Annotated in this window: 368 protein-coding genes, 4 tRNA genes and 5 pseudogenes (2 of these 377 running past the window's edge); 203 read left to right on the top strand and 174 right to left on the bottom strand. The window is 54.0% G+C overall.

Going from position 1 to position 461,373, the window contains the following annotated elements; translation table 11 throughout:
• From WJU16_RS05280 to WJU16_RS05260, 5 genes are all read right to left on the bottom strand, one after another.
• Positions 1-298, bottom strand: partial view of a hypothetical protein gene (locus WJU16_RS05280; protein WP_341837278.1) — the 5' portion only. It extends 62 nt beyond the left edge of the window; only the first 298 of its 360 coding nucleotides appear in the window; its start codon is at positions 296-298; its stop codon lies off the left edge, out of view.
• Positions 299-301: 3 nt separating this feature from the next.
• Complete coding sequence (locus tag WJU16_RS05275) at positions 302-1,123, bottom strand: universal stress protein (protein ID WP_341837277.1); 822 nt, start codon at positions 1,121-1,123, stop codon at positions 302-304.
• 153 nt (positions 1,124-1,276) lie between these two features.
• Positions 1,277-2,278: a glycoside hydrolase family 43 protein gene (locus WJU16_RS05270; RefSeq protein ID WP_341837276.1), complete on the bottom strand. Its 1,002-nt coding sequence runs from the start codon at positions 2,276-2,278 to the stop codon at positions 1,277-1,279.
• Between the two features lie 69 nt (positions 2,279-2,347).
• Complete coding sequence (locus WJU16_RS05265) at positions 2,348-2,782, bottom strand: hypothetical protein (RefSeq protein WP_341837275.1); 435 nt, start codon at positions 2,780-2,782, stop codon at positions 2,348-2,350.
• A 63-nt stretch (positions 2,783-2,845) separates the two neighbouring features.
• Positions 2,846-4,153, bottom strand: coding sequence for a HAMP domain-containing sensor histidine kinase (locus WJU16_RS05260; RefSeq protein WP_341837274.1), 1,308 nt, complete (start codon positions 4,151-4,153; stop codon positions 2,846-2,848).
• A gap of 96 nt (positions 4,154-4,249) precedes the next feature.
• On the opposite strand from WJU16_RS05260, the gene WJU16_RS05255 reads away from it, so the two are divergent.
• Complete coding sequence (locus tag WJU16_RS05255; protein WP_341837273.1) at positions 4,250-5,104, top strand: tetratricopeptide repeat protein; 855 nt, start codon at positions 4,250-4,252, stop codon at positions 5,102-5,104.
• Positions 5,105-5,321: 217 nt separating this feature from the next.
• Here WJU16_RS05255 and WJU16_RS05250 read toward each other — a convergent pair whose 3' ends face one another.
• Complete coding sequence (locus WJU16_RS05250; protein WP_341837272.1) at positions 5,322-6,047, bottom strand: LytTR family DNA-binding domain-containing protein; 726 nt, start codon at positions 6,045-6,047, stop codon at positions 5,322-5,324.
• Positions 6,044-7,135, bottom strand: a complete 1,092-nt coding sequence (locus WJU16_RS05245; protein ID WP_341837271.1) for a histidine kinase — start codon at positions 7,133-7,135, stop codon at positions 6,044-6,046. The genes WJU16_RS05250 and WJU16_RS05245 overlap by 4 nt, the downstream gene beginning before the upstream one ends.
• Before the next feature lie 217 nt (positions 7,136-7,352).
• Here WJU16_RS05245 and WJU16_RS05240 point away from each other — a divergent pair, with 217 nt between their 5' ends.
• Genes WJU16_RS05240 through WJU16_RS05230 form a run of 3 tightly spaced genes read left to right on the top strand, consistent with a single transcriptional unit; the run spans position 7,353 to position 9,364 of the window.
• Positions 7,353-7,712 carry a nuclear transport factor 2 family protein gene (locus WJU16_RS05240; RefSeq protein ID WP_341837270.1) on the top strand — a complete coding sequence of 120 codons (360 nt, stop codon included), beginning with the start codon at positions 7,353-7,355 and terminating at the stop codon, positions 7,710-7,712.
• A gap of 50 nt (positions 7,713-7,762) precedes the next feature.
• Positions 7,763-8,434: a ribose-5-phosphate isomerase RpiA gene (rpiA, locus tag WJU16_RS05235; protein WP_341837269.1), complete on the top strand. Its 672-nt coding sequence runs from the start codon at positions 7,763-7,765 to the stop codon at positions 8,432-8,434.
• Between the two features lie 27 nt (positions 8,435-8,461).
• On the top strand, positions 8,462-9,364 hold the full coding sequence (locus tag WJU16_RS05230) for a hypothetical protein (RefSeq protein WP_341837268.1): 903 nt from the start codon (positions 8,462-8,464) through the stop codon (positions 9,362-9,364).
• A gap of 2 nt (positions 9,365-9,366) precedes the next feature.
• Here WJU16_RS05230 and WJU16_RS05225 read toward each other — a convergent pair whose 3' ends face one another.
• From WJU16_RS05225 to WJU16_RS05205, 5 genes are all read right to left on the bottom strand, one after another.
• Positions 9,367-10,080 (bottom strand): 2OG-Fe(II) oxygenase, encoded by a 714-nt coding sequence (locus tag WJU16_RS05225; protein WP_341837267.1) that lies wholly within the window; start codon positions 10,078-10,080, stop codon positions 9,367-9,369.
• Between the two features lie 27 nt (positions 10,081-10,107).
• Positions 10,108-10,947 carry a methylated-DNA--[protein]-cysteine S-methyltransferase gene (locus WJU16_RS05220; RefSeq protein WP_341837266.1) on the bottom strand — a complete coding sequence of 280 codons (840 nt, stop codon included), beginning with the start codon at positions 10,945-10,947 and terminating at the stop codon, positions 10,108-10,110.
• Between the two features lie 69 nt (positions 10,948-11,016).
• Positions 11,017-11,613: an alpha-ketoglutarate-dependent dioxygenase AlkB gene (locus WJU16_RS05215; RefSeq protein ID WP_341837265.1), complete on the bottom strand. Its 597-nt coding sequence runs from the start codon at positions 11,611-11,613 to the stop codon at positions 11,017-11,019.
• Positions 11,592-11,855, bottom strand: a complete 264-nt coding sequence (locus tag WJU16_RS05210) for an Ada metal-binding domain-containing protein (protein ID WP_341837264.1) — start codon at positions 11,853-11,855, stop codon at positions 11,592-11,594. Before WJU16_RS05210 ends, WJU16_RS05215 begins: the two co-directional genes overlap by 22 nt.
• Before the next feature lie 115 nt (positions 11,856-11,970).
• Positions 11,971-15,132 carry a carboxypeptidase regulatory-like domain-containing protein gene (locus WJU16_RS05205; protein WP_341837263.1) on the bottom strand — a complete coding sequence of 1,054 codons (3,162 nt, stop codon included), beginning with the start codon at positions 15,130-15,132 and terminating at the stop codon, positions 11,971-11,973.
• A 127-nt stretch (positions 15,133-15,259) separates the two neighbouring features.
• Here WJU16_RS05205 and WJU16_RS05200 point away from each other — a divergent pair, with 127 nt between their 5' ends.
• The 4 genes and pseudogenes from WJU16_RS05200 to WJU16_RS05185 all read left to right on the top strand — a co-directional run bounded on the left by WJU16_RS05200 (position 15,260) and on the right by WJU16_RS05185 (position 17,076).
• Positions 15,260-15,484 carry a DUF2905 domain-containing protein gene (locus WJU16_RS05200; protein ID WP_341837262.1) on the top strand — a complete coding sequence of 75 codons (225 nt, stop codon included), beginning with the start codon at positions 15,260-15,262 and terminating at the stop codon, positions 15,482-15,484.
• A 292-nt stretch (positions 15,485-15,776) separates the two neighbouring features.
• Positions 15,777-16,274: a serine hydrolase domain-containing protein gene (locus WJU16_RS05195; RefSeq protein ID WP_341837261.1), complete on the top strand. Its 498-nt coding sequence runs from the start codon at positions 15,777-15,779 to the stop codon at positions 16,272-16,274.
• Positions 16,275-16,367: 93 nt separating this feature from the next.
• Positions 16,368-16,478, top strand: a pseudogene (locus WJU16_RS05190) (SDR family oxidoreductase); the annotation flags it as partial.
• Between the two features lie 127 nt (positions 16,479-16,605).
• The gene (locus tag WJU16_RS05185; protein ID WP_341837260.1) at positions 16,606-17,076 is read left to right on the top strand and encodes a DinB family protein; all 471 of its coding nucleotides are present in this window, start codon (positions 16,606-16,608) and stop codon (positions 17,074-17,076) included.
• A 69-nt stretch (positions 17,077-17,145) separates the two neighbouring features.
• Here WJU16_RS05185 and WJU16_RS05180 read toward each other — a convergent pair whose 3' ends face one another.
• The 10 genes from WJU16_RS05180 to WJU16_RS05135 all read right to left on the bottom strand — a co-directional run bounded on the left by WJU16_RS05180 (position 17,146) and on the right by WJU16_RS05135 (position 33,379).
• Positions 17,146-18,420: a TCR/Tet family MFS transporter gene (locus WJU16_RS05180; RefSeq protein WP_341837259.1), complete on the bottom strand. Its 1,275-nt coding sequence runs from the start codon at positions 18,418-18,420 to the stop codon at positions 17,146-17,148.
• A 173-nt stretch (positions 18,421-18,593) separates the two neighbouring features.
• On the bottom strand, positions 18,594-20,498 hold the full coding sequence (locus WJU16_RS05175; RefSeq protein WP_341837258.1) for a sodium:solute symporter family protein: 1,905 nt from the start codon (positions 20,496-20,498) through the stop codon (positions 18,594-18,596).
• Positions 20,499-20,541: 43 nt separating this feature from the next.
• Positions 20,542-21,753 (bottom strand): glycosidase, encoded by a 1,212-nt coding sequence (locus tag WJU16_RS05170; protein WP_341837257.1) that lies wholly within the window; start codon positions 21,751-21,753, stop codon positions 20,542-20,544.
• Positions 21,754-21,798: 45 nt separating this feature from the next.
• Positions 21,799-23,613 (bottom strand): aryl-sulfate sulfotransferase, encoded by a 1,815-nt coding sequence (locus WJU16_RS05165; protein WP_341837256.1) that lies wholly within the window; start codon positions 23,611-23,613, stop codon positions 21,799-21,801.
• A gap of 68 nt (positions 23,614-23,681) precedes the next feature.
• Positions 23,682-25,307: a RagB/SusD family nutrient uptake outer membrane protein gene (locus WJU16_RS05160; RefSeq protein ID WP_341837255.1), complete on the bottom strand. Its 1,626-nt coding sequence runs from the start codon at positions 25,305-25,307 to the stop codon at positions 23,682-23,684.
• A 37-nt stretch (positions 25,308-25,344) separates the two neighbouring features.
• The gene (locus WJU16_RS05155) at positions 25,345-28,365 is read right to left on the bottom strand and encodes a TonB-dependent receptor (protein ID WP_341837254.1); all 3,021 of its coding nucleotides are present in this window, start codon (positions 28,363-28,365) and stop codon (positions 25,345-25,347) included.
• A 389-nt stretch (positions 28,366-28,754) separates the two neighbouring features.
• A complete protein-coding gene (locus WJU16_RS05150) occupies positions 28,755-29,627 on the bottom strand; it encodes an AraC family transcriptional regulator (protein ID WP_341837253.1) in 873 nt (290 codons plus the stop codon).
• A gap of 650 nt (positions 29,628-30,277) precedes the next feature.
• On the bottom strand, positions 30,278-31,543 hold the full coding sequence (locus tag WJU16_RS05145) for a PQQ-binding-like beta-propeller repeat protein (RefSeq protein ID WP_341837252.1): 1,266 nt from the start codon (positions 31,541-31,543) through the stop codon (positions 30,278-30,280).
• Between the two features lie 44 nt (positions 31,544-31,587).
• Positions 31,588-32,331: a LytTR family DNA-binding domain-containing protein gene (locus WJU16_RS05140; protein WP_341837251.1), complete on the bottom strand. Its 744-nt coding sequence runs from the start codon at positions 32,329-32,331 to the stop codon at positions 31,588-31,590.
• A complete protein-coding gene (locus WJU16_RS05135; RefSeq protein WP_341837250.1) occupies positions 32,315-33,379 on the bottom strand; it encodes a histidine kinase in 1,065 nt (354 codons plus the stop codon). The genes WJU16_RS05140 and WJU16_RS05135 overlap by 17 nt, the downstream gene beginning before the upstream one ends.
• A 206-nt stretch (positions 33,380-33,585) precedes the next feature.
• On the opposite strand from WJU16_RS05135, the gene WJU16_RS05130 reads away from it, so the two are divergent.
• The 4 genes from WJU16_RS05130 to WJU16_RS05115 all read left to right on the top strand — a co-directional run bounded on the left by WJU16_RS05130 (position 33,586) and on the right by WJU16_RS05115 (position 41,123).
• Entirely contained in the window at positions 33,586-35,436 is a 1,851-nt protein-coding gene (locus tag WJU16_RS05130; RefSeq protein WP_341837249.1) for an alpha-amylase family glycosyl hydrolase, read from the top strand.
• 62 nt (positions 35,437-35,498) lie between these two features.
• Positions 35,499-38,465, top strand: coding sequence for a TonB-dependent receptor (locus tag WJU16_RS05125; protein WP_341837248.1), 2,967 nt, complete (start codon positions 35,499-35,501; stop codon positions 38,463-38,465).
• A gap of 18 nt (positions 38,466-38,483) precedes the next feature.
• Positions 38,484-40,064 carry a RagB/SusD family nutrient uptake outer membrane protein gene (locus WJU16_RS05120; protein ID WP_341837247.1) on the top strand — a complete coding sequence of 527 codons (1,581 nt, stop codon included), beginning with the start codon at positions 38,484-38,486 and terminating at the stop codon, positions 40,062-40,064.
• 18 nt (positions 40,065-40,082) lie between these two features.
• Complete coding sequence (locus WJU16_RS05115) at positions 40,083-41,123, top strand: SusE domain-containing protein (RefSeq protein WP_341837246.1); 1,041 nt, start codon at positions 40,083-40,085, stop codon at positions 41,121-41,123.
• An 80-nt stretch (positions 41,124-41,203) separates the two neighbouring features.
• On the opposite strand, the gene WJU16_RS05110 is transcribed toward WJU16_RS05115, so the two are convergent.
• Entirely contained in the window at positions 41,204-41,848 is a 645-nt protein-coding gene (locus tag WJU16_RS05110) for a response regulator transcription factor (protein ID WP_341837245.1), read from the bottom strand.
• A gap of 425 nt (positions 41,849-42,273) precedes the next feature.
• Between WJU16_RS05110 and WJU16_RS05105 the strand changes: the two genes are divergently transcribed.
• Positions 42,274-43,041 (top strand): two-component regulator propeller domain-containing protein, encoded by a 768-nt coding sequence (locus WJU16_RS05105; protein ID WP_341837244.1) that lies wholly within the window; start codon positions 42,274-42,276, stop codon positions 43,039-43,041.
• Positions 42,972-45,326, top strand: a complete 2,355-nt coding sequence (locus WJU16_RS05100) for a HAMP domain-containing sensor histidine kinase (RefSeq protein ID WP_341837243.1) — start codon at positions 42,972-42,974, stop codon at positions 45,324-45,326. Before WJU16_RS05105 ends, WJU16_RS05100 begins: the two co-directional genes overlap by 70 nt.
• Here WJU16_RS05100 and WJU16_RS05095 read toward each other — a convergent pair.
• Positions 45,289-45,930, bottom strand: coding sequence for a response regulator transcription factor (locus tag WJU16_RS05095; RefSeq protein WP_341837242.1), 642 nt, complete (start codon positions 45,928-45,930; stop codon positions 45,289-45,291). The genes WJU16_RS05100 and WJU16_RS05095 overlap by 38 nt on opposite strands.
• A gap of 272 nt (positions 45,931-46,202) precedes the next feature.
• On the opposite strand from WJU16_RS05095, the gene WJU16_RS05090 reads away from it, so the two are divergent.
• From WJU16_RS05090 to WJU16_RS05080, 3 genes are read left to right on the top strand one after another with little or no spacing between them, the layout of a single operon-like run.
• Positions 46,203-59,435, top strand: a complete 13,233-nt coding sequence (locus WJU16_RS05090; protein WP_341837241.1) for an Ig-like domain-containing protein — start codon at positions 46,203-46,205, stop codon at positions 59,433-59,435.
• Between the two features lie 30 nt (positions 59,436-59,465).
• Positions 59,466-60,476, top strand: coding sequence for a type IX secretion system membrane protein PorP/SprF (locus WJU16_RS05085; protein ID WP_341837240.1), 1,011 nt, complete (start codon positions 59,466-59,468; stop codon positions 60,474-60,476).
• A gap of 18 nt (positions 60,477-60,494) precedes the next feature.
• A complete protein-coding gene (locus WJU16_RS05080; RefSeq protein ID WP_341837239.1) occupies positions 60,495-62,483 on the top strand; it encodes an OmpA family protein in 1,989 nt (662 codons plus the stop codon).
• A 104-nt stretch (positions 62,484-62,587) separates the two neighbouring features.
• On the opposite strand, the gene WJU16_RS05075 is transcribed toward WJU16_RS05080, so the two are convergent.
• The gene (locus tag WJU16_RS05075; protein WP_341837238.1) at positions 62,588-63,112 is read right to left on the bottom strand and encodes a hypothetical protein; all 525 of its coding nucleotides are present in this window, start codon (positions 63,110-63,112) and stop codon (positions 62,588-62,590) included.
• 76 nt (positions 63,113-63,188) lie between these two features.
• Between WJU16_RS05075 and WJU16_RS05070 the strand changes: the two genes are divergently transcribed.
• Positions 63,189-63,788, top strand: coding sequence for a YdeI/OmpD-associated family protein (locus tag WJU16_RS05070; RefSeq protein WP_341837237.1), 600 nt, complete (start codon positions 63,189-63,191; stop codon positions 63,786-63,788).
• Between the two features lie 17 nt (positions 63,789-63,805).
• On the opposite strand, the gene WJU16_RS05065 is transcribed toward WJU16_RS05070, so the two are convergent.
• The gene (locus tag WJU16_RS05065; RefSeq protein ID WP_341837236.1) at positions 63,806-64,690 is read right to left on the bottom strand and encodes a LysR substrate-binding domain-containing protein; all 885 of its coding nucleotides are present in this window, start codon (positions 64,688-64,690) and stop codon (positions 63,806-63,808) included.
• 95 nt (positions 64,691-64,785) lie between these two features.
• On the opposite strand from WJU16_RS05065, the gene WJU16_RS05060 reads away from it, so the two are divergent.
• Positions 64,786-66,009, top strand: a complete 1,224-nt coding sequence (locus WJU16_RS05060; protein ID WP_341837235.1) for an MFS transporter — start codon at positions 64,786-64,788, stop codon at positions 66,007-66,009.
• 85 nt (positions 66,010-66,094) lie between these two features.
• The gene (locus WJU16_RS05055; RefSeq protein WP_341837234.1) at positions 66,095-66,439 is read left to right on the top strand and encodes a hypothetical protein; all 345 of its coding nucleotides are present in this window, start codon (positions 66,095-66,097) and stop codon (positions 66,437-66,439) included.
• Positions 66,440-66,548: 109 nt separating this feature from the next.
• On the opposite strand, the gene WJU16_RS05050 is transcribed toward WJU16_RS05055, so the two are convergent.
• The 8 genes from WJU16_RS05050 to WJU16_RS05015 form a co-directional block, all read right to left on the bottom strand.
• Positions 66,549-67,793, bottom strand: coding sequence for a transglutaminase domain-containing protein (locus tag WJU16_RS05050; protein ID WP_341837233.1), 1,245 nt, complete (start codon positions 67,791-67,793; stop codon positions 66,549-66,551).
• 34 nt (positions 67,794-67,827) lie between these two features.
• Entirely contained in the window at positions 67,828-69,000 is a 1,173-nt protein-coding gene (locus WJU16_RS05045) for a metallophosphoesterase family protein (RefSeq protein ID WP_341837232.1), read from the bottom strand.
• Positions 69,001-69,278: 278 nt separating this feature from the next.
• Entirely contained in the window at positions 69,279-71,522 is a 2,244-nt protein-coding gene (locus WJU16_RS05040) for a DUF4838 domain-containing protein (RefSeq protein ID WP_341837231.1), read from the bottom strand.
• Positions 71,523-71,530: 8 nt separating this feature from the next.
• Positions 71,531-74,401, bottom strand: coding sequence for a tetratricopeptide repeat protein (locus tag WJU16_RS05035; protein ID WP_341837230.1), 2,871 nt, complete (start codon positions 74,399-74,401; stop codon positions 71,531-71,533).
• 28 nt (positions 74,402-74,429) lie between these two features.
• Entirely contained in the window at positions 74,430-75,929 is a 1,500-nt protein-coding gene (locus tag WJU16_RS05030) for a glycosyltransferase (protein ID WP_341837229.1), read from the bottom strand.
• A gap of 28 nt (positions 75,930-75,957) precedes the next feature.
• Entirely contained in the window at positions 75,958-77,394 is a 1,437-nt protein-coding gene (locus WJU16_RS05025) for a glycosyltransferase (protein WP_341837228.1), read from the bottom strand.
• Complete coding sequence (locus WJU16_RS05020) at positions 77,394-78,452, bottom strand: HEAT repeat domain-containing protein (RefSeq protein ID WP_341837227.1); 1,059 nt, start codon at positions 78,450-78,452, stop codon at positions 77,394-77,396. Before WJU16_RS05020 ends, WJU16_RS05025 begins: the two co-directional genes overlap by 1 nt.
• 149 nt (positions 78,453-78,601) lie before the next feature.
• The gene (locus tag WJU16_RS05015) at positions 78,602-78,985 is read right to left on the bottom strand and encodes a response regulator transcription factor (RefSeq protein ID WP_341837226.1); all 384 of its coding nucleotides are present in this window, start codon (positions 78,983-78,985) and stop codon (positions 78,602-78,604) included.
• Between the two features lie 559 nt (positions 78,986-79,544).
• Here WJU16_RS05015 and WJU16_RS05010 point away from each other — a divergent pair.
• From WJU16_RS05010 to WJU16_RS04970, 9 genes are all read left to right on the top strand, one after another.
• Positions 79,545-82,157 carry a hypothetical protein gene (locus WJU16_RS05010; protein ID WP_341837225.1) on the top strand — a complete coding sequence of 871 codons (2,613 nt, stop codon included), beginning with the start codon at positions 79,545-79,547 and terminating at the stop codon, positions 82,155-82,157.
• 694 nt (positions 82,158-82,851) lie between these two features.
• Positions 82,852-83,865, top strand: coding sequence for a zinc-binding alcohol dehydrogenase family protein (locus tag WJU16_RS05005; RefSeq protein ID WP_341837224.1), 1,014 nt, complete (start codon positions 82,852-82,854; stop codon positions 83,863-83,865).
• 78 nt (positions 83,866-83,943) lie between these two features.
• Positions 83,944-84,528, top strand: coding sequence for an RNA polymerase sigma-70 factor (locus WJU16_RS05000; protein WP_341837223.1), 585 nt, complete (start codon positions 83,944-83,946; stop codon positions 84,526-84,528).
• A 90-nt stretch (positions 84,529-84,618) separates the two neighbouring features.
• Positions 84,619-85,776 (top strand): FecR domain-containing protein, encoded by a 1,158-nt coding sequence (locus tag WJU16_RS04995; protein WP_341837222.1) that lies wholly within the window; start codon positions 84,619-84,621, stop codon positions 85,774-85,776.
• 165 nt (positions 85,777-85,941) lie between these two features.
• Entirely contained in the window at positions 85,942-89,451 is a 3,510-nt protein-coding gene (locus WJU16_RS04990) for a SusC/RagA family TonB-linked outer membrane protein (RefSeq protein WP_341837221.1), read from the top strand.
• Positions 89,452-89,469: 18 nt separating this feature from the next.
• Positions 89,470-90,936, top strand: a complete 1,467-nt coding sequence (locus WJU16_RS04985; RefSeq protein WP_341837220.1) for a RagB/SusD family nutrient uptake outer membrane protein — start codon at positions 89,470-89,472, stop codon at positions 90,934-90,936.
• 10 nt (positions 90,937-90,946) lie between these two features.
• Positions 90,947-92,104, top strand: coding sequence for a TlpA disulfide reductase family protein (locus tag WJU16_RS04980; protein WP_341837219.1), 1,158 nt, complete (start codon positions 90,947-90,949; stop codon positions 92,102-92,104).
• Positions 92,105-92,128: 24 nt separating this feature from the next.
• Positions 92,129-93,235: a redoxin domain-containing protein gene (locus tag WJU16_RS04975; RefSeq protein ID WP_341837218.1), complete on the top strand. Its 1,107-nt coding sequence runs from the start codon at positions 92,129-92,131 to the stop codon at positions 93,233-93,235.
• A gap of 67 nt (positions 93,236-93,302) precedes the next feature.
• Entirely contained in the window at positions 93,303-94,301 is a 999-nt protein-coding gene (locus tag WJU16_RS04970; protein WP_341837217.1) for a 2-hydroxyacid dehydrogenase, read from the top strand.
• A 119-nt stretch (positions 94,302-94,420) separates the two neighbouring features.
• Here WJU16_RS04970 and WJU16_RS04965 read toward each other — a convergent pair whose 3' ends face one another.
• The 9 genes from WJU16_RS04965 to WJU16_RS04925 all read right to left on the bottom strand — a co-directional run bounded on the left by WJU16_RS04965 (position 94,421) and on the right by WJU16_RS04925 (position 106,785).
• On the bottom strand, positions 94,421-96,475 hold the full coding sequence (locus WJU16_RS04965; protein ID WP_341837216.1) for a BACON domain-containing protein: 2,055 nt from the start codon (positions 96,473-96,475) through the stop codon (positions 94,421-94,423).
• Positions 96,476-96,480: 5 nt separating this feature from the next.
• Positions 96,481-97,332: an endonuclease/exonuclease/phosphatase family protein gene (locus WJU16_RS04960; RefSeq protein ID WP_341837215.1), complete on the bottom strand. Its 852-nt coding sequence runs from the start codon at positions 97,330-97,332 to the stop codon at positions 96,481-96,483.
• A 4-nt stretch (positions 97,333-97,336) separates the two neighbouring features.
• The gene (locus tag WJU16_RS04955) at positions 97,337-98,848 is read right to left on the bottom strand and encodes a RagB/SusD family nutrient uptake outer membrane protein (RefSeq protein WP_341837214.1); all 1,512 of its coding nucleotides are present in this window, start codon (positions 98,846-98,848) and stop codon (positions 97,337-97,339) included.
• Between the two features lie 11 nt (positions 98,849-98,859).
• Positions 98,860-102,222, bottom strand: a complete 3,363-nt coding sequence (locus WJU16_RS04950; RefSeq protein WP_341837213.1) for a TonB-dependent receptor — start codon at positions 102,220-102,222, stop codon at positions 98,860-98,862.
• Between the two features lie 141 nt (positions 102,223-102,363).
• The gene (locus WJU16_RS04945; protein ID WP_341837212.1) at positions 102,364-103,503 is read right to left on the bottom strand and encodes a FecR domain-containing protein; all 1,140 of its coding nucleotides are present in this window, start codon (positions 103,501-103,503) and stop codon (positions 102,364-102,366) included.
• Between the two features lie 80 nt (positions 103,504-103,583).
• Positions 103,584-104,183: an RNA polymerase sigma-70 factor gene (locus tag WJU16_RS04940; protein WP_341837211.1), complete on the bottom strand. Its 600-nt coding sequence runs from the start codon at positions 104,181-104,183 to the stop codon at positions 103,584-103,586.
• 286 nt (positions 104,184-104,469) lie between these two features.
• Positions 104,470-104,712 carry a hypothetical protein gene (locus tag WJU16_RS04935; RefSeq protein WP_341837210.1) on the bottom strand — a complete coding sequence of 81 codons (243 nt, stop codon included), beginning with the start codon at positions 104,710-104,712 and terminating at the stop codon, positions 104,470-104,472.
• A 73-nt stretch (positions 104,713-104,785) separates the two neighbouring features.
• Positions 104,786-105,643, bottom strand: a complete 858-nt coding sequence (locus WJU16_RS04930; protein WP_341837209.1) for a glycerophosphodiester phosphodiesterase family protein — start codon at positions 105,641-105,643, stop codon at positions 104,786-104,788.
• Positions 105,644-105,771: 128 nt separating this feature from the next.
• Entirely contained in the window at positions 105,772-106,785 is a 1,014-nt protein-coding gene (locus WJU16_RS04925; protein WP_341837208.1) for a LacI family DNA-binding transcriptional regulator, read from the bottom strand.
• A 252-nt stretch (positions 106,786-107,037) separates the two neighbouring features.
• Between WJU16_RS04925 and WJU16_RS04920 the strand changes: the two genes are divergently transcribed.
• The 9 genes and pseudogenes from WJU16_RS04920 to WJU16_RS04875 all read left to right on the top strand — a co-directional run bounded on the left by WJU16_RS04920 (position 107,038) and on the right by WJU16_RS04875 (position 126,953).
• On the top strand, positions 107,038-110,199 hold the full coding sequence (locus tag WJU16_RS04920; protein WP_341837207.1) for a TonB-dependent receptor: 3,162 nt from the start codon (positions 107,038-107,040) through the stop codon (positions 110,197-110,199).
• 20 nt (positions 110,200-110,219) lie between these two features.
• A complete protein-coding gene (locus WJU16_RS04915) occupies positions 110,220-111,791 on the top strand; it encodes a RagB/SusD family nutrient uptake outer membrane protein (protein WP_341837206.1) in 1,572 nt (523 codons plus the stop codon).
• Positions 111,792-111,794: 3 nt separating this feature from the next.
• Positions 111,795-112,685 carry a DUF5017 domain-containing protein gene (locus tag WJU16_RS04910; RefSeq protein WP_341837205.1) on the top strand — a complete coding sequence of 297 codons (891 nt, stop codon included), beginning with the start codon at positions 111,795-111,797 and terminating at the stop codon, positions 112,683-112,685.
• A gap of 8 nt (positions 112,686-112,693) precedes the next feature.
• Positions 112,694-114,379, top strand: a complete 1,686-nt coding sequence (locus tag WJU16_RS04905) for a sodium:solute symporter family protein (protein WP_341837204.1) — start codon at positions 112,694-112,696, stop codon at positions 114,377-114,379.
• Positions 114,376-116,922, top strand: coding sequence for a glycerophosphoryl diester phosphodiesterase (locus WJU16_RS04900; RefSeq protein WP_341837203.1), 2,547 nt, complete (start codon positions 114,376-114,378; stop codon positions 116,920-116,922). Before WJU16_RS04905 ends, WJU16_RS04900 begins: the two co-directional genes overlap by 4 nt.
• A gap of 112 nt (positions 116,923-117,034) precedes the next feature.
• On the top strand, positions 117,035-120,346 hold the full coding sequence (locus tag WJU16_RS04895; RefSeq protein ID WP_341837202.1) for a hypothetical protein: 3,312 nt from the start codon (positions 117,035-117,037) through the stop codon (positions 120,344-120,346).
• Positions 120,343-121,731: an SGNH/GDSL hydrolase family protein gene (locus WJU16_RS04890; protein WP_341837201.1), complete on the top strand. Its 1,389-nt coding sequence runs from the start codon at positions 120,343-120,345 to the stop codon at positions 121,729-121,731. Before WJU16_RS04895 ends, WJU16_RS04890 begins: the two co-directional genes overlap by 4 nt.
• 117 nt (positions 121,732-121,848) lie before the next feature.
• On the top strand, positions 121,849-124,668 hold the full coding sequence (locus WJU16_RS04885) for a hypothetical protein (protein WP_341837200.1): 2,820 nt from the start codon (positions 121,849-121,851) through the stop codon (positions 124,666-124,668).
• Positions 124,669-124,677: 9 nt separating this feature from the next.
• A pseudogene (locus WJU16_RS04875) lies at positions 124,678-126,953 on the top strand (FAD-dependent oxidoreductase).
• Between the two features lie 30 nt (positions 126,954-126,983).
• On the opposite strand, the gene WJU16_RS04870 reads toward WJU16_RS04875, so the two are convergent.
• Complete coding sequence (locus WJU16_RS04870) at positions 126,984-128,237, bottom strand: cystathionine gamma-synthase family protein (protein ID WP_341837198.1); 1,254 nt, start codon at positions 128,235-128,237, stop codon at positions 126,984-126,986.
• A 148-nt stretch (positions 128,238-128,385) separates the two neighbouring features.
• On the opposite strand from WJU16_RS04870, the gene WJU16_RS04865 reads away from it, so the two are divergent.
• A complete protein-coding gene (locus tag WJU16_RS04865; RefSeq protein ID WP_341837197.1) occupies positions 128,386-128,844 on the top strand; it encodes an Lrp/AsnC family transcriptional regulator in 459 nt (152 codons plus the stop codon).
• Positions 128,845-129,348: 504 nt separating this feature from the next.
• On the opposite strand, the gene WJU16_RS04860 is transcribed toward WJU16_RS04865, so the two are convergent.
• Positions 129,349-130,521 (bottom strand): cysteine desulfurase family protein, encoded by a 1,173-nt coding sequence (locus WJU16_RS04860; RefSeq protein ID WP_341837196.1) that lies wholly within the window; start codon positions 130,519-130,521, stop codon positions 129,349-129,351.
• A 323-nt stretch (positions 130,522-130,844) separates the two neighbouring features.
• On the opposite strand from WJU16_RS04860, the gene WJU16_RS04855 reads away from it, so the two are divergent.
• The 18 genes from WJU16_RS04855 to WJU16_RS04770 all read left to right on the top strand — a co-directional run bounded on the left by WJU16_RS04855 (position 130,845) and on the right by WJU16_RS04770 (position 159,442).
• Positions 130,845-131,303 carry an Lrp/AsnC family transcriptional regulator gene (locus WJU16_RS04855; RefSeq protein ID WP_341837195.1) on the top strand — a complete coding sequence of 153 codons (459 nt, stop codon included), beginning with the start codon at positions 130,845-130,847 and terminating at the stop codon, positions 131,301-131,303.
• A gap of 510 nt (positions 131,304-131,813) precedes the next feature.
• Positions 131,814-132,410, top strand: a complete 597-nt coding sequence (locus WJU16_RS04850) for a sigma-70 family RNA polymerase sigma factor (protein ID WP_341837194.1) — start codon at positions 131,814-131,816, stop codon at positions 132,408-132,410.
• A gap of 109 nt (positions 132,411-132,519) precedes the next feature.
• Positions 132,520-133,716, top strand: coding sequence for a FecR domain-containing protein (locus tag WJU16_RS04845; protein ID WP_341837193.1), 1,197 nt, complete (start codon positions 132,520-132,522; stop codon positions 133,714-133,716).
• Positions 133,717-133,974: 258 nt separating this feature from the next.
• A complete protein-coding gene (locus WJU16_RS04840) occupies positions 133,975-137,460 on the top strand; it encodes a SusC/RagA family TonB-linked outer membrane protein (protein WP_341837192.1) in 3,486 nt (1,161 codons plus the stop codon).
• 11 nt (positions 137,461-137,471) lie between these two features.
• Positions 137,472-138,902 carry a RagB/SusD family nutrient uptake outer membrane protein gene (locus tag WJU16_RS04835; protein ID WP_341837191.1) on the top strand — a complete coding sequence of 477 codons (1,431 nt, stop codon included), beginning with the start codon at positions 137,472-137,474 and terminating at the stop codon, positions 138,900-138,902.
• An 84-nt stretch (positions 138,903-138,986) separates the two neighbouring features.
• Positions 138,987-139,931 (top strand): ABC transporter ATP-binding protein, encoded by a 945-nt coding sequence (locus WJU16_RS04830; protein ID WP_341837190.1) that lies wholly within the window; start codon positions 138,987-138,989, stop codon positions 139,929-139,931.
• A complete protein-coding gene (locus tag WJU16_RS04825) occupies positions 139,928-142,138 on the top strand; it encodes a Gldg family protein (protein ID WP_341837189.1) in 2,211 nt (736 codons plus the stop codon). The genes WJU16_RS04830 and WJU16_RS04825 overlap by 4 nt, the downstream gene beginning before the upstream one ends.
• A gap of 162 nt (positions 142,139-142,300) precedes the next feature.
• Positions 142,301-143,887 carry a hypothetical protein gene (locus WJU16_RS04820; RefSeq protein ID WP_341837188.1) on the top strand — a complete coding sequence of 529 codons (1,587 nt, stop codon included), beginning with the start codon at positions 142,301-142,303 and terminating at the stop codon, positions 143,885-143,887.
• Positions 143,888-143,941: 54 nt separating this feature from the next.
• Positions 143,942-144,673: a GntR family transcriptional regulator gene (locus WJU16_RS04815; RefSeq protein WP_341837187.1), complete on the top strand. Its 732-nt coding sequence runs from the start codon at positions 143,942-143,944 to the stop codon at positions 144,671-144,673.
• A gap of 76 nt (positions 144,674-144,749) precedes the next feature.
• Positions 144,750-145,664, top strand: coding sequence for an ROK family protein (locus WJU16_RS04810; RefSeq protein ID WP_341837186.1), 915 nt, complete (start codon positions 144,750-144,752; stop codon positions 145,662-145,664).
• Between the two features lie 15 nt (positions 145,665-145,679).
• Positions 145,680-147,446 (top strand): class I mannose-6-phosphate isomerase, encoded by a 1,767-nt coding sequence (locus tag WJU16_RS04805; RefSeq protein WP_341837185.1) that lies wholly within the window; start codon positions 145,680-145,682, stop codon positions 147,444-147,446.
• A 61-nt stretch (positions 147,447-147,507) separates the two neighbouring features.
• Positions 147,508-149,835 (top strand): GH92 family glycosyl hydrolase, encoded by a 2,328-nt coding sequence (locus WJU16_RS04800; RefSeq protein WP_341837184.1) that lies wholly within the window; start codon positions 147,508-147,510, stop codon positions 149,833-149,835.
• Positions 149,836-149,882: 47 nt separating this feature from the next.
• Positions 149,883-152,981: a TonB-dependent receptor gene (locus tag WJU16_RS04795; protein ID WP_341837183.1), complete on the top strand. Its 3,099-nt coding sequence runs from the start codon at positions 149,883-149,885 to the stop codon at positions 152,979-152,981.
• A gap of 21 nt (positions 152,982-153,002) precedes the next feature.
• A complete protein-coding gene (locus WJU16_RS04790; RefSeq protein WP_341837182.1) occupies positions 153,003-154,607 on the top strand; it encodes a RagB/SusD family nutrient uptake outer membrane protein in 1,605 nt (534 codons plus the stop codon).
• Between the two features lie 46 nt (positions 154,608-154,653).
• Positions 154,654-155,799: a SusE domain-containing protein gene (locus tag WJU16_RS04785; RefSeq protein WP_341837181.1), complete on the top strand. Its 1,146-nt coding sequence runs from the start codon at positions 154,654-154,656 to the stop codon at positions 155,797-155,799.
• A gap of 25 nt (positions 155,800-155,824) precedes the next feature.
• Positions 155,825-157,024: a glycoside hydrolase family 76 protein gene (locus tag WJU16_RS04780; protein ID WP_341837180.1), complete on the top strand. Its 1,200-nt coding sequence runs from the start codon at positions 155,825-155,827 to the stop codon at positions 157,022-157,024.
• A 51-nt stretch (positions 157,025-157,075) separates the two neighbouring features.
• On the top strand, positions 157,076-158,245 hold the full coding sequence (locus WJU16_RS04775; RefSeq protein ID WP_341837179.1) for a glycoside hydrolase family 76 protein: 1,170 nt from the start codon (positions 157,076-157,078) through the stop codon (positions 158,243-158,245).
• An 18-nt stretch (positions 158,246-158,263) separates the two neighbouring features.
• Positions 158,264-159,442, top strand: coding sequence for an MFS transporter (locus WJU16_RS04770; RefSeq protein ID WP_341837178.1), 1,179 nt, complete (start codon positions 158,264-158,266; stop codon positions 159,440-159,442).
• A 145-nt stretch (positions 159,443-159,587) separates the two neighbouring features.
• Here WJU16_RS04770 and WJU16_RS04765 read toward each other — a convergent pair whose 3' ends face one another.
• The 7 genes from WJU16_RS04765 to WJU16_RS04735 all read right to left on the bottom strand — a co-directional run bounded on the left by WJU16_RS04765 (position 159,588) and on the right by WJU16_RS04735 (position 170,853).
• Positions 159,588-160,787 (bottom strand): TlpA disulfide reductase family protein, encoded by a 1,200-nt coding sequence (locus WJU16_RS04765; RefSeq protein ID WP_341837177.1) that lies wholly within the window; start codon positions 160,785-160,787, stop codon positions 159,588-159,590.
• A 26-nt stretch (positions 160,788-160,813) separates the two neighbouring features.
• Positions 160,814-161,896, bottom strand: a complete 1,083-nt coding sequence (locus WJU16_RS04760) for a TlpA disulfide reductase family protein (protein ID WP_341837176.1) — start codon at positions 161,894-161,896, stop codon at positions 160,814-160,816.
• Positions 161,897-161,919: 23 nt separating this feature from the next.
• On the bottom strand, positions 161,920-163,383 hold the full coding sequence (locus tag WJU16_RS04755) for a RagB/SusD family nutrient uptake outer membrane protein (RefSeq protein ID WP_341837175.1): 1,464 nt from the start codon (positions 163,381-163,383) through the stop codon (positions 161,920-161,922).
• A gap of 26 nt (positions 163,384-163,409) precedes the next feature.
• The gene (locus WJU16_RS04750; RefSeq protein ID WP_341837174.1) at positions 163,410-166,832 is read right to left on the bottom strand and encodes a SusC/RagA family TonB-linked outer membrane protein; all 3,423 of its coding nucleotides are present in this window, start codon (positions 166,830-166,832) and stop codon (positions 163,410-163,412) included.
• 269 nt (positions 166,833-167,101) lie between these two features.
• Positions 167,102-168,250: a FecR domain-containing protein gene (locus WJU16_RS04745; RefSeq protein WP_341837173.1), complete on the bottom strand. Its 1,149-nt coding sequence runs from the start codon at positions 168,248-168,250 to the stop codon at positions 167,102-167,104.
• Between the two features lie 96 nt (positions 168,251-168,346).
• Entirely contained in the window at positions 168,347-168,910 is a 564-nt protein-coding gene (locus tag WJU16_RS04740) for a sigma-70 family RNA polymerase sigma factor (protein ID WP_341837172.1), read from the bottom strand.
• Between the two features lie 158 nt (positions 168,911-169,068).
• A complete protein-coding gene (locus tag WJU16_RS04735) occupies positions 169,069-170,853 on the bottom strand; it encodes a glycoside hydrolase domain-containing protein (RefSeq protein ID WP_341837171.1) in 1,785 nt (594 codons plus the stop codon).
• Positions 170,854-171,078: 225 nt separating this feature from the next.
• On the opposite strand from WJU16_RS04735, the gene WJU16_RS04730 reads away from it, so the two are divergent.
• The 20 genes from WJU16_RS04730 to WJU16_RS04635 all read left to right on the top strand — a co-directional run bounded on the left by WJU16_RS04730 (position 171,079) and on the right by WJU16_RS04635 (position 197,664).
• Complete coding sequence (locus tag WJU16_RS04730; RefSeq protein ID WP_341837170.1) at positions 171,079-171,528, top strand: protein-disulfide reductase DsbD domain-containing protein; 450 nt, start codon at positions 171,079-171,081, stop codon at positions 171,526-171,528.
• 166 nt (positions 171,529-171,694) lie between these two features.
• A complete protein-coding gene (locus tag WJU16_RS04725) occupies positions 171,695-172,270 on the top strand; it encodes a sigma-70 family RNA polymerase sigma factor (RefSeq protein WP_341837169.1) in 576 nt (191 codons plus the stop codon).
• Positions 172,271-172,397: 127 nt separating this feature from the next.
• Positions 172,398-173,486 (top strand): FecR domain-containing protein, encoded by a 1,089-nt coding sequence (locus WJU16_RS04720; protein WP_341837168.1) that lies wholly within the window; start codon positions 172,398-172,400, stop codon positions 173,484-173,486.
• A 196-nt stretch (positions 173,487-173,682) separates the two neighbouring features.
• Complete coding sequence (locus WJU16_RS04715; RefSeq protein ID WP_341837167.1) at positions 173,683-177,072, top strand: SusC/RagA family TonB-linked outer membrane protein; 3,390 nt, start codon at positions 173,683-173,685, stop codon at positions 177,070-177,072.
• A gap of 11 nt (positions 177,073-177,083) precedes the next feature.
• Complete coding sequence (locus WJU16_RS04710) at positions 177,084-179,012, top strand: RagB/SusD family nutrient uptake outer membrane protein (protein ID WP_341837166.1); 1,929 nt, start codon at positions 177,084-177,086, stop codon at positions 179,010-179,012.
• A gap of 17 nt (positions 179,013-179,029) precedes the next feature.
• Entirely contained in the window at positions 179,030-180,202 is a 1,173-nt protein-coding gene (locus WJU16_RS04705; protein ID WP_341837165.1) for a DUF5000 domain-containing lipoprotein, read from the top strand.
• Between the two features lie 24 nt (positions 180,203-180,226).
• Complete coding sequence (locus tag WJU16_RS04700) at positions 180,227-181,342, top strand: DUF4998 domain-containing protein (RefSeq protein ID WP_341837164.1); 1,116 nt, start codon at positions 180,227-180,229, stop codon at positions 181,340-181,342.
• 263 nt (positions 181,343-181,605) lie between these two features.
• Complete coding sequence (locus tag WJU16_RS04695; RefSeq protein ID WP_341837163.1) at positions 181,606-182,379, top strand: SDR family oxidoreductase; 774 nt, start codon at positions 181,606-181,608, stop codon at positions 182,377-182,379.
• 15 nt (positions 182,380-182,394) lie between these two features.
• On the top strand, positions 182,395-183,615 hold the full coding sequence (locus WJU16_RS04690) for an enolase C-terminal domain-like protein (RefSeq protein WP_341837162.1): 1,221 nt from the start codon (positions 182,395-182,397) through the stop codon (positions 183,613-183,615).
• Positions 183,616-183,623: 8 nt separating this feature from the next.
• Positions 183,624-185,273: a sodium:solute symporter gene (locus WJU16_RS04685; protein ID WP_341837161.1), complete on the top strand. Its 1,650-nt coding sequence runs from the start codon at positions 183,624-183,626 to the stop codon at positions 185,271-185,273.
• A 40-nt stretch (positions 185,274-185,313) separates the two neighbouring features.
• Complete coding sequence (locus WJU16_RS04680; RefSeq protein ID WP_341837160.1) at positions 185,314-186,615, top strand: alpha-L-fucosidase; 1,302 nt, start codon at positions 185,314-185,316, stop codon at positions 186,613-186,615.
• 18 nt (positions 186,616-186,633) lie between these two features.
• Positions 186,634-187,032 (top strand): L-rhamnose mutarotase, encoded by a 399-nt coding sequence (locus WJU16_RS04675; protein WP_341837159.1) that lies wholly within the window; start codon positions 186,634-186,636, stop codon positions 187,030-187,032.
• 111 nt (positions 187,033-187,143) lie between these two features.
• Entirely contained in the window at positions 187,144-187,755 is a 612-nt protein-coding gene (locus tag WJU16_RS04670; protein WP_341837158.1) for a sigma-70 family RNA polymerase sigma factor, read from the top strand.
• The gene (locus tag WJU16_RS04665) at positions 187,752-188,777 is read left to right on the top strand and encodes a FecR family protein (protein WP_341837157.1); all 1,026 of its coding nucleotides are present in this window, start codon (positions 187,752-187,754) and stop codon (positions 188,775-188,777) included. Before WJU16_RS04670 ends, WJU16_RS04665 begins: the two co-directional genes overlap by 4 nt.
• Positions 188,778-188,882: 105 nt before the next feature.
• Positions 188,883-191,948: a TonB-dependent receptor gene (locus WJU16_RS04660; RefSeq protein ID WP_341837156.1), complete on the top strand. Its 3,066-nt coding sequence runs from the start codon at positions 188,883-188,885 to the stop codon at positions 191,946-191,948.
• A gap of 25 nt (positions 191,949-191,973) precedes the next feature.
• A complete protein-coding gene (locus tag WJU16_RS04655; protein ID WP_341837155.1) occupies positions 191,974-193,428 on the top strand; it encodes a RagB/SusD family nutrient uptake outer membrane protein in 1,455 nt (484 codons plus the stop codon).
• Positions 193,409-194,812 (top strand): alpha-L-fucosidase, encoded by a 1,404-nt coding sequence (locus WJU16_RS04650; RefSeq protein WP_341837154.1) that lies wholly within the window; start codon positions 193,409-193,411, stop codon positions 194,810-194,812. Before WJU16_RS04655 ends, WJU16_RS04650 begins: the two co-directional genes overlap by 20 nt.
• Positions 194,809-195,081 (top strand): hypothetical protein, encoded by a 273-nt coding sequence (locus tag WJU16_RS04645; protein ID WP_341837153.1) that lies wholly within the window; start codon positions 194,809-194,811, stop codon positions 195,079-195,081. The genes WJU16_RS04650 and WJU16_RS04645 overlap by 4 nt, the downstream gene beginning before the upstream one ends.
• Entirely contained in the window at positions 195,078-196,346 is a 1,269-nt protein-coding gene (locus WJU16_RS04640; RefSeq protein WP_341837152.1) for a sulfatase-like hydrolase/transferase, read from the top strand. Before WJU16_RS04645 ends, WJU16_RS04640 begins: the two co-directional genes overlap by 4 nt.
• Before the next feature lie 655 nt (positions 196,347-197,001).
• Entirely contained in the window at positions 197,002-197,664 is a 663-nt protein-coding gene (locus tag WJU16_RS04635; RefSeq protein ID WP_341837151.1) for a Crp/Fnr family transcriptional regulator, read from the top strand.
• A 28-nt stretch (positions 197,665-197,692) separates the two neighbouring features.
• Here the strand turns inward: WJU16_RS04635 and WJU16_RS04630 are convergent, their stop codons facing one another.
• From WJU16_RS04630 to WJU16_RS04620, 3 genes are all read right to left on the bottom strand, one after another.
• On the bottom strand, positions 197,693-198,109 hold the full coding sequence (locus tag WJU16_RS04630) for an OsmC family protein (protein WP_341837150.1): 417 nt from the start codon (positions 198,107-198,109) through the stop codon (positions 197,693-197,695).
• Positions 198,110-198,245: 136 nt separating this feature from the next.
• Entirely contained in the window at positions 198,246-198,593 is a 348-nt protein-coding gene (locus tag WJU16_RS04625) for a protein-disulfide reductase DsbD domain-containing protein (RefSeq protein WP_341838649.1), read from the bottom strand.
• Between the two features lie 139 nt (positions 198,594-198,732).
• Positions 198,733-200,232, bottom strand: a complete 1,500-nt coding sequence (locus WJU16_RS04620; RefSeq protein WP_341837149.1) for a hypothetical protein — start codon at positions 200,230-200,232, stop codon at positions 198,733-198,735.
• Between the two features lie 138 nt (positions 200,233-200,370).
• Here WJU16_RS04620 and WJU16_RS04615 point away from each other — a divergent pair, with 138 nt between their 5' ends.
• The 3 genes from WJU16_RS04615 (at position 200,371) to WJU16_RS04605 (ending at position 202,968) form a co-directional block, all read left to right on the top strand.
• Positions 200,371-201,147: a hypothetical protein gene (locus WJU16_RS04615; protein WP_341837148.1), complete on the top strand. Its 777-nt coding sequence runs from the start codon at positions 200,371-200,373 to the stop codon at positions 201,145-201,147.
• An 81-nt stretch (positions 201,148-201,228) separates the two neighbouring features.
• Positions 201,229-201,429, top strand: coding sequence for a YqaE/Pmp3 family membrane protein (locus WJU16_RS04610; RefSeq protein WP_341837147.1), 201 nt, complete (start codon positions 201,229-201,231; stop codon positions 201,427-201,429).
• 288 nt (positions 201,430-201,717) lie between these two features.
• The gene (locus WJU16_RS04605) at positions 201,718-202,968 is read left to right on the top strand and encodes a PepSY-associated TM helix domain-containing protein (protein ID WP_341837146.1); all 1,251 of its coding nucleotides are present in this window, start codon (positions 201,718-201,720) and stop codon (positions 202,966-202,968) included.
• Between the two features lie 95 nt (positions 202,969-203,063).
• On the opposite strand, the gene WJU16_RS04600 is transcribed toward WJU16_RS04605, so the two are convergent.
• Positions 203,064-203,777, bottom strand: a complete 714-nt coding sequence (locus WJU16_RS04600; RefSeq protein ID WP_341837145.1) for a 3-ketoacyl-ACP reductase — start codon at positions 203,775-203,777, stop codon at positions 203,064-203,066.
• A 176-nt stretch (positions 203,778-203,953) separates the two neighbouring features.
• Here WJU16_RS04600 and WJU16_RS04595 point away from each other — a divergent pair, with 176 nt between their 5' ends.
• From WJU16_RS04595 to WJU16_RS04570, 6 genes are all read left to right on the top strand, one after another.
• Complete coding sequence (locus WJU16_RS04595) at positions 203,954-204,502, top strand: RNA polymerase sigma-70 factor (protein ID WP_341837144.1); 549 nt, start codon at positions 203,954-203,956, stop codon at positions 204,500-204,502.
• A 107-nt stretch (positions 204,503-204,609) separates the two neighbouring features.
• The gene (locus WJU16_RS04590; RefSeq protein ID WP_341837143.1) at positions 204,610-204,948 is read left to right on the top strand and encodes a hypothetical protein; all 339 of its coding nucleotides are present in this window, start codon (positions 204,610-204,612) and stop codon (positions 204,946-204,948) included.
• Positions 204,932-205,747 carry a FecR domain-containing protein gene (locus WJU16_RS04585; protein ID WP_341838648.1) on the top strand — a complete coding sequence of 272 codons (816 nt, stop codon included), beginning with the start codon at positions 204,932-204,934 and terminating at the stop codon, positions 205,745-205,747. Before WJU16_RS04590 ends, WJU16_RS04585 begins: the two co-directional genes overlap by 17 nt.
• 156 nt (positions 205,748-205,903) lie before the next feature.
• Positions 205,904-207,886 (top strand): carboxypeptidase regulatory-like domain-containing protein, encoded by a 1,983-nt coding sequence (locus tag WJU16_RS04580; RefSeq protein ID WP_341837142.1) that lies wholly within the window; start codon positions 205,904-205,906, stop codon positions 207,884-207,886.
• Complete coding sequence (locus WJU16_RS04575) at positions 207,837-209,243, top strand: TonB-dependent receptor domain-containing protein (protein WP_341837141.1); 1,407 nt, start codon at positions 207,837-207,839, stop codon at positions 209,241-209,243. Before WJU16_RS04580 ends, WJU16_RS04575 begins: the two co-directional genes overlap by 50 nt.
• Positions 209,244-209,269: 26 nt before the next feature.
• On the top strand, positions 209,270-210,115 hold the full coding sequence (locus tag WJU16_RS04570; protein WP_341837140.1) for a hypothetical protein: 846 nt from the start codon (positions 209,270-209,272) through the stop codon (positions 210,113-210,115).
• Positions 210,116-210,160: 45 nt separating this feature from the next.
• Here the strand turns inward: WJU16_RS04570 and WJU16_RS04565 are convergent, their stop codons facing one another.
• The gene (locus tag WJU16_RS04565) at positions 210,161-210,736 is read right to left on the bottom strand and encodes a hypothetical protein (RefSeq protein WP_341837139.1); all 576 of its coding nucleotides are present in this window, start codon (positions 210,734-210,736) and stop codon (positions 210,161-210,163) included.
• A gap of 117 nt (positions 210,737-210,853) precedes the next feature.
• Here WJU16_RS04565 and WJU16_RS04560 point away from each other — a divergent pair, with 117 nt between their 5' ends.
• The gene (locus WJU16_RS04560; protein WP_341837138.1) at positions 210,854-212,221 is read left to right on the top strand and encodes a DUF4038 domain-containing protein; all 1,368 of its coding nucleotides are present in this window, start codon (positions 210,854-210,856) and stop codon (positions 212,219-212,221) included.
• 257 nt (positions 212,222-212,478) lie between these two features.
• On the opposite strand, the gene WJU16_RS04555 is transcribed toward WJU16_RS04560, so the two are convergent.
• Positions 212,479-213,243, bottom strand: coding sequence for a hypothetical protein (locus WJU16_RS04555; RefSeq protein WP_341837137.1), 765 nt, complete (start codon positions 213,241-213,243; stop codon positions 212,479-212,481).
• A 606-nt stretch (positions 213,244-213,849) separates the two neighbouring features.
• Here WJU16_RS04555 and WJU16_RS04550 point away from each other — a divergent pair.
• From WJU16_RS04550 to WJU16_RS04490, 13 genes and pseudogenes are all read left to right on the top strand, one after another.
• Positions 213,850-214,275: pseudogene (locus WJU16_RS04550) on the top strand (sigma-70 family RNA polymerase sigma factor); the annotation flags it as partial.
• Positions 214,276-214,398: 123 nt separating this feature from the next.
• Positions 214,399-215,610: a FecR domain-containing protein gene (locus WJU16_RS04545; RefSeq protein ID WP_341837136.1), complete on the top strand. Its 1,212-nt coding sequence runs from the start codon at positions 214,399-214,401 to the stop codon at positions 215,608-215,610.
• 227 nt (positions 215,611-215,837) lie between these two features.
• Positions 215,838-219,353 carry a SusC/RagA family TonB-linked outer membrane protein gene (locus tag WJU16_RS04540; RefSeq protein ID WP_341837135.1) on the top strand — a complete coding sequence of 1,172 codons (3,516 nt, stop codon included), beginning with the start codon at positions 215,838-215,840 and terminating at the stop codon, positions 219,351-219,353.
• A 12-nt stretch (positions 219,354-219,365) separates the two neighbouring features.
• Positions 219,366-220,733 carry a RagB/SusD family nutrient uptake outer membrane protein gene (locus WJU16_RS04535; RefSeq protein ID WP_341837134.1) on the top strand — a complete coding sequence of 456 codons (1,368 nt, stop codon included), beginning with the start codon at positions 219,366-219,368 and terminating at the stop codon, positions 220,731-220,733.
• Between the two features lie 146 nt (positions 220,734-220,879).
• On the top strand, positions 220,880-221,818 hold the full coding sequence (locus WJU16_RS04530; RefSeq protein WP_341837133.1) for an ABC transporter ATP-binding protein: 939 nt from the start codon (positions 220,880-220,882) through the stop codon (positions 221,816-221,818).
• Positions 221,819-221,844: 26 nt separating this feature from the next.
• Complete coding sequence (locus WJU16_RS04525; RefSeq protein ID WP_341837132.1) at positions 221,845-224,154, top strand: Gldg family protein; 2,310 nt, start codon at positions 221,845-221,847, stop codon at positions 224,152-224,154.
• A gap of 18 nt (positions 224,155-224,172) precedes the next feature.
• Positions 224,173-224,634 (top strand): hypothetical protein, encoded by a 462-nt coding sequence (locus WJU16_RS04520; RefSeq protein WP_341837131.1) that lies wholly within the window; start codon positions 224,173-224,175, stop codon positions 224,632-224,634.
• A gap of 106 nt (positions 224,635-224,740) precedes the next feature.
• Positions 224,741-225,202 (top strand): TlpA disulfide reductase family protein, encoded by a 462-nt coding sequence (locus WJU16_RS04515; RefSeq protein WP_341837130.1) that lies wholly within the window; start codon positions 224,741-224,743, stop codon positions 225,200-225,202.
• Position 225,203: 1 nt separating this feature from the next.
• Entirely contained in the window at positions 225,204-226,544 is a 1,341-nt protein-coding gene (locus tag WJU16_RS04510) for a MutS-related protein (protein WP_341837129.1), read from the top strand.
• Complete coding sequence (locus WJU16_RS04505) at positions 226,541-227,839, top strand: MutS-related protein (RefSeq protein WP_341837128.1); 1,299 nt, start codon at positions 226,541-226,543, stop codon at positions 227,837-227,839. Before WJU16_RS04510 ends, WJU16_RS04505 begins: the two co-directional genes overlap by 4 nt.
• Positions 227,840-228,133: 294 nt before the next feature.
• Positions 228,134-228,466, top strand: coding sequence for a sulfatase-like hydrolase/transferase (locus WJU16_RS04500; RefSeq protein WP_341837127.1), 333 nt, complete (start codon positions 228,134-228,136; stop codon positions 228,464-228,466).
• Positions 228,436-229,626 carry a sulfatase-like hydrolase/transferase gene (locus WJU16_RS04495; protein ID WP_341838647.1) on the top strand — a complete coding sequence of 397 codons (1,191 nt, stop codon included), beginning with the start codon at positions 228,436-228,438 and terminating at the stop codon, positions 229,624-229,626. The genes WJU16_RS04500 and WJU16_RS04495 overlap by 31 nt, the downstream gene beginning before the upstream one ends.
• A gap of 29 nt (positions 229,627-229,655) precedes the next feature.
• Positions 229,656-231,032, top strand: a complete 1,377-nt coding sequence (locus WJU16_RS04490) for a sulfatase-like hydrolase/transferase (RefSeq protein WP_341837126.1) — start codon at positions 229,656-229,658, stop codon at positions 231,030-231,032.
• Positions 231,033-231,160: 128 nt separating this feature from the next.
• Here WJU16_RS04490 and WJU16_RS04485 read toward each other — a convergent pair whose 3' ends face one another.
• The 6 genes from WJU16_RS04485 to WJU16_RS04460 all read right to left on the bottom strand — a co-directional run bounded on the left by WJU16_RS04485 (position 231,161) and on the right by WJU16_RS04460 (position 239,058).
• On the bottom strand, positions 231,161-232,042 hold the full coding sequence (locus WJU16_RS04485; RefSeq protein WP_341837125.1) for a metallophosphoesterase: 882 nt from the start codon (positions 232,040-232,042) through the stop codon (positions 231,161-231,163).
• A 22-nt stretch (positions 232,043-232,064) separates the two neighbouring features.
• Positions 232,065-233,828, bottom strand: a complete 1,764-nt coding sequence (locus WJU16_RS04480; RefSeq protein ID WP_341837124.1) for a RagB/SusD family nutrient uptake outer membrane protein — start codon at positions 233,826-233,828, stop codon at positions 232,065-232,067.
• Positions 233,829-233,877: 49 nt separating this feature from the next.
• Positions 233,878-237,087, bottom strand: coding sequence for a SusC/RagA family TonB-linked outer membrane protein (locus WJU16_RS04475; RefSeq protein WP_341837123.1), 3,210 nt, complete (start codon positions 237,085-237,087; stop codon positions 233,878-233,880).
• Between the two features lie 19 nt (positions 237,088-237,106).
• Positions 237,107-238,300 (bottom strand): FecR domain-containing protein, encoded by a 1,194-nt coding sequence (locus WJU16_RS04470; RefSeq protein WP_341837122.1) that lies wholly within the window; start codon positions 238,298-238,300, stop codon positions 237,107-237,109.
• Positions 238,255-238,425 (bottom strand): hypothetical protein, encoded by a 171-nt coding sequence (locus WJU16_RS04465; protein WP_341837121.1) that lies wholly within the window; start codon positions 238,423-238,425, stop codon positions 238,255-238,257. Before WJU16_RS04465 ends, WJU16_RS04470 begins: the two co-directional genes overlap by 46 nt.
• 66 nt (positions 238,426-238,491) lie before the next feature.
• Positions 238,492-239,058 (bottom strand): sigma-70 family RNA polymerase sigma factor, encoded by a 567-nt coding sequence (locus tag WJU16_RS04460; protein WP_341837120.1) that lies wholly within the window; start codon positions 239,056-239,058, stop codon positions 238,492-238,494.
• A gap of 539 nt (positions 239,059-239,597) precedes the next feature.
• Here WJU16_RS04460 and WJU16_RS04455 point away from each other — a divergent pair.
• The 8 genes from WJU16_RS04455 to WJU16_RS04420 all read left to right on the top strand — a co-directional run bounded on the left by WJU16_RS04455 (position 239,598) and on the right by WJU16_RS04420 (position 251,548).
• Complete coding sequence (locus WJU16_RS04455) at positions 239,598-240,188, top strand: RNA polymerase sigma-70 factor (RefSeq protein ID WP_341837119.1); 591 nt, start codon at positions 239,598-239,600, stop codon at positions 240,186-240,188.
• Positions 240,189-240,393: 205 nt separating this feature from the next.
• The gene (locus WJU16_RS04450; RefSeq protein WP_341837118.1) at positions 240,394-241,509 is read left to right on the top strand and encodes a FecR domain-containing protein; all 1,116 of its coding nucleotides are present in this window, start codon (positions 240,394-240,396) and stop codon (positions 241,507-241,509) included.
• Between the two features lie 128 nt (positions 241,510-241,637).
• Positions 241,638-242,504 (top strand): TlpA disulfide reductase family protein, encoded by an 867-nt coding sequence (locus WJU16_RS04445; RefSeq protein ID WP_341837117.1) that lies wholly within the window; start codon positions 241,638-241,640, stop codon positions 242,502-242,504.
• Between the two features lie 181 nt (positions 242,505-242,685).
• Positions 242,686-246,135 carry a SusC/RagA family TonB-linked outer membrane protein gene (locus WJU16_RS04440; protein WP_341837116.1) on the top strand — a complete coding sequence of 1,150 codons (3,450 nt, stop codon included), beginning with the start codon at positions 242,686-242,688 and terminating at the stop codon, positions 246,133-246,135.
• Between the two features lie 12 nt (positions 246,136-246,147).
• Positions 246,148-247,632: a RagB/SusD family nutrient uptake outer membrane protein gene (locus WJU16_RS04435; protein ID WP_341837115.1), complete on the top strand. Its 1,485-nt coding sequence runs from the start codon at positions 246,148-246,150 to the stop codon at positions 247,630-247,632.
• A gap of 180 nt (positions 247,633-247,812) precedes the next feature.
• The gene (locus WJU16_RS04430; protein ID WP_341837114.1) at positions 247,813-248,781 is read left to right on the top strand and encodes a TlpA disulfide reductase family protein; all 969 of its coding nucleotides are present in this window, start codon (positions 247,813-247,815) and stop codon (positions 248,779-248,781) included.
• A 20-nt stretch (positions 248,782-248,801) separates the two neighbouring features.
• A complete protein-coding gene (locus tag WJU16_RS04425; RefSeq protein ID WP_341837113.1) occupies positions 248,802-250,097 on the top strand; it encodes a TlpA disulfide reductase family protein in 1,296 nt (431 codons plus the stop codon).
• A gap of 92 nt (positions 250,098-250,189) precedes the next feature.
• Positions 250,190-251,548 (top strand): TlpA disulfide reductase family protein, encoded by a 1,359-nt coding sequence (locus WJU16_RS04420; protein ID WP_341837112.1) that lies wholly within the window; start codon positions 250,190-250,192, stop codon positions 251,546-251,548.
• A 140-nt stretch (positions 251,549-251,688) separates the two neighbouring features.
• On the opposite strand, the gene WJU16_RS04415 is transcribed toward WJU16_RS04420, so the two are convergent.
• Positions 251,689-251,772, bottom strand: a tRNA-Leu gene (locus WJU16_RS04415).
• Between the two features lie 129 nt (positions 251,773-251,901).
• Positions 251,902-252,714: a 2,3,4,5-tetrahydropyridine-2,6-dicarboxylate N-succinyltransferase gene (locus WJU16_RS04410; RefSeq protein WP_341837111.1), complete on the bottom strand. Its 813-nt coding sequence runs from the start codon at positions 252,712-252,714 to the stop codon at positions 251,902-251,904.
• A gap of 87 nt (positions 252,715-252,801) precedes the next feature.
• On the opposite strand from WJU16_RS04410, the gene WJU16_RS04405 reads away from it, so the two are divergent.
• The 4 genes from WJU16_RS04405 to WJU16_RS04390 all read left to right on the top strand — a co-directional run bounded on the left by WJU16_RS04405 (position 252,802) and on the right by WJU16_RS04390 (position 259,405).
• The gene (locus WJU16_RS04405) at positions 252,802-253,374 is read left to right on the top strand and encodes a sigma-70 family RNA polymerase sigma factor (protein ID WP_341837110.1); all 573 of its coding nucleotides are present in this window, start codon (positions 252,802-252,804) and stop codon (positions 253,372-253,374) included.
• A 51-nt stretch (positions 253,375-253,425) separates the two neighbouring features.
• Positions 253,426-254,391, top strand: coding sequence for a FecR domain-containing protein (locus tag WJU16_RS04400; protein ID WP_341837109.1), 966 nt, complete (start codon positions 253,426-253,428; stop codon positions 254,389-254,391).
• A gap of 171 nt (positions 254,392-254,562) precedes the next feature.
• The gene (locus WJU16_RS04395) at positions 254,563-258,003 is read left to right on the top strand and encodes a SusC/RagA family TonB-linked outer membrane protein (protein ID WP_341837108.1); all 3,441 of its coding nucleotides are present in this window, start codon (positions 254,563-254,565) and stop codon (positions 258,001-258,003) included.
• A gap of 19 nt (positions 258,004-258,022) precedes the next feature.
• The gene (locus WJU16_RS04390; RefSeq protein WP_341837107.1) at positions 258,023-259,405 is read left to right on the top strand and encodes a RagB/SusD family nutrient uptake outer membrane protein; all 1,383 of its coding nucleotides are present in this window, start codon (positions 258,023-258,025) and stop codon (positions 259,403-259,405) included.
• A gap of 55 nt (positions 259,406-259,460) precedes the next feature.
• Here the strand turns inward: WJU16_RS04390 and WJU16_RS04385 are convergent, their stop codons facing one another.
• The 4 genes from WJU16_RS04385 to WJU16_RS04370 all read right to left on the bottom strand — a co-directional run bounded on the left by WJU16_RS04385 (position 259,461) and on the right by WJU16_RS04370 (position 261,677).
• Entirely contained in the window at positions 259,461-259,652 is a 192-nt protein-coding gene (locus WJU16_RS04385; RefSeq protein WP_341837106.1) for a hypothetical protein, read from the bottom strand.
• Positions 259,652-260,461, bottom strand: a complete 810-nt coding sequence (locus WJU16_RS04380) for an MvdC/MvdD family ATP grasp protein (RefSeq protein WP_341837105.1) — start codon at positions 260,459-260,461, stop codon at positions 259,652-259,654. The genes WJU16_RS04385 and WJU16_RS04380 overlap by 1 nt, the downstream gene beginning before the upstream one ends.
• Positions 260,454-261,419: an MvdC/MvdD family ATP grasp protein gene (locus WJU16_RS04375; protein ID WP_341837104.1), complete on the bottom strand. Its 966-nt coding sequence runs from the start codon at positions 261,417-261,419 to the stop codon at positions 260,454-260,456. The genes WJU16_RS04380 and WJU16_RS04375 overlap by 8 nt, the downstream gene beginning before the upstream one ends.
• 75 nt (positions 261,420-261,494) lie before the next feature.
• Positions 261,495-261,677 (bottom strand): microviridin/marinostatin family tricyclic proteinase inhibitor, encoded by a 183-nt coding sequence (locus tag WJU16_RS04370; protein ID WP_341837103.1) that lies wholly within the window; start codon positions 261,675-261,677, stop codon positions 261,495-261,497.
• 169 nt (positions 261,678-261,846) lie between these two features.
• Here WJU16_RS04370 and WJU16_RS04365 point away from each other — a divergent pair, with 169 nt between their 5' ends.
• The 7 genes from WJU16_RS04365 to miaA are packed head-to-tail and all read left to right on the top strand — an operon-like array spanning position 261,847 to position 266,558.
• Positions 261,847-262,977 (top strand): glycosyltransferase family 1 protein, encoded by a 1,131-nt coding sequence (locus tag WJU16_RS04365; RefSeq protein WP_341837102.1) that lies wholly within the window; start codon positions 261,847-261,849, stop codon positions 262,975-262,977.
• A complete protein-coding gene (locus WJU16_RS04360) occupies positions 262,974-263,342 on the top strand; it encodes a Sua5/YciO/YrdC/YwlC family protein (protein ID WP_341837101.1) in 369 nt (122 codons plus the stop codon). Before WJU16_RS04365 ends, WJU16_RS04360 begins: the two co-directional genes overlap by 4 nt.
• Positions 263,243-263,545 carry a Sua5/YciO/YrdC/YwlC family protein gene (locus tag WJU16_RS04355; RefSeq protein ID WP_341838646.1) on the top strand — a complete coding sequence of 101 codons (303 nt, stop codon included), beginning with the start codon at positions 263,243-263,245 and terminating at the stop codon, positions 263,543-263,545. Before WJU16_RS04360 ends, WJU16_RS04355 begins: the two co-directional genes overlap by 100 nt.
• A gap of 31 nt (positions 263,546-263,576) precedes the next feature.
• A complete protein-coding gene (locus tag WJU16_RS04350) occupies positions 263,577-264,542 on the top strand; it encodes an HD domain-containing protein (protein WP_341837100.1) in 966 nt (321 codons plus the stop codon).
• Between the two features lie 20 nt (positions 264,543-264,562).
• Positions 264,563-264,997 (top strand): hypothetical protein, encoded by a 435-nt coding sequence (locus WJU16_RS04345; RefSeq protein ID WP_341837099.1) that lies wholly within the window; start codon positions 264,563-264,565, stop codon positions 264,995-264,997.
• 35 nt (positions 264,998-265,032) lie between these two features.
• Positions 265,033-265,608 (top strand): IS1096 element passenger TnpR family protein, encoded by a 576-nt coding sequence (locus tag WJU16_RS04340; protein WP_341837098.1) that lies wholly within the window; start codon positions 265,033-265,035, stop codon positions 265,606-265,608.
• 41 nt (positions 265,609-265,649) lie between these two features.
• Positions 265,650-266,558: a tRNA (adenosine(37)-N6)-dimethylallyltransferase MiaA gene (gene miaA, locus WJU16_RS04335; protein WP_341837097.1), complete on the top strand. Its 909-nt coding sequence runs from the start codon at positions 265,650-265,652 to the stop codon at positions 266,556-266,558.
• A 210-nt stretch (positions 266,559-266,768) separates the two neighbouring features.
• On the opposite strand, the gene WJU16_RS04330 is transcribed toward miaA, so the two are convergent.
• Together WJU16_RS04330 and WJU16_RS04325 are read right to left on the bottom strand one after the other, a co-directional pair.
• The gene (locus WJU16_RS04330; RefSeq protein WP_341837096.1) at positions 266,769-268,328 is read right to left on the bottom strand and encodes a hypothetical protein; all 1,560 of its coding nucleotides are present in this window, start codon (positions 268,326-268,328) and stop codon (positions 266,769-266,771) included.
• A 102-nt stretch (positions 268,329-268,430) separates the two neighbouring features.
• On the bottom strand, positions 268,431-269,447 hold the full coding sequence (locus WJU16_RS04325) for a hypothetical protein (RefSeq protein WP_341837095.1): 1,017 nt from the start codon (positions 269,445-269,447) through the stop codon (positions 268,431-268,433).
• Positions 269,448-269,768: 321 nt separating this feature from the next.
• Here WJU16_RS04325 and proS point away from each other — a divergent pair, with 321 nt between their 5' ends.
• From proS to WJU16_RS04305, 4 genes and pseudogenes are all read left to right on the top strand, one after another.
• Positions 269,769-271,244, top strand: a complete 1,476-nt coding sequence (gene proS, locus WJU16_RS04320; protein WP_341837094.1) for a proline--tRNA ligase — start codon at positions 269,769-269,771, stop codon at positions 271,242-271,244.
• A 762-nt stretch (positions 271,245-272,006) separates the two neighbouring features.
• Positions 272,007-272,168, top strand: a pseudogene (locus WJU16_RS26010) (hypothetical protein); the annotation flags it as partial.
• A gap of 36 nt (positions 272,169-272,204) precedes the next feature.
• Entirely contained in the window at positions 272,205-274,214 is a 2,010-nt protein-coding gene (locus WJU16_RS04310; RefSeq protein WP_404980283.1) for a histidine kinase, read from the top strand.
• Positions 274,211-274,972 carry a LytTR family DNA-binding domain-containing protein gene (locus WJU16_RS04305; protein WP_074237512.1) on the top strand — a complete coding sequence of 254 codons (762 nt, stop codon included), beginning with the start codon at positions 274,211-274,213 and terminating at the stop codon, positions 274,970-274,972. The genes WJU16_RS04310 and WJU16_RS04305 overlap by 4 nt, the downstream gene beginning before the upstream one ends.
• 387 nt (positions 274,973-275,359) lie before the next feature.
• Here the strand turns inward: WJU16_RS04305 and WJU16_RS04300 are convergent, their stop codons facing one another.
• Both WJU16_RS04300 and WJU16_RS04295 read right to left on the bottom strand, forming a co-directional pair.
• Positions 275,360-276,889, bottom strand: a complete 1,530-nt coding sequence (locus tag WJU16_RS04300; RefSeq protein WP_341837092.1) for a trypsin-like peptidase domain-containing protein — start codon at positions 276,887-276,889, stop codon at positions 275,360-275,362.
• A 260-nt stretch (positions 276,890-277,149) separates the two neighbouring features.
• Positions 277,150-278,163 (bottom strand): acyl-CoA reductase, encoded by a 1,014-nt coding sequence (locus WJU16_RS04295; RefSeq protein WP_341837091.1) that lies wholly within the window; start codon positions 278,161-278,163, stop codon positions 277,150-277,152.
• 91 nt (positions 278,164-278,254) lie between these two features.
• Here WJU16_RS04295 and WJU16_RS04290 point away from each other — a divergent pair, with 91 nt between their 5' ends.
• The 4 genes from WJU16_RS04290 (at position 278,255) to WJU16_RS04275 (ending at position 280,875) form a co-directional block, all read left to right on the top strand.
• On the top strand, positions 278,255-278,602 hold the full coding sequence (locus WJU16_RS04290; RefSeq protein WP_341837090.1) for a 4Fe-4S dicluster domain-containing protein: 348 nt from the start codon (positions 278,255-278,257) through the stop codon (positions 278,600-278,602).
• A 94-nt stretch (positions 278,603-278,696) separates the two neighbouring features.
• Positions 278,697-279,695, top strand: a complete 999-nt coding sequence (locus tag WJU16_RS04285) for a D-alanine--D-alanine ligase (RefSeq protein WP_341837089.1) — start codon at positions 278,697-278,699, stop codon at positions 279,693-279,695.
• A 15-nt stretch (positions 279,696-279,710) separates the two neighbouring features.
• Positions 279,711-280,541 carry a PASTA domain-containing protein gene (locus WJU16_RS04280; protein WP_341837088.1) on the top strand — a complete coding sequence of 277 codons (831 nt, stop codon included), beginning with the start codon at positions 279,711-279,713 and terminating at the stop codon, positions 280,539-280,541.
• A gap of 25 nt (positions 280,542-280,566) precedes the next feature.
• The gene (locus WJU16_RS04275; protein ID WP_341837087.1) at positions 280,567-280,875 is read left to right on the top strand and encodes a rhodanese-like domain-containing protein; all 309 of its coding nucleotides are present in this window, start codon (positions 280,567-280,569) and stop codon (positions 280,873-280,875) included.
• Positions 280,876-280,939: 64 nt separating this feature from the next.
• On the opposite strand, the gene WJU16_RS04270 is transcribed toward WJU16_RS04275, so the two are convergent.
• From WJU16_RS04270 to WJU16_RS04240, 7 genes are all read right to left on the bottom strand, one after another.
• Positions 280,940-281,332, bottom strand: coding sequence for a RidA family protein (locus WJU16_RS04270; RefSeq protein ID WP_341837086.1), 393 nt, complete (start codon positions 281,330-281,332; stop codon positions 280,940-280,942).
• Between the two features lie 10 nt (positions 281,333-281,342).
• The gene (locus WJU16_RS04265; protein ID WP_341837085.1) at positions 281,343-282,536 is read right to left on the bottom strand and encodes a hypothetical protein; all 1,194 of its coding nucleotides are present in this window, start codon (positions 282,534-282,536) and stop codon (positions 281,343-281,345) included.
• Between the two features lie 10 nt (positions 282,537-282,546).
• Positions 282,547-283,356: a glutamine amidotransferase-related protein gene (locus WJU16_RS04260; protein WP_341837084.1), complete on the bottom strand. Its 810-nt coding sequence runs from the start codon at positions 283,354-283,356 to the stop codon at positions 282,547-282,549.
• 10 nt (positions 283,357-283,366) lie between these two features.
• Positions 283,367-284,470 (bottom strand): carboxylate-amine ligase, encoded by a 1,104-nt coding sequence (locus WJU16_RS04255; protein WP_341837083.1) that lies wholly within the window; start codon positions 284,468-284,470, stop codon positions 283,367-283,369.
• Between the two features lie 37 nt (positions 284,471-284,507).
• Positions 284,508-285,455: a hypothetical protein gene (locus WJU16_RS04250; protein WP_341837082.1), complete on the bottom strand. Its 948-nt coding sequence runs from the start codon at positions 285,453-285,455 to the stop codon at positions 284,508-284,510.
• An 82-nt stretch (positions 285,456-285,537) separates the two neighbouring features.
• A complete protein-coding gene (locus WJU16_RS04245) occupies positions 285,538-286,167 on the bottom strand; it encodes an alpha/beta fold hydrolase (protein ID WP_341837081.1) in 630 nt (209 codons plus the stop codon).
• A gap of 98 nt (positions 286,168-286,265) precedes the next feature.
• Positions 286,266-286,721 carry a DUF695 domain-containing protein gene (locus WJU16_RS04240; RefSeq protein WP_341837080.1) on the bottom strand — a complete coding sequence of 152 codons (456 nt, stop codon included), beginning with the start codon at positions 286,719-286,721 and terminating at the stop codon, positions 286,266-286,268.
• Positions 286,722-287,096: 375 nt separating this feature from the next.
• Here WJU16_RS04240 and WJU16_RS04235 point away from each other — a divergent pair, with 375 nt between their 5' ends.
• A complete protein-coding gene (locus tag WJU16_RS04235) occupies positions 287,097-287,576 on the top strand; it encodes an alpha/beta hydrolase (protein ID WP_404980280.1) in 480 nt (159 codons plus the stop codon).
• Between the two features lie 302 nt (positions 287,577-287,878).
• Here the strand turns inward: WJU16_RS04235 and WJU16_RS04230 are convergent, their stop codons facing one another.
• Positions 287,879-291,097, bottom strand: a complete 3,219-nt coding sequence (locus WJU16_RS04230; RefSeq protein ID WP_341837078.1) for a carboxypeptidase regulatory-like domain-containing protein — start codon at positions 291,095-291,097, stop codon at positions 287,879-287,881.
• Between the two features lie 343 nt (positions 291,098-291,440).
• Between WJU16_RS04230 and WJU16_RS04225 the strand changes: the two genes are divergently transcribed.
• On the top strand, positions 291,441-292,643 hold the full coding sequence (locus WJU16_RS04225; protein ID WP_341837077.1) for a bifunctional 3,4-dihydroxy-2-butanone-4-phosphate synthase/GTP cyclohydrolase II: 1,203 nt from the start codon (positions 291,441-291,443) through the stop codon (positions 292,641-292,643).
• A gap of 372 nt (positions 292,644-293,015) precedes the next feature.
• Here the strand turns inward: WJU16_RS04225 and WJU16_RS04220 are convergent, their stop codons facing one another.
• Positions 293,016-297,824, bottom strand: a complete 4,809-nt coding sequence (locus WJU16_RS04220) for a translocation/assembly module TamB domain-containing protein (RefSeq protein WP_341837076.1) — start codon at positions 297,822-297,824, stop codon at positions 293,016-293,018.
• A gap of 110 nt (positions 297,825-297,934) precedes the next feature.
• On the opposite strand from WJU16_RS04220, the gene WJU16_RS04215 reads away from it, so the two are divergent.
• The 6 genes from WJU16_RS04215 to WJU16_RS04190 all read left to right on the top strand — a co-directional run bounded on the left by WJU16_RS04215 (position 297,935) and on the right by WJU16_RS04190 (position 306,445).
• Positions 297,935-298,954 carry an isoaspartyl peptidase/L-asparaginase gene (locus tag WJU16_RS04215; RefSeq protein ID WP_341837075.1) on the top strand — a complete coding sequence of 340 codons (1,020 nt, stop codon included), beginning with the start codon at positions 297,935-297,937 and terminating at the stop codon, positions 298,952-298,954.
• A gap of 332 nt (positions 298,955-299,286) precedes the next feature.
• Positions 299,287-302,439 (top strand): SusC/RagA family TonB-linked outer membrane protein, encoded by a 3,153-nt coding sequence (locus WJU16_RS04210; protein WP_341837074.1) that lies wholly within the window; start codon positions 299,287-299,289, stop codon positions 302,437-302,439.
• A 24-nt stretch (positions 302,440-302,463) separates the two neighbouring features.
• Complete coding sequence (locus WJU16_RS04205) at positions 302,464-303,993, top strand: RagB/SusD family nutrient uptake outer membrane protein (RefSeq protein WP_341837073.1); 1,530 nt, start codon at positions 302,464-302,466, stop codon at positions 303,991-303,993.
• Between the two features lie 10 nt (positions 303,994-304,003).
• Positions 304,004-304,654 carry a hypothetical protein gene (locus WJU16_RS04200; protein WP_341837072.1) on the top strand — a complete coding sequence of 217 codons (651 nt, stop codon included), beginning with the start codon at positions 304,004-304,006 and terminating at the stop codon, positions 304,652-304,654.
• Between the two features lie 12 nt (positions 304,655-304,666).
• On the top strand, positions 304,667-305,662 hold the full coding sequence (locus tag WJU16_RS04195) for a hypothetical protein (protein ID WP_341837071.1): 996 nt from the start codon (positions 304,667-304,669) through the stop codon (positions 305,660-305,662).
• 81 nt (positions 305,663-305,743) lie between these two features.
• Positions 305,744-306,445 (top strand): DUF92 domain-containing protein, encoded by a 702-nt coding sequence (locus WJU16_RS04190; protein WP_341837070.1) that lies wholly within the window; start codon positions 305,744-305,746, stop codon positions 306,443-306,445.
• Here WJU16_RS04190 and WJU16_RS04185 read toward each other — a convergent pair.
• The 9 genes from WJU16_RS04185 to ggt form a co-directional block, all read right to left on the bottom strand.
• Positions 306,442-307,671: a hypothetical protein gene (locus tag WJU16_RS04185; protein WP_341837069.1), complete on the bottom strand. Its 1,230-nt coding sequence runs from the start codon at positions 307,669-307,671 to the stop codon at positions 306,442-306,444. The genes WJU16_RS04190 and WJU16_RS04185 overlap by 4 nt on opposite strands.
• A gap of 21 nt (positions 307,672-307,692) precedes the next feature.
• A complete protein-coding gene (locus WJU16_RS04180; RefSeq protein ID WP_341837068.1) occupies positions 307,693-308,418 on the bottom strand; it encodes a LytTR family DNA-binding domain-containing protein in 726 nt (241 codons plus the stop codon).
• A complete protein-coding gene (locus WJU16_RS04175; RefSeq protein WP_341837067.1) occupies positions 308,411-309,511 on the bottom strand; it encodes a histidine kinase in 1,101 nt (366 codons plus the stop codon). The genes WJU16_RS04180 and WJU16_RS04175 overlap by 8 nt, the downstream gene beginning before the upstream one ends.
• A 78-nt stretch (positions 309,512-309,589) precedes the next feature.
• A complete protein-coding gene (locus tag WJU16_RS04170; protein ID WP_341837066.1) occupies positions 309,590-311,761 on the bottom strand; it encodes an outer membrane beta-barrel family protein in 2,172 nt (723 codons plus the stop codon).
• 176 nt (positions 311,762-311,937) lie between these two features.
• Positions 311,938-312,795: a TraB/GumN family protein gene (locus WJU16_RS04165; RefSeq protein WP_341837065.1), complete on the bottom strand. Its 858-nt coding sequence runs from the start codon at positions 312,793-312,795 to the stop codon at positions 311,938-311,940.
• Between the two features lie 13 nt (positions 312,796-312,808).
• Positions 312,809-313,867: a hypothetical protein gene (locus WJU16_RS04160; protein WP_341837064.1), complete on the bottom strand. Its 1,059-nt coding sequence runs from the start codon at positions 313,865-313,867 to the stop codon at positions 312,809-312,811.
• Positions 313,868-313,869: 2 nt separating this feature from the next.
• Entirely contained in the window at positions 313,870-314,286 is a 417-nt protein-coding gene (locus tag WJU16_RS04155; protein ID WP_341837063.1) for a hypothetical protein, read from the bottom strand.
• A complete protein-coding gene (locus tag WJU16_RS04150; protein ID WP_341837062.1) occupies positions 314,283-314,810 on the bottom strand; it encodes a DUF1572 family protein in 528 nt (175 codons plus the stop codon). The genes WJU16_RS04155 and WJU16_RS04150 overlap by 4 nt, the downstream gene beginning before the upstream one ends.
• A 40-nt stretch (positions 314,811-314,850) precedes the next feature.
• A complete protein-coding gene (ggt, locus tag WJU16_RS04145; protein WP_341837061.1) occupies positions 314,851-316,536 on the bottom strand; it encodes a gamma-glutamyltransferase in 1,686 nt (561 codons plus the stop codon).
• A gap of 99 nt (positions 316,537-316,635) precedes the next feature.
• On the opposite strand from ggt, the gene WJU16_RS04140 reads away from it, so the two are divergent.
• Positions 316,636-319,128 (top strand): M14 family metallopeptidase, encoded by a 2,493-nt coding sequence (locus WJU16_RS04140; RefSeq protein ID WP_341837060.1) that lies wholly within the window; start codon positions 316,636-316,638, stop codon positions 319,126-319,128.
• Positions 319,129-319,243: 115 nt separating this feature from the next.
• Here WJU16_RS04140 and WJU16_RS04135 read toward each other — a convergent pair whose 3' ends face one another.
• The 8 genes from WJU16_RS04135 to miaB all read right to left on the bottom strand — a co-directional run bounded on the left by WJU16_RS04135 (position 319,244) and on the right by miaB (position 327,401).
• Positions 319,244-319,846, bottom strand: a complete 603-nt coding sequence (locus WJU16_RS04135) for a thioredoxin family protein (protein ID WP_341837059.1) — start codon at positions 319,844-319,846, stop codon at positions 319,244-319,246.
• Positions 319,847-319,927: 81 nt separating this feature from the next.
• A complete protein-coding gene (locus WJU16_RS04130) occupies positions 319,928-320,896 on the bottom strand; it encodes a YihY/virulence factor BrkB family protein (RefSeq protein ID WP_341837058.1) in 969 nt (322 codons plus the stop codon).
• A 33-nt stretch (positions 320,897-320,929) separates the two neighbouring features.
• Entirely contained in the window at positions 320,930-321,979 is a 1,050-nt protein-coding gene (gene mltG, locus WJU16_RS04125) for an endolytic transglycosylase MltG (protein WP_341837057.1), read from the bottom strand.
• 92 nt (positions 321,980-322,071) lie between these two features.
• Positions 322,072-322,440, bottom strand: coding sequence for a preprotein translocase subunit SecG (gene secG / locus WJU16_RS04120; RefSeq protein WP_341837056.1), 369 nt, complete (start codon positions 322,438-322,440; stop codon positions 322,072-322,074).
• A gap of 22 nt (positions 322,441-322,462) precedes the next feature.
• Positions 322,463-324,268, bottom strand: a complete 1,806-nt coding sequence (locus tag WJU16_RS04115) for a hypothetical protein (RefSeq protein WP_341837055.1) — start codon at positions 324,266-324,268, stop codon at positions 322,463-322,465.
• Positions 324,269-324,309: 41 nt separating this feature from the next.
• The gene (locus tag WJU16_RS04110) at positions 324,310-324,825 is read right to left on the bottom strand and encodes an LptE family protein (RefSeq protein WP_298712936.1); all 516 of its coding nucleotides are present in this window, start codon (positions 324,823-324,825) and stop codon (positions 324,310-324,312) included.
• Between the two features lie 7 nt (positions 324,826-324,832).
• Positions 324,833-326,086 (bottom strand): sigma-54 dependent transcriptional regulator, encoded by a 1,254-nt coding sequence (locus WJU16_RS04105; protein ID WP_341837054.1) that lies wholly within the window; start codon positions 326,084-326,086, stop codon positions 324,833-324,835.
• 16 nt (positions 326,087-326,102) lie between these two features.
• Complete coding sequence (gene miaB / locus WJU16_RS04100) at positions 326,103-327,401, bottom strand: tRNA (N6-isopentenyl adenosine(37)-C2)-methylthiotransferase MiaB (RefSeq protein ID WP_341837053.1); 1,299 nt, start codon at positions 327,399-327,401, stop codon at positions 326,103-326,105.
• Positions 327,402-327,688: 287 nt separating this feature from the next.
• On the opposite strand from miaB, the gene WJU16_RS04095 reads away from it, so the two are divergent.
• The 3 genes from WJU16_RS04095 (at position 327,689) to WJU16_RS04085 (ending at position 328,766) form a co-directional block, all read left to right on the top strand.
• A tRNA-Gly gene (locus tag WJU16_RS04095) sits at positions 327,689-327,761 on the top strand.
• Between the two features lie 100 nt (positions 327,762-327,861).
• Positions 327,862-328,050 carry a hypothetical protein gene (locus tag WJU16_RS04090; protein ID WP_341837052.1) on the top strand — a complete coding sequence of 63 codons (189 nt, stop codon included), beginning with the start codon at positions 327,862-327,864 and terminating at the stop codon, positions 328,048-328,050.
• A gap of 104 nt (positions 328,051-328,154) precedes the next feature.
• Positions 328,155-328,766, top strand: coding sequence for a hypothetical protein (locus tag WJU16_RS04085; protein WP_341837051.1), 612 nt, complete (start codon positions 328,155-328,157; stop codon positions 328,764-328,766).
• 336 nt (positions 328,767-329,102) lie between these two features.
• On the opposite strand, the gene WJU16_RS04080 is transcribed toward WJU16_RS04085, so the two are convergent.
• The 4 genes from WJU16_RS04080 to WJU16_RS04065 form a co-directional block, all read right to left on the bottom strand.
• A complete protein-coding gene (locus tag WJU16_RS04080) occupies positions 329,103-329,933 on the bottom strand; it encodes a hypothetical protein (RefSeq protein ID WP_341837050.1) in 831 nt (276 codons plus the stop codon).
• 273 nt (positions 329,934-330,206) lie between these two features.
• A complete protein-coding gene (locus tag WJU16_RS04075) occupies positions 330,207-330,719 on the bottom strand; it encodes a hypothetical protein (RefSeq protein WP_341837049.1) in 513 nt (170 codons plus the stop codon).
• A 32-nt stretch (positions 330,720-330,751) separates the two neighbouring features.
• Entirely contained in the window at positions 330,752-331,534 is a 783-nt protein-coding gene (locus WJU16_RS04070) for a (Fe-S)-binding protein (protein WP_341837048.1), read from the bottom strand.
• A gap of 10 nt (positions 331,535-331,544) precedes the next feature.
• A complete protein-coding gene (locus WJU16_RS04065; RefSeq protein WP_341837047.1) occupies positions 331,545-332,831 on the bottom strand; it encodes a (Fe-S)-binding protein in 1,287 nt (428 codons plus the stop codon).
• A gap of 63 nt (positions 332,832-332,894) precedes the next feature.
• On the opposite strand from WJU16_RS04065, the gene WJU16_RS04060 reads away from it, so the two are divergent.
• A complete protein-coding gene (locus WJU16_RS04060; protein WP_341837046.1) occupies positions 332,895-333,392 on the top strand; it encodes a phosphoribosyltransferase family protein in 498 nt (165 codons plus the stop codon).
• 7 nt (positions 333,393-333,399) lie between these two features.
• Here WJU16_RS04060 and WJU16_RS04055 read toward each other — a convergent pair whose 3' ends face one another.
• Positions 333,400-334,350 (bottom strand): DUF2279 domain-containing protein, encoded by a 951-nt coding sequence (locus WJU16_RS04055; protein ID WP_341837045.1) that lies wholly within the window; start codon positions 334,348-334,350, stop codon positions 333,400-333,402.
• Positions 334,350-336,071, bottom strand: coding sequence for a phospho-sugar mutase (locus WJU16_RS04050; protein WP_341837044.1), 1,722 nt, complete (start codon positions 336,069-336,071; stop codon positions 334,350-334,352). Before WJU16_RS04050 ends, WJU16_RS04055 begins: the two co-directional genes overlap by 1 nt.
• A gap of 95 nt (positions 336,072-336,166) precedes the next feature.
• On the opposite strand from WJU16_RS04050, the gene WJU16_RS04045 reads away from it, so the two are divergent.
• Positions 336,167-336,823 carry a protein-L-isoaspartate(D-aspartate) O-methyltransferase gene (locus WJU16_RS04045; protein WP_341837043.1) on the top strand — a complete coding sequence of 219 codons (657 nt, stop codon included), beginning with the start codon at positions 336,167-336,169 and terminating at the stop codon, positions 336,821-336,823.
• 74 nt (positions 336,824-336,897) lie between these two features.
• Here the strand turns inward: WJU16_RS04045 and WJU16_RS04040 are convergent, their stop codons facing one another.
• The 3 genes from WJU16_RS04040 to WJU16_RS04030 form a co-directional block, all read right to left on the bottom strand.
• Positions 336,898-339,477 (bottom strand): TonB-dependent receptor domain-containing protein, encoded by a 2,580-nt coding sequence (locus tag WJU16_RS04040; RefSeq protein ID WP_341837042.1) that lies wholly within the window; start codon positions 339,475-339,477, stop codon positions 336,898-336,900.
• A 479-nt stretch (positions 339,478-339,956) separates the two neighbouring features.
• Complete coding sequence (locus WJU16_RS04035) at positions 339,957-340,550, bottom strand: hypothetical protein (protein WP_341837041.1); 594 nt, start codon at positions 340,548-340,550, stop codon at positions 339,957-339,959.
• Between the two features lie 72 nt (positions 340,551-340,622).
• Positions 340,623-340,696: transfer RNA gene (locus tag WJU16_RS04030), tRNA-His, on the bottom strand.
• A gap of 318 nt (positions 340,697-341,014) precedes the next feature.
• On the opposite strand from WJU16_RS04030, the gene WJU16_RS04025 reads away from it, so the two are divergent.
• Positions 341,015-342,223 (top strand): hypothetical protein, encoded by a 1,209-nt coding sequence (locus WJU16_RS04025; RefSeq protein ID WP_341837040.1) that lies wholly within the window; start codon positions 341,015-341,017, stop codon positions 342,221-342,223.
• A 201-nt stretch (positions 342,224-342,424) separates the two neighbouring features.
• Here the strand turns inward: WJU16_RS04025 and WJU16_RS04020 are convergent, their stop codons facing one another.
• Positions 342,425-344,857 (bottom strand): MG2 domain-containing protein, encoded by a 2,433-nt coding sequence (locus tag WJU16_RS04020; RefSeq protein ID WP_341837039.1) that lies wholly within the window; start codon positions 344,855-344,857, stop codon positions 342,425-342,427.
• Positions 344,858-344,991: 134 nt separating this feature from the next.
• Here WJU16_RS04020 and WJU16_RS04015 point away from each other — a divergent pair, with 134 nt between their 5' ends.
• Entirely contained in the window at positions 344,992-346,236 is a 1,245-nt protein-coding gene (locus WJU16_RS04015; protein ID WP_341837038.1) for an NAD(P)/FAD-dependent oxidoreductase, read from the top strand.
• Here the strand turns inward: WJU16_RS04015 and WJU16_RS04010 are convergent.
• Complete coding sequence (locus WJU16_RS04010) at positions 346,233-348,203, bottom strand: STN and carboxypeptidase regulatory-like domain-containing protein (protein WP_341837037.1); 1,971 nt, start codon at positions 348,201-348,203, stop codon at positions 346,233-346,235. The two genes, WJU16_RS04015 and WJU16_RS04010, sit on opposite strands and share 4 nt — an antisense overlap.
• 105 nt (positions 348,204-348,308) lie before the next feature.
• Positions 348,309-348,902 (bottom strand): hypothetical protein, encoded by a 594-nt coding sequence (locus tag WJU16_RS04005; protein WP_341837036.1) that lies wholly within the window; start codon positions 348,900-348,902, stop codon positions 348,309-348,311.
• 172 nt (positions 348,903-349,074) lie between these two features.
• On the opposite strand from WJU16_RS04005, the gene WJU16_RS04000 reads away from it, so the two are divergent.
• Entirely contained in the window at positions 349,075-349,281 is a 207-nt protein-coding gene (locus tag WJU16_RS04000) for a hypothetical protein (RefSeq protein ID WP_341837035.1), read from the top strand.
• A gap of 148 nt (positions 349,282-349,429) precedes the next feature.
• Here the strand turns inward: WJU16_RS04000 and WJU16_RS03995 are convergent, their stop codons facing one another.
• A complete protein-coding gene (locus WJU16_RS03995) occupies positions 349,430-350,053 on the bottom strand; it encodes a deoxynucleoside kinase (protein ID WP_341837034.1) in 624 nt (207 codons plus the stop codon).
• 4 nt (positions 350,054-350,057) lie between these two features.
• Positions 350,058-350,552, bottom strand: a complete 495-nt coding sequence (gene folK, locus WJU16_RS03990) for a 2-amino-4-hydroxy-6-hydroxymethyldihydropteridine diphosphokinase (RefSeq protein ID WP_341837033.1) — start codon at positions 350,550-350,552, stop codon at positions 350,058-350,060.
• A gap of 80 nt (positions 350,553-350,632) precedes the next feature.
• Between folK and sppA the strand changes: the two genes are divergently transcribed.
• From sppA to WJU16_RS03975, 3 genes are all read left to right on the top strand, one after another.
• Positions 350,633-352,384, top strand: coding sequence for a signal peptide peptidase SppA (gene sppA, locus WJU16_RS03985; RefSeq protein ID WP_341837032.1), 1,752 nt, complete (start codon positions 350,633-350,635; stop codon positions 352,382-352,384).
• Between the two features lie 75 nt (positions 352,385-352,459).
• Positions 352,460-353,017 (top strand): hypothetical protein, encoded by a 558-nt coding sequence (locus WJU16_RS03980; protein ID WP_341837031.1) that lies wholly within the window; start codon positions 352,460-352,462, stop codon positions 353,015-353,017.
• On the top strand, positions 353,014-353,241 hold the full coding sequence (locus WJU16_RS03975) for a hypothetical protein (protein ID WP_341837030.1): 228 nt from the start codon (positions 353,014-353,016) through the stop codon (positions 353,239-353,241). Before WJU16_RS03980 ends, WJU16_RS03975 begins: the two co-directional genes overlap by 4 nt.
• A gap of 176 nt (positions 353,242-353,417) precedes the next feature.
• Here the strand turns inward: WJU16_RS03975 and WJU16_RS03970 are convergent, their stop codons facing one another.
• Positions 353,418-353,759 (bottom strand): hypothetical protein, encoded by a 342-nt coding sequence (locus tag WJU16_RS03970; protein ID WP_341837029.1) that lies wholly within the window; start codon positions 353,757-353,759, stop codon positions 353,418-353,420.
• 255 nt (positions 353,760-354,014) lie between these two features.
• Between WJU16_RS03970 and WJU16_RS03965 the strand changes: the two genes are divergently transcribed.
• The 3 genes from WJU16_RS03965 to WJU16_RS03955 all read left to right on the top strand — a co-directional run bounded on the left by WJU16_RS03965 (position 354,015) and on the right by WJU16_RS03955 (position 356,240).
• Complete coding sequence (locus WJU16_RS03965) at positions 354,015-355,091, top strand: ABC transporter permease (protein WP_341837028.1); 1,077 nt, start codon at positions 354,015-354,017, stop codon at positions 355,089-355,091.
• 29 nt (positions 355,092-355,120) lie between these two features.
• Entirely contained in the window at positions 355,121-355,666 is a 546-nt protein-coding gene (locus tag WJU16_RS03960) for an SRPBCC family protein (RefSeq protein ID WP_341837027.1), read from the top strand.
• 79 nt (positions 355,667-355,745) lie between these two features.
• Positions 355,746-356,240, top strand: coding sequence for a DUF2911 domain-containing protein (locus tag WJU16_RS03955; protein WP_341837026.1), 495 nt, complete (start codon positions 355,746-355,748; stop codon positions 356,238-356,240).
• Positions 356,241-356,296: 56 nt separating this feature from the next.
• On the opposite strand, the gene WJU16_RS03950 is transcribed toward WJU16_RS03955, so the two are convergent.
• The gene (locus WJU16_RS03950; RefSeq protein WP_341837025.1) at positions 356,297-357,130 is read right to left on the bottom strand and encodes an aminotransferase class III-fold pyridoxal phosphate-dependent enzyme; all 834 of its coding nucleotides are present in this window, start codon (positions 357,128-357,130) and stop codon (positions 356,297-356,299) included.
• The gene (locus tag WJU16_RS03945; RefSeq protein WP_341837024.1) at positions 357,127-357,582 is read right to left on the bottom strand and encodes an aminotransferase class III-fold pyridoxal phosphate-dependent enzyme; all 456 of its coding nucleotides are present in this window, start codon (positions 357,580-357,582) and stop codon (positions 357,127-357,129) included. The genes WJU16_RS03950 and WJU16_RS03945 overlap by 4 nt, the downstream gene beginning before the upstream one ends.
• Positions 357,583-357,773: 191 nt before the next feature.
• Here WJU16_RS03945 and WJU16_RS03940 point away from each other — a divergent pair, with 191 nt between their 5' ends.
• Genes WJU16_RS03940 through WJU16_RS03920 form a run of 5 tightly spaced genes read left to right on the top strand, consistent with a single transcriptional unit; the run spans position 357,774 to position 360,313 of the window.
• Entirely contained in the window at positions 357,774-358,073 is a 300-nt protein-coding gene (locus WJU16_RS03940) for a GNAT family N-acetyltransferase (protein WP_341837023.1), read from the top strand.
• Between the two features lie 22 nt (positions 358,074-358,095).
• A complete protein-coding gene (locus WJU16_RS03935) occupies positions 358,096-358,467 on the top strand; it encodes a hypothetical protein (RefSeq protein ID WP_341837022.1) in 372 nt (123 codons plus the stop codon).
• An 11-nt stretch (positions 358,468-358,478) separates the two neighbouring features.
• Positions 358,479-358,709 (top strand): (4Fe-4S)-binding protein, encoded by a 231-nt coding sequence (locus WJU16_RS03930; protein ID WP_341837021.1) that lies wholly within the window; start codon positions 358,479-358,481, stop codon positions 358,707-358,709.
• Between the two features lie 12 nt (positions 358,710-358,721).
• Positions 358,722-359,594, top strand: a complete 873-nt coding sequence (locus WJU16_RS03925) for a pirin family protein (RefSeq protein ID WP_341837020.1) — start codon at positions 358,722-358,724, stop codon at positions 359,592-359,594.
• An 11-nt stretch (positions 359,595-359,605) separates the two neighbouring features.
• The gene (locus WJU16_RS03920) at positions 359,606-360,313 is read left to right on the top strand and encodes a DNA alkylation repair protein (RefSeq protein ID WP_341837019.1); all 708 of its coding nucleotides are present in this window, start codon (positions 359,606-359,608) and stop codon (positions 360,311-360,313) included.
• Positions 360,314-360,430: 117 nt separating this feature from the next.
• Here WJU16_RS03920 and WJU16_RS03915 read toward each other — a convergent pair whose 3' ends face one another.
• The 7 genes from WJU16_RS03915 to map form a co-directional block, all read right to left on the bottom strand.
• Positions 360,431-361,750: a hypothetical protein gene (locus tag WJU16_RS03915; protein ID WP_341837018.1), complete on the bottom strand. Its 1,320-nt coding sequence runs from the start codon at positions 361,748-361,750 to the stop codon at positions 360,431-360,433.
• Positions 361,751-361,761: 11 nt separating this feature from the next.
• On the bottom strand, positions 361,762-363,828 hold the full coding sequence (locus WJU16_RS03910) for a hypothetical protein (protein ID WP_341837017.1): 2,067 nt from the start codon (positions 363,826-363,828) through the stop codon (positions 361,762-361,764).
• Positions 363,829-364,009: 181 nt separating this feature from the next.
• Positions 364,010-364,879, bottom strand: a complete 870-nt coding sequence (locus tag WJU16_RS03905) for an aldose 1-epimerase family protein (RefSeq protein WP_341837016.1) — start codon at positions 364,877-364,879, stop codon at positions 364,010-364,012.
• A gap of 9 nt (positions 364,880-364,888) precedes the next feature.
• On the bottom strand, positions 364,889-366,067 hold the full coding sequence (locus WJU16_RS03900) for a heparan-alpha-glucosaminide N-acetyltransferase domain-containing protein (RefSeq protein ID WP_341837015.1): 1,179 nt from the start codon (positions 366,065-366,067) through the stop codon (positions 364,889-364,891).
• Between the two features lie 81 nt (positions 366,068-366,148).
• Positions 366,149-366,904 (bottom strand): discoidin domain-containing protein, encoded by a 756-nt coding sequence (locus WJU16_RS03895; protein ID WP_404980336.1) that lies wholly within the window; start codon positions 366,902-366,904, stop codon positions 366,149-366,151.
• Positions 366,835-368,322 (bottom strand): polysaccharide lyase 6 family protein, encoded by a 1,488-nt coding sequence (locus WJU16_RS03890; RefSeq protein WP_341837013.1) that lies wholly within the window; start codon positions 368,320-368,322, stop codon positions 366,835-366,837. Before WJU16_RS03890 ends, WJU16_RS03895 begins: the two co-directional genes overlap by 70 nt.
• A 332-nt stretch (positions 368,323-368,654) precedes the next feature.
• Positions 368,655-369,419 (bottom strand): type I methionyl aminopeptidase, encoded by a 765-nt coding sequence (gene map / locus WJU16_RS03885; RefSeq protein ID WP_341837012.1) that lies wholly within the window; start codon positions 369,417-369,419, stop codon positions 368,655-368,657.
• A 111-nt stretch (positions 369,420-369,530) separates the two neighbouring features.
• Between map and pepE the strand changes: the two genes are divergently transcribed.
• From pepE to WJU16_RS03870, 3 genes are all read left to right on the top strand, one after another.
• Positions 369,531-370,235, top strand: a complete 705-nt coding sequence (pepE, locus tag WJU16_RS03880; RefSeq protein WP_341837011.1) for a dipeptidase PepE — start codon at positions 369,531-369,533, stop codon at positions 370,233-370,235.
• A gap of 155 nt (positions 370,236-370,390) precedes the next feature.
• A complete protein-coding gene (locus tag WJU16_RS03875; RefSeq protein WP_341837010.1) occupies positions 370,391-371,854 on the top strand; it encodes a Gfo/Idh/MocA family oxidoreductase in 1,464 nt (487 codons plus the stop codon).
• Between the two features lie 76 nt (positions 371,855-371,930).
• Positions 371,931-373,646: a DUF885 family protein gene (locus tag WJU16_RS03870; RefSeq protein WP_341837009.1), complete on the top strand. Its 1,716-nt coding sequence runs from the start codon at positions 371,931-371,933 to the stop codon at positions 373,644-373,646.
• Here the strand turns inward: WJU16_RS03870 and WJU16_RS03865 are convergent.
• Positions 373,643-374,353 (bottom strand): NrtR DNA-binding winged helix domain-containing protein, encoded by a 711-nt coding sequence (locus WJU16_RS03865; protein ID WP_341837008.1) that lies wholly within the window; start codon positions 374,351-374,353, stop codon positions 373,643-373,645. The genes WJU16_RS03870 and WJU16_RS03865 overlap by 4 nt on opposite strands.
• Positions 374,354-374,503: 150 nt before the next feature.
• On the opposite strand from WJU16_RS03865, the gene WJU16_RS03860 reads away from it, so the two are divergent.
• A complete protein-coding gene (locus tag WJU16_RS03860; RefSeq protein WP_341837007.1) occupies positions 374,504-375,631 on the top strand; it encodes an aldose epimerase family protein in 1,128 nt (375 codons plus the stop codon).
• A gap of 68 nt (positions 375,632-375,699) precedes the next feature.
• Here the strand turns inward: WJU16_RS03860 and WJU16_RS03855 are convergent, their stop codons facing one another.
• Positions 375,700-376,491, bottom strand: a complete 792-nt coding sequence (locus tag WJU16_RS03855) for a glucose 1-dehydrogenase (RefSeq protein ID WP_341837006.1) — start codon at positions 376,489-376,491, stop codon at positions 375,700-375,702.
• Between the two features lie 29 nt (positions 376,492-376,520).
• Positions 376,521-377,522, bottom strand: coding sequence for an NADP-dependent oxidoreductase (locus WJU16_RS03850; protein ID WP_341837005.1), 1,002 nt, complete (start codon positions 377,520-377,522; stop codon positions 376,521-376,523).
• Positions 377,523-377,620: 98 nt separating this feature from the next.
• Here WJU16_RS03850 and WJU16_RS03845 point away from each other — a divergent pair, with 98 nt between their 5' ends.
• From WJU16_RS03845 to WJU16_RS03815, 7 genes are all read left to right on the top strand, one after another.
• Positions 377,621-378,208, top strand: a complete 588-nt coding sequence (locus WJU16_RS03845) for a sigma-70 family RNA polymerase sigma factor (protein ID WP_341837004.1) — start codon at positions 377,621-377,623, stop codon at positions 378,206-378,208.
• Positions 378,209-378,552: 344 nt separating this feature from the next.
• A complete protein-coding gene (locus tag WJU16_RS03840) occupies positions 378,553-378,993 on the top strand; it encodes a hypothetical protein (protein ID WP_341837003.1) in 441 nt (146 codons plus the stop codon).
• Positions 378,987-379,592 carry a FecR domain-containing protein gene (locus WJU16_RS03835; protein ID WP_341837002.1) on the top strand — a complete coding sequence of 202 codons (606 nt, stop codon included), beginning with the start codon at positions 378,987-378,989 and terminating at the stop codon, positions 379,590-379,592. Before WJU16_RS03840 ends, WJU16_RS03835 begins: the two co-directional genes overlap by 7 nt.
• Positions 379,593-379,655: 63 nt before the next feature.
• Entirely contained in the window at positions 379,656-381,614 is a 1,959-nt protein-coding gene (locus WJU16_RS03830) for a TonB-dependent receptor plug domain-containing protein (protein WP_341837001.1), read from the top strand.
• Positions 381,611-383,368, top strand: coding sequence for a hypothetical protein (locus WJU16_RS03825; protein ID WP_341837000.1), 1,758 nt, complete (start codon positions 381,611-381,613; stop codon positions 383,366-383,368). The genes WJU16_RS03830 and WJU16_RS03825 overlap by 4 nt, the downstream gene beginning before the upstream one ends.
• 25 nt (positions 383,369-383,393) lie before the next feature.
• A complete protein-coding gene (locus tag WJU16_RS03820) occupies positions 383,394-385,073 on the top strand; it encodes a SusD/RagB family nutrient-binding outer membrane lipoprotein (RefSeq protein WP_341836999.1) in 1,680 nt (559 codons plus the stop codon).
• Positions 385,074-385,178: 105 nt separating this feature from the next.
• Positions 385,179-386,141 carry a YihY/virulence factor BrkB family protein gene (locus WJU16_RS03815; protein ID WP_341836998.1) on the top strand — a complete coding sequence of 321 codons (963 nt, stop codon included), beginning with the start codon at positions 385,179-385,181 and terminating at the stop codon, positions 386,139-386,141.
• Here WJU16_RS03815 and WJU16_RS03810 read toward each other — a convergent pair.
• Positions 386,128-386,874 (bottom strand): DeoR/GlpR family DNA-binding transcription regulator, encoded by a 747-nt coding sequence (locus WJU16_RS03810; RefSeq protein ID WP_341836997.1) that lies wholly within the window; start codon positions 386,872-386,874, stop codon positions 386,128-386,130. The genes WJU16_RS03815 and WJU16_RS03810 overlap by 14 nt on opposite strands.
• A 94-nt stretch (positions 386,875-386,968) precedes the next feature.
• On the opposite strand from WJU16_RS03810, the gene WJU16_RS03805 reads away from it, so the two are divergent.
• The 5 genes from WJU16_RS03805 to WJU16_RS03785 all read left to right on the top strand — a co-directional run bounded on the left by WJU16_RS03805 (position 386,969) and on the right by WJU16_RS03785 (position 390,838).
• The gene (locus tag WJU16_RS03805; RefSeq protein WP_341836996.1) at positions 386,969-387,526 is read left to right on the top strand and encodes a 5' nucleotidase, NT5C type; all 558 of its coding nucleotides are present in this window, start codon (positions 386,969-386,971) and stop codon (positions 387,524-387,526) included.
• Positions 387,527-387,727: 201 nt separating this feature from the next.
• Positions 387,728-387,934 carry a hypothetical protein gene (locus WJU16_RS03800; RefSeq protein ID WP_341836995.1) on the top strand — a complete coding sequence of 69 codons (207 nt, stop codon included), beginning with the start codon at positions 387,728-387,730 and terminating at the stop codon, positions 387,932-387,934.
• 101 nt (positions 387,935-388,035) lie between these two features.
• Entirely contained in the window at positions 388,036-388,866 is an 831-nt protein-coding gene (locus WJU16_RS03795) for an NEW3 domain-containing protein (RefSeq protein ID WP_341836994.1), read from the top strand.
• Positions 388,867-388,872: 6 nt separating this feature from the next.
• A complete protein-coding gene (locus WJU16_RS03790; RefSeq protein ID WP_341836993.1) occupies positions 388,873-389,862 on the top strand; it encodes an ABC transporter ATP-binding protein in 990 nt (329 codons plus the stop codon).
• On the top strand, positions 389,834-390,838 hold the full coding sequence (locus tag WJU16_RS03785) for an ABC transporter permease subunit (protein WP_341836992.1): 1,005 nt from the start codon (positions 389,834-389,836) through the stop codon (positions 390,836-390,838). Before WJU16_RS03790 ends, WJU16_RS03785 begins: the two co-directional genes overlap by 29 nt.
• 61 nt (positions 390,839-390,899) lie before the next feature.
• Here the strand turns inward: WJU16_RS03785 and WJU16_RS03780 are convergent, their stop codons facing one another.
• From WJU16_RS03780 to WJU16_RS03765, 4 genes are all read right to left on the bottom strand, one after another.
• A complete protein-coding gene (locus WJU16_RS03780; protein ID WP_341836991.1) occupies positions 390,900-391,685 on the bottom strand; it encodes a DUF1080 domain-containing protein in 786 nt (261 codons plus the stop codon).
• Positions 391,686-391,722: 37 nt separating this feature from the next.
• Positions 391,723-392,967 carry a DEAD/DEAH box helicase gene (locus WJU16_RS03775; protein WP_341836990.1) on the bottom strand — a complete coding sequence of 415 codons (1,245 nt, stop codon included), beginning with the start codon at positions 392,965-392,967 and terminating at the stop codon, positions 391,723-391,725.
• 26 nt (positions 392,968-392,993) lie between these two features.
• On the bottom strand, positions 392,994-393,512 hold the full coding sequence (locus tag WJU16_RS03770; protein WP_341836989.1) for a class I SAM-dependent methyltransferase: 519 nt from the start codon (positions 393,510-393,512) through the stop codon (positions 392,994-392,996).
• Positions 393,513-393,715: 203 nt separating this feature from the next.
• Positions 393,716-395,302, bottom strand: a complete 1,587-nt coding sequence (locus WJU16_RS03765; RefSeq protein WP_341836988.1) for an FMN-binding glutamate synthase family protein — start codon at positions 395,300-395,302, stop codon at positions 393,716-393,718.
• A gap of 344 nt (positions 395,303-395,646) precedes the next feature.
• Between WJU16_RS03765 and WJU16_RS03760 the strand changes: the two genes are divergently transcribed.
• Both WJU16_RS03760 and WJU16_RS03755 read left to right on the top strand, forming a co-directional pair.
• Positions 395,647-396,180: a hypothetical protein gene (locus WJU16_RS03760; protein WP_341836987.1), complete on the top strand. Its 534-nt coding sequence runs from the start codon at positions 395,647-395,649 to the stop codon at positions 396,178-396,180.
• Positions 396,181-396,196: 16 nt separating this feature from the next.
• A complete protein-coding gene (locus WJU16_RS03755) occupies positions 396,197-397,348 on the top strand; it encodes an AGE family epimerase/isomerase (RefSeq protein WP_341836986.1) in 1,152 nt (383 codons plus the stop codon).
• Here the strand turns inward: WJU16_RS03755 and WJU16_RS03750 are convergent.
• Genes WJU16_RS03750 through WJU16_RS03740 form a run of 3 tightly spaced genes read right to left on the bottom strand, consistent with a single transcriptional unit; the run spans position 397,340 to position 400,483 of the window.
• Entirely contained in the window at positions 397,340-397,975 is a 636-nt protein-coding gene (locus WJU16_RS03750) for a response regulator transcription factor (RefSeq protein ID WP_341836985.1), read from the bottom strand. The two genes, WJU16_RS03755 and WJU16_RS03750, sit on opposite strands and share 9 nt — an antisense overlap.
• Positions 397,968-399,806, bottom strand: coding sequence for a 7TM diverse intracellular signaling domain-containing protein (locus WJU16_RS03745; protein WP_341836984.1), 1,839 nt, complete (start codon positions 399,804-399,806; stop codon positions 397,968-397,970). Before WJU16_RS03745 ends, WJU16_RS03750 begins: the two co-directional genes overlap by 8 nt.
• Positions 399,807-399,850: 44 nt before the next feature.
• Complete coding sequence (locus WJU16_RS03740; RefSeq protein ID WP_341836983.1) at positions 399,851-400,483, bottom strand: MarR family winged helix-turn-helix transcriptional regulator; 633 nt, start codon at positions 400,481-400,483, stop codon at positions 399,851-399,853.
• A gap of 380 nt (positions 400,484-400,863) precedes the next feature.
• Here WJU16_RS03740 and WJU16_RS03735 point away from each other — a divergent pair, with 380 nt between their 5' ends.
• A complete protein-coding gene (locus tag WJU16_RS03735; protein WP_341836982.1) occupies positions 400,864-403,215 on the top strand; it encodes an ABC transporter permease in 2,352 nt (783 codons plus the stop codon).
• A gap of 77 nt (positions 403,216-403,292) precedes the next feature.
• Here WJU16_RS03735 and WJU16_RS03730 read toward each other — a convergent pair whose 3' ends face one another.
• Entirely contained in the window at positions 403,293-404,108 is an 816-nt protein-coding gene (locus WJU16_RS03730) for a universal stress protein (RefSeq protein WP_341836981.1), read from the bottom strand.
• 152 nt (positions 404,109-404,260) lie between these two features.
• On the opposite strand from WJU16_RS03730, the gene WJU16_RS03725 reads away from it, so the two are divergent.
• Both WJU16_RS03725 and WJU16_RS03720 read left to right on the top strand, forming a co-directional pair.
• Positions 404,261-404,824: a glycosyltransferase family A protein gene (locus WJU16_RS03725; RefSeq protein WP_341836980.1), complete on the top strand. Its 564-nt coding sequence runs from the start codon at positions 404,261-404,263 to the stop codon at positions 404,822-404,824.
• Positions 404,809-405,381, top strand: a complete 573-nt coding sequence (locus WJU16_RS03720) for a hypothetical protein (RefSeq protein ID WP_341836979.1) — start codon at positions 404,809-404,811, stop codon at positions 405,379-405,381. The genes WJU16_RS03725 and WJU16_RS03720 overlap by 16 nt, the downstream gene beginning before the upstream one ends.
• On the opposite strand, the gene WJU16_RS03715 is transcribed toward WJU16_RS03720, so the two are convergent.
• From WJU16_RS03715 to WJU16_RS03695, 5 genes are all read right to left on the bottom strand, one after another.
• Positions 405,366-406,166, bottom strand: a complete 801-nt coding sequence (locus WJU16_RS03715; RefSeq protein WP_341836978.1) for a glycosyltransferase family 2 protein — start codon at positions 406,164-406,166, stop codon at positions 405,366-405,368. The genes WJU16_RS03720 and WJU16_RS03715 overlap by 16 nt on opposite strands.
• A 182-nt stretch (positions 406,167-406,348) precedes the next feature.
• Entirely contained in the window at positions 406,349-408,193 is a 1,845-nt protein-coding gene (locus WJU16_RS03710) for an ABC transporter ATP-binding protein (RefSeq protein ID WP_341836977.1), read from the bottom strand.
• Positions 408,194-408,260: 67 nt separating this feature from the next.
• Complete coding sequence (locus tag WJU16_RS03705; RefSeq protein WP_341836976.1) at positions 408,261-408,635, bottom strand: DUF3037 domain-containing protein; 375 nt, start codon at positions 408,633-408,635, stop codon at positions 408,261-408,263.
• Entirely contained in the window at positions 408,613-409,407 is a 795-nt protein-coding gene (locus tag WJU16_RS03700; RefSeq protein ID WP_341836975.1) for a HipA family kinase, read from the bottom strand. The genes WJU16_RS03705 and WJU16_RS03700 overlap by 23 nt, the downstream gene beginning before the upstream one ends.
• Positions 409,408-409,477: 70 nt before the next feature.
• Positions 409,478-410,116 carry a Type 1 glutamine amidotransferase-like domain-containing protein gene (locus tag WJU16_RS03695; RefSeq protein WP_341836974.1) on the bottom strand — a complete coding sequence of 213 codons (639 nt, stop codon included), beginning with the start codon at positions 410,114-410,116 and terminating at the stop codon, positions 409,478-409,480.
• Between the two features lie 97 nt (positions 410,117-410,213).
• On the opposite strand from WJU16_RS03695, the gene WJU16_RS03690 reads away from it, so the two are divergent.
• The 5 genes from WJU16_RS03690 (at position 410,214) to WJU16_RS03670 (ending at position 414,042) form a co-directional block, all read left to right on the top strand.
• Positions 410,214-411,026 carry a helix-turn-helix transcriptional regulator gene (locus WJU16_RS03690; RefSeq protein WP_341836973.1) on the top strand — a complete coding sequence of 271 codons (813 nt, stop codon included), beginning with the start codon at positions 410,214-410,216 and terminating at the stop codon, positions 411,024-411,026.
• 79 nt (positions 411,027-411,105) lie between these two features.
• Complete coding sequence (locus tag WJU16_RS03685; protein ID WP_341836972.1) at positions 411,106-411,744, top strand: SDR family oxidoreductase; 639 nt, start codon at positions 411,106-411,108, stop codon at positions 411,742-411,744.
• Complete coding sequence (locus WJU16_RS03680) at positions 411,707-412,234, top strand: DUF1772 domain-containing protein (protein WP_341836971.1); 528 nt, start codon at positions 411,707-411,709, stop codon at positions 412,232-412,234. Before WJU16_RS03685 ends, WJU16_RS03680 begins: the two co-directional genes overlap by 38 nt.
• A gap of 65 nt (positions 412,235-412,299) precedes the next feature.
• A complete protein-coding gene (locus tag WJU16_RS03675; RefSeq protein WP_341836970.1) occupies positions 412,300-413,628 on the top strand; it encodes an amidohydrolase family protein in 1,329 nt (442 codons plus the stop codon).
• A 156-nt stretch (positions 413,629-413,784) separates the two neighbouring features.
• Positions 413,785-414,042 (top strand): hypothetical protein, encoded by a 258-nt coding sequence (locus WJU16_RS03670; protein WP_341836969.1) that lies wholly within the window; start codon positions 413,785-413,787, stop codon positions 414,040-414,042.
• Positions 414,043-414,097: 55 nt separating this feature from the next.
• Here WJU16_RS03670 and WJU16_RS03665 read toward each other — a convergent pair whose 3' ends face one another.
• Together WJU16_RS03665 and WJU16_RS03660 are read right to left on the bottom strand one after the other, a co-directional pair.
• Entirely contained in the window at positions 414,098-414,838 is a 741-nt protein-coding gene (locus WJU16_RS03665; protein ID WP_341836968.1) for an SDR family oxidoreductase, read from the bottom strand.
• A gap of 131 nt (positions 414,839-414,969) precedes the next feature.
• Entirely contained in the window at positions 414,970-415,950 is a 981-nt protein-coding gene (locus WJU16_RS03660) for a DUF1080 domain-containing protein (protein ID WP_341836967.1), read from the bottom strand.
• Between the two features lie 257 nt (positions 415,951-416,207).
• Between WJU16_RS03660 and WJU16_RS03655 the strand changes: the two genes are divergently transcribed.
• Together WJU16_RS03655 and WJU16_RS03650 are read left to right on the top strand one after the other, a co-directional pair.
• A complete protein-coding gene (locus WJU16_RS03655; protein ID WP_341836966.1) occupies positions 416,208-417,185 on the top strand; it encodes a phosphatidylinositol-specific phospholipase C in 978 nt (325 codons plus the stop codon).
• A 566-nt stretch (positions 417,186-417,751) separates the two neighbouring features.
• Positions 417,752-419,338, top strand: a complete 1,587-nt coding sequence (locus WJU16_RS03650; protein WP_341836965.1) for an ABC-F family ATP-binding cassette domain-containing protein — start codon at positions 417,752-417,754, stop codon at positions 419,336-419,338.
• Between the two features lie 5 nt (positions 419,339-419,343).
• Here WJU16_RS03650 and WJU16_RS03645 read toward each other — a convergent pair whose 3' ends face one another.
• Positions 419,344-419,973 (bottom strand): LA_2272 family surface repeat-containing protein, encoded by a 630-nt coding sequence (locus WJU16_RS03645; protein WP_341836964.1) that lies wholly within the window; start codon positions 419,971-419,973, stop codon positions 419,344-419,346.
• A 72-nt stretch (positions 419,974-420,045) separates the two neighbouring features.
• Between WJU16_RS03645 and WJU16_RS03640 the strand changes: the two genes are divergently transcribed.
• Together WJU16_RS03640 and WJU16_RS03635 are read left to right on the top strand one after the other, a co-directional pair.
• On the top strand, positions 420,046-420,927 hold the full coding sequence (locus WJU16_RS03640) for a DMT family transporter (RefSeq protein WP_341836963.1): 882 nt from the start codon (positions 420,046-420,048) through the stop codon (positions 420,925-420,927).
• 93 nt (positions 420,928-421,020) lie between these two features.
• A tRNA-Pro gene (locus WJU16_RS03635) sits at positions 421,021-421,094 on the top strand.
• 730 nt (positions 421,095-421,824) lie between these two features.
• Here WJU16_RS03635 and WJU16_RS26005 read toward each other — a convergent pair.
• The 3 genes and pseudogenes from WJU16_RS26005 to WJU16_RS03625 all read right to left on the bottom strand — a co-directional run.
• Positions 421,825-422,610, bottom strand: a pseudogene (locus WJU16_RS26005) (recombinase family protein); the annotation flags it as partial.
• Between the two features lie 10 nt (positions 422,611-422,620).
• A complete protein-coding gene (locus WJU16_RS03630; protein WP_341836962.1) occupies positions 422,621-423,037 on the bottom strand; it encodes a recombinase family protein in 417 nt (138 codons plus the stop codon).
• Between the two features lie 228 nt (positions 423,038-423,265).
• Complete coding sequence (locus tag WJU16_RS03625) at positions 423,266-424,735, bottom strand: recombinase family protein (protein WP_341836961.1); 1,470 nt, start codon at positions 424,733-424,735, stop codon at positions 423,266-423,268.
• Between the two features lie 1,042 nt (positions 424,736-425,777).
• Here WJU16_RS03625 and WJU16_RS03620 point away from each other — a divergent pair.
• The 11 genes from WJU16_RS03620 to WJU16_RS03570 are packed head-to-tail and all read left to right on the top strand — an operon-like array spanning position 425,778 to position 432,026.
• Positions 425,778-426,158, top strand: coding sequence for a single-stranded DNA-binding protein (locus tag WJU16_RS03620; protein ID WP_341836960.1), 381 nt, complete (start codon positions 425,778-425,780; stop codon positions 426,156-426,158).
• A 44-nt stretch (positions 426,159-426,202) separates the two neighbouring features.
• Positions 426,203-427,276: a DUF932 domain-containing protein gene (locus WJU16_RS03615; RefSeq protein ID WP_341836959.1), complete on the top strand. Its 1,074-nt coding sequence runs from the start codon at positions 426,203-426,205 to the stop codon at positions 427,274-427,276.
• A gap of 53 nt (positions 427,277-427,329) precedes the next feature.
• Complete coding sequence (locus WJU16_RS03610) at positions 427,330-427,503, top strand: hypothetical protein (protein WP_341836958.1); 174 nt, start codon at positions 427,330-427,332, stop codon at positions 427,501-427,503.
• A 3-nt stretch (positions 427,504-427,506) separates the two neighbouring features.
• On the top strand, positions 427,507-427,704 hold the full coding sequence (locus tag WJU16_RS03605) for a hypothetical protein (protein WP_341836957.1): 198 nt from the start codon (positions 427,507-427,509) through the stop codon (positions 427,702-427,704).
• A gap of 42 nt (positions 427,705-427,746) precedes the next feature.
• Positions 427,747-428,130, top strand: a complete 384-nt coding sequence (locus WJU16_RS03600) for a hypothetical protein (protein ID WP_341836956.1) — start codon at positions 427,747-427,749, stop codon at positions 428,128-428,130.
• A gap of 43 nt (positions 428,131-428,173) precedes the next feature.
• Positions 428,174-428,512 carry a penicillin-binding protein gene (locus WJU16_RS03595; RefSeq protein ID WP_341836955.1) on the top strand — a complete coding sequence of 113 codons (339 nt, stop codon included), beginning with the start codon at positions 428,174-428,176 and terminating at the stop codon, positions 428,510-428,512.
• A gap of 33 nt (positions 428,513-428,545) precedes the next feature.
• A complete protein-coding gene (locus WJU16_RS03590; RefSeq protein ID WP_341836954.1) occupies positions 428,546-429,073 on the top strand; it encodes a PRTRC system protein E in 528 nt (175 codons plus the stop codon).
• Positions 429,074-429,105: 32 nt separating this feature from the next.
• Entirely contained in the window at positions 429,106-429,324 is a 219-nt protein-coding gene (locus WJU16_RS03585) for a PRTRC system protein C (protein WP_326991489.1), read from the top strand.
• A gap of 19 nt (positions 429,325-429,343) precedes the next feature.
• Positions 429,344-430,498 (top strand): hypothetical protein, encoded by a 1,155-nt coding sequence (locus WJU16_RS03580; RefSeq protein ID WP_341836953.1) that lies wholly within the window; start codon positions 429,344-429,346, stop codon positions 430,496-430,498.
• 11 nt (positions 430,499-430,509) lie between these two features.
• Positions 430,510-431,223, top strand: coding sequence for a PRTRC system protein B (locus tag WJU16_RS03575; RefSeq protein ID WP_341836952.1), 714 nt, complete (start codon positions 430,510-430,512; stop codon positions 431,221-431,223).
• Positions 431,220-432,026, top strand: coding sequence for a PRTRC system ThiF family protein (locus tag WJU16_RS03570; RefSeq protein WP_341836951.1), 807 nt, complete (start codon positions 431,220-431,222; stop codon positions 432,024-432,026). Before WJU16_RS03575 ends, WJU16_RS03570 begins: the two co-directional genes overlap by 4 nt.
• Positions 432,027-432,336: 310 nt before the next feature.
• On the opposite strand, the gene WJU16_RS03565 is transcribed toward WJU16_RS03570, so the two are convergent.
• The 21 genes from WJU16_RS03565 to WJU16_RS03465 form a co-directional block, all read right to left on the bottom strand.
• A complete protein-coding gene (locus WJU16_RS03565; RefSeq protein ID WP_341836950.1) occupies positions 432,337-432,786 on the bottom strand; it encodes a response regulator transcription factor in 450 nt (149 codons plus the stop codon).
• Between the two features lie 21 nt (positions 432,787-432,807).
• Positions 432,808-433,038 carry a hypothetical protein gene (locus WJU16_RS03560; RefSeq protein ID WP_341836949.1) on the bottom strand — a complete coding sequence of 77 codons (231 nt, stop codon included), beginning with the start codon at positions 433,036-433,038 and terminating at the stop codon, positions 432,808-432,810.
• A 400-nt stretch (positions 433,039-433,438) separates the two neighbouring features.
• Entirely contained in the window at positions 433,439-433,717 is a 279-nt protein-coding gene (locus tag WJU16_RS03555; RefSeq protein ID WP_298938992.1) for a molybdenum ABC transporter permease, read from the bottom strand.
• A gap of 198 nt (positions 433,718-433,915) precedes the next feature.
• Positions 433,916-434,350 carry a DUF3872 domain-containing protein gene (locus WJU16_RS03550; protein WP_341836948.1) on the bottom strand — a complete coding sequence of 145 codons (435 nt, stop codon included), beginning with the start codon at positions 434,348-434,350 and terminating at the stop codon, positions 433,916-433,918.
• A gap of 12 nt (positions 434,351-434,362) precedes the next feature.
• On the bottom strand, positions 434,363-434,833 hold the full coding sequence (locus WJU16_RS03545; protein WP_341836947.1) for a conjugal transfer protein TraO: 471 nt from the start codon (positions 434,831-434,833) through the stop codon (positions 434,363-434,365).
• Positions 434,834-434,936: 103 nt separating this feature from the next.
• Positions 434,937-435,839, bottom strand: coding sequence for a conjugative transposon protein TraN (gene traN / locus WJU16_RS03540; protein WP_341836946.1), 903 nt, complete (start codon positions 435,837-435,839; stop codon positions 434,937-434,939).
• Between the two features lie 29 nt (positions 435,840-435,868).
• Positions 435,869-437,206 carry a conjugative transposon protein TraM gene (gene traM / locus WJU16_RS03535; RefSeq protein WP_341836945.1) on the bottom strand — a complete coding sequence of 446 codons (1,338 nt, stop codon included), beginning with the start codon at positions 437,204-437,206 and terminating at the stop codon, positions 435,869-435,871.
• Positions 437,196-437,480, bottom strand: coding sequence for a nitrogen regulatory IIA protein (locus tag WJU16_RS03530; RefSeq protein WP_341836944.1), 285 nt, complete (start codon positions 437,478-437,480; stop codon positions 437,196-437,198). The genes traM and WJU16_RS03530 overlap by 11 nt, the downstream gene beginning before the upstream one ends.
• A gap of 23 nt (positions 437,481-437,503) precedes the next feature.
• Positions 437,504-437,929 carry a hypothetical protein gene (locus WJU16_RS03525; protein WP_341836943.1) on the bottom strand — a complete coding sequence of 142 codons (426 nt, stop codon included), beginning with the start codon at positions 437,927-437,929 and terminating at the stop codon, positions 437,504-437,506.
• 10 nt (positions 437,930-437,939) lie between these two features.
• Complete coding sequence (gene traK, locus WJU16_RS03520; RefSeq protein ID WP_341836942.1) at positions 437,940-438,563, bottom strand: conjugative transposon protein TraK; 624 nt, start codon at positions 438,561-438,563, stop codon at positions 437,940-437,942.
• A 15-nt stretch (positions 438,564-438,578) separates the two neighbouring features.
• The gene (traJ, locus tag WJU16_RS03515) at positions 438,579-439,574 is read right to left on the bottom strand and encodes a conjugative transposon protein TraJ (protein ID WP_298939000.1); all 996 of its coding nucleotides are present in this window, start codon (positions 439,572-439,574) and stop codon (positions 438,579-438,581) included.
• A 3-nt stretch (positions 439,575-439,577) separates the two neighbouring features.
• On the bottom strand, positions 439,578-440,210 hold the full coding sequence (locus WJU16_RS03510; RefSeq protein WP_341836941.1) for a DUF4141 domain-containing protein: 633 nt from the start codon (positions 440,208-440,210) through the stop codon (positions 439,578-439,580).
• 61 nt (positions 440,211-440,271) lie between these two features.
• Positions 440,272-440,487, bottom strand: coding sequence for a hypothetical protein (locus WJU16_RS03505; protein ID WP_341836940.1), 216 nt, complete (start codon positions 440,485-440,487; stop codon positions 440,272-440,274).
• 22 nt (positions 440,488-440,509) lie between these two features.
• Positions 440,510-443,017 carry a TraG family conjugative transposon ATPase gene (locus WJU16_RS03500; RefSeq protein ID WP_341836939.1) on the bottom strand — a complete coding sequence of 836 codons (2,508 nt, stop codon included), beginning with the start codon at positions 443,015-443,017 and terminating at the stop codon, positions 440,510-440,512.
• The gene (locus tag WJU16_RS03495) at positions 443,014-443,346 is read right to left on the bottom strand and encodes a DUF4133 domain-containing protein (protein WP_341836938.1); all 333 of its coding nucleotides are present in this window, start codon (positions 443,344-443,346) and stop codon (positions 443,014-443,016) included. The genes WJU16_RS03500 and WJU16_RS03495 overlap by 4 nt, the downstream gene beginning before the upstream one ends.
• Positions 443,347-443,357: 11 nt before the next feature.
• Complete coding sequence (locus tag WJU16_RS03490; protein WP_341836937.1) at positions 443,358-443,702, bottom strand: DUF4134 domain-containing protein; 345 nt, start codon at positions 443,700-443,702, stop codon at positions 443,358-443,360.
• Positions 443,703-443,881: 179 nt separating this feature from the next.
• Positions 443,882-444,268, bottom strand: a complete 387-nt coding sequence (locus WJU16_RS03485) for a hypothetical protein (RefSeq protein WP_341836936.1) — start codon at positions 444,266-444,268, stop codon at positions 443,882-443,884.
• Between the two features lie 131 nt (positions 444,269-444,399).
• Entirely contained in the window at positions 444,400-445,107 is a 708-nt protein-coding gene (locus WJU16_RS03480) for an IS4 family transposase (protein WP_341836935.1), read from the bottom strand.
• Positions 445,086-445,604, bottom strand: coding sequence for a DUF4372 domain-containing protein (locus WJU16_RS03475; RefSeq protein WP_341836934.1), 519 nt, complete (start codon positions 445,602-445,604; stop codon positions 445,086-445,088). The genes WJU16_RS03480 and WJU16_RS03475 overlap by 22 nt, the downstream gene beginning before the upstream one ends.
• Positions 445,605-445,691: 87 nt before the next feature.
• The gene (locus tag WJU16_RS03470; RefSeq protein ID WP_341836933.1) at positions 445,692-446,948 is read right to left on the bottom strand and encodes a hypothetical protein; all 1,257 of its coding nucleotides are present in this window, start codon (positions 446,946-446,948) and stop codon (positions 445,692-445,694) included.
• Positions 446,949-446,974: 26 nt separating this feature from the next.
• Positions 446,975-448,093, bottom strand: a complete 1,119-nt coding sequence (locus WJU16_RS03465) for a hypothetical protein (protein ID WP_341836932.1) — start codon at positions 448,091-448,093, stop codon at positions 446,975-446,977.
• A 238-nt stretch (positions 448,094-448,331) separates the two neighbouring features.
• Between WJU16_RS03465 and WJU16_RS03460 the strand changes: the two genes are divergently transcribed.
• A complete protein-coding gene (locus tag WJU16_RS03460; RefSeq protein ID WP_341836931.1) occupies positions 448,332-450,953 on the top strand; it encodes an AAA family ATPase in 2,622 nt (873 codons plus the stop codon).
• An 18-nt stretch (positions 450,954-450,971) separates the two neighbouring features.
• Here WJU16_RS03460 and WJU16_RS03455 read toward each other — a convergent pair whose 3' ends face one another.
• Genes WJU16_RS03455 through WJU16_RS03435 form a run of 5 tightly spaced genes read right to left on the bottom strand, consistent with a single transcriptional unit; the run spans position 450,972 to position 453,448 of the window.
• The gene (locus WJU16_RS03455) at positions 450,972-451,604 is read right to left on the bottom strand and encodes a conjugal transfer protein TraD (protein ID WP_341836930.1); all 633 of its coding nucleotides are present in this window, start codon (positions 451,602-451,604) and stop codon (positions 450,972-450,974) included.
• Between the two features lie 2 nt (positions 451,605-451,606).
• Positions 451,607-451,879, bottom strand: a complete 273-nt coding sequence (locus WJU16_RS03450; protein ID WP_341836929.1) for a DUF3408 domain-containing protein — start codon at positions 451,877-451,879, stop codon at positions 451,607-451,609.
• Between the two features lie 11 nt (positions 451,880-451,890).
• Positions 451,891-452,181 carry a DUF3408 domain-containing protein gene (locus WJU16_RS03445; protein ID WP_341836928.1) on the bottom strand — a complete coding sequence of 97 codons (291 nt, stop codon included), beginning with the start codon at positions 452,179-452,181 and terminating at the stop codon, positions 451,891-451,893.
• 13 nt (positions 452,182-452,194) lie between these two features.
• Positions 452,195-452,599 carry a DUF3408 domain-containing protein gene (locus tag WJU16_RS03440; protein ID WP_341836927.1) on the bottom strand — a complete coding sequence of 135 codons (405 nt, stop codon included), beginning with the start codon at positions 452,597-452,599 and terminating at the stop codon, positions 452,195-452,197.
• Between the two features lie 12 nt (positions 452,600-452,611).
• Entirely contained in the window at positions 452,612-453,448 is an 837-nt protein-coding gene (locus tag WJU16_RS03435; RefSeq protein ID WP_341836926.1) for a ParA family protein, read from the bottom strand.
• A 663-nt stretch (positions 453,449-454,111) separates the two neighbouring features.
• Here WJU16_RS03435 and mobA point away from each other — a divergent pair.
• From mobA to mobC, 3 genes are all read left to right on the top strand, one after another.
• Positions 454,112-454,555, top strand: coding sequence for a conjugal transfer protein MobA (gene mobA, locus WJU16_RS03430; protein WP_341836925.1), 444 nt, complete (start codon positions 454,112-454,114; stop codon positions 454,553-454,555).
• Positions 454,552-455,865, top strand: a complete 1,314-nt coding sequence (gene mobB, locus WJU16_RS03425) for a conjugal transfer protein MobB (protein WP_341836924.1) — start codon at positions 454,552-454,554, stop codon at positions 455,863-455,865. Before mobA ends, mobB begins: the two co-directional genes overlap by 4 nt.
• A gap of 138 nt (positions 455,866-456,003) precedes the next feature.
• Positions 456,004-458,004, top strand: a complete 2,001-nt coding sequence (gene mobC, locus WJU16_RS03420; RefSeq protein ID WP_341838644.1) for a conjugal transfer protein MobC — start codon at positions 456,004-456,006, stop codon at positions 458,002-458,004.
• A 27-nt stretch (positions 458,005-458,031) separates the two neighbouring features.
• Here the strand turns inward: mobC and WJU16_RS03415 are convergent, their stop codons facing one another.
• Positions 458,032-458,892, bottom strand: a complete 861-nt coding sequence (locus WJU16_RS03415) for an AraC family transcriptional regulator (protein WP_341836923.1) — start codon at positions 458,890-458,892, stop codon at positions 458,032-458,034.
• A gap of 141 nt (positions 458,893-459,033) precedes the next feature.
• On the opposite strand from WJU16_RS03415, the gene WJU16_RS03410 reads away from it, so the two are divergent.
• The 3 genes in view from WJU16_RS03410 to WJU16_RS03400 are tightly spaced (each overlapping or abutting the next) and all read left to right on the top strand, a layout consistent with a single transcriptional unit that may run on beyond the window.
• The gene (locus WJU16_RS03410; RefSeq protein ID WP_341836922.1) at positions 459,034-459,882 is read left to right on the top strand and encodes an HAD-IC family P-type ATPase; all 849 of its coding nucleotides are present in this window, start codon (positions 459,034-459,036) and stop codon (positions 459,880-459,882) included.
• Positions 459,879-460,946 carry a heavy metal translocating P-type ATPase gene (locus tag WJU16_RS03405; RefSeq protein ID WP_341836921.1) on the top strand — a complete coding sequence of 356 codons (1,068 nt, stop codon included), beginning with the start codon at positions 459,879-459,881 and terminating at the stop codon, positions 460,944-460,946. The genes WJU16_RS03410 and WJU16_RS03405 overlap by 4 nt, the downstream gene beginning before the upstream one ends.
• A protein-coding gene (locus tag WJU16_RS03400; RefSeq protein ID WP_341836920.1) for a nitroreductase crosses the window boundary here: on the top strand, positions 460,946-461,373 show its 5' portion. 229 nt of this gene lie beyond the right edge of the window; only the first 428 of its 657 coding nucleotides appear in the window; it begins with the start codon at positions 460,946-460,948; its stop codon lies off the right edge, out of view. The genes WJU16_RS03405 and WJU16_RS03400 overlap by 1 nt, the downstream gene beginning before the upstream one ends.

Genomic DNA, 461,373 nt, shown 5'->3' with positions numbered 1-461,373 from the left:
GGCGCAGGTGTTCAAACTCTTCTTTCATCCGGCCCAGGTCGGATTCCAATCCTTCCCGCTGCAGGAGGTACGATTTGCAATCGCTATGTTTCTGGTACAACATTACCAGGTCGTGGTGCATGAGCGCGAGGGCCTGGTCGTTTTGGAGGAACTGTTGCTGGAGGGCTTCCGCCCGCTCCAGGAACTGCCTCGAAGAATCGATCCGTAAAGCCTCCATCAGCCGCTGCTTCAACAGGATGTTCTCCTGCTTCAGATACTCCAGCAGCCGCAGTAATTCAAATTTCTTCTCCCGGCTCATTTTTTACTTGTTATGTGCGATGAAAAGGGCGCAGGGTACGGATTTCATGAGCAGATCCGCCATGCTGGCCCTGAACCAGCGGCTCACTGTGCCGCGTTGGTAAGCGCCCAGTACCACCAGCGTACGGCTGTCGTTTTTGATAAGCTCGTCGAGAATGGCGTTTTCCGCGTCGCCCTGCAATACGGCGTACTCCGCGCCGGGGTTATGCCTTTTCATGAATTCCTTCATCAGCTGGTTCTCCGGAACGTGATGGTTCTCATCTCCGCGAACGGTGATCACCGTGGCGGGGAGCTTGTTCGTTTCGGGCAGGATGGATGTGAACATTTTGATGGCATACACGGACGAAGGCGCCCCGTCGTACAGCATCACCGTTTTTTCCAGCGGCTGCCATTTCAGCGGCGCGATCAGCACGGGGCATTGTACTTCCGACAGCAGATCACGGATGAAACGGGTGGGCGCGGGCTCGGGGAAACGCGTGAACGACTCGTCGGCGCTGATGATCAGCAGGTCGGCATAAATGCTTTCCCGTAACAGGTCGGGCAGCGCGAACGATTTGTCGCGGCGAACGGTGAAGTTGATTCCACCCGACTGGCAGGCGTTCTCGAATTCCTTCACGGCGCTGTCGCGGATCTGCTTGTCTTTCTGCATCCGGGCGTCGAGGTCATTGGTTTCCATGGCGGTGGCGATGGAAAAACTGTTATGGGTGAAGTCGTCCAGGAAGATGCCTACCAAATGGGCTTTTTCGCGGGCGGTGAGGGCCACAGCCGTTTGAACGCTGGATTCGGAAAGTTTCAGGCCGTCGAGGGCAACAATGATCTTTTTCATGGTATAAAATTCCGTTAATGAGGGTGAAGAAGCGATGATGACGGTCAACGGGGCCGTTGATCGTGGTCGGGGAAATGTCGGCGGGTATGAAAAAGCCGCGCCCCCGCTTTTCTTACAACAAAAAGCGGGGGCGCGGGTTCGGGAGGGTATGAATTACTTATCGTATTGAACGGGAGGCACTTTCGTTGCCGGAACGCCTTCCCGGGTGATGATCACGGGTTTGATCAGGCCGTTTTCTTCGAATTCCAGTTTTTCGATGCAGGTTTCGCGCGAATTGGCGTCCGTTTCTCCAATGGGGCGGCGGTGGTAAACGATGAAATATTTATCGGTGCCGGGCGGGTGGACGATGGAATGATGCCCCGCGCCCCGGGCGATGGCCATGTCCTGGTCGAGGATCTTGCCGATGCGTTTGAATGGCCCGGTGGGGGAATCGGCGATGGCGTAAGCCACGCTGTAATCGGGACCGGTCCAGCCGCCTTCCGACCACATGAAATAATACTTCCCGTCTTTGCGGAACATGAACGGCCCTTCCACATACTTTTCCGGAGTTACCTCACGGAAGGTGGTTCCGTCTTCAAACGGCACGAACCCCGTGAAATCGTTGTTCAGCTTCGCGATGTTGCAATGCCGCCAGCCGCCGTAGAAGAGGTAATGCTGGCCGTCGTGGTCGCGGAAAACGAACTGGTCGATGGGCTGGGCGCCGTTGTGGAAGCGGTCGATGAGAGGCTTGCCGAGATGGTCGCGGTAGGGACCTTCGGGTTTGTCGGCCACGGCCACGCCGATGCCGCCGTATTCTTTATCGTTCTGGATATCGTTTGCTCCGAAAAAGAGCCAGTATTTCCCGTTGTGCCGTATCACGGAAGGCGCCCACATGGCGCGTTTGGCCCATTTGATGGCCGATGTGTCGAGTATGCGGGCGTGTTTTTTCCATTTAACGAGGTCGGGGGAGGAGAAGGCGTCGAAGAACACCTGTTTGCCGTACGGTGCGGAAAAAGTGGGGAATACCCAATAGTTCCGGCCGTAGATGATGGCTTCGGGATCGGCGTACCATCCCGGGAAGATCGGGTTGCCGGAGGTCTTACGTTTTTTCTTTTGCTGTGCGGAGGCGGGCAGGAAGGCCGCGGCGGCGCAGCAGAGGAGTATCAGGCGCTTCATGCCCGAAATATAGAAAAAACAATCGGTTTCCAACTCCCCGGCATCAATGGCGGCGTGCTGGCGGGATGATTATTTTTCCGCGAAATAGTTATGGATAAAAGAGAACCCGGAGATTTCGAATTCCCCTTCGCCCTTGGCAACGAGGAATAGGTCGTGTATGCCGAAAGCGTGGCGCAACTGCCCGGTGAGCTTGATGTTAAAAGTCGTGTCCGCCGTATCGGGGATCTTGATGGAACCCAGCTTTTTGCTCCTTTTGCCCCTTGGCTGGTCGATCCGGAACTCCAGCCGGGGGGCTGACTTCCCCTTGAAATTACTGCTGATCACCACCTCAAACCCAATCTCACCCATACTGAGGTTCACCTGCCTGAAACCAAGGTACGCCCCCTGCTTCATCTGGTACTTCATCGTATCCGACGCCGGCGTGCGCAACACCCCCTGGCCGCTTGCCTGCATCGACAAGCAGCACAGCATGGCCGCCGTTACGAGGATCGCAAGTGGTTTCATAGGTATGGTTCGATCTCGGGTTTTTTCTTCCCGGCAAATTACATAAAATATTAGAATAAAATATTATGAATCAATTTTTACCAGCGCCGGTTTACCTGCCGGAAGGGTGAGGGTAAACTGGGTTCCCTTGCCCGGAATACTGCTGGCCGTGAGCTGGCCTTTGTTCTGAACCGTGAATTCCTGGCAGAGGAGCAGGCCGAGCCCGCTGCCGCGCTCGCCTTTGGTGCCGTAACCCGGCGCCGATTTGAAAGAGAAGAGTTGCGGGAGCTTTTCCGGAGGGATGCCCATGCCGTTGTCCTGCACGCGAAATGTAACCTGCCCCTCCACGGTAATGGCCGACATGCGGACTTCCCCGCCCGGGTAACTGAATTTAACGGCGTTGCTGAGCAGGTTCCGGAGGATGACCGACACCTGGTCGCGGTCGGCATACACCCAGCAATCGGCCGGGATTTCGACTTTGAGATGGATTTCCTTTTCCCGGATGGTGTTTTCGAACAGATTGACGATCTCGTCGGTCAGGTTGGCGAGGGAGGCATGAACGGGTTTCACGCGGATGCCTTTCATCTGGCCCATGCTCCAGCGAAGCATGTTGTCCATGGTCCCGGCGAGGCTGGCGACTTTCTTGTACAGTTCATCGGCCGCGTCTTTCATATCTTCCTCCGGGTATTCCCCTTTCCGGAACATGTCCAGCAGCATTTCGAGGGTGGAAAGCGGGCCGCGGATGTCGTGGGCGATGATGCTGAAGAGTTTTTCCTTGTCGCGGTTCAGGGCCACCAGCGCCTGGCGCTGCACTTCTTTTTCGTTTTCATAATCATCGTGTACCCGTTTAAAGTAGGATAGGGCCATCACGATGAACGACAGGCCCCATACCACGTTGAACACGATCCGGTCGTGCGGTACGGGCAGCTCCGGTGACAGGTTGATCCAGGAAAAACGGACCGCCAGGAAGCAGGAGAGCATAACGGCCGACAGCGAAAGGATCAGCCATTTGTTATCATATACCAAAACCGTGACGATCAGGATGTTGAGCAGGAAGAATTCGACGCCGTTCCGGTAGATCAGCGCGGTAACGGTATAGATGATAATGCTGGAAATGATGATGAAAAGCCGCGCGCTCAGGTACCGTTGTTTCCAGGTGAAGATTACGGTGCCTACGCTGCAGGCGACGTTGAGGCAATTCAGGAACGACAGCAGGTATCTTTCCTGGAAAAAATTGGTCACGGCGAAGAATACCAGTCCCGGGATCCAGGGTACAGTCAGCAGGTTGAGGAGCCGCGTTCTGCGGGCCTCAATGAATGGCATATCCGGTGTGATACCGATATTCAGCAGGCGGAAGAAAAAGGTTTTGACCGAAAAATCGGATGCTGGCATGGTGCAAAGATAAAAAACCTTCGGCATCGTGGTAAGGTCTGAACACCATCGGTTTACAGCTGAATTGCGTATTTTTGCCCCTCTAAACGAAAAAGTATGGCTGCCAGGTTCTATTCCCGTGATCAGTTTTTTCAGCGGATGCCCCAGGAAATCGTGCTGGCGGCGGATGTTTACCGCCGTATGACCGACAGCGGCTGGAAGGAAAACGCCCTGGCGGCGTTTGAAGTTTATTTTGTTTCCGACGACCGGGCCAGGCTGGAAAAGCTGGGCTACCTCCTGCAGGACGCCTACCGCATGAAAGTAGCGGGCACCCGGCAGTCGGGCGGCGGCATCATCGAGCTGGGCGCCGTCACCGCCCCGATCCCGGTGAGCGAGGAAAACCTCTTGTATTGGGTGATGGACATGGGCATCAAAGGTTTTGAACACGATTGCCGGATGGACGGCTACTCTACCGGTACCCCGCCGGAAACGCAGGAATTCCCCGACGAATCTCCCGAAAAACTGGCGGAATATTTTGAGACAGGGCTGGCGGCATACGATAACCGTAATTACAGCGACTGCGCCATCCGTTTTACTTCCGCCATCCGCATCTTCCCCGAAAACGCCAACGCCTGGTACTCCCGCGCCATCGCGAAAGACGCACTGCTGCTCAACGCCAAAGCCCGCGCCGATTATGATGAAGCGATCCGGCTTTCGCCGGAATTTAAAGAAGCGTATATCAACCGGGCGGTTAATAAAGACGAAGCGGGCGACTATGCCGGCGCCCTGGCCGATTACGACCAGGCCATCCTCCTCGACGCTCTCAATCCCGCCGTATATTTTAACCGCGGCAACACCCGGCAACGGCTGGGCGACCAGGCAGGCGCGTGCGCCGACTGGACGAAAGCCCGCAACCTGGGTGCGGAATACGCGGAAGAAAGCCTCAAAACCTTCTGCAGGCAGGCGGGTTAAATTTCCTTTATATTTTGATACGGTTCCTCCCGGCGTCAACACGGCCGCGGGGCTCCCTCCCGAAAAACGCTTTCAGCCGCCGGAGCCAGTAGCGTAAAATGCGCATGGTTTTCGTTTTGCCGAAAAGTAATGCCTATCCGCTTGCCGTTTCGGGCGGATCGATGAACAGCGGAAAGGGGCGGCGAAATGCTGCCATAGTCGACGAACGTGACCGGGATCAGTAAATCAGTTTTTTCAGGTTGTCCGTGTAATTGCGGCCGATGCTCAGTTCCGTACCGTTTTCCATGACGAGGAACATTTTGCTGATATCGCGGTACACTTCGCGGATATGCAGGATGTTGACGATGTGGGAGCGGTGGATACGGATGAATTTCTCCGGATCGAGGCGTTTTTCGATGATGCCGATGCCCTGCGAGCTGAGGAATTGCTGGTCGTGGGTATGAATTTGCGTGTAATCTTTTTCGGCTTTGAGATAGATGATTTCGTCGACGGCGATGCTTTTGAGGCGGTTACCTTTTTCGACGAGGATGCGTTTGGGGAAATTGACGGTTTGCGCGTCGGCCAGGAAGTGGAGGTTCTGGGCGTGGCCGCTGCGGTCGATGCGGTCCATCGCTTTGCTGAAGCGCTCGCGGGTGTAGGGTTTCAGCAGGTAATCGAGGGCATTCATCTCGAAAGCCTGCAGGGCAAACTGATCGTAGGCAGTGGTGAAGATGATGAGGGGGATATGGGTGATTTCTTCCAGCACCCTGAAGCCGTTCATGGCGGGCATCTGGATGTCGAGGAAAACAAGGTCGGGCTGCATGGCATTGATATCGCGCACGGCTTCCAGGCCATTGCGGCATTCGCCGGCGATGGTAATTTCGGGGTAGTCGGCCAGGTATTGGCGGATCAGGAAACGGGAGGCTTCTTCGTCGTCGATGATCAGGGCAGTCTTACGGCTCATGGCAGTTGGCGATTGGTATGTGTATAAAATTTGAAACGAAGTCCCGATGGCTGGTTGCGGCTCACAAGCAGGTGCTCCGAAAACAGCAGTTCCAGCCGCTGGCGGATGTTGCGCAATCCCACGCCCGCGCTTTGTTCGATCTCTTTCAGTTCACCGCTGTACCCGACGCCGGTATCGCTGATCTCGATGCGCAACTTATCCGATTCCTGTGCGATTTCTATATTGATTTTCCCGCCGTTGATGCTGGGCGCGATCCCGTGGCGGATGGCGTTTTCCACCACCGGTTGCAGCAACATCGAGGGGATCATGACGTTTTCGGAACCATTCAGCGGGCTGATGCTGAATTCCAGTCGTTCCCGGAAGCGGCTGTGCTCCAGTTCCAGCATGGTACGGATATACCGTATTTCTTCCTTCAGCGGCACCCATTCGTGTTCGGTACAATACAACGAGTACCGGAAAGTATCGGCCAGGCGGGCGATCAGCTCGCGCGTGGGCTCTTGCTCGATGGGCACGCTGGCGCTGATGGAATTGAGGGTGTTGAAAAGGAAGTGCGGCTGGATCTGCGCTTTGAGCGCGTTGATCTCACTGCGGAAGGCCGCGTCCGCCAGTTCCTTTTCTTTCTTCAACTGCACTTCGCGTTCCAGGAAGAAATGATACACATGCAGCAGGCTGAAGCACTGCAGGTAATACACAATCACCGGGAAAACGGAGCGGAGCAAGCCGATACCCGCCATGGGCGGACGGCCATCCAGCCAATTGAAAATCTGCGTCCCCGCCACCCAGGCGCCCCAAAACAAGGGAATGAGCAACAAGTGCAGCCGGAAGCGAAACCGCAACGGCCGGTCTTTATATTTCCGGAACACCAAATACCAGCACGGCACACTCACGATCAGAAGAATCACTGCATCCCACCATATCATCGTGAGGTAACGGGCGTCTACACGCCCCGCCACCACTTCGGGCATGTAAAGGATGAAATCCTGCAACAGGAACAGCAGGCAATAGCCTGCCACTTCGGCCCGGGAAACATCGCTGAAGGCCTTCCGCTGTAGTGCTGCTGCTATTTTTCCCATAAAAGACTTGCTCATAATCCGTACAGATTGGGCGGAAGTTACGCCAATTTCAGCACAGATTCCCGCATGGCAATACTTGCCCCAGGGTAGCTGTAATTCGCTGTGGTACAGGTTGTTAGGTCTTATCGGGCGCCGAAGTGCAGGATGTTGCGCTTGAAATGACATTCGGCGCCGCCGAAAAACAGCCTTACCGGGGCATGCGGTTTGCGGTCAACAGGTTAAACTTATCCATATGACAACTGCCGAAATCGCCTCCCGGCTCGAAGCGTTCTGCCGGGTGGGCAAATTCCATGAAGCCGTGGAAACCCTCTTCGCCGACGATGCCGTGAGTATCGAACCCTACGAAACACCAGCTTTCGAAAAAGAAACAAAAGGCAAGGAGAACATTCTTCAAAAAGGGAAGAAATTCGACGAAATGGTGGAAACAATGCATGCCATCACGATCCGCGATACCGTGGTAACCGGCAACATCATCGCGATGGTCTGCGGGATGGATGTGACGATGAAAGACAAGCCCCGCGCTGAATGGGAGGAACTTTGCGTTTACCAGGTGAAAGACGGCAAGATCATCTCGGAGCAATTCTTTATGTAGGCGGCTGGATGGCACGCATGGATTACCCGGCAAATGCCGTAAATTCCGGAATGGCTTCGCAACAGGAAAACGACAAACAACTGGCCGCACAGGCGGCTGTAGCATTGCTGGCCGACGGCATGACGGTTGGCCTTGGCACTGGCTCTACCGCCACCGCGGCCCTCCACGCTATCGCCGCTCGCAAGCTCAGCATAACCGGCGTCCCCACCTCCCGGCAAACGGCGGAACTGGCTATGGCGCTTGGTATTCCGTTGGCGGACATCAACGAGGTGCCGCATATCGATATTACGCTCGACGGCGCGGATGAATTCACCGTGTCGCTGGATCTCATCAAGGGCGGCGGCGGGGCTTTGCTGCATGAGAAAATCGTGGCGGTAAGGTCGCGGCAGCTCGTGATCATGACAGACGCGTCCAAGCTGGTAGAGCGCCTGGGTAAGTTCCGTGTGCCAGTGGAAGTAATCCCGTTCGCGGTGCGTTATGTGCAGGAACAGATCGCGGGGATGGGCGCGGCGTGCACGGTGCGCCCGGACGTGGTGACCGACGAAGGCAATTTGATCGTGGATGCGGATTTCGGGTTGGTTGAAAGCCCTTCCGCATTGGGCGCCCGGTTGAAATCCATTACGGGCGTGGTGGAACACGGTATTTTCGCGGGAATAGCAACGCTGGTGTTTATGGGCGACAACGGTACCGTCCGCCGTTTTCCGCAAGTTTCGGGTAGCTGATCGGTTTGCCTGCGTTAACTTTGCGGCATGCCATCCCGCTCATTCATCATACCCGCTTCCGATCCTTTTAGTTTCGACGAATGCCGCTGGTTCCTGGACCGGGGCTTCGACGAATGTATGCATACCATCCTGCCCGGCCGCGTCCGCAAACTGATCCCATTACCAGGCAACCCCGTGCTGGCGGACCTCCGGGAGCACCCTGACGGAATTGAAGCCACATTGCTTGAAGGAAAAGATGCAACCGGAACGGAAGCCGCGCTGCGGGCGTACGTGCAGGATTGGCTGGCGCCGCAGGAAGATATCCTGCCGTTTTATGCCAGGCTTTCCAAAGTGCCTGCGCTGGCTTATATGCCTGCGGCTTTCGGCGGACTTCGCCTCATCGGCATTCCTGATTTGTTTGAAGCGCTGGCCTGGAGCATCATCGGCCAGCAGATCAACCTGCGCTTTGCTTACCGGCTGAAACGCAGGATGGTGGAGCGCTGGGGCGAAAGCTATGAAACCGGCGGCGAAGTATACCATCTCTTCCCGCAACCCGCCGTTATGGCAAATGCAGACCCCGCGGAACTGCGCGCCATGCAATTCACCGGGCGCAAAGCGGAATATCTCATTGGCGTGGCGCAACAGTTCGCCAGCGGCAACATCAGCAAATCTTCACTGCTCGCGCTTCCCGGGCTCGAAGCGCGCCGCCGCGCGTTAACGGACCTGCGCGGCATCGGCATCTGGTCTGCCAACTACGCCCTCATGAAAAGCATCCGCGACGCCACCTGCATTCCGCATGGCGACGCCGGGCTGCTGAACGCCCTGCTTTCCCATCAACTCATTGCCGACAAATCCGATCATCCTTCCATGGAAAAACTCTACCGCCGGTTCAAAGGCTGGGAAAGTTACCTGGTGGCGTACCTGTGGCGGAGCCTCGCCGTCAAAAGCTGATTTCAGGTGGATGCATCATGGAAAATGATCCCCAGCGTATGCCGCTGGCCGGTATGCAGCGCGCTCACGCCGTGTTTCATATGCGCGCGGTAAAACCCGCGACTGCCCTTAGCCGGGCGGAATTGCGTGGTGAACAGGAGGATGTCGCCCTTCGCGGGTTGCAGAACAATGGCCTTCGATTGCGCGCGCGGCACCTGTTCCGTAAGCACGAATTCGCCGCCGGTGTAATCCGTTCCGGCTTCGTCGAGGAACAGCACGGCTTGTATCGGGAAATACACATCGCCGTAGAGGTCCTGGTGCAGGGTGTTGAACCCGCCCGGGCCGTATTGCAATATCAACACCGCGGGCAGCTCCTGACCGTTAGCTTTGCATCGTTCCAGAAAATCCGCGTGGCTACCCGGATATCGCGTGCCGATTTCCAACTGTTCCATCCAGGTATTCGCCACGGGCGCGATCTGCGCATAGAGCGTTTCGCGCAAGTCCTGCAACAGTGGGGGCAGGGGATAGCGATAGTATTTGTATTCGCCCAGGCCGAAGCGGTAACGGGCCATCACGATGGTTTTGCGGAAATGTTCCGGCTGGCCGTAAGCCCCCGCCAGCGCACCGCAATCGGCTGCCGGAAGGGCTTTGGGGAGGATGACGTAGCCATTGTCGCGGAGCTGCCTGGCAATAAGGGGCCAGTCGCGCTGCAGGAGCGCATTTGCGGTTGGGTGCATGTTCGTAAGGTTGAAGTGAAGAAGGAATCAGGAAGTTTTGGCTGCTTCCCAGCCGATGATGGCGGTTTTGCGCTCGGGGCCCCAGTGATATTGCCCCGTTTCGCCGCTGGCGCGGATCACGCGGTGGCAGGGGATGAGGAATGCGACGGGATTGGATGCCACTGCGGTGCCCACGGCCCTGGAGGCGCCGGCATGACCGGCTTTTTCCGCCAATCCGGAATAGGTGACAAGCCCGCCCATCGGCACGTTCAGCAGGGTTTCCCACACGCGAATCTGGAACGGCGAGCCTTTCAGGTGCAGCTTGATCTCGGGCAGTTTCTTCCAGTCTTCCCCGAAAATAAACAACGCGTGTTGCTGGTTGCTGTCTACAAACTGGCGGTATTTCGCGTTGGGGAATTTCTCTTGCAGATCACGCAGGGCTTCTGCTTCGCCGGTGTCCGCAAACGCCATGTGGCACACGCCTTTCGGCGTGGATGCCACGATCAGCGGGCCGAACGGACTTTCCGCGAAACTGTAGTTGATATCCAGTCCCGCGCCGCCGTTTTTGAATTCACCCGGTGTCATCCCTTCGATTTTGATGAACAGATCGTGCAGGCGGCTGGTGCCCGACAGGCCCGTTTCGAACGCGGCGCCGGAGAGCGTATCGCCTTTCAGCAACCGGTCCTTCGCGTGGTCGAGGCTTAGGTATTGCAGGAACTGCTTCGGGCTCACGCCCGCCCATTCCTGGAACATCCGCTGGAAATGAAAGGGCGAAAGGTGTACATGCCCGGCGGCTGCCTCCAGGTCGGGCTGATCCTTGAAATGCTGCCGGAGGAACGCGATGGCTGAGGCAATTCTGTTGAAATCTATGTGTTGTTGCGTATCCATGTTTTTCCAATTTATATAGCAAAGATACCGGCACCCGTTCTCGTCCGGAACCCGCTTCTTGCGCAATCGCTACACGATGATGCGGAAGGTGATGTTGATGCGTGGTTCCGCCACCCGTGCGGTTTTTGGTACGCTGTGGTACCAGTTTTCCTGGGTTTGGCCGCGCATGAGCAGGAAGCTGCCGTGCGTGAGAACGGTTTTGATGCGCAGGTCTTTGTCTTTTGCGTGTTTGAAATGAAAATACCTTGCCGCGCCGAAGCTCACCGAACCGATGACGGGCTGCGGGCCCAGGGATTTTTCGTTGTCGCGGTGCCAGCCCATGCTGTCGTTGCCGTCGCGGTAAAAATTGAGCAACGCGCTGGTGAAAGCCACGCCCGCTACGGCTTCGATGCGCGCGCGGATGTTTAGCAATGCGTCGTTCCAGGGTAATGGCCGCATGGTAACGCCGGAGTAGGTGTACGATTTGTGAACATCGCCATACCAGGCGGTGAGGCGCGGCTGCATCACCTGGCGGCCCATAATGGTAATGGGTTCCTGCTTCCATTGGATGTCCCGGGTCAGGGTGTCGAGGAACCGGTCGCTTTCCGCTGGGGTGAAGAAGCCGGGGAACAGGCGGGCGTCGCCGTCTTTGGGCAGAAGATTCGTTATGTACGGGAATGTTTCCATTGTTTGTATTTGTGGGGGAGGCAATGGCCGCAAGGGCGGTACCCCAGCGCCAGGGCTTCCGCCTCACTGGCGAAGAACACCCTGTTGCCGGGCAGCATCCGCTTCCCGCTGGCGCAACGGAGCGTTCCGTATATGCGGCCTTTACGGTAACCGCCCCACGCAATTTCCCCTTTCCGGAATAATTCCCGGAAGCGGGCGCTGCGTTCTGCGGCGGTGCTTCCCATTTGCAGGTGATCAATCATGCCGGCAATTTACACCATCCGCGCCAGCCGGCCCGCCCGTTTCTTGCGGTCATAAAAATAGGGAAGGACCGCCGGTGCAGCGGTCCTTCCCGGATATTCCATCTTTCCAAAAAAATCAGAAACTATACCGCGCGCCGAACTGCACCTGCCAGGGCGTACCCCCGGGGTTTACGACGCCGGTGTTGGCTCCCACACGGTACACCAGTTCATTGGTAACATTGTTGAAACCGGTGGTAGTATAGATGTTTTGCTTGCCGAGGTTTTGGGAAGTACCCCAATCCTTGTTCAGCATATTGGCGATATTGAATCCGTCCAGCGACAATTCGATGCCATGCCGTTTGGCGAAATTGAACTTCTTGGCGATACGGAGATCCCACACGCCGAAGAACCCGTTTTCACCGCCATTGCGCTCCGCTACCTTGCCCATGCTTTCGCGGATGTAGCTTTTCAGGCTGTTGCTGGCGTTCGGGTTGTTGAGGATGCCGTTGATGCCGTCGCGGTACACCTGCGGCACCTTGGTATCGTTCACGTCGAAAATATAGGCGAGGTCGTTGGAGGTAACAAAGTCGCCGTTCACGTTGCCGTTCACCGCGAGGGAATAACGCGTGCCGCCCAGCCCGGAATAACGAATGCCTACGCTGAAGCCTTTCCAGGAAGGAAGCGTTCCGTAGAACACCACCTTGTGGCGGAACTGGTTGTCGGAATACGTCATTTTGCTGAGATCGCGCGGGTCCTGGCGTGTCATGAGGTTGAGCGTGGCGGTATTGGCCACGTCGCCGTTGAAGGAGGTGTTGTCGCGGGAATCGTTCCAGGTGTAGCTGGCGGTTATCTCGCCGTCTTTCCAGTAACGCCAGGTTGCGTCCAGCACCACGGCGTACTGGTTTACCTTACCGCCGCTGTTCAGTTCCAGCACACGGCCCACATTGGTGCTTTTGCGGCCCTGCTGCCAGTCCATGATGCCTTTGTCGGTAATGGTGGATGCGGGAACATACACGCCGCGGCCGCCTTCGTTTGCCAGGGTAAAGTAAGGGTTGTCCACCATGTTGCGGTCCACGTACATGTAGTTGTGGCGGGCGATGGTGGTGAATACGGTAATGCCGGCTTTCAGGCGGTCGGTGAAGAAGTGGTTATAGGAAATGTTGGCCTTGTAGATCACGGGGATCCGGGCGTCCTTTCCGTTCATGTTGATCGTACTGGTTTTAGGCAGGTTTTTTTCCGCGATATATGCTTCTCCCGGCGCGGTAGACGGGTTCTGGCGATACCCGAGGAAATCGGGAATGGGCAGCAGCGCGGGATCGTTCACATCAATGGATATCACTTTCGTACCGTCGAATAACTGGTTGTTGATCATCGCGTAGTTGTTGATGTCCGAACCGAAGATACCGGCGCCGAAGCGGAGGTAATCGGTGTGCTTGTCGCCAATGTCCCAGTTGAACTGGACGCGGGGCTGGAGGATGAAGGAATTCAGCCCGTTCGCCGTATTCAGACCCAGTTCGTTCAGCACGATCTGGTTCTGGTTGGGCTTGTTCATGTAAGTTGTATAATCCGCGCGTAAACCGGCGATCATTTCCAGGCCCTTGCCCAGTTTGGTCTGCATTTGCGCGTACAGACCGGCGTTCAGCACGTTCTGGTTCAGCGCGGGATTGCCGCCGATGGCCACTTCGCGGGCATAACGATAGGGCGTGTTGTTATCGAACGCATCCATACCGCGATAGTAAAAACGGCCGTTCATTTCACTGCCGTACAGGGAGTTGAGGTGACTGTACATGATGTCGGTCCCGAAAGTGAAATTCGCCTTCTCGGTGCTGTAATACACGTTGTCGACCAGCTGCACGATGTTGTTGTAGAAATGCTCCGGCGAATACCGCTGGCCGCCCAGCTGGATGTTGGTGTTCACCGTTTTGCCATTAATAGTGGAGGTGATGTTTTCCACGATGGCGCGGGGGATGTTTTCGCGGGGCAACTGTTTATTGGGAACGCTTTCCTCAAAAGTATACAGGTGCTGGACCTTCAGTTCATTAGTCACCTTCGGGCTGATCACGGTACGCAATGTGGCGAGTAGACTGTTATTGTACACGTTCGCATCGCCATACACTTCATACATGTTGATGGTGGTGTTGTCGTTGCGGCCCTGGAAGTTGCGGTCGTTGATGTAGTTGTTGCGGATGGTCAGCAGGTTTTTTTCATTCAGCTGCCAGTCTACGCGTGCGAAGATCGCGTCCGTTCCGCGTTTCTTATCAAAGCTGCCGAACTGCGGGCTGTTGGCTACGCCGTATTTGGTCCGGGCGATGCCCAGGAATTCGTCGAGGGTGGATTGGGTGATGTTCTGGCGGACTTCATCTGCCGGGCTTTTGATCTCGGCGATGAGGAGCGGGCGGGCATCGGCCTGGTGGTCCCAGGTTACGAAGAAGTGCGCTTTGTCTTTGATAATCGGGCCGCCGAAGGCAACGCCGTATTGATACGTGGAGAATTCGCTGTTCCGTTTGGCGCCGCGGATATCGTAGCGGCTGGAAGCCCAGTCGGTACGCCCGAACATGAACGCGCTCCCGGTGAATTCGTTGGTTCCGGATTTGGTTACGGTGCTGATGGTACCGCCGCCGCTTCTGCCATAGGTGACGTCGTATTGGTTGGTCACCACTTTAAATTCACGGATCGCTTCCATGGAAATGATGTACGGAGCGCCGGTGCGGCTGTTCGACCCGCCGCCGGAGGTGGGGTTGCGGGCGGAAGTACCGTCGATGGTGAAGTTGGTGGAAGATGCCAGCTGCCCCGACAGGTTGCTGCCGCTGCTGAGCGGGGAGAGGTCTACCAGCGAGGTGAAATTCCTGCCGTTTACGGGGAGTTTCTGGATGTCGCGGGCGGTAACGGTGGTAGCGGCGCCGAAATTCTCGCGCTTGTTGCGCAAGGCGTTGCCGACCACTTTCACTTCGCCGATGGTAACGGTGGAGGATTTGAGGACGATGTTCTGCCGGAGCACGTCGCCCTGGTTGAGGGAGTGCCCGCCCTGTTCATAGTTGGCGTAGCCGACGTAACTCACCGTGATGGTGTACGGCCCGCCGAGCGGGAGCTCCCGGAAGTTGTATTCCCCTTTGGTGTTGGTGACGGTGCGGGTGGTGAAGCCGGTGGAGTTGTTGCGGACCATCACCGATGCGCCGGGAATAAGCTGTTTGTTTTCGTCTGACACGACCCCGAAAATCGAGGCCTGCGTGGTTTGGGCGCGTAGCCCGGAGGTTGCCCAACAGCTCAGGCAAAGCAAAATAGAGAGGATGTGTTTCATGCAGCAAGCATTTTTAGTCGAGGTGTGTGATAAATATGAGGTACATAGTAATCCGATACGTTTATACATCAGCAAGGGATAGTTCATTTTCAACCGATAAGCGGCTAGGCTTGCTTATCTTTGGATCATGAACCCGCAACTCGGTAAACAACTCATCATCTTCGGTGGGATGGTCGTCGCCATCGGAATCGTCCTGTATTTCTTCTCCGACAAACTGCGATGGTTCGGCAGGTTGCCCGGCGATATCCGGGTGGAGAAGGAGAATGTGCGGTTTTTCTTTCCTGTGACCACCATGCTGATCGTTAGCCTGGTGATTTCATTGCTGCTGTATGTTTTTCGAAAACTGTTTTAGACGGAAGGTGTTTGTGCTCATGCCCTTCTTTACATGACAATTTGGTTTCGTTTACGTGGTCAAATGTTTTTTCAAAACTGGAATATCAATTGTAAAGATAGCAGAATTCCCCATCCGTCAAAATGTAAATTTCCCCCGTTGATGTGAGTTGTAACATGAGTTAAACCTGGAATAACTGTTACTATTTCGATGTCCGGGCGGCAACGCGATGCGAACGGCTTATAAGGACACTAACATCCAGCGCTGACCATTCTTCCCGGAAATTCCCGATATCGGGGTAATACCCTTCCCCATGATCCGCTACCTGTCAACCCTCTGCTGCCTCTTCGCCGCCCTTGCCGCCGGCGCGCAATCTCCCGTTCCCGCGAAATTATCTGCCCGCATCCCGGCACTCATGCAGCGCGACCGCATCCCGGGGCTCACCGTGGCGTATATCGAACCTGGCAAACCGGTTTGGGTACGACACTTTGGCGTGGCCGCGAAGGGGACCGGCGCGCCCATTACCGACAGCACCCGCTTCGAAGCCGCGTCGCTCACCAAAGTGGTGACGGCCTACGTGGCGCTCCTGCTGGCCGGGAGCCGCGAGCTTGACCTTGATAAACCCCTGCGCGATTACCTCGGGAACAACTACGAAACAGGCGACGATCCCCGGTTCGCCGGCGTTACCGGGCGGCGCGTGCTGTCGCATTCAGCGGGTTTCCCGAACTGGCGCAGTGATTCCCTGCTGCCCATCCTGTTCACGCCCGGCGAAAAAGGTCCGTGTGAACTCTATTCATCCGTCGCCCGTTAACAACCGCTTGATGCGCTCGATCGAGGAAAGCTATGCGCCGGGCAAAGCCGAAGGGATGCAGAGAGGCTTCGCTTCCGGGATACCCCGGGCCGTTACGCCGAACCCCTGGAAATCGCCAGACTTGTGCTGTTCCTGGGTTCCGACGACAGCCAGTTCATCACCGGCGTGCAGTATGTGATCGACGGTGGTTCCAACGCCAAATAACAGCACTCACATTTAAATATGAGGTGGCCTCCGCACAGGGGGCTGCCTTTTTTTATCCTGATGGCGGTATAGATAAATTCAATTTGAACGGGTGGTTTATACCTTTACTTTTGATGAAAATTGTACGATGATGCATGCTTCCCCCGAGAAAGAAATATGGCAGGTGTATGCGCAGCTGCTCGGCCGCGACCTGGAAAAACTCCACGAAGAGATCGCTGCATTCCATAGCGAAGAAAATGTCTGGAAAACGACCGGCGCCATTACGAATTCCGCCGGTACCTTGTGCCTCCATCTCACCGGTTCGCTGAACCATTTCGTGGGCGCCACGATGGGGAACACCGGTTTCGTGCGCGACCGCGAAGGCGAGTTCGCGAAGCGGAACGTTCCCCGGGAAGATATGCTCCGCGACCTCGCGCAAACCCGGGAAATGGTGGTGAATGTGATGGCTTCCCAGCCGGAGGGCACCCTGGTTTCCATCTTTCCCCGCAAGTTTATGGAGCAGGACGTAACGCATGCGTGGTTCCTGTCGCACATCATTACGCATGTGAACTACCATCTCGGGCAGGTGAATTACCTGCGCAGGGCGCTGGAAGGGTGATGGGATTACCGCATTGCACGACGAAGCCCGCCGGTTCCGGCGGGCTTCGTCGATTATTATGGGTTGCCGTTAATGCAAAGGCATTTCCGCGGCTTTTGTGTCGTCCAGCACATGCGCGGCAGCAGGATCTTTCTTTTCCCGCATAAAGATCCGTTTGATCAGCACAATGCTTAATCCCATGCAGATGGCGCCGAGGATGAAGTGCATGCCCGGAAACAGGAAGGGTGCTTTCGGAGAAGTGAAGTAAGTGAAGGAACCATTCATGATGAGCGGCCCGAAGATGGTGGTAAGGCTCATGAGGCTGGTGAGCGCTCCCTGCAATTCGCCCTGCTGGTTGGCGGGTACATGCCCTGCGATGACCGATTGCAGGGAAGGGCCGCATATCCCGCCAAGGCAATAAGGAACGAGGAAAGCGAACATCATCCAGCTTTGCGTAGCGAAGGCGAACAGTACCATCCCCAGCGTATACAATCCCAATCCTGCGTAGATGCTCTTTTCGTTCCCGATTTTCGGCACCACCACCCGCGTAAGCCCGCCTTGTACAGCGCCTACCAGCACACCCACGAGGGCGAGGGAATAACCCACCATCTCAGAGCTCCAGCCGAAGCGGTATTGGGTAAAGAAGTTCCAGTTGCCTTGCACTGCCTGGCTGCCCAGGTAGATGAGAAAGAAAGCGACGCTGAGACCTGCGATTTCCGGGTGGCGGGTCAGGAATTTCAGGGATCCGAGCGGATTGGCGCGCTTCCAGCTGAATGGCCGCCTGTTTTCCTTCGATAACGATTCCGGCAACAGGAAGTAACCGTAGATGCAATTGATGAGGCAAAGTGCGGCGGCTGCGTAGAAAGGCGCGCGGAGCCCGAATTTGGCCAGTAAACCGCCGAGGGCCGGCCCCAGTACGAAGCCCAGGCCAAATGCCGCGCCGATCAACCCGAAGTTCTTGGCGCGGGCGGTTTCATCCGTACTGATATCGGCAATATAAGCGGAAGCCGTCGTGAAGCTCGCCCCGGTGACGCCCGCGATAATCCGGCCCGCAAACAGCCATCCGTAAGTAGGCGCCATGGCCAGGATGACGTAATCAATGCCGAAACCCAGCAAAGAAATCAGCAGTACCGGCCGGCGACCGAACCGGTCGCTCAGATTGCCCACCAGCGGTGCGCAAACGAATTGCATGATGGCGAAAACGGAAAGCAGAAATCCACCGTAAGTACTGGCTTCATTCAGCGGAATACCTTTCAGCTCCGCGATCAGATCTGCCATTACGGGAATAATCAGCCCAAAACCCATCACGTCGATCAGTAGTGTTACGAAAATAAAGGCCAGCGCCCCTTTCTTGTTGGAATGCATATAGTGGTTTTACAGTTGCCAAATTACAACGGGTTTCGGGTAAGAAGGGGGCGCAAACGCGACAATTTTAGGGTGTTTCAAAACTTCCCTGAAAAGTACAACCGCGGCTCCCCTCCGTTACAATAACAAAGGTAAACCGCGGTTATGACAGCCTTATGTCAGCAGTGAAAAGTCTATGCGACGGATTTTTCCAACTCCGGCTGCGGAGTGTTTTTACCGATCGATGCCATGAAGTTGTCGTACTCGATAACTTCCCGGTTCATTTTGTCGTACCAGTTCTTTTTCAGGATGAGCGTGGTGATCCCCAGCACCAGGATGGTACTGAGCAGCGGGAGGTGATATTGCAGCACGATGTACATAGGCAGGAGCGTCAGCGAGCACTGCCATACGATCCCTACGGCGATGTTCGCCATATCCCGCTTAAAATGCTTATTGGGCATCAGGCCAGGGTACCGTTTCATGGCCTTCTCCGCCACGGGGCCCCAGCAGCCCCAGGGCCGCACGCGCACATAGAATTCGATCAGCGTTTCCTCATCCACCGGCGGCGTGCTGTACGTGCCAACGATGCATCCGGTCAGCGATATCACCAGCATCACCGGGAAATAATATAACGGCAGCGTATCCGGGAATAACAAGGGCGTTACCATGGCCGCCAGGATGCCCGACACCATGCCCCAGAAGAACCCATGCCCGTTGAACCGCCACCAATGCCATTTCAGTACGTTCGCCGCGATATACCCGCCATACAGGGCCGACACGATCCATTGCAGGATGGAATTGATATCCTGCAGAAAGAATCCGATAACAGTGCTGAGCACCACCACCGCCAGGGATATCAGGTAAGTTGCCCGGATCTGGGTTTTGCCGGAGGCGGTGGGGTTGATGTACCGGAGGTACACGTCGTTGATCAGGTAGGCCGGTGCAGCATTGACGGTAGAGGCGAACGTGGAGATGAATGCCGCCAGCAGGCTCGCCAGCAGCAATCCCGTTAACCCGGCGTAAGAGAACTGGTTGATGGCGCGGGGAAGGATGGTTTCGAAATCGATGGCGCTGCCCATCTGCCCGAAATCGTCACTGAAAAATACGACCGCCAGCACGGTGAAGCCCATGATCATCAGGTACCGGGGGAACAAGAGGAATACGGACACCGAGGCGCTCATCAGCGAAGCCTCGCGCGGGTTGCGGCAGGCCAGGATCTTCTGCATGTCGTAACTGGGCGCCGGCCCGGCCATGCTGAAGAAAATTCCCTTGAAAAGCATCATCATCACGAATATTGCAAACAACCCGTATTGGTCGCCGCTGATCTTATCCATGAGCGCGGGGAGGTGATGGCTCCAGTCGAGCCCCAGCTCCCAACCGAAAAACGGTGTATCCCAACCGGCAGGCACCCGGGCCGCCAGCATTTCGGGGCTCACGCTGTTGATGGCGGTGACGGCGATAGTAATACCGGAAATGGTCATGATGGTGAATTGCAGGGCATCCGCCCAAACAATCCCTTCCATCCCGCCCATGATCACATAAAAAGTGGCGATACTGGTAAAGAAGATGCCGTAAATGTGCGGTACGTAAGCCGGATCTACCTGGAAAGGAACGAAGTTGGACACAACATCCCAGGGCAGAAATACCGCGATGAACTTCCCCACGCCGATAAATCCGTAACAGAGAAAACCTACCACGCCGATCACCGCGTAACATATCACCACCCCGTGCGAAAGCCCGGCCCCGTTGCCGAACCCGAAGCGCGTCCGGATCCATTCCGCGCCCGTTCGCGCATTGCTGCGCCGCAGCCACATGGAAAGGTACACCATCATGAATATCTGGTTGAAGACGGGCCACAGCCACGGCACCCATAAACTCTTCAACCCGTAAACGAAAGCGAGGTAAACCATCCACATCGTCCCCGAAATGTCGAACATCCCCGAAGCGTCGGAAAGGCCCAGCATGTACCAGGGCAGTTTTTTGCCGCCCAGAAAATATCCGTCGAGATTGCGGGCGGCCCGTTTTTTCACGATGAGGCCGATCACCACCATGGCGGTGAGATACAAAGCAATAATGAGTAGATCGATATGTGCAATCATGGTTTTGGTGTGTCCCTGTTAACGGGATAAAAGGGGAGTAAAGTTAATTGAATTTGGGAGCTGCGGAAGCTTTACGCGACAAGCCCTCATACGCGAGGTTCCTGTCGATCAGTTCGTTGATCCGCTGCACGGAGACCGCCGACCGCAGCCCGTCTTCCGGGGTGTGCAGGCAGTAATCGAGCAGCTTGCCGACCGAAGACACCGCCACATGCATCCGCGTGTCGCTGGAGGCGTAATAGATGAATATGGTACCATCTTCATCGCATATCCATCCGTTGGAGAAGAGCACATTCGACACGTCGCCGGTGCGCTCCATGTCTTCCGGCGCCATCAGGTAGCCCGCGGGCTCCGCGATCAGGCGTTCGGGAGCGTGGAGATCCGTGAGGTAGAGGTACAGCACGTAACGCAGTCCTGCCGCGCAGTTGCGGACCCCGTGCGCCAGGTGCAGCCATCCCTTTTCCGTTTTGATGGGATGGGGGCCTTCCCCGTTTTTCAGCTCCTTGATCGTATGGTAATACCGTTTGTTGATGATCGTTTCGTTTTCCACCACGGGATGCTGGATGTCTTTCACCAACGCCCATCCGATGCCGCCGCCGCGCCCGGCCATAATGAAATCGTCTTGCGGGCGCGTGTAAAACGCGTAGTGCCCGTTCACAAACTCGGGATGCAATACCACATTGCGCTGCTGACTGGCGGATTGAAGGTTGGGCAGGCGCTCCCAGGCGAGGAAGTCTTTCGTGCGCACAATGCCCGCGCTGGCCATGGCGGTGGATAAATCGCCCGGAGCGGCGTCAGGGTGATGGCGCTCGCTGCAGAACACGCCGTAAATCCAGCCGTCTTCATGCGCGGTGAGCCGGATGTCATACACATTCGTTTCATGGGGATCGGTGTCCGGCAGCTCCACGGGCCTGGGCCAGAAGCGGAACTGGTCGATGCCGTTGGGGCTTTCGGCGATGGCGAAAAACGATTTGCGGTCGGCCCCTTCTACCCGCACCATCATGAGATATTTCCCGTTCCATTTAATGGCGCCGGCGTTCATGGTGGTGTTGACGCCGATGCGCTCGAGGCACCAGGGATTGGATTGCGGATCCTGGTCGTACCGCCAGTTGAGCGGGATATGTTCCCGGGTGATCACCGGATGGCGGTAGCGCTGCACGATCCCGTTGTGATGCGCGTTGGGTGTATTGGGTTGGGCCAGCAGGGCCTCCTGGCGCTGGACGAGTGCTTCCCAGCGTTGCTGAAACTGGTCTTTCATGTGTTTTCCTTTCTTCTGCAATTGATGTATTCCTAAAATCTGTTGTCAATAATTCCCGGGATATAGGGATAAACGGGTAACCCTGTGAAATGCGGTGTTGCTGGGTGATGTGATCTCCATCTCAAAAACCACTTCTTTCGTTTGCGGATCCACTTCCACCACGCGCCCGCCGAACCCTTTGGCCGTAGGCACGCCCATACCCGGACAAAACAGCACATGCCCGGTGGTTTTCAGGTACTGCACCCCCGAAAGCGCCTGCGAAAAACCCGCCGCGCCCCGTTCTTTCCCATAAGACCATACCTGTTGCACGGTGCCTTTCGCTTCATCGATCTTATATTCCGCGGCGCGGCTGTAATGCTGCGCCTGCCCATTGGGGATAAACTGCCGGTTGTACCCGTTGTCAAACACCAGGATGTTGCCACCCGGCAGGCTCACCGGCGTATGCGGCCCCCAGGCCCAGTCGAATCCCGGCGCGGAGGCTTCTCCGTTCACCACGGCTGCATCCGTTACCGCGTTCCCGTTTTCATCCACGGGCCGCAGCAGGTAGCGCTGGTATTTAGCGCCCCAGTTTTTATGCGGTGAAATGATCCACTTCAGGGCGCCCGCCGCCGTATACGAAGCGATGCCCTGGTACCGCATGGTGACGAGCAGGTTGCCGGCGTGCTCTGCTATGGAGTTATTATGCGCCCAGTTGCCGGGCGATTGGGCGAAAGGCCCGGGCGTGGAGCCGTCGGTGAGTTTCGGATACCGAGCGGAATCGAGCATGGTGGTAAGGTCCCATTCATGCACCACGGCATTGTTGACAGGGTCCAGCTCGATGATGAAATCGTTGACGCGCGGTTTGCCGTTGGCCAGCCGGGCGGAAGTTTTGCTTACCGTGGCGAGGAAATTCCCGTTGGCGGCCTCGGCCACTTCATGATGGAAAGTATACCCGAGTTTGGCGAGATCCCACTGGCGGAGGAGCTTCCCGAACATATCCATTTCCACGATCCGTTGCTGCTGGCCGTCGCCGGAGATGAACGTCCCTTTACTGGTGCGCTTCAGCCCGATGGAGGCGCTGAAGCGCTGGAAGTCCGGCGCGTTTTTCAGCAGCAGTATCCAACGGATCTCGCCATCGGTGTCTACCATGTAGGGAACCGATACGTCGATCTCGCTTTCGCCGGGATAGCTCACGAGGTTGACGCCGGGCTCCATTTTAGCCGTTTTCGCCGCAACGATGGCGGGCGTGGGGAAGTTTTGCACGGGCAGGGGCGTGGTTTGTATGCGAACCACGGTGGAGCCGCGCTCCCTGCCGTCTTTATCAGTGTAGGTGAGGGTGACGGTGTTATTGTAATTGGCGTAGAGGCCGAGGATGGGAACGTCTTGCCGGATGAGGGTGGAGTGGCAGAGATGAGTGATGGCGCCTGAAGATCCTTCCTTCCCGGCAACGGTAACCCTGATCCGCCCAGCCGCGGGTAGCCGTAGCTCCGCCACGGCTGCCAGGGGATTGTAGCCCGAGGGGTTCAGTGTCACCGCTTCCACTATGAAATCGAGGTTGCCACCCTTCGTGGGTACGCTCACCACGGTGCCGCCGCGCAGCGTTACCAGTGTTTTCCATTTGTCCGGCTGGTCCTGTACCTGGCTGATCGCATCCGCAGGTATGCGGATTTCTTCCGTTTCGAAACGGAAAGTATACACGCCGCCGGCGAGGGAGTAACCGTTGAGCAGGCTGCCGAGGTCGGAAAGTCTTTCGAATGTCTTTGTCAGGTCGGCGTCTGGTGTTTCGGTGCCGCGTTCTTTACGGCAGGATAGCAGCGACACGGTCAGGAGGAAGGGTAGCAGCGTCCGGGATAGCCGGTGCATCAGTTTGTTCACGTTCATATGCCTGGGAGATAAGTGCAGGGAACGGAGAGCCGTTCCCTGCTGAAAATTCACGTTGCTTTACATTATTACCAAAGAGGGTGTTGCCGGATGGCGGTATTGGTGTTCAATTCATTCTGCGGAATAGGCAGATAGTAGTGTTTCGCCTGGAAGTTTTCGGCGCCCTGTTTCTTGTTGGCCACCAGGATCTGCTTCATGTCGGCGTAACTGTACCAGCGTTTCAGGTCGAAAAATCGGTGCCCTTCGAAGAAGAACTCCAGTTCGTGCTGGTGAACGATTTCCTGCATAAGCGCATCGGCGGAGCCCCAGGTTTTGGGGGCAAGCCCCGCGCGGTTGCGGATACGCGTAAGGTCGGCGGCGGCCTCTCCCAATTTGTTGGTTTTGGCGCAGGCTTCGGCATGCAGCAGCAGCACTTCCGCGAACCGCATCACGCGCAGGTTGTTGTTCTGGTTGGCCTGGTTGTAATGGCTGTTGGCGTCTTTTACGTTCTTGTAGAAGTTGGTGAACTTCTTGATGAGGAAGCGCCCTTTCTTACCGTCGATGGTCGGGTAATCGGGTGCGCCGCGGAGGCGCTTCGAAGCGGAGGCTTCCCAGATTTCATCGAACGACATATTCCCAAACCACGCGCCGTCCGCCACATTATCGGTAAAGTCGGAATGCTTCCAGAACAAACTGGTGTACATGCGCTTGTCGAAACGGGTATCCGATCCCGCGGGCCTTTCTTCCCTGATGAAACTGGAAACGATGGAGGCGGTGGGCATCCATTTGAACCAGCCCCCCGTGCCCTGGGGCCCCGCGAAGTTGGCGATCACGAAGCCCTGGGTGTCGTTGGGGCCTTCCGATCCCCAGGAACCCTGCCCAAAACCACCGTCGTATTGTATCTCGAAAACGGATTCGACGTTGTTCTCCGTGTACTCGGTGAAGTTGTCGTCGTAGTTGGCCACCAGGTCGTATGTGTAAGGTGCGGCCAGCAGGAGCTTCAGCTCCGCTTCCGCTTCGGGGTACTGTTTGGTGAAGCAGAGCGCTTTGCCAAGATGCGCGATAGCGGCGCCTTTGGTAACGCGGCCGAGTTCTTTGGCCGGGCGCGTAACCGGGAGGAATTCTTTCGCCGTTTTGAAATCCGCGATCACCTGTTTCCAGATATCCGCTTCGGGCGAGGAGGCTTTCATCACTTCGGCCTGGTCGTCGAGCGCGGGAACGAGGCGGAGGGGCACATCCCCGAAATTGGTCACGAGCAAAAAGTAAGTGTATCCGCGGAGGAAGGCGGCTTCCCCGTATAGTTCATTCCGCTTGTTTTCGTCCATCGGCACGTTGCGCACGTTTTTCATCACCACGTTGGCGCGGTTGATGGCCATGTACAGCCGCGCAAAATCGCTTTCGGCGGTATTCGGCGTATTGGTGTAGGTAGCTGGCTCCCAGTTGTGCATCTCTTCATTGAGGATGAACCACACGTCGTCTGCGCGGTTCATGGTATGCCAGCCGGTATACCCGCCGAAGTAACCGTACATCTGCCCGCGGATGGGGGAGTAAACGGTGGCCATGGCAGACTGCGCATTGGCTTCCGAAGTCCAGAAAGTCTTGTCTACGGCCTGGTTCGGATTCGTCAGGTTGAGGAATTCCGATTCATTGCAGGCTGCGAGCGCGCACGCCAGGAGGGCGGCGAAGGAAGTTTTCTTTATTGTGGAGAAGTTCATTGTTATCATTTTTCGGTCGATGTTGCGGATGACGGTCTTAGAAATTCACCTGGAGGCCTACCATGATCGTTCTGGCGAGCGGGAAGCGCCCGTGGTCGGTGCCTCTTGTCATGGTGCCGCCGCCACCGCCGTTCTGTTCGTTGTTCTGGCCCATGTCGGGGGAATAGCCCTTGTATTTGGTGATGGTGAAGGCGTTGTCCATCGCTGCGTACACGCGGGCGTCGCGGAAGCGCACTTTCTGCACCAGGCTGCCGGGCAGGGTGTAGCCCAGTTCGAGCGTCTTGAGGCGGAAGAAGGAGCCGTTTTCCAGCCAGCGGTCGCTCACGCGGCGGGCGTTCTTGTTTTTGTCTTCCTGCGTGAAGCGGGGCAAGTCGGTATTGCGGTTTTGCTCCGTCCAGGCATCGAGGGCGCGGATGCCGAAGTTGGTGTATTCGTTCATCGATTCCATGCGGGCGCGGGTGTAGTTGTAGATCTTGCTGCCGGTCATCCCGTCGAAAAAGAATCCGAAATCGATCCCTTTATATTCCAGCGATCCGCGGATGCCGTACATGAAGCTGGGGAAGGGGCTGCCAGCGAACTGACGATCATCGTCGCCGATCTTGCCGTCGCCGTTGAAGTCGATGAAGCGGATATCACCGGGCTTCGCATCGGGCTGGATCAGCTGGCCGTTTTTATCTTTATGCGCGTTCACTTCTTCCTCGCTCTGGAACAGTCCGTCGGTCCTGGTCACGAAGAATGAACCGATGGGATATCCCACTTTCGCCCAGGTTACCGTACCCTCGCCCTGCGGGTTGTAACCGCCGAATTCCTGCACGGTGCTGCTTACGGTGATGGCTTTCACTTTGTTTTTGGCGGTGGAGCCGTTTACGCCGATGCTGTATTTCACCTGGCCGAAGTTGCTGCGGTAGTTCACCAGCGCTTCATAACCGGTGTTGCGGATCACGCCGGCGTTCATCGGGGGACTGCCCTTGATGCCGGTGGAACCGGGCTGGCCGATGCTCAGCAATACGCCGTCGGTTTCTTTGATGAAGTAGTCGGCGCTGATGGTCAGCTTTCCTTTGAAAAGGCTCGCGTCCATACCGATGTTGCTGGTTTTGGTTTCTTCCCAGGTCAGCTGTGGAAGCGCTACCCATTCCACACCGGTGTTGGCGCCCATCCACCAGGTGCCGCCCTGGATGTAGTTGATGCCGCTGCTGCTGATGCTTTGCGTGGTGTAGTTGGCGATTTCCTGGTTGCCGAGCACGCCGTAGCTGGCGCGTAACTTCAGTTCGTCCACTTTATTTTTCAGCCCGCCGAAGAATTTCTCGTTCATGACGTTCCAGCCTACGGACACCGAGGGGAACGTGCCGTACTGGTGGCCCGGCGCGAAGCGCGAGGAGCCGTCGCGGCGTACCGATGCGGAGAACAGGTAGCGGGAATCGTAGCTGTAGATCAACCGGCCGAACATCGATACCAGGGCGTTTTCCTGCAGCGAACCGTTGGTGGATTGCTGCGTGGTGGGGCCTGCGTTGATGGCGTCGGTGCCGAAGGGGATGTCCAGCCTGCTGGCGCCGAACCCGCGGTTGGCATTCTTCTGCGCCGCATAACCCAATACGGAAGAAACGTTGTGCTTACCGAACTCATTGTCGTAATGCAGCGTGTTCTCCGCCAGCCACTGGTTGTTGAAGAAGGCGTTCTCCGCCAGGCGCGACTGGTAAGCGCCGGAGCCGAAGTCGTACGGTACGTTGGCGTTGTAGTTACGGCCATTGGCGCGGTTAACGCCGACGTTGAATTTGTATTTCAGTCCTTTCACGAAAAGATCCACTTCCGCGTAACCGTTGATGAGCAATTCGTTGGTGTGTTGCTGCTCGTTGAACAGCATCGAACGGCCTACGGGGTTATCCATGTTTTTCATCCAGGGCGAGATGCCGGTGTAACCGCCGGGCTGGTCGGGATCGGTTACTGTCATCAGCGGATTCTGGCGAAGCGCGTCGGTGATGGTCATGGAGTTGATCTGTTTGTTGGAATTGCGCAGCAAAATGGTGTTTCCCAGCCGTACATGGTCGTTCAGGAAGTTGAAAGTATTTTTCGCGCGGATGTTGTAGGATTTAAAACCGGAGTTGAGCAAAATGCCTTTCTGGTTGATGTAACCGGCGGAAAGGTTGTAGGTCGAACGGGCGGTACCGCCTGCCACACTCAAATTGATCTTGGAAATGGGGGCGGAGCGGTATACTTCGTCCTGCCAGTTGGTGCCAACACCGGTGAAGTCGATGGCTTCCTGGGGCAGGTAACCGGATTGGCGCATAACGTTTTTCCATTGCTGGGCGTCGAGCACGCCGAGTTTGCGGGTGACGTTCTGCACGCCGGTGAGGGCGTTGATATTGACAACGGGCGCCATGTCTTTCCGGCCGCTTTTGGTGGTAACGAGCACTACGCCGTTGGCGGCGCGGGCGCCGTAGATGGCGGCGGCGGAGGCGTCTTTGAGCACTTCGATGCTGGCGATGTCTGCCGGGTCAACCATGTTCATATCGCCATACACGCCGTCGATCACATAGAGGGGGGCGTTGGAACCGAGGGAGCTGAGGCCGCGGATATTGATGCTCATGCCGGCGCCGGGCTGGCCGCCGCTGTTGGAAACGGTTACGCCTGCGATGCGCCCCTGCAGGGCGGATGCGGCGCTCCTTGCGATATCGGCCTGGAGGTCTTTACCGGTCACGGAAGCCACCGCGCCCGTGAGGTCTCTTCTCTTCACACGGCCGTAACCTACCACGATCACTTCATCGAGACGGCTGTCTGATTCGAGTGTAATGGCGATGCTGTTGGCCGCGCCGATCTTGAATTCGATTTTCTGCATGCCTACAGAGGAGAATTCCAACACCTGGCCCTGCGCCGCCTCCAGGGAAAAATTCCCGTTGGCGTCTGTAGTGGTGCCTTTGTTGGTGCCCTTGATGCGGACGGTAGCGCCAGGGATGCGGTTGTTCTCCCGGTCGGTTACCGTGCCCTTCAGCGGACGGGCCTGCTGCGCCGAAGCGCTGAGGCTGAATACTCCAAATAGCAGTATGAATGCGATTTTTTTCATACGTAGAAGCGGATTTTTAATTGTATTGAAGAAAGATGTCTATGTGTAACGTGCCCCTGCAGGGATAGCTTTTGCTTATCATTTTTGGTTGACTGTCCCATTTTAACCGGTGGTAAAGCTAGAGGAATGGAAGAACGGAGGATTGTCCGCATTGCTCAATTTCATTGAACTATCCATCCAATTTTTTGCAGGGAAGAAAAGGTGGGAAAAATGTAGACACGACGACTCATGACGAAGGAGGACGATCAGCATCCGGTAGCCGCTTCGAAAGGATTAATTGTAGAAATGACGCTGGATAATAACCCGATTCGCAAGGGCATGTACTTACCTTGAAACGGTTGTTTCTTGTACGATTTGTTCAATACGCTTGAACTCCTGGGTCAGGGGGTTTAGATGATGGTTTGATGTTTCCGGGAGATCTCGCGGTATTCCACCGGCGTAATGCCTTTCGCTTTCTTGAAGACGCGGTAGAAGTAGGAAACGCTGTTGAACCCGCACCGCGCCACCACATCCGGAACGGGCGCGCCCGCCTTCAGCTCCTGCACGGCCATGTTGATCCGCACATCCAGCAGGTAATCCGTGAAATTCATTCCGGTATGCTGCTTGAGGAACCGCGCGAAGGTGGACCGGCTCATGTTGAGGATAGCCGCCGCTTCGTCGAGCCGGAGGTCGCCGGATACATGCCGGTTTACGTGCATCCGCAATTGCTGGAGCTGCCTTTCTGCGCTGTTGATCTCCGGCGTGGCGGTGCTCGACAGTTCCCGGTAATCATCTCCCTTTGACAATTCATGCAGCAAAATGAAAAACCGCATCACGGAATAAAAACCATCGTTTTCCATGGTGAGGATCCGCAGCAAAGGCTGCACCCGGTCGATGGTCGCCGGCCCGAAGCAAACGCCCCTCGCCGCCCGGGCAAACAGCTGGCGCACGCTGCGGAACTGGTTCTTATCCAGGTACTGCTCGATAAGCGAAGCGTGGAACTGCACGGTAATCTCGTGGATGTTGCTGGAAGTGCAGGCGCCGTCTTTCCAGGCGTGCTTGAGCTCCGGGTTGGCGATCAGCACCAGGTCGCGGTCGGCAATGGTTTCCACCGAATCGCCGATGATGCGCTCCGCACCCGGCGCGCCTTCCACGAAATTCAATTCATATTCGGGATGTACGTGAACGGGAAACGTGAACGACGATTTGCGGCGGTCGAATACAACAAAACAATCTTTTTCCGAAAGCGGTGATTGCTCGCGGTAAATCTCAGGAGTAGTCATCTTTGGACGTATAAAACGTGTTATGCGCCGCTAATGTACTGATTTAGCGCTAATCCCGGGAATAAAGCAGGCCCGCCGTTTCCGGCTGGCCTGCTGCATGGCGGCGCAGATCAGGGGTTTTCTACATCGCCAGCCTCGTTTGGGCCAGGCAGCGTTTCAGCGAAATGGATGCCGCAGAAAAGGGGATGCCCTGTTCCCCCTCTTCCTGGCGCTGTTCAGGCGGTGGAGCCGGGGCGTGGCGAAATATTTCGCGGACGTATGTAACAACGCGGAGCCCCGGTGTGGGGGCTTCGCCTTTGTTTTTGCAGGGAAATCGGCCAGTTCATCCCCCGTTACGCCGTACTAACTGAGGGGTAAAGTAAGGGTTAAAGAGGGGTAACAGTATATAAAAGGCATATCCGCCTATATGGAGGTATATGGTATCCTTATAGAAATCAATCAGTTAGTATACAGTAACTACCCTTTTACCCCCTTTTACCTATGTTTCATATACATTCCCCTCGTCTTTACCACCCCGGATTTGTCGCTTTCCTTGTCCAAAGGGTATTTTATGCCAATTACCGGCGCCTGCCGCCGTATTGCCGCAGTACCCGCTCAGTAGGGACTTAGTAGGGATACCGTACTGTAACCGTACTAAGACCGTTGCCGGGTTACTCCAGGGCGATCCCGTACACTAACCCGTTTGTGGAGGTAGCAATTACCATATTGTCATGGAAAAGCGGGGTGGAAGTGAAGGGGCCGAGCTTGTATAGTTTGTCCATCACGGTAATGGTGGTGCTGTATTGCTCGAAAGGCGCTCCCGCGGCGAGGTGCCCGAAATTGATCGACTGGGCGCTGTCCAGCAGTTCGGCGGCGTGGGATTGTCTTTGAGGCGTGTCGAAAATGCCGGTGGAGCGGAACGTATTGCGGTCGAGGAGTTGCAGCCGGCCGGTGAAGTCTCCGTAGCAAAGCGTTCCGCCGCTGAGGGCCGGGCCTCCGAAAATGTACCCGCCGCCCTTCGCCTGGTGCAGCTCCCGGCCCGTGCGGGCGTCGAGGCAGAGCATGAGGTAAGAATCCGACGTGCCGATGAAAACATGATCCGCCGTGGCCACTGCGTCGCCGGGGATCCAGGCCACGCCACCGTTGTACACCCAGGCCGTGTCGCCCGACTGCAAATCCAGTGCGTGGACGCGCGCGTCGCGGGCGCCGATGTACACCTTTCCGTTGGCTATGGCCGGACGGGATTGTATGCCTTCGAGTACGCCGTGGTACAGGGTGTCCGTCCCGGTTTTGTATTTCCATTTGAGTTGCCCGGTGTGCGCGTCGAGGGCATAGAGATAAGTGTCCCAACTTCCGGCTACCACTGTATTGGCGCTATAAGCCACGCTGCCATGGACCGGCCCGCCGGTCCGGAACTTCCAGGCCTGCCTGCCGGTGGCGATATCCACCGCGTAAATGCAGCTGTCGCTGCTCCCGAAATATACATATTTGCCGTCGGCGGCTGGGGAAGACAGGAAGAAGTCGTAAGGGTCTACCATGTATTGCGTGAGCGGTTGCATGGTCCAGAGCCCTTTGCCGCCGAGCTTCTTTTCACCACCGGTCCTGAACCGCCAGCGCTCTTTCCCGTTACGGACGTCTACCGCGTAGTAATGTCCGTCGTAGCTGCCGATTATGGCCACATTACCCGCAACGCAGGGTTCCGTGGCGATGCCGCCTTTCGTTTTGAACGCCCAGCGCAATTGCCCGGTATTGGCGTTCAGCGCGTACAGCTTGTGGTCGGAATTGCCTGCCAGGAGTGTGGAGTCAATAAGCGCAGGGGTGTTGAAAAAACGCCCTTCGGTGGCGAAAGTCCAGCGGATGGCGCCGAAAGTTTTGTCTTGTGCCGCGGAATAAAGCCCCAGGGCAACGAGCCCCGTTGTCAGGATAAAGGATTTCATAATGTCGTGGAAAATATTTGAAGGTTAAATGATCGGGAACGGGATCAGGGGAGATCGCCCAGCGTTACCTGGTACTGCTTCAGCGCCTGCAACGTGGCGGTGCCGTAATGCCGGCCGATGGGAATGCTCGAACGGGCGATCTCTATCATATGATGACTGAATTTTTCAATTTTAGGAATGGAAACGATGTAGCTCCGGTGTATCCGGATAAACTTGGTTTCCGGCAGTTTCTCTTCCAGTTCCGAAATGGAGTGATAGGCGCGGAACACGTCTTTCCCCGTATTGATGAGGATGTAATTTTTCTGCGCTTCCACAAAATGAATGTCATCCAGCAGGATCTTCACCATTTTCTTTTCGCAACGGATAAAAATAAACGGCGGTTCGCTGATGACGGCGGACTTGCTGGTGTTGGATTCCAGCAAATGCTTGTCGAGCTTGATGAACCGGTTCACCGCCTTGAGGAAGCGCTCGAAGGGAATGGGCTTCAGAAGAAAATCCACCGCATCGAGGTCAAACCCTTCCACCGCGTATTGCGCGTGTGCCGTGGTGAAAATCACGTTGGGCGCGGGCGATAGGGAGCGGATGAAATCCAGCCCGTTGATACCGGGGAGATTGATGTCGGCGAAGATCAGGTCGACCTTCTCGCTGTTCAGGCACCGCATGGCCTGCGTGCCGCTGGTGAACACGCCTGCGATATGCAGCAGTTCCACCCGCCCGATGTAGATCTGCAACAGATCCGCCGCGGGCTTTTCGTCTTCAATGATAATGCAGTTAATATGCTCCGTCATGCGATGCGAGTTTCAGTTTCAGGTACACGAAATAGCTGTCTTCGCTCTGGTTGATCTTCAACGTATGGTCGTCTCCGTAAATGAGCTGCAACCGGCGTTTCACATTCTCCAAACCTACGCCGCCGCCGGAAGCGAGCGGGTGGCCGGCGTACCCGCTCACGGCGCTGTTCTCGAACCGCGCGGTAAGGGTTTGTTGCTGTATGGAAACGGACAGCGTGATCCAGGTGTCGCCGTGCTCGGTAGGCATGCAGTGTTTGAAACTGTTTTCCACGAACACCATGAGCAGAAAGGGTTCGATATATTTTCCCCCCGCCTGCCCGTCGATATGAAAACTGATCTGGACGTGCTCGTTGAAGCGCGCTTGCTGCAAAGAGATATAATCTTCCAGGTAGCGGATTTCTTTTTCCAGCGGGATAAGCTTGGTGTTGATCTCGTTGATGGAATACCGCAGCAGCGACGACATGCGCGACGTGATCTCCGCCGATTCCGGCGACGTGAGCAGCGTTTTGGCGTAAAGGGTATTGAGTACGTTGAAGATAAAATGCGGGTGGAATTGGTTGCGGAGGATCACCAGCTCGGCCTGTGCTTTCTCTTCCGCGATCACCGTGGACCGGTGTTGTTCCTGCATCCAGTTATAGAACAGTTTGATGGACAAGGGGATGGTGAGCACGAACTGCAGCTTGATGACGCTGTAGATGAAAGGGGAAATGCTGAATAGGGGCTCTTTGCGCCAGTGGGTGAGGAAATATTCGAGGATGAAGGTATTGTCGAGCCAGCGCTGGATGGTGGCGAAAAGAAATACCAGCGGGATGTAGCAAAGGAGGAAGAGGCGCACCTTTTTACGGAAGAGGAACCGGTCGGCCAGCACTTCCAGCACGATGGCCACGAACAGCGCGCGCATGGGGAGGCTGATGAGCTCGGAAGCGAATGCATTGCGGTAGTCGTGGTAAGGCCCGGCCTGGACGAACCCGAAGACCAGTACATATGCCGACCAGTATATCGCATAGAAACTCTTTTTGCCCAGTTTGGAACGTGGTATATCTATCATGGAAAGGGCGCTTACTGACCGGAAACTAATTAAAAAATGCCAATCCGGGTACAATTTATACAAACGACGGATTGGCCGGGATGAATGACAAAAATCGGTTGCAATTGTTCGTCTGTCATCGTCGGCTGGTTGTCGGTATAAGCCGCTTTTCGGGCGGAAAGGGAATACATACCTTGGTTGCATCACTGATACCCAGATTCTACGCTATGACACGAAAAACGATACTGGCGCTGCTTTTGGCGGCTATTCCCCTGGTTGCTTCCGCGCAAAACATCCGGGTGTTCCCGGAACACTGGTGGGCGGGGATGCAAACGAATCAATTGCAGCTGATCCTTCGCGGCAGCGATTCCCTCTTCGGTAAAGGCACGGTTTCCACGGCGTATCCCGGGGTGGAGATCCGTAAAGTAACGGCGTTTTCGAACGGGCGCTACCTGGCGGTGGATATCACGCTGGATAAAGGCGTACAGCCGGGCGCCGTGCCGCTGATGCATGTGCGCAACGGGCGGAAGACGACAGTTTACTGGCCGGTGAAAGCCCGGAAAGGTATGCCGGGGAAGGATTTCGCCAGGGGTATCTCCGGGGCGGATCTTATTTACCTGTTGATGCCTGACCGCTTCGCCAACGGCGACCCTTCCAATGACCGCGTGCCAGGCATGCGCGACCAGTCGCTCGACCGCAGCGACTATTACGCCCGGCACGGCGGGGACTTTGCCGGGGTGATCCGCCACCTGGATTATTTGCGGGAGCTGGGCGTTACGGCGCTGTGGATGACACCCGTCATGGAAAACGATATGCCCAACCGCACCGAGCATGGCTATGCCATCACGGACCATTACCGGATCGATGCGCGCTACGGCGGCAACGAAGGGTACAAACGGCTGCGCGACTCACTGCAGGCGCGGGGCATGAAGCTGGTGCAGGATGCGGTGTACAATCATACCGGGACTTACCATGTGATCGTGAGCGACCTCCCGGAACAAGATTGGCTGAACCAATGGCCGTCGTTCACCGGCACCAGCGCGCGGGAGCAGGCGCTCTTCGATCCGTATGCTTCCGCCAACGATAAAAAACGCATGACCGACGGATGGTTCGTAAAGGAGATGCCCGACTGGAACCAGCGCAACCCTTACGTGGCGAACTTTATCACGCAAAATGCCATCTGGTACGTGGAGGAATTCGGTGTGGACGCCATCCGGCTCGATACTTACATGTATAACGACCTGGCTTTCGCCAATGCCTGCAACGTCGCCCTGCTGCGGGAATATCCTTCCATCAGCCTCTTCGGGGAAGTGATGGTGCAGCATAGTCCCAACCAGGCGTTCTTCGCGGAGAACCATATCGCTACGGCGTTTAAAAGCAACCTGCCCGCCGTGCTGGATTTCACGGCGCTTTTCAACGGGATATTCCCGGCGCTGGCGCAGGAGCCGGGATGGTATACCGGCATCGTGCATCTCTACAACGCGATGGCGCACGACTTCCTGTACCGCCAGCCGGAAAAGAACGTCATCCTGCTCGATAACCACGACCTGCCGAGGTTCTTCACCCGGATGGAAGGAAACGTGGCGCGGCAGAAAATGGCGTATACCTGGCTGCTTACAGCCCGCGGCATCCCGCAAATGTATTACGGTTCGGAAGTGCTCATGGCGGGCGATACGAAGCCCGACGGGCTGGTGCGCCTCGATTTCCCCGGCGGCTGGCCAGGCGATGCCAAAAATGCATTTTCAGGCGAAGGGTTGACGGCAGCCGAGAAATCCATGCAGGACCTCGTCAAAAAGCTCGGCACCTACCGCAAAACTTCCCCCGCGCTGCAAAGCGGCAAATTCATGCAGTACACCCCGCAGGACGGATTATATATCTACTTCCGGTATACAGACGGCCAAACAGTCATGTGCGCGATGAACACCACGAAAGCGCCCCGCCGCGTCGATATCCCTTACCTCTCCGAACGCACCGGTGGCTTTACGAAAGCCAGGAACGTCATCGATGGCGTGGAGCATTCGTTGCAGGACGCCATCGTGATCCCCGCGCAGGAAATGTGGGTACTGGAATTGAAGTGATCGTCTCAACAGCTTATTCCCTCACAGCATACAAGTTTTATCACCAAAATCCACTTCTCGTTATGAAAAAGTTCTACAACCGGCTTTGGCAATGCCTACTGCCGGCGCTGCTGGCGCTCCCGGTCCTGGCCCAGGTACAGGTGGGCGGGCGGGTCACCGATGCATTGAGCGGCGAGCCCCTCCCCGGTGTGAGCATCCAGATCAAAGGATCGGCACGCGGCACGCAAACAGATGCACGCGGTCAGTTCACGATCTCCGGCGTTACACCGGCATCGGTCCTTGTCTTTACCTTCCTGGGCAAACAACCCCTCGAAGTGGCCGTAGGCACGCAAACCGATATCCGCGTAGCCCTGGCCGACGATAACCGCGAACTGCAGGAAGCCGTCGTGATCGGGTACGGTACCCAAAAGAAGAAGGAGCTTACGGGCAGCATCACGACCGTTACCGCGAAAGATTTCAATAAAGGCAGCATACAAACGCCTGAACAGCTTATCGCGGGCAAGGTGGCCGGTGTTTCGATCGTGTCGAACAGCGGGCAGCCCGGCGTGGGCAGCACCATTCGCATCCGGGGCGGCTCCTCGCTGAACGCCAGCAACGATCCGCTCATCGTGATAGACGGCGTGCCTTTCAGCGGGCAGGGCATCAACGGCGCGCCCAATCCCCTGTCGCTCGTGAACCCCGGCGATATCGAAAGCATCACCGTGCTGAAGGATGCTTCGGCCACCGCCATTTACGGTTCCCGCGCTTCGAACGGGGTGTTGCTCATCACCACGAAGAAAGGCGTGGCCGGTAAACCGAAATTCAATTTCAATACCAGTCTGGGCGTGGCGCAGCGCGCGAAGGAAGTGGAAGTATTATCGGCGGCCCAATTCCGGCAATACGTGGATTCTTTCGGTACGGCGGCGCAGCGCGGGCTGATGGGGGACGCGGCTACAGACTGGCAGGAGGAGATTTACCAGACCGGGCTTACGTCGGACAATAACCTGAGCGTGAGCGGCAGCCTGGGGAATATGCCTTACCGCGTATCCGCCAACCTGCTGCATCAGAACGGCATGCTGATCACCGATAGGTTGCAGCGTTCCCATCTTTCCGTCAACCTTTCCCCGCATTTGTTCGACCGGCACCTGAAGATCAACGTGAGCGTGAAAGGCGCCATCACCAAGGCGCACTACGCCAATCAACAGGCTATTATCAACGCCGTGCAGTTCGATCCCTCGCAGCCGGTACGCGATACGGCCAGTCCGTTTGCCGGCTATTACGAATGGTACACGACGGACAATACCGGTGAAATCACCCTCAACCCCAACGCGCCCCGCAATCCCGTGTCGCTCATCCGGATGCAGGATAATAATGCTACGGTCAGGCGCAGCTATGGCAACCTGGAACTGGATTACAAGTTCCACTTCCTTCCTGAACTGCGCGCTAACCTGAACCTCGGCTACGATATCTCCCGCGGAAACGGCACTACCTTCGTGCCGGCGGACGCAGGGCAGCAATTTGCGGCGGGCGGGCAGAACAACCGCTTCCTGCAGGAAATCAGCAACAAGGTCGGCGAGTTCTATCTGAGCTACCTCAAGGAAATTCCCGGGATCAAGTCCACCGTCAATGCCATGGCGGGTTACGGGTATTACGATAACGCCACCACCAATTACAATTACGCCAACTTCAATGCGAAAGGGGATACGATTTCGGGGAGCGTGCCGCTTTTCCCGTTCGATAAGCCGCAACATACGCTGATTTCGTATTACGGCAGGCTGATCTATACGTTCGACGACCGCGTGGTGTTTGCGGGCTCGCTCCGGACCGACGGCTCTTCCCGCTTCGCGCCGGAAAACCGTTGGGGAGTATTTCCTTCCGCGGCCATCACCTGGCGCCTCAACCGCGAAGCCTTCCTCCGCAACAGTGAAACCCTCAGCGACCTGAAGCTCCGCCTCAGCTACGGCGTCACCGGCAACCAGGACGGCATCGCCAATTACTCCTGGATGTCGATCTACGGTACCAGCACCAACGCGAGCATGTACCAGCTGGGGGATAAATACTATTACCTGCAATCGCCCGCGGCATACGACAAGGATATCAAATGGGAGCAAACCGCGACGTTGAATGGCGGGGTGGATTTCGGGTGGTTCAACGGCCGGTTGTCCGGCAGCCTGGACGTATACTTCAAAAAAACGAAGAACCTGCTCAACACCGTGCCCATTCCCATCGGGTCGAACTTCAGCAACCAGTTGCTCACCAATGTGGGGAACATCGAGAATAAAGGTGTGGAACTGAGCCTGTCGGCCATTCCGGTGCAAAACGACCGGCTGACCTGGGACGTGAATTTCAATATCACTTATAACAAGAACAAGATCACCAACCTCACGGCCATCAACAATCCCAGCTTCCTGGGGAACCTCACGGGCGGGATTACCGGCGGCACCGGGCAAACGATCCAGATCCATTCGGTGGGATATAACACGTTTTCGTATTTCGTGTACAAGCAGGTATATGATAAGAGCGGGCGGCCGCTGGAAGGGGTGTATGAAGACCTGGACAAAAACGGCGTCATCAACCAGCGCGACATGTACCGGTACAAATCCCCCGCGCCGGTGGTATTCCTGGGATTCAGCACGCGCGTGGCATTCGGGAGATGGGATGCGGCAACGGCGCTGCGCGCCAACCTGGGGAATTACATGTATAATAATGTCGCATCCAATTTTGGCGTGCGGCGAAGCATCATCAATCCGCTCGGCTTGCTGAATAACAGTACCACCGACATCTATAAGACGGGTTTTTACAACAACCAGTACCAATCTGATTATTACGTGCAGAACGCTTCTTTCCTGCGGATGGACAATCTCACGCTGGGGTACAATGCGGGCGCTTTGTTCGGCAGCCAGGTAAAGCTGCGCATCAACGCGGCTTGTCAGAATGTATTCGTGCTCACGAAATACAAGGGGCTGGACTCGGAGGTGAACGGCGGGATCGATTACAACCTGTATCCCCGGGCGCGCACGTTTGTGCTGGGCGTAAACCTGGACTTCTGATCTCAAAATTGCATCAACATGAAATCGAAAATATTGCAGACGATAGCGCTGATCGGCGCCATGGGTGTAACGGCCTGTCATAAGGACCTGGACCGGGCGCCTACCAATTCGAACACGGCCGCGGTAACGTACAGTACCATTGAAGGTTACCGGCAGGTGGTGGCGAAAGTATATGCCAGCATGGCATTGGCGGGGAATAACGGCATCAACGTGTCGGACCTGGCGGGCATTGACCCCGGGCAGGCGGACTTCCTGCGGCTGTACTGGAACGCGCAGGAATTGCCGACGGAAGAGGCGATGTGCGTGTGGAACGACCCCGGCATCCCGGATTTTCATAATCTGAACTGGACGAGCGCCAACTCCTTGCTCACGGCATTGTATAACCGTTGCATGTTCCATGTATCGATCGTGAACGAGTTCCTGCGGGAGTCGACGGATGCGAAGTTGTCGGAGCGCGGGTTTTCTGGGAAAGATGTGGAGGAGATACAGCTTTTCCGGGCGGAGGCGCGCTTCCTGCGGGCTTTCCAGTATTGGGTACTCATGGACCTGTTCGCCAATCCGCCTTTTGTAACGGAGGAGGATCCCGTGGGCAAGTTTGTGCCGAAGCAGACGAACCGGGCCGCGCTGTTCGCTTTCGTGGAATCGGAGCTGCTGGCGGTGGAGCCGCTGGTGAAAGCGGCGCGGACGAACGAATATGCCCGGGTGGACCGGGGCGCGGTGCAGGCCCTCCTGGCCAGGCTGTACCTGAATGCGGCGGTGTACCTCGGGGAGGGGAATGCGAAGTATGGCAAGGCGGTGGAATATGCCGGGAAAGTAATCGCGGGCGGATATGCATTGAAGCCGGTTTATCGGGAACTGTTTATGGCAGACAACCATATCGGGAATACGGAAGTTATTTTGCCGATTGCGTATGATGGCGTGAATACACAGAACAACGGCGGCACCACGTTCATCATCAACGCGGCCATCAACGGGGATATGCGGCCGGCCGATTTTGGCGTGCCTGGCGGCGGATGGGGTGGCAACCGGGCTACCCGCGCGCTGCCGGAGTTGTTTGAAGACGCCAGCGGCGCAACAGACAAGCGGGCCATGTTCTTCGGCGACAAGCCCGAGATCGATGATGTGGCGGAGTTTTCGGAAGGGTTGCGGGTGGTGAAGTTCCGGAACAGGACCACCACGGGCGAAACGCCTGAAGCGCCAGGAGGGGCTTTCTGTTCAGTAGATTTCCCGCTCTTCCGGCTGGCCGAGCAATACCTTATTTACGCCGAAGCGGTGAAGCGCGGCGGGGGCGGGAGCGAGGCCACGGCGCTGGGGTACCTCAACCTGCTCCGGGCGCGCGCCTATGGCGATGCTTCGGGGAATATCGCGTCCTACAACCTGGATTATATTTTGTCGGAAAGGGGCCGGGAATTGTATTGGGAAGCCTTCCGCAGGACGGACCTCATCCGCTTCGGCCGGTTTACCTCGGGGGAGTACCTCTGGCCCTGGAAAGGTGGTGTGAAAGACGGCAAAGGCGCGGAAGCCTTCCGCAACATCTATCCCATCCCCGACACCGATCTTACCGCTAACCCTTCACTGGTACAGAACAATGGTTACTGACCGCAAAACATTACTGCCATGATCAAAAGATATTGCACATACCTGTTCCTCTGTGCCCTGGGGCTTTTCGCCGCGTCGTGCGAAAAGGATGAGGTAAGAACGGTAGCGGGCGACGGCACCGCCACTACCATGCAGGCCAGCGCCACCACGCTGGTACTGGAAAAGCCGAATGCAGGCGCGCCTGCCGTCACATTCAAATGGAACGCCAGCACCTTCGGGTTTAGCGGCGTGGTAAAATACAGCATCGAATTCGCGAAGAAAGGAACGGATTTCGCCGTGGTGAAAGCCGTGGCGGCAGACACGCTTCTGAAAACGCTGACCGTGGGCGAGCTTAATACCATCGCCAACGCGCTGGAACTGGATAACGGCATCCCGCAGGAAATGGAAGTGCGCATCAACGCTTACATCAGCCGCGATTACCCGGCGGCCTATTCCAACGTCACCGGCCTGGTAGTCACCTCCTACATGGACCTCATCGATTACCCCTCGCTCTGGGTGCCCGGCGATTACCAGGGCTGGAGCCCGGCTTCCGCGGCCAAGCTCGCCTCCCTGAAGTCGGACGAGCAATATGAAGGGTTCGTACATTTCCCCGGCGCCAATACGACTTTCAAACTAACCACACAGGCCAACTGGGATGGGAAAAATTACGGCGGCACAAGTGCGGGCAACGGCGGTGCGCTTTCCACCTCCGGTGATAACCTGGCCGTTTCCGGGGCGGGGTATTACTTCCTGCAGGTGAACCTGGGCGGCAGCGCCTGGACCGCCACCAAAACACAGTGGTCGCTGATCGGGAACGCGGCCAGCGGCTGGGATACGGATGTGGACATGACTTTCGATCCGGAGAAAAATGTTTGGACGGCTACGTTGAACCTCACGGCCGGCGCCCTCAAATTCAGGGCCAACCACGCCTATGACATCAACTTCGGCGACAACAAGCTTTCCGATCCCTTCCTGAACCGTGGCGGGAAAGATATTCCCGTGGCGGAGGCGGGCAGTTACGAAGTAACGCTCGACCTGAGCCGCGCAGGCAATTACATGTATTCGATCGTCAAGAAATAGGGAAAGATTTAGCGTAGTGTTTACAGACAGTGAAGATCCGTTGAACGGGGGCTCCTGCATCGGCAGGGGCCTTTTTTGTCTTAATTGGAATAGAGGCGGATCATTTCCGCTAGGCCGATCACGCTGTTGACGTTCAGTTTTTCGAATATCCGGCTTTTGTAGGTGCTGACGGTGGTGACCTGGATATTGAGGGTTTTGGCGATGTTCATGACGCTCATGCCCTTTCCCAGCAGGAGCATCACTTCCTTTTCGCGGCCGGAAAGCGCCAGCAGCGGATTGGCGGCTTCGGGGGAGGAGGGGTGGCCGTGATGGCCGTGATGGTCCAGCAGCCGCGTGCGGATCCCGGGCGTGAGATATTTGCCGTCTTCGGCCATGGTAAGGATCGCACGGCGGATTTCTTCTTCTGGCGCATGTTTCTCCAGGTAGCCGTCAGCCCCCGCCTGGATGTAGTTAATGCCGAACATCTGCTCATCGTACCCCGAGAATATCAGGATGCGGATGCCGGGCTGCCGGAGGCGGACGGCGCTGATCATTTGCAGGTTGTTGCCGCCCGGGATATTGATGTCGAGAATGAGCAGGTCGAAGGTTTGTTCCGAAAGTTGACGGATGGTTTCATCGAAATCGGCGGCTTCCACCACCTTCACGGGATCGAGGATGTCCCTGATGATGGCGGTGATGCCGAAACGCACGATGGCGTGGTCTTCCGAAACGAGGACTGATTTCATAGTAAGGTTATATGCCGGCAAATCTAGCGAATTTGAAAGGGACCTGCTGTGCGTTCAGTCTCTTTCGGGAAAAATAGAAGTATTACTACATGCCGTGCCCCGGTTCTCTGGTATCTTCGTGCCCGTTTAGAAAACGACCGGTTTTCCACCCGATTTGCGCGGAAATCTACCCGTCCGCCAGGGCTTTCTGCTGCTATCCACCCGCAATTTGAACTACCCGCTACTTGCCCGTATGAACAGGCTGGGAGGTTGTATATTAAGTTTTTTGGTTTTTCAAAGGATATGGTTTGAGAAAAAGGTTGTCATTCCTGGCGACCTTTTTTCATACCCTGCATTCCCGGAACGGCTACACGAAGATGTCGCAAACTTGTCTTCATACACCATATTTGCCGGAAGTTAGGATTTCGGAAAACGGTGCACTACATTTGCCCTGCAAAAAACGGAAACCACCCAAAGACCTGAGAACACAGATCACCATATTGGTACTGCTATTCCATTGCCTGACCCTGGCTGCCCAGACCGGTCAGGATACCTCACCATATCTGTTACAGCATTTCGACAACAGCAGCGGCCTGCCCCAAAACAGCGTGAACGCCATTGCCGCGGACCCGGAAGGGTATATCTGGCTGGCGACGGAAGGCGGGCTGGTGCGGTACGACGGGCTGCACTTCAAGCTGCGCAACGCTGAGCACCCCGCGCTCAGGAACAACCGTTTCTACTATATTTTCCATAACCGGGAGGACCGCTTCTCCGCCATGAACTACGACAACGAGGTGGTGCTGATCGAAAACGGTGAAGTCCGACGCGATACCACAGCCCGCCTCGCCGGGATGGACTACGTGCGCTGGCGGCAACCCCTGTATCAGCGCGACAGCGGCACGGCTTACCATATCCGCATTCCGAACCGCCCGCAAAGCTGGGGCGCAGATCTCACCGCCTTCCGTTGGCATCTCAGCGGCAACCGTACGATCCGATACGAAAACGGGGTCATGACTTCCATCCGCAACAACAATACCGAATACCGCCATGCCTTCCGCAGCAACGGCAGCTGGCATTTTTTCCTGCTGGGCGATATCCTTTTTTTCTCGGGAAAGACGGGCGTACCATCCGCTTCGGCGCCGATATGCATACCGCGCCGCTGGAAGGCGATATCCGCCGTGCGCCCGCTTACCGTGGCAATCCCGGTGCGATAGTTGTGTATTGGAACCGGCTCACCCCGGGGCATGTGATCCTCTATCTCGATAAAACTTTTTACCTCGCACAGCGCCAGGGCGATGTTATTACCACCCGCAGGCTGTTCTCCGGGTTCGACGGCGCGGCGCGGAATATCACCAGCACTTACTACGACAAAGTTTCGGGAAGGCTTTACCTGGGCAGCAGCACACTGGGGCTGTACATCCTTTCGCCGCAGCTTTTCGCCAGCAAACACGCGCCGGAAGCGGTGAACAGTCATTACAGCATGATCCCGCTGGAGAATGATGCGCTGCTGTCTTCCGGATACATCCTGCGCGTACCGGGGCAACCCGGCGAAGCCGCGCGCCTTTGGCAGGAAACGAGCATGGACCGCTACAGCCTCGCGCCCGACGGAGCAGGAGGGGTATGGCAGAAAGGGCATGCGCTGTTGCGCCATACGCGGCTGTTTCCTTACAAAGTGCTCGGAGAATGGGATTTGCCGGGAAAGATTACCATGCTGTACCGCGACAGCCGCCAGCGGTTGTGGATCGGTACCCATAAAACAGGAATCTGGACCATCCATAGCCGCCATCCGCAAAGCGCGCCTGAAGCGTTCATCAACATCCGGGAGGACGCCACCTGTTTCGCGGAAGACGGCAACACCATGTTCATCGGCACCGACGGCGCTTTTTACGCATATAACGAGTCTTCGCGCAGGATCGATACCGTGAAGGGGCTTACAGATAAATATGTGCGGAGCGCCAAAGTTGTGGCGCCCGGTGAAGTCTGGATCACGACGTACGACCATGGCTTCTTTCTGTATAAAAACGGGCGGCTGACGGCTTTCCCTTACGATAACGACCGGCATATTGTAAACGCTCATTGTATGTATTACGACCGGAACGGCTATTTCTGGATTCCTACCAACAAAGGGCTTTTCCAGGTACGACGGGCGGATCTGCTGGCGTATGCGGGGGATACCAGCATGTTGCCTTATTATTATTACTACGACCGGAACGACGGGTTTGCCAGCAACGAGTTCAACGGCGGCTGCCAGCCCTGTGCGGCGGAACTGGGGAACGGGTACGTGGCGCTGCCATCCATGAACGGCGTAGTGTATTTTCATCCCGATTCAGTGCACCCCGTGCTGCCGGCGCAGCCCGTTTCGCTTGACCGGGTGATGCTGGATAAGAAATCCCTGGCGCCCCAGGGCCTGGCGGACCTTCCGGAGGCATTCAATTCCCTCCAGCTGGAGTTCAGCGCCCCTTACATGGGCAACCGCAAGAACCTGCAACTGAATTACGCCCTCATCCGCGAAAATGTCCCCGATACGATCTGGAACCCGCTGCCGGTGGATGGCCGCGTGATGATTTCCGCCCTGCCGCCGGGGGATTATTCGCTGCTGGTGCGCAAGCCGGACGGATTTGGTTTCGGGAATTATTCCGACAAGATCGTGGCGCTGCACGTGAAAAAGCCCTGGTACGAATCGCGTGTTTTTTATGGGATATTGCTGGTGCTGGGGATCGGCATTACGGTGCTCGTTTCCCGGTTGCGGACCTTGTACGTGAAACGGAAGAACGACATGCTGGAAGAGCTGGTGGCCTCCAAAACCCGCGAGCTGCAGGTGAAGTCGGCGCTGCAGGACAAGATCATCCAGTCGGTGAGCCACAACATCCTTACCCCATTGAAATACCAGCAGCTGCTGTCGCGGAAGATATTTGAATCGAAGGAAAAGGATACGGTGTCGTTTACGGAGATGGCGCGGATCATGAACGATCACACCCATTACCTGTACCACATGGTGGCCAACCTGTTGAAATACCTGAAGAGCCAGATCGGCGACCGGGAAGTGCTGGAAACGGTGTTTGCACCGGCGAATACGGCGGATGCGGTGATGCAGATCTTCGCGGAAATCGCGCGGGAGAAAGGGACGGCGTTGGTGAACGATATCCCGGACACGCTGATGCTATACGGCGATGCGCTGCTGGTGTCGGTGATGCTGTACAACCTGACCGACAATGCCGTGAAAGTGACGCGGAAAGGGCGCATCGTACTGGAAGCGCGGAGAGAGGGCGGTGGCACGGTGCTGGTGATATCGGATTCCGGGCCGGGGATGCGCGCCGACCTGATGCAATGGTTTAATAACGGCGAATTGCTGGATGCTCCTATTGCGGGTGGTGGCATCGGGTTGATGATCGTGAAGGAGCTGGCGCATAATATGGGCCTGCATGTGGCGGTGACCGCAGAAATGGGGCTTGGGAGCCGGTTTACAATCTGGTTTCCGGGCGAACGGGGTATGCATTGACCTTTCCCGCCAGTTCTATAATATTGTTAACTCCCATCTTCCCGAAAATTTTTGCTTTAAACGTACTGAGAGTAGACGACTGGATATTGAGGGCCGCCTTGATCTCCGGGTTCGAGGCGCCGCGGATCATCATTTGCATCACTTCGAATTCGCGGGGGGATAGGGTGGAGAATTCCGTTGATTTGCTTTTCGGGAAATGGCCGAGCAGGCGCGATTGCATGGGCGTGCTGATCCAGGGGGCGCCGCCGAGGACGGTCCGGATAGCATCCTGCACCGTTTCGGGAGGGGCTGTTTTCTGAAGATAACCGCAGGCGCCGGCTTTGAGATAACTCATGGCATGCGTTTCTTCATCAAAATTCGAAAATACCAGGATAGGCGTAGCCGGCCGGATTTCCCTGACTTCGGCGATCATCCGCGGGTGGCCGCCGCCGGGCAACTGGATATCCAGTAAAAGCAGGTCGCAGGCTTCTTCCCGCAACAATTCCAATACCTGGTAGAAGGAATCCGCTTCGCGGATATAGGCTTCAGGATAGATGGCGCCGATAATGATTTTAACTCCCATTCTCAGGACGCTATGGTCTTCCGCAATAATAATTGAAGGCATAAGGTTTTCGGATTCGTAGAAATATTTCTATGGTTAGAATTACTGACAATATAAAAATAGAAAACGATTGACACACAGACAAATTTGTGGCCGGTATTTTTGCCTGTCGTCGTTAGAAAAATAGAAGAGTATCCGCTTTAACCGTTCCTAAAACCACAAAGTTCATATTCCTATGCATTGATCTTTACTTTCCCCTTGCCATATATATACCTCATAACCGTCGTGTCCGGGCTCCCGGAGGCGCCGCTAACTTTTTGTCTTAACCGAACCTCATGAGAAAGCTATTATCCGTTTTCGTCTTATTGTTGCTATCCTTATCCGGCATGGCCGCCGATTACTATTGGGTGGCGGGCACTGGAACCTGGAGTAACCTGAACAACTGGCGTTTGGGCAGTCCTACGGGTGCTATCCCGAGCATCGTGCCGTCCAGTGCGGACAACGTAATTTTTGGTCCTCCGGCCGGGCAGGCTGGCAACTGGGTGGTGACGGTGGATGCGAACGTGTTTTGTAACAATTTTACCTGGCTGCCGGGATTGACCGGAAACCCGAGGATCAACAGGTCCAATAATTCGTTTGTCATCTCCGTTTCCGGAAATGTATCGCTTCAGCCGGTCGTGTCTTACGATGCAATCGGGCTCGACCTGGTGGGTAGCACGAATACGACGGTAATGGCCAATGGCCCGTTGAATGTTAACATGTCGTATAATATCCGGAAAACAGGCGGGGCAGTGGTGACTTTCGCGGACGATTACATCCCGAACTTGGTGTACAACCGGAATACAATTACACTAAATACGGGGGGATTGAATGTGGCAAACCGGAAGATCACCATGTATTCTTTCGGTACCGATCAAGCGGGGCCGCGGACGATGGATATCACCAATGCTACCCTTGAACTCAATTTTAACTATAGTGCCGTAGGTGCCGGGTTGGTACTTTCCGCCGCCGGCAGTACGATCAACACCAACCGCTTCTGGTCTGACGGTGGAACATATCATCATGTGATGATCCGGAATACGAACAGCGGGGAACATGCCGTGGTGGGGAGTACTTTTAAACGGCTGGAATTTACGACGGCTTTGTTAAGCTCGCAGGCCCGCATTGCCAATAACAATACCATCGATACGCTGATTTTTAATGGATGGGGATCGATCCGTACTTCTTCCAACGTTGTGAAATATGCCTTGTTCAAGTTAGGCGGGTTTATGGGAGGCGTAAACAACCAGGTGCAGTATGCCGAGATGAACGGCGCATTCAGTACGGTTGACAACGCTACAGCCACTTTCGATACGCTGATTACCATGCCCAATAAAAATATTGCCATTTCAGGAACGGTGACCGTCAATAAACTCTTCAGGGCGGGCGGTGCGCCCTGCAATGGATTTACGGAGATTTCAGGCAATGGCGGCGTAGGCACGTTGCAATTTACGGCAGGAGCTACCCTGGATATAGACAACGTGCTGTTGACGAACATGACCGCACAGGGGCCGATGACACCTGTTACCGTGAATGGTATTGATAACGAAGGGAATACCGGTTGGAACATCATAGAACCCACCACTCCCGGCACTACACTGTATTGGGTGGGCGGTGCAGGCGACTGGAATGATAACGCACATTGGAGCACCACAAGTGGCGGAATCGGCGGCGCGTGTATTCCATTTATCAATGACAATGTGGTATTCAATGCCGGCAGCGGATTTTCTGCAGGCAACAATATCATAACCACCTCGGCCAATGCGTATTGTAAAGACATGACCTGGTCAGGCGTGGCTGCAAATCCGATCTTTAATGAGAGCGGATCTTTTGTATTGAAGGTATACGGATCCGTGAGCCTCGATCCCACGGTAACCATGAATAGCGGGCTGGATTTAGCTGGCGACAAGGACGTAACCTTCACGACAAATGGGGCTACCCTCGGAACGCTGGGGCTGAATGTACGAAAATTCAGGACTGGTGAAATCGCCAAAGTTACTTTCACAGATAACTGGACCAATGCCACCGGCGCAATTGCGATTCCCAGGGGCGGTATTGATTGGACTGGCCGGACGATGAATATCAACTGGCTTTCTTCCGGCGGTTCGCTCGGGCGTTATCTTTATCTGGAAAATGCAGTGATAACGGTGAATGACTGGACAGTCATCGGTTTGTACCACGTTGTTAACGCGAACAACTCCTATATCAAGACGGGTACCATCACTACCCGTACTGCGACTTACCACGACGTGGAAGTGACCGGCACGGCGGAAGTGCCGATGGATGTGGCCCATACCAGTTTTGGTTGGCTGACTTTCAGCAACCCTTCGTTAACGAGCGGGGCGCGCATTTTAAACAACAACACGATCCGGCGACTTGAATTTAAGGGGAAGGGACAAGTCCGTGCCAACAGTAATAACATCGACTCACTGATATTGGCGCCGAACAGGAACTTTTCGTTCTACCTGGCTTCCAATACTACCATCAATAAATATTTCAGGGCGGTACACCCTTCGTGCAGCGGTTTAGGTGAGATCAGGAGCGGTTCTGCGGCAGTCAGCACGTTGAACTTCGGGCCCGACGCCACCGTGGAGATCGATAACGTGTATATGGAGAATATGGCCGCGGCAGGCGGCGGAGGTACGCTGACACTGCCGATTTCTTTCAGCGGTGCGGATGCCGGCGGCAACAGCGGATGGACCATCAATTCCGCCGCTGGCGGCGCTCGGTATTGGGTGGGCGGTTCCGGCGACTGGAACGATGCCAGCCATTGGAGCAACACCAGTGGCGGCCCTGGCGGGGCTTGTATCCCGACGGTGAGCAATGATGTTTTCTTCGATGCCAATTCCGGGTTTACTGCAGCCTCTAAAACGGTCACCATTGCTACGGGGAACGCTTACTTCCATAATATGGACTGGACCGGTGTTGCCAATGAACCGATCCTCGATAAAAGCGCGTCCTGGGTGGCGGAGTGCTGGGGCAGCATGGTTTTGAACCCGACGGGTTACATCAATGGACAGATCCGTATGATAGGAAATGAGCAAGTGACGATCGCTGGCAGTGTACGGGGCAACTTTGACCTGGATATTATCAAAACTGCCGGTGGTAGCGTGACGATGGTGAATGACTACGCGAACCTGAATACGGATGTCCGGCTTACCACAGGAGGATTCAGCATTGCGGATAGGACGATTTCCTTTGGAAATTTGAGCAATATCGGCATAGATAATAACATCCAGCTCAATATTTCCAATGCCAATCTTACCAGCTTCTTCCAGTATAGCGGCCCGATGATAAACAGAACGCTGAATGCCGCAAACTCCCGGATTACGGGAGCAGTTGCAATTCATTACGGCGCTTATAACGTAATCACTGTACCCGGGACACAGAATAATCACGCCGTACTAGCGAACGTAACGATTGATTCTTTGGTATTCAGCAACCCGCACCCGGCATCGGTGGCAGGTATCAATGGAAATAGCAACACGGTTAACTACGTGGAGTATAAAGGTAGCGGCGGTATTTACGGAACGGGCAATATCATGGGCACGCTCGTGTTCTTCCCCGGTAACGTATACCGTTTGAATGGCGGTTCTACCAATACCATCACCGGAGAATGGTTCGGCAGCGGTACGCCCTGCCGACTGACGGAGATCCGCAGCACGACCACCGCACAAGCCAGTATCGTAAAAACCAGCGGCGACGTGCTCTTCGACTACGTCCGCCTGGAACGATCGAATGCAACAGGCGGTGCTACCTTCCGTGTGAAGGAGCACAGCGACGACCTCGGAGGAAACACCGGCTGGACGATCGAACCGAGGAACGACGCCGCTCCGATTCTCGGTCTCGGCGCCGACCAGGAGCTTTGCGCCAGTGCGTTCCCCACCACGTTGAATACGGATGGATTCTTCGGCGCGCCCGGGTCCGTGTACACCTGGAGCGACGGCAGCACCGGCGAAACGCTTACGGTCACCACGCCCGGTACCTACCGCGTCAGCGTAACCTTCCCCGACGGATGTAACGTAAAAGATACGATCAAGATCACCCAGGCCGTGGTGCCCGTGGATCCTATCGCGGGAGACGCGGAAATCTGCGCGGGTGAAACCAAGACATTAACCAATGCCACCGCCGGCGGCGTGTGGACTACCAGCGATGCCGCTGTAGCTACCGTAGACGTTGCCGGTGTGGTGACGGGCGTTGCCGCCGGTAATGTTACCATTACTTATACGGTGACTTCCGGCGCGGGCTGCGTGAATGCAGTAACGCATGCCATGACGGTGAACGCCCTTCCCGTGATTCCCGCCATCACCGGTACGCCGGACGTATGCGTGGGTGCAACTACACCTTTGGCGAACACCCTGGCGGGTGGCACCTGGTCTACCAGCGACGCGGCTGTTGCGATGGTAAATACTGCCGGCGTTGTGACGGGCGTTTCAGCTGGTACGGCTATTATTACTTATGAAGTAACGAATGCGGCCGGATGCACATCCAGCCAAACGATCAATATAACCGTAAACGCCCTCCCGGTAATGACGCCTATAACCGGTACCACTACGGTATGTGAAGGAGCGACTACAACGCTGTCGCATGCGATTGCAGGCGGTGTGTGGACTTCCACCAACATCGGCATTGCAGCCGTGGACATGGCGGGGATTGTGACGGGCATGTCGGCGGGTACGGCCGATATCACTTATACGGTGATGAATCCGGAAGGATGTACCGCCAGCGAAACGGTGACCATCACGGTGAATGCGCCGCCGGCAAGCACACCGGTTACCGGTACGATGGCAGTATGCATCGGCGGGAATACTACTTTGGCGAACGCCACGCCCGGAGGTACCTGGTCTTCTTCCAACACCACCGTAGCGACAATAGACGCATCTGGTGTAGTGACGGGGCTTACGGCCGGTACTACCATCATTTCATATGCCGTGAACCATGCAGGAGGATGCGTAACAACGGAGACCGCTACGGTTACGGTCAGCGCACCGCCGACGGTGAGTGGCATCAATGGCACCACAAGCCTTTGCATGGGTGGAAATACGACACTGACAAATGCTACGCCGGGTGGCGTGTGGGCTTCCGGCAATGACGCCGTAGCCACGATTGACGCTGCCGGCAATGTGACGGGCATTGCAGCAGGCACAGCCACCATTTCTTATACCGTGACCAACGCTACGGGTTGCGCGACATCGCAGTCTACGACCGTAACCGTATACATGACGCCGGTTGTGGCCGCCATCACCGGTGTCAATACCATTTGCGATGGCGACTTTACCCAATTGCAAAACATTACACCTGGTGGCGTTTGGTCGTCTGCCGATATGAGTATCGCACTGGTCGATCCCTTTGGGGCGGTCTTGGGCAACTCGCCAGGCGTAACGACCATTTCATATACAGTGACCGACGCGAATGGTTGCGCGACAGTGCGCACCACGCCGTTTACCGTGAATACGCCGCTCATCGTAGCGCCGATCACGGGCAGCAATGCCGTTTGTACGGGTGGCACAATCACCTTGTCGAGCCTGACGACCGGAGGCACCTGGGCTTCCAGCAACCCGGCAGTGGCTTCGATTAATTCGCAGGGTGAAGTGACGGGCCTGACTATCGGTACTACAACTATTTCTTACCAGGTGACCAACAGCGCCAGCTGTAACGCGATGGTAACATTCAGCCTGACAGTACAATCGCCGACGACCGTAGCGCCTATCACCGGGACCACCGATATCTGTATCGGCGGTTCCTCCACATTGGCAAATGCTACCGCAGGCGGTGCCTGGTCTTCCAGTGACCCCACCGTGGCGACAATCAATGCATCAGGGGAAGTAACGACGGTTTCCGCGGGTACGACAACGATCTCATATACACTCACCGAAGCATCGGGTTGTACGTCTACCCAGACGGCTACGATAACGGTGCATGCATTGCCGACGGTAGTTCCGATCACCGGTACTATGGACGTGTGCGTAGGCGCCACCACTGCTTTGGCAAGCGCCACAGCAGGCGGATCCTGGACATCTTCCGACATTTCCATCGCAACAGTAGATGCTGCCGGCGTTGTGACAGGTGTATCCGCCGGTACGGTTAATATTACGTATACATTTACGAATGCAGCGGGTTGCACCGCTGACCAGGTTACTGCTGTAACAGTTGATGCCCTGCCCGTTGTAGCCGCGATCACCGGTACTACCGACGTATGCGCAGGTGCTTCCACTATTTTGGTAAGCGCTACTGCAGGCGGTACCTGGACATCTTCCGATATTTCCATTGCGACAGTTGACGCGGCCGGCGTGGTGACTGGCGTATCCCTGGGCGCGGCCACCATTACTTATACAGTAACCAACGCAGCAGGTTGCACCGCCATCCAGACTGCTGAGGTGAATGTTGATCCGGTGCCTGTAATAGATCCAATCGCAGGCGCAGCGGCTATCTGCTTGGGAACCAATACTACATTTACGAATCTTACTGCAGGAGGCACCTGGTCGTCTTCCAACACTGGCGTGGCGACGATTGACGCGGCGGGGGAAGTGACGGCTGTGGCTCCAGGTACAACGAATATTATTTATACCGTGACCAGCGCGATGGGTTGCGTATCGGCCCGGTCGGTGTCGCTGACGGTGAATGCACTTCCGGTTGTAAACCCGATCCTGGGTGTGATGAGCGTTTGCGTGGGAGGAACTACTTCATTGTCGAGTGCTACTACCGGCGGCGTGTGGGCTTCTGCCGACCCTGCGGTGGCAACGATTGATGTGAACGGGGAAGTGACCGGTGTATCCGCCGGTACAGCCACCATTTCTTATACCGTGACCAATGCTGCGGGATGTGTGACTGAGCGGACGGCTACCGTAACGGTGAATGCGCTGCCTGCGGTAGCTGCGATTACCGGGACTACGGATCTGTGTGAAGGGGCAACTGTCCAATTGGCGAGTGTTACTCCGGGAGGCGTTTGGTCGACTTCCAGTACGTTGGTGGCTTCCATCAATACGGCTGGAGAGGTGCAGGGGATTGCCGCCGGAACGGCTGTGATCACTTACACGGTCACCAACGCATCCGGTTGCGAGCAGTCGGTGACGACGACCGTTACGGTGAACGCGCTTCCCGTTGTTAGCGCAATTACAGGGACGATGGATGTGTGCGTGGGTTCCACCACGGCTTTGGCGAGCGCTACGGCAGGAGGGACCTGGACTTCATCTGATATCTCCGTTGCAACGGTGGATGCGGCAGGTGTGGTGACGGGCGTGTCCGCAGGAACGGCTGATATTACTTATATGGTTGTCAATGCATCCGGATGTGAGCTGGCGGTGACGGCGACGGTTACGGTGAATGATGTGCCGGTTGTTGATCCGATTACGGGAACAATGAATGTGTGTGTGGATGCGATGACCACTTTGGAGAGCACGACTGCGGGAGGCGTTTGGTCTTCTTCCAATACCGGTGTTGCGACGATTGACGCTGCTGGTGTGGTGACGGGCATATCCGCGGGGACGGCAACCATTTCTTACACGGTAACGAACGCTTCGGGTTGCGTAATTGAGCAAACGGCTGCGGTTACGGTTGATGCATTACCCGTGGTGGATCCGATAGCCGGAACGACCGACGTTTGCGTAGGTGCTACCACTACTTTAACCAATACGACGGCTGGTGGAACCTGGTCATCTTTCAACACGGGCATCGCGACAGTAGATGCCGGAGGGATGGTGATGGGTGTATCCGCCGGAACAACAACTATTACTTATTCGGTAACCAGCGCCGCGGGTTGCATGACGGAACAGGCGATTACCATTTCCGTGAATGCCCTCCCGACCGCGGGAACCATCACCGGCACGACGGACGTCTGCGTAGCAGGCACTACAACGCTTGCCAATGCCACCACCGGCGGTGTTTGGTCCTCCAGCGACCTGGCGGTAGCAACGATAGCTGCAAACGGTGAAGTAACTGCGATTGCCGCGGGTACGACGACCATCACTTATACAGTGACCAACGCATCTGGTTGTGTAGCCACTACTACCACGACAGTTACTGTGAATGCCCTCCCGACCGCGGGCACCATCACCGGCACGACGGACGTCTGCGTAGCAGGCACTACAACGCTTGCCAATGCCACCATCGGCGGTGTTTGGTCCTCCAGCGACCTGGCAGTAGCAACGATAGCCGCAAATGGTGAGGTAACTGCGATTGCCGCAGGTACGACCACCATCACTTATACCGTAACCAACGCATCCGGTTGCGTAGCTACGACTACCACGACAGTGACGGTGAATGCCCTCCCGACCGCGGGCACCATCACCGGCACGACGGACGTATGCATAGCAGGCACTACCACTTTGGCTAATACTACCACCGGCGGCACCTGGTCCTCCAGCGACCCCGCTATAGCAGCGATTGCTGCAAATGGTGAGGTAACTGCGATTGCCGCCGGAACGACCACCATCACTTATACGGTAACCAACGCATCCGGTTGCGTAGCCGCGACTACCGCGACAGTAACCGTGAATGCCCTCCCGACCGCGGGAACCATCACCGGCACGACGGACGTCTGCGTAGCAGGCACTACAACGCTTGCTAATGCCACCACCGGCGGCACCTGGTCCTCCAGCGACCTGGCGGTAGCAACGATAGCCGCAAATGGTGAGGTAACTGCGATTGCCGCGGGTACAACGACCATCACTTATACCGTAACCAACGCATCCGGTTGCGTAGCGACTACTACCGCAACAGTGACCGTGAATGCGCTCCCGACCGTGGGAGCCATCACCGGCACAACGGACGTCTGCGTAGCAGGCACTACAACGCTTGCCAATGCCACCATCGGCGGTGTTTGGTCCTCCAGCGACCTGGCGGTAGCAACGATAGCCGCAAATGGTGAGGTAACTGCGATTGCCGCAGGAACGACCACCATCACTTATACCGTAACCAACGCATCCGGTTGCGTAGCTACGACTACCACGACAGTGACGGTGAATGCCCTCCCGACCGCGGGCACCATCACTGGTACCACGGACGTCTGCGTAGCAGGTACTACCACACTCGCGAACGCAACCACCGGCGGTACCTGGTCCTCCAGCGACCTGGCGGTAGCAACGATAGCTGCAAACGGTGAAGTAACTGCAATTGCCGCAGGTACAACGACCATCACTTATACCGTAACCAACGCATCGGGTTGCGTAGCTACGACTACCGCGAATGTGACGGTGAATGCGCTCCCGACCGTGGGAGCCATCACCGGCATGACGGACGTATGTGTAGCAGGCACTACCACTTTGGCTAATACTACCACCGGCGGCACCTGGTCCTCTAGCGACCTGGCGGTAGCAACGATTGCTGCAAACGGAGAAGTAACTGCAATCGCCGCGGGTACAACGACCATCACTTATACAGTGACCAACGCATCCGGTTGCGTAGCGACTACTACCGCAACAGTAACCGTGAATGCCCTCCCGACCGCAGGAACCATCACCGGCACGACGGACGTCTGCGTGGCAGGCACTACAACCCTTGCGAACGCCACCACCGGCGGTGTTTGGTCCTCCAGCGACCTGGCGGTAGCAACGATTGCTGCCAATGGTGAAGTAACTGCGATTGCCGCAGGTACAACGACCATCACTTATACGGTAACCAACGCATCCGGTTGCGTAGCTACGACTACCACGATCGTAACTGTGAATGCCCTCCCGACCGCGGGAACCATCACTGGCACGACGGACGTATGCGTGGCAGGCACTACAACCCTTGCGAACGCCACCACCGGCGGTACCTGGTCCTCCAGCGACCTGGCGGTAGCAACGATAGCCGCAAATGGTGAGGTAACTGCGATTGCCGCAGGTACAACGACCATCACTTATACAGTGACCAACGCATCCGGTTGCGTAGCGACTACTACCGCAACAGTAACCGTGAATGCCCTCCCGACCGTGGGAATCATCACCGGCACGACGGACGTCTGCGTAGCAGGCACTACAACGCTTGCCAATGCCACCACCGGCGGTGTTTGGTCCTCCAGCGACCTGGCGGTAGCAACGATAGCCGCAAATGGTGAGGTAACTGCGATTGCCGCAGGTACAACGACCATCACTTATACAGTGACCAACGCATCCGGTTGCGTAGCGACTACTACCGCAACAGTAACCGTGAATGCCCTCCCGACCGTGGGAACCATCACCGGCACGACGGACGTCTGCGTAGCAGGCACTACAACGCTTGCCAATGCCACCACCGGCGGTGTTTGGTCCTCCAGCGACCTGGCGGTAGCAACGATAGCTGCAAACGGTGAGGTAACTGCGATTGCCGCGGGTACAACGACCATCACTTATACAGTAACCAACGCATCCGGTTGCGTAGCTACGACTACCGCGACCGTAACTGTGAATGCCCTCCCGACCGCGGGCACCATCACTGGTACCACGGACGTCTGCGTAGCAGGTACTACCACACTCGCGAACGCAACCACCGGCGGTACCTGGTCCTCCAGCGACCTGGCGGTAGCAACGATTGCTGCAAATGGCGAAGTAACTGCGATTGCCGCAGGTACGACCACCATCACTTATACCGTAACCAGCGCATCCGGTTGCTTAGCTACGACTACCACGATCGTAACCGTGAATGCCCTCCCGACCGTGGGAACCATCACCGGCACGACGGACGTCTGCGTAGCAGGCACTACAACGCTTGCCAATGCCACCATCGGCGGTGTTTGGTCCTCCAGCGACCTGGCAGTAGCAACGATAGCCGCAAATGGTGAGGTAACTGCGATTGCCGCAGGTACGACCACCATCACTTATACCGTAACCAACGCATCCGGTTGCGTAGCTACGACTACCACGACAGTGACGGTGAATGCCCTCCCGACCGCGGGCACCATCACCGGCACGACGGACGTATGCATAGCAGGCACTACCACTTTGGCTAATACTACCACCGGCGGCACCTGGTCCTCCAGCGACCCCGCTATAGCAGCGATTGCTGCAAATGGTGAGGTAACTGCGATTGCCGCCGGAACGACCACCATCACTTATACGGTAACCAACGCATCCGGTTGCGTAGCCGCGACTACCGCGACAGTAACCGTGAATGCCCTCCCGACCGCGGGAACCATCACCGGCACGACGGACGTCTGCGTAGCAGGCACTACAACGCTTGCCAATGCCACCATCGGCGGTGTTTGGTCCTCCAGCGACCTGGCAGTAGCAACGATAGCCGCAAATGGTGAGGTAACTGCGATTGCCGCAGGTACGACCACCATCACTTATACGGTAACCAACGCATCCGGTTGCGTAGCTACGACTACCACGACAGTGACGGTGAATGCCCTCCCGACCGCGGGCACCATCACCGGCACGACGGACGTATGCATAGCAGGCACTACCACTTTGGCTAATACTACCACCGGCGGCACCTGGTCCTCCAGCGACCCCGCTATAGCAGCGATTGCTGCAAATGGTGAGGTAACTGCGATTGCCGCCGGAACGACCACCATCACTTATACGGTAACCAACGCATCCGGTTGCGTAGCCGCGACTACCGCGACAGTAACCGTGAATGCCCTCCCGACCGCGGGAACCATCACCGGCACGACGGACGTCTGCGTAGCAGGCACTACAACGCTTGCTAATGCCACCACCGGCGGCACCTGGTCCTCCAGCGACCTGGCGGTAGCAACGATAGCCGCAAATGGTGAGGTAACTGCGATTGCCGCGGGTACAACGACCATCACTTATACCGTAACCAACGCATCCGGTTGCGTAGCGACTACTACCGCAACAGTAACCGTGAATGCCCTCCCGACCGTGGGAATCATCACCGGTACGACAGATGTATGTGTAGCAGGTAGTACAACCCTTGCGAACGCAACTACCGGCGGTGTTTGGTCCTCCAGCGACCTGGCGGTAGCAACGATTGCTGCAAATGGCGAAGTAACTGCGATTGCCGCAGGTACGACCACCATCACTTATACCGTGACCAATGCTTCCGGTTGCGTAGCCACAACTACCGCAACAGTAACCGTGAATGCCCTCCCGACCGCCGGCACCATCACTGGTACCACGGAAGTCTGCGTAGCAGGTACTACCACACTCGCGAACGCAACCACCGGCGGTACCTGGTCCTCCAGCGACCTGGCGGTAGCAACGATTGCTGCAAATGGCGAAGTAACTGCGATTGCCGCAGGTACGACCACCATCACTTATACCGTGACCAATGCTTCCGGTTGCGTAGCGACTACTACCGCAACGGTAACCGTGAATGCCCTCCCGACCGCCGGCACCATCACTGGTACCACGGACGTCTGCGTAGCAGGTACTACCATGCTTGCAAACGCAACCACCGGCGGTGTTTGGTCCTCCAGCGACCTGGCGGTAGCAACGATTAATGCTGCAGGTATGGTAACCGGCGTATCAGCAGGTACGGTAACGATCACCTACACTGTAGGCACTGGCTGCATCGCCACCGCAACCACCACCGTAACCGTGAGCGCACTGCCTGCCGCAGGCACTATCACCGGCGCCACCACGCTCTGCGATAACGCCACCACCACGCTGACGAGCTCCGTCACCGGCGGCGCCTGGTCTTCCAGCAACCCCGCCGTGGCAACGATCGACGCAGCAGGACAGGTAACCGGCATCACCGCAGGCACCACCACCATCACCTACACCGTAACCAACAGCACTGGTTGCACCGCCAGCCAGACCGCCATCGTTACCGTCAATAACTGCACACCGCAGGTACCGCCCGTTGCGGAGAACGACGCCGCATCCACTTACCAGGATCGCGCCGTAACCGTAAACGTAGCCGGTAACGACCGCCAGGACAATGGCGCCATCGACTTGTCGTCCGTGCAAATCGTAACAATACCCGCCAACGGAACCATCACCGTGTTGCCTGGTGGAAATGTGAGATACACCCCGGCCGCAGGTTTCACCGGAACGGATCAATTCACCTACACCATCCGCAACACCGCCAACCTCACATCTAATACCGCCACTGTCACCATCACGGTAGACGTAATGCCGGTAGCCGTGAGCGATACCGCCAACATGCGGCCCGACCAACGGACGGTGATCCCGGTGCTGGTGAACGATAGAGGATCCCTCGATCCCACGACCATCATTATTTCCCGTCAGCCCGCAAGAGGAACGCTCAGTGTTAATGCCGACGGTACCATCACCTTCACCCCGCTGCCCGGATTCAAGGGCGCGGAAGCATTCCGGTACCGCGTCCGCGACGCAAACGGCACCCTGTCGAACGAAGCCGAGGTGATCATTTACGTGGGCGAAGAAGACTTCTTCATCCCCAATGCCATCACGCCGAATGGCGACGGCATCAATGATCGCTTCGTGATTCCCGACTTGCACAAGTTCCGGAGCACGATGCTGACCATCTTCAACCGTTGGGGCAACGAAGTGTACCACAATCCGCGGTACGACAACCGTTGGGATGGCAACGGCCTCTCCGGCGGCACCTATTATTACATCCTGAAAGTTGATACCCCGCAGGGTCATAAAGTGATCAAGGGCTGGATTCAATTGCTTAAATAACCGATTCCTGAACGACCAAAAAACATGCTCATGCGCAATAAAATATATCTGCTGATGCTCCTGGCCGCAAGCGCCGTACTCCCGGCGCGGGCCCAACAGGAAGTGCAATTCAGTCAGTATGTGTTCAACGGGCTCACCGTAAACCCGGCATACGCCGGCTACCGCGGCGATGGTTACCTGAACGCCACCTTCCGCAAGCAATGGGTGGATTTCCCAGGCGCCCCCACAACGGGAGTCATCTCTTTCGACGGGCTGCCCGGTTGGGCCGAAAACGAGAAAGTAGGCCTCGGTATCCAGGCGCTGTGGGATAAATCCGGACCGCAGGAATACATGTCCGTCGCCGGATCCTATGCCTACCGCATCCCCCTGAACGAATCCGGTTCGCGCAGACTGAACCTGGGCTTCAATGTGAGTGTGGCGCAGTACAGTGTTACAGGCAACTCCCTGCAGCTTACGGACCCCAACGATCCTTATGCCCCCACTGGAAAGATCAGCACCTTCAAACCGGACGCGAGCTTCGGCGTGTACTATTATACGCCGTCGTTCTATGCGGGCGCTTCCGTGCTCCAGCTGTTTTCGCAAACACTCGACAATACCGTTTATGTAGCCGGCCACGCCCGCGATTACATGGTCATCAAAAGAACCCGCCACGTTTATTTTACAACGGGCGGGATGATCAATATTGATGAACACCTGCGCCTGAAACCTTCCATCATGATCAAGGAAGATTTCAATGGCCCCACCAACGTCGACCTCAACCTGTTTGCGCTTATCTCCGACCAGATCTGGATCGGGGGATCGTACCGGTCGTCTGTTCCACTGCTGAATAAAGAGAAGCTGCAGGACGGTCTCCGGCGCGCCAATGCGGCAAGCGCCATGGTGGAATATTTTGCGTCAGACAGGATCCGGATCGGTTATTCCTACGACTTTGCGATCAGCGGAATCGCCAATTACCAGTCGGGATCGCACGAGATTTCCATCGGGCTTCTTTTCCCCAGAAAGCAAAACGGCGATCGGATCATCAGTCCGAGGTATTTCTAATCAATTAGCATCAAACCCATGAACATACGCGTGATCCGGCAGTTATCGGGCATTATTTGCTTCGGCGCAGGGCTTTTGGCAAGTCCCGCTTTCGCACAGGAGCAGCGCCCGGCGCAAGACAAGGCGACGGCGCATTACCTCCGCCTAGAATACAGCAAAGCCGCCGTTTATTTCGAGGAAGCGGCGAAAAGAAAATATTTCAAAACAGCGCATCTGCGCATGCTGGCCGATTGTTACCGTCAGTTGAACCAATACCAAAAGGCAGTGGACAGCTACCGGAAAATCACCGAAAGCCAGGACGCTGTTCCCGCGGATTTTCTCCACTACGGAGATGCCGTGAAAAGCACCGGCGATTATATCGCTGCCAAAGCCATTTATGTGCAATACCAGGAGAAGGGCGGCGCCGAAGCTGCCAGCCGCATGGCGGGATGCGATTCCGCCTTGGTGTGGATGGCCGCCGTACCGCCGCCGGTAAATAACCTCCGCGAACTCAATACCCCGGCATCCGACTGGGGCGCCACCTGGGATAGGGAAGGCCGTTTTGTGTTCGTTTCCGACAGCCTCCGCGCAACGATGCTGGATCCCCGGCAGAAAGCCTCGCTGAAAGAGTATCGCCGTACCGGCAACGCTTTCCAGAAAATATACTTCGTCGACACGGTGCACTGCGCACCCGATGCCACGGTAATCCGCGGGTTCGACAACATATTGAATGATTTCAGGTACCACGTAGGCCCCGTTGCTTTTGCTCCGGGTGGCGACACAGCTTACATCACGGTGACCAGCCCCGGCAAACCCGCCGTGCAGCGTGACGGTCCTGATGCGGGATATCGCACCCGCAGACTTGATTTGTTCGTGAGCGTGAGGGGGCAAGCAGGCTGGCAAGCGCCCGTTCCCTTCGCTTACAACAATCCGCAGTATTCCATCGGCCACGCGGCAGTAGCAGCAGACGGGCAAACCCTCTATTTCACCGGCGACCTCCCCGGCGGCCAGGGCAAAACCGATATCTGGTACTGCGAACGGCAACCCGATGGCAGCTGGAGCGCTCCCAAAAACTGCGGCGCCGCCGTCAACACCCCCGACGAAGAAGCCTTCCCCACGATCAACGAGGCAGGGAAGCTCTGCTTCTCCAGCAAGGGGCATCCCGGCATGGGCGGGTTCGACCTGTTTGTTGTTTCGGGCGGGAAAGATGGATGGGGTACGCCTGTCAACCTCAAAAACGGGTATAATTCCCCCGGCGATGATTTTTATCTGCGCAACAACGGGGCCGGCAGCGAAGTGTTTGCTTCCAACAGGGCCGGCGGCGCGGGCAGCGACGATCTGTATGGCATTTCGGCGGCGCCCAGGATCACGCAGCTGATGGAACCGGGTAAAAAGATTGTCATACTTGAAACGACTGTGTTACAACAGGGATCAACAACACCAGCCACCGGAGCCACGGTGCTACTGTCGGACGAGAACCGCCAGGAATACTGGACGCTGCTTACAACGGATGATGGAAAAGCATACATGGTGATCATGGACGGACACCGGTATGCCGTATCAGCGTCAGGCTCCGGGAATGGCTGGTCGGCCCCGCAGCAGTTCACAGCGGCAGGGGAAGACACGGTGAAGATCAGCCTGCAGCTGACGATGGCGGTGCCACGCCCCGGCAGCGTGCACGAACTGCCCGATATCCTCTACGACCGCGACGACTTCCGCCTCCGGCCGGAAAGCCTCCCGGTTTTGGATTCGCTGGCGGCGCTCATGGAAAGCTTTCCTGGGCTGGTAGTGGAATTAGGCGCGCATACCGACAGCCGGCATACCGATGACTACAATATCGTACTGTCGGAACGAAGGGCCGCTTCCGCAGCGGAATACCTGGTGCAGCAGGGCATCGACCGTGCACGCATCAGAACCGTAGGGTACGGGGAATCGCGCCTGGTGAACAAATGCTCCGACGGGGTGGAGTGCACCGAAGCAGAACATCAAAAGAACCGCAGAACCGAACTGCGCGTCCTCCAAAGATAGCATAGCGGTTATTTTCAATCAGAACGTAACGAATACACCACAGACTAGCAACGCGCCGGAATTACTTCCGGCGCTTTTTTATTGGCGAGAAAGGGAGGCAATGGTTATAGCGAATCAGCGTGCTCTTCCAGCCATTTTTGTGCTGCCTGGACGACGAGCGATTCAATATTGTCTGCGTTAGCATTCTCGAAATAGTATGTTTCATATCCGGATTCGATATCCTGCCACGCCCATTCCAATAAGCTAAAATCCAACAGGAAATCAGGCTGGTCCAATCTGTAATAGTTTTGTTTTAACTCCTGTAGATGCAACCTGATTTGATCCCTTTTTACAATTCTCTTTGCACTAAAAATGCAATAGCTGATGATGGCGGAATCACCGTTTTTTTCAGGTAAATGTAACTCCCGTAATGCGGGAAGCAGGTAAGGCGCCACCTCGTAATAGCTCGTAGGTTGATGGATACCCGCCAGTATAAGGATGTTTGGCGTTTCGATGCCTAGTTCCAGCATGGCGATGGCCCAGTCTACGGCAATATTCGCATCAAATGTGGGATGGCCTTGCATGGCGATGGCCTTATATGTCAGGTCGGAGCGAAATGGCATGATGGAAAAATAAAGGTTAAAATGCATATCCTGATGAAGATGGCAAAATATTCCCGAAGCCTGCTGACATAGGGCTGTCAATCCACCCCGGTATTTTTACCCTATGAATATCTTACTTTCGGTTATGCCCAAAAAAGACGTCCCCACTTTTACCCCTGATAGCCGTCAGGCCTGGAGGCAATGGTTAAAAAAACATCACCGCAGCGAGCAGTCGGTGTGGCTGACGATGTACAAGAAAGAAACCGGAAAACCCTCCATGGAGTGGAGCGACGCGGTGGACGAAGCGCTTTGCTTCGGATGGATCGACAGCACGCGGAAGACTGTCGGCGAAGGGGCCTTCATCCAGTATTTCACCCGCCGCAAGCCTTCCAGCAACTGGTCCAAAATCAATAAGGAGAAAGTAAAAAGATTGATTGCGGAAGGAAAGATGACGGATGCCGGGATGGCGTGTATTGAAATGGCAAAACAGAACGGCTCCTGGTCGCGGCTCGACCAGGTGGAGGAAGGCGTGCTCCCTAAAGATCTCGAAAAAGCGTTTAAAGCGCACCGCGGTTCAAAGCCGTATTTCATGGGCTTGAGCAAATCGGTGCGGAAGATGATGCTGGGATGGATCGCTATGGCCAAACGCCCGGAAACACGGGAGAAGCGGATACAGGAAATAGCCGTGGCAGCGGGTGAGGGGAGAAGGCTGAAACAGTTCTGAGGCCCTGGGGCGTTTTTTTATCCCATGCTTTTCGACATTTCTTTCAGCAGTTTATGGAATGCCGTAACGGATTTTTTCTCGTAGGATTCGTTCAGGGAGATGATCATCGCTTTACGTTGCATGCCTTTGCCCGTGATGGGAACAGCTACTACACCGTCTTCCTGCTTTACGGAGGTGCGCACGAGGATGGAGTACCACGATCCGGATCGGATCACTTCCAGCAGCATATTGATGTCGTTGATCTCCAGTGTGATATTGGGGGAGAGGTTTTTCTGGGAGAGGACGTGGGAGATGAACGCCCGGGTGCTGTAACCTTGCGAAGGCAGGGCAAGCGGCAGGCGGGCGGCGTCTTCCAGGCTCACGCTTTTCTTTTTCGCCAGGGGCATATCCGGCGCCATGACGATCGTCATCGGTGATTCGAAGAGCATCTGGTAGCGGAATTGCTTTTCTTTTTCGGCTTCGTGGAAAGTAAGGATGAAGTCGAGATCGAGGTGCGAGAGTTTTTCCAGCAGTTCGGCAGAGGTGCCGAGCACTACCTGTATTTTGATGCCGGGCCAGGTTTGCATGAAACGGATGAGGGCGGGGGCAAGGATGGGGCGGAGGCCATAGGTGAGGCCGATGCGGATTTCGCCGGTGTGCATGTTGTTGAGGTCGCGCAATACCTGGAGGCCGCTTTCTGCTTTATGGATGCTCTGCAGCGCATATCCCGCGAAAAGCTGCCCGGCTTCGGTGAGCGCGATCCGTTTGCCGATGCGGTCGAACAGGAGCGCGCCCAGCTCGTCTTCCAGCTGCGCGATCTGCTGGGATAGCGTGCTCTGGCTGATATGCAGCTGCCGCGCGGCCTCTGTGAAGTTGAGCAGCTCTTTCGCTTTGATGAAGTACCGTAACTGGCGCAGTTCCATATTGATCGGTTTTATCGATGGATGTAATAGAAAAATACCGTTTTCCAAATTTAGTGAATGTGGGGAACTTTGCATCGTATCAAACCGGCAGCCGCATGCTTCCCGCTACACATACATCACCTTCCCGCTTACTGAGCGTGGTGCTGGGCTTTTCCCAGATCCTGTTATGGGGTGGTTCCTTCTTTCTCATGGCCATCATTGGCGAGCCGATCGTCAGGGATACGGGTTGGCCGCACGAATGGGTATACGGCGCTTTATCGCTGGCGCTGCTCGTTTCCGGCCTGATGGCCCCGGCCATCGGGCGGCGCGTGGGAAAAGCGGAAGGGGAGCAGATCATGCGGTACAGCGGGATCGTGATCGCGGCGGGACTGGCCATTGCCGCCCTGGCGCCGCATATTCTCGTGTTCTTCCTCGGCTGGATCATAATCGGCGCGGGGATGGCCATGGGATTGTACGATGCGCTCTTCGCCGCGCTGGGTAAGCGTTACGGAGCTTCGGCAGGGAAGGCGTTCACGTATATCACCCTCATTTCCGGTTTTTGTACCACCATCATCTGGCCGGTGCTGACGCTGCTGCTGGGGCAATTCGGCTGGCGGGGCACGCTGCTCATCTACGCCGCGGCTTTGCTGGTGATCATTTTGCCCGTTTACAGATGGGCGTTTCCGCGGGGCGCGTCGCAGCCATCCGCGGTTGCCGGCGGGCGGCTGAAATCAACGCCGCCGGCTCCTGCGAAAGCATCGAAAGTATATTACCTCGTTATGGTCAACTTCACCATCGGGGCCGTGATGATGACAGCGGTGTCCGTGCACCTGATCGATATCCTGCTGGACAATAACATCACCCTCGCCGCGGCCGTGGGCCTGGGTGCATTGCTGGGCCCCAGCCAGGTGGGTGTCCGCCTCCTGGATCTCGTGTTTCCGAAGAAGTCGCCGGTGATCGGTATCGCTATTTCCTGCGCAGGCGTGCTGGCAGGGGTGGCCCTGTTGCTGGGGAGCCCTGTTATTGCGGCGGCGGGCATTATCCTTTACGGTTTGGGCAACGGGATGCGGACCATTCTCCGGGGCACGCTGCCGTTGCATTTGTTTGGCCCCGAAGGATACGCGGGTACGATGGGTAAACTGGCGCGCCCGCAGCTTATCGCCCAGGCGGCTACACCGTTTGCGGGCGGACTGATGATCCAGGGCCTGGGCGTTCCTGCCTTCCTGTGGGTGTTGGTAACCCTGGCCACAGCGAACATTTTCATCTCCCTGATGATCCGCAAAGCCACCGTGGTCCGCGCTCTTGCCACCGAACCGGCCGCTATCCGGCATGCATCCTGACAAACGCAGGGCAGGAAAAATCAGGCTTCCCGCAACCAAATCCAATTTCTTGTTGTTAAAATTGGACATTAACCGGGAAGGAACTATGAGAAAACCGATTTTGCTCCTGCTGGCCATCTGCTTCTTCGCTGCCGGCAGCGCCTCTGCCCGCCATTTCGATCAATCCGTAACCGAAACCGCCACGGGTGTAGTTAACGTTGCCACTACTTCCGCGAAAATCATGAAAGTACTGACGCCTTCGCTCGGCCTGACCAAAATGCAGCAGCCCACGGTATTGAAACTGGTATCCACCTACCTGCTGGCCCGGAACAATCTCAATCCCCTGAAAAGCTCCAACTCCAGTGGGTATTCCTCCAAATTCGGGATCCTGAGCAATGGCAAACCTTCCGCCACCAACACGGCCGCCGTGCAGTGGATCTTGTTTTCCTAAAGACTGTGTTTCATTTTAGGTTGATAAATGTTCGAAAAAAAGAAGCCCGCTCACCGAGCGGGCTTTCTGATATTTTAAGGGAAGCAAGCTAAATGCCCGCCGCTGTTGGTTAGTTCAGCGGGATGCCAAACCAGGTATATTTGGTGAACATCGATTTGCGCCCGGCTTTTCCCTTCGAGAAATACTTCCGCAGCCATTCCTGCTGCTCGTTAATGCGCTTGCCGATATCGGGCGTTTTCTGTTGCAGGTCCTGCACCATGGTGGCAAGACTCGCTTCGGGCTGGTTGATCGACGCCAGGAGTGAATCCGTTTCCTTTATTTTATTGGCGGCCGCATCCAGCATCGCCTGGATATCGGCATCCGGTTTCTCCGGTTTGAATTGTTTGTTCCGGTAATCGATGAATTCATTAAAGTAGTAGATGGCCCGGTTGAATTTGCTGGCCGCATTGTTAAAGATCTCCGATTTGCGGTTCTGCGCTTCCACGTGCTTGTTCTGCCGGTCTGTTTCCAAAGCCATTTTCAGCTGCTGCAACCGGTCGAATTGCATGGAATTGCGCAGTCCGTTCTGCTCGATCCTTTTCACCGCCGCCGCATAATATTCCATTTCCTGCTGTGTTTCAAAAACCGCGATGGAATCCTTGTAGGCAAAAGGCTGTTTGCCATTGCGCGCGGGCATTTTGCCTTCGATGAATTCGCTGCTGGTAACCGGGTATTCCAGGCATTGCCACAGGTAGTCGAACGGCATGTGGGTTTTGACGATTTTTTCCGGCGCCACTTTGAAGTAATTGTTGCTGATCTTCTTCACAAACTTGCCATTGGCCACATAACCGGAACCCCAGGTGGGGTCATACAGGTGCCATTCCCCGTCTGTCCGGACGGCACACCAGGCGTGCGGGATGTAATCCACGAAGCCGTTCTGTTTCGTGAACCCTTCCACCACAAATGCCTTCAGCCCTGCTTTGGTGCATATTTCAGCAAATAACGCCGCATAATGTTCGCAAACGCCCTTGCGGGTAGCCAAAGCCTTCACGACTTTGTCGGCCCGCCTTTCATGGAAGTTCAGCGCAAACATATTAGCGATATCGTATTTGAGGTTGGAGGCCACCCAGAAATACGCTGCCCGTGCTTTATCGATGTCGCGGGTGAAATTACCCGAAATCCATCCTGCGATCCCGTCGGTAGTCGAGGCGGCTTCAGCGGGCAGTTCCCCTGTTTTCTTATCCGTTGCGGCGAACTCACCGGCCTGTGCGCTAACGGCGGTACGTTGGCCGGTTTTTGATTGTGCGTTTACAGCGGAGGGGATTAACACATTCATTAGAGTAGCCATCACAATTCCGTGGTATAGCGGTCGCATGTATGATTTTTTTGCGCAAAGATAGGGATAACCCTTATTTCGCGGGTTTCAATTTCACTTCATCGATTTTCTTGCCGGTCAAATCAAATACTTCGATCTGCAACTGACTGGCGTCCGCTTTCGCCTTTACGATGCTGGTATTCGAATTCACAAGGATAGGGAATTGCCAGGCGCCGGCTTGCGGCAGTCTTTTAACGTTGCGGTGCAGGTGGCCCGACAGCATCACCTGCGCGCCGGCCTGGTTCAGCAACGGCACAAACTTTTCGAGGACTTCCTGCTCGCCGTGCCATCCGCCGAATGGCGGGATATGTGCGATTACGACTTTGTAAGGCGCTTCCGTGTATTCGGGGCGTTGCAGCGCTTCCTTCAGCCAGGCGGCCTGCCGGGTGCGGTAGGCGTCGTAGTCGGCGATGCCGGTATATTCGATATCTGAATCGGGTTTGTCTTCGCCCGTATCGAGCACCACGAAGCAAACGGGCCCCGTGCGGAAAATGTAGTACAACTGGCCGGTGGCGGAAGGGAAGTAGCGGGGGAACTGACTGGCGAACTCTCCCCGCGTTTCATGGTTGCCGCGGGCGTAATACATGGGAATGCGATCGGCAAAAACGCTGATGGCCGTATCCATAAATGAACTGAAGATCTGCGCTTCGTTGCGGGAGTTGTTTTGCATATCGCCATTAAAGAATACCAACTGGTTGTTGTTCCAGTCTACCTGTCCCAGCAATTTCTTCATCACGTCGTTTTGCTGATGGATGTCGTTCACCATCGCAAAGCTGATCTGCGTGGCTTTGGGATCGTGGGTGGTGAATGTGGGGAGAACGGCCCGGTACGCCGCGCTCGCCGCGATGCTGCCGTATTTTACGACATAGCTTTCATGGCTGGTCACTTCCTGCGCGTAAACCCGGTAACGGTATTTGGTGGCGGGCTGGAGGCCTTCGATCCGTACGTTGTGCACGGTGCCTTCCGTTTTCTGCCCGTGGGCCGCCGCGAAATATTTCGGGCGCTCCTGTGCGTAGAAGTGGGAGCTGTCGGCCGGCGCCAGTTCTACCCAGGCGATGCCGCTCTTGTTGGTGGTCCACACGATGTTCACGCCGGTTTCGCCGAGCTGCTGGAGGTAAGGGCCATGTGTGATTTTAAAGGTTTCCTGGGAAAAGGTGAACTGTGGCGCCAGTAGCATCGCCACAAAAAGAAGTAAGCAATTTTTCATCCGTAGCATTTAAGATCGCCGGAATCCGGCAAAGCAACAAGATAATGCGAATTACGGAGGAATCCCAGCGCGCCGGAACCCCATTGAAAAGTGTGGAAACATACTTGTCAGGAGGCTGCCGGAGGAGGAATTTTAAGCTGGAACGTATATCCGGCAAGGATTTCGCGCGTCCGGGGCATGCGCGCAGTAATGGCCACGTACCCGCTCAGTAGGGATACCGTACTGTAACCGTACTAACCGCTTGGGAGGAAATAGGGGGAAAGCATGCTAAAACCGGGTTATTGCACCACGATCTCATCGCAGCAGATCGCCGGTTTTTTATCATTTCCTCTCCATGCCGGCATCTGCGGGAGGTGCTTCGCCGTAACACGGAGGAACCTGGCCGTGGAGGGTTTCAACGTCAGTTTGAAGTTTTCGACATGGGCGGTGAAATCTTCTTCCGCAACGGCCGCTACGGGCTGAACGGCTACGGGCTGGAACGATTGACCGTCTGTCGACGTTTCCACAACGATATTAGTAGGCAGGAAGATATTATGCCGCGCATCCTGCAGGAAATTGACATTCACTTTGGACAATGGTTTCGCTTCGCCCAGGTCGATGGTGGCCACAAGATCGTTGCCATATACAAATAGCCAGTTCAGCGCGAAGTCGGTATTGCCGGTGAGTCCGTCTGTGAGCGTGGCTTCCTTTTTAGCCGTGTACTCAGGTGTGAAGGGATGCAGCAGCGTCACCTTTTTGCCGAAAGCAAGACTGGGCTGCCAGGGTTTTGCGAGGATGCTTTGCCATTCTTTCGCATACGCTTCCGGACCGATACCTGCTTCCGCCAGTTCCTTCACACCCGCCTTTTGCGCCTGTTGCGCGAAGCGCTGCACCCTGGCGGCGAACTGCCGCGCCGGTGCGAAGCCGTTGCCGGAGGGTACGAGGTAACCGTGCTTGTCTGTTCCATACAGCCGCGCTTGTTGCAGCACGGTGTATTCCAGCGGCAGGCGGGCGTTGTAGATCCTCCCGGCCAGTAGCGTATCGCTGCCGGCAGCTTTCTCCGCCTGGTCGAGGAAGGTGGAATAATGTTCGATAGCGATGGGGGATAAGTAATCGTTGCGGTGGTTGACGGGGCTGCCGTAAATATCCAGCGCCACGCCGGCGGCGTGCAGGTTGGCGGCCAGGGCCTTTACGTATTGCGCCATTGGCTTTGCGGCCTTGCCGTAATACGCGGTCATAAACCGGTCGAACGCGGTGTCGGAAGGTTGATGCGGTTGCCAGAGGGCTTCGGCCTGTAGGTACGCGTTCATCTCGGCCATATCGGCATACGTTTCACCGCTCCCTTGCGAGAAAACACCCTTCACCCCGTTATCCGCGAAATACTGCAGGTTTTGCTGCAACAGGAAATAATCCGGGAAAGGAGCGAGGTAGTTCGTAAACTGGGTGGTGTAGTCCCATATGAAAATATTGCGGGTCACTTTCTTCCAGTCCTGCAGTGCTTTGCGGAACCCCGCGGCGGAAGTTTCTTCCGCCAGCGGCCGGTGCCGGTATGCATCGATGCTGCTGAGCATAATGATGACGTTCTCCGCGGGTTTTGTAACCGCCGGCGGCTGGATGGTATACGTATAGGCGAGGGTGGTGAACTGTTTGTCGGGGAACTGCGCGGCGATGCGGTTCACGAAACGGATGAGCGACCCCGCGTGTGTGCCTTCTTCCTTATCCGTTAGGGCGCACTGGTCGCAGGTGCAGTAACCGGTCCCGTCTTCCGGGGAGATGCTCCAGTACAGCGCATCCGGGTTATCGGCCATGGCTTTTTTTAAATAGCCGGCAGCGAGGTGGAATACTTGTTCGTTGCTGAGACAAAGCTGCGTGGCGCGGCGCTTGCCGTTCACGAAGGCATAATACTCCGGGTGCGCGGCGAAGTGTTCCTTCGGCGGCACCAGTTTGAAGTAGGAATGTCCCCAAAGCCCCCACAGATCCCCGAAACTGTGCAGCTTATGCCATTCCTGGTATTCCGGGTCGAGTGGCGCCGGGTAGTAGGTTTCGCGGTAAACGAATTGCGGTATCTGCCGGTCGAGGAGGTTCCGGTTGATGGTGAGCGTTTGTTTTTTGGGCACCACCGCCGGGCCCTGGGCTGGCTTCCGGCAGCCGAAGTAATCATCCAGCAAGGTATACACGCCGTAGATAATTCCCTTGCCGCTGCCGCCACGGATGTAGACGTGCTGATCGTCGGTGGCGATAGCGAATCCTTCCCCTGCGATCTGCTCTTCCCCGATGGCGCCGGAATGCCCCGTGTTACCGATGAAGATGGCGGGTTCGCCGTCTTTCCAGTTGTTTTCATTCACCAGCGCCAGCTGCGCACCGCTGATCTGTTGTACATATTTGCGCAGGATATCCGCAGCGCGGACCTCTGCCTTCGTGGGTTCCGCGGGTAATACGATTTTGTGCCGCGCCTTGCCTTTGTCCGTCAGCACGATTTCTCCGGCAGCATGGCAGCCGGGTTGTATCCACATCATCAGCGAAAGGAAAAGTGCGTTCATCATATGCCCCATCAGAATTTACGTTGTACGGTGATATAGATGTCGTATTGGTTTTGGTACCGGTTGTCTTCGATTTTCTGGTTGATCCAGGTGCCGAAGAGGCCCAGCGTGGTACGGTATTTAATGGTTTTCTGGTAACCGGCGGCGATGCTGCGGGTGAGCAGCCCGCTCAGCTGCGGGAACTGGATCAGCCGGCTGCGGTCGTCGGGGGAAGTACCCAGTCCCGCGATCACCGATAAGTAATCCTGGCGGCGGTTCATGTAGTACCGGGTGGTGAGGTTGAAGGAGGTATTGAAGTCGCCGTCGTCGCTGATGAAATACCCGCGCAGGTTCACCCAGAAATCCCCGAAAGGCTTCGCCACCGACAATACCCCCGTGATGGCGTTGGCGCTGTCGGTTTTCAGGTACCGCGCACCCAGTTCTCCTTCAATTTCCTTGCCGAATGTCTTGAAAATACTATACCCCAGGCGCAATTGCGGGAACACGATCTCGTTGCCATAGGAGGCGAGGGCGTAAGAGTACAGCGATTTGTTGTGCGTGTAATACAGTTCCGCCTCACCCATCAGCCCCGTTCCCTGCTCGCGGCCGGCGTAGTTGGCGCGCACGGCCCAGGAACCTTTCTTAAAGAAACGGCGGTACTCCACCGTGGCGATATTGTAATTGGTGCTGGCATAGTCGTAATTCGAGTTGAGGTAATACAGGCCGAACTGGTTCCGCAGTCCCTTCGATGCCATCAGGTCGGCATAGTCTTTATTGTCGGCCGTCGGGTACCGCCGGGCCAGCGAGTCCGCCGCCCGCGCCGCGCCCGCGTAATCCTTCATCCCTTCCAGGTTGAGCGCGCGCCGCTGCAGGAAATTCTCGCTGTCGGGATAATACCGCAGCGCCTCGTTGGCGAAGTACAGCGCGCTGTCGTACGACTGGCGGGCGTAAAGGATGTTCATGCTGTTCAGCAATGCCAGCGAATCTTTCCTGTCGATCGCCAGCGCCTCCTGGAAGATGGGATAAGCGCTGTCGGGCCGGTTGTTCCGCCATTTGGCGAGCCCTTCCGCCACTAGCCCATCCACATATGCCGTTCTGTATTTTGTGGTGTAAGGATAGCGCTCCATGAGTTGCCGGTTGATGGCGTTCGCCGCTGCGTATTGCTGGCTGTCGGTGTATACGGATGCCTTTTTGAGCAGCATTTCCTTGTTGTCCGGGTGGGCCTGCAGGGCGATGTCCGCGTAATACACGGCGCTGTCGTATTGCTTGCGCGCGGATTCGAGGTTCACGAGGTAATTCAGCGCTTCGAGGTTGCCGGGGTCGTTTTCGAGTACGAGCACCAGCTGGCCTTTGGCGAGGGTGAACTCTTCGGCCTGCATGAAGAGCCGCCCGGCGGTGAGGTGCATATCGGAAACGAAAGTACTATAGCGTTGATTGTTGGGGAACCGCGCCTGCAGCTCTTTTGCTACGGCGGCGGCTTCGTCGTACCGCCCGGTTTCCGCCAGCACGGAGGATTTCTTCATCATGAAACGCGGGTTGCCGGGATGTGCGGAGAGGGCGTTATTGAGCACGTCGAGCGCGCGGGTATAATCTTTCTGGGTGATGTAGGTGTTGGCTGCCATGTCGAGCGCGGCGGTATCGGATGGGTTTTCGCGCAGGGCGGTTTCGAATTCCGCCAGTGCGAGGTCGTATTGCTGCTGGGCGAGGTACTCCCGCCCGGAAGCTACGCGCAGGCCGATGTACCGTTGCCGCTTCTCGGCAGTAGGGGCGGCGCGCAGAAGCCTTTCGGCCAGCAGGGCGGCTTCCCCGAACTTGCGGTCGCTTTCCAGTACGTCGAGTTTGAGGCCGAGGAGGCGCTGGTCGTTGGGGCTCGATTTCAGCCCGCTGTTGATCCAGGCCAGCGCTTCGCGGTATGCGCCGCGTGAAAAGCTCATACCGATGACTTTATCGAGTGCTTCGCGGTTCCCCGGGTTTTTCTCCAGGATGCCGCTGTACAGCATGTAAGGGTCGGTATTGGCGTACCAGGCGGCAGCTTCCATGCGCAGGGAAAGGTCCAGGCTGCGGGCTTTGGCGTCGCCGGGGTGGAGCTTAAGGATTTGTTGCAGCAGGTTCAGCGCTTCCGGGTAATCGTGCATATCCTGGTAGAGGCCGAGTTTGCGCATGAGGAGGTCGTAGGAGTTGGGATTGTTGGCCAGTTCGGCGTTGAGTTGTTCCATGGCGCGTTGGTAGTTGCCGCTGCGCAGGTACATGTTGGTGATGGCGCTGTTGGCCTCTGTGTTGCCGGGTTGCATGGCGAGCGCCCGGGCATAATGCTGCTCCGCCAATGCCGTGATGCCCCGCTGCCGGTAGAAATTGCCCGCCGTGAGGTAGTGGCCGATATACGCCTTGTGCATGGAAGTGTCGCCCGGGAACTTCTCCAATAGCTCCTCCGCATACACGTTGCCGCCCTGGAAGCGTTGCGTGGCGTCGAGGATCGACATCTTGCGGAGCATGAATTCCTTATCGTCCTTAAACTGCGCCAGCGCCGCATTGGCCTGCTTTTCGGCCTCTATATAGTTCCGCGTCAGCATTTCGATGTTGATGGCGTAAAGATAGGCGTCGCGGTAATTAGGACTTTTCTGTATCACCTTATGAACGAACTGCCGCGCGGCAGGGTAATTGCCGGTGAGCATGTAGAGGCGCCCGAGGAGCAGCTCCTGGTCCACGAAGTCGGGCCGCACCTTGAGGGCCTGCTGGCTCAGGGTGATGGCTTTCTGGTATTGCCCGGCGCGGGTGGCCTGTACGGCTTCGTTGTACAGCTCGTCCGCATCTTTGTTCTTTTTGGTATTGAAAATCTGCCCCTGTGCCGTTGCGGCGCAGAGCAGAAAGATTCCCATCAATAAGTAACAGACCGTTCTTTTCATATTTGCTTGTTGGATGAGTATGGATGATTTAAGCCGTAGGCACCGCTTTCCGTTGCCCGAAGCCCTGGCGTTGCATGTTCCCCCAGTTGGACTTCTTCCCGGTAAGGAAGAACCAATATCCCCGTAGCGCGAAAAACACGATGAGGGGGTGGTAAATGATCGGCTCAAGGAAGGCCATGAGCGCCAGGCCCACCACTTCGCGCCAGGAATTGTAATAGCGGAAGGTGAGCTGGTCCCAGCAGATGGCCAGCGTTGTGATCATCACCGAATACAAGTACACGAATGCCAGCAGGATCAATGCATAATCCCAGTTGATGGCGTTGGTGGCGATGAGGTAGATATAATACAGTACGCCCGTAAACTCGATGATGGGCGCCAGGAACTCGAACAGCAGGCTGCAGGGCAGCACCACCATGCCCATCAGCTTGTAGCGGGGATTGAAGATCATTTTCCGGTGGATGGTGACGATCTCCGCCATGCCGCGGCCCCAGCGGGTACGCTGCCGGCTGAAGACTTTCATATTGGGAGGCCCTTCGGTCCAGCATTGGGTGGTAGGGATGTAGCGCACGGCGTATCGCATCTTGTTGTCGATCATGTACTGGCACATCCGGGTCACGATGTCCATGTCTTCCGCGAAGGATTTATGGTCGTACCCGCCCGCCTTGATGGCGATTTCCTTGTCGAACAGCCCGAGGCCGCCGGATACGTTGGGTACGCAGTTGATCATGCTCCATCCCATCTTCCCCAACACATATGCGCGGATATATTCCATCTCCTGGAAGCGGGGCAGCAGCTTGCGCGGCGGCCGCACCCTCACCAGCACGCCCTGGTCGATCTCGCAATCATTGGCCAGCCGCAGGGTGGCGCCCGAAGCGATCACTCTTACGCCTTCCTCTACGATATGCACGAACCCGCACTCGGGGCAGGGCTCGCCGATCTGCTGCACTTTCTTGTATTCCTCTTCCATAAATGGTTTGATGAGGCGCAGCAGCGTATCTTTTTCAATAATGCAATCCACGTCCGTACACAGGAAGTAATCATACGCGGCGGCGTTGATCCCGGCATTGGAAGCGTCCGCCTTGCTCTTTCCGTTCACTTTATCGATCACCACCAGCTTGTCGTACGCCACGTCGGTGGATTTGAAAAGTCGCCTTACCGGCTGTGTCTTGATCCTTTCGTTATACGCGAAATCCACCTCCCGCAGCTCGAATTCATCGATGAGTTTCTGCAAAGTATCGTCGGTGGAGCCATCGTTTACAATGATCACCTCAAAGCGGGAATAATTCAATGTGAGCAGCGACCGCACGTTCTGTATGATGGTTACGCCTTCGTTGAAAGCCGGCGCGATCACCGAAATGCCGGGCGCCAGCTCCGAATTGAGCATGCAGGTGTAATCGGTATTGCGGTCTTTCCGCTTGAAGCGCATGACGCCCCTGAAAGAAAGGATCGCCAGGATGGCATACATGGTCAGCATGGCCAGGCCATAAAAAAAGATCGAACCTTCGTAAAAATTCCTGATCAGTTCCATGCAGTGTGGTTATGGTTAAAAAGGGCGGCTATATTTTGCTGGCCGTCTGGAATCCGCGCCGCTGCATAACGCCCCAGCCGGATTTCTTCCCTGTCAAAAAGAAATAATACCCGCGGAGCGAGAAGAACACGATCAGCGGATGGTATATGAAAAACTCGAAGAACGGCATCATGCAAAGCAGCAGGATGTCTTTCCAGGAATTGTAATAACGGAACGTGATCTGGTCATACAGGATGGCCAGCGTGGTGATCATGATGGCGTAGGTGTATACGAACACCAGCAGGACGATCGCCGTGGGCCAGTTGATGAACCCGAGAATGCCCATCACCACGAAGAAGAGGATGCCGCCGCCTTCGATAATGGGCGCCAGCAGCTCGAAGAAAAAGTTATACGGAAACACGACCAGCCCGAAGCGCCCGTAGCGTGGCCGCATGAACATGCCGATGTGGGCGTACATGAGCTGCGCCAGCCCCCGCGCCCAGCGTGTCCGCTGCCGCCCGAAGATCCGCAGGGTGGAAGGTACTTCCGTCCAGCAGAGGGTTTTGGGAATGTAGCGGATGGCGTAGTCGATCTTGTTATCGATGGCGTACCGGCACATGCGGGTCATCAGTTCCATGTCTTCTCCGAAAGAGCTATGGTCGTACCCGCCGCAGCGGATGGCGATTTCTTTGTCGAAAAGCCCGAGCCCGCCGGAAACGTTGGGTACGCAGTTGAGGAGCGTCCATCCCATCTTCCCCAACACAAACGCGCGGATATATTCCACTTCCTGGAAACGGGGGAGCACCTGCCGGGGGGCTTTTACATTCACCATCACGCCCTGGTCGAAAGTATTGGAGTTGGCGGCGCGCAAAGTGGCGCCGGTGGCGATCACGCGTTTGTTTTTCTCCTTCATCACCGGCTTCACCAGTTCGATAATGGTGTTTTCATGCAGGATGCAATCCACGTCGGTACACACGAAATAGTCGTACGCCGCGGCATTGATGCCGGCGTTCACGGCGTCGGCCTTGCTTTTCCCGTTCACTTTATCGATAATCATCAGCTTGGCGTAAGCCGGGTCGGTGGATTTGTAGATCTTTTTCACCGGCCGCGTCTGGATCTTGGCGTTGTACGCGAAATCCACCGCCACGAGGCTGAATTCTTTGATCAGTTGCTCCATGCTGTCGTCGGTACTGCCGTCGTTCACCACGATGATCTCGTACCGGGCGTATTTCAGCGTGAGCAGGGAGCGGATGTTATAAATAATGGTAAGCCCTTCGTTATACGCCGGCGCGATCACGGAGATACCCGGCGCGAGCGGGGAGGTGAGGAGCACTTCGCCGTTCTGGTACTTGTCGGTCATCACCCACCGGCGGACCGCTACCAGGGAGCATATGGCGAGCAGGGCATAAGATACGAGCAGCACCATCCCGTAGGTGAACACCGTTGTTTCGAATACGTTGCCTGCTATTTCCCAGATCTGCTGCATCAGAATTTGATTAACGGGTTCATGCAATGTTTGAGAATCAGTTGGTTTTCCGGGCTGGCTTCGGCCATCAGTTCATTGATGAGGTTGCTGCCGGGGACCTGGTTGTTGATGAGCGATTTGGCGGCGTTTTTCCGTAGCTCGAAGTCGGTGGAAAGCATGAACTCCTGTTTGAGGAATTCGGTATGGCGCCCGCTGCCGATCCGCCCCAGGGCTTTGAGGATCTCGATCTGGCAGTCCAGCGGCTGGTTGTTATAAATGTATACGAGTTTGTCTTCCGCGTCGGCGATCCGCATTTTGCCCAGGCAGTTGATTGCTTCCGCGCGGAGGAGGTGGTCCTTGGAATCGAGGAGCTTCATCACGGCGGGGATGGCTTTGAGCTGGTGGTAATGGATGACCAGTTTGAGACAGAAGGAGATCACGCTTTTGTTGGTGGAGTAGGTGATCCACTGCGCGAAGTTGGGAATGGCGATGTTGGACGTGGTGGTGATGATGCGGAAGAGTTCCACCTGGTCCCATTGCAGGAGAGGCTCGGTGGCCAGGTCGAAGAATTTGAAAGGCTCGTTTTTCGACAGCTTGATGTAAGCCTGCCTTGCCGCCGCCCGCAGCTCACGGTTACGGCTGTTGGTGAGCGGGAGGATGATCACATCCGCCACGCCGATTTCCATGCTGCTGAGCTCGTTGAGCGCGCGTACTTTATGGTTCCATTTGCGGGACTTCAGCTTCTTGAAACTGTCTTTATCCAGTTCCAGCAACAGGTAGAGGGTGCGGATTTCATCTCCCATGGCGCCCCGCACGTTATTGCGGTAATTGATGAGCCGGTCGATGAGCACCTGCCGCCCCCAGCGCTTGCCAAATGGCGCGAGCTGGAAAGCGTTGGCCGCAGCTTCGGCGGTTTCGCCGGGCGTTTGCACCTGTTCCGGGTCCTGCGACAATACATTTTCGATCAGCAAATCGTCGATCAGTTCGTTGAGTCGCGCCACTTTCTTATCCCTGCGAAAGCCCCTGAAGCGGCGGCGGAGGATGGAGAAATAGGCAACCAGCGTCATCCCGATAGCCACAAACACGAATATGATGGCAATCTGGATGATCAGTGGCGCGTATCGGAATTCAAAAAAATACTCTCCAGGAAATCTAACGGGGAGAAATTCATATGCGCGTTTTTCAGTAGGATGAAGGTGTGGGGCTACAGTAGGGCGGTAGCTGGCCCTTACTTAGCTGGGTTCCCGGTAAGTACCCGCCGGATCCGCGAGAGCAGCTCGGCCGGCAGCACCGGTTTCTTGAGGAAGTCGTTGGCGCCTAGCTCAAGGCCTTCCTTTACCATTTCTTCATTGCCGGCGTTAGACAGCAATATAACGGGAATCTGCCTGCCATCGGGCAAGTTGCGTACACGGCTCAGGATTTCGAAGCCATTCGCATAAGGCATCATGATGTCGGTAATAATCAGGTCGAACCCATAGCCGGAGGTCTCCAGTATCTCGAATGCTTCCTTACCGTTCCTGACGTGGTCTACCTGGTATTCCGCCTTTAGCAGAATTCTTTTAACGATGGTCGACATTACCTCATCGTCCTCGATCAGGAGAATTTTACTCATATATCATTGTTCTTTTAAGTCCGCCCTGCCCCGTATTGGTACACGGTCGCAGGACTAGCTCCCTTTCGGCCAGGTTTCTCTTAGGTTTGCTTTGAAACAGGCATCCGGTCGGCTAATGCTATAATCTGAATCAAACGGTTACAATAGGATCAACTCAAAAATACGGCCTTCTTATATGTAAAACAATAATTACGGGAATTATATCTGAAAATCAGACAGTTGATTAGCGGTTATTTATATGAACATAAATATTGCGGCGGCCTGTAAATAGCCATAGCACTATCACTCACGAATATGCGTGGAAAAAATTCAACACCGGAATCGAAATACGGACTCCCAACCCAATAACCTGTTTTTATACCGAAGGCGCCCCGGCTGTCTTTACCGCCGTTTTCCCGGCGGCAAAATTCCCCCGGAAAACAACCGTTCCACCAAAATTCCTGCTATGCCCGGAAATAGTTCATGTAAAAAATACGCATACTGTTAATTAATTTTTTATTTTGGACGGCTCTTTTGACGATTGTATTGATAAGCAAAGTAAAATAACCGTAATTAAAAGATGATTAAACTGCCACTGGCCCTGATCTGTTCCGCATCTGTCATGATCGGCGCCAAACATTACATGGGCGAAGAACCCTTTCTGCTCCCCGATCCCCCGGGTTTGACAATCTCCCGCTTCGCCGGCCCTGACGTAACGCCCAGCCCCGCCTGCCTCGCGGTAGCGCCCAACGGCGACGTGTACGTAGGGGTGGATATGATCGGCTCCCTCGGGAAAGACCCCGGCAAAGGGCGCATCCTCCGTCTTACAGACGCCGATAATGACGGCAAAATGGACGCCCATACCGATTTCGCAACGGTCGACAACCCCCGCGGCATCATGGTCCTCGGCACCAAAGTGTACGTCCTCCACACCACCTTCTCCGACGAAACGAAGAAAGCCACCGGCATGTCGCTCGTCGTATTCGAAGATAAAGACGCGGATGGAAAGGCCGATGGCCCCGCCCTGCCGCTCGTCACCGACCTCAGCAACACCAAATATATCCAGGAACGCGGTACCGACCACGCCACCAACGGCATCCGGATGGGTATCGACGGATGGATCTACATTTCCGTGGGCGACTTCGGGTTCCATAACGCCACCGACCGCTCCGGCAAAAAACTCACCATGCTCGGCGGCGGAATCGTGCGCGTGCGGCCCGACGGTACCGAAATGGAGGTGTTCACGCACGGCACCCGTAACGTGTACGACGTCGCCATCGACCCCTTCATGAACGTTTACACCCGCGAAAATACCAACGACGGCGGCGGCTGGAACGTGCGCTTCTCGCACCATATCCAGTCCGGTGAATACGGATACCCCGTGCTGTTCCAAAACTTCACCGACGAAATCCTGCCCGCGCTGGTCGACGTTGGCGGCGGTTCGGGAACGGGCGCGCTCTACCTGTCTGAACCCAAATGGCCCGCACAGTATACCAATGTGCCCATGATGGCCGACTGGGGTAGAAGCATGCTCTATATCCACCGGGTAACCCCCGACGGCGCTTCGTTCACGCAGAAGGAAGAGGAATTCCTCGGCCTCCCGCAGATTACGGACCTCGATGTGGACGGTTCCGGCAGGGTATACCTCTCCGCCTGGGATGGCGCCGGCTATTCCGGCAGCCCCAACAAAGGATATATCATCCGCGCGGTGCCCAACGACTGGACCTACACCGCATTCCCCGACCTGTCCAAAGCCCCGGTGGCGGAACTGGCGGAATTGCTGAAATCCCCCAGCGCCGTGGCGCGCCTGAACGCTTCCCAGGAGCTTACCGGCCGCAGCGACAAGCAGGCGGCAGCCGCAGCGGCCCTGGCGATAGCGAATGATGCGCAGTTGTCGCCCGAAAGCCGGGTGGCGGGTGTTTATACCTATGCACAGGTAGCAGGCCGCGATGGTATCGCCGCGCTGACGGAGCTGACGAAAGACGCGCTCCTGCGCGAGCATGCCCTGCGCGCGCTGGCCGATCGCAAAGCCAACCTGCAGGATGTGTCCATCGAGCCTTTCCTGGCCGGTCTGAAAGACGCGAACCCGCGCGTAGCGGCCGCTGCGATCATCGGCCTGGGCCGCCTCGGCCGGGTGGAAGCCGCGCAAGCCCTCCTGCAAACGAAACTGCCGGCCAACTTCAGCGCACCCGCAAAGGGGACGGAAGGCCCGCACGCCACGCCGAATGCCGCTATCATCCTGCCGCACCTCGCCGTGCAGGCATTGGTGCAGCTGCATGCCGTGGATTCCTGCGTAGCCGCCGTTACAAGCGAAAACTCTTCACTGGCCTTGTGGGCATTGCGATATATGCATGATATGAAAGCGGTAAACGGACTGATAGCGGTATACCCGAAGTTGAAGACAACACGGACGAAAGACAAGGTGATCACCACCCTGGCCCGTTTGTATAAGCAGGAAGCGGATTATGATGCTTCCTGGTGGTGGGGTACCCGCCCGGATTCCCACGGGCCGTATTACAAGGCCGTGTCCTGGGAAGGATCGCCGGCCATCGAGAAATTCCTGAAAAGGGAAGCGCTGAAATTCCCCGCGCGCAAGCAGTATTTCACCGACCTGAACGAACGCCACCGGATGGAAATCGCGGCGTTCGCGGCACCGAAGAAGGAAGCGGCGGTTGCGAAAAACGAACCGAAAGTAGACCTGGAGAAAATCAAGAATAAGAAGGGCCAGGTGGGCAAGTCGTCTATCGAAGACGTGCTGATCGCCGTTAACAGTATCAAAGGCGACCCCGCGAAAGGTAAAGTGCTGTTCACGACCCAGGGTTGCATCGCCTGCCACAGTATTTCGAAAGGCGAGAAGATGAAAGGCCCGTACATGGGCCAGGTAGGCTCGATCATGAACCGCGAACAGATCGCGGAATCCATCCTGAAGCCGAACGCTTCGATCTCCCAGGGCTTTGCCACCGTGATGATCACCGTCAAAGGCGGGAAGTCTTATACCGGCTTCGTGACGGAAGAAACCGCCCAGAAAGTGGTGCTTCGCGATATCGGCGGCAACGTAACCACGCTGAAAACCTCCGACATCGCATCCCGCAAGGAAATGAAGAATTCCATGATGCCGGCAGGACTGGCCAACGCCTTGTCTTACGAAGAACTGGCTTCGCTGGTGACGTTCCTGGCACAACAGAAAAAATAGCCTCACGCAGGTATATATGATGAAGCGCCGCAGCCTCTGGGTTGCGGCGCTTCTTTTATACGCCCTCATCTGCCCGGCAACAGCAGGCATGCTTTTAAGCTGCCGGATGCCTGTACCTGCATGCATCCGGGTATTAATAACCTGTGAGCCACCTTTATATAGAGAGGCTCATAGGTGGCTTACAGGAGGCTTATAGGTAGCTTATAGGTGGCTCAGTTGACAATCATATGACCGTTATGCGGGTGTTTGGATGAGTGAGGAGGTATAGGAATTTCCAAAAGGTAACTGAAAATATCCCCCTACGCTGCTGAGCGGCTGAGCAACGGATGGATAGAAAACGTCTGGAATGTAACAGGAAATGACGCTTGCTCTGCTGAATGGCCGGGAAACGGATGGATAGGAAACGTCTGGAATGTAACAGGAAATGACGCTTGCTCTGCTGAATGGCCGGGAAACGGAAGGATAGAAAACGTCTGGAATGTAACAGGAAATGACGCTTGCTCTGCTGAATGGCCGGGCAACGGATGGATAGAAAATGTCTGGAATGTAACAGGAAATTTCGCTTGCTCAGCTGAATGGCCGGGCAATGGATGGATAGAAATCGTCCGAAACGTAACAGAAAATGTCGGATCGGGACAAGAAATAGTGGGTGGTTTTGTCGTAGGTTTGACGATGGCAAAAAGCCAGCACGCACATGAAGATACTTACTTGCACAACACCCGGAACACTGGCTTACGGAGAAGCATCGCAGCCTGAGCTGACCGAAGGACATGCGATTATCCGCATCCGCCGGATCGGCATTTGCGGGACGGACCTGCACGCCTTCGAAGGCACACAGCCTTTTTTCAGTTACCCCCGGGTGCTGGGGCATGAGCTGTCGGGGGAACTGGTGGAGGCTGACGGCGCGCCGGGGTTTGCGGCAGGGGAAGCGGTGACCTTCATTCCTTATTACCATTGCGGGCATTGCATCGCCTGCCGTTCGGGGAAGCCCAACTGCTGCGTAAGCATGGCGGTATGCGGTGTGCATGTCGACGGTGGCATGGCGGAATACCTCCGCGTGCCTTCGGGGGCGTTGCTGCACGGGCAGGGTTTGTCGTTCGATGCGCTGGCGCTCGTGGAGCCCCTGGCCATCGGCGCGCACGGTGTTCGCCGGGCGGATGTCCGGCCGGGGGAATTTGTTGCGGTGATCGGCGCGGGGCCCATCGGCCTGGGTGTGATGGAATTCGCCAGGATCGCGGGGGCGGAAGTGATCGCGGTAGACATCAACCGGCAGCGGCTGGACTTCTGCCGCGAAAAGCTCGGTGTGCAGCATATCGTGGACGCCTCCGGAGGCGATGTGGAAGCCGCATTGCAGGCCATCACCCACGGTGATTATCCTACCGTGGCGATCGATGCTACGGGCAGCCAGCGTGCCATTCTTGATGGTTTCAAATACCTCGCGCATGGCGGGCGATATGTGCTGGTTGGGCTCCAGCGCGGGGAGATCGCATTCAGTCATCCTGAATTCCATAAACGTGAAGCTACGCTCATGAGCAGCCGCAATGCCACCCGTGAAGATTTCGCGCACGTGGTGGACGCCATGCAATCCGGGCAGGTGGATCCCACAAATTATATTACCCACCGCGTGCATTTCGACGCGGTGCAATCCGAATTCCCGCGTTGGCTGGACCCGAAGAACGGGGTGGTCAAGGTGATGATATCCCTCTGATCGGCGTTTTTAGTTCGCTCACCTTCCGGCATCTTTATCACATTTTTACTATTTTTATCCCAAATCAACCAACACCGCATGCCAAGGGAGGGGGATGGAATGAGCGAGCATATATTACAGGAGCAAACATTACTGGCCGGGATCGGCGCTTCCGACGAAAGGGCTTTCGGGGAGATCGTCCGCCACTATTTCCCGCGCCTGCTGCCATTCGCCATCAAGATCACCAAAAACAGGGCCGTTGCCGAAGACATCGTGCAGGAAGCATTTTTGCGCCTGTGGCAACATCGTGCGGAATATGAAAAGATCCAATTTCTCCGCGCCTGGTTATTTACGGTTGTTTCCAATCTTTCCCTCACTTATATCAAACGCCTCGCGCGGGAAGGCAAATTCCTCCAGCATTTACGGGACTTCGGCGAAACGGCGCGGTCAGACGTGGCCGAGCAGGTGCAGTACCGCGAAAGCGGAACGGTGATCGCGCGGGCGGTGCTGCAATTGCCGCCCCAACAGCAACAGGTCTACAGGCTGAGCCGGTACGAAGGGCTTTCCATCCCGGAGATCGCGGCACACATGGGATTGTCGGCCAATACAGTGAAAAACCACCTGGTAAGGGCGCTGCAATCGGTCCGGGATCATGTGCGGAAGGCTGGCCTGTTCTGGCTTTGAGAAAAAATAAAAAAAGTTTCCGGGGCACTGGTCCTAAACCTTTCCCCGGTAGTTATAGCTTATATCGTTGTTGCAAATTTCTATTCCACCATGTTAGATGATCAAAGGGACAAGGTTCGTCTCCTCTTGCAGCGTTATTACGCCGGCAATATAGGAGAAAACGAGGCGGCAGAGCTGGACCTTCTGTTGCAGGACGGGCGTTACGACGCCCTCATGCAGGAAGTACTGTCTGATCTGGCCGCCGCTGTGCAACCGATGGACCTGGCGGCGGAAGACATGGACCGGATGGTAACGCGCATCAACGAACTGAAAGCGCCCGCCAAAGTGCGGATCCTGCCCTGGCGGCGGATCGCGGCGGCCGCGATATTTGTACTGGCCATCGGCACAGCGGGATATTGGGCCATTACGTCTCAGGGGAAAGCGGAGCAGGAAGTGCGGAACTTCGGCGGCGATGCTTTGCCGGGATCCGATAAAGCGATTCTCACCCTGGGCGACGGCAGCCGGATCGACCTGACCGACGCGGCCAACGGTGCGCTGGCTGCACATGGCGGCGGCAACGCCGTAAAAACGGGGCAGGGGCTGTTGGCCTACAACGCATCCGGCGACCCGGTGCAGTTCCACACGCTCGCTACGCCGCGCGGCGGGCAATACCGCCTCACCCTTCCGGATGGCTCCACCGTTTGGCTCAACGCGGGCAGCGCGCTGCGCTATCCCACAGCCTTCGGCAAAAAGGAAAGAAAAGTGGAATTGACGGGAGAAGCGTTCTTTGATATCAAACCCGATGCGCAAGCGCCTTTCATCGTCCAGATCCGTAACGGCGGAGATGTGATGGTGCTGGGAACAGCATTTAACATACAGGCATATGCCGACGAACCAGGTAGCCGCACCACGCTGCTGCAAGGCGCCGTGATGATGCGCAACGGGCAGGAACAACACCTGCTGCGCCCCGGGCAGGCCATGCGGCTGGAAGGAACGGACATGATCCTGAACGACCAGGCCGATGTTGAAGCCGCCACCGCCTGGAAGAACGGATTGTTCCTCTTCCGCGACGCGCCGGTAGAAACGGTGATGAAGCAGATATCGCGGTGGTACGACGTAGAAATAGTTTATGAAAAAGGCATAGTGAAAGAGTACTTCAATGGCACGATCCCGCGGAATGTTCCGCTGTCGAAAGTGCTGGAATTGCTGGAACTGACAGGACTTGTACACTTTACAATCAATGGAAATAAGGTAACTGTCTCGCCCTGATGAACAGCTGCATCGGGCAGCAGACAGGAGATCTGGATCGCAGCAACCCCACGGCGCCAACGGCGGCCGGAGAGGGTAAGGACCGGTTTGTCTGAAAGGGCCGGTCCGGGGAAAAGACACATACATTTCAGACAGGAGATTTTTTTATCACCCAAAATCGAATTTATGTATTCATGCGCCTGGCGCCAGGCGGATCGGGGCATTGCATGCCACCCGGCCATCCGCAGGGCTTACCGTATGCTGACGTTGTGCTTGTTCCTCCTCGCCGCGGGCTTTACCGCCCACGCACAGGAGATATCCCTGCAATTGCGCAACGAGCCATTCGTCAAAGCTTTGAAATCGATCGAGAAACAAAGCGGCTATACCTTTATCTATGGCAAAAACCAACTCGACAACGCGAAACCGGTGACCGTCACCCTGCGCAACGTTTCGTTGAACGATGCGCTGGCGGCTTGTTTCAAAAACCAACCATTAACGTATTCTTTGCGGGATAACCGGTTCATCGTTATCCAGGCAAAATCCAGCACGGTCACGATGTACAGTGATCCGGGCGAGGAGCCCAAAGCCACCGTGCCCCTGGACGGCCGCGTGACGGACGAAGACGGGACGCTCCTGCCGGGTGTGACCGTTCGCGCCGTTACCAACAACCCCATGGGCGTCAACCGCATCACCACCACGGATAACGACGGGCGCTTCACCATCCCCATGGCGCACAACCCGCAGCTGATCTTCTCGTATGTGGGTTTCGAGCCGTATGCCATCACACCGAAGTCGTTCGCCGCGCTGGACATCCGGATGAAACGCGCTTCCTCGAAGCTCGATGAGCTGATCATCACCGGCTATTCCGCCAAATCCGCCAAGGAACTGACCGGCGCCGTGCAAAAGGTAACCGGGGAGCAGCTCCGCAACAGCGTGACCACACCCAATGCGTTGTCGATGCTCAAAGGCAAGACAACCGGGCTTTACATCACCGAAACTTCCGGAGAATCCGGTGCGAAAGGGCAGGTGATCGAAAGGGGGCAGTCGTCCATGGCCACGCCCACCAACAGCTACTTCGGGCCGTTGTTCGTCGTGGATGGGGTGATCACCAACTACACCAGTTTGCAGGACGCCGTGAACCCGGCGGATGTGGAAGATATTACGATTTTGAAAGATGCCTCTTCGACGGCCATCTACGGTTCGCGCGCGGCACAGGGTGTGATCGTGATCACGACACGCAGGGGCAAAACGGGCCGCACGGGGGTAAACCTCAACATGCAATACGGCGCCATTCAGCCGGTGCGCGCCATCCGTTTCATGAATACCACCGAGCTGATCGGGTTCATGGATAAACAGATGCAGCGGTATTGGGAGCAGACGCCTTCCATCCAGGCGCAGTTCCCCGACGTCAACACGTTCATCCGCGAGCGGCGGACGTATTCCGACGCGGACAGGAACAATAACTTCAACTGGGAAGATGCGATCTATAGTAACGGGAATTTCCGGAATACGGAGCTGAACATCCAGAGCGGCAACGACAAAACGAAGTTCTATGGCGGCGTGGCCTGGTATAAGGAGAACGGTGCGCTGTATGATAACGCCTTCGACCGGAAGAGCCTCCGCATCAACATCGACCAGAAGGTAAGCGACAAATTCTCCGTAGCCGTAAACCTCAGTTCCATCATCGATAAAACCACCCGGCGCAACGGCGTTCCGGAGCTGTACATGATCCAGCCGTTCCAAAATCCGTACAACGCAGACGGGTCGATGCCGTATAGTTTGCCGGTGAAGCAATCCAACAACTACGGCCCCATGTTCCAGACCTGGACGCAGAACTTCCTCGCCGAAGCGGAATACGACAATACCGCCGTAACGGATGTGCACAACCACCTGGGCGCCATCAAGCTGCGGTACGATATCAAACCCTGGCTCTTTGTACAGAGCGCCAATTCGATCAATTACATGGGCACGCGCTTCAATTCCTACCTCGATCCGCGTTCCTATTCCGGCAAATTCGGTGGATACCCCTACCTGTTCAACGCCGCCAGCCCTGTACTGCCCAACGGTACGCTAACGATCCGGGATACCCGTTATACCGATTACCTGACTTCGAATACACTAAATTTCCGCAAGTCTTTCGGGCTGCATTCCATATCGGCCCTGGTGGGCCAGGAATGGGGGAAGAGAACGACGGAAGTAACCAGCGCGGACATGTACAACGTATTGCCCGGCGAACGTAATGCCGGTGCGGCGCGCGGATACGGCAGCGCGGTGTATCTCGCGTACCTGTTGCCTTCTTCGCCGCCGGCGGCGCCTATCGGCAGCTACCAGGAGCGCGCCACGTTCTCCGTGTTCGGTCAGGCGGATTACAACTACGACCAGAAGTATTTCGCGGCGGCGTCCGTCCGTTCCGATGCCACCACCAACTTCGGGCGCGACAAGCGTTACGGTACTTTCTACTCCATCAGCGGCGGCTGGCTGCTTTCGAACGAAGCGTTTCTGAGAGACAATAAAACCATCAACAACCTGAAGCTCCGCGCGGTGTACGGCACCTCGGGCCGCGACCTGGGCGACGGTTACCTGAATACGACATTTTACAGCGACGGGCGCCGTTACGGTTCCACCACCAATATCGGTTCAACAATCTCCCAACTGGCCAACCCGGTTATTTCCTGGGAAACGATGTACAGCACGAACGTTGGGCTGGACCTGGGATTGTGGAACCGCATCGACCTGACAGCTGATATTTACCGCAAGCGCAGCGCCGGCCTGTTGCAGAACGTGAGCCTCACGTCCGCTCAGGGTTCGCTGAGCCAATACCAGAATATCGGGGAGATCATCAACCGCGGCGTGGAGATCATGCTGAATGCGCATGTGGTGAAAACGAAAGACTTCAACTGGTATGCGAATTTCAATATCAGCTTCAACAAAAACCACATCTCCGCCCTTTACCAGGATTCCCTGCGCGACAGCTATTCCAATGCCTATTACCGCAAGATCGGGGAGGATATCAACGTGATCAAGGCGATCACATACATCGGCATCAATCCTGAAAACGGCAATATGATCCACCGCAACTACGATGCTTCGGGCAAGCCGGTGGAAGTGGAAGGCATTGGCAGCACCACTAACCTGGCGAACTGGGAAACGGTGGGCTCGGCTACGCCGAAATTCTTCGGCGGTTTTACCAATACGTTTAAATACAAGCGGTTTACGTTGAGTGCGGAGTGGTGGTTCCAGTATGGAAACTACGTGATGATGTCGCTGGTGAATAATTTCCAGTCGCCGACCGCGCCGCGCCTGGGCCGCAACAACGTGGTGTTCGGCAGCAACCAGCGGTTGTGGCAGGGGAAAGGAGACACGGATGCGAACTATCCGGATGTGTTCAGTACCAACCCGAATGCCTGGAGCGCCTTGACGTACCGTTCTTCCCGCCTGTGGGGCGACGCGAGCCATCTGCGCCTGCGAAACGTGCGGTTGTCGTACGACGTGCCCGATGCAATGTTGCGCAAGCTGAAGATCCGGCAGCTGTCGGCCTACCTGAGCGGCGACAACCTGGCGGTGATCAAGCACAAGGATTTCGTGGGCGCGGATCCTGAAGGCGCGTCCCTGGGATCCAGCACGGCGTACAGCGGTGTGGGCACATCGTTCGCGAATCCCCGCAGGTTCCTGGCAGGTATCAACGTAAGTTTTTAATCCATCAAAATGCGACATATGAAATCCATCTTCCATTATATCGCGGCGGCGGGGCTTTTGTTAACAGGCAGCGCCTGCAACAAGGAGCTCGACAAGCTCCGGCCACACAACGTAACGTATGAAGAGCAGCAGTTTGCAACGCCTGAAGGTTTCCGCAAAGCGGTATTCGGCGCCTATGCGGCGATTGCCGGTGCGGCGGTAACCAACAGCGGTTTCAGCTTTAATGACATGCAGGTGTTTTTCGGCGAAGCGCATGGCAACAATATCAAGGCGCTCGATGCGGGTGTGAACCGGTATACAAATGCTTTTAACTACCTGAATTCAGGGGAGAAAGACCTTTCGTATACCTACGAATACTGGCGCGGAGCTTACAACGCTTCGTTGCTCATCAACAAGATACTCGCCAATGTGAAAGCCGGGGAATCGAACGCGGTGATCCTGCAGGCGAAGGGCGAGGCGCTGTTCCTCCGGGCGTACGTGTATTTCAATCTCATCCGCCTGTACGGCAAACCGTATTACCAGAACAGTGGCAATAATCCCGGTGTGATGCTGATCACGACGGATAACAACGGCGCTGCGTTCGCACCGCCGCGCGCAACGGTGAAAGCGGTGTACGACCAGGTGGTGGCGGACCTCAACGAAGCGGTTCCCCTGCTGAAAGCCAATGCCGGCAACGCTTATGCGTCGCGGTACGCGGCTTTCGGGCTGCTGTCGCGGGTGTACCTGTATATGGGCGGCACTTTTGCATCCCCCGAAGCCAATGCCAACAAAAAGGCGCGGGAGTATGCGGATTCGGTGATCCTCCACGGCGGTTACACACTGTTGCAGGATGCGGCGTATACCAGTTACTACAGCACCGACGCGCCGGGGAACCGGGAAGACATCTTCGCGGTCAATACCCAGCAACACCAGGGCCTCATCGCCAATCTGTTCGCCATGCCTTCGCAGATTAATTATACGGGCGGGCTGTACCGTCCTTCCCCGAACCTGCTTGCCCTCATCCAGCCGCAGGATTTGCGCCGCCAGTTTTACAAGCGCAATGTTACGCCGGGATGGCCGGATGATTCGCTGGCCACGGTGAAATACCTGATCAATTACGTATCGCTGTACAGCGTTTCGCCATACCGCTACCTCCGCCTGGCGGAAATGTACCTGAACCGTGCGGAAGCCGCCGTGAAAGCGGGCGACAATGCCGCCGCGCTCAGTGACCTGAATGTGATCCGGCGTCGCGCCGGCATCGGGGATACCTCCAATATCACCGGGCAGCCTTTGTTCAACGAAATATTGAAACAACGGCGGATAGAATTTGCGTTCGAAGGGCACGTGAGCTACGATTATTTCCGGAACGGGCTGCCAATGGTGCGCGATTACGCTTCAGGGAATTCCGGGGCGATGACTGTTCAGGCAACGGACCCGAAAATCCTCATGCGTATCCCTTCAGATGAAATCACCGGTAACCCGAACCTTACCCAAAACGAACAATAAAATCAAAACCATGAAGAAAATCCTTTTCCTTTCCCTGGCGGCCATGGGGAGTTGCCTGGGAGCCTCAGCCCAGGGAGCGTTTACCCTGGAAGGGCATTACTCCGGCGGTGAGCTGCCCTGGATTTACCTCCGGTACCCCGGGGCCGACGGCAAATATGTTAACGACAGCACGCCGGTGAAAAACGGGCGGTTTGCCTTCAGGGGAGCGGTGAGCGGACCGGCATACGCCAGCCTGAACGGGCGCCTGCAGTCCCGCAATATGGATGATCCGAATATCGAGTGGTTCTTCCTGGAGCCAGGTAAAACCACCATCACCGTTTCGGAAAATGCATTTAAAAAGATGAAAGTCGACGGTGGCGCGGTGCAGTCGGATTATAACAAGGTGCAGGCGCAGAAAGCGCCCATAAGAAAAGAATGGGAGCCATTTTTCAAATCGCTGGATTCCATCAATAAGATCGACAACTTCAAGGCGCAGGAGTTCAAATCCGGCCTGAAGCCGTATTACGCCGCGATGGAAAAGATCGATATGGCTTACATCGACCAGCACCCCGGCGCTTACCTGAGTGCGTTTCTGCTGCGTGGATATTCCATGTCTATGCCCACAGACAAGCTGGAGGCGTATTACGCGCAGTTTCCCGAATCCATCCGCAATAAGGACGCGAAGATGATCGGAGACGAACTGGCCCGCAGGAAGATTGGCGTGCCAGGTACGGAGGCCTTCGTTTTCGCGACGACCGATATCAACGGCCAGCCCTTCAACCTCGCCGATTACAAAGGCAAATACGTGCTGCTCGATTTCTGGGCCAGCTGGTGCCTGCCCTGCCGCAAAGGCAATCCGCACCTGCTGAAGCTGTACGCGGCGTATAAAGACAAAGGCCTGGAGATCGTGGGCGTGTCTGACGACGATTCCAAACCGGACGCCTGGCGCAAGGCGGTAAATGATGACAAGATCGGCGTGTGGAAACATGTGCTCCGCGGGCTGGACCGGGAGAAGCTCATGGCGGGCGTCTTCAACCCGAAAGACATCAGCAAACGGTACGGCATCGCCACGCTGCCCACTAAAGTGCTCATTGATCCGCAAGGCAAGGTCATCGGCCGCTTCGAAGGCGGCGACCGCGACGATGCGAAGATGGACGCGCAACTGGCGGAAGTGTTCGGTGGCAAATAATTTCAACACAGCAAAATCATCGATATGAAAAGAATCAGTCAGATAGTAGCCTGTTGCCTGCTGGCATTGCCAGTACTGGCGCAGGAAGCGGTTGTGGAAGGAAAAATCAAAGGGCTGCCCGACGACACGAAAATCTATCTCCGTTCGTTTAGCAGCAGCGGCGGCACCGATTCCGCCGTAGCCAGGAGCGGCGCATTCCGCATTCAGGCGAAAGTCGCGGAAGGCGATATGTACATATTGAGCGCCGGCAATGACCGGATGGCGCAGTATGGCACTACGTTCTTTTACCTGGAACCGGGAACGCTGAAGGTGTCGGGGAAGGGGCCTTTGCTGAAGGATCTGGCATTTGCCGGACCCGCCTACGCGAAAGATCTCAACACGCTGCAGGCGCTGAATTCATTGCCCCTGTTCCGTAAAAGGGCGGAAGTTTCTGCGAAGATGAACGAAGCGTACAGGGTAAAAGACACGGTGAGCCTGAAATCCCTGCAAGGTGAATATAACAGGCTGGATTCCGCTGCCCGCCTGGTGTATGAGAAATGGGTAGATGACCATACTGCGTCGCCGGTGAGTGCCATGGTGTTGTCGTTCTACCTGCGGAATAAAGACATGGACCAGCTGGAAAAGCGCCTCAAATCCCTGTCGCCCGCCGCGAAAGACAATGCAATGGCCCGGAAGATGCAGCATAGCATAGAAGCCGCCAAGGCAACGGCCATCGGGAAAGTCGCGCCTGAATTCACGCAGAACGATACACTGGACAAACCCGTATCCCTGAGGGATTTCCGCGGCAAATACGTGCTGATCGATTTCTGGGCCAGCTGGTGCGTGCCTTGCCGCCACGAGAACCCGGCGGTGGTAAAGGCTTTCCAGCAATTCAAGGATAAAAACTTCACCGTACTGGGCGTGTCGCTCGACCGCCAGGGGCAAAAGGATAAATGGCTCAAAGCTATCCACGACGACAACCTCACCTGGACGCATGTTTCCGACCTGAACTGGTGGGACAACGCCGTGTCCCGCCAATACGACATCCGTTCCATCCCCGCCAACTTCCTCCTCGATCCGCAGGGCCGGATCATCGGGAAGAACCTGAGAGGGGAGGAGTTGGAAAAGAAACTGGCGGAAGTACTGAACTGATGCGCGTTTCACTGACGTTCAAAAAGGCGGCCTTGCAATAGGGCCGCCTTTTTGTATTTTAGGGGATATGAAAATACTTTTCTTCTCCGCCATGCCATATGACAAATATTTTTTCATCCGGGAAAACGAGCAGTACGGTTTCGAGCTGGAATTCCTGGAAACCCACCTGGGGCCGCATATCGTGAACGCCGTGGAGGAGGGGACACCGGTAGTATGTACGTTCGTGAACGACAAGCTGACAGAAGAGGTGATCGGCATCCTGGCGGCGAAAGGCGTGAAAGTACTGGCGCTGCGCTGCGCCGGATTCAATAACGTGAACCTGGAAGCGGCCCGGAAACATGGCATTCGCGTTTGCCGCGTGCCGGCGTATTCGCCGGAAGCCGTGGCGGAACATGCCGTGGCTATGCTGCTGACGCTCAACCGGAAAACCCATAAAGCGTACAACCGTGTGCGGGAGCAGAACTTTTCGCTCAACGGCCTACTGGGCTTCAATCTCCATGGCAAAACCGTAGGCGTGGTTGGCACCGGTAAGATCGGGAAGGCCTTTTGCCGCATCATGGCGGGCTTCGGCTGCCGGGTAATCGCCGCAGACCCCTTCCCGGACGCGGATTTGACCGCCGCGGGCGTAGAATACCTGCCGCTGACGGAAGTTTTCGCCATGTCGGATATCATTTCGCTGCACTGTCCACTCGCGCCCGAAAGCCAATATCTCATCAACCGCGACTCCCTGGCGCTCATGAAAAAGGGCGTCACCATCATCAATACCAGCCGCGGCGGGCTGCTCCATACCGCCGATGTGATCGAGAGCCTCAAATCCGGGCAGATCGCTTACCTGGGGATCGATGTGTACGAGCAGGAAGAAAAGCTGTTTTTCAAGGATCTGTCGGGCAGCATCATTGCAGACGACACGATTCAAAGGCTCATGAGCTTCCCGAATGTGCTCGTCACCGGCCACCAGGCTTTCTTCACCGAAGAAGCCCTGCAACAGATCGCGCAGGTCACGCTGCGGAGCGTTGACCAGCTTTGCAATGGGAAGCCGCTGGACGAAGCGGTAATCCTGGTTTAGTTGCAAAATTTGACGGATGCGTGGGTCAACGGTATGTTGGCTGCCTGCGAGGAATATATAAAATAGAAAACCCCGCTCAACTGAGCGGGGTTTCTTTTTGTATGTGCTGTCGACGATGATTATTTGTTGTACTTCACCGAAACGTGCGCCAGCCTGCTAAGGACGTTCGCGCCGATGGAGGCTCCACTGGGGTTGGTGGTGTTGCCTGCCGTCTTGTTGGCCACACGCACCCGGATGTACAGTTGCTGCAGTCCGCTGGCCGCCTGCGGGAACTGGAAGTTCACCACTTTGAAACCAGGGACCTGCGTCAGCAAAGTGTTCGACCAGTTGGTGACGTCCTGGAGTGTGAAGGTGCCCACGCTGTTCCAATCCGTATCGGCATCGTTGGACGAAGCCCATTCCACGATGAAGTTGCGCGGCCCTCCGATGTCGGAGTTGCCTTCCAGCTGGAGGGAAACAGGTTGGCTGATACCTGCGGTCGATACTTCGATCATCCACGATTCGCCACGGTTGGCAGTAGCGTTCCACCAGTTTTTGGTAGACCATCCGCCGTTGCTTATCGCGCCTTTCACGGTGGAGGGTTCCTGTAGCAGGCCGTTATAATCCGTTGCGGCGCCAATGCCGGTTCCGCCGGTGAAATCGAGGCCGGTTTTGGTGGTCTGCCAGATCCGTCCAGCGCCGGTTTCGGGGGTGAGCGGGTTGAGGCTGGCGGTGGGAGTGGCGGCGTATTCGTTCCGGAAACGGCTCCATTCTACCAGCACGTTCGAGAATCCGTTTTCGCGCGCGTCCTGCAGGGCGATGTTTTCGCGGCTGAGGTGACGGATAGCGTATTTGCCGATGTTGCCGCCATACCTGTCGTGTTTTTCATGCACGAGGATGCCGGTGATGGTTCCCGAGCCCTGGGGCACACGCTCCCCGTTGCGGCGGTAAGGCACATCGAGGTTGGTGAGCATGTACAGGCCGTCGCCATGAATGTCGCGGATATGGGTGGGATAACAATCCGTCCGCGCCACATATCCTTCGTTGATATTGGTGAAGGCGCCGAAAGGCACGGAAATCTCCACTTCCCGGAGTTTCAGGTAAGTATAGAGGTCCGCGTCGGTGAGGTCGCCGATGTATTTTTCACGGGGCAGGAGCGGGGTGGTGCGACTGTCCTTTTGCATCACCTGCTGGGCTACGATTCCGGAAACGATGGCGTGGTCGGGGTTGCTGATGCGGGAAAGCGTGGCGCCTTTCAGCCAGATCTTTACATGATCGTTGAAGCTGAAGATATTGTCGCCGGCGGTTTTCGCTTTCAGGTAGAGGCCCGAAGTACCGTCGAGGCTTTGCACGTAAATGGCCACGGCGTTTTCCGTTTTGTCGATCACATGCTTGTTGCTGGCGGAGTTGGCGTTGCGCGCGATGTTAGGGTGCCCTTTGTCGCTGATCACGATGCCTTCGATGTAGATGTTCTCATCGATGGTGCCGGCGGCCAGGAGCTGTTTGATGTACGCAAAATCCTTTTGAATGGCGCCTTCGAAGCTGATGCCGGGGTGCTGGCGGATGCGGACGGAATCGCGGGTGGTGGTGCCGAGGGCGTCGAGGTAGCTGAGGGTTACGACCCCCGAGCGCGCGTCCGCTGAACGATTGGTATCCGCTTTTACGAGGAGGTAACCATTGCTGATGGTGAGGTTGCTCAGCCAGTTTTCGGTTGCGGGAGCATCGTAGCGGTAGCTGATGCTCATTTGCTCCAGGGGCACGTTGGTGGCGATCACGGTTTTGAGCATGCCGCCATTGGAGATGCTTTGCACGGTGGTGTCTGCGATGGCCACCTGCGGCACAAGGCCGCGCTGTTGCAGGGAAATGGTGTCGGTGAGACTGCCTGCTTTCACGAGGAGCTTCACGGCGCGGGGGAGGTTGCCCTCGTTGCTGGTCACTTCCGCGCGGATGCTGCCCTTCCCGTCTCCGGAGGAGGATTGCAGTTTTACCCATTCCGCGTTGTCGATGGGTGCGATGGTCCAGGGGCCTTCGGCGTAAACGATGAGCTGCGTGGTGTCGGCGGCGGCGTTCAGGCGCACGATGCGCTGGTCGATCGCCAGTTCGGTGGTGAATTTATAATCTTCCGTCTTGCGGCAGGCGGCAAACAGCGATGCCATTGCGCCCGCGGCCAGGATGTATCTCAGGTATTGCTTCATGCCGGTTATTGTTTGAGTTCGAGAAGAATGGGCTTGTGGTCGGAATGCACGGCCGTAAACGGATCATACAGGAACGCGCAGCGGATGATCTTCTTTTTGAGATCGCCGCTCAGGTAGATGTAGTCGATCCGGGAATCGGATGCGATCACGGTTTTGCCGGTGCTTTCCTTTTGCTTGTCGTCGTACGCTTTTCCGGCGTCGGTGAATCCTGCCGTGAGCATGCTTTGCTGCACCTGGTAATCGATCGCGGCGCCGTTGTCTGCCAGGTTGTCCAGCACGGGCCTTTTGGCGGCGGCGGCTTGCTGCCGGGCGAGGTACCCGGATTTTTCCAGGCGGTCTTTATCCAGCGGCGACACGGAATTGAAGTCGCCCATGATCAGCCAGTTCTTTTTATCGGCCTGCAATTCGATGTTGGCGATCACCTGCGCGATCTCTGCCCTTCTTTTCTTATGCTTATGCGGGTTGAGGTGCAGCACTACGAAATTGTACTTGCCGATCCTGCCCATGATAAAGCCATGGGTCATGTTCTCGTTGATCTTTTTGATGTCGGCGATGGGGTAGCGGGAAGTGAGACCGGTCGGATACCCGTTTTCTTTTACGATCACCGCGTATGGGTGGCCGTAACTAAGCGCGAGCTCTTCAAGGGATTTCTGGGTGAAGGCGTTGCATTCCTGCAGCGCCACTACGTCGGGATGGTGGTTTTTCACCCATTCCACGAACACCTGTTTTCCTTTGGTGGTGTCTTTCACCATTCCTTCGAGGATGTTGTAACTGAGGACCCTGAGCGTGTCCTGCGCACCGGCGGAAAGCGCGGCGAGCAGAAGCAGGCAAACGGTAACGGAGATATTTCTTTTCATGATATTATTGGTTGTAGGCAGGATTGGTGAGGATGCCGTTGGAGCGCATCACTTCTTTGTCAGGAATCGGGTAAAATTCGTGGTAGGGCATGGCGTTTTCCTTGATCACGGGATATTCTTCCGCAATGGTTTCGCTGATCCTGCTGAACCATTCGCCCCAGCGCACCAGGTCCCATTTCCGGCCGTATTCACCCATCAGCTCGCGGGCGCGTTCTTTCTTCACTTCTTCCAGGAATTCGGCTTTGCCGGGATAGCTGGTCAAAACAAAATCAGCGCTGGCGCGGGATTTTACGTCGTTGATGCATTGCATGGCCAGATCGGTGTTCCCCGTTTCGTTGGCGGCTTCCGCCAGCATCAGCAAGGCATCTGCATAGCGGAAAACTTTCTGGTTGTTGCCGTCCGCGATGTTGGTCATGCCCGGGTACCAGAATTTGGGCCCCATCCAGGGTTTGCCGGTGCCATTGTTGGCCATCGGCCGTTTGAACCAGGTGCCATTGTAGGAATAGGCGAGAATGATTTCCTTGCGCGGATCCTCCAGTTCGTAGAGCGACATCATATATTCCGACGGCGTAACCGAGTTGAAGGGGTTGGCCGCGCTGCCCAGTTCCGGGATGTTCACCCCATCGTAAGTACTGGTGCCGGAGGCTTTGGTAGGGGTGAAGAAGGCCGCCACCTGGGAGGTTTTCTTCAACCCGGCCGCCGACCACGTATACTGCACCTCGAAAATGGACTCCGGGGTGTTCTTATTCCGGAAGTAGGTATCCGTGAGCGGATATTGCACCAGCTGACCGTAAATCTTGCGGATTTCTTCCACGGCGTCCACGCAGGTGGGGTAATCCTTGTTCCACAACGCCAGTTTGCCGATCAGCATATACGCCATGGGCGCGGAAATGCGGTTGTCTTTTACCTCGGAGGTCCGCATCATCGGGAGGTGCGGCGCATATTCCTTCAGTTCGTTGATCAGTTTGGTGCGCGTTTCGGTGGCGCTCATCCGGCCCAGCTTCGCGATGGATTTCAGGGCGCTCAGGCTGTTGACGTCGTCGGTATAAAAAGGCACGTCGCCGAAGGAACTGGTGAGAATGTAATAATACAAGGCGCGCAGTGCTACGGCTTCGCCTTTCAGCGCGGGTTTGCGGTCGTCGGGTATCGCGGAGTTGTCGATACCGGCGATGGCGGCGTTGCAGTACATCACGCCGCGGTAACAGGCGGTCCAGATATTATCGCCCATGCCGGGATTGGCAGGGGAAATTTCCAGCTTGGCGTCGAGGTTGGAGGAATTGAGGAACGCCAGGTCGGAAACGCCTTCGATGGCGATCATGAGATCCTGCGCGAAAATATTGGTCAAATCCATGTAACAGCCGTTCAGCGCGGCGATGGCCTGGTTCTCGTTTTTAAAGAACCCGCTGCCGTCCACGAAACTGTGCGGTTTTTCTTCCAGCAGTTTGCTGCAGCCGCCCAGCGCGAGCGTGCCGCCGATGAGCAACATGGGAAGTATGCGGAGTCTGTTCGTTTTCATGTCTGTTGTTTTTAGAATTTCAGTTCTGCGCTAAAAGTGATCGTTCTGCTGGTGGGATAAGCACCGTTGTCCATCCTGCGGATCGTGGAACCACCGCTCTGGGTCGATACTTCCGGGTCGTAACCGTTGTAATGCTTCCAGAGGTAGAGGTTGTTGCCCGTGAGCGCCAGGTACAGCGATTGCAGCCTTTTGCCGGTAATGTTGCTCAGGTTGACGGGGTACCCGATCGATACGTTCTTCAACCGCAGGAACGTAGCGTCGTGCAGGAAGCGGTCGTTCGGGATATCGTCTTTCGAATCCGCCCGCGGGAAATCGGACGTAGGATTGCGAACCGGGTGCCACGCGTTCACCATATACCGGTACTGGTTGCTGAGGTAAGTGCCGGTCCCCATGAACAATTCGGTGGGATTGTAAATCTTGCCGCCGAGGGAATAGTTGAAGTAGAACGAGAAGCTGATCTTCTTATACCGGAAACTGTTCTGGATACCGCCGTACACATAAGGGTCGGCGTTGCCGAGATAAACGAGGTCGTTGTTGTCGAGCACGCCGTCTTTATTCTGGTCGATATAGCGCTGGCGGCCCGGCTGGTAGAAATTTACAGCGGAAGAAGCGTATTCCTTCGTTTCCTTGTTCTTTTCTATTTCAGAAGTATTCTTCCACACGCCGGCGTATTGCATGCCCCAAAGCGCGTTGAGCGGACGGCCCTTCACATAACCATACATCATATATTGCGCGCCATACGGGTTGTCGTAAACCGACACCCTTTCCAGCCCCCCGATATCTTCGACGCGCTGGGAGTTGTGCGCCGCGGTTACGGAAGTAGACCAGGAGAAGTTTTTCCGGCGGATGTTTTCGTGGTTCACGGTAAGTTCGATCCCGCGGTTGGAGGTTTTGCCGATGTTGGCCAGGCGGGAGCCAAAGCCCACGTGCGTTGGCAATTGTACCGTCAGCAGCAGGTCTGACGTGGAGCTTTGGTAAGCTTCCAGCACGATGTCGAGCCGCTTGTTGAAGAACGAGAGGTCGAGGCCGGCGTTGTAGGTGGTGGTCTTTTCCCAGGTCAGCCCTTCGTTGGCGATGCGTGAGGGATAATAGGCCACGGGTTGCGCGCCGTTGAAAAGGTATCCGCCGGTGGTCGACGAAAGCCTGGACAGCGCCTGGTAGCGGCTGATGGCGTCGTTGCCGGAGGTGCCGGCGCTGAGGCGGAATGAAAGCGTGCTGAGTTTGGAGAAGCGCTCCATGAAAGGTTCGCTGCTGATGTTCCATTTAAAGGCGGCGGAGGGGAAGAAAGCCCATTTGTTGTCGGCCGAGAAGTTGGAAGCCCCGTCGCGGCGCATGGTGGCGGTGAGGTAATACCGTCCGCGGTAGTTGTAGTTGGCGCGGGCGAGGTGGCTCATCCGGCCGAGGGTTTCCAGCGAGGAACTGAGGTTGATCGTTTCCTTGGAAGGCAGCGCCCCAAGGTCGTTGTTCTCAATGTCGTCGATGAAATACCCCTGTCCATTGGCCGTCATGTTGTTGTATTGGCGCTTCTGCACGGTGAAGCCGTACATCGCGTCGAAGTTATGGTGACGGTTGAAGGTGCTTTTATACGTGATGGTATTTTCGTTCAGCAGGTTGTTTTCCGCGTAGCTGCTTTTGTATGCATAGCCGCCGGAATTGGCGTTCATGCGGGAGGGCATGGTGGAAGGCGTGTACTGGTCGTTGGTCCGCGAAAGATCGGAATACGAAATCGTGGAACGGATCAGCAGGTTTTTGATCGGCGTCACTTCCAGGTAGGCCATGGAACTGAGGCTTTTTTCCAGGCGGTCGTTGGTGCGGAGGATGACGTTGGCCAGCGGGGAATCGAACAGGGTGCCGCTGTACCATTGGGAGTTCCAGTCGTTAAAGCTCCCATCCGGTTTGTAGGCGGCGATGGTGGGAGCGAGGAAGATGGTGGATCGGTACCACAACGTCTGCGTGCCCACATCGGCATTGTTAAGCGCCCGGTCTACGTTCGAATAGTTGAAACGAACGCCGGCTTTCACATGCTGGCTGATGGTGCGGTCGAGGTTGAGGCGAACCTGGTAGCGCTTCATGCCGCTGTTTTTAATAATGCCCTGGTTATTGTTATAGTTGACGGAGAAGTAGTACTGCGTGGCCTTGTCGCCGCCGGTGGCCGACAGCGTGAGGTTGTGGTAGGGCGCCCTGCGGGTGATCTCCTGGGTCCAGTTGGTGCCGGTGCCGAGGGAAAGCGGATCGGGATAGGGGTAGTCTTCCAGCGGTTTGGTCTGGTTGGCCGTGCTGGCGAAGTAATACCGGTCGTTCTGCAGCTGCGCGAATTCGGTGGCATTCATCAGGTCGAGGTAGCGCGGAAGCTCGGAGAAGCCGAGGTCATTGCGGAGCGTGAAGTTGGTTTTCCCTTTTTTATCGCCGCCGGATTTGGTGGTGATGATGATGACGCCGTTGCTGCCGCGGGATCCATAAATCGCGGTGGAGGATGCGTCTTTGAGTACGCTGATGGATTCGATGTCGGAGGGGTTCAGTTCATTGAGCGAGGTGATGGCGTCCATCAATCCGTCCACGATATACAGCGGTTCGTTGCTGGCCGTGATGGAGCGGGTGCCGCGGATGCGGACGGTGGTGCCCGATCCGGGTTCCCCGTCTGCCGACACGAATTCCGCGCCGGCGATGCGCCCTTGCAGCATCTGGTCCACCCTGCCAACCGGCACGTCCGCGAGGTCTGACATTTTCACCGAGGAAACGGCGCCCGTGAGGTCTTTCTTCGCCACGGACCCGTAACCGATTACCACGACTTCGTTGACGCTTTTGTTGGATGCGGCGAGTTTCACGACCAGGGGGGCTTTAATATCCTTCACCGCGATCGCTTTCCTTTCAAAACCGAGATAGGAGATGAACAGGATGTCTTTGCTTTCGGCTTCAATGGTGAATTCGCCTTTGTCGTTGGTTTGCACACCGCGGCTGGTCCCCGCAACGGCCACGGTGGCCCCGGGCAGCGGGTTTCCTTCTTCGTCCGTTACGCGGCCCTTCACCGGCGGCGCTTTGGACTGGCTGCCGGAGGTCTCCGGGGAGGGAGTGGCGGCGCGCGGCCGTTCCTTGATCGTGATGGTTTTGTTGTTGATTTCGTAATCGATCGGCTGGCCGCTCATGATGGTGGTCAGGAAAGTTTCCACCGGCATGTTGCGCGCGTCTACATTCACCGGCCTGGTTTTATCCAGCAGCGAAAGGTTGTAGAACACGACGTAGCCAGTCTGTTTTTCGAGCCGGGCGAAGATTTCCTTGAAGGAGAGCTGCCGGCCCGTCATGGAAATGGTCTGGGCGGTAACCCTGGCCTGCACCTGCAGGCTGAGGACGGTCGCCAGCATAAACATCAGCTTCATGACTGTCAGTTTAGGTTTCATTCGAAGTTTTCGCAAGTTAAAGTAAGACATGATCCGTTGTCAGGATTTAAGAGGCATGGGATGCCCGGCCTCAACCAATGGTTTCGGCGAACGGGCGTGGAATTGCCGGTTTGGAAATTTTTATGGTGTGATGATCAGTTTTCTGCCTTCGAGCCTGCAATGCACGTCGGATATGGCCAGTATCCGGGTGATCTGCTGGAGGGTGAGGCCGCGTTCCATTTTGCCGCCAAATCGCAGCGGCGGTACGCCGTTTTCAAATACTACATCTATATCGTACCAACGTTCGAGCTGGTTCATGACTTCGCGGATGTCGGCATTTTCAAAGTTGAACATCCCGTTCCGCCAGGCTGTAACCTGCAGTGTATCCGCTTTCAGGACCCGGAGCGCCGTTCCTTCGATCCTCGCCTGTTCGCCGGGTTGCAGTACCCGCTGGTTCACTGACACCTTGCCCTGGAGCAGCGTGGCGGCGATCTGCGCGTCGTTGCCGTAAGCGGAAACATTGAAGCGCGTGCCCAGCACCAGCACTTCCGTTTTCCCGCCGGCCTTCACGCGGAAAGGCTTGTTGGCCATGGGCGTGATCTCGAAATAGGCTTCCCCGTCCAGCTCCACCGTTCTGTCGGATTTGTCGAAACGCGTCGGGTACCGCAGTCGGCTGGCCGCATTCAGCCACACGCCCGATCCGTCCGGAAGCGTTACGCGGAACACGCGGCCGCGGGGCGTGGTGAGGGTATTGAAAGTGGCCTCGCCGGTTTGCACATTGTCGTATGCCAGCGCGCCGCCGGAAAGTTTAACAGTAGCGCCGCCCTGCCGGGCGATCACGCCCTGCGACTGGCTGTCGAGCGATATGGAATGGCCGTCGCCCAAAGTGAGGATGGCGCCTTCCGCGGCAGGGAGGATTTCCTGTTCGGCCGTTTTCGCTGCCGCAAGGGTGTCGACGGCCGACGGCTGCCGCAGCTCCCTGATGCCGAAGTAGGCAAGCGCCAGCACTGCCGCTGCCGCCGCGGGAATGCGGAGGGTGCGGTACAGTGATCTGCGCCGGGCTGGCCGCGCCTGTGCCTGCAGGATGATGGACAGGATCTCTTGGGCCCGCCCGTCTTCAACTGCTTTGCCACTGGTGTCCGAAACCATGGCTTCGTCCAGCAGTCGTTGCAGGTCGGCGTCGTGGTCCGGTGTGGCCAGGAGGGCGTACAGCTCCTGTTTTTCCTGTTGCGTGCAGGAGCCCGACAGCAGCTTATGGAACAACTCGTCTAGTCTGGACATTCGGTGCTTGATTGTGCGTTCTAATAAAGGAGACAGTATAAAATCGGGAGCGGGTCAGCCGGCGGGAAAATATTTTTCATTCATAATATTCCCTTAACAATCGTCAGGGCCGCCCAGGCGCCGAGGTGCGAAACGCAGTACACGCGGATAAACTGCATGGCGTCCGACAAATGGCGTTTTACGGTTTCGGGGGAGAGGTTCAGTTCCATGGCGGCTTCTTCGCGCTTGAGGCCATGTTCTTTGATGAGCCGGTAAACTTTCTTCTGTTGAGGTGGAAGCCGGTCCACGGCTTGCCGGAGTACTTTACGGTATTCTTTTTCCTGCAGGATGGCGGCGGGATTGTCGGAACAGGGGAAGGAATAGTCTTCCTGGCCGGTCAACGGCGCGGCCTGCATCCGCATGGCGGTTTGTTTGAGAAGATTAAAGAGATGGTTGCGGGTGATGGTGAAGAGCCAGGCCGTGAAATGCTCGATTTGCGGCAACTGCTCGCGCTTCAGCCAGACTTTCAGAAATACGTCCAGCAGCACTTCTTCGGCGAGCGCTTCCGAATCGGTCACCTTGTAGGCGATCGCGTACACTTTATTCCGGAAATGGTGAAACACTTCGCTGAAAGCCCTTTCATCGCCTTCCGCAACTGCTTGCAACAAGCCCCGCCCGATATCTTCTTTCCGCTCAGACATCCAATGAATTTAGTTTGCAAATATAATTTCGCCGGCTGGAAACTGACAGCCGTCCATTACGCGGTCTCATGTCGCGCCCCCGGTCCGGAAACCGCTCAAAACGGCCGGTGGCTTGCAATTAACGTGGAAAAACCCCCGGACTGATAGTGCCGGAATTAACGATAAGTTAATCCTTTTTGATTTTGGTCTGACCTGTTTCCGGGCAAAATTTACGAAAATTAATGACAAGGGGAAATTTATAGGCGTTTGCCGTTGGCTGGGTTGATCCGTCGATCACCAGGTTGCCCTAAACCGCCGGAAGCTCGGATTGCAGGATGATGGTCCTGTCGGCCCAGGTGGCGCCGGGAATATTGAAATAGATGTAGTCTTTTATGGCGATACCGTTGGCCGCAGTTTGCGTGAGGCACGCGCGCAGGGAACCCGGGCGGCTCTCGGCATTTGAGGTAACGGTAAAAGTATCCGCGCGGGCGGATAAAAAACAGAGGATGAACCCGATGGAAGCGAGAATCAGTTTGTTAACGTAAGTCATGGTATGTCAGGGACAGGGGGCTGCCTATATCATGACCAAATTAACTAATTTTTACCGCAATTCCCGGGACCGGTCAGCGGTGTTTGCCTTTCTTCCGCAGATAAACGACCAGCTCGCCCGGGAGGTCCGTTTGCACGATGCCGGTAAGCGGGAAGCTGCTGAAGAAGCGGTCGAACCCTGCGCCGGGCTTCACTTTCTCTTCTTTGTCGAATGATCCGAGCGCATTCATCCACACGCGCGCGCCCTGAGCGCGTACATCCTCCGCAATTGCTTTGCTGTAAAAGGTTTCATCGAGATGCAACGCGGGGAATTTGCCGAAACCCAGCGTTTCCCTGGTGGCCGCGGCATCGCGCACGCGGGGCAGGATGGGAATGCGCGCGTCGTGAGCAAGGAGCACCTTTGCATCCGGGTGGTCGTAGAGGAAAAACAGCACGTATGGGGCCATGCCGGCCTGATGGATGACAGGATATGCTTCTTTGGCCGCGTCGAGACCGTCTACCTTGAAATCCACATCCACGAGTATTTCCCCTTTCGCTGCGAGCAGCGCGTCCCTGAACGTGGGGATGCGGTGCTGAGTGGGCTGGCCGTTATGAAGGAGCGGAAATTGCTGCAGTTGTTCGAGCGTATAATCCGCCACGGAGCCCGGCTGGCCGGTGGTGCGGGTGATGGTACGGTCGTGCATCAGCACGAAAACGCCGTCTTTCGTGCGTTGCACATCCAGCTCCGCGATATCGGCCCCGAGGCGGATGGCTTCCCGGATGGCGGCCACCGAGTTTTCCGGGTAATCGGCGTGCGCGGCGCGGTGGGCGGCCACGAGCACGTATTCGGGATGGTGGCGGAGATCGTTCAGGAGACTGTCGGCCCGGGAGCTTTGTGCGTTGGCGGCCGGGATGGAAAAGACGAGGAATAAGGCGGCGAGCATGCGTTTCATGGTATTGCGCGGATAGTTTAGTGCCGGCAAGATGCGGCGATTTTCCGGGAATATCCCCCGGAGGGATGTTTCTTTCGTGTTAAATGTATTGGTTTTGTCTTTCCCATGCAAGCGGTTTGCCGCGCCGGTCAGGACGATTTACGGATCACCAGCTCCGTTTTCAGCACTTTAATGATCGTTTTCCAGTCGGCCACTTCGCGGTTGATCTGGTCGATCAGCAGCTGGGCGGCGGTTCTGCCGATTTCGCGGACAGGTTGGGAAACCGTGGTGAGCGGCGGATCGATGAGGCCCGAGACGAAATCGTTGCTGAACCCGACAACGGCAATGTCTTCCGGCACGCGCAGCCCGCGTTTGCGGATAACCTGGATGGCTTCGATGGCCGTGGGGTCGTTGACGGCGAAGATGGCGTCGGGAGGATTATCGAGGTTGAGCAGGTGGGTGACGTAGATCTTTACCTTTTCGATGTTGAGGTCGTAGGAGATGAGCAGCTCTTCGTCGTAGGGCACGTTATGCTTGCGCAACGCGGCTTTGTAGCCGTTGATGCGTTTTTCGCTGATCTTGAGGGAAAACGGTCCGGCCAGGTGGGCGATGCGCTTTCGGCCCGATTCAATCAGGTAATTAACGGCCCGGTAGGCGCCGTCGTAATCGTCCACGATCACTTTGGGCACTTCCATTTCGTCGCACACGCGGTTGAAGAAGACGATGGGGATCCCCTTGCGCTGGAAGATCTTCAGATGATCGTAGTTCAGCGTTTCTTTGGTGATAGACACCAGCACGCCGTCGACCTGGTTGGCCAGCATTACGCGCGTGTTGGCGACTTCGGTTTCGTAGCGCTCGTCGGACTGGCAGATGACCGTTGTGTAACCGGCTTTGCTGGCCACTTCCTGCGCGCCGATGATCGCCGTGGGAAAGTAGGAGCTTTTGAACTCGGGGACGATAATCCCGATCGTATTTGTTTTTTTGGTAATAAGGCTGATGGCGAGCATATTCCGCTGGTAGTCGAGTTTTTCGGCCAGTTCCAGCACGGCCTGCCGTGTTTCCGGTTTCACGCTCTTATGGCCCGTCAATGCCCTGGAAACAGTGGATTTGGACAGGTTGAGCTCCTTCGCGATGTCGATAATGGTTACCTGGTGCCTTTTCATGCTGCTAAGAAACAAATTATTTCCATTCGTGGGAACATTCCCGCAAATTGGGAATGTTCCCAATTTGGAAAAGTCATTTTTTTGTTCGCGGAATAGTTGTTAGTTGTAATCTTTGGTGTTCAACTAAATTCACACGTATGAAAAAGGGGTTGCTTACCGTCGGCTTTCCGGCGCCGGCTTATGCCACGTTTACTGAATGTTCCGTTTTTACCGCACAGTACGCATAGTTCACACTAAAACACGTTGGTTTTTATGAATGCAAAGATCTTTTTAATGCTGTTGATGTGTATGGTGCTTATCCGGACTACCTATGCACAAACGCAGCCTTCCCAGGGCCAAACGCGCACCATCACCGGGAAGATCACAGACATGGAAGGGGAGCCGCTCCCCGGGGTGACGATTGTCCTCAAAGGCGGCACAACAAATGCCATGACGAACGACGAAGGCGTGTATTCCATCCGCATCGCATCATCTGCCGAAGCGGTGCTGGTGTTTTCCTTCATCGGTTACCACACTAAAGAAGCGCGGCTCGCGCCCACGGCCACGGTTTACAACACCAAACTCGAACCATCCGTAAAAGGATTGAACGATGTGGTGGTGATCGGCTACGGCACGGTGAAACGTAAAGACCTTACGGGATCCGTGGGCGAAGTGAAAATAGAGGACCTGCAAAAAGCACCGGTCGCCAGCTTCGAGCAGGCGCTGGCCGGCAGGGTAGCGGGGGTACAGGTTTCCGCGGCCGACGGGCAGCCCGGCCAGGGCATGCAGATCGTTATCCGCGGCAACAACTCCGTGACGCAGGATAACTCGCCGCTCTACGTGATCGATGGTTTCCCCATTGAAAGCCCCGATAACAACGTTATCAACCCCGCCGAAATCGAATCGATCGAAGTGTTGAAAGATGCATCAGCCACGGCGATCTACGGCGCCAGGGGCGCCAATGGCGTGATCATGATCACCACCAAAAAGGGGAAGATCGGCGCGCCTGTCGTGAATTACCAAACCTGGGTGGGCATGATGCAAAATATCCGCCAGCAGAAAATGATGGACCCCTACGAGTTCGTCAAATATCAGCTGGAAATGAACCCCACGCTCTACACCCCCATCTACCTGAAAGATGGCAAAACACTGGAAGATTACCGCAACGTAAAAGGCATCAACTGGCAAGACCAGGTGTTCCGCGACGCGTTGGGGCAGAATCATAACATCTCCCTGCGCGGCGGAACCGACAAAACGAGGTATTCCATATCCGGAAATGTTTTCTCGCAGGACGGGATCATCATTAACAGCGGTTTCCGCCGCTACCAGGGCCGCGCTGTCATCGACCAGACCATCTCCGATAAAGTGAAAGCCGGCATCAACCTGAACTATACCGGCACCAAAACTTTCGGCGTTTTCGCCAACAGCACGGTGAGCGGCCCGGCTTCCGGTCCTACGGCGAGCCTGATGTACAGCGTGTGGGGCTTCCGGCCGGTGACCGGCGACTCCGAAAGCGACGGCTCACTGCTCGAAGAACCCTTCGATCCCGATGTGGACCCGCTAAGTGAATGGCGCATCAATCCTATCATCTCCACCCGCAACGAATACAATCCCGCTTTCAACAATACGTTTATTTCGAACGCCTATGTGGAAATCAAGCCACTGAAGTATTTCACGCTGCGGCTCACCGGCGGTATGACCAAAATCAATATCCGCCGCGAGATCTTCAACAATTCGCAAACCCGCCTCGGCAATCCCAAAAGCAGCGCCCAGGGCGTCAACGGTTCTCTCGACAATACCGAGATCACCAACCTGCTCAACGAAAACACCCTCAGCTATGTGCGCACCTTCAACAAGAAGCACAGCCTGAACGTGGTGGTTGGCGCCACCGTGCAGAAGATCCGCTCTTACCGCCACGGTTTCGTTTCCACCCAGGTGCCCAACGAAGCGCTGGGCATGAGCGGGCTCGACGAAGGCATCGTGTCCACCGCCCCCAACGAGAAGACCAGCAGCGCGCTGGCTTCCTTCCTCGGGCGTGTGAACTATACCTACAACTCGCGGTACCTGTTTACCGTTTCGTTCAGGGAGGATGGATCTTCTAAATTCGCGGTGGGCAACAAATGGGCGAGCTTCCCCTCCGGCGCCTTCGCCTGGAGGATCAGCGACGAGCCTTTCATGAAAGACATCAACTGGATTTCCGACGCCAAGGTGCGGCTGGGCTATGGTATGACGGGGAACAACCGCGTCGGGGATTTCGCGTCCTACCAACAAATGCAGATGTTCATCTACTCCGGTTACTCCTACGGCAATAACATGGAAGCGGGGATCATTCCCAACGGTATCGGCAATAAAACCCTGAAATGGGAAACCACCGGGCAAACGGACGTCGGTGTGGATCTGGGTTTCTTCAATAACCGCATCGCGCTGACAGCGGATTATTACAAGAAAAACACCCGCGACCTGCTGCTGCAGGCTACGCTTCCCGGTTCCACCGGGTTCCTCAGCGGGATACGGAACGTAGGGGAAGTGTCGAACCAGGGCTTCGAATTCACCCTCAATACCACCAACATCCAAAGCAAAAAATTCAGCTGGACGTCCAACTTCAACATCTCCTTCAACCGCAATAAAGTGATACAGCTCAACGAAGGCGAACCCAGTTACCAGTCGCGCATCACCTGGGGGAATTTCAATAACGCATTCCCCTACATCGCCATTCCCGGCAAGCCGATCGCGCTGTTTTACGGGTTCCTGTTTGATGGCGTGTACCAGTACAGCGATTTCAACAAGCTGCCGAATGGTTCCTACGTGCTGAGAGACGACGTGCCGAACAATACCATGCCGCGCGCCAATATCACGCCGGGCCATATCAAGTACAAGGATATCAACGGTGACGGACAGGTGGACAACAGCGATCTCACGATCATCGGCAATCCCAACCCGAAACACATCGGCGGTTTCTCCAACAACTTCACCTATGGCGGTTTCGACCTGAACGTATTTTTCCAGTGGAGCTACGGGAACGACATCCTCAACGCCAACCGCATCGAGTTCGAGGGTGGAGACGTGGTGAGGAATTACCTGAACATGTTCAAGTCGTTCGAAAACCGCTGGACGCCCGAGAACCAGACCAACGAGCTGTACCGCGTGGGCGGACAGGGCCCGCAGGTGTATTCGTCGCGCACGATCGAAGATGGTTCGTACCTGCGGTTGAAGACCGTGGCGCTGGGGTATACCATTCCGCCGGCCGTGTTGCGCAGGGCGCATATCAAGGCCTTACGGTTGTATGCGGCAGCGCAGAACCTCTATACCTGGACGAATTACACGGGGCTGGATCCCGAGGTGTCTGTCCGCCATTCGGCGCTGACGCCGGGCTTCGACTGGTCGGCTTACCCCAAGGCGCGCACGCTTACATTGGGTCTGGATCTTACTTTTTAATGACTGAAAAATTTATGCAGATGAAGCATCGCATCCTCATATGTTTACTGATCGCGGCCGGTTTGCTGGGCGGCTGCAAGAAGTTCCTGGAAACGGAACCGGAAGATTTCGTGACGCCGGATAATTATTACAACACGGAAGCTGATCTGCGCCGGGCGCTGAACGGGGTGTACAACCGGCTGATCGACAATTTCGGGCGGATGTATTCCCGGGGGCTGTTCAGCTATTTGTCTATCAGCGATGAATCTTTTTACAAGAATATCACCATCAATAATATCAAGGTGATGGAATTTGACGCGGGGCAGCTGGATGTGGGCCGTTTCTGGGAAACGTGCTACCAGGGCATCGACCGGGCGAATTTGTTGCTGGAGAATGTGAACAAGCCGAAAATGGATGAAACCCGCCGCAACATGATCCGCGGGGAGGCGTTGTTCCTCCGGGCGTATTATTTCTTTTTGCTGGTGGATAATTTCGGCGGCGTTCCGCTGAAACTGGTGTCTACCAAATCCCCGACCGATAATTTCCTGCCGCGTTCCACCGTGAAGGATGTATATACGCAGATCGTGAAGGATATGAAAGAGGCGGAAGGGCTGGTAAGCGATATCAGTAACTATGCGTACAACGAAACTGTGACCAAAACCGCCGTGCAGGCGATCCTCGCGCGGGTGTACCTCACCATGGCCGGCGAGCCGCTGAAGGAAACCGCCCGGTACAAGGATGCGCTGGATTACGCGGATTCCGTGATCGCCTCGGGCCGCCATTCCCTCAATCCCGACTACAAACAGATTTTCATCAATCATTCGCAGGATAAATACGATCTGCAGGAATGCCTATGGGAAGTCGGCATGTTCGGCAACCAGCTGGGCAGTTCGCAGCTGGCCGGCGCCGTGGGGATCGAAAACGGGCTGGAGTGCCCGGATGACAAAATCGGTTATAGCGGCGGGGGGATCCATCCGACTGCGCGGATGTTCGAAATGTACGATTCCGGCGACATCCGCCGCGACTGGGCCATCGCACCCTATAAATACGTGATATCGAACGGCATAACGTCCAAATCCAATTACACCGATGTGCAGATCTATGACCGCACGATCGGCAAGTGGCGCCGCGAGTACGAAACGGCCACGCCCAAGAACAGGACCTACAATTCCACTAACTTCCCCGTGATCCGCTATGCGGATGTGCTGCTGATGAAAGCCGAAGCGGAGAATGAAGTGAACGGCCCGAACGCTGCGGCCTACAGCGCATTGAATCAGGTGCGCAGAAGGGGATACGGCAAACCGGTGAATACGCCGGATGCGGCTGTGGATGCCCCGGCCGGAATGAATGATCTTGCTTTCCGGGAATTCCTGCAAAACGAGCGCGCCCGCGAGCTGGCGTTCGAAGGCATGCGCAAGCACGATCTCATGCGCTGGGGTTTGTATCTCGAAAAGATGCGCACACTCGCCGCAGAAATCACCAGTACGGCGCCGTCGGCATTCCGCTATGCCGCCAACGCCGCCAAAAACGTGACCGAAAGAAACCTGGTGTTCCCCATTCCGAATACGGAAACCACGGTCAACCATCTCATCATTCAAAACCCGAACTGGTAAACCATGCGCAAGCTTTTATATACACTCGCCGCCGCCATAGCGCTGGCAGCCTGTCAAAAAGACAATGTCGAAACGCCGGACTTCGAAGTATCGACCGCATCCCTGACCTACAAGGCGGGCGACTCGGTTCTCTTCTCCTTCAAAGGCAATCCGGACAACATCACGTTCTATTCCGGAGAACCGGGACATAATTTCGAGTTCCGGAAAAGGACGCGCGCGGCCAACGACCTGCAGGTGGAGTTTTCCACGCTGGTCAGGAGTGGCGTGATTTATCCCAACCTGCAATTGATGGTCTCCAACAACTTCAACGGCAAAGCAACGGTGGGTGACGTACAGGCCGCCACCTGGACCGATATTTCCGATCGCGCGGTATTTTCCAGCGGTGCGGATAATACGCCTTCCGGCGTGATCAGCCTGAAAGAATTTACGCCGCAGCAGTCGGATTCCGCCAGGGTATACGTAGCTTTCCGGTATACGGATACGAAGAAGCCGCAGGGACAGAACCTTTGGGCTGTACGTACCTTTAGCGCCAAAAATGTGTCGGACGATGGCGTGATATCGCCCCTGGCCGTGATGAGCACCGGCGGGTGGCAGCAGGTGGATTTCCTGAATCCCGTGCGCGTCTGGACCATTACCTCTGCCCAATTGCTCATGCAAAACAGCAGCGCAACGGTGGATGATAATGAAGATTGGGTGATTTCCAAAGGCTTTAATCCCTGGCAGATCGCGCCGGATGTGGGTACGGCGTTGAAAAACATCAGCACCCGTCTCGACGGCCATCGTTACGTATACACGAAGCCCGGCACTTATAAAGTGGTGTTCGAGGCTTCGGCGGTGCGTTACAACGGCGAAAAGCGCCTGACGCGTGAAATCAATTTAACCATTACACCTTAAGCAGGATCATGAACGTAGCGATCGATACATCGGTAATAGTAGTTTTTTCGGTTTTCATCATGCTGGTGGGCTTTTCGTTCTCCCGGACGGGCCGCAACCTGAAGTCGTTTTTCGCGGCGGGGGAAGCGGTGCCCTGGTTCATCGGCGGCCTTTCGCTCTTTATGAGCTTTTTCTCCGCCGGTACTTTCGTGGCCTGGGGCTCCATCGCTTACAAGTACGGCTGGGTGGCCGTTACCATCCAGTGGACCATGTGCATCGGCGGGCTTGTTACCGGCCTCTACCTCGCACCCAAATGGAAAGCCACCGGCAACCTGACCGCCGCGGAATTCATCCGGGAGCGGTTGGGCGTGGGCGTGCAGCAATCGTACATCTACATTTTCATGGCGGTGTCGCTGCTGATCAAAGGATCGGTGTTGTATTCGGTAGCGCGGCTGGTCAGCTCTTCGCTGGGTTTCCCGCTCATGCCGAGCACGGTGGTGCTGGGTTTGCTGATGATCGCCTATACCGCCGTGGGCGGGCTTTGGGCCGTGATGGTGACCGATATCCTGCAATTCGTTATCCTGACGGCCGCTGTATTGATCATTATTCCCCTGGCGTTTGACGCAGCGGGGGGCGTGGACAAGTTTTTGCATTTCTCGCCCGAAGGTTTTTTCGACGTGGTGAACGGTGAATATACCTGGGGTTTCATCTTCGCTTTTGCGTTATACCATATTTTCTACATTGGCGGCAACTGGACGTTCGTGCAGCGCTATACCAGCGTGGACACGCCGCGTTCCGCCTCTAAAGTGGCGTATCTCTTCGCGGCGCTGTATATCATCAGTCCCGTTTTATGGATGCTGCCGCCCATGTTGTATAAGCTGATCGATCCCTCGCTGCAGGGCGCCGACACGGAAAATGCGTACCTGATGGTCTGCAAGCACGTGCTGCCTGCCGGTTTGATGGGACTGATCCTGACCGGGATGTATTTTTCCACTTCCGCTTCCGCCAATACGGCGCTGAACGTGGTGTCGGCCGTTTTCACGAACGATATCTACAAAGGCCGTATCAATCCCGCCGCTACGGATAACAAATTGATGTTCGTGGCGCGGTTGTCGTCGTGGTTTTTTGGGCTGGGGATGATCGCCGTGGCGCTGATTGTTCCTTACATCGGCGGTATCGTTGAGTTTACGCTGAGCATCGCAGCCATTACCGGCGGGCCTTTGCTGGCGCCGCCGATCTGGGCGTTGTTCTCGCGCCGGCTTACGGGGAAGGCCACCATGTACATCACCGGGCTGAGCCTCGCGGCCAACCTGTTGTTCAAAATCATCCTGCCTTTCACTTCCGGCATCCGGCTGAACCGGGCGGATGAAATGCTGATGGGCGTGGGCTTGCCGTTCCTCATGCTGCTGGTGTTCGAGTTGTACGCCCGCTGGAAGGGCGGCCTCAGTGAAGAATACCTGCATTTGCAGCAGGTGAGGGCGCAGCGAAAAGTGGAAACAAAAACAACGGACCCCGAAGAAGCCGCCGCTATCCGGCAGCAGAATATTTTCGGGTTGAAGGTGATTTCCTTTTCGCTGGCGTTCATCGCTGTTTTACTGTTTATCCTTTGCTTTTTTGCGGCGGGAAGCGCTACGCTGGTCGCCGTGATCGCCACGATTATCCTTTTACTCGCGCTGATTCCGCTCAGGGCGTCAAGAAAGAATTCCGCGTCATGAAAATAATATCTCCGATCATATGGGCATTGTGCGGGCTGACGGCCGGAAGCGCCGCCGCACAGGAGCGCGTGTCGCTGGAAAGCAGCGCCCTCCGGCTGGGATGGAGCCAGTCTCCCCAGGGCTATGCATTGAACCAACTATCTGTCAAACGCAACGGCAGCTGGACGGACCTGCCGCATGCCGGCGGGGAATACACGCTGCTGTACTCAGCTGCACCGCCTTCGAAAGAACCGCAGCCGGTATACAATGCCGCCGGTGATAAGATCAATTTCCCGGAAAGTATTTACCGGTATGTCATCCCATTGTGGAAAGAGCTGACGGGCCCCGTGCAGCTGAATACCGCCGGTGAAGCGCTGCATTTCTTTCCCTCCGGTGTAAAGTCGGAGGGGAAGGGACAGGCATTTGCCTCGGAGAGCGACCGCGCTTCCATGCGCGCCCTCTGGCAAACGGACCCCGCTTTTCCGTCGGATGTAACCGTTACCATACAACTGACCGCCAAAACCGACGGATACTTCTCTATCGCTACGCCCACGCTGGCCACCTGGCCGCAAAACGGATTCTCCTGGGCCGGGATCCCCGGGTATTACCAAAGCAACGCCGTGGAGAAGGATTTTATCAAATCGGCCGTTTACATGCAGGGCATTCCCGATAAACCGCTGATCGTCCGCGACAGGGCGGCATCCACGCTTTCGCCTTTCATAGAGGGCAAGAACCGCGTTACACTGGCCGTTACCGCCGCCCCCGGCACCGCCCGCGATCCCTGGGAAGGCAAGGCTAAAACGCAAACCGTATGGCGCCTGGGCCTGTCGCTCATGAACCGCAAAGGCGAACTGACGCCCACGCTGTACCACCCGGTACTCGGGCAGGAGGGGTCGTTCCTCCAACGCGGGCAAACCGCCACTTTCTCCTTCCGCTATACCCTGCAGGACGCCGGCTGGTACCAGGTGTACAAGCATGCCGTCAACGATATTTACCGCTTTCCTGACTTCCTGGCGATGAAAAGCACCAAACGCTCGCTCACGGATCGTATCCTGGCGATGCACCGCTACGTGACCAACGATTCCACTTCGCTTTGGCGCACCGAAGATTTCAATAGCATGAAGATCGGCGCGCAGGCTTATCTCGGCGGCGTACACGGCTCGGAAAAAGACGCGATGAAAAATTCCGATTACGGCGCGATGTGGATGCTCGCCGGCATCATGAACGATCCCGTACTAAAGGAGACGCGCCTTCCTTATGCCCGCAATTTCAAACTGCAACAACAAACCGTTGCGCCCGGGTTCTTCCACGGCGCCGCGGCCGGACAATACTACCTCTCCAAAAGCAAACGCTTCACCGAAGAGTGGGGACCGTACGTGGAGCCTATCGGCACTACCTATTACGTGTTGATGGATGCGGGCAACATCCTGCTGTTCAACCCCGGTGACGCCGCCATGAAAAAAGAAGTGGCCGACGCGGCGGAGCGCCTCCTCAGCTGGATGGACGATCAGGGCCGCTGGCAGGTGGCGTATGATCAGGCCACGCAGGCGCCGATGTTTCGCGAAGTTGAAGATCTCCGGCCTACTTTTTACGGCATGCTCATCGCCTACAAAATATTGAACCAATCCCGATACCTGGAAGCCGCACGGAAGGGCGCGGACTGGTTCGTGCGCCACGCCGTGGATTCCGGAAGGTTCCTGGGTGTTTGCGGCGATACGCGTTTCGCGCCTGACTTTGCCACCGCCCAAAGCGCGCAGGCTTTGCTGGAATTGTATGAAGTAACGAAAGAAAAGAAATACCGTGACGCGGCGGTCAAAACCGCGAAAATGTACACGACTTCCATCTTTACACATCCCATCCCCGACGGAAAAACAAAATGGGTAAATGGCATGGAACGGAAAGATTGGGAGATCAGTCAGGCTGGTTTGAGCTTCGAGCATGGCGGTACTTTCGGCAGCGCCAATTACCGCGGGCCGATCCTGCTGGCGAGCCATGCCGGGATGTTCGTGCGGATGTTCTCCCTCACCAAAGATTCGTTGTTCCTCCATATGGCACGGGCCGCCGCGCTGGGGCGCGACGCTTTCGTGGACGATGCCACCGGCGTTGCGTCGTATTACTGGGATGTGATGAACAAAGGCGCCGGCCCTTACCCGCACCACGCCTGGTGGCAGATCGGGTGGATCACGGATTACCTGCTGGCGGAAGCGGAAATGCGCTCGGGCGGAAAAGTCGTTTTCCCGAGAGGGTTCATCACGCCGAAAGTGGGTCCGCATCAATCCTACGGCCACGCGCCGGGAAAGGTGAACGGAAAACCCGCCAACCTGCTGTTGCGCCAGGGACTGTTGCAATGCGACAATCCCTGCCTCGATTATTACTGCGCGATGGGCACGGATGGGAAAAAACTCTTCCTCATCCTGCTCAATAACGACGATCAGCCAATGGATGCCACTGTGAATATTGATTTCAGCAAGCTGACGGTAAAGCCCGCAGGGGCGAAGGACCGCTATCCGGTGCAGATCGCGCCGTATGGGATACAGGTTGTAGAAATCAGTTTGCGGAAATAACAGATGATTGCAGAGATGATGGAACGGCTTCCGGCCGGGGCCATCGGTATGCCCTGACAGGCCATCTTTTACCAAATTTTTATTGCACGCCATGAAGTGGTTTCTGATAAGTATGATCTTATGCGTAGGCGTTTTTGCACCGGCGAAAGCGCAGCGCAGTTATTTCCTCGAAGCGGAAGATTTCCGCATCCGGGGCGGTTGGATCGTGGAAAAGCCCCCCGGCGCCGGCGCCTCCAATCATCATGTGTTGCGCGTCATATCCGGACAGGTGAAAGCCGCCGATGCGCTGACCGTCGTAAAAATCGCGGAAGCCGGTTCGTACACCGTCTGGGCCCGCACGATCGACTATCCGCACGACCGGCCCGGCACGCGGCTGTTCCAGGTGATGCTGAACGACGCGCCGCTGGAAAACGAATGCGGCCGCCACGGCAAGGAAGGCTATCACTGGGAAAAGGCCGGCACCATACAATTGGAAGCCGGGGAAAACGTGGTGCAGCTGCGCGACAGCCGCGGCAATTTCGCCCGGGTGGATGCGGTTTTCCTCACTTCGGAAAATATCCGGCCCGAAGGCGCAACAGCATCCCGCTACAAAACCCCGCACGAAACGATAACGCCCACGCCCGCCGCGCAGCCGGAACTGCCGGCAGTGCAGGTTCCCGACAATGCTCCGGTAGCTGTTGCCCTGGAAAACGAATTCCTGAAACTGGAATGGCGGAAAGGCGAACATTATGCAGCACGCACCGCCGTAAAGCGCAACGGAAGCTGGGAATACCTGCCCGGTTCGCACGAAGAGCACCGCGTGATGCTCCTCAGCGCCGATAATCCCCAGATCACCTTCGGCGGCTTCTTTCCGGGATGGAACGGTTCCAGAGGCTACAGCACCTTTGCCTGCAAAGGCAAAACGTACCGGATCATGGAGCCCGCCAACCTGATGAACCCTTTCCTGTCCGGCACGTTGACGGCCTTTCATGCCACCTCCGTTACGCCCAAAGGAAAAGGAAAACTGCAGGTGCGCTACCAGTCGGCCGACGGACAGGTGATCACCGGAGAATGGACCCTCTTGCCCGGGCACCGCCACATCCGCCTCGATCTGCAATTCACGGCAACGAAACGGGCATATTACAGCCTGGTGGTCACCGCTTTCCAGGGAGCGGGGCAGGGCCAGGTGTCCAATATCCTGCTGCCGCCCATGTTCCAATACCAGCGCATCCCGGAGCAGCCGCTGATGCTGCCCAGCGCCATGATGCCGCAACCGGTGGCCATCACCGAACGGAAAGACAACCACGTTGCGCTGTTCATCTCCGGCACGCCCGACGGCTTCCCGCTCGATTGGGCGCAGGCGGGTACTTCCGTAATGGGTTTTGGCATGCAGAACGAAAAGAACGATTTGCAACCGGTCGTGTTTTCGCCCGTTCCGGGATTGAAAAACGCGCAACTGAACGAAGATGGCGTGCTTCGCCGATCATTCAGCATCGGCGCGGCGCCGGAAGGCTGGAATAAGGCGCTGGAGTATGTTTCAGACAGTATTTACGGCGTGCGCGATTACCGGCATCAGTCATTGTCGTTAACGGAAACCATGTTTAATATCATCGATCTCATGAAGAACGATGCCGCCGCGGGATGGGCGCCGCAACTGAAGGGATTCTACGATATCGAAGGGGATCCCAAAGCCGCGCCCACCGTGGTGCAATCGGCGCCCCTGGCAGTAATCGCCGCCGCGGTGCTGGGGCACGACGAGGAACTTTTTATCAGCCGGGCGTTACCGGCGATCGAATACACCCTCAGCCGCAGCGGTTTCCGTTGGGCGCAAAGAGGTATGAGCAAGAAAGCCGGGACCCTCAGTCCGTTTGGTTCCCAATTCACGACCGCGTACTTCGAAGGATTACACCGGCTGTTGGGCAACACCAATCCCTGGTTGCGGAAAGTCGCGTTGCCGGATAACCAATTGCGTGATGCAAACGGGTATTCGGTGATTGTCCCGAAATTTTCCCAGGCGCTGGCGGCATACCGGATGACCGGGCAGCGCAGCTGGTTGGATTCCGCGGTGAAACATGCGGATGCATTTTTGCGGGAGGAAGTCTACGGCACGAAACGCACCCCGCTTACCAAGCAGCCATTCTACAATACTTCGTTCTACGCCAATTGGTGGGACCTGTCCGACCTCTATGATGTAACGGGTGATACAACTTATCTCGACGCCGCCGAAGCCGCGGCTTTCCATACCATCGCGGGCGTGCGGAGCTATCCTGCCGTAAAAGATACCCTGCAAACCATCCACCCCGGAAATACTTACGAAGGCAACACGACCATGTGGTGGAAGGGAGGTGAGAAGTACCGGTTGGGATTCCCGCGTAAACCGGAAGATGTAACGGAGAAGCAGGTGCCCCGGGCGCTGGTGTCGCCGGTGGGCCTCGGCTTCGAGCAGCCGTATACGTTTTTTGATCCGGGTAAACTGGTGCGGCATGTCTATATGAGCAATTGGGCGCCGCACCTGCTCCGGCTCTACCAGCAGCGCCCGCGCAAGATTTACGAAACATATGCCCGCAACGCCGTGATCGGGCGTTTCACCAACTATCCGGGATATTATGCCACCGGTTTCCAGGACATCACGCTGCAACCGGATTTTCCTTATAAAGGCCCGGATGTCAGTTCCATCTACTATCACCATATTCCCCCGCATCTCGCCTTCACGACCGATTACCTGGTAACTGAAATGCAGCAGCGTAGCGGCGGGAAAGTGGAGTTTCCCTATGTGAAGCAGGATGGGTTCGTGTGGTTCAATAACCGGGTTTACGGTGCGGGAAAAGGGAAAGTAATGGGGGATGATGGGGTGCGGCTATGGATGAAACGTGGCCTCGTAACCATCGATCACCCGGAAGTGAATTACGTGACGGCCATTTCCGATAAGCGATTCTGGATCCTGCTCAACAGCGAATCCGATACTCCGGTTACCTGCCAGATTGTATTGGGTGCGGAAGCGCCCGTGGCTGCCGACGCCCGTGGTGTGATGCATGCTGATAAGGAAGAAAACCTGGGGCTGGAAGGGCGCACGGTTACCGTGACCATCGCGCCGAAACATTTCGCGGCGCTGGGTTTTCCGGTGGCGGGAAAGAAGGCCCTCCGCCCGAAAGTTTCCCCGCTGAAGGCAGGCATGCAGTCAACCGATTTTGGCCCCGGTATCGGGAAATGCTACGGCTTCCGCATCCGCACACCTTTTGGATGGGATGCCATTTACGGTTACCTGGAATCTACGCTCCCGGAAGGCGCGCGGGTAGTGGTGTCGATGAACCACCGCGAAGCAACGTTGACGGCTTATCCCTTTGAATGGTCGTTCCATCCCGTGGACGCCGGGGAAGAAGCCGTGCTAAAAGTTACCGTGACCACCCGGGAGGGCCGCGTATTTGAAAAGAACATGCGCTTATGAGACATAAAAGCACGCTGATAGCCGCCTTGTGGCTGACCGCCGCCGCTCCCTCGCTGGCCCAAAGCAACAACGATCTGATTGCGGCATCGCAGGGTGGCGCATCGCCTTTGTACTTCGATGTGCTGCCCGCCACGCCGCTGGTGAAAGCGGGTGATTTCCCGAACGTAAAGGAATGTATCCCCCGCGGCGGCCTGCCGGTGTTCTTTGCGAAAGCCAAAGCAGGGACGCCTTTGCGGATCGCCTTTATCGGCGGCAGCATTACCCAGGGCAACGCGGGATACCGGCCCCAGGTATTGCAATACATGAAACACATGTTCCCCCGCAATACCGTCACCGCTATCAACGCGGGTGTTTCCGGCACCGGCACCGACCTCGGCGCCTGCCGTGTGCAGGAACAGGTATTGCAATACAAACCGGACCTCGTTTTTGTGGAGTTCGCGGTAAACGGCGCCTACGCCGCCGGGATGGAAGGGATCGTGCGGCAGGTAAAAGCGGCGGGAGCCGAAGTGTGCATGATTTATACGATCACCGGGCAGCAGACGGCCCTGTACGCCTCCGGGCAGGTGCCGCCATCCGTCCAGGGGCTGGAAGCCGTGGCCGCGCATTACGGCGTGCCGTCGGTGCACCTGGGCATGGAAGCCTCCTTCCTGGAGAAAGCCGGAAAGCTCCTTTGGAAAGGCCCTGCCAATGACACTTTGGGTCATATACTCTTCTCGACCGATGGCATCCACCCGCTGCAGGCGGGCGGGAATCTATACGCATCCGCCATCGCCCGGAGCCTGGAAAAAATGCTGAACATCCCCCGCGCATCCGCCACGCAACAACTCCCCGCATCGATATACCCGGATAACTGGGAAACCGGGAGCATGTACGTCCCCCGCGACATCGCGCAATTTAGCGGGCCGTGGGAACAAGTTACCCTGCCGCAGTTCGCCACGTGGTTCCCGGTTGTGGAGAAGACCGCCACACCAGGCGCCTCGTTCCGCTTCCGTTTCCGTGGCACCGGCTTCGGGATATTCGATATCGGCGGCCCCGACGCAGGGCAGATCACCATCGAAGTAAACGGAAAACCCATGCAGGTGCAACCGCCGCCCGTACCCGGCACGCAGGTTTACCGGCTGGCAATGGGAGACGGCCTGCCGGTGAACCGCTTCAACGCCTACTGCAACAACCGCTACCGCGGACAACATCAATTTTTCACGCTGGAGGAAGGAGAATACACCGTCGTCATCCGCCTTTCGTCCCAACGATCGGATAAACGGGAAATACTTGGTCCGCAGCAATGGGAAGATATCACGAAACACCCGGAGAAGTACGCGCAGTCGGTATTGTACCTCGGCCGTATTCTCCTGAAAGGCGTTCCATTACAGCGCGGTGATGGCTGAGGAATAGTTTGGGAATGCTCCCACAAATTGGGAATGTTCCCATCTGAATTTTGCGTTGCAGGGTATAACAGCCCTGCCTGCGCGATGTTACATTTGACAAACAGGAAGTTAAAACACATGATGAAAAACGGAATTCCACGGCTGGCGGCCTGCCTTTTACTGATAAACCTGGCGACGAAGGCGCAGGTACGCGTACCATCGGCTGCGGAAGGCATCCGGGTTACTTCGGCGGGGCGGCAATTTACCTTCGCGCCGGCGTTCCGCGTGCTGTATAACGGCAGCGATCCCGGTATGGCGCTCAAGCCTGCCGGCATCAAACGTGTAGAATACAACGTGCTCACCTGGAAGGTGGCAGACAGCAGCCGCGCCGATTTCAAACAGAAAAAGATTCAAGCCTCCATGGCAGGCGACGGGTTCGACGACCGCATCCTGCGCACCAAATCCGAATGGCGGACAGCGAATATTTTCAACGCCGGTGAAAGTGAGATCCTCCGCGCCAGCGCGATACGCACCAAGCGCGATACCGTTTTCTTTTCTTTCCCCGACACCGCGCTCAGCGCGTATCTCCTTACTTCGGCGAAGCCGTACCCGGTATTACATTTTACATACAAGCCCGCCCGCAACGGTTACTACAGCATCGGCTACGTAGGTGCACCGGCCCTCAGCGCCGCGGATGCGAAAGAAATCTGGCAGCCACTCATCTGGCAGGAACGCCGCATCCCCGATGCCGCTTATCTCACGCCGGCTTTCATGGCGCCACTGCCGACAACGATGGTCAATACGGGCCGGCACACGATCGGTGTCCTCGCGGCGCCGGAGCATCTTCCTTTCCAACCCTTGCCCATGCTGCCCAACAGCCAATTCGGCATTGCATTGCTCAACGATCAGGGCATGCTGCAACCGCAGGTATACGCACCCATTCCCGGCGGCTACGGATCGCAGATGAAGAAAGGGGACAGGTTTGATTTTTCGGTGCAGCTCGTAGCGGAAGCAAAGGACATCACGCATACTTATCAATTCATCGCGGAGAAAGTATTCGGGTTTAAAGATTACCGCCGCAACGATATCGCATCGCTGAATACCGTGCTCGATAATATGACCGCCTACGCCATGACGCAATACGCCTGGTTTGTTGACAGCCTGAAAGGATTTGCCTATTCCACGGACGTTCCGGGCGCGGTGAAAAACGTGTCCAGCCTCAACCCGCTGGAACTGTCCATCGTCCGCGACGATTCCGTGATGTTTGAAAAGCGGGCTTACCCGCTGACGGAATTCATGCTGAGCCGGGAGAAATTCCTCTTCAGCCTCGACAGTCTGCAAAAAATACAAAGTCCGTCGCGGCGCCTGAAAGGGCCGGTGGCGCCATTGTCGGAGCTGGCGGCGTTGTACAATGTGTTCGGAAAATCCAATCCTTTCTATCTCCGCCTGATGGAAAAAGAATACAAAGTGGCCCGCGTCCGCAACCTGGATGTGAAGGAAGACGGCGCCAGCTGGATCAATGCCATGCATCTCTACAAGGCAACGGGCGAAGGGCATTATCTTTCCACCGCCATTTCAAATGCCAACACCTATCTCCGCGATCGCGTGGCGCAGCCACAGGCGGCTTTCGATGATCTTTTCGCCGGGAGTTTCTTCTTCTGGCCGGCATTCACCAACCGCTGGATCGAATTGTCGCAGCTCTACGAGCTCACGGGAGACACCGCCTACCTCAACGCTGCCGTACAAGGCGCCCGCCACTACACGATGTTCACCTGGATGAGCCCCGGTATCCCCGATAGCGCCATCACGGTCAACAAGGGCGGGAAAGCGCCGATGTACTGGTACCTGCGTTCCAAAGGCCATGCGCAGATGTATTATCCCGAAGAAAAGGCGCCCGCCTGGCGCCTGTCCGAAACGGGGCTCACGCCGGAATCGTCGGGCACTTCCACCGGGCACCGCGGCATCTTCATGACCAACTTCGCGCCCTGGATGCTGCGCATCGGTTACTATGCGAAAGACACGTTCCTGATGAACGTCGCGAAAGCCGCCACCATCGGCCGATATCGCAACTTTCCGGGCTATCATATCAATACCGAACGGACGACCGCCTATGAACAGGAAGATTTCCCGCTGCATGCGCACAAAGCTCAAAGCGTCAATTCTTTCCATTACAACCACATCCTGCCCATGGCTTCGATGCTGATCGACTATTTGGTGACGGATGCATTTGTCCGCAGTAAAGGGCAGATCAGCTTCCCGGCGGAATACATCGAGGGATATGCGTACCTGCAGAACAAGATGTACGGCAGCGCGCCGGGCTATTTTTATGATGAGAAAGACGTGCAATTATGGATGCCGGCCCGCCTGTTGACAAGTACCAGCCGCGAATTGAATTACATCGCCGGCCGGAAAGGCAACCGCCTGTTCCTCGCGTTCACCAATCAAAGTAAAGAAACGGTGCGCTCACGGATACGGCTCAATGCCTCGCTGGTGGCCACGGCTGCACGCAGCAAAGTAGTGTCGCTGAACGGAGCCGAAGCCGGCAAAATCAATAACGGTGAATTCGATTGTTCGGTAGCGCCGGGAGGCATCGCGGTGTTTGTGGTGGAGAATGCGGTGCCCGTGGTGAAGTTCCAGGATAAACTGTTGGCCCGCAGCGCCGACGCCGGCAACGATTACGCCATGATAGCAGCCGGCAATGCGAAAGCGATGCTTTTCAGGCTGGGCGCATATGGCCGGAGACTATTCCTTTTCCTGGAAGACGATGACAACCGGTGGCGCAAGGTGCAATTGCATTATACGGATGGTGCGGGGAAAGAAACGCGGTTGAAGGATGATACATATCCATTTGAATTTACGGTTCCGCTGCAGGATGCCGGCGCGGTGCAATGCTGGCTGTCGCTGGAAAAGCGGGATGGAACCATTGTGACCAGTGAAAAAATAACCTTAGGCAAATAAAAAACAGATATGATCAAGCAAGATGCAGCCGGGTCGAGGACTTTCCCGGTACAGGACATTGTTGTTGACCTGGCGATCACCGGCGGCGGCCTTTCCGGCGTATGCGCCGCCATTACTGCCGCGCGGCAGGGCCTGAAAGTGGTGCTGGTGCAGGACCGTTCCGTATTGGGCGGCAACGCCAGCAGCGAAGTGCGCCTGTGGATACTCGGCGCCACCTCCCACATGGGTAATAATAACCGGTGGGCGCGCGAAGGAGGTGTGGTAGATGAGCTGCTCGTGGAAAACACGTATCGCAACCCCGAAGGCAACCCGGTAATTTTCGATATGATACTGCTCGACAAGGTATCGCAGGAACCCAACATCACCTTGTTGCTCAATACCGCCGTTTACCAGGTGGAAAAGAAAGACGCTGAAACCATTTCCGCGCTGCGCGCCTGGTGCAGCCAGAACCAAACCGAATACCTGCTGAAAGCCCCCTGTTCCTGGACGCTTCCGGCGACGGCGTGGTGGGCTTCCTGGCAGGAGCGGCGTTCCGGATGGGCGCGGAGAAGAAAGAAGAATTCGGTGAACTGTTCGCTCCCTCCGAAGAATATGGCGAGCTCCTGGGCCATAGCCTCTACTTTTACAGCAAAGACACCGGCCGGCCCGTTACCTTTACCCCGCCGGCTTTCGCGCTCCACGATATTACCAAAGTGCCCCGCTTCCGCAGCTTCAACGCCAAAGAATACGGCTGCAAGCTCTGGTGGATCGAGTATGGCGGACGGCTCGATACCGTGCACGATACCGAAACCATCAAATGGGAACTCTGGAAAGTGGTCTACGGCGTCTGGAACCACATTAAAAACTCCGGCGAATTCCCCGAAGCCCGGAACCTCACGCTGGAATGGGTGGGCATGATCCCCGGCAAACGCGAAAGCCGCCGCTTCGAAGGCGATTACATGATGATCCAGCAGGATATTGTGGAACAACGCGAACATACGGACGCGGTGGCGTTCGGGGGCTGGTCCATCGACCTGCACCCGGCCGACGGCGTTTTCAGCGAAAAGCCCGGCTGCAACCAGTGGCATAGCAAAGGCATCTACCAGATCCCTTACCGCTCGCTTTATAGCCGCAACATCCGGAACCTCTTCCTGGGCGGCCGTACCATCAGCGCATCGCATGTGGCATACGGTTCTACACGCGTGATGGCGACCTCCGCGCACGTAACCCAGGCCGCCGCCATGGCCGCCGTGATCTGTAAAGAACAAGGGATACGCCCGGCGGATATCATCGGCAAAGGCCAGGTGTCTACTTTGCAACAACGCCTCCTGCAAACCGGGCAATACATCCCCGGGCTGCGTTATTCCGCACCCGGTGATCTCGCCGCTTCCGCGCAAATCACCGCGAGCAGCGAACTGGTGTTCCGTGAATTCCCAGGCGAGCCCATCCTCAAACCGCTGGACGTATCCGTGGCGCAGATGGTACCGCTTCCCGCGGGGAAGGTACCCGTGATGGCCTTCCACGCGGAAGCCGCCACAGCATGTTCACTGGATATTGAATTGCGCATCAGCGATAAAAGTGGTAACCATACACCCGAGGTGACACTTGCCCGCCAGACCGTTGCGCTGCAACCCGGCCGAAATTGCCTCCGGCTGGAGTTTGATGCGCACATGCCCGCAGCGGCCTATGCATTCGTGATGTTCTTCCGCACCCCTGGTGTGCAGTTGCATTACACCGGCAAACGCGTGACCGGCCTTTTATCCGTATTCAACACCATCAACAAAGCCGTATCCAACTACGGTAAACAAACGCCGCCCGAAGACATCGGGATGGACGCGTTCGAATTCTGGTGCCCCCAGCGCCGGCCCGAAGGCCACAACCTCGATTTCAAAGTCAATGACGGCCTGGCCCTCTTCGGCGCCGCCAACGTTGCCAATGGCATCGAACGCCCCGTGAGCCAGCCCAACGCCTGGGTGGCCGACTGGAGCGATCCGAAACCCACGCTCACGCTGGCATGGGATGCGCCGAAAGATATCCGCCAGATTGAATTGTTTTTCGATACCGATTACGACCATCCCATGGAATCCGTGCTGATGACCCATCCCGAAACCGTGATGCCTTTCTGTGTCCGCAATTACCGGGTGAAAGACGATGCCGGGAATGTGATCGCCGAAAGATCGGGCAATTACCAGGCCTTCAACCGTATTGCACTGGATACACCGGTGCACACCGCCAAATTGCATTTTGAAGTGGATCATCCTTCCGCCGACATACCGGCTGCGATCTGCGCCGTGAGATGTTATTAAAAAAACGGGCCGCCATTTGGCGGCCCGTTCTCATACATATTCCAGTGCCTGTTGCACGTCGTGGATGATGTCGTTGTAATGCTCGATACCGACCGACAACCGGATGAGTTTTTCACTGATCCCGATCCTGTCCTTTTCCGCGTCGGGGATATCGGTATGCGTCATGGTAGCCGGATGTTCCGCGAGGCTTTCCGTGCCGCCCAGGCTCACCGCCAGCTTGGTGAGGCGCAGGTGGTTGAGGAAACGGAAGGCTTCAGCTTCTCCGCCTTTCACGTCGAAACTCACCATGGCGCCGCTGCCGAGGCATTGACTTTTATAGATGGCGTATTGCGCCGTGTCTTTCTCCGCATCCAGCAATCCCAGGTAATACACTTTCTCCACCTTGGGATGCGATTGCAGGAATGCCGCCACCTGAACGGCATTCGCTTGTTGCTGCTCCATGCGCACCTTCAGTGTTTCGAGGCTGCGCAGGAGGAGCCAGCCGGTATGCGGACTGCACATGTTCCCCAAAAACGTCCGCAGTACTTTGATCTTTTGAATATCCGCCGCATGGCCCAGCACCGCGCCCGCGATTACGTCGCTGTGGCCGCCGATGTATTTGGTGGCGGAATAGATGACCAGGTCTGCCCCGTGAGCCAGCGGGTGCTGCCAGAGCGGGCCCATGTAAGTATTGTCTACCGCCGTTACCACACGGCGCCCGTCGGTGGAATGGCGCTGCGCAATGCGGGCGCACATGGCCATATCGATCAGCGCGTTGGTGGGGTTGGCAGGCGTTTCGATGTAAATCATTCCCAGCCGCCCGGGCCCGTTGGCCTGAATGATGGTTTCGATCTCCGCATCGCTGGCGCCTACGTCAAACGAAACGGCGGTAATGCCGAATTTTTGCAGGACGTGGTTCATGAAATGATGGGTGCCACCGTAAACGGGCGTGCTGTACAAAACTACCTGCCCGGGCGTGAGGAATTCCATCAGCACGGTGGAAATGGCGGACATGCCGCTCTCGAAAACGGCCGCTTTTTCGGCGCGGTCCCACAGGGCGAGGCGGTCTTCCAGGATCTCCAGGTCGGGGTTGTTGATACGGGAATAAATCAATCCGGGTTCTTCTCCGGCTTGTTTTTGCCGCTTGCCGTAAGCGATTTCGAAAAATGCCTTACCGTCTTCCGCGGTTTTGAACACGAAAGTCGAGGTCTGGAAAATAGGACATTTGATCGCGCCTTCACTCAGTTCCGGTTTGTAACCGTAACTCATCATCAGGCTTTCGGGTGCGTATTCGTGTGGTTGCATCAGGTTGATTTGTCTGTAAAACTCATACTTTAAAGATGAATCTTTTGCACACGCAGAATATTTAGCGTTTTACACTTTATAAATAGGTTTGGTTGGAAGAATATGCTGTAAATTGTGGATGCTGTCGAAGAAAACAGATTTTTATGCTATGACACTGGACGAAACAGATAAAAAGATCCTCCGCATCCTGCAGCAGAACGCGAAGCTGAGCCATAAGCAGATCGGCGATGCGGTGAACCGCTCGGCCACGCCGGTATACGAGCGGATCCGTAAAATGGAGGAAGCGGGCGTGGTGAAAGGATACGTGGCGCTGGTGGATCATAAGAAAGTGGGCCGCAGCCTGGTGGTTTTTACGGCGGTGCACCTCGATCGCCACGAGCATGATGTGATCAAGGACTTCGAAAAGGAAATCGTGCATGCGGAAGAGGTGATGGAATGTTATCACATGACCGGGACGGACGATTACCTGCTGAAGGTGGCAGTCCGGGATATGGACGAATACCAGCAGTTTATCGTGGAAAAGCTCTCCCGGCTGCGGAACATCGGCACGGTCCGCAGTTCGTTTGTGATGACGGAGATCAAGCACGAAACGGCGTTCAACGTCTGATCTTACTATTCAAACCAAATAGGAAAAGCCCGGGAAACTACTTCCCGGGCTTTTGCTGTAGGAGCAGGAGTCGAACCTGCACGGAGCAGTTAGCGGATAGCACAAAGAAGTAAATGGTTAGTTAATTATGCTATTCGTTTATCCCGTTATCTCCACCCCCGAGACGAGAGGGCATGTCTGCCAGTTTCATCACCCTACAATGTGTCTTTGAAACTGAATGCAATCTACGCAAAGTATTTGTTTAGTTATCAAAAATCTAATAAAAAGTCAATAATAATAGAAATAATCTAATGAAATATCCTTTTGTTTGATGGATATGAATTTTGTAGCTTGTTAGGAGATGTTTGTTAGAAATCGGCTAACCTATAGGACTGAACGGGAATTGCCGGGGCGTATATGCGGGGAAGTGGGGGAAGGGAAATGGCCTCACGGGGAGGCCATTTCAGTTGTCAGGCTTGCAAATGAGTAGTAACCGGATTGTTTTGGTGTATTGTATCTGTTAAATCAACATGCCGAGGTAGCGGGTTTCCCTTCTGCGGTATGCAACCCCAGCGCAATCTTCAGGACTTCGGTCACATGATCGATTTCCGTGGTGGTGTTGTATTTGCTGAAAGAAAACCGGATGGTGGTGCAGCTTTCGTTTTTACCCAGTGCCCTCATTACGTGGGAGCCGCCGGAGGGGCCGCTGCAGGCGCTGCCGCCGGAAACGCAGATGCCTTCCATGTCGAGGCGGAGCAGCAGGTTGTCGCTTTCTTCCGATTTCGGGAAGCAAACGCTCAGTACCGTGTACAGGGATGCCTCGGGCCCGTTGAAAGTAACGCCCGGGATGTTGGCCGCGAGTTGTTTTTTCATGTAAGCTTTCAGGGAAGCGATGTGCTCGCTTTCCGTCTTGTAATGTTCCATCGCCAGTTCCAGCGCGCGTGCGAAGCCTACGATACCGTGCACGCACTCGGTGCCGGCGCGCATATTGCGCTCCTGCCCGCCGCCGTGGATAAACGGTTTTACGGTGAGCCCCGGCGCGATATACAGGATCCCCGTGCCTTTGGGGCCGTGGAACTTATGACCCGAGCCGGAGATGAAGTGAACGCCCATCTCCGGGAGGTTCAGGGGGTAGTGCCCCACCGTCTGTACGCAATCCGAATGGAAAATGGCGCCATGTTCCTGGCAAAGGGCGCCCACGCGCTTCACGTCCAGCAGGCTGCCGGTTTCGTTGTTGGCGTGCATGAGGGAAACGAGGCACTTCCGGCCCGCGGCCGCCTGTTCTTTCAGTTGCCGCTCCAGGTCGTCGTAATCCACGATCCCCGCGTCAGACACGGCTACCATGGAATACGGAACCCCATGCAGCTGGCTGTAAAACTCCACCGAGTGCAACACTGCGTGATGCTCGATGGGAGAGGAGATGATGTGGGTGCAGCCCAGGTCGCGGACGGCGGCGGCAATGGCGGTATTATTGCTCTCCGTGCCGCCGCTGGTGAAAAAGATGTTGGCCGCCTTCACGCCCAGCTGGTAAGCCACCGATCTGCGCGCGTTCTCCACCGCTATCCGGGCCACCCGGCCGTAAGAATAAGACGAAGAGGGATTGCCGTAATTTTGTGCCAGGTACGGCAACATCTCGGCCAGTACGGTTTCGTCTACCCGCGTAGTGGCGGCATTGTCCAGGTAAATAGTATGGTCCATGTAAGATTATCTTGGGAATTGAAATGATTGGTTGGAACAAGAGTTCCCGCAAGCCGGAAACTCTTGTTGTTAATGGTTGGTTGGTTTTTGATCGTAATATTTTTAACGGTTGGTCTTTGGCCTTGTAACCGGAAAAATCCTATCTTGACGCTGTAATATTTCCACTCTAAATTGAAAAATGTTTTTGATATTTGGCACAATGCCGTATTAAACCGTAAATTTTCCGGTAAAGCACCAATAATTGCCTATTTTTGAATGGATTGATTACGCGCCGGGCCGGAATACCGAACTTCTTTCAGTTGACCATTTTCAACCAGTACACAATGCCAGACATCGATCAGACGGACCTCGAGATCCTTCGCCTCCTCCAGCACAACGCGGAGCTCACCAACAAGGAGATTTCCTTCAAGCTGCATAAATCCGTTGCCGCCATCCACGAACGTATCCGGCGGCTCAAGGAGCAGGGGTACATCCGGCGCGTGGTCGCCATTCTCGACAAAAAGAAAATCGACAAAGGCCTGATCGCTTTCAGCCATGTACTGCTGAAAGACCACTCCGCCCAAACCCTCAGCACTTTCGAAAAAGAAGTCGTGAAATTCCCCGAAGTAATGGAGTGCTTCCAGATGACGGGCACCTTCGACTTCATCCTGCGGATCGCCAGCGCCGATATGGACGAATACCACGTCTTCTACCGCAAGCTCGCCGCCCTCCCCAATATCACCACGGTGCAGAGCTTCTTCGTCCTTTCCGAAACCAAAAGCGAAACAGCGTACCCGATCTAGCAAGCTTTCATTTGTATAGCGTAAAATACCTATATAAAATTTGCTGTCTGCTTTCAGGTGCCTGGCTTACTACGGTTTTAGTACGGTATCCCTACTAAGTCCTTACTGAGCGGGTACGGAGTGCATGCAGGGCTGTTGCAGTGGCCTGTTGGCAAATATGCAGCGTATAGTGGGAATAGTGACAAGCCCATGCTAGAATAAGGCATGGGAATGTATATCGGATGTAGGTAAATAGGGGGTAAAGCGTAGTTACTTCATCGTAACAGCATGGTTACTATAGGGTTACTGCATACCAATATATATGCGGATATACGTTTGATATACATTTACCCCTCTTTATACCTATAGTAACCTAACTGTTAGTATATAGTAACTAAGGTGGTCTTCGGGGCAATCATTGCATTTCCGGATGATTTTGGCGAAATTCGCCGTTGATTCCATCAAATTCTGTCATCCCATTCGTTTTCTCCATCTGCCAGGACAAGCATTCTTTAATTAACCAGCGCTTCATTGAACGAAGGACACACTACTGACGCTCCAGCATTGTACCAACGGATCGCAGCCGGCGACGAGCACGCGTTCAGACAGCTTTTCGGGCTGCTGGCGCCCCGGTTGCTGGCCATGGCGTTGCGTATCACCGGATCGCCCGCAGTGGCCGACGACCTCGTCCAGGAAACTTTTCTGAAAGTCTGGATCGCCCGCGACCAGCTTACCGGCCTGGCCCAACCGGAATCCTGGGTGAAGAAAATCTGCTTCTTCCTGGCCGTCAACCTCGTCCGCCGCCAGCAAATCCGCGATAAAGTCATGAATGCCGTGGGGCATGAGCGGCAACTGGACCAGAACCTCCCGGTGGAAGAAATGGTCGAGTTCCGGCAATTGCTCGCGCTGGTGAATGACGCCGTGCGGCAGCTTCCCGAAAAACAGCGGCAGATTTACCGCCTCAGCCGGGAGCAATCCCTCAGCATCCGCGAAATCAGCGACCGGATGGGCCTGGCCGACAGTACGGTGAAAAACCTCATGGTCATGGCGCTGAAGCACATTCGCGGCTCCCTGCAAAAAGCCGGTTATCCATTGTCTGTCCTCATCCTGATCGAAATCCTGCTTTGATTTTACCCCTGCCAAAAAAAGTTTCGCTTTTTTCGGTACTACCCGTTTGCCCGATTGTCTGGTATAAATAAGGGGGACAAACATCATTCGTTTACTACACCCTTTTTACATGGAAAACAACGACCGATTACAATATTTACTGCAACGCCTCGCGGGCCATACGGCCACAGACGCGGAGCTGGACGAGCTGGCCGCCCTGGTGGGCCGCGACGAGCCCGGCGCCGGTATCGAAGAGGCGGAGCGCAGGCTGGAAGACCTTCAGCCGGACGTGCAGGCATCCTACGATCACCAGCATTGGATGCGGGTGGCTGATGGGATTTTGGGTGCGGATAAACTTCGTCCAGCCCCGGAAACCGTCGCAGTGCGGACGGTGCATCCTCTGCAACGCTGGTGGTGGGCAGCGGCGGCGGTGCTGATCGCCGCGGCAGGCATATGGCTGTTGAACCGCCCGGCGCCGCGGGGTGAAACCGTTATCGCCAACGTGTTTCCGCAGGATGTGGAACCCGGGAAGAATGGCGCGGTGCTGACGCTGGCAGACGGATCGCAGCTGGCGCTGGACAGTGCCGGCAATGGCGTGATTACCCGGCAAAACGGCACTACGGTGACGCTGCAGGATGGCGCGCTGCAATACGAGCCGGAAGACCGGAGTGAAAGCGGTGTGAAATACAATACCATCGCTACTTCCAACGGGCGGCAGTTTACGGTTACTTTGCCCGACGGTACGAAAGTGTGGCTCAACGCCGGCAGTTACCTGCGGTTCCCGGTGGCATTCAGCGGGGCCGACCGGCAGGTGGAATTTTCCGGAGAAGGTTGGTTTGAGGTGGCGAAAGATGTGAAGAAGCCTTTCCGCGTGAAGGTGCCGGGCAGGATCGATCTGGAGGTGCTGGGAACGTCGTTCAATATTAATGCGTATGCCAATGAGCCGCATAGTTATACCACGTTGGTAACGGGCGCGGTGCGGGTAGCGCTGGCCGGGAAGCCAACGGGGTCGGTGTTGCTGAAGCCGGGTGAGCAGTTGCAGGCCGACGGAAGCGGAATGGATGTGATGAGAAACGCAAACGTGGATAAAGCCATCGCCTGGAAGAACGGCTTGTTTAATTTCGATGGGGTGGAACTGCGGGAAATGATGCGGCAGCTGGCACGCTGGTACGACCTGGAAGTGGTGTACGAAGGAAATGTGCCGGAAGTGGTGTTTTTCGGGGAGATGAGCCGGAAACTGAAGTTGTCCGACGTATTGGGCGGGCTGGAGCGGTCGAACGTGCATTTCAGGCTGGAAGAAGGCCGGCGTTTGGTAGTGATGCCTTGAAGAAACATTTATCCCTATACTATAAAACGTAATATTTCACATGGACATGGACTTTTAATGATCAACTAAAAAGAAAGGCCGGCCGGTAAAAGAAACGGGAGTGCTGCGAACACCCCCGTAGAAAAATTGCCGGTTGCAAAGAAACAGGTTTCGAGACCTCCATTTTTAACAACCAAACGTTGCAAATCTATGCAAAAAACTGCTTTCTGGAGCCGTTGGGACATGCCGTGCCGGCTCCCGACCAAATTGCTCCGGCTTATGAAACTTACCAGCATTCTCCTTCTTGCCATTTGTTTACATGTATCTGCCAGCACTTTCTCCCAGAGCGTCACGTTTTCGGGAAGGGAAGTGCCGATGAAAAAAGTATTTGCCACCATTAAAAAACAGACGGGTTATGTAGTGTGGGGAAAATCGGAGCTCCTGCAGCAGGCAGGCGCTGTATCGGCATCGGTACAGAACATGCCGCTGCTGAGCTTCCTGGACCTGATCCTGAAGGATCAGCCCTTGCAGTACAAGATCGCGGACAACACGATTTTCCTGTATGCGAAGAACGATCCAGCCCTGCGAAACGATCAGCAGGTGCAGCAAACCCCCGTTACCGGGCGCATTGCCGACAGTACGGGCATGCCGCTGATCGGGGCTACCATCGCGGTGGCTGGCGGGCGCTCGGCCATAACAGACGTGAACGGCGCCTTTTCGCTGCCGGTAAACGCCGGCAATGTCATGCGCATCAGTTTCATTGGGTATACCACCAAATCGGTAGCCGTGACGGAGGCCATGCTGAAAGCGGGGACGGTGGGTACGGTGGTGCTGTCGGCCGTAACGTCTACCCTCACGGAACTGAACGTGACGGCCAATACCGGTTACCAGTCGATCCCCAAAGAGCGGGCAACCGGGTCTTTCGGGATTATTACGGAAGAAGTGATCGGCGCCAGGATGCAGACGAGTCTGCTGGACCGGCTGGAAGGCACGGTGCCGGGGCTTTTCATGCAGAACGGGAATGTGAATATCCGGGGGCTGGCGACGTTACGCGCCGAGCAGCGGCCTTTGTATGTCGTTGACGGATTCCCGTATGAAGGGGATCTCAACTACCTGAACCCGGCCGATGTGGTGAACGTTACGGTGATGAAAGACGCGGCCGCCGCGTCCATCTATGGAACCCGGGCCGCCAACGGTGTGATCTCCATTACCACGCGCACCGGCAGCCCCAGGAAACTGACTGTAAATTTCAGCAGCACGTTGTTTGTGACGCCGAAGCCCGATGCCAGCTACCAGAACTTCCTCAATTCCCGGCAGATGGTTGACATCCAGCAGGAACTTTTCAATACCTGGCATCCTTCTTTCAACGACGGCATCCGCCGCGAAGGCAAAAGCAAAGCGCTGGAAGCACTTTACGATCATGAACAGGGCGTCATTTCCAAGGCGGAACTCGACGCAACGTTGGACAAGCTGCGCGGTTACGACGGGCAGGGCCAGCTGGAAGACCTGTACATGCGCAACCGCATCAAACACCGCCAGAGCTTCTCCGCCAGCGGCGGCAATGATATTCACCGGTATAACATTTTCATGAACTATACCGGCAACAGCGGGTACGGATTGCGTACCAGCAATGAAGACATTAACATCGGCCTTCGCGATAATGTGAAAGTCTTCAAATGGCTGGATGCCGAGATCGGCGCCACCACCAATATCCGCAAAGGGAAATTCCTGCGCCAGGGGCCGGAATCGTTTTACCGGAACATGCCTTACGAGATCATGCGTTATGCCGATGGCAGCCTTGCACCTTTTACCATGCTGAAATCCCCTTACGAAATCGAAAGGCTGAAGGCGATGGGGCTATACGACGAAACTTACAACCCGCTCGATGAAATGGAGAAATCCCATTTGTCGTACTGGTCGAACTACTTCCGCCTGCAAGGCGGGTTTACGGTGAAGTTCGCCAAGGGCATTTCGCTCGACCTCAAATACCAGACCGAGCGCGGTACTTCTTACAATAAGGAACATTACACCGGCGATTCGTATTACGCGAAAAACCTCATCAACGACGCCGTAACGCTCGATAGCCTGGGAAACCCCGTATTCAACATGCCAGAAGGGGGACAGATCTATGAAACCCGCGGCAACTCCACTTCCTACACCGCGCGAGCGCAGCTGAACTTCGACCGGGAGATCGCGCCCAGGCACCGGCTGACGGCATTGGCAGGTATGGAACGCCGCGCCATCCTCAATACCAGCACTTCGCTGTATAAAATGGGTTACAACGACAATAATCTCACCTTCAGGCCGGTAGACGAGACAGTACTCGGCAGCCTGAAAGGGACGCAGTCGCTGAGCAGCACCTTCTTCTGGGATTTCAGCAACAATACGAATTTCAGGCATGCGGAAGAACGCTACGTATCGGCATACGCCAATGCCGCATACAGCTTTAATTCCCGGTATAACATTACGGGCAGCGCCCGGGTGGATGATTCCAACCTGTTCGGCAGCGATCCCCGTTACCGCCACCTGCCGCTCTGGTCGGTAGGCGCGAGCTGGAGAATAACGGAAGAGGATTTCATGAAAAACCTGCAGTGGCTGAATACACTGGTTGTCCGCACAACTTACGGCCTGGGCGGTAATGTGGCACGGCAGGTAGGGCCTTTCCTGCAGGCGCAGGCGGATTTTGTCAACGAAACCAACGCCATGGCCACGAGCATCATCCTGCCGCCGAACAAGACCCTCCGCTGGGAAAAGACAGCCACTACGAACATAGGGATCGATGTAGCGGTGCTGAACAACCGCATTCTGGCTTCATTCGATTACTACCTCCGCAAATCCACCGATCTGCTCGGCGAAAAACTGACCGACCCTACCAATGCTTTCCCCTTCGCACTGATAAATTACGGAAGCATGCAGAACAGGGGGTACGAAGTGTCGCTGAATACCCGCAACATCGAAGGGAAGCACTTCACCTGGAGCAGTTCGCTGGCGATGAGTTTCAATAAGAACCGGATGACCGACATCAATCTCCGCGACGTCCGGTACGACATGCTCACCAACGGCTATGGCGTAAACCGCGTGGGATATCCCATGGATGCGGTATTCAGCTTCCGGTATGCAGGGCTTGATCCCACGAACGGCTCTGTTTTGGTGTACGACGCGGACGGGAAAGTGGTGACCAATTACGACCAGTCCGGCGCCATCGTGCCGAACATGACGGATGTGAACGGTTTGGTATATAACGGTACGCTGCGCCCGAAATTCACGACCGGATTCACTAATAACTTTACTTACAAGGATTTCTCGCTAAACATTATGCTCATCGCCAATGGCGGTAACGTGATCAGGGACGTGGTAAGCCCCATCCAGTCTAACTTCGGCAGAATGAATGTGGATGCGCGGATGATCAACTTCTGGCGCAAGCCCGGCGATGAGAACATTCCGGGTATGCTGCCAGCGCCTGATTTGAAGAACAACGGCCGCGAGTATTACAACCTGATCTGGTTCGCCAACGACCGGAACGTATTGAAGGCCGATTATATCAAGGTGAGGGACATCGCGCTGACTTACAACTTCGCGAAAGTACTGGCGCCGGTTACGAAGCTGCAGTCGGCCCTGCTGACCTTGCAGGTGCAGAATCCGTTCAGCTGGTTCCGTAACGGCTCGGGCATCGATCCCGAAGCATATACGCTGGGCAGTACCTATGCCAGCAGGACGTTGCCGGTGATGCGTACTTTCATGGCCGGACTTAACATCACATTCTAAAACGAGGAATCATGAAGAAATTACCTATATATATCATCACCATCATCGCATTATCCGGTTGCGACAAGTTCCTGGACATCAAGCCTAAGGACAAGTTCATCCCCACTACGGTGGCTGATTACGAGAATATGCTCAATTCCGGTACGATGGTGAACTTCGGGGACCAGTATTGGGATCTTATGTCGGACGACGCCTTTCTTCCCGAAGGCGAACCTGGCAACCTGTTTACGAAGGCGCAGCCTTTCGCCCGGTTGATCTACAAGTTCACACCGTCGCCGTATACGCAGGGTGATAATGATTATACCTGGAGCGAAGGTTACAAGCGGATTTTCTATTGCAACAGCATCATCAATAATATCATGGAAGCCACGGAAGGCACAGATGCCAACCGGAAGGCCGTACGCGCCGAAGCTTTGCTGGGCCGTGCCATGGAGCATTTGCTGCTGGTGAATACCTATGCGCATCATTACGACGCAGCTACGGCTGCTTCCCAGCCCGGTATTCCCATCGCCCTGATCGCGGATATCAGCGCCAAGTTCGTGCGCAACTCCGTGAAGGAAGTGTATGATCAGATCCTGGCCGACGGGCAGGCCGCCGTGGCGGACCTCCCGCTGAAGAACAAGCTCACGAAGTTCAGGGCCTCCAAAGCAGGCGGATATGCGCTGCTGGCCCGTACGTACCTGTTCATGGGCGATTATGAAAATGCGAGGAAGAACGCCGACCTGGCCATCGGATTGCAGGGCGAGCTGAAGGATATGAACACGTACAGCGTGATCATCCCGGGACCATTCCCCAACATTCCAGGCGCGCCGCTGGGCTGGACGAATATCCCCGATGTGCAAAAGAACCCTGAGACCATCGTGGGCCGGCACTTCCTCCGGCCTTTCGGGCTGGGGATGGACGTGTGCGCTTCTCCGGAGCTGACCGCGCTCTTCACCAACGACGACAAGCGCTGGACGCTCTACTACGCCGACGGCTGGCCGCCCGCGCCCCCTTTCAATTACATGAACCGCTACGGCGTGAAGCTCTTCCTGCGCGGGGATTACTATAACAACTACCTCGGCGTGGCGGAAATGTACCTCGTGCGCGCCGAGTGCCTGGCCCGCGAAGGGAAAAAGGCGGAAGCACTGGCCGATATCAACAAGCTCCGCCAGCACCGGATCACGCCGGCGGCGTATGTGGCTTACACACCCGGGGATTTCGGCGACGACAATGAGCGCGTGCTGCGTTTCGTGCTGGAGGAAAGAAGGAGGGAACTGGCGTTCACGGGCATACGCGTGATCGACCTGAAACGATTGAACAAGGAGCCCCGCTTCGCCAAAACCATCAAACACACGGCTGAAGGCAAAGAGTACGAACTGCTGCCCAACAGCGATCAATACTTGCGGCAGCTGTGGCCCAACGCCACGGTGTTTAACCCGGACTGGCCGCTGAATCCGTAAACGTTTTTGTCTGTCCGTATAACCCTTTATGGCGCCGCATTCCCGCGGCGCCATCTATCTCCTTTTGACGTTTAAAAACCGAACATGCAAGATAATATCGTAAAAATTGAAGGGCTGTTTCACCGGTACAGCAAAGACTGGGCGGTGCAGGACATCCATTTCGAAATCAACCGGAACGGCATCGTGGGGCTCCTGGGCTCCAACGGTGCGGGGAAGTCCACCACCATGAACATCCTTTGCGGCGTACTCAGTCAAACCCGCGGCCAGGTACTCATCGAAGGCATCGACATGCGCACCGATCCTGAAGAAGCGAAGAAAAGAATCGGTTTCCTGCCGCAGAATGCGCCGTTGTACCTGGAACAAACCGTAGACGAATACCTCACTTACTGCGCACACCTGCGCCTGATAGAAAAGAGCAAGATCAAAGCGGCGGTAGACGTGGTGAAGGAACGTTGCGGCGTGGCGCACTTCAGCAACCGGCTCATCGGCAACCTGTCCGGCGGTTACCGCCAGCGCGTGGGCATTGCGCAGGCAATCATCCACCGGCCGTTGCTCGTGGTGCTGGACGAGCCCACCAACGGTCTCGATCCCAACCAGATCCTGGAAGTACGGCAGCTGATTAAAGAGATCGCTTCCGACAGGGCGGTGATCTTCTCCTCCCACATCCTTTCCGAGATCCAGGCCACCTGCCAGGATATTATTATGATCGAAGGGGGGAAGATCGTGTTCAAAGACACGATGGATACTTTCAACAACTACATCGAACCGGATAGCCTGGTGGCCACGATGGAAAACCCTCCGGCCGCCGAAGAACTGACATCCATCCCGGGCATCCGGGAAGTGGCGTTTATTTCGGACAAGACGGTGCGCATCCGTTTCGAACCCGCGGCGGATATCGCTGAAAGCCTCGTGGAAACAAGCGTTCACCGCAAATGGCGCCTGAGGGAAATCACGCTGGAGAAGAGCTCGCTCGACGCCATTTTCGCCCAGTTATCGAACAAAACCTTTAAACCTTCCGTACAATCATGAGAGTCATATACAGAATCGCCCGGCAGGAACTGAGCCTGTTGTTTCATTCGCCGGTGGCATGGCTGATCCTGATCGTGTTCCCTATCCAGATCGGGGTGAATTTCCTTTATTACATCCAGATGATCGGAAGGGCGCAAAGGATGGGGAATCACTTCAACGACGTGACCTCCATGGTGTTTGCGGGCCTGCAGGAAGGGTTTTATCCCGGGGTGAAGAACACGCTCTACTTCTATATCCCGCTGCTCACAATGGGGCTGATCAGCCGCGAAATGCACAGCGGTTCCATCAAGCTGCTGCTTTCGTCGCCCATTAAAGTGCGCGACATCGTGCTGGGCAAATACCTGGCGATGATGGGCTATGGCGCCATGCTGCTGCTGATCATCGCAGCGTATGGTGTCGCGGGTTCGTTTTTCATCACCAACATCGACTGGATGCTGCTGGTTTCCGGCGCGATGGGGTTGTACCTGCTGATATGCGCATACGCGGCCATCGGGCTTTTCATGTCCTCGCTGACTACTTACCAGGTAGTGGCGGCAATCAGTACCCTGGCGGTACTGGCCGGTTTGAATTTCGTGGGAGGCCTCTTCCAGGGGAACGATACGGTGCGGCATATCACGTACTTCATGTCGATCGCCGGAAGAACGGAACAGTTTATTTTCGGGTTGATCAGCACACAGGACGTTGTGTACTTCGCGATCGTCATCGGTTTCTTCCTCGCCATTACCGGGATGCGGCTGCAAGACCAGCGGGAAGCCCGGAGCGCCGGCGCCCGCACCGCCCGGTACCTCGGGCTGGTGGCCCTCTGTTTCGCAGCGGGGTACGTCAGCACCATACCGGCTTTCACCGGTTATGCAGACATGACGGCCACCAAAACGCATACCCTCGGCCCCCAGAGCCGGGCGCTCATCGCCACGATGGACCAGCCCCTGAAAGTGACCACCTACGTCAACATCCTCGATAACAACTATTACCTCGGCGCGCCGGAAAAGAAGAGTGCGGACGAGCGCATCCTCACGCCTTACCGCCGGTTCATGCCCGACATGGAGATGAAGTATGTGTATTACTACGACTTCTCCAACAACGAAGGGCTCTATAAGAATTACCCCGGCGAAAGCGACGCCGCCATCGCCAAAAAGGTAGCCGACATCCAGGACCTCGATTACAAAAAAGTGCTGAAACCGGAGGAGGTTCGCAAGCTGGTGGACCTCAATCCCGAAGAAAACCGCCTGGTTAGGCATTTGCAGTATGGCGACCGGCAGACGTTCCTGCGGTATTACAATGATATCCGGATTTATCCCGGCGAGCAGGAATTCACCGCCGCGCTGAAGCGCCTTGTGACCCCGCGGGAAATTCCCGTGATCACGTTCCTGCGCGGTAATGGCGAGCGCAGCATTACGAAAGCAGGCGACGCGGAGTTCCTGCGGTTCGTGAACGAGCTTACGTTTCGCGGCGCGCTCATCAACCAGGGTTTTAACGTGGATACGGTCAACCTGGATCAGCAGGAAATTTCCGATGCCACCTCGGTGCTGGTGATCGCCGATCCGAAAACGACCTTTTCGCCGGCGGTGCAGCTGAAGCTGGATCAATATCTCGCCAGCGGCAGGAACCTGTTCGTGATCACCGAACCGGGATCCGCGCAGGTGCTGCAACCCTTGCTCACGCAGATGGGGATCCGGCCCGGCAGCACACCGGTGCAGGAAGAAAGCCGCGACTATGCGCCCGACTTCATCCTGGCCCGCTTTACCGACAGCGCCGGCGCCATCGCACCCATGTTAAGTGCATTCAAAGCGGGCAACGGCGTAGTATCCATGCCGGGAACCCTTCCGCTGCAATACGGCGCCGCCGCCGGATTCCATACTGTTCCGCTGCTCGAATCGAAAGAGAAAGGCGCGCTGGCTGTGGCCTCCCAACGGGAGATCAACGGCAAAACGCAACGGATCGTGGTAACGGGCGACGCGGATTTCATGAGCTCCGGCGAACTGGGACGGCGTAAACCTTACATCTGGAACCAGCCGCTGATCACCGAAATGTTCCGTTGGTTCACCTACGGCGATTTCCCCGTCAATACCGGCGCAATCCGTTCCACAGACGCGATCGACAGCGACGATAAAGGCATTATGACCATGCGGATCATCTTCTTCGGCCTCATCCCCGGATCACTCCTCATCTTTGCGGCAGCCTTACTGCTGTACAGGAAACGGAGATAGTATGCAGATGGATATAGTACAAGCGGTTGCAGGCCTCCGGGCTTGTAGCCGCTTTTTTTTGCGTGAAGTAGGGAATCATGTCGCCCTCCCGGCGGGTAAGGATTTGCCCCTGATCCATTTTAAAATGGAAACTTTCCCCGGATTGTTTAGCTTTACCAACGTATGAAACCACGTTTGTTGATTTTTGTAATCCCTATTCTCTCGTTTATTTGCTCCCCTGTTACCGCTCAAACCAAGCCGGATGAGATTTTCTTCGTGCGGCAAGGCGTACAAAGGATGATTTTCGATCCCCATCAATCCATTCCCCTCTCGAAGCTCGAGCCGGCTAATATTGTAGGCATCATCGCCATGCACCCCGTCAAGCACCACCTGATCCACCCCGCCATCCTGAGCGTGGAGGAAGACAAGCTGGTGGTATCTTCCCGGGAACAATCGGTGACCTCCATCTGGTTCGGCGGATTCAATCCCTTCGCCACCTATACCATCGATCTCGATACCCTGACCGGCAACGGTTGGGTGGGGTTTGAATTCGCGGACGGAAAGGAAGGGGAACAGGTAATGGTGACCCTCGATTTTATGAACGGCCTGCTCGACGAGGTGAAGTTCACCGCCAACGGCACTTTCTCCGGCGTATCTACCGATACTTCGATCTGGGTGAACCGTTCTGAAAAAGTGGAGGTAAAGGGGAAGATCATCCTGCAGATGCTGGGCAGCGGACTGGTATTGTATCATCAGTCGGCGGGATTGCCGAAGGTCATCGGGCAGGTGGATTTCAGCCAGTACATTGAGCTCCGCAGCGTGGAACGCATACAAACTTATCAGTCGAACCTCATCGTGGGCCTGCGCTCGGGCAGGGCGGTGATCGGCAGGGTAGAAGCCGCGCTCACGACGGGCATGGGGCTCGCCGACATACGGCCGATTACGTATGAAGATGGTTCGCCGTACCTGGACAGGGGGCGGTTGTGGTACACGATGTCCGTTCGCGGGAGGGCGCTGCCGCACCATATCCAGGGCGTTTTCAGCATGAACCCGACGGTTTTTGACGTGAAGCTCGAAGGCGTGATCCTGTTCGACCGGAAAGATGGATTACTCCGTAATGAAGTGGCTTCCCATATATTTTATGACCGGAAGGCCAGCCTTTGGCGCGGCATCACTACCGGTTTCAGTGCGTATGCCAGTCCCGGTAAGGAAAAGAAGCAGTTGCTGGCGGTGGAAAGCAGGCACGACCCCCGTTTCGGCTTCTCGGTGATGAACGCCTCCGCTTTCGGGCTGGTCGGCGATATCGAGGATCCGCATATCCTGTATGATGAAAAAGTAAAAAAATGGCGCCTCCTCACCTGTGTGAACCGTGACGGTTACAAGGCTGTGCTCTTCGAATCCGGCAGTTGGAACAAAGATTATAAGCCGATCGCGGGGCCAGTGGCGCATAACTCCACCGGCACCTCCATCCAGCGGATCGATGACAAGCTGTATTGCTTCTCCGGCAGCTCGGAACGGCAGGTCTATATCTATACCTACCCCGACCTGCAGGAAGCCGGCACCCTCAAAATGGACCTTCCACCCTGGGACGACGCTTCCAATACCCGTGTTTGGCCTAACGTGGTGCAAATGCCGGACGGTTACCCCTTCAAATTCGTCTCCCTCATGATGGATCGCTTCAACTATCCCGGCATCCACGGCCCCAACTGGACTTACGGGGCGATCTACCTCTATCACGGATTTTTCAAGGGAAAGAAAATTTCAAAATAATTTAACAAGACATTGTTTTGTGTCTGGGAATTTAGTATGTTTGAACATTCGAACATGAATTTGAAGATTGACCATAAGAGCAAAATGCCGCTCCACATCCAGGTGGAGGAACTGCTGCGCGAGTTGATTAGTCAGCCCGCGTACCAGAACGGTTCCTTCCTGCCGAAAGAAGTGGAACTGGCCAACCGGCTGGGCGTTTCCCGGAACACCATCCGCCAGGCCACCAACAAGTTGGAGTACGAAGGTTTGTTGGCCAGAAAGAAGGGCGTGGGTACCAAAGTGGCGCAACGCCAGTTATCCACCAGCCTGCAGGACTGGCAAAGCTTTACCAAGGAAATGTCCAAGCGGGGCATCGCTACCTCCAATCTCTTGCTTACGCTCGAAAAAGTGCAGGCCGACGAAAAGATGGCCGGGTTTTTCAATATACCCGTCAACACGCCCGTCTGCAAACTCAGTAAACTGAAAGGCGTCGAGGGCGAGCCAATCGTTTATTTCGAAAGTTACTTCCATCCTCGTATCATCCTTACGGAAAGCGACGATCTGAACCGTCCGCTGTACCAGCTCCTGTCCGAGAAATTCGATATTATTGTCGTGCGTTCCAGCGAGCACATCAGTGCATTGATGGCCGGCAGTGTGGCGAAGAAGCTGCAGGTAGACCCGAAAGATCCCGTACTTTTCCGGGAGCGCTTCGTGTACGACCCTGGCGACAGGCCCGTAGAGTACAACATCGGTTATTACAGGTCCGATAAATTCACGTATTCGATAGAGATCAGGTCAGAACCCTGATCCGACAGCTACTCCTTTTCTTGCTCCCTTGCAGGAAAAGGTTATTTTTTTCTTCATTATTAATATGTTCAAACATATGAACAATAACTATGTGATAGGTGCGGATATCGGTGGTTCCCATATAACGGCGGCCCTGATAAGCCTGTCCAACGGTGAAGTGGCGGCAGATTGCAAGTTCAAGGAGCCGGTGGATGCCGGCGCCGGTGCGGAAGACATCCTGGCGCGGTGGACGGCTTGCATCGCCCGGACGCTCGCGGCCGTGGGGAGGGAAGTAGCGGCTATCGGCATAGCCATGCCGGGGCCTTTTGATTATCCCGGCGGGATTTCGCTGATCAAAGGCGTTGCCAAATATGAATCACTTTATGGTATGAATATCCGGGAAGCGCTGGCGGCATCGCTGGGCTTTGCGTCGGGGATTTACTTCGAGAACGACGCGTCCTGCTTCGCGCTCGGCGAGGCATGGTCGGGCGAGGGGAAAGGTTCCAGCCGCATGGTGGCCGTAACGCTCGGCACCGGGCTCGGCGGCACTTTCCTGCGGGATAATGTGATCCTGCACGAAGGCACGGGCATCCCGCCGGAAGGATATATCTATCATCTGCCCTACAAAGACGGCATCGCGGAAGATTATATCTCTTCGCGCTGGCTGCTCAACGGGTATCACCAACGCACCGGGCAACGGCTCGCGGAAGTGAAAGACCTGGCGGACCTGGCCGAAAAACAGGATACCACGGCCCTGGCGCTCTTCGCCGGACTGGGCAACAGCCTGGGCGAAGTGCTGGCTCCCTGGCTCAGGGATTATGAAGCGGAAAGGCTCGTGATCGGCGGCAACATCCGCAAGGCGCATCCCTATTTCCTGGCGCCGCTGGAAACTTACCTGCGGGATAACGGCATCGCCACTACGGTCCACATTTCAGGACGCGGAGAAAACTCGGCTCTCTCAGGCGCCGCATGGATTTGCAGCACTCATATCAATAACAACAATGCGCGATAGAAAATGAACACCATCATGAATTGGAGAAAAACAACCCAACCCCTTCTGCCGGCAACAACGGCAGAACGAAAGCCGCTCCCGGCAGGCCGGTACGACATGTACCCCTTCGCCAGTCTGGGTTCCGGCCGTATTCAGTCCGGATACGCAACGCTTGCTAACTGGATGAAGGGTAGGAATGTCATTTTGATTGACGGTTATATCGGTAACGACTGGGAGTATATCGCCAGCTCCCTGGAGCGGGAGCTGACGGCTGCCGGTGTAGCCGTGAACCTGGTGTACACTGCAAACCTGATGAAACCCGAAGCGGAGATAGAGGCCCTCGTGGCGCCTTTCCTCGGTGAAAAAGGAACCGTCTGGGGCCGCAGGACGACGCTGACCCTGAAAGATTTATTCGATTCCAGCAAATTGGACAATATACAGATACCCGCAACCGGCATCACCCTCGTAGTAGGCGCCGGCGCGGCTTTGGCCAATGTACAGGCGCCCGTGGTGTACGTAGATCTTCCGAAAAACGAACTGCAATACCGCATGCGCGCCCGCACCGCCAATAACCTCGGCAAATCGCGGTGGGACGATAACCAGGAAACGTACAAGCGTTTCTATTTCGTGGACTGGGTGCTGCTCAACGCGCACAAACAATCCATCCTCCCCGCCATCGAAGTGATCGCGGACGGGCAGTGGAAAGAAACCATCTCCTGGGCCCCGCAGGCAGCCATCAGCGAAGGGCTGCAACAGCTGTCGCAGAACGTGTTCCGTGTACGGCCCTGGTTCGAAGCCGGCGCCTGGGGCGGCGACTGGATGAAAGAAAAAATTTCCGGCCTGAATAAAGAAGAAGTGAATTACGCCTGGTCGTTCGAAATGATCGTTCCGGAGAACGGCCTCGTGTTCGAAAGCGACGGCGTTTTGCTGGAAGTGGCATTCGACTGGCTGATGATAAAACACGCGAAGGAAGTGCTGGGCGCCGACGAACCACGTTTCGGTATCGACTTCCCCATCCGATTCGACTTCCTCGATACGTTCGACGGCGGCAACCTGTCGATCCAGTGCCACCCCAGCGTGCAGTACATCCGCGAGAACTTTGGGGAAACCATTACGCAGGACGAAACCTATTACATGCTGGATTGCAAACCGGGCGCGAAGGTGTACCTCGGCTTCCAGGACGACATCGATCCGGCGGCGTTCCGCGCGGCATTGGAAGGAAGCGTGGCGAAAAACGAGGCGATCGACATCGAAAAATACGTACGGGTATTCGAGGCGAACAAGCACGACTTTTTCCTCATCCCCAACGGCACCGTGCATAGTTCCGGGAAAGACAACCTGGTGCTGGAGATCAGCGCCACACCTTACATCTTCACTTTTAAGATGTACGATTGGGTAAGGCTCGACCTCAACGGGAAGCCGCGCCCCATCAACATCGACCACGCTTTCCGCAACCTGGATTTCAGCCGCAAAGGCACCAGGGTAGAGGACGAGCTTATTTCGAAGCAAAGCGTGATCGAAAAAGGCGACAACTGGCAGCTCGTACACGCGCCCACCCACCAGCAGCATTTTTACGATGTGCACCGCCTGGAGTTCGAGGGAACGGTAACGGTGGAAACGGTGGGCAAATGCCATGTGCTCATGCTGGTGGAAGGGGAATCCGTGGTGGTGGAAACCGCCAATGGCTTCCGGCAGCGGTACAACTACGCCGAAACATTCGCGATCCCCGCAGCTGCGGGATCTTACAGGATCATCAATGAAGGCGGCGCCACGGCTAAAGTGGTGAAGGCTTTCGTCAAATAATTTACCGGACTGCCCGCGGCGCGTCCGCGGGCAGTTCTTCATCAAACAAAAAATAGCTAGGATGAGAAAGGAAAATTGGATGCTCTGGTTGTTGCTGCTCGTTTCGGTATCCCGCCTTGGCGCGCAGGAAAAGAAGGATTTAACCGGATATGTAGATCCGCTGATCGGAACGGCGCATTGCCGCTGGTTCCATTTTGCGCCCGGCGCTTCGCCGTTCGGAATGGCCAAGCCAGGCCCCTCCACCGACGGCAGCTACGGCAATCCCAACGGTTGGGAAGCAGTAGGATACGATTACAGGCACACCTCCATTGAAGGGTTCCCCAATTTTCATGAGTTCCAGGTAGGAGGCGTAGTGCTGATGCCTACGAAAGGAGCGCTGGTGACGGTTCCGGGTAAACTGGATGATGTGCAGTCGGGCTACCGGTCGGCATTTGATCGTGCGGAGGAAAAAGCCACCGCAGGATACTATGCCGTAACGCTGAAACGCTACGGTATCCGTGCAGAAGTCACCTCCACTGAACGCGTGGCTTTCCAGCGGTTCACCTTTCCCCAGGGAACGGACTCGCATATTCTTTTCGATATCGGCAACAAACAGGGTGAAAGCGGTGAAGTGAAAGACGCGCGCGTGTACCTGACGCCCGACGGCCGGATCGAAGGGTATGTCATCACCCTGCCTTCTTACGTACAGAAATACCAGTCCGGCGCGGAGGTAGCTATGTACTTTTCCGCTGTGCTGGACAAGCAACCTTCTGCATTCGGGACTTTCCGCGGTACGCAGCAAACGCCCGGCGAGAAAGACATTAATGGCAAAGGGGCCGGCCTCTACCTCACATTCGACACCAAAGCGGATGAAGCGGTAACTGTGCGCCTGGGGCTTTCTTACACTTCCATCGAAAACGCCCGCGGCAACCTGCAGGCCGAAGCCGCCAACCTCGCCTTCGACGCAGCCCGCCAGCAAAACCACCAGAAATGGAACGATTACCTGGGCCGCATCACCGTAACCGGCGGCAGCCAGGCGGACCTGACCAAATTCTATACCGGCCTTTATCACGCCGTGCTGGGCCGCGGCCTCGCCAGCGACGTGAACGGCGCTTATCCGAAAAATACTGGCGGCAACGGTCAGATTCCCCTCAATGCCCAGGGGAAACCGGTGCACAACCATTACAATACCGATGCCGTTTGGGGCGCATTCTGGAACCTCACACCGCTTTGGGCGCTGGTGTACCCGGAATATTACTCCGACTTCGTGAGCAGCCAGCTGTTAGTGTATAACGACGCCGGCTGGCTGGGCGACGGCATCGCCAACAGCAAATACGTGTCCGGCGTGGGCACCAACTTCGTGAGCCTCGTAATGGCCGGCGCCTATAACTACGGCATCCGCGATTTTGATGTGAACAAAGCTTATGAAGCGGCGCTGAAAAACGAAATCGGATTCCAGAACCGTCCGGAAGGCGCAGGGAAGGATGATGTGGAGCGCTTCCGCAAATACGGATACGTGGATCATATCGATCCTGCTCCAGGGCAATGGTGCTTCTCCGGCTCCCACACGCTCGAATATTCCTTCAGCGCGTTCGCGGTAGCGCAATGGGCGAAGAAACTGGGGAAGAAGGAAGATTACAAAACACTCCTGAAAATGTCTGACAGCTGGAAGAACATCTTCGACCCGGCTACCAAATACGTGCGCCCGCGCAAGGCCGATGGCGCTTTTGTGGACAATTTCAATCCCACCGAGCCCTGGCGCGGATTCCAGGAAGGGAATGCGGGACAGTATTCCTTCTATGTACCGCATGATCCGAAGGGCCTGGTCAGCAAGATCGGCAAAGCCGAATTCAACAAACGGCTGGACAGCATTTTCACCGCCGCGCAGAAGACCACCTTCGGCGGTGGTACCACCATCGACGCGTTCTCCGGTCTTTCCGCGCCATACAACCACGGCAACCAACCCTGCCTGCAGATGCCCTGGATGTTCAACTTCTCCGGCAAGCCGCACCTTACCCAGAAGTGGGTACGCGCGATCTGCAATGAGTTTTACGGAACGGAAGGGATTCATGGTTATGGTTACGGCCAGGACGAAGACCAGGGCCAGCTGGGCGCATGGTATGTGCTGAGCGCGATCGGCCTGTTCGACGTACAGGGCGGTGCCGCGGCGCAACCCGAAATGCAGATCGGTTCTTCCCTGTTCGAAAATGTAGAGATCAAACTGAATAAAAAATATTACAAAGGCGATAAGATTGAAATCGTGACGCACAACAATGCGCCCGCCAACATCTATCTCCATCAACCATCCTTCAACGGAAAAAAACTGAAACAGAACGCCATTCCGTTCAGCCTGCTCACGCAGGGCGGAACGCTGGAATATCAATTGAAAGACAAGCCGGCTTCTTTATAAATCGAAGCCGCATCCACACATCATTCCACAACTGATTTTTTTAAATTATGAAGCCTATGCTTGGTTATTGTCACGTTATCGTAGAGAGGCTCTTGCGGAAGAACGGCCGCCAAATTATGGCGCTGTTGCTGATGCTGGGGATGGCCCACGCATCCCTCGCCCAAAATGCCCGGACTATCACCGGGCGCGTCACTGACGACGCATCCAAAGATCCCATCCCGGGCGCTTCCGTCGTGCTGAAAGGAACGACCGTCGGAACGGCGACCACGGCCGAAGGGACCTTTTCCCTCAATATTCCCGCCGGCGCCAACCAGGTGCTGGTCATCTCTTCCATCGGCTTCGCCAGCCAGGAAGTGGCCATCGGGAGCGGCCCGCTGAACGTATCCCTCAAAACCGCCAGCAGCACACTTTCTGATGTGGTGGTGGTAGGTTACGGCACGCAGAAGCGGGGAAGCCTTACCGGCGCCGTGAGCACGGTAACGGCCAAGGACCTGGAAGGCAAGCCTGTTACCAGTGCGGTGCAGGCGCTGCAGGGTGCCGCCCCGAACCTCATCATCCAGCAGAATGCCACCGAGCCCGGTGCGGCGATCAATATCAACGTCCGCGGAGTGAGCACGGTGAACAACTCCAGTCCGCTGATCCTGGTGGACGGCGTTCCCGGTTCGCTGGATCTCCTTAATCCGAACGACATTGAAAGCATCAGCGTACTGAAAGACGCGGCGTCATCCGCCATCTACGGTTCGCGCGCGGCCAACGGCGTTATCCTCGTGACCACGAAGAAAGGCAAGGCCAGCAAGATTCCCCGTGTTACCTACAACGGCATCATGGGAGCGCAGCAGCCGACTTTCCTCATCAAACCGGTAAGCGGCGTGGAATACATGCAGCTGAAAAACGAAGCACTGGTGAACTCCGGGCAAAACGCGCAGTTCTCACCAGAGCAGATCCGCCTGCAAGGGGAGAAGGGTTCAGAAAAATGGTGGATGGATGAAGTGATGCGCTCCGCGGCCCTTCAGCACAACCACAACCTCGGTGTAAGCGGGGCAGTGGGCAAAGTGAATTACCTCGTTTCCGGCGGGTATCTCGACCAAAACAGCCTGTACCGGGGACCTGACTACGGATACAAACGTTATAACGGCCGCGCCAACCTCAGCACCCAATTGGGCAAACTGAAGCTGGGTGGTAACTTTGCTTACGCGAAACAGAAGATCCGCGAGCATGCGTATTATTCCGACTGGCTGATCTCCACCGCCATCCGCATCCCCACCATCTACCCGATCAAGGATGCAGACGGTAAATATTTCCTGGCGCCCACGGCTTCCAACAACCCGCTGGCGCAGCTGGAGCAGGGCGGCCGCAGGCTGTACAATAACGACAGCTACAACTACATGGCCAACGCCGAATACGCGATCACCAAGCACCTGTCCGCCAAAGTGGTGTATGGCGCCGACGTCCGCGTGAACAATATGGACGAGTTCCGTAAGTCGATCGACTACGCGCCGTATTCCGGTTCCGACAATCAAAGCTCCCGCACCGTGAACCACGCCCGCAGCATCCAGGACAACTTCCAGGCGATGCTGAACTACGAGCGCACCTTCAACGGGAAGCACGAAGTGAAGGGGATGCTGGGTTACGCAACGGAAGGATGGAAGAACGAATATGACCAGACGCGCCGCCTCAATGTAGACAATATCACCGGCGACTCTACCGCAGGCACCCAAACGCTGACAGGCTTCAACGACACGTATGGTACGCGTATCGACCAGTGGGCGCTGAATTCCGGTTTCGGGCGTTTCAACTACGCATACGACAATAAATATTATTTCGAATTCAACTTCCGGTACGACGCTTCCAGCCGTTTCGCCAAAGGCAACCGCGGCGCGTTCTTCCCATCGTTCTCCGCGGCATGGCGCATTACCGACGAACCGTTTATGGAAGTGGTGAAAGAGAAATTGGGCGATCTGAAGCTGCGGGGCTCCTGGGGCCAGTTGGGCAACCAGCAGATCATTTCCAACTATGGCTACCTGAATGTGTATACGACGGTAAGCAATATGTACGGGTTCAACAACCTCCCGCAGTCGGGCTCCTCGTTTGCGGTGGGCAACCCCGTGATCACCTGGGAATCCGCCAACTCGGCGAACATCGGCTTCGACCTGTCGATGCTCGACAACCGGCTGACCATCAGCTACGATTACTTCCATAAAATTACCGACAACATCCTGCTGCAACTGCCCGCACCCGGACTGTACGGCGCTACGCCCGCATTCCAGAACGCAGGAAAAGTGAAGAACCAGGGGTATGAACTGGCGATTAATTACCGCGCCAAAACCGGTGATTTCAACCATACCATCGGCGCCAACCTCGCCGATAACCTGAACGAGATTGTGGATTTCAAAGGCAGAACGTTTATCCAGGAGGGAGACGTAACGTACATCAACCGCGAAGGTTTCCCTATCAGTTCTTACTATGGCTACCAGGCAGACGGGTTCTACCAGAGCCTGGAAGATATCAAAAACAGTCCGAAGCCTTCGTTCGTAAACGAAGTGAAACCCGGCGACATCAAGTATGTTGACCGCAACGGAGACGGCATCATCGATAACCGCGACCGTTTCGTGATGGGCAATCCCTTCCCGCGGTTCACTTTCGGGTTGAACTACAGCGTGAACTGGAAAGGTTTCGACGCAAGCATCTTCATCCAGGGTGTGGGAAAACGGAATGTGTACCTGCGCGGCGAGGGGGTGGAAGCGTTCCACAATAACTGGGACAACGTGTATTCCCGGCACATGGATCGCTGGACGCCGAACAATCCCAATGCGGATTATCCCCGCCTGACGATCGGCACGGCTTCCGTGAATAACAACGCCAATTCTACTTTCTGGCTGGAAAATGCGGCTTACGCCCGTTTGAAGAACGCGCAGATCGGATACACGCTGCCGGCCAGCTTCACCAATAAAGCGAAGATCCAGAAGATGAGAATCTACCTCACCGGTCAGAACCTGTTTACCGTAACAGGTATGAAGAACGGGATGGACCCTGAGCTGACGGAGTTCAACAGCACGCTGAACCTGAACGCGCTGAGCAGCTCCACGAGCGGCCGTATCTACCCGGTGCAGAAAGTCTGGGCGGTAGGGCTGGACATCAACTTTTAACCACGTTTAAATGATCGAAATATGAGGATTAGCAAATATTGTTCTATAGTGCTGGGGGCGCTCCTGCTGGGGACGGCGGGGTGCAAGAAGCTCGATCTGGGCCCTTCCTACCAGGACACCGACCTCACCTTCTGGGAAAAGCCGGATGCCGCGGAGAATAGCCTGAATAACGTATACGCAGGGATGTATTCTTCCGACTACTTCTTCTTCAACGAAAGCCTGAGCGACAATGCTTTCAGCTCCAGCTCCGTGAATGGCGGGCAGGCACAGAGCATCGCCGCGGGCGCGTACGACGGGAGGACCAACCGCGTGGCAGGGGAGTGGGCGTTTCATTTCGGAGGGATCCGTAATGTCAACAACCTGCTGGCCAATATCGATAAAGTGCCCGGCCTCGACGGGGGATTGAAATCCCGGTACATCGCCGAAGCGCGTTTCGTGCGGGCATATCATTACTTCCACCTCGTGAACTGGTACGGCAATGTGCCGCTGATCAAAAATGAGATTTCGTATGAAGAGAGCTTCCGTATCGCGCGTTCGCCGAAAGCGGAAGTGGTGAATTATGTATTGACCGAGCTGGATGAAATCGTGGGCGCGCTGCCCGCCAAAGCAGAATATCCGGAAACGGACAAAGGCCGCATCACAAAAGGAGCGGCTGCCGCGCTGAAGGCGAAAGTGCTGCTGTACGAAAGCAAATGGAACGATGCCGCAAGCGTGCTGGAGCAGATCATGAACGGCACTTACGGTACGTACACGCTTTTTAATTCCTATGCGGGATTATTTGAAGCGCAAAATGAGAATAACAGTGAGGTAATCCTGAACCTGGAATTCGTGCCGGTACACCGGACGCATTCGATGCAGCGTTTCTTCATCCCCTTCACCGAAGGTACCCTCATCAGCGGCATGGCGCCTTCCCAGTCGCTCGTGGATGATTTCATCATGACGAATGGTAAAGGCATCAACGACGCGCAATCCGGTTACGATGCCAACGATCCCTTCCACAACCGCGATCCGCGCCTGGAAGCGAGCATCATCCACGACGGATCTTCCTTTATGACCAAACGCGGCGAAACCGTAACGATCCGCACCGCCCCCGGCACCGGCGATAACGCGCTGGACAAGGCGGACGCATCCAAAACCGGATATTATTTCCGCAAATATTACGACCGCACAGCAGACGGCAACAACAATTCCGGCCTCAACCTCATCCTCATCCGCTATGCCGACGTGCTGCTGATGTACGCCGAGGCGAAAGCCATGCAAAACCAGCTGGACGAAGCCACCTGGAACAAAACGATCCGACTGATCCGTCAACGCGCCGGTTTCACCGACCCCGCGGCCCTCAATTTCTCCGCTTATGCGGGTGTGGGCAACGCCGCGCTGGTGAATATCGTACGCCGCGAGCGCCGTTGCGAAATGGCACTGGAAAGCGACCGGGTATTTGATATCCGCCGCTGGAAGATCGCTGAAGCGGTGATGAACGGTCCGCTCTACGGGATGAAAGTAGGCAATGCCAACGTGGTGGCCGACCGCCGCGTATTCAATGCCGCCAAACATTACCTGTGGCCTGTTCCGCAAGCAGATATCGACATGAACCAAAACCTCCTGCCGAACAATCCCAACTGGTGATCGCGGGGGAATTCCACTTTTTCCACATTTTATAAAAGCATTTAACATGATACGTTCTCTCTCCTTCCACATATCCTGCATGCTGGCCGCGGTACTGGCCATCGGGGGCTTCAGCTCCTGCGAAAAGGAAAATTCCATCAACAGCAACATTTCCACGGTAAAAGAACTATACTACCCGGAAGTGGGCAAATATCTCAAGCTTCAACCCGCCACCAGCGCGGTCGTGAACTTTGAATGGAGTGCAGCGCGCGCGGAAGACGGGAGCCTCGTAATGTACGAGGTAGCTTTCGATACGCTGGGCGGCGACTTCCAGCGGCCGATTTACACCGTAGCTTCCAATAGCAACGGCGTGCAGAACGCGCTGGCGCTTTCCCATAAAGTGCTCAACAGCATCGCCAGCAAAGCAGGCATCCAGCCTTCGGGCACGGGGACGCTGCAATGGACGGTGATCGCCAGCAAAGGCCTCAACGCCAAACGCGCCGATTCCACCCGTACCATCGTGGTGGAAAGGCCTTCCGGATTCACAGAGATCCCTTCTAACGTGTTCATTACCGGTACGGCTTCCGAAGGAGGCGATGACATTGCCCAGGCGCAAGCCATGAAAATGGGTGCCGACGGCGTGTTCGAGATATTCACCCAGCTGAAAGCCGGTTCCTTCACCTTCGTAGACCGCAACAGCGGCACCCCGGTTACGTATTCCATTAACGGAACACGCCTGCAGGAAGGTGGCGAAAACCAACAAACCAGTGAGAAAATCTATCGCATCCGCCTCGATTTCGCCAACGCCGCCGCTGAAATGACCGAGATCACCGGAGTCGGGCTGTTTGCGTCTGCGTACAACAAAACCGTTGGCACGCTCGCTTACACCGGCAACGGTACCTGGGCGCTCGAGAACATGCCCATCGCTTACTATGATTTCGGCAGCTGGAAGGACGACCGTTTCAAATTCCAATTCCTGACAGCGGACGCGGGCGGAACAGCAGGTGTGATGTACTACGGCAGCGTAAACGCTTCCAACTCCACCCCGCCCGACGCCAACACGCCGGAAGCATATTACAAACTGGTGCAGGTGGATAATTCGCAGTGGGATTTCACGTACAAATATCCCGCAGGATCCGACGGTAAATCGGCCGATGTCAAACTGCAACTGAACGCAACGAAAGATTATGCTTACGAACTGACCGTTCACTAATCGCCGAACCCTTAAACGCAATTACATGAAACCTTTCGTATTAATGATAGCCACAGCGGCGCTTGTCTTCACGGGCTGTTACAAGGAGCGGGACGATATTCCGGTGAAAGTGGACGCAGATACCTCCTCCGTTCAGCAAACCTATAAGCTCAAAGCCCGCCAGGCCATGGACGATATTTACAAGAATTACGGCATTGCCGGCACCGTGTACGTAAGGGAAAGTTTTCCCACGCAGCCCGGAGACCCGCGCTACGCCTATCTGTGGCCGTATTCCGCCATGTTCACCGGCGCTACGCTGCTGAAGCAGCTCGGTTATACCGATGCCACCGCGGCCGAATACTACACCGCCACGCTAAACGGTATGGAGACGTATAAAGACGTTTCCCGGACACCGGCCGCTTACCAGTCGGTACCCCTTAGCGAGGGCCTGGCAGATCGTTTCTATGACGACAACGCCATTACCGGCATCGATATGCTGGAGGCGTACAAGCTGACGAAGGACGCGCAGCTGCTCAGCAACGCGAAGTTGGCCTATGTTTTCTGCGCTTCCGGCGAAAGCACCGAAGCAGGAGGGGGCTTGTATTGGAATGAAGGCGTGATGAATAATCCCGACGATCCCAATTACATCAAAGCCACCAACGTAACGGCGCTTTCCGCGACCCTGGCCCTGCAACTCTATGAAGTCGATAAGAACGACGCGTACCTCTCTTCCGCCAAACGCTGGTACAACTGGGTGAAACAATACATGCTCGACCCGGTGGATAACGGCTTCTGGAATTCCATCTGGATCAAAGACGGCAGCATCAACTACGCCAAATGGACGTACAACTCCGGCGCCATGATCCAGAATGCGGCCTTGCTGCATAAGATCACCGGCGAAGCGGCTTACCTGGAAGATGCAAAGAAATGGGCCGAAGGTTCGTATAACATCTTTACACGGAACGTGGCCAACTTAGGCAAGTTCTTCGTGCCGCACGATCCCTGGTTTACCGCCGTGTTGCTCCGTGGTTACCTGGAACTGTACGAAATCGATAAAAACGCCACTTACATCAATACCCTCGCCGCAAACGTCGATTACGCTTGGCAGCATGCGCGACTGCCGGATACGAAGCAGTTTTACGAAGACTGGTCGGGTTCCGACCTGGGCAGGTATCATTCCCTGCTGACGCATGTGGGCATGGTAGAGATTTACGCCAGGCTTTCGATCTGGAAGAACGAACAATAATCACCGGCATGCGTCCCGCCCGGGTGGGACGCATGCATGTAAAAAGGATCTATGAAAAGGATGATATTGGGCGCGGTGCTTTGCGGCACGGCGCTGACTGCCACGGCGCAGCAGGTGCAGTCGCCGGCGGAATACCAGCGCCGGGCGGAGGAAATGTACCATCGCGTCTGGAAGCTGTACCGCGTACCGCAGCACGGGCTTTTTTCAGAATATTACCCGCAGCAGTTCAAGGATTCGCTGACGTATATGCAGGATGGCAATGTGCAATCAAAAGAAGTGAGTTACCTGTGGCCTTTCAGCGGCGTGGTAACGTCGACCGTCGTGCTCATGCGCATGCCCGGGAAGAAGGCGGCTTATCGCCCTTTCCTGGATTCGGTGATGACGGGGATGTACCAATACCGCGACGCTTCCCGGAAGCCGGCGGGTTACCAGGCTTACCCGGTGAAATTCGAGAAGGTGGACCGGTATTACGACGACAACGGCTTGGTGGCGATCGATTATGCGGAAGCGTTTGAGAATACGGGGAAGAAGGAATATGCCGACAAAGCCAAAGAAGTTTTTACTTTCATCATGAGCGGCTGGACGGACGTTTTGGGTGGCGGTGTTACCTGGCTGGAAGGGCACGGCGACCAGAAGCCCGCTTGCAGCAACGGAATGGCGACATTGTCGGCCCTCAAGATTTACAAAGCCACCAATGAACCGTATTACCTGGAGCAGGGGATTAAGTTCTACGACTGGATGAATAAACATCTGCGTGACTCCGCGGGCTTGTACGCCAATGATATCAAAACGGCCACCGGCGCGGTGAACCCGGTGTACTACACGTATAATTCCGGTTCCATGCTGGAAGCGGCCATGATGTTGTACGCATTCACGGGAAAACAGCAGTATCTCAACGACGCGAAGCAGACAGCCGAATCCGCGTACCACTATTTCGGGAAGCCCCAGGAAGGCCTGCGCAGCGAGTTTTGCGACTTGCCCTGGTTCGCTGCCGTGCTTTTCAGGGGGTATGCCGCATTATACGCGGTGGAGAAAGATCCCAGATACCTGAAAGCGATTATCGCCCGGGTGGATCATGCCTGGGGAAATAAGGATCAGTTTGGCCTGCTTAACCATAACTGGAGCGATAAGAAAGAGGAGAAGGTCAAACCGAAATGGCTGCTCGACGAAGCCTGCATTGCCGAATTATATGGGCGGATGGCCATGTTGAACATACAATAACACTACATTTGACACCATATGACGCAAGAAACGACCAATATACAAACCGGGCAGCCTAAAACCAGCGTACTACAGCTGGCGCCGATCCTGTTCGGGTTTTTCATCATGGGGTTCGTGGATGTGGTAGGCATCGCCACCAACTACGTCAAAAAGGATTTCGGGCTTTCCGATACCTTGTCTAACCTGCTGCCGATGGCCGTGTTTCTCTGGTTCCTGATCTTTTCCGTGCCCACCGGCATGCTCATGAACAAGATCGGGAGGAAGCGGACGGTGCAGCTGAGTATGCTGGTGACCGGGATCGGACTTCTCGTGCCCATGATCTCCTACACCCTGCCGATCGTACTTTCCGCATTCGCATTGCTGGGCATCGGCAACACGCTGCTGCAGGTGGCGCTCAATCCCCTGCTGACGAATGTGGTGAGTAAAGAAAAACTGACGAGCAGCCTCACTACGGGGCAATTCATCAAAGCTGTTTCTTCCTTCCTCGGGCCCATCATCGCTGCATATGCGGGTACGCAGTTCGGCAACTGGCAGGTGCTGTTCCCCATTTTCGCTGGGATAACGGTATTGTCTTTCCTCTGGCTCAGCGCTACGCCGCTGCACGAAGGCGGCCGCAAGGAAAATACTTCCACCATCGCGGAGTGCTTCGCCCTGCTGGGGGACAAACGGATCTTCCTCTACTTCGCCGGCATCCTCACCCTGGTAGGCATCGACGTAGGGCTGAACGTATCCGGACCGCGGTTGTTGATGGAGCGCACCGGGATGGAACTGGAGCAGGCCGGTTATGTGGCCAGTTTATACTTCGTATTCAAGACCACGGGCACATTCCTCGGCGCGATATTGCTGGCCAAATGGTCTGCCCGCCGTTTCTACCTCATTTCCGCGATCGGCGCGGTAGCTGCAATGGTTTTGCTCCTGTTCGCGCACAACGCCGCCCTTATCTATGTGGGTGTGGCCCTCGCGGGTTTTGCCTGCGCCAATATCTTCTCCATCCTGTTTTCGTTTGCCATGCAACGGATGCCGGAGCGGTCGAATGAAGTATCGGGACTTCTGATCATGGGCGTTTCCGGCGGGGCGATTTTCCCGCTGCTCATGGGCCTGGCTTCCGATGCGGCCGCCGCGCAATGGGGTGCTATCGCCGTATTGCTGGTATGCTGCGCTTACCATTGGTGGCTGGCCGTAAAAGAGTTGAAGTAATCAAGTGGATGGATATGTGATAGAACGATGCATGAAAGAGAAAAACCCGCTCACCTTCGAGCGGGTTTTTTCATGGAAAAGGGCCCGTTCTCAGGCGGGCCCTTCTTATCAAATTCAGGTGTACATGGGGAAACAATGTTATCTTTTACATCTTCCCGAAAACTTCCGCGAGTTTCTTATCCATCGCTTCGTCGTTTTCTCCGCCGCCGCCATACCGGCCAACGATCACGCCGTCGGGCCCGATGAGGATTTTGGTGGGGAGGGAGTGGATGCCGTAGTAGTCGCTGATGTCTTCAGGATTGGGCTCATTGTTCTGCCGCTTCTTCATGTCCAGGCCGCGGAGCACGTGTTTCCAGATTTCGATCCCGTCCTGCGCCACGGCCTTTTTCCAGGCCTCGTGGTTGCCGTCGTCGTCGGAAATCCCGATGATCTCGAAACCTTTGTCTTTGTATTTCGCATACACTTCCTTCAGATGCGGGTTGCCTTTGCGGCAGGGCCCGCACCAACTGGCCCAGAAGTCGATGAGCACGTATTTGCCTTTGAAGTCCGCCAGGCTGAGGGGCTGCCCGTTGATGTCGGTTTTCGAGAAAACGTGCGCCACGCTTCCGGGAGATCCGCCGCGGAGGCCGTCGATTTCTTTTTTGATTTCAACGCCGAACGCGCTTTGCTGGACCGCCGGCGGCATTCTTTTGTAAGCGGCTTCCGCCTCGGCGAGCTTCATATTACTGATCCGGAAACGCAGGAGGTAGGCGGTGGCGAAGGATGCCGGGTGCTTTTCAATGAAAGCCTTATCCACCGCGTCCATCTGCTCGTAATACGGCTCCATTTTTTCCTTCACGGCGTCGAGCTTGCCGATCATCCCGGCGAGGGTAACGCTATCTTTCTTCGCACGGCGCGCTTCGATGTATTCCTTGTTGAGGCGGTTGTATTCGTCGGACAAGGGCATCAGGTTTTTCATCACCGGTTTTCTGGCTGCTTCCAGTATATCCATATCGGCCTGCGCCTGCGAGCCTTTCAGTATAGCGTCTTTAACGGCGCCTTTCTTCACGCTCACCGTCATGTTCCCCGGTTCGAGGAAGAGGCTGGCTGCTTTGTTTTCGTACGACATGGGATCGGGGCGCTCGAGCGCCAGGCTGCTCATCGAAGGGCCCGGCAGTTCGCCCTTGAAGGTGAACCGCCCGTTATGTACCTGGGCGCTGTCGGTCTTGTAACCTTTGCCGGCGGGATAGCTGAGCCAGGCGTATCCCGTCGATTGGCCTTCTACCGTACCGCTGAGGGTAAACGATTGGGCCTGTGCGTTGGCGATCAGCAGACTGGATGCGATCAGCATCGGAATGTGTTTCATGTTGCGGGTTTTATGCAATACGTTTATCAGTTCAGCAGTTCTGCCAGTTTCTTATGCAGCGCTGCGCCACGGAGGTCTTTCGCTACAATAATGCCTTCGGGGCTGATCAGGAAAGTGGAAGGAATGGCCTGGATGCCGTATTCCTGCGCCACAGTGGTACGGAAGCCTTTCAGGTCCGACAACTGGATCCAGGGCATGCCGTCTTCTTCGATGGCTTTTTTCCATTTCTCGCCATTGTCATCCAGCGAAACGCCCACCACGGTGAAGTTCTTGTCCTTGTAAGCATTGAAGGCCTTGAGCACGTTGGGGTTCTCCGCACGGCAGGGACCGCACCAGCTGGCCCAGAAATCGAGCAGCACGTATTTCCCCTTGAATTCGGAGAATTTCACGTCTTTACCGGCAACGTCGGGCAGGGTGAAGTCGATGATCGGTTCGCCCACGGCGCTTTTCTTCAGGATGGCGATCCTGTCGCCCACGCGTTTGCCGCCGGGTGTTCCTTGCGCAGCGGGGTCCAGGAGCTTGTAAAGGCTGTCGAGCTGTTTGTATTCACCCATTACCGCCATATCGGCGAGGAGGGACACGCTCACGGGGCTTTTGGGATGCCCTGCGATGTAACCCATCATCAGCGCGCGGCGTTCTTTGCGAAGCTCGCCGGATTTTCTTTCCAGATCGGCCATGGCGGAATCGTTGTCTTTGATCTGGTCGTAATTCGTGTACAAGGCATTCAGGCGCTCGTCGATGCTTTTTTCCGATTGCTGGAATGCCACATATTCGTCGTGTGCCGCCGAGCCAGTAACGCGCACGTCAGACAGGGAATCGGCGTGGCCGCTGATTTTAATATCGCCCTTGTCCAGGAACAGCTCGACATAACGGTTCGGGAACATCAGGTAAGCCTTTTCAGGGCTGCCCACTTCGCCGCTCCAGGTGAATTTACCGTCCGTTACCCGGAGGGTGTCTGTTTTAGCGGAATCCGCGACAGGAACGGAGAGATAGATTACAGAGTCTTTCAGTCCGGTAATGTCTGCCGTAATGGTTGTCTTGGGCTGGCCGGCGGGGCCGCAGGCGTAAAAGGTAGCCGCGGCCAGCAGGCATGGAATGGTACGTTTCATATGTTCGATTGGTTTTGAATGGCTTAGTTTTTAGGCAGATCCAGCACCACTTTCGGATCGGTGGGTTGAATGGCGAGGGCTGTGCCGTTGTTATCGGCGGCGGTCCTTGTCATGGGCAGCCCGTTGCGGAAATAATCGAAGCTGTTGTGGCCTTCAAAAGCCAGCTCGATCCTCCTTTCCTTCAATACGGCGGCCATTACGTCTGCCGCTGCCAGGTTATCGATATCAGCGGCAGGCAGTCCTGCGCGGGTATGTATGGTTTTCAGGTTTTCTTTGGCCTGGGCGGTGTTGCCCAGTTTGGCGTATGCCTCGGCTTTGTTGAGGTACATCTCCGCCAGCCGGAAGTAAATATACGGCGCACGGGTGAGCCATGCTTCCGCCAGTACGAGGAACTTAGTCGTTTCCACGAAATTGGAATTAGGATTGAGTTTGAGGAAGGTACCCCGGATATCGCCCGGCGCCAGGAGGCTTTTGAAGTCGGAAGAGGGCAGGAAGGTAGCGCCTACGCCGTAAATGGCGTCGAAATGATAGAATTGCCCGATGCTGCTGCCGCCCTGGGAATTGTCGTAAGCGAAGATGATCTCCTTGTTGGTGGTGCCGTTGGCCCGGCCGATGTCGCCAAACTCGTCGTCGCCGAACATTTTGGCGTAAGCGTCGCCTTGCAGCAGGGTGTATTTTCCGGCGGTGTGGCTGATCACGCTGTCGGCATACTTGATGGCCAGTTCATTGGCCGCCGCGTCAGGAGCGGCGATGCTGCCGCCCATGTAGAGGTAAACGCGGGAGAGGAGGGACCAGGCCGCGGCGGTGCTGCCAAAGGCGTTATCCTTCGTAACAGGCGCCTTCATCAATTGTGCCGCCATTTTCAGGTCGGACAGGATGAGATCGTACGTCTGCTGAACGGTCGACCGCGCCGGGATGTCTTTGATATCGCTGCCGGTTTTCAGGATGAGGCCGGGGCTTTGGCCGGGCGTCTGGTAATAAGGCTTGCCATAAACGCGCACAAGGCTGAAGTACACGAGCGCGCGGATGAAATGGTTTTCGCCTTTGGCGTACAGGAACCTGTTTTTCTCCGCTTCGGTGAGTGAGGCAAACGCGCCGTTTTCCATGGCTTCGATCCCTTCCAGCGTAGTGTTGACGCTCACGATGATCTGGTAGGCGCCGCGGTAAAAGTCGGAGCTGTTGCCCTGGGTAGGACTGGTACTGTTGCGAAAGAAGAAAGCGTCGGTTTCTTTGTTGGGAAGCCCCCAGGTCTGTAGTGTCACGTTATTGCCGCGACTTTCCCCGAAATCGTGCATGGGCACGTCGTAGCTGTTGAACCCGCTACCCTGCAGCAGCATGTAGTTGCCAACGGTCGTTTCTTCAATACCCGTCAGCGAAGCCAGTTCACCTTCCTTGTCGATTTTAGTCAGGGGCCGGATGCTGTCGATCTGTTTGTTGCAGGCCGTTGCCAGCAGGCCGGCGAATATGAGGATGCTAAAGTGTTTCATGTGTCGATGATTGATGCCGAAATAAATTAAAACCCGAGTTGAAGGCCGAATACATATCTTCTGGGAATACCGATCCCCGAACCGATGGACCCGCCGAAATCCTGCGCTTGCCCTACGGACGGCCCTTCAGGATCCGCAGAGATCAGGTCTTTGGAATACAGCGTATACAGGTTGTCGCCGCTCACATAGAAATGGGCATTGGACAGGCGTAGCGCCTTCAGTACTGATTGCGGGAGGTCGTAGCCCAGGCGCACGCTGCGCAGGCGGGCGTGGCTGCCGCTGTGGATGTATTTGCTGGAACCGAAATAGCCCGTGTTTACGTGCGTATAAATATCCGGTTCCGTAGCGTCCGTTTGTCCGGGGTGCGTCCAGTAGCGCTGGCTGCTCCGGAGCGCGATCTGGTTGTATTCGGTGAGGTTGGACCCCTGCATCTGCTCGGCCAGGTCGTCGTTGATCACGTAATCGAGGGCGTAGGTGATCAGCACGTCCAGTGAGAAATTCTTGTACGAGAAGGAGTTGGTCAGCCCGCCAAAGTATTTCGGCTGGAAGTTGCCGATATGGCGGAATTGCCGCGGATCGGCGGCGGCGCCAACTTCATCCACGGTATTCACATAAGTAACACCGGTTACGTTGCCTTTCTCGTCAAATGTCCGCTTCTCGAAACGTGGCTTGCCGGTTTCCGGATCGATGCCCGCATACGGAACGGCTTTCAGCGAGTTGATGTCGTCGCCGGGGAACAGGTAGAAGCTGTTGGCGTTATAGAAACCCTGCCGCAGGGAGTCGTTTGCTACGCTGATAATCTTGTTTTTGTTGAAGCTGATGTTGAAGGAGGTCGTCCAGCGGAAATCCTTTCCGGTGATGTTATCCGAATTGATGAGGATTTCGATGCCTTTGTTCTGTACGGTGGCTACGTTTTTCCATTGGGAAGGGAAGCCCGCGACAGCGTCGAGTGTCACTTTTTGCAGGAGGTCTTCCGAGCGGCGGTTGTAGTAATCGATGCTACCGGTAATTTTATGGAACAAACCGAAGTCCAGGCCCGCGCTGTAAGTTTTGGTGATCTCCCATTGCAGGTCGGGGTTGCCGAGCACGGAAATGGTGGCGCCCGCCTGGTTATGGTAAGTATAGCGTGGATCGTACAGGGTACGGGTCAGGAAGTTGTCGCCCAGCTGCGATCCGCTGGTGCCGTAGTTGGTCCGCAGCTTGAGGTTGCTCAGCCAGGGCATGCCCGAGGCGAACTGCTCGTTGGTCACTACCCAGGCGCCGCCCACGGAGTAGAAGGTGCCGTAGCGCTTGTCGTCCCCGAAGCTGCTCGATGCGTCGGTACGCAGGGAGGCGCTTACGCTGAAGCGGTCGTCGTAGGTATATCCCGCTTCGCCGAAGGCCGAAAATACTGCACGGTCTTCTTTACCGCCCTCGATGTTGCCGCTTTTGGTCGTCGGGAGGCCGTAAATGGTGTAATCATACCTTCCACCGATCTGCCTTCCCAGCGAAATAACGGGATACCCGGCGCGCACGTTGTTCACGTTCACAAGGATGTTTTCCATTTTCGTTCTGCCATATTCGGTGGCTGCCAGCGCGCGGAGCGCATGCTGCCCGAATACCTTCCGGAAATTCAGCTGGTTGGAAGTAAGGAAGGTGAAGATCTGGTTGGTATTGGTGCCCAGGAAGCCTTTGGACGAAGTAGCCGTCCCGGAACCCTGGTAGCTGCGTGTATCGATGTAGCGTTCGTCTTTCGTATAGTTGAGGTTGGCGGAATTGGTACTGGAGAAGCTCAGCCATTCGGTGAGTTTATAATCCAGCTTCGCGGAACCCGCCAGGCGCTGCGCTTTGGGACGCATGTAATTGTATTCGTTTTCGAAGATGGGGTTTTCCGCCGTCCGCATCCTGCCGTTCATTTTGTATTGCAGCGAAGGTTTAAGCGAACCGTCCGCATTATACGGGTTCACCCAGGGAATCATGCCGTAAAGGAAAGTCCCGGAGTTGGAATTCTCTCTTTCCCCGCTGTCGAAAATCCCGTTGAGGGAGATATTGGTGGTGAGCCGGGGCGTCAGTCGGTTTTCCAGGTTCACGCGGAAAGTGCCGCGCTTCAGCCCGTTTTGCACGCCGGTAGACTGCTCGTCGTAGTACGTGGCGCCGATGTAATACCGCGACGCTTCCGTGCCGCCTCTGGCCGATACGTTGGCTTCCTTCATGTTGCTGGTGAGGAAAGCGTAACGTTCCCAGTCGTAGCTGTTCGCCAGGTCGGACTGCGCGGGCAGGCGGTTGGTGAGGTATGCGTCCAGCGTGGGATAGGTGGGGGACAGGGTGGCGTTGTTTACGCGGTAGTCTTCTGTGAAATAGGTTTTCTGCAGATCGTAGAGTTCCTGCGCGTTAAGGAACCGCACGGAGCCGCGGTTGGGCTTGTTGATGCCGTATTTGATTTCGGCGCGGATCTGCGCTTTGCCGGCCTGGCCTTTTTTGGTATTCACCACGATCACGCCCGCCGCTGCGCGGGAGCCGTAGATAGCGGTGGCGGCAGCGTCTTTCAGGATGGTGAGGTTATCGATGTCCTGGGGGTTGATCAGTTCTTTCAGGTTTTGGTTGGGCATGATCACGCCGTCCAGTACCAGGAGCGGACCGTAGTTCTGGGTGGGCATCACGAATTCGTTGTATTGGTCCACGCCCACGCCCACGATGCTGCTCTGACCGCGAACGAAGATCTGTCCACCCGCGCTGGTGGGGTCGCCGGCACCTTGTTCAGAGATGTAAAGCCCGGTGGCGCGGCCTTTCAGGAGCGAAACGGGGTCGGAGGTGGTGATGCCCTTGCGGAGTACATCGCCGCTGATCCTTTGCACGGCGCCGGTGAGCTCGCCGGTCTTCTTGGCGGAATAACCGGTGATGATCAACTCGTCCAGTTTTGAGGAAGAGATGGCCAGCAGTACGTTTACGGCTTTACCGGCGGTCGCTTTCACGATTTTGGATTCGTAACCCACAAACGACACATCCAGTACGGCTTCGTCGTTGTCCGTTTCCAATTCGAATTCGCCGTTGGCGTTGGTAACGGTGGCTTTGGCCGTTCCCCGGATGTGCACGGTGGCGCCGGGCATGGGCTTTTGGGTTTCCGCGTCGCGCACGGTGCCGCGGATTTTCTGCGGCGGCAGCGGTTGCGTGGCGGAAGGAGGCGTTTTGCGGAGCACGATGGTTTTGCTCACGATGGTCCAGGCGAGTTGCCGGCCACGTAAACATGCTTCCAGCGCTTCTTCCAGGGAGGCGTTTTTGATGGCGATAGAAATCACGGTGCCAGTGGGAAGGGTGCCTTCCTCGTACCAGACCTGGTAGCCGCTTTGCCGTTCTATCTCATCGAGTACGCGCTCTATCGGCGCGTTCTCCCGCAGGATGGAGATCTTCTGCGCGGTGGCGGCGCTGACCTGGATAGCGCCGAACAATACGAGTAAAATGGACAACTTCACGGTAATTACACTTTTGGTAAACGGGCTTCGCCCGGATTTGGTTGATAGGCATAACCTGCCCTGCCGCATAAGGCATGAGGTAGTAGAGAGCATAGAAACGATTGGTTAATGATTTAGAAATTTTCCAATTTTCCTTTCGATTGGTGTACGATCTGGTTGTTCCTTTTAGATGTGCTGATTTAAAAAGTTTACGTTTTGATTGATGCTTCGGATGTTGGTTGAATGCCTCATGTCGTTGGGCGATTCGTTGATATATGTATGATCTGTGTTTACGGCATAACGATGATCTTCTTCCCTTCCTGCCGGAAATGCAGGTTGCTGGCGAGCAATACGGACAGCGTTTCGGACAGGCTGTAATTCCGCGATACCTTGCCGGTAAAGCGGCGGTGTGCCACCGGGCCTTCGTATACGATTTCCACATCGTACCAGCGCCCGATCTCCAGGAGGATCTCCGCGATGTACTCATTCCGGAAACTGAATACGCCTTCTTTCCAGGCAACGGCCAGCTCCGCGTCGGTTTCGCTGATAATCCGGATGTCTTGTTCACCGTTGACGGAGGTTACTTCGCCGGGGTGCATCAACCTGCTTTTTCCTTCGCCGGCAACGAGGCGCACGCTGCCCGACAGCAGGGCTGTTTTGACGCGGGGCTCTTCAGCATACGCTTTCACATTGAACGCTGTGCCCAATACCTCGATGCGCGGGCCCGCCGTTTGCACCACAAAGGGTTGGTTGGCATTGGCCGCCACTTCAAAATACCCTTCTCCCAAAAGCCTAACCTGGCGCTGGTTGCCGTTGAAAACGGATGGGAACTGCAGTTCGCTGGCTGCATTCAGCCACACTTTCGTGCCGTCGGGCAGTACGATGCGGTACTGAACGCCCCTGGGTACGGTCAGCTTATTCATCACCGGCTGTGCGCCGCTGTGCCCGGGCTCATACACCAGCATCGATTCCTCTTTGCTGACGGTAGTGCCGCCCTGTTGCGCCAATGCGCCGTTTTCCTGCTCGCTAAGGTCTACGATCGTACCGTTGCCCAGCGTGAGCGTGGGCTTGTTTGACGGCGCGGGCACGTCGATGGCGGCGGTCTGCGCCGGCGGCGTTTTCTGCCGGGCGGATTGCCGCAGGAAGTAAGTGCTCCCGGCAATAACCAGGACGGCGGCTGCGGCAGTCCAGGGCAGCCATTTCCGCCTGCCGGGCCGCATGGGTACTACGGGTGTTTCGCCCACGGCGATCCGCTCCCGCAATTGCCGGAGCATACGGTCGCCGGTATCCTGCAACGTCGTTGCCTGTTCCGCGACAACGATCTCCGTATCGCCTTCATTCACATGATCGTACCATGCATGCAACGCGGCCGCTTCTTCGGCGGTGGCGGTGCCGTTCAGGTATTTCTCGGCCAACATCCTGACCTTCGCTGTATCCATTACGTGTATAGTTATAACCAGAGCGGAGCTCCTTTACATATATAGAGTATCGCCAAATACATTTGTACGCAAAAAAGGAGAAAAAAGTTTTCAGGGTTATTTCAGCAGGAAGAAAAGTACCATCAAAGTCAGGTACTCGCGCCTTTTGCGCATCATTTGCATGACATGGGTTACGTAGCCTTCAGCCGTTCGGACGGACACCCCCAGTTCGTTGGCGACCTCGTCCAGCGGGCGGTCCAGCAGCTTGTGCTGCAGAAAAACGATCCGGTGTTTCACCGGCAGCTCATTGGCGAACTTGTTTAATATCTCAAGCAGATGTTTATTTTCAATATCGAATGCCGGCGATGTGTCCGCCGTTACCGCCTTCAGCTTCCCCGACCGCTCCGAGCTGCGCTCCTGGTCGGCGAAATGCCGGTAAATGGCGTAACGCACCATGGCCGACAGGTAAAAAGGTAAAGATTGGATAGCAAGCGACGCCCTTTTGTGCCAGAGCGTGAGAAAAACCTGCTGCACAATTTCCTCGGCGTCGTGCGGCGATTGCAGCCGCTTATGCGCCATGAAGTAGAGCCGCTCCCAGTATTGGTTATAGATCGCAGTAAAAGCAGTTTCGTTCCCTTCTTTTAATGATTGTAATAAAGCAATATCGTTGAATTCGCTCATATATGGTCTAAGGCAGCAGGCTCGTATAAATTTACAAAAAGGGTCGGAAAGAATTGTAATAATGACAATATTTTTGGCCGGTGACGGAATAATTTACGGTTCACCCCAAAAAAAGAAGGAGCCGGAGCTCCTTCCAGATTATATTATGGTATGCCGGTTTATTTCGCCAAAGAAGCCGATAATTCGTTCAGCAGTTTTTTCGCCGCATTCAGATCATCGTTCCAGCCATCGTGCCGCTTATTGTTGTTTAGCTGCGCAATGGCGGCGTCCAGGGCGGCGAGTTGCGCCTTGTCCTTTTTCTCCTCAAGCATCTTTTTTATGGCCCGGATCTTTTCATAATCCTGGATGCCTTCCAGCAGGCGCTCGTAGCGGATGGAGCTGCGTGCCTGGGGATACACGATGTACGTGTCGCCGGCGGGCCAGGTCCGGAAGCGCGAATCCACCAGCGGGTTTTCTACCCAGGAATTGAACGCCCAGCGCAATACGCCGTTATATCCCGCCGCCATCGCGTACCAGCCCATATAGGCGGATTCTGCCGGGTCGGAGAAAGTGAACTGGTTCGGGAAGTTGTTGCCGCAATACACGTAGAAGGTCGTATTGAGCCCCCGCGCGGTACGGTCTGCCAGGTCTTTCGAATCGATGGGATGCTGCACGGCCGTGCTCACGTCGCGGCTGTTAGGATAACGTTGGTAAGTTTTCTGGTTGTCGGCATAAGATACGCTCAACGCGGGCGAAGCCTTTTCGATCAGCGCGAACGCCAGGCCCATTTCATCCTTATTCCGCTCGTCGAGCGCGATGTTGGTGATTTCCAGCCAGCCTTTCTGCCGGAGGTGCCGCACAAAATCCTTCAGGAACGGCTCCCACATTTCGGTAAACGCCGGGGTGCCGGGTTTAGCGACTACGTTCACGAACTTGCCGGTGGCGGCATCTTTGTAATGGATTTCGTTGTTCCAGGGAACGATGGAGTAGCAGTTGATCATTTTTTTAATGCCCAGGTCCATCATGAATGCCACCCATTTATCGAACACCTGGTAATTATATGACCAGCTGCCGTCTTTTTCTTTCGTCCAGATGATCATATCCTCGTAAGGATCGAGTGTTTGCACATGCCAGGGGTCTTTGTTCAGGGTGGCGGTAATCACTTTTTGCCCGAGGCGCGCCAGCATTTTCATCTGGGGCTCCATGGCCTTGAAGTGCGCGTCGCTCCATACCGGAACGTTATTGACGCGGGCAATAGCCGAAGGGTGCTGCCACTGGTCGAGGTGGAAAACCCAGTCTGAAGCCGCAGGAATGGTAAGCCCGATTACATCGAGGGTGAGGTCCAGTTCCTGTTTTTTACCGTTGGGAGATGTGATCGCTACTTTGGCGGCATACACGCCTGGCGCGGCATCGCGGGGAATATCGATGGTGATCCAAACCGGGCGGACTTTCTTCCGCTCCAGGTGATAGGAGGAGCAGTCATCAAGCATATCGGGCGACAGCGAAGCGGGGAAGTCTCCCGGTTTGCGCCAGCCGCATCCGGGGCCATAAGTATCGGTAATAATATACCGTTCGAAGCGGGCGTAGGCGACAGGCCCGAGTGTTTTGCCATTCCTGGATACGGGGTCAGATACCGAAACTTTTACATCGGGGATGGAGTCCGCGGTCCAGAGGAGGACCTGCGCGGACAGGCGTTCTCCTTTCCAGCCTTTCAGGTGCTGGGAGCGCTGAACCGTGACGCCAGGCGCCTCGCTTTTGGGAAAGCGTTTGTCGATCGAAGCGAAAGAAGTATGGAGCCCAGGCTTTACGGATTGCCAGCTTTTACCGTCGGAGGCTACCGGATCTGCGGCTTCGGTAAAGGTTTGGCCCTTGTCCCAGGGTAGCTGCTGCGAAAATGCGGTCGTGGATATGCCGAAGACCAGACTCAGGCATACGGATCTTTGGATCAGTCTTTTGAAACGCATGATTTTTGGATGTTGAATAGGTTAATGGCATTAAAAAGGGTGAAAGGGTAAGTTATTAAATGTTTTATATTATTTCAAATGGTTTCATTTTGGCCGTTTTTATTTCTTTTTGAATCCCGCTGGCGGGGCGTCTTGTCTTTCCCTTACATCCTCGTTTCCTGCACTTCCATCATTATTCAATTGCGTTTTTACTGTAGTGTTGATATAATTGGTAAAACGAGCAACATGATGAAATCAACCATCCTTACCCTTGCCGGGCTTTTTTGCTGTGCGCTTTCCTTCGCGCAGGATCCCGTGAAATGGACTTTCGCTTCGAAGAAAGTGGCCGACGGCGCCTACGAAGTGCTGCTGTCCGCCCAGGTTGCCAAACCCTGGCATATTTACAGCCAGTCGAGTCCCGCCGATGCGGCCCGGCCCACCACAATCACTTTCAAAAAGAACCCGCTGCTCACTTTGCAGGGCGTACCGAAGGAAAACGGTAAAATGATAAGCAAATTCGAAGAGAACTTCGGGAAAACGGTAAAATTTTATGAAGACAAGGTAAGTTTCGTACAAGTGGTGAAGATGCGGGGCAGCGCGAAAACCACCATCGCCGGCAACATTGAGTACATGGTGTGCAACGATCACGAATGCCGGCTCGGCGATCCGGTCGACTTTACCGTGGCGCTCCAATAGCTTCAATCCATATCATCCATTCAGCCAGCAGCGCCCGCTTTACCGAAGCGGGCGCTGTTTTATTTTACTTCCTTCCCGTTCCGAAAAAAAAGAAAAAATCAAAAAAATCTAATAACTTGATCCGCACATCATACTGTATTGTCGTATTTCAAATAAATCACTGCAATTGGAAAATAAACGGTTGTCTGAAATATCCAAACGGATCGAAAACGACGATGAAAATGCTTTCAGGGAGATCTACGATCTGTTTTATTTCGACCTGACCGCCTTTTCCCGGCAGATTATCGCGGATACCCCGGCTGCGGAAGACGTCGTGGAAAACGTATTTATCCGGCTCTGGCAGAACCGCAAAACCCTCGGCAATATCAACAATCTTTCCGCTTACCTCTACACCGCCACCAAATACGCTTCGATCAATCACCTCAAAGCCCGTAAGAACATCAGTGATGTGTCGATCGAAGACCTGGACGACCAAAGCATCTATTCCTTTTCCACGCCAGAAACGCGTATGATCGGGAAGGAAGAAGTCCTTACCATCCAAAGAGCCATCAATCAGCTGCCCCCCAAATCCAAACTCGTGTTTTACCTCGTGAAAGAAAAGGGGCTCAATTGCCGGGAAGTGGCCAAAATCCTCAACTCCTCTGTACGCACGGTGGAAACCCAGCTTTACCATTCCCTCAAGAAAATCGCCGCCATCCTGGAAGAAAGCCAGGTGATCCTCCCCAGGCGGAGCACCCGTTAAGTGCCTGCCAGCTTACTTTCCCCAGTTGCCGGGGCGCCTGATTCCGGAATACCGGAATTTTTTTGGACATGACTACGTAAATCGGCCGGATGAGTTGTCTTACTGGTGAAGAATTATCGTCTAATCCATGCAAAAAAGCCGTTTAATTGAATTGCTCGCAAAGAAGAAAGCAGGGAGTATTTCGCTGAAGGAACAGTTTGAATTGTCTAAATGGCTGCAGGATCATGATGTGGACAAGGACCTGGCGGACCGGATAGACGACTTGTTTAGCATGGAATACGGACCGGAATGGACGGAGGACGAAATTAAGGGGAAAGAAAAAAGCTGGAACCGGATCATGAAGTCCATGCATTCGGATGAGCGCGCGGAGCTACCCGAACCGAAGGTCCCGCGGGTTTTTACCTGGCGGCGGATCATCCCGATGTCTGTTGCTTCCGCCATCCTGCTTTGCGTGGCCGGAGCGGGCACCTGGTATTGGACGCTCGCCCGTAAGGAAGCCCGCTCGCGCCAGAATATCGTAGGCACCGAAAAAGGATCGCGCTCCAGGCTCACGCTGCCCGACGGCTCGAAGGTGTGGCTAAACGGCGACAGCCGGATCACCTACGGCGCCAGCTTCGGCAAAAACAGCCGCGAGCTGACGCTCACGGGAGAAGCTTATTTCGATGTTGTCAGGGATCCGCATCACCCCATGATCATCAAGACAGACGCGATCACCATCAAGGTTTTAGGCACCGCCTTCAACGTGCGAGCCTATCCCGACGAAAAAACGACCGCCACCACGCTGGTAAACGGCAAAGTGCAGGTCTCCGTGAATAATAAAGACGCAGTGAGCTATACCTTATCGCCCGACGAAAAACTGATCGTCAACAACGAATCCGGACTGGCGGATAACCGGCCAGGGGCGCATCCGAAAAATGAACAGTTACTGGAGAATATAACCAAAATCAAGATAGTTAAAACAGACGCTATTCCTCCCGAAGCACAATGGACCAGGAACAAACTGGTTTTTGCCAACCAACCGCTCCACGAAGTGGCGAATATTTTATCGCGGTGGTATGGCGTAACGGTAATCGTGCAAGGGGACGACGACATGAAAGCCCAACAATTCACGGGCATTTTTGAAAACCAAAATATCCAAAGCGTTATGGAATCATTACAAGTCGCCGGCGGGTTCAGTTTCAAAATCAAGAACGACTCGATTTTGATCGCGCCATAAACCAAAGTCTTTTTGCAAATGATAAGTTAACACACCCTGATTGTAAACCAGAATCGGACGGGCCTCCACGTGCCCTGATGTAAACCAGATGTCAAACATCCAACGGGCGAAGCCGGCTGGATTTCAACTGAATTCTAAAGTTATGACTAACACGTACTGCTATAGCCGAGGCTATATGTTTAAGCAATTAGTTGCCATGAAAATCATCTTTTTTCTAGCGCTCTTCACCGGTTCTTCGCTCCTGGCCAACGACCTTTCGGGTCAGGACAAGATCACGCTCAATTTCAACCGCGCGCCCATCGAAAGCGTGCTGCGGACGATCCAGGCGCAGAGCAGGTACTCGTTCGTGTATCAGTCGGAAGTGATCCCTAAGGGTATTGAGGTCAACATCACTACCAAAAACGCCACCATCGATTCGGTGATGACGCAGATCTTCCGGAATACGCCGCTCTATTACAAGAAGATGGAGAACAACGTGATCGTGATCCTCAACCGGAAAATTCCCGAAGCCAGGCCCGCCAACGCCCAGCCGCCGGTCACGGTCAGGGGGTCGGTGAAAGACCGGGCGGGCGGCATGATGCCGCACGTATCGGTATACGTAAAAGGTACGCAGCACGGTACCATGACCAACGAGAAGGGTGAGTTTAACCTCGAGGCCAACCTGTACGATAGCCTCGTTTTTTCTTTCGTGGGGTACAAGCAGCAAACGGTGTTCGTGGCCGACAACCGGCCACTGATCATCGTGATGGACGCCCAGGAGGGAAGCCTCAACGAGGTGGCGGTAGTGGGATATTCGCGGCAGAAGAAATCGAGCATGGTGGCGTCGGTGACGACCATCAAGCCAGGAGAGCTGCGCATCCCCAGCAGTAACCTCACCAATGCGCTGGCAGGGAGGCTCGCGGGCGTGGTGGCGTACCAGCGAAGCGGGGAACCGGGGCTGGACAATACCGCGTTTTTCATCCGCGGCATCACCACTTTCGGCGCCTCCGCCAAACGGGACCCACTCATCCTCATCGACGGGATAGAGCTGAACGTGAGTGATCTGGCCCGCCTGAACCCGGACGATATCGCCAGTTTCAGCATCATGAAAGACGCATTGGCCACAGCACTGTATGGCGCCCGTGGTGCGAACGGCGTAATCCTGGTTACCACCAAAGAAGGGAAGGAAGGGAAGATGAACGTAGACGTACGCCTGGAAAACTCCTTTTCCATGCCTACCGAACGGATCAAAATCGCCGATCCCGTTACCTTCATGAAAATGCATAACGAATCGGTGAAAACCCGTGACCCCAACGCACTGACGCTTTATACCGACGAAAAGATCACCTTCACGGAAATGGGGCTGCATAAAGATATTTACCCGTCCACCGACTGGGATAAGACCATGTTCAAGAACTACGCCATGAACAACCGTGTAAACCTAAGCTTCACAGGAGGCGGAACCGTTGCGCGGTATTACGTGGCGGCGGCGGTTACGAAAGACGAAGGGAATATGCGTGTTGATAAAAAGAATGACTTCAACTCAAACATCAAACTGTATAAATATTCACTCCGTTCCAACGTCAACATCAACCTGACGAAAACGACTGAAATGTCGACCCGTTTTGTGGCGAATTTCGACGATTACACCGGGCCGATCGACGGTGGTACGGCGATGTACCGTAAAGTGATGCAGGCCAACCCGGTGCGATTCAAACCTTATTATGCACCTGATTCCGTGTTCTCCTACGCCAAGCACATCCTGTTCGGCAACTTCGAAACGGGGAACTACCTCAATCCGTATGCTGAATCGCTGCGGGGCTACCGGGATTATAACCGGAGCAATATGTTGTCGACCGTTGAGCTGAAACAAAACCTGGACCAGTTCGTGAAGGGGCTCATGCTACGCGCATTGGTGAACTTCGACAGGCGTTCGGAATTTAACATGTCGCGCGCTTATGTACCGTTTTACTACAACATCTCCGCATTCGACCTGAAAAACGACGCATACCGGCTGGTGCGGCTGAACCCCACTACCGGCAGGGAAACACTGGATTACGATGCGCGGAACACCTCGCGTACGGTCGCCAATAGTTTTTATTTCGAAAGCGCCGCCCAGTATAACAACAACTTCGGCAAAAACAGCGTGAACGGCCTGATGGTATTTACTGCCCGCCAGTTCAAACAAGGCGCGCCCGACAGGATACAGATCGCATTGCCGACCCGTAACGTGAGCCTTTCCGGGCGGTTCTCCTATAATTATGATTCCCGCTACCTGGCGGAATTTGCGTTCGGGTATAATGCTTCTGAGCGTTTTTCAAAAAACAACCGCTGGGGCTTTTTCCCATCTTTTGGCGCCGGTTGGGTGATCTCCAACGAACCGTTCTTCGAGTCCCTGACTTCGACTTTCCGCCAGCTGAAAATCCGCGGTTCATACGGGATAGCGGGTAACGAGGCGATCGGCAATACAGACGAGCGCTTCTTCTACCTCTCTGAAGTTGACCTCAACGCCCCCTGGAATGTAAACTGGGGCGCCAATATGAACGAAAACCCCGGTGGTATCAACGTTCTCCGGTATGCCAACGACCAGATCGGCTGGGAGCGTTCCTATAAAACAAACCTGGTACTCGAATTCAACCTCGTGAACGGCCTTTCGTCCATTATAGAAGTGTATAAAGAAAGAAGGAAGAACATCCTGCAGGACAGGATTATCCCCGCCACTTCCGGCATTCTGCCCGCGGTGAAAGCCAATCTCGGCGAAGCCGAGGGCAAGGGTGTTGACGTAGAGCTGAATTACGACAAGCGGATCGGCAAGAACCTGCAGCTGACAGGCCGCGGTACGTTTACGTACAGCACCAGCCGGGTCATCAGATGGGAAGAGCCCGACTACGGAAAGAACCGCTGGCTTTCCCGCGTGGGTACCAGCCTCGGCCAAACCTGGGGATTGATCGCGGAGCGTTTGTTCATTGATGAAGCAGAGGTAAAGAACTCCCCTAAACAGGAATTCGGCAATTACGCCGGCGGCGATATCAAATATCGCGACATCAACGGCGACGGCAAGATCGACAATCTCGATTTCGTGCCCATCGGCCACCCCACAACGCCGGAGATCATTTACGGCTTCGGCTTGTCCGCCGCCTGGAAACAATTCGACGTCAACTTCTTCTTCCAGGGCCTCGGCCGCGAATCCTTTTGGCTCAACCAGGACAACATGACACCTTTCATCGACGGGGATAACGACGACGGCAGGGTAGGACAGAATGCTGTGATGCAGGTGATCGCCGACGATTACTGGTCCGAATCCCACCGCAATCCCTATGCCTTCTGGCCACGGCTTGCCAATTACCGGATCGAGAACAACCGGCAGCATAATACATGGTTTATGCAGAATGGCGCTTTCCTGCGGTTAAAATCGGTGGATATCGGCTATACATTCCCCAAGCGCTGGCTGCAGCGGTACAAAGTATCCAATTTGCGGATTTATGGCAGTGGCAATAACCTGGCGATGTGGAGCGCCTTCAAGCTTTGGGACGCCGAGATGGCGGGCTCCGGGTTCGATTACCCGTTGCAGAAAGTGTATAACATTGGTATAAACATTGGCCTGTAAACGATTAAATCATGAAGAACGTAATATTCAAGTTAGCTGTCTTTTGCAGCCTGTTGACGGGAGCGGTTTCCTGTAATAAATACCTCGATGTGGTGCCGGACAACATCCCGACGATCGACGATGCTTTTTCGGACCGGTACAACGCCATGAAATTCCTGGCCACTTGTTACTGGGGCATTCCCAAATCCGCGGGCTGGAACGAGAACCCTGCCATGCTGGGCGCAATGGAGCTGATCTTCAACCGCGACCGCCGCACGCAGGGAGGCATGCAATACGCGCTCGGCGAGAACAGCGCCGTGCTGGCCATTACCAACTACTGGAGCTCGGGCGGTACCATGGTACGCTCGCTCTATGCCGGTATGCGGGATTGCAACACCTTCCTCGAAAATATTGATGGGGTGATGGACGTCAACCGTTATGAAAAGGAAAGGATGAAGGCTGAAGTGAAACTGATTAAGGCATATCTGAATTTCTATCTGATCCAGTATTACGGGCCCATGACGCCGTTGCGGAAAAATCCCCCGCTCACCGAATCCACCGGCGGCATCCGGGCGTACCGCGAAACGATCGACGAGTGCTTCGGCTACACCCTGGAACTCATCAACGAAGTGATCGCCTCCGATGCATTGCCCCTCAATATTGAAGGAAAGGGCTCCGAACTGGGACGGTTTACGCGTCCTGTAGCTTACTTCCTGAAGGCAAAGGTGCTGACTTACTGGGCGAGCCCGCTTTTCAATGGCAACACTGATTACAGCTCGTTCCTGAACCACGAAGGCAAACCCTTCTTCAACCAGCAGTTCGTTGCGGCACGCTGGGACAGTGCGGCCAACGCCTGTAAAAACGCTATAGATGTATGCCGTGCCGCCGGGCACCGCCTCTACGTAAAAGGCGATTTTATGGCCGTGAACAGCAAACCGACTTCCGATACCACTTTGCTGATCAATACCCTCCGCAGCTCGGTAACACAACGCTGGAACCCCGAGATCATCTGGGCCAACTCCTCTTATCCCGCCAACTGGGATTACCAGATCACGGCACTGGCGCGGATGGAAGGCGGTACCTCAACGCCTTCCAGCAACACGGGCATCCTCAGCGTGCCGCTGTCGACCGTGGAACTCTTTTACTCCGACAACGGCGTTCCCATCAACGAAGACATCGAGTATCCCTACTCCAACCGGTATAACATCCGGACCGGCGACGCGGCGCACAACCTGTTCATCGCCAACGGCGAAAAAACAGCTTCCCTCAACTTTGACAGGGAGATGCGGTATTATTCCACTTTCGGTTTCGACAGGGGCCGCTGGTACGGCAACCATTACAAACCGGTTGATGAAGCTGACATCCCCTATCCCAGAAACCGATTCGGTGAATATTCGTCCGTATTCAACCCCGGGGAATACAATGCTACAGGATACTGGCCAAAGAAACTGGTATCTATGAACACGACCTGGCGGGATCCCAACAGCGTTTCGGAAGAAAGCTATCCTTACCCGGAAATGCGCTTTGCCGACCTGCTGCTGCTTTGTGCCGAAGCGCTGAACGAAACGAAAGGCGCGCCGGACGACGAAGTATACCAGTACGTCGATTCCGTGCGGCAACGCGCGGGGCTCAAGGGAGTTGTGGAAAGCTGGGCGCAGTACTCCAATCAACCGAACAAACCGCTCACTAAGGCGGGCATGCGCCAGATCATCCAGCAGGAAAGAAAGATAGAACTGGCAGCGGAGGGTGTGTACATGTGGGACAGCAATCGCTGGAAAACGGCCATGAAAGAGCGTAACCGCCCCATCCAGGGATGGAATGTGAACTCCAACATCGTGGAAGAATACTATACCGTGACCACCGTGTACTTCCAGCGCTTCACCTACAGGGATTATTTCTCACCGATCCCCCAATCAGAAATGATTAAAAATCCTCTCCTCATTCAAAACCCCGGATGGTAAGGGCAAAAAATTGGTCTATGAAAAAAATATTCTTACAGATAATCGTTTTGGCAGGCATACTGCAAGCCTGTACAGAAAAGGAAAATACGCCGATTTCCAAGGCCACCGGTAAACCTGAACAGGTGACGGATGTTACGGTCGTAAACGAGCCCGGCGGCGCCACGATCACTTACCGCATCCCCAAGCAACCGGATGTCATCAGCGTAAAAGCCGTGTATAAAATAACAACCGGCAAACAATATGAAGCCGTGGCTTCCATGTATAACAACAAACTGTCCGTGCTGGGCTACAACGACGAAGAGGAGCATGAAGTGCTGCTCTACACGGTGAACCGGGCGCAGGAAATGTCCGACCCGGTGACGTGCAAAATCAAGCCCATGCGCTCGCCGCTGAAGCTGACGGCTGCAACCGTGGGCGTTCAGACCGATTTCGGGGGCGCGCGGTTCACCTGGATGAACGAACTGAAAACACCCCTGGCGTTTGAAATGTATACGCCCGATTCCCTGGGGCGCATGACGCTCGTACGTGTTGTAAGTTCCCAGATACTCGAAGGGCTGCAGTCGCTGCGCGGATACCCGCCGGTGTCGCGCGTTTTCGGACTTGTTGTCAAAGATAACTACGGCAACCGGTCAGATACCATCTTCCCGCCGGGCAAAACGCTCGTTCCCCTGTTCGAGGAACGCCTGCCGAAGAATGTCATGAAAATCATGAAACTGGCCAATGATCAGAACTTCACCAACTGGGAAGGCACCGACCAGAAGCTCATCGACGACGACCTGACGTCTTTCGGGCACTCGCCTTCGTCTTCCCTGCCCGCACCGTTTACACTGGATCTTGGCGTAACGGCGAAAGTCAGCCGCATTGTGCTGTTCCAGCGTAATTTCAGCAGCAGCTATTATAACTGGGGCAACCCGAAGGAATTCGACGTGTATGTGAAAGTCGGTGCGCCATCGCAAAGCGGCGACTGGAGCGAATGGAAGAAGATCATGGAAACAGAGATTGTTAAACCTTCCGGATCCGGCAGCACCGTCACCGATGAAGATCTCCGCACCGCGGAAAACGGGCACGAATTCACTTTCGATCTCGCACAGGAACCGGTACGCTATATCCGGATCGTGGTCCGCTCCACCTGGGGCAGTACAACATTCACCCACCCGGCGGAAATCGACGTGTACGGCGAACGGCAATAAACATCCATTTAAACTTACAAGCACATGAAATATTTACTGCATGTTTTATCGTACCTGTGCATCCTCACAACGGTTGTATCCTGCGATAAATTCACAGATATCCATAAGGAATATATCGAAGAAGGCGAGATCATCTACGCCGTAAAACCGGACTCCGTCGTGTTCATCGCCGGGAAAGAAAGGCTGATGATGCGGTTATGGATGGAAAACGGACAGAACATCAAGGAAGTGATCGTTTCGTGGAACAGCGGACAGGATTCGATGGTCCTGCCCATGAAATTAAACCCCGGAAGGGACAGCATCGACGTGCCGCTCAACGATCTTGAAGAGAAGTCCTATTCCTTCAATATTTATACGATGGACAATTTCGGCCACCGCTCCCTGACATATACCACATTCGGTACCACTTACGGAGATACCTATGCCGGTACGCTGCAAAACCGGCGGGTTAAAAAGGTATCGCTGACGGAACAAACCGGGGTGGTAGACTGGTTTGCCAAAGCGGAGGGGATGATCTTTAATGAAGTCCGGTTCATCAACCGGCGGGGTACGGACACCATCGTACGCTTCCATGCAGATTCGTTTTGGGTGCACATGGATGTGGCCGGCAGCGCTGAATTCCAATACCGTTCTCTGTATATTCCCGAAGCGGAGGCGATCGATACGTTCACAACCGCCTGGACATTATCAGCAGAGAAATTCCCTGAGTTCTTTACTTATGACCGTTCAACCTGGAAAGTATTGTCTGTTTCAGACGAAACAGCCAGCGATGGCGGCGGCAAAAATACACTGATCGACGGGAATCTCGGTTCCTACTGGCATTCCCAATGGGATCCCAATGACGTCGATCCCCCGCACTGGGCTATCATCGATATGAAAAGCGTGAAGAACATCGCTTATTTCACCATCTACCGCCGGGGTGGCAATACCGACGCGAAAACAGCGCAATTCTTCCTGGGCAACACGAGCGACCCCAACGGCGTGTGGACCCTCGCGGGAGAAGGCGTCTTCGGGTCGGGAGATATGCTCAGGGTAGATAATACCGGTAATGCAAGCGGCAGGTATCTGAAGATCAACCTGCCCGATAGCAACCGCCCGCCTTTCACGGCTATCGCGGAAGTATACGCATTCGGAAAATAATACAAACGGTTAACCGGCTTGAAAAAGGCAGTCCACTCCCGGACTGCCTTTTTGTTTGGCCCAATGGCAGGTAAATGTCAAAACTGAATCTATTTTATCATTTTGTATAGCTAATGTTTTTCAAACATGCTAATAAATGCTTAAAGATTATCAATGCCCCGGTAGGTTGCCCGGGGAAGGGGGATTAGTTTTGTTGCAGATCCGGTACCGTGCCGCAGGCCGTGGAAAATCTTTAACTTATGGCAGGAAATAAATCAGGAATTATGCAAGCAATGCTGAAAGGAAAAGTGATCCTGCTGACGGGCGGGGCTGACGGTATCGGATGGGAATGCGCCAAAGCCTATGCGGCAGCCGGTGCGCAGGTGGTGGTTGCGGACTGGCAGGAAGAAAAGCGTGGAAAGATGGAAGAACTGCCTGGAGAAGGGCATGCATTCCATGCATGCGATGTGGCTTCAGGTGCTGCGGTGGCGGCGCTTTTCGCGGCGATCGCGAAAAAGTATGGCCGCCTGGATGCGATCCATAATAATGCCGGCCTCGCGCATCCCGCCAAAGCCCTGCACGATACGGAAGACGCAGAATGGGAAGCCCTCATGCGGGTAAACCTCAAAAGCATCTATCTCACCACCCGCCAAGGCATCGATTTGCTGCGCGCATCGAAAGGCTGCATCCTCAACACCAGTTCGCTGGTAGGGAGTATCGGGCAAGACAACCACGCAGCATACGTAGCCACAAAAGGCGCCGTTAACGCCCTCACCAAAGCGATGGCGCTCGACTACGCGCCCGCCGGCATCCGCGTGAACGCGGTAGCGCCCGCGGCGATCCGTACGCCCATGCTGGAAGCCTGGGCTGCCCAGCAGCCCGAGCCGGAAGCCATGCAGCGCTACCTCGACCAGCTGCAACCGCTCGGCGCCATGCCCGCCGGCGACGTGATCGCAGACGCCTGCGTGTTCCTCCTCAGCGATGCCGCCCGCTTCATCACCGGCTGCATCCTGCCCGTAACGGGTGGCGCGGAGCTGGGGTACAGGGCCCTGATCTGATTTTATTTCCTCTGCATGATAAAAAATACCGATATAGCCGACGCACGATTCGAGCTGAAAAACGGCGCCGGCAGTGATGCCGTTCATAAAGACCCGCAATACGCCTATGCCGTAACCCGGCTGCACGACGACCAGGGCGCCTCCGGAACCGGACTGGCCTTCACCCTCGGCGAAGGCAACGATCTAGTGTGCCGCGCAGCCGGCTTCTATGCGGAATCCCTCAAAGGAAAAGACGTCGAGGAACTGATGTCGGGTTTCGGGAAAACCTTCCATGCGATGGCCAACGAGCAACAGTTCCGCTGGCTTGGCCCGCATAAAGGCGTCGTGCACCTGGGGCTCGCTTCCGTCACCAACGCCTGCTTCGACCTCTGGGCCAAAAAACGGGGCGTTCCGCTCTGGCAGCTGCTCATCAGCCTGTCGCCCCGGGAAATCGTGGACACTCTAGACCTTTCCTACCTCGAAGACGTGCTCACCCGCGAAGAAGCCATCTCGCTGCTCACGGAAGTGCAAGCCACCAAAAGCAACCGCATGGACGTGCTGAAATCCGGTTACCCGGGATACGACACTTCGGTGGGTTGGTTCAACTACGCCGACGAAAAAGTGCGGGAGAACTGCAAGCGCGCGTTGGAACAGGGTTTTGGGGCGATGAAGCTGAAAGTCGGCTCCGCCGATCCCGCGCGCGACGTGCGAAGGGCGCACATCGTCCGCGATACGGTGGGCGATGCGGCGAAGGTCATGCTCGACGCCAACCAGCAATGGACCCTCCCGCAGGCGATTTCCATATGCAACGAGCTGAAATCGATGCAGCCGTATTGGGTGGAAGAACCCACGCACCCCGACGATGTGCTGGCGCACGTAACCCTCGCGGAAGCCGTGAAACCGGTGAAACTGGCGCTGGGGGAGCACGTTCCCAACCGGGTCGTATTCAAGAATTACCTCCAGACGGGCTGCGCCGGGTTCATCCAGGTAGATGCCGTGAGGGTAGGAGGCGTAAGCGAGTTTATCACCATCAGTCTGTTGTGTAAAAAGTTCGGAGTGCCGGTGGTGCCGCATGTAGGCGATATGGGGCAGCTGCACCAGCACCTCGTGCTGTTCAATCACATCGCCCTGGGGCATGACGCGCTCTTCCTGGAGTACATCCCGCACCTGAAAGCACATTTTCAGCACCCGGTCCGCATCGAAAACGGCGTGTATGTAACGCCGCAGGAACCCGGCAGCAGTTGTGACCTTAAATAATCCATGTTATGATCGGGACTACAGACATTATCATCACCATCGGATATATCCTGCTGATCGTCGGCATCGGCCTGTGGACGGGACTGCGGAAGAAGACAGCGGGCGGGGAAGGTTCGGGCGCCTATTTTCTGGCGGGTAAAACCTTGCGCTGGCCGATGATCGGGCTGGCGCTCTTCGCCACCAACATTTCCTGCCTGCACCTGGTGAGCCTGGCGCAGAGCGGATTCGACGCCGGGCTGCTCAACGGCAACTTCGAATGGATGGCGGCGTTTACGCTCATTTTGCTGGCGCTCTTTTTCGTGCCGTTTTATATCCGTTCCGGGGTGGCCACCCTGCCGGATTTCCTGGAACGGCGGTACAACCGCGCCTGCCGCGACTGGCTGGCATTTGTATCCATTGTTTCGGCCATCATCATTCACATCGCTTTCTCTTTCCTGGCCGGCGGTATTGTCCTCGAAACGCTTTTCGGAATTGACATGTACGCCAGTATCATCGTGATCGCCGCACTCACGGGGCTTTATACCATCGTGGGCGGGCTGCGCGCCGTAGTGGTGACGGAATCCATCCAGAGTATCGTATTGATCGCGGGTGCGGTCATCATCACCGTGGCGGCGTGGAATAAAATGGGCGGATGGCAGCCGATGGAAGCCGTGCTGGCGGATCACAACGCGCTGGACAAACTGAGCATGATGCGGCCCATGGGCGATGCTTCGGGGATGTCGTGGATGGCGGTGTTCCTGGGGTACCCGGTGCTGGGAATCTGGTATTGGTGCGCCGACCAAACCATCGTGCAGCGGGTACTCGGGGCGAAAGACGAGAACCACGCGCGCGTCGGCTCGCTGTTCTGCGGCTTCATCAAGATCCTGCCGGTTTTCATATTCGTATTGCCGGGACTTTTCGCCTGGACTTTATATAAATCCGGCGGGCTGGACGTAAGCGCCCTCATGCATACATCCGCCGACGGCACGCAAACGCTCGATTCCAAAGGGATTTATACCCTGATGATCACGCAGCTCCTGCCTTCGGGGCTGATCGGGGTGCTGGTAGCGGCGTTGTTGTCGGGACTGATGAGCCAGATCGCCGGTGCGCTGAATTCCATCGCCACGCTGGCCAGCTTCGATTTGTACAAACGTTTCAAACCCGATACCACGGATGTGGTGCTGGTGAAAGTGGGCCGCTGGTCGTCGGGTGTGGCGCTGTTGCTGTCGATCGCGCTGTTGCCATTGCTGAACCGGTACCAGAGCCTTTTCGAAGGAATCAATGACGTGATCGCGCACATCGCGCCGCCGATCACCTGCGTTTTCCTGCTCGGGATTTTTTGGAAAGGAGCGTCTGCCCGTTCGGCGCAGCTCACGCTCTGGTTGGGATCCGCACTGGGGGCGGCGGTTTACGCGCTGAACAAGCTGGCGCCGGGGAATCTGCTTGGCGGCATTCCGTTCATGATGATGGCGTTTTACCTATTCCTGGCCTGTGTGGTGATGCAGGTGGTGTTTTCGTTCGTGTATCCCGTGGTGCATACGGAGCAGAGCGCAGCGCTGTACTGGCGGTCGATCCGTGAACCGCTGGCAGGCAAGGGATGGGCGGGTTTCGGTAACTATAAATTCCTGTCCCTGCTGTTGCTCCTGGCCATGGGGGCGCTGTACTGGGTTTTCAGATAAACAATTCTACGTGCAATTTCAACCAGATAAAAAGTTTACCATGAAGAGATTCCTGTTTTTATTGGCTGCCGTATGCTCCTTCGGCGCTTCGTCCGGGCAAACGCCGGCAAAAACCGATCCTGCCGTCCTGAAGCAGTTTATGGACATGCGCTTCGGGATGTTCATCCACTGGGGGCCTGTGGCGCTCCGGGGCACGGAAATCGGCTGGTCGCGGGGCAACCAGGTGGAAACGGCGGATTATGATAACCTCTACCGCGAATTCAACCCGGTATTGTTCAATGCCGACGAATGGGTGAAAATCGCGAAGGACGCGGGAATGAAATACCTCACCATCACCGCCCGCCACCACGATGGTTTTTGCCTCTGGCCTTCCGCCTTCACTGAATACGATATCGCTTCCACGCCTTACAAGAAAGACATCGTGGGTGCGCTCGCCAAAGCCTGCAGGCAGCAGGGCATCAAATTCTGCATCTACTATACGATCCTCGATTGGCATCATCCCGATTATCCCATTCACAGCCCTAAAACAAAAGTCATCGATCCCAAATCAGACATGAAGGCGTATGTGGCGTTTATGAAAAACCAGCTGAAGGAACTGATTACGAATTACGATCCCTACATGCTTTGGTTCGACGGGCAATGGGAGCAACCCTGGACCGACGAAATGGGCCGCGATCTCTACGCTTACCTCAAGCAACTCAAACCTTCAGTGATTACCAACAACAGGCTGGGGAAGGAAATGAGCGGGATGGAGGTAAAGCAGATAGACGCTTCGCGGATCGTGGGCGATTACGATACCCCGGAACAGGTAGTAGGTAAAATGAACATGGAAACGCCCTGGGAAAGCTGTTTCACCATCTGCACGCAATGGGCCTGGAAACCGAACGACAAAATGAAATCCCTCGAAACCTGCCTGGATATCATCTCCCGGACTGCGGGCGGTAACGGTAACCTGTTACTGAACGTAGGCCCGATGGCCGACGGCCGCATCGAAGCCCGGCAGGCAGGCCGTCTCCGCGAAATCGGCGGCTGGCTCAGGCAGAACGGGCAGGCGGTGTACGGCACGCTGGGCGGACCCTGGAAGCCGGTGGACCAATACGCCGCCACGCGGAAAGGAGACAAAATCTACCTGCATGTATTGAAACCTGTGGGTAACACCCTGTCGCTGAAAGCCCTTCCCGGCAGGCAGATCCGCAAAGCCGCCCTGATCGGCGGTGCGGAGGTGAAAGTGGAAACCGCAGGGGAGGAGATCCGTGTGTATCTCCCGGCATCCGCGCCCGCATCGCCATACGTTATCGAACTGACGCTGGACGGTAATGCGGAGCAATTACCAGTGCTTTAGATCTAAAATTGCCCTGTCATGAGAATATTACTCTTTTTCGCCATCATACTGTTTTTCGTCGGATGCGCTGGCAAGCAGGCCGTGCGCTATGGCATGGTAACGGGCCTGCATCCGGACAAGGCCGCCTACTACCGGCAGTTGCACGCGGATGTTTGGCCGGGGGTAGTGAAGACATTGCGGGATTGCCATATCCGCAACTATTCCATCTACCTGAAAGAAATCGACGGGAAATTACTTTTGTTCAGCTATTTCGAGTATACCGGAAACGATTTCGCCGCCGATATGAAAAAGATGGCCGCCGATTCCGTGACGCAGCGCTGGTGGAAAGAAACCGCGCCCACACAGATACCACTGCCCGATGCGGCCACGGCCGGGGAAACGTGGTCGCCGATGGAAGAGATCATGCATCTGCCATAGACGTCATGTGTAAAATTAATTTTATCGCCGGCTCCGCAATTGCGGGGCCGGTTCGTTTTCTGAAGGTTTGGAATCCGCCGGGATGGCCGCATTTGCTGAAATTCCCGGAATATGTATTACATAACTGAGGGAATTTATACTAATTTCATTCCCGTGTTGGAACTTGTCAAATCCATAAAGCAAGGTAACGAGACGGCATTCAATGCGGTATTTCAGCAATTCCGGGATAAGGTTTTCCGATATTTCATGAAGAAGACGGAATCGGAAGAAGATGCCCGCGACCTCCTGCAAACGACTTTTCTGCGCCTCTGGCAATACCGTCATTCCATGAACGGCGACTATACGATCGATCAGCATCTTTTTAACATCGCAAAAACCGTTTACATCGATTTTCTTCGCAAAAAGCAGGTGCTGGTATACCCTTCCGTAATGCCGGAACAGGAAACGCCCTCTCCGAAGCAGCCTGCTTGGGATCTCGAAAGGCGCCTCCACCAGGTGCTCGATACCATGCCCCGCGCGCGCAGGCAGGCTTTCCTTTTGCATAAAATACAAGGCTATTCCCACAAGGAAATAGCCGCTGAGATGAACATCACGGCAAAAGCGGTCGAAAATCATATTGCAAAGGCAGTCAGTGCTTTAAGGAAGCATCTTCAACATTTTTCCATTATTTTTTTCATGGCCGGAGGGATTTTCCTTTCCGGATCGTATTACTTGTTAGCATGAATATTTCCAGAGAACAGATTGACAGGTTTTTCAGGGGAGAATGCACCGCCGCGGAAGCGCTGGCGGTGAGCGATTACCTGGAAAATAACCCCGGGGCTGCGGACGATTTCCTTCCTTCGCAGGAATGGGCGGAATCCGCTGGAAATGCAGGTAAAACGGAAACTTACTGGCAGGAAGTTTGGCAAGACGTTCAACCCGTACCGGTGCGCCGTGTGGTACCGCTGTACAGGAAACTGGCGGTAGCGGCACTGATCGCCGGCGCAATGGCGGGAGCCTGGTATTTCATGGGTCACAAACAGCAACCGGCCACCGTTTTCATCGCAGAAGACATGCGCGTCGTTTTTAATAACGGGAAAGACATACTGCTGCACTTGCTGGAAGACAGCTCGTCCGCTGCCCTGCAACCGGGGTCGGGTATCCGGTACGATCCTGCATTCGCCAACGGACGGCGTGATATCTACCTGAATGGCGAAGCCGTTTTCACGACCCGGGGTAATGCGGAAATGCCCTTCTCCGTGCATGTCAATGGAATGGCCGTCACTGCCCTCGGCACAAAGTTCAAAGTCTCCGCCGAACCCGGCGGCCAGGCTACGAACGTTGTGCTCCTGGAAGGTAAAGTGATGATTAAAGCCACCGACACCACGCTGGCCCGCCTAGACCAGGATTACATCCTGCTGCCGGGCGACGAGTTTTCCTACAGCCGGGAGCTGGGCGTATCACTGCACAGAAAGTTGCCGGCCACGAAGCCCGCAGCCGGCGGAAACAGCAGGGATGCAGCAGCAGATGCGGCCAGGAACAGCTGGTACATGTTCGAGAACCAGGGGCTGTCGCAGGTATTCGATCAACTATCCGCCATTTACGACGTGCGGATTTATTACAATCCCGCCGACTTGCAGGGCATGAGCTTCATCGGGAAAATCGACCAGTCTGATTCGCTGGATAACATCCTGCGCGATATCACCATGCTGAACAACCTGATCGTAACGAAAAACAAAAAAGGGTTTATTATCAAATCAAAATAGACAGAGAGACGCGTTTTCTTTTTTCTTAATGCCGATGCTACTCCTTCAGAGCGCCCGCGGAGCGTTCGGGGATTGCTATGTCCGCTTATCGTTAAAATCCACTCAATGAAAAAGATGAAAGTTTTATCAACCTACCTGCTCGCCGTAATGGCCTGCCTGCTCTGCGGAACCGCCACTTCCGCGCAGGTGAACACCGGAAGGGTGAAAGGCGTCGTGCGCGACGAATCAGGCAACCCGATGCCCTTCGTGAACATACTGGCGAAAAACAGCCTCACCAACCTCACGTCGGGAACTCAGACAGATTCTGCGGGGGTATTTAACTTCCCGCGGCTTCCGGTTGAGGGAAGCTACGCTTTTATTGTCAGCATGATGGGGTTCGAAACACAAACCTTGTCGGGATACAACCTCAAGGCAAACACTTCCACTTCTATCATCGTTAAAATGAAAAGCAGCCTGTCTGCCCTCAACGAAGTGGTAGTGGTAGGATACGGCACCCGGCGCAAAAGCGATATTACCGGCTCCGTGGCCATCGTTTCGGAGAAAGACCTCACACAAGGTGTCAACAACAACGCCATGCAGGCGCTCAACGGCAAGGCCGCAGGCGTATATGTGAGCCAGTCGAGCTCGGCGCCGGGCGGCGGCGTCGCCATCCGGGTGAGGGGCGCGGGTTCTATCAACAGCAGCAATGCCGTGCTGGTAGTGGTCGACGGGATGCCGGGAGTGGATCCCGCTTCCGTGAGCCAGGACGATATTGCATCCATCCAGGTGTTGAAAGACGCGAGCGCCGCGGCCATTTATGGTTCGCGCGCGGCAAACGGCGTGGTGCTGATCACTACCAAGAAAGGCGCGGCCGGGCAGATGAATATTTCCTATAACGGCTATGTGGGGATGCAGCAGCTGGCTAAGAAAATTCGCTTGCTGACTGCGCCGGAATACATGCAGGTGCTGAACGAAATGTCAGTAGCCCAGGGACAGGCGGAGCCATTCTCCCAGCGGTTCCGCGATTCCATCGGCAAAGGCACCGACTGGCAGGATGAAATCTACCAGACGGCTATGGCGCAAAACCACCAGCTGTCGTTCAACGGCGGCGCGAAGAACCACAAATATTACGTGGGCCTGAGTTATTTAAATCAGGACGGCATCCTGAAGAATACCAATTATGAGCGTTACAACGCCCGGGTGAATTACGACCTGTCGCCTTCCGAAAAGATCGATGTAACGCTGGCGTTGAATATTTCGCGGACGAAAAGCAACCAGGCCTACAATCAAACGGGTATCAACGAAAACGCGGGCGCCATCAATACCGCGCTCAATTTCGATCCCACCATTTCACCGCTTAAAGACGCCAACGGCCGCTACCGCCAGAACCCGCTGATCGCGCTGGAAAACCCGCTGGCAATCATATACGGCATCACGCGGAGCAACGTCGTGAACAATACCTACGGCATGCTGAGTGCGAACTACCGGCCGGTGAACGGGCTTACGCTCACGGCCAGGGTAGGAGCGGACCTGAGCACGGGCAGGCTGGATGCATACAACAGCCGCATCACGCAGTTCGGGCAATCTGCCGGGGGGATCGGTTCCATCGATTATGCCGACAATACGCACTGGCTGATGGAATACCTCGCCAGGTACGACCGCCGTATTGGCGGGCACAACCTTTCGCTCCTGGTGGGCACCACTGCCGAGCGGTACGACGGTTCGTCGGCCGGCGCCTCGTCGCGCATGTTCCTGTCCGATATCACTTATACCTACCTGCTGGGCAGCGGCGACGGGGTGAACGGGGATAACGTCAGCAGTTCCCGCAACTCCAACAAACTGCATTCCTATCTCGGCCGCTTGAATTACGAATACCGGGACAAATATTTGCTCACGGCTTCTTTCCGGTCGGATGGCACATCACGTTTCTCCGACGCGCATAAATACGCGCTGTTCCCTTCCCTGGCCGTGGGCTGGAACATCCATAAAGAGCCATTTATGCAAACGGCGAAGGCGGTTTCCAACCTGAAGCTGCGATTCGGTTACGGGCAGATCGGCAACCAGGATATCGGGAATTTCGCGACGTTGCAGACCTACAAAGCCGCGGGCCGCGCGGTGTTCGGCGATAATCTCTACCAGGGCGTTGAGCCCGCCCGCTTGCCGAATACGGCCCTGCGTTGGGAAACCACGGAGGAGTACAACGCCGGCGTCGATTTTGGATTTTTGAACGGAAGGATCAGCGGGTCGCTGGAATTTTACGTGAAGAATGCGAAAGACCAGCTCTTCAGCAAACCGGTTCCCGCATTTACCGGCTTCCCTTCGCAGGTTGTGAATTTCGGGAATGTGCGGAACAAAGGAATGGACTTCCTGCTGAATACACGCAATGTGGAAGGAAAGGATTTCAGCTGGGAAAGCAGTATTTCGTTGTCGTTGCTGAAAAATGAAGTAACGCGCCTGCCCGATTTCATTCCGCAGCTGCTGACGGGTGCTTTCTCTTTCGTGCCCAACTTCGCGCTGGTGCAAACGGGAATGCCGATCTATTCCTATTACGGGTATGAAGTGGACGGGATCTTCCAGACCGACCAGGAGGCCGCGGCTTCCGGCCAGCCGGGCGCCAAAGCGGGATCGCCGCGATTCAGGGATCAGGATGGGAACAAATCCATCGATCCGAAAGACCGGGTGGTATTGGGCAGTCCGCTGCCGAAGGTGACCTGGGGCTTCAATAACACCTTCAATTACAAGAAACTCAGCCTGAACGTGCTGGTACTGGGCGTGCACGACGCTTACGCGCTGGATGCCAACATCGTGGAATCCTTATACCCGATCAACTTCCAGCGGAATCATATGGCAGAGTATTATCTCGACCGCTGGACGCCGGAAAACCCCGGCGCCAGGTATCCTTCCGGCATCAACGCGTCTACCTACGGCGGACAGTATTCCGTGAATTCGTACACCGTGCAGGACGTATCGTTCGTTCGCCTGAAAACGCTGACGCTGGGTTACACTTTCCCTCTCGCCGGTAAAACGATCAAAAGCATCAACGCCTATGTGGCGGGCGATAACCTGTTCACCATTACCGGTTACAACGGCTACGACCCCGACGCCAACTCGCGCAATGCGGTGGCCCGTGTGGCGCAGAACAGCTATCCGTTGGCGAAAGTATACCGCCTGGGCATGAAGCTTAATTTTTAATCCACGTAAAAGCTAAACGATGAAAATGACCAAACCGATCATATACTTTGCGGCCGCCTGCCTGCTCACGGCATCCGGATGCAAGAAATTCCTGAAAGAAGATATTTATACTGAATATGATCCCGCCCAGTTCGGGAATTCCGTGGACGGTTTCGAGAAGGTGCTGAACAGCGCTTATGCAGAACTGCAGGTTACGGGTTACGCCAACCGGAACGATGTGTATTGTTACGGGGAATTCTGTACCGATGTGATGCTGCAAAGCGGCGGTGGCTTTGAGGCTTCCGCCAAGGAATTCATCACCTTCACCTGGAACCCCACCAACGACTTCTTCAACTCCACCTGGTCCAAAGGCTTCCGCGCCATCCGCAACAGCAACGTACTGCTGGATAACAAAGACGCCGCCACGGCCGTGCCCGCCGGGAAATTGAAGGAGTTGGTGGCGGAAGCGCGGTTCGTACGGGCGGCAGCCTACGCTTACCTGTACAATTTCTTCGGCCCGGTGCCGCTGATCACAACCGCCAAAAACATCGATCCGGAAATGACGCGGGCTACAGACGCCGCGATGACGGCGTTCATCATCGACGAGCTGAAGGCTGCCGCGCAGGATCTGCCGCCGAAACAGGCGCTGCGCGGAAAAGCGACGAAAGGCGCAGCATTGGCCATCCTGTGCAAGTTCTATCTCAATAAAAAGATGTGGAAGGAATGTGCAGACGCGGCGCAGGAAATACGTGAGCTGAACCAGTACGGTCTTTTCGGGAACGTGGACCGGCTGTTTGCGGTGGAGAATGAAAATAATAATGAATACATCTTCGTGTATCCCTGCCTGGGGCAAACGGGCTTCGGCAATATCGTGATGGCGCATACCTTCCCGCCGGGATATCCCATCCAGTCCAACTGGATCATCTTCGGCGCGCAATTCAGGCTTTATACCAATTTCGTGGACAGCTTCGAGCCGGGTGATGAACGGTTGAAAATGATCCTGACCGAATACACCAATACCTCCGGCGTCACCATCCAGATGAACCGCAGCGCTGGCGGGCAGGCATTGAACAACGCGCGCTCGTTTAAATTCGTGCCCGATCCCGCGGGGCAATCGGCCGATATGGGGAACGATATCCCGGTGGTGCGTTATGCGGATATCCTGCTCGCCAGGGCGGAGGCGCTCAATGAACGGAACGGGCCCACCCAGGAATCGGTGGATCTTGTGAATGAAATACGCGGCCGTGCAAAAGCCAGTAAGATTGAACTGGCGGATTATGCATCGAAAGAGCAGCTGCGCGATTTCATACTGGCAGAACGGGCGCGCGAGTTTTTCGGAGAAGGCAAAAGGAGAGAAGACCTCATCCGCGCCGGCAAATTCATTTCCGGGGCGCAGGCACGTGGCATGAGCGCGAAAGACTGGCAGGTATTGTATCCCATCCCGCAGCGTGAGATCGAAGCGGATAAAAAACTGGATCAAAATGACGGGTATCCTAAATAAACTGGTGCTGCTGGCCGCCGGGATCACCACGGCAGCGGCGGGATTCTCCCAGCCGCTGCCCGCTCCCGCGCAGCTGGCATGGCAACGCGCGGAACTGGGCATGGTTTTTCATTACGACCTGCATGTATTCGACGGCAGGCAATACGGACAGGGCGGCAACCGCATCTCGCCTGTTCCAGATTATAATATTTTCCATCCTTCCCAACTCGACACCGATCAGTGGGTAAAAACGGCAAAGGATGCCGGCGCGCGCTTCGCCATCCTTACCGCTACCCACGAAACCGGCTTTGCGCTGTACCAGTCGGATGTAAACCCCTACTGCCTCAAAGCCCTGCGATGGAAAAACGGAAAAGCCGATATCGTGGCCGATTTCGTGGCTTCCTGCCGCAAATACGGCATTGCCCCGGGGATTTACATCGGCATCCGCTGGAATGCGTTCATGGGCGTGCACGATTTTAAAGTCCAGGGCGCGGATAACGCTTTCCGCCAAAACCGGCAGGATTATTACAACCGGATGGTAGAGGGGATGGTGGAGGAGCTCTGTACGCGCTACGGCCCGCTGTTCGAAATCTGGTTCGACGGCGGCGCTTCTGACCCGGCCGATGGCGCGCCGGATGTTTTGTCCATTGTTGAAAAGCACCAGCCGGGCGCACTGTTTTACTGGAATGGCCAACGTTCCGACGCGCGCTGGGGCGGCTCCGAAACCGGGACTGTCGGCTATCCCTGCTGGTCCACTTTTCCCTATCCCAGTATGCTGACCGCCCGTTACCCGGAGATCGCGGCCAACAATTATCACCTGGCCAAACACGGCGACAGTACCGGCAAATACTGGATGCCCGCCATGTCTGACGCGCCTTTGCGCGGCCACAACGGCCGGCACGAATGGTTCTGGGAACCCGGGGACGACCGGAGCGTGTACCCGCTCGATCACTTGTTGCGGATGTACGAACAATCTGTAGGCCGTAATTCCACCCTCATTCTGGGCCTGACGCCCGATACGGCGGGGCTGGTGCCCGCGGTGGATGCAAAACGGCTGAAAGAATTCGGAGCGGCGGTGCGCACGCGTTATGACGCGCCACTGGGCGCATTTGTACCGGGTAGCGGAGTTCCTGAAATCCGATTGGGCGCGTCCCGCCTGGTGAACCAGGTGATGATCGGGGAAGATATCACGCAAGGCGAGCGCATCCTGTCGTTTTTCGTGGAAGCCAAAACCGGCGGCCGCTGGCAGAAGGTATACGCGGGAACGGCCGTGGGGCATAAGCATATCGCTACTTTCCCGGCGGTGAAGGCCGCGGCACTGCGCCTGCGGATCATGCACCATCGCGGTACGCCTGCGTTGATGGTTTTTAATGCTTATTTTAACGAAGAAATCCAGCCGAAATGAAGAAATATCTCATCACCGCCGCAGCGGGCTTCCTGCTGTGGCAGGGCGCGGCGGCGCAGCAAAAGTCCCGGCCCAATATTATTTTTTTCCTGGTCGACGATATGGGCTGGCAGGATACCTCCGAACCCTTCTGGGATAGTATCACGCCCGCCAACCGGAAGTTCCGCACGCCCAATATGCAACGCCTGGCGCGCACAGGCATGAAGTTCACCAACGCCTACGCCACGCCCGTGTGCACCCCTCGCGCGTTAGCCTGCTATCAGGCATGAACGCCGCCAGCCACCGCGTTACCAATTGGACGAGCACCTTCAATAAAAGCACCGACGCAAAAGACAGCCTCCTCCAGCCGCCGGCCTGGAATGTAAACGGTTTGTCGCCCGACGGAAAGCAGGAGCGGAGCGCATACGCCACGCCGCTGCCGCAAATCCTCAAAAACAACGGTTATTATACCATCATGTGCGGAAAAGCCCACTTCGGGACGTACCAAAGCATCGGTAAAGATCCGCTGAACCTGGGTTTCGTGAAAAACATCGCGGGCAGCGCCGCCGGTCATCCCGCGTCGTATTTCGGGGAGAAAGACTTCGGCTTCAATCCCGAAAAATACATCGTACAGGCCGATATGCCGGGTATGCAAAAGTATTACGGCAAAGATATATTCCTCACCGAAGCGCTTACCCTGGAAGCCATGCTGGCGATGGATACGGCCCGGCAACGGCAGCAGCCTTTCTTCCTGTACATGGGCCACTACGCCGTACACCTCCCGTTCCAGGAAGACGCGCGCTTTATGCAGCACTACCTCGACCAGGGCTTGCCCCGGCCGGAAGCCGCCTATGCTGCGTTGCTGGAAGGGATGGACAGGAGCCTCGGGCAATTGCTCGATTATCTCGACACAAACGGACTGACCGATAATACCATCGTCATCTTCATGTCGGACAACGGCGGGTACTCGCATCCACCCCGCGAAGGCGGGCACAACACACAAAACTGGCCGTTAAGGGGCGGGAAAGGCTCCATGTACGAAGGCGGCATCCGCGAGCCGATGATGGTCCGCTGGAATGGGGTAACCGCCCCGGGAAGCGTCAGCGGCCAATACGTGATCATCGAGGATTTTTATCCCACGATCCTCGAAATGGCAGGTGTGAAGAAGTACAGGACCCTCCAGCAGGTAGACGGCCAGAGCATGGTGAAGTATCTCCGCAACCCCAACCTCCGGAACAACAATCGCCCGCTCGTATGGAATTACCCCAACAACTGGGCCGGCGGCAACCTCGGCGAAGACAATTCCTTCATGACCGCCATCCGCCAGGGCGATTGGAAGCTGGTGTATTTCGAGAAACCCGGCAAACTGGAACTTTATCATCTCGCTACCGACATCAGGGAAGAACATGACCTTTCCGCGCAAAATCCCGCTAAAACGAGGGAGATGGCCCGGCTCCTCACCGCGCAGCTGAAGCGGCAAAAGGCGCAGATGCCGGTCTATATTCAATCCGGGAAACCGGTGCCTTATCCCGACGAACTTTTACCCATTAAATAACATCAGACTAATAGGAAACGGCCCCGCGAAGGGGCCGTTTGTTTCATATGCATCAATTGCTAATTGGGTGCAGCTTTTATGCTTATGTTTTTTCGGCACTAAAATTTCTTTGTTGGTGCATGCATCTGCCGGTACAGGTGTGAGCAAATACTATCCCCGATAGAGATCGGGAATCCCTTGTCTCATCAATTATCCTTTTCAGTGTATGATCTAAACCCGCGTCAATCAAACGGGCAGACGTACGAAACTGAGGAAACCATGCAAAAGCGTGATGAATGCCGGAGCACCTGAGCCGTTGTGCTCCGAAATGATGTAAATGGTTGGTTTTTGATTTTCGTATCCGTGAATTGCGTTAGGTCTGTTGAATCTGGTTGGTTGTCGCTATTGTCTGTATGTATACGTCTTTGAACGAAATTCCTGTATATTTTTCAATTTTCGTCAACCGCGCCAATAAACCGTAAATTTTCCGGGGAAGCGTTGGAATTTGACATTTTTTGTCGGTGGATGATCACTGCAATCGTACGTAACCTGAACTTCTTCCAGCAGGTATTGCAAGGATGCGGGGGAAGTGACTGCGGTCATCGCCCGATCTGCGGGAAATCATTGCGGCCAACGGCGGAAAAAAGGAATTTGCTGCCAAACTTCACCAGCCGTCATGACTACCACCCAGCCAGAAATCACTGATTTGCTCAACAGGAATTTTCCCTTGCTTCCGGGGAGCGTGAAAGACCTTATTGGCCAGTCTGCCAGCGTTATCACAACTCAGAAGGGGGACACGATCACACGCCAGGGGCAGCTTCTGCGCAACGCCATTCTCGTGGCGGAAGGGCATATGAAAGTCTACCGCGAAGGCCCGGAAGGGGAGATTTTCATGTATTACCTCGAAGCGGGGCACGCCTGCGCCATGACGTTCGTCTGTGCGCAGGGCAGTGAATTGAGCGGTGTCATGATCACCGCGCTGGAGAACAGCCGGATAATATTGCTGCCACTGGCGGTGATGGATCGCCTCATGCGCGAAAGCCACGAATGGAACCATTTTGTCGTCAACACCTACCGCGCGCGTTTCGATAATCTGCTGCAGGCTTTCGACGGCGTCGTGTTCAAGAAACTCGACCAGCGCCTGCTGGATTACCTCCACGATCACTCCGCCCGGATCAATAGCCGCACGCTGCAAATCACCCATCAGCAGATTGCCGACGACCTGCATTCCACCCGGGAAGCGGTATCGCGCTTATTGAAAAGCATGGAGCAGCAGGGGCTCCTGGCCATCAACCGCAACAGCCTGTTGCTAAAAACGGGCATTGTGCGCGCGGATTAAACAGTGGCTTCGCGGTTGGAGAAAACCTTCACGCCATTATACGTAACATCCCAGGTAACGGGGAGGATTTTTTTAGCATATCGCTCACGCCGCAAAATTTCTCCTGCGACTGCGTGACGGCGTTCAGCGCCTCCTCGCGGGCGTCTTGCGGACCTTCAAAAATATAATCGAGATGGATGGCGATGTATTGCATCGGGTGGCCCTGGGACAGTTCGCCGCGAACCTGGACGTCGAAACTGCCGATTTCCTTTTTTGCTTTGCGGAGCAGGGAGATGACGTCCATGCCGGTGCAGCCGGAGAGGGCGGTCAGCACCAATGGTTTGGGAATCGGACCGTTGTTTTCACCGCCAACTTTCTCGGGACCATCCATCACAATGGTGTGGCCGTTGACGAGGGAGTTGAATTGCATTTTGCCCATCCATTGGGAAACGATTTCGTGGTGCATAATCTGTTTGATTTGATTTTTGTACCACAAAGTTGGCGGAAACGAACCGGGAGTTTGGTAACAAGGATCACATAGCGTCCAAAGGCAAGACCCGCCTGGGTGGGCGGGTCTTGCTGCATATCATTTCATGGCGCGATTAGAATTCCAACTCCACCGTCCGCTCGTCGGGTGGGAGGCATTGTTTGATATCGCAGCACTGGAAGTACAATCCCGCTTTGATTTTGCCGCTGGTTTTATCGGTCCTGGCGAATTTCTGCACGAACAATGCATGATTCTCATAAATCAGCACCCCGGGATCATTGACAGAAGCCATCGGTTTCGACTTGATCCAGGCGCCGGCTTTCCGCAGGGATGCGGGCGCATCCAGGATGGGATCCAGCTGAATGTATGGCTGGTTTTCAGGAACGAACGCGTAGATATGCCAACCGGGGAGAATCTCCGTTTTCACGATCACGGCCAGGCTGTCGTTGTCCACGACTACCATCGCGTTCACGGTAACGGGTGTGGTTTCCGCAGGGGAGGGCACTTCAGCGCGGCGGCTTCCTTTTCTATCTTTTTATCAAACCTGCTTTGGCAAAATGCGGCGGCAGGCATCAGCATCATTAGCAACAATACGATTTTCATCAGTTGTAAGTATTGATTACCCAGCGGAAACCATTCGTTTCGCTGAAGAACAGTTTTTTACGGTGTTTGGACAGCCAGTTGCTCCAGTTGGCCGCGGCGGTGTACTTTTCGCCCGTGTAACGTTGGAGCACGCGTAGCGCGAGGTCTTCTTTTTCTTTCTTTTTCAGCATACCGATGCAGGCGTCCAGCAACTTGAGGCTATGGTTGGGAATGCCGATCTGCGCCACGTCTTCGTCGATGGTGTAACTGAAGAAAGCATTCGGGTCGCAATAGATATAATCGAAGTTGCTGTTCATGTAAGCCTGGAAAGCGGCGGCGTCTGAACCGAATTTAGCGGCATATTTGCCCATGATCCCTTTCAGGTAGCCGTCCCAGGTGGGCAGCGGTTGTTCGTGTTCATAATACGGGTACATTTCTTCTTCCTGGGAAGTAAGCGCCTGTCCGGCGGCTTTCTTCGCGTCGATGCGCGCTTTTTCCTTCTTGTTATGCTCGTTGAATTCTTTGATGGATTTTAGGTATTCTTCGAAAGTAGCCCGGTCGGCGTTGGCGATGATCTCGCGAACATTGTTCGTGGTGGCCATCCGGTCGTTGTACTTCCGGGTGATGGGCGTTTTGCCGTCGAATTGCTGCATGTAGGCTACGGTATTGACGAACACCTTTTTCGCTTCTTCCGTCATTTTTACCGGCGAGGAGGCGAAGCCCCACAGGAAAAAGTTACCATGACGGCCCAATGCTACCGCGCCCACGTCTTTGGTGCAAACGCCGCTGGAGATCACCTCTGCGTCAGGGCCTTCGGTGAACCGGTCGCCGCGGGCCACGAGGCCCACCCGGGCGTTCCTGTCGGTCAGGTAGCCTTCGTTCTGCACTTTCCACATGGGGATCTGTTTCGGGATGGATTTGCCGGTTGTATAATGGAAAAGCCCTTCCGGCGCGTCTTTCGTTTCCAGGGTGGGGGTTACTTTGGCGAGGGGGCCTTTAAAGATGGCGTGCTTCGTATTCAGATGGTGCGCGTCTGCATCGAGGCACAGGCATAGCCAGTCGAGTTTCAGGCCGATGCCTTCGCCCATTTCAGGCGCGGTGTTGGCGATGAAAACGACCGGTTTGGAGAAATCGTCGGGCAGGTAGAGGGGCCGCTTGTGGTTTTTGATCCGGTTGGAATCCTGGTTCGGCAGGGGATTGGGCCGGAAATCGAAAATGGTGACATCGAACGGCTGGGAGCTTTCCGGCTTCCAGTCGCGGCAATCCATGGTGGTCACCTGGGTGAAGTATTCGTCCAGCAGCGCTTTAAATGCCGGCATCCGCACCGGGTATTCCGCGGTAAACCCTTCTTTGGACATGCCGCCGGGCGCCGAGCGGGTGATTTCCGGCATGGGGCGGGCGGGATCGTACCCCACGAAGAGCACTTTCAGCTGCCTTTTGGCCGATTGTGATTGCCCCACGGCAGCCGTGGCAAAGAGGCTTCCTATCAGGACGAGAACACATAGGAATCTTTTGTTCATAATACTGGTTTAATGGTTGATAAATTGCTTTTATGCAATGTACTTACCTATAAATAGAGTCCCGCCAACGCGATTTGTACGTAAAAAATGGGTGATTTGTTAGATTTGCGCTGGTTTTACATCAACCCGCCCTATACAATGAATAAAGATTCCTTCGCCCAACTGTACAAAACCTGGCCCACCGATCAATTGCTGGATATCATCAACAATCCGGGCGACTATCAGCCGGTTGCCCTGGAGGCTGCGCGAATGGAGCTTGACAGCCGCCAGCTCAGCGGGTCTGAAATGGAAAGCGCTGCCGCCATTCAGGCGGGCAGGCAACAGGAAAAGGCGGACCGGCAACAGAAAGTTGCGTCCATAAAGCAAAACTTCCAATCGGCGGGCACTGCGATCGCGGAGGCGCTACGGCCGATAGAACAGACCACTCCCACGGCAGACAGAACGATAAAATACCTCGCATTGTTATTAGGCGGCCTGGCGCTCTGGGAATTGTATTCGGATTTTCGCTTTCTCGCAGCCATGTTCACGGATGCATCAGCGGAATGGGATTTGAGTGTATCCCTTCATTTTTTGCCGCTGTTCGTTTTCCCGTGTGCCGCCCTGCTGTTATGGTTCAGGAAGAAAGGCGGGTGGGTGCTTGCGACGGGGTTCTTCTCGATGTCGGCTATTTCGGTTTTAATGACACTGAAATTAGCCATATGGAGCCGGGTAATACACACGCAGCTGTATGATAGTTTCTTCTCGCCGCCTTCACCACAGAGATTCATTGTGCCGTTGATAATACATATCGGTGCGATTTGGTTTTTGTCGAAAGCCAACATCCGGTCGGTATTCCATATCAGCAAACCGGTAATGTTCCTGACGATCGGCGTGGGCGTTTTGCTATTTGTACTGGTGAGCCTGGCATCGATGTAGATACAGCGCATAGTTTTCAAGCCCGAAACCCAAGCCGTCAGGTATGGTTTTTTCGGTATTTTTGATATATATTCATTGCTTATGATACTCATCGCCATTCTGCTTCCCGCTTTATCATTCCTCCTGAGGGGCAAAATCCTCCATGCCATAGTTTGTTTTGTACTGCAGATCACGATCATCGGCTGGTTGCCCGCAGCCCTCTGGGCGGTGTTTTCCCTGCATAATGCCCGGGAGGAACGCCGGACGGCCCGCATCGTAAGGGCCATGCGCAACAGCCGGTAGTCCCATGACACCTCTTCCGGAACTTTTTCCGTTTTGCGTAAATGCCTTCTCCGGAAAGCCGTAAGTATTCCCAATTCCCTTATCTGTACGGCATTGCATGCCAATAGCTCCCCTGTAACCGGATTTTTCCTGATCCGACTTCCCGCCCCGCATCCCCCTTGTTATTTTTGCAACCGGATCCTGCTTTATACATAGACGCCGCCGGGCTTGCACCGGCACAGGGCCCGCCTGAACATTGAATATTATACGACTGCCTTACACGGCAGCAATTATACTTTATTACTGACCATGAGTACTCCCGCAAAACAGCCGAGAAAGAAAAAGTCCAACCGCTCGCTCTTCTATCGCATATCCGCCTGGTTGCACCTTTGGCTGGGATTGGTGACGGGGATCATCGTCGTAATCGTATGCCTCACCGCTTGTATCTGGGTGTTCAACGAAGAAATAACCGATATGATGGAGCCCCGCCACGCCGTGGCCCGCCAGGACAAGGAGGTGATCCTCCCGTCCAAAATCATGGAAGCAGCCGCGGCTGACTTCCCCGGCAAACGCGTCACTTACGCCACTTACCGCACGGGTAGGGTGGTGGAAGCCGGAGTAGGCGGGCGCAGGGGTGGTTCCACCATCAAACTGAACCCTTACACCGCCGAAGTGGTGACCAAAGAGGTACGGAAAGAAGGCGAGGTAGGTTTTTTCCGCTGGATACTGAACGGGCATCGCTTCCTCTGGATGCCCTACGAAATCGGGCGGCCCATCGTCAATTACAGCATCCTCATTTTCCTCATTACGCTGATCACCGGCATGGTGATGTGGTGGCCGAAGAAATGGAACAAATCCACCCGCCGGCAATCCTTCAAAATCAAATGGAACGGCACCGTCAAACGCATCAACTACGACCTGCATAACGTACTGGGTTTTTATACCCTGCTCATCCTCTTTGCTATCGGCGCAACCGGCATCGTATACGGCTTACAGTGGTGGAGCAAAGGACTTTACTGGGCCACCACCGGCGGTAAATCCCTGCCGGAATACGTGGAAAAGAAATCCGACTCCCTGCAGGCCGGCAAACATTATACGCCCGAACAGGCCGCCGATATCGCGTTCCAGACCGTGATCCGGAAACACCCCCAGGCCAACGGTTTCTACATGTCATTCCCCGATACTTCCAAACCCAAATCCAGCATCCTCGTGATCGCATACCCGGATAAAGGTCAGTATTACAACACCCACCGCTACACCTTCGACCAGCACACGCTGGCGGAACTGAAAGAACCCATGACCGTTTACGACGGGGATTTCGCGGAAGCCGATTTCGGTACCAAGCTCCGGAAGATGAACTACGACATCCACGTCGGCAGCATCCTCGGTCTTCCGGGTAAAGTACTGGCATTCTTCGCCAGTCTCATCGGCGCGACACTGCCTGTCACCGGGTTCATCATCTGGTGGGGCAAAAAGAAGAAAAAGAAAGGTCCGGTGAAGAAAGCTGCCGCTCCCAAGTCCCAGCCTAAACCTGCGGTCGCGGAAATGAATGCCGATTGAGGCGGAGGTGAAGTTAATAATGGTGCCAATTCCACAACGGAAGCACCGAAAGTAGAAACGGCATCCCGCTTTCGCAATGGGATGCCGTTTTTGTTTTAAGGATTTGTAGAGAAGATAGAACCGTTGGCGATAAGGGCGCGCCGGTTCATTTTCAGCATATCGGTTACCCATTGCGCAAAATCTTCCGGTTGCAGCACTCTCTCGGGGTTGCCGTCGGTGAGCGTTCCCAGGGTCAGGTCGGTGGCAATTGTACTGGGTGTCAGCGTCATCACCCGGATATTGCTTTTGCGCCATTCCGCCATCATGGATTGCGACAGGGAGATAACGGCCGCCTTGGAAGCCGCGTAGGCCGACATGCCGGCGCCGCCTTTCAACCCCGCCGTAGACGCTACATTGACGATATCCCCTTCATTCTTCGATTTCATGTACGGGTACACCGCCTGAGCGGCATAATACACGCCAAACAGGTTCACATCGATCACTTTCTTCCATGCTTCGGACGACATTTCTTCCAGCGTGCCGAAGTCGCCGATGCCCGCGTTATTGATGAGGATGTCCACCCCACCCAGTTCTTCGGCCAGCTTTTGAATGCCCGCCGTGGCGGCTTTTTCATCAGCGACATCGAAAACCGCGTAGCACGCATTTACGCCGTGTTTTTTGATTTCCTCCACGGTGCCCTTCATCGTGGCTTCGTTGCGGCCGGTAATGGCCACATGCACACCCTCCGCCGCGAGCGACAGTGCTACGGCTTTACCTAATCCCCTGCCACCACCAGTGACGATGGCTTTTTTGCCTTTAAGATCTATCATGTGTTTTTGATTTACGTTGGTATGTACAAAGTTAAGGCAGGAAAAGGAGACAAAAAGTGACGGGAGACGCAATTGTGATGGATGTCTACCCATTAAATTAATGCAAACGTAACACCCCGTTCAGCCATCCCTTAAAACCTTAGGGATACATTTGCCCTCACAAACGGCCATTACCAGTGGAAACAAACAACCGACCCTCGCTCCCAGGAACCCCGCTTCAGCAAGCGGGCGACGCCTCTTTCGATGCGGTTTATGCCCGCTACTGGAAGCCGCTGCTGATTGCCGCCACCCGCATGCTCAAAGACGAACAAGCCGCCGAAGACGTAGTGCAGGATACGTTCATCAAACTCTGGGAGCATTGGGGTATGCCGCATACAAATATCAAAGGTTGGCTGTTCACGACTTCCTATCACCTCGTCCTTAAAAAACTGAAACAATTACAGTCCGTCGAGAATATCGAGATGGCCAGGTTTGCCGAACCCCTCGCCGGAGAAGCCGATGCATCCATCAAAACCAGCCAGCTGCAGCGGGCTGTGGAAACTTGCATCGATAACCTCCCCGAACAATGCCGCCGCGTTTACACCATGAGCCGGCACAATAAATACCCCGTCAAATACATTGCCACGGAACTGGGCATATCTCCCAAAACCGTGGAGTTCCATATCACCACCGCCCTCCGGCGCATTCGCCGGCACATCAGCAGCGCGCTCTTCTCCCTGCTGTAATCAGACGGCTATACTTTTTTTAAAAATTCTGCCTGTCCACCCAGGGATACCCCTTTTTTCGGATTGTATAGTTAGCGGGTATGCTCATACCGGCATAAAACCGAAAAATGGACAAGGATAATTTCCGGGAACTATTACAAAAATACGCGGAAGGCCGGGCGCTCAGTCCGGAAGAAGAAACGCAGCTGCGGCAGGGTTACGACCAGCTGCTCGAAAGCGCATTGCATGCTACCCCGGCGGATCCCGCGGACGAACAGGGGCGCGACCTGCGCCGGCGGATCGAAAACGAGATCGCCGGCCGGCAAACGAAGCGCTTCCGGCTGCGGGACTTCCACCGCATCGCGGCCGCCCTGCTGATAGGAATGATACTCCTGGCCGGAACGTACTGGCTTTGGCCGGGCCCCCCGCAACGATACCCCCGTGGAGATCATGGCCGGCAGCAATAAAGCGCGCCTCACCTTGTCGGATGGCTCCGTTATTACCCTCGAAGATGCGCAAAACGGGACCCTCGCCACGCAAGGCGGCGTCCGGGTTGAAAAGGACAGCAACGGCAATATCCGGTATCATACCGGGGCAGCCCCCGCCGCAACGCCCGCTGCCATCAATACCATCACCACACCCAAAGGCGGACAGTTCCGCGTTACCCTGCCCGACGGATCGGTGGCCATGCTCAACGCGGCTTCCAGCCTCAGCTATCCCGTACGGTTTACCGGCGGGGAGCGCCGCGTCAAAATGACCGGCGAAGTCTATTTCGAAATCAGTAAACAACTACAGCCCGGCGGAAAAGGAAACGTCCCCTTTCTCGTGGAAGCCGCCGGACAAGAAGTGGCGGTACTGGGTACGCAATTCAATATCCATGCCTACCCTGATGAACCTGGCGTGAGAACCACGCTGGTGGAGGGAAGTGTGAAAGTACGCACGGAAAACGGGCAATCCGTGATCCTGGTGCCCGGTCAGCAGGCTGTATGGACGGATCAACTCGCTGTAATGCCCGCCGATATTGCCGGGCAGCTGGCATGGGTCAACGGCGATTTCGTGTTCCGGGGTGAAACCCTGGCCCATGTATTGCGCCAGGTTGCGCGATGGTACGACGTTTCGGTGGAATACCCGTCGCATATCGGCCAACTGCGGTTCAGCGGGATGATATCCCGGTCGCAGCCACTGTCCGCCATCATCAAGATGATGCAAACCACGAAAAAAGCAACGGTAACCATAAAGGAAAGGAGGTTGATCGTGACAGATTAATACACAACCGGAAAACGACAGGCGATAAAATGGCCAGAAGTGGTGGAACACTGCTGGCCGGTTCGTTAACGCTTATCGAAGACATTGCGACAACAATTATCAACATCAGCTTTTAACATGAACAAAAGTATGACTTTTAATCCATGCATGCGTGTTATGAAGATCACCATGTTTATCATGACCTGCTTTCTATTGCAGGCCAGCGCCGCAACTTACGCCCAGCGCATCAGCATCAACAGGCAACATTCCGCTATCCATACCATCCTCGAAGATGTCAGGAAACAGGCGAAATATGACTTTTTGTACGATTCCGACCTGTTCAGCAAGTCAAAGCCCGTCAGCATCCGGATGGAATCCGCCACGGTGGTACAGGTGCTGGACGCCGTATTCAAAGGACAGCCCTTTCAATATACGATCGACGATAAATGGGTGGTGATCACCGCCGCACCCTCCGGTGCGTCGAACACTGCGCCCGCAACGCCGCGGCAGCAACCCGGCCAGATCGCCGGCAAAATCATCGACGACCGTGGCGCACCGCTCCCCGGCGCCAGCGTGAAAGTGGTGCAAACCGGGCAGGCCGCACTCAGCGGAGTGGATGGTAGCTACAATTTCAATATCGCGCCGGGGAGCTACACGGTGGAAGTCAGTTATATATCGTACCAGACGCGACGGATCACCCAGGTGGAAGTAAAAACAGGGGAGCTGACGCGCCTCAACATCGCCTTGAAAACATCCAGCAGCACGTTGTCGCAGGTGGTGGTGACAGGCACCTTCAAAAAGGAAAGCGTAGCCGGACTATACGCCGCACAGAAAAACGCGGCTTCCGTCACGGATGGTATTTCCGCGGAACAGATCTCCCGCGCGCCGGACAACGATATGGGGCAGGTGTTGAAACGTGTGACGGGTTTAACGACGGTCAATAACCGCAACGTGATCGTGCGCGGCATGTCTGACCGTTACAACCAGGCTATGCTGGATGGCGTTGTTATCCCCAGTACTTCCCAGAACAGGCGTGATTTTTCGTTTGATATTATCCCTACTGAAATGGTGAGCGCGGTGGTCGTCAACAAAACCGCCACGCCGGATGTATCCGCGGAGTTTTCCGGCGGGCAGGTTTCCGTGAATACCATCGATATCCCCGAAAAGAATTTTACCACCGTCCAGTACGGCATCGGCGGCAATACGCAAGCCCTGGGAAAGGATTTCTACCGCCTGGGCGAAAGGAATACCAGCGAGTATTTCGGATTTTTCAACGATGCGGCAAAGATGCCGGAAGGCATGAAAACCTGGCAATGGAGCACCCGCGCCATGCAACTGGATGCGCCTCCCGGCTACAACCTGACCGACCCTGAACTGAACGGCCAGCCGCTGAACCCGACAGAATACGGGAATGATGTAAAATATAACGACCTGGATGCGATTGCGCAATCCCGGAAACTGAACGCCGCGTCCTTGAAGCCCTATTCCTATAAAGTCCATCCCAATCAGAACATGCGCTTGTCGGTTGGTCGGGTGTATGATCTGAAGAAAGGGAACCGGTTCGGCTTTGCCGTTTCCGCCAACATCCGGAGCGAACAGAATATCGTGCCGTTCAATAACACGCGCAATTCGACGAGCGGCAATTTCATGGACAGCACAGGGATCGGCGACAATGGTGCCGGAACGTCTTACCGGTTCAACAGCAACATGGGCCTGGTAGCGAACATGGGATGGCAGGGCCGGAAATTCAGGATCGCAATGAAGAACATGTATGCCAGAACCTACAGCGATCATTACAACGAATCAATCCGTAAACCCTACGACGATTCCCACCCCGTTGCCAACAAGCTCATGTACCAACTGCCGGAGGCGATGTCGTTACAGCAACACCAGCTGACCGGCAGCTGGCAATTGCCCTGGAAGATCAAGGCGGAAGGGATGTTTACCGTCAATAAAATCCGGCAGCAGATACTGGATGAACGGAAGCTTTCGTATCAGCTGACAAGCGTTGTGGGTGGCAAACCTTACTTCCAGACGCCTTCCCTGATGACGAACAGCGCGGCCTCGGTTAAAGGAAGCGTGAAGGACTGGCGGATGTGGACATCGATCGATGAAACGGATTATAATCTGGAGCGCCGCCTTCTCCCGAAAATTCGGTGAAGGTAAAAAGGTATCCACCCTCATGAAATTCGGTTATCAGGCCTGGTCGAAGCGAAGATCGCTGGATGTGTTCAAGTACATTCCTTTTACCCGGTCGTGGGCCGAAGGCACCACGAATCAACCCGCGCCTGCCATTGAAATCAGCTACGACCAGTTATTATCCGGCAACAACATCGGCAACGGAAACGGGCAGGCGTATTATTCCGCGGATGTCCTGGGCGGGCGGTACTACGACGGCAAAATGGGATCGCATGCATTATACCTGATGGCGGATCAGCAGTTATGGGGCAAGCTCCGGCTGGCTTACGGCGTCCGCGCCGAGTATTTTGACCTGAATTCACGGCAGGAAGAAATATACAAACGCGCCACCGAAAAGCAGGAACTGGACCCCGACGATCAATTCCGCCACCGGTTCGGGGTGAAGGAAAGCAACTGGCGCTTCCTTCCATCCATCAACGCTACCTACAGCCTCACGCCGGACCTGAATATCCGCGGCAGCTATTCGCGCACCATCATCCGTCCTGATTTCAGGGAAGTAGGCATGTATGCCATGTACGATTTTGAAATCGACGGGTATGTGCATGGAGAACATGTGCAGTCGACCCTTATTGATAACATGGACGTTCGCCTGGAATGGTATCCTTCTCCCGGGGAAATTATCTCCGTCACCGGGTTTTATAAAAAACTGGACAAGCCCATCGAGCTGATCCATTCGGAAGGGTCCGACTACACCTTCGCGAATATGGAAAACGCGAAGAACCTGGGGCTGGAAATGGAAATCCGGAAGAACTTCTTTTTCGTGTCCGATAAGGAATGGTTGAAGCAGCTGTTTATCTATGCCAACGGCACCCTGCTCAAATCCGAAGTGAATGTGCTCAGTCACTGGCAGTGGATCAACGATCCCGTAACGCAGAAGGCGGAAAGGGTGCAGGTGCGCTATCCTAATCAGGACCGGCCGCTGATCGGGCAGTCGCCCTGGCTGTTGAACCTCGGTATCGGGTATTGGGGAGACAATATGGGCGCAACTGTGAGTTACAACCACCGCGGCTACCGCACGAATCTGGCGAACGTCAACCTGGCGCGGGTGGAATACGAACTGGCGCCCCGGCAGCTGGATGCGCAGGTGTATGCCCGGTTCTTCAAAAGAAAACTGGAAGTGAAGCTCAACCTGGCCAACCTGCTGGATGAGTATACGCGTTTCTATATGAACATTCACGATTACACACAGGACGATACCAAATTTTTCGTGCTGAAGGAAGGGAAATCCATCAAATACCGCAAGGAAGACGGCGATATTTTAACGTATAGAAGGAAGGAAGGGCGCAGGTTCAGCCTGAGCTTCAATTACAACTTTTAATTCACGGACGCTTAAAAAGGAAAACAATGAAATGTCAGATAACCAGGATAATTGCCGCGGCGCTGATGCTCACAGGCTGGTATGGCTGCGGGAAAGGTGAACCTGCGGCGCCTTTCACGGAATTTGCAGAAGTGTATTTTGATGCGGATAAAACAGCGTTGCGCAATAACGGCGAGGGCGTGTTCATCGCCGCCAGATACAACGGGCACCCGATCGAATGGAACGTGCTCAGTAGAAAGATAAAAGTCGTTACCGGTGAAGGAAAATTCGAATTTTACGATACCCGCAGCGGAAAGGTGGTGGCGGAGAAAGTGGTAGACGTCAAAACCGGCGCCCGCCAGGAGTATACGCTTTTCCAGCCCACGCTGGACGCACCCGTGAGTTTTATCGATCCGGATGCCCAGGAAAGTGAAAGCCCCGCGCCGTCAGGGCAGATCAAAATAAAGGTGGCAAACTATGCGCAGGATCTGATCCCTTTCGCGAAACTGAACCTCCGTGTTTCCATCAGCTATTTCGATGCCGATTGGAATGAAGTGGTGAAGGAGATCGGGATGATGGAAGACGTGCAGGACGCGGTGGACAAGGCCGGTTACGCACTGCTGCCCAACGGCGTGCCGGACCCGATGCCTGAACTCGGTTACAGTTATGTGTTCGAATTCCTGGATGGCGATACCGGCGAGCCGCTGCGCAATCATGGCGGAACGGCTTACTCCAATATGGCGTTTTCGCCCTGGGGAATGGATCCTGTTCCTGCCAGGAATGTATTTACGGTATACATGGTTTCCCGGGAAACGTGGGGCGAAGCGCCGCCGTTTCTTAAAAAGGGAGACACTTTTTACGAAATAGCGACCACGATACTATTTGCCAACTGATCCTATGATTCCGCAAAACGCCGCCCAGCCGGGCGGCGTTTCTATTTACTGGAGGATAAACATCAGGTCTTCAAAATCATGCGCGCCGATAAACATGGGCACATCCGCCCAGGGCGCTTTCCCTTTATTGGCCGCCACAGTATGCTTCACCAGCTCCTGGAACCGGAGGATCACCAGGTATTCCTGCAGCTCGCAGGCCTCGCGTTGCTGGTCGTCGCGGTAACCTTCCGATTGCATGTATTGCTTGTTGGCTTCCTGTAAAGTCTCGTAACCGGTGACAGTGAGGCTTTTCTCGGATTCGCCGGCGAAGTCGGTCAGCCAGTCGAGGTTGTCGCGCCGCGCTACCGATTCATATGCGAGGAGATGGATGAACCAGCGGTCGTATTGCGTGGTGAAGCTGTTCATCTCCACGTATATGGCTTTGACATCGAGCTCTTCTTCCTGTTCCATAGCCGTGTAGAAGTGGTTCAGAAATACCGTCAAAGGTTGCTGGAGGTGCAGCAGGTCTTTCCCGATCACCTGTTGGAAGCCGGATGTGGGTAATTGCCCGAGGGCAGCTTCGGCTTCACGGATGGCGGTTTCGGTTTGCCCTGCCAGTATGAGTTCCTGTAAGTTTTGCATGCTTGTGGTCTATTCGGCAAAGTAAAGGCATATCGTCAAGAAATCCCGGTTCGGTGGGCTTTTCATTGCCTGATAATTTGATTATTTTAGGACAAACGCTTCTGAACTACCATGCATATGCGCTTTCTCCTTGTTATTTCGACGGCTATTTTTACGGTATTCCCCGCTTTCTGCCAGCAACGCCCCGATGCCCTGCAGGTGAGCCCCGACGGCCGTTCGCTCGTCCATGCCGACGGGCGCCCGTTCTTCTGGCTGGGCGACACGGGCTGGGAGTTGTTCCACCGCCTCGATGCGCCGGAGATCAGGGATTACCTCGATAACAGGGCGGCGAAAGGCTTCACGGTGATCCAGGCCGTGGTGCTCGCGGAAATGGACGGTCTGACGGAACCAAACCGTTATGGGCAGCTGCCTTTCATCAACAACGACCCGGGGAAGCCCAATGAGCGGTATTTCGCGCTGGTGGATAGCGTAGCCAAATGGACGGCGGCGCGCGGGGTGTACCTGGGACTGTTGCCCACCTGGGGCGATAAAGTGACGCAGCAATGGGGCGCGGGACCGGTGGTGTTCGACAGCACGAAGGCCCGGGCCTATGGCCGCTGGCTGGCCGGGCGATACAAGCACCAGCAAAACATTATCTGGATACTCGGCGGCGACCGGCCCGCCCAAAATGATAAAACCGACTGGCGGCCGGTGTGGCGCGGCATGGCCCTGGGCATCGAATCCGTGCTCGGTAAAGAGGCGCTCATCACTTACCACCCCTCCGGCGGCAGCTCCAGTTCGCAATGGCTGCATCGCGAAGCCTGGCTTGATTTTAACATGTTCCAAAGCGGCCACGGCAACGGGCACGATGTAGCGGTATGGGACTTTGTTCAAAAAGACCGCAGCCTCCTGCCGGTGAAGCCCACGCTAGACGCAGAGCCTAATTACGAAGATCATCCGGTAAGTCCCTGGCCGAAATGGAATGTCGATAACGGTTATTTCCGGGACTACGACGTGCGGAAGCAGTTGTACCGGTCTGTGTTCGCAGGCGCCTGCGGCGTTACGTACGGGCATCATGCGGTGTGGCAGTTCATGAGCGAAAGGGTGGCGGCCATCAACTACCCGGACCGCGGCTGGCGCCATGCGCTCGACCGGCCAGGGGCGTTTCATGCGGGCATACTGGCGAAGTTCATGGAACAGCTTGCGCTGAAGGAAAGAATCCCCGACAGGTCGTACATCAACATTCCGCAGGGTAGTGCGGCCACGCGCATGGAAGCATTCCGCAGCGGCGACGGGAGCATAGCGGCGGCGTATTTGCCGGTGGGCGGGGAGGTGGAAATCATCCCCGGCGTATTGCCCGCGGCGCGTTACCGGCTATCGTGGTTCGATCCGCGGAAGGGTGAATGGCGGCCGGGAGGAATGCTGGAGAAGGAACGGATCAAAGTTGCGGCGCCGGGAAGTGGCCCGGGAAATGATTGGGTACTGGTGCTGAAGGCGGGGGAGTGACTGTAATGGATATTGAGCATGCGGCGGCCCGGCGAGGGATCAGCGAAGGATCAGCGAAGGATAGGTGGACTTGATGCGGAGGTGGTGTGTTGATGGGTTGGAGGTGAGATTTAAGGAAGAAAGCATGTATCCTATCGTGCGGGGTTCACTACATCCAATGGCGATGCCCTGCGGCGGTGGAGAGTCGGCGCGCAATTGTGGGGTGTTAGATGTGTTTGTGAAAGTTTGGCAACAAAATCTCCCGGTTATGGCAGGCGTTATTCGCGTTGTATGTAGGCATACCCTATGGGAAGCGTGGCCGCATTGCGGGCGCGCGGCCGGGGCTGGCGGAGGCGTTTGGGAGTTGGGCGCGCTTTGATCATGATTGGCGCGGGCGGCTGGCCTTCGGCTACGGCGATGATATCGGCGGCGTAGCGCCTGCGGTTTTGAGATAACGTGCCGTTGATATAGGTACTTACCTGTAAGGTAATCAGCAAGGTGCCTTTGCCGGGTGCGTCTACATGCAGGTCTGCACCCGTGAATGGTTGCCGTAGATCAATAAGTGCAACGGAGGCATCGGTGCCTGTTACCCGCCGGTTGGTGAAATCGATCCGGGTGGAGATCACTTTAATTTCCAGGTGAGAGGCGTGATCCGGCGCCAATAGTCGTTGTGCGGGGATATGCAGTGTCCCGTTTTTGCTGTATTCCGGACGTTGTGAAAAAAAGCTTCCAGTGCCGGTTTGGGCGTTGAAGCGGAAGCCCGTCAGCCCGGCGTGGCGGTTGCTGCCGGCGGTGATGATGGTGCGGGTGAGTTGGTTGACCTGCCTGCCGTCGCAGGGGAAGTCCAGCTCGGGGCAGATAGCGCTGCGGATGAGTGCGCCTTTGCGGCTGGCGGCGCCGAAGCGCAACGCGGCGCGGCGGGTGCCGTCGGTCTGCCGAACGGTTTCCGGACGCGAGCGGAGGCAATGCTTTCCACCGCGATTGTAGGCGATGATATTGCCGAGTCTCCCGGTAAAAGTGATGATAGACGTTAATTGTGCCATGACAAGTAGATTTTGTTGTGTATGGAATTTACGACACCCTGGCGGGATGATGTGCCGGGGGCATTGCGATTTATCCAATTCCGCTTCGACGGGCGTTAGAAGTTGCGCAAAGCCGCTATTATCGTTGTTGAACGTTTTCGAAAGGAGGGCGTCCGGGGATTGGAGGATTTCGAAAGTTGAAATGGGCGTTTGCCCTGGCGGAATTAGATCTTCCCGGGCTTGGGAAAGGATTAGTTTATGGTGATTTTAGGGGGAATAAGTTCTATGAGAATAGCGACCACTTGGGTAACGTGCGCGCAACGGTAAGCGACAAGGAGTTGGGTGTTTCGGAAAAACGAAGTCCATTATACGTCCGATAATTATGGACTGGGTAAAAGATTATTTTTGTAAATAATCGGTATTTTTACAATTGTTGCATACATTCAATTAATTGATTCAACCTGCCACACATACAGAGGATGAGTTGTTTTATCGTTTCCAGCATGGGAGCGAGGCGGCTTTCCGTGAGATGTACCATCATTTTTATTCCAGGGTGTATTATTTCGCCCAACGTTATGTAACAGAAGCCGACGCACAGGATGTAGTGGCCGAGACTTTTTTAAAGTTTGGACCAGGCGTATGGACTTCGACAATATCCGCCATTTGTCTTCTTCGCTGTTCGTAATTACCCGCAACCATTGCCTCACGCTGATTTCCAGGCAGCAAAAGCAGGGCCGGCGCGAGCAGGAATTGTTGCAGCTCATGGAATCAGAACAGCAGGATTTTACGCTGGAACCGGTGCGCAACGAACTGGTGAAGCTCTTGTACGAGCAATTAGACAAACTCCCCGAAAAAACCAGGCTTGTTTTTCTGCTCTCTTTCCAGGAGGGTTTGAAGCCCGCCCAGATCGCTGAAAAGCTGGGTGTAAGCGTTAAAACAGTTAAAAATCAAAAAGTTACAGCTATTAAATTATTGAAAGAAGCATTGGCTGGCCATTCCCTAGAACTGGTATTATTAACACTGCTGCACCTGGATACATTCGGTTTTTCCTGATTTTTTTAAAAAAAGTTGCCATCCGGATAGGACGTTTTTAATTCCCAATCGTATTGTTTGTATCGCATGCGAATTGATTCCAAACATATTGCCACTTTATTATTGAAGCGCTCCCAGGAGGGGTTGAGCTTAGCCGAGGCCGCTGAGCTGGATGCCTGGATGGCTGCGGCTGTACCGCACCGGAATTTTGCAGACGAGCTGGAGGAAGGCGCGCTGTTTACCGAACTGTTCGCGGCTTCCCAACAGCATATTGAAGCAGCTATTTTGGATAAGGTAATTAATAGAATACGCGAAGAAGAGGGATTCGTGTCATTGCTGCAGCAGGTAGAGGAGGAAGATGGTGAAGCACCACAGGAAGCACGGGATGAAGTGCCCCGCCTGAGGCTGTTGCGCCACTGGCGCATGGCTGCCGCTGTTTTGTTGCTGATTGCAGCGGGTACATATTTGTGGTATGCAGGCAACACCCGGAAAGGAATGGACGTAGCGGAGGTAAAAGAAACCATAGTGATGCCCGGGCGGAATGGCGCTATCCTTACGCTTTCTGATGGGTCGCAGCTGGTGCTGGATAGCCTGGATAACGGGGTAGTGGCCCGGCAGCAGGGTGCCAATGTAGTGATGAACGCCGGCAGTATCGCGTACAATCATGTAGGTACCGGGGCTGGCAATGTGGCCTTCAATACGATGACCACCCCCAAGGGCCGCCAGTTCCACGTTACATTGCCGGATGGTACGGGCGTATGGCTCAACGCCGCCAGTTCCCTGCGCTACCCCACCGCTTTCACTGGTAAAGAAAGGGTAGTGGCGCTCACCGGTGAAGCCTACTTCGAAGTGGCCGCGAATGCGGAAATGCCTTTCCGTGTAACAATTAACCAAAACGCTGCGGTGGAAGTGCTCGGCACCCATTTTAATGTACAGGCTTACGGCAACGAAGATAGTATCGAAACCACCCTGCTGGAAGGCGCGGTACGGGTTGTTGCAGGGCCGGCAGCTGATAAGGGGAACGCCCTGCGGCTCAAACCGGGCCAGCAGGCGAAAATTAGCCGCACAGCCAGCCAGGAAATAGGCCCCATCCGGCTGGTGAAGGAAGCGGACCTTGATAAAGTGATGGCCTGGAAAAACGGCACTTTCAATTTCGAAGGGCAAACGCTGGAGGCCGTGATGCGCCAGTTGGAAAGATGGTACGACATCAAAGTGGTGTTTGAGGGAAAAGGCCGTGATATGAAGTTCTTCGGGAAAATGGATAGAAATATCACACTTAATGAGCTGCTGTCGATTCTATCAAATAACGGTCTCCAATACAAGTTGGAAGGAGGAAAAACGCTTATCATTCAATAAGGCGGAAGTTACAAATGCATAGCGATTGCTGATAACGGGCTGCGGCCCGGCAAGGGAAGGCATGTAAAAAAAGCCACGGGGTGAGGCCCGTGGCGGAATGTCCAGCTTTTTAATCGGGATTGGATCACCACATTAATCAACCAAACAGATTGCAATTTATGAAAAAATTGGCAAAGCATCCCTGTGCCCGGGCACTTCGATGGGCTTACACAAAACTACCTTTAAGTATGAAACTCACCGCGTTGCTTCTTACGATTGTTTTTGTGAATGTGCACGCATCCAGCCGGGCGCAGCGAGTTACGCTGCATGGCGCCAATATACCTTTGAAGAATGTATTTAGCGCTATCGAAAAACAAACTGAATACCTCGTATTCGGTAGCGAAGCGGTAATTAAAAATGGAAAGGCGGTAACCATAGCAGCCGAAAACCTGCCTATCCGCGAATTTTTAGATCTCGCATTCAAAAACCAACCGTTTACATACCAAATCAATAGCCGGACAATAACGTTCGTGCAAAAAACACGTTTGGCCGTTCTACAAACCCCAGATACCAACATGGATGAAGCCGCCTTCGCTCCCATAAGAGGGAAGGTGGCGGATTCCAGCGGCGTTCCGCTGGAAGGGGTGAGTATTCTCCACGAAAAGGGCGGCCAGGTAAAAACATATGCCACAACGGATGCCAAAGGTGAATTTTTATTAAATGCGGAGAAAGGCGATGCGCTAACATTTTCCTTTGTGGGATTCGAAATGCAGAAAATTGTGGTTGGCCGGCAGCAATTCATTGAGGTGAGGATGAAGCGGCAGCAGCAAAAGTTGGCCGAGGTCAACATCACGCAATATAGTACCGGATACCAGAAGATAAGGCCCGAGCATAGCACCGGGGCCATATCCGTTATCTCCACCAAAGCATACGAAAGCCGGGTGAATTCGGATTTTATTTCAGGGCTTACCAACCGCCTCCCCGGCCTGATGATCAATAACGACGTAAAGTTCACCAGTTCAATAAACGGCACTACCACCACCAACAACCTGTTTAATGTGCGCGGCATCTCCACCATCTCAGCCAATCAAAACCCGCTGATTGTATTGGACGGCTACCCCACTGAGCTATCGCTCAATATGATCAATCCCAACGAAATCGAGTCCGTTACCCTGCTTAAAGACGCTGCATCGGCAACGGTATATGGCGTTAGGGCTTCTAATGGCGTTATCATCGTTCAGCGGAAAAAAGCGGTGGCAGGAAAGCCAAGTTTCAATTTCAGAACAAACTTCGATTTCCGCAGGCCGGAAAATTATAACCGCAGAAGATGGGATGATAACGCCTCGGGGATTAATGTTGATTTTAACCGCGAAATGTTAGCGAAAAGCGTTGATGGCACCACGTGGAACAGAATTATCAACTCAGGTTACATATACACGCCTGTTCACCAGATAATGGCCCGGCGGGCTGCGAATATCATCACGCAGGACCAGGCGGAAATTGAATTTGAAAACCTGCGCCAATACGACAACAAACAGGACTATGCCCGGCTCTTCCTCAGGCCGGAACTCAACCAAACTTATTTGATGGATATCTCGGGCGGTTCCGCAGCGGCGTTATATTATTTCACGGCAAGATACAGCAAAAAACAAGGGCAGCAAATGAATAGCGGCGAAAACATGCTGCAACTATCAGCGCGCACTTCGCTGCAGCTATCCAAGCGGCTATCCCTGCAGTTGAATACCGATTTTGGTAATAACGAGGCCGGCAGCGTTCCGGTTCCCGAAATCAGTTCCCTCCAGCCGTATGAGCGCCTGCAGGATGAAAATGGGCGGCCACAGCCCATCATCAGCGGCTCTGTTATTAATCCCTATTATAACCAGGCAATTATGAAACAGGGTTTGATGGATCACCTGCATTACCCGCTGGAGGATTTACAACAAATCAGTAAAAAAACAAACACGATTTCCAATAGAATAACGGCAGATCTGAACTATCGGATCGGAGGAGGCTTCAATTTCAGGTTCGGCGGCGTTTACGAAACTTCCAAGTCGGACAGTAAAGATTACGCGAAGGAAGAATCCTACCTGGCAAGGCAATATGTTAATTCATATACGCAACTTAAACCAAATGGAGATCATACTTATCATATTCCGAAGGGTGGATTTATGCGGCAGCTGCATTCCGGCAATTCGGGTTATACATTAATCGCACAATTGAATTACGATAAACAAATCCTGCGGGATCATTTCATCAATGGTATTGTTGGTGCTGAAATGCGTAATATGACTGAACAGAGCTCATCCGCAGCGTATTTTGGATACGACGATGAAACGCTCCTGCAAGTTCCCGTGGACTATGCTGCCGTTGTTGGTTTCAGGAACAAGATAGTTGAGCCCAACAGCATCGATTATGCATCGTTGTTCCGCCAAACGTTTGTAAACAACCGTTTTCTTTCAGGGTTTTCCAATATTATTTATTCTTTCAGAGGCAAGTATAGCCTGGGAGGCAGCCTTAGGGTGGAGCAGTCGAACCTGTTTGGCACCAATCCGAAGTACAAGTATAAGCCTTTATGGTCGGTAAGTGGAGCCTGGAATATGCATAAGGAGAAGTTTATGTCGGGTTTGACCTGGCTGAACGAATTGAAACTTCGCGTTTCAACAGGCTTTAATGGTAACCTGGCCAAGAATGCATTACCCCGCGTAATTGCCAGAAGTGAGGTGAATCCCTTCGGTCAAACGTTTTTTAATTCGTTGCGCCGTGAATCGTTTGCCAATAGCGCGCTTCGCTGGGAGCAAACAAATAATTTCAATGCAGGCTTTGATGTAAGGGTTTTTAAAACCATCAACCTAACTGTGGAGGTTTACAGGAAGAAATCAATGGACCTGCTTTCCAGAGAAAAAATCAATCCTACACTCGGTGGCGGCCCTACATTTATCAACACGGCGTCGATCCTCAATAAAGGCATGGAGTTCAACCTTCAGGCCGATTGGATTGCAAAGCCCAGGTTTAACTGGAACACGGGCATCGTTTTCGGCGCCAATACCAGCAAAACACTGAAGGTATATCAAATTAATCATCTTACGCCGGACTATCTCAATTCTAGCGGGTATATGGAGGGTTATCCGCTGGGGCCGCTTTTTGGATACCGATATGCCGGTATAGATAAGGCAGGGTCGCCCCTGGTGAAAACCGCGAATGGAGAAGTATATTCACCCAGTCAGCAGGAAGGCCGGAGCAAGATGGTTAACCGTTCTACAGGAATCATGTATTTCGCCGGCTCAACGCTTCCCCGTTTCAATATGGGGTTCAGCAACCGGTTTGATATCGGCAACTTCTACCTGTTTACCATGGTGGATTATTATGGTGGGTTCAAGGTGATGGCAGCACGGCCTTCGCCGCTGGAAAGCCGCCCGCTTGAAGGCGCCGGTGAGTATTGGAAGCAGCCCGGCGACGAGTTGAAATCAGAGGTGATAAGTCTTGCCGCATTCTCCAATAGCTATTCGAAACTGGCATACGAATATGCAGACGTCAATATTGTAAATGGCGATTACATTACTTTGAAGAATGTAACGTTGTCGTACAACTTTGCAGAATTCCCCGTTATTAAGCGGATGGGCGTCCGTGTTTTTGAAGTAAAACTGCAAGCGGCCAATATTTTTACAGTTGGGCTGAATAAGTATAATTACAGTAAAGCTACCGGGAGTTTTGTTCAGACGTACCTTGTGCCCACCTATACATTCGCCTTGTCCACCAGCTTTTAAATCGTGTCAATCATGAAGAAATCTTTCAAAATTGTAGCCTTTTTCGCCATATTGGGCAGCAGTATATTCCTTCCGGCATGCGATAAATATCTCGACGTTAAGCCCAAAGGATTCACCTTGCTGAACACGCTTTCCGATTACAGCCGCTGGCTGGACGGCACCGATCTCTACGTATTTGAACGAATAGATGGCCTGGTGTCCCCCAGCGATGTATATGATGTAGTAGACCAGCGTGTTCCTGCGATTGGGCCGTTTTCCCAAGCCTATGTTTGGGAGGAAGTACATGATGATCCTGATTTGTGGCTGGAACATTATGCTTCAATTAGCGCATATAATTCTGTGATAGTAGGGGTGGATGATGCAACGGATGGCACTGCACAGCAGAAGCGTACACTGAAAGCAGAGGCCAGGCTCGGCAGGGCTAACGAGCTGCTGTACCTTATTAACGAGTACGGCAAACCCTACGATTCTGCTACCGCAGGGAGGGACCCCGGTGTACCTGTTGTGGTAAGCGACGATGTAGCGCAAACGGCCCCCGGCAGGGGAACGGTAAAAGGCGTGTACGAATTTATTATCGCGGAACTTAAGGATGTAGTGGCTGATTTGCCGGACAATAATAACAATAACAGGTACCGTGGCTCAAAGGCGGCCGCCTACAGCCTGCTTGCCAGGGCCTGCCTTTACGCGCGCAATTACGCGGATGCCGGCCGCTATGCGCAGCTGGCGCTGGATGCCAGCCCAAATCAGTACGTAGTGGACTATACCCCTTTTAAAACCGGAGACGATCTTCCTAAACTGATGGTAAGCCCGGATGCTATTTATGCAAGGATAGGAATAGGGGCTTTTACACCTACACTTGCGCACTTGCGGAACTACGAGGAGGAAGATATACGCTTACGTATGTTCCATATGAACCTGGGCGATTATTCCTTCACCGAAAGGGGGATTGTGCTGTATTTTTATGGTGGCTTTGAAATAACAAAGCTGGTGGAGTGTAATATTGGCACCTCCATCCAGGAAATGATGCTGATTATTGCAGAGGTGGCTGCGCGCAACAACAACCTGCCCAAAGCGCTGGAGCTGCTGAACGGTATCCGCAGCAAACGAATCCCCGCTGCTGACTATAAGCCTTATCAGGCGGCCGATGCTGACACCGTATTTAATTGGGTGATTAACGAACGAACATTGGAATTTCCCTTCACAGGGCATCGCTGGTTCGATATGCGCCGGTTGAGCGCCGAGGGAAGAATGCCCGCTATTCATAGGTATGATGCCACTGGCGGTGTGATTGCCACGCTTGAACCAGGCAGCCCGAGGTACACGTTTCAAATACCCAGGGAGGTAATTTCATTCAACCCGGGCATGGCCCTCAATCCATAGCTGCCTTCAAATAATACGCCTGCCCTTTTATCAGGCACACACAGCCGCTCCTTTTTTCAAAATAGTTAGAGAAGCAAGCGCTACCATTCCGGCTTACAATGCGGGTAGGGAACACTTTGCCTGTTGAATAAATCATAACAAAAGAAATGGAGAAAAATATTGTAAAAATAGAGAATCTATCGCACCGCTATGGCGGCCCCTGGGCAATACGCAACATCAACCTTGTGGTGAACAGGGTAGGCGTTGTGGGGTTGCTTGGTGCAAACGGAGCGGGTAAATCCACCACCATGAACATCCTCTGCGGCGCGCTGCGGCAAACGGAGGGAAATGTGTTCATCGATGGCATTGATATGGCCAAACATCCTGTGGAAGCCAAAAAGCGCATCGGTTTTTTGCCGCAGGTGGCGCCCCTGCACCTGGATTTAACGGTAGACGAGTATCTCATTTACTGTGCGCAGCTTCGTGATATCCATCCCAAAAAGGTACAGGGAGCGCTGGCGGATGTAAAAGAACGTTGCGGGATTGGCCATTTCAGCAAACGGCTGATAGGCAACCTCTCGGGAGGCTACCGCCAGCGTGTGGGCATTGCCCAGGCCATCATCCATCAACCCAAACTGGTGGTAATGGATGAGCCCACCAACGGCCTCGATCCCAACCAGATACTGGAAGTACGCGCACTCATTAAGGATATAGCGCAGGAAAGGGCGGTGATCGTTTCTACGCACATACTTTCAGAAGTGCAGGTGCTTTGCCGCGAAATAAAAATGGTGGATGCTGGCAAAATTGTTTTCTCCGACACCATTGAAGCATTTAACAACTACATAGCCCCGCATAGCGTGCTGATGCGGCTGGATGCGCCCCCTCCGGAAGAAAAGCTGCTGGCCATGCCCGGCGTTTCCAGGGTGGAATTCCTCACCGGGCAACGGGTGCGCGTTTACTTTAATGCCGAGCAATATAACGCCAATATTTTGACAGACCACCTTATACAGGCCAGCGTCAGGGAAAACTGGCAGCTGCGCGAATTTGGTCCGGATAAACTGGCGCTCGACGAAATTTTTGCCCACCTGTCCAACTACAAAAAATAATACTTCACCGAAGTAGAAATTGTTACATGAAAAAAATATTCAACATTGCTCGGGTTGAACTGAGCAACCAGTTTTATTCGCCAATTGCATGGCTGTTGCTGATCATATTCACTGTTCACTGTGGCATAAGTTTCAGCGAAGTACTGAACAATATGCTCACCGGCCAGCAGATGTCGCGACTTTATCCTGCCAGCCCTATGCCCTTAACATCTATTTTACTGGCAAGTCCGAGAATGGGACTGTTTTCGGTTGTGCTGGATAAAATGTTCCTGTACCTGCCGCTATTAACTATGGGCCTTATCAGCCGCGAAGTGAGCAGCGGTGCCATCCGGCTGCTGTATTCTTCGCCGGTTAGAACCTCGCAGATTGTGTTAGGGAAATTTATGGCAATGGTGATGTATAACCTTTTGCTGGTGGCCATCCTGGGCGCTTTTGCCGCAGTTACCTGCATGATTATTCCACATGCGGATGCGGGCCTTGCATTGATGGGGTTAGCTGTTGTTTTACTGCTGCTGAGCACCTATGCAGCTATCGGACTGTTCATGAGCAGCCTTACGGCTTACCAGGTGGTAGCTGCGTTGAGCACGCTGGCCGTATTTGCGTTCCTGCAGTATGTGGGTAAGGTTTGGCAGGATATTGACCTGGTGCGCGATATTACCTACCATCTTTCATTGGGATCCCGTTCGCAGGACATGCTGGATGGCCTGGTTAGCTCCAGGGATATATTGTATTTCCTCATCATCACCGCCGCGTTCATTTCCTTCACGATATTGCGGCTCAAAAGCGAGCAGGAGCATAAACCGGGGTGGCTGCGCGCAACGCGCTACATAGCGGTAATGGTTACAGTCCTTGTATTGGTGTATGCAACATCCCGCCCGAAGCTAACCGCGTACCTCGACGTTACCAGCCAGCAAACCCAAACACTCTCCAATTACATGCAGGAACTGCTGAAATCAACCGGCGACGAGCCGCTGCAATTAACTGCTTACGTAAACTTGTTGGATCCGCGCTACTCGCATGGCGCCGCCAGGGAACGGAATAAGTACCTCCACATCTGGGAGAAATACACCCGCTTTAAACCGATCGACTATAAATTCTTTTATTATTATGATACCAGCAATACTAATTCCTATGGGTTTGAAAGGACTTACAGGGGCAAAACATTGGACAGTGCTGCGTATGATTTTGCCAGGATTTACGATGTGTCACTGGAAGGGTTCAATAAGCCGGAAATATATAGGCAATTCACCCATCTCAAAGAGGAAGATGCAAAAATGGTGCTTGAGCTGAAATATAAAGGCAAAACCTCCCTGTTGCGAATGTTTGATGACCGCGAGGTTTGGCCGAGCGAAGCGCAGTTTGCCGCCAGCCTCAAAAGGCTCACCGCACCAAATTCCATTCAAAAAATAGGTTTCCTTGAAGGCCAGTTGCAACGCGAGTGGAACACCGGCGGGCAACGCAATTATGCTAATTTTTCCACTGTTAAAGAAGTAAGGGCGGCCTTAATTAACAATGGCTTTGATATAACAAGCGTTGCCGGGGAAGTGGAAATACCCAAAGATCTGAAGGTTTTGATAGTTAGCGACCCCAAAACAGCATTTAGCACGTCGCAGTTGGATATCATGCGCCGTTATATCAATAATGGCGGCAATTTGCTTATTACTACGGAGCCGGGTAAGGGAGAAGTGACGAAACCGTTGTTGGATATGCTGGGCTTGGAGGTAATGCCGGGAACACTCGTTGCCAGTCAACCAGGAGAGGTGCCGGACTTACTCCAGGCCCGGCTTACAAAGGAGGCCGGTGGCCTTTCCCAGGGCGTTGCTGGCTTGTATTACAACAATGCTGCTATTCTGCTGCCGGGGGCCGCAGCGCTGGATTACCAGCATGCAGCCGAGAAGGGTTTCCTGGCAGAACCACTGCTGGTTTCCAATAACCATCAATGGCTGAAAATGGGCCCCGTAGTAAAAGATTCCGCAGCCGTAGTGTTCGATGAAGCCGGCGGCGATACCAGTGGGATCTTCGCTCCTGTAGTGGCACTGAGCCGCAAAACAGGCGGCAGGGAACAGCGGATTATTGTTGCCGGAGACGGCGATTTCCTGAGCAACGCCGCATTGATGCTTTACGGCCGGAGCAACTTTCCGTTCGTAACCGGACTTTTCAAATGGTTTAGCAACGACATCTTCCCCGTTGAGTTGCCTACTAAAGCACCGAAGGATGCGCGCATAAACCTGAGTGATAAAGGGTTTTCCGGCATCAAGCTCGCTTTCATATGGGTATTGCCGGTAGTAGTCGTCCTTTTTGCCATCGTATTACTGATCCGGCGCAAACGTAAATAGTTTTAAACATTGAAAATCATGAAGAATATAGCGTTCCTGTTAAGCAGCCTGATCGTTTTTTGGCTGGGAGCATGTAGCCAGGCAAGTGAAAGAGGCGTGAGAATTGGCGCCGAAGTGGAAGGGCTGCAAGCGGGTGAGTTGGTGTATTACGCACCGGAGGGAAAATATGATGAAGCGAAGTACGTGCCGGCCGAGGCTGGCAGGTTCAGCCTGCAAATCCCCATTGCCGCCGGTGAAGCGGAATGGTACGAAATGTGGATCGGCTCCATACCGAAGCCGGAAGATAAACTGCTTGTTTTCCTCGACTCGGGTGTTGTAAACATAAAGTGCAACAGCGGCGGGCTGAAGTCCCCCGGTATTCCGGAGATATTTTCACCACTGAATTCATGGAAGTGGAAGCGGCGTCTGCCGGTGGAACAGACAGTATCAGCCAATGGATCCGCCAGCACCCCGAATCGAACTATGCAACCGCCCTCATAGATCTGCTGGTGCGGAAAAGCAACCTCGAAAAGGACACCGCCATTGCTTTAACCGGCGCACGTTCTATGCATACCATGAACAGCCGGCCGGCCAAACGCCTGCGGAAATGGATATTGAAACAGACCATATCCTGCTGGGCAGGACCGCACCGGATTTTACTATGGCCGATACTTCCGGCAGAATGGTTTCCCTCAAGGATTTCCGCGGCAAATATGTACTGCTGGATTTTTGGGCCAGCTGGTGCGGCCCCTGCCGTGCCGAAAATCCCAACCTCGTGAAATTGTACCACCAGTACAACGATACCGGGTTTACCGTATTGGGCGTGTCGCTGGACCGCCAGCCGGATAAAATGAGGTGGATAGATGCCATTCACACCGATGAATTGCCCTGGCAGCAACTCTCCGACCTGCAGGGCTGGGAAAACGCCGCCGCAAAGAAGTACAAAGTAGCGGCTATTCCCGCCAGCTTCCTCCTGGATCCCAACGGCGTTATCATTGCCCGCTATATCCGCGGGGAAAAACTGGAGCATAAACTGGCAGCAATCTTTGGCAACAGAAATAATAATTGATATGGCTTTTTCCATCGACCAGCAAACGATAAACGATCTTGACATATTCAACAAAGAGGAGCAGCGATCCATATTCGGCCTCTTCAACCGCTGCGCCACAATAGGCGGTGCGGCGGTGTTGGAGGAAATGTTCCGCAAGCCCCTGTCTGATGAAGCCGCCATTAACCGCCGCGCATCTATCTTGCGGTATTTTGCGGCACAGGCTTGGGCGTTTCCATTTAAGAGCGCTTACTTTGATGAAGCGGAGCGCTACCTGGCCAACCGCGATGAACGCACCCGTTTATCCGCCAGGCAAACATCCCTGGCTGGAAAAGTTGCCGGCATTATTGCACCTGCTGTGGCGGAAAAACAAATGCTGCATGCCGTGCAGGAAATAGTATCCCTGATCAGGGATGTGTCGGCTTTTATATCCAGGTTCCAGCTGCAGGAGAGCGATCCTTACCAGGGGGAAATAGCCAGCATCAGGGCAATATTGAAATTGCCTGCTTTCCGGAGAATGCTGGCCGGGAAAGATAAACTGCCTGCGGATGCGCTTGCAGGGTTCGATACCGTCTTGCGTTTCCGCTACCGGGATGAGATGCGCCGGTTGTTGCTGCACCTGTATGAAATGGACGCTTATATTTCAGCCGGGAAAGTGGCGGCCAGCCAAGGCTTCGTTTTCCCCAGAACGCGTTCCGGTGAAGCGCTGTCATTGCAATTGCGCGGTGTTTTCCATCCATTGGTTAAGAATGCGGTTCCCAATACGGTTGAAATGACGGCATCTGGTAATTTTATCTTCCTTACCGGTGCCAATATGGCCGGGAAATCCACCTTCATGAAATGCCTGGGAACTGCCCTGTACCTGGCACATATCGGGTTTCCCGTGCCGGCTGCCAGCATGGAGTTTACGGTTATGGACGGTATGTTCACCACCATTAACCTGCCCGATAACCTGGGCGCCGGCGCCAGTCACTTTTATGCAGAAGTACTACGCGTAAAGAAGATAGTGCAGGAAGTGAACAGTGGAAAACGCCTGTTCATCATATTCGACGAACTATTCCGCGGCACCAATGTGAAAGATGCTTACGATGGCACAGTAGCCGTAGCTGGCGGCTTCGCCCGCAGGAAGAACAGTTTTTTTGTTATTTCCACCCATATTATTGAAGCGGGGGCTGCATTGAAGAATACCGTTCCGGATATGCAATTCCTGTTTCTGCCCACGTTTATGAACGGCACGCACCCGGTGTATTCCTATAAACTGGAAGCAGGCATCACCAACGACCGGCATGGCATGGTCATTATTCAAAACGAAGGCATATTAAGCCTATTGGCTGCCGGGCTACGTAAAAAATCAGTCGTATGAATTTTATCGCCGATCAGCAAACGCTGGACGATCTGAACCTGTTAGGTAAATTCCGCCAGCATTCCATATTCAGCATTTTTAACAAAGTGCATACACCCGGTGGCGAAAAGCTGTTGGAGGAAATGTTCCGTAATCCTTTTACGGATTACGAAGCTATTAACAGGCGTTCCGCCGTTTTTCAGTATTTCCAGGATAATCAGATGGCCTTCCCGTTCAACCGGAAAACACTGGCCCTGGCGGAGAATTATTTAAACTCCGGAGGCGCGGGAAGTTACCTTGGTTCGCTAACTGTTTTGGCGCAAATGAAAGCGGCGCGCAGCTTGTTGCGGGATGAGCGATACAACGGCTTGAAAGAGGGTTTGGCCGCCGCAATTGAAATCCTATGCAGTGCGAGGGAACTGGCTTTTCGATTGGAAGGGCCATTCGCAGCGCCCATTCGGATCATATTTGCCAACCCCAGGCTCAACTGGCTAGGTGTGGAAGATGTATTAACATCTCTGCCGTTGATGGCACGGTGCGATTTGCTGTTGCGCCACGTAATGCGCCGCGAAATGTCTGCTTTGCTGGATTTTATTTACGAAACAGATGTGTTCATAGCCGTAAGCGGCGTAGCGCGGGAACGCGGTTTTACTTATGCAACGGCTATGCCGGCACGCGTACGCCTGTTAAAAGCAAGTGCCATCAGGCATCCCGGGCTGGCAGGCGCAATAGCAAATCCAATCTGGCTGGACCGGCAAACCAATATGCTTTTTCTTACAGGCGCCAATATGGCGGGCAAGTCCACCTTCATGAAATCCTTCGGCATCGCAATGTACCTGGCACATATGGGTTTCCCCGTGGCCGCCGGTTATATGGAGTTTTCCGTAATGGATGGCCTGTTTTCCTCCATAAATGTGGCCGATAATTTAAACCAGGGCTATAGCCATTTTTATGCGGAAGTAAAAAGGGTGAAGAAAGTAGCGGAGGAAGTGGGCGCCGGCCGGAACCTGTTGGTGCTTTTCGATGAGCTTTTCAAGGGAACCAATGTGAAAGACGCGTACGACGCAACGCTGGCTTGCACGAGGGCGTTTTTGGCATATGATAACTGTTTCTATATCATTTCTACCCATATCACGGAAGTCGGCGAGGCCTTAAGCAACCCAAATGAAAAAATACGCTTTGCGTATATGCCTACCGTTATGGATGGCGCTCAACCCGTGTATACTTACCGGTTGAAAAATGGAATTACAGACGACCGGCATGGTATGGTGCTCATCCGTAAGGAGGGAATCATAGAAATGCTTGAACAAGAGTAAAGATGACAGCGCGTTTAACTAGGTTGGGATGATTGACGTACGGGACGTCAGATGTTTGAACTTGGGCCGGACTATTCCGGCCCTATTTTTTTGCAGGCGGCATGCGGGCGTTAACTTACCAGCTTTGAATATAAAACATAGCATTATGACAGACGCAATTCAACCCACCCGCACTTAATATAGCGTAGCCTTCAGTAGGCAGATATTGCGGTCCGACAGGAAGAAAAGGAAATAAAGCTCGGAATTTGACGTTGTTTTTTGCATTTTAGCAGTCGATCCGAAAAATTCCACTTTATGAAGATGCTCCTGAAGCAGGTAGCCGCCTGTATGGCCGCCCTTATGGCCGGTCCGTTCATTTCAACTAGCAACCTGCACGCACAAACCGGAAAACCGAATATCGTCATATTCATTGCAGACGACGTATCCTACAACGACCTGGGATGCATGGGGCACCCCATCATCAAAACACCCGAAATCGATAAACTGGCGAAAAACGGGCTGCGGTTTTCCAACGCCTATCTCACGACCAGTTCCTGCAGTCCCAGCAGGGCCAGCATTTTGACCGGCAGGTACCCGCATAACACCGGCGCGGCCGAATTGCACACGCCTATCCCCCCGGCCAGGTAGCCTTCCCGAAACTGTTAAAGCAACACGGATACTACACCGCCCAGGCGGGCAAATGGCATCTGGGATCCTCCGGGATCAAGCCCGACGGCGAATTCCTGGACGCATTCGACAGAACGGGCGGCTCGCATGCCGACGGCGGCGGCCCCGGCGGCGGCGGTAAGTGGGTCGAATATCTGCAGCAACGCCCGAAAGACAAACCTTTTTTCATGTGGTTTGCCGCGCAGGACGCGCACCGCGGATGGGATAAGGGCGCCAAGCCTGTCCGGTATTCGGCTGGCGAGGTAAAAGTGCCTGACAACCTGGCAAACACGGAAGCAACGCGCGACGACCTCGCGCGGTATTACGAAGAAGTCAGCCGTTTCGATCATTATGTAGGGAAAGCAGTGGAAGAACTGAAGGCCCAGGGTATCCTCGATAACACGCTCATCATCGTTATGGCGGACAACGGCCGGCCATTCCCCAGGAATAAAACCCGGATGTATGATGACGGCATCAAAACGCCATTGGTAATTCACTGGCCTGCGGGTATGCAAGCACGCAATATGGTGTCGGCGAGCCTGGTCAGCGTGATCGATATCGCGCCCACGATACTGGAAGTTGCCGGGCTGCCCGAATGCGCCTCCGTGCAGGGGAGAAGCTTCACGAAACTGCTGGCGGAGCCGGGTGCGAAATTCCGGAATTATGTTTTCGCTGAGCATAACTGGCATAGCTTTAAAGCTTATGAACGGATGGTCCGGAGCGATGCGTTCCTCTACATCGAAAACGGGCTTCCGGAACAAAGCAATATTGGCGCCACCGATATCATGGGTGGGCCGGCCGGCACTGAACTGAAAAAACTATACCTTTCAGGCAAGGCCACCCCGCAACAGGCCGCCATCTTCATCACGCCGCAGCCGCCATTCGAGCTGTACAACTATGTGAAAGACAAAGACCAGCTCATCAACCTTTACGGCCAAAAGAAGTATCGTAAACAGCAAGAACACCTTGCCGGCATCCTGGCCATCTGGAAAAAGGAAACCGGCGACGATCAGCCAGCAGACCTCACGCCCGATTGGTCAGACAGGTGGAGCAACAAAGCATTGCCGGAAAAGGGTAAGCGCGGTACCATGCCCGGTAGCCGTCGAAACGCGACGTCAATTACAAAACCAGGTCCGTTTTAAGCGGATTGTAACTCAAAAAATAAAGCCTCATGCGTATAAAATCCCTGCTTATCACCACCTCGCTATGCATGTACGCCCTTCTGGCCGGCGCGCAACAGCAACCCCATATCATCCTCATCCTTACGGACGATATGGGATCGGCGGATATCAGTTGTTATGGCGGCACTGGCCCTCAAACTCCCAACCTGGACCGGATGGCCGCGGAAGGAGCCCGCTTCACCCAGTATTACAGCGCATCCCCGATTTGCTCCCCGTCCAGGGCGGGTATCCTGACCGGCAGTTATCCCGCCAGGTGGAACCTGACCAGTTACCTCCAAACGAGAAAGGGTAACACGGCCTGTGAACAGGCCGACTTTCTCCGGGCAGAAGCGCCTTCCATTGCGCGGTTACTGAAAAGCGCGGGGTACCGTACCGCCCATTTCGGGAAATGGCACCTCGGCGGGGGAAGGGACGTTAAAAATGCGCCTTCCATCACCGCATATGGATTCGATGCGTACAGTAGTACCTGGGAAAGTCCGGATCCCGATCCCTTGCTGACTTCCGGCAACTGGATATGGTCAAAACCAGACAGCGTGAAGCGCTGGGATCGCACGGCTTATTTCGTTGACCGGGCGCTCGCTTTCCTGGCAGCCAATAAAGGCAAGCCCTGTTTCATCAACCTTTGGCCGGACGATGTGCATACGCCCTGGGTGCCGGATGAAACGAGCATGGACAGGATGCCGAAAGGCGGGGAAAGCCAACGGCAGTTCGAAGCGGTGCTGGCGGAATACGACAAGCAAATCGGCCGTTTTTTGGATGGCCTGAAGCAATTGGGGATAGATCAGCAGACGCTGGTCGTGTTTACTTCCGACAATGGCGCATTGCCGACTTTCGGTTTCCGTTCCGGGAAATTCCGGGGCACGAAACTGTCGCTATACGAAGGCGGGATACGGATGCCCCTGATTGCCTGGCAACCCGGCAGTATTCGCGCCGGGCAGGTTGACAGCACCTCCCTGCTGAACGCTACCGACCTGTTGCCGACTTTCTGCCGGATAGCAGGCATACCGGCTAAAAAACTGCCCAAAACCGACGGGACAGACCGGGCAGGCGTTCTATTGGGCGAGCCATCGTCGAAACATCGCACATTTTTCTGGGAATACGGCCGTAACGACTCGGCTTTCAAGTATCCGAACGGTCGCAACCGCAGCCCGTCGCTGGCTATCCGCGACGGAAAATGGAAGTTGCTGGTGAACGCTGATTCCTCTTCTGAAGAGCTATATGATCTGGGGAAAGATCCATCAGAGCAAAATAATATCGCCACCATGCACCCCGCCACCGCAGCGCAGTTGAAGAGTAAATTGCTCGGCTGGTACAGGGCGCTTCCAAAGTTGAAAACTAGCCCTGATGTGGTGCGGGGGGATGAATAGAGAAGTGAAATTAACGCCGGGTTGTAAAGAGGAGATGTAGTGAAAATAAAAAAAGACAAATCAGCCTAAACCGATTTGTCTTTTTTCGATTGCCCGGAGCTGAACTTGTTCCGGGCACTATGCCTGTGTTAAAATTGAACCGTCCGGGACGTCATCCGGCCGCTGCCGGTAATCACCAGCTTATCCGGATGCAGCGCAATGGTGCCGTAGGAGTTCTCGTCCGTCTCCACCATGCCTTCCAGTACGATGCAGGGCAGCTTGCCGACCATACAGAATGCGCCCGCGTGGTGATGGCCGGATATCAGTGCTTTGACGCTGCTGTATTTCGCCAGCAGGGCAACGATTTCCTGGTCGTTCAGGGCGGTCAGCCCCGTGGCGCAACCCAATGGGTGATGGGACAGCACCAACACCAGTTCTCCCTTTTGCTGCGCGTCTTCCAGCTGGCCCTGCAGCCAGTTCATTTGCGCGCTGCTGATCCCGCCGTTATACTCCGCGCCGTTGCGCCCCTTCCGTTCCTTGATCTTTTCCATCATTTCCCGCAGCTCCTGCTCACGCGGTGTACCTTTCACATTGGCATATGCCGCTACTTCATTCGTGTTCAGCATGATGAAACGCCAGTTGCCCTTTTTGAATGCGTAATATTCGGCAGGCATATCCAGCAAACGATACAGGGAATCGTTCGATGTGATCCCGTGATAATCATGATTACCGGTTGTATTGTACACCGGCCGCCGGAACTTCCGGAGCGCTTCCAGTACAGGCGCGAAATCGGCCGGGTTGCGGTCTACGACATCCCCCAGGTTAATGAGGAAGGGTAGCTTTTGCTTGTTCAGGTCCGCAACGGCCGTTTTCAGCTTCTGCACGGAATAGCGGTACAGCCGCGTTCCCCGGGTATCCGCGTCCGCGTACTGGATGTCGGCAATCACCCCGAAACGGATGACCTGCCCCTCGCTGCGCAGGGCCCCCAGCAACAGCATCAGAATAGCAGCGCATCTGGTGATAATTTGCATGGATATATGATTTGTCGGCTGGTTACCAGCCAGGATTATTAGGTTGGAGTTTAGGATTCAAAGTGATCTCGTTGAGCGGAATACATTCAAGATAATCCCTTTTTTCATTGAACCCATACCCATTGGGAATGGCGGTGGCAAACGGGTCCAGGAATCCATCCGCATCCGGGGCGTAATTGATTTTCTTGCCCGTCCATTCGTCTTTGTCGAAAGGATAACCTTTCGGGCGTTTGCCTTTCATCAGCTTATGCGCGGCCCATCGCCGGATATCGTCGTACCGGAAACCCTCGGCCCCCAGTTCCACCGCGCGCTCACGCCGGATCTCGTGTAACTCGTCCGACAAGGGGTAACCATAATCCGCGTATTGCAACCGGTTAGGATCACCCTGCACCTTGAATGCGGGCATGCCAGCCCGGCTTCTCAGCAGGTTGACCGATTTGTTGTAATCCACGGCTTCCTGCAGTTCCGCCTTGGCTTCGGCGTAATTCAGCAACGCCTCTGCATAACGGAACACGATCGCGCCCGTTTCACAGCTGGTATTCCAGGAAACGCCACTGCCTGCCTGCGGGTCTTTGGGGTCATTTCCCTTCCTGATCTGGAACCCCGTATTATTCAGCGTTTCGCCGGATTTGTCGAGGTAAGGGAACGTGAAAACTCCTTTCCCGAAACTATTGTCCCACATCACACCGCCCGGTACCCATATGGTCTGTGACAGGCGGGGATCGCATTCCGTTGCTATTTTCGTCAGGAAGGCATTGCCTTTCACCGTCTTGCCGGTATTGAAATAGTCATAAGCATTTCCGTTCCTGTCGAGATATTGATACACCTGCTGCATGGTCATGGAAATACCTGCGGTACGGTCGGATACGTAGATCTGGAAGGAATGGGATAGCTGGAGATTGACGGCATACGCCTTCCAGAGGATAACTTCCTTATTGCCGGATTGATTGATCAGCGAGAACAACACGCGGTAATCATTCTCCGGATCCCCGGTCGAAAAAAGCGTTAAGTTATACACGGGTTTCATCAGCTCTTCCGCGGCGTTCACGGCAGCCCGCAGGTATTTTCCCGGGTCGGCGCCTTCCGTACCGAATTCGGTGCCGCGGTGATATTTCTGCCAGGTGCCTTCATACAACGCTACCCTCGATTTGAACAGCAGCGCCGCTTCTTTCGTGAGCCTGTTGTTCCCGCCGTCGCTGCTCTTTAGCGGATTCAGGTTTTCCACGGCTTTGTCGAGGTGCCACAGGATGGAATCCACTACCTGGGTGCGCGGGTCGCGTGGTTTGTAGAGCGCGGGATCGTCCATCTCCAGCGGCGTCGTATACCAGGGCACATCGCCGTATGCCCTCACTTTTTCGAAATAATACCAGGCCTTGAAGAAATGGGCTTCCCCGAGGAACTGCTGGTATTTTACCAGCGGGTCTTTACACTTCGCATAATTTTCGAAGAAGACATTGACGCTCCGGATCTTCGTCCAGGTCCAGTTGCCGCCGGCTGTTACCGGTTGATTGGTGCCGTTCCACAAGGTGGCCGGCGAAGCCGAAATCTGTACATCCGATCCACGGGTGCCGTCCCAGCCGATCAATCCCATATAGCTGCCGACTACGCCGAACGAGGGGAAGTCGGGATAAAATTGCAAAGTATATTTCTCCAGGTCGCTCGCCGTTTTCCAGTAAGCCTCATTTTCTATCTGGGTTAATGGTGGCCTATCCAGGAAATCCCCGGTGCAGGAAGCTACCGTGAGCAGTGCGCTGCATGCCGATAGGAAGATCAGGTATTTTTTCATGACTATGAATTGAAGGGTCTGTAATGATTGGCCGCAATCGCATTGCGGTTTAGAACGAAACGTTGAGCCCGAAAGCCCAGATGGCCTGCGTAAACATGCTCTTGCCTGCGCCGAACTCGCCGAGGGCGGCCGTTTCAGGATCGAAGCCTACAGGCAGTTTGGTGTTGGTCCAGATATTCTCGCCCGAGAAATAGAACCTTGCCCGCTTCAGCCTTATCGTATGCAGCACCGATGCAGGCAATGTATACCCGATCTGCACGTTTTTCAAACGGATGTAAGCGCCGTTCTGCAGGTATCGCGTCTGCACCTGCTGGTTTTTCAGGTACTGCGCGGCGTTACTGTAAGGCCGCGGGAAATACGCGCCTTCGTTCACGCCCAGACCGGAATAGGTCGACGCTTCGGCATCGCGGTAATAGTCCATATGATGCGGGAACAGGCTCGACTGGTTCCATTGATTGAATCCCCAGAAGATATTGCCCGTCAGCCAGAGGTCGCGTTTGCCGATACCCTGGAAGAACGCACCGAGGTCGAAGTTCCTGTAGTTCGCGGTCAGATTGAGGCCATACTGGTACCTGGCCGTCGAGTTGCCGATGATGCGCAGGTCGCCATGATCCGTTACCGTATTCTTCCCGTTGTTGATCATCTTGTCGTCATTCAGGTCGCGGTACTGGACATCTCCCGTCCGCCAGACCTGGCCGTTGATGAAGCTCTGCGATTTAGTGTCGGTGATCGTTTTCGCCAGTTCCGCCGTTCCGATCAGCCCCACGGTTTCATATCCCCAAATCTCGCCCACGCGCTTGCCGGCATAGTCGGTCGTCAGGATACCAGTAGGGTTGGGGTATTTGGTTACTACGTTGAAGTAATCGAAAACATTCGCAGACACGGAGAAGGCGAAATCACTGCCGATTTTCCCTTTGTAGGTGATGCCGAGGTCCCAGCCCTGCGTCTTCAGCTCGGAGTTGTTTTCCTGCGGAACGGAGGCGCCGAGCACCAGGGGCTGCGCTTTGGCGGGGCCCAGGCGGTCGAAAGTCAGGCGCTGGTAGTATTCGAATTCCACCTGCAGCTTGTTCTGGAAAAGGCCAATCTCCACGCCGGCGTTCGTCGTTTTGGAGGATTCCCAGGTCAGGTAGCGGTTGATCAGGTTGGGAGAACCGGTATAGGCGGGGCGCTTGCCGTTGAGGATCCAGCCGAGGTTGGTATTGACGCCGATCAGCGCCAGGTCCTGGTATGCGGACACGCTCTGGTTGCCTAACATCCCCCACGACGCTTTCAGCTTCAGGTAAGGAACGTGCGCCGCCAATGATTGCCAGAATTTCTCCTGGGAAACGTTCCAGCCGGCAGACACGGAAGGGAAAAATCCCCAGCGTTTACCATCCGCAAACTTCGACGTACCATCATAGCGGACATTCGATTCCAGCAGGTACCGGTTCCGGTAATTGTAATTCAGCCTGGCGAAATATCCCAGGGTAGCCCAATGGCTCAGGTTGTCGAATGCCTGCATATCGCCCGTGGCGGTGGTGATGGAAGGCACTTCCGAAGTGATCAGTTCTCTTTTCAAACCACTGAGGTAATCGTATTTATTCGATTCCTGCTGGTAACCCAGCATCACTTCCACCTGGTGGTCCCGCGCAATCACCGGCTTCCAGGAAGAAAAGATGTTCAACGCTTTGTAGGTTACGTTGGCTTTATTTTTAGAAATGGATGAAGGAACAGTCAGCGAGATGGGCACCAGGGTGCCGTCGACCTGGTCTTCAAACGCCACCAGGTTCACGCCTTCACCGTTGTTGACGGTGTAGTCGATGGAATAGTCGGCATTGATGCTCCAGTTCTTCAGCGGCCTGATTTCGGTGGCGATGCGCTGCATGAGGTTATTATCCGTGAACTGATCATATCCGGCCCGCATTTGCGGCACCCGCGATAACTGGGAATAATGCCCGTTGGGGGATTTGAGGAACACTTCCGGATGCGTCCGGAAGATCTGGTGGATGAGCATGCCATAGCCGCCTTCGCCGTTGTAAATGGGCCTGTCGCGCACTTCGTTGGTGATGCGGGTGTTGGAACTGAGCTTCCACCAGTTGTTGATATTCGCATCCAGTTTGGCCGTGAGGTTGTAACGGTTGTATTTGTCGTCCACCATCTTTAACGGGCCTTTTTCCGAGGCATGTCCGGCGGAAATGAAGTACCCGATGTCTTTGGATCCGCCGCGGACAGACAGGTTCTCCTGCGTACGGAAGCCGAATCCATAGTGCACGTCGATCCAGTCGTTATTGCCGTTGGATAGCTGGTAAGCGGACCATTTGGAGGGATTGTTGGGGTCCGGGACCGTCTCCGGCAGGCTGGGATCGCTGATGCGGGCGATGATGCGGTCGATGGTGCTTTCTGCGAACAGCCGCGCCACGCCCTGGTTGTCGTGCATTTCATTAATGGCCCGCACGAACGTATAGGAATCCACCATACGGGGTTTGCGGATGATGGAGGTAGGCCCGCCGTTGAAAGAGAAATCCACCTGCGGCCGCTGGTTCAGCTTGCCGGATTTGGTGGTGATCAGGAGTACCCCGTAAGGCGCCCTCGCGCCATAAATCGCGGCGGCGGCGGCGTCCTTCAGGATGGAAATGCTTTCGACGGTATTGGGGTCCAGGGTAGTGATATCGCCGGCGGTGCCGTCGATCAGCACATACGGACTGCCCTGGCCGCGTATCTGCACGGAAGGGGCGGCTCCGGGCTCAAAACCGGCGTTCCCGTATGCGATGGTAACGCCCGGAACGGTGCCGAAGAGCGCCTGGGAAACATTGGTCACCGGCCGGTTCTGCAGCCGGGCGCCGTCTACCACGGCCACGGATCCCGTGAGGTTCACTTTCTTTTGCGTACCATATCCCACCACGATCACTTCGTTCAGCTTGGCGTTTTTAGACAGGCCCAGCTTCACCATGATGGAATTGTTGTCGCCTTCTTTGAGCAGGAGGTTGCGGAGCGTTTGCGCCTCGTATCCGATATGGGAGAAGCTGAAGGAATAGCGCTCGTTGGCGCGCAGCTGCGTAAAAACGAAGATGCCGCTGGTGTCGGTCACCGCTACGAACTTTTGCAGCGAGTCCGCGTCGTTGCGGACGATGACGTTCACGCCTGGTATAGGGCCGGATTCATCATCCAGGACTGCACCCGTTACCCTGGGATGCTGCTGCGCATGCATGACCAGCGGAAGCAAAAAAAGCAATAGCATCCACCCTCCGCGCAGACGGAGAATTTTCTGATCGATTTTCATTAAGCGTCTTTTTAAAGGATTATTTGTTGGTTTGCCTGTTATAGGTGATTTGAAACTTATCGCCGTTCCTGGTCAATTGCAATTGGTTGGTCCTGCAGATGACGTTGAGAATGGTGTTAACGTCATCCCGGGACGAAACATTCCCCGTAAAATATTTGTGCGCCACATCCTGCGGACTGTAAGCTATACTGATTTCGAACGCGGCTTCCATCGCGCGGAACACTTCCGCCAGCGGAGCATTGGTGAATTTCGTGGTGCTTACTTTGCCCGCGGCGCCGCCTTCTTCCGCTGGCGCTTTTCGGCTTTCCGCGGCAGGCCGGGTGATCAGCAGGGTGTCCGCCTGTTGTGTGATCAATAATCCGTTTACGGAAGACAGGATGCGCAGGATGTCGGACAGGGAATCGGCTGCATGAAACTGCCCGGTGAAATACATCTTTTCCACGTCGCGGATATCGTAGCGGATGGGCTGATGGAATAATTGGCCCAGCACGTCGAATGCATCATTGAGCGGCACATTGTTGAACGTCAGCAGCGTGGTTTTTCCGGCGGCGGCGTTGCCCGTTATGCCGGTTTCCGCGCGCAGCTGCCGGGCGGGTACGGGCGCCACGGTGATGCCGTCGAGGTGTGTATTCACGAAGCATTGCTCGCCCGGCTGCAGCACGGTGGGGTATACCTGTACCTGTTTGCCCAGGTATTTTACCGCTACTTTTCCTTCAAACAGCTGCACGTTTACTTTCGTACCGGTATGGTCCACCAGGAATCGCGTGCCCAGGGCAGTGGTGGAGATATTGCCGGAAATCACCACGAAAGGATGCGCCGGATCGGATGTTACATCGAAAATGGCCTTGCCGCGTACTAGCCGGATGGTTCTGTTGGAACGGAAATCGGCAGGATATTGGATCGAGGTTTGCGGCTTCATCGTAACGGAGGAGCCATCCGGCAATGCGAACGTACTGTCGCGGTCAGCCGTGTTAAAAGCCGCTTCTGTCAGGCCGCTGGCAACCGTGGCGTAGATGTGGTCCGGTGCGGCGATCTGCCGGCCCATGTAATGTATCCCGGAGGCAATGAGCAAGAGGATGCCGGCTGCGACGGCCAGGGCGGTGTACAACGTCCGGCGCCGGGCGGTTTTTCGCGTGGCGGCTTCCACGCCGGACCATATTTCCTGCTTCAGGCCTGCATCCGGGGAGGGGCCGCCATCGCATGCAGATCCCATTCCTCCTGCGGGAGGAGCGTGTCCGCCAAACCGGGTTCGGAATCCAGGATTTCTTCTATCCTGTCAGCCTCTTCGCCCGTGCATGCATTATCCAGAAATTGCTTAATCAGCTCCAGTTTGTCCATAACTTGGCAATAGCTACATCAATAAGTACGCTGCGCAGGAAATAATTCCCTACCCGGTGAAAAAAATTATTTTACATGGCTGATAACATCCTGTAGCACAACGGAGAAAATGGCAGTCTGCAGGATTTTACGGAGCTGAAGATTGGCTTTGGTGAGCTGGCTGTCGACCGTTTTGGTGGAAATGCCCAGTAGTTCGGAGATTTCTTTATAGGAATAGCCGTAAATATGTCTGAGTTCGAAGATTTCTTTTCGTTTGGGAGGGAGCGAACGGATGGCATTGGCGACGTCGTTCCTGATCTCCAGCCGGTGGTGGGAAGTGTCGTTCCCCTGTACGTCCGGCAACTCCATGGGGCCGGCGATATGCTGCCGGCGGCGCATTTCCTGGCGCAGCCAGTCGATGAATACCTGTTTGGTTTTCCGGAAAATCTGTTCATTGAGCGGGATGCCGGCGGATACGGCGTCCCGGTACTTCCAGAGTTTTATGAATACAAGTTGGGTCAGATCTTTGGCCGCTTCGGTGCTGTGCGTCTTTTTCGACAGGTAAGAGAATACTTTTTCCCAATAGCTTTCAAAGACATGCTCAAATGCCTCGTAGTCCCCGGATTGTAATGCCTCTGCTAGTTGCGTGTCCATATATATTGCTTGTGCAGTGAGAGTAGAAGCAGGAAATTTTTTTAAGACATGAATACCTTATTTGCTTTCCAGGAGGTGCCTGATTATGTATTTGATCAAATGTGACAATGAAGGTAGCATTAAAACGACGTCTGGTTGACTTACCGGCATTTTGTTCATACTAACTTAACGCTTAACGGCCGGATAGTGGAATTTATGAAGGGCATCAGCCCTTCCTTTACAAACTTCGTAAAAATATACTGATTTTTCAAAGTTTGCGGATTTTCCTGGGAGCGGGGTGGATAAAGGCAGAAGTAGATCGGGGATAGCGACGGTTACGGTGCCCCATTTACGGAACCTGGCCGCGGCCTCCGGGTAACCGCTCCTGCCGCCGGGAAACCTGTTGGTTTTTGTATGCATTTTGCATGTTGTAGAATCTCTACCACTTTTCGCATATATTCTGGAACATGCCCAGGTTGCAGTAGGAAAACAAGACAATCCGTGGAAAATCTGATTATCATTTCCTGTGAATTTGTACATTTATTCGAAATCAGGAATCTATGGGTCTTACCCCTGCGGGTGATGAAAGAGAATTATTAGCTGGTGTGGCCGAGCGGGATCACCAGGCTTTCCGTACCATTTACGATAATTATGGCAGGAAAGTCTATACCTATGCGTTGCAATTGTTGCATTCCGCCGCTGAGGCCGAGGAAATGGTCCAGGAGGTATTCCTGAAACTTTGGTTAATGGGAGATCGCGTGCGGGAAATAACCAGCCTTGAAGCGTATTTGAGAACCCTGACGAAACACCGGTCGTTAAATGTATTGCGCCGGATGGTATTGGAGGGGAAGGTGGAAAAGGCGCTGGGAAAAGACTGGCGTGAGGAAACCAATGATGTGGAAGACGAAATCCTGATCAGGGATGTCCGGAATGTGCTGAACCGGGCCATAGATGCCTTGCCCAGGCAACAAAAGGAAGTTTATATATTATGCCAGCAACAAGGGCTCAAATATGAAGAAGCAGCGGAACGCCTCGGCCTGTCCCCGTTAACAGTTCAAACACACGTCAAACGGGCATTAAAATCTGTCAGGTCATATGTCAGGGAACATACTGATATAGCAGCAATTTTGATCATATTAAAGATGATGTAATTTCAAGCGGTTGGTCATCTCCTGGCCGGCGGAAAATTCGCTTACTTCTGGCTACCTCCAAAAAAAGATAAATTTTTATTGTTTCGTGTACCCCGATCCCTCAGGCCCAGGTGTCTTTCAATCATATGGGCCAATCAGGCCGTAATTGCACGATATGGATTCGAACAGGTTAAATGCGTTATACCGGGCATACTTAGACAGGAATATGACGCCCGAAGAGCTGGAGGAGTTCCTGCAGGTGGTCATGGATACCGCGCAGGAAGCGGTATTGGACCAGCGGATGGACGATCACTGGAACGAACTGGCCGGCGATGCGCTGGCATTCCTGCCCAAAGACAGGGCGGATGAGATTTTCAACCACATTGTGGAACAACCCGTTCCGGCCGCCAGGCGGATCCGGCTTTGGCCCCGGCTGGCAGTGGCCGCCGCCGCCGTCGGCGCGATCATGCTCGGGATTTCGCTGTATACAACCAGGCAGGTTGCTGACCCGGTTGCCCAGACCGAAAGCCAGGTGCATATCCCTGCTGGCACTACCGGTGCCACACTGACCCTGTCAAATGGGAAAAAAATTAAACTTTCCGATGCGGCCAACGGTGAGTTGGCTGAGGAAGCAGGCGTGGTCATCCGAAAATCGCCGGGCGGGCACCTGGTATATGAAATGAGAGAGGACAACGGGGTATCCGGTGGACAGAATATGTTGTTGACCGCCCGTGGAGAAACGTATCAGATTCATCTGCCGGACGGCTCAGACGTCTGGCTGAATTCAGCCTCCAGCCTGGTGTTTTCTTCCAATCTGGTCAGCAACGGGAAGCGTACGGTCCGGCTGGAAGGAGAGGCTTACTTTGAAGTGGCAAAAGACAAAAAACATCCTTTCGTCGTACAAAGTCTTGACCAGGAAATCGAAGTGGTAGGTACGCATTTCAATGTCAACGCATATCCCGATGAGCCGGTTGTAGCCACCACTTTGCTGGAAGGAGCCATAGACGTCAGCGCGGGGGGCGCCAAAAAGAGGATCAGGCCCGGGGAACAGGCGTTGAACAAGGCCGGCCGGATAATGGTACAGCAAACCGATACGGATAATATCATCGACTGGAAAAACGGCGATTTCGCCTTAAATAACATTGAATTCAAAACGGCCATGCGAAAGATCGCCAGGTGGTACGATATGGAAATTATCTATGACGATGCCGTTCCTGATAACCTGGAGTCTGGTGGTTGGATCTCCAGGCAAAAGCCGCTCGATGCAGTGCTCAAGTCGATTGAGTCTTCCGGTTTGGTGAAATTCCGGGTGGAAGGCAGGAAAATTTATGTAACGCGATAAATCAACCCATGAAATCAATTACACTGTTTATATTATGCATCTGCATCACAGGTATTGCAGCCGCGCAGAATGGCTATCCCGTTGCCTGGGAATTCAGGGCTGAACAGACCGCCCCGCTTACTTACCGGGTGATCCTGCAGGCTACCGTGAAGGCACCTTATCACATTTATCCCCGGCAAGCATCGGGCGGCATGGGCCTCCCCACTGAAATCAATTTCGAAGAGAATGACAACGTTTCGTTTGTGGATGAAATCCGGGAGAAGGGCATCGAACAAAAAGACGGGGAATCACTGGCATACTACGCCAAAGGCGTCACGTTTTCCCAAACCATCAAACTCAAATCGGAAAAGCCGACTGCTCTTTCCTTTACCATCAAATACATGGCCTGTACAAAGCAAATGTGCCTTCCCCCCGCCAAAAAGCAACAAACATTAGCCATCAATTATAAGGAGGAGGAAGTGGCAGCTACCGATAAGGAGCCGGAAGTCGGCAGCGGAATCGCTGCTAAAGCAGATTTTCAGTACGAGAATTTTTCCATGAGCGATATTAACGGGAAGATAATATCGGCAAGCGAAGTCGTGAACAACAACCAATACACATTTATCGATTTCTGGGCAAGCTGGTGCGCTCCATGCCGCAAGCAGGGGCGCGAGCTGATTCCCTTATATGCCAGGTACAATGCAAAAGGTTTCGGGGTGATAGGCGTTTCGCTTGATACAAATGACGCTGCATGGAAAGCAGCCATTCTATCAGATGGTTATACCTGGACTAACCTATGCGACGGCAAGGGCTTTGCGTCACCTCTTAGCAAAAAGTACAACATCACATCCATCCCCAGGAATATACTTGTCGACAGGAACGGTCAAATCATCGCGAAAGATCTGCATGGACAAGAGCTGGCTGCTACGATCGAAAAGCTTTTAAGTAAAGCGGTAAAATATCAACCAAATCGAAACGCATCAAATCAACCAAACATGAAGAAGAATTTGCATTAGCTAAAATGGACTAGTCCCAACTAGGCCGGGACTAGTCAGTCTGGAATCAACTAAAATCAGTTACAGCAAATTGCCGGTCGAAAAGCGCTTGCTGTGTAACATCCAAACCAAACAAATGTATAGAATTTTTAACAGATGCCGGGGGTATTCAACCAGCCCCGGCCCTAAAATCGTGCTCGTTATGCGATTATCCATTGTGTTATTAATTGCATGTTTGCATGTGAGTGCAGCTGGCTTTGGACAGCAGATCACCATCAACCAGAAAAACGCCTCCCTGGCGGCAGTCTTAAAAGCCATCCGGAAACAAAGTCAATACGACTTTTTCTATGACGGTAAGATCCTTCCAAAGGAAAAGTACATTGATGTAAATCTAAAAAACGCGGGAATCGAAGAAGCGCTCAAATCTGTACTCGAAGGCGTTTCGCTGACTTATACCATCGATGGTAAAATTGTAACGATCGTCAGGAAGCCCCCGGCAAAAGCTGAAGGCAACGGGCAGGTTGCTGAGCTGATTGAGGTCCGGGGTAAGGTGGTGGATGAAAACGGCCAGCCGATGCCGGGAGCATCCGTGTTTGAGAAGGATTCCAGGAGCAGGACGACGACGGATGAGAAAGGTGAATTTATATTGCGGAACATTGAGGAGAACGCCACTATTTTCATCGCTTATGTTGGTTATCATCCCGCGGAACGCATAGTAGCCCGCGACCTCGGAACGATAAAAATGGAGCGCGCTACCGGGAAGCTCCAGGAAGTGGAAGTTTTCAATACGGGGTACGAGAAAATCGACCGGGCGCGGAGCGCCGGATCTTTCTCCAAACCTGACCTGAAAGTAATGCGCAACCGTACTACGAGCACCAATGTGCTCACTCGCCTGGAAGGGCTTATCCCGGGTTTATCCAGCGGTAGCGGCGGGCAATCGGGAGGAATGGTCATCCGCGGTTCTACTTCCATCAATGCTGCTACAGAGCCGCTGGTGGTTGTTGATAATGTTGAAGTTCCGGGCATACAATATGTAAACATGCAGGACGTGGAGGATATCACCGTTTTGAAAGACGCCACGTCCGTTTCCATATGGGGCGCCAAGGCCGCCAACGGCGTAATCGTGATCACCACCAGGAAAGGTAAGGCCGGCGAGGCGTTGAAAGTGGATTACGATGGCTACTATTCCTTTAACGGCAGGCCCCGTCGCGATTACCTGCCCGCCTGGACAAGTAGCGGATACATCAAAAGTCAGCAGGAGATTTTTGGCCTCGAAGCCGCCGGCACCACCTATGCCGCCGCAAGCGCTATTGGCCTTTTGCCGCATAAACAGGTACTCTGGGATCAGCAACGGGGTTTGCTGACAGCGGGGCAGGCGCAGTTTAAGCTGGACAGCTTGTCGCGGCTCGACAATTGGAGCCAGCTGGATGATTATTTTGTTCGTTCCGCAGCTGAGTACAATCAAACGATTTCCGTTTCCGGCGGCGGGAAAGTGCATTCCTTCTACGGTTCGCTGAACCATGTGGGCACGCGTTCAAACGTTCCTGGCGAAAGGCAAAACCAGTTTAAAATCAATCTGCGCAATGATGTGAACTTAGGAAAGCGGGTGAGGCTCTACCTGAATTCCGACCTTACCAATATCACCAGCAGCAGCAAAGGTTCCGGCGGCAATGGCACGCCACGCTATCAGCTGTACCGCGATGCGGCCGGTAACCCGGTTAACGTCAACTACATTTCACCCTGGGGTGTGTTCGTGCCGCCCAGCGAAACCATGCGGGAGGATTACGAGGCGCGCAGCAGGGTGAACCTGGATTACAGTCCACTCCTCGAACTGGACCGGCGCAGCCAGCGCGCGAATATTCTCGCCGCCAGGCTCGTAGGTGGCGGTACCATCGACATCCTGAACGGCTTGAAATTTACAGGGACCTATGGATATAACATCACATCGGTGAATGACCGGGAGGTGCTGGATGAGTCCAATTGGATCGTGCGGCGCGACCTGATGATGCACACTTCGGCCCCGACACCTGCATCTACGCCCGTGTACTACCTGCCGCAGTTTGGAGGAAGGCTGAATACGACCAATAGTTTGGACAGAGGGTGGACGGTGCGGAACCAGTTGTCTTATGCCAGGCAGTTTGAAGATCACTGGTTGAGCGTTATGGCGGGACAGGAAGCTACGCACCATCAGGGGATGAGCAACACAGCCACCTATTACGGCTGGGATGACCAGTTGCAGGTGGGGCGGCCGGTGGATTTCGCGACGCTTGCCAAAGGCTTTACCGGCGTTGCAGGGCCTACGGGCACGGATGGCATTTCCGCCAACCTCGCAGGTGGCGAAGGGCGCGCCAGCAGAAGATCATCTTACTTCGCAACGGGTGGGTATACTTATTTGTCCAAATACACCATGAACGCGAGTTGGAGAATCGATCAAAGCAATCTGTTCGGGCTGGACAAATCGGCGCAGAACCGGCCGGTGTACAGTATAGGCGGAAAATGGGCGTTGGGATGGGAAGAGTTCATGCGGGACTTTACGGCATTGAACAGGCTGGATGTCCGATTCAGCTATGGGATCACGGGGAATGCCCCTAACGTCGGACAGGCTGCCTCGTTCGATATCCTCGAATCAGATAGCGACGCCAACGCTGTGGGAGGCGCCGGCCTGATCCTTTCCGTTCCCGCGAATAACAAGCTGACATGGGAGCGGACGCGTGTGTATAACGCAGGTGTCGATTTTGCATTCTTCAAAAACCGGCTGACCGGTTCGGTCGATGCCTACATCAAGAATACCTCCGATCTTATCGGCACGCTATTTACCTCGCCTTTAACCGGCTATGCCAGTGTAACCGGAAACTTCGGTGATTTGCAAAATAAAGGCGTGGACCTGCTTCTGCATTCCATAAATATCCAAACGAGTGATTTCCAGTGGGGGACCAGCCTGGTAATAGGCTATAACCGGAACAAGCTGACGAAGCTGAATATCAATCCGCCCACTACAGGGCCAGCAATGGTAGACGCTACTATGATGGTAGACCGCCCGTTGAATTTGCTGTATTCTTATAACTACGCCGGACTGAATGGCGAGGGGAACCCGCAGGTCCGGCGCGCGGATGGTTCGCTGACCTCCGAGCCCAATGTAACGTTGCCGGAAGATATTGTATACAGCGGGCTTACCCAGGCGCCCTGGAACGGGGGCTTATCCAATAATTTCCAATACAGGAATTTTAACCTCTCGGTGAATATCATTTATAGTATGGGATATAAGATGCGCGACCCGCTGAATGGCCTGGATCCCGAAAATCCCGAATTCAATGATCGCTGGCGGAAGCCGGGGGACGATAGCAGAACGGATATTCCCAGGTATATCTTCCTCGCTTCCGAGAATGCCACTCGGTACGTGTGGTATTACACCTACGCCCACTCCCGCGTGCTGAACGCGTCCTATGCCAAAATCAGGGATATCAGCCTGGGATACGATATTCCCCGGTTTGTCGTCAAGAAAGTCAATGCCCAGGCAGTCACCTTGCGTTTCAACGTATCCAATATACTGATCTGGACAGCCAATGACCGTTTTTACGATCCGGAGAATGGCTGGGCCCGGTCGAGGCCGGCCCAGGGTACCGTTTCGGTAGGAGCACACGTTTCATTTTAATCATTTACCATTATGAAGACATTCAAACTGAGATATATTCATTGCCTGGTGTTTTTTGCCGTACTCGCCCCGCAGTTATCCTGCAAAAAGGAGTTCCTGGAGATTGTACCTAAAGGGCAGCAGATCGCTACCGCGACGAAGGACTACCGGCAGATACTGAACATGAATTTCCTGTCGCAAAATAATGCCAGCGTGTATATGGGCGATGAGGTAACGGCATTGAAGCCATTCGTCAATGAGCACACGCTCCGCACGCAGCGCTTGTTCAGGTATGCAGATCGTATTTATGAAGCGGACCAGCTGCCCGAAGAGGTAAGTTCAGAGGAAGGGTACATTCGCAGGCTGTACGTTTTTAACAAAATCATCAATGAAGTGATGGATTCGCAGGGAGGCAGCGAAATGGAGAAGAAAGCGATTCTCGCCGAGGCGAAAGCCGGGAGGGCTATCTCCAACTTCCTGTTCCTGACCGATTTTACTACGCCCTACAATCCTGCAACGGCGGCCACGGAATTGGGAATTCCGGAACTCACCAAAGCCGACGTTACTGTGACGGATTTTAAAAGGCAATCAAAAATTGAAAGCTATGAGCAGATCATAAAAGATCTGACAGCCGCGATTCCCGATCTGGGGCCGCTGGAGCACCGTTGGAAAATATCCAGGCTGGCGGCGCACTTTTACCTGGCGCGTATTCATATGGCCATGCAAAATTTCGAAGGCGCGAAGGAGCAATTGGATGCGGCTTTCACCGAAATCCCCAAGTCCACCATTCCCCTGGGTTTATATGACTACAACAAGGTGCTGGACCCCAATGCGGATGAATCCTGGTTCCCAATGTTACTCGGGCTATTCCTCATGGGATTTCCGCAACCTGCTGATAACATCCAGACCATTTACAGCATCCAGGTGTACGCGGTCTCGTATGTGGGCGGAAATGCAAACGCTTATTTGCTGTCTCCCGCTACCATCAGTCTTTTTGATCCGCAAGATAAACGTCCCAATCTGTTCGATCCGATGGAATACAATGGATCCGCTGCCTTCCCTTTGGGCATGCGGCACCCCGTTGGTTTCGGGACACCGGTGGGCCCTTCTTTGCCCGATTTGTACCTGATGCGGGCAGAGTGCCGGGCGCGGGCCAACGACCTGGCAGGAGCCATTGCAGATGTGGAAGTCCTCAGGGCCCAACGTTCCGGAGCGCCCAAAGTACCGCAGGCCGCAGCTGCCAGTAAAGAAACTTTAGTTAAATATATCCTGGACGAAAGGATCCGCGAATTCGCCTTCACAGGGCTTCGCTGGCTCGATATGAGGCGCCTGTCGGTTGATCCCGTATTTCATGATCACATCCGGTATACGCATGAGGTGCATAGCATTGAGGATGTAAACAACGATGGTGTCGCCGGTGATGTGGTGGAATCCCACCAACTCGATCCCAAACGGTTTGCGCTGAAATTCGGCGAACGCATGCTCCGGGAGAGTAAAGGACTCGAAGAAAACCCATAATCAAAACCAACCATTCCAAATCACCGCATTTTAAGCGGTGATTCGGAATCAAAAAACAGCATTATGAGAAGACTGGCAGCTATAACATTAGCGCTTGCTTTGCCGGCCATTGTCCAGGCGCAGACTGAGTATGATATCAGGGGAGTCATACCTGCAAATCACAAAGCGACAATAGCCGTGATGTCTTACCCGCCAGACGATAAGGGTGGGGAATACGCGGCGGATACGACCGCCATCATCAATGGTAAATTCCGGTTTAGGGGAACGATCGGGAGGCCGCAACTGGCGGAACTGAACCTGATCATCCCCCGTCCGGCAGACGAACCGCGCCAGCGCAGCCAGGGCGATGAAGAAGGCAATAATATGAAGAATGTAGGCTTGTTTTACCTCGACGGAAACATTAAAGTGACCTTCGATACCATGGGTATTGCATCCTACCGTGGTGGCGGAAAGGAGCAGGAGGCATGGATGTTCTATAGCTCGGAAGCTACTGCCAGGAGTAAACATGCAGGTGCCGGCGATGGAATTCGATTCTATGAAGAACTGGTTGCCGATATGGTGAAACGGTTCCCGGATGCATATGCAAGTGTAGATCTGATGGACCTGTTTACGCAAAGTTCCATTCAACCCGGATTAGTAGAACCGATGTACAATACACTAAGCAGAAGGATGCAGCATTCTGAGAAGGTATTGCGATGGAAGCCACGGCTCGATCAGGCGAAACAAGCAATGGCTGGTACCGTAACTGCACCTGCGTTCATCATAAACGATATAGAGGGTAACCCCATTTCCCTGGATTCCTACAAAGGCAGTTACGTGCTGGTAGACTTCTGGGCCAGCTGGTGCGCTCCCTGCCGGGCCGAAAATCCGAATGTGATGGCCGCTTATGAAAAGTTCAGGGACAAGGGTTTTACGGTACTGGGTGTTTCATTGGATGAGGATAAAGGCCGGTGGCTGAAGGCCATCAGCGAGGATAAATTACCCTGGAAACAGGTATGCGACTTTAAGGCGTTCAAAAGCGAGGTAAAGGACTTGTATGACATCACTTCCATTCCCGCCAACGTGCTGGTGGATCCCAACGGGAAAATCGTAGGAAAAGATTTAAGGGGCGAGCACCTGCACCAGCGGCTTGCTGAATTGATTAAATAAATGTGTTAAAGATAAAAAAGATGAAAAAGCTAATCGTATTACTGTTGCTCTCCAGCACTGCTTTCGCGCAGCAGCAAACAGAAAGGAAACTTACCCTTGAGGACTTTAACCTGATCGCCGACATCGGGGAACAGGAGAAGTACTATAATGAGATGATCCGGCAAAGCCTGCCGGGTAAAATGAAGCCCGAAACAGACAATGAATGCCGTTCGCAACTGGCGATCGGTTGGTTGACGAAGGGCAATATCGGGCGGTATGAATATTACATGCGTACAAACCCCAGGTTTTCGGTCATCAGGCTCGTTGATCTGACCTATACGCTGGAATACCTGGTAGATGAGAATAAGCACATTAAGGTCGTTGAACAGGCGTCCAGGGAACTATTGGAAAAACTGGAGAAAGGTGAATTGAGTGACGGGGTGAGCAGAACGCAGGTGCTGCTGGAAGTAAATGCCCTGGCCAACGCAAAGTTGGGGAATATGGATTTGGCGATGAGAAATATCGCCAAATCGGGTGAGCAAACAGATAATGCCAGGGAAATGAAGTATTTCAAAGATTCAAAATCGAAATATCTCACCCGCTATTGCCTGATTTTATCTGCAGCCGGGGAAAACAAAGGAGCCCTCGATACACTGACCAAAGCCCTCCGCAACGCGGATTCCAACCCCAAAATGGTTTCTGTGTACAAAGATATTTACAAGAAGGTGCACGGAAACACGAATGGCGTCGACGAGCTCGTCAAATCACTCCAGGACGAAGCCTATCAAAAGTATTATCAGGAAGTTGAAAAAACATATATCGCGGGCGAAATGAAGACCATCAAGGGTGTATTTCCGAGTCCTGATGGAGGCGGAGAACAGTTGACGCTATTTGACGCCGACAAGCCTGTGAAGGATATTGTCTTGACGAACCTGGCAGAGCGGGAGGTGAAGTTCGCTGATCATGCCGGGAAAATCCTGGTGCTGGATTTCTGGTCAACCGGTTGCACCCCCTGTGTGGCGGCGTTCAGCGGCTTTGAGCGGGTCGTAGCAGATTACAAGAATGAGCCGTTTAACCTGTATGTAGTCAATTTGTTTGAGGATCTTCCGACTGTCAAAGTATTTGTGGCCAGAAGGGGGATTACCCTGGACGTATTGCGCGATGAGCCGAATACGGCGTTCAATATCAATGGAACGCCCACTAAGATCATTTACGATCCCATGGGAAATATCCGATTCTACGCAGTTGGTTACGCAGGTTCCACTGACAGGGAATATTACAAGCTGAAAGCTATGGTGGAAATTGTTAAGGCGCGGAATGGCGTTGCCAAAAACTAAATGGAATCATAGATAGCATTCATGCACGGAAATCGAGTATAATTATGAGAAATTTGATAATAATAGTCCTGCTGCTGGTTTCAACAAACATAATGGCCCAGCTGCAGTCTGAAGAGAATCCGCAGCTGGTAGCATTAAAGGCGGAGAAAAGCCAACCCGCGTTACAGGCGAAAATAAAAAAGCTGGAGAATGGCAGTGCCGAAGACCTGTCGGTTCTAATTCAATTTTACGCGGAGGATTCCGCAAAAAGAACCATTTACTCGAAGCGTCTCATCAAAAGGTATCCGGAAAGCCAGGCTGCCATGATGGCGCGGCTGAAACCATTTGTGAAACTAACCAGTGCGCTGGAAGGGGAGCGTTTGCTCCGGTCGATGATGAGGGAATATCCCGGCGTAAACCTGGATATCGAGAAGACTTTGGTAGCATGCCAATATGCAGAAAAGCCAGATACGGCTAAAATGATGCGGTATATCAATATGATAGCAGTTCCTGCTGCGAAAGTGGCAGGATTGGTACAGGCGCTTGAGATTATTGCTGATTTCGACAACGCCACCGCGTTGCGTATTGCCGCTAAGAACCTGGAAATGGTGAAGAAAATAAAGGAAGAGCCGGCGCAGGAATCGGTAATGAAAATAGATCCCCGGGCGATGTATTACGGCTATATTAATACCTACGCGAAGTTGCTTTTCAAAGCGGGCAACAACGATGAGGCTTATAAGTATACCGCCGAGGCCTACAACAACATCGGCGAAAGAGATGAGGTGCTGGTGGAGAATTATGCCTTTTTGTCGAGCCTGAACGGAGAATACGAGGAGGCGCTGCCGGTGCTGGCCAGGGCTGTAAAAGAGGGGAAATTTGAGAGGCGGTACGTCGACCAGGTAAGGAAGGCCTACACACACCTGCATCCCGGGAAAGACGTCGATGCTTATATCGCAGAATTGCAAAAGGATTTTATCGATACGATAAAGGCCCATGTGGCTACATTGCTGATCAACGAAGTCGCGCCGGATTTTACGGTGACGGATGTGAACGGCAAGAAAGTTTCATTGGCGGATTTTAGGGGAAAGACGATCGTACTGGATTTTTGGGCGACCTGGTGCGGCCCCTGCGTGGAGTCTTTTCCCGCCATGCAAATGGCGGCGAACCGGTATGCCAATGATCCGGATGTAAAGTTCCTGTTTATTCATTGCTGGGAAAATGTATCCGATCCACTTACGGACGCACGAAATTTCCTGAACAAGCGTAACTATACATTCGATCTCTATATGGATATGAAGGACGCTTCCACCAAGCGTAGCCCAGCTGCGGATGCCTTTAAGGTGGGAGGGATTCCTGCTAAGTTCATAATTGACGGAAAAGGCAGGATACGGTTTAGTGTATCAGGCTTTTCGGGTAAAGCAGAAGCGGCTGCGGAAGAAGTAGCGCAAATGGTAGAAATGGCCCGTAAATAGACACTGTTTTAATCAAAAAAGCCGCGCTCATCTTTTGATGGGTGCGGCTTTTTGATGAAGCAGCGTATGTTCGCACAGCTATCATGCCAGGTTAAAACAAAAAAGACAAATCAGCCTAAACCGATTTGCCTTTTTCCGAGTGCCCAGAACTGGATTCGAACCAGCACACCGTTGCCGGCGCTGCGACCTGAACACAGTGCGTCTACCAATTTCGCCATCTGGGCATTCCTTTTTGTGTCAGGGAGTGCAAATGTACGTAGTTTCTCAATATTTCCAAATTCTGGCAAGAAAAAGTTTGATAGAAAATGAAAAAGCCGCGACCAGCGCGGCTTTTGAAGGATATTGTACTGTCGTTACACCGCAACATTGAATTCGCGGAGGGTGTCGTTCAGGCTCGTTTTAAGGTCGGTGCTTGCTTTACGCTGACCGATGATCAGCGCGCAGGAAACCTGGTACTCGCCGGCAGGGAACTTCTTGGTATAAGTGCCGGGGATCACCACGCTGCGGGCCGGTACGCGGCCTTTGTACTCGATCGGCTCGGGACCGCTCACGTCGATGATCTTGGTTGACTGTGTCAGCACCACGTTGGCGCCCAGTACGGCTTCTTTTTCCACGTGAACGCCTTCCACCACGATGCAGCGGGAACCTACAAATACGCCGTCTTCAATGATCACGGGGCTGGCCTGCAGGGGCTCCAGTACGCCGCCGATGCCTACGCCGCCGCTCAGGTGAACGTGCTTGCCGATCTGCGCGCAGGAACCTACCGTTGCCCAGGTGTCCACCATCGTTCCTTCATCCACATATGCGCCGATATTTACATAAGAAGGCATGAGGATAGCGCCTTTCGCGATGAAAGCGCCATAACGCGCCACGGCATGAGGTACCACGCGAACGCCCAGTTCCTTATAGTTGGTTTTCAGCTTCATTTTATCGTAGAACTCGAAAGGAGGTACTTCCATCGTTTCCATCGGCTGAATCGCGAAATACATCAGGATCGCCTGTTTTACCCATTCGTTCACCTTCCAGCCGCCTTCAGCCGGCTCCGCCACGCGAAGCTTGCCCTTGTCAACGGCTTCGATCACTGATTTTACGGCGTCGGAATATTGCGTCTGCTGCAAAAGGCTGCGGTCGTTCCACGCAGCCTGGATCTGTTGCTGAATATCCATTGTGTTATGCTTGTTTTCCGCAAAAATAATATAATCGTGCACAGTTGGGGTAGAAAACGTATTTTTATCCGACAGGCTACATTATTCATGGGGGATGCAGGCGCATATAAGGACCTGGGCGACGCGGAATTGCTGCGTTCGCTGAAAGACGGCAGCATGGAGGCATTTAACGCCCTTTACCAACGCTACTGGCAACCCGCGTACAATGCCGCCTTCAAACGCCTGAACGATCCCGCCGCCGCGCAGGACGTTACCCAGGATTTCTTCCTCCAGCTCTGGAACCGCCGCGCTGATCTCCACATTCTCCATCTCCCCGCCTATATCCACACCTCCGTCCGCAACCGCGTACTCAACCATCTCGCATCGCAGCAACGCTTCCTGCCCATGGAAGACCTCTTCGCCGAATCCGCTTCCGGCGGCGAAGGCGCCGATGCCCTCGCCCGCCGCAACGAATGGCTGAAATCCTACCACGCCCTGGTAGACGCCCTCCCGCCGGGCCGCCAGGAAATTTTCCGCCTCCGCTATAATGACGGCGCCACCCCGGACGAGATCGCCGCGCTCCTCAATATCTCCCGCAAAACCGTCCAAAACCAACTGGGGAAAGCGCTCGCCAGGCTCAGGGCTACCCTCGGCGCCATGTGCTGGTCCATATTGCCGTAAAAAATATTTTCCGGCCGGATGGGGCTAATGCTTTTGGGCTGTCTTACTGATATGGACCACTCGTATTTCCTCGAAATACTGCAAAAATACCAGCAAGGCACTGCCTCACCAGAGGAGGAGCGCTTCCTGCTCGACAGCTACGACGCTTTCGGTTCGCAGCCCGATGTTACACCGCTGCTCACCGATGAAGAACGCGAAAAACTCGCCGGCCTGATGCACCGCAACATCCTCCGGCAAATCGCCGCGCAACAGGCGCCTGTCCGCCGCAGGCCTCACTTCCTGCGCTGGAAAGCCGCCGCCGCCGTGCTGGTGCTGGTTGGCGCGGCAACGGCCGCTTACCTGCTGCTAAGGCCCTCTCCGGCATCACCGGACATCGCGGCGGCAGACCAGTCCGTCCAGCCCAAAGCCGAAAACAACCTCATTGCCCTGCCCGATGGTTCTACCGTGCTGGTGAGCACCGGCAGCAAGTTGCGTTATCCCGGTTCTTTCGCCAATAAAGATAAAAGGGAAGTGTACCTGGAAGGGAAGGCCCTCTTTACCGTGGAGCAACAAACCGGCCAGCCGTTCGTCGTGCATGCGGGCGGATTGCAGACTACAGTACTGGGCACCACTTTCGAAGTGGCGGCCGCCGGTGAAGGTGATGTAACTGTAACCGTATTTAAAGGCAGGGTGCGGGTGGAAGATGAAAGGAAGTCCCTCGGGGAGCTGACCGCCCATCAGCAAATCGTTTACACCGCCGGCGAATCCCGCCAGCAAACCGCCCGGCAGGCCCCGGAATGGCAGCAGCAGGATCTCCTGTTCGACGATGTTACGCTCCTCCAGGCCGCACGCCTCCTCGAAAACCGCTTCGGCTACAGCATCGCCATCCCCGACGAAGCCCTGCGCGAACAACGCTTCTCCACGATTTTCGGCAGCCGGGAATCGCTGGAACAGGCCCTCAAGAGTATTTGCGCCTTCAACCAGGCATCATACACTTTAGACAGCATACAAAAGACCGTTATTATTTACAGGCCGTAACCGAACGGCACAACCAGAATCACCGTATGAACGTCATCATCCCGCCTCCGTAAACGAAAAAACCTCTGCCGGAGCAGAGGTCGCGGCCCTGCGCAACGGGAAATTGCGCAACGGCCCAGATTGTAAAAAGCCCGCGTCAACGGGCATTTATTCACCTGCAAACACTAAAGTATGAATTTTTCCGCACTCGCAGCGGGAAGCGTCCACGCTTTCCCCAGGCTGCCCGTAGCGCCTTTTCTGTATCGATGTATGCGTATTTCGTTATTGTCTTTTTTACTGATCGCCGTCACCGCCCAGATCCTCACGGCCGCCACCGCCAAAGCGCAGCGGCTCGACGGGCAAACGGTCAGCATGTCGCTGAAAGACGCGCCATTGCTGGAGGCCTTTAAGCAGATAGAAAGCCAGACGGCCTTCCGCTTCATGTACCGCAAGTCGGACGTGGGCCACATCCGTCATCTCAGCCTTCCCGAAGGCAAACGCAACCTCGCCGCCGTGCTCGAACAGCTGCTGAGTCCACACGCCCTTTCCTTCCGCCAGGTAGATAACAAAATCCTCATCCAGCCCGCACCACAGCCTGTTGCAGACACCTCGTTCGTGGCGCAGGGCCGGGTGCTGGGTGATGATGGCAACCCAGTCATCGGCGCCACCGTGATCGTCAAAGGCACGGGCAGGGGCGCCATCACCAATGAAGACGGACAGTTCAGTGTTACCGCCTCCGAAGGTGAAGTGCTGGTAATTACTTCGCTGGGCTACCGGCAAATGGAATTCCCAGTGAAGGACCGCAGCCCCATGGTGCTGCAATTACCGCTGCAATCGGGCGGTTCGCGTCTCAATGAAGTGATTGTGGTGGGCTACGGCACCCAGCAGAAGCGCGAGCTGTCGGGCTCCATCGGGAAAGTGGGCGCGCTGAAGCCGGAAGAGAACATGGTGAACAACCCCATCTCCGCCCTGCAGGGCCGCGTGGCGGGGCTGTCCGTTTCCAATACCGGTTCCACGCCGGGTTCCATGCCGAACTTTACGATCCGGGGTGTTCAGACCATCCAGAACAACGTGACCGGCACCGGTTCCAATCCGCTGATCGTGGTCGACGGGTTGGTGATTGACGCGGGCCCCGCGGGCGATAACGCCAATTTCAGCATGTTCAACCTCAATCCGCAAGACATCGCCTCGATGGAAGTCCTGAAAGATGCGGCTTCCGCCGCGATCTATGGTGCGCGCGGCGCGCAAGGCGTAATCCTCATCACCACCAAGAAAGGTTCTTTCGGCGCCAGGCCAGTTGTCAACCTGAACGCTTACACTGGCTACAACTTGTCGTCTTTTTCTTACCGCCCGCTGAACAGTTCCGAATACGCGATGATGTTCAAAGAGGCGCGTAACAACCGGATCAGCGATATCGACAAGCGCCTGGCCGGGAATTTAGACCCAACGGAAGCACCATCGCTGCGCGGGGAGAAAGACATGCTCAACCTGCAGATCAACGAACTGCAAATGGGTAAGGATGATATCAACTGGCTCGACCGCGTGAAGCCTTCCCGCGCGCCGCTCAGCAATATCCAGCTCAGCGTGGCCGGCGGCAGCAACCAGACCAGTTATTATTTCTCCTTTGGGAAGTTTGGCGAAGCCAATGCCGTGGGCAACGGCCGCCTCGACCGCTACACCGGCAAGCTGGCCGTCACCCAGAAAGTGAACCGCTGGCTGAAAGCGGGAATGGACGTGGCGATTTCAAAAGTGAAATATGACGGATTGGCGGAAGCCCTCGGCGCCGGTATCTCCGCCCGCCCGGATACGCCCGATTCCATCAAAACAAATCCCGACGGCACCTGGGATTACTGGCATGGCTTCCAGGAACATCCTTTAGGCGCGCTGCGCTTCTTCCACGACAATACTAAAGACAACTGGAACTATACCGGTAATTTCTTCGCGGAAGCCACGCTCAGCAAGAATTTTAGCTTCCGTTCCATGATCGCCGGATCGCGGAGCGAAAGCAACCTGGTGGAATTCTTGTCGCCGTTTAGCTATGGCGGTCTGGGCACCAAAGGCGATTACAAGGAAACACAAAATAACGGTCTCCGTTATACGCTCAACAACGTGCTGACCTACCGGTTCACATACAGCGCGCTGAAAGCGGATGTGCTGCTCGGACAGGAATTCACCGGCAACCAATACCGCGTAGGCGTCAAGAACCTGCAGGGCTTCCCGATGATCGAGGGCTTGTGGAAACCGGCCAACGCTTCCATCTCCACCAACTTCTACAACAGCGGCAACCGATTTTATGAGGAATATTCCGAGTCTTACTTCCTGCGTTCCAACATGAGCTGGGAAGGTAAATACCTCCTCAGCCTCAGCCTCCGCCGCGATGGTACCAGCAAGCTGAAAAACAACCGCCAGGCCTGGTTCCCGGCGGTATCCGGCGGCTGGATCATCTCCGACGAAGACTTCCTCCGAAGCAACAAAACCCTGAGTTACCTGAAACTGCGCAGCAGCTTCGGTATTACGGGGAACATCCGTCCGCTCGGGCATTACGATACGCAGGACCTCGTTAACAGCGTGCTTTACCTCAACGAACCAGCCCTTCGCCTCAATACCGTACTCGGCAATCCCGATCTGCGATGGGAGCGGACCAAACAGCACGACATCGGCCTGGAGACCCGCCTCTTCAATAACCGGCTGTCCATCACCGCTGAATATTACGTAAAGAAAACCGACGGGCTGCTCACCAGCCGGCAAATACCCTGGTCCAGCGGCGGCTTCACGTCGCAGCGCGTGAACCTCGGCGCCATGACCAACCGCGGGCTCGACCTGGCCGTTTCCCTCAGCGGGAAGCCGGGCGCATTCCATTGGGAAGTGAGCGCGGTGGCAAATATCAACCGCAATCGCGTAACCGAACTGCGCGACAGCACCATGGGTTTCGGGGTATACTACCCGGGCAGCCCGGCAGGAGTGCTGCGGATTGGTCAGCCGGTAGGTATGTTGCAACTGTATCAATCGCAGGGTGTGGATCCGCAAACGGGTGACCTGGTATATGCCGATACGAATAAAGACGGCGTGATCAATCAGCTCGATATGGTGTATGTTCCGGTTGCCCAGCCGAAACTGAACGGCGGCTTCACGGTGGACCTGGGCTGGAAGGGCTTCAGCCTCAATACGCAGCTGGCCTTCAACTTTGGCAACAAGATTTACAATTTCAGTGAGCAATACTACCGGAACTACGACTTCGATATCTGGACGGGCGTTGTCAACAACAAACCCACCTGGGTGCTCGACCGCTGGCAAAAGCCCGGCGACCAGGCCAGCTATCCCCGCGCGGTGGTGGGTGAGCACGGCGCCGGCAGAACGAACGACTGGAACCTCATGCCATCGACGCATTACCTGTACAGCGGTTCTTTCCTTCGCTGCCGCAACGTAACGCTGGCCTACAACCTGCCGAATACATTGATCTCGAAAGCCGGTTTGCAGCAGGTGCGCGTATATGCCGCCACGCAGAACCTGTTTACGATAAAGGATAGACGATTGAACGCGGATGATCCCGAACAGGGGCTTGAGTCGGGGCTGCAACAGAACGTGGCGCCGTTGCCGCGCGCAGTTTCCTTTGGTATTGATCTTCGTTTCTGATATTATTAAAACAGACAACATGTTTCGCAACTATAAAATATATATGATCGTGGTTTGCATGGCAGCCCTCGCGGCTTGCGGCAAATACCTCGACAGGCCCTCGCCGGACCAGGCCATCGGAAAAGACCAGCTTACGGATAACGATATTGCCTTGTTACTGAAGGGCGCTTATCTCAGCATGTCGGGCAGCTGGCCTCCGCAATCGTACCCGATGACGGACATCTACAGCGACGATATTATTTCGCTGCAGGGCGGTAATCCCGCGCAGTTCAATCCGCAGGCGTATGAAGCCTGCAACGCCAGTCCCAACGACGGTTTCGGGATCGGGCGGTATTACATCGCGGCATATACGACGATTGGTAATGCCAATTTTATTATCGGGAAGATCGGCAATCCTTCCACGCCCGCGCTGCGGCAGATACTCGGCGAAGCGCTCGTGATCCGCGCGCATGCGTACAACCAGCTGGCGGAGATTTTCGGCGGTGTGGTGCTGATTACTTCCGTGGAAACGGATATCGACAGGATCCGCAAGGCGAAAAGCACCGAATCCGAAGTGCTGAACCAGGTGGAAAAAGACCTCGAAGCCGCCATTCCCTTACTGGCGGATTTCTCCACGCCCAAAGCCGCTTCCAAACAGGCTGCGCAGCTCCTCCTGGCGCGTGTGAGCCTGCAGCGCGGCAAGCATGCCCGCGCGAAGGAACTGGCGGAAGCGGTAATTGCTACGGGTAAAAGAACCTTGTCTGCCGCAACGTTTTCCAACATCTTCCGTTACAACAGCCCGGCGCAGGAAATGATCTGGCAGATGTCCGACGGGCCGATGCCGACTGCTTACGAGCGCTATGGCCTGTTCAGCTTTTATAGTCCCGCGCCGCCTTTCCTCGGCAACGGCACCGGCCTTACTACGATGGACGATGCGCTGGTGGATTCTTACGAGGCAAACGATACCCGCCGCGAACTGGTCCGTAAGGCACGGCAGAACGCAACCGGAAGGGACGCGAATTATTTGCTGAAATTTTCGACCGATACGCTGCAACCCGCTGCCGCCGTTTACGTTATATATCCGCTCATGCGCATCAGCGAGGCATACCTGATTTCGGCGGAAGCTTCTGCAAGGCAGCAAACGGTGGACGTTACACCGTACAATGCGCTTCGCACGGCCCGTAAAGCGAGCACGAAGAACGCGGCCGATTTCGCGGATGCCGCAGCATTCCTGGAAGAGCTGGAGAAAGAGCGCCGTCGTGAACTGGTAGGAGAAGGCCGTCGCTGGCAGGATATGAAACGTTTCGGAAGCGCATTACCCTTCCTTGTTTCAAAAGGCCGTGACAGCAAGCGTTTGTGGTTCCCTTTCACCAATGCGGAAATTCTGCGCAATCCGTTACTGGAGCAGAATGATGGTTATTAATGCCAAACCCCGGATATAGCAACGCAGCCCTGCTTTTTGCGGGGCTGTTTGTTTTTTAAGAGATGAGTGATCGCCGTCTTTCGGCCGAACCGGTAAGCACCGCTGCGAGTTGCCGCGAAATAGCGCCGTCGCAGAGCTTGTCGAGCCAGAAGAATTCGCCGGCGGCATTGAGTTCGAGGAAGTAATATTTCCCTTCGGGAGTAAGGATGAGATCGATGGCGCCGTAGTTAAGGCCGTAGCGGTCCATCAGTCGCGAAAGCCCCCGGCTACGTGCCCGGGCAATGCATATGGTTTCCATTGCACGGCGAGGCTGGCGCCTTCTTTCCGCCAATCCGTTTCCGCACCCGGCTGTTGCTGCGAATCGATGCTGAACGCGAAGATCTCTTTCCCGATGATATTCACCCGCAATTCCAGCTCCTTTTCCAGCTTCTCCTGGAAGGTCATGGGGCAGAAACGCAATTGCGGCAATTGTTGCAGGTGGTCCTGGCGGATCTCGCTGGTAAACACGACCTGTTCCTGCCCGTCCTGGTGAATGGCGAAGGCGCTTTGCATCTTCGCCACGATGGGCCCGTTCACCGATTGCATGAACGCTTCCAGCCGCTCCGGGCTGTTGGTGATACAGGTGGCGGGTGTCAGTAACCCGCATTCCGCCGCGATGCGGAGTTGTTCCTCCTTGCTGTCGAGGCGTCGGTAAGTGCTGTACCGTTCCAGCTGGAAGCAGGGGAGGGATTCCAGCATCCCGAACAATGTTCTGCGGATTTCGCCGGTGGCGGGTGAGAGGTAGGGTTTTTCCAGCACCTGGTCGAGGCCGTCGGCGATGTGATAGCTGCGCCGGTACCAAACAGCGCTGAGTTCTTCCAGGGATTGCGGTGCTGATCCGTCTTCCAGCCAGAGGCGCCGCTCATGGCCGCGGAATTCGGAGGTGAGGCGGGTCACCAGCGGATAGCGGTCGACATTGAAGCGAACCGGTGTGGCGCCGGCGGCGTTGAGGTGTTCCATGACGGAAGTAACGGCATCGTTGTCTGCGGAATGTGTAATAATTAGAATTTTAGCCATGCTGTTCAATTCGGTTGACTAATTTTTCGGCGATGGTGGCGGCGATGGGGAAATCGAGGTATTTCTCCAGCATGCCCCACTCGCCCTGCGGGTTCACTTCCAGGAAAACGTGCTCCCCGTTTGGCTTTACGATCATGTCTATGGCGCCGAAGGGCAATCCCAGCGCGGTCATCAGCACATGTACCCTGTCTTTGGCGGCGGGCGGCAATTCGTAGGGTTCCCATTGTACGAGCGTGGTGTTGGCCGTTCGCCAGTCGGCCAGTTCGGGAGCGCGGAGGCTGCCGGTGAAGAACTCGCCGTCGATGTATATAATGCGCAGTTCGCGTTCTTTGGGGATATATTCCTGGAGGATCATGGGGCAGGCGGAGAGGGATTCGAGCATGGGCACGTCTTCTTTCCGGAGCCTGGTGGTGGGGAAGAAACTGCCTTTGCCGTCCATCGTTTTGGATAAAGCCCCGTGGAGTTTGACGACTACGTTGCCGCCATGATCGTCGAAAAAGCGGACGGCGTCTTCAGCATGATTGCTGAAAAGGGTTTGGGGCACGATAAGCCCCGCCGCGCGGGCGGCATTGAGCTGCAGGAGCTTGTTGGCGCCTACGGCATGGTCGGTGTCCATCCGGTTGATCCAGGGGACTTTGAGGGCATCGAGGAATATATGCAGGGAGTTGCGGTATTCTTTGAGAAAAGCCGGTACGAAGGTGGGATCGAGGGAAGGAGGGATCTGCAGATCCCACATCTTCCGGTACCATACGCCTTTGATCTGCCGCGCGTCGATCGTTCGGGTGCCGCAGCGCAGTTCGTATTGCGGGCCGGAAGCATGGAGGCGGTAGCGAAGGCGGTATTTCGTCCCGAATTCGTCGGTATTGAACCGGAAACCCTCATACCCGAGTTCCTCCAGCCGTTGCTGTACGCGGTCTATCGTAAATGTGTCCTGAGCGTGCGTGATGCAAAGTATCATGGAGAAGCTGGCGGATAACAAAATGGCAACAGCCTGCCGGCTATTGCCCTGAAAATCGTTCGTTGGATAAAAGGATTACAGCAACCACCATTCCTCATCCCCGTCGGAGGGATATTTCTGCGTCTGGTCCGGTACGTCGGCCAGTTTGCTGGTCCAGTAAGAAGTTTCAGTAGTTTGTTGGCCTGTTGTTTGCTGCTGTTGCTGCGACTCCAGCAGCTGCGCGAAAAACGGCTTCATGAGCTTTTCATTGGGTTTCATGTCAGCGTAATAAATTGGGTGGTGAACAATGACTTTTGCTTTCTTATATGGTTTTTCGGAACATGTCCTGCCCGTCTACCTGTTTGAAACGGGACATTTAAGTTAAAATTTTTGCGGGAAAGAAAAAAATCAAATTCAGTATTTTGCCCTCGGATTAACATTAATAGCATTGAGAATTGGTTTCGACGCCAAAAGGGCTTTCCAGAACCGCACGGGTTTGGGCAATTACAGCCGTACGCTGGTCACTTCCCTGGCGGAATATTACCCTGAGCACGAATATGTGCTTTTCGCCCCCAAGGTGAAACCCCTGTACCGGCCACCCAGGGCGGCCGTTACCATCACCCCGCAGCGTTTCCTCCACAAACTGCTCAAACCTGTATGGCGCAGCCGCTGGGTGTCGGGCGAGCTGCAAAGCCACGGTATCGATATCTTCCACGGCCTCAGCGCCGAACTGCCCTTCGGGATCCACCGCACCGGGGTCGCCAGCACCGTCACCATGCACGACCTGATCTTCGAACGCTACCCGAAGCAATACAATCCCATCGACGTGGCCACCTACCGCAAAAAGGCGAAATACGCCTGTGAAGCGGCTGCACAGGTGATTGCTATCAGTACGCAGACCAAGGCAGACCTCATGGAATTCTACGGCGTCCCCGAGGAAAAGATTTCCGTCTGCTACCAGGCCTGCGACCCCTCGTTCCAGGCGCCCCGCGATCCGCAAACGATCCGCCAGGCGCTGGTTCGCTACAACCTTCCCTCAGAATATTTCCTCTACGTGGGCTCTGTTATCGAGCGCAAGAACCTCGCCCGTATCGCTGAAGCCATGTTCCTGCTGAAAGACCGCCTCAACGTACCGCTCATCGTACTGGGCGACGGCGGCGCCTACAAAGAGAAAGTCAAAAAATACCTCGCCGAAAAAGGCCTCACCAGCCGCGTGATCTTCCTCAACGAAGTCGCGAAATTCGCCTTCCGCGACCTGCCCGCGCTCTACCAGGGCGCCCTGGCGCTGTTGTACCCTTCCACTTTCGAAGGTTTCGGCATCCCCATCCTGGAAGCCCTCTGGAGCCAGACGCCCGTGGTCACTTCCACTGGCTCCTGCTTCACGGAAACCGGCGGCAACGCAGCGCTGTACGTGGACCCCTTCAGCGTGGAAAGCATCGCCGACGGCATGTTCCGCGTCGCCACCGAGCCAGCGCTGCGGCAGGGGATGACGGAACGGGGGCTCCTCCACGCGGAGCGCTTTACCCCCGAAAAATGCGCCGCCGCCGTGATGCAAGTCTATCAAAACATCCTGCCATGACCGAATTCGAAAACGATATCGCCCGCTCCCTGGAAGCGCTCCGCAACGGGGGCACCATCCTCTATCCCACGGATACCATCTGGGGCATCGGTTGCGACGCCACCGACGAAGCCGCCGTCGCTAAAATTTATGCCCTTAAGCAGCGCGACGAAGCCAAAAGCCTCGTGGTGCTCATGGCCGATGCGAAAGACCTGGTGAAATACCTCGCCTCCCCCCGCACAACATCGCCGATGTACTGGCAGGGTTCGACCGCCCCACCACCGTTATTTACGAAGGCGCCCTCCACCTGGCGCCCAACGTCATCAACCACGACGGCTCCATCGCCATCCGGCTGGTGCAGGACCCGTTCTGCCGCCACCTGGTGAAACGCCTCCGCAAACCCCTCGTTTCCACGTCCGCCAACATCTCCGGCGCACCTTCGCCGGCGAGTTTTCGGGACGTTTCGCCTGAAATCCGGAACGGCGTGGATTACGTTGTGGAATACCGCCAGGATGATGAAACGCAGGCCCGTCCCTCGCGGATCGTGCGCATCACGAAGGACGGAGGGCTGGAAATCATCCGGGATTAGACTACTTTTGCGGCTTTAAACGATAGAACACATGATGGAAATTCCCTGTACAAAACGGGAAATGGAACTGTTTGAGCGCGTGGCGGAAGCGGCACGGCAGATCGGCGTACCTTGTTACCTGATCGGCGGCTTCGTGCGCGACAAACTGCTGGAAAGGCCTACGAAAGACGTGGATATCGTTTGCGTGGGGGACGGCATCGCCCTGGCCCATCAGGTGGCCGGCCTGCTTGATCCTTCCCTGAAAGTCAATTACTTCAAAACATACGGTACCGCCCAGATCCGCTTCGGCGACCTCGAAATCGAGTTCGTGGGCGCCCGCCGGGAAAGTTACCGCCATCATTCCCGGAACCCGGATGTGGAGCCGGGAACGCTGGAAGACGACCAGCTGCGCCGTGATTTTACCATCAACGCACTGGCAATCAGCCTTAATACGGCCGATTACGGCAAGCTCATCGACCCCTTCAACGGGCTGCAGGATATGCAAGACAAGATCATCCGGACGCCCCTGGAACCAGGGCAGACCTTCAGCGATGATCCTCTTCGCATGATGCGGGCTGTCCGCTTCGCTTCGCAACTGCATTTCACCATCCTGCCCGAAACATTCCAGGCGATCCAGGATCACGCGGGAAGAATCAAAATCATTTCGCAGGAAAGGATCACTGACGAGCTGAACAAAATCATGCTCAGCGCTAAACCCTCCGTAGGGCTCGATCTGCTGTACAAATCCGGCATCCTGAAAATCATTTTCCCGCAGATGGTCGATCTCGTGGGCGTGGAAATGCTCGAAGGGAAGGGGCATAAGGATAATTTCTATCACACCCTGCAGGTGATCGACAATATCAGCCGCCATACGCGCGATCTCTGGCTGCGCTGGGCCGCTTTGTTGCACGATATCGGGAAGCCCGCTACAAAACGCTTCGAAGCGGGCCATGGATGGACGTTCCACGGTCACGATGCCGTGGGGGGAAAATGGTGCCCCGCATTTTCGCGAAACTGAAGTTGCCGCAAAACGAGAAAATGAGGCTGGTGAAGAAACTGGTGGAGCTGCATTTGCGGCCCATCAGCCTGACCAAGGAAAATATCACCGATTCGGCTATACGCAGATTGCTGTTCGATGCCGGGGAAGACCTGGAAGCGCTGATGATGCTTTGCGAGGCGGATATCACTTCCAAGAACCGCGCGAAAGTGCGCAGGTACCTGGAAAATTTCGAACTCGTGCGCGAACGGCTGAAAGAAGTGGAAGAAAGCGACAAGATCCGCAACTGGCAACCGCCGGTAACGGGCGAGATGATCATGGAAACGTTCGGGTTGAAGCCCGGAAAACTGGTCGGCGACCTGAAAAGTGCCATCCGGGAAGCGATCCTTGACGGAGAAATCGCCAACAGTTACGACGCGGCTTATGATTTTATGTTGAAAAAGGCTGCCGAACTAAACTTGACCCCTGTTAAATAATTTGGTATTTTTGTTCATACAACATTGTAAATCATATGCCGGTATTAAAATTCAGAGTTTATTGGGAAGAAGACGAAAGTGTTTACAGGGATATCGTTGTAAAACCCAGTCAGAATTTTGTGCAATTCCATCAGGCCATCTTGACAGCATATGAGTTTGACTCCAAGCACAAGGCGACCTTCTACCGCAGCAACGATAACTGGCAGCGCGGTCGGGAAATCCTGCTGGAAAAAGATGAGCAAGTGCGCAAAGCAGAACCCCTCCTGATGTCTGATACGCCTGTGGGCGCGATGGTCAGGGATCCTAACCAGAAATTCATCTATCTCTATGACTTTGCCAAAAACTGGACGTTCCTCGTGGAGCTGATAGGTGTGGCCAAAGATGAAAACGCCAAGCTGACGTACCCTGCCATCGTCCGCAAGGAAGGATTGGCTCCGAGCCAATACGGTACCAAGGGCCTCATCGGCGACAAGCTCGTGGAAATGGAGGAGAAATATGATCTCAATCGCGAAGGCATGTCTGAAGATGGTTTCGGGGAAGAAGGAGAGGAGACCGACCGGGAAGACGACGGCATGGAGGAAAGCAGCACTGAAGACGAAAACATGTTTTAGCAAACCTTGTTCCGGCGCACTCCGCGCCGGGCATTTACCATATGAATAAGACGGTCATCCTGGTTGCCGGGCCTACTGCTGTAGGCAAAACGGCCGCAGCCATCCGCATTGCGCGCATGCTGGGGACTGATATTATTTCTGCTGATTCCCGGCAATGTTACCGGGAAATCTCCATCGGAACGGCCAAGCCTTCCGCAGCGGAGCTGGCTTCCGCCCGCCATTACTTCATCGATTCCCATTCCATTGCGTCGGAAGTGAATGCGGCCATGTACGAAGAGCTGGCGATGGGATACGCTGCCGATATATTTTCCCGAAACGATACGCTGGTGCTCACCGGCGGAACAGGCCTGTATATCAAGGCATTTCTCGAAGGGATGGATGAAATGCCGCCCGTTCCCGCAACCGTCCGGGAAGCGGTGCGCACCGGTTATGCGGAGCATGGCCTTACCTGGTTGCAGGAGCAGCTCAGGGAGAAAGATCCCGTCTTCTACGCCACCGCCGAAACCCAGAATCCCCACCGCCTTATCCGCGCACTTGAGATATTCGAAGCCACTGGTCAATCCATCGCCGCTTTCCGCTCCCAAACCGCCCGCCAGCGCGATTTCCGCGTGATCAAAACCGGCCTTGAACTGCCGAAGGAATTGCTCCACGCCAACATCCACACCCGTGTGGACCAGATGATGGCGCAGGGGCTCGTGGAAGAAGTGCGAAATATGCTTCCCTGGCGGCAGCACAATGCGTTGCAAACCGTTGGCTACACCGAAATCTTCCAATTCCTCGACGGTTCCTCCACCCTCGCATCCGCCGTAGACGGCATCAAAACCCACACCCGCCAGTACGCGAAGCGCCAGCTCACCTGGTTCCGCCGCGATCCGGAACTCCGCTGGTTCGACGCACGCTCGCCCGAAGCGCTGGAGCAGTATGTCCGGGAGAGACTTGCGGACGGTTAATACGAGAACATGCCTTGTTCCGAATACCCACATCGGGCTGTGCAGTCATCGTTTTACTCTGATTCAACGTCCAGACATTTCCGTTCTGTAGCAACCCTGGTAACTGAATATTCGTACGGCAGTTTGTTGGCCAGTCGATCCGGGGAAATGCGTGCATAAAAAAAGGAAGCACTTACGTACTTCCCCTTTTTGTATCTGGAATTTATATTATTAGAATTTGAAACCTACTGTCAGCACGATGTTGCCGCCGGAGAGGGAGCCGTTTGCAACAGGCGCTGCATATTGGCTTTCGTTCAGCACATATGGATTGTAAGTCGTTTTGCTGTTCAGTGTATGCACGTAGGTGAGGTCGCTGAAGAAACCCCTGTTGCGGTAACCTAGGCCGCCGCTCACGCGCTTGATGCTGCCGTCTACATCGCTGAAATCGCTGCTGTACGGGTTGCCGTAGTAGCTAAAGCCAGCGCGAACCGCCAGTACATTGAATTTCAGCTCACCGCCCAGACGAACGTTTACCGCGCCGGTGTAGGCGTTTTCAATCACACGGTTGCGGGCGTCAGCCGCTGCGCGGTCTTCCGCGGCGCCTTTGTTGAACCGGTATTTAGTGCTGGCATAGTCCACATATTCCACATCGGCGGTGATGAAACCGTGCTGTTGTTTTACGTCGGCATTGGTGCCGAAGATGTAAGACACGCTGCCGCCTGCACGCCAGGGCGTTTTCAGGGTGTAGTCATATTCCAGCGGGAAGCCGTCGGTGAGGTCTTCAGTCCGTTGGAAATGGGTACCCATTCCTTCCACCCTTGCATCTACCCGGGCAGTCATCGCGTCGTGCATGCTGAACCACGTGGGCGTGTGGAAGTTGGCGCCGATGCGGAGAGAGGGCATGGGTGAGTAGATGAGCCCGAGTTTGGCATTAAAGCCGTTTGCGTCGGTGGACAAGGATTCTGAATACTTCATGGATTCAAAATCGTTGTCGGTATCGTTGCTCTGGTCTTTCTCTGTAAAGGAACGTTCACGCTCGTAATCGATACGGGGGAAGTTCAGGGAAAGGCCGAAGTAGAACTGTTCGTTGTAGTTTCCTGCGAAACCCAGGGAAAATTCGTTGATACCGCCGCGTTCCTTGATCTCGTCCATTTGGCCGATGCCGCCCGGATTGGTCGGGTTTACGACGGTGTAATATCTTTCTACGCCATTGTTGTTGTCGGCATCGTAGTCCAGCACGTAAGTATTCAGCCCCAGGCTGGCGCCGTCCACGAAATTGCCTGTGGCGTCGTTAAAGGGGACGGGGTTGCCGCCCGGTTGGAGTTGTTCCACCCAGCGGTCGGTGAAGCTGGTGAGGGTGTTGGTGCCGCTCATGTAGCTGCGGTTATTGAAATCCGCGGTACGGGCGTAATCGATGGCGACGGCGAAATTCCTGAATTTGCTGCCGGAGGAGCGGTTGGGAATGCCGAAAACCACGCCGATGTTGCCGAGGCTGGCGCCGCTTTTGCTGTCGGTGCCCTTATTGCCGAGAAAATCGAATTCCGTGTTTTTAAAGTAGAATCCGGGAGTGATGTTGGCTTCGCTGGTTTTGAAAAAGCCGAGACCGGCCGGGTTGATATGGGTTGCCGAGATATCGCCGCCGAGGGACCCGGCTGCGCCGCCGATGGCTTGCGTGCGGGCGGTACCGCCGTAGAGGAGGCGGCTGTAACGTAGTGCGTCGTGCTCGTCCTGCGCCATGGCTGTGGCGGATACACCAAGGGCTATCAAAAGAAATGCTGTTCTTTTATTCATCGTGTAAGTGCTGGTGAACAAATTTGTGCTGGGATAAAAACACGAATTACCAGCCGGTCACCTTTCCTGGGGATCCCTTACTGGTAATTCGCGTTGTTTGTATTAACGGCCGCGCGGACGATAAGTCCTGGAAGGCGCGGGTGAACTGCTAGGGCTGCTTGACGGAGTGTAGCTCCGTTGCGGTGCGCTGCGTTCGGGCGTATACGAAGGCTGAGACTGCTGGCGTTGTGGTGCGCTGTTGCTCCGGTCGTAGCTACGTTGGAAATCCCTGCTGGAACGTTGCTGGCGCTGCGGTTGTGAAGGCTGTGTGGCCGGTCGCTCGCCGGGGGCGCGGTCGAAGGTTCTGCGGGTAGAGGACCCCTGGCGGTCGACGTTCACCGGGCGGCCGGAGTTGCTGTCGAAGGTTCTGCGAGGGGCGGAGCCGTTGGAATTCGGACGGAAACCGTTGGTGTGGGTACCGCTGTTGTATACGCGGGTGCCGCTCGAGCCGCGCGGGCCCCAGGAATTGGAAGGCCGCGGTTTCACGTAGTAGCCGCCATGGCCGCCATACCAGGGATAACCCCCGCCGTACCAGCCATGACCCCAGCCGCCGCCGTACCATCCGTTGCCATACCAGCCGTGTCCCCAGCCGCCGCCATACATGCCGCCATACCAGGGATTGCCATACCAGCCGCCGAAGCTGCCCCAGGGGCGGCCCCAGCCGAAGCCGATGCTGATCGACGGGCCGTACCAGGAATTCCACCCGAAACGGTTCCAGCTGTTATAACCGTAAAAGTTATTCATATACATGCTGCTGCCGAAATCGTCAAAGTAATAGCCATCCCAGTAGCTTCCGGAATAACCACGGCTGAAACGGTCGATGCGGCGGGCGTAATCATAGCGCTCCTCATCCTCATCGGCATATGTCACATAATTGTCGCCATCTTCCTCGTCGAAAGTTTCTTCCACTTCCTGCGAACGCGCGGCCTGTGTGGCACGCTGATTGCCGGAAGCATAGACATTCTGCTGGCGAACCGGAGAGTGATACACGTCGTCCGGCGTCTGGGCGGTCTGATAAGCGGTGGAACAGCTGCCAAAAACTAGCAGGGCCGCTACCGCACTATATATCATAGGTCTCATTCTGCTGTTATTTTATGAACAATGTAAATTTACTCAATTTAAACGAATTTTATCGTTGAGAGGTTACACGCACCAGCCGTTTTATTATCTTCGCACACCCGGGATCCGGTTTGGCATTTTCTGCGAGGTCTGTGGCGTTTCCGTATTATTAATAGAACAAATATTACGCCAGTTTATTGTGCAAACAGGCCCGTTTTCAACCCTTTTGGGGCGAATGGCAACCCGGCAGGACAAACGGCGGTTCGCTTAAGGCAAACGACTGATCATCAAGGTGTTCCTATCAAATCTTTCCGGGGGAAACGGAAAAAGAAAAAATATAATATGAGTAAAGAGATTACTGCCCGATCACAGGATTACGCGCAATGGTACAACGACCTCGTGCTGAAAGGCGGACTGGCCGACTACTCCGCCGTTCGCGGATGCATGGTTATCAAGCCCTACGGTTTCGCCCTTTGGGAGAACATGCGCGACGAGCTCGACCGTAAATTCAAGGAAACCGGTCACCAGAACGCCTATTTCCCGCTTTTCATCCCCAAATCCTTCCTTAGCAAGGAAGCCGACCACGTGGAAGGCTTCGCCAAGGAATGTGCCGTGGTGACCCACTACCGCCTGAAAAACGACCCGGAAAACGGCGGCGTGGTGGTAGACCCCGAAGCCAAACTCGAAGAAGAGCTGATCGTGCGCCCCACTTCCGAAACCATCATCTGGAATACGTATAAAGATTGGATCCAGTCGTACCGCGACCTGCCCATCCTGGTGAACCAGTGGGCCAACGTCGTGCGCTGGGAAATGCGTACCCGCCTTTTCCTCCGCACCGCAGAATTCCTCTGGCAGGAAGGGCACACCGCCCACGCCACCGCCGAAGAAGCCGTAGCCGAAACCGTGCAGATGCTGGATGTGTACGCCGATTTCGTGCAGAATTTCATGGCCGTACCCGTCATAAAAGGCGTGAAATCCCCCTCCGAGCGCTTCGCCGGCGCCGTAGACACCTATTGCATTGAAGCGCTCATGCAGGATGGTAAAGCTCTCCAGGCCGGCACCTCCCATTTCCTCGGCCAGAACTTCGCCAAAGCGTTCGACGTGCAGTTCTCCAACAAGGAAAACAAACTCGAATACGTGTGGGCTACCTCCTGGGGCGTTTCCACCCGGCTCGTGGGCGCCCTCGTTATGGCGCACAGCGACGACGACGGCCTCATCCTTCCTCCCCGCATCGCCCCCCTCCAGGTCGTAATCGTGCCCATCTACAAAGGCAACGACCAAAAGGCCGGGATCGACGCGAAAGTGGAAGGCATCGTTAAAGAACTGAAAGCCCTCGGCATCCGCGTGAAATACGACGACAATGATAACAGCCGCCCAGGATGGAAATTCGCGGAGTACGAAATGAAAGGCGTACCCGTTCGCATTGCCATCGGCGCCCGCGACATCGAAAACAACGTAGCCGAAATCGCACGCCGGGATACGAAGACCAAATCTTCCCAATCCCTCGACGGCATCGCTCAATACATCCAAAATCTCCTCGAAGAGATCCAGAACGGCATGTTCCAGAAAGCATTGGATTACAGGGATTCCCATATCACCAAAGCCGACAGCTGGGACGAGTTCGAAAAACTCCTCGACGAGAAAGGCGGGTTTATTTCCGCTCACTGGGATGGTAGCGCTGAAACAGAAGCAGCGATCAAGGAGCGCACCAAAGCCACCATCCGCTGTATTCCGCTGAACAACCCACAGGAAGCAGGCGCCTGCATCCTCACAGGGAAGCCCTCCAAAGAAAGAGTGCTGTTCGCAAGAGCTTATTAATCAAGGAAAAAGCCGTTATTTGCCGTTGATGCAAGCCATCCGTTACATAATATTGCTGCTGGCCTGCCTCGCCGGGCCCCTCACCGGGTTCGCGCAGGGCCTGGTGATCCGCAATTATAATGTAAAGGATGGCCTTGCCAACGCAACGGTGTACAGCGCCGTACAGGATCTCGAAGGATTCATCTGGTTTGCCACACCCACCGGCGTCAGCAAATTCGACGGGAAAAGATTTCGGAATTACACGAAAAAAGACGGCCTCACCGACAACGACGTTGTAAAGCTCGCCGCCGACTCCCGCGGCCGCGTCTGGTTCTTCACCAGCAACGGCAAACTGTCGTTTTACCAAAACCATATCGTCCACAACGAAGATTCCGATTCCACCCTGCGTTACAACAGCCGCAGCCATTACATACAGTACGCCTTCGAGGACAAGGCCCGCATCACCTGGTTCCTCAACTCCGCCGGCCGCATCATCCAGTACAACGGCCGTAAAACGACGTACGACAAGCTGGGCTCCAGTTCTATGGACGTGATGAGCCTCCTCAGCAAAGACTCCGTCTTTCACCCCCTGCAACGTTATTTCAACCTGCCCGGCGTGAAAGACAGCAACAACGTTCTCCAGAAAATTTTCATCGCCGCGCCCTATTCCCTGGGCAACCAGCGGTTTTCCGAACGCATCCGCAACAACCCGGTCGTCATCACCGGTAACATCCTGTATTCCTACACCCCGCAAGACATTATGCCTTTCTTCTCCGGTCCCGACTGGGGCATCCGGGAAGAAATCAGCAGCGTGAGCATCGACGGCGAAAACCTCTGGATCGGTACGCCACGCTCCCTTTATCTCATCCGCGATTTTTTCAGGGGGAGAAGAAGATCAGCAAACTGCTCAACAACCACTTCATTACTTCTATCCTGCACGACCGCGACGGCAATACCTGGATCACCACTTTCGGTGACGGCGTGTATCATATCCCGTTCAAGCATTTCTATTTCGCTTACCTCGACAATACGAACGGTTTGTATTCCCATTCGGTGTACAGCGTGTTTAAGGACAAGCGCAACGGCCTGTTGTACATCGGCGAGAATGCGGGCATGTTGAACGTGATGACGCCCGGCGGAAGCATTCGCCGGTTCGAACTGGATTCAACCGGCGGCCGCAACAGCGTGCTCGGCATCATGGCCCAGCCGGGAACCAGCGAGCTGCTTGTGGCAACGGACAATGCCATATTCAATTATTCGCCTGGCGGCCCCGCGCCCAAACCGGTATTGCGGATGCGCAATATCAAAGACATGGATTTCACGCCGGATGGCAAACTGCGTGTAGCCAGCCGCAACCGCCTCGCTTTTGGCTCCACGGCCGACGCCCGGATGCTCGATCTTTCGGCGCTGGAAACCCAGATCAATTCCATCGCCTGTGTAACCGATAGTACCTATTACCTGGGCACCGGATCGGGGCTATTTTTCGGTGCCAACGGCGGTTTTCCCGTGCCGGTGCAGGACGATCCGCGGCTCAGCCAGAGCATCAAGGACCTGGTATGGATCAACGGTTATTTATGGGTGGGCACCAGCGACCAGGGGATTTTTGTATTGAAAGATGATCAGGTAGTGCGCCATTTCCGGACGGCAGACCACCTGGTGAGCGATATCTGCCAGCAGCTGTATTATGACGGGAATGGAAGGTTGTATGTGGCTACCAATAAAGGTTTGTCGATCATTGATACCCGGACCCGCACGCTGCTGCGCAATCTTACCTCGAACGACGGGCTGATGAGCGACGACATCCGTGGAATTTCCCATGCGGGGGATACCCTGTACGTGGCCACGTCGAATGGATTGTGTTATTTCTCGCGGGATCATATTCCGGTAGATACGGTGCCGCCTACCGTTTACCTGAACGCGATCCGGTACGGCGACAGCTCCTGGATACCCGGGCAATACTTCCAGCACCTGTATGAATGGAAGAGCACCTTCGAAGTGGAATTTGGCGCCATTGCCTTTGATTTACCGGATTTGGTTGAATATCAATATAATTTCTCGAACGACACTTCCGCCGGCTGGGTGACTACCATGAGCAATATTGTGCCGTATCCCAGGTTGCAACCGGGCGACTATACGTTGCTGATCAGGGCGCGGAAATACAAAAGCGGCTGGAGCAAGCCCGTGGTATTGCGGATTTCCATATTGCCGCGCTGGTACCAGGAGTGGTGGGCGAGGGGAATTCTCGTTTTGCTGGGGATCATGGCCATTTTATTGGTGCTGCGGTATATAGTAGCGCGCATCAGGGGAGGGGAGCGGCGGAAGACGGAGTATAACCGTCGTATAGCCGAGCTGGAGGCCAAGGCATTGACAAATCAAATGAACCCGCATTTCATCTTCAACTCCCTGAATTCGGTGCAGCATTTAATCCTGGAGAAGGAAGAGAAGCAGGCGCTGAACTTTTTGGCGGATTTTGCCACGCTCATGCGGCAGATGCTGAACAACTCGCGGAAATCGTATATATCGCTGGAAGACGAGATTGCGTTCCTGACGCGGTACATCGAGCTGGAGAAGATCCGCTTCGCCAATTCTTTCGAATATAAATTTGACATGAGCCAGGAGCTGAAGGAGTATACCATTTATATTCCGCCGATGCTGATCCAGCCGATCCTGGAAAACGCGATCAAACACGGGCTGGCGCCGAAGAACGGGAGCGGGCACCTGCTGGTGCGGCTGGAGCTGCACGGCGACCTGCTGTATTGCGCTGTGGACGATGATGGCATCGGTTGGGAGCATGCGAACAGCATTAAGACCGGAAAGCTGACCAAGCATGAATCCACGGCCTTGAGTGTGATCCGGGAAAGATTGCAGATCATCAAATCTTTTAATGGAAGCGTTGGAAAGTTGGAAATAATTGATAAATTTAACTCTGGATTCGGCAACAAGGCAGGTACCTTGGTCGAAATCCTCATTCCCATTGTAAAGATGTTATGAGTATAATTAAAGCTGCCATTGTAGACGACGAGGTCCGCAACATTCATATCCTACGTAATATTCTGGAAAATTATTGCAAGGATGTTAAAGTTATTGGCGAAGCACAAAATATCCATGAAGCCGCGGAGATGATCAAAAACAACCCCATCGACGTTCTCTTCCTGGATATTGAAATGCCCCCTCATAACGGTTTTCAGCTGCTGGAAATGTTCCCTGTGCTCAACTTTGAGGTGATATTTATTACCGCCTTCCAGGAGTACGCGCTGCAAGCCATTAAGTTCGCCGCCCTCGACTATCTCCTCAAACCGATCAAGGTGAGTGAGGTGGAAGATGCGTTGGAGAAAGTGAAGCGCAGCAAGAAAGGCCGCCTGAACGAACTGGCGTCTATTCTCAAAGATTATGTAAAGAACAACGACAACGCATTTTCGAAGATCGTGATTCCCGTGAACGACGGGTACAACGTGATCGACCTGAAAGATATCATCTACTGCGAAGCTTTCGACAGCTATACGAAAATCCAGCTCATCAACAACGTCAGCCATCTTATATCCAAATCCCTCAAGGAATATGAAGAGATGCTGTCGGACAAGGGTTTTTACCGCGTTCATAAATCCTTCCTGATCAATATCCACCACATCGTTAAGATCATCAAGGGCCTCGGCACCGCAGTGATCATGAGCGATCAAAAGAATATCCCGATTTCTTCCCGCAAAAAAGACGAGTTCTTCACCCAGCTGAAGGGCGTTATCAACCTGTAAATCCCCTGTTTCCGGGCAATCCGGACAGGGCGATCCGATTTTTCACCGATATTTTATGCCCGTTGCCGAACCCGTTTCCAGCGTTTACCAAACCGCGTGGGATCATAATGGGTTATAGTCATACATTCGGTGTAGGGTTTTCATAGGATATATGGTCATGTTTGCAAGCATTTGCCAGCATGGCCATCAAAAAGCCCTCCGATTCCGGAGGGCTTTTTCTATTATATCTATCTGTCAATTAGTTATTAATAAATGTGTAATGTTTATACATTAAAAAATATTGATGGATAAAATATTGGCGGATAAAGGCATGAAAAAGCCCCCCGGAAACGGGGGGCTTTTAATCCTAACCTATAAAACCTATATGAAAACACGTAGAATAATATCTTAGAACGAGGCGCCTCCGGAGAGGTCCAGGTCGTAATAGTAAACGTTGGCGTAGCGGTCGCCCAGGTAGAAGCCTTCCAGGCGGGTGGCTTTTTTACCTTCCAGCGCGCGCTTCAGGTCGTCGGATGAGCGGATCGCCGCGGTTCCTGCCTTCAGGATAACGAATTCCCGCTTCATGTTCGTCTGTTTCTTAATCAGCCCGCTACCGATATTGGCCACCATCAACCCGCCTTCCACACCCAGCCGGTTCGACGCTTCCTTGTTCAGGGGCACGAGATCCGCACCCAGTTGATCCAGCACCGTCAGCTTCACGATATCGGTATTGCCTTCCAGGTTTTTAAGAATGGCGTTGGCCGTCTGCTCTTTATTATTGCGCAGGTAAGTCACTGTTACCTTATCACCGGGCTTATACCGGCTCAGTTGTTCCATCAGTTCTGGGATGGAAGTGGTGGATACGCCGTTGATCTTCGTTACCACGTCGCCTTCCTTAATACCCGCAGCCGCAGCCGCGCCGCCTTCCGGAACGCCCAGCACCTTGATGCCGGCCATATCGCGCGACATGCCAAGTTCTTTCAGGCGGTCATCAGACAATGCATTCGGGTCGTTGTATTCGATGCCCAGGTAGGCGCGTTGCACGTTCCCGAACTTCATAATATCGTTCACCACTTTCTTCACCAGGTTCACGGGGATGGCGTATGAATATCCCGCGTAAGCGCCCGTGGGCGAGGCGATGGCCGAGTTGATGCCGATCAGTTCACCGGCGGTATTGATCAGCGCGCCGCCCGAGTTGCCCTGATTTACAGGCGCATCCGTTTGTATGAACGACTCAATGGCGTTGCGGCTATTGCGCCGGTTGATCCCGATGCTGCGGCTCTTCGCGCTCACGATACCCGCCGTAACGGTGGTTTCGAGGTTGAGCGGATACCCCACCGCCAGCACCCAGTGGCCCACCTGCACCTCATCAGAATTGCCATAGAGCAGATAGGGAAGGCCCGAAGTTGCTATTTTAATAACGGCCAGGTCGGTACTGGGGTCGGTCCCCACGACTTTTGCCGTAAATGTCTTGTTGTTGCTCAGGGTTACGGAGATTTCATCCGCATCGTCCACCACGTGGTTATTGGTAACGATATACCCGTCGTCCGAGATCAGCACGCCCGACCCGGAGGCCATTTGTGGCGGTGTATAATACTGCCGGCGGTTATCCTCGAACTGTTCCCCGAAGAATTCTTCCAGCAGGCTGCGCCGCTTTTGCAGGTTGTTGCCAAGTTGCCGGGGATTGATCTTCGTTTTAATATGTACAACGCCCGGTGTACCGATCCGCGCCGCCGCCGTGAAATCCGTTGGCGGTGTGAGGCTGTTGCTGCCGGCGGAACCGGGCATGTAATTCACGTAATTGGCCGGCACACTGTCCGACCCGTTCTGGTACAGTCCCATACCCTTCGGCTGGAAATACTTGCTGTACACATAAATACTTGCAATGGCAGTAGCCGCGCTAATCAGGACGGTGCCTGCGACATGCGAAAACTTCATACAGGTACTGGTTTTAAGGGTTATAATTTCTGAAAAATGCTACGGCTGTACCAGATCAATTTACATGCCCTCTTTCTGCAAAAATAACGGCTGAAGGAGGTTGAATGTTATAACATACAAGTATTTAACAGTTTTTTAGGTCAAACGTTAAAACCCTCCTTATATTAAACGATACAGGCACTGCCAGCAGTATAGCAGTGCCTGTCAAAATAACAATAAGATGTGACAATTTGTTAACCGCTCATGTAAGCGCGGAGCGGTCAGAGCGCGGCGAAAAATGCGGGCGTATCTACGCCGTCGGCATAATCGGAGAGGCGGGGCGCCTGCGCCTGACCGAACGGTATACGATCGGCTGCCACAATGCATTGCAGATCGGGGTTTCCGGCAAGTTGCTCCTCCAGCTCCGCGCGGTTGCGGTATACGCTGTAATGAAGCACGCTCAGGGGAGAGAATACCGACTCGTTTTCATGCAGCAACAGGTTGTCGTTCGTTTGGAACTTCGCGCTGTTGAGCATAAGCAATGCCAGGTTATAATCGTAATTGTTCTTGTACTTGTGGTTGTCCATGAGCCAGTCGAATTTTTTGAAGGCGGTCATGAGGGCTTCGAAATCATATCCTTCCGGCACGTACACTTTGGTAACGTTACGGCAGCCCAGACCGAAGTACAGCAGCGCGTCGGATGCGAGGGCCTCCAGGTCGGCGAGCGTTTCGGAACCGGTGAGCACCGCCACGGAAGTGCGGTTGCGGCGGATGATATGTGGGTATTTTGAGAAGTAATATTCAAAATATCGGGCGGAATTGTTGCTGCCCGTGGCGATGTAAGCGTCGCAGTCTTTGAGCACATCCCGGATTTCCGTGATTTCGCCGGCTTGGGGCGACCATTCCGCGATTTTTCCGATCAGGTGGGGGAGCAGCACATCATCTTTCGACGACAATTTCAGTTTGATGCGGTGCCCCGAAAGGAAGCCTGTCAACCAGTCATGAAAGCCGACGAGCGGAATATTACCCGCCGCCACGATGCCCACATTTTTGGGGGAAGCCAGTTCCCCGAACCCCGGATATTGCGCTACCCACGCTTCCAGCAGGGGGCGTCTCAGAAAATTATCTGCGATCTGTTGGATCGAAAGATCCACAAATTCGGGGATAAACCACCCGTTTTGATGGAAAGCCTTTTGTTTGGCCAAACGGAGCTGCTCGCGCTCTTCTTCCGTACCCTGTCCGTTCAGATATGCCCCCAGGCGCTCCAAGAGGGTGATTTTATTAGTTACATTCATCTCCGGGAAAATAAATTGAGTATTTGAATTGAAGATATTTTATTTTTGGAGCAAAATTAATGGCTTACATCCTAAACAAAAAGTTTACAATATGGCAATTAAGATAACGGATGAATGTATCAACTGCGGAGCTTGTGAACCCGAATGCCCGAATAATGCGATTTACGAAGGCGGCGTAGAGTGGGCGCTGTCCGACGGAACCACCGTAAAAGGAAGCTATGTAATGATGGACGGCTCCGAAATGGACGCCGATCAGCGGAATGCCCCCATTGCCGTAGATACGTATTATATCGTTCCCAACAAATGCACCGAGTGCCAGGGTTTCCACGAAGAGCCTCAATGCGCCGCCGTTTGCCCGGTGGATTGCTGCGTGCCCGACGAAATGTACCAGGAAACCGTAGACGAGCTCATGGCCAAGAAAGCCAAGCTGCACGTCTGATTTTCCCGCCAAACGATATTATTCAACGAATAATCACGGAAAAAGGAAGTACCAGCGCAGGTTGGGGCTTCCTTTTTTGTTATTTTGCCGAACTATGAAGAAAAACATCGCCCTCGTTGCGGGCGGCTATTCCGGGGAATATGTCATCTCCGTACAAAGCGCCGCCGTTATTGAACGCAACATCGACCCCGCGCTTTACAACGTATATAAAATTATTATCACCCGCGAAGGGTGGACGTATACCACGCCCAACGGCACCGCCGTGGATGTAGACAAAAACGACTTCTCCCTGCACACCGCCGATGGCCATATCCGGTTCGACGCCGTTTTTATCGGCATCCATGGTACGCCCGGGGAAGACGGCCGCCTGCAAGGCTACTTCGAAATGCTGGGCATCCCCTACACCAGCTGCGGCATGGTCACTTCCGCGCTGACTTTCAACAAAAGCTACTGCAATAAAGTGGTGGCTGCGCTCGGTGTGGTGCGGGTCAGCAAATCCTATCACATTTTCCGCGACCAGCGTTATTTCCCCCAAGCCATCCTCAGCTACCTGCGCCTGCCCGTGTTCGTGAAACCGGCAGAAGGCGGCAGCAGTATTGGGATGAGCAAGGTGAATCATGCGGAAGACCTGGAAGCAGCCATTCAAAAGGCGTTCAAGGAAGACAGCCAGGTCCTCATCGAAGAATTCGTCAAAGGCACGGAAGTGACCTGCGGCGTATTCCGCTCCCAGGGCGAACTGAATGTGCTCCCGCTCACGGAGATCCGCTCCACCAAAGAATTCTTCGATTACGAAGCCAAATACACCCCCGGCATTACAACCGAAGTGACGCCGGCCGAAATTCCCGAAGAAGCAGCCGCGCATATCCGCGATGTGGCCCAGGAACTGTATAACCGCCTCAACTGCAAAGGGATCGTGCGGGCCGATTTTATCCTGGAAGAAGGCACCAACGACGTCTATTTCCTGGAAGTCAACACCATGCCCGGCCAAAGCGAAAACAGCCTCGTACCCCAGCAGGTACGCGCTGCGGGCAAGACTTTACGCGACTTTTACGGCATACTTATTGAAGAGTGCCTTGCTGCTGTTAATAAATAAGCATACTTTGCTAATATGAAAATGTTCGATAATATAACAAAGCGCTCCTTCGGCTTCAATCTGTTGGTGATAGGCGGGCTGATCATCCTCATGGGGATCATCTTCTTCCTGTCGCTTGGGTTTCTGACGCGCCACGGTGAGGAAGTGACGGTGCCTGATGTAAGAGGTAAAAGCATTGAAGACGCTACTTCTACCCTGGAAGCCCTGGGCTTCGACGTGGAAGTGCGCGACTCCATATATATTGATACCATGCGCGCCCTGCTTGTATATGAGCAGACTCCCGAGCGCGGGGATGTCGTGAAAAGCCACCGCACGATCTTCCTCACAGTCAACAAACTGGTGCCGCCGATGGTGCCCATGCCTGATCTCGAAGGCCTGACCTACCGCAGCGCCGAAATGACGCTTCGCGCCCGCAGGCTCAACATCGGCGATACCATCTACAAACCCGATTTCGCGACCAACACCGTGCTCGAACAGCGCCTCCATGGCAAACCCATCAAGCCCGGCACCGAAATCCCCGAAGGCAGCAACATCACTTTGGTACTTTCCAGCGGTACCGGCAGCATGGAAAATCCAGTGCCCGAAACCGTGGGCATGACCTACCTGGAAGCCCGTGAAGTACTCGCCGCCAGCAATCTCAACATCGGCACCGTGCTGATCGACGGCGGCGTGGCAGACACCCTCGGCGCTTTCGTATACCGCCAGTCGCCCCCGCGGCGCAACGGCCTGGGCGAACTCAATATGATCCGCGCCGGCGAAAGCATCGACCTGTGGCTTTCCGCCACCAAACCTGTGACGGACTCGCTGGGTACGCCTCCTCCTCCGCCGCCCGCATCGGAATATTAATATTAACTTTGAAAAAAAACCGACAATGGAAAATATTACCGTAGAAGACCTGAAAAAACGTATCGACAGCGGCGAACAGCTGAACCTGGTGGATGTGCGCGAACCGCATGAAAACGCCGAATTCAATATCGGCGGTACCCTCGTTCCCCTCGGCGATATCCGTTCCATGGAGATCGGAGCAATTGAAGGGCTGAAAGACGAAGAAGTGATCGTGTATTGCCGCAGTGGCAACCGCAGCGGTCAGGCAGCCATGGTGCTGGAAACGATGGGCTTCTCCAACGTGAAGAACCTCGCAGGCGGAATGCTGAAATGGCAGGAAACTTTCGGGGCGTAAACTTTTTAAGGCACATGCCTTTAAGCCGGATGCATCCGCATCCGGCTTTTTTATGACCTGAAAATCAACTCTGTACCGGAACGATGGCCGTAGCCTCAATTTCTACCATCAGGTCGGGGTGGATGAGCGCGCTTACTTCCACCATGGTGGTAACTGGCCGAATGCCGCCGAAAAACTCCCCGTGCGCGCGGCCTACTTCCTCCCATTTGGAAATATCGGTAACGAACATACGCGTACGCACCACGTCGTGCAGCGTGGCGCCGGCTTTCACCAGCACCGCCTCGATCTTGGCGAGGGCGTGTTTGGCTTGCTCGTAAGGATCGCCCGCGCCCACGATCTTGTCGCCGTCGGCCGAAACCGTTCCCGAAACTTCCACCACATTGCCGATCCTGACCGCGCGGGAATAACCGACTTTGGATTCCCAAACGGCGCCTGAACTGATGTTGAGTCGTTGCATATCTTAGTTTTTAGTATTCAAAGAAGGAGCTGCTGCCACCCACCCAGTCCTGCGACTGGTTGTAACTCACCCCGATCATTTTGCCTTTGCTCAGCCTGGCGAGGTTTTGGGCGAGGATGGGAGCCGGGGCGTCGTCGGGCCAGCAATACATGAGCCGGATTTCACATTTGGCCGGACCGGTAGGCGTTTCCACCGCCTGGGCATACTCCACTTTTTCCTGCAAAATCCAGTTACCGGGGTCGCTGATCTTCGCCACATCTTCCGGCGTGGGGTCGATGATCACACCCTGGCCCGCGAAGGAGAAGAGGGGCTTCAGCACGAACTGGTCCAGCTGCTGCGGTAGCACGGGGATTTCGTCCAGGAACCAGGCGCGTGGCGCAAATGGACCGTGGATGTGGGGCAGGAGGTATTTGCTGATACGGTAATACCAGTTGGGATGTGGCGCCCATTCCACGTCGAAATCCTGGCGGAGATCAATCGGATTGCCCAGCTGCGGCCGCATATTTTCGAGGTCTTCGAAGATGACGCGGTTGTATATCCGGCTGACGGGCCGCTTCCTGCCCTGCCTTTCAAAATACAGCTGCCGGCCACTCTGTTTCAGTTCCGATACGCAAACCACCGGGATGCCGAGCATCTCTTCCGTACAGGCGAAATCAATCAACGTTTTTTGCTGCAATGGCAATACTTCCAGCAAAATGGTTTCTTCGGGCGGTTTACTCCCGACGATGGTGCGCCGGAGCAAATCACGATAAGAATGATCGTCCAGTCCTTTGCCCAGGTTCTCCAATCCCGAAGGTACGTTGGTATGCCGCCGGTATGCGGCAGCGAGCAGTTGCTGGAAGCCGAAAAGGCTCGGGAACCCCTGCAGCTCGATGAGTTTGGGGGTGAGGGAGCCATCGTTTGCACGGGTGACGGCAAAATCGATGATGATGAACTGCGGGCGGGCGTTTTCGCCAGGTACGTTGAATGTTTTCGGGATAGCCCCGGCCGTGAGGGTCTTGATATCGGGCCGCGTCACCACTTTCAGGATTTCATCGCCTGCTTCTAGCAACCGGTTGGTAAGTTCGCGTGGAATGAAAACGGGGGTTTCCGCTACGCGGAAGGCGGGCTCCACGCCTGAAATGCGGCCCAGTTCTTTCAGCAGGTCCTGGTACCTGGCTGGGGAGAACGACTGGTTGTATGCGTGGCGGATATCGGGGATCATGATATTAGTTTTAGGTATGCTGGTAATGCAGCGCCGCTTCCAGGAAATTGGGCAGCAGGGTATCGTGCGTGAGCAGGATCTTGTCCGGCTGTTGCAGCAGCTCCAGCATGTTTTCGTATTTCTCCGCCCCGTGATCGGCTACCACGCGATGGCGGCGGGTGGGCTGGCGGAGGTATTTGTGCATCCCTTCGGCGTCTGCTTCGGGATGGAATTGCGTTCCGATCATATAAGGATTGAACCGGATGGCCATGGTAGCCCGTTCCAGGGGTACGTGCGGCCTTTCTTTCTCGATCGCCAATACCTCGGCGCCCATGGCCCGGAGGTTTTCCTCGTGCGGTTGAATTACTTGCCAGTGGCGGCTGTCAACGATGTAAAACGGATCGTGCAAGCCAGCGAACACGGCTTCTTTCTCGCCGGCGGCAGTCAGGTGGACGGGAAACACGCCGAAAGCGGAGCTTTTCCGCCTGCATACTTCTCCCAGTTCAAAAAAACGGCATACGATCTGGAACGAATGGCAGATGAGGAAGATGTGCTTTTTACGGCTTCCTTCCCGCAGGTTCCAGTCCAGTACCGATTGCAACCAGCCGAAATAAGCGTTTTCCCAGTTACTGCCGGCACTGTCGACGGGGGAACCCGGCCCGCCCGTGCTGATATACACGTCGTACCCCAAATCCGGCACCTGGCTTTGGCCACGCACGTCGAATTCGTTGAGTTGCAGCGAGATCTGCCGTGATTCGGCGAATTGCAGGAGCAATTCACGGATACAGCGCATTCCTTCGTTAGGTACACCTTCGTACAGGTCAAGTACTGCTACTTTCATTACTGCAAAATTACGCCAGAAAGCGGGATTGTATGTAATCTACTACAGCAGTAAAATCATTTCCGGATGCTTCAAACACCTGAAGCTGTTTGTCCGCGCCGGTTCCGCCGGATAAAATTTCTTCTGTGCCCTGCACTACGATATCGCGGGTGCCGAGGTCGTCGACGACGTCGTCCACGAAATCGAGGAGCTCATGGATGAGTGCGCGGGTGTTGACTTCCATCTCTTTCCCGAAATCGATCAGGTTGCCGTCGATCCCGTAGCGGGAGGCGCGCCATTTGTTTTCGTTGATGAGGGCGCGGTTATAGAGGATGAAGTTGAGATTCTGGGCGCGGAGCTTGTATATTTTTACGCACACCGCCTGGAAAATCGCGGCCAGCGTGATGGTTTCGCGGACAGTGAGCGGCACGTCGCAGATGCGGAATTCGACGGTATTAAAGAAAGGGTGCACGCGGAGGTCCCACCAGACTTTCTTCGCGTTGTCGATACAATTGGTTTTAACGAGCAGCTTGATGTAGTTGTCATATTCCTCGATACTGGCGAAATAATCGGGGATGCCGGTGCGGGGGAATTTATCAAAAACCTTTGTACGGAAGGATTTGAAGCCGGTGTTGCGCCCTTCCCAGAACGGTGAGTTGGTGCTCAGGGCGAATACGTGGGGCAGGAAGTAACGGACGCTGTTGGCGATGTGGATGGCCATTTCGCGGTTTTCCATGCCTACGTGGACGTGCAGTCCGTAGATGAGGTTGGAGCGGGCGGCGTCCTGCATTTCATTGACCAGTTCGAAGTAGCGGGGATGATCGGTGATGAGCTGTTTTTCCCATTTCGAAAACGGATGGGTGCCCGAGGCGCCGATGCTGAAGCCGAGGTTCCCGGCGATTTCGTGGATGGTTTTGCGCAGCAGCGAAACGTCGGCCCAGGCTTCTTCGATATTGGCGCAGATCTGTGTGCCCACTTCCACGACGGCCTGGTGCATTTCGGCCTTCACTTTGTCTTTGATCACCTTTTGGGCTTGTTCCACGATTTTTTGTTCATGGGAGCGGAGTTCCCGGGTTTCGGGGTCCATGACCATGTATTCTTCTTCGATACCTAACGTAAAAGCGGCAAAGTTCATGTGTGACAATTGGTTAACCGGATGTGAAGTTCGTAAATTATTCCGGAATGCCGGCGGCGCGGCGGACGAACGTGCCCCAATGAAGGTTATCGACCCCGGGGCGCGCTTCCAGCGCACGATCCAGCGCATATCGCGCCGATTTTTCGACGTACCACCTGAAATTCTCCTGGCCAACCGATTGCGGGTCCGCGTCCGGTGCGGGATTGCAGAAGTCGATGGCATAAGGCACGCCGTTTTTTACGGCAAATTCCACGGTGTTGAAATCATATCCCAGCGCGCGGTTCAGGGCAATTGTGAATGCTTCCAGCTGTGCGTGCAGCACTTCTCCGGCGCTGAACCCCGCGTAATAGCGTTCCGCATGCGGCAGGCGGGGATCGTAGGGCATAATGCGTACATCGGCGGCGCCGATGCAATAGCAGCGGTAGTATTCCTCCCATTCCACCGCGGCCTGGAGCATCATGGTTTCGCGGCCGGTTTGCTGGTGTACGGCAAAAAACTGTTCGGCGTCGTTGATGTAATATACATCGCGCCAGCCGCCGCCGGCGTAAGGTTTGAGATACGCGGGAAACCCCACGAAGCGGAAGATCCCTTCCCAGTCCAGCGGGTACGCGAGGTTGCGGAACGATCGGGAACTGGTGTTGCCCGGCTGCTCAAATGCGGGCAACAGCGCGGTGTTGGGCACCGGAACGCCGATCCGCAGCGCCAGCGCATTGTTAAAATACTTTTCGTCGGCCGACCACCAGAAGGGATTGTTCAGCACTGCGGTACCCCGGAGCGCGGCGTCTTTCAGCCAGGCGCGGTAAAAAGGAACATCGTGCGAAATGCGGTCCACCACCACGGCGTACTCCGCCGTGCCGCCCTGCAGGGCTTTGTCGATCAGCACGGATTCCGCCAGCACGTTGGGCCCGCAGATGCGGTTGACCTGGTCCGTGAACGCCTGCGGGAATGTGTTTTCCTGGCCGTACAGGATGCCGATTTTCATCATCCGTCAATGTTTTAACAGGGAGAGATAATGCGGGAGCATCTGTTTCCAGGACGGCCAGTCGTGCTGCGCGTTGGGCCGCACATCAAGCCAGTGCTGGATTTTTTTGTTGCAGGATGCCTGAAAACTGCTCGTTCTGGCTCCTGGAAATATCGTTTTCCGCCGCGCCCAGCACGATCCCCATGTTCCAGAGGTCGGGGTGCCGGTTGTCGGGCACGAAATCCATCGGATTGTGGTAATACACGTTATCATCGTAATGCCCTTCCACCCGCGAACGGATATCAAACAATCCGCTCAGCGAAAAAAGGTAAGCCACCGATTCGGGATGGCGGAACGCGAAATTGGCGGCGTGATATCCCCCGAAACTGCATCCGCCCACAGCGATGCGATCGTGCCCCGTTTCTTTACGGATACGGGGCAGCAATTCCTGCATGAGGAGGGCGTCGTATTGCGCGTGGTTGCGGGCCCTTTCGGCGGGGTGGATGTGGGTGTTGAACCAGCTCAGCGAATCGATGCTGTCCGGACAATAAATGCGGACCCTGCCGTTTTGCACGAACCAGGCCACTGCGTCGATGAGGCCGCGGTCCTTGTTTTCGTAGTAACGCCCCATGGAGGTGGGGAAGAGGACCAGCGGATAACCGGCATGGCCGAAAACAAGCATTTCAAATTCGCGGCCCAGCGTAGGGGATTGCCATTTGTGATAGTTTTCTGTCAATGCTTCGGGTTTTACGGATAAACGTTTTTCAGGTAAAGGAATGGTACATGCGGGCATATGCCGTTTGGTTTTTCACAGTTTCAGGTATCAGGATGGTCTTACTTGCCGGTGGCTTCCAGCAGCCCGAGGTAAGCCTTCCAGCCGGGATCGGGGCGGATGGTCACGGTGTGCGGATAGGCGCCGTAATTGTCTTTATAAAAAATCTGCATGACCGTGCGCAAATCCAGCGTATCGGTCACGTAATAAAAATCGGTACGCTTGCAGCCGAGGGTCGTGTATCCCGCTTCCACATTTTCCGTTACCAGCTGCATTTGCCGCGAAGCGGATTCGGAAATGGAAGCATGCGTTTCTTCCTGCTCCGCAGTGAGCCCCGAAGGCTTGCATCCCGGCAAGGTTAGTTCCGTTACTACCAGGAAAGGATAAGCGCCGTCGGGCGCCTGGCCTTTAAGCAGGGTGTTGGGAACGGATTTGTCGGTGCGGGTGACGGCCTGTTGCGCCCAAACCGCCTGCGATAATAGCAATGCCACAGGCAACAGGTATCGTTTTAATTGCATAATTCCTGATTTCAGGTATGTAAAATAACAAATCCGGGGCTGATTTCTGCGGCTAATTTGTTAAATTACAGAAGAACCCAACCCGCCTGCTATGCTCCCCAGAACAGAATCATTCGGACAGTATTCGCTCTTCCTCCAGCGGGAAGTGACTTTTGATTGCTATTTGCCGCCCACTTCGCGCGAAACGCCGCACCTGTTGCTCATCAACGACGGGCAGGAGCTGGAAGGAATGGGCTTCCCCGCCATGCTGGAACATCTGCAAAACACCACTCATCCGTCTTTGTGGGTGGCGGCCATCCATGCCGGCCCGCAACGGAGCCAGGAATATGGTACGGAAAAACATGTAGGGGCAAGGGGGAAGGATGTAAAGCTTCTTTGTACGCGCGTTTTGTGCTGCGTGAGTTGTTGCCCTTCCTGCGCAGCCGCTATCACCAGTCCTTTCCTGATATTACCTTCGCGGGATTCTCGCTGGGAGGGCTTTCCGCATTGGATATCGTTTGGAATCACCCCGACCAGTTCCACAAAGCCGGGGTGTTCTCCGGTTCGCTCTGGTGGCGCTCATCGCCCGACGGCGGCCCGCGCATCATGCACCGGCAGGTGGAGGAAGGCGCCTTCCGTCCGCAACTGAAATTCTTCTTTGAAGCCGGCACTGATGACGAACTGGCCGACCGTAACGCGAACGGCATCATCGACGCTGTCGACGATACGGAAGACCTCGTCCGCATTCTTGAGCAGAAGGGCTATGAAAAAGGCCGCCAGATCCGGTATGAGCTGGTGCCGGGAGGGCGTCACAATTATGAAACCTGGGCGGGCGTGATGCCCAATTTCCTCGAATGGGTCGTGAAAACAAGCTGACCCGCCTTTCCCGTCACCCATAAAATACAGAAAGCCGCCCACCTGCGTGAAACGGCTCTCTTGTCAGCCATTGTCCTCTGTAATTCGATCGAAACGGTCGTCCCGGAACTGTCGTTCCCTTATCCATCGACCGGGTAGGTTTGTTCTGCACCTGTTGGATAGTGCCGGGATAACTGTTCTGCTTATATTTACGTTAACGGATATGGTCCAGGATGTAATTTTTGTGTTAATGAAGGGAAGTTCTTCATTAAAAAAGCCGCCACGGAAGTACCGGGCGGCTTTTATCGTTTTACAGGTGAGGTTTAATTGTTGAAAATGTACCGGACGCCCAGCTGCATCTGCCAGCGCGATGCGATGCCAGTGTTGGTGCGGAAAGGGCCGGAGAGTTTGTCGAACGAATATTGAGGTCGCCCGCCCGGACCGCCCAAATTCCGGAAGGTGAGGAAACTGTTAGTGTTAGCAGTCTTGGTTACGCCCCATTTGCTGTTCAAAAGGTTCCCGACATTGATAATGTCCCAGGTGAGTTGAAGCTTGCTCTTCGATTTGGGCGCAATTTTACTGAAATCAATATCCTGTACGAGACGGAAGTCGAAACGATTGTACCAGGGGAATTCGAGCCCGTTTCTTTCGGCATATTGCCCGCGTCGTTTGTTCAGGTATGGGTTGTTTTTTATATAAGTGTCGAGGTCATTCCATATCTGAGCAGGTGTGCGCGTGTCTGGCGGCTGGTTAAAGCCAGCCTGACTTTGGATAAGTAAGATTTCGCTGGCATCGCGTGGGATGTACACTAAATCATTGAACGTACTATTGTCATTGTTGATATTCTGTCCACCGTAAACATAGCTGATGCGGGAGTTATCGAAGCCGTCGTTGTAGGCCTGGCCTTCGTAAATGAGGCTGAGCGTGGTGCCGAGGATTTTCGCATATTGGATGTGGTACGACAACGTTCCGATCACGCGGTTACGAACCAGGAAGTTGGTACGCGCCAGCACCGGGATGTTCGGATCGCCAACGATTTGGTTGCCGTTGAAGGCGCTCGCTGCCTGGGAACCGGGACTTGAGGTCACATCCTTCGCATCTGTATATGTGTAAGCCACCATGCCGCTCAGTCCGAAATCAAAGGATTTCTGCAACTGGGCTGTCAGTGCATAGGAATAACCTTTAGAAGTATTATCTAGTACGATGGCGTTGTTAATACTGGGGTTGATACGTTTGGCATCGGGGAACCTGGGGCGGTTATCAGGGCCGGGTAGCGTTGTGGTGGGTTTTGCCAGGTTCGCATCTCTGTGGAACACAGCGTTGATGTCTTTTGTATAAATACCTTCGAGTGTGAGGATAAAGTCTTCCGGCAGCCGTATGTCTGCGGCAAGATTGGAGCGCCATACCTGCGGATATTTAAAGTTCTCGTCCATCACGTTAATGGCATAACTGGGAGCGGCAGAGGGATTGGCCGGGATATATGCGTTCGGGTCATCGGTGAAGGGCCGGTTGGTGGGATTACTGGAGAACTCCGAACCGAAAAGCAATCCATTCTGTCCTGCCTGGTTTACCGCCCATACGTAGGGAATGCGGCCAGTGAAGATGCCCGTACCTCCACGAAGCTGGTATTTGTTGTTATCCGCAATATCCCAGTTGAAGCCGAGGCGCGGCGACCATAGGAATTGCGCTTTAGGCAACTTGCCAACATCCAGTTTTTCGCCGTCGCGGAAAGTCATTTCATTGACTTTCGGGTTGGAAGCCAGGCTATTGGGATACCAGGGCACATCCACGCGGATGCCGTAAGTCAGTCGGAAGTTATTCATGATCTGGTATTCATCCTGTACATAAGCTGCGATGGCGGCCGTATTCAGTTTGGCGATGGGGGCCGGATCACCGGGGATGGCGGAATATGTGCGCTGGTAAAAAGTCGGGTTTACTGTGGGATCGTCGACCGCGTCGAAGAAGTCGGCCACGGAACCGTAACGGTATTGCCCATAAACAAACTGCGCGAAGCCATTGCTAAACTTGTAATATTCGCCGCTCACGCCGAACAGAAGCGTGTGTTTGCCAGCATACCAGTTGAAGTTGTTGGTAATCTGCCAGAGGTCCTGCCCCGAATTGTTCAGGCCGGAGAATGGTTCCGAGCCGAAAGAAATATAGTTCCTGCCACCGCTTTCCAGGTCTACCACAGGGAATGCTTTCCCGGGCACTTCGCGGTGATCGCGGAAACGGGAATAAGTGGCCGTCAGGTTATTGGCGAAACGGTTGCTGATGTTATTATTCCATTCCAGCACGAAAGAGTTGAGCTTGTTGAACTGGCGGTATTTCATGTTCTCGAAATACAAGGATGTGCTGCTCTGGCCGCGACCGCTGTTGGAGTTGGAGGAGCTGGGGCCGATATCACGGTAAGCGTTGAGCCAGCTATAACGGAATGTGAGCTTGTTCTTTTCGTTAACGTTCCAGTCGAAACGCGCTGTGATTTTATCGTTGTGCGTTGGCAGGGAGAAATCTTCGTACCTGCCCGGATCGTAACCATATTTGCTGATGAGCAGATTGCGGACGGAATCGAGGGCAGATGCGTTCACGAAGGCCACGCCGGGCGGGACGTCGTTCACGGATTTGGCGTTCGGGTCGCGGTTGGCGCGGAAGTTACTGGCCGGAGATTCCTGGCGCTCGAGCTCACCGCTGATGAAGAAGAACAGCTTGTTTTTGATGATGGGACCGCCCACGCGGAAGCCATACTGGTTCTGCTTGAAGTCGTCTTTCAGCACGGTTTCGCCGTCGACTTTATTGCCGGTCAGGCCTTTGGAGCGGATAAAAGTGTATACCGAACCGCTGAATTCGTTGGTGCCGCCGCGGGTTACGGCGTTGATGCCGGCGCCAGTGAAGCCGCTGAGTTTCACGTCGTAAGGGGCGAGGTTCACCTGCAGCTGTTCGATCGCGTCGAGGCTGATGGGCTGGGCATTGGTTTGTCCGCCCGGGAGCTCGGTGATCCCGAATGCATTGTTAAAGGTGGAGCCGTCGACGGTAAAGCTGTTATACAACCCGTTACGCCCGGCGAAATTGAGTTTTTTGCCGGATTGGGGTGTGAGTTTGGTGAAGTCGGATACGCCGCGGCTGAGGGTGGGGAGGTTGTTCAGCTGTTCGCGGCCGATGGTGGTGGAGGCACCGGTGCGGCCGGCGTTGAAGGTTTTGTCCTGCCGGCCGGAGATCACCACTTCCTGCAGGCCGGTGGCGGCAGTTTGTAGTGCCACGTCCAACCGGTAAGTCTGACCGAGGGGGATGGCGACGTTCTCAATTTTTTCTTCTTTGTAGCTGACGTAGGTGACGGTGATGGTGTAGGGGCCTCCTACGCGCATGTTGGGGATGTTGAAACGGCCGTTTTCCATGGTGGTGGTGCCGTACACTGTGCCGGTGGGCACATGGACGGCTTTAACGGTGGCGCCGATAAGGATTTCTTTGGTGGAAGCGTCGGTGATGGAGCCGGTGATGCCGCCGGTGGTGACCTGTGCCAATGAGGTGGTCGCTCCCAGTACAAGCATGATACAAGTAATGAGTAACTTTTTAATTCCCATAACAACCAATTTGATGATGGTGCAAAGATGACGAAATATGCTGTGTAAATTTTAACGCTACTTTAACAAATTGTTACATGTTGAATATTCGGATAGTATCGGACGGATAGATTTTGATTTCCTATGTTAATAACTGAAAAAGCCCATGGTTTGTTTAATTGTCTGGTCGGGAGATTTTCATTTTTTCGAATTGGTAAAATAATAATATGTGTGTATCCGGCGGAGGGGCTTCCGGGAGTAGGGAGGGGCGCCAAACGTCGATTTTATATCCTAACTTTGCGTCTTCAATTCATAATAGACTGAACCATTTATGCTGGATACTATCGAATCCGCGATTGAGGATATAAAAAAGGGGAAACTGGTCATTGTAGTGGATGATGAGGATCGTGAAAACGAGGGAGACTTCATTACCGCAGCGCGCAATGTAACGCCGGAGATCATCAATTTCATGAGCATGTATGGCCGTGGGTTGATTTGTGCTCCCCTGGTGGAAGAGCGTTGCGAGGAGCTGGGGCTTGAGCTGATGGTGCGCGACAATACTGCGCTGCACCAGACGCCGTTTACCGTATCGGTGGACCTCCTGGGCCACGGATGCACCACGGGCATTTCCGCTTCTGACCGCGCCAAAACCGTGCAGGCGCTCATCGATCCCAACACCCGTCCCGAAGAATTGGGCAAACCCGGGCATATCTTTCCGCTGCGTGCCAAGAAAGGCGGGGTGCTCCGCCGCACGGGGCATACCGAGGCCACCATCGACCTGGCGCGCCTGGCCGGTTTTGAACCCGCGGGCGTATTGGTGGAGATCATGAACGAAGACGGTTCCATGGCCCGCCTCCCCGAACTCCGCGATATCGCTAAAAAATTCGATCTCAAACTTATTTCCATCAAGGATCTGATTGAATACCGCCTCCGCACGGAATCCCTTATCGAGGAAGAAGTACGGGTGCAGATGCCCACCAAATACGGCAATTTCGAACTGGTAGCCTTCAAACAGCTCAATTCCGGGGACATGCACATGGCCCTGAAAAAAGGCGACTGGAACCAGGGCGATCCCGTGATGGTACGTGTCCACTCCAGCTGCTTCACCGGCGATATCCTGCATTCCCTCCGCTGCGACTGTGGCGAACAACTGCAAGCCGCCATGCAAATGGTAGAAAAAGAAGGCAAAGGCCTCATCCTGTACATGAACCAGGAAGGCCGGGGCATCGGGCTCATGAACAAACTCAAAGCCTACAAGCTCCAGGAGGAAGGGAAAGATACCGTGGAAGCCAACCTGGAACTGGGCTTCGGAATGGACGAGCGTGACTATGGCGTTGGCGCACAAATCCTCCGGCACATGAACGTGACCAAAATGCGCCTCATCACCAACAATCCCCGTAAAAGAGCCGGCCTCAAAGGCTACGGCCTCGAAATCGTGGAAAACGTACCCATCGAAATCCATCCCAACCCCCACAACGAGTTCTACCTCAAAACCAAACGCGATAAACTCGGCCACGAAATCCTGAAAGGATAACCGTCACCCGTTTTTAATATCATAAGGCTTTAAGCCAGCGAACCCTGCGCCCACGGCGCGGGGTTCGCTGGCCTAGTCAAATTGCCTCAGGATTGTTTTGGTAACCTAGGCATCTGGCCTCTCATTTTTTACAGCGTCCCTCCTGAATCGGATTAACCGGTTAACCAACCGGGGAGAGGTTAAGCCCATATAGAAATAAGTTACCACCAACCCTTTTGCTCGTGCGGCAGCGACCGCAGATCGTGGCTTTGGTCTTTGGGTGTTACATCAATTGTGGGTTGCATAATTTTCCATTTTATCGAAAATCTATGCAAAAAATCAACACGGAAATTTATTCAGCTAGTCCATTTTTCTAAATGGTATATATACCAACTAGCGCTTGATGAGGGTGTCTTTTTCTTCGGAATGATCGTCGTGGCGAAGGCTGTCTTCCTGCAAACGTTTTTGCATCGCAATGCGGGCCAGGCTGTCCTGCATCCGGCGGATGCGCTTGTCGGCAAACAACTCGCCGAAACGGTTGTAATCCCGCACATAGGCCATGCCAATGCCGCTCCTGAGGCGGTTGTCGAGCAGCCAGGCGTCATAATCCATCTTGCTGAACGCATTCAGGCGGACGCGCCCGTCGGACGTGAGAAGATACTCGATGCGGAAGTCGCCCGCGAAATTTTGGGTGGAAGAGCCCGCCGAAACCCTTCCCCAGTCGTAGTTGCCGCCCACGTATAAACGAATGCGGTTGTTGAGGAAGTTTTTCGTAATGCCTGTGCTCACCAGGTTACGGTCATAAGAACTGCTGGCGCTGCTATTAATGTTGTACGCTGTATAATTCACGTTGAAACCGATCCCTGCGTTTTTCAGGAAGGTGTTGGAGAAGTTATTCAGGATGGCGGATGCCTGCGCACTCAGCGCCTGGCCCACACTGTTCTTGCCAGTGATCGCCACGTTGGCGCTGCCATCCGGTGGCTGGAACTGCCCCGTGGCCAGCAGGTACGAAATCTGGTACAGCGCCTGGTTCTGGTTGGAGTTGATTTCCTTCAACCGCGAACCAATCCCGCTTTCATACGCCAGCGAACCCACGTCCGGCAGCTTAATTTCATATGTGATGTTCGGCTGGGTAAGGGATTGCCGCAAATACAACAGGATGTCCACCCGCTCCGAACGGTTCAGCTTGTCATCCACCATTGTTGATCCGCCACCCATCGACGCCGCCGTACTCAGGTTGTACAAACTCACCTTCGGCAGGGTATATTTCGCTGTAATATTCACCAGCGCCTCACCAGGATCACCATTCCAGGTGATCGTACTGTTTTTGTCGATATCAAACTTCCAGCTGGCCAGCCGCTGGAAACTGAAATTGTAGGTCCCGGTGTTAATCGTATAATTTCCATACATCGTGAAATCCCCTTCCAGGTTCACATTGATCGCCAGATTACCCGTGCCGTTGGCCGAAATCACGTCATTGGTGGAAGCATTCAGGATCACGTCGATCTGCGCATCGGGGTTCGCCGCGATGTCCATCTTCACGTTCAGCTTGATGTCACTCTTCTTTTTCGGTTCTTCCACTACTTTCCCGTATTGCTTGAAGCGGATATAGTCGTGCTTGCCAATGTCTTTACTGTCGCTCAGCGGCAGGAAGAAGTGCGTTCCCTTCAGCGGCCGCGCCAATACGCGCAGCTCAAGGTTGTCGAGCGGACCAGTAAAATACACCCTTCCCTGCGACAACACTGTTCCATAATAAAGATCATTATCCGTCGGGCCCGTATCCAGGAATAGGAACTTATCCGACTGCACGTCGAACTCGAAAACCATATCGTAAAAGTTCTGGTGCTGGATAAAACCATTCACAACGGCCTGGTTGTTGAACTTGTCGATCAGCGTGAACGGCTTCATCTCGATGAGGTTGTCGTCCATATGATGCACATGCAACAGCGGAATTTTGTAGCGCGTGCCCAGGTAATTCACTTTCATCCCGATATTCTGCACTTTCACTGAACCGCGGAAAGAAGGCTTGTCAGTAGTACCGGTAACCTCCAAATGTCCCGTGGCCGTGCCCGTCAGCTCACTCACGTAATCGCCCAGGTATTTGTTCAGCAAGCTGATGGATGTATTGTCGAGATCCGTGGAGGCATTCACGACGCGATTGCTGTCGCTCAGGCCTACAGCGCCTTTGGCCGTAAAGCTTGCCAGCGAATTGTCGGCCTTTACGTCGAAGTTCAGTTGCCCCGTGGAATTGTCGTAGTTGCCTTTCCAGTTCACCAGCCCGATGGAATCATTGTCGATCCGCAGTTGGCTCGTCCGGATATCCGCATCCACTTCGAGGCGCCCGAAGGGGTCATGTACGTCGATGTCGCCGTTGGCCAGCCCTTCGATGAGGGTATTGGTCAAACCGTGGGGAATAATGTCGGCCAGGTTCAGGTCTTTCAGATTGATCATAAACCGCGACTCATCGGGGTTGTACTCATTCGTACTGATGGTGAGGGCCTGGTCGTTCCGCGTAATTTTAAGGTTTTGCACGGTCAGGAAGTGGGTGCTCCAATACACTTCGTTGCCGGCCATCATGTTCCAGGGTTTGCCGTTGACGGTAAACGTACTGTTCAGAAAATTGACTTTCACACCGTCGCCCACCGTCACCAGCCGCGCGTAAAACCCGTTCAGCGCGGTGGTATCGTCGGCCTGCAGGTCGAGTTTGATAAGTGAGGTATCTTTCCCGGAACTGGCCAGGATGAGCGGATTGCTGAACATGACGCTGTCCTGGAACAATACTTCGCCCAGGTGGGTGCTCACGTTGATCCGGCTGAAATCGCCGGTGGATTTCAGTACCAGGTTCTTCACTCCGAAATCCTGGTACGCGGCATACGGCACGGTTGCGTTCATCGATACGTTCCCGGAAAGGGTGTTGAGCGCTCCTTCGATCCGCGTACCGTTAAACCCGTGAATGTCATTGGTAAATGCACTGATAAGTTTGTCGACCTGCCCGAACTCCACGGCAAAGGTGAAATCCTGCCCGGCATTGACCATTGGCGGGGATTTGAAAAAGCTCGGGTAGTATTTATTCAGGAACAGTTTGAATGCGTTGGGTAATTCCATGAAACTATAGCTTCCCTGAACAAACCCGTTCACTTCATTTCCCTGTACCCGCAAAGTTTTCAGTCCATTTTCGGTGCCGGTGTAAACGGAAAGGCTGTCGAATTCCACGCGGCTCCGGTTTTTGAAGAGTGAAAGGTCGTACAGGCGGGCGGTTCCGTCGAAGTTGTCAATGTTGCTGCCGGCGAAATTCAGGTCGGCTTTGGCTTGCAGGGTGATAGAATCTTCCGTGAGATGGAGCGCTTTCAGGTCGCTGTTGCGTATTTCGGAATAGAAATTGAAGATGGGCAGCCGGCTGTTGAAATCGATCGTTCCCGTGAAATCCATGTCCAGGTTGGGATCATTGACAGTAAGGGCGCCATTGAAGAACTTGCGGTTCATCTCGCCTTCCGTTTTCAGGTTCTGGTATTGATAACCATACAGCCCGATCTGCTGAATATCCGCATCTACGGCGGCTTTCAGGTTGGTGAAGTTGAAACCTTCGCCTTTCACCTTGGCTTTCATGGTCACGCGGTCCACGATGTCGTTCCCCAGCAGGTTGCCGGCCTGGAAGTCGTTGGTGGTGATGCTTCCCGAATATACGGGCACATCCTTGCTGGTCTTGAAATTGATGTCGGAATCGAGGTTGCCGAGATTGGTCTGGAAATTACCATATGCCACGAAGTCGTTCACAAACCCGGTAAAGCTCCCCTGGAAAGCGAGCCGGGTGATCAGCTCGGTATGCACCGCCGTAAGGTCTTTGAGCATGGGGAAGAACTGGCGGACGTCGGCTCCGCTGGTAATCAGTTCCCGCGCGTTGAAATCGATAAAGGTTTCGTTGATGTAGGGCAGCCCCCGCATGCTGAAGTTCCCCCGCAGCCGGGTCGATTTCCCACCCGAAAGCTGCATGCTGTCGGCCGAAAGATTGCTCACCGGTCCTTCCACCGATCCGTTCACTAGAATCTCCGTGTCCCAGCTCGAAAGCGGCGGCGCGAAAAAAGCAATGTCGTCGGAAGCCAGGCGCGTGCCTTTGAAGTTGGCTTTCATGGTCACGAGGTCCACATAGTCGTTGAGATCCGCCATGTCCTCGTACTGCATTGTATAATAATCCTTAATATGACTGTTGTTGGTCACCAGGTCGAGGTCGTTGAATTCCATTTCCACGGGCGACATCTTGAACCTGCTTTTGAGCGATTTCACCTCAAACCCGCTCCGCTCACGGGTGCGCAGCGTGAGGTCGGAGAAGATGCTGTCGTTTTGCAGCCGGCTGTTGGTCAGCGCCAGGTTGATGGCTTCGAACCGGATGCCCGAGGGATCGAATTGCCCGGGCGTGGAGGGAACGGAGTCGCTGAGGTTGTTGACGCCGAAGGTGCCGTCTTTGATCTGCAGGGTTTTGACGATCAGTTTCCAGTTATCGGCGTTCCAGCGCAGAGGGATTACGGCGAGAGAGTCCAGCACCGGTTTGGGCGCGGCGGGAGCCGGGGCGCGGCGTTTGCGGAGCGGGCTGGCCGGGTAACTGGATATAATAAAGGAAGGTTGATCGAGGAGCAGCTCGTTGATCCGGATATTGCGGGTGAGGAGGTTGAGCTGTTCGGCGTCGAGGTAAATGCGGGTGGCGGAAGCGTTCATATCTTCGCCGACCCATTGGTCCACCAGATTGAAGCGGATGCGGCGGAGATCGACTTTCTTGAGATCGAGTGAGATGCCGGTTTTTTTGGATTTGGCGGCCGGTTGCACGGGGGCGCCGCCGAATTCGTCGATGATGAACTGGTAGTTCCACAGCGAATCGTTCCGGGGGCGGAGGAGATTTACCTGCGCGTCTTCGAGACCTACGAATTTGAGAACGGGTTTTTCCTGGAGGAAGAACCAGTCCGTGATGCGGACGTGGAGCGCCTCGGCATAGAGGAGCGTATCCCGGTGGCGGTCTTCCACCAAGGTACCTTCGAGGCGCATGCTGTTAAAGAGGCGGAAATTGACATGGCGGATTTCGACCCGGGTATTCAGTTGCTTCGACAGCCGCGCAGTTACTTCTTTTACGAGCAGGTTCTGAACGGCGGGAATATTGACGAGGATACTAACGAGGAGTAACAGGCCCAGCAGGCTCAGCAGGGCAATGGTCAATATTTTGCGAACTTTTTTCAGGGAACTCGTATTTATCCGGCAAAAATAGTCAATACCAAAATGTTTGCCAATTGATTCTGCTACATATAAATTTGAGTAAAACCCTTCAAATGCGTTTGATATTCACTTTTTGCCTCCTGGTGCTCAGTCGCTGGGCGGCCGGACAGGACCGCTACGTGCTCGTTATCCATGGCGGGGCGGGCACTATTCTGAAATCGCAGCTCACACCGGAAAGGGAAAGGGCTTACCGGGAGGCGTTGAAAGCCTCGCTCACCGCTGGTTACGATGTGCTGAAGAAAGGCGGGAGCAGCCTGGATGCTGTGGAGGCCGCGGTGCGTTCGATGGAGGATTGTCCCTTATTCAATGCCGGCAAGGGAGCGGTGTTTACCGCCGAAGGGAAAAACGAGCTGGATGCGGCGATCATGAATGGCCGAACGCTGGAAGCCGGTGCGGTAGCGGGCGTGACGGTGGTGAAGAACCCCGTTTCGGCTGCCCGCGCGGTGATGGAGAAGAGCAAGCATGTGATGATGGTGGGCAAAGGCGCGGAAACTTTCGCGCGGGAAGCAGGTCTGGAGATCGTGGACCCTGCATATTTTTATACGGATGACCGCTGGAAGGGGTTGCAGCGCGCGCGGCAATTGGATTCCACGCGGCAGCAACTGGACCACGCCGATACGGCGGCTTCGGCCAGGCTGGGGGTGGAGCTGCGCGATTATAAATTCGGGACGGTGGGCGCTGTGGCGCTCGACAAGCAGGGAAACCTGGCGGCGGCGACGTCTACCGGGGGCATGACGAACAAGCGGTACGGCCGCGTGGGCGATGCGCCGGTGATAGGGGCGGGCACTTATGCCGACAATGCTTCCTGCGCCGTTTCGTGTACGGGTTGGGGTGAGTACTTTATCCGGCTGGTGGTCGCCAAATCCGTTTGTGACCTGATGGAATATAAGGGAATGAGCGTCCGCGAGGCGGCGAACGAATTGATTATGAAGAAAGTACCTGCGCTGGGGGGCGACGGTGGCCTCATCGCCCTAGATCGGCAGGGCCGTATTGCCATGTCCTTTAACACCGCCGGCATGTACCGCGGTGCGGTCAAAGAAAATGGGGAGGTGGAGATCAGTATCTTCCGGTAGGAAAGTCATTGCATTGTCATGCATAGATGTTTGAGTTGATGCTATATTCTCATTATCTGATGGGATATTAAAATACGGGAAAATCGTTTTTTCACTTCATTTTGTATATGTTATGTAAAAGCTTGATAATCAAGCCAAGGTATAGATATTGATTGTTGTTCAAACAGCTAATCTAATCTTGATTGGAGAAATGTAACGAGATTATCACGAATAGTTGGGGGTATTTTTAACAAATATTTAAAACTTATACCTTTCCATTATACAGTTTGCAATGAGGTGTGCACATCCTTGCAACTTTTTCATCGTTACACGTTTTATCAATCAAGATTTGTATGACCAAGAAGCTACTCTTTTTGTTGGTCCTGCTATGGGCAACCTATGCCGTTGCCCTGGCCCAGGACCGAAAGGTGTCCGGTACAGTGAAGGATGCCAAAGGGGAGGCACTGCCAGGTGTCTCCATCAGGGAATCAGGTACCAACAACGGTACCGCCTCTGACGGCGAGGGGAAATTCACGCTGACCCTCAAAGGTGCCAACGCCTCACTCGAATTTACTTTCATGGGTTACGCTAAAACGGTCGTGAAAGCCGACCGCGATGTAATCCGCGTCACCATGCAGGCTGACGCACAGAGCCTGAAAGACGTTGTGGTGGTCGGGTACCAGACCATGACGCGCAAAACCTCCACCACCGCCATCTCCTCCGTGAAAGGCGACGTCGTGGAAAACCTTCCCGCGCCCAGCTTCGAAAACCTCCTGCAGGGGCGCGTCACCGGCGTGAATGTGCAGAACTTCACCGGCGAGCCCGGGGTCCGCAACACTTTCGTGATCCGCGGAAACTCCAGGGTCAACCTCAACCTCGACGAAGCCCGCGCCCTCAGCACTCCGCTCTACGTGATCGACGGCGTTCCCATGAACGTCGACGACATGATGGGTTTCGACGGTACGCAAACCAATGCCATCGCCGGCCTCAACCCGAACGACATCGAGGACATGCAGGTGCTTAAAGACGCCGCCGCCACCTCCATCTGGGGCTCCCGCGGCGCCAACGGCGTTATCGTCATCAAAACCCGCCGCGGCAAGGAAGGCAAACCGGAATTCCGCCTCAACTACTACCACGGCATCGTTTCCCGCCCTCGCCTCCTCGAAACCGTGACAGGCACCGAGGAAAGAAGGCAGAAACTCGCCATCCTCAAAGAATACGGCGGTTACGCCAACGAAGCGAAACTGCCCGTGGTACTGACAGACAGCCTCAACCCCTCGTTCAACAACGCCGTAGACTGGCAGGATATGTTCCTCCGCTCAGGTAACATGGGCAACGCGGATTTCGCGGTGAGCAACGGAACCGATAAAATGAACTATCGCATCTCCGCCAACTATTACAACGAAGACGGCGTGGTGCGTAACACGGGCTTCAAACGCTACGCGCTGCGCGGCAACATCAACTTCAAATTCTCCGAAAAAATCAGCGGCTACACCAACCTGAGCCTCAGCCGCATGGACCGTAAGCGCGGCCTCGGTAAAGACCGCTACGAGTCGCCCCTCCCGATCGACCTCCACGCTTTGCCCTCATCGCTGCTCTATATCACGCCGCAGAAAGCCAAAGCCTATACCGATCAGTACGATAAACTACGCGACGTGAATATCAACGACCAGATCGTTGCTTCCCTCGGGCTGACATACAACATCGTGAAAGGACTGGAATACCGCTTCATGGGCTCCGCCAGCGTGAACAACAACAAGCGCGAGTATTTCATGCCCTCCGACCTGGATGCTGACGGTGTGAACAGGGCCAGCTCCTTCAATGGCGGCTACAATACTTACTTCGTTGACAACGCGCTCAGCTACCGACAGACAATAGCCAACGACCACCACGTGTACGTTACAGCCGGGCAGAGCTTCCAGCGCGACATCGGGACCAAAATGGAAGGGATCGGTTACAACCTGCCCAGCGACGACATCAAGGTGATCGGGAACGTGGCGCAGCAGGACAAGCGTGTGTATTCCGATTACAGTGCATCCAGCCTGCTGTCGTGGATCGGGCAGGTGCAGTACGATTACAAGGAACGTTACCTGCTGTCGGGGAGCTACCGCGCGGATGCATCTTCGCGCTTTGGCCCGAACAGCAAATGGGGTAAGTTCTATTCCTTAGGCGCCGGTTGGGTGCTTTCAGAAGAGCCTTTCTTCCAACCCCTTACATCTGTCGTGAGTTATATGAAGTTCCGCGGCAGCTATGGTACTTCCGGTGAACAGTTTTATGAATTCTACGCGCCTTACAACCGGTTCACCATTCCGGGTTACTACAACGGCACCGCCGCTTACCTGCCGGATTATGAAAACGGATATGGCATCACGAAGAAAAACTTTACCTGGTCGAGCAGCCGCCAGTTCAACATCGGTTTTGAAACGTTCCTGTTCAAGAGCAACCGCATCAACCTGACGGTGGATTATTACGAGAAAACGGCCGGCCGCGATTTCAATACATTTGCGATGCCTTTCTGGGCCGGATATAACAAATTGACAGCGAACTATGACATCAACGTGCGCAACCGCGGTTTTGAAGTAGCCGTTATCACCAAAAACCTGCCGGACAACTCAAAGCTGAAATGGAGTACCAACCTGAACTTCTCCATCAACAAGAACCAGATTACCAAACTGCCCTATAACAACAAAACCTTCTATCAGTCCGACAACTACGGGATCGGCCGCGAATTCACCATCGGCAAGCCGATTTACGTGATGGCGCAGATGTTGTATGGCGGCGTGTACAATAATTATAACGAGATTCCTTTCAACCCGGTGAACGGGCAGATGATTACGTACTTCAAAACGTACAACAAGGTGATTCCGGGTTACCCGATCTGGCATGACCTGAATGGCGACTGGGATGTATGGTCTGATGAAGACCGCGGCGACCCGTACGGCGACCTGGCGGCCACCGGCAATCCGAATCCTTACCTGACCGGTGGTTTCGTGAACGATTTCCAGTATAAGAACTGGTACCTGTCCATCGCCACAACCTTCACCCTCGGCCGCGATATCATCAACATGCAGATGTCGAACGAGCTGGACAATACTTTCCGTGGCGGCGACCAAAGCTTTGCCGCGCGCCGTTTGCCGAACCTCGACCGGCTGAATTACTGGAAGCCTTCGCAGCTGGCGCAGAAAGGGGAGGATTACAAAGCCGATTATCCGGCCATGAGCCCTTACGGTTATTTCTATCAATTCCTGCCTTTCTCGACGATGTTTAACGAAAACGGCAATTATCTGAAAGTGAAGTTCATGACCCTCGGTTACAGTGTTCCCAACCAGGTGACGCGCAGGCTGAAAGTGTCCAACATCAGGATTTACGGAACGGTAGACAACCTGGTGATGTTCCAGGCCGCGGATGTGCCGGATGCGGAGCAGGTAAACGTGTTTGGGGTGTACAACGGTTCGGGTTACCCGATCCCCCGCAAGTTCACCATGGGCGTGGATGTTAAATTCTAATGGCAAACCTTGAAATGTAAAGCAATGAAAAGATTCAGTATATATGCATGTCTCCTCGCGATGCTGGCCGTGGTGCCCGGTTGCAGGAAGTACCTGTATGAAGCGCCCATCAATAACTCGTACGACGAGATTTTTTGGGTGAATGAGAAGGCGGCCGACCAGTCGGTGGCGGGCGCTTACCACCTGCTGCGCGAAGCGGTGCGCAACGAGAACGCTTTTTTTACCTTCAGCGAGCTCGCGGCGGATATTTATACCAACGGGGAGTGGAACTACGCTTCGCTGATCCGTGGTGGTAGTTTCCGGTTTGGATACGCCCCCTACCTCGAAGGTTCCCTCTGGGACTGGTCGCGCTACTACGACGTGATCGCCCAGGCGAACCTGGCGCTGGAGAAAATTCCTACCATCCCTGAAAGCGGCTGGGAGGATATTTCGCGCCGTGACAAACTGCGCGGGGAAGCGTTTTTCATCCGGGCATATACGTACTTCCAGGTGCTGCGCACCTGGGGTGAGCCGGTGATCCGCCTCAAACCCCTTCAGGAAAGCGAGCTCGACAATCCGCCCAGCATCGCCCGCAGCACGGATGCGGAGGCGATCAAAGTGATCCGCCAGGATATCGACAGCGCGCTCCAATACCTCGATGATATCCATCCAGAAGGCGTGGTGCGCGCGGGGAAATATGCCGCATATGCACTGAAGGCGCACGTAGCGGCCTGGGCGCACGATTACGCGACGGCGCTTACCGCAGCCGACGCGGTGATCGGATCCAACGAATTCCGGCTGGCGGAGAACGCCGCGGAACTGAAAAAGCTGTGGGATGGCGGTTCCTCCGAATCCATCTTCGAGCTGCCCATGCTCTTCAACCCGACCTTCGACGAATCTTCCGGGTTTTTCAATTCCATCCTGCAGGAGCCTATTACGAAAGGCTCAAACGGGGGGAACAAGCTCATCCTGGCCAGAGTCGTGAAAATGACACCAGAAGTGGATTTCTATAAAGACATGGCGCCGCTGTTCCCCGATACGACTTCCGACCTGCGGTTCCGCGATCTTATCTTCCGGGACTACGTGTTTAAAGTGAATCCCAACGACATCACGGATACCACCTGGACGCCCAACAAATTCATCCTCACCAAATACAGCAACGTCAGCTGGAGAGATCCTAAAAACGAAGTGGGCCTCTATGCCAACAATAACCTCGTATTATTCCGCCTGGCGGATATCGTACTGCTGAAAGCCGAAGCCCTGGCCAACCTCAACCGCGAGGCCGAAGCGCTTACCACGGCGTACACCGTGGCCGACCTTCGCAAAGGCCGTCACTACGATCCGGCGATCGATGCGTCTGTGAAGGATTACCTGCTGGACGAGCGGCACCGCGAGCTTCTCGGCGAAGGCGCGAGCTTCTTCGATCTCATCCGTACCGGACTGCTGACCGAAAGGATTTCGATCTACAAGGGCGAGCGCTGGGAACAGAAAGGCTACTATTGGCCCATCAACATGCGCGCCCTCAAGCCGAATAACGACAAACTCACCCAAAACTATTACTGGGCCACCCACTAAACCCATGCACATGAACAAAATCATCGGAATCATCATCATAGCTGCCGGCGTTTTCATGACGGCATGCAAGAAAGACGACTACATCGTTGGCGGTGGCACGCACAACGCCAAAGTGGACATGACCACACTGGATTACCTGCGCAAGAACCCCCTGTTCGACACGCTTTGCCTCCTGATCGACAAAGCGGGCATCCAGAATGTCGTGAACGAAAGCGATATCAGCTTTTTCGCGCCAACCGATTACCATATCCAGAAATTGCTCAACGACCGGCATAAAATCGTACAGGGCATGGACGCCCGCAAATCGTATACGATCGACACGCTGATCAAGTACCACCTCCAGGGTTTCCGGGATTCTATCCGCATCCATATCGTTAAAAGAAACCTCCCGTACAGCGCCCTCAAGGAAGAACGACAGTCTATCCCGACTACTTTCCCGGGCGTGGACGCCGAGGTTTCCTACCGCGAAGTGAAATCCGAGCAACTCGGGTATAATCCAGCAACGGGCATCTACCCCAGGATCGTGTATTACCGGATCGGTAACATGGAAACATACTGCCAGACTTCCGGCATCATCACCAACACGGGAATGCTCTTCGTGCTGCAGAACCCCACCGGGTATGAAAGCGGCAATCCTTCCCTGTATTTCGGAACCAATTAATGTGTGCCTAACATGAAATCATTCAAGACCCAATATATACTGGCCGGGCTTTTTGCAGCTTCGCTGATGAGTGCCTGCAAAAAAGACGAGATCGGTTACATGAGCGATAACCTATATTACGAACTGAATCCCGTAGTGATTCCCAAAGGATGGGAATACCGCGGCATCGGCGTGAATCCCGACGGCTCCACGCGGCCGTTGAACTTCAAACTGGTGCATGTGTACGACAAGGCTACCGGCAAGAACATGGACGAACTTTTCCTCAAACGTTACCCCATGGTCACCTGGAAAGCCGCCCTCAACTTCACGCTGGATTCCACCAAGGAAAAGATCCTGTCCAAAATGCAGATGGTGGACGCCTACCCGGTGAATATCGAGCCTACGAGCGGACAGATCTACACCAACTACACAACGGACAATCTCCCCGCCGGGCATTACGTGTTCGACCTGGAGATTTCCAATATCAAAAGAACGAAGCTGTACCCGAAATTCGGCGAGTTTATCCTGAAAGACACGGTTGCCTTCCAGGACCTGAAAGCCATGAACGGCGCTTATTCCAATCCGCTGATGAAACAGGGGCAGGAATCGGTGACCAAAGGCCAGGGCGCTGAATCTTACAGCATTGATATCAAGCGCGAAGTATCCGACGAATTCAACATTACGCTCTACTTCCTCGATAAGCATGGCAATCCGTTTAATCCCAAGCGGGGAGAAGTGCTGAAACGCCCCAATGGTAACACTTTCCTGCAGACGTTCGAGACGTATACCGTAAAACCGGATCTGTTCGACGACAAGCTGATGTATCCCGTGTTTCAGTCGCCGTTCCCCTTCATAAGCGCCGGCAACGGTTTTAACGTTTACTACCGGATCGCGGCGGATGCCTGCATCTACGATGATCCCACGTATAACGGGTACCATTCCAACCCGCGCTTCATCCAGCGTTTCTGGAAGCGAGGCAAATACACCGTTACGATCCAGCTGAAGAATGTGACGCGTAAACCTTTGTAGACATTTTTTTCCTGACAATCGATAACGATGAATCGAAGGCTGCCTCTTCCGGGGCGGCCTTTTTCTATTACCTTTGCCGCTATGCCGGAATTTATCCTCGTTATTGCCGCCCTTTGCGCCGGAGCGTTCGCAGCTTGCCGGCTGGGCAAACTCACCCGCGCGGGCGCCGTGGCCGCGGGGCTGACGGGCATCATCGTATTCTTCGGGAGCGGGTATTTTGGCCTGGCGGTGCTCTTTGCTTTTTTTGCGATGGGCGTGCTCGCCACGGCGCACGGTAAATTCCGCAAAGCGGCGCATGGCGGTGCGCAGCAACGGCGGAACGCCGGGCAGGTGTTCGCCAACGGCGGGATGGCGGCGTTGATATCGTTGCTGATGACGGTGGGAGAAGGGCCCGTTTTGCCTTACCCCATCATGCTGGCCGCGGCGCTGGCTTCCGCTTCGGCTGATACGGTTTCTTCAGAGCTCGGCACCCTTTACGGCCGGCGCTTCATGAATATCCTCACTTTCCGGCGCGAAGCCAACGGGCTCGACGGCGTCGTGAGTTTCGAAGGCACGCTTGCGGGTATCGCCGCATCGGCCGTCATCGCCAGTATATATTTCGCCTTTGGCGGAGGCGGTACGGGCTGGTTGATCATCACGGTCGCCGGCACTATCGGCAACCTGGCCGATTCTGTACTGGGCGCCACCCTGGAGCGGAAAGGCGTCATTGGCAATGATGCCGTCAACTTCATGAACACGGCTATTGCGGCGCTTGCCGCATGGGGCTTATGGGCCGCCGTTTAAGGTTTGTGCCAGATCTGATAAATGGTTTCTTCGAGATTGAGGCCTTCCGGACATTGGGGCGACCGGGTGTTACCGCGGTAGCGGGTCATGGGTTTGCGGCTTTGCGTGGTGATAACCCGGGAAACGGGCATTTGCAGGAATCCGTTGCCGTCATTCGCTTTCAGCCAGTCATATGCGTATCGCAGCCATTGCTGGCGGTATTTTTCGGGTTGAAGGCAGAACCAGGATATTTCGTCGTACCCCCAGATGTAATGCGAAGCCGTATCCGCAACCCCGGGCGTTCTGCTAATGCCGAAGTTGTCGAATTCCACCAGGTACGGAAGCGATGCGCAGGACCATCCAGACGGTGTTTGCCCGCCCTTGCTGCGCCGGTACAAGGCGTCGAGGTAGCCCACCTGCAGCATGCCTTCCATGGGTTTGTCCACCACCGGTTTGATCCGCAGGGGAAAGGAATTGAAATCCAGCAGGCTCTTGCCATTCGCCACCATTCCGCCGTCTGGCGTATGCGCATCCAGCAAAATCCAGCCCCTGCGCGATTGCGTTTTTGCAAATTGCCGCACTTTCTGCAGGAAGGCGGCCCAGGCCGCCCAGTCCCGGTCGGCCATCCCCATGAGGCTGACCTGCCCGATATGGATGGCTTCACAACCCAGCCGCATATACGTTCCGCACAGATATATCAGCCATAACTGCGATTCCGTGCGGGTTATATCGGGCACACTGCGGCCTTTCCCCCAATGGTTCAAGAATTTTCCATCTTTATTCAACATACCGGCATACCGGAAACGCCGCTTTTCCACCGGTAATCCCAGGGCTTCAAACGCCCATCCCGGAACGGGTATGCTATCCACCTTCTCCGAAACCGCTTCAAACACCGCAGCCTGAAAGATCACTTCCGGGTCATCGGCGTGCACCTTGCGCATGAGCCCCTTCGCCTTTTCCAGGAAATCCGGGTTGGCGAGGTCCGTTTCATGCCCCCAGCGATAAATCGCCCGGCCGATAAACTTGGCGCCGAGATGCCGGATAAGCCGCACGTCGTCGTCTTTGTAGGGATAAGGGCCGTCGTTGCCATAGGGATCCACTGCCAGGAATTCCGCCATGGTAACGGCGCGGGAAAGGAAATATTCGAGCGATTTCCGGGAGATGCCGGTGCTGTCCATAACGGGTTGCGCCACGGCGGGCAGCAGCGCCATCAGGCAAATGAGGGAAACGACGGCCTTTTGTATCATCGGAACAAGGTTTTGGGTGCTCTACTTCTTGTTGGTCATGATTTTATCCTTCATCAGGTTCATGAACGTTTCCCGGTAGGTGTCGCCCACGGGCACCTTTTCGTCGGTATGGTCGAGGTGGACGAGGTTGCCTTCGATCATGCGGATAAAGCCTGTCGCCAAAAGGAAGGATTTATGCGTTCGCACGAATTCTCCTGCCGGAAGGCGCTCTTCCAGGTCTTTCATATTGAGCAGTGCGATGATTTTTTCGCCGCCGCGGGTGTGTATTTTAACATAATTCTTCAATCCTTCAATCAAAATGATATCGCGGATATTGATTTTGATGAGTTTGCCTTTTTGTTCCGTTTTCACGAAAATGAAATCGCTTTCCTCCTTTGCCGGCGGCGCGGAGGGCTGGATAAGGCTCAGCGCGCGCTGGGCGCCTTTGATGAACCGGGCGAAGGAAATGGGTTTGAGCAGGTAATCTACCACTTCGTTTTCGAACCCTTCCATGGCGTATTCGCTATAGGCGGTAGTGAGGATTACCTTGCATTTACGGTTGATGGCCTTGATGAAATCGATCCCCGTCATCGACGGCATCTGTACGTCGAGGAAGATGAGGTCGATCTTATGCTGATTCAGCACCTGCAAACCTTCCAGCGGATCGGTGGTGGAATAGAGAAGGTTCAGGAAGGGAGTTTGCTGAATGTGGTGCGTCAGCAAGTCGATGGCGTGCTGTTCGTCGTCGATGATAAGGCAATTAATCATTTTTCTGTAATTGAATGATCAGTTCAGCGGTATAAAAATGTTCCGTTTCGTTGATGGTGAAGTGATGCTTTCCTTCATAAGTAAGCTGCAGGCGCTGGCGGACGTTATTGAGGCCGATGCTGGTCGATAGCTCCTTGGGCCCCAGTTTCTTTTTGTTGCCGATATAAAACCGGATGCGGTTGTCGCTGGCTTCCGTACGGATCACAAGCGGGTTGGCGGGGTCGAGCAGATCGCCGTGCTTGAAGGCGTTTTCCACGAGGGTGATGAGGATGAGCGGAGCGATGCGGGCAGCGGGGTTTTCGAGCTGCTCGCTGTACTGGATGCTCAGTTTGTTGTTGAACCGCATCTGGTTGATTTCAATCACGTTTTTCATATGCGTGATTTCCTTGGTGAGGGCCACTTTCCCTTCGGCGTCCTCTTCCTTCCCCAGCGCATACCGCATAATGTCAGAAAGGAGCAAAACCGCGTTGGAAACCTCCTCGCTCAGGGGTACCGTTTTACTATAAATAAAACTCAGCGAATTAAACAGGAAATGCGGGTTGATCTGGTATTTGATGGCACTTAACTCCGCGTCCATCTTTTGCTTCTCCAGCTCTTTCTGCAATTTCTCGCGCCTGCTGAAATGCATGAAAACAGCCACCACGAAGGTCACGGTGAGATTAAACAAATAAGTGAAAATCTGCGTAAGGGAAAACACGAACATCTTATTGGCCGTCATGAATTTCATCACCTTGTCTTGCCGACCTTTCACCTCATACACGGTTTTGGCGTATTCGTAAATGAGGGAATAGCCGATTTTTACGGCAAACAACAACCCGATGATGAGAAAGAAACGGCCCCATTTATTATCGTGCAAAGCCGGCAGCCACGCGAAATAAATCAGGATGTAGTAAGTAATGGTAAATTCGACGATGGACCGGAAAGTAGTTACCCAAATGCCGCCGAAACGATTGTAGGCCGTATCGGTGAGATCAGGGTCGAGGGAATAGAGAAAAAGGAAGGCGAAAATGTTCCAGACGAGGGCGATGGAAAAGAGGATGACGATCTTCTTCCATTCTTTTTTAAAAAATCGGCTGGTTTGGTCCAATAACATGTGCGGAGGTGTGCTTTCGTTCAAAAATAGGGAAAATAAGAAGAGAAAGCCCCCTTGCGGAGGCTTTCCCTTAATTTCCTAAAAGCCCTGTTGCGTGGCAGTTCGTCCGGATTCCGTTTCGATACTGTTCTTGCGCGACTTGGCGGCTTTCACGTTTTTATTGCCGAATTTATAATTGAAGGTCAGGTTCACGGCGCGGGTGTCCATGTTCATCTTGCCCAGGTTGTTGATGGTGCCGTAGTTCACCTTGAACCGCATCTGGTTGGTATTGAAGATGTCTACAGCCGCCAGTTTCAGCGAACCGGCTCCTTTCATGATCGTTTTGCCCAGCCCCAGGTCCACGTTGCCCTGTGTTTTCATCACGGCGTACCCGGCCATGAGCGGCCCGCGGAAGTTACCGTTCAGCTCGGCTGTGAAGCCTTTGGGCAGCGTAAAGGAATTCTGGATATTGGCGAAAGCCGTAACGCTGTTCTTGTTGTAATCGATCCCGTCCAGCACGGTGTTAATACCCAGGTACAAGCCGGTCACGGTCACGGTGGTCCGGATCTTCGGGGTAATGGGCTTCACCCACACCACGTTGGCATACGCCAGGTTGAAATTCGTCTGGTTGTCGAAACTCATCACCTGCACCTTGGTCACCGGGTCCTGTTTGAAGGTCATGCTCAGATTGTCGGTCATCCGCGTAAATGCCACGGTGGTGAACAGCTGGTACTTATGGCTCCAGGTTGCCTGCACGGCCTGCGACAGCATCGGTTTGATATCCGGGTTGCCCTGGCGGAGTGAGTAGGCGTTCACGTAAGTGATGAAGGGATTCACGATATCGAAGCCGAACCGGTTGATGCTCCGGCGGTAGCTGAAGCTGAACTGGTCTTTGGCGCTCATGTTCCATGATGCCGAAGCGCTGGGGAAGAACTGCACGTAATCACGGGAGAATTTTTGATCCATCGTGAGGCTGTTCCCCTTCGCATTCGTATGCTCCATGCGCAGCATGGCTGTAAACGACCATTTCTTCACCGTTTTGCTCAGGCCGGCGTAAGCCGCATTCACATTTTCCTTGTAAATGAAGTGGTTCGTTTTGTTGGGATCGTTTTCCCATTTGCCGGCGTTCATCATTTCCCAGCGCATGTTGTTGTCGGTTTCGGTGAAAGTGGTTTTAAGACCGGCTTCCAGCTTGAACGCCTTAAACTGCTGGGAATAGTCCGCGCTGAGGGAATACAGGTCGATGGCGGATTCCGTAAAGTTGCGGATGTGGGACGAAGACCCGATCGCATCTTCTTTCAGGGAATAATACTGACCGCCGAACTGGTCGTCCCAGTCTTTGCGGTGATTGAAGTAGTCCGCGTTGATGGTCAGCTCGTTTTTATGTTTGGCGCTGGCCGTGCGGTAATACGCGTTTACACTGGGGTTTATCAGCTTTTGGTCGCCGGTGGCGCCCTGGCGGAAAATGGAATCCGGCAGGGTGGTGTAGTTGTCGCCCAGCCGGCTGCGGTTGTTGAACATGCTTTTCACGAGCACGCCTGCCGAAGAGGATTTGGACAGGTCGAAATCAGCCCCGGCGCGCACGTTGTGGGTGTGTTTGTTTTCCCGGTTGAAGTCATTTTCCGTGAGGGTGTACCCGTCGGGGTAAACGCGGTCGTTGGTGATTTCGGTGAACGTCTTGGCGTAGTTGTGGTCGTACCCGCCGTACATGTTCACGCCTTTGCTGCGGTGGTTGAGCGTGATGCCCTCGGTGGTGCGCAGATAACGGCCGAAACCGCCGGTGAGGGTGAGGTTGCCGTTGGTGCCAAGGTCTTTGGGCTTGAACAGCTTGATGTTGATAATCGCCCCGTCCTGCGCGTCGTACTTGCCGCTGGGCATGCTCATCAGCTCGATCTTGTCGATGTTGCTGCCGGGGGTGGACGACAGCAGGTTTTTGAGATCGTCGCCGCTGAGGCGTGTCGGGCGACCGTCCATGTACACCGTCACGGGCTTGCCGTTCAGCTGGAGGGCGTTGTTGTTGTCGGCGATCACGCCGGGTGATTTAGTCACCACGTCCCAGCCATTGGAGCCGGCGGCGGTAACGGATTTCCCGACGTTGACGATCATAGTGCCGCCCTGCATCGTAATGGGGGGCGCACTGCTGGTTACCTCATGGGTCTTGAGCTGCTTGACGGACGGGGCGGGGATGGAGTCTTTCTTTTGCTGCGCAATGGCGGAAGGAGCTGCTGAAAGAATAGTTGCTGAGAAAATAGCGGTTAAAAAGGTTTGCATACACTGAATTTGATGATGCAAACTTATATCGCCTGCCCGCGGACCTGAAATCCGATACACCAACAGGCGCTTTTGCGTGATGAAACCGGTTGGTGGATGACCAAATGCCAAGTGACCGCAGGCAAAGGAAAAGCCGCCCCGGAATGGGAGCGGCTTTTCAACATATTGATAATTAATTAGTTGATTACAGGTTCCACTTTGTACCCCTTCTTCTTCAATAACGACAGCACTCCCTGGTCGCCCCCGAGATGGCCAGCGCCTACGGCAAAAAGCGCCAGGTTTCTCTTCATCGCTTTTTCCATAATAGGGATCCAGTTGCGGTTGCGCTTGTCCAGGATCTCTTCGCGGTCGGACTCCGTTTCCGCCGTTTCCAGCACCAGGTTGTATAATGCGTTCACATCCTGCTTTTTATAGGATGCCATCAACCGGTTCATAATATCCCGCTGCTTCGCCATATTCTTTACATATTCCATTATAGAGCTCGCTTCCGTCGTATCGGCGATATTATCAAAAATCGCCATCTGATCCTCGATTGTTTCCAGTCCTTCTACCGGCTTATTATTTTGTTTGGCCATTTCCACCAGTTTCATTTCATACGATTCGCTCTTTTTACAGGGCAGCAGCCTGGTGGCCAGCAGGCTCATCAGTACCATCGGCTTCATCTTTTTGAAATTTTCGATATCCATGCTCAGGCTGTCGTTCATGAATTGCTGCAACAGGCGGTAATCTTCCTTGGAGAATGCATTTTCCAGCGAATAACCCGGTGTTTTGTCCTGCATCATCATCGCCATGTTCAGCATCAGGGACGGATCGTCCATATCCATTTCGAGATAAATTACATTAGCGGCCCGCACCACTTTTGCGAGCTTGTCGGGGAAGTTAAAGTCCTGCGGACAGATCATGTGAATGGTCCCGAACACATATGATGGCTGCGGCAACCCGTTGCCGGAGATTTTGTAAAGCAGCGACTTTTGCGCCATGGCGGGTAGCATCATGAGGAGCAGGGATACGAAGGCAAGGGTCTTTTTGATCATGAATGGGTGCTGTTTATGGGTGATCGTAATATTGAACAAGTTGTGCGGCGAGCATTTCGAGATCGTCGGGCGTATGGAGGGCCGACAAAACGATCCGGTTGATGCGGTCGCCCTGCGGATCAGGATACGCGAACGAAGAGATAAGCGTATCGTGGGAGAGGAGCCAGGTGTATATATTTTCCGAAGGATCATCCAGTACGAACATAGGAAGCCCGTGCGTGTTGGGCACTTCGTCGATAGCCCCGGTGAGCCTTTCCAGCGCGGTGATGTTGGCGCGCAGCAGCCGGCGCGCTTCCGCGAAAGCAGGCTCCGCTTTCAGCCAGGTATACGCATTGGCCGGGATGATGGGCGTACTGGCGGTAAAGAGCGGCAGCCGGCGGATGGCCGCGATATCGGCGGCATGCCCAGTCACCAAGCCGCCTTCCAGGCTATAAGCTTTTGCCAGCGACGCGGTGAGGAGGTACCTCGCGGCGGTCGATTCCGGCAACGTAGCGGCAATACCTTCCCCGTTTGCGCCGAGTATGCCCAGGCCATGTGAATCGTCGATCAGCACCAGGGCTTTGCGCTCCAGGCGGGCGAGGGGACTGAAGTCGTGCACCTCGCCCCGGAGTGGATCTACCGCGTCGGAGATCAGTACGTAGGTGTGATCGGGCTCGCGGTTCAGCATGTCCACTGTGGTAGCCAGCCAGTCGTTCCAGTTCCCGGAAGCCGCAACGGCGCCGGGGAACTGCAGCGCGGGGTGCGTGCCAGGCGCATACAGGGGCGTGCCTTTGCCAACGGCGTAAGTGACGGCCGCCTGGGCAGACAGGTAGCCCGACGAAAAACAGGCCGCGGCCTGTTGGCCCGTATGCACCGCCAGTGCGTGCTCCAGTTGCTCGTAAAGCGAGAGCTGCAGGTTGCCGATGCGGCTGCTGGGATATACGCTGCCGAAAAGCGCCTGGCCTTCGGCGAGGAGCGTTTGGAAAACGGGCGATGTATGCATGCCCAGGTATGAGAATCCTGAGAAGAATAAAAGCTCGCGGCCGTCGCAAACGGTGGTTCTGCCGGGCATACTGTCTGTGATCTTGATCATGATTACTGTTTCCGGGTGCGGAGTACGAAATAATATTCGCCGGTATTCACTTTCATGTCGAATTCGTTCTCATTCAGCTTCACCACTTCCACGAGGTGCTCGGAACTGCGCGAGCCGTTGGCGCCCGTCACGGAAATGATCTTCCCGTTGCTGAGCAGGGAGTATTTCCCGCTGTCTGGGACGCCGGCGATGGTGGCGATGAAAAGATTGTTGTCGAGGAACTGGTAAAAGGCGTCGCTGTAATAGCCGTCTTTCAGATCCTTGGCCTGCGTGGCCTGCACATGGTTGTAGGAAGCGCCTGCGGGAACGGTGACGTCGTACACCTTCCATTTCTTGTGTTTCAGCAATGCGTCGGTTTTGCCGGAATTGCAGGCGGCCAGCAAGATCGCGGCCGCGGAAAATAATATCGTATGTTTCATTTGCCTGCCGCTTTTGCGTCGTTGAACTGCTGCGATTGCCCCACGGGGATGGAAAGGCTTTCCCATCCTTCTGCCCGCATGATCTTTCCGAGATACACGATCTGGCCGACATGGTAAGGGTAGTGGGCGAGCTGCCGGTTGAGGGCGTCTATCACGGTATGAGGCTCGGTACGGATGTAAACGGTTTTACCGAGATCCGCTTCTTCGAGGCCGTCGATGGCGGTGATGAGGCATTCCCATCCCTTGTTCCATATGTCCAGCAGGTCGGCCATCGTGGCCTCCGGCGCATCGTCGATGAACTCGGCGTCGCGCTGGCGCCAGGGCTTTTCGCCGTCGCTGGTGAGGAAATCCGTGAAGCGCGACAGCATATTGCCGCTCATATGTTTTACGATGATGTAAATGTTGTTGGGCTGGCCCGTAGGCTGCCAGTGTATCTGCCGGTCGTTGAGCTGGCGGAGGGTTTTCTCGCCGAGCTCTTTGTAAGTGAGCAACCGTTTCTTCGCACTGTCCAGGTAAAGTCGCATACTTGCTGATCGTTTTTGATGAAGGCTTAAATGTACGATTTTATTCTCCCGCAACGCTGTCGTCGCCACGCCAGTCGCCCACCGCTTCAATCTTCCCATCCACAATGCGGATCAGTTCGGTACGGCTCCACGGTGATCCCACTTTCACCGGGTATCCCATCTTTTCCAGGGCTGCTTTCGTGGCGGCGGGGAACTCCTTTTCTATCCGCACGTCTTCCGGCCACCATTGATGGTGGAATTTGGGCGCGTTGACGTTGGATTTGGCGTCCATCCCGAACACGATATCGTTGACCAGCGTCTGGAATAACGAAGTGATGATGGTGGACCCTCCGGGCGTGCCGGTCACCATATACGGCTTCCCGTTTTTCAGTACGATGGTGGGCGTCATGCAACTGAGCATGCGCTTCCCCGGCGCGATGGCGTTGGCTTCCGTGCCGATGAGGCCGTAGAGGTTGGGCGCGCCGGGCTTCACGGAGAAGTCGTCCATTTCGTTGTTGAGCAGGAACCCCGCGCCGCCAACCACCACTTTGCTGCCGTAGCTGCCGTTGAGGGTCGTGGTAACGGATACGGCATTGCCTTCGGCGTCCACCACGCTGAGGTGCGTGGTTTCCGTGCTTTCAAATGGCCCGCCGGCTTTGATGCTTTTGCTGGGAGAAGGTTTCCCTGCTACATAATCCGCTATCCTTTCCTGCAGGTATTTTTTATCGGTGAGTTGCGCTACGGGCACTTTCACGAAATCGGGGTCGCCGAGATATTCCGCCCGGTCGGCGTACGCCCTGCGCTCGGCTTCGATCATGCGTTGCACGGCTTCCGGGCTATGAAACCCGGTTTTTTCCAGCGGAAAATCCTCGACCATGCCGAGCATCTGCTGCAGCCCGATGCCGCCGCTGCTGGGCAGTGGCATGGTGATGACGGTATACCCCCGGAACATGAATTCCAGCGGCTGTCGGACAACAGCTTTGTAAGCGGCCATATCTGTTTCGGTGATGATGCCCCCGCCGCGCCGCATCTCGGCGGCCACGAGGCGCGCGGTTTCGCCGGAATAGAATCCTTTGCCGCCTTTTTTCGCAATGCGGCGCAGGGTGTTGGCGAGGTCTTGCTGGATGAGGGTGTCGCCCGTTTTCCAGGGTGTGTCTTTCACGAAAGCATTGGGTTGGGTGTTGAGGCGGATGAACATGTCGCGCAGCCGGTTGAGGCCGTGGGCTTCCTGTTCGGTGATGGCGAACCCCTTTTCCGCCAGCACGATGGCCGGAGCGATGAGCTTTGACAGCGGGAGCCGGCCATAAGCCTGTGATGCCACGAGGCCCGCAACCGTGCCGGGGACCCCCGCGGCCAGGTGCCCTTCGAGCGAGCGGGCGGTAACCGGGTTGCCGGCGGAATCCAGGTACATGTCGCGGTGCGACCGGCCGGGGGCTTTCTCGCGGTAGTCGATGGTGACGGACCGGCCATCGGCCATCCGCGCAACCATAAAGCCCCCGCCGCCCAGGTTCCCCGCCTGCGGATAAACGACCGCCAGCGCCAGCTGTACCGCAATCGCAGCATCCACCGCGTTGCCCCCCTCCCGCATGATCTGCGCGCCCGCCCCGCTCGCCAGCGGATGGGCTGACGATACCGCGAAGCGCTTCGCTTCCATATATTTACGACTGGAATAATGGTAGGGATCAACCTGCTGTGCCGCGGAAGTAAGCGCCAGCAACAGCAGCAGGGGGAACAAAAAGGAGCGCATAGGCGTGGCTGTTTCCTCCCAAAATACGGATATTTTCTGGGGAATGTGCCGCTTCCGCACCGGCGCTTTTTCCCTATCTTAGCCGGATACTACGAATCTATGAAGTCTGCCGTCCTGTCTTTTTTCTTTTCCGTTTGCATGCTGGCCGCAAATGCTCAGCAGTCCCCCGCCGAATTTCTCGGGTACCAGCTGGGAGCAAAGTTTACGCCCCATTATAAAGTCGTGGATTACTTCCGCAAAATCGCCGAAGGCAATGCTATGATGCGCTTCGAGACCTACGGCCAAACGTACGAAGGCCGGCCGCTGGTGCTCGCCATCCTTTCTTCCCCCGCCAACATCGCCCGCCTCGAAGCGATCCGCAGCGGCAACCTGGCCTTGCTGAACGGAGGGAGCGCCCAAAATCAACCTGTCATCATCTGGCTGAGCTATAACGTACACGGCAACGAAGCAGTTTCCACCGAAGCCGCCATGCGCACGGCGCATACGCTGCTCACCAGCCGCAAATCGCTGCTGGACAATGCGGTGGTCATCATCGATCCCTGTCTGAACCCCGATGGCCGCGACCGCTACGTGAATTTCTATAATTCCATCCACGCCCGCATCCCGGACGCCACGCCCTACGCCCGCGAACATGCGGAGCCCTGGCCCGGTGGCCGTCCCAACCACTACTATTTCGATCTGAACCGCGATTGGGCCTGGCAATCGCAGGTGGAATCCCGTCAACGCGTGCTCCAGTATAACCGCTGGATGCCGCAGGTACATGTGGATTTTCATGAACAGGGGGTAGACGCACCGTATTATTTCGCGCCAGCCGCGGAACCCCTGCACGACGCCGTTACCGAATGGCAGCGCGCCTTCCAGACGCAAATCGGGAAACATAACGCCACTTACTTCGACGCCAACGGCTGGCTCTACTTCACCAAAGAACAGTTCGATCTCTTTTACCCGAGCTACGGCGATACCTATCCCACTTACAATGGCGCCATCGGGATGACTTACGAGCAGGGCGGCAGCGGCCGCGCGGGCCTCGCCATCGTGAACCGGGAAGGGGATACGCTGCGGCTGAAAGACCGGCTCGATCATCACTTCACTACCGGCATCGCCACCGTGGAAGCTTCCGTGGCGCAAGCCGGCAAACTGGTGGAGGAATTTGGCAAGTTCTTCCGCGACGCGCGCCAGCAGCCGTCCGGCGATTATAAAACTTACGTCGTGAAAAGCGGCGGTAATACGGAAAAGCTCATGTCGCTCGCCGAAACGCTGCGCCGCAACGATATTTCCTTCGGCTTCGCGACAGGCAATTCCTCCGGAAACGGCTTCAATTATTTTACCGGTAAATCAGAGAATTTCGCGATAGAAAAAGGTGACCTGGTGGTGAGCGCTTACCAGCCGCGGTCAACCATGGTGCGCGTACTTTTCGAACCGGTTTCCCGGTTAACCGACAGCGTGACTTACGACATTACCGCCTGGGCGATGCCCTACGCCTATGGCCTTCCGGCGTATGCCGTAAAAGCGCGGCTGCAGCCCGCTGTAGCCGACACGTTGGAGAAGTCGGCAGCGCCTCCGGCCGAAGGGGCCACTTACGCATATCTCGCCGCCTGGAACAGCACCAAAGACGTGAAGTTCCTTGCCGCACTCCTCAACCGAAACCTGCGGGTACGCTATGCGGAAGCGCCTTTTACGATCGGTGGAAAAGTACATCCCGCCGGCACGCTCATCATCACCAAATCCGGAAATACTTCGCTGGAATCCATCCCGGTGCTCGCAGCGCGTATGGGTGTGAGCGTTACCCGTGTGCCAACTGGTTTTGTGGACAAAGGCGCGGACTTCGGTTCGGATAAAATCCGTTTCATCCGCAAACCGAAAGTTGGCCTGCTCGCCGGGGATGGCATTTCGTCGCTGGGTATGGGCGAAATCTGGCATTACTTCGAAGAACAGATTGAATACCCGCTCACGGTATTGCCCGCCACCGCGCTGCCGGGTTCGGCGTGGAAAGACCTTGATGTGCTCATCCTGCCGGACGGCCGGTACGATATGCTGAAAGACAAAGCGGTGGCCGCCCGGCTGAAAGACTGGGTTTCCGCCGGCGGCCGGTTAATCGTTATGGAAGATGCCGTGGCGCAACTGGCGGAAGGGGAGTGGGGATATGAAATGAAGAAGGAAAAGGAAGAAGTGAAAGACGAGGAAGACGAAGCCCCCAAAGAACCATACAAAAACCTGAAACCTTATGCTAACCGGGAGCGCGAAAGCGTGTCGGGCTTCATTCCCGGCGCGATCTACAAAGTGCACCTGGATAAAACGCACCCGCTGGCATTCGGATACCCGGAATATTATTACACCCTAAAGCAGAACGACCAGCTACTGGCATTTTTCAAAGACGACGGATGGAATGTGGGCGCCCTCAAACAGGACGACTACCTGACCGGGTTTGTGGGCGCCGCTGCCCGGGAGCGCCTCCGCGACGGCCTCGTGTTTGGTGTTAAGGAAATCGGCAACGGCGAAATCATCCTCATGACCGACAACCCGCTTTTCCGCAGCTTCTGGGAAAACGGGAAGCTGCTGTTCGGCAACGCCGTGTTCATCGTGGGTCAATAAATGATTTGAAAATGATATGGTTGTAATAACGCCGTCCCTTTCAGATAGTGCGCTATCACATAAAAAAAGCTGACCGGAGTTACGGTCAGCTTTTTCTTTATCAGTGCAAATGCATTTACATTTTCCGTTTGATGCCACAACCCACGGAAGCGGTAGACGGGTTTGGGATGGGTTTGCCAGTTACCATGGCCTGGATGGCGGCGTGGAGGTATTTGTCTTTCACGCCACTTGCGTTGCCGGGATTGTCATCGATCGCGCCCTTGTAAACGAGGGTGCCGCTTTTGTCGAACAGATAGCATTCCGGCGTGCGGTCGGCGTTGAAGGCGTCGGCCACCTGGTTATCCTTATCCACGACGTACAGCCAGTTGTAAGACTGCTGGCGGGCGTAGGTTTGCATCGCTTCGTAGGAGTCGCCGCCGGTGCGGGCCGCTTCATTGGAGTTGATGAGGATGACGCCCACGTTGTTCTTCTGCGCGAACTGGCAGATCGCGCGGGTACGGTCCTGGTTGCGCACCACATATGGACAGGTATTGCAGGAGAACATCACCAGCAAACCGTTCGCTTTTTTGGCGTCGTTCATCGACACTTCCTTGCCGGAAATATCTTTCATTTTGACATCTACTTTCGGCAGTTTCGCCCCGATGTCGATATGACCCGGCAGCCGGAACGAAACGGCGGCGGCCGCGATCAGCAGGAGGAAAAAGATATGCTTTTTCATAGGCCTCCGTAATTTGGTTGGTATGAAATTAAGGTATTTCGGGTGCAAAGTGAAGCCATCCATCCTATTTCTGGCAAGGTATTACGAAAGTCCCTGTAACTCAGGAGATTCCTTCTTGTTTCGCGCTTCCGCGATCTCCCGTAACGTGCTGATACTGGTGTTCAGTTCGAATCCGATCAGCAGGATAAAGGAGTTGAAATAGACTACGAGCATGAGTACGAGGATGGTGCCGATAGAGCCATAAATCTGGTTGTATCGCGCGAAATTGGTCACCCAGTAAGAGAAGCCAAGTGTTACGGCAATCATGGCGATGGTAGCGAAAGTAGATCCCGCAGAAATGTATTTCCATTTCTTCTGGACGGCCGGCCCGAATTTATAAATAACGGAAATGATGGCGAAGAATAATAACACGATGAGCGTCCACCTTACTACCTGGAGCAGGAACTGCGAATAGGTATCCTGGATCCCGATGTATTCGAGGATGCTCTTCAGCAGGGTGCCCTGCATGATAATGAGCACTACGGTCGCCAGCAGGAGGAAAACGAGGAAGACGGTGAGCTTCAGCGCGGTAAGCCTGGTTTGCCACCAGGTGCGTTGGTGGAAGCCGGGCAGCAGCTTGTCGAAAGAGCGCAGCATGCCCATTATGCCGTTGCTGGAATAGTAGAAACTGAGGATGAAGGCGAACGACAGCAGGGTGTTGCGCTGGGTGTACAGGAAGTCGTGGATCATGTCGCGCACGATGATGTAGCTGTTGTAATTGGGCGTGATGGTTTGCGCGAGGTCGTACAGCGTGGGCTCCACGTTTTGCAGCGGAATGAAAGGTACGAGCGTGAACAGGAAAATGAAGAACGGGGGGATGGCCAGGAGGAAGTTGAACGAGATGGCCGCGGCCCTTTCCACCAGGCTTTCTTTCGCTGTTTCTTTGAGGAAAAACACGATGACGTCGTACAGGGGCGCGCCTTCGAACCCCGGCAATACCAGCGATTTGCTTTTATGCGTCAGCCATTGAACCGGCCGGGATTCGAGGATGAGTTTTTCTACGTCGATCATCAGGGTGTTGTTGGACCGCCGTAAAAATACGAATTATTTGATGCCTCTGGCGTTGAGCCCCTTTTGATACGCCCGGGCATTTTCCAGGTGTTCTTTGAAGGTAACGGCGAAAGAGTGATACCCGCTGCCATCGGGCCTTGCGGCGAAAAACAGGTAATCCGTTTCGGCCGGCGTCAGCACCGCGTCGATCGATTTGGCGGATGGGGTGCAGATGGGGCCGGGCGGCAGGCCGTAGTAACGGTAGGTGTTATACGGAGAATCGAATTCGAGGTGCGTGTTGTAGATGCGGCGGAGGGCGAAGTTCTGTAGTGCGAATTTCACGGTAGGATCGGCTCCGAGGCGCATGCCTTTTTTCATGCGATTCAGGTATACGCTGGCGATGACGGGCTTCTCGTCGTTGCGGTTGGTTTCTTCTTCCACGATGGAGGCGAGCACGGTTACCTGCACGGGCGTGAGGTTGAGGGCGGCGGCTTTTTGTTTGCGGGTATCGTTCCAGAAGGTTTCGTACGCATCGGATATCTTATCGAAAACCTTGGCAGCGGAGGTGTTCCAGTAGAACTCGTAGGTGTTGGGCATAACGGCGGCCATGACGGTGGTGGTGTCGAGCCCGAACTGGCGGAGGTAGACCGGGTCTTCCAGGATGGCGCGCATGGCGGCGGAATCGGCTTCGAGGTTGTTGGACACGAGGCGGATGAAGTCGTTTTTGAGGCGGAGCTTGTTGATCACCAGTTTTACAGGCGATTGTTTGCCGCTGCGCAGGATGCGCACGATTTCGAGGTTGCTCATGCCTTTCTTGATCTCGTAGCGGCCGGCTTTTACGCGGGAAGGGTAGCCGAGCTGGCGGGCTACGAGGTTGAAGGTGGATGTGGAAGAGATAATTTCCTGGTCCGAGAGGCCCTTGAGCACGTCGTCGTACCGGCTGCCGGTGGGCACATAGAAGTATTTTTTATCGCCGAAGGAGCGGGTGTTGGGCCCCATCAGAAGGTATGCGGCGATCACGAGGGCGCCGGCGATGAGGCAGGCGCCGATGATGGCGATGCGGCGCACCCAGGGCGAGGTGTTTTTGTTAGTCTTGTTACGCATGTTGGTCAGATAGCAGAAGGCGGAGTATCCTCAATAAAAAACCCCGCTTTTAACGGCGAGGTCTTGGAAAATATTATTCGGAAGGAATATTGTTATTTACCGGAATCAGCGGGCTGCTGAACAGGAGCTGCCTGTTGTTGTTGCGCTGCGCCGGGGAGCGGAGTGCTGCTGGGAGCGGGAGCGGCGCCCTGGGCGCGTTCGCTGGCGCTCTGCGGCATGTTGTTACCGCCGGAGGTAGAACCGGTGAACATGGTAGAGGTAAGGCACAGCACGGCAATCACGGCCGCCAGTACCCAGGTGCCTTTTTCCAGCACGTCAGTCGTTTGGCGAACGCCCATCACCTGGTTGCCAAAACCGCCGAGGTTACCGGCGAGGCCGCCGCCTTTGGGGTTTTGTACCAGCACGAAAAAGCCGAGCAGAATACAGGCAATCACAATCAATATTCCAAAGAAAATCAACATGTTAGCTACTAGTTATGAGTTGTTAATTGTTTTGTAAGTCTTTAATCTTCTGCGCAAAGTACGCTTTTTTGCCCGGATTAAGCAAACTTAATTTTTGATATACCGCGATGGCTTTCAGGGGCTGATGCTGCCTCACCCAGATCTCGGCGAGCGTTTCGGAAACGATGTCGTCGTTCAGGGTAATGGATTGAATGGCCATGGCTTCCACGCGCTCGGTTACTTCCGGGTCGTCGTCTTCATATAATTTGTGCAATTGCTGATGATACCAGTCTTTTGTGGCTTTTCCGGAGAAGTTGTCCTTCAGCTGGCGGAGCCAGTCGGTAAAGCTTCTCATTTCAGCGGCGGCTTTTGCGGTCATGCTTTCGGCGTTAGTCGGCTCTTTCAGTTTTTTATATGCGAAATAATCTTCTGTAAACAGCGGTTGGAAGGTAAGCTCCGTTTCCGGTTTAGGCGCATCCATGGGGTGGATGCGGATCGGAGCGTCCGTTTCATTGGCAGCGGGCTCCGCTACGGCTTCTGGCGCGGGCGGAATGGCGATGCCGTGGCCTTCGGGCGCCTGGCCGGTGGATACTTCCACTTCCTCCTCCTCGATTTCCGGTTCGTATCCGGAAGGCTCCTGAGCATTGGGGGCTTCAGGCGCCGGCGGAATAGCGATGCCGTGGCCTTCCGGCGCGTGACCGGTGGGCACTTTCACCTCTTCTTCCTCGATTTCAGGTTCATATTCCGAAGGTCCGCCAAGCGCTTCATAATCCACCACTACCACATCATCCGGGAGTTCCAGGTTGCGGGCGGCGTCGAACGCAGCTTTATCCTCTTCCGCTTCGTAATCCACAGCTATGACGTTATCGGGCACTTCGAGGTTGCGGGCGGCGTTAAATGCGGATTTTTCTGCTTCTGCTTCGTAATCTATGGCAACAATGTTATCGGGCACTTCGAGATTACGCGCCGCGTCGAATGCGGCCTTTTCTTCTTCCGCTTCAAAATCAACCGCTACAATATTGTCGGGCACTTCGAGGTTGCGGGCTGCTTCGAATGCAGCTTTTTCTTCTTCCGCTTCGTAATCTACCGCTACGATAGTATCGGGCACTTCGAGGTTGCGGGCTGCTTCGAATGCCACCTTTTCCTCTTCCGCTTCGTAATCCACGGCCACCACTTCGTCGACTTCCGTCGGCGGCACCGCTATTTGTGCGACAGGAGTTGTGCCGGGCTCCGTTTCCGTAGCGAGGCGCGCCTCGGCGGCTGCGCGGTCTTCGGCCTCCAGCTCGTCCAGGATAGCCTGGTCTTCCGCGCTGATGACCTCCGTTGTCATTTCCGTTTCCGTAGCAATATTGGCAGTAAGCAAGGCGCTTTCTCCGGGAATTTCCTGTGTGGCGGCTACGGAAGCCTCCAACTCATCGAGCAGTGCAGCTTCCTCTTCGTCCACTTCGGCCCCGGCCGGTTCGCCCCAGGGTGCGGGCAAAGGATCGGCGGTGGCTTCCACATTGTCGATGATCGCCTGATCCTGTTCATTGACCGCATCCTCCACCTCGATTTCCCGTCTTTGCCAGCTGTCTGCCGCTTCCAGGGGAGGCGGCGGCGCGGCGGCGTGCTCGGGCGATTGCGTCGCGGTGAGCTGGTACAGATACTGCGGCGTGCTGGTATACAGCTGCGCAGCCTTAAATACCGGGTCCTGGAAATCCGGCGTGTCGGCAAATTGTTTCTGCGCCAGCAGGACGCGGGCCGCCGCGAAGTACGGATACTGCTCCACCAGGCGCTCCAGGGCCTGCTGGTCTACATTCTTCAGCTCATCTTCGTGAAAAATATGATCTATAATCCTGTTCGGCGTCATGTGCGCTAAAATATGAAAATAATGTCTAAATCAAAGAAAGCCTACCAGTTCGCAAACGCCCGGTTAAAGATATCATCCACCAGGTTGGGAACGATTTCCGCGATCAGCTGGGGCTCCGCCTCGTTGATCGTCCGGGATGCGTTGAAGTCGGCCGAACGGGAGAAAGACTGGTTGGTAAAGCCTTTTTTGTCGCCGATTCGTTTTACGAAAGTAACGTTCACAGTGATGGTCAGACGGGCGCTCGCCGGTTTGTCGATATCCGTAACGGCGGAGTTGGACACGGAATAACCCGTGATGGTGCCGCGGAACTCATAGTCGGCCGTTTGGTCGTTGGTTTGGGTAAGGCGTGTTTGCGCGAGGATTTTCTGCCGGAGCTTCTCGGTGACATTCTGGCTCAGCTGCGGGTTATTCTGCGGCGCACGGTTCTCGATATAGCGCACCAGCACGGTTTTAGCTTCCGGATCGATGGTGGCGCCATTGGCGGAATATTTGATCGTGCAGCCTCCGATGCCGGCCCACAGGGCGATGCCAGCCAGCAGGGCGATGTATCTGGACATAGGTCGTTTATTCATGGATGTTGTATTCCTTCAGTTTACGGTACAGGGTGCGTTCCGAAATGCCGAGGTCAAGCGCGGCGTCTTTCCTTTTCCCCTTGTGCTTGCGCAACGCTTTCTCGATCAGTTCCTTTTCCTTATCCGCGATCGATAAAGTTTCTTCGACTTCTTCGTGGTGATCGATGGTATTGTCTTTCAGGATGATCGGTTGCTGGTTGGCCGGCGCCGAGATGATGCCGGGCGCAGATACCACCGGCGCTTCCGCCGGCTGATGGAAGCCGGCCAGCACGCCGGAATCCGCATAGGTCGTATGCGCGAGATTGGGATTCTGCATCACTTCGAAAAACATCTTTTTCAGTTCGGTTACGTCTTTCTTCATATCGAAGAAAAGCTTGTACAGGATGTCCCTTTCGTTCGAGAAATCCCCGTTACCCTGCGCATGGCCGCCCGGGGCGAGCATCGGTAAACGGTTGACGGCCGGTTGCTCCGGGAGGAAGTTCCGCAGGTCCGTGGCGTTCACCAGCTTTTCCGGCGCCAGCACGGAGATCTGCTCCGCAATGTTCTTCAATTCCCGCACGTTGCCGGGCCAGGGATAGTTCACGAGCACGTCCCGTGCTTCGTCGTTCAGCTGGATGGATGTCGTTTTGTATTTCTCCGCGAAATCCACGCAGAACTTGCGGAAAAGCATGGGAATATCTTCTTTCCTGTCGCGTAGCGAAGGCACGCGGATAGGAACGGTGTTAAGCCGGTAATACAGATCCTCGCGGAACTTGCCCTGCTGGGTGCGTTCGAGCAGGTCGCGGTTGGTGGCGGCGATCACGCGCACGTCGGTTTTCTGCACTTTGGAAGAGCCCACGCGGATGTATTCGCCGGTTTCCAGTACGCGCAGCAGCCGTGCCTGCGTGCCCAGGGGCATTTCCCCGATCTCGTCGAGGAAAATGGTGCCGCCGTTGACAGTTTCGAAATAACCCTTGCGGCTGTCGACCGCCCCGGTAAACGATCCCTTCTCATGCCCGAACAGCTCCGAATCGATCGTGCCTTCCGGGATGGCGCCGCAGTTTACGGCGATGAAAGGATTGTGCTTGCGGGCGCTTAACGCATGGATGATCTGGGAAAATACTTCCTTGCCCACACCGCTTTCGCCGGAGATCAGCACCGTGAGATCGGTATTGGCGACCTGCGCGGCCACCTGCAACGCGTAATTGAGCGATGCGGAATTGCCGATGATGCCGAAGCGGTTCTTTATGCTTTGAATATTGTCCATTCCAATTATTTTTTAATCAGCAGCGCCCCACCACTGTAGCAATGAGGGTGCCTGCCGTACAGTCATCGATTTTGACCATCACATAATCGCCTTTTTGCAGATCGCCTTTGTCGAACACCGCCACTTTATTCTGATCGGTGCGGCCGAAAAGCTGCTCGTCGGATTTCTTGGAAGTGCCTTCTACAAGGACTTTCACCGTCTTGCCCACTTCTTTCTGCATGCTTTCGTGCGAATGTCCGCGATGCAGGGCCACGATCTCGGCGAGGCGGCGCTTTTTCACGTCTTCCGGCACATCGTCCTGGTACCGGCGGGCCGCCAGGGTACCGGGGCGCTCGGAGTAAGCGAACATGTAGGCGAGGTCATATTTGGCGTATTCCATGATGGACATAGTGTCCTGGTGGTCTTCTTCCGTCTCCGTGCAGAAACCGGTGATTACGTCGGTGGAGATGGCGCAATCGGGGAGGATTTCACGGATACGGTCGACCTTTTTCATATACCATTCCCGGGTGTAGGTGCGGTTCATCAGTTGCAGCACGCGCGTGGAGCCGCTTTGCACGGGGAGGTGGATGTAATTGCAGATGTTTTCGTGGCGGGCCATGGCGTGGAGCACTTCGTCGGTAATGTCTTTCGGGTGGGAAGTGCTGAAACGCACCCGCAGCAGCGGGCTGATGCCGGCAACGCGTTCGAGCAGGCTGGCGAAGGTGATCGTTTCATCTTTGGATTCGTCCACGAAATAGTAGGAGTCTACGTTCTGGCCCAGGAGCGTTACTTCCCGGTAGCCGCGTTCGAAAAGATCGGTGGCTTCGGCCAGAATGGAATACGGGTCGCGGCTGCGTTCGCGGCCACGGGTAAAAGGCACCACGCAGAAGGTGCACATATTGTTGCAGCCGCGCATGATGGATACAAAAGCGGTGACGCCGTTGCTGTCGAGGCGCACCGGGCTGATGTCTCCATACGTTTCCTCCCGGCTCAGCAGCACGTTGATGGCTTTCTGTCCGGTGCCGGCTTCTTCGATGAGGGCGGGGAGGGTACGGTAAGCGTCGGGGCCCACGACCAGGTCCACCAGTTTTTCCTCTTCGAGGAACTTGGATTTGAGGCGTTCGGCCATGCAGCCAAGCACGCCCACGAGGAACCCGGGCTTCTGTTGCTTGGTTTTTTTGAAGGTGGTGAGGCGCTGGCGCACGGTCTGCTCCGCCTTTTCACGGATGGAGCAGGTGTTGAGCAACACGAGGTCTGCTTCTTCCACATTGCGGGTGGCGCCGTAACCCTGGGTATTGAGAATGGACGCGACGATTTCACTGTCGTTGAAATTCATCTGGCAACCATAGCTTTCTATATAGAATTTTTTGAATAGGTACGGGTGTCCTCCGCCGCCGGGGCGATGGCTTCGCCCTGGCGGCGCTCGTCATGTACTTTCTGAACTGTTTCCAGCATGCCTGTCAAAATTTAAGAACTGCAAAAGTACATAAAAAAATGACAGAATGACAGGAAGAATCCGGGGAAAGATGGGACGGATCGCTGAGCGGTTTACGAGAGGGGAAAATTGCATTTTGAATTGAAAAAGGCGGGATGTATATTTGCCATCCTTTCAGGAAAATACCAGCGGGAATAGCTCATTTGGTAGAGCATCAGCTTCCCAAGCTGAGGGTGGCCGGTTCGAGCCCGGTTTCCCGCTCATTTGAAAGCCGCTTTTGCAGCGGCTTTTCTTTTTCCCGGCGATTTCATTACATTGTATTTATTGTTAACGGGTTCATGCCTCACCCCATCATTACTTTATGCGTGAAAACAGGAAGTCCGCCTGGATGGCGCTTATACCGGGACTGGGATTTGCTGTGCTGTCGATCGCCACGGATACCCTGATCCACCTCGAATTCCGCTGGAAACAGGTGCCGGCATGGTTGATTGCCGGTGTGCTGTTCGGGATCGCCATGCAATTTTATACGAAACGGATCCGTAATCATTGAAATGCAGGATTGGTTAGGCGGGAACGGCGAACCGTTAATTGGAACTGCCATCAGGCCCTGCATCATCTTAATTTGGCGCAAAATGTAATTACCCCCATCCATTTATGCGCATTGTGATCGATAACTTCACCATCACCGAAACCTACGACGCCATAGAGCTTCGCTTCCGCAGATCGTTTAAAGACTGGTTCGACCTCACCTGGTCCATTATATTCACCGCTTTTGCCGGATGGTTGGTGTGGTTTGTTTATCGCGACGGCCTTCAGCACCTGTCTGCCGGGAAGTGGGCCTTCGGGATCTTCATTACTATCATCGCGGTATTATTGGCCGGGGATTTGTGGTCGAGGCTGGTAAGCCCGGCGGGGAAGCTTGCATGGATCGATAAATCCTCCCAATCCCTCACCATCCGTCCCTCCATCTTCAACAAGCGCACTTATCCGCTGCGCGAAGTCAGTGGCTTCACCTCTTCGAACAAGGGAAGCAGGCCCAGTATCCTCCATTATATCCGCCGCTCCATGCCCCGCACACTACGGTTACGGCTGAAACGCGGCGGTACCGTGCCGCTGGCGCACCTTTCCACCATCGATATCATCAATCTCGGCAACCGCCAACCCCGCACGGATGCGATCCTCCGCGCCAAACGAGTGGCGGATGAGATGAACGGGTATATCAATCAGGTAAAATCCTCGGGTGAAAGAAACATACGCTTCAGATAAAAGATCGTTAATCGGATGCTTTACCTAACTTAACAAAAAGCGCCCCGAAAGAGGCGCTCGCGTGTTCGCTCATCTAAGCATAATTCCCTCAAGGATCGGCTACAGGTAACCATTGCAGGTTGCCCGCCAGCCGGAATGCAGTGCCGCTGCATCATTAACAAAATACGGCAGTTCACATCCCGCCGTCACCGTACATTTTCGTGATTATCGTTTAGGGTAATTCTACTCAAATACAAAAAAAGCCGCCCGGAATGGACGGCTTTTCTTTGAATAAGGGTAATTACTCGAACGGATGATTGTGTGGTTTTTGTGATGGGATATAGGTGTATCGGTTATTTAGTCTTCCATGTACGGTTTCAACTTCTTCGTCAGCTCCGTTTGTTCCGCTACCGACAACCCGTCGCCGTCCGTTATCTGGTAAATCGCCTCCTGGATCCAGCCATAGGGGCGCAGCCATTCCGGACGATCGTTAACAGACTTCATGAGCTCGGCGGGGTTATAATGTTTCGTGAGTTTCAGTTTGGGGAAATGTGTGAGGTATTCCGCGAAATCGAGCAGGGGACTGTAGGTAGTCCAGTCGTGGATTTCGTACATGTCCAGCGCGATCGGGAATTCGGGGTGGCCGGGTTTGACGCCCAACGGCGACGGTGCGTTCAGGTTGATACTCGCCAGGCCGAGGTAAATAGTCATGGTGTCTTTCTGGGGCCCCGTGGGCGGAACGGTTACCGTAACATCCTGCATGAGCATACCGGTTCGATACCTTTTGCGGTCGGTGGTTCTGGCGAAAGAAACGAACATGGTGCCGGCGGGGAACTTCTGCTCCTTCGCGGTGGTATTGGTGTTTACGAGATTCACGTCTACATAGAAAGAATTGGTATTGCCGTGCAGCAGTTGAATGTCGGGGTTGAAAGGCTTGTTGGGCCTGCGTACCACCTTCACACCGGGCCAGGTGTCTACCGGGCGGTTGTAAGGCTTCGCGGTATCCGCACCGATGCCGGGCGCTGCCAGGTGGTGGATGTCGAAGAGGTCGAGAATATCGGCCCAATCCGGTTCTTCCTGCTCGGTAGGGTCAGGTTGTTCCGGTTCCGGTTCTAAGGTTTCTCCACCGCACGAAGCGGCGAAAAAGGTGACGCAACAGGCGGAAAGAATGATGATGAGCTTTTTCATGTATATACTTTTGAATGATGTGGCGAACGTATGCGGGTAAAAATGCCGTCGCCTCCATGCATTGGGGTAAACTGATGAAGAGAGGGTATGGAAGGAACTTTGGGGTGGTGATTTTTGCATGTCGGCGACGCATGTTTACGAATGCAAAACTATCATCGCGGTGGGCGGAATTTTTCAGTAGAACAACTCAATTCATATTTGAGTAGTATTACTTGTAAAAAAAAGCAGCCCCCGGCCGGGGGCTGCTCCTGTATATTCTTCGCGTGTTACGGATCAGGCCGTTTGCCCGATGCGCTGCATGATCCAGCTGTCTTTCAGCGGCATGAGCCATTTCTCTTTCATTTCGCCAAGCGACAATACCGTATTGTTCAGGTACAGCGTGTCTTTGCTGATATATCCTTTCTCCAGCGCATACGCCACCTGTTGCAGCGGTAGCAGCTGGAACTTGTCTTTCACGATAAACCCCAGCAGCAGGCGGTCGAACAGGTTTACTTCGTATTGCCGTTCAATACTTTTGACGATGCGCACGGAGCTGTCGGTGCTGCATCCGCTGACATGCGTTTCCGACTCGTCGGCGATGAGCACGATCACCTGGTTGAAGAGCACTTTTCCCCAGCCTTTCACGGGAACGCCGTGGGCATTCCATTGCGCGGTGAACTGGTGCAACTGTTCTTCTATCTCCATGGTTTCCTTTTCGCTGAAAGGACGGTTGCTCTGGTATATCCAAACCCGGGAATCGGCGGCGAAGCCGGCGGGCAGTTGTTGTATGATTGCGTTCTGGTCCATATGACAAATTTACGAAATCGGGAGGAAACGGGCTATTCCTGCATGTCGCGGGCGATGAGTTCGGCCAGGTCCAGCACTTTTACGCTGTCTTCTTTCCCGGTTTCCTTTACGCCGTCGGTAAGCATAGTCATGCAGAAAGGGCAGTTGGAGGCGATGATTTCGGCGCCGGTTTCCACGGCTTCGCGGCCTCTTTCGAAGTTGACGCGGGTGGTTCCTTTTTCTTCTTCCTTGAACATCTGGGCGCCACCTGCTCCGCAGCAAAGGCCGCGGCTGCCGCAGCGTTTCATTTCAACCAGTTCGGCGTCGAGGGCTTCCAGAACGGCGCGGGGCGCTTCGTAGATGCCGTTGGCGCGGCCGATATAGCAGGAATCGTGGTAGGTGATCTTTTTCCCTTTGAAACTGCCGCCTTCCTTCATTTTGATCCGGCCTTCATTAATAAGGCCCTGCAGGAAGGTGGTGTGGTGCATCACTTCGTAATGGCCACCCAGTTCGGGGTATTCGTTTTTAAGGGTGTTGAAACAGTGGGGACAGGCCGTCACGATCTTCTTGACGCCATAACCATTTAGCACCTGGATGTTGTTATACGCCATCATCTGGAACAGGAATTCGTTGCCGGCGCGGCGGGCGGGATCTCCCGTACAGGCTTCCTCTTTACCCAGCACGGCGAACCGGGTGCCGGTGCGCGTGAGGATCTCGGCGAAGGCGCGCGTAATCTTCTGCGAGCGCTGGTCGATGCTGCCGGCGCATCCTACCCAGAAAAGCACTTCCGGCGTTTCGCCTTCGGCAAAATATTCAGCCATGGTCTTGATCTGCATACTCATATATTTAAGCGTGTATCCAGGCGTCCCGTTCGTCCGGGGAGGACTTCCAGGGGGCCATATTGTTTTCGATATTGGAGAACATGAGGGTCCATTCCTGCGGGGCGTTGGATTCTTCCATCACCAGTTGCCTGCGCATTTGGTAAATGATATCCAGCGGGTGGATGCTCACGGGGCATTCTTCCACGCAGGCGCCGCAGCTGGTGCAGGCGCGGAGCTCTTCGACGGTAATGTAGTCGTGCAACAGCGTTTTATCGGTCTCGCCACGGCCCGCCGCCTCCGCGCGGTCACGTGTTTTCATCATGATCAGCCGCGGAGAAAGGGCTTTGCCGGTCTGCGTTGCGGGGCAGGCAGCCGAGCACCTGCCGCATTCTGTACAGGCGAACGCGTCTAGCAGGTTTTTCCAGGTGAGGTCGTGCACGTCTTTGGCGCCGAACTTCGGAACTTCCGCCGCCGCGTCCGTCGGTGCCAGCTCGGGTTGCATGGCATACAGTACTTCCTGCTGGATGGCGGGCAGGTTTTCCATCTTCCCCTTCGGCTCCAGCCGCGCGAAATACGCGTTGGGGAAAGCGAGGATGATATGCAGGTGCTTGGACCAGGGCAGGTAATTCAGGAATGCGAGGATACCCAGGATATGGAGCCACCACGCCGCCCTTTCGATTCCTACCAGCGTGGGCGTGGAGAAGCCTTCGAACAGGGGCTGGAACATCCCGGTTACCCAGAAACTCCCGGTATCCGGGTAATGCGGCGCATGGCGCGTTTGCAACACCCCGTCGGCCGTGTTCATGGTGAGGAACAGCAGCATAAGCACGATTTCTGTGATGAGGATATAATTCGCGTCGGAACGCGGCCAGCCGTCAAGGTCGCGGCTGAGGAAACGCTTAATTTTCAAAACGTTGCGGCGGACGAGGAAAATCGCGCAGGAAACGGCCACCAGCACCGCCAGGATCTCGAAACAACCGATCAGTACATTATACACCGGCCCGAGGTAAGGGGCGAAGATGCGGTGCGTGCCGGCCAGCCCGTCAATAATGATCTCCAGGATCTCCAGGTTGATGATGACGAAGCCCGCATATACGAAAAAGTGAAGGACCGCCACCAGCGGGTTGCGGAACATCTTCTTCTGACCGAAGGCCAGCAACAGCAGGTTGTTCAAGCGCCGGGCGGGTTGGTCCGACAGGTCGGTGTCCCTCCCCAGCAGGATGTTGCGGCGGATGCCTGCGGCCCTCCGGCTGAAGAAATAAACGGCAGCTGCCAGCGCTGCGAAAAAGAGCAGTTGTGAAACAATTTGCATATCGTTGATTTGACCGGTTGTTGTCGCAATTTATGTATTTTTACGGCTGAACAATTTTTTAGTATGGAAAATCGGAACGTCATCCTCACCGGGGAAGTAATTGAAAAGAAGATCGAACGGATCGCGTATGAAATTTACGAGCACAATTACGACGAGCCCTCCATCATCCTCGCGGGCATCTGGGACCGCGGCTCGCTCATCACCCGCAAGATCGCCGCGCACCTCCAGCGGATCGCGCCCTTTACCGTCGAAGTCATGGAAATCAAGCTGGACAAGCAATCCCCGGGCGAAGTAACACTTTCCGCCAGCTCCGATTTCAATAACAAAGTTATCGTGGTGATCGATGATGTCGCCAATTCCGGCCGCACGATGCTCTATGCCATCAAACCTTTCCTCGCTTATCTCCCAAAGAAAATCCTCACCGCCGTACTGGTCGACCGCCAGCATAAGTCTTTCCCCTTATCCGTTGATTTTGTCGGATACAGCCTGGCCACAACGCCGCAGAACATGGTAATGGTGGATGTGGAAGGAGAGGAGATCTCCTCTGCTTACCTGGTGTAGTTTTTCCTTAAAAAAGAAAGGCATGCGCCCGTAACCTGCCCGCACTGTTGATTTCCAGCGCGGGAGCGGGGATCTTAATCATATTCAGCGCCTGCAACAACACTTTGATACCCCTACGCCGTGTAGGGATGCGCGTAAGATCGATGTCGGGCGAGAGGTAAAACTGCCGTACCCGCCGGATATGACGGTAATCTGTGTGGAGCCCTTCCCGGGTGTCCCACACATTTACAAAAGCATCAAACACCCCGTCTACTCCATATCCGAACGAAATGTTCAGCCATTTGGGCAGGTTTTTTTGGGGAAAGAAAGATGACAGGTTAAGGGATGCCCAATACGTTTGCCCGTTGTAATCTTTTAGTACCCTTTCCAGCGCATTCACCCCGTAAATCTCATCGGCCCGCTTCCGCAACACGGGGTCCGGATAACGCACCGGCGACCAGGAGAATTTCAATTGAATGCGCTGTTCGTCCCACAGCAGTTCCTGCGCCACCATCGCCGTGGCGCCAATGGTATTGGCCGCCATGTCGGACCAGGAGAACCCCCAGTTCGCCGATCCCCCGTCCAGCACTTCGATCACCGACTGGTATGCGAGCCCGCTGAGCCCCCCGTACCAGATTTGCTTTTTGCGCGGCAGTCCCGTCCATCGCCACAATTCGCGGCTGTATTTGGACAGGAAATAAGTGGTGAAAACATGGCCGGCTTTGTCCATCTGGAGCCATTCGCCGGCGTCATTGTAGAAATGGAAGCGCCGCCGCGGAAATCCTTTGTACCAGTACTCGTTGAGCACAAGCATGGATCCCGTAGATACAGCAACGGTACCCGCGCTGAGGGCTACCATCCGGGCCGGAACGGTCGTGTCGGGCCGTTCGAAGAATCCCGTGCGGCTGGCCTCCTGGGCGGATACCGGGCTGTACAATAATGTTAAGGTCAGGTGTATCGATACGACCTGTAGGCGCATTACAATTGCATGTCGTGAATAATGTTGGTGACCTTCGCGTCGAGGGCCTGTTCCACTCTTTCCACATCCGCCACGCTGTCGAGCGATTCATGCACGCTGAAGTAGAACTTGATCTTGGGCTCCGTGCCGGAAGGCCGCGCGGAAATACGGCTGCCGTCTTCCAGCAGGAATTGCAGCACGTTGGATTTCGGCAGATCGAGCTGTTGTTTTTCTCCGGTAGCCAGCGTGGTTACAAACTGTTGCTCGTAATCGAAAATCTTCACCACTTTGGAGCCGTTGATCACGGTGGGGGGATTCTCGCGGTAACGGGTCATCATCTCCGCGATCTCTTCCGCGCCTTTCATGCCCTTTTTCGTGATGGAAATGAGCGATTCTTTATAAAATCCGTAACGGAGGTAAATATCGATGAGCTGTTCGTAGAGGGAACGGCCTTCGTTTTTCGCATATGCCGCCATCTCGCAGATCATGGCCACGGAAGCGATGGCGTCTTTGTCGCGCACGTTATCGCCGATCATGTAACCATAGGATTCCTCTCCGCCGCACACGAAATGCTCGGTATCTTCCTTCCTGCGGATGAGGTCGGCGATCCATTTGAAACCGGTGAGGGTATTGTAGCAGGTGATCTGGTTGCTGGCCGCGAATACGTCTATGAGGTCAGATGTAACGATGGTTTTGCAGATGTAATCATTGGGTTTGGATAATCCCTTCCGTTTGCGCGCTTCCACGATGTAATTGAAGAGCAGCACGGCGGTTTGGTTGCCGTTGAGCAGGATCCATTTGCCGGTATGGTCTTTCACGGCGATGCCCACGCGGTCGGAGTCGGGATCGGTGCCGAGGACGATGTCGGCGTCGAGTTCAGCGGCTTTTTTCAGGCCGATGCTCATGGCTTCCGCCTCTTCGGGATTGGGATAAACCACGGTCGGGAAGTTTCCGTCAGGTTTGGCCTGTTCTTCCACTACATGCACATTGGTGAAACCAAAGCGTTGCAGGATTTCAGGGACCAGGGTGATGCCGGTGCCGTGGATGGGAGTATAAACGATCTTCAGCGCGTGTTGTTTGGCAACTACTTCGGGATATACGCTGAGGCTTTTGAGCATGGCGAGGTAGGCTTCGTCCATTTCCTTGCCGATGAGCGTGATATTTTGTCCCCAGCCGGTCCATTTCACTTCGCCGATGCCCTGGATCTTTTCCACTTCGGCGATCACGTTTTTATCGTGGGGCGGTACCAGTTGAGCGCCGTCGTTCCAGTAAGCTTTGTAGCCGTTGTATTCCCGCGGGTTGTGGGAAGCGGTGATCACCACGCCGCCCTGGCAGCCCAGGTGGCGGATGGCAAACGAAAGCTCGGGCGTGGGGCGCAGGCTTTCGAACAGGTATACTTTGATCCCGTTGGCCGCCATCACGTTGGCCGTTACTTCCGCGAAGAAGCGGCTGTTGTTGCGGCTGTCGTGCGCGATGGCCACTTTCACGCCGTCGGGAAAGGATTTGTTGAGATAATTGGCGAATCCCTGGGTGGCGGTGCCAACGGTATATTTGTTCATACGGTTGGTGCCCACGCCCATCACACCGCGGAGGCCGCCGGTGCCGAATTCGAGGTTGCGGTAAAATGCGTCGGTAATCTCGTCCGGGTTTTCCTTGATGAGTTTTTCTACGGTAGATACGGTTTCAGCATCATAGCCTCCGTGAAGCCATTGCTCTGCCTTGCCAAGAATGTTTGCGTCCATTGTGAATTAACTTTTGAGGGCTTTATAACTAAAAACGGACTGTAAAATAAGGAGAAAAAGGGAATTACCGGGGTAATGGTTATTTTTGCAGTAATATGAGGCGGTACGAAGACAACTACAAACAAAAAGGACTACGCAGACAATTGGTTGACAACATCAGAAAGAAAGGGATTACGGACGAAAACGTACTGGCAGCCATCAACAACATCCCCCGGCATTATTTCCTGGATACCGCGTTCGAAGGAATCGCGTATGAAGACAGGGCATTCCCGATCGGGGAGGGGCAAACGATTTCGCAGCCCTACACGGTGGCTTACCAGTCGCAGCTACTGGAAGTGAAACCCTTTGAGAAGATCCTGGAGATCGGCACCGGAAGCGCCTACCAGGCTTGTGTGCTCGGAGAACTGAAAGCGCATGTCTACACCATCGAACGGCAAAAAAAACTGTTCGACCTGGTCAAGTTATTTCCCTTTAAAAACAAGTATCCGACCCTCCGGTTCTTTTACGGAGACGGCTACGAGGGGCTGCCTACCTATGCACCGTTCGACAAAGTGCTCGTAACGGCGGCGGCACCCCAGATCCCCGAAAAACTGCTCAAACAGCTCAAAATCGGCGGTAAAATGGTCATCCCCGTCGGTGGCGGCGATGTGCAGCGTATGCTCCGCATCACCAAAGTGGCCGAGGACCAATTCGAAGAAGAAATTTTCGATAATTTCTCCTTCGTTCCCATGCTCGCCGGTAAAAACAGCTAGCAGGAAAGGTATTACAAAAAAGGCCGGCAGTACGTACTGCCGGCCTTTTTTTATGTTTTCGCTTTCACAAAGGGTTAAAATCCACCCTGCCCGCCTTCCATCTGCATGCCATCGGCGCTGGAACGGTTGTTGCGGCGCTTGAAAATCTGCGCGTCCATCTTGCCGAAACGGTAGGAGAAGTTCAGCTTTAAAATGCGGGATTCGCGTTTGCGCAGCATGTACTGGGAAAAGAACATCGACTCCTGGTCGATCTCAAACTGCCGTGTGTTGAACACATCGCTCAGCGCCAGCGTTACCGAAGCGGCTTTGTTCTTCAGGAAATCCTTTTTCAGCGCAAGGTCCACGGAGCTCAGGCCTTTGATCGTGCCTTGCGCCGAGGATGGTGGCATGCCCATGGGGCCTCCGCCGCCACGACCGCCGCCGCCGCTACCCTGCGGTATCGTAATAGCGGGCGCCTGGTAATTGGCCGTTACCTGCAGCGTGAAGTTATACGGCAACTTCGTTTCTGAATTCACCTTCGCCAGCCAGCTGAAACCACGGTTGTTGTAGGATTCCTTGTCATTGCGCACCTGCAGCTCCGTTTGATAGAGGTTGACGTTGGTGGTGATGTCCCAGCCCTTGATGATCTGGTTCTTCATCGTCAGCTCCGCACCGTAGCTGAAGTTTTTGTTGGCGTTCACGAAGGTGGTCAGCAGCGTATCGTTGCCCGCCGAAATGGGGGTGTTGAGGGTGCTGATGAGGTTGTTGGTATTGCGGTAGTACAGCGAACCGAGGAAGTTGTGGTTCTTCCATTGTTTCATATAGCTGAACTCCAGCGAGTTGGTGTATTCGGGGGTGAGATTGGGGTTGCCTTCGCGGTGGTTCAGCGGATCGCTGAAGTCGCGGTAAGGCACCAGCTGGAAGAAGTTCGGCCGGTTCACCCGGCGCGAGTAATTCAGCTGCAGCTCCTGTTCCTTTGGCAACTTGTAGGATAAATACGCGCTGGGGAAAAGGCCGGGCACGGCTTTCGTAGGCTCGAAAATTTTGTTCTCGCTCGGGATGGCGCCGGAATAAACATACTGCTCCGCGCGCAGGCCCACCTGGTAACCGAAGTTCTTAATGGCGTTGGAATAGTTCACATACGCGGCGTAGATCTGTTCTTTATACGCATAGTCGTTGGACATGGCATCGGAATACTGGCCGCCTTCATATACATCATAAATGCTTTCATAATTCCGGAACGATCCCTTCACACCCGTTTCAAACTTGCCGGTTTTGCCAACCGGGTCCACATAATCGGCCTGGAAGGAATAGAAGTTGGTATTGCCCTTCCCGTTGTTCGATTGTATATAAGCGTCGCCCGCCGGTTCGCCCGCGAGGTTCTGCGGGAAAGTGGTAAACCCGCCGTTGCGGTTGTTGTTGCTGAGGTTCATGGACACGTCGGCCGTCAGTTCCTTGTTGGGTTCGGAAAAGAGGTGCTTGTAACCGAGCGTGGTGGTGTAGTTGTTGAAGCCGAATTTGCTGTCGGTGATGCGGTGGTTGCGGCTGGTAAGGCCCTTGTTCTCGTCAAAATACCGGCTGCCCAGTTCGTCATGGTTTTTGAAAGAACCGCCTACGATGTTCTGCGACAGCGAAAGGGTGTTGCGGTTATCCATGAAATAATCCACCCCGATACGGCCGAACTGGAATTTGCCGCCGCCATAGCTGTCGCTCAGCTGATTGATAAAGCTTTTCGGTGTGTTGCCGGTAGCGAAGTTCTCCCGGTCGGTAACGCCTTCGCCCCAGTTGCGGTTCATGTTGAGATTATAGTTGGCGGACACATTCCATTTGCCCTGGCGGGCGGAAATGTTGCCGCCCAGGTTATATTTGTCGTTGGTGCCGATACCGCCCTGGATCTGCCCGTTGAAGCCGGCTTTCTTGTTCTTTTTCAGCACGATGTTGATGATGCCGCTCATGCCTTCGGCGTCGTACCGGGCGGAGGGGTTGGTGATCAGTTCCACGCTCTCAATGGCGTCTGCGGGAATCTGGTCGAGGGTGAGCGTGCTGGGCTTGCCGTCCACGAAGATGTTGGGGGAGGAATTGCGTACCTGTACGTTCCCGTCGATATCGATGTTGACGGAAGGCACGCTTTTGAGCACGTCGGTGGCGGTGCCGCCCACGGAAGTAAGGTTCCGGTCGACGTTAAACACTTTTTTATCGATCGCCATCTGGAAGGCGGAGCGTTGGCCGGTGACTTCCACTTCGCTGAGGGCCTTTACATTAGGCTCCAGGCGGATGTTGCCGAGGTCTTGCGCCATGGCTTGCGGGGATACGGTCACTTTTTTGAATAAAGTGGTGTAACCCATGAAGTTAATGCGGATGAGGTAGGGGCCGAAGGGGAGGTTCTCCAGGGAGAAGTCGCCATTGCCTTTGGAGAGCATGCCGGTTACCACGGAGGAGTCGCGCTGGCGCAGGAGCGCCACGGAAGCATATTCAACGGGTTGTTTCGTTTTGGCGTCGACCAGTTTGCCGTAGATGTGCCCGATGGCGGGGGCTTGTCCGCCGGGGCCGCCGGGGCCGCCGGGGCGTTGCGGTGCGCCTGCGCCGGAAGGGCGTTGGCCGGCGGGAGGCGCCTGGGCAATGGATTGAAGCTGGAGGAGGAACAGTCCTGCGAGGAGGACGTACAATTTTCTCATTTGATGCATAATTATCGTCGTATCTGACTGGAAATTAGACGCTGTTTTTTGCCGGGACATGCACGGGACGTGTAAAGTTTACACGACTTAAGGAGCAACGGTTATTAAGCTGGTGAAATGGTCGGCAGGAAGGATGGGATGACGGAACCGAAAACGGTTTCCGGAGTACTGCCTTTAGTACGGTTTCAGTACGGTATCCCTACTGAGCCTGTACTGATGACTAGTTCTGATATAGCGATACCCATTTTTAGCTTTTCAGGGGCGGTACAGGGTTTATTCTGTTGGGTAGCAAACTTCATGCAATCTACCTGCAATCTACCTGTAATCTACCTGCAATCTACCTGTTATATACCTTGATCTACTTTGGATTGATCCCATGTCCTGTTTTCGGGACGCTTTTTTGCCGGTGATGGCCAATTTTCGTACTAGCTGCCGGCGTGTACGAAGGCATGAAAGGCAAGTCTTCGGGTCGGGAATTATTACCTGGCGCACCAGGCGATCCAGAGCTGGAAGAGGCCGATGATGAGGCCGATACCTGCGCCTGCGAGGCTCATGGCGGTGAGGGCGCCGCCCATTTTCTCACGGAGGGCCGCTTCCACTTTTTCGCTGGCGATACCGGCGATTTTGGCGGATACGAGCGCTGCGGGATTGAGGTCGGCTTCCGCTTTATCGAGGAACTGGCCGATAAGCTTCGGGAAAAGGAGGTCGAGCTCGGCGGCGAGGGTAGTTTTGATCTGGATAATGGTGCTGTCGCCGATGAACATGGCGATCATGGGCATGGATTGCGGCAGCTTGTTGCGGAGGAAATGGTCGAGGTGTTCTTCCACCACCGGCTTGAGCGCCGAAATTTTCTCAGGATCGGTGAGTTTGGTGCGGATATCGTCGAAGGAAAAGAACTGCGCCACCGCTTTGCCGATGGCATCCGCGATCTGGGGCTGGCGTTTCGGGAACGCGCCCTGTAGCGTGAAGAGGCCCAGGCGCAAAGGCTTCACCGGGTGAAACAGCAGCCAAAGGGCCGCACGGTTGACGAACCAGCCGGTAAATGCAGTCAGCAACGGAATAAGATACAGCATAACCATTTCCTTTTTGATCCAGTAGTAACTAAATAAAAAATGGTCTCCATATTCCAGGAGACCATTTTTTCGGGTGGATGAGGGGTCTCGAACCCCCGACCCTCAGAACCACAATCTGATGCTCTAACCAACTGAGCTACAACCACCGTGTTTGTTTGTTTTGCGGAGTGCAAAGGTAATAATTTTCCCTTCTAACTTCCAAACATTCCGACAAAAATCTTTAACAAATTTTGTTTTTCATCATCCAAACCTAACCGCTTGATCCCGATGCGGATAACATATAACGGATAAACATGTCCTTCCCAACAACGGTTATGCACAGGATTTCCACAAAAAATGGCGTATCTTTGCCTTTCGCAAATCACCCGAAAACTTACTAGCCCAGCATGCGAAGTGCTGGGCTTTTTGTTTTTACTAGTGAAGGATTTACTATATATATGACTGAAACACAACTTAATATGCATATGGATCAGCTAAAATTGAAATTGCAGGAGTATTATCAAAATTACCGGAAGCTGGACAAACAGCCGAAAGCGGAAACGGTTTCCAAAGGCGCCGGAACCGTACACGATCTGGAGAGCGACATCCTCACCCAGTTCGGCCTGCCCGTGTCGAAAAGATTCGTACAGATTCTGCATGATTTTGTGAACCACACCAACGTCAACGAACAGTTACTGGATTACGTCAGCAGAAAACTGCGCACCGCCGCCAGAAAATATTTGCTTTCACCCGTCATGAGCGACATTGATCAGCTTAACCAGGCGATGGAACAAAAACGGAGCCCGTATGACGTGCTCCCGGAACTGGGCTACCCCACCCACGATTATGCCGTTTTCCTCATCGGGGAACTGCTCTACCGCCGCAACATGCCTGCCCAGGATATCCTCGACGAACTTCAGCGCGTACAGCAGCACAACAGCTGGGAAGACCTCCTCGTGTTGTCTAAAATCAGCAGCTACAGCACTCATGAGCTTTATGCCAAACTGAAGAGATACAATCTCCGGTTCGTGGACGACTTCATCCAGCACAGCCACCGCCAGGAAACCACCCGCCCCGCCGCGCGCAAACGCCTGTCGCCCGCGGAAGAAGGGTACAAGCCCAATTACAAAACGATTTCCAAAGTGCAGGTGGAAGACATCGTGTTCGACGATAAAACCACACCCAGCCTCTTCGGAAAACAAAAGTCCGGCAGCCGGTACACCCGGATCACCATCGGCCTCGAATTCTCCGAGCTTAACCAGCTCCTCATGGCCAGCGGTGATCTCGGCGTGCAAATCAGCAACGCCATCAAAAAACGCCTCACCCATCCCGCCAGCGCCAAACCCCTCGTGATCGACATCAAAGCCGAATTCGGGGAACCGCTGAAACTGGATAACGTATACCTCGAGGTATATAAACCCCAGCACCAGGAGAACGGGAAGTGGACCGAAGACAAGGACCCGTTCTACTTCGTGGACAAAATCCTGTCGAAAAAGGAATTCGAAAAGAAAGCCAAGGAAGCCGAGGTGAAAACCAAAATCCAGGAATGCCTGGAACTCATCGGCGGCTCCTATGTATATTACCAGCGCCTCCGCCGCCTCGGTATCACCGAAGACGAAGCCAAGCTCCGCGCCGGGCTGCAGGATGAGCTGCTGTACAAACTGAGCTACTATCTCAACAAACTGAAAGATTAACCTGATTTTTCATAATGCGATCCTTTCTGCGTGAACAGAGAAAAGCCTCCCGTCCCGGGAGGCTTTTTTATTTCCGCCACCACCATTATCATTCCCGCCATCGGCAGCCCGCCGCACCGTAACCCGGCATATCTTTCCCGCGCCCCATAAAAAAAGCCCCCGCCGTAGCAGGGGCTCATGATTACATTGTCGAACCGGATATTAGAAATATTTCTCCACCCTGCCCACGCGGCCGTATTGGTCCATGGACTCCACCACCACGCGGAAGTTCTTCGTCTGGTCGTTGTTATAGAAAATCATCCGGGTCGTGTGGCTGATGGTGTCCACCACCAGGTTGGGGCTCCAGAACAGCGTCAGTCGCTTGTCGGGCAGCTCGTGCTGGGCCTTCTTCACGGAGTAGTCCGGGCTGTAGAATTCCTTGATGATGCGGTACCCGCCTTTCTTCAGCAATTCCAGCGATTTCGCGTTGGGATCCGGGCGGGTATCGCCGCCTTTGCGCGTCCATACGGCGATTGCGCCGTTGGCGCCACCGAAGCCGCCCATGAACGGGGGGCGGAATACCTTGATCAGCGCAACGTCGGCCATGGGAATGTTGGCGATCTGCTGGATGTCGGTTGGCATCTGGTCGAGGAACACGCCGGGAGCGCCGCCGCGCCAGCTTAAAGACGGGTTATTGATATCTCCGGTAATCTGCAAACCCGGCACGCGGGCCTGGAGGTATTGGAAAACGTTGAATTGCGTGGGCACTTCGTTGGTGAGGTCGAAGGTATAACCGTTGTCGCTGCTGAACATACCGCTGGCGTATTTGCTGGCCGTGGTTTGTTCGGCCGTTGGTTTGCGGGCGTTTACATCCACGGTTTTCAGCTGGATGGTGCGGTTGGTGATCATGCGGTTGACGCTGTTGCCTTCCATCACCGTTGCCAGGTAATTTTTCAGGATGCGGTTATCCATCGGCGGCGGGGGCAGCAGGGGGATGGGGGTTTTTACCGCAGCGTACACGTCGAAGAAGTGACGGTCGAATTCCACGACCACTTCCCGGTTTCCTTTATCCCGCTGCCCCGAAACATACAGCCAGGCCGTATCTCCGAAGATGAGGTTGTTCAGCGAGAAGGTGCCGCCGGGTTTTACTTCGGCGAACATGAAACTTTGCGTACTGTCGCGCGGGATCTTGATGAGGAAGTTCACATTTCCTGCCTGCAATGGCTGGCGCGCGGGCGTCATGGCCTTGCCGGTGATGGTCACGCCCTGTTCGTATGGGTATTTGATCGCAGGGTATTTATCCTGCAAAATTTCCTGCCAGCTGAACCGGCGCCAGCCGTTGGTCATCATCACGAGATCGAGGGCCTGGGCGGTTTGCGCGCTGGTATCGCGGAAATAATAATACGGATTGTGCACATACCCCCGGAGGTCGGATGTGAGGAAAGTATGGCTGACGATGTTGTTGGCGTTGGGATCGAAGGCCACCTGGTCGGCGTCCGTGATGGATGCGGAGATGCGGCCCCGCATAGAGTCGGGTACCTGCAACACCAGTTCTGTGCGCTGGCGGGGGCCTTTATTCAGCTCCTGCGGGTCGAGGAAGAATTCCAACGAGTCGGTAACCCCTTTGACATATACGATGCGCTCGCTGAGCGGGGTGCCTTTCTGGTCAAATACCGTTAGCTGCATAATGCCCGACGGCAGGTTTTGGGCGGGGATGAGTCCGCTTACCTTTCCTTCCCCGACATTCAGATCGGCTTTGTAAATCACCTGGTTGTGCATTTGCGCGATCAGCAGCATTTCGTTCTGCGAGGCGTCCAGCTCGTTGAAACCGGTGAGATAGAAGATGCGCGACCCGCGGTTATAGACTTTCAGGGCGATGCCGGAAGGTTTGACGGCGGGGAGGTTGAAGGATTTCTCCGTGCCGCCTGCATTGGTGATGACGGCTTTATAGGATTCCCCGGGCTCGGGCTTCAGCTCAAAACTACCCATCCCGTCGTGCAGGGTTTCGATGAGGGCCACCTGCTTGCCCTTGCTGTCGCGTACCGCGCCGGCTACTTTGATGGGGTACCCGTTTTCATCGATCGCCTTGAACGCCACGGCGCTGCTCACGTTGGTGATCAGGTCGCCGCCTTCGGGGAAGAACTGCACGGAATATTCCTTAGGCGCCGCCACATCGCCGGCTTTCCCGGTTTTGGGGTCGAACACCTGGATATTCTTGAAGAACATGAAAGTAGTGTCGAAGTTCAGCATCCAGGCCGTGTAGGCGCGGAGCTGGTACAGCCCTGGTTTTGTGCTTTCGGGCAATGTGAATTCCCCGGCCGCGCCGCCGTCGTAAATGAGCAGCAGCTCCTTCTGGACGATGGCGCCTTTCGCGTCCCGGAGCTCCGCATAAAGGTTGCGGGCGCCGATGGCGGGGAGGTTGTTCAGGGTCACATACCCCGAAAACCAGATGGTTTCGCCGGCGGCGTAATAATCCTTATCCAGGTGCAGGTATACTTTCTCCTGTGGATAGTTATTGGTGAATTTCTCTAAAGCCTGAATGATTCTGTCTGTCCAGTCGTCGGGTTTGGCAAAGCCCGAAGCGCCCCATAAGCAGAAGCCGAAAAGAGCGGCTACCAGCAGCTTGCGGAGCTTTTTCAGGGAAGTTTGTTGCATGGATTGCGGATCGTTTAATGTACCAAGATAAACAATTACGAATAATTAGTAGGAGGCCCGTCCGTTTTTTTAACATTTCGTTTTTGCGGGTTTATTGCGAAATTCGCCGGCGACAGACAGGTAATCAGATCATCATGGAACATTTTCAATCGGAAGAAGCGCACCTCGTGGTGGCGGGTGGCGGCGCCGCGGGTTTTTTCTGCGCCGTAAACGCCGCCAGGCTGCATCCGGGTAAAAAAATCGTGTTGCTGGAAAAAACGGGTAAGGTATTATCCAAAGTGAAAGTTTCCGGCGGTGGCCGCTGCAACGTTACCCATGCGCTCGACAGCGTTTCGGAACTGGTGAAGCGGTATCCGCGGGGCGGGAATTTCCTGAAGAAATCCTTTTCCCGCTTCTTCGTGCCCGACACTATCCGCTGGTTTTCGGAAAGGGGCGTAACGCTCAAAACGGAAGCCGACGGGAGGATGTTCCCCGATTCCGACGATTCCCAAACCATCATCGACTGCCTCCTCCGCGAAGCCGACCGCTACAATGTTCAAGTCCGCCGCCATGCCGAAGTGCTGGGTCTGGAACAAACCGGCGGCCGATGGCGGCTTGCTCTCGCAGGCGGTGCCTCCATCATGGCCCCGAATGTCTGCATCGCGGCGGGTGGCTATGCCTCCGCTGAAAAATTCGCTTACCTGACCGTGGCCGGCCACAGCATTGAATCCCCCGCGCCCTCGCTCTTTACATTCAACATGCCGGGCAATCCCGTAACGGGGCTCATGGGCGTTGCCGTGCCGGAAGCCGCCGTCCGCATCGCCGGAAGCAAACTGGCGGAAAAAGGCCCCCTGCTCATCACGCACTGGGGCATGAGCGGACCCGCCATCCTGCGGCTTTCCGCCTGGGGCGCCAGGTTGCTCCAGGAACAAGGCTATAAATTTACATTGATCGTCAACTGGTTACCTGATATGAACGAAAACGCCCTGCGCGACGCATGGACCGGCTGGCGGCAGGAGCTGGGGAAACAGATGGTAGGCACCCGCAACCCATTCGGATTGCCTTCCCGCCTGTGGCTTTTCCTGCTCTCGGAAGCGGGAATTGCGGAAAGCACCCGCTGGGCGGAGATCCCCGCCAAAGAACAGAACAAGCTCATCAAGCTGCTCACGGCGATGGAATTCCCGGTATCCGGGAAAACGACTTTTAAAGAAGAATTTGTAACCTGCGGCGGCATCCGCCTGTCGGAAATAGATCCGCTCACCATGCAGAGCCGCCTGGCGAAAGGACTTTACTTCGCGGGAGAAATCATGGATGTGGACGGGATCACGGGCGGATTCAATTTCCAGCACGCCTGGACCAGCGGCTGGATCGCCGCGCAGCTGGAAGGTTCCCGCGATTAGAAAAAGCTGATCCCCGCCTGCCAGCCCAGCCATCCCGACCGGCCATTATCCGAAGAGAATCCGGGGTACCCTTTCCAGGGCTTGTCGGTAAGGACGTTGTTATCGTCCGCGAAGGTGAACGACGGCCCCCCGAACACGGAAACGCCTTTCACCAGCATGAAACGCAGGGAAGGGGAGATGCGCCACGCCTGGGCCATTGATTTCCAGTTTTTATCGAACAGGTTGAGTTGCGATACGTCCGTATTCATCGATAATCTTCCCTTCAATCCCCACTCTCCCCCGAAACCCAGCCCGATATAATGCATTCCGTCCACCAGTCCGCCTGAAAGGATGGAATAAAACCCTTTCCGCCCGCTTTTGAACTGGATGTTGGCCGGGGCAAAATCGCTGGCGAACGCTTCAAGCCGGTAATACCCTTTCTTTTTCACGATCGTCACCAACCCAATGGCGATCCCGTCGGAACTATCAGCTACGTTGACCAGCCCGAACTGTATGCCGCGGTTGTAACCGGCGCTGTTGCCGAATCCCGAGAGCTGCAGGCCACGCATCGTGTCCCTGGCGTGGTTCCAGAACCCGGTGAGCTGCAGGCCGTGCCCGTTGCCCCGATGAAAATTCGCGAACCCTGAAATCTGCATCCCCGGCGCAATGCCGGATGGTTCCTGTTCGCGGGCCATTGTATTTTTGCCGCCGATGAACAGGGTGCCCGCCGCGTGGTTCACGAGCCCCGCGACCTGTACGCCTTGCATTTCGGAAGCGTAGTTGATCAATCCTGTAATCTGCGCGCCATGGGCGTTGCCGCGCACGCGGTTTACCAGCCCGCTTACCTGCATCCCCAGCAGGTGGCCGCCGCTGTGGTTGATAAGCCCGCTGATCTGCGCCCCGTCCACATCGCCCAGCGTCCTGTTATGCAAACCCGCGATCTGGATGCCTTTCACGGAGTCGATGGCGCGGTTGAAAATCCCTGAAACCTGCGCGCCTACCAGCTTGCCGTCGGCCACATTGCTGATGCCGCCGATCTGCACGCCTTCCACCATTTCCATATTCCGGTTAAAAATACCCGCCACCTGCACGCCGCGCACCGTGCCGCCTACCAGGTTGAAAATCCCCGCTACCTGGGCGTATTGCGCGTCTTTTTTATTGATATTGTAGCCCCCGGCGATCTCCACCCCGTCGAGCCCGGCGGAGTAACCGCCTACCAGGTTGAGGGAAAATTTATTGGTCACCTGCCCCGCCATTTTTCCATGCGAACCCAGCGACGGTACAATAGACGATTGCACCGGCTTTTCCGCAAAGAACTTCCCGATGTTGCGGGTTTGCCTGCGGAGGTTTTCGCTCAGCAGCTTGGTGCCCAGCCAGGTTTTGTCGACTTTGTCGGACACGGTGAATTCCCGCAGCTGTACCGGCATGGCCGGCGCGATGGCGATGGATATCTCACGGTCGTGTCCGGGGATGACGTACAGCGCCGTATCCACGTAAAACTCCTTGCTGACGGTGATTTCGACTGAAGGCAACTTGCCTTTGTCTTTCAGCCGTAGATGGAAATAACCGTCGGTATTAGTGAAGGCGGACATGAGATCGGTACGCTCGTAGATACTGGCGTTCACGATCATCTGGCCGTTGTATTTATCGCGGACGTATCCGCTGATGGTGTAATAGCGTTCGCGGTTGCCGTCGGCCGCGTTGAGAATGATGTGGCCGTCGACCACCGAATACCGGACACGGCCCTGGAAGAGCTGGTCGAGCACCTGGCGGATGGGTTTGCGGGACACGTTCATGTTTACGAGGCTGTCGCCGCGGAAAGGCCTTCCGGCGTAGGAAAAAGACAGGCCCGATTGCCGGGTGATTTGCGACAGTACGGAATCCACGGGCTGGTTGGCCGCGCGGACGGTAACGGATTGCTGGAGTTGGTGTTGCGCCATCAGGCCTGCCGGCCAGAGGAGCAGAAGGATCAGACAGTTACGAAGCAATGTGGAGCAGGGTTTAAACATGGCGGACGCCGGCTCCTTTAAGGGACCGGCGGGCCAAAATTAGAATAAACGTTCAATGGATGGGGTGGGAAATTGGACAGACGGTTAAAAAAGGCCTGCTTTTACGCCCAGGGAGAAGCCCGGTGCGCTGAGTTTATCGTTGGTGATATTCACGCCGCCCGCGCCGAATACCCGGCGGTAGGAGCCGCCTGCCACCACGCGGAGGTAGTGGGTAACATTCATTTCTACCTGTACGAACGGTTCGGCTACCACCACGGCGCTGGAGGCGTACACGAGGTCTCTGGTATGGTATGTTTTATCGCGTTCGGATACACTGCCACCGCCAACCAGGGCGCCGGCCGACCAATGGAACAGTTTATCGGTATTGTGGACGTATTCGGCCACGGCGCCGGTGTACCAGAAACCGATGTGGGGGCGGTCGGGTGTTTCGAGGCGGACGTTGTTGGCGAGGCTTTTGGCGCCGGCGCCGAGGAGCCATTTCTTGTTGAGGAACACGCCGCCGTAAGCGCCGGTGAACACGGCAAAGTCGCCGTTAACGGCTGAAATGGTGCCCAATGCGTGGCCGTAAGCCCCGAAGGTTTTGGGTTTACCGGTGCGGCCGGCGAGTGTCTGGATATCCTGGGCCTGTGTTTCGGCGATCATCGTCAACAGCGCGAATACTGTCAGTAGCTTTTTCATATTGTTCAATTTTTTGTTTGCTGTTATTATGACGGACAATTCGCCTTTCCCCCCATAAGCCTTCAAAAAAATAATTGAACAGAAATGAACGGTTGTTTCGCAGAATGAACAAAATGAACAGGATAAGTTCCTTTAAATTAAGGGTACCAATTGTTTTAAATCCTATAACATTATGGAAAACAAGTATTACGGCTGTGAGCCGCTTCAAATGGAAGAAATGCAGCACATCCAGGGCGGTTCCTATGTAGCCAATCTCCTGACGCTTGTAAAAGGCGCGTATTTCCTGACAAAGAACTTGACCCCCAGCGTTCCTGTAGCAGGGCCGCTGGTATTCGGTCTCCTGACGGCATTGACGGACCAGCTTGTGATGGACCTTTAGTCCTGGCCGGTTACAACAAAAAAGACAGGCAATCTGCGGACGCAGGTTGCCTGTTTAGCTTTATGATAACACTAACTATGGATTTTTCCAACCCGCCCTTCCGGGCAGGTGACGATAAAATAACAGCGACGGTGCGTGAATTGTTGCGTCAGAGATAATGTACCCCGGGCGCATATTCCTTGTCGAGTGCGGCGAGGAGCATTTGCAAATCGGCTGGTGTGCGGAGGAAGTCATACTTCGTGGTGTCGACCATGAGCGTGCGCATGGGATACTGCCGGATGAACTGGATATACATTTCCTGCACGCGTTCGAGGTAGCTGTCTTTAATCTGCTGCTCATACGGCCTGCCGCGCCTGCGGATATTGCTTTGGAGCTGTTCAACGGGCGCGTTGAGGAAGATGAGGAGATCGGGTTGGGGGAGCTGCGGGTTGATGATGTCGAACAACTTCTGGTACAGCGAGAACTCATCGGCCTCCAGGTTCATTTTGGCAAACATCAGGCTTTTGATAAACAGATAGTCGCTCACGGTGTGAGAAGTGAAGAGGTCGGGCCCGGCGTGCATCTCCTTGAGCTGCTTGTACCTTTCCGCCATGAAAAAAAGCTCCAGGGGGAAGGCATACTGCGCCGGGTCGGCGTAAAACTTCGGGAGGAAGGGGTTGTCGGCGAATTCCTCCAGTACCAGGCGCGCCCGGAACTGTTCGGCGAGCTGGTGCGCGAGGGTCGTTTTCCCCGAGCCGATATTCCCTTCTATGGTAATAAAACGGTACTGCATGGGTTTAGTGCGGAGCGGTGGCCAGCTTCACAGCCGGGAGGGTATCCGGGCAGGCGGCCAGCAATTGGGTAACGGTCAGCTGCAGGATGGGGTGCACCCTGTCGCCCGCGATCTCCGCCAGGGGCGCCAGCACAAATCGGCGGTTCTGAAGCTGGGGGTGCGGTACTTTCAGTTGTGGCAAAGTAATTACTTCATTGTTGAAGAAAATCATATCGATGTCGATCACCCGGGCGCCCCATTTCATCCGCCGCACCCGGCCGATTCTGCGCTCAATGTCGAGCATCAGGTGCAGCAGGGAAGGAGCGTCGAGCGCCGTTTGCAGCTCCAGGGCCTGGTTCAGGTAATCGGGCTGCGCAACGCCGCCCCAGGCAGCCGTCTCGTATAAGGCCGATTCGCGGACTACCGTACCGGCTTCCGCCTGCAACAGCCGTACCGCCTCCTGGAGGTTCGCGGAGCGGTCTCCCATGTTGCCACCTATCAGTAATATTGCAGTATTCATGAATTTGACGGCTCAAAAGTACCCATATTCCGTATTTTTGAGAAAATTAATATAGATTTCCGTCCAATAACCAGATACTCATGCGCAGTTTCCTCAAATTTTTCCTGGCGTCCTTTGTAGCCCTCTTCGTTTTCTCCATCCTCTCGTTCTTCTTCATGCTGATGATCTTTGCCCGGATGGGCGCGAGAGAAAAGGTGGTCGTAGGCGCCAACGCCGTGGTGGTACTCGACCTCAGCCAGAAATTCAACGAACTGCGGACCGACGATCCCTTCCGCGCCCTTTACGCCGGAGAAGCGGGCAGCGCACCCGGCCTCTTCGATGCCTCCCGCATCATCCGCCTGGCCGCGGAAGACACGGACGTAAAAGGTATTTACATCAAGGCAGACGGTAACGGCAACGGCTTCGCCGCCAGCGAAGAGCTTCGCCGCGCAGTATCTGATTTTCGCAAAAGCGGGAAGTTCGTATTCGCTTACGCGGAAACCCTCGGGCAAAACGCTTTCTACATCGCTTCCGCCGCCAGCAAAGTGTACGTGCACCCCAAAGGAATGGTCGATTTCACCGGCTACTCCATGACCATGATGTATCTGAAAGGCATGCTCGAAAAACTCGACATAGAGCCCCAGATTTTCTACAACGGCAAGTTCAAATCCGCGACTGAACCGCTCCGCGAATACAAAATGTCGGACGCCAACCGCATACAGACCACTTCTTTCCTCAACGAACTGTACGGCGACTTCCTCGTGAAAGTTGGAGAAGCCCGCAAAATCGATACGGCCTCCCTCCACCGCTACGCCAACGAAGCGCTGGTTTACGAGCCCTCCGACGCCGAGCGCCTCAAACTGATCGACGGCCTCCGGTATGATGACCAGATCATGGACGAAATCAAACGCAACTTGTCTATCGGTGGCGACGAATCCGTGAATTTCATCTCCCTCAACCGTTATGCAGTTGCCAATGGCGTGTACGACGGCTACAGCGGCAACGTAGCGTTGATCTACGCCGATGGCGAGATCCGCAGCGGGGCGGATGGGGAAAATATGATTGCCAGCGACGATTTTGTGAAAATGATCCGTGAAGCGCGGCAGGACAAAGACATCCGCGCCATCGTATTCCGCGTGAATTCCCCCGGCGGCAGCGCCCTGGCTTCGGAAAGCATCTGGCGCGAACTGACGCTGGCCCGCAAATCCAAACCGATGATCGTGTCTATGGGCGACTACGCGGCTTCGGGCGGGTATTACATTTCATGCATGGCCGACAGCATCTTCGCCGAACACAACACCCTCACCGGTTCCATCGGCGTGTTTACGGTGCTCCCCAATATGAAAGGCTTCTTCAACAATAAGCTCGGCATAACTTTCGACGGGGTGAAAACCGGCGAGTACGCGGATGCCGGATCCGTGGACCGTCCACTCACCGATAAAGAAAAATTACTCATACAACGAGGGGTGGACACCATTTACGCGACATTCAAAGCGCGTGTGGTGGAAGGCCGCAAGCTGGGGCCGGATGTGGTGGACAGCATTTCCCAGGGCCGTGTCTGGACGGGCCGCCAGGCATTGGAGCTCGGGCTGGTGGACCGCCTCGGCGGTGTCCAGGATGCGATCGACTGCGCGGCGCGCATGGCTAATATCCCCGAAGTCGAACTGACCACTTTCCCCCGCCCGCAAAACACGCTGGAAAAGCTCATGAAAAGCTTCGGCAAAGAAGTGAAGGCCAGCTTCGTGAAAGAGGAGCTGGGCGAAGATTACCGGATATTCGAGCAACTTAAAAAAGTGCGGAACATGCAGGGCGAAGCGCAGGCAAGGATGCCTTTCGAAATGTTGATCCAGTAACCCGGCAGGAAAAAAATAATGATATTGCGATGCCGCTCCGGAAAATGGGGCGGCATCTTCTTTAAAACAACCCTTATGAACCGTATGAAATTGTTCTTGCCAGCCATGTTGATTTTCGGATGGATGGCCTGCCAGTCTGCCGCCACGCAAAGCACCCAGGATGCAACGCTTAACGCTTCCCCTGCCGACAGCACGGTTGCGGATGCGCCGGCCGCCGCAGGCAGGGATACTTTTGCGAAATCGGAATACGGATTGCCGGACACGCTGACGATTGGATTACAGTTGTACCGCGTGGTGCCTTCCACGGAGGAGCTTTTTGCAAGCGCGCCGGAATTCAGGCCGGATACGGCCGAAGCGAGGAATATTGCTCGGCAGGCGGAGAAAGTGCGCCGGGAAGGTGGTAAGCTGATCTTCAAACTTGATAACGGAACGGAAAAGAGCCTGGGAAATACCACTTCTGACGGTGAGGATTTTGAAGAATGGGTGTACCAGGGATACTTGCCGCAACTGAAACGGTTTGTGGTTTGGAAGAACGGGTATGAATATTTTGATGTGCAGCTGCTGAACGAGCAAACGGGGGAACTGACCAGAACGATCGGCCTGCCGCAGGTTTCGCCGGACGGAAAAAAATGATCGCCTGCAATACGGACCTGATGGCGGCGTTCACAACGAACGGATTGGAATATTACACCAGCTCTCCGAAAGGGCTTGTGTTGGAATATGAATACCAGCCGGAGAAGTGGGGGCCTGACGTGATCAAATGGCTGGACAATATCGTGTTGGTGGGGAAATTCAATGTGTTGACGAAAGACATGGACCCGGTGGTGCAATATGTGCGGCTGGAGCCAGTCAGATAAAGGGACCGGTCCCCGGGGCGGGGAATCCATACCGTTGGGTGATTATACCCGGTAAGGAGTACCCCGGCCCCGGTGCGGGAAGGCATTGCCTTATGGCCGGACCGGCATCTGCCGGCGTGTAAAAATTGCAGCCTGAATCACCGGCATCAGTTGGCGGTTATATTTTGCGGAACGGATCAGCCTTCGCCGGCGTACACGGGGTCGCGCTCTTCGGGCGTGAGGCGGATCACGTTGTTGTGGTTTTCGTCGACAATCTTCTGGGCTTGCATGCGGAGGCGGCGCAGCCCGTCGGCCAGGGCTTCCATGGATTTTTCCGCTGATTCCGCTATTTCGTTGTGGTGGCGGATCACATTGCTTAGCCGCTTGATGTGCTCGTTGATGACGTTACAAATGATCTGCGATGCGCTGAAGGGATCAAAGTCCTGGAGGTTCTCCAGGATCTGGTCGTAGGTACTGCACATTTTTTCTACGGCCGGATTGGCTGATTCAGCGGCGGCCTGAACTTTCTTCTCTGCCATACAATATGATTTTAGGGCATTATTGGTTGATGGATACGTAAATACTCACATTTTCAATATGCCTGCAACTTAACAAAAGCTGCGCGCCCGGGCCTTTTCAAAATTGTTAACCGGGCGTTATTGGTGGGTTACAGCCCATCAGGCGGGCGTTACAGCCTGCTGATATATTTCAGGGGATAATTGACCGTTGTTTGCTAGTTTTGCCCCTTGTTAAAGAAAAATAGCATGGCGTCAGCATACAACCAGCGAAAGGCAATGTGGGCAATTACGAAAGCGAGTATCCGGGCGATGTTCCGGAGCCCCTCGGCAGTGGTGTTCAGCCTGGCTTTCCCGCTGGTCTTCATTTTGGTGTTCGGATTTATCGGTGGCAGAAGCGGAACCGTCAGGGTAGGGATCGATGCGCAATCGGATACGGCCTCCATCATTTACCGGCAACTTGCATCTACCCCCAAACTGCAACTCGTCACGAACGAAACGCAGGCCGAAATGGAAGACGACCTCCGCAAAGGCCGCCTCACCGCCATCGTTCGCATCCAGGGGAAAGACCTGCCGCAGAATCCCCCGCTGCGCTACAAAATATTCGTCAAATCCTCCACGGCCACGAACCCCGACGAAAAGGCCACACTCCTCGGCATCCTGAAAACAGGGATCAATGCGGCCGATGATGTTGCCTATCCCCGTCCTTCAGTGGCGGAAGTGAAGGAAGAAACCGTGCCCGGCCGCGAATACCGCCCGATCGATTTCATCCTTCCCGGACAGTTGGGCTTCTCGCTGCTGAGCGCCGCGGTGTTTGGTACGGCGTTCCTCTTCTTCAGCCTGCGGCAAACGCTGGTACTGAAGCGTTTCTTCGCCACACCCATCCATCGCATGTACATCATCCTGGGCGAGGCGCTGAGCCGTTTGCTGTTCCAGTCGTTCGGTTCCATTGTGATCATCGGGCTGGGGTATTTCGCTTTTGGCTTCACGTTGGTAAACGGTTTTGTGACCTTCCTCGAAATGCTGATCCTTTGCCTCTTCGGGCTTATCGTATTCATGGGCTTCGGATTTGTGGTGAGCGGCATCGCCAAAACGGAAAGCACCATTCCGCCCATGGCCAATATCGTTACCCTGCCGCAGTTTCTGCTGGCGGGAACTTTCTTTTCGGTGGATGTATTTCCTGCGTGGCTGCAGCCCATCTGCAAGATCATGCCGCTGACTTACCTCAACGATGCGCTGCGGAAAATCGCGTTCGAAGGGCTGCATCTCTGGAACCTCGGGCCGCAGTTACTTGTTCTAACGATATGGGGCGTTGTGGTATACGCGGTGGCCGTGAAGGTTTTCCGCTGGGAATAAATGTTTTACAACCGTAATCCTGACCTGATATGAGATTGATTAAATTTTTCTTTATTTCCGTGGGCATCCTGGGCGCGCTGATTTTCCTGCTGTCGCTGGCTTTCCCGTCGACCGCGCTCCTGGAGCGCTCCGGCGCCATCGAAGCACCGGCAGACAAGGTGTTCGGCTATCTTTCCGACCTCAAAACCTGGAAGGAATGGAACCCCTGGCACCCGGAATACAGCCTCAAACCAGGCGCGACCGTAAATTACGGTCCTGTTACCGCGGGCGAAGGCGCCATGTTCACCTGGCCGGTGGAGGGTAAACATGAGCCTGGCCGCGTAAAAATCACCGAAGTGGTGCCCGGCAAAAGCGTGACGTACATTATGACCCATCCGGATATGAAGCACATTACGGCGCATTTCGATCTCAAACCCACGGCCGACAGCCTGGGCACGGCCATCCTCTGGCGCTTCGAAGCGCACGTGGGCATGGCGCCCTGGTGGAAGCTGCGCGGTTTCATGATGGACAGGATGTTTGGCGCTACGATGGAAGACGGGCTCAACCATCTGAAAGCACTTGCGGAGAGGCCCTGAGATTATTTATGTTGAACGGTTTGGTTTTTGTGGGTTTTCCGGCGTAATTTTCATCTTCAACTCATCAAATCCTATTTTTATGAAAAGCATGTTAATGGGCCTCGCCCTTCTGTTCTCCGCCACGGCCGTGCTGGCGCAGGATCCTCCGAAAAGCCCGTTGGTTTCCGCTAAGGGAGACAATGTAGAGATTTCCTACAGCCAACCCTCCAAAAGGGACCGTGCGATCTTCGGCGCCCTGGTGCCTTACGACAAAGTATGGCGTGCCGGTGCGAACAAGTCAACCGATATTACCTTTAAGAAAGATGTGACGTTTGGCGGCAAGAAAGTGAAAGCAGGCACTTACGCCCTGTTCATCATTCCCTCGCAAAGCGATTTCACCGTAATCCTCAATGGTGTTGCCGGTCAGATGGGCTCTTCCGAGTACGAAAAGAACAAAGACAAGAACGTAGCCGAAGTAAAGGTTCCGCGCCAGAAAACGGCCTCCTCCGTTGAAAAACTGACGTATTCCTTCCCGAAAGGCGCGCTCCAGATGGAATGGGACGACACGAAGATTTCCGTTCCCATGAAGTTCTAGTTACAACACGTCAACACAGCAAACGCATGAAGGCCTCCGGAATCCCGGGGGCTTTTTTATGCCTGCCGGTGGCCGCAAGCCGTCAGCATGTCGAGGATACTGGTGTATATGACTGCCAGCTGTTCGTTTGTAATGCAATATGGGGGAAGGATGTAGAGCGTGTTGCCGAGGGGGCGCAGCATCACGCGCCTTTCCCGGAAAAAGGCATGCAGGAAATCGGCCAGGTCGTTGGTATAGCCGTCTGCCTCCCCGGTACTGATTTCGAAAGCCAGGATCGTTCCCGCCTGGCGGACGTTTCTCACTTCTTTCCTTGCCCGCAGCTCCTCCGCGAATTGCCGATGTTGCGCCGCGATCCTGCGGCGGTTTTCGGCGCAGGAAGGCTCCAGGAAAAGCTCCAGGCTGGCCAGCGCCACCGCGCAGGTGAGTGGGTTGGCGGTGAAAGAGTGGCCGTGGAAGAGCGTTTTCAGCTTGTCGGTGCTGAGAAAGGCTTCGTAGATCTCCGCCGTGCAGGTGGTGATGCCCATGGCCATCGTGCCGCCGGTCAAGCCCTTGGAAAGCGTGATCATATCCGGCGCGGTCGCGAGCTGGTCCATCGCGAAATTGGCGCCCGTGCGCCCGAAGCCCGTCATGATCTCGTCTGCGATCAGCAGGATGCTTTTGGAACGGCAATGCGCCAGCAGTGCGTCCAGCGAAGGGGCGTCGTACATGGCCATGCCGCCCGCGCCCTGAACCAGCGGTTCGAAAATGAAGGCGGCGGTGGATTCTCCCAGGGCGTCGATTTGCGCCAGGAGAGCGGGGAGGTTATCCGGGTTGGGCAAATCGAGAAATGTGACTTCAAAAAGGTAATCGTCGAACGCGCGGGTGAACACGCTGCGCCCGGAAACGCTCATGGCGCCGAACGTATCGCCGTGGTAGGCGTTGTGGAAGGCGAGGAGCCTCCGGCGGGGAGGCCTTTATTCTGCCAGTATTGGATCGTCATTTTCAACGCCACTTCCACGGCCGTGGAACCATTGTCGGAGTAGAAAACCCGGGCCTGGGAGCCGGGCAACACGGGCAACAGCCGCTCAGCCAGGGCAACGGCCGGTTCATGCGTATATCCCGCGAAAATGGAATGGTGCAAAACAGCCGCCTGCTCCGTCAGCCGCCGCGTGATATACGGATGGGCATGGCCATGGATGTTTACCCACCACGACGATGTGGCATCGATGTGCTCACGGCCCTGCTCGTCTGTCAGCACCGCGCCCGCTCCGCCAACGATCCCCACCGGGGCGGGAGCTGTCTGCATCTGGGTGTAAGGGTGCCATATCACAGCCAGGTCGCGCTCGCTTAACGTTTTTTGCATGCGGCAAATGTAAACCATCATCCCTACATCGAAAAAGCGCATTTCATATATGCATGTTTCTCTTGATTTGACTTCAGAGCCAACCAATTGCCTACCTTTGTGTTGTATTGGGATGGCATGGTTCTAGCCATCCGTGTCTGGCTATTTTTCCCGCACCTGTCTTTATTCGTTTACCACCCAAATCCGAACACATGGAAGCAAAACTGCTCGAGATCAAGGAGAATGTAAATGCCAAACAGTTCGAAACGCGGGTCGACGGGCACCTGGCTAAAATCGAGTACATGGAAGGCGGCAACCGCATCTTCCTGACCCATACCGAAGTGGCGCCCGAGCTCGAAGGCAAAGGCATCGCCGCCGCACTGGTGGAGCGCGTTTTGGCCATCATCGAAGAACGCGGCCAGAAGATGGTGCCCCTCTGCCCGTATGTGGCCACCTTCATCCGGAAAAACCCGGAGTGGAAAAAGCTCCTGGCACATGGTATCAATGTCTGAACACACAATTAATCTTTGAAATATGCCCTTGACTAACTACGACAAACTCCATCACCAACACCAGGAATGGAAGAAAGATCTGCTGCTGAACGAAAAAGAAATCAAATCCCTGCGCGACGAGCTCGGCGAACTGGCCAGCGGTCAGATCGGGAACGATAACGCCGCCAAAGTGGAGCATTTCCAGAATGCCCTCATCCGCCAGAAGGAAGTAGTGAACGACCTCCTGCAACAGGTGATCAGGGGCGACAAAATGATGTCTGAAGCCGAGGGCGACGATGCGCAGCTCCAGATGCTGCACAACAAGCTGCAGGATGATATGGACACCTTCGACCGCCTGTTCATCGCACTGCGCGAAGATTTCAAATCCTTCAAGCGGCAATTGCGCGAATCCTAAATCGTTTTGTTATGGACATGAAACATGAATATACCAATGGCGAGGTAACGGTTGTCTGGCAACCACGCATCTGCCGCCATACGGGTATCTGCGCGCGCGGCCTGCCTTCGGTGTTCCAGCCGAAAGAAAGGCCCTGGATCAAAATCGACGGCGCCGATACCGCCGCCATCGTTTTACAGGTGAAAGCATGCCCTTCCGGCGCCCTGACCTATTACATGAATGCAGATAAACTGCCCGAATAGCCCCATCTCATCATGCAGCAATACCGCAGTGTGCAACATGTGTTGTACGCAGACCAGAAAGATATGGGCGATATGCCCGTCAGGCAGCCGTTTCCTTCCGTTCATGCCGACCGGATCGATCCATTCCTGCTCCTTCATCACATCGACGTGCGCGTTCCCGACTACCTCCCGCCGCGCCAGGCGGGCGTGGGGCCGCACCCGCACCGGGGCTTTTCGCCGGTGACGTTTATTTTCAAAGGCGGCGTCCATCACCGCGACAGCCGGGGGAACAACTCGGTGGTCCGCGCAGGCGGCACGCAATGGATGCATGCGGGTATGGGCATCGTGCACAGCGAGCGCCCGCCCGACGATATCCACGAAACCGGCGGCGAGCAGGAAATGATACAGATATGGGTGAATTCCCCCGCCAACCGCAAAATGGCGCAACCGTCCTACTTTCCTTTACATGCTTCGGATACGCCGGCGGTGAAGAGCGAAGACGGGCTGGTGAACATTTCCGTGGTCGCCGGTGAATTGCTCGGTGTGAAAGGGCCTGTACCCACCCTTACGCCGGTCAATACATTCACCGCGCATTTCCGCAAAGGCGGGCATTTCTACATTCCATTGCCTGAAACCCATCATGCCTTCGTGTACCTGCTCGACGGCGAGGTGAAAATCACCGGGGCCAGCGTCTACACCGGGTATCATTGCCTGGTTTTCCGGGAAGACGGGAAGGGGATTGGCATTACCGCCGAGGAAGATACCCGCCTGTTCATCGCTTCGGGCGAGCCGATCGGGGAGAAGATCGCGGCGAACGGGCCGTTTGTCATGAACACCGAAACGGAGGTGCTCGAAGCCATGCGTGATTATCAAATGGGGAAAATGGGAATATTGATAGAAGATTAAAATCCTCCGTCATGACACTCGCCGAAACCATGGCGGCCATCGCTGCCGCCGGTACCGCTCAAACGAAGAAGACGCTCATGAACCACGGCGCCCGGGAACCCATTACCGGCGTGAAAGTCTCCGACCTGAAGGTGATCCTTAAACAAATCCGCAAAGACCAGGCGCTCGCCCTGGCGCTTTACGATACAGGCCATTACGACGCGCAATACCTCGCCGGCCTCGCCGCCAACGGCGCCCTCATGACCGCCGCGGCGCTCCGCAAATGGGCCGAAACGCCTAATGCCCTCGCCATCAGCGAATACTCCGTGGCCTGGGTAGCCGCCGAACATCCGGATGCCTGGCACATTGCGCTGGAATGGATCGATGATCCTTCGCCGGCTGTTGCCGTCAGCGGATGGGCCACGCTCGCGGGGCTCCTGTCCCTGCTGCCCGACGAACGGATCGACGTGCCCAAAGTGCTGCAATTGCTCAAGCGCATTGAGAAAGAAATCCATGGGATGCACGACCGCGTGCGGTATGTAATGAATGGTTTCGTTATCAGTGCGGGAACTTATGTGGATGCCGCGCACGATGCCGCGGTGGCGGCTGCACGCAAGATCGGCGTGGTGAAGGTGGATATGGGGGATACGGCCTGCAAGGTGCCCGCGGCGGAAGCTTACATCGCCGCGTCGCGCGGGCGGCCGGGCGGAGCGAAGAAAAAGAAGACGCTGAAATGTTGATACCCGGCATTCAATCTGAAAGCCACATACGTTTTAATTAAAAAAACAGACAGCCCGTCATAGTGGCTGTCTGTTTTTTGTTATGTAAGGATCCGGATGGATGCGTAAGTCCTGTCATTACTTCTGTAACCACACTTCATAAATCGTACTGCTCGCATTCGTAGGGTTGAAGCCGTTGCTCTGGGGGGCTGTGGCTTCGATCCCGCCATACATCCAGCCGATGAGGGTATTTCCGGAAGGCAGTTTTGCGTAATCGATCACATCTTCCGTTTTAGACATGACGGCAATTTTCGGGTGGATGATAAAAGCCGCGTTGCCGCCGATGTAACCCGGCAGCGTACTGTTCTTCTGCGGGTATTCTTTGATGGTGTTATATGTTCTCACAAGCGTGGAAACGCGGTTGAACCAGGGCATGAAGTTGGACGCATTGCCCGGAATCTCGTTGCCGTTCTCGTCGATCGTCCAGTCGGTGATGCCGCCGATAAATGACACATACGCTTCGCTGGTCGCGGAATTGAACGCGGAGACCGACGCGCAGTCGTAGAGGCAATACCGTTGTTTGAAGCTGGTATCGATCGAAGCCAGTGTATTGAAACCCATGTCCTCGAAATATACCGGGTTCACGAATGGCCCGCCCTGGTTGTTGAACACCCCGCCGAACACGCCCACGCCAACGTTCCGGTTGGCGGGCATCACCATCTTTACCGATGGATAATCGCGGCGGTGAAACTGGTTGGCGCCGTTATACTGCAAGGGCGTGGTAATAACCTGGTAATTGGAAATAACGGGCGCGCCATTGAGCGTGCTGAGCGTGAATCGCGCAATCTGCTCGGTATATTTTCCGGTAACCCCGCCCGAATATTTCCCGTTGTAATTCTGCCCCATCACGAGATGGAACCAGTTGTTGAGCTTGGTGAAATATCCGCCGGTTACGGCCATGCGGCTGTCTTGCGTGGTTTTGATGGAATTGTCCGTGGCATAACCGTTCTGCACAGCGGCAATGGTTTTATCCACGTAGATGGCCGTTATCTGTGGGAAGGTCTGGTAACAGCTGTCGCCGGGGCAACCGGCTCCGTAGCCGCCGATGCAATACAGGATGTTGCCGTCCTGGTAAAAGGCCATGTTGGTGGAACTGAGCTGGTATTGCAGCGCGGCGGGGATATTCCCTTTCCAGGATCTGTTGTTGACGGGGTCTATCACCCAGATGTTTTGGTTGGAGTTGGAAGTTGGGAAGGTGGACCCGGAGCCGGAAGTGCCGTGGAATCCGTTGGTTCTGCCGCCTACCAGCAGCCAAAGCCCGTTTTGTACGGCGATAGCGTAGGATTGCAGTGCGGGCGCGGGCTGGGAAGCCGCTTTTTGCAGCGTGATGGTATATGGCGCCTGTGCGGCGGCAAAGAGGCCGGTGCATAGCAGCAGGCCGGAGATCAGGTATTTCATGGATGAATTTTTTAGGGATTGATGATTTTGAGACAAAACGCGGTGAGCAATTTGCGCCGGGATTCCGACAGGTCGCGGGTGCGGGGCATGGCCACAGCCGTATTCCAGGCGGGCAGGCTGATCCGGTCGAGCAGCGCGCGGGCCATAACGGGGTCTTGCCAGATGGAAGGATCGTTCAGCTTCACCACCCTGCTCATGGCTGGGTACAGCAGGTAATAATTGCGCAGCACCTTTTCGTACACCACATCGAAAGTCAGCAGATCGTTACCGGTGGGTTGCGGCGAAGAAGGGTCTTTGTAATACCGGGAAAAGTCCTCGTTGTTGGGCAGTACCCGCACATTAATGATGGAGCCCGTCAGCGGGTTGAACTGCCCGTAATTGGCAGGCGGGGGACTGTCGTGCGGGGTGCAGGTGATGAGCACATTCCCGTTGTTGTATACCGGCAGCGTTATGGGATCGCCGAGGTTGTAGCCGTGCATCAGCAGCGTGGCCGGACCGGTAGCCTGATTGGGCGTGGTATCGTAATACCAGAGATCGAACGTATAGCCGCCGTTATTGGTCATCGGCTGGCCGTCTTTATATCCTGTAAAGGATATTGGCACAGTGTCCACCCCGTAATCGCGGAAACGGTTGGTGGTGGCGAGGGGTGTGGAGGTATCCTGCTCCGCGTACACGCCGGATGTTTCCGAAAAGAGGAATAACGGCTTCTCGATATGGATGGCCTGATTGATGCCCTGACTGCCACCGCAGTAGAGGTAAAATTTGTAACCGTCGTTCAGCGCGGCGTCGATAAAGGCATTCCAGGTGAAATCGAAGATCCAGCCGTTGGCGTCATTGGTGGCCATATCCATGTAATTGATCTGGCCGATGGGGAGCGCCGCATCGAGGCCCTGCGTAGGATCGAAGGCCACGGCGAGGGTGATGGTGCCGAGGTTGTATTTGGGATCGTTGCCTGTAACCAGCGGGTCGTAGTCCGGCGCGCCCTGGTAGAGGTCGGGGAGCACCGGCGACAGATCGATCGATATTTGCCGGTTTTGTTTGTTGTACTGAAGGATGACCGGCGGGAGGCTCATGGTGGAACTGCCCATGGTATTGCCTTTCCAGCCCGTTGGGAAAGGGAAGGGGACAGGCTCCAGGTAGCGGCCGGTGGTTTGGGAAATGGCGTCGCCCTGGAACCAGGGGGCGATGGTGCCCTGCAGTTCCAGGAAGTCGGGGTTGATGCCCTGCGTGGCATAGAGCTGCAGCATCTCGTTGATCCACTGCTGCGGGTTGTATTTGAATACATTGATTTTTTGCAGCGGTCGGTAGATGGTATAGCGGCACACGATGCCGGCGAGCGGACGGCCGTCCGGAGACGCCGAAGGCATGCCCTGGAGGATGCTTTGCCCTTGCAATACGTTCAGCGGCAGCACGCACTGGAACATGGCCGCCGCGCCGTTGGGGCCGGTCAATGCGCCATTACGGGTGAAGTTGATCCAGCGGGTCATGGCTTTGGAGGGTTTGCCGGAGAACACCACGTTGTCGCCCGACATGAGGCTGAGGGCGTCGGTGAAAACCTGTGTGTTGGTAGGGTCTTCGGGGTTGATGTCGATTACCATGCCCGTGCTGCGCCCATTAGGCCCAGGCCGGTTGAGGTAGGATAGCTGGCTCGATCTGATGGTGCTCATGAGCGACGAAGGGATGACGTTTCCTGGGTCGTTCACGCCTGTAACGTTTACGTTGATCATGTCAAGGCCCATATCGCCGTAATAATTCCATTCGCCGGGGATGATGGTGGAATTGGCCGTGTTTTCCACGACGGCGGGCTTGCCTTCGAAACGCCTGGGGGAGGATTTGACCGCCGAGGGCGCTGGCGGATTGTAGACGGACAGGGGCGTGACGGCCCATTTGACCCAGGTATCGTCGTCCATTCCATACAGCATGGGCTGTACATTGGCGGAGTCTGCAAGCCGGACGGGCATCCCGTTATAGGGGCCGCCGGCAAACTGCTCACCGGAATAGTCGTCGTTGTTGGCGGTGCCTACGTTGATGGAAACCAGGCCTTTGAAATTGATCCGGGGGTAATCGAAAATAGACATTGGGTTACAGGTAAATTTGATTAACAATGCATTAACGAATCAAATTAAGGAAAATGTGTTGGGTTAAAATGTTAATACATGTTATAACGCCTTTGAACAAACGAATGGGTTTCAGGGGGAAAACAGGTATTTCCGCCGGGGAGGGCCCCCGGCGGAAATGTTAATGGCTACGTTTGATTGCTTAGAAAAAAATAGCGGACCACTCCCGCTGGAAGATTCCTTCGGGCGCCAGTTCGATAATGCCTTCCTTCTCCCGCAATTCCCCGCTGGCGTTCACGGCGTCCGCGATCCCGCACCAGGGCTCAATGCAAACGAAGTTCGCATCCTTCGCCGCCCAGATCCCCATATACGGGAACCCCGGAAAGCGGAGCTCAAGCCCATGGGGCGTTTTTCCGCTGCGAACGGAAATGGAATTGGAGGCGAGGTGCTTGAAAACCAGGGCGTCTTTATAAAACAATTCCTTTGTCAGCGGCAGCTCCTGCGTATTGTCGAAAAACGCCACGGGCTCTTCCTGAATTTGCCCTTCCGGCGAAAGGGGCCATAAACCGGCGTTTTCTGTGTTGTTGAAATATAAATGGTAATCGGAATATTCCGTCCCCTCCGCCAGCGGTACCCTGAAAGCTGGATGCGCGCCGACAGAAAAATACATGGAACGGTCGCCCGTGTTCTGCACCGTGTACTTTACCGACAGCGTAGCGTCGCGCACCTCATACCGGATGCCCAGCGTAAACGGGAACGGATAACGCTGCAAGGTTTCCGCGTCATCCGTCAAAACGAAAGTCGCCGAGTTGGGCGTTTGCTCCGCCAGCTCAAATTCCCTGTCGCGCGCGAAGCCATGGCGCCCCAGTTCATATGTCTTCCCTTCAAACCGGTATTGGTTGTTTTTCAGTCCGCCCACGATGGGAAACAGGACCGGGCTCTTCTTTCCCCAAAAGGCGGCGTCGCCGCTCCAGAGGTATTCGAGTTGGTTATCTTTCCGTTGGATGCCCTGCAGCTCAGCGCCTTTAGGACTGATCTGCACGGCCAGTATTTCATTCGCTATGGTTATCATACTACAAATTTACAGTTTCAACCGGATTCCCCTTCTGCTGATCCATCCCGTTATCTGTACGATAATCAGTGCAAAGGCCAGCGATTTCAGCAAGCCGGCGCCGCCGCCCAGCGGGAACATCATCGGGATCGACAGCATTCCCATCAACGCATAGGCGTAATACGGCAGGAGGTAACACAGCAGCGTGTCGGTGCCCGCCGGCCGGATAACGCGGAATACATCTGCCTTTCCCAGCAAATCGGCGATCCAGTACACCAGCGCAAACACCGCGATCGTAATGCCACTGCAAATGAATACCCAGCTGGGCGTTACCATCACTTTCGAAATCCCCCAGTACGGCCGTGTAAGGATTCCCGCGGCCACGAGCCCCGCTGCTATCAATGTTAACCATCCAATAACGGAAACGGAGCGTGTTCCGGCCGAGAAACGCCGGAAAATCATGGACGTGATGGCGCCTCCCAGCACCAGGGCCGCCAATCCGCCATCACCCACCGGGCCGAGCCAGGCGCGCAGCCAATGCCCGCCGGGAATAAGCCCCCCATGCGCCGCGATATTCAATGCCATGCACACCGCCCAGGCTCCCAGCAACACCGCAAATTTGCCCTGCCCGAGGATATACGCCACCGAAGCCACGAGATACGACCAGCCGATCAGCCCCAGGATGCCCCACCAGTGTTTGGAGAATCCCTGGGAGCCGTCGCCGCCCCGGCATACATACACCAGCAACAGCAACCCGGCGATGCCCAGCGCTTTGAGCACATATTTCCTGACATTCGGCCAGTTTTCAGGGTATTGATTCCAGATGAGGATAAACGACGTGCAGGCGATCACGTTCCACACCCCGCGCGAAAGCCCCGTGGCGCTTTCGTTCAGGTTTTCGCCGTTCACCAGCACCACGCCCATCACAAGCAGCGCAACCCCCCGCTCGAGCGCATGCCGCAGCAGCGCCCAGGTATTATCTCCCTTCCGGATGCGGTTGGCCACGGCATAAGGCAGGCTCATGCCTACGATGAAGAGGAACGCGGGAAAAACGGTGTCCGCCAGGCCCATCCCGTCTTCCTGCGGCTGCGTATGCCCCAGCCAGCCGGGAATGTCATGGAGGGTCCAGAGGTCGTTGACGAAGATCATGAGCGTCATCGTGAGTGCGCGCGTGATATCGATAGAAGCGATTCTTTGCGTGAGGGTCATGGGAAGGGGGAATTTGAGTCAAGATAAAAAACGGGGCCGGTATTTTCACCGTGCCCCGCTTGATTTGTTGTAACCCGTTGACTATCGCGCCACTACCAGCCTGACCTGCTTTTCCATCCTTCCCGCTTTCATTCGGAGGATGTACACGCCCGCGGGCTGGGGCGATTGCGGCCAGCGAAGGGTATGCTCGCCCGCGTCCTGCCGGGCGTTGAGGATGTTTTGCGTTTGCCCGTTCATGTTAAATACCGAAATCTGCACCTGCGCCGCTTCCGGGAGTGTGTACCTTATCGTGGAAGCGCCGGCGGTTACAGGATTCGGATACACTTGCAACCCTGCCTCCGCAGTTTTCTCCTCCGGCAGCTTCCGGGCCATCAGCACGAGGGGCGTACTTTCTCCGAACACGCGCAATTCCGCGATACTGGCCCAGGTGCCGGTATAATCCGCAGCGCCGGTTACCGTGATGCGGACATACCTTGCCGCTACCGGACCGAAGTTGTCCGTTATGGGCGATGCCGCGGAACCACCCTTGGTATTGGCCGAACGGTTCACGATCTGCGTGAAACTGCCGCCGGATGTGGTTTTGGATTGGAGGGTGAACTGGTAGGCCCTGTCGTTCAGGCACACCACTTCCGTTTTTGAAATGTCGTAAACGGCGCCAAGATCGACTTCGAGCCACTGCGGATAAACACTGGCTGACCAGCGGGTGTTCACATCCCCGTCTACCGCATCCGCTGCCGGATTCTCGGGCTGGGGCGCGCTGCTGGCCGTTACTGTTTTTGGAGTGCGAGATTCGCCAGGGCGGGAGGGGCATCCGGATCGGGAGGGCCGCCCAGCCAGGCCGGGCCTACGTCCATCGAATCGAGTGGATGGTTCACTACGGCTCCGGAAGTGCGCTCATCCGCGCCAACGTCTTTCGAACTGCTGCGCGTTTGCCCGTCGATGTCCAGGGAAACATTCACGTCTGCCGGCAGGCCGGAGATATTGAGCAGCGAGCCCCATCCGCCAACACCGGCATCGATGGCGGGACTGGCAGCCCCGATCCGCCAGCTCCCGGCCGATTCCAACTGCGGATTGGCCATCGTAATGCCGCCGGGGTTGGTAATGCCGAGGGTGCCGGAAAAGATGTTGCCCATCCAGGTTTCGGAACCGGTGAGGTTATTGGCGACCAGCGACTGGTTCGCATCCACGGCGATATTATTGGCGACCACCACGCCCATTGGCGACAAAGGCCGCGACCCGTTGTTGAGATCGATGGCGCGCCCGCTGGTATATTCGCCGATGGTATTGTAAGCGATCACGCAACCGTTGATCTGCGGGTTGAAGCGTACTTCCCCCGAGGCGTAAGTCTGCCCTTTTTGCAGGATAATCACGGCATCGCCGGTGGAATTGGCCGCGTCTAGGCCGTAAAAGAAGTTGTTGATGATGTAATTCTGCGAACCGATCACGCGGACGCCGCCCGTTTTCGCTTTTCCTTCGCCGAGGAACCAATTGGCGTACAGGATGTTGCGGTCGCCGTGGCGGAAGCAGAATTGCCCCTCCGAACGCCGGAAAGTATTGTAGCGGTACAGGTTTTCGGCGCTTTTGTTGGAAATGATCTCGTTTTCGCCGTCGCATTCGCGGAACAGGTTGTATTGGAAGAGTGTCCGCGAGATGTTGTCCATCTGTCCGGAATACCCTACCCGCACCGTTTCGCCGCCATTAACGCCCAACGGCGGGCGTCGGGAAAAGTGGTTGTATTCCACTATGTGATAATCGGCCGTCTGATCCCGCACTTCTATCTGCAGCGTGGGGTCTACGGTGTTTTTGACTTCGAAATGGCAGTGATCGAGGCGGGCGCGGAGGCCATCGAGCACCATCCATTTGGAGCCGGAATTGAAGTTGATGATGGCGCACTGGGTGATGCGGTTGTAACTCCCGCGAATGGTGACCACGTTGCCGGTAACGGTGCCGTTGGTCCATTTGAAGCCATGCACCACGAGATACGCGCCGGTGACGTTGAGGGTGGAATTGCCGGTGAAGGTGACGCCTCCGGGTGTTTGGGCGCGCAGCTGGATGGGTGCGGCTTCGGTGCCGGAGGAACTGAACGTAATGGCGGCATTGTTCCAGGTGCCGTTTTGCAGGATGATGCGGTCGCCGGGCTGGGCGGCCGCGATGGCGCTGTTGAGCCCCGTCATATCAGACACGTTGCGGTCGATGGCCGAAGCGCCCGTCCATAGGATTTGCAGGCAAAGCAGCCATAGGTAACATTTTCGCATAAGTGGAATTTTGGGTGATGAAAAGAAAAAGGTCATGCAGACGGGAAGATGACGGAACGTTCAGGGCAGGTGCGAAACCGTATGCCGCAGGGATGTTTTCATAACGCGGTGAAATGTCTTCCGAATGTATGCAAACGTTTGCAAAGCGCCAGATGGTTTTTTGCCGGAATCAGATAGTTTTTTGATATGATCTGGGAAAACCGATTGTGTATTTTCAGCCGATGAATCTTCAACGCAATAAAAAAGGCGCCCCCGGCTTGAAGTGCCCCCAAAAGTGTCCAACTTTTTGGGGCAGTACAGGCCGGGGGCGCCTCACCAATATCTTCGTTTACTCAATTCCAGATGTCATTACCGGAAGTAAAAAGCACCGGAACGCCGTCGGTAACCATGAGAGTATGCTCGTGTTGCGCCACGAAGCTGCCGTCTTTGGTCTGCAACGTCCAGCCATCGCCATTCTCATACGCCCAGGTGGCCCGGGTGGAAATAAATGTTTCTATCGCTACCACACCATTCTTGCGGAATCTCGCGCGGTTGTACTTATCGTAATAATTGGCGATGGAATGCGGCTCTTCATGCAGGCTGCGGCCCACGCCGTGGCCGGTGAGGTTTTCGATCACGCGGTATCCTCTTTTCTTCGCCTCGAATTCTATCAGCCCGCCGATCTCCGCGATCTTCACGCCATCGCGGATGCTGTCGATCGCTTTGCGGAGAATCTCCCGGGAAGCGTCCACCAGCTTCTGATGGCCGTGAATGTCTTGCCCGAGCACGAACGAACCGCCGTTGTCCGCCCAAAAGCCGTCCAGTTCCGCGGAAACGTCTATGTTCAGCAGGTCGCCCTCTGTCATGATGCGTTTGTCGGATGGTATGCCATGGGCAATTTCGTTGTTGACGGAGATGCAGGTCCAGCCGGGGAACCCATAAGTGAGCTTCGGCGCGCTCTTCGCTCCGAAAGAGGCCAGTACGGCATTGCCGAACTCGTCCAGCTCACCGGTAGACATACCCGGGCGGGCATATTCCCGCATGGCTTTCAGGGTGAGGGCCACCGCTTCTCCGGCCGCCCGCATGCCTTGCATTTCCTGTTCGTTCGTTATTGACATGGGCTGATGTTTGCTGTTCCCTGCAATTTACGGAATCCTGCCCTTTATTGCGTAGGCAATACTGCCCATACGGGATTTTCCCGTTTGGCGCCGGAGTCGTATTTTCGGGATATGCGAAAGATCATTTTAGCCAGTACATCGACTTTGTTCGGACAGGAATACCTTGCTTACCTGGAGCCGGCCATCCGCGAATTGTTCGCCGGCATCCCGGAAATCGTATTTATCCCGTATGCCCGCCCCGGCGGCATTTCCCATGACGAATACACCGCCCGCGCCGCGGTGGCCTTTGGGAACTGGGGCATCAGGGTTAAAGGACTGCATACGTTCAAAGATCCTGAAGTGGCCATCCGCCATGCGGCGGGGTACTTTACCGGCGGCGGCAATACCTTTCTCCTCGTGAAGCAACTGCACGGGCAAAAGCTCATGGACCTGCTGGCCGCCGAAGTGGAAGGAGGGAAGCCTTACCTGGGCACGAGCGCCGGCAGCAATATCGGCGGCGTCAATATGCAAACCACCAATGATATGCCGATCGTGTACCCGTCCAGCTTCCAGACGATGAACCTGGTCCCCTTCAACCTCAATCCCCACTATCTCGACCCGTTCCCTGATTCCGGCCATATGGGCGAATCCCGGGAAACCCGCATCCGGGAGTTCCATACGCAGCAGCACGTTCCCGTGGTGGGCCTGCGCGAAGGCAGCTGGATAGAAGTGAAAGGTACGGAGATCGCCCTGCGCGGCCCCCTCAGCGCGAGGATCTTCAAAGCCGGCCACGAGCCTTACGAAATGGCGCCCGGCGGCAACCTGTCGCTCATCTGAGGCAAATACCGCCCGGCATTCCCATCAGCTGCCTATCCACCCGATGGCGCATTTCTTCCAGAATTTTCACCGTTAATGGAGGTTTTCTGAAAAAAGCGGAAATCTTTATTAATTTAACCGGCTCTTTATTGTCAATAAGCTCAACCTATTTCATTATGAGTTCAAATCGGAGAAATTTTCTTCGCCACCTGGCGATCGGTTCCGGCGCACTGATGACCGGCATCCCGTCTTTCGCATCCACAGCAGCCGTTCCAACCGACGCGGAATTGAAACGCGCCCTGGATCAGTCCAAAAAAGGACAGCGCTTCAATATGAGCGGATATGCCGCTCCGAAGATCGATAAGGTGCGCATCGGCTTCATCGGCCAGGGTATGCGCGGCCCCGGCGCGGTACAGCGCATGTCATATATCGACGGCGTTGAAATCGTTGCCCTCTGCGATCTCATGCCCGAACGCGCCACAAAATCCAACGCTATCGTTACCAAATCCGGCCGCCCCGCGGCAAAGGAATATTCCGGCGAAAACGGCTGGAAGGAAATGATCGACAAGGAAAAGCTGGATCTCGTGTATATCACCTCACCCTGGGATCTCCACACGCCCATGGCCCTCTATGCCATGGAGCACGGCGCCCACGCCGCTTCCGAAGTGCCCATCGCATTAACGCTGGAAGACTGCTGGAAACTCGTGGAAACCTCCGAGCGTACCAAAAAGCATTGCATGATGCTGGAGAACTGCTGCTACGACTTCTTCGAGCTGCTGACCCTCAACATGGCGCGCCAGGGCCTCTTCGGTGAAGTAGTACACGCCGAAGGCGCGTACATCCACGACCTCCGCGATCTTAACTTCTCCAAAAATGGCTACCAGAACATGTGGCGCCTCCGCGAGAATATCGCCCACAACGGTAACCTCTACCCGACACACGGCCTCGGGCCCATCGCACAATGCATGAACATCAACCGCGGCGACAAAATGGATTACCTCGTATCCATGTCCAGCAACGATTTCATGATGGGCAACATGGCGAAGGAACTTGCCGCCACCGATCCGTTCTATAACGAATTCGTAGGCAAGAACTACCGCGGCCAGATGAGCACCACCACCATCAAAACCGCCAAAGGCAAAACCCTGATGCTGCAGCATGATGTGACTTCCCCGCGCCCTTACTCCCGCATCCACCTCGTGAGCGGCACCAAAGGCGTAGCCAGCAAATGGCCCAGCCCCGAGCGCATCGCTTTCGGCCACAGCTGGATCAAAGAAGAAGAACTGAAAAAACTCTACGACCAATACACGCCCGAGATCGTTCAAAAGATCGGAGAAATGGCCAAGCAGATCGGCGGCCACGGGGGTATGGACTTCATGATGGACTGGCGCCTGATCGATTGCCTCCGCAACGGGCTGGCCCTGGATCAGGACGTTTACGACGCCGCTTCGTGGAGCTGCATCTTCCCGCTGAGCGAGAAGTCGCTGTCCAAACGCTCCAACAGCGTGGATATCCCCGACTTCACCCGCGGTTCCTGGAAAACGAACGCACCGGTAGAACTGACGCTGAAGGGCGGTGGTACCACGGGTGTGATCGGCGTGGAAAAGAAGAGCGATTCCAAGCAACTGAACGTGCACTAATCCCGCACATCATACCATAGTCTGGCGCTCTCCATTCCCGGGGAGCGCTTTTTTTACCTCCATCCTGCTTCCCCTTATGAAACATTTCTTTACCTGCTGCCTGCTAACCATTGCGGTCACCGCCTCCGCGCAACGGCCTGATACCGATCTCTACGCACAAACCAGCGAAGTCAATAATATCATGGTGCAGTACGATGCCGACCGCGGTAGCATGCAACGCTTTTATGCCGTGCGCAATTCCCCGGAGCGTCGCCAGCGGCTCGAAAAGCTGCAGGCCGATTACCTGCAGCGGCTTTCCGCCCTCGACTGGGAACGCCTGCCCGTGGGCACGCGGGCGGATTATGTGCTCTTTCGCCGCAACCTGCTGCAGGAGCGGCAGGCGCTGGCACAGGAAAAGAAGGAATTCGATGACGTGAAGCGTTACTTCCCTTTCGCGGATTCGCTATATGCCGCCGAAGCCCGCAGGCGCAGGGGCCTCACGCCTGATGCGCGCGCCCTCGCCGCGGCGTGGAACCAGGCAGGGAAGGACCTCCGTTCCCAACTGGCCCTGCTTGCGAACGACACATCGCTTGCACCCCAACTCGCCCAACGCGGCGCCGGCATCGCCCGGGGCCTGCAGCATGCCGTCAAAAGCACTTACGATTTCTACGCGGGATTCGACCCGCAGTTTTCCTGGTGGATGCCCGCGCCCTACCGGCAGCTCGACTCGCTGCTGAACAGCTATGCCCACACTTTTCAGCAAATCGCAAAACGCAATCCCTCGCAGCAGGACGATGGCTCCGGCATCATCGGCAACCCGATCGGCGACGCCGCCATCCGTGATTTGCTGCTACACGAAATGATCCCGTATGCTCCCGACGAACTGATCGAAATCGCCAACCGCGAATTCGCCTGGTGCGAAAAGGAGATGCTGAAAGCCTCCCGCGACATGGGTTTCGGCGATAACTGGAAAGGCGCCATGGAAAAGGTGAAAGGCACTTCTGTGGAGCCGGGTTCCCAGCCGGAGGCCATGCTGGAGCTTTACAACCAATCCGTCGCTTTCCTGAAGCAACACCAGCTGATTTCGTTGCCGCCGCTGGCGGAGGAAACCTGGCGGATGAATATGCTGTCGCCCGAAAGGCAACTGGTAGCGCCGTTTTTCCTCGGCGGCGAAGAATTGCTGATCGCTTTTCCGACAAATACGATGAACCACGACGACAAGATGATGTCGATCCGGGGCAACAATCCCCATTACGCCCGCGCCGTGGTGCACCACGAGCTGCTGGCCGGGCATGGTTTGCAGCAATTCATGAACGACCGCTACAAGGCTTACCGCCATTTCGATACGCCGTTCTGGACGGAAGGCTGGGCGTTGTACTGGGAAAGATTGCTATGGGATAAAGGATTTCCCCGGTCGGCGGAAGACCGCGTGGGTATGCTGTTCTGGCGGATGCACCGGTGCGCCCGCATCATCTTTTCCCTCAGCTACCACACTCACAAATGGACGCCGCAGCAGTGCATCGATTTCCTGGTTGAGCGTGTTAATCATGAACGCGCCAATGCGGAAGGGGAAGTACGCCGCTCGTTTACCGGCGGGTACGGGCCGCTGTACCAGATCGCTTATATGATCGGCGGCCTGCAGTTTGAAGCGTTAAAGAAGGAATTGGTGGACAGCGGGAAAATGAATATCCGCGATTTCCACGACGCCATTATCCGGGAAAACGCGATGCCGGTGGAAATGGTACGCGCCATCCTCATGGACCGCTTGCCGGCAAAGGATTTCAGGACGAATTGGCGGTTTTACCCGCTTTAACGGATGGCGTCCGGGTTGGGAATGAAATTGAGGAAAGCGTTGAACTTGGTCTGATACTTCCTTTTATCGAGTTTGTAATAGAAAGCCCCTCGTTTCGAGGTGGCTTTTTCTTTGTCTTTTTGTTTGATGAGCAGGCCGGTGGACAATACCTTCCGGGAGAAATTCCTTTTATCCATCAGGGTGTCGAAGATGCCTTCGTAGAGGTGCTGGAGCTGGGGGAGGGTGAATTTCTCCGGTAACAGTTCGAACACGATGGGGTGGAAGGCGGCTTTGTAGCGGAGCTTCTGCTGCGCCAGGGTCACCATATCGCGGTGGTCGAAAATAAGGGAAGGAAGTTTTTTGAGCGGGAACCATTCGGCATGGTAATCCTGGTTGATCTGCTGCGTGTAGCGGTTAATGTCGATCAGGCTGCTGTAAAGCACGGAAAGGGTACGGTCTACCGGGTCGCGCTCAATTTCCCCGAAAGTGCACAACTGTTCCATGTACACGTTTTCGAGCCCGGTGAGCTCTTTCAGCACACGGCTGGCGGCATGATCGATGGTCTCGTCGCGTTTCATCAATCCTCCCATCAGGCTCCAGCGGCCCTTCTCCGGTTCAAAGCCCCGCTTGATCAGCAGCAGCTTCAGCTCCGTTCCGTCGAATCCGAAAATAATACAGTCTACTGCCACCAGCATCCTGTTTTTGCTGGAATATTGGGCGATTTTCAATGCTTATCAGTTTTTTACGTGGTTGCTATATAAATGTCGGCCAGACAATTTATCAAACATTCCTGAAAAAATGACTGTAAATTTCAGGATTTAATACAGATATTTAAAGGATCAAATCCAAGTATTGTATTTTAAAATTTCACGCTCTACATGAAAAAGCTCTCGACCCTCATGGCATTGTCTACCGGCGGCATTATGGCCTTTACCGCCTGCGGCGACGGCGGCCAGAAAGCGGCTGCCGTATCACTGACCAGCTCGAAATACGGCGAAACGGGCGGTGCTGAAGTCACCCAGTACACGTTGACCAACGCCAATGGCATGATCGTCAAAGTCCTCAACTACGGCGGCGTTATCACCGATATTATCACGCCCGACAAGAACGGCGCCCCCGGTAACGTGGTGCTTTCGTTCGACAGCCTCAGCGGCTACCTCCAACCCGGCAATCCTTATTTCGGCACGCTGGTGGGCCGTTATGCCAACCGCATCGCCAAAGCGCAGTTCTCGCTCGACAGCGTGACCTACAAACTGGCCGCCAACAATAACGGCAACACCCTGCACGGCGGCATCAAAGGTTTCGATAAAGTGATCTGGAAAGCTACGCCCCAACCGGGCGACAGCAGCATCCTGCTCGAATACCGCAGCGCCGACGGCGAAGAAGGATATCCCGGCAACCTCGATGTAAAAGTGGTGTATACCCTCACGGCAGACAACGCCCTGCAGATCGATTATACCGCCACCACCGACAAGGCCACGCCCGTCAACCTGACGAACCACAGTTACTTCAACCTGTCGGCCGGCCAGTCGCAAGACATCCTGGGCCACGAGCTGCAGCTCCGCGCGCCGCGCTACACGCCTGTGGATGAAACCCTCATCCCCGTGGGCCGCCTGGATTCCGTGGCCGGCACGCCGATGGATTTCACCACGCCGCATAAAGTGGGCGAGCGCATCAGCCAGGTGCAGGGTGGTTACGACCACAACTGGGTATTGGAAGAAGGCGAAGGGCTGCAGGAATTCGGCATGCTGTACGATTCCGTATCGGGCCGCGTGATGACGGTGGCCACTACCGAACCCGGCGTACAGTTCTACAGCGGCAACTTCCTGGATGGTTCCCTGTCCAACACGCGCAACAAAGCCGTGTACGGCAAGCATGCCGGTATGTGCCTGGAAACACAGCACTTCCCGGATTCACCCAACCAGCCTTCGTTCCCCAGCGCAATCCTCCGCCCGGGCGAGACCTACAAACAAACTACCGTATACAAATTCGGGGTGCGCAAATAACCGCCCCGCAGATATAAAAAAGCCGGCTGTCCTTTCGGGCAGACGGCTTTTTTTATGGCTATCCGGCATCACACCGGGCCGTAGGCGTTGGATTGCCCGCCGTCGATGGCGATCGTTTGCCCGTTTACGTAACTGCAATCGTCGCTGAGGAGGAAGGCCACCACGTTGGCGACTTCCACGGGGAGGCCGAGGCGCTTGCTGGGATTATCTTTCGCGTATTCGGTTTCCGCCGCTTTGGGATCCGATGGGTTCATTTGCTGAAATGCGCCCGCTACCATCGGTGTAAGGATGGCGCCGGGCGCGATGGCGTTGGTGGTGATGCCGTGTTTGGCGTATTCGAGGGCGGCGGTTTTCGTCATCCCCGATACGGCGTGCTTGCTGGCCACATAAGGCGTTTGGTGCAACACGCCGCGGATACCGCCCACGGAGGCCACATTCACGATGCGGCCGTACGATTGTTTGACCATGATGGGAAGAATATGGCGTAGTCCGTAATAGACGCCCATCAGGTTGATGTCGATGACTTTTTCAAAAACCGCAAGGTCGTATTCGGCCATGGGGGCCTGTTTGCCTTCGATGCCCGCGTTGTTGTAGAAGCCGTCGATGCGGCCGTAGGCGTTCATCGCGGCGGCTACGTACTTTTTCACGGCTTCTTCGTTCGATACATCGGCCAAAACGGTGGTGATCTGCGCATCGGGGTGCGCATTGCGGATGTCTGCCGCGGTTTCGTTCAGCGCTTTTTCGTTGAAATCGACCAGCGTGAGGGAAGCGCCGTTGGCGGCGCAGACCTGCGCGGCGGCTTGACCCAGTCCCATGGCGGCGCCGGTGATTACGATGGATTTTCCTGTCAGATCGCTCATATGGTTATTTTTATTTTGTTAGGGGAAGATCAGGCTTTGACGATCATTTTGCCTTTGTTTTTGCCGGAAAAGAGGCCGAGCAGGGCTTCCGGGAGTTTTTCGAACCCTTCCGCCACGGTTTCTTCCGATTTGATCTTGCCGGCTTTCACGAGCGGGGCGAGGAATTCGATCCCTTCCCGGAAGCGGGCGGCGTAGTTGCGGATGATGAAACCCTGCATGAGTATGCTCCGCGTTACCATCAATCCCTGCCAGCGGGGGCCGGTGGGCGGTTTGGTGGCGTTGTACATGGAAATCTGCCCGCAGAGCGGCACGCGGGCGAAGAAATTCAGTTGTTTCATCACCGCGTCCGATACTTCGCCGCCTACATTGTCGAAATAGATGTCTACGCCGTTGGGGCAGGCGGTGGACAGGCGGTCGTCGAGCCCGGGCTCGTTATAATTGATGGCGGCGTCGAACCCGAAGGTTTCCGTCAGCAGTTTCCCTTTTTCATCCGAACCGGCGATTCCCACCGCGCGGCAGCCCAGGTGTTTGGCGATCTGCCCCACCACGGAGCCCACGGCGCCGGCGGCGCCGGATACTACTACGGTTTCCCCTGGTTTGGGCTTGCCGATGTCCATGAGGCCAATGTATGCCGTGAGGCCGGTCATGCCCAGTACGCCGAGGTAATAACTGGGCGGGGCGATGCTGGCGTCGATTTTCTGAACGGCGGTGGCGGGAACGGTCATTTCCGTGCGCCAGGGGAGATAGGGGCCGAGCACAACGTCTCCCGGTTCGAAGCCCGTCGCGCGGGACGAAATTACTTCCGCCACCACACCGCCTTCCAGCGCCTGGCCGACCTGGAAGGGGGGCACGTACGATTTGGCGTCGTTCATCCGGCCGCGCATGTACGGGTCCACGGAATAGAACAAACCCCTGAGCCGGAGCTCACCTTCTTTCGCATCGGGCAGGGCTACTTCCTCGATCCGGAAAATGGATGCATCGGGCAGGCCGGAGGGCCGTGCGGCGAACGTTATCTGTTTTACCTGTGTCATGTTGAAATAACCCCTGCGCGAGGGGTTTGGTTGGGAAAGGAAGGTGAAATTTTTGCGAAATATGCATACCTTACCAGACAGAAAGCAGCCGTATCAGCATGCCGATACTAAACAACATGCCACCCGCCGCGGATCCGGTTTGGGAGGCCTTCAGACAAGGTGACCGGGATGCATTCGCGCAACTGTATGATGAGCACGCGCCGCCGCTGATTGTTTACGGCATCAGGGTGAGCAGGGATGAGGGGATGGTGAGAGATGCTATCCAGGACCTTTTTATAGAACTCTGGCGCTCCCGCGGGCGCATACCAGCCGTTGGCTCCGTAAGGGGTTATTTACTGAAAGCCCTCCGCTATAAACTCATGCGGAAGGCCGGCGTGCGCATGCGCTACGCCGATACGCTCCCCGATCAGGCGGACCCCGTCCATCCCGAAGCCATTCTCCTCGAACAGGAAGACGAATCCCTCCGCCGCCAGCGCATCCGCGAAGCCATCGGGCAGCTGCCCCAGCGCCAGCAGGAAATGATCAACCTGCGCTTCTACCAGGGCCTTTCCACCGAAGAAGCCGCGGAAATCATGGCCATCCATTACCAATCCGCCGCCAACCTCCTCCATCGCGGCGTGACCCATCTCCGCCAACTCCTCGGGCCCAATGCCCTCGCCCTGATCATCCTATTACGGGAAGGTTAAAATACTATCGGTCAGGGGCCGCGAGGGATTTTCCATGGGTTTAATGTAAGGTTACCGAATGTATATAAAAGGGTTACTTACCCTTTACTGTATTGCATTTGGTACTGGCTGATATACCTTTGATATACATTACCCCCTCATTAACCCTGCTGTTGCCCCTTAATAAGCCCGCTTTTACTATGGACTAACCCCGCATTACGGCGGCCTCATATGCATGGCATTTTACCATTTGGAGATACAATAGCCATCCCGCACCAAAAAAAATGAAAAAAGTGACCCGGAAGTGAGTATCGCGGACCGGTATTATGTACATACCTTAAAACGACCACCTTTTTTTCAACTGTATGTCTTACACCCAAGCCGAACTGGAAGCATTACTGCGCGACGATGATTTTGTACAATGGATATTGCGCCCGACTGCGGGCGCCGATACCCGGTGGGCAACCTGGATCGCGGAAGATACCCGGCGGGAGGCTTTAGTGGCCCGCGCCCGGCGTATCATCGCTGATGTAAGGGCGGCCGAGGACGAAACGCAGTCCCAAAGGCTGGCAGGGGAGATATGGGTAGACATTGAAGCGGGTTTGCAGCCGAAGGTCCGCCGGATGCGGTACGCTGCGGCTGCCGCCGTGGTCTTGCTGGTGGCGGTCGCGGGATGGTGGTGGAAGGGCAGACAGGCTCCTCCGGCCCAGCAAACCGCCGCGGAAACGCCGGCAATTGCCAGATCGGGAGCGGGGAGATCCTCGCTACGAACAACGGCCAGTCCCTGCGGTCCGTATTATTGGTAGACGGTTCGCGGATTACCCTGAGCCCCGGCGCCAGGGTCCGTTATCAAAGCATACCCGGCCCCGATGCCCGGGAAGTGCGGCTGGAAGGCTCGGCGTTTTTCGAAGTAGCGCCCGACCCGAAGCGCCCCTTCACCGTATTCGCCGGAAAAGTCGTAACCCGCGTGCTGGGCACCAGCTTCCGGATCAGCGGCGGAGAAAGCATCACCGTAGCCGTCCGCTCCGGGAAAGTTTCCGTTTCGCATGACGGCAACGGAAAGTCGTGGATATTACTGCCCAATGAACAGGCCGTTTATGACGCCGGACGCAACACGATGGCCAAGTCGGTTGTTATAAATAAGGCCATCCTCGAAAACCCCATTGCCCCCGTTCCCCGTTTCAGCTTCGACGAAGCTCCCGCTCCCGCCGTCGTGGACGCCCTGGCGGATACCTACGCCGTGGAAATCCGGTACGACAGGAAGCTGTTCGAAAAATGCAGGATTACCGTGTCTTTGGAAGAAGGCACTTTTTACGATAAGATGGATGTGCTCTGCAAAGTGCTGGGCGCAACTTACGAAACAGTGAACAATGAAGTGCGGATCTCCGGTCCTGGCTGCCATTAAGCCCCGCTCCGAACCCTCACCACGAATGAAAGAACATTTACTGTCAACCAAAATATCAAGCGTATGAATACCTTCCGTTTCATGATGCGGGTAGCGCTGTTGAAGACCCTCCTGTGCATATACGTGATGTCCGCCATCGCCGCGGGCCGCGAGGCGCAGGGCGTGCTCGACAAGAAAATCTCCCTTACCGTGGCCAACAAGCAGCTGAAAAGTGTGCTCGGCAGGATCGAAGAGGCGGCTTCCGTCAAGTTCGCCTATGCTACCCAAACCATCCCCCTGAACAGTATCGTGAGCGTCAGCGTGCAGGACACGCGGCTCGGCGACGTGCTGCAATCACTGCTGTCGCCCTACAACGTCAACCTCGAAGTAGTCGGCTCCCAGATCATTATCCAGCGCGACGGGCTGAAGGTGGTCATCAGCCGCGACGCGCTTTTTAAGAAAGTCACCGGCCGCGTGAAAGCGGCCGACGGTTCCAGCATTCCCGGGGTAACCGTTACCGTAAAAGGGACCGCCAAAGGCACCACCACCAATGCCGACGGGTTCTTCGAAATCGAGGCTGAAGAAGGCGCCGTGTTGGTTTTTACCGCTATCGGCTTCGCTACGCAGGAACAGGCCATCGGCGCGGGCAGCAACTACGACATGGTGCTCCAGGAGTCCAAACGCGAGCTGTCGGAAGTAGTGGTAACGGCACTTGGCCAACGCAAGGAGAAACGCGCGCTGGGCTACTCCGTGTCGGAAGTGAAAGGCGCGGAACTGGCCGCCACCAATGAAGTAAACCCCATCAACGCCTTACAGGGAAAAGCGCCAGGCATCAACATCGATCAGGGCTCCGGTGGGCTGTTCGGCAACTCGCGCATCCTCCTGCGGGGCAACTCCACCCTCAGCCTCAACAACCAGCCCATTTTCGTGATCGACGGGGTGATTATGGAGAACGACGCCTTCGACGGCAAGGGGCGCGATTTCGGGAACGATCTCAAGAACCTGAACATGGAAGAGTTTGAAAGCGTTTCCGTGCTGAAAGGCTCCGCAGCGGCGGCACTCTACGGCGCCCGCGCGGTGAACGGCGTCGTGCTCATCACTTCCAAAAAAGGACGGACGAAAAAAGGTTGGGGCGTATCCCTGAGCCAGTCCATCAACATCCAGGACCCCTATCGCGGGCCGGACTTCCAGAACGAATACGGCGGCGGCACCGTGGGCGCTTTCTTTACCGATACCCGCGACCCCGGATATGGGCCCGGAACCAACTGGCAAACGAAGGTGTTCCCCACCAACGCCGCCGGCGAACCGTATATCGATCCGCAAAAAAACAGGGAACTGGAGAACTGGGGGCCGAAATTCGCCAACCAGAAAGTGCGGAATTACGACGGCACCTGGACCGAATACAAAGCCGCCCCCAACAATTACCTCGATGCATTCCAGACCGGCGTGGGCTACCTCACCAACGTAGCGCTCGACGGCGCAACGGATAAATCTTCGTTCCGTTTGTCGTACTCCCGCAACCAGGCGGAAGGGATCAATTTCCGGAACAAGATGAACAAAAACGCCTTCACGCTGCGCGCCACGCACAACCTGACCAGCTTTATCACGCTGGACGCGGGCGCGGATTACACGTCCCTCAAAGGCGAAAACCCGCCGCAGCTGGGGTTGAATAATTACATCTGGATTTTCCCCCGCAACTACGACACCAAATACTGGATGCAGCGCAGCAAATACACCAGCACCCTCGGCGGTGTGCCCAAAGTATACGACGCCAACGAAACCAACTTCGTTCCCGGCGCTGATTACTGGTTCCGGATTTTTGAAAACGATTACCTCCAGGATGAGCAGATGTTCCGTGGGCGCCTCGCCGTCAACGCGAAGCTCACCAGCTGGCTGAACCTCCAGCTGGAAGGGAACTTCAGCAATATCGCCATCAGGAACGAAACGAAGGAACTGGGGCAGGGATTTGATTTTAGGGGGAAGACAATACCAGTGGCGGCAAGTATGGCCTGGGCCACTCGCAGAAACGCGCCTGGTTTATGAAATGGATGGGCGTTGTCAATAAACAACTGAGCAAAGACCTCTCGCTGAGCGGTTACATCGGCGGTGAAACGCAGCGGTATTACACCACCTATAACTACGACGAAACGGACGGCGGGCTTATTTTCCCGGGGAACTACTTCCTGTCCAACTCCAAACGCCTGCCGATTGCTACGGGCGGTGTGAAAAACCGTAAAACGATCAATTCGATTTATGGCAGTGCGGACTTGGCGTGGAGAGATCAGCTCTTCATGCAGGCCACCTGGCGCGGCGACTGGTCGTCGGCCCTTACCTACAGCAGCGGCCTTGGCAACAACTTCTTCAGCTATCCCGCGGTGAGCCTTTCCTGGATCTTCACCGAAACCTTCCAGCTGCCCGCGTTTATTTCGTTCGGTAAGCTGCGGGGGAACGTGGCCTGGCTGGGTGGTGACATTGACCCCTTTGTCCTCAACCCCGGCTTCCAGCTGAGGGGCTTTTCACAGGCCAACGGGGGGAATAACCCCATGCTGACGTACCTCCTCAATGCGCAGGGGCAAACTTATACGGTGGATAAAAACCTCAAACCCCGCCGCAAGCGTTCTTATGAAGGCGGGCTGGATCTCCGGTTCATGAAAGACCGACTGGGGATCGATTTCACGGTGTACAAAGACAATACCTTCGACCAGGGCATCCTCATCCCGGCGGCGGCGGAATCCGGCGTGAACAGCCAGCTGATCAACGCAGGGAACATCCAGAACAAAGGCGTGGAAATTTCATTGACGGGAACGCCGGTGCAGACGAAAAACTTCAACTGGAACTCGACGCTCACCTTCACCCGGAACCGCAACAAAATCATAGAGCTGTACGGCGATAATGAATACTATGCACTGGACGAAGAAGGGCTGGGCGCCAACGACCAGATCCCTTACGCCAAAGTTGGCGGCGCTTATGGCGTGATCAGGACCCGCATCCACTCCAAGCCCTACCAGGCATACGACGCCAACGGCAAGCCGGAGGATCATCCCAATAACGGCAAAACCGTACTGGCATGGCGCTCCGACGCAAGGGCGGCATTTCCGCAACGCAGCAACGAATGGATGGATGTAGGCGATATCAACCCCGACTTCCGTTCCAGCTTCGATAATACCTTCCGGTATAAAAACATTTCCCTGAACGTGCTCTTCGATGCCAAAATCGGCGGCGATATGGTGATGCACTCCATGCGTTACGGCACCCACACCGGTATCTTCAAATCCTCGCTGCAGGGCCGCGACGCGTCCCACGGCGGTATCAGCTGGACCAGCAAATACCCTAACGACCTCGGCACTTACGACGACGGTATCATCCCTGACGGGGTGTTCGACAACGGGCAAACGATCGAGCAGCCCGATGGTTCGCAGGTAGACGTGTCCGGCATGACATTCCGGGAAGCGTATGATAAAGGGTACGTAGAGCCCACGCACCTGCCGCAGTACATGTACCGATATGGTTCGTTCTCTACGGCGGTGGGCGATTACTGGGTGGTGAAGAACTCCTGGATCTCGCTGCGGCAGATTGCGCTGAGCTATACGCTGCCGGTATCTGTAGCCGAGAAGTTGCGGCTGAACAACCTGCAGGTGAGCGTCCTGGGCCGCGACCTGGGGTATCTGTACAACACGCTTCCGAACAATTTCAACCCGGCGGCCAACAACTCCAACCGGACCAGCGTGAACAAGGAAGAAGGCTTCGTGCCCCCGATGACGCGGTCTTTCGTGTTCACCATCCGCGCCGGATTCTAGTTGTTCACCCATTTAAACGATTCACATGAAAAAGCTAACGATTCTTTCCATCATAACGGCCGCCGCGCTTTTTTCCGCTTCCTGTAAAAAGGATTTCGGGGAAACGAACACCGATCCCAGCGTGGTAACAACGCCCGACGTGGCGGCGCTTTTCGCCTATTCCTGCGAGAACCTGGAGAGTTACCAGGGACAGGAATGGGTTTGGGAAAACCTGGAGCAGTTATTACGTTTTTCCCAGCACCTCACCACCGATCCATACGAGTTGTCGAACAACGTGAACAGCCGCTACCGCGTGTTGTACAACAACATCCTGCCCAACCTGGTGGAGATCCGGAATTATTCCAGCGGCCTGTCTGACGGCGACCGTTACCGCAATATCCGCGCGGCCACTTACATCGTGGGTATCCTGCAGGCGTTGAAAACAACGGATATGAACGGTTCGATGCCATACACCCAGGCCATCAAAGCCAGGCAAACGGGCGAGCTGCGCCCCGCCTACGATCCGCAGCAGCTGTTGTTCGATACCTGGCTTACGGAATTATCGCTCGCCATTGATTCGCTGGCGATGCCGGCCACCAACCAGATCGGGTTCGGCGCTTCGGATATCTATTACGCCAACAACTGGCTGAACTGGGCCAAACTCGCCAATACGCTGAAACTCCGCATCGCCGTGCGGTACGAGAAGGCGGACGTCAACATTACGAAACGCGTGTTCCGGGAAGTGATGACCAGCGCGGAAGGGCCGATCGATTCGGATGCTGCTCAATTTAAATATGATCGCCCCACCTGGAACCCCATCGGCAACGATATCGATTACCGCAGTCCCCGCTTCGGCACATCATCGATCATCAATTTCATGAAATCCACCAACGACCCGCGCCTGCCCATTTATTTCACACCCAACGACCTGACGGGCAGCTTCCGGGATACGCTGGACAAATACAACAAAACGCTCCCCGCTTTCATCAACCTGAACGATCCGATGGTGCAATGGCAGGGTGGCCCGGCCGACTGGACCACCGACCCGGTGAAGGCCACCTGGTACAAAACCACCTTCGACGCAGGCGGGAATAATAAATGGCGACTGATCGGTTTCATCAATAAGAAATTCTTCGCGCCCCGCTACGGCTCCAATACCACCGGCCGTTTGCTCGATTATATGGTGACTTACGCCGAAACCTGCTTCTATATCGCGGAAATGGTGCAGAAGGGCTACGGTGCAGGGTTTGATACGAAAGGAAGTGCCGAAGACTGGTATAAAAAAGGCGTGGAATCCTCGCTGCGCACCATGAACCTCATCGCCGCGGCGGCGGAAAGCACCACCGGCCTCACGGGTAACGGGAATGCCGATGTGCAAGCCTATCTCGATCACCCCAACGTAAAGTTCAATGGCGTGAATAATCTCGAAAGGATTTACATCCAGCAATACCTGAACTTCTACCGCCTGGGAAACGAAGCGTTTACGTTCGTCCGCCGGACAGGTTACCCGAAAAACAATTCCGCCTACTACACCCGCAACGCCTGGAACGAGCCAATCCCACGCCGTTACGCGCTGGACGAGCCAGCGCTGGGCACCAATAACGAAAATTGGCTGAAAGCGCAGCAGGACCAGGGCTTTACGCCCAACGACCGGACGGCCACCACACTGGCCAACCAGCGCCTGTGGTTCGATAAGAACAGTCCCGCTTTCGGGCAGGGGAATTGATGCGCCTTGTTTATTGTTGATATATACTCAAATTCAGAAACAGCCGTCCCTTTTTCAGGGGACGGTTTTTTTAACCCGTGGCCTTCTTTTTGTGTTAAGGGGGATATGGGAAAACCGTTTATTATCCGCCACGGATGGCAATTGCTTAAATGCGCAGGAAGCGATTTTATGGAAGATAAGGTATTGAAACTCAGTGCGTCACTGGCTTATTCCACTGTGTTTTCCATTGCGCCGATGTTGATTATTATTCTGTTTTTCAGCGATATTTTTTTGGGAAGGGATGCGTTGGAAGGCAATCTTTACCACCAGTTGCGCGATTTGGTGGGGGCTTCGGCGGCCACGCAGATCCAGGATGTGGTGGCCAATTCCTACCTGTCGCCGGATTTTGGCTGGTCCACCATTATTGGTTTCGTGACGCTGGTCATCGGCGCCACAGGCGTTTTTACAGAGATCCAGGATTCCATCAACCTGATCTGGCGGTTGAAGGCGAAGCCGAAGAAGGGGAAAGGACTGTTGAAAATTCTCCTCACCCGGTTGCTTTCTTTCTCGCTGGTGGCGAGCCTTGGATTTGTGCTCGTGGTATCGCTGGTGCTACATGGCATTATTGAAGTGCTGATGGACCGGTTGACGTTATTATTCCCGGATGTGACGGTGGTGGCGGCGTATGTGGTGAACCTGGTGTTGACATTTGCCGTCATTTCCACCTTGTTTGCGGTAATTTTCAAGGTATTGCCGGATGCAAAGGTGCAATGGCGGCATGTGTGGACCGGCGCGATGGTGACGGCGATGTTGTTTATGATCGGGAAAGGCGCGATCGGGTTTTATCTCGGCTCCAGCAGTATCGGGTCGACGTACGGTGCGGCGGGTTCGCTGGTGATTTTGCTCACCTGGGTATACTATTCTTCCGCCATCCTGTATTTCGGGGCGGAATTCACGCGGCAATACGTGCAAAAGAAAGGGGAACGGATTTATCCGAACGATTACGCGGTGTGGGTGGAACAGGTGGAGAAGGAATCGGAGGGCGTGATCACGGAGAAGAAAGCCCCTGAAACGATCACACGACCCTGATGCCCAGTTCGCGGTAAGCTTCGAGGAAAGCCAGGTCGGGATTGTCGGTGATGATGGTGTCGAGATCGGTGATGTCGCACACCTTGAAAGGCTCCGCCGTGCCCATTTTGTCGCCGGTGGCGAGGGTGGCGATGCGGTTGGCGCTTTCGACCATGGTGGTTTTAACTTCTGATTCTTCCATATCCATCCCCGTTACACCGAGAATGGGGTGGAGGCTGCAAACGCCCATGAAGCAAAGATCGGCGCGGACGCGGCGCAGCATCCGGATGGTGTCTTGCCCGCCCGCGGTTTGCGAATCTTTATTGACCCGTCCCCCGGTGAAGATGACCTCCGTTTTCGGATGTTCGATCAGTAATTGTGCGATGGGAACGCTGTTGGTGATAACGGTGATATCGAGTTCGGGCGGGAAGATTTTGACGAGTGACAGGGTGGAAGTGCCGCCGTCGAGGATCACGGTTTGCCCGTTATGGAGCATGCTGAGGGCTTTTTGGGCCATGAGCATTTTATCATCGGTATGCAGCAGGCTGCGCTCCTTGAAAGAATAAGGGTTGGGGGAATGGGGGATGGCCCCGCCGCGTACTTTGATGAGCAGCCCGTTCTGCGCCAGGGATTCCAGATCGCGGCGGACGGTATCTTCCGAGACCTGCAAATCGGTGCTCAGCTCCGCCTGGAGCACTTTCTTGTCTGCATTCAGCTTCCTGAGGATGTAATCCAGCCTTTCTTCTTTCAACATTATTTGCGGTTTCTTGCAAAATTATGCCATAAATAGCAATAAATGGATTTTTCAAATGGGAAATGTTGCATAAATTTGCATCAAATAGCAGAATATGGCAAAGAAACGCATAGCAATTGACATGGATGGAGTGATGGCTGACCTGACTCAGCATTATTGCGACTGGTACTTCGAGCGCACGGGCGAGCGGGTAACCAAGGAGCAGCTGAACGGGGTGCCGGAAACAACAGGCTTCCCGCAGGAGGGGATTGTCCATCATTTCCTGCATACGCCTGGTTTTTTCCGTACTGCGCCGGTGATGGAAGGCAGCCAGCGGGTAATCCTGGATTTAATGGAGCGGTACGAAGTTTTCATCGTATCGGCGGCCGTGGAGTTCCCACAATCGCTGGCGGAAAAAATTGACTGGCTGAAAGAACATTTTCCTTTTATCAGCTGGAAAAATATCGTATTCTGTGGTCTCAAAACCATCGTGAACGCCGATTTTATGATCGACGATTACGACAAAAACCTCCGGTACTTCGAAGGCGAGCGCCTGCTGTTTACCGCTCCCCACAACGTACATTACGAAGATTACAACCGTTACGACACCTGGGAAGATGTGGCGAAGTTTTTTGCCGCGCAACCCGAACCGGCGGTTCCTCACATCGCTTAAATAGAATGGACATATACCCAAGACACTTGGGTAAGGAAAGATGGGCCGGCAACTCCTTGCCGGCTATTTTTTTGTCGTTTTAACTTTCTTATAACAGTTCAATTTTTTATTTTCGGGCCTTGTCAAAATTTTTATTCCTGTTTTACGGGATGACATTTTTTCTACGTGAACTTGTATCTGATCCATTCAATTTCATTTAGTATGACAACCAGCTTAACAACCAAATCACCAACAACCAACAACTTCACGCCGGAACAGGCGATCGCAGACAACCACGCATTCCGCAACCAATCCAACACCGGGATGCCTGTGGCGCAGTACAGGCCTTTGCAGCCGTTTTCTCCACCTTCAGATTTTACAAAGTCAACATTTAAATCCTCCGGCAGTCCGCACTTCCATACGATGTAACGTGCCATTCTATGATGTAACCGGCTGTTTCCATGCGAGGGAGGCAGCATGATCCGTTTATGCCAATTCATTATCCATTTTAAACAAGCAATCCGATTTTTATGTCAGCGCATTTCAATTACCTGCGGGCTTTATGTATTGTAGTATGCTGTATTTCTTTTGTTGCAACCGGTGCACATGCACAGAAAAACGCTGGCCGGTCGGCCTTCACGGCCAGGTTGGTGAACATCGAATCCACGCTGAAGGAACCCTTCCGCTTCAACGCCACGTTGCATAACGGTAGCGGGCGCACGCAATTGTATGAATTTCAGGCATTGGCCCCCGCGGGCTGGAATACGGTTTTCAGGACCGAAGGCAGCCAGGTGGCCGGGCTCCGGCTGGACTCCGGGCGCACCCAGGAAATCTCCGTGGAACTTTCTGCCCCGCCATTGGCCAAACCGGGCAAGTTCAAAGTGCCGGTTATCGCACTCAGCGCGGGCGATACGCTGCGGCTGGAGCTGGAAGCCGTTGTGAAAGGCAGCCATAGCCTCGAATTGTCTACACCTACCGGCCGCCTCAGCGACGACATCACCGAAGGGTCGAAGAAACAAATCCAGCTGACGGTAAAAAATACCGGCACCCTGCCGCTGGAAGGCCTGGAACTGACTTCCCAGGCTCCCGCGAACTGGAGCGCGTCATTCGAACCTTCCCGGATCGACAGGCTTGAACCAGGGAAAACACAGCAGGTGACGGCTACACTGAGCGTTCCGGATAAAACCATCGCCGGAGATTATGTTACCAATTTTACCGCCAGGAATGAGCACGCCAATTCCGCCGCCGCATTCCGCATGACAGTTAAGACCTCGCTGCTTTCCGGCTGGCTGGGCATCCTGGTGATCCTCTGCTCGGCAGGCATCGTGTATTACCTCATTCGTAAATATGGAAGAAGATAATTTGATATGGACCATCCGATAATTCAACTGGAAGGATTGACCAAACGCTACGGCCGCGTGAAAGCGGTGGACAATCTCTCGCTGCAGATCGGGAAGGGTGAGATATTCGGCCTGATCGGACCGAACGGCGCGGGGAAAACCACCACGATCCTCATGTTGCTGGGTCTGACGGAACCTTCGGCCGGCAAGGCTATGGTCTGCGGCATCGATGCCACCCGGCATCCGATCCCGGTCAAGCGCAAAGTGGGCTACCTGCCCGACAGCGTGGGGTTCTACGATAATCTCACCGCATTGGAAAACCTGCAATTCATCGGCCGGCTGAACGGTATCCCGGAACATGCCATCGCTGCCCGCGCGCGGAAGACGCTGGAACTCGTGGGGCTCGAAAAAGAAATGCATAAAAAAACCAGTGCCTTCTCCCGCGGGATGAAGCAGCGGCTGGGTTTGGCGGACCTGTTGGTCAGGGAACCTGAAGTCATGATTCTCGATGAGCCCACGCTGGGCATCGATCCGGCCGGTATCCGCGAGTTCCTCGAACTGATCCGGCAACTCAGCCGGCAACAGGGTCTGACCGTGCTGCTGTCGTCCCATCACCTGCACCAGATGCAACAGATCTGCGACCGGGTGGGCATTTTCGTGGAAGGGCGGCTCCTGGTGGAGGGGAATATCGACACGATCTCCAGCCGGTTGTTCGGGAAGGAGCCGTATGTGGTGACGGTGACGGTCCGGGAGGATTTGGCGGTGCACCCGGCTCTGGAGCAACAGTTGCGGAGCATCCAGGGAGTGCAGGACGTGAAAGTTGCGGGCCATGCGGTGGAGTTGTCGTGCCGGACGGAGATTACGCCGGACGCGGTGCGGCTCATGGTGCAGGAAGGGCTGAGCATCACGGCGGTGCAGCGCAAAGCCTATGGCCTGGATGAGATCTACCAGCGTTATTTTGAAAGCAATCCAAAAATGAGTGAAACACATGGAAAAGTCCAGCATATTTATCCATAAAAAACTGTTTGCCCGGCAACAAGCGCCGGCCAGCCCTTTCCGGGTGATCGTGCGGAAAGAGGTGGGCGATCATATCCGCAGCTGGCGTTTTATCGTCATGCTGTTGCTGATCCTGTTCACCTTTATCGGTGCGATGTATGTTTCATTGTCCAATATCCGGCAGGCAGTGGCCAATTCCAGCGATCCCGACCACCTGTTCGTATACCTGAAATTGCTGACCACGTCCGACAATTCGTTACCGACTTTCCATATTTTCATCAGTTTCCTCGGGCCTTTGCTCGGTATCGCGCTGGGCTTCGACGCGGTGAATGCGGAGCGGAGCAATGGAACGCTTATCCGCCTGGTAGCCCAACCGGTGTACCGTGATAACCTGTTACTGGCGAAGTTCTACGGTGCCTTGCTGGTGGTGGGCGTTTTATTCCTGTCGCTGGTGCTGCTGATGATTGGCGGCGGGCTGCTGTTTACAGGTGTGCCGATCGAATGGGCGGAGTGCTTGCGGATGATGGCTTTTGTGGTGCTGAGTGTTGTATATGTAGGTTTCTGGCTGAGCCTGGCTATTTGCCTGTCGGTATTGTTCCGATACGCGGCTACTTCGGCGCTTACCGCCATCGGGATATGGTTATTTTTCACGGTGTTCTACCAGATCATCGTAAACATGATCATGCGCTCGATCGTGCCGGACACGGCTTATTTGCCGGAGGAAAGCGTGATCTCGTTCAACAATCTGTTCCTTTCGCTGTTGCGGATCGCGCCCAGCCAGTTATATACGGACGCCGCCACTACACTGCTCATGCCTTCCGTGCGCAGCCTGGGGCCGCTCACGATGGAGCAGATGGCGGGGGCCATTCCCGCGCCCTTGCCGTTCAGGGAAAGCCTCATGATCGTATGGCCGCAGCTGACGGGATTGATCGCGGCTACCACGGCATGTTTCGCGTTGTCGTACTGGTTGTTTATGAGAAAGGAGATCAGAACCTGATCGGCGTTATAGTTCAACGCGGCAACGGGAGCGGTTTGTCCGCCTTGTTGCCGCGTTCTGTTTACCGGTTACCCGGCAGCTTTTTAATCCGGATGTTCCGGAAATCGATGGGCTGGCCTTCGCTTTGCAGGGCGATGTGGCCGGAGGTGAGGGGCTTGCCGTCGATTTTCTGCGCGGGATCGTAGCGGTTGGCTACTTCCCCGCCAATGGACGGCTTGCTGTATTGCAGCACCGTGTCGCCGTTGATGATATGCTGGATGAGGGAATCACCGTAAACGATCAGCTCCGCTTTCACCCATTCACCTTTTTCATACGTTTTGGAACTGGAATTGATGCAATGCTGGGTATTGAATTTGCCCTGGTAAACGATGTTGGTGCCGGGGGAGCACATGTTGCCCGTGGGGCGCGGCTGTCCGTCGCCCAGGCCCGCCAGAAACTGCATTTCCACCGATATCGGCCAGTCCTGCTCCACCGGCATGGTGCGCGGGTCTTGTGAATGGAACATTACGCCGCTGTTGAGTATGGTGTAGGAAGGCGCCGTTTTTTCCCATTCACCGGTGAAGCGGTATTCCATCTGCAGGTGATAATGGGAGAAAGGCGTGTTATAGTACAAGTGCCCATATTGTTCGTTGAAATCGCCGTACTGGTCGTACCGCACCTGGATGACGCCGTCTTTCACCCGGAAAGTATTCCCGAAGTTCTTGCCCACAGGGTGATGGTGGATCTTGACAGTCCAGTTTTTCAGGTTTTTGCCGTTGAACAGCGAAATCCATTCGCCGTCGCCGGGAGCGGGGGAGGATGCGGTGAGTGCAATACAGGCCAGGAGGCCGATCCAAAGTTTTTTCATGACGTTAAAAGCGTAGATCGGCGTCCAAAATAAGGAATTACTTCTTTTTCTTCTTCTTTTTTGCGGCCTTCATCGCGGCTTCGTGCTGTTCGATGAGCAGCTGCACGTTTTCGTTGGGAACTTCTTCTGAAAACTGGATGGTGGCTTCGTATTCGTTTTTGGAGATGGTCATTTCCTTCACGGGCTTGCCGATGTATTCATGGATGGCGTCGAGCAGGGGTTTTTCTTCCGGGCTGCAGAAGCTGATGGCCTGGCCTTTCTGCGTGCCGCGGCCCGTGCGGCCGATGCGGTGGACATAGCTTTCAGGGTCTTCCGGCAGGTCGTAATTCACAACATAGTCCACGTTCGGGATATCGATCCCGCGGGCGTTGACGTCGGTGGTTATGAGGAGCTTGTTTTCGCCCTTGCGGAACTCGGTCATCACGGCTAGGCGGTCGCCTTGTTCTTTGCCGCCATGCATGGCGAGGCTCTGGATGCCGACGCGCTCCATGGCCGCCACAACGCGTTCCGCCCTTACTTTCGTGCGAACGAACACCAGGATCTTTTTATCGGGGAACTCGCGCACGAGGCGTTCAAGGAAAAAGCGTTTATCATCCATACCCACATACGCCACGGCATGACTGATGTTTTTGGACACGGGGTCTTCCGGCGAAATCTGGATACGGATAGGATTGCGGACCACGGAGTAAGCAAGGTCTTTGATATGTTCGTCGATGGTGGCGGAGAAGAACAGCGTCTGGTGGTTGGACGGGATGTGTTTGATCACGTCGCGGATATCGCGGATGAAGCCTAGGTCGAGCATGTGATCGGCTTCGTCGAGGATGAGGGTTTGCACGTGGGAGAGGTCGAGGTGCCCCTGGGCGCGGAGGTCGAACATCCTGCCGGGAGTGGCGATGAGGATGTCTACACCTTTATCCAGCTTCCTGATCTGGGCTTCCGCATCTACGCCACCTACAAGGCCGAGGATGTCTACCGGTGTATATTTCCCGAGTTGTTTGAAGACTTCTGCAATTTGAAGGGCGAGCTCGCGGGTGGGTACCATTACGAGGCATTTCACTTCACCGCGGGTGCGTTTCGAACGGTGCCGCTGTTGCATGAGCTGTAATACGGGAATGGCGAAGGCGGCCGTCTTGCCTGTACCGGTTTGTGCGATGGCGAGTACATCATCGCCCTTCAGGATAGAGGGGATGGCTTTATATTGAATATCTGTCGGCTTTTTGAAGCCCAGGTCTTCCAGGCTCCGCTTCAGCTCTTCGGAGATGCGGTATTGTTCGAATTTCATGCGGCCACAAAGGTAGGCAAATTCCCTCAGGGTGCGGGAGATGGTTGCGAGATGATGCAAACCACGGGTGCGGGCGCCAGTTTTTTGAACAATACGTCCCGGATCACATACCCGCCTTTTTCGAGCTGTCCCGAAATCCGTTCGGCAAACCCCTGCGCCTGTTCCATCCCGGCAGAGGGCGGCGGCTGATGAAAAACGTACAGGGCACCCAAAGGCGCCAGGTAATCCCGGATCAATGAAAGCTCCTTCTCTGCGTTGTTCAGAAATATATTGACATTAAAGGCGAATATTTTATCGAAACGCTGGCCAAGCGCTGTCTGGCAGAATGTCTGGTGGATGAAATCGGCCTCCAGGCCCTCGTTTTTACGTTGCGCCTTGTCGATCATGGCCCGCGATGCGTCTACCGCCGTGATGGTTCCGGTTTTGAGCTGCGGCGCTATCAGGGATACGGCAATGCCATGCCCGCATCCGATCTCTAGAATATGGTCGTCCGGGTCGATATGGAGCATTTCAACTGCCCAGGTAAATCTGTCGTTCACTTTCATGCTGGTATGCTGATGTTGGAATATAAATATATTAAAAATATGCATTATGTAGACTGCAGTGCGATTTGGTTGATACTCAATGAATATACGAAAAATAATCCTTCGGGCTGGCGCTATGATGATGAAGGAATAATGGGAAAGGGTGAATAAAAATAGCCGCCCCGGGTCGGGGGCGGCCATATGCTTGCGGGTGAAATGGGCATTTACACCCAGCGGTCTGCGAACGCTTGTTCGAAGTCCTGCTTATATTTTTCCGGGATGCGGCTTTCGCGCATGCAATTGGGTTCCAGGCTCGGGAAGATATCCTCGAAGGTGCGCACTTCGTTCATGAACACGCGGCGGTAGATATGGGAGCGGGTGAGCTTTTTGTAATCGTCGATCCCGGCGGCGCCGATCAGTTCCACGAAGGTTTTGAGCGTGTCTTCATGATAATTGGCCACGCGTTGCTTTTTGTCGGCCACCACAAGCCCTACAGACAGGGCGGGGTCCTGGGTGGCTACGCCGGTCGGGCATTTGTTGGAATTGCACAGCAGCGCCTGGATGCAGCCGAGGGCCATCATCATGGCGCGGGCGCTGTTACAGCCGTCGGCCCCGAGGGCTACGGCGCGCACGAGGTGCCATCCGGAAAGGATCTTGCCGGAAGCGATGATTTTGATGTGGTGCCGGATATTGAAACCGATGAGCATGTTGTGCACGAAAGCGAGGCCGTCGAGCAGGGGGGCGCCCACGTGGTTGCTGAATTCCTGGGGAGCCGCGCCGGTACCGCCTTCGCCGCCGTCCACGGTGATGAAATCGGGATAAATATCCAGCTCGATCATGGCTTTGCAGATGCCGATGAACTCGCTTTTACGGCCGATGCACAGCTTGAAGCCGACGGGCTTGCCGCCGGAGAGCCCGCGCATGCGATGGAGGAAAAGCACCAGTTCTTTCGGGGTGTTGAACGCCGAGTGATAGGGCGGTGAGTAGATGGTGGTGCCGGGCTTCACGTGCCGGATGGCCGCGATCTCGGGCGTGTTCTTTTTGGCCGGGAGGATGCCGCCATGGCCGGGCTTGGCGCCCTGGCTCAGCTTCAGCTCGATCATTTTGATCTGCGGCAGTTGCACGGTTTGGGTGAAAACCTCGTCGGAGAAATTTCCTTCATCGTCGCGGCAGCCAAAATAGCCGGTGCCGATCTGCCAGATGATGTCGCCACCCTGTTTGATGTGGTAGGGGCTGATGCCGCCTTCGCCGGTATTATGGGCGAAGTTGCCGATTTTGGCGCCTCCGTTGAGGGCTTCGATAGCGTTGCTGCTGAGGGAGCCGAAGCTCATGGCCGACACGTTGAAGATGCTGGCGGAATAAGGTTGTTTGCAATCCTTGTTCCCGATCGTCATCCGCGGGTTATGGTTCAGTTTGTGAAAATCTTTGGGGGCGATGGAGTGGCTCATCCATTCGTACCCTTCTTCGTACACGTCGAGCTGCGTTCCGAAGGGCATGGTGTCCATTTCCTTTTTGGCGCGCTGGTAGATGGTGGAGCGGTCGATCCGGTTGATGGGCCTGCCATCTATGTCGGACTCCACGAAATACTGGTACATTTTAGGGCGGAGGGCTTCCATCCAGTAGCGCATCCGCCCCACCACAGGGTAGGTCCGCATAATGGAATGTCTTGTCTGGATCATGTCGTTGATTCCCATTACTGTCAAACCAGCTACCGCCGCCGTGGTCACGTACCACCAGGCGCTGGCGTACCAGCCCAGGAGGAAGGTGCCGATGAGGGCGATGACGGCGCTGATAATAAATCCTTTCCGCATAATTTGGTTCTTTTTAAAACAACTGCAAAAATAGTGAAATTTAGTATTGACGGGCGTTTTGGAGGATTTTTCCCCTAATGCCGGCTTTTCAAAACACTATTCATCCTTTCCCGCTTTTCCTTGCCTTTTGTTCAAAAAAGCCTCCGAAACTTAGATACTTTCTTTTCTTCCTTCTTTACCCCTCATACAACAACACACCCTATTTATTGTTATATAATGGTAGTTGGCCCTTTGTCCTCAACAATTCGCGTATGGATGTATTTATACTCCTCCATTACCGCCCGTCAGGAATCCCCGTTTTGTAAAATGGCGCCGGGATAACCCGGTGCATAAAACATTGTGGTATGAGCAAATTGATGTTGATGACAATGTTGGGCACGCTGCTGGGCAGCGCCGCCCTTTTCGGCCAGGACAGCTCCTCGGCCGGCATGCAACTATCCGAAGACGTGGTGCTCCGCCTCTTCGGCCGCACCCGCGAAACCGTTTTCACCGAATTGCTTCGCGTGGGCCGCAGCGAACAACCCGAGTTCCTTGAAGTTTTTTACGCCTATGCGGAAGAAAAAATGCCCGTAGCGCAGATGCGCAACCTGCTGCTGCGGACCTACAACGAAAAATTCCAGGCGCTCGACGAACCGATGCTGCAAAACCTCACTAAAAACATTCTTAAAAATGACCGCGAATTCGTGGACCTGCAAACCCGGTACTACCGCCGCATGATCAAAGTAATCGGCGCCAACCGCGCCGCGATGTTTTTCCAGCTCGACAACTACCTGGATCAAAGCGAACGGCTGTATCTGCAAACCGGCCTGCCCTTCATCCGCGAACTGGAAACCGGCCGTAGAATCGCCGCCACACGGTTGCAGCCACCCGGTCATTAAATTTCTATTATTTGCTATGCAAACAACCCTCAGGCAATCACTCGAACGGGAAAGAGACCATATCCTTGGATTCTGGGACCGGGAAATGACGGACCACCGCTTTGGCGGATTTTATGGAAAGATGTCGGCCGGCGGGAGACCGGATCCCTTCGCCCTCAAACCTTCTGTGCTTACTTCGCGCATCCTGCAAAGTTTTGCTGCCGGGGCCATCCAAACCGGCCGGTCGGAATGGCTCGCCGCGGCCGGGCGCGCCTATGCCTGGTTCCGCGACCACTGCATCGACCCCGAATTCGGCGGCGTGGTGCGGGATACCGATTACGCCGGCCGCTGCCAGGATCCCCTCAAGGAACCCCATGCCATGGGCCTCGCCCTTCTCGGTCTCGCCACCTGGCAACACGCCAACCCGTCGACCGAGACCCTTCATCTCGCCAAAGGTATTTACAGCCTGCTGCAACTCTACACCCACGACCCCGTCCGCGGCGGATACACCGGCGCATGCTCGCGCGACTGGCAATCCGGACAACCCGAACGCAAATCCATGTACGACCAGCTCCATATACTAGAAGGTTTTTCGGCGCTCTACGCCGTTTGGCCCGACGACAGCCTGCGCCATCACCTCCACGACCTCACCAAACTTTTCCTCGACAAAATCATCGACCCGCAAACGCACCACCTGCGCCTGTACTTCGACGCCGACTGGAAACCCGAAGGCAACATGATCTCCTACGGGCACGACATGCAGATTTCCTGGCAGCTGCAGCGCGCCGCCGAAGCCCTGGGCGACGAAGCGTTGCTCCAACGCACCCGCGAAGCCGCGGTTCAGCTGACCGACGCGGCCCTCGAAGGCATGGATACCGACGGTGGCCTGTGGTACAAAGCCGACCCTGAAACAAAACACCTGGTGGAAGAAAAACGCTGGTGGCCGCAGGCGGAAGCCATGGTGGCGCTGGTGAACGCCTGGCAGGTGAGCGGCGATGAAAAATACCTCGCGCAGGCGGGAGACACCTGGCGCTTCACCGAGGAAAATATCATCGACCGGGAACTGGGGGAATGGAGATGGGGCGTCAACCGCGACGGGGATCCGATCCCCGAAGATCTGGCGGGCTTCACCAAAGGGCCCTGCCACAACAGCCGCGCCTGTATGGAAATCGTGCAGCGGTTACAATAAACCGTGCGTTCTGGCGAAATTGAGAATACCCGCGATATTGCGGACTTCCAGCTTGCGCATGATATTCTTGCGATGCGTATTGACGGTGAATTCACTGATCGACAATCGTGATCCGATCTCCTTGCTCGTTAATTCGCTGCCCACCATCCGGATGATTTCCACTTCCCTTCTCGTTAAATGGTATTTCCGCAGGAATTCGTCCAGGAAATAGGAGGGGAGCGGTTCTTCTTCGACAGCAATGTCTTCGAACCATTCGCCGCCTTCCGCGATGAGGCGGATCACGCGCTGCAATTCCCCGGCGGATGCGCTTTTGAGCAGGTATCCGTTGGCGCCGAGCCTGCGGACTTCCGCCACGAGCTGCGGCTGGTTGTAGTTGGTGAGCACGAGGATGCGGACGCGGGGGTATTGCCGGCGGATTTTTTCCAGGGCGCGGATGCCGTCGAGATGCGGCATGTTAAGATCGAGCAGGATGATGTCTACCGGTGTGGAAGCGAGTTTTTCGAGGAGCTGGCGGCCGTCGTTAACGGGTTCCAGCAGGGTGTAGCCGCCGGCTTCGCGGAGCAGCGAAAGCATCCCGTCTATCAGGAGCTGATGGTCGTCGGCGATGAGCAGTCGGAGTTCAGGCATAATTTCCATTCATTTTCGGTAGCGGCAGTTCGATATTGATCAATGCGCCGCTTTCGGTTTGATGTTCGATTTGCATCATTCCTTCCAGGTAATCAACTTTAGAACGGATGCTGCGCAGGAGCTGGGGCGCGGGCAGTTCGCCGGTAAAGCCTTTCCCGTCGTCTTCCACCATCAGCGTGCAATGGTCCTCGTGCTCTATCAGCTGGATGAGCACATGCCCTGCATCGGCGTGGCGCAATACGTTTTGCAGCAATTCCTGGATGATGCGGTATAAAATAACCCGGAAGTTCCGGGAGTAATGCGTATCGTTTTCAAAGCCGATGATGACCAGTTCGATCCGGATCCTGCCCGAAGCGTTGGCGATCCCGGCCAGGTCGGTCACCGCTTTCACGAGGCCGTATTTTTCCATGGCCACAGGCGTGAGCTGGTGGCTGATGTTGCGCACCGTTTCACTGATTTCTTTGATGATGCCGCTGGCGCGTTCCGCCGGGGCGCTTCCCTGCATGGGATTCCCTTTCACCGCATCGAGCTGTAGCGAGGCCAGGGCGAGTAGGGAGCCGATTTCGTCGTGCAGCCGGTCTGCCAGCACCTTCCGCTCGTTCTCCTCCACCGTCACGATCGTATCGGTCAGTTGTTTCTGCTGTTCATTCATCTTTTGCAGGATGGCTTCCTTTTCTTTTCTGTAAAACGAAAAACGTGCCGCCAGTCCGAAGGTGATGATGATCATCTCCAGCACGATACCGGTAAACAATCCGTAATGCGCGAAGTACGACGGCAATTTTACGGTGCCCAGGTGATAGAGGTTTTCCATCACCGTAAAAAACATCAGCACCAGCACCGCCGCTATGTAAATCATCGAAGGGCGGTTCCCTTTCACAACTTTGTAGATCAATCCCGCCAGCAACAATCCCAGCGCGGCCAGCGAAAAGAACGGCAGCGCGCGTAATAAAACCATCGTAGCCTGCGCGTACTGCTGATAATGGATGGGCCACAATGTGATAACCAGCATCGCGAGCCAGACGCCCTGTGCAAACAACAACGGTTGCCGCAAACGGCTGCCCGGTTGCCCCAGGCCGGTGAATACTTTCAGGAATTGCACGGTAAGAACGAAGTTCGCGAATACGAAAACCACGCGCGAACGGCTGGGGAAATATTCGGATTCCGGCCAGAGATACTGGAACCCCAACCCGCTGTTCGACCAGATCCAACCCAGCGTACTCAGCACATAGAGCGCGTACCAGCCGTATACCGCGTCGCGGGTGTTGGCGTACAGGAAAGCGCCGAACAACACGATCAGGAGCACAATGCCCGTGAGGATGCCGTTGATCAGCGCCGAACGCTCACTTTCGGCCCGGAAAACAGAACGGCGTTCCAGCCGGAGCGGCGCCTGCAACGATTCATGATGCTTGTCGATCTTGAGCAGGTACAACCCCGGACCATTACTGAACCGGAACACGAACGACGGATGCCTGACCGGCCGCTGGTGAAAGGGAAAGTAATCGCCCGTAAGCGACAACAGCTGCATTGCGTTGCGCCCCGCAGCATACCATTCCAGCCGGTTGATATGCGGATTATCCGCCACCAGCAACATGTTTTCCGAGAAGGCGACATCGGGCGCGGTAACGGCGATCCAGAAATGGGATGTGGTATAACCGGGATTGAGGTAAGAAGGCTGCAGCGGCCTGAAAGCTCCGTTCTGCCATGCTGCCAGCGCCCCCGCGGGCGTGAGTTGCCGGGAACTGTCTTCCAGTACATGGAACGACTGCTGTCCTGCTACGGAAAGCCGGCAAAAAATCAGCAATACAATCGACAGGAGAGCCCCTTTCAACATCCGGTATGGGAAATGGTTAAGGCTACAAGATAGGGAATTCTCGTTCAGGAAGTTTTTTTGTCTATCAGATCGTCGAGTTGCTGGAGATCGTCCTGGAAAATGGGTTTATGGAAACCATGCAGCCGTTCGAGCATTTCGAGGAGCTGGTATTGTTCGCGGGGGAGGAGGTCGCCAAGGATGAGGCGCGAGATCTTGTCCATATCGCCGAACAGTTCGCCCATCATTTGCTGCCCCGCGCCGGAAACCTGGATGAGCTTGCTGCGCCGGTCATTGGCGTCGGGCGTTTCTTCGATGAAGCCGAGCTTCACGAGCCGGTTGATGATTTCCATCCCGGTGGGTTTTTCCTGGATATTCTGCTGGATGAGCGCTGTTTTGTTCATCGGCCCGTACTGCAGGAGCGAAACCATGTAACCGAACTCATCCATCGACTGGATGGGCCGGCGCTCCAATGCGCGTTTGAAATACAATTTTGCGTACCGGTGCATATACACCAGCAATTTGCTGATCAGACCCGGCACGTGGTCGTCGCTGTAGTGATTTGTAGTCCTGACGATTTCCGGAGACTGGCCTTCCTTCAGCCAACGCACGAAATCCTTGATATCACCGCTGCCTTCTCCCGCGGATTGCTCATATTCCTCCGCCAGGTCTATCAGTTGTTTAATTAAACTGTAATCCAATTTGTAATGTTTCCTGCGTCAAGTTAACGGTTAATCTGCAATCAATTAGTGTGAAAACATTTCATTGAATCTGAAAATAGACTATTTTTATACTATAATGCATGTGTTACATGTATTGCGGCTGATTGCTGAACCCTTCCCGGAAACGGGTTTGGGCGGTGAAAGGTCAATTCAGATGGAGTGTAGAGACCGCTTCACTCCTGGAGCGGTTATTTTTCCATTTTCCGGATATTTGTACCAACAGCCCGGGCCGCCCGGTGTCCGAAAGCGGACGTTACTTGTCCGCCAGTGAACGGTGATGTTTTGCCCACTCCGCCATGGTAGCGGGTTTTGTTGGCGGCATGGGGATTGTTCCCTTCGATCCGACCAATTACTCGCTTATGTTCAGGCACACCCTCTTATTGATATTCCGCAATTTCAGGAAGTACAGGAGTACATTCTTCATCAACCTGACCGGTTTAGCCAGCGGGCTGGCATGCGCCATGCTTATTTGCTTGTGGGTGATGGACGAGTACCGGATGGATAAACTGTTTTCCCACGATGCGCGCATCCTGCATGTCCTGGGCAACCACCATCAGGAGGGCGGCATTAAAACCGCTTTGGCGACACCCGGTGTAATGGCTGAAGCCCTCAAAGCGGAAATGCCCGAAGTAGAATACGCGGTAGCCACGCGCCCGCCGGGCTCGATGCCCCGCTTCACCATCAGTTCGGGCAACGAACATTACAAAGCGCGGCAAATGTTCGCCAGCGCCGATTATTTCAAGGTATTCCCCTTTCCCCTGGCCGACGGCAATCCCGAAACGGTGCTGAAAAACAAAAAAACGATCCTGCTGTCGGAATCCACGGCGCAAAAACTTTTCCATACCACCCACGGCCTCATCGGCAAACCGGTAACCTGGCGGCAGGAGGAGACTTTCACCATTTCCGGCATTTTTAAAGACCTCCCCTCCAACGTGACCGACCCGTTCGACTACATTGTTTCTTACGACGTTTTCCTGGATAATTTCAACGTGCATTGGGATAACCACAACGTCCATAACTTCGTCATACTCAAACCCGGCGCAAACGTGGCGGCGTTTGATGCGAAAATCAAGGATTTCCTCAAAACGAAAATCGACTTCACCGCCGTGACATTGTCCACCCAGCCGCATTTCGAAAACTACCTGTACGGCAAGTTTACGAACGGCGTGCAAGATGGCGGCCGGATCGAATACGTGCGGTTGTTTTCGCTGATAGCGCTTTTCATCCTGCTCATCGCCAGCATCAATTTCATGAACCTTTCGACGGCCCGCGCATCGCGGAGGATGAAGGAAGTAGGGGTAAAGAAGGCGATCGGGGCGGGAAGGCGTTCCCTTATCCTGCAATACCTCGGCGAATCGCTGCTGCTGGCGTTTATGGCGCTGGGTGTGGCGCTGGTGGCGGTGTTTCTCCTCCTGCCATTTTTTAATACCATTACCGGTAAAGAACTTTCGCTGTTCGCGGATATGCGGATGACGGGTATTTTCCTGCTGCTGACGATCGTAACGGGTTTGCTCGCGGGCAGTTATCCGGCGCTGTATCTTTCCGGTTTCAGGCCGGTGATGATTTTGAAGGGCCAGTTCACATCAACCATCCGCGAATTATGGGTGCGCAAGGGGCTGGTGGTTTTCCAGTTTTCCATTTCCATCGTCCTGATCCTCGCGGTGATCGTCGTGTTTCTCCAGCTCCGGTTCGTGCAGGGCAAAAACATGGGATACGACCGGGAAAACGTGGTGTATTTTTTCAAGGAAGGCAAACTGCGGGACGATAGCCGGCAGTTCATGCAACGGCTCCGGGAGATACCGGGCGTGGTGAACGCCAGCAACGCCACCGGCAACCTCACTACACACTGGGGTACCACCACCGGGGTGGAATGGCCCGGTAAGCAAAAAGGGCTGAACATAGAATTTGGCTGCCAGGCGATTGATTTCGGGTTGATTGAAACGATGGGCATGCAAATGGCCAAGGGCCGGGCATTTTCGCCGGCTTTTCCCACAGACAGTACAGCCGTGATCATCAATGAAGTAGCCGCCGCCGCGATGGGCTTGGACGATCCTATCGGCAAGCAGGTGGATTTTTGGGAGGAAAAAGTGACGATCATCGGTGTGGTGAAGGATTTTCATTTCAAAACGATCCATAAAGCGGTAACTCCCTGGATTTTCTACTTTCGGCCCGACCAGGCCAACGCCGTGGTGGCGCGCCTCGCGCGGGGCGACCAGCAGGAAACGCTCCGGCGCATCGAATCCCTGTTCCGGGAGATGAACCCCGGCAGCATTCCGGATTTCCGTTTTATGGATGAAGACTTCCGGACGGTATATGTGTCGGAATTGCGGGTGGGCGTACTGTCGCGCTATTTCGCGGGGCTGGCGGTGATCATTTCCTGCCTGGGGCTCTTCGGGCTGGCGGCGTTCACGGCCGAACGGAGGATGAAGGAAATCAGCGTACGCAAGATATTGGGCGGAAGCGCGGCGCATATCGTGCTGCTGCTATCGGCGGACTTCACCAAACTGGTAGGTGTAGCGGTGTGCGTGGCGCTGCCGTTGGGGTATCTCATTACCCGTAAATGGCTGGACGGCTTTGCCTACCGGATCGAATTGCAGTGGTGGTATTTTGCGCTGGCGGGCGTGTTGGCGCTGGTGACGGCGTGGCTGACCGTAGGGAGCCAGGCGGTGAAGGCGTCGCGGGTAAACCCGGTGCAGCATCTAAAAGATTAGTTCACTGTTTCCCCATTCATGTAAAAGGCCCGCGGCATTCGGTAGCTGCGGGCCCTTCTTTTTTCATAAGCATCCTTTTATTTAATGACCAGCACAGGAATGCCGGCGTTGAAAGCGAGCCGTTTGGTGGCGCTGCGATGGAAGATCTCCGCGAAGAAGCCATATTCGCCGGGCACTGCCAGCAGTAGGTCGGCATGGGTTTCGCCAGCGTACTCCTGGATGGCGGTTACCAGGTCGGTATGTTGGATCTCGCGGTATTGCGCCTGGGCAAGGTGCAGCGCTTCCGAAAGCGCAGGCGGCGGGGTATCGTCGGGCTCCCCGGTTGTAACGTGCACTACTTCGATTTGTGCATCCAACGTGCTAAGTACGGAACGGATGCCTTCGGCCTGTGCGGGCTGGAGGGTTTGCTTGCGGTCGTAGGCGAAGAGGATGCGTTTTACTTTGCGCATTTCGGCGCCGGGTGGAACGATGATAAGGGGGACGTGCGTGCCGTGCGCCACATCGAGCGAGTTGCTTCCGATGAAACGTTGGCCCAGGGGACTTTTACCGGTAATGCCCATCACGATGAACGTGAAATTGGCGGCGTTGGTGGCTTCTTTCATGGCGTCCATGAACGGGAGGGCGCTGATATGGGTGTCGAGCTGAACGTATTCCACCAGCTCCGCCTGCAGGTCTTTTTTCCATTTGGCGATTTCCGTTTCAATACCGGCGATGTATTCCGGCGTGTCGGCGGGGAGCATGGTCAATACCGTGGTATTGGCGGAAGGCGGCAACCCGTAGGCATGGAACAGGGTGATCGTCGCCGGGTGAATCTGGCGGGCGAGGGAAATGGCGTACCGTGCGGCATGGAAAGCTGTGTCTGAATAGTCTACCGGAACGAGGATTTTTTGCATGACGGGTCGTTTTTCACTATAACAATCAAGGGCTCATATTGTTAGGGCGGCGGTGAATATTCCTTGCCTATCTTCGCAAAACATAGTGCGAAAAAAAACTATTTTTGCGGCCGCGGCGGTAGCGGCGATCCTATTTATATCAAATTTCCAGTATGGCGATCAGCATAGACGTAGTTATTCCTTCTTTCCGGCTAATTGAACATTACCTGGTACCCATTTTACGGCTGGAACGGCCCGAGGGTGTGAGGGTAAGGTTCTATTTGCTGTCCGACAACCCGGGGGTGGCGGTGGCGCCGTCGATTGCTGAGATGGTGGATGGGAAAGACGTGTTCCTGGAAGTGAACCCGCGGAATATGGGTGCGGCTTACACGCGCAACCGCGGGATTGCTGCGGGGGATGGGGATTGGGTGCTGTTCCTGGATGATGATATCACGGTGCCTTCGGACCTGCTGTCTGTTTACGCCCGTGCGGCGGAAGGGGATCCCGGGGCGTTGGGGTTCATCGGCCTGGTGCGCCTCCCGCCGCCCGGAAAGCCATTTTCTGACGCCATCCTCGCCAGCGGCAGCATGGATATCTTTACTATCGCGCAACACAGGAAAGATTTCGCCTGGGGCGCCACTGCCAATATCATGATCCGCCGTTCCGCCATCGGTGACGTAAGGTTTTCGGAAGTATATCCCAAATCGGGTGGGGGGAAGATGTGGATTTTTTCCTGAGAATCCGCGCGGCAAATGATTACCGCAATTACCGCACGCTCCCGGAAGCGGCGGTGAACCATCCCTGGTGGAAAGGGGAGGCGCCGGATTTCAAACGGCCGTTCCGGTACGGTACGGGGAATGCTCTATTACCGGAACAATTGCCCCAACATGCCTCGCGCGAATTGCCGAATACAGTGGAAACGGTGTTGCTCGCCCTCGTGGCTGCACTGGTGGCCGCTATCGTGCAACCATCGCTGCTGGCGCCGATTGCACTATTTATTGCGGGAGTATTGGTGATCGAATTCATCGCCACTACGGTGCAATCCATCAAACGGAAAGCAAAAACCGATATCCGGGTGTACTGGTATGTAACGGTGCTGCGGCTCAGCCACGACCTGGGATTGCTGTGGGGCAACCTGCGCCGTGGGAGAATCGAGGGGATTACCCGCCGGTTCAACGACAATGGCACATTCCGGAAAAGCAACCTCTTCCGGACCAATACCTATAAAATTGTAAAGTGGATTTTATACCCGTTGCTGATTTGGGCGGCGTGGATGATTTATACTTCGGCGTAGCCGTTCATGCAAGAAATCATATTATAACGAATGGTTTCCATATAACGATATTCGTTGGCCTCGACTTCAGATTTGGAATTGCATTTATGATGCAGGTGATAACAGTTGGCGGCGAGTTTCAGCCGAACTTTCTTGATACCCGCATTAATAAGCCTGGCGGCAAATTCATTGTCTTCGGAACCCCAGCCGCTGAACGTATTGTTATAGCCGTTTACGGCGATAAAATCTTCTCTCCAGAAAGCGAGGTTGCAACCTCTTGTTTTAGTAGCGTCCTGCCGGGAAAGCTGGAACAGCCATGACAATAAGGGGATTCTCAGGGAATTGAAACGATTGCTGATACCGGGGGTGAAGAAAAAGATGGTGTCGAAATCCCCGGTTCTGAGAATCCCTTTCGTCCGGTTTTCTTCCACCATGGTACGGGCCCCCTGGATGAAAACGCCTTTTTGGGCATGGCGAACGTGATCTTCCACAAACCTGGGGTGCAGCACGATATCGCCGTCAATTTCAATAATATAATCGGATTCTGAAAGTTTAACTGCCTTGTTGAGAATAATGCTTTTCCTGAAACCGTCATCCTTGTGCCAGGCATGCCGGAAAGGAATGCCCATCAATGCCGCGTATTTGCGGATGACGGATTCTGTTGCGGCGCCGGACCCATCATCTGCTATGATGATTTCATCCGGCATCCGGGATTGGCGCATCACACTTTTCAGGACGGCCTCCAGCGCCTTGGGCCAGTTGTAGGTTGAAATCAGTAATCCTACTGTGAATGATCTATTTTGCATTCCAGGTCGATTAATTAATTCGGGTTTTAAGATAAAGACCGGTCATTTATAAACCCGCCTCCCTTATAGTCAGGTACATGTTCGCAATACAGGTATAACGGGAAGACTATCAAAGATGTTACATCCGGTTTTAGGAACAAAATAAATATAAGTTACAAAAAAAGCAAATATATAATTTTTATTTAATTGCCGTTAAAAGTTTGCATCTCGATCAGCTTCCGGTAAAGCCCGTTTTTTTCCAATAACTCAAAATGGGTGCCGGTTTCTACAATACGGCCTCCTTCGAGTACGATAATCATGTCCGCACTCTGGATCGTGCTCAGTCGGTGGGCGATGACGAGCGACGTCCGGTTTTTCATCAGGTTATTCAATGCATCCTGCACCAGGCGTTCCGATTCGGTATCGAGCGCGGAGGTGGCTTCGTCGAGCAGCATGATAGGGGGATTGCGCAACACGGCCCTGGCGATGCAGATCCGTTGGCGCTGGCCGCCGCTGAGTTTCACCCCGCGGTCGCCGATGCGGGTCTGATAGCCTTCTTCCGAAGCCACGATGAAATCGTGGGCATTGGCGATCCGCGCCGCCGCTTCCACCTGTTCCTGCGTGGCTTCAGGATAAGCAAACGCTATATTATTGAAAATAGTGTCGTTGAAAAGAATTGTTTCCTGGTTTACGGTACCCATCAGCCCGCGGAGCGACTCCATCGTGTAATCCTGGATATTGTGCCCGTCTATCCGGATTTCGCCGCTCCAGGGCTGCGTAAACCGGGGAATGAGGTCCATCAGCGTAGACTTGCCCCCGCCGGAGGGCCCCACCAGCGCAACTGATGCGCCCCTGGGGATCGTAATGTTCACATTATCAAGGATTTTCCTATCCTGGTAACCGAAAGTAACATTCCTGAATTCCAGCGAATCTTTGAAGTCCCGGATTTCGATGGCGTCGGGTTTATTGACGATCGCCGGTTTTTCATCGATCAGCGCCAACACCCTTTCACCTGCCGCAATACCGGAGTGGATGGAAGAAAACGACTGTCCGATCGCTTTGGCGGGCCGCATGATCTGGGAGAAAATCGCAATGTATGCGATGAAAGCGCCCGGATCCAGTTCGTTGGACCCCTCGGCAATCAGTTTCCCGCCGTACAGCACAATGCCTGCCACCATGATCACCCCGAGCGTTTCCGATACCGGGCTGGCCAGTTGCTGGCGCCGGGCCATCGAGCGCATAATACGGCTGTATTTCTGGTTTTCATCATCGAAACGCTTGCGGATGAAGGGAATCGCGTTGAATGCCTTGATGATTTTGATCCCCGACAGCGCCTCGTCCAGGTAGCTGATCATCATTCCGTAAGTGGAATGCGATTCCGCCGCCTGGGATTTGAGCCTTTTTACGATCCGGGAGATCAGCCAACCGGCGACAGGGATCACCAGCATGGAAAACAGCGTCAGTTTCACCGAAATCATAAACAGCATTACCAGGTAGGCAATCAGCTGCAGCGGTTCCTTGAACACCACCTGCAAGGTACTGGTCACCGAGAACTGCACCACCTGCACATCTGAAGCAACTTTTGAAATGATATCGCCTTTCCTTTCATTGTTGAAATATGCGATATCCAGGTTCATGACGTTATTGAAAACGGATTTGCGGAGGTTGAGCAGGGTGTGGATGCGGAGATTCTCCATCGTCCGCTCCCCGAGATATTTAAAAATATTGCTGATGATCACGGAAATCACGATCACGGCGCACACATATTTCAGCGTCGTCATCAGGCCGAAATCGTCATTGAACTTTTGTGCGTAATAGTTCATGAATGCGATCAGGTCGAAGCCGGAGGGCGGTTCGGCGGGGAGCGGCGCCGCAACGGCAACGGTTTCGCCCGCGGCGGGCTGCTTGAAGAGCGTGGTCAGCAGCGGTGCTACCAACGCCAGGTTGAGCGTGCCGAAAACGACCGCCACAATTGTGAAAAGTATATAGGGTATAGCGTATTTCTCAATCGGTCTGGCAAACGATAAAAGCCGGAAATATGTCTTCATGTACTTTAGCTATAGTAAAACGTGCAAAGCTACTCATTATTTGGCAATTAGGCCGTTCGGGATTCCTTCACAGCACTAACTGGCGGTGCAGTCTTTCCAGGGTATCTTCCGGCCCCGCACACAGCCCCGGATGCACCCGTGATGTCTGTAAAATTGTGCTGCGCATGGCGGTTAGCCACCGGAAGCGGCTTGCTGCGTCGAGCTGCCCGATGGGGCCTTCGCCGCGGCAGGTTTTCTCGAACCCGTCTGCAAATGCCTTCAGCTCCCCCAAATCCAGTTCCGGGCTGAAGGCTTTCAGCCTTTCCTCGTTCAGGGTGATGATGCATCCGAGGTACCGTTTCTGCTTGCAGAACAGGATCACGCCCACGTTCATGAACTCTTCCCGCTCCACCTTCGGCACCACGCGGATCACGGCGTACTCATATAAGGGCATTTCGGGCATGCAGGGCGTTATTTAAAAAGTTATCGGCATGGGCGAGCCGGTTGGTAAGAAATCGGGTATAGACATCGCGCACCGCTTCGGGAGACTCGCCGTGGGTCGTTAGCCACGAATCCGGCAACAGATTTGTCACCGCGCGGATGCGCTCCGGCGTCAACAGGGGGCGCAGTTCCGCGTCCGCTTCCTTCAGTTGCGTTGCGTAGGGGAGCAGCACATGGTCTTTCACCTGGACGAACGGTTTGAGCGATTGTTCTTCCCAGTTGTCCCAGGAATGATGGAAATACAGGGAAGCGCCATGATCGATGAGCCACAGTTCCCGGTTCCACCAGAGCATATTCGTATTGCGCGCCGTGCGGTCCACATTGGTCAGCAGGCAGTCGAGCCATACGATTCTCGAGGCCAGGAGCGGATCGATTTCAGCGGCGTTGGGGTCGAAGGTAACGGAGCCGGAAAGGTAATGCAGCGCCAGGTTGAGGCCGGTGCTGGCTTTGAGGAGATCCTGGATTTCCTCGTCGGCCTCGGTACGCCCGAAGGCTTCGTCCAGTTTTGCGAAAACGAGCTCGGGTACCCGCAGCCCCAGGATCCTCGCTATTTCCCCGCCGATCAGCTCGGCGATGAGCGATTTTACGCCCTGGCCGGCGCCCCGGAATTTCAGCACGTACAGAAATCCGTCGTCCGCCTCCGCGATGGCGGGCAGGGAGCCGCCTTCGCGCAGCGGCGTTACGTAACGGGTCACGTTGACGGTCCGCAGTTCTATTTCAGGAATTATCATCATATCCTTCCACATATAAACAGCGGAAAATTAACACAATTACCCGGATTTCCTGCTAAATCTGCTAAAACCCCTAATCGATAATCCGCTGATGGCTGCCGTCGATCACCAACGCTTCGGTGTCGCCCAGCGGGAGGGTGCTGTATCCCGCAGCCTGCAGCTGCATGTTGGCCATGTGGGCGCCTTCGATAAAATCGGCGTTGTCGATATGGGGAATAATGGTGATGGAAGTGAGGCATAACCCGTCGAGCACGATTTCCGGCGCATCTTCCACATTGTCCATTGCCTGGAAGTACTCGATGGTGGGCCCGGCTACGATGGCGCCGGCGCTCCAGCCGCAGAAAACCTTGCCTTCGCGCACGAGGCGCTGGATCATGCCGTCGGCCCCGCTGGTTTTTAGGATCCAGCGGAGGTAGTAGGTGTTGCCGCCGCCCAGCCAGATCACGTCTTTCGCAGCCAGCCGCGCCTGCAATTGCGCCGGTCGCTGCTGCCACACCCGCAGGTCGATGGGCTCTACCTGGTAACCCCGCCGGATGAAGGCGTTGCGGATGGAGCGCACCCAGGGCGCTGAATCCGGGATTACGTCGGCGGCGTTTTCGATGAAAGCGATACGGATCGCGGAAGTTTCCTTCCCCACCAGCTTGTCGAGGGCGCTGTATTGGCGCTCGTTGATGGACAAGGAATAGAGCAATAGTTTGGGCAGTTCGGGCATAATGTAAAGCTACCGGGATTCCGGCTGTTGCACGGGTTGTATTATCGACAAATTAGCGGGGTATTTACGACAGATTATTTCGATATATTTGTTTGCAATGATCTACCGCCGTCTTCCCCCGCCGCCTGCTCTCCGCCGGTTCGTCCAATATTGCTGGACGCTGGAGAGCCATGCGGGCGATGAAGCGCAGGCATTCCGCACCCTGGCCGACGCGTCGCCGGGTATTATCTTCCAGCATCCGGGAAAGGGCGTGCTGTACCAGGAAAACAAGCTCCTGCCGCCTGTGTTTCTTTACGGCCAATCCACGCGTCACGCCGGTCTCCGCCTCGAAGGTGAATTCGGGGTGAGCGGGATGGTCCTCCGGCCGGGCGCGCTCCGTTCCGTTTTCGGCCTCAACCCGGGAGAACTGACCGACGGATGTATCGATGCCCGCGAGCTGCAACCCGCGCTGGCAGGCTGGCTGGAAGATATCGCGGAGGGGCCGTCGCCCGGAGAAGCACACCTGCAGGGCCTTTCGGCATTTGTGTCCGGACAGTTGGACCGCCACCGCCAGCATGAAGATCCGATGCTGGAAACTGCGCTCAGCCGTCTCCAGGAAACGCAGGGCGCCCTTTCGTTGCGCGACCTGCGCGACGAACTGCGCATCACCGAAAGAAGCTTTGAGCGCCGCTTCAAACAATACACCGGCATGAGCCCGAAACGCTTCGCGCGCATTGCCCAGTTCCAGGCTTCCCTGCAGCAACTGCGCGGAAAACAATTCGATAAATTGTCGGACCTGGCTTACAGCAACGATTATGCGGATCAATCCCACTTTATCCGCACCTTCCGCGAATTCGCCGGCTGCAGCCCCCAGAAATTCCAGGACGCCGGCCCCGTGAGCTATAATTCCGGCGCAATGCTATCCCGCTAATATTCCCGTTCCCGATTTTGTCGGTTTTGTTCTATTTCTCCCCCGGTGCCCGCGGTAGTTTTGTTGAAAATTATCACCCATGCAACTCATTATTTTCGGCGCCAGCGGCGCAACCGGACGCCTCCTTACCCAACAGGCCCTCGAAGCCGGCCACCGCGTGACCGCCTTCGTCCGCAACCCGGCTTCCCTGCAGATCGACCACCCGCTGCTCACAAAACTAGCCGGCGACGCGCTCGACGAGTCCGCGGTGCAGGTAGCGGTCAAAGGGCACGACGCCGTGTTGTCCACCCTTGGCGCGCCGGCCAACAAAACCGGCACCATCCGCTCACAGGGCACGCTAAATATCGTCAAAGCCATGCAGCACGCGGGCATCCGCCGGCTGGTGGTGCAAACCTCGCTGGGGTATGGCGACAGCAAAGCCACGCTTCGCCGCACGCCTTTCGTTTTCCGCAATATCATCGTTCCGTTCCTTTTGAAAAAAGGCTTCGCGGATCACGCCCTGCAGGAAACACATGTCCGCAACAGCGGGCTGGACTGGGTGATCGTTCGGCCGGGGAACCTCACCAACGGGCCTTTGACCGAAAATTACCGCCACGGTTTCGCGGCGGACGACAACAAAATACATGTTAAGGTTTCACGCGCCGACGTTGCGCATTTCATGTTACAGCAAATCAAATCCCATGCATATCTCAGGCAAACACCCGGTATCTCTTACTGATGGCCTCCCAGGCATCGTTTTTTTGGCGGCCGTCATCCTCACCTGCCTGTCGGCCGGTATCTTTTATGCCTATGCGGTGTCCGTTGTGCCGGGGCTGGGGCGGGTTAAGGATTCAGCGTACCTGACAGCTTACCAGTCCATCAACCGCGCGATACTGAATCCCTGGTTTCTCATCGTGTTCATGGCGCCGGTGTTTTTGTTGCCCTTCAGCGCGTGGCAGCAATTTTCACAGCCGGCGAACTTGGCCTGGTGGGCGCTTGTGGCGGCCGGGGCTATTTACATTACCGGTGTATTCGGGGTAACGGTGGCGTGTAATGTGCCGTTGAACGAATGGCTCGACAAGCAGGATCTGGCGTCGGCGGGGGAGCAGACGCTGAAAGAGTGGCGCCTTCGGTTCGAGGAGCCGTGGAACCGGTGGAATGTTGTGCGGACCGCCGCCTCCGTAGTATCGGCGATATTATCCGTTTGGGCGATACTTCGGCTGAAGTAGTGAACATTTGCGGGAGGGAAACCGTTTAATTCGAACACCGGCCTATGGGCTCAAAAAATCGCAACATGAAACGGATTCTTACCCTTTGTATGGTGATCGTAAACGGCCTGGCCGCTGCGCAGGAAAAACCGAAACCCGTAACGCTCATCATGAATGTGCGTGTATTTACGGGGAAGGATGCAGCGCCCTTTAACGGGAACGTACTAGTCACCGGCAATGTTATCACGAAAATATCGGCAGGTCCCATCCCTACAGACCGAAGTATGAACACCACGATCATCGACGGGAAGGGGCAATTCCTCATGCCCGGGCTTATCGATGCGCATTATCACGCAATGTTTGCCAATATTCCGCAAATGGCTGCCATCACAAAAGACTTTGGATTTGTGGTGCTGATGGCGGGGAACAACGCCCGTAATACGCTCATGCGCGGTTTCACAAGCGTGCGGGACATGGGTGGGCCGATTTTCGGTTTAAAAGATGCGATCGATGCGGGCGTAACGCCGGGGCCGAGGATCTGGCCTTCCGGTGCGTTTATCAGTCAAACCGGTGGCCATGGCGATTTTCGCTTGCCATATGAAATACCACGTGCGGCCAACGAGCCCCTCAGCTATTCGGAGCGCATCCGGGCGGCGGCCATCGCAGATGGTGTGGATGCGGTGTTGCTCCGCTCGCGGGAGCAGCTGATGGCGGGCGCGAGCCAGCTCAAGCTGATGGCGGGCGGGGGCGTCAGCTCAGTATACGACCCGCTGGACGTGGCGCAATATACCGAAGCGGAATTCCGCGCGGCGGTGGAAGCAGCGGAAAACTGGGGTACCTATGTTACTGTACATGCCTATACGCCGCATGCGATACAGACCGCGATCAAGGCCGGCGTGAAATGCATCGAGCACGGGCAGCTGGCGGATGAAGCCTCGGCGAAGATGATTGCGGAAAAAGGTATCTGGTGGTCGTTGCAGCCGTTTATCGACGATGAGGACAGCAATCCCAAAACAGGGGAAGGCCGCGAGAAGCAACTGGAAATGTACGGCGGCACCGACAATGCAATGGCGCTGGCCAAAAAATATAAAGTCAAAATCGCCTGGGGTACAGACGCTTTGTTCGACGCCCGGGTGGCGAGCCGCCAGGGCGCGCGGCTGGTAGCGATGACGCGCTGGTTCAAACCGTTGGAGATACTGCAGATGGCCACGCGGAATAATGGCGAGCTGCTGGCGCTTTCCGGGAAACGGAGCCCCTACAAAGGCAAGCTGGGCGTGTTGGAAGAGGGGGCGCTGGCGGATATGATCCTTGTAAACGGTGATCCCATCCAGGAAATTAAGCTGCTGGAAGATCCGGAAAAGAATCTCACGCTGATTATGAAAGACGGAATCGTCTACAAAAATACCCTTCAATAGCCTTGACAAGAAAAGTGACCGTCAGGTCGCAATGTTGTTTGCGATGCTGGGCACCGGTTGCCGGCGCGTGACGCATTACCAGGCGGACGATACGGATGCAGTGGCGGAGAATGGGAGGGAGGCCGTATCGGCTCACTGCGCGGTTTCCGCAGCGATATGCGAAACTTCGGCGGGCATGCCTTCGTAGATAAAGGGCATATGACCCTGTGCGATTTCACGGGTTATGCGCCCCTCATGCCGCCGATCATCGAATTTTTCCAGAAAGGCACACCGCCCGCGCCGGAAGCGGAAACCATAGACAGTTACGCATTCATGGGCGCGGCGCAGGAAAGCCGGGTGAAAAAAAGTATGCCCGTGAACGTAGCCGATATTGTTAAAAAGGCGGAGCGGCAGCGCGCGAAAGTGAAAATTTAATCCGCTGCAATATATCAGCAACGTCCCGGGGCCACAAGTCTCCGGGACGTTGCATTTATGCCATACCGCCGTTTGCGCCGATGTTTTGCGCGGAAATCCATTTGGCATCGTCGCTAGCGAGGAAAACCACCACGCGCGAGATGTCTTCCGGCTCGGCGATGCGCCCGAAAGCCGACAGTCCGGCGAGCCTGGCGATGGCTTCGTCGGATTTGCCGTTCGTGAACAGTTCGGTGTTGGTGGGCCCCGGCGAAATGGAATTGACGTTAATGCCGCGGGTGCCCACTTCTTTGGCGAAAACGCGTGTTAATTGTTCCACAGCGGCTTTGGTGGCCACGTAACTGGCGTATCCGGGAACCATGATCCGGTTGACGGAAGTGGAGAAATTAATGATGGTGCCGTTGTCCGCCAGGCGGGTGGCCGATTCGCGGAGTGTATTGAAAACGCCTTTCACGTTGATGTCGAACATCCGGCTGAATTCTTCGTCGGTGGTGTCTTTGATCGGTTTGGTGAACATGATGCCGGCGTTGTTGATCAGCACGTCGATGCGGCCGAAATGGTCGATCGCTTCGTCGAACAGGCGGCGCACCTGCGATGAGTTGCTCACGTCGGCCTGGATGGCGATGGCTTTTCCGCCGGTAGCGGTGATGGAGGATACGACGTTCTCTGCGTCGGCTTTACGGCCTGCGAAGTTCACGATCACGCTCGCGCCAGCTGCGGCCAGATCGCGGGCAACGGTGGCGCCAATACCCCTGGAGGCGCCGGTCACCAGTATTACTTTTTTCGATAGATTTTGCATGCCCAAATGTCGGATTTTGGCGGGCATGGAAATTGCGCGGGAGAAATGGGAAATTGCGAAATTCAAACGCTGGCCTTGAAAACAAAAAGCCCGCTCGGTGAGGAGCGGGCTTATTTATTTATCCGGAAAGATTATTTCGCGGGCGTGATCACGATCTTGCGGAACTCGATCGGGCCGTGGTCGCCCTGGAAGTAAATCGGTCCGGGTTCGCCTTCGTTGCTGTCGAGCGCGCCGCCGGTGATGCCGGGGATCTCCTGGTTGCTCACTACTGTTTTGCCGTTCACCACGATAGTGACGTGGCGACCAACGAGGGTGATGTCAAACGTCTGCCAGGTATCGGGGCCGAGGGCGTAGATTTCGCTGGGAGCGATAAAGCCGTACACACCGCTGAAGAGTGTGGACGAAGGGTGCGCGTCTTTCGGGCTGTCTTCGATCTGTACTTCATGACGGCCTCTCAGGTATACACCGCTGTTGCTGCCTTTCTGGTAGCGGAATTCAACGTGCAGCTTGAAGTCGGTGAATTTCTGCTCGGAGATGAGGTTGGCGCCGGATTTTGGGCTGGTGAGGATGCCGTCGCGCACTTCCCATTGGTTGGGCGCGCCTACTGCTTTCCAGCCGGTAAGGTCTTTCCCGTTGAACAACTTGATCGATTTGCCCCAGGAGGGTGCCGCGGCGCGTTTCATTTCGGGAGCTTTTACGGCTGTCCAGTTGAAGGTGCCGCCGTCGGGGTAGGAGATGGTGCCTTTGAGGCCGCTGGCGGTTACTTCGCCGTTCACGGTAAGGTCGCCTTTACCGCTTTCCCATTGCGGTGGAATGGTAAAGCTGAACTTTCCGTTTTCAAACTTCACATGGGAAACGGGACGGGAGCTGCCGGAGGTAGCTACGAAATGGCCAACCAGCGTTCGGAAACCGGAGAGCTTCACTTCCAGCCAGGAAGGTGCGGGCTGGCCGTTCTGGTCGATGGTGATATCCCACCGGCCGATGAGTTCTTTCTGGTCTGCCGCCGCCTTAACGGAATTGGCGTGTTGCTGCTCCTGGGCGGCCGCGGTGCCTGCGGTACCGAGGATCGTTGCCAGGCCCATGCCCAGTGCAAGGATTTTTTTATGCATCATTGTTGAGTTTTGCCTATTGAAAGTTGGGTGACCACAGCGCCGGTTGCCGCCGGTATTACCTGTGTAGCCCGCCAAGTTAGGATATATTTGCTTTTTCCGCAAGCCGCAATTCCATAAACGGTATATGACTTCTGTCTTAATTCTTACTGCTAAAAGATATATTGGAAGTTTAGCTGGAAATTCCGGCTTATTTTCAGGATACGACACCCGGCCCTGACAGCAGCGATAGGATAACCCTTCTCAAACCCATGTATGTTATGAGCATCAAAACCCGTTTGCAAGCCGCAGCCCTCGCGGCCATTACCCTGTTTGGCATCAGTTGCAGCAAAGACGCCCGAGAAACTTCACCGCTCCTTCGGCCCGAAAGCCTTTCCGGCGCCGCTCCGCAGGCCACCTTGCTGGCCGTTATGAACAGCTGGATGACCGGCCTTCCCGACAACACGAACCTCGCCCGCATCACCATCCCCGGTACCCACGATTCCGGCGCGCGCTTCGAGCCCATCGGCGGCACCGCCAAATGCCAGCACCTCACCATCGGCGAGCAACTGGAAGCAGGCGTCCGTTTCCTCGACATCCGCTGCCGCCACATCGGCGACGCGTTCGCCATCCATCATGGCAGCATTTACCAGAACCTGAATTTCACCGACGTCATCACCGCCTGCGTTTCCTTCCTCGACAACCACCCTGGCGAAACCATCATCATGTGCGTGAAGGAAGAATACGATCCCACCGGCAACACGCGTAGCTTCGAGCAAACGTTCGATGCTTACGTAGCAGTGAACCCCGGCCGCTGGCACATGGGCGCATCCGTGCCAAACCTGGGCAGCGTCCGCAATAAAATAGTGCTGCTGCGCCGTTTCGGCGCTTCCTCCTTGCCCAAAGGCATCGACGCCACCAACTGGGCCGACAACACCACGTTTACCAGCAGCAACGCCGATGCCACGCTGCGCGTGCAGGATCAGTACGTGGTGCCCGACAACAATGCGAAATGGACCGGCGTCACCAATCTGTTCAATGAGGCCAACACCAGTACCAACAACACGCTGTTCATCAATTTTACCAGCGGATACAAATCCCTCATCTTCGGTATCCCCCGCATCACCACCGTTTCCAATAATATCAACCCGCGCATCAACACCTATTTCACTACCAATACTTTTGGCAGGTACGGTATTATTCCCATGGATTTCGTGGACGCCACAAGGGCGCAACTTATCGTGGAATCCAATTTCTAACAGAAAATTCCGTGTAACACTTTTTCAGCCCGGCGTCAGGGCAGGCTGTGCGCTTTTCTAAAGGCTCCCGCGAAGTATTTGCCGGGAGCCTTTTCTATAAAAAATACTCGGAAAAGCACAATTTTGTTCGCAAATCATTTTAAACGAATTTATCCCTGACCTAAACATTCCACCTGCCTGTTGCTTACCGCCGCTTATGCAAATGTCGCATGAACCACCGGCAGCCGGGGCGGGCGATAGTAGACAATGTTCGAAAAACCGGAAATCGAATATTCCGTTGGAGTGCCACCGGAAGTAATGCAGGAATGGTAAGTAAATGCCGGCGGGCCATCGCCACTGGTCCGTAATGTGGATGCCCTGGCCGCGGAGATGAAGGAAACCGGCACGTTATATCTCTGGTGGGATTGACAGGAATTTGAATTTCCGGAGAATTTTGTATTTTTGCATCACATTTAAACTTCATTCGTACCAACATGTGAGATTTAATTTCTTTCAAGATTAACCCGTAGCTGCGTGGCCGTAATACCCAGGCCGCCGTTATTCTTCACTGTTAAAGAAAGAAAATCATGTTGGCGTTTCAAGACGTTACTTACGCGCATCCCAATAAAGACGTATTGTTTTCCGGGCTTCATTTTACCGTGAACCGCGGAGAAAAAATCGCGCTGATCGGCCCGAACGGCGCGGGAAAATCCACTTTGCTCCGGCTGATGGCGGGGGAGTTGCAGCCGCTGTCCGGCAATATCCGGCAAGACGAGCCCCCATACTACATTCCCCAGCATTTCGGGCAGTTCGACCACCTGACGGTAGGCGAGGCGCTCCGTGCCGGAGAGCGCCTCCACGCCCTGCGCGAAATCCTCAGCGGAAACGTGACCGATGCACGCATGGCGGCGCTGGACGACGACTGGACCATCGAAGAGCGTTGTCGGGAAGCCCTCGCGCACTGGCACCTCGCCGGCTTGCCGCTTGACCTCCGGCTCGCAGCGTTGAGCGGGGGGCAGAAGACGCGCGTTTTCCTGGCCGGTATACTCGTGAACCAACCTGCGTTCCTCCTGCTCGATGAGCCCGGTAATCACCTCGACGCGGCCGGGCGTGCGCTCCTCCGCGAACTGATCGCAGGATGGCGGCAAACGCTTGTGCTCGTCAGCCACGACGCCACTTTGTTGCGGCTTTTACCGGAGGTGTTCGAACTGGGTAAAAAAGGGATCACGGTGTATGGCGGTGGTTTTGATTTCTACAAAGAACAGAAAGCGATTGAGCAGGACGCCCTGCGCCAGGACCTCCACAGCCGCGAAAAAGCGCTGCGCAAAGCGCGGGAAACGGAGCGTGAAGCCATGGAGCGAAAAGCGAAGATGGATGCCCGCGGCAGAAAGAAACAGGACAAATCCAACGTGCCCACTATCGTCCTCAATACCCTCCGCAACAACGCCGAGAAGAGCGCCGCCAGCCTCAAGAAAGCGCATGCGGAGAAAATGGACGGCATCGCCGAAGAAGTGAATCGCCTCCGCAAAGAAATGCCCGATATCGATAAAATGAAACTGAATGTCGACGATTCGGCTTTGCATAAAGGAAAGGTGCTCCTCACCGCGCAGGCGCTGAACATCCGTTTCGGGGAAAGGCTCCTCTGGCCGGAGGGGCTTGACTTCCAGATCAGGAGCGGCGACAGGACCGCCATCCGTGGTGGTAACGGTTCCGGCAAAACGACGTTGATCCGTTTGCTGTTGGGCGAGTTGGAGCCGTCCGAAGGAACGTTGCAGCGGGCGGATTTCCGGGCGGTGTACATCGACCAGGATTATTCTTATCTCGATGGCGGGCTGACCGTTTATGAGCAGGCACAGCGGCATAATCCCGGCGCGCTGGAAGAGCATGAAGTCAAAATGCGGCTGAACAGGTTCCTGTTCGGGCCGGAGGACTGGAACAAGCCTTCTTCTGGCCTGAGCGGCGGGGAAAGGATGCGGCTGTTGTTATGCGTGTTGAATATCGGCACGAAAGCGCCGGATATGATCATCCTCGACGAGCCCACCAATAACCTGGACATGCAGAATGTGGAGATCCTCACGGCGGCCATAAATGGCTACGACGGTACATTGTTGGTGGTTTCCCACGACGGGGAATTCCTCGCTTCGCTGGGGATGACGGGTGAGATTGCATTGTAGACGCGTCAGGACCGGAAGTTCCAGTTGATAAGGGGTAGTTTCCGTTTTTCGTTCTCGTTCCAGAGGCCGATCTGTACGCCGCGGGTGTTTTTGCTAGCATTCATGAACCCGATCTGTATTCCGCGGAGCCTTTCCGTGCGCACCCCCATGCCCAGTTGGATGCCGTTGGCGGTTTCGCAAACATTGAAGGTGCCATATTGGATGCCATTCATTACTTCGCAGGCGTTGATCATCGCGGAGACGGATATCCCGTTGACGCGCCAGTTGATTTGCGTCAGCCCTCCGATCGAGATGCCATTAACCCGGTAGCAGACGCCGCCCAATGCGGAAATATTGATGCCGTTTGCCTGTTGCGGGAACTTGTCTTCTGGAAAGGTTTCGGGGGTAGTGCCATGGGCGGTGTCCCAGGGTGCGCGCGGCATGAGGCTGAGGAGCAGTCCTGCCCCGGGCGCTTCGACCCGGATGCCGTTGGTGGTCGTATTGGCGTTTTCGTTCAGGGAGTAGGCGCCCACGCTGATGCCGTAGATGCGGACGTTGCGCTCGTGGAAGGTCCACAGCGGGAATCGGGCCGGGCGGTGTTGGGCGCGGGTCGGTAAAAACGCCAGCATCAACAGGGATAAAAGGAAGATGCGCATAGGTTTGGAGATCGTAATTCTTTCTAAAATACCGGTTTTTTTCCGGAATCCGTTTTCTAGTTTTAACCTGCTTTGGAAAACCGTCGTATACAATTGATTGTCGCGGGGATCGTTTTCGCCTTTCTCTGGGCATCCGCCGCTGCCGCCACGAAACTGGGTTTGCGTGCGGTGCAGCCTTTTGTGTTGTTTGTACCGCGCTTTTTCCTGGCGGCAGGCATCATGTTGTTTTTGTCGCACGGGGTGTTGAAGAAGCGCCTGCCGCGCGGAAAGGAGTGGAAGCAGGTGGCGGTGTACGGGTTGTTCAACGTTTCTTTGTACCTGGGTATTTATGTGGTGGGGATGATGGAAGTGTCTGCCGGGCTGGGAGCGCTGGCTACAGCCACCAATCCTGTTTTTATCAGCCTGATGAGCTCCATCTGGCTCCGCAGGCCATTGCAGCCGGTAACGATATTGAGCCTGGCGCTTTGTATGGCGGGGATCGGCGTGGCCGCCTGGCCGTTGCTCGCCGATAGTTACGCGACGCCCCTGGGGCTGGGGCTTGTGTTGTTCAGTATGATCACCTATTCGATCGGTGCATTATACTTCACCGCCAGCAAGTGGGGGGACCTTCATATTTTCACGATCAACGGCTGGCAAACCTTATTCGGCGGGATTTTTCTTTTCCCGGTGATGATCGGCTGGTATGAACCTGCGGCCAATGATTTCAATATGCTCTGGCTGCTGTCGATGCTTTGGCTGGCGGGCCCGGTTTCGATCGTGGCGGTATTGTTGTGGCTGTTCCTGTTGAAAGATAACCCCGTGAAAGCTTCCTTCTGGCTGTTTCTCTGTCCTGTTTTCGGTTTCGCCATTTCGGCGGTGCTCATGGGAGAGCCTTTGAGCTGGTGGACCTTCGCCGGTGTGATGCTCGTGGTGGGGGGATTGTACCTGGTGCAGCGTGCCCGGGATAAAAGTTAAGGCGCCTGGGAACCGGTATAGTGGCGGGTTTGAAGGGAGTTCTAAAAATATTTTTGAAATTCGATTTTCATAGCGTAGATTTGCGACCCCGTACGGGATGTAGCGCAGCCCGGTAGCGCGCTTCGTTCGGGACGAAGAGGCCGCTGGTTCGAATCCAGTCATCCCGACTTGACGGGACAAAGTAGAAAGATCTACTTTTGTCCCGTTTTTATTTTGTCGTAACTTCTTATTAATCAGATTGATGTATTGAATGAAATCGTTACGCCGGGCGGTTCGAACTTTGCTTTCCTCAAAAACGATTTTTTCAGGGTAAATTGAACCAACATCTTTTCTTATCTCGGATAAACATCCGTCTTTTAGCGCTTCCTTTATTTCAAATACCCTTTTAACCCCTCGTTTTATAAGGATTTGAACATTATCAGCATCATTATTCATTCGTGTCAATTGTGACTCCAGCATTGATATTTTTGCACTGTACTGTGATTTCATATCACGATAGTCATCGGCGTCTATTTGACGTGTTGCAAGGAGGTCCCTTGTGTGTGAAAGTCTATCTTCAAAATCCTTTATTTGAAGCAGAATTTCTTTCTTTTCAAATTGAACTTCATTCGTCTTATTAAGGTACTCCTTGATGATCAATTCCTGATAAAATGCCATGTCACCAATTTCAGGAACGAAGCTCGCAAGATCTTTCAAAATAGCTTCGTTCACTATTTCTGCATTTGTTCTATGCTTACACGCGCCAACACAGTGATAATAGGAATAGTATTTTGTACGGCCTTTAGACTTGCTTCCTGTTAATAATTTTTCACATTCAGGACAGATCAAAAATCCGCGCATTGGAAACTCATCAAGGGTTTTGACCTTTGGACGGTAGCTTCTTCCTCGGCCATCAAGGATATCCTGCACCTCATAATATAGTTCCTCCGATATAATGGCTTTATGTTGTCCTTTTACAAAACGACTTTCTTCATCCTTGAATTGAGGGATGAAAATCTTACCACAGTAAAGAGGGTTTCGTATTACCTGCCAAAAAGCATTTTTGCTACATTTCAACCCTTTTTCTTTAGCCCGCTTCCATATCTGCTCCGTATTGAAGATACCCTTTGCTATTTCTTCAAAGGCCCATCGTAGTATCGACGCATCAGGTTCCAGTGGGGCAATATATTTTTTCCCGTTTTCCTCTGTCTTATTAATGTAAGCAACGGGTGCAAGACCCATATAGCGCCCCTCTTTACGCGCCCTTCTCATGCCAAAGAAAACATTCAAGGCACGCCTGTCGTTCTCCACTTCCGGGGCGGCAAGGTAGAATGCCAGCATCATTTTGTTTTCCGGTATGGAAAGATCTAATGGTTGCTCTATCGCCTGTGGTTCCACGCCAAATCCACGCAGCACGTTAATCATCTGATAAGCATCACCAGCATTACGACTGAACCGATCCCATTTAGTGAACAATATCAGATTAACATTGCTTTTTTTCTTTTTCAGACCTTGTATCAAACTTTTCCATTGTGGCCTGTTGAAAGACTTTGCAGAATGATCCTCGTATATAACGTTACGAATCATGATGGAATGGCTCTCACAATATTTGCGCAGCATCTCTTCCTGGTTTCTCTGGGAGTACCCCTTATCGGCTTGCTCGTCGGTACTTACCCGAATGTATAAATCAGCAATATTTACCATGATCTATAATTTAATTGCCCTTTATCGGTTGGCTAAATAACCTACCAAATAATTGTTCAGTTGTCAAATCTTGAAGTTTACTCCTGTCAGCGCAGAAACAAAAATCCACATCGTATAGCCCTTTGAAACGTTCTTGCTCTGTTGCAAACAACGCATAATTCCTTCCTATGCGAGATGAATCTACACTTATCAGAAGTTGGGCTCTTCCAAGATTGTTGCTTAGATAAACCTCCAATTCCTTCCAGCCTTTTCGATTGAAATTATTTCCGGATGAAACATCCCAAAAGACATTTACTAACTCAATATTGTTCTTCAAACAATACTCTTTAATAGTCGCCTTTTGTCGAATAAGCGAATCGAAATTTCCCATTTCGATTTTCGCAGCCCGCAAATAGGACACCGCTCGCTTTCTTATACTTCTCTCCATATCTTAGTGTCTTTGTTTGGCACTAATTTACGTTATTTGGCCGACAGAAATAGTTGTTTAGCTGTAATATTAGAAGGCAAGGATTACCCATAGTGGGTTTTGAAAGCCAGGAAGGTTAGTGAGAGCGTGTTTGGCCACAAAAAAAGCATCCCTTCCAGGATGCTCTAAATGATGAAAGCAAAAAGATAAAACTGTTGAGGTTCTTTTGGAAGATCCTGACCTTACACATTATCTAAGATGATAACTATAACTCAATGCTACGTTTACTTTTCCCACTGAAAAAACATTCCCATTAAAGGTTAGTTTATCAGGGTATATCATGTTTACGATGGCTCGTACATCTTCATTATTCCCTTCTCTTAATATCTTATCCAACCTCATGAGGTTCTCCAGTCCCGATGAAAGAAGCCCGTCCAGACAAGGAACTTTTGCGTTAAGGCCATCGAGTTTTATATTTAACTGCTCGATCGTGGAACTGTATTGAGCTTTAAAATCGTTGTAATCCGATGCCTCTATCTTATCCGTTGCAAGAAGGTCTCTGATGTGGGACATTCTTTTTTCATATTCATTTATCTGGCCCAAAACCTGTTTTTTTGAGACCTGAATATCATTTGTCATTTCGTAATAAGTTTCGCACACTATCCTTTGATAAATATCCAATATGTCTTTTTGGGGTACGTATCTTTTCAGCTCATCGTCGAAAGCCTTTGTTATTTTTTCAGAATTAATCCGATGTGAACATCCTCGGTAACAATGGTAGTAAGTATAATGCCGACTTCTTCCTCTTGATTTACTTGCTGTAAGCAGCTTTCCGCATTCGGGGCATATAAGAAAGCCTTTCAGGGGAAATTCCCGCTGCGTCTCAATCTTTGGTCTGTATTTTCTACCACGACCGTCCAAAACGTCCTGCACACGATCAAACAATTCTTCTGTAATAATAGCCTCGTGTTGCCCCTGTACAAAATAACTTTCCTCATCCTTAAACCTGGGAATAAAAATCTTTCCACAGTACAACTGATTCCTGATCAATTGCCAAAAGGCATTTTTGCTACATCTGAGACCTTTATCTTTTGCCTTTTTCCAAATCTGTGCAGTATTGAAAGCCCCTTTGCCTATATGTTCAAAAGCCCATAAAAGAATTGATGCGTCAGGTTGTTTTGGAGCGATGTATTTATTGCCTGTCTCATCAACTTTGTTCTTATAACCCACCGGAGCAAGTCCCATATAACGACCTTCCTTCTTTGCCCGTCTCATTCCGTAAAAAACGTTGAGGGCACGGCGGTCATTTTCAACTTCAGGTGCGGTAAGATAGAATGCCAGCATCATTTTATTCTCCGGTATAGATAAATCTAAAGGCTGCTCAATAGCCTGCGGCTCAACGTTGAGGTCACGCAGCACATTTATCATTTGGTAGGCATCGCCGGCATTGCGGCTGAATCGGTCCCATTTTGTGAACAAGATCAGGTCTATCCGATTTCTATGCTTTTTAAGTTGCTGAATTAATTTCTTCCATTCCGGCCTGTTGAAAGATTTTGCGGAATGATCTTCATAAATAATATTACGGATCTCGATAGAATGGTTGTCACAATATTTCCGTAACATTTCCTCCTGGTTTCTTTGCGAATAACCTTTGTCCGCCTGCTCATCGGTGCTCACGCGGATATATAGATCAGCGATAGGTTCCCTTTCCTTTTTCATCTCTCTAAATATTTTACGACCACAATCCTGGCCAGTTTCTTTAAAAACAACAACAGCTTTGCTGCATCCTCACTGCTCATTCCCTTAGCCTCTCCATTAAACATTTTAATGAGTTTTTCAGGTGTCACCTTGCTATTTGAGAAACTGTTATTCATCTTATTCACTACTCTTGACAATTATGGAAGGTTTAAATTATCAAAGAGTTGTGGCGGTTTTTCAAATGTGGCATTGAGTGGAAGTATTTGGCTATCCGGGACGCCTCATAGAACTGTAAAACGCGGTTTTATGGATTAGCCTGGTTCTTAGGAAGCACTTCAATTGGGTATTTATATCAAATAAGCATTACCCTCATTTTATGGTTTGTTGCCTGCGTTCAGATTTTAGCCTTATTGTCTTTCCTATTCCTTTACAAAGAATTGAAATCAATTTCACGATCAATTGCGAGACTTCTTCATTAAAACCAGGGAAAGCAGCATACGATTGCAACAACTACCCATCATTCCATATTTTCCATTTTGAAGCGATAATACCTTTCTATAAAAACGCTCCTTCATTTTCAAATATCTCCCCTCTGTTGTGTGGCTTTTACAGCCACAAACTTTAAAAAAAGGGTTAGAAAATTTAACGAATTGGTTGTGTTGTTTTGATACACTCCAGGCCGTTTCCTAATGCCTTTTTCACTGCTTCCACGGATTTTTTTATTCAAGAGCCAGTATGCTGTTTTTGTTTCGTTTCAAGAGCAAAGGTATGACCGTGTTCTTAACGGGGGCAAAAGGTCGTGCAAGTTTGGAAAAAAATCTCCACCCCTTGGGTAGTATTTTTTCCCAAAACCTTGTGCCTCCTAAACACTAACCTTTCCTGCTCGTGAAACGAAACATAGCATACTCCGGCTCTTTACACGAATAAAAAAAATGTCAGAAGTGAAAAAATACAGCATTGGAAACGGCAACAAAGTGAAACGAAACAGCACCTCCTCTCATTGCCGAATAAATCAAAAAAAATCAGACAAGAACAAATTCAATAACGCTAAAAATCAACAATCATGAACATCACTGGAAGACTGACAAGGGATGCGGAAGTACGCACAACGTCAAACGGCAAACAGGTAGTAAACTTTTCCGTAGCGGTAAACGACAGCTACAAGAACAAACAGGGCGAGCGAGTTGAGCAAACCGCCTTCTTCGACTGCTCATACTGGATAACCCCGAACGTGGTGAAGATGCTCACCAAAGGGCTACTGGTGGAACTCACAGGCAGGGTAAGTACAAGGGCGTGGGTAAGCAAGGACGGAGAGCCAAAAGCAGGGCTAAACTTCCATACCTCCAACATCAAACCGCTTGCAGGAGGTAGAAGAAGCGAAACGCCACAGGCTACTACGGAACTGAACACAGGCAATACACAGGAAGACGACCTACCATTTTAAACAGCAATCAATCATTTTTTTAACAATTCAAAATTTAAAACATCATGGCACATAATCTCAATTTCAACAGCAGAACAGGTAAATACAGTTTCTTCAGCGTTCAGGAAAAAGCATGGCACGGCTTGGGGCAGATCGTACAGGACTATCCCACAAGTGAAGAGGCAATCCGATATGCAGGGCTTGATTACGAAGTCATCAAAAGTCCGCTGTTCACCAAAAGCTCAAACATCATAGAAACTTCACAGGGTATCGAAGTAGGATACGGCGAACTGGACGTTCCCAACTACTTTGCCAACATACGAAGCGACAACAATGCAGTGTTAGGCGTTGTAGGCAAGGATTACCATATCGTGCAGAACCGCGAAGCGTTCAATTTCTTTGATGCCATTGTAGGCGGTGGGGACGGCATCCTGTATGAAACAGCAGGTGCATTGGGCAACGGTGAGCGCATATTTATTACGGCAAAACTGCCCGACTATATACGAGTTGGCAACGGTGATGATATTACAGAAAAATACATCTTCCTGACAACCTCCCACGATGGAAGCGGAAGTATTACGGCAGCGTTTACGCCCATCCGTATCGTTTGCCAAAATACCCTTAACGCTTCGCTTCGCAACATGAGCAACGTGGTACGTATTAAGCATACATCAGGCGCTAAACAACGCTTAGAGGATGCGCACAAGGTTATGGGACTGGCAAACACCCTCAGCAACCAGTTACAGGACATTTTCAACAACTGGACAAAAGTAAGGGTAACGGATAGCGAAGTAAAGAAACTGATACAGCTTGCACTTTGCCCCAACAAGGAAACCCTAGACCTGCTCAAAAAAGGTGCAGAGGAAGAAGTTTCCACTGTGTTCAAAAATACCGTTGATGATGCCTTTGCCTATGCAATGATAAGCGATACACAGCAGATGGAAACCACCAAAGGTACTTTGTTCGGAGCGTACAATGCCGTGACAGGCTACTATCAGAACGTAAGGAACTACAAAGACAGCGAAGCCAAATTACAGAGCATTGTATTGGGCGGTACTGCACAGTTAAAGACCCAAAAAGCCTTTGAACTGTGTACCTCATTCGAGAAAATCGGGGCAGACGCTTTTGAACTCAATTAAGTAACCACGGGCGACCGCCTGAAAAGGTGGTCGCCCTTAAAAAACTTACAGACATGGTACTCGAAACCTTTATAGCAACCGTAAAACACGACAATGGCAAAATTCGAATTAGGGTTGTATCAATGAACGGAGAACAAGGAGTAATCGAACAGATAATGGCAGCAGAAAGATGCCCCCAAAGAGCCATTGTGAAAATAAAAAAGGTTGGTAACAATATAAAACAGTGAGATATGAAAGCGAAATCAATAGACGAAGCAAAAAGTCTGGCTAAAGAAAAGAACCTTGAAGCGCAATACAAGGACAATGCTATATATATCATTTACTGTAATAGAACCAAGTATTTCTATATAGATACGGACAGCTTAATAAGGCTTTGGGAGCGGCTTATAGGCTACTATGAAAATGGAGTTTATACCGCAGCAGAGTAACGGAAACAATTCATAATTAGTAACATTTTAAAAAATACAGCAATGACAGAATATACAACCAATGGTATCATGTTTACTGAGAACATTATATCAATAAACGGTGCTGCCTTTGTGCTGTTTCCTGAACCGCATCACACCAAAGAACAGCTAAAGCAGGCCATAGCGGAAATTAAGGACAACAGGGATGCTGTTTCCATAGGCATAGCCAATGACGAGCAACGGGACGACCTCTATTTAACAACAATATTTAGAAACCCTGCCATCCACCATTTAAGGTGGTACGAGGTAAATGCCGACAAAGACCTGATCAGAAGGGAAAGACAAAAAGGAACACCCCCTGAAACTTATATAACCCTGTACGTACTGCCAAACGTTGAAGCCGTAAGAGAGGCGAACATAAAAAAATACGGTGGCGAAATGCTTTAACGCAAGGCAGAGTTCTAATTATCAAAATTAAAAACGCAAACACATGACACGTTCCAATCTTCATATCAGATTAAGCAACAGCACATCAATTATCTGCGTTGCAGACAGCAGCAGCGCACCTGAACACGGATATATTGTTGAAAATCTATTTGCCCCCCTGTTATTACTCGAAGACAGCGACAAAGAACTCCAATTGCTTTCAGAGCATTGCACAATGGATGAAGGGCGTGTAAATGCAACATACCGCTATACCATAGACCTTACCAAAAAGGAAGTAAGAATGTTTGAGGAACATTATAACTACCAAACGGATACTTTCCGAAAAGGCAAGGAAATCACCGAAAGGTATGATAGCTATTTAAAAACTATCGGGGGTAAATAAAATCAAATTGTACAACATTCAAAATACCAAGCAATGAACGCAAATTTTTTCAATCAGATAGCGCAGATGGAAATCACAGGTGATTTGCATCTGATCATTTCAAAGGGTGTAGATAATACCCTTATTGTTACCACACAGTTAAACAATGAGCATTGCGGAGACGATGCAAAGCACACCATAGTTCCGCTCAATCTAAAGGGAACGGCAGAAGAACTGGACGAGGGATATTTTGAGCGTATAACCGCACCTATTGAAAAGGCTTCGGGCTTAATGGTGAACATGGAAGCCTTTTTAAAGCAATTGGAGGAAGCGCAGAAGCAATCTGCGATGGAGAAGGAAAAAGCAGACAAAGAGCGCAGGGAAAAGGAAGCAAGGGACAAGAAGTACAAAGAAGCAATGACAAAAGCGGATGAACTGGAAATAGAGGGCAAACACCGTGAAGCATGGATGAAAGTACCCGACCCGACCGAATACCCCGAACACGCCGAGGCAATACGCAAACGTAAATCGCAATTGTCCGACAAGTTCGCATCACCGAGCCTATTCGGGCAAGCAGAGTAAAACAAATTGTTCAACGCCAAAAATCAGCAATCATGTTATTAGCAACACAGTTAGAACGCATATTCCTATTTGAAGACAAGGGGCAGGAAATCAGGTTGACAGACCCCGAACCCCAATGGAGCGTACAGGCGGTATTAAATTTCTATTCCAATACCTACCCGATACTCACCACTGCAAAAATATCCGCACCTGCTATCAGGGAAGATACGGTGCAGTACCGTTTTGAGAGCGTAATGGGAACAAAAGGTTAATCCAAAAAATAGTAAAACGATGACTTATGCAACAACATATCATATCGGGTATGATACGCCTACCCAAAGAGCCAAAGCAAAGACGGTTGCACCGCCAGTTGAGCGAGTTCGCAAACTGGATGAACCGTCCAAAGGATACAGCAGAGATACAAAAGGACAAGCGACAGTCCGTACCAATAGCCATGTTGCCAATGGTTTTCTAAAATGTTCCTTCCTGCCAAAGCTGAAAGAAACGGAAACCATACAGGCTTGTGGGAAATCTGCAAAAACGGAGAGGGATTTTTATAAGTCCCTTTCCCAACTTGCCGAGCATTACGCCATACAGCCCATGCAAACGCAGTCTTATGGCTATCCGTACAATATCGCATTGGCATTATGGGACACGCAGGAACGTTTGGGCAGAAACGTAAGGGATTGGGAAGAAATTAAACTCCTACAGGATAGCAGGAAAACATATTTCACGAGCGAGGAACGATACAATACAGGTGCTACATTGTTCTATATTCCCGTAGTGCCTTTGTACCGAATGCTCAAAAAACCAAAAAGGAAATATACCGCACAGCTTTTGTTATCGGTATGTACTTACCTGTACCATGTAGCGGACATACCGTATTACAGGCAGGAAAACAGCTTCCTGTACTGGCAGTACGAGATGTTGAAGGAATGGATAGTAAGTGATGAATATACGGACGAAACGAGCATCTACCTAAGTGAGTTAGAACAGGCTGAATGGATTGGCGACCGCATGGAACAGAAAATTTTCCACCGTGCCAACCTTACATTTTTCGAGCAACGTCTTGCACGGTTTAAAACCGCAGATGCCTTAGACCTCGATTGCTTGAAACTTGCCCAGGAAGCGTTTGAACTATATCAAAGATACCCTCATGAAAATGTATTTCGCAATGCCCGACCCAATGGCGAAGCGGAGGAAGACGACATGGAAAACGTCATTCCAATGGATAAGTACGTTTCATTTTGTGCCGATGGAAAAGGCTGGTTAAATGAAAACCTCGAACAATGCGTAAATACGGATTTACAGGAATACGGGCAAATGGAGGAACCTATTATTATTAAGCGCTTTGACGGAAACGACATAGCGGGCAACAATCTCGATTTTGAAAACCGCTTGTTCATCTTAATGGAGGAACTGGCATACCTACTAAGCAACATTTAAAAACAGGAACGATGAACGATATAACAGCAAACTTCGGAACACTTTACCACCCCCAAAAGGCTTTGGTATTTTATCAAACGAAAGGAACCAACACAGATACCTATGTGGAATACTTCGACATGGACAGTAATGGTACGCCCATCAATGCCCATCCATTGACGGTAAGAGAAGCAAACCAACTGGCAAAAGCATTGAAGACGGCAAAGGAAGAAAAAGAACCCTGCCTGAAAGTTAACGGCATTTTGGGTAACCACGTTTTACACCTTGACCCGCAGAAAGGCATGGCGATATGGTTTACCAAAACCATGAAAAGGGAACTATACTTTACCGAAAAGTTGGGTATTCCCAAAGGAACCGCCCATGTACCGCCGATGCTGTGGGTGGCAGACAGAAACAGCCTGTATGTTTTTGCATTGGCATCCAACCGCAGACCTACCACACGTACAACGCTTTATAATGCGCCATTTTTTAACGTGTACGAAGAAGGAAATGTATGTATGGGGACGGTGGATGTGCGTATTAAGAAAACCGCATCACTGGATGAATTTATCACCGCGTGGGAAGGCTACTTTTTTAATTCCTATTTCAGCCATCTAATGCAGGACTACAATCCGATTAACGGCAATTGTGTAAGCCTTTGGGAGCAGCTTATCGCAACTGGAGATGTATTTCCCAAAGAGGTACTGAAAAAGAGTAACATAACCTTAAACGATTTTTTACAATGAATACAGATAAAATAAAAGTCCATTTTACGGACAGCGATTTAATCAATGCCACCAATCCCGTAACGGTAAACCTTATCGGTGCAGGTGGCACAGGCTCCAAAGTGCTGACAGCCCTGTTGGAGATGAACCACAGCCTTATAGCTTTGGGACATGCAGGGTTGCAAGTTCGTTTATGGGATGACGATATTGTAACAGAAGCCAATTTGGGACGACAGCGTTTTTCGGAATGCGAAACAGGACTGTATAAATCCGTAGCCCTGATAAATCGGGCAAACCGTTGCGAGGGTACAAACTGGAAAGCAGAAAATCGAAAATTTGAAAGAGACAGTTTAGGTAGGTTACCCGAACATGCAGAGGCGAATATTTTTATTACCTGCGTTGATAGCGTAGCAGCAAGATTTGAAATAGCCGATATATTGAAAAAAATGAACAGCGGCAGGTATTATACAAACCATCCAAGCTATTGGCTTGACTTTGGTAATACCCTTTATACTGGACAGGTCATACTATCCACTATCAGGGAGATACGGCAACCCAAGTCCGAGCGATATGAAACAGCAGCCCTCATGCCTTTTGTTACCGAAGAATTTGGCGACCTACTGAAGCAAGCCGAAGAGCAGGACGACACGCCAAGCTGTTCGTTGGCGGAAGCATTGGAAAGGCAGGATTTGTACATAAACGGCTCGCTTGCTCAAATGGGATGTTCCTTGTTATGGAACCTGTTCCGTAAAGGTTTAACACCATACAGGGGATTTTTTCATAATATCGGGGAGTTCCGCACACAGCCCATCCCCATAACCTGACCCGTCCCCGATGGCTATCGGGGCGGGCAAAAAGACACTCCCTTCCGATGGGCGGGGCAGTCTTTTTGCTGTAAAGCGGAGCAACCCCTTTGGTAAAATGTCCCCAATGCACAATATCTCTTTGAACATTTTACAAAAACAGGTTGCGTAATGTTTGTGGGATATTCGTTATCCCTTTCTTTATTCTGGCAGACTTCTTTTCTTTCCCCATAAGCGACCAAAGAAAAGAAGCAAAAGAACGCCGCTGTTATTGCCGACGACCAGGCTACTTTCTTTGGTGAGATGGCGAAAAAGAAAGTAGCAAAGAAACCTAAGATTGTAATCGAAGTTTAAAATAATCCTTTGCCACTTCGCATATACCAGCACTGAAATAACGTCCCCCATCGCAGATGACGCGGATTGCCTTTGCCAGTTCCTGGGGATCTGCGCCTTTCAGGATATATCCGTCGGCCCCATTGCGAAGCATTTGCACCACATCATCTTCATCATCGTTTACACTGAACGCCAAAAATTTCAGTAATGGATATTTTGCCCGTAGTGATTTGACCGTCTCAAATCCATCCATAACCGGCATATTGACATCAACAATACACAGATCGGGGAGCCGTTCACAGGCTTCCATTTTTATCAATGCCAACTGGCCGTTTTCGGCTTCAAACACAGTTTCAAGACCATGATCTTTGAGAAACTGGCAGATACTCTCCCTGAGTAGATCGTGGTCATCTATAATAGCTATTTTTATTATTTTTTGTTCGCTCATAGTTTTCCATTTTTATTTGAGTTAAGACATCTCTTCATTTTTAGCAGCATCATTGAGTAAATCGGTCGTTCGTATATCCCTCACGCTATGAGAGATTAACCAGTCGTAAAATCGCCCGACATCATCGGGCGTAAACCGGATCAATTCGCCATTTTTGAGGGAGATGATAAAAAGGTCAATACACACTGTAAAAGCAGATAGCTCAGAGTCGGGAATGTTCAGGGCGGGATAGTTTTTGCTGCCAGTGTCCATATTCTTGTTTTTTGGGTTTAGTGGAGCACTGTACAAAAAAAAGCGCAGGCAACCACACTTACCGATACTGGGGCACTGGTATGCCTGTCTCCGAATAAGCGAGCGCCCACGCCATAGCATGAGCGTTCTTACTTATTGTCTCGGAGATATAAAAATTACCAGTTTTCAGTATCGAGACTTAAAGCAAAAACACTTTAAGATTTTCAATATATTTCTGCAAAGATACCAAACTCCTCTTTATTTTTAAAATGATGCATCTTTGGAGTGCACACAATTGCCTCGATGTGTAAAAAAGCAGCATTCAGATGCGCCACTGTTTACATTTACAGTTCTATAAGCAAAAAAAAATCGGATACCCTTTCAAGGTATCCGATTTACTTTAAGATTTGTTATCGTATGCTTACCGAGAATTTTGTGTTTCTACGTTTTGAGATGCTTTTTCTTTTGCCTTTTTCTGCCTTGAATAGCTCCATAAAAATAATAACCCAAAAATAATCAGGGCATAAGCTATCCATTTGCCAACCCGTTCAATAAACTTAATGGCAACCGACTTCTCATAAGATGAAAAGCCCTCAGCGCCGGTAGGACTGCGCCGGTAAAATTTCCGCCGATTAATCCAATATCGCAGAACTAAGCCCAACACCAGCGCTATAATACCCAATACCAATGATGCAACCATATTCTTAATCTTTACAATTTCACAAGTATAAATTTAAGAAAATTAATCGCCATTTTCTATTCCAAATGTATTCCATTACAAGACCTTCTGCCGGTGCGGTTCCTGCGAAAAATCAAGTGACAAAAGGCCGCAAACAGCAAAAGTCCTCGATCATAAAATACTTCGGGGACTTTTGTTCGATTTTTATACCCCTCAATTTTAGTCGCTACTATTGAATTGAAAGCTCGCCTGCTTTTCATTACCGAAATTGTCAGAAATCCAAATATCAAAGGATTGCGACACCGCAGAAGCCGATGTATAATATAACCTGAACTGTGTCTGCGGTAATGGGTAGAGATCATTGGGCAGGTATGGCGTTTCATTATAGTATCGTAAGGCTCCTATGCCTTCGAACTGGAAGTATCGGATGTAATACTGGGCGTCACTGAAGTTGCCCGCACGCTGTATGGTAATCCTTATTTCAACGGTCTGTCCGTTCGCCATGTCTGTGGGAACAGGCATCACTTTAACTTCAAACGGGTAATTTTGTTGTATCTCCAATTCGTCCTTATCACAGGATGATAACATGATGGCACTTGTAAAGACCAGGACAAGCATCCACAGAAATTTGCTTTTATTCAATAATCGTTTCATTGTTTGTTCTTTTTAAAAGTTAAACCTTAGTCCAACACCTGCCGATGGACGAAACTGTTTTAAATCCGTACCCCAAAATACTTTGGTACGACCTTGCAGGAGTAGGACAAACCTGTCGGACAGATAGGTTTCAAAAGACAACCGCCCTCCAGCTCCATAGATAAAGTTGTTTTTATCGAGAATTACTGAACCGTCATAAAGCATTGCCTTACTACGGTTGATGGTTTCATAGCCTGCAATGGCTGTAAGTCCTGCATTCAACGTGATGGTCTTTCTTGCATCGCCCAATAACTGAAGACTGTAACCCACCTCGCCCGTATAGGCTTCCAATGGTAACTGCAAATCCCTGTAATCGGCAACCTGATGTGTGTACTCCGCACCCCACAGCCAGTAATTGCCATTCTTTCCGTTTACAGTAAGCATGATATTGAGATAATAATTGTCGCTTACTTCTTTGGACAATAAACCTGCGTTTATTTCCACCCCTTTTGTTTGGGGAGCATACGCTGTGCCTGTACAGCCGTAATGCTTAACATCGAAAGCATTACGGCAAAAATGTATATTCTCATTGTTCTTTCTGTTTGGATTAATTAATCTTTAGGTGCATATCCTTTATTTGCTTCGCGTTTACGAGGTCGGAATTTTCTACCTGTAAGGTTTGCTGCCTGCCGCCGTTCTTTTCAAAGATTTCGATAATCAATACCTTATCATCGGCAATGGTAAATTGGTCCAGCAGGAATACGTTTTGCTCAACGGTGTTACCCGCGATTTCATCCAGTGGTTTGTACAACCGAAGCGGCACCATCGGTTTTTCCTGTACCACCGTGCGCCTGGCTACTTTTTTATCAGCTACCTTAAAGTTCACAAAGTCAATATTGAAAGGAACGTTGCTTTTGTTCCTCAATTCGGCATGGAAATAAAACTTCCCGTTATGAACGTATATGCCCTTTAACAAAAACTGGATGCCATAGCTTTTTGAGCCAATGTGCTTAACGATTCTTTTGTTCTTTTTGTAGATCGTTTCTAATATCAGTCCGGCAAGCGAAGGCGGGTTCTTTCCAAGTTCTTCAAAAAGCACGTCATTACTATTTTCCCTGCTGGATATCTTCTGCATCGTAAGAAGATCATAGTTCATTGTTGGGGGATTTGGACTGTAAAAAACATTGAAGTTGTAAAAACGACCGTCATCGGTGATCACCGAAAAATTAGTTTCTTCATCAAAATCTCTCACAGATGCTTTTACACGTAAGACATTTTCGGCATCCTCCGCTTTACCGGCAATGAGATACTCACTACCCAAGTCCACATATCGGATAGCCGCAGGGAAGATCAGGTGAGAAGTTTTGTTATAGGTAACCTCCATCTGGTAAGGTTCCACCTTACCCATATTTAATTTGGTTGTAGTAGTTGCAGACTGCTGTGCATACGAGTGGAAATGGCCTGCGACAATACAGGTCAAAGCCAATATACTTTTAAACAATATTTTCATTTCTTTCTTATTTATTTAGTGTTGAACAATTAGTTTTTTGAAACAAGGAACAGTTGATGACCTGCCTTGACGGTTACTTTAGGTGTTTTCACTTTTTTGGAGAAATAGCCGGATATGCCCTGTACCACGCCACGGCTCAAGTCGCCCGCCATTTGCTGTCCTGCCGAACGAGTCATCATAATGCTGGTGCCTGAAGTCTGGCTCATGTTGGAGGCGATTTGCGTTAAAGCGTTCATTTCGGGAGAATATGGTACATTTAATCCTTGCTGCCCGTCAAGACCATATACCGTAATATCTACAGGCATGAAATAGCCATCTAATTCAATAGAAGTAACTTTAAGTTGTAGGCGATTGCTCCCAAACTTGGCTCTGGCTGTTATGGTAGTTCCCTGCGGAATAATCCTATCTGTGATATGGGCAGGTTCCAACAATCGTAATTTCACATCACTGTCCTCCGTAACGGTCTGTGTTTCCTGTACCACCGCCCTGATGCTGTTTTTAGACTGTATCACCTGCTCCGAAACACCCGCTGTATAAAAACTCCGGTTCCGTGTTTGATTCCAGCTTGCAAGAAAAGCACTGTCGGTCGGTTCACGGTAAAGGGCGGAAACAGCATTTTTTCGGCTCGGGGTGAATGCCGCAAAGTGTTCCTTTTGCGTGGCCTGGGACGATACCGCTGTTGCGGAATCGCCTTTGGCTGACTGTGCAGGATTATTTATGCCTGAAGGCAGATAGCGTGAAGCCATCTCGTAAGATTTTTCCATCAGGGCCAGTTGATCCTGTACCGTAGAGGTAGGAGGTACATTCTTTTCTGCCAGTTGTTCCTTCAGTTCTTCGACCTGCTTTCGCAGTTCCTGTGTCTCGTAGTTGTTATCCTGATAGAATGAGCTCAGGGTACTCTGCGCATTGCGGTAACTATTCAGGGCAGGATTACCCGACCTTCTTTTGCCATCTTCGTAGCCAGTATCTTCTCCAATGCCTTCCTCCGGCTGTTCTATCTGTTCATCAGTTGCACTGTCAGTGCTCCAGTAGTCAGAAAGCGAGGTCAGTGCATCACGTTTTTCCTGCATTTTCTTTTCGAGCATTTCCTGTTCGTAAGCCTTTTGTTTATCAGATTGAAGTCCTGCATCGGTGGCTTGCGGCACGGCATCGTTCAAACCGATATCTTCTACTTTTTTCTTGTCAGAAGAAGGTTTAAAGATCAGGTACATGCAACCGAAAAACACAATACCCATCAGGATAAAAATGACCGGCTTTTTAAGTTTTTCTGCCTTTTTATGCACACCCTCATTGGGTGCATCTGTACCGGTTTTCTGTTCATCTTCCTCGACCAGAAAACTCACTCTTTTGTTTTCGTTATCTTTCATACATTTTATTTTTAAGAATTTTTGAAATACTGTCCTGCGATGGAACCGAGGACTTTTTTTGTTTGATAACCGGGTTCTCAATATGCTCAATGTTCATTCCCTCATTGGGTTTGCCAACATCATAACATACTTTCACGATGACGATGACAGACAGTAACGCATAACCGGCAAAGAGCAACAACATATATCGATGCTGTTTTTTCCAGGGCAATGCACGCCACCGTTCATCGAGCTTGTCGATCCGGTTATTGATGATTGTTCTTAAATTTTTCATTCCATAATTATTGTTGCGGATTTTTATAGCTTTCGCCCTGTACGGGTAACAACTTTTTGTATGGCGGCATCACTGACCATAGCAATAGACTCTTTTGATCTTGGTGCGCCAATCGTAGACAGGTTATTTAATTCCGTTTTTTTCAACAGTTGACCAAAACGATCTTTTTTCGTGACCTCCATTTTTTGGAGATTAAATTTGCCGTTCTGGTATTTTACCCACATGCTGCATTCAATTCGCGGTTTGTCTTCACCCGACCATTGCAGGTATCCCGTCAACAACAATACAGGCTTAGGTACACCCTCCGCACCATTGCGGCAGTTGTTCAGGTATTCGCCAATACTTTCTTTCAGCTTTCCGGCATACGCACCCTGCGTATGGAAATAACCGTCATATCCTTTGTCAGTAAGGATTTTCGCAAATGCGTTCAAATCTGATAATGCTTCCATAATATTGATTTTAGCGGTCTACGACCTCCACGTCTTTGTTTTCCAACACAGCAAACTTTTCGATATTGAAGCCCTGCGGGTTGTTGTCAGATCGAACAGAGTTGACCAGATAGCAGGAGGTAGCCAGGCTGCGCCTTGTTACATTGCTTGAACGGATGATAAACTGTTTGGCATAAGTTCTTACGGCATAGGGATAGTTGTCAAAATTGCAGACTACACTGTCCACTTCGATGCGTTGCTGTACGTTGCCGGATATGATCCGGTTGTAGTAACCTTTTTCCGAAAGATCCTTGTAATAGTCAAAGGCGCTTTTGTCGGCAAGGTTGAACGCCCGTTTCATATTGCTTTCGATGGCATTTTTGTCCGGTGCCAGCGTAAAGAACAGTTCATGAAAGCGACGTACATGCTCACGGGCTTCTACCGGCCTGTTAATACTTGCGTCCTGTGAGAGTGCCAGCATCAATGATTTGCCGTTGTCAAGCACATAAACTTTTTGCCTTTGTTGCTCCGCAAAGCGGTAGGATTGCCAAACGGCATATCCCACCACGCTAATGCAGAGTACGGCAAATACAATGGCATATAGCCTTATTTGCCTGAAACTGTTTTCGATGTTTCTTAAAGTCTTAAATTCCATTTCTATTAATGATTATTATTTGTTCAATAGCCTGCCACCGATATTGCCTGCCACAGCTCCGGTACCGGCTCCTGCGATATTTCCTGTTTTCGATGCGGTCTGGTTGACATTGCGCATAAAGTTCCCTGCGCCTCCTGCCTGGATTACCCAACCCGCTACTGTTGGAATGGTGAAGTAGCCCACAATGCCAATCAACATGAATATCACATACACCGTATTGGAAGTATCAGGTATGTAGGTGGGGTCAGCCAGCATCTCGATATCCCGCTCCAGGATAAGCGACTGGATTTTGGCGAGCATAGAGCTAAACATATCGGCGATGGGCAACCATAGATATACGCTGATGTATCGGGTGAGCCATTGCGTAAGAGTGGATTGGAAGCCATCCCACACCGATATGGCAAAAGCTATCGGCCCCAGTATTGAAAGCACGATCAGGAAGAACGTTCGTATCGTGTCAATGACCAATGCCGCCGCCTGAAAAAGCATTTCAAGCAGTTCCCGGAACCAGTCGCGGATACTTTTCTTTAGATCGTACATTCCTCTTTCCATGTACATGCCCGACATCGTTACCAGGTCAGATGGTGACCAACCCAGCTCGTCCAGCTTTTTATCAAACTCTTCGTCCGATACCAGATAGGCTGTTTCGGGATTACGAAGCATTGCCTCCCTTTCCAGCAGGTCTTTTTGTTCTTGCAGCTTGTTCAGGTCAAGTACCTGATTTTGCAGCATTGCATTTGTGCCTTTCACCACCGGGCTTAATACCGCATTGATAGTCCCCAACACAATGGTTGGGAAGAACATTATGCAAAGCCCTATGGCAAAAGGTCTTAAAAGAGGAAACACGTCTATCGGTTCTGCCCGACTGAGTGCTTGCCATACCTTTAAAGCCACATAGAACAACGCGCCTAACCCGGCTATACCTTTTGCCACTGCCGCCATGTCTGCCGATAATGGCACCATCTCATCGTACAGTGAGCGCAGGAGTTGATGAAGATTTTCCCATTCCATAGCTTACCAGTATTTTTGTTCAGCAGTACCATACAGTTCCAGCACTCTTTTGGTGTTGTTCTGTTTTTTTGCCCGCAGAATACTCACAGAAATATTCTTGTTGGTATAGTAGCGGACAAGATTGTGATAGTCCTTTACTTCTTTGTACACACGGTCAATTACGTCCATGCGCTCCTTGTCGTTCAGTGAGAGGCCGTTGGAGGAAACAATCTGTTTCAACTCCTTTAACAGTTCGGTGCTTTCGTTGAGCAATGTGGAATAGCCGTTGGCAATTGCCGAAAGCTCCTGTGGTGTGAAATTGGGATCGTTCATCATCTTTCCGAAATTCTTTACATACATTTCGGAAACATTACCTACAAGTAAAACAATCTGCTGCACCTTACGTGCATCTTTGACAAGGTTGTTCACGGCTTTGAGTTTGTCGTAATATTCCTTGCCCTGGTCATACACTTTTTTTACCTCGTTGAAGTTCTTTACCACATTGGACACCGTGGATGAGGTCTGTACAATTTCATTGGCGCTATTGAGAATACCGGATATAAGATTTCCGGGATCGGTCACGACCCATTGCGCTTTTGCACAAGGTGCTACGGCAAGCATGATTGCCGTACACACTACTAACATGATCTTTTCCATTGTTTCTTAATTTTTAAAATGATTAATAATTATTTTGCTTGTCTCCTTCAGGTGGAAGGCATTATATCTTCCTGCCCTTTTTTCTGCCGACTCCAGTGGATTGTTTCTGTTGCAGATCATTGAGCCGGATAAAAAAATCCTGTAGGCTTTGAGGCTTGGTTGCCGCAACATCCTTACATAGTTTTGCAAAATCCTGCTCCTCCTTATTTGCGGGATCGGCTTCAAATATTAAAGCCTTGTTGCCCCCTATGGGCAGCGTGATTTTTTCTTTTTCCATCTTTCCTGCTTTTTAAAATGGGTTAATAGTTATCCGCTTTTTCACGCCTCTGAAGAGCAATGCGTTTGATCGCCATTTCCACATTGCCATCCAGTTCATGGGCGAGTTGCATCACTTCCATTTTTTCCGACTCCTCTGTGGTATAGGCCAGGTACTCTTCCAGGCTAACTTCGGTGGCATATACAGCCGAGTGCGTGCCGCCCAGCCCGATCCAGACTTCCTTGTAAAGCCTGCTGGCATCATTGTTCATATTGATCGAAAGGATCTGGGATTTTTCTTTTTCGGTGAGGCCAAGCATTGCCTGGATGTCATCGAATTTGTTCATGTATTTGCGCTGGTCTAATAAAATTTTACAGTCGCTATTATTGATGATGCTTTCCTTTACGATGGGAGACTGGATAATATCATCTACTTCTTGTGTCACGACGATAGCCTCGCCAAAAAATTTGCGGACGGTTTTGAATAAATATTTTATATACTCCGCCATTCCCTCTTTCGCAATGGCCTTCCACGCTTCTTCGATCAAAATGAGTTTACGCACACCTTTTAGCCTGCGCATCTTGTTGATGAAGACCTCCATTATGATGATCGTTACGATGGGGAACAAAATTTTGTGATCCTTGATCGCGTCAATTTCAAAGACTATAAAGCGCTTGGAGAGCAGGTCGAGTTGCTTATCGGAGTTGAGTAAGTAATCATACTCGCCACCTTTGTAATACGGTTCCAGCACGTTGAGGAAGTTGGCAAGATCAAAGTCTTTTTCCCTTACTTTCTTTTCTTCCAGCACTTCCCGGTAGTCGCTTTGTACATATTCATAGAAGCCGTTAAAGGAAGGATAATCCTCATGTTGTTTGATGCGTTCGATATAACCGCTCACAGCGTTGGACAACGCTACTTCTTCGGAGCGTTTCGGAGGTTCGTCGTCACGTTTCCAAAGGGTAAGAATGAGTGTTTTGATGCTTTCCCTTTTTTCAATATCGAACACACCATCGTCCGTGAAGAAGGGATTAAAAGCAATCGGGTTATCCTCGGTGTACGTAAAATACACACCGTCTTGTTCTTTGGTTTTTCCTTTGATGAGTTCGCACAAGCCCTGATAACTGTTACCGGTATCCACGAGCAGAACGTGAGCGCCCTGTTCGTAATACTGCCGTACCATGTGGTTGGTAAAAAAAGACTTGCCTGAACCCGACGGTCCTAATATGAACTTATTGCGGTTCGTAATGATGCCGCGCTTCATGGGCAGATCTGAAATATCCAGATGAATAGGCTTGCCTGTAAGCCTGTCAGCCATCTTAATCCCGAAGGGTGAGGGTGAACTCTGGTAGTTGGTTTCTTCGGTGAAGAAGCACAATGCCGGTTCAATGAACGTATAAAAACTTTCTTCACTGGGGAAGTCGCCTGCATTTCCCGGCATCGCTGCCCAATACAGCGTGGCAACATCTGTGGTGTTGTGCCGTGGCTTGCATTCCATCAATGCCAGTGCACTGCCCGTGTCGTTCTTCAGGTGCTTCAGCTCATGCGGATCGTCTGACCAGGCCATCACGTTGAAGTGTGCCCGGATTGAGGAAAGCCCAAAGCTGTGCGCTTCATTAAGATAACGCTCGATCCACTCTTTATTGATCTGGTTGGCACGACTGTACCTTGCCAAGGAGTGCATATTGCGTGCGGACTTTTCAAACTTGCGCAGGTTCTCTTCGCTGTTATCTAAAAACAGATACTGATTATAAATGTGATTGCAGTTAAGCAGCAATCCTACAGGCGATGCAAAGGATAAAAGGCAGTCGCTCCTGTCTGTTGAAAGTTTTTCGTATCGGGTATTTGCCGATACCGTTCCTGGAAGGTCGTCCGTATCAGATAAGGTATGCAGACTTAAACGTTTATTGCCTACGCGTACTTCCTCATTTCCCAGGCCGATATCCTGCATAGCTGTTCCCGCTTCCCTTGACAGGGTAAGATATTGCTCCAGTAATCCCAGGCTTTTCGGCGTACCCATGATGTCTTCTTCGCTAAGGCGTTCCAGTTTCACAAACCCGCTATCGTTCACGATCCGCTCAAACTGAGCTACCGCCTCCATAAAACGGCGAACGGTTTCCCTGTCCCTGATTTCTTTGGGAATAAGAACACCTTTACAAAGCGAACTGAAATTGCTTTGCATCCGCATTCGTTCCTTTGTTGTCTTGGTCAGGAAGAGGTAGCAATAATGGTTCAGGAACGGGCGCTCATTAAAATGGCGCTGATAAGATTTTGCAAGAAAGCTCTGGTTCTCCTGCGCAATGTCGGGATCGTAGTTCTCTCTGATATACCAATCTTGCTTGTGGATAATGGAAAAGTCTGGCAATGTTTTGATCGCCTTGTGCCATGCCGAATGGATGGCATCGTATTCCGGTGCAGCTACGGTGAACAGCTCCGGCAGATGTACCCGAAAACAGGCCGTTATATCTGCATCCTTGGAGATGATGCAATGGTTCTCCACTGCGAGCAGCGGAAACTTGTTTTCCAGTGTCGTGGTCTTTGCGGTGTTTCTCATACGGCACTGGATTTATGGGTTAACTTCAGGTAGCGATGAACAGGCTTACGACAGACGATGAACTTCGGGTGTCTTTTTCTTGCACCGAGCTTCATTAATCCGTGTTCACCGTACTTACCATTGAGCGCAAATGTTTGCCAGATAATGAGCGATGCACCACCGGCTCCAATGACCAGGCAGATATAAGAGTTCACCCCAACCATGTACATCACCATCACAAGGATCAGCACACCTAGCAAACCACCTGCAAAAATGAACAGGTACTGCGCTTTCAATCCGTTGAACTCAACTGTTCTTCCGATGCCTTTATTGATATTGTAATTACTCATAGGGCGGCGGATTAAAGGAAGAATGAACGAAGGATGGTAGCAGCCACAATAAGGAAGATGCACGCACCGAACCAGCTTGCCGCTGTCTTGCTCGTGTCAGGGTCGCCACTGCTGAATTTGTTGTACACCTTAACACCTCCGATTAACCCAACGACGGCTCCAATGGCATAAATTAATTTGGTAGCCGGGTCAAAATAAGAGGTCACCATTTGTGTGGCCTCGTTGATGCCCGCACCTCCATTTCCTTGAGCGAATACACTAAATGCTGACAGCAATGCAGCGCCTGTCAGCCACACTTTTTTCTTTGCTTTTCCATGTTTGAACTGAATTATTTTGTTACTACTTTCCCGCTTCATGCGGGCTTCGGAACAAAAATGTCATGGAAATCGAAGCACTCTAATGAAGTGTCTTTCAGTGGAATTACTTGGCAGTATGTGGCTTTGTAATGAGGTTTCAGGGCATAAAAAAAGTGTCAGGATTCTACAATCCTGACACTTGAAAATGAAGTACAATAAGCAGCAGTTTTTTAGTCGATCTACATCTTTCGACCTTTACCTTTTTGCGATTTATTTACTGGCGATTTGATCACCGGCTTTTCTTTTTTCACCTGCTTTTGTTGCCTTTTCAGATTTTCCTTTATAATTTCCGGCAAGTATGTTTGCTGCCACGGAATTGTTTGGGCGGTGAAATGGCATTTTACGCCGATCTTTTTTAAATCGTCTTTTATATCCCAGCCACCGTGCCTGTTCCACCCAATAGGATCAAGGTCTTTCTGGAACGGGAACTGAACCGCTATCAGGTCTTTTGGGAACTCAGTGATCTTATCGTAATCCAGTTCCCTAAATTCATGTTTCTTCGGATCGTAGGGTATCAGGTAGGCGTTCCTGTCTTCAGAAAAATAATGATCGATTTCATCGAACACTATCCCATTTGATAAAAAATCATTCTTGTCCGGTTAAAAACAGCAATTCCTGCGCTGTAATGTAGATCCAGCGTTGGTTTCAGTTGATTATTTGCTTGTTTCATTTTCAGGGGTAGTACCCCGGGTATCCGTCAGGTAGTAAATGCAAAATATGCATTGTGTGTTTTTCTCCAAGCTTTGTAGGTGTCTTTTATGAACTCCAGCAGATTCACATAGCTGGTTAAATGCAGCCGGATGACGGTTATCATATTCGCAAAGGATTTTTTTGTAGCTGCTTTTTTCCGGATAACCACCATCAATAGTTGTGCGATCAGCACACAATACACCTGGATCTTAATTGCGTTTGGGCTTTCACCCCAGAAGTAGCGCAACGGAAAGTTTTGCTTGATTTGCTTGAACAGTAATTCAATCATCCAGCGATTCTTGTAAATCGTTGCGATCTGAGTGGCCGGCAGTGTAATATTATTGGTGATGAACACATAGGTTTTACCTTCTTCAGAGAGATAGGTTATCCTACGTAGCTTCAGTCGTTGAACAACAGTGCCATTTTGTTTTACGCCCACTGTTACCAGTTGTTCTTTTAATACACCCTTCGATTTTCGCTGCCGGGTTTTATCCACCAGTACCTTGGTTACATGAAAATCAGCATTGCCACGCTCGCGGGTTACAAACCAGATTTTCTGATCCGCCCATTTGGCGAACTGGTTGTAGGTAGTGTACGCTTTATCAAAAACAATCCAACTGTTGGGCACCAGTTTTAGGTGGTAGAGAAACTTGCGGTCATGCTCCCGGGCTTCTGTAATCCGGATAAACTCGGTTACCCCGCTGAAGGCATCCATGAGCGCATGTACTTTGATGCCTCCTTTTTTCGGGCACCATCCAGCCGGTTGCGGCCCACACCTCGAAGGATTTCACTGAATAATTGAATCGTAGTACTGTCTATTACTTTCAAATTTCTGATACTCAATCCTTTTAACCGGCTGTCCGAGATAAAGCTATGGTACCGCCTGAGCAATCCGTAGTAAATCGTTTCAAAGACCTGATAGTGGCGATTGCTGTTGGCATCGGATAAAGTACTGCGTGCGGGCGCCTTATCCAGTCCTAAATGGGAGAGCTTACCTTCACAGGCGAGCAGCCCTTCACACAGCTCCCGTAGCCCGTTACAGTAGCTGAATACCCCATAGAGCATACTCACCAGGTGGACCCGGAAGGAAAGGGTTTTATAGTATCGGTTAGCTTTGTGTTTGCGGTTGGCAGCATGAATAAGTTGCCCGGGAATAAGCTCTAAAATCTGAGAAAGTATCGGCTGTCCGGGAATTTTTTTAATTTCACCCATTAGTGAAGTTTTGTTGTGGTAAACCAAACTTAACTAATCTGGGTGGTTCTTCGGAACTGCCCTTTTTATACCCCGGATTCGATTACTTTAGTCGGACAATAGTGATAAAAAATCATCTTTTGGCCGCAGCATATCCATACGGATGTCCACATAAAAAAGATGACCGGCAATATCAACAGTAGGTAACCTTCCTTTATTCAACCGCAGGTCAAAAGCATACTGATCCACCATGAATTCAAAATCAGTTTTAGCCTTTACCTCATCCGCGGTGAGGCCATACTTTTGTGCCATACCTACGGGATCAAGCCCCACAAATTCCGGTATCTCGATCAATACATCGCTTTTCTCAAACACATCGGGAATATTCTTAGCTTTCCTGTTGTATTCAAAAGAATACCCCTCACCGAAATCCGTCATATCTGTAAAGGAAATTACATTGCCTTCATTGGCTTTTTCCCGAAGTTCAAATTTGCCCACATCAACAACGAAGGCTGTTCCTTCTATATCCACTGTAGGCAGTTGCTGTTTTGATGGGTTGGCATTCAGGTTGTGAAATGCTGGGTGGTGCTGGCTTTTCAAGGTGTTGATATATTCTTCATAAGGAATGGTCTGCGGATCATAATGCATGGTAAGTGCCCTGTACATCAATCCATACCGTGGATCATTCCCATACCTCAAATTGGTGCCGATGGGGTCAAGGTCGGATAGACTGGGAACCTCCAGGATCAAACGGTCAGTGTTTTTGTCAATAGTACCATCCCTGAACGGGTCTTCAACCCTGGAGGTTGATGTGTTGTAAAACAGGCGATACGATTCACGGTCTATGGAAAAGTAATCATACAGCGCGCTCAGGTAAATGGTTTCCCCGTTGCCATCCTGCGGACGCAATGCGTTGCCAGCTACATCAATTTCAAATCTTTTCCCGGCGAGGTCTATGGTTACAGGAACGCCGTCCATTCTTCTGCCAAAAATGTCCTGGTCTACCATGATCTCAAAATCGGTTTTTTCCGAAATGTCTTTCAATGTGCACCCGTATTTGCGGCACATGCCGTCCGGATCAATCTCACCAATGCAGGGTATCTTAACGGTAATAAGCGGATCACCTTCGGGTGCCGTTTTGGGTTTTCCTAAAACAACAGGTTTATTCCGCAGATAAGGTGAATGCAAAACATGGAATTTTTTGGAAACCCTGCTGTAATCAAACTCATAATGCGTCTCATAATTCCGCATAGATGAAAAGTAGATCCGGTTATCGGGATCTGCCTTTTCTGAAAGTACTATTTTGTCAATGTCAAAGAGAAACTCCGTGCCCTCAATGATCACCGTTGGTTTTTCATTTTTCATTTTTTTGTTTTTAAACACATCAATTGCTACATCTTGCGCCCGCGTTTTCGGGATTTGTCAACCGTACGATCCGGTTTTTCCTTTTTCGACTCCTTTTGCAGCTTATCCAGATTCTCTTTGATCCTTTCAGGTACATAAATATGTTCCCAGGTTTCAGGAACGGCTTTAAAGTTCATCCGTAATCCCGGTTCTTTCATTTCATCGATCAGGTCAAAGCCATGCTTCTTGTTCCACCCAACAGGGTCAAGTATGGCTTCGTTCGGGAAGGAGACAACCATTAGGTCTTTGGGAATTTGCGTGATCGATTCGTAATCTATGTCCCGGAACTCATGTGCTTTCGGGTGGTACGGGATAAAGTAGCGTTGTGTATCATGATCATAGAACTTCTCAATCTCGGAGAACACGATGCCTTTGGAACGGAAATCATCTTTTGGGCGGAGCATATCCATCTGTATATCCACATAAAAGGTATGCCCTTCAATATCCAGTGTAGGCAACACGCCCTTATTCCAGCGCAGGTCCAGCAGACTGCCCTTCTCTATGGTAAGCCCAAAGTCGATCTTTCCTTTTACCTCCTCTAAACTAAGGTTATACTTTTGCGCCACGCCTATGGGGTCAATACTGGTTAACTCAGGTATTTGCACTAATTGCAGATCTGTTGAATCTGTAAAGGCCAGTTCCCTTCTTCTTTCATTGGTAGGGAAATTTTTGGTACTTACATCATAATGAAAAGTATATCCGTTTCCATTACCAACATATTGCATTTCCTTTATGTGCATCACATTTCTCGGGTTGGATTTTTCGCGCAATTCATCTTTGAGTCCATCAACGATAAATTCCGTTCCTTCAATAAACACCGTTGGTTTTTCCCGCTCTGTTTTTCCCGCTTCTTTTTGCTGGCGCACGTCAACCACCCAATCAATATAGCTTTTTGCGTCTTCCATATTATGAGGAAACGATTTCCTGCGCCCGGACAGCTTGGAATCATCAAGACCAACTATAAACCCGTATTCGGGAAAGTCTTCTGTACGATAAACAATAATGAGGTTATTGATGTCCTTTTCAGCAACGTTGTTCCTGTGGCTGGCGATGGTATGTCCTTTATATTCCTCGAATATATAGTCGAGATCGTCTTTTTTGATCATAATTGTAATATTTAACCGGAACCAATAATTTCGCTGCCGGTCAAATGTCAGGACTGAGTGAAGAAATGCTACCGGAATGTCTTTCAGGGGAACTGTTTGGCAGCCCGAGGCGTTTGAGGCGCTTAGCGATCAGCAAACAGTCACTACTGTTTTCATCTTTTTTTGATATTTTAGTAGGGTCTAACTACAAGTTGCAACAGAATCAAACGATAACGAACCTTATCTAAAATCTAAATTAATGGCGCAGGAAACCAAACTGAGCAAGAAGCTGCCCGAAACCTTAGAGGCCGAAATCAAAGTATTTGCTGATGGATTACCCTATTGGTCGAAGTATATGGCGGAGAAATGGCTATCCGGATCAGTAATCTCTGAAGAAGTTACCACTGCCGCGTATTTCTTCTTGTTAGAAGAATTGGGATTAAAAACAAAAAGTGAACGCCAGACACTTGTGATCAAATACGATGTTCAAAAATCCGGGAATCACAAAAGTGATCTTCTGTTTGCAAAAGTTCAAAATGTAGAAGGCGTTAATGCGTTAATGGAAGGGCAGACAATAGAATTTGGCAATCATCTTACCATTATTTATGGTGCAAACGGTTCGGGAAAATCTGGTTACACCAGATTGTTTAAGCTCGTTTTTTATTCTAAATCGAAAGAAGAAATTTTAAAGAATATTCACATTGATACGGGCCATAAAGCTGTAAGCGCAAACTTTAGTTTTACCTCTGGTACCGATTCGATATCATTAACACTGAACGACAAGGGGAAAGCGGAGTTCACGCAATTTTCCGTTTTTGATGGCAAGAGTGTCATTCGCCACCTTGACCAGCGAAACGAATTTGAGTTCAGGCCGTCCGGCCTTGCTTTCTTTGCTGATTATACCGCTGCGCTTGCAATGGTAGAGCAGAAACTAAATGCTGACCTCTCCTTAAAAAAGACAGGTAGTACCGCACAGGATCTGGCAGACCTGTTTGATGGCGAATCTGAAATAAAATCTTTTGTACAGGCGTTGAGCAGTAAATCAAAGGCAGCAGACCTTCAGAAATTTGCCCCCTTTACCGAAATCGACAAAGCTGAAAAGGTAAAAATCGACAAAACCTATGACGAGCTTTTACTCGCTTCAAAAGATAAAGAGAAGCAGATATCCCAACTATTAACGATAAAAAAATTATTGGCAGAGAACAAGCTGGCTGTTGAAAAGCTGAATCAACACTTTGGCATAGATTATCTGAAAAAAATAAGGAACGCTATACAGGATTGTTTAGATAAAGAAAGCATTACAAAAGCAGAGGGCGTTGAAAGTTTTAAAACGGAAACCATATTAGGGGTAGGATCAGAGCAATGGAAAAACTTCATAATTGCAGCGGAAACTTTTGCCAGGATGCAAGATCCTGAGCAGCATACCTATCCCAAGAAGGGCGATAGCTGTCTGCTTTGCCAGCAACCATTATCGCCAGATGCTATCAACCTGATTGCTAATTATTGGTCATTTATCAAGAGTGTTGCAGAAGAAAATTTCAACAAATCGCAGGAGATCCTCAACAAATTGGAAACCGGCTTGGGAAAATTTGTCTTTGATCTGTTTCCGGAAAACAACACGCTTACCGACTGGCTGACGGAGCGGTATCCTGAAGCGCTGCAATCATTAAAAGATGCACTTGCCCAACAAAAAACGCTTTGTGAAACCATAATATCAGATGTCAAGGCTAAAAAGATTGTTGATCATACTGAAGTCCTGACATCATTGGAACACTATAAAACCATTGGTAATTATATTGACACAGTCATCGCCTCTCTGCGGGAGAATGAGCAAAGCAAGGAGTTAGCGCAGCTCAATGCAAAAAAGACTTACCTGGCTCATAAGGAAAAGTTTAATACGCACCTTGCAAAGTTTGAAACGTTTTTGGAAAACCAGGATTGGATTGCGAAGGCAGGAAAAGCAAATTTCCGAAAGGCCAAGACAGATACCACTTATGCTGAAAAAGCATTGTCCGATAAATATTTCAGCCAGAAATATATCGATGCCTTTAATGACGAATGTAAAAAGATGAATGGGAATTTTGGCATTGAGATCAGTCACACAGGCTCCGCCGGAAAATCCTACAGGCAGTTAAAACTGAAAGGTAATAATCCTAACGCGGTACTAAGTGAAGGAGAACAAAAAGTTATAGCAATCGCGGATTTTATTGCTGAAATGAGGCTTTCGGAGATAAACCGGGGAATAATATTCGATGACCCTGTAACCTCGCTGGATGAGACCCGAAAAAGTGAAATCGCAAAAAGGCTTGTTGAAGAAAGCCTGAACAAACAAACGATCATATTTACACATGATCTTGTTTTTGTTTCGTCACTCATTGGGCACTGCGCCGATATCAAAGCAACTCATGTATGCCACTGGATTGAAAACAGAAGCGGCAATCCTGGCCAGATATGGCTGAATAATGCCCCATCGTATGAAAAAGAATACAGGAGCGCTGAACCTGCCAAAAAATACTACAACGAAGCGAAGAAGGATGACTGTCCTCCCGCCCAAAGAGAGTTTCTGCTGAAAACAGGATTTGCGTCCCTCAGAACCAGTTATGAAGTGCTTGTAATAAATGATCTGTTTAAAAATGTAGTGCAGCGGTTTAATGAGCGAGTAAGCATTGAAGCGCTCAATTCTGTTTTTTTCGATAGCGGGCTGATAGATGAACTGCAAGATAGTTTCGGGCAATGTTGCCGCTATATGGAAGGGCATACACATAGTGATAAATATGCTTACAAAAAGCCGGAACCCAATCACCTTAACGAGGAAATTCAGCGGTTTGAGGCTATCAGAGCAAAAGTCAAAAAATTTAAAAAGCCTGCCACGGAACAATAACAAAAGGGAGCTGCCTTTTCAGACAAAATCCCCAATGTCAAAGTCACTCAAATCATTTTTCCGCAAATCGGAAGAACCGGAATCCATTCCTGTAGGCAGGCTCCTGTCCAATAACGCTGCAATCTTTCGGGAAGCGCCTTCCATTGAGTTTTCCAAAAGGCTGAATAGTTCGGTTCCTTGTATCCTTTGAACTATATCCACCGCTTTTTGCTGCAAGGCCGGTTCCAACACTTCTTGCTGTAACAAGGCCCCCACGGTACTCAGTTCGTCGAAGGTAACCCCCGTGGCAAAACCGTCATCGCCGTTCGGATAACCATATCCATTCCATTCTTCCTCCTCTTCTTCAAGGTTGGGGCCGTCCCCAAAAACTTCATCCAGCTCTTCCTGCGGAATTTCCTTTGCGAAACCCTTTTCATTGGTTTCTGTTTCAAAATTATCAGCCGTAACCTTCGGTTTAGCTAATTGACTTTGGGTGGCATTACTTGGCACTGCGTGTCGTACATGCTGCTTTGGCTGGCCCATTATTTCCGGTAAATCAGGATCTAAAGGCGGCTGTTGCCGATTGTTTCGCACCACTTTTTTTATGGTGATTTTGTCCTTCGCCAGCAGAACAATGACGATGAGCAGACATATTAAAATCAGCAGTTCCATAACTAAAAAATGGGTTTGTTCTTGTCGTTATAAATGGTTTTTATTTCCTGACCAAAATCCGGGAAGTGGTGCTTCAGAACACTATGCAGATAATCAGCAATATTAATTTTCCCCGAACCAAGTATAAATGCAATGTGGGATATTTTTTCGTGGAACTCCGGGCTGACATATACCGTCTTCCCGTCTTTTGCCAAAAAACCTGTAGGTGTTAAGAATGCCAACTGATATTCGGCAATGCGTAACGTGTTCCTTTGTTTTTGATTTGTCTTTTTCATGGTCCAATATTTTAAAAAATGGGTTTAAACTTTTCATTAAAATCCTCTGTAATCGCCTTCTCGAACTGCTCGAAATGATGTTTGAGTATATTGTCCAGATAAGCATACAACGGGATTTTATCATCTCCGATGACGTGAACAATCCTAACGATACGCTCATGGTATTCAGGGCGTATGTAGATCGATTTCTCACCCCGGCACGCCATTGCGTGCTGTTTCAGGAACTGGGTTCCGTAGCTTTCTTTTTTAACAGAGCCATTATTTGCCTGCATGGGCTTTCCGTTTTTAATATTCTTTTTCATTGGTTTTGTTTTACTATAAAATGGGTTTATACCTGTCATTGAAATAATCCGTTATCTCGTTGCCAAATTCCCTGAAATGGTATTCGAGAATATTGTCTATGTAGGAATAGAGCGTAGTTTTATCCTCCCTTGCCAGTTGAACGATCCGCAGCAACCGCTCATGAAACTCCGGCCTGATATAAACCACTTTGCCATTTCTTCCGGAAGGGTAACGATTGGTTAAGAAAACATCTTCGTAGTCAATTTTCTTTGATGAACCAGACTTTGTTTTTTCACGGGCTTTAGGCTCTTTCGGCTCCGCGTGATCCTTGCCAGCCTTTGTTACCGGAGCAGGTTCATCGCCGCTCATAATGTTCATCAGGTAATCCTCATCCACGTTGGGTTTCTCAAATCCTTTCTTTATGTTATCTGTATCCATATCACAACTGATTTAAGAATGAACAATTTTCAAGAACTCTTGTACAAAGAGATCCATTTTAGTCATTTTCAGCAGGCCCGGCTCTGCGGCAAGCAGGCTTGACCGGAAGATGTAGTTGCCCGTATCGTCCGTTTCCTTACGGAAGCGCTTGCTGTCCATAATTCTTGTATCCATAATGGAAAGGCCAAGCTGTCCGATCACCGTTTGGTAAGCCTCATAAAGCATCGTTTTCTCCCTGCCGTCCACCTGGTTCCAGAACAACCAGAATACCTGCTCTTTATTGGCATTCTCAATTTCAGGGAGCTGGAGAAATGCTTTAGCAAACCCCAGCGTACTTTCCACTACAAACCGGTCCGCAGTGATAGGGGAAAAAATGAAATCCATTGCTTTTAGCGTTGTCAGCACGCCCTTTGTGTTTGCCGTTCCCGGCAAGTCAAAAAAAATCATATCGGGGTGTGCCGCAGATTGCTGCACATACTCCAATGCTTTGTCCAGCGCTTCATCTGCCTTGCACCGGATAACGGGATAGGCTTTCTTATTGATAGCCTGGAATTGTTTCATTGCAGCTTTTTTGTGATAATCGTTCTGCATAACGGTCTTCAGATCCCTTTCCCTCATTTTGCTCAGGCTGTGCTGGGGAAAATCGCAGTCCAGTACCACTATATTAAATCCGAGCCGGTAATGGAGCAAGCTGGCAAGCAGGGTTGTTATGGTTGATTTTCCCACGCCGCCTTTTTGTGTGGAGAAGCTGATTTTTAAAGTTTTTTTTACTGTTTCCATTTTTCTAAAATTTAAAATTGTCCATTTGATAAATTGTGCAGTTGTACTGCCGCTTTTCTGCTTTACCATTTTTCCGGGTTGCTGTACCGTTGTGTTTTTTTACAGTTTCCCTGTTATATGCTTTTGCTTAAATCTGAAAACCCGTAAAGGCTTGTTTCTGTAAACATTGCTGCTTTTACGTTTTTATGGTTTTAAAACTTTATACTTTTGCGCCCCTGCATTTTTAAACCTGTGTTCTCTTCCTGTTTTCTGTATGTGCTTGAAACAGCACATACATTTTGTTTTTTTCTTTTCCGCACTTTTTTCTGTAAGTGCTCCTGTATAACTTTGAAACAAAGAAAATACCTCAGGCAGCTATATTTTAGAATGTGGTAGTCATTGGCGTTCAGTGGCAGTCTTTGGCAGTGTGGAGCACTGTAATGCTTTGACAAAGCAGCCTTTACTTTGTAATAGCTCCAATGCTATGGGTAAATGGAAAGAACATTACAATATACAGGTAACAGGTGGAACGGCTCGCAGCCGTTTTTTTCTGCTTTATCTAATCCGTCCCGCAGGGCGGATTTTCTGTTCACCCGAACAGAGCAAGTTGTGTTTTGAGGCACTCGGAACCTGTTCCGTGCCTCAAAACAACTTGCCCTTGCAGGGGGCCGGAAAACACCCTCCGAAGTCGGGGTTTTTGTTGGATTAATGAACGATCAGCTCGCTGACGCTCGTTTTAAAAATTATATAGTGATGAATGAACAGCAGAAAAAGAAACAGTACAAAGGTGGCCGTAACCCTAAAGTAAACCCAAGCATCCACCGTTATGTATTTCGTCTGACGGATGAAGAAAATGCAAAATTCCTCTCGCTCTTTGAAGCCTCTGGAGCAGATAACAAGGCACAATTTGTTACCTCTTTACTGTTTGATAAACCGGTAAAGAGCGTTAACATAGATATGGCTGCAATGGATTATTATACCAGATTAACCACGTTGTTTGGGCAGTTCAGGGCAGTTGGTGTCAATTATAACCAGGTCGTGAAGATCCTTTACCGAAATTTTTCGGAAAAAAAGGCCGCCGCTTATCTCTTTAAACTGGAAAAACAAACAGCAGAACTGGCAAAGCTATGCCGTGAAGTGATGAAGCTGACAATGGAATTTGAGGCTAATCACCTCAATAAAATTGACGGGAAATGATAGCAAAAATCGGTCACGGGGTAAATATGACGGGTGCACTTTCTTACAACCAGCTTAAAGTAGATAAGGAAAACGGCGAGATATTGACCATGCACAGGATTATCGAAACAGCCGATGGCAGCTTTTCGGTGGCGCAATTGTTACGCTCTTTCCAGCCTTATCTGATGGCCAATAAACGCACCGAAAAGCCTGTATTGCATATATCGCTCAACCCAGATCCGGGAGATAAGGTAACGGACGAAAATTTTAAGCAGATTGCCAAAGACTACATGGATCGGATGGGGTATGGCGATCAGCCTTATGTGGTTTTCAAGCATACCGATATTGAACGCACACATATCCATATTGTATCGACTTGCGTGGACCGCTATGGTAAAAAGATACCGGATACCTTTGAGAAGCTACGTTCAATGGACGCTTGCAGGGCATTGGAACAAAACTATAACCTGATACCTGCCACCGAAAAGCAGCGTACAGGGAACGAGCAGATATTCCGCCCGGTGGATTATAAAGCCGGTGACATTAAAAGCCAGATAGCATCCGTTGTGCGGCACCTGCCCACGTATTACCAGTTTACAACACTGGGCGCTTACAATGCCTTGCTTTCGCTATTTAACATTACCGCTGAAGAAGTAAAAGGAGAACTACACGGGCAGCCCAAGCAGGGTATCGTGTATTTTGCGCTGAACGAACAGGGAGAAAAAGCCAGCAACCCTTTTAAATCATCCCTTTTTGGTAAAGATGCCGGATGGGAGGCGTTGCAACAGCACTTTATCGAGGCCAAGAAAAAAATGAAGACTGACCCCACAAAAGCCATCCTCAAAAATACCATTGAAGCGGCAATGCACCTTACCGGCACCGAAGCCGATTTTAAAAAGCAATTGATGGAGCAAGGCATTAACACCGTTGTACGACGCACCGGGGATGGGCGCATTTATGGTATGACATTCATAGACCATGAAAGCCGTATGGTTTGGAATGGATCACAACTGGATACAGATCTTTCAGCCAATGTTTTTAACGATTGGTGGAAAGAGCAGTTTGCAGAGCATCGTCAGGACGACGACGATGCAAGGATCAACACGCCATTGCCAACCACTGGTAAAAATATTGGGGAAGCGTCAGACGAAACCCATGAGCTTTTTGATTTTCTGAACGAAGAACAGCCTGCCTACCTCAATGAAGACTTGGGACTTATAGATGCGTTAGGTGGATTATTGCCCGAAGCCCAGGGCGAAGATTACGAGGAACAGGATTTTACTAACCGGATGAGGAAAAAGAAGAAAAGAAAAAGGCTGGGCAGACAGTAATAACTTAGGCAGTTCCAGGAGTATCAGATAAATTATTCTATACACGCCAAATACTGCCACTAAAAGCCATCCGCCGCCACTTACTGGCAACCGATAATCACAACTTCTAAATTCACCTGCATCACTTCAATTTATTGAATTATGCAGGGAGAAGACGATCTGAGAGGATTAGCCAAAATCATGGCTTTTATGAGAGCAGTAAGCATCATCATTGTGTTGATGCACTTTTATTGGTTCTGCTACGGCTTCTTTGCCGGGCGTGGCTGGACACTTGAAATTATTGGTAAGATACTGACCAATTTCAACCGCACAGCAGGGCTTTTTTCAAATACCCTTTACACCAAAATTTTTGCGTTGGTTTTACTGGCGCTGAGCTGTCTGGGTACTAAAGGCGTAAAAAATGAAAAGATTACCTGGACAAAAATCAATACAGCATTAGTCATTGGTTTTATTCTATTCTTTCTAAATACACCCCTTTTAAAGTTATCCGCAGAGACTGCCACTACGCTTTACATACTGACCACCTCATTAGGCTATATCGCTCTAATGGTTGCGGGCCTATGGATAAGCCGCTTGCTGCGCAATAACCTGATGGATGATGTTTTCAATAACGAGAACGAGAGCTTCCAGCAGGAAACCCAGTTGATGCAGAATGAATATTCGGTGAACCTCCCTACAAAGTTTTATTACAAAGGCAAATGGAACAACGGATGGATCAATGTAGTCAATCCTTTTCGCGCCTCGATCGTATTGGGAACTCCCGGTTCCGGTAAAAGCTATGCCATCGTAAACAACTACATCAAGCAACATATTGAAAAAGGCTTCAGTATGTATATCTACGATTTCAAGTTCGATGACCTTTCCACCATTGCCTACAATCATCTGCTGAAACATACCAAGAAGTATAAAGTAAAGCCTAAATTTTACGTCATCAACTTTGACGACCCGCGAAGGAGCCATCGTTGTAATCCTATCAACCCTGAGTTTATGACAGATATATCCGATGCTTACGAATCCGCCTATACCATTATGCTCAATCTTAACAGGTCGTGGATTCAGAAGCAGGGCGATTTTTTTGTGGATAGCCCAATTATCTTATTAGCTGCAATTATTTGGTTTTTGAGAATTTATGAAAACGGCAAATACTGCACGTTCCCACACGCAATAGAATTGCTGAATAAAAAGTATGCGGATGTCTTCACCATTTTAACTTCTTACCCGGACCTGGAAAATTATTTGTCTCCTTTTATGGACGCCTGGCAGGGAGGGGCGCAGGATCAGTTGCAGGGGCAGATAGCATCGGCAAAAATTCCGCTGTCAAGAATGATAAGCCCGCAGCTTTATTGGGTAATGACCGGTGATGACTTCTCATTAGACATCAACAATCCTAAAGAGCCGAAAATATTATGTGTAGGCAACAATCCCGACCGGCAAAATATATACTCTGCTGCGTTGGGTTTGTATAATTCGCGCATCGTAAAACTCATCAACAAAAAGGGGCAGTTAAAGAGTTCCGTCATCATAGATGAGCTTCCCACGATCTACTTCAGGGGACTTGATAACCTGATCGCAACTGCCAGATCAAACAAGGTGGCAGTATGTTTAGGTTTCCAGGATTATTCGCAGTTAACCCGCGATTATGGCGATAAAGAAAGTAAGGTAATACAGAATACTGTTGGCAATATTTTTTCCGGTCAGGTGGTAGGAGAAACCGCCAAAAACCTTTCCGAACGCTTTGGTAAGGTATTGCAGAAGCGACAAAGCATGACTATTAACAGGAACGACAAATCCACTTCTATATCCACACAAATGGATAGCCTGATACCAGCGTCTAAAATCTCCACCTTAACACAGGGCATGTTCGTTGGGGCTGTGTCCGACAATTTTGATGAACGCATTGAGCAAAAGATCTTTCATGCGGAAATTGTAGTGGATAACGAAAGAGTTATGGTAGAAACCAAAGCATACAAAAAGATACCGCAGATATTATCCTTTACCGATGAGAACGGAGCGGATAATATGAAGCAGGAAATTGAAGCTAATTACCGGAAGGTAAAAGCAGATATTGTGCAGGTGATCGAAAGTGAGCTGGACCGTATAAAGAACGATCCTGATTTGCAGCACCTGGTGCAACAATAAAAAATGGTATCACAAAAACATTAGAACTTAATGTTTGTGGTCATTCTTATATTGTTTGGCAGTTTTGCCAAATGCGCTTTTAAACATTTTGTTTAGATGGCTCTCATCCGTAAAATTCAATTCACCTGCTATTTCCGAAATGGTCAAGTCGCTGAATTTAAGCCTTGTTGTCACTAAATTGAGTTTGTAACGAATAATATAGTCTTTAATCGTGCTTCCCGTCTCAGCCTTAAAATACCTGTTTAGATGGTCGGTCGATTTACCAAAATGAGTGGCTACACTTCTGATCTTTAGCAATTCACTATCGTAAATGTGCTGCTGTATATATGCGGTAATTTCATGTACTCTGCTTTTGGGGTTTTCCCTTTTCGAAAATAGTGAAATGTTCTGCTGTATATTTCTTGCAATGAAATGAAGCAGCAGAAAAATGATATCCTGGATAATGATCTCATCAAAGAATTGTTTTTTGCCCTTTTCTTTGATCAACTGGTTGATCAGTGCTTTGAATATTGGTTTGTCAGGATCGGATACAATGCTGCCCTGAACATTATGATGATTATGAAAGATAAATTCCAGTTGTTTATACAATTCGCTGATATTGGCTTTCGTTTCTCCAACCCTGCGATTCTTCACAAAAAAGCCTTTAGTAAAATCTACTATACAGAATTTGGTGGGTGTGCTTATTTCAAAGGTGTGCGCATCTTCAGGTGTAAGCAGGAAAACGTCACCCTTTGAAAATTCAAATTGGTTGTTATTGATATTATGTATACCCGTACCATCCAAAACATAAATGAGTTCAAAAAAATGATGTTTATGCAGGCCGGAATTATTAGAAGCCAATTCCTTAACGGTGATTTCCTTATCTGTAAATAGCTGCAACGATTTCATGCAGTAAAGCTACCGAAAAATGTCGGTTTTTTACCTGTTTTACCCTTTCTCCCTTATCTACCTTTGCAAAAAGTGAAGTTGTGTTATGCCTGGCGATATTAGGGAGCGTTTTTAAAAAATACATACTCAACAGATAAAATTATGACAGAATTAGCCATACCCAACGACAGAGCAAGATGGTCGTTTTCCGATATTTGGGAGAAACACGGAGCTGCAATTATAACAGCATTATGTTTGCTGTTTATTCTATTGGCTTGGTGGGCAGGCAGGCAAAATATGCCTACTGCTGAAATTATCCTCTTTATACTGGCTTACGTTGTTGGAGGTCATCAGAAAGCCATAGAAGGATTGACAACACTTTTTAAAGAAAAAGATTTGGATGTGGATCTTTTGATGGTTGTGGCAGCAATCGGTGCAGCATCCATCGGCTATTGGATGGACGGAGCAATACTGATATTCATTTTTTCGCTAAGCGGTACATTGGAAGATTACACAATGGAAAAAACGAACAGGGATATCAGGTCTATAATGAAACTTCGCCCGGAAGAAGCCGTTTTACTCGAAAATGGCGTTGAAAGAAAAATAAAGGTAGAGGCTCTTAAAAAGCGGGACGTTATCCTCGTTCGGCCAGGTGATCGTATTTCTGCTGACGGTATCATTATCGGGGGATATTCTGCCATCAATGAAGCGTCCATTACCGGAGAAGGCATTCCGGCAGATAAGAAAAAAGGGGATGAAGTTTATTCTGGAACGATCAACGGGCAGGGTGCATTGGAAATAGAGGTAACCAAACCGTCAGAAGAAACCGTGCTCTCCAAGATCATTCATCTGGTACAGGAAGCAAAAAATGAAAAGCCGCCCAGTCAGCTATTTGTTGAACGCTTTGAAAGCATCTATGCAAAGGTCGTGGTATTGGTCGCTATTTTATTGATGGTGCTCCCCCGTATTTATTCAACTGGACCTGGAGCGATACGATATACAGGGCAATGATTTTTCTTGTAGTGGCTTCGCCCTGTGCGCTCGTGTCATCTATTATGCCCGCAATTCTTTCCGGGATATCCAATGCTGCACGAAAAGGGGTGCTATTTAAAGGGGGTGTTCATCTTGAAAACATTGGAGGCGTTAAAGTAGTTGCCTTTGATAAAACAGGAACCCTAACCCACGGCAAACCTAAAGTGATAGATATTGTACCTTTTTCGGGAATGAGCACGGATGATTTGCTGCAAATTACCGCTTCAGTTGAAACCCTCTCCGAACACCCCATAGCAAAGGCCATCGTTCGTGCAGCGAAGGATAAGAAATTGGATCTTTCCAAACCAAAGGAACTGCAAGCCATTCATGGTTTGGGTGTTCATGGTATTTTAAATGGTAAAGAATATAAAATCGGTAAAAGGGATCTTCTTAATGATATAAACATTACCGATGAGGATCAGAAAAGAGCCACCGGTATAGAAGAGCAAGGCAGAACCGTGATTTTTGTTGCTGCTGACGGTAATGCCATAGGTTTGATCTCCGTGGAAGATACGATTCGCCCACAGGCAAGAAAAGTCATTGAAGAATTAAAATCAAAAGGTATAAAAACAGTCTTATTAACCGGTGATAACCAAATAACCGGCAAAGCCATAGGCAAACAGGCCGGTATCAACTTAGTGTACTCGGAACTATTGCCCGATCAAAAGGTGGACGCTGTTAAGAAGCTGGGAGAAAAATACGGCAAGGTCGCAATGGTAGGCGATGGTGTCAATGATGCGCCCGCTTTGGCGGCTGCATCGGTTGGTATTGCAATGGGAAGCGGAGGAACGGATGTTGCAATGGAAACCGCAGACATTATCCTGATAGCTGATAATATAGAGAATATTCCATTTGCGATTAATCTTGGTCGCAGGGCCAGCAGTGTTATCAAGCAAAATATCGTGTTCGCCATAGCAGTTGCATTAACACTCATTACGCTCAATTTTATCGGTGAGGGTAAAATAAGCCTTCCTCAAGGAGTTGTTGGTCATGAAGGCAGTACGGTGCTGGTTATTTTAAGTGGATTAAGATTATTGAGATAATGCAGAAGCGATATAATATTGAAGAGTTCAATGAAATTCTGCTGCGCCGCAGGAGCATATACCCCTATCAGTATGTAAGGGGCAAAGTTATTCCCGATGCCATCATCTGGCAAATTCTCGAAAATGCAAACAGAGCGCCCAATCATAAGCAAACCGAGCCGTGGCGATTTTGCGTTTTTTCGGGCGAGGGCCTGAAACATTTTGGGCAATTACAGGCTGATATTTACAGGGAATTTGCAGCAGACAGTTACCAGCAGGACAGGTATAAAAAACTCATTGAATATCCGTTAATGTCTTCCCACGTTATCTCTATCGGGATGAAACGGAGTGCGGTAGATAAACTGCCCGAAATTGAAGAAGTAGAAGCCGTAGCCTGTGCTGTCCAGAATATGTTCCTAACTGTTACCGCTTACGGTTTGGGGTGTTA

The sequence above is a fragment of the Chitinophaga pollutisoli genome (assembly GCF_038396755.1).
GTDB lineage: Bacteria > Bacteroidota > Bacteroidia > Chitinophagales > Chitinophagaceae > Chitinophaga > Chitinophaga pollutisoli.
The sequence above is the reverse complement of the archived record's forward strand: the minus strand, read 5'-3'. Positions and strand labels throughout refer to the sequence as shown.

Excerpts from the sequence above, each read along its gene's own strand:
- WJU16_RS03915 (WP_341837018.1), bottom strand. The coding sequence starts at position 361,750 with ATGAAATACCTGATCTCCGGCCTGCTGCTATGCACCGGCCTCTTTGCC.
- WJU16_RS04715 (WP_341837167.1), top strand. The coding sequence starts at position 173,683 with ATGAAAATCATCTTTTTTCTAGCGCTCTTCACCGGTTCTTCGCTCCTG.
- WJU16_RS04900 (WP_341837203.1), top strand. The coding sequence starts at position 114,376 with ATGAAAATAATATCTCCGATCATATGGGCATTGTGCGGGCTGACGGCC.
- WJU16_RS05080 (WP_341837239.1), top strand. The coding sequence starts at position 60,495 with ATGAACATACGCGTGATCCGGCAGTTATCGGGCATTATTTGCTTCGGC.
- WJU16_RS04710 (WP_341837166.1), top strand. The coding sequence starts at position 177,084 with ATGAAGAACGTAATATTCAAGTTAGCTGTCTTTTGCAGCCTGTTGACG.
- WJU16_RS04460 (WP_341837120.1), bottom strand. The coding sequence starts at position 239,058 with ATGGACACGCAACTAGCAGAGGCATTACAATCCGGGGACTACGAGGCA.
- WJU16_RS03475 (WP_341836934.1), bottom strand. The coding sequence starts at position 445,604 with ATGGGTGAAATTAAAAAAATTCCCGGACAGCCGATACTTTCTCAGATT.
- WJU16_RS04210 (WP_341837074.1), top strand. The coding sequence starts at position 299,287 with ATGACCAAGAAGCTACTCTTTTTGTTGGTCCTGCTATGGGCAACCTAT.
- WJU16_RS04140 (WP_341837060.1), top strand. The coding sequence starts at position 316,636 with ATGAAGTCTGCCGTCCTGTCTTTTTTCTTTTCCGTTTGCATGCTGGCC.
- WJU16_RS04225 (WP_341837077.1), top strand. The coding sequence starts at position 291,441 with ATGCTGGATACTATCGAATCCGCGATTGAGGATATAAAAAAGGGGAAA.
- traJ (WP_298939000.1), bottom strand. The coding sequence starts at position 439,574 with ATGGAATGGGAAAATCTTCATCAACTCCTGCGCTCACTGTACGATGAG.
- WJU16_RS04645 (WP_341837153.1), top strand. The coding sequence starts at position 194,809 with ATGAAGAAATATCTCATCACCGCCGCAGCGGGCTTCCTGCTGTGGCAG.
- WJU16_RS04440 (WP_341837116.1), top strand. The coding sequence starts at position 242,686 with ATGCGATTATCCATTGTGTTATTAATTGCATGTTTGCATGTGAGTGCA.
- WJU16_RS04370 (WP_341837103.1), bottom strand. The coding sequence starts at position 261,677 with ATGAAACCCAATGAAAAGCTCATGAAGCCGTTTTTCGCGCAGCTGCTG.
- WJU16_RS03630 (WP_341836962.1), bottom strand. The coding sequence starts at position 423,037 with ATGGAGAGAAGTATAAGAAAGCGAGCGGTGTCCTATTTGCGGGCTGCG.
- mobA (WP_341836925.1), top strand. The coding sequence starts at position 454,112 with ATGAATGAACAGCAGAAAAAGAAACAGTACAAAGGTGGCCGTAACCCT.
- WJU16_RS04425 (WP_341837113.1), top strand. The coding sequence starts at position 248,802 with ATGAAAAAGCTAATCGTATTACTGTTGCTCTCCAGCACTGCTTTCGCG.
- traM (WP_341836945.1), bottom strand. The coding sequence starts at position 437,206 with ATGAAAGATAACGAAAACAAAAGAGTGAGTTTTCTGGTCGAGGAAGAT.
- WJU16_RS04385 (WP_341837106.1), bottom strand. The coding sequence starts at position 259,652 with ATGGACCGCTACGGCCTTAACTACGGCGCCATCGATCTCATCCTTACT.
- WJU16_RS04185 (WP_341837069.1), bottom strand. The coding sequence starts at position 307,671 with ATGATACAAAAGGCCGTCGTTTCCCTCATTTGCCTGATGGCGCTGCTG.
- WJU16_RS04505 (WP_341837128.1), top strand. The coding sequence starts at position 226,541 with ATGAATTTTATCGCCGATCAGCAAACGCTGGACGATCTGAACCTGTTA.
- WJU16_RS04860 (WP_341837196.1), bottom strand. The coding sequence starts at position 130,521 with ATGGACCATACTATTTACCTGGACAATGCCGCCACTACGCGGGTAGAC.
- WJU16_RS04590 (WP_341837143.1), top strand. The coding sequence starts at position 204,610 with ATGGACAAGGATAATTTCCGGGAACTATTACAAAAATACGCGGAAGGC.
- WJU16_RS04005 (WP_341837036.1), bottom strand. The coding sequence starts at position 348,902 with ATGAAAAAGCTACTGACAGTATTCGCGCTGTTGACGATGATCGCCGAA.
- WJU16_RS05205 (WP_341837263.1), bottom strand. The coding sequence starts at position 15,132 with ATGAAACACATCCTCTCTATTTTGCTTTGCCTGAGCTGTTGGGCAACC.
- WJU16_RS03655 (WP_341836966.1), top strand. The coding sequence starts at position 416,208 with ATGAGCATCAAAACCCGTTTGCAAGCCGCAGCCCTCGCGGCCATTACC.
- WJU16_RS04675 (WP_341837159.1), top strand. The coding sequence starts at position 186,634 with ATGAGAATATTACTCTTTTTCGCCATCATACTGTTTTTCGTCGGATGC.
- WJU16_RS04205 (WP_341837073.1), top strand. The coding sequence starts at position 302,464 with ATGAAAAGATTCAGTATATATGCATGTCTCCTCGCGATGCTGGCCGTG.
- WJU16_RS04695 (WP_341837163.1), top strand. The coding sequence starts at position 181,606 with ATGCAAGCAATGCTGAAAGGAAAAGTGATCCTGCTGACGGGCGGGGCT.
- WJU16_RS04600 (WP_341837145.1), bottom strand. The coding sequence starts at position 203,777 with ATGATAGATCTTAAAGGCAAAAAAGCCATCGTCACTGGTGGTGGCAGG.
- WJU16_RS03680 (WP_341836971.1), top strand. The coding sequence starts at position 411,707 with ATGCATATCTCAGGCAAACACCCGGTATCTCTTACTGATGGCCTCCCA.
- WJU16_RS04230 (WP_341837078.1), bottom strand. The coding sequence starts at position 291,097 with ATGCTTGTACTGGGAGCGACCACCTCATTGGCACAGGTCACCACCGGC.
- WJU16_RS03405 (WP_341836921.1), top strand. The coding sequence starts at position 459,879 with ATGATTTTTCTTGTAGTGGCTTCGCCCTGTGCGCTCGTGTCATCTATT.
- WJU16_RS05055 (WP_341837234.1), top strand. The coding sequence starts at position 66,095 with ATGAGAAAACCGATTTTGCTCCTGCTGGCCATCTGCTTCTTCGCTGCC.
- WJU16_RS04295 (WP_341837091.1), bottom strand. The coding sequence starts at position 278,163 with ATGAATGTAACTAATAAAATCACCCTCTTGGAGCGCCTGGGGGCATAT.
- proS (WP_341837094.1), top strand. The coding sequence starts at position 269,769 with ATGAGTAAAGAGATTACTGCCCGATCACAGGATTACGCGCAATGGTAC.
- WJU16_RS03575 (WP_341836952.1), top strand. The coding sequence starts at position 430,510 with ATGAACGATATAACAGCAAACTTCGGAACACTTTACCACCCCCAAAAG.
- WJU16_RS04870 (WP_341837198.1), bottom strand. The coding sequence starts at position 128,237 with ATGCAACCACACGAATACGCACCCGAAAGCCTGATGATGAGTTACGGT.
- WJU16_RS04560 (WP_341837138.1), top strand. The coding sequence starts at position 210,854 with ATGCGCTTTCTCCTTGTTATTTCGACGGCTATTTTTACGGTATTCCCC.
- WJU16_RS04160 (WP_341837064.1), bottom strand. The coding sequence starts at position 313,867 with ATGATCAAGATCACAGACAGTATGCCCGGCAGAACCACCGTTTGCGAC.
- WJU16_RS04480 (WP_341837124.1), bottom strand. The coding sequence starts at position 233,828 with ATGAAAAAATACCTGATCTTCCTATCGGCATGCAGCGCACTGCTCACG.
- WJU16_RS04670 (WP_341837158.1), top strand. The coding sequence starts at position 187,144 with ATGTATTACATAACTGAGGGAATTTATACTAATTTCATTCCCGTGTTG.
- WJU16_RS03620 (WP_341836960.1), top strand. The coding sequence starts at position 425,778 with ATGAACATCACTGGAAGACTGACAAGGGATGCGGAAGTACGCACAACG.
- WJU16_RS04525 (WP_341837132.1), top strand. The coding sequence starts at position 221,845 with ATGAAAAAAATATTCAACATTGCTCGGGTTGAACTGAGCAACCAGTTT.
- WJU16_RS04790 (WP_341837182.1), top strand. The coding sequence starts at position 153,003 with ATGAGGATTAGCAAATATTGTTCTATAGTGCTGGGGGCGCTCCTGCTG.
- WJU16_RS04455 (WP_341837119.1), top strand. The coding sequence starts at position 239,598 with ATGGGTCTTACCCCTGCGGGTGATGAAAGAGAATTATTAGCTGGTGTG.
- WJU16_RS03660 (WP_341836967.1), bottom strand. The coding sequence starts at position 415,950 with ATGATGCATAAAAAAATCCTTGCACTGGGCATGGGCCTGGCAACGATC.
- WJU16_RS03980 (WP_341837031.1), top strand. The coding sequence starts at position 352,460 with ATGAACCGTATGAAATTGTTCTTGCCAGCCATGTTGATTTTCGGATGG.
- WJU16_RS04065 (WP_341837047.1), bottom strand. The coding sequence starts at position 332,831 with ATGCAAATTGTTTCACAACTGCTCTTTTTCGCAGCGCTGGCAGCTGCC.
- WJU16_RS04650 (WP_341837154.1), top strand. The coding sequence starts at position 193,409 with ATGACGGGTATCCTAAATAAACTGGTGCTGCTGGCCGCCGGGATCACC.
- WJU16_RS03960 (WP_341837027.1), top strand. The coding sequence starts at position 355,121 with ATGAGATTGATTAAATTTTTCTTTATTTCCGTGGGCATCCTGGGCGCG.
- rpiA (WP_341837269.1), top strand. The coding sequence starts at position 7,763 with ATGGCTTCGCAACAGGAAAACGACAAACAACTGGCCGCACAGGCGGCT.
- WJU16_RS03470 (WP_341836933.1), bottom strand. The coding sequence starts at position 446,948 with ATGAAAAATGAAAAACCAACGGTGATCATTGAGGGCACGGAGTTTCTC.
- WJU16_RS04575 (WP_341837141.1), top strand. The coding sequence starts at position 207,837 with ATGAAACGGATTATAATCTGGAGCGCCGCCTTCTCCCGAAAATTCGGT.
- WJU16_RS04930 (WP_341837209.1), bottom strand. The coding sequence starts at position 105,643 with ATGAAACGCATGCTCGCCGCCTTATTCCTCGTCTTTTCCATCCCGGCC.
- WJU16_RS04025 (WP_341837040.1), top strand. The coding sequence starts at position 341,015 with ATGGATCAGCTAAAATTGAAATTGCAGGAGTATTATCAAAATTACCGG.
- WJU16_RS03935 (WP_341837022.1), top strand. The coding sequence starts at position 358,096 with ATGCCCTTGACTAACTACGACAAACTCCATCACCAACACCAGGAATGG.
- WJU16_RS04890 (WP_341837201.1), top strand. The coding sequence starts at position 120,343 with ATGAGACATAAAAGCACGCTGATAGCCGCCTTGTGGCTGACCGCCGCC.
- WJU16_RS05215 (WP_341837265.1), bottom strand. The coding sequence starts at position 11,613 with ATGGAAACATTCCCGTACATAACGAATCTTCTGCCCAAAGACGGCGAC.
- WJU16_RS03950 (WP_341837025.1), bottom strand. The coding sequence starts at position 357,130 with ATGAGCGTTTCCGGGCGCAGCGTGTTCACCCGCGCGTTCGACGATTAC.
- WJU16_RS04435 (WP_341837115.1), top strand. The coding sequence starts at position 246,148 with ATGAAGACATTCAAACTGAGATATATTCATTGCCTGGTGTTTTTTGCC.
- WJU16_RS05135 (WP_341837250.1), bottom strand. The coding sequence starts at position 33,379 with ATGATAGATATACCACGTTCCAAACTGGGCAAAAAGAGTTTCTATGCG.
- WJU16_RS03910 (WP_341837017.1), bottom strand. The coding sequence starts at position 363,828 with ATGTCTATTTTCGATTACCCCCGGATCAATTTCAAAGGCCTGGTTTCC.
- WJU16_RS05075 (WP_341837238.1), bottom strand. The coding sequence starts at position 63,112 with ATGCATTTTAACCTTTATTTTTCCATCATGCCATTTCGCTCCGACCTG.
- WJU16_RS05195 (WP_341837261.1), top strand. The coding sequence starts at position 15,777 with ATGATCCGCTACCTGTCAACCCTCTGCTGCCTCTTCGCCGCCCTTGCC.
- WJU16_RS04015 (WP_341837038.1), top strand. The coding sequence starts at position 344,992 with ATGGAACATTTTCAATCGGAAGAAGCGCACCTCGTGGTGGCGGGTGGC.
- WJU16_RS04980 (WP_341837219.1), top strand. The coding sequence starts at position 90,947 with ATGAAGAAAATCCTTTTCCTTTCCCTGGCGGCCATGGGGAGTTGCCTG.
- WJU16_RS04810 (WP_341837186.1), top strand. The coding sequence starts at position 144,750 with ATGAACAATAACTATGTGATAGGTGCGGATATCGGTGGTTCCCATATA.
- WJU16_RS04155 (WP_341837063.1), bottom strand. The coding sequence starts at position 314,286 with ATGAAACATACGATATTATTTTCCGCGGCCGCGATCTTGCTGGCCGCC.
- WJU16_RS03765 (WP_341836988.1), bottom strand. The coding sequence starts at position 395,302 with ATGCGGAAAGGATTTATTATCAGCGCCGTCATCGCCCTCATCGGCACC.
- WJU16_RS03900 (WP_341837015.1), bottom strand. The coding sequence starts at position 366,067 with ATGACCCTCACGCAAAGAATCGCTTCTATCGATATCACGCGCGCACTC.
- WJU16_RS04760 (WP_341837176.1), bottom strand. The coding sequence starts at position 161,896 with ATGAAACGTACCATTCCATGCCTGCTGGCCGCGGCTACCTTTTACGCC.
- WJU16_RS04290 (WP_341837090.1), top strand. The coding sequence starts at position 278,255 with ATGGCAATTAAGATAACGGATGAATGTATCAACTGCGGAGCTTGTGAA.
- WJU16_RS04280 (WP_341837088.1), top strand. The coding sequence starts at position 279,711 with ATGAAAATGTTCGATAATATAACAAAGCGCTCCTTCGGCTTCAATCTG.
- WJU16_RS04755 (WP_341837175.1), bottom strand. The coding sequence starts at position 163,383 with ATGAAACACTTTAGCATCCTCATATTCGCCGGCCTGCTGGCAACGGCC.
- WJU16_RS03595 (WP_341836955.1), top strand. The coding sequence starts at position 428,174 with ATGACACGTTCCAATCTTCATATCAGATTAAGCAACAGCACATCAATT.
- WJU16_RS04895 (WP_341837202.1), top strand. The coding sequence starts at position 117,035 with ATGATCTTATGCGTAGGCGTTTTTGCACCGGCGAAAGCGCAGCGCAGT.
- WJU16_RS03860 (WP_341837007.1), top strand. The coding sequence starts at position 374,504 with ATGAAAAAGCTCTCGACCCTCATGGCATTGTCTACCGGCGGCATTATG.
- WJU16_RS05140 (WP_341837251.1), bottom strand. The coding sequence starts at position 32,331 with ATGACGGAGCATATTAACTGCATTATCATTGAAGACGAAAAGCCCGCG.
- WJU16_RS04690 (WP_341837162.1), top strand. The coding sequence starts at position 182,395 with ATGATAAAAAATACCGATATAGCCGACGCACGATTCGAGCTGAAAAAC.
- WJU16_RS04615 (WP_341837148.1), top strand. The coding sequence starts at position 200,371 with ATGAATAAAGATTCCTTCGCCCAACTGTACAAAACCTGGCCCACCGAT.
- WJU16_RS04075 (WP_341837049.1), bottom strand. The coding sequence starts at position 330,719 with ATGGACCAGAACGCAATCATACAACAACTGCCCGCCGGCTTCGCCGCC.
- WJU16_RS05250 (WP_341837272.1), bottom strand. The coding sequence starts at position 6,047 with ATGAGCCGTAAGACTGCCCTGATCATCGACGACGAAGAAGCCTCCCGT.
- WJU16_RS03790 (WP_341836993.1), top strand. The coding sequence starts at position 388,873 with ATGGACCATCCGATAATTCAACTGGAAGGATTGACCAAACGCTACGGC.
- WJU16_RS05010 (WP_341837225.1), top strand. The coding sequence starts at position 79,545 with ATGATTAAACTGCCACTGGCCCTGATCTGTTCCGCATCTGTCATGATC.
- WJU16_RS04180 (WP_341837068.1), bottom strand. The coding sequence starts at position 308,418 with ATGATTAATTGCCTTATCATCGACGACGAACAGCACGCCATCGACTTG.
- WJU16_RS04000 (WP_341837035.1), top strand. The coding sequence starts at position 349,075 with ATGGAAAACAAGTATTACGGCTGTGAGCCGCTTCAAATGGAAGAAATG.
- WJU16_RS03970 (WP_341837029.1), bottom strand. The coding sequence starts at position 353,759 with ATGGCAGAGAAGAAAGTTCAGGCCGCCGCTGAATCAGCCAATCCGGCC.
- WJU16_RS04070 (WP_341837048.1), bottom strand. The coding sequence starts at position 331,534 with ATGCAGATCAAGACCATGGCTGAATATTTTGCCGAAGGCGAAACGCCG.
- WJU16_RS03965 (WP_341837028.1), top strand. The coding sequence starts at position 354,015 with ATGTGGGCAATTACGAAAGCGAGTATCCGGGCGATGTTCCGGAGCCCC.
- WJU16_RS04170 (WP_341837066.1), bottom strand. The coding sequence starts at position 311,761 with ATGCAAACCTTTTTAACCGCTATTTTCTCAGCAACTATTCTTTCAGCA.
- WJU16_RS03755 (WP_341836986.1), top strand. The coding sequence starts at position 396,197 with ATGCAAACAACCCTCAGGCAATCACTCGAACGGGAAAGAGACCATATC.
- WJU16_RS03875 (WP_341837010.1), top strand. The coding sequence starts at position 370,391 with ATGAGTTCAAATCGGAGAAATTTTCTTCGCCACCTGGCGATCGGTTCC.
- WJU16_RS04835 (WP_341837191.1), top strand. The coding sequence starts at position 137,472 with ATGAAGAAATTACCTATATATATCATCACCATCATCGCATTATCCGGT.
- WJU16_RS04610 (WP_341837147.1), top strand. The coding sequence starts at position 201,229 with ATGATACTCATCGCCATTCTGCTTCCCGCTTTATCATTCCTCCTGAGG.
- WJU16_RS03650 (WP_341836965.1), top strand. The coding sequence starts at position 417,752 with ATGTTGGCGTTTCAAGACGTTACTTACGCGCATCCCAATAAAGACGTA.
- WJU16_RS04420 (WP_341837112.1), top strand. The coding sequence starts at position 250,190 with ATGGCCCAGCTGCAGTCTGAAGAGAATCCGCAGCTGGTAGCATTAAAG.
- WJU16_RS05130 (WP_341837249.1), top strand. The coding sequence starts at position 33,586 with ATGACACGAAAAACGATACTGGCGCTGCTTTTGGCGGCTATTCCCCTG.
- WJU16_RS03815 (WP_341836998.1), top strand. The coding sequence starts at position 385,179 with ATGGGAAAACCGTTTATTATCCGCCACGGATGGCAATTGCTTAAATGC.
- WJU16_RS04920 (WP_341837207.1), top strand. The coding sequence starts at position 107,038 with ATGAATGCAAAGATCTTTTTAATGCTGTTGATGTGTATGGTGCTTATC.
- WJU16_RS04965 (WP_341837216.1), bottom strand. The coding sequence starts at position 96,475 with ATGAAGCAATACCTGAGATACATCCTGGCCGCGGGCGCAATGGCATCG.
- WJU16_RS05220 (WP_341837266.1), bottom strand. The coding sequence starts at position 10,947 with ATGGATACGCAACAACACATAGATTTCAACAGAATTGCCTCAGCCATC.
- WJU16_RS04040 (WP_341837042.1), bottom strand. The coding sequence starts at position 339,477 with ATGAGAAAATTGTACGTCCTCCTCGCAGGACTGTTCCTCCTCCAGCTT.
- WJU16_RS03840 (WP_341837003.1), top strand. The coding sequence starts at position 378,553 with ATGTCTTACACCCAAGCCGAACTGGAAGCATTACTGCGCGACGATGAT.
- WJU16_RS03580 (WP_341836953.1), top strand. The coding sequence starts at position 429,344 with ATGACTTATGCAACAACATATCATATCGGGTATGATACGCCTACCCAA.
- WJU16_RS03500 (WP_341836939.1), bottom strand. The coding sequence starts at position 443,017 with ATGAGAAACACCGCAAAGACCACGACACTGGAAAACAAGTTTCCGCTG.
- sppA (WP_341837032.1), top strand. The coding sequence starts at position 350,633 with ATGCGCAGTTTCCTCAAATTTTTCCTGGCGTCCTTTGTAGCCCTCTTC.
- WJU16_RS05100 (WP_341837243.1), top strand. The coding sequence starts at position 42,972 with ATGCATACCGCGCCGCTGGAAGGCGATATCCGCCGTGCGCCCGCTTAC.
- WJU16_RS03750 (WP_341836985.1), bottom strand. The coding sequence starts at position 397,975 with ATGCCTGAACTCCGACTGCTCATCGCCGACGACCATCAGCTCCTGATA.
- WJU16_RS03890 (WP_341837013.1), bottom strand. The coding sequence starts at position 368,322 with ATGCGAAAATGTTACCTATGGCTGCTTTGCCTGCAAATCCTATGGACG.
- WJU16_RS04085 (WP_341837051.1), top strand. The coding sequence starts at position 328,155 with ATGCGCATTGTGATCGATAACTTCACCATCACCGAAACCTACGACGCC.
- WJU16_RS03440 (WP_341836927.1), bottom strand. The coding sequence starts at position 452,599 with ATGGATACAGATAACATAAAGAAAGGATTTGAGAAACCCAACGTGGAT.
- WJU16_RS04605 (WP_341837146.1), top strand. The coding sequence starts at position 201,718 with ATGAGTACTCCCGCAAAACAGCCGAGAAAGAAAAAGTCCAACCGCTCG.
- map (WP_341837012.1), bottom strand. The coding sequence starts at position 369,419 with ATGTCAATAACGAACGAACAGGAAATGCAAGGCATGCGGGCGGCCGGA.
- WJU16_RS03975 (WP_341837030.1), top strand. The coding sequence starts at position 353,014 with ATGATCGCCTGCAATACGGACCTGATGGCGGCGTTCACAACGAACGGA.
- WJU16_RS04270 (WP_341837086.1), bottom strand. The coding sequence starts at position 281,332 with ATGCAACGACTCAACATCAGTTCAGGCGCCGTTTGGGAATCCAAAGTC.
- WJU16_RS03530 (WP_341836944.1), bottom strand. The coding sequence starts at position 437,480 with ATGAAAAATTTAAGAACAATCATCAATAACCGGATCGACAAGCTCGAT.
- WJU16_RS04625 (WP_341838649.1), bottom strand. The coding sequence starts at position 198,593 with ATGGTAGTCGTGGACAACGACAGCCTGGCCGTGATCGTGAAAACGGAG.
- WJU16_RS04655 (WP_341837155.1), top strand. The coding sequence starts at position 191,974 with ATGACCAAACCGATCATATACTTTGCGGCCGCCTGCCTGCTCACGGCA.
- WJU16_RS04175 (WP_341837067.1), bottom strand. The coding sequence starts at position 309,511 with ATGTTATTGGACCAAACCAGCCGATTTTTTAAAAAAGAATGGAAGAAG.
- miaA (WP_341837097.1), top strand. The coding sequence starts at position 265,650 with ATGAATAAGACGGTCATCCTGGTTGCCGGGCCTACTGCTGTAGGCAAA.
- WJU16_RS03690 (WP_341836973.1), top strand. The coding sequence starts at position 410,214 with ATGATCTACCGCCGTCTTCCCCCGCCGCCTGCTCTCCGCCGGTTCGTC.
- WJU16_RS04720 (WP_341837168.1), top strand. The coding sequence starts at position 172,398 with ATGCAAAAAAGCCGTTTAATTGAATTGCTCGCAAAGAAGAAAGCAGGG.
- WJU16_RS04250 (WP_341837082.1), bottom strand. The coding sequence starts at position 285,455 with ATGATGAAAATCGGCATCCTGTACGGCCAGGAAAACACATTCCCGCAG.
- WJU16_RS04045 (WP_341837043.1), top strand. The coding sequence starts at position 336,167 with ATGAGGCGGTACGAAGACAACTACAAACAAAAAGGACTACGCAGACAA.
- WJU16_RS04340 (WP_341837098.1), top strand. The coding sequence starts at position 265,033 with ATGCCGGTATTAAAATTCAGAGTTTATTGGGAAGAAGACGAAAGTGTT.
- miaB (WP_341837053.1), bottom strand. The coding sequence starts at position 327,401 with ATGAATTTCAACGACAGTGAAATCGTCGCGTCCATTCTCAATACCCAG.
- WJU16_RS04165 (WP_341837065.1), bottom strand. The coding sequence starts at position 312,795 with ATGATCAAAAAGACCCTTGCCTTCGTATCCCTGCTCCTCATGATGCTA.
- WJU16_RS04465 (WP_341837121.1), bottom strand. The coding sequence starts at position 238,425 with ATGGACAAACTGGAGCTGATTAAGCAATTTCTGGATAATGCATGCACG.
- WJU16_RS05145 (WP_341837252.1), bottom strand. The coding sequence starts at position 31,543 with ATGAAATCCTTTATCCTGACAACGGGGCTCGTTGCCCTGGGGCTTTAT.
- WJU16_RS03670 (WP_341836969.1), top strand. The coding sequence starts at position 413,785 with ATGCGAAACTTCGGCGGGCATGCCTTCGTAGATAAAGGGCATATGACC.
- WJU16_RS04665 (WP_341837157.1), top strand. The coding sequence starts at position 187,752 with ATGAATATTTCCAGAGAACAGATTGACAGGTTTTTCAGGGGAGAATGC.
- WJU16_RS05255 (WP_341837273.1), top strand. The coding sequence starts at position 4,250 with ATGGCTGCCAGGTTCTATTCCCGTGATCAGTTTTTTCAGCGGATGCCC.
- WJU16_RS03610 (WP_341836958.1), top strand. The coding sequence starts at position 427,330 with ATGGTACTCGAAACCTTTATAGCAACCGTAAAACACGACAATGGCAAA.
- WJU16_RS05120 (WP_341837247.1), top strand. The coding sequence starts at position 38,484 with ATGAAATCGAAAATATTGCAGACGATAGCGCTGATCGGCGCCATGGGT.
- WJU16_RS04975 (WP_341837218.1), top strand. The coding sequence starts at position 92,129 with ATGAAAAGAATCAGTCAGATAGTAGCCTGTTGCCTGCTGGCATTGCCA.
- WJU16_RS05115 (WP_341837246.1), top strand. The coding sequence starts at position 40,083 with ATGATCAAAAGATATTGCACATACCTGTTCCTCTGTGCCCTGGGGCTT.
- WJU16_RS03870 (WP_341837009.1), top strand. The coding sequence starts at position 371,931 with ATGAAACATTTCTTTACCTGCTGCCTGCTAACCATTGCGGTCACCGCC.
- WJU16_RS03830 (WP_341837001.1), top strand. The coding sequence starts at position 379,656 with ATGAATACCTTCCGTTTCATGATGCGGGTAGCGCTGTTGAAGACCCTC.
- WJU16_RS04905 (WP_341837204.1), top strand. The coding sequence starts at position 112,694 with ATGAACGTAGCGATCGATACATCGGTAATAGTAGTTTTTTCGGTTTTC.
- WJU16_RS04430 (WP_341837114.1), top strand. The coding sequence starts at position 247,813 with ATGTCTTACCCGCCAGACGATAAGGGTGGGGAATACGCGGCGGATACG.
- WJU16_RS03505 (WP_341836940.1), bottom strand. The coding sequence starts at position 440,487 with ATGGAAAAAGAAAAAATCACGCTGCCCATAGGGGGCAACAAGGCTTTA.
- traK (WP_341836942.1), bottom strand. The coding sequence starts at position 438,563 with ATGGAATTTAAGACTTTAAGAAACATCGAAAACAGTTTCAGGCAAATA.
- WJU16_RS04050 (WP_341837044.1), bottom strand. The coding sequence starts at position 336,071 with ATGGACGCAAACATTCTTGGCAAGGCAGAGCAATGGCTTCACGGAGGC.
- WJU16_RS04960 (WP_341837215.1), bottom strand. The coding sequence starts at position 97,332 with ATGAAAAGAAATATCTCCGTTACCGTTTGCCTGCTTCTGCTCGCCGCG.
- WJU16_RS04680 (WP_341837160.1), top strand. The coding sequence starts at position 185,314 with ATGAAGAGATTCCTGTTTTTATTGGCTGCCGTATGCTCCTTCGGCGCT.
- WJU16_RS03735 (WP_341836982.1), top strand. The coding sequence starts at position 400,864 with ATGTTCAGGCACACCCTCTTATTGATATTCCGCAATTTCAGGAAGTAC.
- WJU16_RS03725 (WP_341836980.1), top strand. The coding sequence starts at position 404,261 with ATGGCGATCAGCATAGACGTAGTTATTCCTTCTTTCCGGCTAATTGAA.
- WJU16_RS03570 (WP_341836951.1), top strand. The coding sequence starts at position 431,220 with ATGAATACAGATAAAATAAAAGTCCATTTTACGGACAGCGATTTAATC.
- WJU16_RS05125 (WP_341837248.1), top strand. The coding sequence starts at position 35,499 with ATGAAAAAGTTCTACAACCGGCTTTGGCAATGCCTACTGCCGGCGCTG.
- WJU16_RS04660 (WP_341837156.1), top strand. The coding sequence starts at position 188,883 with ATGAAAAAGATGAAAGTTTTATCAACCTACCTGCTCGCCGTAATGGCC.
- WJU16_RS04300 (WP_341837092.1), bottom strand. The coding sequence starts at position 276,889 with ATGAAGTTTTCGCATGTCGCAGGCACCGTCCTGATTAGCGCGGCTACT.
- WJU16_RS03695 (WP_341836974.1), bottom strand. The coding sequence starts at position 410,116 with ATGCCCGAACTGCCCAAACTATTGCTCTATTCCTTGTCCATCAACGAG.
- WJU16_RS03925 (WP_341837020.1), top strand. The coding sequence starts at position 358,722 with ATGCAGCAATACCGCAGTGTGCAACATGTGTTGTACGCAGACCAGAAA.
- WJU16_RS04995 (WP_341837222.1), top strand. The coding sequence starts at position 84,619 with ATGTTAGATGATCAAAGGGACAAGGTTCGTCTCCTCTTGCAGCGTTAT.
- WJU16_RS05260 (WP_341837274.1), bottom strand. The coding sequence starts at position 4,153 with ATGCCAGCATCCGATTTTTCGGTCAAAACCTTTTTCTTCCGCCTGCTG.
- WJU16_RS05030 (WP_341837229.1), bottom strand. The coding sequence starts at position 75,929 with ATGGAACTGATCAGGAATTTTTACGAAGGTTCGATCTTTTTTTATGGC.
- WJU16_RS04485 (WP_341837125.1), bottom strand. The coding sequence starts at position 232,042 with ATGCAAATTATCACCAGATGCGCTGCTATTCTGATGCTGTTGCTGGGG.
- WJU16_RS04110 (WP_298712936.1), bottom strand. The coding sequence starts at position 324,825 with ATGTCCAGATACATCGCCCTGCTGGCTGGCATCGCCCTGTGGGCCGGC.
- WJU16_RS05170 (WP_341837257.1), bottom strand. The coding sequence starts at position 21,753 with ATGAAAGACCAGTTTCAGCAACGCTGGGAAGCACTCGTCCAGCGCCAG.
- WJU16_RS04730 (WP_341837170.1), top strand. The coding sequence starts at position 171,079 with ATGATGAAATCAACCATCCTTACCCTTGCCGGGCTTTTTTGCTGTGCG.
- WJU16_RS03775 (WP_341836990.1), bottom strand. The coding sequence starts at position 392,967 with ATGAAATTCGAACAATACCGCATCTCCGAAGAGCTGAAGCGGAGCCTG.
- WJU16_RS04395 (WP_341837108.1), top strand. The coding sequence starts at position 254,563 with ATGAATTTTTCCGCACTCGCAGCGGGAAGCGTCCACGCTTTCCCCAGG.
- WJU16_RS05000 (WP_341837223.1), top strand. The coding sequence starts at position 83,944 with ATGCCAAGGGAGGGGGATGGAATGAGCGAGCATATATTACAGGAGCAA.
- WJU16_RS04035 (WP_341837041.1), bottom strand. The coding sequence starts at position 340,550 with ATGCTGTATCTTATTCCGTTGCTGACTGCATTTACCGGCTGGTTCGTC.
- WJU16_RS05270 (WP_341837276.1), bottom strand. The coding sequence starts at position 2,278 with ATGAAGCGCCTGATACTCCTCTGCTGCGCCGCCGCGGCCTTCCTGCCC.
- WJU16_RS04530 (WP_341837133.1), top strand. The coding sequence starts at position 220,880 with ATGGAGAAAAATATTGTAAAAATAGAGAATCTATCGCACCGCTATGGC.
- WJU16_RS04950 (WP_341837213.1), bottom strand. The coding sequence starts at position 102,222 with ATGAAGCTGATGTTTATGCTGGCGACCGTCCTCAGCCTGCAGGTGCAG.
- WJU16_RS04020 (WP_341837039.1), bottom strand. The coding sequence starts at position 344,857 with ATGCAACAAACTTCCCTGAAAAAGCTCCGCAAGCTGCTGGTAGCCGCT.
- WJU16_RS03850 (WP_341837005.1), bottom strand. The coding sequence starts at position 377,522 with ATGACACAGGTAAAACAGATAACGTTCGCCGCACGGCCCTCCGGCCTG.
- WJU16_RS04570 (WP_341837140.1), top strand. The coding sequence starts at position 209,270 with ATGAAATGTCAGATAACCAGGATAATTGCCGCGGCGCTGATGCTCACA.
- ggt (WP_341837061.1), bottom strand. The coding sequence starts at position 316,536 with ATGCGCTCCTTTTTGTTCCCCCTGCTGCTGTTGCTGGCGCTTACTTCC.
- WJU16_RS04985 (WP_341837220.1), top strand. The coding sequence starts at position 89,470 with ATGAAATCCATCTTCCATTATATCGCGGCGGCGGGGCTTTTGTTAACA.
- WJU16_RS04380 (WP_341837105.1), bottom strand. The coding sequence starts at position 260,461 with ATGGCTAAAATTCTAATTATTACACATTCCGCAGACAACGATGCCGTT.
- WJU16_RS05070 (WP_341837237.1), top strand. The coding sequence starts at position 63,189 with ATGAATATCTTACTTTCGGTTATGCCCAAAAAAGACGTCCCCACTTTT.
- WJU16_RS03940 (WP_341837023.1), top strand. The coding sequence starts at position 357,774 with ATGGAAGCAAAACTGCTCGAGATCAAGGAGAATGTAAATGCCAAACAG.
- WJU16_RS05050 (WP_341837233.1), bottom strand. The coding sequence starts at position 67,793 with ATGCGACCGCTATACCACGGAATTGTGATGGCTACTCTAATGAATGTG.
- WJU16_RS05240 (WP_341837270.1), top strand. The coding sequence starts at position 7,353 with ATGACAACTGCCGAAATCGCCTCCCGGCTCGAAGCGTTCTGCCGGGTG.
- WJU16_RS05015 (WP_341837226.1), bottom strand. The coding sequence starts at position 78,985 with ATGAGTAAAATTCTCCTGATCGAGGACGATGAGGTAATGTCGACCATC.
- WJU16_RS04585 (WP_341838648.1), top strand. The coding sequence starts at position 204,932 with ATGGCCGGCAGCAATAAAGCGCGCCTCACCTTGTCGGATGGCTCCGTT.
- WJU16_RS04275 (WP_341837087.1), top strand. The coding sequence starts at position 280,567 with ATGGAAAATATTACCGTAGAAGACCTGAAAAAACGTATCGACAGCGGC.
- WJU16_RS04500 (WP_341837127.1), top strand. The coding sequence starts at position 228,134 with ATGAAGATGCTCCTGAAGCAGGTAGCCGCCTGTATGGCCGCCCTTATG.
- WJU16_RS04520 (WP_341837131.1), top strand. The coding sequence starts at position 224,173 with ATGAAGAATATAGCGTTCCTGTTAAGCAGCCTGATCGTTTTTTGGCTG.
- WJU16_RS04255 (WP_341837083.1), bottom strand. The coding sequence starts at position 284,470 with ATGAACTTTGCCGCTTTTACGTTAGGTATCGAAGAAGAATACATGGTC.
- WJU16_RS04285 (WP_341837089.1), top strand. The coding sequence starts at position 278,697 with ATGAAGAAAAACATCGCCCTCGTTGCGGGCGGCTATTCCGGGGAATAT.
- WJU16_RS03710 (WP_341836977.1), bottom strand. The coding sequence starts at position 408,193 with ATGAAGACATATTTCCGGCTTTTATCGTTTGCCAGACCGATTGAGAAA.
- WJU16_RS04410 (WP_341837111.1), bottom strand. The coding sequence starts at position 252,714 with ATGGATATTCAGCAACAGATCCAGGCTGCGTGGAACGACCGCAGCCTT.
- WJU16_RS04555 (WP_341837137.1), bottom strand. The coding sequence starts at position 213,243 with ATGGCACAATTAACGTCTATCATCACTTTTACCGGGAGACTCGGCAAT.
- WJU16_RS04840 (WP_341837192.1), top strand. The coding sequence starts at position 133,975 with ATGAAACTTACCAGCATTCTCCTTCTTGCCATTTGTTTACATGTATCT.
- WJU16_RS04265 (WP_341837085.1), bottom strand. The coding sequence starts at position 282,536 with ATGATCCCCGATATCCGCCACGCATACAACCAGTCGTTCTCCCCAGCC.
- traN (WP_341836946.1), bottom strand. The coding sequence starts at position 435,839 with ATGAAAATATTGTTTAAAAGTATATTGGCTTTGACCTGTATTGTCGCA.
- WJU16_RS04700 (WP_341837164.1), top strand. The coding sequence starts at position 180,227 with ATGAAATATTTACTGCATGTTTTATCGTACCTGTGCATCCTCACAACG.
- WJU16_RS04150 (WP_341837062.1), bottom strand. The coding sequence starts at position 314,810 with ATGCGACTTTACCTGGACAGTGCGAAGAAACGGTTGCTCACTTACAAA.
- WJU16_RS04970 (WP_341837217.1), top strand. The coding sequence starts at position 93,303 with ATGAAAATACTTTTCTTCTCCGCCATGCCATATGACAAATATTTTTTC.
- WJU16_RS03590 (WP_341836954.1), top strand. The coding sequence starts at position 428,546 with ATGAACGCAAATTTTTTCAATCAGATAGCGCAGATGGAAATCACAGGT.
- WJU16_RS05035 (WP_341837230.1), bottom strand. The coding sequence starts at position 74,401 with ATGAAAAGAACGGTCTGTTACTTATTGATGGGAATCTTTCTGCTCTGC.
- WJU16_RS03785 (WP_341836992.1), top strand. The coding sequence starts at position 389,834 with ATGGAAAAGTCCAGCATATTTATCCATAAAAAACTGTTTGCCCGGCAA.
- WJU16_RS04820 (WP_341837188.1), top strand. The coding sequence starts at position 142,301 with ATGAAACCACGTTTGTTGATTTTTGTAATCCCTATTCTCTCGTTTATT.
- WJU16_RS05245 (WP_341837271.1), bottom strand. The coding sequence starts at position 7,135 with ATGAGCAAGTCTTTTATGGGAAAAATAGCAGCAGCACTACAGCGGAAG.
- WJU16_RS05200 (WP_341837262.1), top strand. The coding sequence starts at position 15,260 with ATGAACCCGCAACTCGGTAAACAACTCATCATCTTCGGTGGGATGGTC.
- WJU16_RS04740 (WP_341837172.1), bottom strand. The coding sequence starts at position 168,910 with ATGAGCGAATTCAACGATATTGCTTTATTACAATCATTAAAAGAAGGG.
- WJU16_RS03715 (WP_341836978.1), bottom strand. The coding sequence starts at position 406,166 with ATGCAAAATAGATCATTCACAGTAGGATTACTGATTTCAACCTACAAC.
- WJU16_RS03675 (WP_341836970.1), top strand. The coding sequence starts at position 412,300 with ATGAAACGGATTCTTACCCTTTGTATGGTGATCGTAAACGGCCTGGCC.
- WJU16_RS03770 (WP_341836989.1), bottom strand. The coding sequence starts at position 393,512 with ATGAAAGTGAACGACAGATTTACCTGGGCAGTTGAAATGCTCCATATC.
- WJU16_RS03605 (WP_341836957.1), top strand. The coding sequence starts at position 427,507 with ATGAAAGCGAAATCAATAGACGAAGCAAAAAGTCTGGCTAAAGAAAAG.
- WJU16_RS03945 (WP_341837024.1), bottom strand. The coding sequence starts at position 357,582 with ATGCAAAAAACGTTAAGCGAGCGCGACCTGGCTGTGATATGGCACCCT.
- WJU16_RS03825 (WP_341837000.1), top strand. The coding sequence starts at position 381,611 with ATGAAATGGATGGGCGTTGTCAATAAACAACTGAGCAAAGACCTCTCG.
- WJU16_RS04940 (WP_341837211.1), bottom strand. The coding sequence starts at position 104,183 with ATGTCTGAGCGGAAAGAAGATATCGGGCGGGGCTTGTTGCAAGCAGTT.
- WJU16_RS04330 (WP_341837096.1), bottom strand. The coding sequence starts at position 268,328 with ATGAATAAAAGAACAGCATTTCTTTTGATAGCCCTTGGTGTATCCGCC.
- WJU16_RS04055 (WP_341837045.1), bottom strand. The coding sequence starts at position 334,350 with ATGCGCCTACAGGTCGTATCGATACACCTGACCTTAACATTATTGTAC.
- WJU16_RS04885 (WP_341837200.1), top strand. The coding sequence starts at position 121,849 with ATGATGAAAAACGGAATTCCACGGCTGGCGGCCTGCCTTTTACTGATA.
- WJU16_RS03435 (WP_341836926.1), bottom strand. The coding sequence starts at position 453,448 with ATGGTAAAGCAGAAAAGCGGCAGTACAACTGCACAATTTATCAAATGG.
- WJU16_RS03615 (WP_341836959.1), top strand. The coding sequence starts at position 426,203 with ATGGCACATAATCTCAATTTCAACAGCAGAACAGGTAAATACAGTTTC.
- WJU16_RS04825 (WP_341837189.1), top strand. The coding sequence starts at position 139,928 with ATGAGAGTCATATACAGAATCGCCCGGCAGGAACTGAGCCTGTTGTTT.
- WJU16_RS04515 (WP_341837130.1), top strand. The coding sequence starts at position 224,741 with ATGGATATTGAAACAGACCATATCCTGCTGGGCAGGACCGCACCGGAT.
- WJU16_RS04685 (WP_341837161.1), top strand. The coding sequence starts at position 183,624 with ATGATCGGGACTACAGACATTATCATCACCATCGGATATATCCTGCTG.
- WJU16_RS04450 (WP_341837118.1), top strand. The coding sequence starts at position 240,394 with ATGACGCCCGAAGAGCTGGAGGAGTTCCTGCAGGTGGTCATGGATACC.
- WJU16_RS04215 (WP_341837075.1), top strand. The coding sequence starts at position 297,935 with ATGCGTTTGATATTCACTTTTTGCCTCCTGGTGCTCAGTCGCTGGGCG.
- WJU16_RS05165 (WP_341837256.1), bottom strand. The coding sequence starts at position 23,613 with ATGAACGTGAACAAACTGATGCACCGGCTATCCCGGACGCTGCTACCC.
- WJU16_RS05180 (WP_341837259.1), bottom strand. The coding sequence starts at position 18,420 with ATGCATTCCAACAAGAAAGGGGCGCTGGCCTTTATTTTCGTAACACTA.
- WJU16_RS04865 (WP_341837197.1), top strand. The coding sequence starts at position 128,386 with ATGACACTGGACGAAACAGATAAAAAGATCCTCCGCATCCTGCAGCAG.
- WJU16_RS05040 (WP_341837231.1), bottom strand. The coding sequence starts at position 71,522 with ATGATGAACGCACTTTTCCTTTCGCTGATGATGTGGATACAACCCGGC.
- WJU16_RS04785 (WP_341837181.1), top strand. The coding sequence starts at position 154,654 with ATGATACGTTCTCTCTCCTTCCACATATCCTGCATGCTGGCCGCGGTA.
- WJU16_RS03600 (WP_341836956.1), top strand. The coding sequence starts at position 427,747 with ATGACAGAATATACAACCAATGGTATCATGTTTACTGAGAACATTATA.
- WJU16_RS04260 (WP_341837084.1), bottom strand. The coding sequence starts at position 283,356 with ATGAAAGTAGCAGTACTTGACCTGTACGAAGGTGTACCTAACGAAGGA.
- WJU16_RS04815 (WP_341837187.1), top strand. The coding sequence starts at position 143,942 with ATGAATTTGAAGATTGACCATAAGAGCAAAATGCCGCTCCACATCCAG.
- WJU16_RS04925 (WP_341837208.1), bottom strand. The coding sequence starts at position 106,785 with ATGAAAAGGCACCAGGTAACCATTATCGACATCGCGAAGGAGCTCAAC.
- WJU16_RS03705 (WP_341836976.1), bottom strand. The coding sequence starts at position 408,635 with ATGCCCGAAATGCCCTTATATGAGTACGCCGTGATCCGCGTGGTGCCG.
- WJU16_RS03550 (WP_341836948.1), bottom strand. The coding sequence starts at position 434,350 with ATGAAACGATTATTGAATAAAAGCAAATTTCTGTGGATGCTTGTCCTG.
- WJU16_RS04540 (WP_341837135.1), top strand. The coding sequence starts at position 215,838 with ATGAAACTCACCGCGTTGCTTCTTACGATTGTTTTTGTGAATGTGCAC.
- WJU16_RS04640 (WP_341837152.1), top strand. The coding sequence starts at position 195,078 with ATGAACGCCGCCAGCCACCGCGTTACCAATTGGACGAGCACCTTCAAT.
- WJU16_RS05160 (WP_341837255.1), bottom strand. The coding sequence starts at position 25,307 with ATGAACTTCTCCACAATAAAGAAAACTTCCTTCGCCGCCCTCCTGGCG.
- WJU16_RS05065 (WP_341837236.1), bottom strand. The coding sequence starts at position 64,690 with ATGGAACTGCGCCAGTTACGGTACTTCATCAAAGCGAAAGAGCTGCTC.
- WJU16_RS05265 (WP_341837275.1), bottom strand. The coding sequence starts at position 2,782 with ATGAAACCACTTGCGATCCTCGTAACGGCGGCCATGCTGTGCTGCTTG.
- WJU16_RS04800 (WP_341837184.1), top strand. The coding sequence starts at position 147,508 with ATGAGAAAGGAAAATTGGATGCTCTGGTTGTTGCTGCTCGTTTCGGTA.
- WJU16_RS04945 (WP_341837212.1), bottom strand. The coding sequence starts at position 103,503 with ATGTCCAGACTAGACGAGTTGTTCCATAAGCTGCTGTCGGGCTCCTGC.
- WJU16_RS03800 (WP_341836995.1), top strand. The coding sequence starts at position 387,728 with ATGACAACCAGCTTAACAACCAAATCACCAACAACCAACAACTTCACG.
- WJU16_RS03555 (WP_298938992.1), bottom strand. The coding sequence starts at position 433,717 with ATGGTTGCATCATTGGTATTGGGTATTATAGCGCTGGTGTTGGGCTTA.
- WJU16_RS05275 (WP_341837277.1), bottom strand. The coding sequence starts at position 1,123 with ATGAAAAAGATCATTGTTGCCCTCGACGGCCTGAAACTTTCCGAATCC.
- WJU16_RS05230 (WP_341837268.1), top strand. The coding sequence starts at position 8,462 with ATGCCATCCCGCTCATTCATCATACCCGCTTCCGATCCTTTTAGTTTC.
- WJU16_RS04580 (WP_341837142.1), top strand. The coding sequence starts at position 205,904 with ATGAAGATCACCATGTTTATCATGACCTGCTTTCTATTGCAGGCCAGC.
- WJU16_RS03855 (WP_341837006.1), bottom strand. The coding sequence starts at position 376,491 with ATGAGCGATCTGACAGGAAAATCCATCGTAATCACCGGCGCCGCCATG.
- WJU16_RS03905 (WP_341837016.1), bottom strand. The coding sequence starts at position 364,879 with ATGATAACCATAGCGAATGAAATACTGGCCGTGCAGATCAGTCCTAAA.
- WJU16_RS05095 (WP_341837242.1), bottom strand. The coding sequence starts at position 45,930 with ATGCCTTCAATTATTATTGCGGAAGACCATAGCGTCCTGAGAATGGGA.
- WJU16_RS04910 (WP_341837205.1), top strand. The coding sequence starts at position 111,795 with ATGCGCAAGCTTTTATATACACTCGCCGCCGCCATAGCGCTGGCAGCC.
- WJU16_RS05210 (WP_341837264.1), bottom strand. The coding sequence starts at position 11,855 with ATGATTGATCACCTGCAAATGGGAAGCACCGCCGCAGAACGCAGCGCC.
- secG (WP_341837056.1), bottom strand. The coding sequence starts at position 322,440 with ATGTTGATTTTCTTTGGAATATTGATTGTGATTGCCTGTATTCTGCTC.
- WJU16_RS03685 (WP_341836972.1), top strand. The coding sequence starts at position 411,106 with ATGCAACTCATTATTTTCGGCGCCAGCGGCGCAACCGGACGCCTCCTT.
- WJU16_RS04780 (WP_341837180.1), top strand. The coding sequence starts at position 155,825 with ATGAAACCTTTCGTATTAATGATAGCCACAGCGGCGCTTGTCTTCACG.
- WJU16_RS04090 (WP_341837052.1), top strand. The coding sequence starts at position 327,862 with ATGCGTGAAAACAGGAAGTCCGCCTGGATGGCGCTTATACCGGGACTG.
- WJU16_RS03665 (WP_341836968.1), bottom strand. The coding sequence starts at position 414,838 with ATGCAAAATCTATCGAAAAAAGTAATACTGGTGACCGGCGCCTCCAGG.
- WJU16_RS05155 (WP_341837254.1), bottom strand. The coding sequence starts at position 28,365 with ATGAAAAAAATCGCATTCATACTGCTATTTGGAGTATTCAGCCTCAGC.
- WJU16_RS04830 (WP_341837190.1), top strand. The coding sequence starts at position 138,987 with ATGCAAGATAATATCGTAAAAATTGAAGGGCTGTTTCACCGGTACAGC.
- WJU16_RS04345 (WP_341837099.1), top strand. The coding sequence starts at position 264,563 with ATGAGGCTGGTGAAGAAACTGGTGGAGCTGCATTTGCGGCCCATCAGC.
- WJU16_RS03415 (WP_341836923.1), bottom strand. The coding sequence starts at position 458,892 with ATGAAATCGTTGCAGCTATTTACAGATAAGGAAATCACCGTTAAGGAA.
- WJU16_RS03455 (WP_341836930.1), bottom strand. The coding sequence starts at position 451,604 with ATGGAACTGCTGATTTTAATATGTCTGCTCATCGTCATTGTTCTGCTG.
- WJU16_RS03445 (WP_341836928.1), bottom strand. The coding sequence starts at position 452,181 with ATGAAAAAGAATATTAAAAACGGAAAGCCCATGCAGGCAAATAATGGC.
- WJU16_RS03465 (WP_341836932.1), bottom strand. The coding sequence starts at position 448,093 with ATGATCAAAAAAGACGATCTCGACTATATATTCGAGGAATATAAAGGA.
- WJU16_RS03760 (WP_341836987.1), top strand. The coding sequence starts at position 395,647 with ATGAGCAAATTGATGTTGATGACAATGTTGGGCACGCTGCTGGGCAGC.
- WJU16_RS04360 (WP_341837101.1), top strand. The coding sequence starts at position 262,974 with ATGACCGAATTCGAAAACGATATCGCCCGCTCCCTGGAAGCGCTCCGC.
- WJU16_RS04845 (WP_341837193.1), top strand. The coding sequence starts at position 132,520 with ATGGAAAACAACGACCGATTACAATATTTACTGCAACGCCTCGCGGGC.
- WJU16_RS04200 (WP_341837072.1), top strand. The coding sequence starts at position 304,004 with ATGAACAAAATCATCGGAATCATCATCATAGCTGCCGGCGTTTTCATG.
- WJU16_RS03460 (WP_341836931.1), top strand. The coding sequence starts at position 448,332 with ATGGCGCAGGAAACCAAACTGAGCAAGAAGCTGCCCGAAACCTTAGAG.
- WJU16_RS03625 (WP_341836961.1), bottom strand. The coding sequence starts at position 424,735 with ATGAAAAAGGAAAGGGAACCTATCGCTGATCTATATATCCGCGTGAGC.
- WJU16_RS05045 (WP_341837232.1), bottom strand. The coding sequence starts at position 69,000 with ATGAAAAATTGCTTACTTCTTTTTGTGGCGATGCTACTGGCGCCACAG.
- WJU16_RS03410 (WP_341836922.1), top strand. The coding sequence starts at position 459,034 with ATGACAGAATTAGCCATACCCAACGACAGAGCAAGATGGTCGTTTTCC.
- WJU16_RS05110 (WP_341837245.1), bottom strand. The coding sequence starts at position 41,848 with ATGAAATCAGTCCTCGTTTCGGAAGACCACGCCATCGTGCGTTTCGGC.
- WJU16_RS04105 (WP_341837054.1), bottom strand. The coding sequence starts at position 326,086 with ATGGACAATATTCAAAGCATAAAGAACCGCTTCGGCATCATCGGCAAT.
- WJU16_RS04190 (WP_341837070.1), top strand. The coding sequence starts at position 305,744 with ATGCCGGAATTTATCCTCGTTATTGCCGCCCTTTGCGCCGGAGCGTTC.
- WJU16_RS03585 (WP_326991489.1), top strand. The coding sequence starts at position 429,106 with ATGTTATTAGCAACACAGTTAGAACGCATATTCCTATTTGAAGACAAG.
- WJU16_RS03510 (WP_341836941.1), bottom strand. The coding sequence starts at position 440,210 with ATGGAAAAGATCATGTTAGTAGTGTGTACGGCAATCATGCTTGCCGTA.
- mobB (WP_341836924.1), top strand. The coding sequence starts at position 454,552 with ATGATAGCAAAAATCGGTCACGGGGTAAATATGACGGGTGCACTTTCT.
- WJU16_RS05060 (WP_341837235.1), top strand. The coding sequence starts at position 64,786 with ATGCTTCCCGCTACACATACATCACCTTCCCGCTTACTGAGCGTGGTG.
- WJU16_RS05150 (WP_341837253.1), bottom strand. The coding sequence starts at position 29,627 with ATGACTACTCCTGAGATTTACCGCGAGCAATCACCGCTTTCGGAAAAA.
- WJU16_RS04915 (WP_341837206.1), top strand. The coding sequence starts at position 110,220 with ATGAAGCATCGCATCCTCATATGTTTACTGATCGCGGCCGGTTTGCTG.
- WJU16_RS03745 (WP_341836984.1), bottom strand. The coding sequence starts at position 399,806 with ATGTTGAAAGGGGCTCTCCTGTCGATTGTATTGCTGATTTTTTGCCGG.
- WJU16_RS05090 (WP_341837241.1), top strand. The coding sequence starts at position 46,203 with ATGAGAAAGCTATTATCCGTTTTCGTCTTATTGTTGCTATCCTTATCC.
- WJU16_RS04745 (WP_341837173.1), bottom strand. The coding sequence starts at position 168,250 with ATGGATACAGCGAAGGTCAGGATGTTGGCCGAGAAATACCTGAACGGC.
- WJU16_RS03920 (WP_341837019.1), top strand. The coding sequence starts at position 359,606 with ATGACACTCGCCGAAACCATGGCGGCCATCGCTGCCGCCGGTACCGCT.
- WJU16_RS04490 (WP_341837126.1), top strand. The coding sequence starts at position 229,656 with ATGCGTATAAAATCCCTGCTTATCACCACCTCGCTATGCATGTACGCC.
- folK (WP_341837033.1), bottom strand. The coding sequence starts at position 350,552 with ATGAATACTGCAATATTACTGATAGGTGGCAACATGGGAGACCGCTCC.
- WJU16_RS05085 (WP_341837240.1), top strand. The coding sequence starts at position 59,466 with ATGCGCAATAAAATATATCTGCTGATGCTCCTGGCCGCAAGCGCCGTA.
- WJU16_RS04080 (WP_341837050.1), bottom strand. The coding sequence starts at position 329,933 with ATGAAAAAGCTCATCATCATTCTTTCCGCCTGTTGCGTCACCTTTTTC.
- WJU16_RS03780 (WP_341836991.1), bottom strand. The coding sequence starts at position 391,685 with ATGAAAAAACTTTGGATCGGCCTCCTGGCCTGTATTGCACTCACCGCA.
- WJU16_RS04535 (WP_341837134.1), top strand. The coding sequence starts at position 219,366 with ATGAAGAAATCTTTCAAAATTGTAGCCTTTTTCGCCATATTGGGCAGC.
- WJU16_RS04115 (WP_341837055.1), bottom strand. The coding sequence starts at position 324,268 with ATGACGCCGAACAGGATTATAGATCATATTTTTCACGAAGATGAGCTG.
- WJU16_RS04135 (WP_341837059.1), bottom strand. The coding sequence starts at position 319,846 with ATGAAAAAGCATATCTTTTTCCTCCTGCTGATCGCGGCCGCCGCCGTT.
- WJU16_RS03490 (WP_341836937.1), bottom strand. The coding sequence starts at position 443,702 with ATGAAGCGGGAAAGTAGTAACAAAATAATTCAGTTCAAACATGGAAAA.
- WJU16_RS03795 (WP_341836994.1), top strand. The coding sequence starts at position 388,036 with ATGTCAGCGCATTTCAATTACCTGCGGGCTTTATGTATTGTAGTATGC.
- WJU16_RS04305 (WP_074237512.1), top strand. The coding sequence starts at position 274,211 with ATGAGTATAATTAAAGCTGCCATTGTAGACGACGAGGTCCGCAACATT.
- WJU16_RS04990 (WP_341837221.1), top strand. The coding sequence starts at position 85,942 with ATGTATTCATGCGCCTGGCGCCAGGCGGATCGGGGCATTGCATGCCAC.
- WJU16_RS04240 (WP_341837080.1), bottom strand. The coding sequence starts at position 286,721 with ATGCAATTAAAACGATACCTGTTGCCTGTGGCATTGCTATTATCGCAG.
- WJU16_RS04390 (WP_341837107.1), top strand. The coding sequence starts at position 258,023 with ATGTTTCGCAACTATAAAATATATATGATCGTGGTTTGCATGGCAGCC.
- WJU16_RS03805 (WP_341836996.1), top strand. The coding sequence starts at position 386,969 with ATGGCAAAGAAACGCATAGCAATTGACATGGATGGAGTGATGGCTGAC.
- WJU16_RS04565 (WP_341837139.1), bottom strand. The coding sequence starts at position 210,736 with ATGCAAAACTTACAGGAACTCATACTGGCAGGGCAAACCGAAACCGCC.
- mltG (WP_341837057.1), bottom strand. The coding sequence starts at position 321,979 with ATGCGTAACAAGACTAACAAAAACACCTCGCCCTGGGTGCGCCGCATC.
- WJU16_RS04955 (WP_341837214.1), bottom strand. The coding sequence starts at position 98,848 with ATGAAAACGAACAGACTCCGCATACTTCCCATGTTGCTCATCGGCGGC.
- WJU16_RS05005 (WP_341837224.1), top strand. The coding sequence starts at position 82,852 with ATGAAGATACTTACTTGCACAACACCCGGAACACTGGCTTACGGAGAA.
- WJU16_RS03450 (WP_341836929.1), bottom strand. The coding sequence starts at position 451,879 with ATGAAAAAGACAAATCAAAAACAAAGGAACACGTTACGCATTGCCGAA.
- WJU16_RS05185 (WP_341837260.1), top strand. The coding sequence starts at position 16,606 with ATGATGCATGCTTCCCCCGAGAAAGAAATATGGCAGGTGTATGCGCAG.
- WJU16_RS04630 (WP_341837150.1), bottom strand. The coding sequence starts at position 198,109 with ATGCACCACGAAATCGTTTCCCAATGGATGGGCAAAATGCAATTCAAC.
- WJU16_RS04805 (WP_341837185.1), top strand. The coding sequence starts at position 145,680 with ATGAATTGGAGAAAAACAACCCAACCCCTTCTGCCGGCAACAACGGCA.
- WJU16_RS03560 (WP_341836949.1), bottom strand. The coding sequence starts at position 433,038 with ATGGACACTGGCAGCAAAAACTATCCCGCCCTGAACATTCCCGACTCT.
- WJU16_RS03820 (WP_341836999.1), top strand. The coding sequence starts at position 383,394 with ATGAAAAAGCTAACGATTCTTTCCATCATAACGGCCGCCGCGCTTTTT.
- WJU16_RS04735 (WP_341837171.1), bottom strand. The coding sequence starts at position 170,853 with ATGCGTTTCAAAAGACTGATCCAAAGATCCGTATGCCTGAGTCTGGTC.
- WJU16_RS04855 (WP_341837195.1), top strand. The coding sequence starts at position 130,845 with ATGCCAGACATCGATCAGACGGACCTCGAGATCCTTCGCCTCCTCCAG.
- WJU16_RS04475 (WP_341837123.1), bottom strand. The coding sequence starts at position 237,087 with ATGAAAATCGATCAGAAAATTCTCCGTCTGCGCGGAGGGTGGATGCTA.
- WJU16_RS04510 (WP_341837129.1), top strand. The coding sequence starts at position 225,204 with ATGGCTTTTTCCATCGACCAGCAAACGATAAACGATCTTGACATATTC.
- WJU16_RS04060 (WP_341837046.1), top strand. The coding sequence starts at position 332,895 with ATGGAAAATCGGAACGTCATCCTCACCGGGGAAGTAATTGAAAAGAAG.
- pepE (WP_341837011.1), top strand. The coding sequence starts at position 369,531 with ATGCGAAAGATCATTTTAGCCAGTACATCGACTTTGTTCGGACAGGAA.
- WJU16_RS04775 (WP_341837179.1), top strand. The coding sequence starts at position 157,076 with ATGAAAAGGATGATATTGGGCGCGGTGCTTTGCGGCACGGCGCTGACT.
- WJU16_RS03730 (WP_341836981.1), bottom strand. The coding sequence starts at position 404,108 with ATGCAAAAAATCCTCGTTCCGGTAGACTATTCAGACACAGCTTTCCAT.
- WJU16_RS05225 (WP_341837267.1), bottom strand. The coding sequence starts at position 10,080 with ATGCACCCAACCGCAAATGCGCTCCTGCAGCGCGACTGGCCCCTTATT.
- WJU16_RS04470 (WP_341837122.1), bottom strand. The coding sequence starts at position 238,300 with ATGGGATCTGCATGCGATGGCGGCCCCTCCCCGGATGCAGGCCTGAAG.
- WJU16_RS04350 (WP_341837100.1), top strand. The coding sequence starts at position 263,577 with ATGATGGAAATTCCCTGTACAAAACGGGAAATGGAACTGTTTGAGCGC.
- WJU16_RS04130 (WP_341837058.1), bottom strand. The coding sequence starts at position 320,896 with ATGATCGACGTAGAAAAACTCATCCTCGAATCCCGGCCGGTTCAATGG.
- WJU16_RS04195 (WP_341837071.1), top strand. The coding sequence starts at position 304,667 with ATGAAATCATTCAAGACCCAATATATACTGGCCGGGCTTTTTGCAGCT.
- WJU16_RS03845 (WP_341837004.1), top strand. The coding sequence starts at position 377,621 with ATGCCGATACTAAACAACATGCCACCCGCCGCGGATCCGGTTTGGGAG.
- WJU16_RS04795 (WP_341837183.1), top strand. The coding sequence starts at position 149,883 with ATGAAGCCTATGCTTGGTTATTGTCACGTTATCGTAGAGAGGCTCTTG.
- WJU16_RS03810 (WP_341836997.1), bottom strand. The coding sequence starts at position 386,874 with ATGTTGAAAGAAGAAAGGCTGGATTACATCCTCAGGAAGCTGAATGCA.
- WJU16_RS04935 (WP_341837210.1), bottom strand. The coding sequence starts at position 104,712 with ATGACTTACGTTAACAAACTGATTCTCGCTTCCATCGGGTTCATCCTC.
- WJU16_RS03480 (WP_341836935.1), bottom strand. The coding sequence starts at position 445,107 with ATGGATGCCTTCAGCGGGGTAACCGAGTTTATCCGGATTACAGAAGCC.
- WJU16_RS03495 (WP_341836938.1), bottom strand. The coding sequence starts at position 443,346 with ATGAGTAATTACAATATCAATAAAGGCATCGGAAGAACAGTTGAGTTC.
- WJU16_RS03995 (WP_341837034.1), bottom strand. The coding sequence starts at position 350,053 with ATGCAGTACCGTTTTATTACCATAGAAGGGAATATCGGCTCGGGGAAA.
- WJU16_RS04400 (WP_341837109.1), top strand. The coding sequence starts at position 253,426 with ATGGACCACTCGTATTTCCTCGAAATACTGCAAAAATACCAGCAAGGC.
- WJU16_RS03645 (WP_341836964.1), bottom strand. The coding sequence starts at position 419,973 with ATGCGCATCTTCCTTTTATCCCTGTTGATGCTGGCGTTTTTACCGACC.
- WJU16_RS04765 (WP_341837177.1), bottom strand. The coding sequence starts at position 160,787 with ATGAAACACATTCCGATGCTGATCGCATCCAGTCTGCTGATCGCCAAC.
- WJU16_RS03955 (WP_341837026.1), top strand. The coding sequence starts at position 355,746 with ATGAAAAGCATGTTAATGGGCCTCGCCCTTCTGTTCTCCGCCACGGCC.
- WJU16_RS04325 (WP_341837095.1), bottom strand. The coding sequence starts at position 269,447 with ATGAGACCTATGATATATAGTGCGGTAGCGGCCCTGCTAGTTTTTGGC.
- WJU16_RS04635 (WP_341837151.1), top strand. The coding sequence starts at position 197,002 with ATGACTACCACCCAGCCAGAAATCACTGATTTGCTCAACAGGAATTTT.
- WJU16_RS03700 (WP_341836975.1), bottom strand. The coding sequence starts at position 409,407 with ATGATGATAATTCCTGAAATAGAACTGCGGACCGTCAACGTGACCCGT.
- WJU16_RS04705 (WP_341837165.1), top strand. The coding sequence starts at position 179,030 with ATGAAAAAAATATTCTTACAGATAATCGTTTTGGCAGGCATACTGCAA.
- WJU16_RS03565 (WP_341836950.1), bottom strand. The coding sequence starts at position 432,786 with ATGAGCGAACAAAAAATAATAAAAATAGCTATTATAGATGACCACGAT.
- WJU16_RS04620 (WP_341837149.1), bottom strand. The coding sequence starts at position 200,232 with ATGAACAAAAGATTCCTATGTGTTCTCGTCCTGATAGGAAGCCTCTTT.
- WJU16_RS05175 (WP_341837258.1), bottom strand. The coding sequence starts at position 20,498 with ATGATTGCACATATCGATCTACTCATTATTGCTTTGTATCTCACCGCC.
- WJU16_RS03525 (WP_341836943.1), bottom strand. The coding sequence starts at position 437,929 with ATGGAAGCATTATCAGATTTGAACGCATTTGCGAAAATCCTTACTGAC.
- WJU16_RS04375 (WP_341837104.1), bottom strand. The coding sequence starts at position 261,419 with ATGATACTTTGCATCACGCACGCTCAGGACACATTTACGATAGACCGC.
- WJU16_RS04770 (WP_341837178.1), top strand. The coding sequence starts at position 158,264 with ATGACGCAAGAAACGACCAATATACAAACCGGGCAGCCTAAAACCAGC.
- WJU16_RS04405 (WP_341837110.1), top strand. The coding sequence starts at position 252,802 with ATGGGGGATGCAGGCGCATATAAGGACCTGGGCGACGCGGAATTGCTG.
- WJU16_RS05025 (WP_341837228.1), bottom strand. The coding sequence starts at position 77,394 with ATGCAGCAGATCTGGGAAATAGCAGGCAACGTATTCGAAACAACGGTG.
- WJU16_RS03930 (WP_341837021.1), top strand. The coding sequence starts at position 358,479 with ATGGACATGAAACATGAATATACCAATGGCGAGGTAACGGTTGTCTGG.